Raw genomic sequence first — 388499 nt, forward strand, 5'->3', positions numbered from 1 at the left:
TTCGCCAACTTCGTATTACTCTATAAAAACTAAACAGCATAAGAGGCATTGTAGGACTTCCGTCCTCTTTGCCTCCATTTTTTTCTACTTCTTCTACCCTCATCCCACTACCTTTGACGATGAGCGAAATAAAAGCATTTAGGGGCTTTTTCAGTGTCCGTTTGCCGTCCGCTTAATATCCGCAAAATATCCTTATTTTGGCTTGAAAAGTCCCCAAAATTCCCGTCGTATTCCGCAAAACTGCTGTTTGGCGTGTTTTTAAGGTTTTATGCCTGGCAAGTTGTTGTCAGGTTTAAGATTTATAAATCCTTGATTGAGCGGTTTGCGAAGTTTATGGCGGAGTTGCCGTATTTGTCTTTAATTTTTAAAATTGCCTTGCCGAGCGCGTCTTCTGCCTTTGTCGAATGCAGTTTTGTTTCAAAAAGTTCGGCTTGGACGGGGGTATCGGCAGGCGTGAGTTGGGATAGGCTGATGCCGAGCATTCGCACGGGGCTGTTGTCCCAATTTGCTTTAAACAGTTCGATTGAATTATTTATTAAGTCTTTATAACTGCTGATTGGCTTATTCAATTTCTTTTGGCGCACAAGCGAGCTCAAATTTGCGTCTTTAATAACTATTGAAAGTACGTAACCTTTCAAATTCGCTTCTATCAGCCTTTTTGAAACGTTTTCGGCAACCTTTCCAAATCCTGCCGCTATATCTTCATCTCCGAGCAAGTCGCGCGCGAATGTGTGGGAGTTGCCGATAGATTTTGCTTCTTCTGTCTCTCCGTAGCAGGCGACAGGCGAATTGTCTTCTCCTTTGGCGTAGGCAAGCAGTTCCGCCCCGAATTTCCCGAAGCGGCGCAAAAGCATGGCCTCGTTTGAAGAAGCAAGGTCGCCAATCGTGTAGATTCCGAGCTTATGCAGAGTGTCGGCAGTTTTCTTGCCGACGTAGAGCAAATCTTTTACGGGCAGTTTGTGGACGATTTTTTCAATGTCGGCCCTGCCGAAAACGGTGGTGGCGTCGGGCTTTTTGTAGTCGCTTCCGAGTTTTGCGAACACTTTGTTAAATGATACTCCCACTGAAATTGTAAGCCCCAACTCTCTTTTTACGGTTTCGCGGATTTTATCGGCAATTTCTTTGCCGGTGCCGAAAAGCTTTCGGCTCGCGCTGACATCGAGCCAGGATTCGTCAATCCCAAAAGGTTCGACTTGCGAGGTAAAGCGCGAATAAATTTCATTTACTTTAATTGAATATTCTTCGTAGAGTTTGTGGTGCGACGGCAGGACGACAAGTTTGGGACATTTGCGTTTTGCAACCCACAATGCCTCTCCCGTGGCAACTCCGAACTTCTTGGCTTCCTCGTTTTTTGCGAGAATTATGCCCTTGCGCTTGCTTGGGTCTCCGCCGACAGCCACTGGCAACCCCGCAAGCTCGGGGTGCGAAAGCATTTCAACCGAAGCATAAAAGCCGTTCAAATCGCAATGCAGAATTGTTCTGTCGTTTATCATTTTTAAATCTTTGCATGTAATTTTGGTTAAATATTAAAATATGCAAGCTTTCAAAAAGAATATTTCATATAAAAATTGCTTGATAAATGGTTTAGGCGATGTCATAACTAAATGTTTATAAATCTAAAATCCAATTTCTATTATGGGCGAAAACAAAAACAGAGGTCCTCATCAGGCAAAAAATAAACCCTTAAACTATGGCTCTTCGGACGCCATATTCGGCGAAAGCATAAGCGTTCAAGACCCCAATGCGTCGGCAGACGAGCGCAAGACGGTGATTCTTGACGAAGACTTGGAGGGCTTGGAATTTGAGGACAGGGTTTGGCTCTATTGGAAGCGCAACAAGACTTTTATCGTTTCTTTGATTGTGCTGGCGTTCGCAGTGATAATCGGCAAGCATGCCTGGATTTCTTACACGGAAGCCCGCGACAATTCCATCGCGTCCGAATTTGCCGATGCCGACACTTTTGAAAAGCGCGCCGAATTTGCGAAGTCGAATTCCGGCATTCCTGCGGCGGGTCTTGCCTTGCTCGAAAATGCGGATTCATTGTTTGATGCGAACAAATTTGCCGAAGCTGCCGAAGTTTATAAATCCGCCTCTCAAAATTTGGGCGGAGTTCCTATGTACGGCAGAGCTTTGCTGGGCGAAGCTATAAGCGTCTTGAAGTCCGGCAAGGTCGAAGAAGCCCAAAAGCTATTGGCGTCTGTCGCCGAAAATGCGGAAGCCCTGTCTTATTCGGCGGAAGCCGCATACCACTTGGGCATATTGCAGTTTGCGGACGGCAAAACGGACGAAGCAAAAAAATCTTTTGAGTCTGTTTTGCAAAATCCGAATGCGGGGCAGTGGTCGGCGTTGGCGTCTGCGCAGTTGAACCGAATTTCAAAGTAGTTTTTTATCATTTGGCTGCGTTCGTTGCTTTGCGGCGGCGTTTTGTCGGTAGAAAACTAAACCGTTTAAAATTTTTGCAAAATATGCAATATGTTGGGCTAAATTCGATAAAAATGCGCTTTTTTTAATAAAATTCTTAAAAAAATAAAAAAAAAGTTGACGCGCGTTTTAATATAGTCCAATTTTTTACCCTTTATATTGAATAACGTCTCTTTGTAAAAAGTGGCGTTTGGGGTGCAAGCCTCTCTGCCCTGGTAGCTCAGTCGGTAGAGCACGTCCTTGGTAAGGACGGGGTCGGCGGTTCAAGTCCGCTCTGGGGCTCCATTTCCAAAATATAAACAAATCAACAAAAGAAAAGATCATGTCAAAAGAATCATTCGTAAGAACGAAGCCACACGTCAATGTCGGCACAATCGGCCACATCGACCATGGTAAAACAACACTCACAACAGCTATCCTCGCCGTTCAGTCGAAGAAGGGTTTGGCTCAAATCAAGTCTTATCAGGACATCGCAAAGGGCGGTACTGTTCGTGACGCAACAAAAACCGTTACAATCGCGGTAGCTCACGTTGAATACGAAACAGAAAAACGCCACTACGCGCACGTTGACTGCCCGGGCCACGCTGACTTCGTTAAGAACATGATTACAGGCGCAGCCCAGATGGACGGCGCAATCCTTGTTGTTTCCGCAGCTGACGGCCCCATGCCCCAGACTCGCGAACACATCCTTTTGGCTCGTCAGGTCGGCGTTCCCAAAATCGTTGTATTCTTGAACAAGTGCGACTTGCTCGACGACCCCGAACTTTTGGAACTCGTTGAAATGGAAGTTCGCGACCTCCTCAACAAGTACCAGTACGACGGTGACAATGCGGTAATCGTTCGCGGTTCTGCAACACAGGCTCTCGAAGGTGTTGAATTCGGCGTAAAGAGCATTGACCAGTTGATGGACGCAATCGACTCTGAAATTCCCGAACCTGAACGCCCGATTGATAAGCCCTTCATGATGAGCGTTGAAGACGTGTTCTCCATCACGGGTCGTGGCACGGTTGCGACAGGCCGTATCGAACGCGGTATCGTAAAGGTTGGCGACGAAGTTGAAATCGTTGGCTTGGGCGAAACAAAGAAGACCACAATTACAGGTGTTGAAATGTTCCGCAAGCTCCTCGACCAGGGTCAGGCAGGCGACAATGTTGGTTTGTTGCTCCGCGGCATTGAAAAAGACCAGGTACAGCGCGGTCACGTTATCGCAAAGCCGGGCACAATTCACCCGCACACAAAAGCAAAGGCTGAAATTTACGTTCTCACCAAGGATGAAGGCGGTCGTCACACTCCGTTCTTCACAAACTACCGTCCGCAGTTCTACTTCGGTACGGCTGACGTTACCGGCACTTGCACGCTTCCCGCAGGCGTTGAAATGGTTATGCCGGGCGACAACGTTTCCATCGAAATCGAACTCCAGAAGCCGATTGCAATGGAAGCAGGTCAGCGTTTTGCTATCCGCGAAGGCGGTCGCACAATCGGTGCGGGTCGCATCAGCGAAGTTATCGCATAAGTGCGTTTCTGAATTTTATGCCAAAGCCGCTTGATGCGGCTGAGGCGTGAAATTTTTTGTTCTTTTAATTTTTTTGGTATAGGGACGTAGTTCAATTGGTAGAGCAGCGGTCTCCAAAACCGCGTGTTGGGGGTTCGAGTCCCTCCGTCCCTGCCAATTTCAAAAAAACAGTCAGCATAAAATTTTATGGCAAATCCATTTTCAAGAGTAAGACAATTTTATAAGGAGACAGTGGCGGAGTTGAAAAAGGCCAACTGGCCGAACGCTTCGGAAATCAGGTCTTCAATGCTCGTCGTGTTTGTCGCGATTCTGCTTTTGGGCGCGTTTATCGCCCTTGCTGACTTTTCCGTTTACAATGTAGTTGACATGTGTACCGCATTGGTTAACGGCAAGTAATTTGAAGGGATTTCAAAATGTTTGACGACGGGAAAAAATGGTACACAGTGCAAGTCCGCTCCAATATGGAAAACAAGGCGGTTGAGTCTTTGAAAATGCTCATAGACCTTGAAGACATGGGCGGTCTTCTTTCAAAAGACGATATTTTAATGCCGACTGAAACCGTATCTGAAATAAAGAACGGCAAGAAAACACAGCGCGAACGCAAGCTCTATCCCGGCTATATTTTCGTCAAAATGAAGCTTTACGACGATGACGACGAATTGTTGGAGCAGGGCTATTATTTCGTAAAGCGCGCAAACGGCGTTATTGATTTTATGGGCGGGGAAAGCGCGCGCGGTCCGAGACCCATTCCTCTGAGCAAAAGGGAAGTTGACGAAATTTTTGCGCAAATTGAAAAAGCAAAGGGCGCAGTTCGCCCGAAAGTCGATTTCAATATTGGCGAACACATTAAAATTACCGACGGTCCGTTCTTGAATTTGACAGGCGTTGTCGAAGAAGTTGACGCCGAAAAGGGCAAGTTGAAGGCGAGCGTTTCGATATTCGGGCGTTTCACTCCCGTGGAACTCGAATTCAACCAGGCGGCAAAGTTGGAAGAATAGAATTTATTACGCACATCGATTGCCTCAAAATCGTGTAAATAATTAAACAGGAAAAAATAAAATGGCTAAGAAAATAGTAAAGCAGATTAAGTTGCAGCTTCCGGCCGGTGCTGCAAATCCTGCTCCTCCGGTAGGCCCTGCGTTGGGCGCGGCAGGTGTTAACATCATGGGCTTTTGCAAAGAGTTTAACGCTCGCACAAAAGACCAAAACGGCATGATTTTGCCGGTTGTTATCACCGTTTATCAGGATAAGTCTTTCACTTTCGTTTTGAAATCGCCCCCTGCTTCCGTTCTCTTGAAGAAAGCGGCAGGCATCCAGACGGCGAGCGCAAAGCCGAATGTTGATAAGGTCGGCAAGGTGACAAAAGCCCAAATTGCGGAAATCGTAAAGATTAAGCAAAAGGACGTCAACGCGGTTGACCCTGCGGCTGCTGCCCGCATCATTGCAGGCACTGCTCGTTCGATGGGCATCGAAGTTGTTGACTAATTTCGAGTCGGGCGTTTGGATTGAAATCAATTTAAACGCCTTTTGCAATAAATTTGAAAGCCCCGAAGGGGGACTGCCTTGAAGGAGGACTTCGGGGCGTAAAACAAAAACCGCACTGCAAAAAAGCAGGAGACAAAAAGTCATGGTTAAAAGAAGTAAAAGATATGCAAGCGCGGCGAAGAGCGGCGGGGCGGAAGCCAAGTCGTTGGAAGACGCAGTAAAGGCGCTTGAAGGTATGCAAAAGGCGAAGTTCGACGAAACAGTCGAATTGTCGTTTAAACTCGTCGTTGACCCGAAACAGAGCAATCAGATGGTTCGCGGCACTGTTCGTTTGCCCAACGGCAGCGGCAAAAAAGTGCGTGTTTTGGTATTTACTGAAAATGCCGACGCAGCTTTGGCGGCAGGCGCGGACTTTGCAGGTCTTGACGACATGCTGAAGAAAATCGAAGGCGGCTGGATTGATTTCGACGTTGCAATCGCAACCACATCCGCAATGAAAGAAGTCCGCAGGGCGGCGCGCGTTTTGGGCCCCAGAGGCTTGATGCCCAATCCCAAGAGCGGCACGGTGACCGACGACGTTGCAAGCGCAATTCAAGAAGTAAAGGCTGGTCGCGTTGAATACAAGATGGATAAAACAGCAAATCTTTCCATCGTAATCGGCAAGCGCAGCTTCTCTGCCGAAAAGCTTTTGGAAAACGCAAAGGCTGCGCTCCAGAGCTTGATGGCGGCAAAGCCCGAAGCAATTAAAGGTAAATTCGTAAAGTCCGTAACTTTGAGCTCGACAATGAGCCCCGCAGTAAAAGTTGCACTTTCAGAAGTTGGCGAATAAGGAGAGATAAAAATCATGAGACCGGAAAAACAGTATCTCGTTGACGAAGCAATCGCGCGTTTGTCTGCTTCTGACTTCGTATTCTTGATGAATTTTACGGGCGTTTCCGTATCCGACGCCGCTGAACTCAGAGCATCTTTGAGGGCTTGCGGAGCCGAATACCACGTCGTGAAGAATTCCATTTTGAACATTGCGGCAAAGGAACGCGAATTGCCCGACCTTTCCGAAGTGTTGGAAGGTCCGACTGCAATCATAAGCGGTGGCGACGCCGTTACGGAAGTGGCAAAGGCCATTGTGGATTTCTTGAAAACCCGCGATCGTTCAGACGTGAAAATCGCAGTGATGGACAAGAAATTGTTAAGCAAGGACGAAATCGAAGCGCTCAGCAAGCTCCCGAATTTGGCGGGTATGCGCGCCCAGATGCTCAGCTTGTTCCTCATTGCTTCCGCTCAGGGCATTTTGAATGTCTTGAAGGCAAAGAGCGAAAAGGAAGAGGCTTAAAAAATAATTTTGCCCTGCTGTTCGTTCCATGCGTTCGGCGGGGCGCAAAACATCAACAAGGAACAAGGTTAGGAGGGCAAAACCTCTTAAATGTCGGGAAATCCGACGCTAACCGTTCAAGGAGAAAAATATCATGGCAGTATCAAAAGAAGAAGTTATCGAATTCCTCAGCGGCTTGACCGTTTTGGAAGCGGCGGCTCTAGTAAAAGAGCTTGAAGAAAAATGGGGCGTTACGGCATCCGCTCCTGTTGCGGCTGTTGCTGTTGCAGGTCCTGCTGCTGCGGCTGAAGAACAAACATCGTTTGATGTTGTTTTGGAAAACGCAGGCGCAAACAAGATCAACGTCATTAAGGCTGTCCGCGAAATCACGGGCTTGGGCTTGAAAGAAGCAAAAGAAGCCGTAGAAGGCACGCCGAAGACAATCAAGGAAGGCGTTTCCAAGGAAGAAGCAGCCGAAATTGAAAAGAAGTTGAAGGACGCCGGCGCTACTGTTAAGATTAAGTAAGCCTTTGGCCAACAATCTTCAATTTATTTGCACGGAAAGCAAAGTCTCTGAAAGCATGGGGGCTTTGCTGTCCGTTTTTTCCGTTTATTAAAATAGGGTCGGCGGTTGCAAGTTTGGGCTGTCGCTCCCTTTAAAAAAACAAACTAAATAAAAATATGTCTGAGCGAAAGAACTTTGGAAAATTGAGGGAAATCATACCCCTTCCCAACCTTATTGAAAATCAGGTAAAGTCGTATGCCGATTTTCTGCAAAAAGACGTGCCGCCCTCAAAGAGGCAAATGGTGGGTCTTCATGCTGTATTCAGCGAAGTTTTTCCGATAGAAAGCTACGACGGCAAGACAAAACTCGAATATGTCGAGTATAGAATTTCAGGTCCGGACAAAACCGAAGTGGAAACCATCAAGGAAAGCTCCACTTATGCCGTAAAACTTTATGTAAAATTGCGCCTCACCGAAGGCGACAATGCTCCGAGCGACGCCGAAATTTATATGGGCGAGCTAAACATGATGACAACCCGCGGCAGCTTTATCGTAAACGGCGCAGAGCGTGTCATCGTAAGCCAGCTGCACCGCAGCCCCGGCATTTGCTTTGAAGAAACAATGCACACTTCGGGCAAGACTCTTTATTCTTTCCGTTTGATTCCCGACAGAGGCACATGGATTGAAGTGCAGTTCGACCAAAACGACTTGTTGTACGTTTATATCGACCGCCGCCGCCGTCGCCGCAAGTTCCTTATCACGACTTTGTTGCGCGCATTGGGGCACTCGAGCGACCAGGAGCTTATGAAGCTCTTCTACGAGGTTGAAGACATGAGCGTAAAGCGTGCTTTGAGCCTTGAAACCATTTCAAATTACGTTCTCGCAGAACCCGTAACCGACCCCGAAAAAGGCAAGGTTTTGTTGAAGCAGTACGAAACTCTGACAAAGACGGCGGTACAGGAATTCAAGAACGCGAAAATCGAAGAATTCAAGGTAATCGACACCACTGTTGACGAAGGCGCAATCGTTCGCGCAATGAAAAAAGACCCTGCCCGCAACAAGGACGACGCCCTGAAGATTATTTACAAGCAGTTGCGTCCGGGCGAACCCGTGAACTTGCAGAGCGCAATTTCGCTCTTGCGCCGCACCATGCAAGATCCGAAACGCTACGACTTGGGCAAGGTCGGTCGCTTTAAGATTAACCAAAAACTCGGCTTGAAAACTCCGATTGACCACCGCGTTGTGACTTCGGAAGACATTGTTGAAGGCACGAAATACCTCTGCCGCTTGAAGAGGGGCGAAGGCGTTATTGACGATATCGACAATTTGTCAAGCCGTCGCGTGAGAACCGTCGGCGAGCTTTTGGCAAACCAGTGCCGCATCGGTTTGGCGCGCATGGAAAAAATCATCCGCGAAAGAATGAATCTTGCGGAACAGCAATCTGGCGAATCCACGACAAATCTTTCAAAGCTCGTAAATGCAAAGGCGATGACAACCGTCATCCGCGACTTCTTTGCGCGCAACCAGCTTTCGCAGTTCATGGACCAAATCAATCCGCTTTCCGAGCTTACGCACAAGCGTCGTTTGTCCGCATTGGGGCAGGGCGGTTTGAGTCGCGAAAGGGCGGGCTTTGAAGTCCGAGACGTCCATCCTTCGCACTACGGCAGAATTTGCCCGATTGAAACGCCTGAAGGTCCGAACATCGGTCTTATCAATTCTCTTTCCTCTTACGCCAGAATCAATGAATTCGGCTTTATCGAAACTCCGTACAGAAAAGTTGTTGACGGCAAGGTTACCGACAAAATCGAATACCTTTCCGCCGACGCCGAAGAAGGCAAAATTGTTGCGCAGGCAAACAGCGAAATCAAGGACGGCAAGCTTGTCGGCAGAGTTTCCGTCCGCCAGGACGACGAAGTTTTTGAAGCGGATCCTTCTCAGGTCGAATACATGGACGTCAGCCCCAAACAGCTCGTTTCTGTTGCGGCGGGTCTCATTCCGTTCTTGGAACATGACGACGCCAACCGCGCGTTGATGGGTTCGAACATGCAACGCCAAGGTGTTCCGCTTTTGACAACCCAGGCTCCTCTCGTAGGAACCGGCATTGAAGGCAGGGTTGCTCGCGACTCCAAGACAGTTTTGGTCGCCGACGCAGGCGGCGTTGTTGCAAGCGTTGACGCAATGCACATCGTCATTACTCCTGATGGCAAATTGCCAAAGAAGGTCGAAGGCAAGTACAAGAACGACCCCGAAAAGGGAGTTTACGTTTATGAATTGCGCAAGTTTATGCGCTCCAATGCCGCGACATGCTTTAATCAAAAGCCCGTTGTTAAGAAGGGGCAGAAAATCAAGGCGGGCGACATTTTGGCTGACGGTGCGGCTACCGAAGACGGCGAACTTGCTCTCGGAAAAAACGTGCTTGTAGCATTCATGCCTTGGAACGGGTACAACTTTGAAGACGCTATTTTGCTTTCCGAAAAGCTTATTAAAAACGACGTCTTTACTTCTATACACGTTGAAGAATTTGAAGTAACCGCCCGCGACACGAAGCTCGGGCCCGAAGAAATCACGGTAGATATTCCCAATGTGGGCGAAGAAGCCTTGAAGAACCTCGACCGCAACGGCGTAATCCGCGTTGGCGCGGAAGTAAAGCCGGGCGACATCTTGGTCGGCAAAATCACTCCCAAGAGCGAAACCGAATTGGCTCCCGAAGAAAAGCTCTTGCGCGCCATTTTCGGCGAAAAGGCGGCGGATGTCAAGGATACCTCTTTGGTTGTTCCCTCCGGCACGCAGGGCATCGTTATGGACGTCAAGGTCTCGACAAAAATCGACGGCGAAGACGAAAAGATGAGCGAAAGCGACCAAAATCGCCAAATTCGCAAAATCAAGGAAGAGTACCGCGAACAGACCGACAAATTGAAGGACGAGCTTACCGAAGCTCTTTCAAATGTCCTTTTGGGCGAAAAAATTCCGTTGGACGTGCGCAATTCGGCGACGGGTGAAGTCATCATTCCCGCAAACCGCAAAATCACAAAGACGCTTTTGCGCCGTCTGTCCGCAATTTCAAAGAATATCGACATCGATCCGTCTCCCGTGCGCATAAAGATTATGGAAATAATCGAGGCGCACCAGCGCAAGTTCGATGAAGTCGAGAAGGAATGCAAGCGTCAGGAAGACGCAGTGCGCAGTGGCTTGACTTCCGAGCAGAACGTTATTAAAAACGTAAAAGTTTACATCGCCGCCAAGCGCAAAATCCAAGTCGGCGACAAAATGGCGGGTCGCCACGGTAACAAGGGTGTTGTTTCCCGCATCGTTCCCGAAGAGGACATGCCTTATTTGGAAGACGGAACCCCCGTTGAAATCTGCCTAAATCCGCTCGGCGTTCCTTCCCGAATGAACGTTGGTCAGGTTTTGGAAACCCACTTGGGTTGGGCTTGCAAAAAGCTCGGGTTTAAAATCGCAACGCCGATTTTCGATGGCATCAGCGAAGAGCGCATCCGCGGTTATTTGAAGGACGCGAACCTGCCCGAAAGCGGCAAATGCCGACTCTTGGATGGCTTGACGGGCGAATTCTTTGACCAGGACATTGTTGTTGGCTACATTTACATGATGAAGTTAAATCACTTGGTCGCCGACAAAATCCACGCCCGCGCGGTTGGTCCGTACTCTCTAATCACCCAGCAGCCTCTGGGCGGCAAGGCGCAGTATGGCGGTCAGCGTTTCGGCGAAATGGAAGTTTGGGCTCTCGAAGCTTACGGCGCGGCTTACACATTGCAGGAACTCCTGACGGTAAAGAGCGACGACGTGCAGGGCAGAACCAAGATTTACGAAAACCTCGTAAAGGGCGACAACTCTTTGCAGGCCGGCACTCCGCAGTCTTTCAACGTTTTGATGAAAGAAATGCAGGGCTTGTGCCTCGACATCAAACCGCGCTCGCGCGACGACGAAGAATAATTGAAGGAGCTGATTTTTATGGAAGAAAATTTGCAGGAAAACACACAGCCGGTTGAAAATTCCACGGCTCAAATGCGCGAAGTAATGGGCATGACCAAAGACGCGGGTTTCGATTGCGTGTCAATCGGTCTTGCCTCTCCCGACACAATCAGATCGTGGTCGAGGGGCGAAGTTAAAAATCCCGAAACAATCAATTACAGAACTTTCAAGCCCGAACCGGGCGGCTTGTTCTGCCAGAGAATTTTCGGACCTATCCGCGACTACGAGTGCGCTTGCGGCAAATACAAGCGCATCCGCTACAAGGATCAAGTCTGCGAAAGGTGCGGCGTCGAAGTCACAACAAGCCGTGTGCGCCGCGAAAGAATGGGGCATATCGAGCTTGCCGTTCCCGTAGCGCATATTTGGTTCTTGAAGAGCATGCCAAGCCGCCTCGGTTTGGTTTTGGACATGACCGCAAAGGCTCTCGAAAGCGTAATTTACTACGAAAAGTACGTTGTCATCGATCCGAAGAACACTTCGCTTGAATACATGCAGTTCTTGTCGGACGAAGAGTACCAGAAGGAAATCGACGCAGGCTCTGAATTTGAAGCCAAGATGGGCGCGGAAGCAATCCGCGATTTGCTCAAAAACATGAATCTCGAAAAGCTCGCAGTCGAGCTTGAAGAGCAGATGAAGGCGACGCGCTCAAAGCAGATTAAAAAGAAGCTTGCAAAGCGTTTGAAGCTCATTCAGGGCTTTATTGAAAGCGGCTCGCGCCCTGAATGGATGATTCTCGAAGCATTGCCGGTCATTCCGCCGGACTTGCGCCCGCTTGTTCCCCTCGAAGGTGGCAGGTTTGCGACTTCCGACTTGAACGACCTTTACCGCCGCGTAATCAACCGCAACAACCGCTTGAAGAGTCTCATGCACATGAAGACTCCCGATGTCATCATCCACAACGAAAAGCGCATGTTGCAGGAATCCGTTGACGCATTGTTCGACAACGGCAGGCATGGACGCCCCGTAACCGGCGCAGGCAACCGCGCCTTGAAGAGCCTTTCCGACATGTTGAAAGGCAAGCAGGGCAGATTCCGCCAAAACTTGCTCGGCAAGCGCGTTGACTATTCGGGACGTTCCGTAATCGTCATCGGTCCGCATCTCAAATTACACCAGTGCGGCTTGCCGAAGAAGATGGCTCTTGTTTTGTTTGAGCCGTTCATCATTCGCCGCTTGAAGGAATTGGGCTTTGTCCATACTGTCCGTTCGGCAAGGAAGATGATTGAAAAGCGCTCTCCCGAAGTTTGGGATATTTTGGAAGAAGTGACGGAAGGGCACCCCGTGTTCTTGAACCGTGCGCCGACTCTCCACAGGCTTTCCATTCAGGCGTTTGAACCCGTGCTTATCGAAGGGGACGCAATTCGCTTGCACCCGCTGGTTTGCGCCGCGTTCAATGCGGACTTCGACGGCGACCAGATGGCAGTCCACGTTCCGCTTTCATTGGAAGCGATAATGGAAGCGAAGCTTTTGATGCTTGCATCCAACAACATTTTCTCCCCGTCTTCGGGCAAGCCTATTTTGACTCCGTCCCAGGACATTGTTTTGGGCGTTTACTTCTTGACTTACGAGCCAAGCACAAAGCCCGAACAGGTATTGGTAAAGCGCGGTGGCAAAGACGTGCGCGTTCGCGAAGTTCCCTTGATGAGCTCCGTAAAGGAAGTTGAATACGCAAAGGCGGAAGGTTTGCTGCATTGGCACGATTGGATTGACTTCGTAAATCCCGATTTCGGCAGGAAGACCATTTTCGGCAACTCCGAAAAGAAAATCATCCGCACAACTGTCGGCCGCGTCATATTCAACACGATTTGGCCGAAGGAAATGGGCTTTGTCAACTTCCAGGTTGCAAAGGGAAAGCTTGGCGACCTCATTTTGAACACGTTTAAGATTTGCGGCAAGGGTGATTCGGCTCCCGTTTTGGACAGCTTGAAGGCTCTCGGTTTCAGAACCGCGACTTTGGCGGGTATTTCAATCGGTATTGGCGATATGGACATTCCGAGCGAAAAGGCGGGCATCGTAAAAGAAGCGCGCGCACGCGTAAAGGAAGTCGAAAAGGAATACTTGAAGGGCACGATCACAAAGGACGAACGCTCAAACAAGGTCATAGACATTTGGAACGTCGTAACAGACGCAATCGCAAAGAAGGCGTTTAAGAATTTGTCAACCCCCAAGCCGAGAAGCGCGGACGGTCGCCAGTACATCAACCCTGTTTACGTTTTGATGGATTCGGGCGCGCGTGGTAATAAGGCTCAGGTTCGCCAGCTTTGCGGTGCTCGCGGTTTGATGGCAAAGCCCAACGGCGAAATTATCGAACGCCCGATTTTGTCTTCTTTCCGCGAAGGTTTGAGCGTTTTGGAATACTTCATTTCCACGCACGGCGCGCGCAAAGGTTTGGCTGACACGGCTCTTAAAACGGCTGACGCAGGCTACATGACAAGAAAGCTCTGCGACGTTGCAATGGACGTAATCATTACAGAAGAAGATGACAACAAAACCATCGACGACAAGGGCAACCGCGACGGCATTTGGAAGGAATCCATCTATGACGGCGACGATGAAATGGTGCCTTTGTTCGACCGAATTGTAGGTCGCTGCTCTTCAATGGAAGTCCGCAACCCACAAAATCCGAGCGAAATTTTGGTTCGCGCGGGCGAAATGATTACTGAGGACATTGCAAAGAAGATTGTTGATAGCGGCGTTGAACGCGTAAAGGTTATGAGCCCGCTAACACACTTGCGCCGCAACGCGATTTGCGCAAAGGCTTACGGCATCGACCCATCGACTCAGAAGCTTGTTGAAAGAGGCACGGCAGTCGGCATCATCGCGGCTCAGTCCATCGGCGAACCGGGTACTCAGCTTACCATGCGTACGTTCCACGTCGGCGGTATTGCCCAGTCAACAAAAGCTCCTGAAATCAGAGTTCACGGCGACGGCTTTGTAAAATTTGACAATTTGCGCCCCGTTGAAATTTCAGAAGGCGTGAATGTCGTTCTCAGCAAAACAGGCAAAATCCAAATTGTTGACGCGGAAGGCAAAGAGCTTGAAGAGTACAAGATGGTTGCGGGTTCTGTCGTCTTCTTCAAGGACGGCGCGGCAATCAAGAAGGGCGATTTGCTCTGCCAGTGGGACCCGCACAATATTCCGATTCTTTCCGAAGTCGGCGGTTTCGTCAAGTTTGTCGATATGATTGCGGGCGTAACGGTAAAGAGCGATATCGACCCCTCCACAGGGCGTCACTCCACAACCGTTATCGACCACAAGGAAGACTTGAACCCGACAATCGAAGTTTACGCGAACAAGGACGACAAGACTCCGATAAAGACTTACGCAATCCCGACGGGCGCGCAGGTTTCGGTTGTTGACGGAAGCCCGATTAAGCAGGGCGCATTCCTTGCAAAAACTCCGCGTTCCGCCGCAAAAACACACGATATTACAGGCGGTTTGCCGCGTGTTGCGGAACTCTTTGAAGCCCGCAAGCCCCGCGAATCGGCTGAAATGTCGAAGATTGACGGTATCGTCAAGATGGGGCCGACGCGCCGCGGCAAGAAGCTCGTGAAGGTCGTCCCGAAAGAAGTTTGGGAAAAGGACAAGAATTCGGACGAAGGCGCGGAAGAGCATCTCATTCCGCACGGAAAGCATATTTCCGTCCACCCCGAAGACGAAGTCCGCAAGGGTCAGCCTATTACCGAAGGCAGCACAGACCCGAACGAATTGCTCGAAATCATGGGCAAGGACGCTGTTCAGGAATATCTCATTTCCGAAATTCAGAAGGTTTACCGCTCGCAGGGTGTCACAATTAACGACAAGCATATCGAAGTCATCGTTTCGAGAATGCTCCGCAAGGTGCGCGTGACCAACCCCGGCGACTCCGACTATTTCTGGGGTCAGCAGGTTGACAAGTTCGACTTCATGGAAGAAAACCGCAGAATCGAAGAAGCGGGCGGCATGCCTGCCGAAGGCGAGCCGATTTTGCTTGGCATCACAAAGGCGAGCTTGGAAACGGAATCCTTCATTTCGGCGGCATCCTTCCAGGAAACGACGAGAGTTCTCACCGAAGCCGCAACTTTGGGCAAGGTTGACAATCTCGAAGGCTTCAAGGAAAATGTCATCATGGGTAACCTCATTCCCGCAGGTACGGGGCTTATGCCTTACCGAAAATTGAAGGTAAGGTCGGACGCTCCTGAAAGCGATATCGACTATGTTGTTTCCGAAGAAAGCGTGGAAGGAGCGCAATCCGAGGAATAGCAAAAATTTAAAGGTTTTGGCTTTCGGAATTTATGAAAATTTTTCCGAAAGCCGAAAATTTTATCAAAAACACAAAAAAAACTTGCCAAAGGGGTGGCAAACGATAATTTCCCCTACTTTTACATTAAAGACTAAAAATATGCCTACAATTAATCAATTAGTCCACAGACCTCGAGTTAAGGTCTATACAAAGACAAAGGCGCCGGCTTTGAAAGCGAATCCTTTCAGGCGTGGCGTTTGCGTGCAGGTTATGACCCGTACGCCTAAAAAGCCTAATTCGGCAATCAGAAAGGTAGCAAAAGTACGTTTGACAAGCGGTTACGAAGTTATCGCATACATTCCTGACGAAGGCCACTCCTTGCAGGAACACAGTGTTGTGATGGTTCGCGGCGGCCGTGTTAAGGACTTGCCGGGCGTTCGCTACCACATTGTCAGAGGCGCGCTTGACTGCGTTGGTGTCGAAAAGCGTCGTCGCAGCCGTTCAAAGTACGGCGTAAAGCGTCCGAAGGCTGCAAAGAAATAACATTTTACAGGAGAAAAAGTAAATGTCACGCAGACACAGAGCAGTAAAAAGAGAACGCACTCCCGATACGCGCTACAAGAGCGCGCTCGTAAGCCACCTTATCAACATGGTAATGGAACGCGGCAAAAAATCGGTTGCGGAACGCATTGTATATACAGCCATTGAACGCGTAAGCGAAAAGCTCGAAAAGGGCGACCCCATCGACCTTTTGTTGGGTGCGCTTGAAAACATCCGCCCGAAGCTCGAAGTAAAGAGCCGCAGAGTTGGTGGCGCAACCTATCAGGTTCCCGTTGAAGTTTCTTTTGAACGCCAGCAGACTTTGGCTTTCCGCTGGTTGATTGCATCAGCCAAAGCCCGCAAGGGTGTTCCCATGGCGGAAGCAATGGCGGCTGAAATAGTTGACGCTTACAACAACACGGGTTCTGTTGTTAAAAAGCGCGAAGACGTGCATAAAATGGCGCAGTCAAACAAGGCTTTTGCGCACTTGCGTTGGTGATTTCTTTTATAATGGAGAGCAATTAAATGGCAGCATTATCTGACAAAAACTCCCCAAATAGGGAAAGACCACTCGAGTACACGAGAAACATTGGTATTTCCGCGCACATCGACGCGGGTAAAACCACATGTTCCGAACGTATTTTGTTTTATAGCGGCTTGGTTCACAAAATCGGCGAAGTTCACGAAGGGACTGCGGTAACCGACTGGATGGAACAGGAACGCGAACGCGGCATCACGATTACTTCTTCGGCAGTTTCGTGCCACTGGAAAAATAAGGTTGGTTTGTTCGCAGGCATCGATCACCAAATTAACCTTATCGATACTCCGGGACACGTTGACTTCACGGCAGAAGTAGAGCGTTCTCTCCGCGTTTTGGACGGCGCAATCGCGGCATTCTGCTCAGTTGCGGGCGTTCAGCCCCAGTCTGAAACCGTATGGCGCCAGATGAATAAGTACTCTGTTCCCCGCTTGGCGTTCATTAACAAGATGGACAGAACCGGCGCGGACTTTTACGGCGCGGTAAACGACATCAAGGAAAAGTTAAACGGCAATCCGCATCCTCTTTATTTGCCAATCGGCTCGGAAGCAAATTTCAAAGGTCTCATCGACTTGATTGAAATGGTTGCTTACGTTTATGACGAAAACGACCCGCAGGGCATGAAGTACGACACGGTTGAAATTCCCGCCGAATACAAGGAAAAGGCGTTGGAATATCGCCACGCGCTAATCGAAGCCATTGCGGACTTCGACGACGAAATCATGGAAAAGTTCCTTGACGGTCAGGAAGATTTCTCCGACGACGAAATTCGCCGCGGCGTCCGCAAGGCGACAATGACCCGCCGTTTTGTTGGCGTCATCCCCGGTTCTGCTTTGAAGAACAAGGGCGTGCAGATGCTTTTGAACGCGGTTGTTGACTATCTCCCAAGCCCGATTGACGTTCCGCCGATCAAGGCTTATGCGGAAGACGACGAAGATACTCCGTCTCTTGAAATTGTTGCGGACGACAATGCTCCGACAACAGCCTTGGCTTTCAAACTTTGGGCAGACCCATTCATCGGTAAGCTCGTATTCATCCGTGTTTACAGCGGTTGCGTAAAGAAGGGCATGACATTCTACAATCCGCGCACGCGCAAAACCGAACGTATTTCCCGTTTGGTTATGTTCCAGGCAGATCAGCGCACGGATATTGAAGAAGCTTATTCGGGTTCCATTTGCGGTCTCATCGGCTGTAAGGAACTTATCACGGGCGATACAATGTGCGAAAGGGAACACGAAGTTCGTTTGGAACCACCGACATTCCCCGATCCTGTTATCGCAATGAGCATTGAGCCTAATTCAAAGGCGGACCAGGAAAAGCTTTCAATCGCATTGCAGCGTTTGTCAGAAGAAGACCCGACATTTGTCGTATCTTCCGATGCTGAAACCGGTCAGACTCTCATCGCCGGCATGGGCGAACTCCACCTCGACATCATTCGCGACCGTCTTATTCGCGAATTTAAGGTTGAAGCAACAGTCGGCAAGCCGCAGATTGCTTACCGCGAAACCATTTTGGGTTCTGCGGACGGCGTCGGTAAATTCGTTCGCCAGTCAGGCGGTCGCGGTCAGTACGGCCACGCCGAAATTAAGCTTGAGCCGAATGAAAAGGGCAAGGGCTACGAATTCTTCAACGAAATCGTTGGCGGCGTAATCCCGAAAGAATACATCAAGCCGACGGAAGAAGGTATCAAGGAAGCCATGCTTAATGGCGTTATTGCGGGTTATCCTGTTGTTGACGTCAAGGTTCACTTGGTATTCGGTTCTTTCCACGAAGTTGACTCTTCGGAAATGGCGTTTAAGATGGCGGGCATCTTCGCTTTCAAAGACGCAATGAAGAACGCAAATCCGATATTGCTCGAACCTATCATGAAGGTTGAAGTAACAACTCCCGAAGAGTACCAGGGCGACGTCATGGGCGACCTCAATCGCCGCCGCGGTCAAATTCAGGGAATGGAAACAAAGGGCAATCTTTGCAATATCAAGGCATTTGTACCTCTCGAAACGATGTTCGGCTATGCAACCGACGTTCGTTCGCTTTCAAGCGGCCGCGCTTCCTATTCGATGGAGCCGAGCCACTTTGAACAGGTACCTGCAAACGTCTTGAAGCAGGTTGTTGAAGGTTCTACTCGCAAAGTAGCAAGAAGCTAAATTTAAGGAATTATTACAATGGCACAAAAAATTAGAATCAGACTAAAGGGCTACGATTTTCGCACAGTAGACCAAAGTGCTGGAGATATCGTTGAAACAGCAAAAAGAACAGGCGCAAGGGTTTCCGGACCTGTTCCATTGCCCACACGCATTGAACGCTTTACCGTAAACCGTTCGGTTCACGTTAATAAAAAGAGCATGGAACAATTTGAGCTCCGTACTCACAAGCGTTTGATTGACATCATTGAGCCGACTGTTAACACGGTTGACGAGCTCAAGAAGCTCAATCTTCCCGCAGGCGTTGACATTACAATTAACATCTGATTAGTTGCAACTGTCTGAAAATTTGAGACCGAACGTTTTTGTTCGGTCTCTTTTTTTGTCTTGGAATAATATTTTTTAATGTTTATTCCCAAAAATATTTGTGGAAATAATTGACATCAAAAAAACGTATTTTATAAAATTTATGTATTATGAAAAAACTGTTGCTTGTTTCTTTTGTCGCGTCTGTCAGCTGTTCATTGTTTGCCGATATAGAAGCGGGAACTTATGAAAACATGAATGTTTCGGACACAAAATTCTCATCTCCCGCAGGCAGCGCAACTTGGGCCTTTGACAATACTGTTTTTGAAAATCCGATTTCTTTGGAATGGCAGGCTGACAGCGCAGATTCCGAATATCTTGTGAAGTACGGCTCGACGAGCGCGACTTTCACCAAATTTTTAATTTCTCGCGACGGCGCAAATTCAAGCACCATTTTTGAAATGCAGGGAACTTCCGACAAGCGCGCCGTGCTTTCCGAAAACACGTTTAGCAATTCTTCTTGGAACATGGCGATAGAATCTTCCAAGAATTACAATTCAAATTCCACAAACGAATTGCGTCTTTCGGGATATTCCGATTTCTCCGTGTCGCACTTTAAAATTGCTTCCGATGCAGGGTACAATTCAGGCAACGCAGGCGTGGTTATTTCGGGAGCGAGCAACACTTTTACATCGGAATACAACTGCTTCATAAATACGACTGCTGCCAATGCAGATTCCACGAACCGCCTTTATTTTAACATTTCAGGAGAAGAGGGCGCGAAGTCTGTTGCTAATTTCAAGAAGGATTTTAATGTCCGCGCGGCAGGCAGCGGTTTGACGGAAATCAACATGCAGGGCAATGCGGAGATGACTGTTGACGGCACATTTGCTTTCGGTTCTGACGATACCATTTCGACGGGCAAGGCGGTATTCACAATTTCTGGACAAAACAACGCTCTTATAACGACCAAGACAGGCGGCAACTATTTCTTGCTTGCAAGCGACGCCAAGGGCGGAGACATCTCTTTTAAAATTGCGGGCAAGAACAATACATTGTCGGTTGCAAACACTACCGCTTGGATTGGCAGCGCAAAAACAGGAAACGCGAATGTGGTTTTTGAAATTGAGGGTTCGGGACATTCCATAAATTTCGGAGGCAATTTGAACTTCCGCGCACAGAATGGCAATTCGGTAAAGCTTGGCTTTGTGGCGGACGAAAGCGGCTTGTCAACTTTGAATGCAGTAGGTCTTACTTTGTTTGACGGCATTTTGTCAATCGACATGGAAAATTTCGCGGGCGATGAAAGCGGCGTTTACGAAGCCACACTGATTAGCGCGAACAATAATTGGAGTGGCTTGGCATCGAGCCTTATTTCTTCGAGCGACAATGCGTCTGAAAAAGTAAATGTTATCATGGGCGACAATGGCGTTTCGTGGAATTTGTCGTATTCAGACGGCGACCTTGTGTTTGTTTATAATTACACTCCCGAAATCCCCGAACCAAGCACTTGCGCGGCGATTTTCGGTGCTCTTGCCCTTGCGTTTGCCGCTTATCGCAGGAGAAAGTAAAAAGCATTTATAAAAAAATTTGCCTGATGTTTCAGACAACTTTTTTTATGGTTTATTCAAATAGAATTTCGTGTAAAGGAAAATACCGATTTGCTTGATGCAAAATAGTGTCTTTAAAACTTTTTCTGTTAGTTATATATAAAGGGCGTTTTTTAATTTTTTATTTGACTTACACTGTGCCATTGGCACACTTTTCGACTGAAAATGAAAATAATACGAACCGCGCCGTATATTAAAGCTCTTAAAAAGATTGGTATTTCAGCCGTTACTGAACAAAAGTTCCTGAATGAACTTGCAAACAACCCTGAAAAAGGAGATTTGATTGTAGGTAGCGGTGGCGCGCGGAAAATACGCCTTGCTCTCGGCAATCGCGGTAAAAGTGCAGGCGCGAGAGTAGTCTATGCTTTTTTCAAACTTAACGATAAAATTTTTCTTTTTTATGCCTACAAAAAGGCTACCCAAGAAAATTTAACACAAACCCAGATAAATAACCTAAAAATAGCAATAAAAACCCTTGAGGAGACTTTGAACAATGGATAAGGAAATATTTGATGGAATAATGGAAGGCTTAAAGGAAGCCATAGAAATTGAACAGGGAAAGCGTAAACCCATAAGCGTGGTTGAAATATTCCCTGAACCCAAAGCCGTACGCAAACAGTTAAACCTAAGCCAGCCGAAATTTGCAAAGTTTATCGGTGTAAAGACAGATACACTTCGCAACTGGGAATACGGCAGGCGCAGGATTCCCGCAACCGCTCGCCGACTGCTTTACATCGCGCAAAAACATCCTGAAATTATTTTGGAAATGACGAACATGAAATAAAAATGATGGGTATTTTTCTGATTCTTTATTGAAAATCGGAAATTATTTATCTTTAAACTGCTTGATAGAAATATAACCAAGATGGAGGGCAAGACCACGCTTGCGTGGGTAGTTTTGCCGAAAGGCAAAGAGCCGAGCGTAGCGAGTGCAAATGAAAAGACTTCTTTTACGGTTGCGAAGCTGTAAAAGTTGTGATGCTTGATAGGTGTGGGCTTTGGGACGTAAAAAACGGAAGAAATGCCCGATGCTCTTCTTATCCCAAAAAGTTTTTTGCAAAAACATTTTCGGGAACCCTGTCTTGCGGATTTCGAGGCGTCAGCGTACAAATGTACGCAAGTCCGAAGAAATCCCAAGATGGAGGGCAAGACCACGCTTGCGTGGGTAGCTTTGCCGAAAGGCAAAGAGCCGAGCGTAGCGAGTGCCGAGACTTGCGAAACAAGCGAGTACAAATGCGAAAAATATCTTTTACGGATGCCTTAGCTCTATATTAAAAAAATGATTTTTCATTTTTCGCATTCCGCTTTATTCCGTTTTTTTATTTTTAGTAGATGCGGATTTCGTTTACCCTTGCAAAACTGTTGCCGTTCGTTGCGAGAAGTTCAATGTCGATAGACGCCAGTTTTTTTGCGGGGAAATTCAACCTGAAAAGCCTTTGATAATTGTCTTTCACGTCGGCGATTATTTCTTTCTTTCCGTCGGGAAGAGTTCCAAAAATTTTAAAATCCTTTATGATTTCGGGTTGCGCTCCCCAAATTATGGATTTTAAGTACGAGCCGTGGGAAGTCATCGTAAGCTCTCTGTTTCCGCCGTCGAAAGTAATTTGAATTTGCGAAACTGCTTGCGGCTTGTCCCACGAGAGCGTCAAGACGGGCTTTTTTGAAATTTCCGCAATGTAGCGGTTTTTATATTCGCCCTTCAAGTCGAATGCAGAGCCGCTGATTACGTTTTGCGCCGAGGTGTCTTTTGCGGCGGTGTTTGCCGAGACTTTCGCAATTTTTGCGAGGTCTTTTTTGTCTTGGTTTTTTACACCCACGATTGCCTGATTGTTGCGCAGCAATGTTTGTTGAAGATTGCCAAGCAATTTTTTGTTTTCGCGAATTTCTTTTGGCGTCTTGCCAAGCTTTGCCGACATTGCCGCCGCGACTCCCGCCGCGTTTCCGCAAGCCGCCGAAGTCAGCATTACTCTCGTTGAGGTGAAGGCAACGTGTGAACAGCTTATGTTGCGCCCCGCCATCATCAGGTTTTTGAAGTCGCAGGATATGAGAGAGCCAAAGGGGATATTGTAGAAGTGGGCTTTTCTTATTTGCCTGCAGGGTGCGCGGTTTACGGCATCAAAGCCTTCCTTCGGGTGGTCGTCCATCGACCAGCCTCCGACTGCTATTGCGTCTTCAAGGTTCTTCCAGTTTCCGAGAATGTCCTGCTCTTTGAAAATGTACTCTCCCTTGATTCTGAAAGTGTCGCGCCTGCCGGGGAGCATCCCGATAGATGTTATTGCGCGGTTTTCGGCTTCGGGGAATTTGCCGCTGTTTTTTACGTAGTCCCACGCGCCCAAGACAACTCTCAAAAGCTCGAAGCGCAGTTTTTCGCTGTCTGAAATCGCGTTCATATCGCCGCCGAGTTCAACCCACCAAAATCCGTATTCGAGACGGTTTTTATCTATGCCGCGGTGCCTGATGTTTTCGGCTGTGATTTTTCTTGCCCAAGACGGAGCTTTGAACGGCATCGGTCTTCCAAAATCTTTTGAAGTGAAGAGGATTGAAGAGCCTTGGTGCGTACCTTGCGGATCGTAGCCCGAAAATTCCTCACCGTAAGTTTCGGGAGCGTCGCGCCCGTCAAAGAGGGTTGCGCCTGCTTCCGCCGCCATGCGGGAATCTCCCGTGCAGTCGATGTAAATCTTGGATTTTATTTCGTAAAAAGTGCGCGAGGCGTCGCATCGGGCAAACGCCTGTTTTATTTCATTTCCGCTTGTTTCAACTCCGCATAAATCGGTATCCAAAAGCAGGGTGATGTTTTTTTCGCTTACCACCTTGTCGTATAGAAGCAAATCCCAGACTTCCCATTCTTTTTGGGGATTTGACATCAAGTTTTCGAGCAGGATTTCCTCTATTATTCCGCCTTCGCGAAATCCGCTGTTGTTGTGGTGCATTCCGAGCGGGTGCATTTTGATTTCCGAACTCGCGTTGCCGCCGAGTCGCGAGCGGTCTTGTACGAGGACGACTTTCGCCCCCTCTCTTGCCGCGGCGATTGCGGCGCATATGCCCGCCAAGCCTCCGCCTGCAACCAATACGTCGCAGTCGAGACGTTTTGGCGTCATTGTTTTGTCGCAAAACGGAGAAATTCCCGCAATTTTATTTTCGGTAAATTTGCGGATGTTTGTTGGTTTTGATATGTTTTTAAGCTCTTCGGCAGTCAGCGGCGCATTGATTGCGAAAACATAGCTTCCAAAGAGACCTCCTCCTAATTTGATGAACTTTCTTCTGTCTATTTTCATTGCAAAATTTTTTATATTAAATGTAAATATGCGATTTTTTTAATGAAAGTCAAGTTTGCTGCTTTGGACGGAGTGTCGTTATTTTTTCTTTTTATCTTGTATTTTTTTAAGAAGGGATTAAATAAAAAATTATCATGAAAAAAATACTATATATTTTACCTTTTATTGCTTCTGCGGCGTTCGCTCAGGAATCAACTACTGATGAAGCTTATGTCAATCCTTCGGTTGCGTGCGCTACAGGCAACATAAATTGGAGCGCAATTGAATGGACGGATGCGGAAGGCGTTGCAAGGACAAGTCCTATTACATCTTCCACCGATGTTTATATTTCGGGCCCGAGGGGTTCAAATTATTGGCATCCCGTTGTTGAAGCGGGTTCTGACATAAGCATAAATTCTTTGACTGTTGCGGCGTCAAATAGCGGAAACAATGCCTTTAAATCTTTTGAAATAAAAGGTACTGCCGATTCTCCCGTAACTTTTACAATCGCAAACGCTCTTACTTTGTCGCAGAATTTCAATACGATTTATGCAACAAATACGACATTTTCGGCTGGCGATACTAAAATGAGCTATTTGTCAAAGCTCGACTTTACGGCTTCAAATGTTACTTTGGGCAATGTATCAAACGGCAATGTTGCAACCTTGGCATTTAATTCAACTACGGCAAATTTGGGTACTGTTCAGATGGGGCACACATCAACCGTTTCTGTTGTCAACCATTCCGATGTAACAACTGCTAACTGGTATATGCAAAACCCGACTTTGACGGTCAGCGATTCAAAGTTTACCATCGGAACGGGCGGCGGTTTGGTTTCTTCAAACACGTTGAAGATGAATTTTACGAATGCGGAAGTTGACATAGATATGGGCATTCGCAATTCCGCGGGTCCAATGACTTTGAATATGGAAAACTCTTCGCTTTTAATAAGAAGAGGCGCGTATAATGACAGCGTTTCCGACGCATTGTTTTTCGGCGTGGCGAATCAAAAGGCGACTGTCTCCCTTTCAAATTCAACAATTTCTACGACAAAGGGCGTAAGCTTTGGCACGAGCGCGGAAAGCGTCCTTACAATCTCGAATTTGGACGCCTCAAAAACAGTCATTACTTGCAGCAATTTGACTTTTGCAGGCTCTTTGATTGTTGATTTCACGGATTCCGACATAGATAGAAATACTATCTTTACGCTCATTTCGGCTACGAACGCTTCCTCTGTTTTCGACGAGCTTTTGCTTAACGAAATGGTGACGGTGCAGGGATTGAAAGAGGGCGAAGAATACGAATGGATTTCGGAAGGCTCTTTGGTTCAGCTTCAGTTCTACGCAATTCCGGAACCTTCAACGTATGCGGCGGTTTTCGGCGTCTTGGCAGTTGCTTTTGCGTTTATGCGCCGCCGTGCGGGCAAATAACGGTATTTGCTTATTCCTTGTCCGAATGTAAATCCAATGCTTGATGTCAATGGTTTTTCGTTCGAGGCGCAAAATATTTAAGATTTTTCGAGAGGGGTTTGTTGCTCCTCTCTTTTTTCTTGTAATTTTACCGAAGAGTCAATGCGGATTGTTTTTTTAAGATATGGCAATGGCTTGTGCTCTCAAAAAAACAGGCGTAAAACAGAAAAAGCCAAATTTAATGATTTACATTTAAATGGAATTTCAATTTTTATCTAAAATTGAAATTTGCTCAATCTTCCATTCCTTCGGTCGTCTTTGACAAATATTTGTAAAAATCGGATTTTTTGCAGACGGCGAAGTTAAAATCCAAAAAAACAGCATTTATTTTGTTTTCCGACATAAGCATTAGATGGCGCGAAGTAGGGCAGAATACCACATATTCTTTTACGGGCATAAAAAATCCGTCGCAAGAATGTATGCGCTTTGCGTTAAATTTAAGAAGTTCGGGTATGCGGTTAGTTTCCTTTAAGTATTCCGAAAGCTGGCTGCAAAGTCCCGAAAATCCGCCATAAGTTTTTATTTCATCAAGCATCGCGTCAAAATTGACCTCTTGTTTTACGCCAAGCTCTTCGTGCAGAAATTTTTTTTGATTTTCTTTCGAAAGCGGGGAAATCGTGAAAATTTTTTTGCATTCGCCGTATTTTGCAACTTGTACCGATTTTTTGTCCGCTGACTGCATGTTGCATTGTTTTTCGTTGCCCAAAAGCGTCAAAAATGAAAAAATCGCCAAAAATATGCAAAAAATAAACCTCATATTAAAAGTTTGCAGAGGCAAAATTTTTTTGTAAAGATCAAAATAAAAAATTTTATTCATTTTTTTTAAAAACTTATTGACAAAAAAAAATCACTCGGCAATATTCTAAACTTTCTTTTTGTAAAAGAATTAGAAACATAACACAAACATTAACTCCTAACGCAGGTTCAAACGGCGACGGGGGGCTTTTAACGAGGTTTTAGAATTTCTCTGAAATCCTTTAAACAAAAGGTTTTGCAACCTTTCAGCCCGAAGTTTCCACCTGCCTCTTAGAATAGAATGAGCATAGTACTTATTGGTAAGAAACTGGGTATGACTCAGGTGTTCAACGCAGACAACACGCTGGTTGCGGTTACTGTTGTTGAAGCGGGTCCATGCCCCGTAACTCAGGTTAAAACCGCTCAAAGCGACGGCTATGAAGCCGTTCAAATCGGTTTTGGCGCGCAAAAAGAATCGCGCATGACAAAATCCGAACTTGGGCATTTGAAAAAGGCGGGTGTTGAACCCCTTACGGAATTGGTTGAAATCCGTACAGACAAGCCGAGCGAATTGAAGATTGGCGACGTTTTGAAGGTCACAAACTTCCAGGAAGGGCAAAAGGTCGATATTATCGGCACATCAAAGGGTAAAGGTTTCCAAGGCGTAATGCGCCGCCACAACTTCCAAGGTCAGCCTGCTTCGCACGGTCACATGATGCACCGCCGTCCCGGTTCTGTCGGTTGCCGCCAGACTCCCGGACACGTTTACAAGGGCAGAAAAATGCCGGGTCATCAGGGTCAGGTTCGCTGCACAACGCAAAATCTCTCCATCGTAAAGATTTTGGAAGATAAAAATCTGCTTCTCATCAAGGGCAGCATTCCCGGCGCAAATGGCGACATCGTTTTGGTTCGCACTGCCAAGAAAGCATAATTACGGAGGCTACACAAATGAAATTAAAAGTATATACATCAGACGGTAGCAGCTTCGTTGAAAAGGAATTTGCAAACATTCCTACATTCGAAGGCGACAAGGGCGTATTCGCTCTTAAAGAAACTTTGGTTGCATATCAGGCAAACGCTCGCCAGGGCAACGCGTCCACTTTGGACTACGGCCATGTAAGCGGCACTTGCAGAAAGCCTTTCAAGCAGAAGGGCGGCGGTCGTTCTCGTCATGGCACGTTCAAGAGTGTAATCCACCGCGGCGGTGCTGTCGTATTCGGTCCTGTTCCCCGCGACTGGTCTTTGAAGACGAACAAGAAGGTTCGCCAGCTCGCATTCAAGCGCGCATTGTTTAACAAGTGCTCCGCTGAAAAGATTGTGGTTATCGAAGAATTTGCAGCGCCTTCAAAGAAGACCAAGGACATGGTTGCAACGCTTTCAAAGATTTTTGAAAAGGGCAAGGTATTGCTCGTTGACGACCAGTTCTCCGACGAAGTCGCATTGGCGTCGCGCAACATCGAACGCGTGGCATTCTGCGAAACGGCACAGCTCAACGCTTTTGATTTGACTCGCTTCGACCAAATCATCGTATCGGGCAAGGGTTTCGACACTGTATTGGCTCGCGCAAACAAGGAGTAAGAAAATGAGTATTTCACCTGAAAAGATTTTGAAAGGTTACCGCGTAACTGAAAAGGCGGCAAATCTTCAAGCAACTGCAAACCAGTACACTTTTGAAGTTGACGACAATGCAAGCGCGACCGAAGTTGCGCAGGCGGTTGAAAAGTTTTTCAAAGTAAAAGTAAAGCGCGTTAACATCGTCAACGTGAAGGGCAAGGTAAAGGTATCCCGCACCCGCCGCGCAACGGTTGGCATCAAGGGCGCAATGAAGAAGGCGATTGTAACTCTCGACGCAGGTCAGAGCATTCAACTCGTATAATGAAAGGCATTTGAAATGGCTATTATTAAAAGAAGACCTTTGACACCTGCTCTCAGATACACTGAGTTAAGCAGAAACGAAGTCGAAAACAAGCGTCCGGAACGCTCGCTCACTGAAAGCGTGCATCGTTCCAAGGGTCGCAACTGCTACGGCCGCATTACTTCGCGTCGTCGCGGCGGCGGTCATAAGAAGCTTTATCGCCGCATTGACTTCAAGCGCGACATCCTTGATGTTCCCGCAACCGTTCAGGCAATCGAATATGACCCGTTCCGCACTTCCTACATTGCATTGGTGAAGTATGACAATGGCGAAATTCGCTACGTCATCGCTCCCGAAGGCTTGAAAAAGGGCGACACCATCATTTCGACAAACAAGAAGCAGGAAGAATACAAAGTCGGCATGGCGCTTCCCCTCAAATTGATTCCCGCGGCAACCCGCATTCACGCGATTGAAATGTTGCCCGGAAAGGGTGCGCAGTTGGTTCGTGGCGCAGGTTCAAGCGCGCAGTTGGTCGCAGTTGAAGGCGACGTTGCAACCATCAAGATGCCGAGCGGCGAAGTTCGTTTGCTTAATGCCGACTGCCGCGCAACATTGGGCGTCGTTGGCAACGCAGAACACTCAAACCAGAGCCTCGGCAAGGCAGGGCGCCGTCGTTGGATGGGGCGCAGGCCGCGCGTAAGAGGTGTTGCGATGAATCCTGTTGACCACCCGCAAGGCGGTGGTGAAGGCAAGACTTCCGGTGGCGACCATCCGGTATCTCCGTGGGGTCAGCTCGCAAAGGGTTATCCGACAAGAATTAAGAGCAAACCGTCAAATTCTCAGATTGTTTTGAGGCGCAACGGCAAGAAAGTAAAGAGGTAATACAATGTCACGTTCTATTAAAAAAGGTCCATTTGTTGACCAGAGTTTGCTTGAAAAGGTTGACGAAGCCGTTAAAACGGATTCCCGCAAACCCATTCAGACATGGTCGCGTCGTTCGACAATCACTCCGGACTTTGTCGGTTTGAACTTCAATGTTCACAATGGCAAGAAGTTTGTGCCCGTCTATGTAACTGAAAACATGGTCGGACACAAGTTGGGCGAATTTGCCCCGACACGCTTCTTTAAGGGTCACCAGCCGCACACTAAGAAGGCTGCTCAATAATAGAGAGACGGATATGTTTGAACTTTGCACAAAGGGCGTATTTATCGGAGCTTTGCTTTCGACAGGCGTTCTTTGCGCCGAAGGGATACTTTCTGAAACTTTCAAAGACGCGGGCGAAGGCATTTCGGTTTTAGCTGTTGATAAGTCTTCGTCGGCGGATTTGATTGTTCTTAAAGGGGGATTGCGCGAAGGTTTGAAGGCGGGCGTGGTCTGCAGGGTGGAAAATCCCGACGGAACTCCTGCCAAAATAATGGTTGCGGAATCTGCTTTAACAAAAAGCGTGGCTTTGGCGATTGACGGGGCAAACATCGTTCCCGGCTCGATGGTAAAGTTCGACATAACCAAATAAATTTAAAACAAATACGAAAATGGAAGTAAAAGCATTGACAAAGTTTGCGCGTATGTCCGACAAGAAGGTACGCGAAGTCGCCCGTAAAATACAGGGGCTTAATGCTGCGGAAGCTCTCGAAATCTTGGGTCTTGTGCCGAGAAAGAGCGCGGCATTGATTGCAAAGACACTTGCGAGTGCAATTGCAAATGCAGAAAATAACAATGGCGTATCGGCGGCATCGTTGAAGGTGAAGTCTGCGATAGTTAATCAAGGCATAGCGTTCAAGCGCTACCGTCCTGTTGCGCGCGGCAGTGCGCATCCTATCCGCAAGCGCACAAGCCACATCACAATAGTGTTGAGCGACGAGAAGTAATTTGGAGAAATAGCATATGGGACAAAAAGTAAATCCGAGAGGTTTTCGTCTTGCAGTACGCCGCGACTGGGATTCGCGCTGGTACGCAAACAAGGCGGATTATTCCAAATTCTTGGCGGAAGATTATCGCATTCGCGAATTTCTCCGCGAAAAATTAAAGGGCGCATCTGTGCCGAAAATCTTTATTGAACGCGCGGGTCAGCGCATTCGCGTCAAGATTTATACGGCTCGTCCGGGCGTTGTAATCGGTCAGAAGGGCGCGTTGCTCGAACAGCTTAAAGCCGACTTGGCAAAGTACATCGGCAAGGACGTTTTGGTTGACATTCAGGAAGTGAAGAAGCCCGACTTGGTTGCATACCTCGTTGCGGAAAGCGTTGCATTGCAGTTGGAACGCAGAATTTCTTTCCGCAGGGCAATCAAAAAGGCGATTACCCAGACAATGGCATTGGGCGCAATGGGCATCAAAATCCAGATTTCAGGCCGTTTGGGCGGCGCGGAAATCGCCCGCACGGAATGGCAGAGAAAAGGCCGCATTCCCTTGCAGACATTGCGTGAAAACATCGACTACGGCTTCACCGAAGCGCATACGCTTTACGGCAAAATCGGCGTAAAATGCTGGTTGTGCTTGAAGCCCGAAGACGTACTATAATTTTAAATTAGGAAGAGTTTAACAAGATGGCAAATATACTTCCAACAAGAACGAAGTATCGCAAAGTCCAAAAGGGGCGCATCTACGGCGACGCCAAGGGCGGCGACAGCATCTCTTTCGGCGACTATGCAATCCAGGCTCTCGACAGAGGCCGTTGCACGGCAGCCCAAATCGAAGCGGCTCGTGTTGCGATTAACAGATATTTGAAACGTAAGGGCAAAGTTTGGATGCGCATATTCCCGCACAAGCCTGTAACCAAGAAGCCTGCCGAAACTCGTCAGGGTAAGGGTAAGGGCGCGGTTGAATACTGGTGCGCAGTCATTAAGCCGGGTGTTATTTTGTTTGAGATTTCAGGTGTTCCTGCATCTCAGGCTCGCGAAGCAATGAGGCTTGCGGACGGCAAACTGCCATTCCGTTGCCGCTTTATCGTTCGCGAAGGCGTTGAAATACTCTAAGATGAGAGGTTGACAATGAAATCGAAAGATATAAGAGAGCTTTCCGTTGAAGAACTCGACAAGAAATTGCGCGAAATGCGCGACGAATTGCTCGGTCTCAACATCCGCAAAAGAACAGGTCAGGTTGAAAACACGGGGCGCATCCGCGTTTTGCGTCGCGATATTGCCCGTTTTGAAACCATAAAGAGCCAGAAGAAATAATAGAGAGGCATAAAAATGGCTGAAGTTCAAAGAAAATTCCGTAAGAGCATCGTCGGCGTGGTCACATCGCGCTCAGGCGACAAGAGCATTAAGGTTACGTACTTTTATAAAGTGCCGCATCCGTTGTACCACAAGGAAATTCGCCGCAAGACCGTAATTCACGTCCACGACGAAAAGAACGAGTGCGCATTGGGCGACAAAGTTGAAGTTGCAGAAACGCGTCCGCTCAGCAAGATGAAGCGTTTCCGCGTAGTGCGCATCATTGAAAAAGCACCCGTAACGGCATAGTCCAAGGAGATATTGCAATGATACAGATGCAGACAAGATTAGTTGTTGCAGACAACACCGGCGCTAAGGAAGTGGCGATGATTCGCCGCCTCGGTCAAATTAGCAGAAACGCAAAAATCGGCGACACGATTGTGGTTGCGGTAAAATCGTCAACTCCGGACGCCGCCGTCAAGAAGGGCACTGTTGCCAAGGCGGTTATCGTCCGCACAAAGGCTCCGATTCGCAGAGCCGACGGTTCATACTTGCGTTTTGACTCAAATGCCGTCGTAATTCTCGACAATAACGGCAATCCGAAAGGCACCCGCATTTTCGGGCCCGTTGCGCGCGAATTGCGTTCAAAGAACTTTATGAAGATTATTTCTCTCGCACCGGAGGTACTCTAATATGAAAAACAGCGTAAAAAAAGGCGAAGAAGTTGTAGTTATTTCGGGTTCTGCAAAGGGCTCGAGAGGCAAAGTATTGGCGGTTTTCCCGAAGGCGCAGCGCGTTCTTGTTGAAGGCGTAAACATGAGAAAGCACCACGAGCGCAAAAGCGAAAAAAATCCCGAAGGGGCAATCGTTGAGCGCGAGCAGTCTTTGCACATTTCAAATGTAATGTCGGCTGGGCGTTTTGATTCCAAAAAGAAGTAAGGCGTAAGCAGCGACTCAAACAATAAAAAACAATGAACAATACACCGGTATTAAAAAAGATGTATGCGGAAAAAGTGGTTCCCGCGCTTGAAAAAGTGTTGAACCATTCAAATCCGCACAATGTTCCCAATCTTGAAAAAATCGTTATCAGCTCGGGTATCCGCAGCGAAAACTCAAAAGAATGGGTGCAGGAAGTAGTCAAGGAAATAGCAAAGCTTGCGGGTCAGCAGCCCGTAATCACCAAATCGCGCAAGAGCATTGCGAACTTTAAGCTTCGCGAAGGTCAGGCAAACGGCGTTATGGTGACATTGCGTGGCGCGCGCATGTGGGAATTCCTTTATAAGTTTATAAACATCGTGCTTCCGTCAATCCGCGACTTCCGCGGCGTAGGCACCCGCTTGGACGGCCATGGCAATTACAGCTTTGGCGTGGCAGACCACACAATTTTCCCCGAAATTACAGTTGACCCCAACCGTAAAAATCTGGGCATGGACATCACAATCGTGACAACGGCAAAAACCGACGATGAAGGCCGCGAGCTTTTGAAGCAGTTGGGCATGCCTTTCCGCAAACCCAATGCAGACGCTGTAACAACGGAGGCTAAGTAAAATTATGGCTAAAAAATCATCAATCCAAAGAAATTTGAAGCGTGAAAAGCTCGTTGCCAAGTACGCCGCAAAGCGTGCTGAGCTGAAGAAAATTCTCTCCAATCCGAACTCTTCGGACGAAGAATTTTTCGCGGCCCAGAAAGCTATGGCAAAATTGCCGCGCAACTCCTCCAAAATCCGCTTGAGGAACCGCTGCTCGATTTCGGGTCGTTCGCGCGCATACATTCGCAAGTTCGGTCTTTCCCGTATCACATTCCGTGAGTTGGCTCTCGACGGCAAGATACCGGGCGTTACAAAGGCGTCTTGGTAATTAAGGAAGGAATATCGATATGGCATCACACGATAATATTGGCGACTTTTTGACAATCATTCGCAACGCGAGCAATGCGCGCAAGGATTCTTGCTCCGCATCTTGGTCGAACATCCGCGAAGGCATCGTAAAAATCTTGAAAGATAACGGTTACATCGCAGATTTCGCGGTTTCGGGCGAAAAGGCTGAAAAGAAAATAGAAATCACCTTGAAGTATGTTGGCGGAGTTCCTGCAATTACGCAAATCGAACGCGTAAGCAAGCCGGGACGTCGTTTGTACTACTCTTGTTCTGACATTCCCCGCGTATTGGGCGGCATGGGCATTTCCATCCTCACCACATCGCGCGGCGTTTTGACAGACGGCGATTGCCACAAGAACAAGGCGGGCGGTGAGTTAATCTGCAAAGTTTGGTAAGGGAGTTTTGGAATATGAGTAGAATAGGTAAACTTCCAGTGGTAATTCCGGCAGGCGTAAAAGTTGCCGTTGACGGAAATACCGTTAAAGTAGAAGGTCCGAAGGGCAAACTCGAAAAGACGTTTGCTTCCGCCGTAAAAATCACGTTGGAAGACGGCGCGGTTCATTTTGCGCCCGCATCCAATTCCCGTTTTTCGGGAGCAATGCACGGCACTGCCCGCAGCGTTGTAAACGCAATGGTGGAAGGCGTATCCAAAGGCTTTGAAAAAATCCTTGAAATCTACGGCGTAGGTTTTAAGGCTGAACTAAAAGGCAATGTTTTGACTTTGGCTCTCGGCTATGCGCATCCTTGCGTATATCAGGTGCCCGAAGGCATTACGGTTGTTGTAGGCGAATTGCCTGACCGCAATCCCATGCTTACTATTTCAGGCGCAAGCAAGCACCTCGTCGGACAGGTTGCGGCGGACATCAAAAACTTCTACCCTGTAGAGCCTTACAAGGGCAAGGGTGTGAGAATCCGCGGCGAATTTATCCGCAGGAAGGAAGGCAAGAAGACGGCTTAACGCTTGTCTTAATTAGAGAAGGATTTTTATATGAAACTCGAAAAGAAAAAGATGTTGGCACAAAAGCGTCGTTGGCGCGTACGCAGCCGTGTTTTCGGCACGGCGGAACGCCCCCGCTTGGTAGTGCGTTTTTCCAACAAGCATATTTGCGCACAGTGCATCGACGACAAAGAAGGCAAGACTCTCGTATCCCTTTGCTCTTTGAGCAAGGAATTGAACGGCGAGAAGATTTTGGCGAACGTTGCGGGTGCTGTTGCATTGGGTTCAAAACTTGGCGAAAAAATGAAGTCGGCAGGCGTTACTGCGGTTGTTTTGGATAGAGGCTCCCGCCGCTATCACGGCTGCGTGAAGAGCTTTGCGGACGCGGTTCGCCAGACTGGCATTAACTTCTAATTGCGGGAAAGAAAAATGGCTAAAGATATTAAAAGTGGCAAAGGCGCTCGCGAAGAAGTTGCAGCTCCGGAATTTATTGAAAAAGTCGTGCACATCAATCGTTGCGCAAAGGTTGTGAAGGGCGGTCGCCGTTTCACATTCTCCGCGCTCGTTGTTTTGGGCGACGGCAAGGGCTTGGTCGGCGTAGGTTTCGGCAAGGCAAAGGAAGTTCCCGACTGCATCAAGAAAGCTACGGAACGTGCGCGCAAGAATATGTCAACCGTATGCTTGAAGGATAACACAATCCCCCACGAAGTCATCGGCGCATTCGACGGCGGCAAAGTATTGCTCCGTCCGGCTGCTCCCGGTACGGGCGTTATCGCAGGCGGTGGCGTGAGAGCTGTCTTGGAAGCGGCAGGCGTCAAGGACGTATTGAGCAAGAGCCTCGGCTCCAACAACGATTCGGCTATGGTAAACGCGACATTGCGCGCTCTTCACCAGCTCCGCACTGCGGAAGCTATTTCCGCATTGAGAAGCTAAAACAAAGGAGATTTTAACAATGACAAATTTAAGCAATCTCTCAAATCCAAAGGGTGCAAAGCACTACTCCAAGCGCAAGGGATGCGGTCTTGGCAGTGGTCATGGTCGCACTTCCGGCAGAGGTCACAAGGGTATGAAAGCCCGCAGTGGCGGCGGCGTAAGAGCGGGTTTTGAAGGCGGTCAGATGCCTTTGTACCGCAAACTTCCGCATCGCGGCTTCAACAACAAGAACTTTACTGTCGATTACGCTGTCGTAAACGTAGGCTGCCTCGAAAAGTTGAACCTTGAAGAAATCACAAGGGACGACTTGGTCAAGGCAGGCTTGGTCAGGGCAAGCGACAATCTCGTAAAGGTTTTGGGCAACGGCAAGCTCACAAAGAAGTTTGTCGTGAAAGCCGACAAGTTCTCGGCTTCGGCAGTCCAAAAGATTGAAGCGGCAGGCGGTAAGGCCGTTGTAAACGAATAGTTTCAGGGAAGGAATTGACATGTTTAGCGCCTTTACTAATTGCTTTAAAATTCCCGAACTGCGTCAGCGCATATTTTTGACGCTCGGGTTGATTTTTATCGCTCGTGTTGGCGCGGCAATTCCTCTGCCGGGCATTGACCCGACCCCGTTGCAGGCCTACTACGCTTCCGGCTCCAATGACGGCGGCGGATTGGTTGGTCTTTATAATATGTTCACAGGTGGCGCAATGATGCAGGGTGCGGTTTTCGCGCTCGGCATCATGCCGTACATCAGTGCTTCTATTATTTTGCAGCTTATGGGGGCGGTTGTTCCGAGTCTCGCGCGCCTTATGCAGGAAGGCGAGATGGGCAGGCAGAAAATTTCGCAGTACACCCGTTATCTCACAATTTTAATCGCGGCTGTTCAGGGCATGCTCATGATGTACGCGATTATTTGGAAGCCGGGTACTTTATTTACAGGTTTTGATCCGAATCAGTTCGGAAACATCGTGGTTGCGTCGAATTTATCCTTGTTCTTTGTGACATCGGTAATATTCCTTGTTACGGGGTGCATGATTTTGATGTGGCTTGGGGAGCAGATTACTCAGCGGGGCATCGGCAACGGCATATCTATTTTGATTACGGTCGGCATCGTCGCCGACTTGCCGGGCGCGTTCTCGCAGGCGTACATGCTCGTATTCAACCGTCCGATAGGCGCGGAAGGCGCTGCAATGGGCGGCATACCTCAGGCGGCAATAATGATTGCTCTCTTGCTTGTCGTTACGGCGGCTATCATTGCCGTTACTCAGGCGACAAGAAAAATTCCCGTGCAGTACGCAAAGCGCATGGTGGGCAACAAGATTATGGGCGGGCAGTCCTCATATTTGCCTTTGAAGGTAAATTATGCGGGCGTTATGCCAATTATCTTCGCAAGCGCACTCTTGCTCTTTCCGCAGCAGATTTTCGGACAGTTCAGCCCAACAGTCTATACGACGGTTTATGGCGTCCTCATTTTGCTTTTCAGCTATTTTTGGGTGTCGATTATGTTTAAGCCGTTGCAGATTGCCGATGATTTGAAGCGTTATGGCGGCTACATCCCCGGCGTTCGCCCCGGAGAGCCGACGGCAAAGTTCTTGGACTATGTGATGACGCGTTTGACATTGGCGGGTTCGATATTCCTTTTGATAATTGCGATATTGCCGCAGATGCTGATGATGCAGTGGAATATTCCTCCGAAAATCGCGCACTTCTTTGGCGGTACGGGGGCATTGATTGCCGTTGGCGTCGCTCTCGACACGATGAGGCAGGTTGAAACCTATCTTTTGCAGCGCCACTATGACGGCTTCCTCAAAAAGGGTCGCATTCGCGGGCGCAGTGTGGGCGAAGCCCGCAGGTTGATTGATTCAAACCAGCTTAAATCGCTTTGGGCGCTCTGGACGCCGCTAATCATAATTCTTGTGGTTGGCTTGACTTCTTGGGCTGTTAAGGCGTTTGTTTTATAAGGAGATGCGCCGTTTTTTAAAAGGCGGCGCATTTGAAAAAATGTTCTTTAAAATTTTAATTTCAAAATAGACGGCGCGCCGTATGATTAGCATTAAATCCGAAAGGGAATTGAAAATCATGCGCCAAGCTTGCGTGATTGCCGCGAAAGTGCTAAATGAGCTCTGCCAAATGGCACGTATCGGCATATCCACCTGGGAAATCGACCGGGCGGCCAAAGATATTATGGAGAAGTATTCTTGCAGGAGTGCTTCCTATAAATACAAATGTGGCAGTTTGAAGTATCCGGGTTATATATGCGTATCGGTTAATGACGAGATTATCCATGGAATTGGAACGCCTGAAAGGGTGCTGAAATCCGGAGATATAGTTAGCATGGATGTATGCGTGGTCTATCAAGGGTTCGTAGGCGATAACACTCGAACGGTTGTGATAGGCGAGGCAAGCCCCGAAGTATCAAGGCTTGTCAAAATCACTGAAGAGTCAATGTATGTCGGGATAGCGCAGGCATTGGCGGGCAATCGGGTTGGAGATATTTCCGCGGCAATTCAAAAGTATGTTGAAGATGCGGGATATTCGGTTATCAGGGAATTTACGGGGCACGGAGTCGGCAGGCATTTGCACGAGGAACCCGAAGTTCCGAACTATGGCAAGGCGGGAACGGGAGCGTTGCTTCGCCCCGGAATGACGATAGCCATAGAGCCTATGGTTGCAATGGGCAAGCCCGACATAAAAATCGGTTCGGACGGTTGGACGGTTTATACTTTGGACGGCAAACCGAGCAGTCATTCCGAACACACGGTTCTAATTACGGACGGAGAGCCTGAAATTCTCACTGTCTGCGAGTAGAATTGTTTTTTTTGAAAAAAAAGCTTTTCAAATCGAAAAAAAACATCATTATATAAAATCTTTTAACACATTAAATAAATATGGCACGACTACTCGGTGTTGACATACCAAACAATAAGCGCGTTGAATATGCGCTCAGATACATCTACGGAATTGGCCCTGTACGCGCAAAGTTGATTTGCAAGGAAGCGGGCATTCCAGAAGAAATGCGCGCTCAGGAATTGAACGAAGAGCACATCAACAAAATCATGACGGTGATTGCTGACAACCAGTTCAAGCTTGAAGGCGATTTGCGTCGCGAAATCATGTCGAACTTAAAGCGTTTGAGCGCAATCAAGAGCTATCGCGGTTTGAGGCATATGCGCGGTTTGCCCGTAAGAGGCCAGCGCACAAGCACGAATGCGCGCACCCGCAAAGGCAAGCGCAAGACTGTCGGCGTAGGTCAGAAAGCATAATAAACTTTAAGGATTTTAAATGAGCGAAGAAAAAGAAATAAAGGAAACAACGGTTGCCGAAGAGCAGGTTCAGGAACAGCAGCCTTCCCAGCCGACTGCAAAGGATTTGTTGAGCGAAGAGCTCGGCGAAATCAAAATTCGCAAGGCAAAGGGCAGCAAGAACGTCCACACGGGCGTATGCTCAATCAACGCCACTTTCAATAACACGAAAGTTTCTTTCACTGACCAGCAGGGCAATGTAATCAGCTGGTCGAGCGCGGGCAAAATGAACTTCCGCGGTTCGAGAAAGAGCACCGCTTATGCCGCGCAGGTCGTAACTCAGGACGCAGGCAAGGTTGCCATGAGCCACGGCATGAAGGAAGTCGCAGTGAAGGTAAAGGGTCCGGGCATGGGTCGCGATGCGGCTATTCGCTCTTTGCAGGCATTGGGCTTTATCGTTGTATCCATCGCTGACGTGACGCCGGTTCCGCATAACGGATGCCGCGCCCGCAAACGTCGCCGCGTATAATTTCAAAATCAGGAGAATTTTAAAATGTCTCGTTATACAGGTCCAACACAGAGAATTAATCGCCGTTTCAACACTGCGCTTTTCAACGCAAAGAAGGCTATGACAAACAAGGCGTATTTGCCCGGCATTCACGGGCCGCGTTTGCGCCGCCGCGTCACAGACTATTCCATGGGTCTTACCGAAAAGCAGAAATTGCGCTTTATGTACGGTCTTACCGAAAAGCAGTTCCGCCTCACTTTTGAACGCGCAAAGCGTCAGGGCGGCGTTACGGGTGAAGTGTTTATGCAGCTTTTGGAAGTGCGCCTCGACAACATCGTTTATTTGTTGGGTTTCGGCCGCACACGCAAGGCGGCGCGCCAGCTCGTTACACACGGCCATGTTCAGGTAAACGGCGCAAAGGTTGACATTCCGAGTTTCACATGCAAGCCGGGCGACGTAGTTGAAGTCCGCGAAAAGTCAAGTTCCCGCCAGCTTGCCCAGCGCAGCTTGGACGAATCCGCTTTGCGCAATCCTCCCGCATGGCTCGACAGGGTTGACGGCGCGTTCAAAGGCACCGTAAACCGTCTTCCCATACGCGACGAAATGGATAAGACCATCAACGAACAGTTGATTGTTGAATTCTATTCACGATAATATTTCAATTAACAAAAGGAACTAAAATGGCAAAGCGCCTTGGAAAATTTGAGTTGCCCAAACGTCTTGTAAAAGACGAAGCAACAGCTACCGAAACTTATGCGAAGTTTGTGGCGGAACCTTTTGAAACGGGTTTTGGCTACACAATAGGCAATGCCTTGCGTCGAGTTCTTTTGGGATCGATTGAAGGGGCTGCAATCAGCTCTATCAAGATTGAGGGCGTGGATCACGAATTTCAGAGCGTTGAAGGTATCGTTGAAGACGTTACCGACATCGTTTTGAACCTCAAAAAAATCAAGATTAAGAGCGCGACTCGCGAACCGAAGCGTCTGATGATTGATGTCGAAAAGGAAGGTCCTGTAACCGCCGCCGACATTCAGTTGGATTCGGATATCACAATCGTAAATCCCGAACAGGTAATTTGCACACTCGATTTCAAGCGTCGTTTTGTTGCGGAAGTTGAAATTTGCGAAGGTCGCGGCTGGCGTCCGGCAGAAGAAAACAAGTATGCCGACCAGCCCATAGGTGTAATTCCCGTTGATTCCTTGTTCAGCCCGATTGAATTGGTAAAGTATTCTGTTGACCCGACCCGCGTCGGGCAGATGACTGACTTTGACAAATTGACGGTTGAAATCTGGACAAACGGCTGCATTACTCCCGACGAAGCGATGAAGGAAGCCGCAGTCATCTTGAAGCACCACATCGACGTGTTCGACAAGGTGAACGAGCAGGACATCGAATTTGAAACTGCGGGACGCGAAGTAAGCGAAGAGCAGAACCGTTTGAGGAAGCTCTTGAACATGAGCGTAAACGAAATCGAACTTTCCGTCCGCGCGGCAAATTGCTTAAACAACGCAAACATCACCACTGTCGGCGAATTGGCAATGAAGTCGGAGCAGGAAATGTTGAAATATCGCAATTTCGGCAAAAAATCTCTCAACGAAATTAAGGGTAAGTTGGAGCAGTTGGGCTTGTCTTTGGGTATGAAGATAGACGAACGCCTGATTGATACGGCAACCATATAATACTTTAAAAGAAATTATTTAAAATGCGTCATTCAAAACATAAGCACACATTGGGCGTAAAAAAAGAACACCGCGCCGCCATTATGGCGTCTCTTGCGGCGGCTCTTTTCCGCCATGACAGAATTGAAACAACTCTCGCATCAGCAAAAGCATTGCGTCCGTTTGCCGAAAAAATCATTACTTTGGCAAAGAATGCGGCGGCTTCTGAAGATGCGGCTGTTAAATTGCACTACCGCCGTTTGGCAATCGCCCGCATTCGCGACGTCGAAGCAGTTGCAATGCTCTTTGGTTCAAAAGACAAGGAAGGCAAAGTCTCCAAGTTCGTAAACCGCAAGGGCGGCTATACTCGCATATATAAGCTTGTTCCCCGCGCAGGCGACGCCGCGCACATGGCGTTAATCGAGCTTATCGAAGCCGACGACGAAGGCTATAAGGCGGCAAAGAAACCCGCCGCTAAAAAGACTGCAAAGAAAGTGGCGACAAAGAAAGCCGCAACCAAGAAAACTGCCAAGAAGACAACCAAGAAAGCGGAAGCCGCTCCTGCGGAGGACGCTGAAAAGGCTGCGGAATAAGGGGTTTTCTTTGATTTTTTCAATTCCGCAAACAACGCGTCCTTTTTCGGGCGCGTTTTGCGTTTTTTTCAAGAAAGGCAATGACGATATATTTCACAACTGTGGCTTGCGTTGTTTTGGCGGCGGCCGCCATAAGCGCGTTTCTTGCGGATAGGGCGTATGTAGGTTCCTATCGGAAGAGAATGCGCGAAAATGTCTATCATTGCCTAAAATGCAGGTCGATTTACACATCCCGCGCGGCAGGCGAATCTGCGGTTTGCCCCGTTTGCGGCTATAGAAACGGACGTATCAAATTCTAACAAAAAATACCATGAATCAGAAAATTATAGTTCTCGACTTCGGTTCCCAGTACACGCAGGTTATAGCGCGCCGCATTCGCGAGTGTGGCGTTTATTCGGAAATTTTACCATACAACACAAAAGCGTCCAAAATCAAGGGCGACGATTTGTGCGGCGTGATTTTGTCGGGCGGGCCGGCAAGCGTGCTGTCGCCAAAATCTCCGCGCCCCGATCCGAAGGTGTTTGAGATGGGTGTTCCCGTTTTGGGGATTTGCTATGGTTTGCAGTTGATGGGCAAGATGCTCGGCGGCGAAGTCGTTTCTTCAAAACAGCGCGAATACGGGCATGGCAAGCTTTCTTTCAAGTCTTCCGACAGCCTTCTTTTAAAGGGCATAAAGTCTCCGATGACCGTTTGGAATTCGCACGGCGACCGCTTGGTGAAGCTACCCAAGGGCTTTAAAGCCATAGCGACAACCGAAAATTCTGAATACGCTTTGATTGAGAACAAGGAGCGTAAATTCTTCGGAATGCAGTTCCACCCCGAAGTCGCGCACACCATCGGGGGGATTGAAATCATAAAGAATTTTTTGTTTGGCATCTGTGGTTGCAAGGGCGACTGGAATATGTCTGACTACGTTGAGCGCGCAATCGCGAAAATCCGCGAAACTGTCGGCGACAAGAAGGTGATTTTGGGTTTGAGCGGCGGCGTTGACTCTTCTGTTGCGGCGGCGTTAATCCACAAGGCAATCGGCAACCAGCTTACCTGCGTGTTTGTTGACAACGGGCTTTTGAGAAAGAATGAGCGCAAGTCTGTTGAAGACCTTTTTAAGCGCAATTTCAAAATGCGTTTCATCACAGCCAAGGCGGCTCCGCTTTTCCTCAAAAAATTGAAGGGCGTAACTGACCCCGAACGCAAGCGCAAGATTATCGGCAAGACGTTTGTTGAAGTGTTTGATAAAACCGTAAAGAGCATCGGGCAGGTTGACTTTTTGGCGCAGGGCACGCTTTATCCCGACGTTATTGAAAGTGTTTCAATCGACGGAAATCCCGCATCTTTGATTAAGAGCCACCACAATGTCGGCGGCTTGCCGAAGCGTATGAAGTTAAAACTTCTCGAACCTTTGCGCGAACTTTTCAAAGACGAAGTGCGCGCTCTCGGCAAAGAGCTTGGCTTGGCGCATGACGTATTGTGGCGTCATCCCTTCCCGGGACCCGGCTTGGGCGTGAGGGTTGTCGGCGAAATCACAAAAAAGCGTTTGGACGTATTGCGCGAAGCTGATGCAATCCTCATAGAGGAAATGAAGTCGAGCGGATATTACGGCAAGGTGTGGCAGTCTTTTGCCGTCTTCCTGCCAGTGAAAACGGTTGGCGTCATGGGCGATGAGCGCACATACGACAATGTAATTGCGCTTCGCATAGTGGAAAGCTTGGATGCAATGACGGCGGACTGGGCGCACATTCCTCATGAATTGCTTGCCAAAATTTCAAACCGTATAATTAACGAAGTAAAGGGCGTCAACAGGGTATGCCTTGATATTTCTTCAAAACCCCCGTCAACCATCGAATGGGAATAAAATAGAAATTTTAAATTGCGCTTGGAGCCATATTCCAAGCGCAATTTTTTTTGTCTGCATACGGTTCTTATTTTGCGGGCTTGGAGAAAAATCAAAGTATTTAAACAGCATTTACAATTTGATAAATTTTGGTGAATAGGGTTGTGTTTTTTTCAAAGTTTTAGAATAATTACAAAATGAAAATTACAGATAAGTTAATTGCAAACAGGATACAAATTGTTTGCAGGATTTTGTCGGTTGTATTGTTTTCTTTCGTCTTTATGCTTTTTATTTGCGGTGCATTTGCAAATGATTTTGACTTTTTTGATAAGACTTTTAGGTGGCTTGATAACGTTCTTATAGTTGCGGCAGTTGCGCTTGTTCTGTTTGTATTTGTTTTTGTGATGATTTCTTTTAAGCAAAAAAAGCGTTATGAACTGAAAACAATGCTTCAAATAGATTCGCTTGAAGGGGAAATTGCAAAGCAAGTCTCAATCGAGCTGTGGAATACTTCGCAGGAAGCGTTAAAAATTGAGAAAATCGGATTTTTGTCGGCTCAGTGGCAGAGAAAGAAAGTTCATGGAAAATTTCAAGAAGAGCTTGTTTATTTTCCTGTGGAGGCCGCGATTGTTTCAAATAAAAAGCCGCCGTTTGTTTTGGAGGCGGGGGCATTGGAAGTTGTTACTTTTGATACGGAAGAAATTTTTTCTGCCTATACTATTTACAAGTTTTTTTACGACATTGCTCCCGCCGGCAGAAAATTAAAAATTTTCGACGGCGACGCATCCGAGGGCTGTTTGAGAATACGCGTAAAAGACAAGCGATTGAGATTGTTTTCCAAAAAATCGAAGTCGCTATATTTGCAAGTTTGGTTGATGCTTGCCTGCTTTGTCGCCATATTTTCAGCCTTGTTTTTGTTTGGAAGTTTGTCGAAATGAAAAGGCGGGGGAGCAGGTTTTTGGGGGAACCGGAATTTTTCAACTCAAATTATTGAAAAGCAGTAGGTTGTGCAATGGAAAGGCGCGCCGAAAAAATGCAAAAAACTTTTAAAAAAGTTTGCAATTCAAATGCGCTTATATAGTATAAATATGAGCGTGAAAAAAGTGGGGAAATCGGCGGATTTTTTTAGAAAAAATGCTTGCGTTTTCGCAAAATTTCATTGGCGCAATTTCCCGTTATCTAAAATCAATTTATTAAATAAAAACAAAAAATGGCAGACGACATAAAGAAAAACGACAAGTACGATGCTTCAAAAATTCAAAAGCTTGAAGGTCTTGAAGGCGTAAGAAAACGTCCCGATATGTATATCGGCGACACTCACGAGAGGGGCTTGCACCACTGTGTGTTTGAAATCGTGGATAATTCCATAGACGAAGCTTTGGCGGGGTACTGCACTGTCATAAAGGTTTCCGTGCATTCCGACGGCGCGTGCTCCATTGAGGACAATGGTCGCGGCATTCCTGTTGATATTCACCCTGTGTACAAAATTCCCGCCTTGGAGCTTGTAATGACAAACCTTCACGCGGGCGGCAAATTCGGCAAGGGCGCGTACCAGGTTTCAGGCGGATTGCACGGGGTTGGCGCGAAGTGCGTAAACGCGGTGTCAATCGAATTTTCAGTCGAAGTCCGCAGGGACGGCAAAATCCACAGAATGGAATTTTCGCGCGGCAAGACAACCCGCAAGATGGAAATCACGGGTTCGACCAAAACAACGGGCACTAAAATCACGTTTTTGCCCGACCCCGTGATTTTTGAGGAAACGCGCGAATTCAAATATGAAATTCTAGCAAAGCGTCTGCGCGAGCTTGCTTTCTTGAACCCTGGAGTTCGCATTGTGCTGTCCGACGAGCGCATAAACAAGGAAGAGGAGTTTTGTTTTAAGGACGGCATTGCCGAATATGTGATGTTCCTAAACAAGGCGAAAAATGTCGTAAACCCGAAAGTCATTTCTTTTTCGGGAGATTCCGACGCTCCTTCGGGCGGCAAGATAATTGTTGATATTGCCTTGCAGTACAACGATTCTTACACCGACCAGATTTACGCTTACGCAAACTCTATTTTCAACGTTGAAGGCGGCACGCATCTTAGCGGGTTTAGGACTGCCCTTACGCGCGTCATAAACAATTACGCATCCGCCAACAATTTATTGAAGGAAAAGAAGGATAAAGACATCAAAATTTCAGGGGACGACGTTCGCGAAGGCTTGACTGCCGTAATTTCCGTGAAAGTTCCCGAACCGCGTTTTGAAGGTCAGACAAAGACAAAGCTTTCAAACAGCGAAGTTGACGGCATTGTTCAAAAGGTTGTCGGCGAAAATTTGAAATATTATTTCGAGACAAATCCGCAAATCGCAAAGCGCATCATTGAAAAGACAATCAATGCGGCGCGCGCAAGAGAAGCGGCAAGAAAGGCGCGCGAAACTGTCCGCAAAACGGCAATCAGCGCGGGCGGACTTCCGGGCAAGCTTGCGGACTGCTCCGAAAAAGACCCGTCTTTGTGCGAGCTTTACTTGGTCGAAGGCGACTCTGCGGGCGGTTCTGCAAAGCAGGGGCGCGACAGGCGTTACCAGGCGATTTTGCCGCTTAGGGGCAAGGTCATAAACGTTGAAAAGGCGCGTCTTGACAAGGTTTTGGGCAACAATGAAATCAAGACGATGATTACCGCTTGCGGCACGGGCATTGGCGAAGAGGGCGAAGGCGCGTTCGACATTTCAAAGGCGCGCTACCACAAAATCGTGATTATGACTGATGCCGATGTTGACGGTTCCCACATCAGAACTTTGCTTCTCACTTTCTTCTTCCGCCAAATGCGCGGCTTGATTGAAAACGGATATGTTTATATCGCGCAGCCGCCCCTTTACAAAATCAAACGCCGCAAGAACGAACGCTACGTTATGAACGATGCGGAAATGAACAAGATTTTGATTGAGCTTGGTTCTGAGAATTTGACGCTTGTGCGCTTGTCGGACAATCTCGAATTCAATTCGTCGAAGGTTGATAAAATCGTAGAGCTTTTGTCGAGGCTTGAAACATTGTCAAGCGGCATAACCCGCTACGGTTGCCAGTTCTCTTCCTACATAAATTCGGACAGGGACGGTCTTATGCCGCGCTATGTCGCCCGCATCCGCACGGGCAACAAGGAGGAATTCCGCTTCCTCTTTAACGACGAGGAGCGTTCGCAGTTCTTTGTCGAGTTCGACAATACCGAAGACCTTTTCAGCGCGGCGACCATTCGCGAAGTTCTCGATGAAAACGGCAACAAGGTCCAGCAGCGCATTGGCGTTTATGAAATTTACGAAGCCCACCAAATAGAAAAAGTCTTGCAGGAATTGGAAAAGCTCGGCTTTGACGACAAGGCTTATTCGCCTTCCGACGAGCCGCGCTTCAAGCTCATAGAAAAGAATTCCGACGGTGGAATAGTCGCGCAGGAGACGATATTCACGGCTCTTGAAATGGTTGCGAAAATTCGCGAACTCGGCAAGAGGGGCATGTCAATCCAGCGTTATAAAGGCTTGGGCGAAATGAATCCCGACCAGCTCTATGAAACGACGATGGACCCCGAAAAGCGCACTCTCTTGCGCGTTTCCATTGAAGATGCCGCTTTGGCAGACAGTACTTTTGCAATGCTTATGGGCGAAGACGTGCCGATACGCCGCGCGTTTATCGAAGACAATGCGCTCAACGCATCTTACTTGGACATCTGATTTTAGAAGGAATTTACTATGTACGCAGAAAACGAAAAAGTATTGCCTGCCAGCATTACGGACATAATGCAGGGCGCATACATCGACTATTCGATGTCGGTCATTATTTCCCGTGCGCTTCCCGATGTGCGCGACGGCATGAAGCCTGTGCAGCGCAGAATTTTGTACGCAATGTTGCGCGAAGGGCTGCTCCACAACAGGGCTTTTGACAAATGCGCGGGCGTCGTCGGCGAAGTTCTTAAAAACTACCACCCGCACGGCGACAGCTCCGTTTACGACACATTGGTGCGCCTTGCGCAGGATTGGGTCATGGGTTATCCGCTCGTAATGCCCCAGGGCAACTTCGGTTCAATCGATGGCGACAGCGCGGCGGCATACCGATACACGGAGTGTAAATTGAGCGCGCTTGCCGAAGAGCTTTTGCGCGACATCGACGAAGACACGGTTGACTTTGTGCCGAACTACAAGGAATCGACGACGGAGCCGTCCGTTTTGCCGTCCGCCTTGCCCGCCCTTCTAATGAACGGCTCAACGGGCATCGCTGTAGGCATGACGACAAACATTCCTCCGCACAATCTTGGCGAACTCATAGACGCAACTTGCGCGATTATCGACAATCCTTCGATTTCCATTGACGAAATCATAAAGCTTTTGCCCGGCCCCGACTTCCCGACAGGCGGCGTAATTACCGGCAGAAGCGGCATCGAAAGCTATATGAAAACGGGCAAGGGCATCGTCAAAATGCGTGGCGTTGCGCATGTCGAGGACCTTAAAAACGGCAAGGAACAGATTGTAATCACTGAAATTCCCTACAATGTAAATCGCGCCGCCTTGGTCGAAAAAATCGCGGATTTGGTAAGCGAAAAAGTCATTACAGAAATCAGTGACTTGCGCGACGAGTCCGACAAGAACACCCGCATTGTCATCGAGCTTAAACGCGGCGAAGCTCCGAGAGTCGTTTTGAACAAGCTCTACAAGCATACACCGCTTGAATCTTCTTTCGGCGCGATTTTGCTTGCTCTTGACAAGCGCAGACCAAAGCAGATGAACATCAAGGAAATGATAGAGTGCTACATCGAGCACCGCCGCGACGTCATTTACCGCCGCACGCAGTTCCTTCTCCGAAAGGCGGAAGACAGGGCGCACATTTTGGAAGGCTTTAAAATCGCGCTCAACAACCTCGACGATTTTGTAAAAATTATCCGCGCAAGCAAAAACCGCGACGAGGCAAAGTCTTCTTTGATGGCGAAATATCCGCTTTCGGAACGCCAGACGAACGCAATTTTGGATATGAGGCTCTACCAGCTCACGGGTCTCGAACGCGAAAAAATCGAAAACGAATACATGGAGCTTATGAAGCTCATTCAGGAATACCGTTCAATTCTTGAAAACGAACATAAGCTTTTGAAGGTAATCAAAGAAGACTTGCAGGAAATGCGCAAGAAGTATGCAGGCGTCCGCCGCACGCAGATTGTCGCAGAAGAGGGCGAATTCCGCATGGAAGACGTAATCGCAAACGAAGGCTGCATCATTACGGTTTCGCACAACGGCTTCATAAAACGCACGGGCGTAAGCGCGTACCGCTCCCAAAAGCGCGGCGGCAAGGGCGTAATCGGTTCGGGGCAGTACGACGAAGACTTCATAGAGCATCTCTTTACCGCCTCCACGCACGATTATATCATGTTCTTTATGAACAACGGCAGGGTGTATGTCCACAAGGTTTACGAAATTCCCGAAGGTACCCGAATTTCAAAGGGGCGTTCAATCAAAAATGTTTTGGACTTGCAGCCCGATGAAAAAGTCGCGGCTATGATTTGCGTAAAGAATTTGGACGATGCCGACAAGAGCCTCATTATGGCAACCAAAAACGGCGTCGTTAAAAAGACAGTTCTTTCCGACTACAAAAACTGCCGAAAAGGCGGCATAATCGGCATCAATTTAGATGAAGGCGACGATTTGATTGGCGTTGTTTTGGCTGAAAAAGATTCCGAAGTCGTGCTTATAACCTATGCGGGCATGTCGATTAGATTTAGCGAAAACGATTTGCGCGCGCAGGGCAGGGCGACACGCGGCGTAAGGGGCGTCACCCTCAAAAAGGAAAACGACTGCGTCAAGGCGGTAGTGGTGGTTGACAGCGGTTCAACTCTGCTAATCGCGGGCGAGCTCGGACAGGGCAAGCGCACGAATTACGATGAATATAGGCTTCAAAACCGCGGCGGTTCGGGCGTTATTGCAATCAAAACTCACGGTGTTGCGGGCGCATTGTCAGTGCGCGAAGACGATGAAATTATGATGTTCACACAGGGCGGGCAGGCTGTTCGCTCCCCCGTAAAGGACATCAGAGTAATCGGCAGAACAACTCAGGGCGTTCGCTTGATTAACCTTGCGGAAGGCGACAAGCTTGTCGGTATATCGCGCGTTGTCAATACCCGCGACGGCGACGATGTCTCCGCAGAAGAAGGCGGCGTTGAAGGAAATGCAGAGGCTTCGTCTTCCGAACCTGCGCAGGAATAATTCAATGCTCTTTTGGGCGGCGGAAGGGAAATCCCTTCCGCCGCTTTTTTTGTCCGATTTCCAACTGATAAAAAAATATTTACTTTTTTGTAAAAATGGGAATAATTTACACTTATATTTTTATTAATACGATTCTCGAATGAAGGGGTATTTAAAAGTTAAAAGAGCGATGGATATTTTTATGTCTGTTTCTTTGATTGTGGCTTTATCTCCCATCTTGCTGTTAGGCTATTTGCTCTCAAAAATTTTCGTTTCCAAAAATGCGTTGTTTATTCAAGAACGCGGAGGTTTGTACGAGAGGAAAATCTATGTTTACAAACTTAAAACGATGAAAGACGCTTTTGACAAAGACGGAAATCTTCTTCCCGACGAATACAGAATTTGCAAAGTCGGCTCTTTTTTGAGGCGTTTTTCAATCGACGAGCTTCCCCAGCTTTTCAATGTCTTGAAAGGCGACATGTCTATGATAGGCCCCCGTCCGCTTATGATTTCTACTGTTGAAAGTATGCCCAAGCAGTACCGCCGCAGGTCGAGTGTTTTGCCGGGCATTACGGGGCTTGCCCAAGTCAACGGTCGCAACAATTTAAAGTACAGTGTAAAGTATTCTTTTGACATTGAATATGTTGACAACATTTCGTTTTGGCTCGATTTAAAAATTATATTTCTGACCGTTTTTGCGGTGTTGTTTGCAGATGACAGCACGAAATATACGGACGTTCAAGGGCTTGACGACGTTGGCGGGATTAATAACGACCCCCGCGTCAAAAAATAAAAAAACGGAATAAAGCGGAATGCGAAAAATGAAAAATCATTTTTTTAATATAGAGCTAAGGCATCCGTAAAAGATATTTTTCGCATTCCTTGCCCTCCATCTTGGGATTTCTTCGGACTTGCGTACATTTGTACGCTGACGCCTCGAAATCCGCAAGAGCATCGGGCATTTCTTCCGTTTTTTGCGTATCAAAGCCCACACCTATCAAACAGCTTGGTGCAATCCCGTACCAATTCCAACATAACGTATCAAGTAGCTGAATTTAAATTAGGACTTATTTTTTACACAATCTATCAAACAACTTCACAATAAAAGATTTAGGATTCAAACATGTCGAAATGTAAATGTGAGTACAAATGGGAAAAAAATCTATCTACTACGGAGACGTTAACTGTAAAGTATGTGATGTTTTATAGATGTGGACTTTGGGTCGTAAAACAAAAAAATAACCCCCTGATTAAAAAAATATATTTGATACGCCGTTTTGGAATGGAGACGGAATTTCGTTAAGTTGTTTGATAGGTGTGGGCTTTGGGACATAAAAAACGGAATAAACGCGCGATGCTGTTGTGTTTTGCGAATGGGGAGCTGTACTTTGTACTGCCCCCTGAGCAAAACCAACATGGAGCGCGAGGAATGGGCAAAAAATCTATCTACTATGGAAGCGTTAGCTCTTTATCTTTTAGATTTTTTTGTTTTTTTGCCCATTCCGCTTTATTCCGTTTTTTTCAATTTTTTGCCGAATAAATATGACAAAATACTGTATAGCTTGGGCAAATACATCATCGGCGGAATCAATATGTACAACAAAAATATAATCGTGAAACTGTAAACACCCATGTAAATAATTAAAAATATGCATGCTATTATAGCGACAAAAGAGCGAATTCTTGCACTGGTATTCCAGTTTATATGCTTAAATGATGGATAAGGTATGTTGCTTATCATCAAAAATGAAATGAGCAGCATTACAGGCACAATCCAAAGCGTGTAGTTCCAAAGATCCAAATGCAGCATCGTAAGCGCGATTGAAGACATTGCACCTGCCGCGGCGGGAACGGGAAGTCCGCTGAAATCCCCTTTTTCGTATTTTTCATGACCCGCGATGTACGGATTTGTGATTACGTTGAAGCGCGCAAGGCGAATGCACCCGCAAAGAAGATATATGAACGCGACAAACCACCCGATAGGCGATATAAAACTTTGCATGCGCTCTGAAAACTGTTCGTGCATCGGATTTAAAGTCAATAGGAATGTCAAGAGGCTCGGCGCAACTCCGAATGCAATGGAGTCGGCAATGGAATCGAATTCCTTGCCAAAAAGAGAAGTTTTGCCGCTTGCGCGCGCCACTCTGCCGTCGAGGGCATCGCAGAAAACGGAAAGCAAAATCGCGAGTATCGCAACGACGTAGTAGCTTGCGCTCGGGTTTGTTTTAGGATCCGTCTTTACGAAGAAATTTGCAATCGTATGTATTGCCGATTCCGTTTGGGCGTCAAATCTGCCGCGCATGCAAAGGATTATTGACAAGAAGCCGAAAAACAAATTTCCCGCCGTGAAGAAGTTTGGCAGGATGTAGATTTTGCTTGCCTGGTGGACGTTTGACCAAAGTGCCGGTTTTTCTTGTGTCATAAATTTATTATTTTTTCAATGATTCCAAGTATTTCCAGAAATTATCTTCCTGCTCAATCATTGTTTCTTCCGTAAACGGGAGCTTGAAGCGGAACACAAAATCGGCAAGCGTGTGCTTGTGCAGGACGTAGTTTGCGGAAATTGTTTGGTTTTGTTCGCTGATTTCAAAATATATGCGGTAGTCTCCGACGCGCAGTCTGTAAAAATTTCTGCCAAAACGGTGGAAAGACCCCAATTCTCCCTTGCCTGACGCCAAGTCTTCGGGAGTGATGGAGCTGAGCTTTTCGATAATCTCGAATTGCGCGGGCTTGGAGAGCTTGTTGATTTCGCCCATCGCCTGATTGCTGAAATTTACCTGATACATATTAAAAAATCCCCCAAATTAAAATATTGTTAGTTTCAAATTGCAAGTTATATTATCCGCCTTTAAATGCTGATTACGAGAAAAAATTTGAAACTTTTTTTTTGTGTCGTTGTTTGTATGGGCGTAAACCGATTTAAACCACAACCCATAAATTAGTACAACCATGAAAAAAATAATATCAATCATTTGCGCTCTTTCTTTTGCCGCAATGCCGATGTTTGCGGAAGACGGCGCGCCAAAGCAGGAACAGCCCGCAAATGCGGATTCTCAAAAACTTCCCGAGTCGTTCAAAAACAGAATGTTAAAGCAGTTTGACAAGGACGGAGACGGGTACTTGAACGAAGCGGAGCTTGCGGAGGCTAAATCTTCCCTCAAAGAACGCCGCAAGCGTTTCGAGGAAATGCAAAAAAAGTATGCCGAGAGGGTCTTGAAGGAGTTTGACAAGGACGGAGACGGCAAGCTTTCCGCGGAAGAACTGGTGCCGTTAATCGAAAAACAGCGCAGAATGTTTGCCGATATGTCGTCAAGGCGCGGACGCCCCGACGGAGTTCCGCAGGTTCGCGGCGAAAGACCCCGCGCAAAGGGTGCAATGATGCCGCCGCCGAATGCCGATGGCGAAACTCCTCCGCCTCCCAATGCAGATGAAGCCGCTCCGCGCCAGGGAAAGCAGCTCCGCCCCGACAAAAGGCAGATGCGTCCGGAAAGACCCAGATTCCGCCATCCTATGCCCGAAGACTTGGACGAGCTTGCGCTTCCGAAAGCAGAGGCAAAGTCGGAATAGTTGAATTTACGGAAAGCAAAAGCGCGAAAACCGAACGGAATTCGCGTTTTTTTGTGGACATTGAAAGCGCGGAGTCTATCTTTTATACACAATTATGGCTTTGCGTAAAATTGAAAAAGTAGAAGGCAGGGGCGTATTTGTCCCCGGCAACGACATTGACACCGACAGAATTATTCCCGCGCGTTTCATGGTATGCGTGACTTTTGAAGGCTTGGGGCAGTATGCTTTTTATGACGAGCGCAAAAATGCGGACGGCAGCGATAAAAAGCATCCGCTTACCGATGCTCGCTTCAAGGGAGCTTCAATTCTTCTAAGCGGCGCAAATTTCGGTTGCGGCTCGTCGCGCGAGCACGCTCCGCAGTCTCTTTGGCATTACGGCTTCCGTGCAATCATAGCCGAAAGTTTTGCCGAAATTTTCTTTGGCAACTCCACGACAATCGGCATTCCTTGCGTTATGGCAAGCTCTTCAGACATCGCGAAAATCGCGGCGTTGATTGAGGAAGACCCGAAGGCGGAAATCGTTATCGACTTGGAAAAACTCGAAATTTCCTGCAAGGATTTTTCTTGCAAATGCTCTATGCCCGAAAATTCCCGCAAGGCTCTTTGCAACGGGGTTTGGGATCCGATTGCGGAGCTTTTGGAAGCGGAAGCGCAGACATCGAAGCTTGCGTCAACTCTCCCTTACATGAAGTAGCATGGATTTTCTCTTACAGGGGGCGGGCGTTTTCATTTATCCGCTTGGGCTATGCTCGGTAATTGCGCTTTATGTGATTTTGGAGCGTTTGATTTCCTTGCGGATTTCAAATGTGGTTCCGAATGAGCTTGCCTCTTCCCTGCTTTCGGGAGATTTGAAAAAATGCGATATTAACGGCAATTCTTCGCTTGGGCGCATTGTCAGGTTTTTTTATGACAACAATCCCGACAGCGACGAATTAAAGTCTTTTGCTCGCCTTGAAATGATCCGCCTTGAAAGGGGAATGTTTCTGCTCGACGCCTCTATTTCGGCGGCTCCGCTTTTGGGGTTGCTCGGCACTGTGGCGGGTTTGGTTTCTGTATTTTCTTCGGAGTCCGCGCCCACGCAAGAGGCAATATCGCGCGGCGTGGGTCTTGCTTTGTCAACCACTGTCCTTGGGCTTTTGATTGCAATTCCCGCGATTGTCGGAAGCTTGTTTTTGTACCGAAAAATCGACACTCTTTGCGCGCGCTTGGATGTTTGCGCCGAACGCCTTGTCAAGATGTGCGGGAAAAAATAATTTATGGATTCTCTTGAAAGAAGCCGCCGCCGAAGAAGAAAATTCGAAGTAAACATCGTGCCGATGGTCGATGTCATGACGGTTTTGATTTTCTTTTTTCTGCTTACCATGCAGTTTAAGGAAAACGGGTCGGTTCAAATAAATCCGCCGTCAATGTCAACCACTGAAAGAGCCGACGAAAACGCCAAGCCGACTGTTCTTGCGGTAAGCAAAGATGGAGAATTTTATTTAAACGAAAAAAAAATGCCGATAGAGGAAATATCGGAGACGCTGAAAAAAACTGCCGAATCTGATAAAGGCGCAGCGGTTTTGCTTTTGGGCGACGAGCTTGCGAAATACGGCGACATCGCAAAGGCGGTTGACTGCGTGCGCGCGGCGAACATAAAGAAATTGCGCATTCGCGCTTTGCAAAAAAAACAATAAATTTGCTTTATAAAAAGCAAAAAAAGCTTGCGAAATTATCGGCAATGGTTTCAATGGTGTCTGTTTTATTTTAATGCGCCGTTTTAATTGTGTTTGGCGCATTGCCGAATTTCTCGCAAATTTTATTTTTTGTTAAGCTTTGATTTGTTCGGAGTTTTTGGCGTTAAAAAAATTACAAGATATTCTATGCAAGATTTTGAAAACAATTCCAGCGGCGGCAGTGGCGACGGCATGAACAGGCGCGATTTCCGCTCTAACCGCATTCGCCAGAACAACCGCAGGCGCGGTTTTAATCCAAACAACCGCATGCGCCAAAATAGGAACAGACCTCAAAACCTTTCCGAAAACGGCGAGCCGCGCCAGCCCGAGCAGGAGCTTGAAATCATAAAAGTCGAGGGGATTTTCGATTTCACGGTGAACAACAACGGCGTGTTGCTCGACCCGAAGCACGGGGGCAAAACCCGCCCCACCGACACTTATGTTTCAAGAGAGCTTGTTCGCAGATTTGCCTTGAAAAGGGGGCAGTATATTGTCGGCAATGCGCACAGGGCGCAGAACCACCGCAATCCCAAACTGCGCTTTATCGAAACCATTGACGGTGTAAACTGTCTTGAACGCAAAAATGTGCAGCCTTTTCAGAATTTAACCACAATCGCGCCTGATGAAAAACTGAATTTGGAAACTTCCGACGGCAGAATGACAAACCGTGTGATGGATATTTTTTGCCCGATAGGCAAGGGCACGCGCGGCTTGATTGTCGCTCCTCCGCGCACGGGCAAGACAACGCTTTTGAAAGACATCGCTTTCGGTGTTTTGGAAAATCATCCCGAATGCCATTTGATTATTTTGCTTGTCGATGAGCGTCCGGAAGAGGTTACTGATTTCAGAATGGATTTACCGAAAGCCGAAATTTTCGCTTCATCAAACGATGAAACGATAAATACGCATATTTCAATCGCCGATTTGGCTTTGGAAAGGGCGAAGCATCTTGTGGAAGTCGGCAGGGATGTCGTCTTGCTCATGGATTCGCTAACCCGCCTTTCGCGCGCGCACAACTCGGCAAAGTCGGGCGGCGGCAGGACAATGTCGGGAGGTCTTGATATCCGCGCGCTCGAACGCCCGCGCCAGATTTTTTCAGCCGCAAGAAATACGGAAGAGGCAGGGAGTCTTACAATAGTCGCGTCCGCCCTGATAGAAACAGGGTCGAGAATGGACGAGCTTATTTTCCAAGAGTTCAAAGGCACGGGCAACATGGAAATGGTTTTGGACAGAAAAATTGCAGAGCTTAGAATTTGGCCCGCGATAAATCTTGCGGCATCGGGAACGAGGCGCGAGGAGCTGCTTTTATCCGACAAGGAAATGGAAGCTTCCGCATTTTTAAGAAGAGCCATGGCAAATTCAAAGAACGAAGACGCCGTAGAAACTTTAATCGAAAGAATGAGGCAGACAAAAACAAACGCCGAGTTTTTGAATTTGATTTTATAAATTTTTGCCTTGAAAAATTCAATAAACATAGAATATAATATTTTCTATGTTGAAAAAAATTATGCTTTTTTTGTGTGTGCTGCTTGCGGGTTTGGGCAGTGCGTTTAGTAATGGCAATCTTCAAAATGGCGATGTCGAGACTAACGAAAAAGTTTTAAAGGCGATAGATGACGTAAAAAACAAGCGTGATCGTTGCGCCTTTCGCGCCTTGGAGCTTTCGCTATACTATCAAGGTTTTGATCCTGACAAAAATTTATATTACCTTGATGAAATGTACGATGATGTGCTTACAACAGTTCCGTTTAATAGCGAACTTGTTGGCACTCGAAAGATACGCGATGCAAAAAAGGCTTTTGAGTACGCAAAAATTGCGTATGAATTATCAAGAAGAGCTCCTATATCTGGTCTTGATGAATGTGAGGGCGGGGTATATATGGGTTCTATGTTTGTCGCAAACCTTGCTTCTCTTTATATATCCGGTATTGGTGTTGAACAAGATTTAACAAAGAAAAAAGTCTTGATGAGATATAACAAGTTGCTTTCTTGGAGAAACTATTACATTGGCAAGTTTGCTCCTCTTGATAAAAAATATGCAATAAGCCTTTTGGAAAATGGCATAATTTATATTTTTGAATATCTTCCTTATGAAAAACCAAAAAAAGAATATTCTTCATATGTCTTATATTTAATTTATAACGGCGAGTTCGACCCCGCAGACAAAGACTTGGAAAAGGCAAAATATTGGAAAAATATACACGATAAAATAATATCTGAGCTGAGAGAGCAGGAAATAAAAAGATGGAATGAAAGAATAGAAAAATTAAGAAAAGAGGCAAGTGTAGAAACAGAAGAAGGGCGTAAAGCTTTTCGTAGTCTCGGACATGCTTATCTTCGAAAGCGTAAATATATAGGAGTTATTTACAACAGGCGTAGATATGTAGAAAACTCGAATTATAATCCGGAGCTTGCGAGAAAATTTTTGGAAAAAAGTGGTGCAGACGAAGAATCAATCATCACTATTTTTGTTAAAATGCTATCAAATCCTCTAACGGGAGATTTAAGCGAGATGAAGAAGTACTTAAAGGAAGTACTGTCTTCACCTGCGCTTTCTGATGATTTCAAAGAAAAGCTAACCAAGGAAGCAAGTTTGCTTGAAGACAGATATATAAAATATTATGGAGACGATTTTAATCTCGAAGAATGATTATTCTTTGTGTCGAACTATTCTCTAATTAAAGTCTTTCCGGATTTTTTAGATTTATTAGATATATCTGCATGGTCAAATTCTCTACTGGTTTTTAAAGATCCTTTTTCTCCGTCAATATGAAAGCTAATCTTATCTGAGCTTTCAGGCTTGTTTTTAGGAACTCTGCCGTTTACACCACCGCCGATACCGTTGAGGTGTTGGTAGGCATGTGCCGCGCCATAAGAACCAAGACCATATTCTTTTTGAGACTCAAAATAGGGATCATTTTTGTTATTGATATAATCTTTTTTATTCTCTTTTGAACCTATCCAATGAACAATATCGGGGCTTCCAAAATTATCACTAACTTTGCCTTTTATTACGGCGATATTAACTTCAATATCCATATCTCCGCCCATATAGTTTTGTACTGAGTTTTTGGGGTCTTGGTTTATAATGCCGATGCGATCAAGGCTTATATTTCCATTTTTATCCGAAGTTTTATCATAAGCCCATTCGGCAGTTTCTGTTTTTATTTCGCCTGTTTGAGGATCGGTATAGGTATATTTTGCCTGGAACCAAATTGTGTAATCTGCATTTGGCTCATTTGTGGGGAAATCCGCTTCAGCGGTTGCCCAGATGTATTGACGTTCTATAAAATCTCGGTTTTCGTTAAAATCATCTTTGCTATATTGTTCATCACTTGTTTCCTTGCGCCTATCCGTTGAAAAAGAATCTTCATTCATTTTAATGGCGTATTCTTTTTTGGGAGCTTCGTCGAATATGGTTTTTATTACTTCGCGATTTTTTTTCATTTCTTCAACTCCTATCTTGTTTGAAGAAAGTGCATTTTCTTCGCTGTTTGAATTTTCGGCAGATGAATTTTCAGAAGAGGAATCTTTTACGCTATTAGCAGAATTTTCTTTGCTTGCGGGTTTTGGTGTTTGGTTGTTGTTTGCGGGGGCGTTGTTTCCGCCTTCTTTCGGCGCAAATTGACCGCCATTTGGCTGACCTTTCGGCTGGTGGTTGGGGTTGTAGGGCAAGTCGCCAAAAATACCGATTTGGGAATTTTTGTTTTCTGCGGGATTTTCCTCATTGCATTCTTGTGAAGAAAACAAGTTTTCGGGCTTTGCGATTTCGCACGCCAAAATTGTGAAATTTCGCAAGCATTCTGCGCTATTAGTGGAATTTTCTTCGCAATCGCCCGTTAATCCTGCCAGATGGGCGACTTCGTGCATAATCACGCTCGGGCGGTCGTTTAGATTTTTATCGTCTCCAATGGCTTCGTTGAAAAAGGCATCGAATATCCTTATGGTTTTGCCGTTCCCTGCATCTGCGCTTGCCAAAACTTCAGGTTTTGTTTCTTTTTCCTTGCTGACGAATTTCGGCATTCTTATTAGCTTCAACGTGCTTTCGATTTTTTTGGTTATGGCATGGTAGGCGTCTGAAATTTTTTTTTGCTTTAATGCGTCGGGCTTGCCGAAAATTTCTTCAAAGTGCGGACTGCAAGCATTGTCTTTTAGCAAGGCAATAGATTTTTCCGCAAGGTGGTATGCGCCTTTTATGGAAGATTCAATCTCAACTATTTCTTTTGCGTTTAGAGAACCTTCGTAGTTGTAATTTATGTTTTTATTTCCGATTTTGATGTTTCTTTTTGTCATGGCGGCAAAACGATAACATCAATTTTAAAGGAGCGCAAAATTAGATTTGATTTGTTTTGTACTGTTGAAGTTTTCGCTAATTTTGAAGCGGAAAAATAAAAAACTCCCGAAGAAAAACTATTCTTAGGGAGTTTTAGGTAAAATCTCCGCAAATGCCGTCAAGCGATTGGGGTTCCTACTGCCTTTTTGTCAGCAGGTGGGTGCTACCGAAACACTTTCGCCTTCCGCGCTCGGCGGCATGGCGGCCGTATTTTGCGGGTCAAGCTCCCGATATATTTGTCATTAAGGCGGCGAACCCAAGTTGCAGGTCACGCACAACGCAGAGATTTTATGCCTTCAATAATGCATATCGGCATTTTTTTGTCAAAGAAAATGGCAGGCAATGTTTTCTTTTTATAAAAATTCGTGCGGCGAATTATTTTATTGAAAAAACTTTTTTTGTTTTTATGTTTTAAAACCAAGTTTAATTTTGTTGACGATATGAAAAGGAAACTATTTTTAATGGCGATATTGCTTGCTTTGTCAGGCGGCGTTTTGGCGCAAAATCCGCGGACGTTTTGCAATCCGTTAAACATCGACTACCAGCCATTCGGCAAACGCGCGAAAACGGCGGCTGATCCCGTAATTGTCCCATTTGAAAACAAGTATTATTTATTCTGTTCAATTTATGCGGGCGGCGTGTCGGGGTATAGAATTTCAGATAATCTTATTGATTGGAAGCTTGTAAAATTCCCCGATCATATTTTGAAAAAAGTTTTGAACGGAAAAGGCGAAGCTTACGCGCCCGCCGTGTTCGCAAAAGACGGCTATATTTACTGGATGCGCCTCGACTCAAAAGTTGTGATACGCTCTAAAAATCCGTCCGACGCAAACTCGTGGGAAGTTTTTTCGGAAAACGGACATCTTTCTTTTGACCCATGCTTTTTCTTGGACGATGACGGCAAGGTTTACAATTATTTCGGAGCGTTGGAGTCAAACGTGGCGGAGTTGAAGCCTGACGATTTTTCGGTTGTCGGCGGAACAAACCGGCAGATAACTCCCAAGACAAAGGGAGTCGAAACCCTAATAAATTCGCCCTACGGGTTGCATCAAGGCAAAAGCGAGTACGAAGGCAGGTTTTGCGACTGGAACAAGCCCGAAACTCTCGATACCGCGCGCTTGATTAGAACGGAAAATCCGCAAAAGCCGCAGTTTTCGACAGTCTCTGTCGATTCAATGCAAGAGGGCGCATGGATGACCAAATATGGCGGCAAATATTATTTGCAAAACTCAAACCCGGGCACTGCCTGCCCGTGGTACAGCGATTCCGTTTATGTCTCGGATTTCCCGAACAAGGATTTTAAGCTTGCGGATTACGCCACTGCCTCGATGAAAGTAGGCGGATTTATCAACAGCACGGGGCATAGCTGCGTCTTTAAGGATTTTAACGGAAACTGGTGGCGCATTACGACTATGTGGGTCGGAGTTTTGGCGGGATTTGAGCGCAGATTGGGCTTGTTCCCCGTTGGATTTGACGATGAGGGCAGAATGTTCACGCAGACTCGCTTTGGCGATTATCCGATGGTTATGCCGAATAAAAAAGTTCCTTTCGGAAAGTCTCTTTTGGCAGGTTGGGAAAATCTGTCTTTGTGCGCAAAGCCGTCTTCAAGTACAAGCGACTTTGAAAAAGAGAAGCTTGCATGCGACGAGAATGTGCGCACATGGTGGTCGGCAAAAAGCGCGCAAGCAGGGGCTTATTTCGAGCTGAATTGGGAAAAGCCTGTCAAGGTTTACGCTTTGCAGGTAAATTTCGCGGAAGAAAACATAGACCAAAGCGCGGTTGACGAGGATTATCATTCGTACAGGCTTTTTTATAAAAGTTCACCCGATGGCGAATGGAAAATCCTTGCGGATAAATCCCAAAACAAGACGAATGCCGCGCATGATTACATAGAGCTTAAAACCCCCGTAAAACTTTCTGCGGTAAAAATCGAAAACGTGCATTCCGCAAAGCGGGGCAACTTTGCGATACGAGATTTGCGTGTGTTCGGCAAGACCAATATAAACGCGCGTCCGCAGGCAGTTAAAAATGCCCGCGCTTTAAGGGATAAAAAAGACTCGCGCAACATAAAATTTGTTTGGGAAAGTAAAAATTCGGACGTGAAAGGCTATATAATCAATTACGGAGTTGCCCCTAATGCCTTGCATTTAAACGTCCAGTATCAAAAGCCCGATGCCGACAGCCTGACTTTGTCTTGCTTTAATTCCATGGCAAAAGATTATTGGTTCAGGATTGATTCCTACAACGAAAACGGAATAACAAAGGGCGAAGTCTTAAAGGCGGAATGACATTTAAATCTTTGCATGCAAAAAAAATCCGATTCTAAAAAAAGCAATCGGATTTTTTTGTTTATTTATTTGCGTCAGTCTTTTGGAAGCTCTTTCACAAAACCCGACTGTTCCGCTTTTCTGTTTCCGTAAGTGTATTTTACCGAGAACGGGTAGCCCTTTTCGGGAACGTAATTCGGATATATAGTAAGGTTTTCAACTGTTATTTTTTTGTTGTTCAGGTAATCTATTTCTCCTGTTAAAATCATTTTGTTGCCTGAAACTTTGTAGGTGTATGTGCCGTCATAGGACATATTGCCTATTTGCATGCTCATCGTTTTTTCGCCAAATGAAACAACAGGGTCATATCCATATTCATTGAAGGTTTCAAGCTCTGAAAATTTCATTGATTTGTTGGCGAGGGATTTTGGCGTTTTCTCAAAAGAGTTTTTGTCGTATCTGATTATTTTGCTGTCGATTAACGTTGTTATTTCCTTTGGCTCGTAGGAATAATCATAGTATGCGCTCATTGTTCCCCTTGCAGATATTGCCGATGTATTGTCGGAATTTGTGGTGCTTGACGGGGAAGAAAGCGTGAGCACAATTTCTATCGGAGTGTTTTTATAGTACAAATCGCCCCAAAGATTAGGGTTTGTGACTTGATAGAATTTCCCGCTGATTGAGATCTCGGCAGTAGTGGTTGAGGTGCGCTTGTAAGTGTAGGAAACATTGGTTATATATTCAGCAAGAAGACCGTCGCGCCAATATGTGCCTCCTTTTGAAAGCATTGCTTCTGTTGTTGAAACAGGCGTCAAGGTGAAGTCGTATCTTCTTATCGGATAGTTCGGATCTATGTAAAACGAACCGTAAGCAGGATCAATCTGCGTGGCGTCGAATATTACTCTGATAGATGTTCCCACCGGGTTTTCAGGTATTGCCGCGATGTTGCATTTAAGCTCGACTGCTTTTGTGTAAACCTGGGTCTGGGTTGCCGTGCTGTAAACTTTGCAGCGGTAGGTGTTGTAGAAATTTTCCACATCATTCCAGTCTCCGTTTACATCGGGAGTGAGTGTGTAGCTTCTGGAAGTCGCGCCTGAAATATTTTTCCACGCGCCTTCGTCATTTTCGTTTTCAAATACAAGCTTTTGCCATTGGTATTTTATTTGGTAGCCCGTTGCAACTGCGGACAAGGTTAGTTTTGAGCCTTGCAATACTTCAAATTGCGCGTCGGATTTTAAAGAAGATTCTTCAGATGTTCCCTCCGCTTTTCCGTCAAGCTCGAATTCGGGTTGGGATATCGTAAGCATCTGAATTTCGCTTGGAGATACGATTGCGATTGAAGATTTCATCGCAAATGATTTGACGTTTGTTTTTTCTGCATCCAATGCGTCGTAAATTTCTGCTTTGAAAAATACTTTTTCCGCAGTTTTGAGTTTTTCTATGTCGTTTGGCGAGACTATGCAGGTGTTGAGAGTTCCCGATGAAAATACTTTCCACTCCTTGCCGTCGGTCGAATAGAACCATTCGTAGAAAATATTTTCTCCCGTTGCGGTTGCCGTGAGCGTTATGGAGTCGTCGCGAATGCAGGCTTTTTTGTCGGCAGTTATGGACTTCAAGGCGAGGGGTTCTATTACCCTCACAGTTGAAATTCGCGACGAGACGCTTCCGGATTCGTTTGAAACTTCAACGAAATAGGTTTTGCCGTTGTCTTTTGCCTTGTCGAATTTTTGCGTCAGTTTGTTCGTGTTCGCCTTGGCAATCGGTTCGGAGTTGCAGAACCATTGATATTTCAAATCCGTTCCGTATGCGACGACTTCAAGGGTCGCGCTTTTCCCGCTTTCAACCGTGAAGGTTTCGGGAAGGTTTTCCGAAATTTCGGGGGCGAGATATTCGTTTGAAACGTCGCCGTCCAGTTCATCCGCGCAGAACTTCACTCCTTCAAAATCCGAATATTTTACGTTTGTCCAGAACTTGTTTGCCGCAGCGTAGAGATTAAATTCCGAAACGCTGAAATCTTCGTTTTTCAAAGAGGGTTTTAATTTCATGGCAAATGTGTTGCCCGACTTTTTCCCTCTGTAAGAGCCTTGTTCGAGAACTTTTCCTTCCTCGTTTACTATTGAGTAAAGTTTTGCATTTTCAAATATTATGCCGTATGAAACGCCGTTTGCCTTGAAAACCATATTCGTTTCCTGCAACGAATCAGGCAATACTGCGGCGCGTTCCGATACTTCAAATTCAAGGTTTGCGGATTTTATTTGAGATGTTGTTTTCCCTTCTGTGTATGTTCCGCCAACCGCGCGGGAAACGCCGTCGTATTTAAGCGCGAGATTGTATGATATTTTTACGGTCTGCTTTTTGCCGTTTTCGCCATAGGCGCATTGGTTTGCGATTATGGAAAGCGAGGCTTCTTTCGCATTTTTGAATTTGTATGCAACTTTTGTTCCTTCAAGCCACGAACCGCTTTCTTGGAGCGGGTTGTTTATCAGAATGGCATTTTTTGCGTCGGGGCATACGAGCGTGAATTTTTCGCCGTCGATGTCGAATTTCAGCGCGTTGTCCGCAATGCTTGCGGGAATGGGGGGCATAACAAAATCAATGTCGATTTGCGGAGTGAACTTTTCCGAAATCTGGGAGCCGAGTTCGCAATATACTTTGCATCTGTAAGAGGCGGAGCCTTCTTTGTTTTCTGTGAAAGAATAGGTCGGCTTTACCGCTTTTTCAATGTCTTGCCAGATTCCGTTTTCGGCGTCAGCCAAAATTTGCCACTGGTATTTGGGCTTTGCGCCTGTTGCGTTTTGAACGCTGAGCTCGGTTACAAAGCCCGCTCCGAGGTCTTCTATTTTTATGTTTGAGGCGTCGGCTGAATAGCTTTGGTCAAATTCCGCCTGCTTTTGGACTGCGCGTACACCGCCAATTCCGGCGGGTTCAGACAGGCTTATTTTTGCCTCTTTCGAAGATACAAAACTGTTTGCAATTATTTTGCCGTCAACTTTAACCCCGACTTGCGCGCGGTAGCGTTCGCCCATATTTTCGCTTTGCAGGTTTTCAAGGACGATATTTTGCGAATTTTCGCCCTCGATGTCCCTCCATGCGCCGTCTTTGAACACTTGCCATTGGTAGTATAGATTTTCGCCCGAAGCGCCAACCGACAACACGGTGTTTTCCCCTCTGAAAGAACCTTTGTAATTAATGTTTTCGGTAATTTTCGGCTTGGGGAAAACCGATATATTATGTTCGCCCGAATATGCGCTTGCACCCGTTGCATCGCTTACGAGGCACTTGTATGTGCTTTGCGGGACTTTTGCCGACGCCTTTATCGAAATTGTGTCTTTTTTGGAGCTTGCAGGAACAAAGCCCTTTCCGTCGTTTTTATCCACAAACCACTGGTAGGAGAGCTTGCCCGTATATTTTGTTGCGGATACGCTAAGGGCAAGCTTTTCGCCGTCTATTAAAGATACGCTTGTGTTTTCAGATGAGACTTCCACAAAGTCCCCCTTGTATTCGACTGCGCCGATGGTGGGGTTTGTGCCGCTTCTCGCATTTAAGAAAATATCGGCTGAAACGTTTATTTGGGCATCAGGTGCAAAAGTTGTTGCCGGGCTGTTTTGGGCGACGCCGAAAGATGTCATGACCCCTTCCGTGCGCAGTCCCGTAAACATCGGGTTTGCTTCTTTTACGTTTTCCATTGAGACTCTCGCGGGAATTGTGGAGAGGGTCGGAACTATTGAATTTTTCAAGACCGCAACTGACGTTGTGTCGTCTCTTTCAATGTAAATTTCAGCATATTTTTCAGAGTCGGCAAATATGTTTGAGCTTGCGTAAAGCGAGCCTTCAAGGGAAATCGCACTGCCTTCTTTCGCTGAATTTTCGCGGAATGTATTAAAAAGCACTTTTGCGGAAGAATTTGCGCTTTCAGGGCTTACGAGGTCGTCTGAATATGCTATCGCCCCACCTTCGTCCGCCTTGTTTTTATAGAAAGTCGAGTTTGTGATGGAAACAGGCTTTGTTTCTATGCCTGCTTTTTGAGCCAGCGCAATGCCCGCGCCCTCGTCTGCTAGGTTCGACTCAAAATAGTTCGCGTTTAGCTCGGGCGATACGTTCGGGCTTCCGATTATTGCTATTGCTCCGCCTTCGTCCGCCGAATTTTTTATGAAGCTGTTTTGTTCTGCCAAGGCATCTGCGTCTTCGCATTCAATGTAGAGAGCGCCACCGAAAGCGTCGTCGCCCTTGGCAGAATTTGAAAGAAACAGATTTTGGATTATTTCGGAGGAATTTTTTGCAATTATGGCAAGCGCGCCGCCTTTTGCTTCGGTATCGTCTTTAAGTATTGACGAAGCTTCGTTCTTTTCAAAGTCGCAATTTGAAATCAAGCCTCCGTATGAGAAAACTGCGCCGCCTTGCGCGAGCCTGTTGTGAATTTCAATGGGATTAGATTCAAAATCTCTTTCCAGTGCAATGATATATCTGCCTCCGCTGCTTGGGGGACGCGCTGAAATCGCTTTGTTTGACGTAAATTTTGTGTTTTCTATTGAAACTAAAAGTTGCGTCGAATTTTCCGCGTAAACCGCGCCTCCTTTTGCGGGGAGTGTGGATGTTGCTTTTGCGGAATTTGAAACAAATTCGGAATTTTTGATGCCCAATGCGGAGCTTTCAGTTGCAATAGCCGCGATTGCGCCGCCGAAAACCCCGTCTCCTTCCGAATAGCTTTCGCCCGATTCGGCGGAGTTGTCCTTAAATATGCAATTTTTTATGAAAAGCGGTGCATTGTTGGCGAGAATGGCTCCGCCCCAAGCTTTTAAGTCGGGAGTGTCTTCGGTTGCCATCGGCACGCGGATATATTCCTTTTCAATGGAGTTTTCTTCAAAAGGTCTTATGGGTATGGGATCAGGAATCGGTCTTATTGATACAAAGAAGCTTCTCGTCGCCTTTCCCTTTGCAAACGTAAGGCATGACACGTTTAGCTGCGCTCCGTTTACGTATAAGAGGCGAAAATTATTGTTGCCTTGTATTACGGAGGGCTTGGCGTTTGACGGGGAAGATGATGTTTCGTCTCCGTTAAACCCGCCGGTTATTTTCAATTTTTTGGATATGTTTAATTGTTCAGAAAGAGTGTATGTGCCTGATTTTAGAAAAATTTCATCGTCAGGCTTTGATATTTCCACTGCTTTTGCGAGAGTCTTCAATGAGGATTGCAGGAAGAGCCGTCATTTGAATCTTTGCCCGAAGGGCTTACATATATGCTGCTTGCGCAAAGAGCGTTGGCAAACATAAATATGCTTATATAGGGTATAATTTCTTTCATAATAAATATTTTACATTCCAAGACTTTTGCCTGTCAATAGTTAATTCATTATTTAACGGAATTCCGCCATCGGAGAAAAAGAAAAATTTTATATTAAAACGGGGTGAAAAAATACTTGCCAAAAGGGGCATGGAAACGCTTTTTTCCAAAAAAATGAAAAAAATGGGAAAAAAAGCTTGCGCATTCATGAAAATCCTATTTATTAACGTGTTTTTTTAAAGATTTAAGAAATGAAAGCGACAATTAAAGTTCAGGGTGCGCAGCTTACAGTGGCTGAAGGCGATATTGTTTTCGTCAACCGTTTTAAAGGTTCAAACGCAGGCGACGTTGTGGAAATCAAAGACGTGCTTATGGCCGGCGAAGGCGCAGACGTAAAATTTGGTTCACCGGTAATCGAAGGCGCGGTTGTTAAGGCGAAAATTCTTGAAAACAAGCGTGGAGATAAGGTTGTAATCATCAAGAAAAAGCGTCGTCAGGGTTATGAACGCAGGCAGGGTCATCGTCAAGAGCTCTCTGTTTTGAAAATCGAATCCATCAAGGCGTAATCGAAAGGAATAATCGGATATGGCACATAAAAAAGGTCAGGGTGCAGCGAAGAACGGCAGAGATTCCCGTTCACAGCGTCGCGGCGTAAAGAAGTTCGGCGGTGAATACGTTGTTGCGGGCAACATCATTTTGCGCCAGTGCGGCACAAAAATCCACGCGGGCGAAAATGTCGGCATGGGTCGCGACTACACTTTGTACGCTCTTGTTGACGGCAACGTAAAGTGGGACGGCGCGCATCGCAAAGTTTCGGTTGTTGTTGCGTAAATCGCGCACAAATTTTACATTAAGCCGAAGGCGGAATGCTTTTGGCTTTTTTTATTTTTACTTGAAGCTTTTATTTTCGCAAATAAATTAAAAAAATATGGAAAATCAATTTGCAAGACCCGATGGCAGAAGGTGCGATGAAATGCGCCAAGTGTCGTTTTTGACTAATTTTGCGCCGCACGCCACAGGCTCGGTTCTCGTCAGCTTTGGCAACACAAAGGTGATTTGCGCCGCGTGCCTTGAAAAGAAAGTGCCCTCTTGGATGAACAATTTGGAAACTCCGCAAGGCTGGATAAGTGCGGAATATTCGATGCTGCCTTACTCCACGCTAACGCGCAAGCCGAGACCTTCAATGGGCAAGCAGGACGGCAGAAGTGTTGAAATCCAGCGTCTCATTGGCAGGTCGCTAAGGGCGGTTGCCGACCTTTCCAAAATTGCGGGCTACACCCTTTGGCTCGACTGCGATGTGTTGCAGGCGGACGGCGGAACGCGCACTGCGTCCATTTCGGGGGCGTATGTTGCCGCAAAGCTTGCCGTAAGAAAGCTGATTGAGGCGGGAGAGTTGGCTGAAGATCCGTTTACGGATTCTGTTGCCGCCGTTTCTGTCGGGATATACGAAGGCAATGTCGTTTTGGATTTGCCCTATGTTGAGGACAGCGCGGCAAGTGTTGATTCCAACATCGTAATGACGGGTTCGGGCAAGTTCGTTGAATTGCAGTCAACGGGCGAGGAGGCGACTTTTAATGCAGACGAGCTTTCAAAATTCATTGACTTTGCGAAAATCGGCATTGAAAACATCACAAAATTGCAAATGGAGGCGTTGGCTTAACATTATGGAGAAAAACACTGATAAAATAGAAAATGCGGTTGCTGCATTCCGCAATCCCTATTCCTGCGCGCAGACAATTTATGCCGCGTTTGCCGACAAGATTGACGAAGAAAAGCTCGCTTATTACAAAGCGATGAGCGGTGGAAGGAGCGAGGGCGGATTTTGCGGGGCGTTGTTTGCGGCGAGGAATTTTGTTCCCGAAGAAAAGCGCGGAGAGCTTGACAAGTTTTTTGAGGAAAACACAGGGGCGTTGACTTGCAAGGAAATCAAAACAAAATTTAAAACTCCTTGCGCGGACTGCGTGAAGTTCGCGGGCATGGGGATATTAAAATTTTCAAAATAAAATTCGGGGCGTCTAAAAAAAGACGCCTTTTTTATGAAAATTTTTTTGCGCGGATTAATTTTTAATTTGACTTATGCTGATACCCAACCAAGCTTCAATCAAATAATCAGTATATAATTTTTTGCGAAACACAAAAATCAAACGGGAAAGGATGGTTGGAAGTTCAATGCAGTTTTTTGCACGGGCAGCGTTTGCCGATACGTCGGCAATTCATGTGCGCTACTGGACTTCCCAATGCGAACAGATGCCGCGCGGCCTTTTCGGCGCAAGTCGCGGCTGATTGAAAAAATTTTGGCGCGCATGGATTTCCCCGCGTCCGAACCGCTTTTTTGTTTGCGGTTCTTCAAGTTTTCAAATTAGGCGTTTTGTCTCTTCTTTTTTTAGCAGGGGGCGAAAACTGTCTTTTTTTAAACCTGTAAAAATTTTTACTATTCGCAAAAATGGAAAACAAATTAAAACTTTACGGTTTTAACAATTTGACAAAATCTTTGAGCTTCAACCTCTATGACGTCTGCTACGCAAAGACTTCAAGAGAGCAGAAAAACTACATAGAATACGTTGACAGCCAGTACAATTCAGACCGCATAACGGGGATAATGTCGGAGCTTACCGCGCAGATTGGCGCAAAAGTCATAAGCATTTCAAAGCAGGATTACGACCCGCAGGGTGCGTCTGTCACGTTTTTGATTTCCGACGACTCGATTGCCGCGCAAACCCGCAGAAGAGGGGAGGACATTGTGGCGCATCTCGACAAAAGCCACGTCACGGTGCACACCTATCCCGAATACCATCCCGAAACTTGCATTGCAACTTTCCGCGTTGATATAGATGTTGCGACTTGCGGGGAAATCACGCCCCTTTCCACTCTCGACTATCTCATAGCAAGTTTTAGTTCCGACATAATAACGATGGACTACCGCGTGCGCGGATTTACTCGAAACGTTGCGGGGAAAAAGATATTCATCGACCACCGCATAACTTCAATTCAAGACTACATAGACAAGCGGACTTTAAGCAAGTACGACGCCATGGATATCAACGTCTATCAGGCAAACACTTTCCACACCAAAATGCTCATAAAGGATATCGACTTGCAAAACTATCTCTTCCAGATAGACCCTAACGACCTGCCAAAAAAGCAGCGCGCAAAAATAAGCTCGAGCCTCAGGCGCGAGATGTTGGAAATTTTCAGCGGCAAAAATATTTACTAAAATGGCGGTCAAAACAGATTTTTCGCGCGCGCCGCTCTTTGAGGCGATGTTGAAATTCAGGGATATGCGCGTGGTCCCGTTTGACGTTCCCGGGCATAAGCGCGGAAGGGGCAATCCCAAGCTTGCGGAGTTTTTGGGCGACAAGTGCCTTTCTATCGACGTAAATTCGATGAAGCCCCTCGACAACCTCTGCCATCCGACGTCCGTAATCGCGGAGGCGCAGGATTTGGCGGCAAAGGCTTTCGGCGCGGAGCATGCGTTTTTCATGGTTAACGGCACGACGGGTGCGGTGCAGAGCATGGTTTTGTACGCGTTAAAGCGCGGCGAGAAAATCATACTTCCGCGCAACGTCCACAGAAGTGCGATAAACGCCCTCGTGCTTTGCGGCGCGATTCCCGTCTATGTAAATCCCGCGGTCGATTCAAGGCTTGGCATCGCGCTTGGAATGCCGCTTGAAGGGCTTAAAAAGGCGATTAGAGAAAATCCCGACGCAAAGGCGGTTCTCGTGAACAATCCGACTTATTACGGCATTTGCTCCGACTTGAAAAAAATCGTCAAAACCGCCCATTCAAAGAATATGCTCGTCTTGGTTGACGAGGCGCACGGGGCGCATTTTTCATTCGGAAAGAATATGCCCGTCTCGGCAATGAAAGCGGGGGCAGATTTGGCGAGCGCAAGCATGCACAAGTCGGGAGGAAGCTTAACGCAAAGCTCGATTTTGCTTGCTTCTAAAAAGATAAACGAGGGCTATTTGCGCCAGATAATAAATTTGACGCAGACTACGAGTGCGTCATATCTCCTGCTTTCAAGTTTGGATTTGTCGCGCAGGGAGCTTTCTTTGCACGGCGGGGAGATTTTTGAAAAGGTTTGCGAGCTTGCCGAATACGCGAGAAAAGAGATAAACGACATAGGGGATTTTTACGCCTTTTCGCGCGAAATAATAGACGGCGTGAATGTCTGCGATTTTGACATCACAAAGCTTTCAATCCACACTCTCGATGCGGGCATTGCGGGCATAGAAGTCTATGACATTTTGCGCGACGAATACGATATTCAGATTGAATTTGGCGACATGGGCAACGTTCTTGCCTATGTTTCGGTCGGCGACAGAAAGCGCGACATTGAACGCCTTGTAAGCGCGCTTGCCGAAATCAGGCGCGTGCGCAGAAAGCCGAAGAAGGGTATGTTTGAAAGGGAATTCATTACGCCTAAGGTCGCGCTTTCACCGCAGGAGGCTTTTTATTCTCAAAAAGAGCAGGTGCCTCTCGCAAAATCCGCGGGCAGGGTGGCTTGCGAATTTGTGATGTGCTATCCGCCGGGCATTCCCGTGCTTGCGGCGGGCGAGGTCATAACGCCCGAAATTATCGAATACATAAAATACGCAAAGTCCAAGGGGTGTTCCTTGACGGGAACGCAGGATTTGAGCGTGTCTAAACTAACTGTTTTAAAGGATTGAATTATGTCGCTTTGGTTTACTGAAAAACAGACGGAAAATGTTGGCTTTTCCATAAAGGTCAGCCGCCAGCTATTTTCAAAAAAGAGCGATTTCCAAAAAATCGAAATCTTCGATTCGGAAGAGTTCGGCAGGTTTTTGGCTCTTGACGGAATTATGATGCTTACCGAAAAGGACGAGCATATTTATCACGAAATGATTGTGCATCCCGCAATGGCGGTGCATCCGCGCGCAAAGGACATTTTGGTAATCGGCGCGGGCGACGGCGGCGTTTTGAGGGAGCTTGCGCGCTACAAGTCAATCAAGCATATCGACGTGGTTGAAATCGACGAGAATGTGGTGGAAGCCGCCAAAGAGTTTCTGCCCCAGACCGCATGCGGATTTAAAGATCCTCGCATAGACCTGCATTTTGAGGACGGGGTGCGCTTTGTGCGCCGAAAAAGCGATTGCTACGATTTGATAATCGTCGATTCCACCGACCCTTTCGGACCCGGCGAGGGGCTTTTCACAAAGGAGTTTTACGGCGGGTGCAACAAGGCTTTGCGCAAGGACGGCATACTTGTAAACCAGCATGAAAGCCCGTTTTATAAAGACGACGCGGCGGCGATGGCGCACACGCACAAGCATATTTTCAAGCGTTTTCCGATTGCGAAAGTTTATCAGGCGCACATTCCGACTTACCCGTCGGGGCATTGGCTCTTTGGATTTGCGTCGAAGAAATACCATCCGCTAAAAAATTTAAATTCCGACAAGTGGAACGCGCTGAAAATCAAAACGCGCTACTACAATACAAACCTTCACTTGGGCGCGTTCGCCCTTCCGACTTATGTAGAGGAGATGCTAAAAGATGTTGAATAAAAATATTGAAAACTTCATCGGTTGCGATTCCGATTTTGAAAACGCCGACATTGCCCTTTTCGGCGCGCCTTTCGACGGCACGGTTTCGTACCGCCCCGGCACTCGCTTTGCCCCGAAGGCAATCCGCGCGGAGTCTTTCGGGCTTGAAACTTACAGCCCTTATCAAGACAGGGATTTGACCGATTTGCGCGTCTTTGACATGGGTGATTTGGAGCTTTGCTTTGGCAACACTCCGAGAGTTTTGGACGAAATCGAAAAAACCGCTTCCGAAATTTTGTCGGCGGGCAAAGTTCCGTTTATGATTGGCGGAGAGCATTTGGTAACCCTCGGAGCGGTCAGGGCGGCGGCGAAAAAACATTCCGACCTCAGGATAATCCACTTTGACGCTCACACTGATTTAAGGGGCGACTATTTGGGCGAAGAGCTTTCACACGCCTCGGTAATAAGGCGATGCCACGATATTTTGGGCGACGGCAGGATTTTCCAATACGGCATACGCTCAGGCGACAGACCCGAATTTGAATGGGCGAAAACCCATGTGTTCATGCAAAAATTCGATTTGCAAAATATTGAAACTGCCATCGAGGGCGCGAATAATCACCCCGTTTACCTTACGGTGGATTTGGACGTGTTGGATCCTTCGATATTCCCGGGAACAGGCACTCCCGAAGCGGGCGGGGCAAGTTTTGAGGAACTTAGAAAAGCTCTCTTTTTTGCAATGAAAAACACAAACATCGTTGCCTGCGATATATGCGAACTTTCCCCCCACTACGACCCAAGCGGAGTTTCAACCGCGGTCGCGTGCAAGGTTGTAAGGGAAATGTTGCTTTCAATTTAATCAAGAAAACAAAAGGAAAAGAAATGGGAAAAGCATTGATAATAGGATGCGGCGCGGTGGCGTCGGTCGCAATTCACAAGTGTTGCCAAAATAGCGCGGTGTTTGACGAAATATGCATTGCAAGCCGCACCAAAAGCAAGTGCGACGCGCTTAAAGCCAAGCTTGAAAAGACGACAAAAACAAAAATCAAAACGGCGCAGGTTGATGCCGACAATGTCGAAGATTTGATTTCTCTCATAAACGACTTCAAGCCCGATTTGGTGATGAATTTGGCTTTGCCTTATCAGGATTTGACGATTATGGACGCGTGCCTTGCCACGAAAACAAACTATATGGACACCGCGAACTACGAGCCGCTCGACACCGCCAAGTTCGAGTACAAATGGCAGTGGGCGTACCGCAAGCGTTTTGAGGAAGCTGGGATAACCGCGCTTTTGGGCAGCGGCTTCGACCCGGGAGTGACGGGCGTCTTTTCCGCGTACGCGATGAAGCACTATTTCGACGAAATCGAATATATAGACATCTTGGACTGCAATGCGGGCGACCACGGCTATCCGTTTGCAACGAACTTCAATCCGGAAATAAACATCCGCGAAGTTTCGGCAAAAGGCAGCTATTGGGAAGACGGTAAATGGGTTGAAACCGAGCCGATGGAAATCAAGAGGGTTTACGATTTCCCCGAAGTTGGCAAAAAAGACATGTATTTGCTTCACCACGAAGAAATAGAGTCTCTTGCCCTGAACATCAAGGGGATAAAGAGAATCAGATTTTTCATGACTTTCGGGCAGAGCTACCTCACGCATTTGAAGTGCCTTGAAAACGTTGGCATGACGTCCATTGTTCCGATTGACTTCGAGGGCAAAAAAATCGTTCCGCTTCAATTTTTAAAAGCCGTACTTCCCGACCCCGCAAGTCTGGGCCCGAGGACGAAGGGCAAGACGAACATAGGCTGCATATTCAAAGGCAAAAAGGGCGGAGTTGAAAAGACATACTATGTTTACAACGTCTGCACGCATGAGGAATGTTTCGCCGAAGTCGGCTCGCAGGCGGTTGCCTACACAACGGGCGTGCCCGCAATGATTGGCGCGATGATGCTTTTAACCAAAACTTGGAATAAAGCGGGTGTCTTCAACATTGAAGAATTTGACCCGGATCCGTTTATGGACGCTCTCAATAAATGGGGCTTGCCGTGGCAGGAAAACTTCAATCCGGAATTGGTTGACTAATATGAAATTTTCCGAACTGCCGACGCCCTGCTTTGTGATAGACAAGGCAAAATTAACTGCGAATTTGCGGATTTTAAAAAGCGTCCGCGAGCGCGCGGGGTGCAAGATTTTGCTTGCCCAAAAGGCGTTTTCCGCGTTTGCGGTTTATCCTCTTGTTTCGGAATATTTGGACGGGGTAACTGCGAGCGGATTGTTTGAGGCAAGGCTTGGCAGCGAGGAGTTTCGCGGCGAAAACCACGTTTTTTGCGCCGCCTACAAAGACGATGAATTTGACGAAATCGCCTCTCTTTGCGGGCATGTCGTTTTTAATTCGCTCGGACAGCTTCGTCGATTTAAAGGCAGGGCGTTGAGAGCGGGCGCAAAAGTAGGAATCAGGGTAAATCCCGAATTTTCCACCCAGAGCGGGCATGCGATTTACGACCCTTGCGCGGAATATTCGCGCTTGGGTGTTTTGTGCGCGGATTTGAGCGAAGCGGATTTCGATGGCGTTAGCGGCATTCATTTCCACACTCTCTGCGAACAAAATTCCGACGATTTGGAGGCTACTTTAAATGCAGTGGTTGAAAAATTCGGAAAATACTTCAAAAAAATCAGCTGGATAAATTTCGGAGGAGGGCACCACATAACGCGCCCGGGCTACGACATTGACCGTCTTGTAAACTGCGTTAAAAAAGTCAAAGAGGAGTTTAATCTGGAAGTCTATTTAGAGCCAGGCGAAGCAGTGGCATTGAATGCGGGTTTTTTGAAATCTAAGGTTTTGGACATCGTAAAAAATGGAATTGAAATCGCCATTTTGGACGCTTCGGCGGCATGCCATATGCCTGACGTCATTGAAATGCCTTACCGCCCTCCTGTCTTAAATTCGGGCAAATTGGGTGAAAAGCCGTTTTCTTACAGGCTTGCGGGCGCGACTTGCCTTGCGGGAGATGTCATTGGCGACTATTCGTTTGATGAAAAATTGAAAATTTCAGATGAAATTGTTTTCGCGGACATGGCGATTTATTCCATGGTAAAGACAAACACATTTAACGGAATGCCGCTTCCTTCAATCGCCGTTATGGAGGAAGACGGGGATTGTACCATAATCCGCAATTTCTCGTACGCCGATTTCAAGTCGAGGCTTTCATGACTTAAAAATTTGCTTGCAAATTGCTGTCGATATATAAAAATTTTACATAAATAATAAAAAGTTATGCCTAAGAAAATTCTAATCATATCTTCAAGCCCGAGAAGAGGCGGAAATTCCGATTTGCTTGCCGATGAATTTATGAGAGGCGCGCAGGATAGCGGGCATAATGTTGAAAAAATTTTCCTAAAAGACAAAAAAGTGAATTACTGCTCCGGGTGCGGAGTTTGCTATGACACAAAAAAATGCGTCCAAAAAGACGATGTTTCGGAAATTCTTGAAAAAATTGCAACTTCCGACGTCATAGTTTTGGCAACACCTGTTTACTTTTACACAATGAGCGCGCAGCTTAAAACCTTGATTGACCGCTGCTGCCCGCGCTACGAGGAGTTTTCAAACAAAGAATTTTATTTTATTCTCACCGCCGCCGACGAGGACAAGGCAATGCTCGAGCGCACCGCCGAAAGCTTGCGCGGATTTACCGCATGCTTGGATAATCCCGTCGAAAAAGGCGTTCTGTATGCAACGGGAGTTTGGAAACCGGCGGAAGTGAAAGACACTAAGTTTATGCGGCAAGCTTATGAGCTTGGCAAAAATTCCTGATTATTTTTTTTGTATTTGGTTTTGACTATGGCAAGGACAATTTTCACAACGTTTAACCAAATGGTTGATTTTTTTCGGCTTAAAAAATATAACTGTATTTTATGTTTAATCGTGAAAAGGAATTGATGCTTTTGGGTCTTGAACCCGACAAGAAGTCTTACAAGGGAGTAATGCTTTTCTTGCTGGTTTATTTGGGGGCGACGCTTTTTGCCGCGCTCTTGACATCACCCTCTTATTGGTTTGTGCAGTGGCTGCATTCGGTGCATCCGAGCGGTCTTACGGAATATTTGCTTGGCAAGCGTTTGGATATTTATTTCAACCGCCTTCGCTATCTGCCGATTTTAATCGGAATTCCATATATGATGAACAAGCTTGGGCTTTTTTCCGTTTCAAATTTGGGGCTTAAATTTGAGAGAGAATCCCTTAAAATATTTTGCAAATACTTTTTGTTCGGAGTGTTGCTTGCGGGGTTTGTGTTCGCTTTCCAGTTTATTTTTTGCGATGTTTCCTACTCTCATAAAAGCGCGGGAAAAGTTCTAAGCGTGCTTTTTAGTGCGGCGCTCAGCGCGGTTGTCGTGGGAATTTTGGAGGAAGTCGTTTTCAGAAGCTTGATTTTCCGCTCCTTTTACACTGCTTTTACGCCTGTTGCCGCTCTTCTTTTCACGTCTTTATTTTTTGCGTACAAGCATTTCAAGGTTCCAAGCAGGGTTTTCAAGTCTCTAAACGGCGATACGGGTTTTGACGTCGGTTTTTTGGTCGCCTATTATGATTCGGTCGGGATTTTTGAGACATTTTCCGCCATAATTTTTATATCTCTTACGGTTTTCGGCGCAATGTTGACTCTGGTTTATATGCGCACTAAAAATTTGTGGGCGTCGGTAGCCGTGCATTCTGGCATTGTTTTTATGATGCTTTCGTATAAGAAACTTTTTCGTATCGCTCATGATGATAATCTCATTTGGATTTTCGGAACAAACAGAATGACTGACGGAATCATTTCCATTTTCATTATGTTGGGGTTTATTGTTATGTTCCTTTCTTTCTCAAACCCCAAAAAACGGAATAAAACGGAATGAAAAGGCATTTCATAAGAAATGAGAGATAGAGCTTCGCAACCGTAAAAGAAGCCTTTTCATTCCTCGCGCTCCATGTTGGTTTTGCTCAGGGGGCAGTACCCAGTACAGCTCCCCGTTGCACTCGCTCGCTTGGTTGGCTTCGCCAATCCGCGCTGTTCTCGCCCCTTCGGGGTAATTTGCTTCGCAAATTATGCTACCCACAAACTTGCTTCGCAACTTGCGTGTTCGCAAAACACAACAGACAGGGTTCCCAAAAATGTTTTTGAAGAAAACTTTTTGGGATGTACTCATCGCGCGTTTCTTCCGTTTTTTGCGTATCAAAGCCCACACCCATCAAACAATCCCGTACCCATTCCAACATAACGTATCAAGCAGCTGAATTTAAATTAGGACTTATTTTTTACACAACCTATCAAACAACTTCACAATAAAAGATTTAGTATTCAAACATGTCGAAATGCAAATGAGAGTACAAATGGGCAAAAAATCTATCTATTACGGAAGCGTCAGCTCTTTATTTTTTAGATTTTTTGTTTTTTGCCCATTCCGTTTTATTCCGTTTTTTTGCTTGAAAGGGGGGGGAGGGGTTTGTACCTTTTGTGTATGAAAAAATTATTACTGTTACCTCTAATACTTGCAATCGCAATTTCTACTTCAATTAACGCCTTCGCCGCCAAAAAAATGGCAAGAAAAGTCGCAGTGCAAACCTATACTTTTTCGCAACTTCCGCTCGACGAGCTTATTCCCGTTCTAAAAGAAGTCGGCGCGGATTGCATCGGGGCTTCGGGCGGATTGAAACTTAGCAAGAAATATCCCGACGTGCGCTTCAACCCGTCAATGACAGACGAACAAAAGGCGTACGCGCACAAACTCCTAAAAGACGCAAAAATAAAGGTCGTTTCATACGGAGTTGTAGGTTCCAAAACCAGGGAAGATGTCGAAAATCTTTGCAAGTTCGCAAAAGAATTCGACTGCCCCGTAATCATTACGGAAGACAAGCCCGAACAGTTTAAGTTTTGGGATGAAATTGCGCCGCAGTACGGCGTAAAAATGGCTCTGCACAACCACGCCTACAACAATTATAAAAGCAACGCCTATTTTTATCCGCGCTTGGTCGAAATGCTTATCCGCCCCTATAAAAGTGTATATGCTTGCGCTGATAACGGACATTGGATAAGGTCGGGGTTGGACACGATAGAAGGGCACAACATTTTGAAGGGGAAATTGCAGGCAATCCATTTTAAGGACATGAACAAAGCGGAGCTTAACGCGCACTGCGTGCCTTTCGGCAAGGGGGTTGCCAATATGAAGGAAGTCTTGAAAAACTTGGATGAGCAGGGCTACGACGGCTATTTCGTCATTGAGTATGAAGGCACGCGCCACCCCGTAAAAGAAGTAAAGCAGTGCATAGAATTTTTGCAGAATAATTAAAATTTCGGCATGTCTTTTAGGTTTCTAAAAACCCGCTTTTTCGCGCGGAGCTTCAATCGTCTAGAAGAGGGTTTGGGCGACAGGTTTTCAGGCGTCGTCTTGGCGTATATTTTTGCGCTGCCCATAATGTATGGCGCGCTTGCTTTATTTTACTGCTTGGGTTGGAACCCGCCGATAGACGTGATATTCCAAACCGAACAAGAGAAGAACGCGGCGGATTTTGTGTTGGGTTGGATATTGTTTTTTTCGGCGTCGCTTGCCGCGTTTTTTATAAGGTTTTTCGCGCGTGGGTTTTCAATCAAAGGTTTTTTATGCGCGATGCTGCTTCCGCTGCTCTTTTGTCTGTTTGCGCTTTTTGCGGGGGCCGCGTCCGGTTTGGATTCCAAACAGACGTTTTGGTTCTTGGCGGAGGGGCTTGCTGTAGTGTTTGTTTTGGCCCGCAAAGACTATACGAGTTATAGAGCCTTTCAGATTGTCGGGAGCCTGTTTTTGATAACTATAGGGCTGGTATTTTACTACGCAAATTTGTTCGGGAATCGGCTTGGAGTGGAAATTTTCGGCGGTAGCAAAATATTTTTTGCGTTCATAATAATATTCTGGATTTTATCAACGGCGCACATCTTGTTTAGGGACAAACTTTTGGATTATTTGGAAAAAAGATGAAAATTTATTTTATGGGAATTTGCGGGACGGCAATGGGCAACATCGCTGTCATGCTGAAAAGCGCGGGGCATGAAATTTGCGGCTCTGATACGGGTGTTTACGAGCCTATGAAAAGCGTTCTTGAAAATGCGGGCATTGAAATTTGCGAGGGCTGGAACGTCGAAAGGCTGAAAAAAATCAAGCCCGACTTGGTTGTTGTCGGCAACGTCATAAGCCGAATGAATGTTGAAATCGAGTGGCTTTTAAAGACGAGGGCGTTTGAATTTACTTCGCTTGCAGAATTGATAGGCTCTCGCGTTATAGGTTCGCGGGCGTCGCTTGTGGTAAGCGGAACGCACGGAAAGACAACGACTACTACCATTTCCGCATATCTGCTTTCAAGGCAAAATCCCAAAACGGGCTGGATGATTGGCGGAGTTCCGAAAGACTTGCCAAGCGGCTCCAACTTGGGTTCGGAAGACGCGCCGTTTGCGATAGAGGGCGACGAGTACGACACTGCGTTTTTTGACAAGCGAAGCAAGTTCATACACTACCGCCCGCGCGTTCTTTTAATCAACAACATAGAATTTGACCACGCCGACATTTACAGGGACTTGACCGACGTAAAGCGCACTTTTACCCATGTAAGGCGCATCGTTTCGGGCGACGGCTTGATTGTCGAAAACGGTGACGACGCAAACATCGCATCTCTTGAAAAAACTCCGTGGGTTCGCAGGGTTAAGGTAGGTTTCGGCGACGGTTGCGACTTGAAAATTTCGGACTTCAAGGAAGAGCGTTTCGGTTCTTCGTTTAAGCTTTCTTTTGGCGGGAAATCGAAAATAATCGAATGGTCTTTGCAGGGGGAATTCAACGCGCGCAACGCCGCGATGGCGATAATGGGAGTTGCGGCGATTTCGGGATTTGAAAATCCGCTCGACTTGGATTTGGAGGCGTTAAAATCTTTCGGAGGGGTAAAGCGCAGGCAGGAAGTCATTTTGGATACGCAAAATGTTGTGGCGGTTGAAGACTTCGGGCATCATCCAACGGCGATAGCAGGCACAATAAAGTCCCTTCGCGAAAGGTTTGCGGGCTTTGAAATATACGCCGCCTTTGAGCCGCGCTCAAACACCGCCAAGATGAACATCTTTGAGGACGAATTTGCGCGCAGTTTGAGCGGAGCCGACAAAGTTTACATCGCACATATTCACAATGTAGAAAAGATGGACGAAAAAAAGCGCATGGAAACTTCCCGCCTGGCGCAAAAGGGCGGAGAAAAATTCACTGCGTTTGCGTCGAACGAAAAGCTTTTGGAAACTCTCTCCTGCGACGTGGATTGCGCGGTTAAATCGGGCAAAAAAGTTCTTTGCGCATTCTTTTCAAACGGCTCTTTTGACGGAGTGCATAAAAAATTCGCATCGTTATTTTCGGAAGAAAGGCGTTAGCATGGCTGTGGAAAAATTCAGGAAACAGGTTTGGTTTGAGGGCAGGGTGCAGGGCGTCGGTTTCAGGTACAAAGCGCATCAAATAGCAACCGCATACGACGTTGCAGGCTTTGTGAAGAACTTGGACGACGGCAGGGTGCATTTGTGCGCGGTTGGCGACGAGCGCGAAGTTGACGAGTATGTCGAGGCTTTAAAAGAGAGCATGGCGGACTTCATCAAAGATTCTTACGAAAGAACGGATACTACCGATTTGAAATACAAGGGCTTTAAAATCGAACTGTAATGGATAGCGTCGTCGAAATTTCAAATTTAAAGAAATATTACCACAGCGGTTTGCGCGGGGTTTTGGTGAACGCTCTTGACGGTATTTCATTTTCCGTAAAGCGCGGTGAAGTTTTCGGCTTGCTCGGTCCAAACGGGGCGGGCAAGAGCACGGCAATAAAAATCATTCTGGGGCTTTTGAGACAAAATTCGGGGCAGTGCCTTGTTTTCGGCGAAAAAATTTCTTCGCGCACAAAATCCAAAATCGGATATTTGCCCGAAGCTCCGAATTTCTATAAATTTTTGACGGCTCTTGAGCTTGTCGTCTTTTACGCGAGAATGAGCGGAATGGGCGCAAAGGAAGCGGAAGTTGCCGCAAAAAACAGCTTGGAAGTTGTCGGGCTTAAAGACGCCCTAAACCGAAATTTATCGACATTTTCAAAGGGAATGCTTCAGCGCGCGGGTTTGGCGCAGGCAATAGTGCACAATCCCGAACTCGTGATTTTGGACGAGCCAAATTCGGGTTTGGACCCAATCGGAATGAACGACATGGCAAATATGGTTTTGCGCCTCAAAGGCGAAGGCAAGACAGTTTTGATTTGCTCCCACATGTTGCGCGAAGTTGAGCGTCTGTGCGACAGCGTCGCGATTTTGTACAAAGGTTCGGTTGCCGCTTGCGGAAATTTGCGCGAGCTTTTGTCGGACACTGAAAGTGTCTCGTTTAAGGCGAAAAATCCGTCTCTCGAATTTTTGGAAAGCGTGGATAAGTCTGCGGAAAAATTCGGGGTAAAACTTGAAACTGAAACTTCTCCCGAGTCTCTTGCGGACTTCTTTAACAGGATAATTCTCGAAAGGAGCGGTAGGTGAAAAAGATTTTGCTGATTGCCCAAAATTCGCTAAAAGACGCGCTCAGGCAGAAGCTCGTGTTTTTGATTGTGCCGATGGCGGTGGTTCTCACATTGTTTTCAAGCTACGCAATGCGCCTTGACTTGGGGCATGAGCAGCTCAAATTCGTCGGCAATTTCACGTCGGGCGCGCTTGGATTTTTCGGGGCTTTAATTGCCGTTGTTTCCGTTTGCCAGCTCTTTTATTCGGAAATCGAAAACAAGACGGTTGCGACTTTGCTCGCGCATCCCGTCAGCAGGCTCGACTTTGTGGCGGGCAAGCTCTTGGGCGAAGTTTACATGATTTTAATTTTCGTTTTTCTCGTGCTTTTTGCGGGCGGAATTTCCCTTTATCTTGCGGAGCTTAGGCTTGCGGGCGTTCCCGACGAAATGCTTACGGGGGCGAGGCTTGGCGTTGATTGGGCGGGCTTTTTGGCTTTCGGTTTATTGCAGGCTGTAAAGCTTTCGGCAATCGCCGCGATGTCGTGTTTTGTGTGCGCGGTTTCAAGGTCGATGATGTTTGCGCTTGTCGTTTCTTTCATGGTGGTCGCGGCTTCTTTGATTTCTTATTCCGACTTCTTTTCTGGCGGCGGGTTTGTTTTGAATGCAATTACATACATTGTGCCGAACTTCACAATTTTTGAGCCGACTTTGGACTTCGCTTTTTATGGCGTTTGTTGGCATCAGTTTTTTGCGGCTTTGGGATACGGCGCGATTTATGTTTTGTCGTTTTTGTTTTTGAGCGTCTGGGCTTTTTCGTCTCGTGAAATATAAGGGCATATTGAATTTTTTGTTTGTCGCGGCGGTCTTGCTTGTGGCGGGATTTTTTGCGTCTTTTTTTGCGGGCGGCAGAAATTTGAATGCGCCGCAAAAAAAGTTTGACGCAAGGACTGCCGTTTTTTCGCTGTTTGGGGGGTACAGGGGATTTATCGCCGACTTCGCATGGCTTAAAGCCTATATGGCGTGGGAGAAATCGGATTTGTCGAAGTGTCTTTCAAACATAGAGCTTGCGGTTTCCCTCGATCCCGAAAACATAACGTTTTGGAATTTAGGCGCGGGAATTATCGCCTACGACACTCCGCATTGGATTTTTGACGGGCGCAGTACTACGCCGATGCTTCAAAAAGTCGTCCGCGAAAGGCAGGGCGGGCTCGCCCTTGAATTTTTGGACAGGGGGTTGAAGGCAGTTCCGCACAGCCGCAGGCTTAAACTCGACAAGGCGTTGATTTACGAGAAAGTTTTTAATGATAAGCTTGCGGCTTTGGAATGTTACAAGGCGGCTTGCGATGCAACCGCTCCGATTTATGTTGTCCGCGACTATGCGAGGGCGTTGGAAGACTGCGGCAGGGACGCGGAGGCACTTAGGCTTTTGGAGGAAAGGGCGGATTTTTTCGACAAGAGCCATCCTTCTTATGGTTTTTATTTGGAGCATATAAATTATCTTAAAAATAAGTTGAAATCTGAAAAAAATATGTTGGCTTTATAAATAAAAAAGTGTGAAATCGGTTGCATAGGATTTTGGATATGGGAAATTTTTTGTTTTTTTCGGCGGGGATATTTCAGTATTTTAACGACTCTAATACGGCGGGGCAGATTATAGTGGTTTTGCTTTGCGTATTCAGCCTCATTGCCTGGACCGTGATGCTTGGCAAGTGGTCGGATTTAAAGGAGCTTTCTCGCCTCAATAAAATCGCGGAGCACAAGATTGCAAAGTCTTTTGACATTGCCGAATTTGCCGATGGCAACAGAAATCTTGCGGGACCCTACGGAAAGGTTCTCAAAGAGGCGGCGGCGGCTCTTGAAAGGGCTAATTCTGGCGGCGGCGAAAGCGCGGAAATGCTCGCAATAAAAATGGGTCATGTGGAAAACGCGATAGGCAGGGCGGTTGCAAATCAGTCGCAATTATACGAATCAAAGATGGTTCTTCTCGGCTCAATCATAAGCGGCGCGCCGTTTTTGGGGCTTTTGGGAACTGTCTGGGGCGTTATGGACAGCTTCGGCGCAATGGGAATGGAGGGTGCTACGGCGACATTGCAGACTCTCGCCCCGGGCGTTTCGGGCGCGCTTTTGACAACTGTCGCGGGTTTGGTCGTGGCAATACCTTCGGTTTTCGGCTATAACTTTTTGCTTAGCATTTCAAGGGGCATGGTTTTGAGTTTGGAAAACTTTGCAAGCTCCCTCGCTGATAAAATAGAATTGGAAGAGCGCACCAAGCTTTCGCAAAAGCGCGTTTACAAGTCTGAAATGCCGGAAAAGGCAAAGCTAAACGCAGATTTCGGCGCAAAGGGTGACTCTTCCCGCGGCGGCGCACTGCGTTTCGACTTGAATTTGGAAAGCGAAGAGGAATAGCAGATGGCGCGCAATTTCCATAAGAAGCAGTCTCTTAGCGCGTTAAACGATTTAAACGTTACTCCGCTTATGGACCTCGCGTTTTCGCTTCTTATCATATTCATGGTGTCCGCCCCGCTTTTGGAGCAGTCAATAGACTTGAATTTGCCGACGCAGGAAAAACGTCAAAGCGTTGCAAAAGCCGATGTCGAGTTTCAGGTGATAAATATCGACGCAGAGGGCAACATATTTTGGGGCAAGCAGGAAATCACGTTTGCAGAGCTTAAAAACCAGCTTGCCTCTTTGGCGGCAATGCCCGATCCAAACCCGATAAGCCTGCGTATTGACAGAGACCTTAAAGCGCAAAAGTTAGTTGACGTTTTGGACTTGATAACTCTGAACAAGCTTTCAAAAATAAGCATTTCAACAATAGTGGAATAAGTGCATGGGGTTTTCAGGGGAAAATGGCGGCAATTACAAGGCGGGCTTTTGGGTTTCGTTTGCGGGGCATTTCGTGTGCGTTGTTTTCATAATCGCTTCCGCCTTGTTTGGCAGTTTTTTTAAGGAGGAAAAACCTGAACCTGCGCCGTTTACACTTCTTCCGCCGCCGTCTGAAAAAATAGATGTTTCAAATAAGAAAACAGTTCAAACGCCTAAACCGTCAGAAATCAAGGTTAAGGAGTTTGAGAAGCTGGACGAAATAGAACTTCCTCCCGAGCCGCCCGCCGAATTGCCCGAGCCCGTTTCAAAGATTGAAACTCCACAACCCGAAAAACCCAAGAACGAAAAACCCAAGCCTGTCGCAAAAGACTCAAACAAGGCAAAACCCGTTTCCAAAAAAGTTTCGGCGGCGGACTTTTTTAAGAATCGAAAGCCGCAAAACAGGGTTAAACCCACCCGCGTAAAATCCGATTATAAGATTGACAAAATCAAGTCGAATCTGGATTCAAAAATCAAAAACGCAGTTTCTTCCGAATATTCGGGAGAAGTTTCGACTGCCGAGACGGACTCTTATCAAAGCGAGGTTTATGCGTTAATTCGCAGAAACTGGATTTTGCCCGAAGAATGTGCGGGCATGGATTTGGTTGTAGGCGTCCGTTTTACTATTGGCTCTAACGGCAGGGTTTCTGGCATAAAAATTGTAAAGCCGAGCGGGGAGAGGGTTTTTGATAAGTCTGTCGAGAACGTTCTTAAATCATTGACATTCAGAAGCCCTCCGCGCGGGAAGCCGCTTTTGCTTGCCATAAATTTCCGCGCTGAAGATTTGTAGGCAAACTTTTTCTTGCAAAAAATCTTTTTTTGTTGAAACAAAGTTTGAGTTTGTGCAGTATTTATTTAATTTCAGATACTTTAAATTTATGAAACCTGTAGTATTCAACAACACTGTTTTGCGCGACGGACATCAAAGCCTCGCCGCAACCAGAATGAAAACCGAACAAATGTTGCCGGTATGCGGCATTCTTGACAATATGGGCTTCGGCGCGCTCGAAACATGGGGTGGCGCGACAATCGATTCGGGTCTTCGCTTCCTGGGGGAATTCCCTTTCGACCGTCTTGACGCGCTCAAGAAGGCATGTCCTAAAACAAAGCACATGATGCTTTTCAGAGGTCAGAACATGGTGGGCTACAAGCACTATCCGGACGATGTCGTGGAAGCTTTCGTCGCCGCCTCTGCCCGCCACGGAATGGATATTTTCCGCATATTCGACGCTTTGAACGACACCCGCAATTTGGAATGCTCCATAAATGCGGTAAAGAAAGCGGGCAAGGAAGCGCACGGCACCATCTGCTACACTTCAAGCCCTGTGCATACTGTCGAAAAGTTTGTGCAAATGGGTTGCGAATTGCAGGATATGGGCGCGGACGGCATCGTTTTGAAAGACATGGCGGGACTTGTTCCCCCGTATGTCGCCTACAAAATCATCAAGGGATTGAAAGACAACGTGAAAATCCCCGTGATTTTCCATACGCACGATACGACGGGCTTGGGCGCGACCGCTTATTATGCCGCAGTTGACGCAGGTGTCGATGCAATAGACGTGTCGGTGGTTCCTTTCGCAAACGGAACGGGACAGCCTGACTGCAACAGAATGATTGCAATGTTAACCGACCACGAACGCCAGCCGAAATACGATGTAAAGGCTCTTTCCGAAGTCCGCGCGCATCTCGAAAAAATTTATGCTTCTTTGGGCGCATACACTGCAAAGAAAAACGAAGTCATAGATTCCGACGCCTTGGTTTACCAAGTTCCAGGCGGCATGCTTTCAAACTTCCGCAACCAGCTCAAAGAGCAGAAGATGGAAGACAAGTTTGAGGAAGTGTTTGCGGAAGTTCCGTACGTCCGCGAAAAGCTCGGCTGGATTCCCCTCGTTACCCCGACTTCGCAAATCGTCGGCACACAGGCGATGATGAACGTGAAGTTTGGCAGATGGAAGATGTTTACACCCCAGGCAATGGATATCGCCTTGGGTTATTACGGCAGAACACCCGCTCCCGTTGATCCTGAAATCAAGGCTCTTGCCGCCAAGATGTCGGGCAAAGACCCGATTGAATGCCGCCCTGCGGACTTGCAGAAGCCGGGTATGGAAGACTTGCGCAAGGCTTTGCGCGAAAAGGGTTTGAAAGACGACGACGAGCATTGCGTAATTTATGCAATGTTCCCGCAACAGCTTGAAGACATGTACAAGAAACCGCGCTCGGCTTACGAACTCAAAAAGCCCGCATCTTCTTCGTCTTTGAGCGGCAAGGGCAAGGGCGAATTTACCGTCAACATCGACGGGGTAAGCCACAACGTCACAATCGAAGAAATCGCATAACACTTTTTCGGCTCGCGCACCATGTCAGATTTAGATGAACAAAATCCTTCTCCCGTTCGCGGAGATTCGGGCGATGAAGTCTATGAAGACGAGCGCGAGCTGAAAAGGGGCGTTTTGGACGAGTTTTCGCGTCCTGCGGGAATTCCGCTAAACAGGTCGGACGTAAATCCCCGACTGCGTTCCGTACGCGGAGACGTGTACGGAGTTCCTCCCTATGGAGCTCCCCCTCCTCCGCCGCCTCCTCCTCCGAATTTTTACGGCTATCCGCCGCCCCCGCCGCCGATGGGGGCTTTTGGCTATCCCCCTCCTCCTCCCCGAATGCCTCTTCCCGAAAATATGGGAATCGAGTATGATGAAAACGGAAATCCCGTTCTTGTTGAATACGAATTTGAAGAGGAAATCGTAGAAGAGACTGCGGAAGAAAATAAAAATATTCCCGCGCCTGAAATTCCCATTGAAAAACCTGCGGTTGTGCGCGAATCTCTTAAAGGCAGGAGCATATCTTTAAACGATGCTTCGCTACTATCAAAACAGCGTGAGGGCGCGGAAAAGGCGACCGAGCTTGAACATCAGGAAAAGAAAGAGCAAAGAAGGGTGTTTTTTGTTCGTCTCTTTTTCTTTTTGATATTTATGTCCGCAATCACTGCCGGCGCGTATTTTATTATCGAAATAATCAAGCCACAGCAGGAAATTTTGCCCGACAATATCGGTCCGAATCGAAATCTTGCGGGAAAAAATTATTGGAATTTGGAGCCTTCAAAGGCAAACAACGTCGTTATGCGCTTTTACGAGGCTTTGGGCGGCGTGAACAAATGCGGCTCAGTCTATGACAAAATGATATGGGGCTCTTTCCATATCGGTATCAGAATAGAGCAGTTTTACTGCATTGAAAAGCGCGGCATTGCTTATGTTAAGGTCGGGGTGTCGCCAAATGAAAGCATATTTTTGCTGAATGCCGAAGGCAAGGCAAAGAGGCTTTTGACCCCGTCTGTTTCCGGAGATTCCGAAGTCATGGGCGGCGCGGAAACGGAAGCGTTGAACGGCTTGATATTCTTTGACGAGCCGCTGCACAAGGCGGCGTTTGTGGACTATATGTCAAACCGCCATCCTTTCAAGGATTTGGGGCATATGACTTACAATGGCGAAGTTTTCGACGCAATCGAATTTCAAACTCTGTCGGGCGCGAAAATCAACTACTACTTTGATTTGAAAACAGGGCTTGCGGCATATAAATTCGTGGAGCAGAAAGATGCGTCAAGCCGCGTCGAATATCAGGATTATGTCGAATTTGGCGGCATAAAGCTTCCGCGTGTCCGCAATGTTTTCGTAAACGGCAAATCTTATGGAACGGCAGTTTTCGACACGATAAAGTTCAACCGCGACATAATTTTCCCGAGATAATTTTAAAAAGGCAAACACAATGCAAGATAATCCCGTACCTCTCTTTGATTTAAAACGGCAATATTCAAAAATCCGCGAGGAAGTCCGCGCGGCTTTTGACGAAGTTTTGGACAGCCAAATGATGATTGGCGGCGCGAAAGTCGCCGAGATAGAGGAGAAAATCGCAAAATATTTGAATGTCAAGGCGGCGGTTGCGGTGTCGAGCGGCACAGACGCTCTCTTGGCGGCATTGATGGCGAAGGGAATTTACCGCAGCCCTCTCGATACCGACAATGCAGGCGAAGTAATAGTGCCTGCGTTTACTTTCTTTGCTACTGCCGGATGCGTATGGCGCGCGGGCGCAGTTCCCGTTTTTGCGGACATAGAGGAAGATTCTTTCAACATGTCAGCCGAAAGCCTTGAAAAAGCCATAACTCCGCGAACAAAGGCGATAATGCCCGTCCACCTCTTCGGGCAATGCGCAAATATGGACGCGATTATGGAGGTTGCAAACCGCCATGGCATTCCCGTAATCGAAGACTGCGCGCAGGCGATAGGCGCGTCCAGAAAAGGCGTGAAGGCGGGTGCTTTCGGGCTTTGCGGGTGCTTGAGCTTTTTCCCGACAAAAAATTTGGGAGGCTTTGGCGACGGCGGTATGGTCGTCACAAACGATGAAAGTTTTGCGGAAGAAGTTGCGAGGGTTCGCAACCACGGCATGCAGCCCAAATACTTCCACCGAAGCGTTGGCGGAAATTTCAGGCTTGACGCCTTGCAGGCGGCGGGGCTTTTGAAGAAACTGCCGCACTTGGACTCCTGGCATGAAGCCCGCAGGGCGAACGCGGCTTTTTATGACGCGGCTTTTGCTTGCGAGCCAAAAATTTTAACGCCGAAAATCGCGCGGGAAAATTATTCTGTTTACAACCAGTATGTGGTCCGCGTCCCAAACCGCGACAAGTGCCTGCAAGAGCTGCGCGCACGGGGCGTTAATTGCGAAATTTATTATCCTCTGCCTCTTCACAAGCAGGAGTGCTTCGCAAAACTCGGCTATAAGGACGGAGATTTCCCGGTCGCGGAGCGCGTTGCCGCAGACTGCATGGCGCTTCCGATTTTCCCCGAACTTGAAAAAAGCGAACTTGAAAAAGTCGCGCGGGAATTGAAAGCGGTTGTTTCGGGCATGTGAGAACGCTTAAACGGAAGTTCTGCTTCCGTTTTTTTATGCGCTTGCGCCTTTGTTTTTGGATTGTAAAATGCAATGTTTAGTGTTTGATTGTATCGTGATTTTCAAAAAAGGCGGCATATGTTTAATATGATGGTAAAAAATTTTTTCGGGGCGGCTTTGGCAAGCGCGGCGGTTTTCTTGTGCTCTTGCTCGGACGGCAAGGCGAGCGCAAACGGGGACTATGTGAAGGCTTCGGAAACGCTTGAAAAGGCATTGTCGCTTTTTGACTGCGGAAATTACGCAGAAGCCGCCAAGCTTGCGAAAGAGGCTGATGAAAAAGTTTCGGGGATTTTGAAAAAGCATCCCGAAAGCGATGTCGCGTTTAAAATCGTTTCTGACGACAATTTAAATTTGGGGGATGTAAAATATTCAAACTTCAAAAAAAGTATTTTGCCTAAATTAAGCATCGCGGCAGATCCCGATTTTGCGGAAATTGACATCGCATTTGCAATCGCCTTGTTTAACGGCGGCTGTTTGGACTTGGTTTCTTTGATAAATGACGATGTTAAAAATAATCCAAGCAAGGCAAAGTCGGAGCGCGCGGAAAATATTTATGACAAGCTTTTGAGCGATGTTTATCCGCAAGGCGATTCTAAAAACACAGAGGCGCGCGCAATAATTTTAAAATCAAAAGAATGCTTGAAAGAATTGCCGCCGAAAAAAGAAACCGCTGAAAAACGCGATGCGCGGGTTTCGACAAGCCGCGCTTTTGCCGCGCCATTGCCGCAGATTAAGGATTCGCAAAAGTTTTTGAAAGAAGCGGAAAAAAACGCGTCGATGGCAAACTACAATTTGGAGGCGTCCAAGGCTCTCTTGGAGGCGTCTAAATTCGTAGGTAAAACTTCCGCCGAATTTGAAGCGTTTTCAAAAAATTTGAAGGTTGCGCTTTCAAACGTAAAAAAAATCAGCTCGAAAAAATTGCGCATTCCAGCATTGAAAAACATAATTTTGGCGATGTCGCAAATAGGGCTTAATGCGGACGCCTTAATGGAAGTCGAAACAAATTCGGATTGCGCGGATATGAGGCAGGACTGCTATGCCGCCATATCGCAAAATCTCATGCTCTCTGGCAATTTAAAGGATGCGGAAGCTGTGATGAAAAAAATAGAAAACCCGAGAACGAAAAACATTTTCTACGCTTGCTTGGCTGAATCTTTTCTTGAAAGGAAAGATTTTGCTTCCGCCTTGCGAATTTCAAATGAAATAAAAAGCGGCGCGATGGAGTCTAAAATTCTGTTGGAGCAGGCTGTCGATTTGTGGGATTCCGACAATGGCAAGGCTCTCGAAATTTTGGCAAAGATAAATCCGCAAGGGTTGGCATTTGCCGACTTGGATAAATTGAGAAATGCAGCAAGCATTCCTCTGAATGGCGCATCGAATTTGCCTGCCGCAAGATATGTTGAAGTGGCAAGGCTTTTGGCGAAGTCAAACAAAGACGCGGCATTGAAGTGGCTTGGCATCGGCGTTGCGCTTTCTGCGAACGCCAAGGGCAAAGACTCGGTTTTAATGGCGGGGGAAATTTGCGGTGTCTTGATTTTCATAAATCCCAAAGACGCTGTTTTGTATGCGCAAAAAATGCGCGGTATTTTGGCTTTTGACGACATAAAAAAACTTGCCTTTTCCGCGATGGAAATCGGCGCAAAAGAAGAGTCTTTGGAATTTTTCAAAATGGCGTCATCTAAGGTATTGAAGCCAAAAGACGCCGTATCTCTTGCTTATGCAATGCAAACCTCAAACATTTCAAGAGACAAGGTTATCGAAACTTTAAAACCCCATTTGCCCAAATTCAATTAAATGAAAGCTGCAATGACAGTCGCAGGTTCGGATTCCGGCGCGGGCGCGGGCATTCAAGCCGACATATTTGCCATTGCAAGCCAGGGGGTTTTTGCGACGAGCGCGGTTGCGGCTCTTACCGCGCAAAACCCAAGCGGAGTCCGCTCGATTTTTCCTGTTTCCGCGGATTTTTTGACCGCGCAAATGGAGAGCGTTTGCGAGTATTTCAAGCCGTGCGCGGCGAAATGCGGAATGATGTTCAATGCGGAGCTTGTAAACGCCGCGGCTGATTTTTTCGGGAAACACCGCGAAATTAAATTGGTTGTCGATCCCGTAATGATTTCAACGAGCGGAACAAAATTATTGTCGGACGGCGCGGTTTTTGCGCTTACCGCCCGCCTCATGCCTCTTGCAGTTTTATCGACTCCCAATTTGGACGAGGCGTGTTTTCTCTTAAACTGCGCAAAGATAGATTCTTCAAATTTAGAGAAATCGGCAGTCCGCCTTTCCGAGATGTTAGGATCTCCCGTTTTGCTTAAAGGGGGGCATTTGCATGGCGACGAAATAATTGACGTTCTCGCTGAAAACGGGGAAGTTTCGCTATTTAAATCAAAACGCGTTTTGGGCGTTGATACCCACGGTAGCGGATGCACTTTGAGCGCAACAATTGCCGCCCGCCTTGCTCTTGGGGACGGATTGAAAGATGCTGTTGCGTCCTCCCGCGATTATCTGCTGCGTTCGATGGAAAAATCATTGTCAGTTGCGGGCAAGCGTTTCATAAATCATTTTCCGAATAAAAAATGAACGACAAAAGTTCAGACAATTTGGGGCACCGCCTGCGCTTGCGCGACAGATTTTTAAACGGCGGCGTTTCGGCGCTTGCGGAATATGAGATTGTCGAGCTTGTGCTTATGTTTGCCATTCCGCGCAAGGACGTAAAGCCAATCGCCAAAAAGCTCATTCAAAAATACGGCGGATTAAAGCAGATACTTAACGCGGATAAAAATGAGCTTATGGGCATCGAAGGGCTTGGCGAGCATAGCGTCTGCCTCATAAAGCTTATGCGCGACTTGATTCCGCTTTACCATTTGCAGACTCTGGAAAAAACGCCAATAGAACTCGACAGCGTTGACAAGCTGATTGAATTTTTCAGGGCGAGAATAGAAGGGATTAAAAACGAGGTTCTCGAAATGGCGTGTTTTGACAGCGAGCTCAGGCTAATCGAAAATGGGGCAATAAGGCTTTTTGAGGGCAGTTCAAACACTGCAAAAGCGGATATCCGCAGGATTATCGAAATTGCGATAAAATTTGGAGCTTCGTCAATAGTTATTGCGCACAACCATCCGAACGGGGACGCAAGACCGTCGTATGAGGACATTGCGTTCACGCGCAAGCTTTCTCTCGCATGCCGACCCATCGCTCTCAATTTCATCGAGCATTTGATTGTCGCCAAAAACGCGACGTTTTCTTTCAGGCGCGACGGCTATTTTGATTCTTTGTACGGCACGTCAGTTCCGGAAGATTGCGGCGACGAAATTTCAAATGTCGCAAGCCCCGTCAAACGTTTAAAAATTTAAGAAGATGGAAACGATTTTTGCAATAGAGAGCTCTTGCGACGAATCGGCAGTTGCCGTTTTCAATTCGGAAATCGGCGTTGTGTCGAACATGATACATACCCAGATTGACCTCCATGCGCTTTACGGCGGCGTGGTTCCCGACTTGGCAAGCACGGAGCATCTGAAAAAACTTCCGCATCTGATTGGCGCGGCTTTAAATAGCGATGGCTTCGACATCGAAAAAATAGATAAAATTGTCGCGACTTCGGGCCCGGGGCTTGCAAACTGCCTTGCAATCGGGATTTCTTGCGCGAGTGCGCTTTCCATTGCCCTTGGCAAAGAATTGCGCGGCGTAAACCACCTGCGCGGTCATGCCTATTCTCCGTTTATTTCCGAGCACGCCAAAAATCCGCGCGATTTCAAGCGCAGGTATTTGGAAGAGCTTTTGCCGCATATCGGGCTTTTGGTTTCGGGCGGCAACTCTATTCTTTTTGAAATCGGCAAAAACGCAAAAATGTCGCTTATTTGCGAGACTTTGGACGACGCGGCGGGCGAGGCTCTGGATAAGGGCGCAAAGCTTCTCGGAATGGCTTATCCCGGGGCTCCCATGCTTGAAAAAACCGCACTTGGTGGAGACAAAAAAAAGTTCGATTTTCCCAAAGGCTCAAACCGTCCGCCATCCGAAGATCCCGATTTCAGCTTTTCGGGATTGAAGACTTCGCTTAGATATTTTTTGGAAAAGCGCGGCGGGGCGGGGGAAGATTTAAAGGATATTTGCGCAAGCTACCAGTATGCGGTTGTGGAGCAGTTGCGCAAGAGGTGCGAATACTTTTTGTCGAAAAAATCCTACAAGAGTTTCGGGCTTTCGGGGGGAGTTGCAAATAATCTTACGCTTCGCGACGCCTTGGAGCGCACGGCAAAAAAATACCGCGCAAAATTTTTGCCCGCCGAAAGAAAGTATTGCGGAGACAACGCCGCAATGATTGCCTTTGCGGCTTATATCGACCCCGATTCATGCTTTAAATCGGAAGCGAACACATTGAAACTCGAACCATCGCGTCCGCTTGCTTAGCCGAAGAACTCTTTGGCGTCGGCTTTTGAGATGTTTTGCATATTGACGTATCGGGAGCGGAGAAGGGATAGGTCGCGGTGCTCCATATTGAGCCGAAGGTGTGGGAGGTCGGAGTATCTTTTCGTAAAGTAGCTTGCGTAGGTATGTCGAAGAACATCTTGCACCCACAAGCCCCTTAAATCCCGAATTATCCCGAATCGGTTTCCACTTCGCCGATTTCGTGGAGAGAGGAAATCTGTCTCTCTTTCAAGCAAAATATTCTTTAACTTCGGGCAAATTTCGACATGTCGAATGCCGCCCGTCTTGGAGCACAAGCACTCCCAATTCAAAGTCATTTATCGGACTTCTTTCCATTGCTTGTAGATACGAATTTTTATCGACATCTTGCCAATTTATTACTTCCTAAAAAAGGTAGTTTCTCGCAGATGACATTGTTGAAAATTGTGCATAGACCTAAAGTCATAGAGAGTTTCCATGAAGTAAATTAATGGTGTCAAAATCAAAACAGGTGGATTTTTCGTTTATAATAGCATCGTTCCTTCTAAGTACACAAAAAAAGAGCTTTTTTTGAAAGCTCTTTAAATTTTATTATCTATTACTTTGTAATAGGTTCTTCAAACGGGCTTGCAGGTAAGTCGCCGGAATTATATAGATTTACATCAGGGTCGGCTTCCCAAGCGTATCTTACAAATTGAGGATCTGTAATTCCATTTGGAATTTTTACCTTAACGCTTGATTTTGTAGCGATTTTTGCACTTGCTTTTACGAACTTTTTGTCGCTACCGGCCACTTCAAAGCAATTTACTTCTTTGCCGTCACCTTTAAGTTTCAAGCCCTTGTATGTGTTCTTGAATTTAACTTCTACATTGTCACCTTTTAGTTTTAAAGTATCAGGCATTGGTGAACGAGAAACAAGTTTTTTACCGTAATTATCTGCCAAAACCATACGCGACAAACGGTCAACCACCATGGTTTTATCGCGCGGGTGCAGGTCAATTTCGTTGCCGTCAATAGTAATTGCAACTCCTGTGTTTGGAACGATATCGGCAAGCTTGCGTTGAACGTCACGAGTTTTTGGCCAGTGATTTTCTTTATAGTCAGGTAACTGAACTGAATATATTGGCAATTTTGGATTTTCAAAAATTTCACGCATCATCTTTGCGTAGTATGGGAAAAGCTTGATATAGTTTTCCGGACCGGAATTCATTTCACCTTGATACCACAATACACCACGAATTGAATATGGGATAATCGGGTTTATCATTGCATTATATGAATTTGATGGGCGACTTTCATAATTTAAGCGGGGGAAACGGAGTGTTGCCCTGTCTTTATGCGCGTCCCAACGCTTTACGTCGTCATTATGCCAGCTTCTGCAAGTATTTAAAAGCTTTTTTGCGTGTTCTGTCATGCCGGCTTCCGCGATAGCTTTTTCATTCATCCAAGTTTCAAGGTTTGCGCCACCATAAGCTACGGAAATTACACCGATAGGCACATCTAATTCAGCATACATTTTTTGCGCAAACAAAGTTAGAAGAACTGAAACATCTCTTGTAATTTCGTAATTGTCGCGATGATATTTTTTCCAACCCGCAGATTCCGGCAAATTATGCATATCTTCAGGAACCGGTGAGCCATGCGCTTTAATTAAGAAGTAGCGTATATTTGCAGGAATTTTTGGGTCTTTTGCGACATTATCAAGTTCTTTGACGTGGCGCATTTGAAATTCCATATTGCTTTGCCCTGAGCCTAACCAAACTTCGCCTACAAGAACATCTCTAAAAATAATTTTATTTATGCCTTGTACGACTAAATCTACGCCATCTTTAACATATTTTTGAGCGGGTAAATCAACACGCCAATAGCCGTTATCGTCGGCAACGGCCGAGGCATTTGTGCCCATAAATTCGACACTTACCTTTTCGCCCTTATCAGCAGTGCCCCAAACTCTAATTGGTACATTTGCCTGCAAGACCATATTATCAGTAAAAATTCCCGCTGGTTTAACTTCGGCAAAAAGAGAACTTCCTACACCGATTAAAACTAACGCCCCCATAAGTAGATTATTAATTTTCATAATGTTATTAAAATTTTAAAAAACAAATTTTTTAGTCAAGTTTTATTTAGATTGCTCTTTTGTTTTTATAAATATTACAAATTATGCAATTTTACGAAAAATTGTACAAATTTATTTGCCCGAAATTACATTTACACCCGCGTCTTTTAGAATTTTTACGGCCGGTGAATTCGCAGGCAAAACTTTTACCGGAATTTTTCTTTCAACAATTTTTGCAAAGCTTAAAGTCGCGTCAATTTCCGGATTGCGCAGCAAAATGCTTTCAAATCTGTCTGAATATTTTTCAGCAAAAGCAAGAGCCAAATTTGCGTCTTTACCTGAAAAATCAATGGCAATTTTGCGAGATAAACCAAATCTTTCTACGCCGTAAAAATAAAATTCGTTAGACCAATCAAGGGCTTCGTGCATTCTCTTGCTCCTTGTTGGAGTTTTCCAAAACATAAGTTGATAGCCTGCTTCAAGCAATTTTTTATATTCAGGTGTGAGTTTTTCAAAGTCATTTGCAATCCATAGCCAAGACTTTGTTTTATTTGCTTGCTTTGGGTAAACAACGCTCAAAGTGTCAAGACGCATAGGCATATCAAGGCGCACAAAACCGCTTTCGTTAAATTTTTTGCCACGAATAGGCTCTAACTTTGGCGGATTTTTACCAGTCAATACTTTGTAAAGAATACCTGACATTCTCATTGCGCCGGCTTCATTTGGGTGGACGCCGTCAGATAACAATTCACCATGCCCTTCGAACATTGTATGAAGGTCGATTAGCTTCAACTTTTCAAGTTTTGCCACTTTTTTTACGGCATCGCAAACATCAGTATGTACGACTTCTTCTGTAATTCCCCAAGCAGGTCTTGAAACATACATTGGTGTGCATAGATAGATTTTGGGATTGGTTTCAAGATTTTTGAAGCTTGAAATCATCTCGCGCATATTGGGTATAAATTCGTCTTTATACTGCCAATTTTGAGGCTTAGAGTCATTCGTGCCAAGCTTTATAATTACGATATCCGGATTGAATTTGATTGCATTTTTGTAGTTGCCATCAACCCAATATGGATAGTCGCCCTTCTTTAGCAAGGTTCTGCCACTTGAACCGAAGTTTTTAACTTCAAACTTGCTACCAAGCATTTCTTGCAGGACAGATGGATATGTATCCATTTCCTTGTTTTTTATACCATTACCTGCTGTAATGCTATCACCTACGCAGGCAACCCTGGTTATTTTTTGCGCTGCAAAGCTCGTGCAAAATGCGCAAAGTAATACATATACCCCCAAAATAAATATACATCTTTTCATAGAAAAATATTTTCTTAAATTCACATTTAAGTCAAGATTTCATCAGTCTATAAAACAAATTGCCATGCTTTAATTTGTAGAATACACACTAATCTTCGTCAAGGGCTCTGCGTAGCAGATTTAAATTCGCAAACAAAGTTTACGATAGCCGATGGATCTTCCTTTAAATTTGAGGACGGGGCAAAACTCGTAATAAATTTGGAAGATTTCGATTGGTCTGAATTAAATTCAGAAACGTTAAAATTTTCAGCTATGAATTGGAATGGTGTTTCCAAAATTATAGGAATAGGTGGTAATCGGGGCGTTTGCGTTTGCAGTTTATCGCAGAAGAAAGTAGCGGTAAAAGTTATTGCAAAAACGCGCGGTTATGAAATCGCGCGTTTTTTGTTTTATAAATCCTGCTTTATTTTGCGTTTTTCTTTTTGGTTTTCGCAATGGCGATGAAAACAATTCCCAGTACCAAGCAGAATATTGAAAAAAACGTTCCGCGACTAAGACCCATTATGAGGCTTACTCCGACGTCGGGTTCGCGGAAAATTTCGCACACGATTCTTGCGATTGCGTACAGTATGAAAAACTCTCCCGCGATTTGTCCTGCGGGCGGTTTCGACTTCCAAAAGCGGAATTGCAAAATCGCAAAAATCAAAAGTCCCTCCGCAAACGCTTCGTAAAGTTGCGACGGATGGCGCGGCGCGATTTCGGAAATCGGTTTTGACGGGTCGCTATTTGGGAAAATCATAGCCCACGGCGCGTTTGAGACTTTGCCCCACAATTCCCCGTTTACGAAGTTTGCAATTCTTCCCAAAAATATCCCGGGGGTTGAGACGAGCGCGACCAAGTCGGCGATTTTTAAAAACGGCGTTTTATGGATTTTTGAGAACAGCGCAAGTGCTATTGCAACTCCTATAAAGCCTCCGTGGCTTGCCATTCCGCCGTTCATTATCATGAATACGCTTACGGGGTCCGACACAAATCTGTCGAAGTCGTAAAATAGCATGTAGCCGAGCCTTCCGCCTATTATTATGCCGAACACAAGATACGTCAAAAGCGACGAGGTCTCGTCGGGGTTTAGTGGCGAGCGGCCTTTTTTGTAGTACAAATTAAGCAGCCAAAGCCCGATTAAAAAGCCCGCGAGGTATGCCAGCCCGTACCAGCGTATGCCCTCCAAAAACCAGCCGTCGGGAAAGCGTACCGCGAAAGGGTCGAGGTTCACGACGTAATGCGCCATGGGAAAAATCGTTTCCATATATAAAATCTTCTTGTTTTTACTTTTGATAAAAACGCGGAAAGGGCAAGTTTTTTATGGGTGAATTTTTCAAAATAAGGTTTGAACTTGGAGATGTCGGGGCTAATATTTTTTTTCAAATTGTTTTTAATGATATGAAAGAATTTGACTTGCAGTCTTTGGTAAAATCGCGTTTCGGCGAAAATTACGAGCTTCACGAAAAGTACATGAATAAAACTTTCGTGAAAGTCTTGCGTACAATAGGTTTTGACAAGTGCTTTTTGAAGGGCGACGGCTGTTATCTTTACGACGGCCAGGGCAACGATTATTTGGACTTCATAAGCGGCTACGGCGTGTTCGGCTTGGGCAGAAACCATCCCGTTGTCGGCAAGGCGATAAAAGACGCCATCGACATGAAAGTTTCGAACATGGTTCAGCTGAACTGCGCGCTTTTAAGCGGGCTTTTGGCGGAGGAGCTTGTAAAGCGTCTTGGCGGACGTCTTGAAGCGGTGTTTTTCTGCAATTCGGGAACAGAGGCAAACGAAGGCGCGGTAAAGTTCGCAAGGGCTTTCACGAAGCGTCCAAGGGTGCTTTCGCAAAAGGGCGGGTATCACGGCTTGACTTACGGTTCTCTTTCCTTGACGGTCAGCAAGAATTTTCAAGACGGCTTTGGCGGAATGCTTCCGGGGTTCGGTTGCGTACCGTATGACGACTTGGACGCGCTTGAAGCGGAGCTTAAAAAAGGCGACGTAGCGGCGTTTATCGTTGAATGTGTGCAGGGGCACGGCGTGCATATCCCGAGGGAAGACTACTTGCCCAAGGCGCAGGAGCTTTGCAGAAAGTACGGCACTTTGTTTATTTGCGACGAAGTCCAGACGGGCTTGGGCAGAACGGGCAAAATGTTCGCTTTCAACCACTGGAATTTGGACCCCGACATCGTAACGGTCGCAAAAACTTTGTCGGGCGGCTATGTGCCTGTTGGCGCGTTCATTACGACGCGCGCGATACACCAGGCGGCGTTCTCTAACTTGGAAAGGTGCGTTGTTCATTCAACGACTTTCGGAAGAAATGCCCTTGCAATGGTTGCGGGTTTGGCGACTTTGAGCGTATTGGACAACGAAAACATGGTTGAACGCTCCGCAGAGGCTGGCAAAAAGATTGTCGAAAGAATAAACGCTCTTCGCGAAAAGCACGATTACATAAAAGAAGCCCGCGGTATGGGGCTTATGATTGCAATCGAATTTCAGGAGCCGAAGTCGATATTAAAGAAAGCGGCGTGGAAAGCCTTGAAAATGGCAAATGACGCTTTGTTTACCCAGATGATTGTAACTTCCCTTATGGACAATCACCGCATCATTACGCAGGTCACCGACCACGGCTCCGACGTTTTGAAAATTCTTCCGCCATACATTTCGGGCGACAAGGAAATCGATAGGTTCATAAACGCCTTGGACGATGTTTTGACGAATGCGGGCAACATAACGGGGCCTTTGTGGAAGTTTGGCAAGCGTTTGATGGAATCTTCAAAAGAAGCCAAAAAACATCAGTGATTTTTTAAGATGATTTCCTTTGACGAATTTTCGCAAAATCTAAACAGGCTAAAAGAGAGGATTGGGCTTGCATGCGCGTCATGCGGTAGAAATCCCGACGAAGTGCGTATTTTGCCTGTCACGAAAAACCATCCCGTTGACGCCGCCTTGCATGCGCAAAAAGCGGGGCTTCTTTCCGTAGGCGAAAACAGGGTACAGGAAGCCGAGGGAAAAATTCCTCTTTCAAGCGGTATTTCGTGGGAGCTTATCGGGCATTTGCAGTCGAACAAGGCGAAAAAGGCGGTTATGCTGTTTGACAGAGTGCAGAGCTTAGACAGCATCCATCTTGCCGTGAAGCTCAATTCCGAAGCCGAAAAAGCGGGCAAGGTTTTGCGCGTTTTAATGCAGGTGAATTCGGGGCGCGACCCCGCAAAATTCGGGGCTGAAATCGAGGAAGCCCCCAAGCTTTTGGAAGAAATCTTAAAGCTTTCAAATTTGAAGGTTGAAGGGCTTATGGCAATCGCGCCTCTTGATGAAGACTTGGCGTCGGCAAGCAGGGCTTTTTCAAACTTGCGCAATTTGCGCGACAAGCTGAGTTCAGATTTTGATGTTGCTTTGCCCGAACTTTCAATGGGAATGTCGGGCGATTTGGAATGCGCCATAAAAGAGGGTTCGACTCTCATAAGGGTGGGGACTTTCCTTTTCGGAGAGAGAATTTATGTTTGATACCGACATTGTTTTGCATCTTGAAGACTTGAAAAGGCGCGGGGATTTTGCCGAAAATTCACTCGCCGTTTTCGGAAAGCCCATAGCGCATTCTTTGAGTCCCGTAATGCAAAATGCCGCATTGCGAAAATTGGCGCAGTCGGAAGGGCAGTTTGCATCTTGGAAGTATTACAAATTCGAGATAGATCCCGAAAATCTCGAAAAGACGCTTTCAGAGTTTCACAAGGCGGATTTTGCGGGGATAAATCTCACAATCCCGCACAAAGAGATTGTAATGCCGTTTTTGTGCGAAATATCGCCATTTGCGCAAATGGTCGGGGCGGCAAACACCTTAATTCGCACGAAAGGCGGTTGGAAAGGTGACAACACCGACGGATTCGGCGTGGCGTGGGCGGTCGAAAATTTCAGCGGGCGCGTTTTTAAAAATTCCGACGTCGTGATTTTGGGGGCGGGCGGAGCGTCGAGAGCCGCCGCTTTTAAGGCACTCGTTGACGGGTGCAAAAGCCTGCGCATTTATAACCGCACGAAGTCGAGGCTTGAAAAACTTTTGGCAGACATTTCCGCCTGCGGATTTTCCGCAGAACCGCTTGACTGTTTCTCAAAAATCGAGCCGAATTCCATAATCATAAACGCAAGTTCTGTCGGCTTAAAGCCCGACGACAAGCCCGTCTTGGATTTTGCGAAAGTTCCCAATGGGTGTGTGTACTTTGATATGCCATACATCCGTTCGCGCGAGACTAACGCTGTTTTGGAGGCGCGAAAATATGGTTTCAAGGCGGCATCAGGGCTTGCAATGCTTGCATCTCAGGGCGCGCTTTCGCTTTCTCTTTGGACGTCGAGACCCTTACAGATAGAAACAATGCTTGAAGCCTTGAAGAACGCTTAGCGGCTTTGCAGTTTTTTTAAGTCGGCACTTGTTTGCCGACTTTTTTGTGAATGTTAAATTTTGAGAAAACTTTACATAAATAAATCTTGGCAAAAAACGCTTGGTTTTAAGCGAATTTTTTTGGAAAAAGGATTTTCCCCCTGTACTTCCATCAAAGTAGGTTTTGTTTAATTTTTCGTCTTTTGCATATTTAATTTATTCTAAAAGCAAGGAAGAAAAAAGCAAATGAAGAGCAAATAATATCCCTTTTTGAAGAAATTTTTAAAATGTTAAAACATTAATTGCCCAAAATGACTTAGGCTCAAAAGCTCTTGGCGGTAGCTTGCAAAGAGCTGCAAATTTGCACAGATTCTAGAAGCATTTGCGTTCAAAGATTATTCGCAAACATTGCCGTTTGGCGTGTGAAGAGGCTTATGCTGAAATGCAATAATGTAGGTTTAAATTTCGGAGAGGCTTATTTGGTTAGGCAATGGGCTTTTTATGCCATGACTGCGGTAAAGTTTATTTATACAAAGTACCGTATTTATTTTGGGATTTCCGCTTGCTAAAAGAGTGATTGTGTGCGTAAAAAAAAGAGTTTATTGCGGGCGTTTAATCGCTAAATGCAAATGTGTGAAGGGCGATTTTGTTTTCAAAATCCTATTGGAAAGTGTGCTTGGATTTTTCGCGTTTAAAATGGGTATAAAAAAGCGCGAAGCGCGTATGCGCACTTCGACGCCGATAAATTTTACTTTTCGCAAAAGGCAATTACGCCTGCTGCAAACGCTTTTCCTTAACCTTTGTGGCTTCCTTGCCGACTCTGTCGCGCAAGTAGTAGAGGCGTGCCTTCATCGGTACGGATTCGCGTTCAACTTCAATCTTTTCGATGTTCGGCGAGTTGAGCGGGAATACGCGTTCCACGCCTTCACCGTAAGAAATACGGCGTACCGTGAATGTTTCGTGAATGCCGCTGCCTTTGCGCGCAATTACGATGCCTGCAAATACCTGAATGCGTTCCTTGTCGCCTTCACGAACTTTTGTGTGGACGCGAACGCCGTCGCCTACTTTGAAGCTTGTGACGTTTTCCTTGATTTGCTCTTTTGTGATTTCTTTAAGCAATTCCTGATTCATATTGTCTCCTTAACTCTGCTTTAAAATATCCGGTCGCCTTTTGTTTGTGCGCTCAACTTGACGCTCGCGCCTCCATCTTTCAATTTCGCCATGGTTGCCCGACATCAAAACTTCGGGAACTTTCATTCCTCTGAATTCCGCGGGTCTTGTGTATTGCGGAAAAGAGAGCAGGTTGTTGTTGAAAGAGTCTGTCGAAAGGGAATTTTCTTCGCCGAGAACTCCCGGCACATATCTTGCAACGGTATCGACCAAAACCGCCGCAGGCAAAGTGCCGTTTGTCAAAACGTAATCTCCGATGGAGATTTCCCTGTCGATTACACATTCGCGTATGCGTTCGTCAATGCCTTCGTAATGTCCGCTTAGTATTATCAGATGCTTTGATTTTGCAAGCTCCGATGCAATTTGCGGCGAGAGTTTTTCTCCGTCGGGGCACATGTAAATTCTTGTGCATTCCGAACTTTGCAACTCTTCGATTGCGGCGAATACGGGTTCCGGCTTCATCAACATCCCCGGACCTCCTCCGAAAGGCCTGTCGTCGGTGATTTTATGCTTGCCTTCCGCCCAATCGCGAATGTTATGCGCACGCAATTCCAAAATTCCGTTTTTTTGCGCTCTGCCAAGCATGCTCTCCGTTAAAAATCCATCGAGCATCGCGGGGAACAGTGTCAAAAAATCTACTTTTAAAATTGCCATGCTATGTCGAATAAAAAACCGCCTTTTTTATATGGCGATTTTTGCGCCGCTTGCGCGATTATGCGTTAGCGGCTTCTTTTTTTGCGCGTTTAACAAGCGCTTTTGCGGTGTCGCTCATTTGTGCACCGACGCTTGTCCAATAGTCTATGCGTTCGATGTTGAGTTTCGATTCCGCTTCCTGACCGCGCGCTTTCGGGTTGTAATAGCCGAGATTTTCAACGAACTTGCCGTCGCGTCTTGACGCCTGTTCTGCAACCACAAGCCTGTAAGTCGGGTTGTGTGTCGAGCCGTGCCTTTGTAATCTTATTCTGAGTGCCATTTTGATTTATTGATTTTCTTAAATTTTTAAAACGTAAAATGAAAGGTTGAAAAAGAGATTTTGTCAACCTCTTTTTTTCCCCTTTATTTCATATTTTTGAAGATTTATTCAAAATCGCCGAATTCAGCGATTGATTTCACGTTCAATTCCTTGTCGATGCGCTTTGCGATTCCCGCCAATACTCCGCCCGGACCGCATTCGTAATATTGTTCGATGCCGAGTTTTGCCGCGTTCCTTACGCACAATTCCCACTTGACGGGGGATACGACCTGCTTGACCAACGCCTTTTTGATTTCTGTGGGGTCTGAAATCTGCTCGCCCGTGACGTTTGTAAATACTGCAATGTTAGGTTTTTTAAATTCTATTCCCGCTAAGAATTTTTCAAATTTCGCCCTTGCGGGTTCCATGAGCCTGCTGTGGTATGCTCCCGCGACTTTTAGCGGAACGACGAGCTTGAATGCCTTGCGCTCTTTTGCCGCGGCGGTTGCGGCTTCGATTTTTTCCGCTTCGCCGGAAATCACGACTTGCCCCGGGCAGTTCAAGTTTGCCATGTCAACGTCAAATTCTTCGCAGTAGGGCTTTACCGCATCAATTGAAGCCCCGATAAAGCACGACATTGCGCCTTTTGAGGCGTCGCATGCCTCCTGCATGAGCCTTCCTCTTTCGGCGACAATCTTCAAGCCGTCTTCAAAAGAGTATGTGCCTGCAAGGGCGTGGGCTGTAAGCTCCCCGAGGGAAAGCCCGAGAGCCGCCTTCAATTCGCCGAGCATTCCGCGCTTTTTCAAAATTGTCGCAACGCATATGCCATGCAGGAAGAGTGCCGGCTGGCATACGCTCGTTTTTGTCAGCTCTTCCATCGGGCCTTCAAAGCATAGTTTTGAAAGGGGCATCCCAAGCGTTTCGTCGGCTCTCGAAAATAGCTCCCTTACGTCGCCGTCGGCTTCGTACAGGCTTTTTGCCATTCCGACGCTCTGTGCGCCTTGTCCAGAAAACCATAAAGCTGTTGTCATATATTTTTCCGTTTCTTTTTTAATGGTTTGTTATTTGTTAAAATCCGACATTTTTTTGCAAATATCAAGACTTAAACTTTCAAGCGCCTTTGAAATCGCGCAAACATATTCGCTGTATGCCGCGCCTGCGTCTGTTGAGAACGCGAAAAACTCCGACACGTTTTTTTCCGAATTTGAAATGGAGTATTGAGCCTTGAAATTCAGCTTGCCGTTAAGCTCTCCGATACATTCGAGGATGTTTATTTTAAGCGCGACGGAGTTTTTGCCCGAACTTGAAACGAGGCTCGAGTGTATGTTATTTGAATTTGTCATCTCCGACAGGAAGCATACCACGGAGCGGGTTGCGGCGTTTTGCACGGGTTCAGCCCAGAGATCGGAATCTGCCATGAAAATTACCGATGAATTTTTGCCTGCATGGACGATTTGGCTGCGCGCCATGTAGCTTGGAATGCGCACTTCAAAGACGTTTACGCAAACTTCTTTCAAGCCTTCCGCTTTTTCGCTTGTTTGCGCGGGCGGGAGAACGTGGTAGTTTGTGTTGTCTTTCGGGCGGTCGATTTTAAGCCCTATACATGAAGAAAGGAGAGCCGCCGCGATTGCGGGCAAAATCAGTTTAAAAAAGTTCTTTTTCATTTTTTTGCGTTGGTTATTCGTTTTCGGGTCTGCCTGTCAAAAGCGCGCTTGGGTTTCTGTCGAGAAAATCCGCGAGGGTTTTCAGCGAGTACGCTGTTTGGCTTATGTTTTGCAGGAATATTGAAATGTCGTACAAGAATGGCGAATTTGGCGAAATCAGGGCGTTTGCGTTCTCTGCAAGCCTGTTTATGTTTGCCATGGTTTCTTCCGCGTTTGAAGCGAGTTTTTTTATGTTGTTGTCGGAGCCCTTGAAGAAGGTTTTTGCGTTGGCAATGGCGGTTTTGATTTCTGCGGGGAGATTTTCTTTATTTGCCTTTTCGGTTATTGCGTTTATGTTTTCGAGCGCGCCGACAAGGTTTGAATTTATTTTTGCGACATCTATTTGCGCAATCTTTTCGTTTGAAGTTTCAAGGAGCGCGTTGATGTTCTTTGAAAGTGTGTTAAAGTCTATCTCGGATACTTCCTTCAGCGTCTTTTCCATAAGCTTTATGGAGTCTGATATGTTTGATTCGACAACAGGGATTTCCATAATGTTTTCCGGCATTATGTTGAACATTCTAAATGGAGTGTTTGGCTCTTCAAAGTAGTCCAATTCTATGTAGAGCATGCCTGTAACGATGCTTTGGAAATTCAGCTTCGCGCGCAAACCGTCTTCTATTTGCTTTTCAAGTTGCGATTCGCTTTCATAAAAATTGCCGAATGAATTTCTCTTGGTTTTTGCCAAATCTATTGAGAGCTTTGTGGCAATCATTGATTTGCGCGGATCGCGCGGAGAGGGGAAAATCAGTATATCTTCTACCTTGCCGATTTCCACGCCCTTGTATTTTACGGGCGCACCGATGTCCAAACCGTTTATGCCGCTTTTGAAGTAGCATACGAATTTTTCGGTCTTTGTGAAAAATTTTGATGCGCCAAAAACCATTAACGCGGTGAGCGCAATTAAAAGCGCGCTAACCACAAAAATGCCTATTACAATGGGATTTGCCTTTTGTGTCATAATTTGTCTTGGGTTGAAAGCGGGTCAACGCCCCTGTTTAAGAAAGTTCTCACGTCCGCATTTCCACTTTTTAACAGCTCTTTCGGATTGCCGATTGCAGTTTGCGTACGCGTTTTGTTGTCCAAATAAATCGCGCGGTCGGCGACTGTGAAGATGCTTGCAAGCTCGTGGGTTACAATGACAACCGTCGCGCCCGTTGAGTCGCGCATTTGGAGTATGAGTTCGTCGAGCCTTCTTGACGACACGGGGTCAAGCCCCGCGCTCGGCTCATCGAAGAAAAGTATTTGCGGGTCGAGCGCGATTGCGCGCGCAAGTCCCGCGCGCTTTCTCATGCCGCCGCTTATTTCCGATGGGTAGAAATTTCCGAATCCCCTCAAACCCACCAGCGCGAGCTTTAAATTCACAAGCTCTTTTATGTCGCTTTCGGAAAACTTTGTGAAGCGGCGCAAGGGCAGGGCGATGTTCTCTTCGAGCGTCATTGCCGACCATAGCGCGCCCCCCTGATAGAGAACGCCGAAAGAGCGCAGCATTTCCGATTTCTCATCTTCGGGGGCGTTGTTGAAATTCTTTCCGCCATAAGAAATCGAGCCGCTTAGCGCGTCTTGAAGTCCTATCATTGTGCGAAGGAGCGTGCTTTTGCCGCAGCCGCTTGCGCCCATTACCACGAAAATTTCGCCGTTTCCTACCTCAAAATTGAGATTGTTCATCACTGCGTAGTCTTCGTAGCCTATCGAGAGGTTTTCGACTGTTATTTTTGGCGAAATCATATCCCGAAAATGTTAAACAGTACCGCGAATATTGCGTCTGCGACAACGATTAATGTTATGCTTGTCACCACGCTTGAAGTAGTGGCAAGCCCGACGTCTTCCGCGCTGTCGCCGCAAGTCATGCCTTTCATACAGCCCACCATTGCGACTATTATGCCGAAAACCACGCTCTTGCCTATTCCCGCGAGGCATTGGGTCAGGTCTAAAAAGTTTGCGGTGTGCGCAAGATAGCTTTCATAGTTTATGTCGAACATGCCCCATGCTATCGCAAATCCGCCGATTATGCCCGTTAAGTCGGCAAAAATCGTTAGAAGCGGAAACATTAATACAAGGGCAATCATTCGCGGCAATACCAAAAACTCCATCGGGGAAATTCCGAATGTCCTGTAAGCTGAAATTTCTTCGTTTACCTTCATTGAGCCGAGCTCGGCGGCAAACGCGGCTCCCGTTCTGCCCGCCATCACTATTGCGACCATAATCGCGCCCATTTCGCGCACCATCGCCAACCCGACAAGATCCGCAATATAAATCGTGGAACCGAATTTTGAAAGCTGGATTGCCCCGACAAACGCAAGAATAAGACCTACCAAAAAACTTATGAGCGACACAATCAAAAGCGCGTTTGGACCCGAACGTTGCACCGCTTTCATGAGGTCGGACGCCATAAATCTGCTGCGAAGCCTGAAAATGTTGCAAAAAGCCATTGTAAATTCGCCCAAAAAAGCAAGCTGTTGCTTTACTTTTTGCAAAGTAGAAATCGTGTGGGTTCCGACTTCGTGGAAGATGTTTTTATTGTGGTAGTTTTTGCTTTCGTTTGTCTTGATGTTTACCGCGGTTGCGAGATTTAAAAGCGAAACCGCGCTTTCGGGCAAAGATGCGAGGCTTAAAGCTGTTTTTCTCTCGATTGAAGCATCGTAAATTTTAAGCAAAAAACAGATTAAGGCGGAGTCGAACTTGCCGAGGGCGGAAGCGTCGAATTTGATTTCCCTTGCATCAGGCGGAAGCTTACCGATAATTGTGTCCGAGTCGGGGCGTTTGTCCGAAACGAGCCAGTCCCCGCTTATTTTTATGACGGCAATGCCGTCCGCAATTTCAATTTGAGCATTTGCGGTGCTTAAATTTTCTTTTGAATTTGCGGGGAGGTTTCCCATGTGAAAATTGCGGACGAAGTATTAAATAGTTTTCGGAAAAAAGAAAACTTTTTTAATAGTCGTCGCTGTCGAAACTTTCGTCGTCTTCATCGCCGAAGTCGCTGTAAGAGTCGTCATCGTCTTCGTCCCAGTGCATGGTTTCGTCTTCTTCGATGTTTTCGTCTTCGCTGGGCAAGTCGTCTATATCGTCGTAAGAATCTTCTTCGTCTTCTTTTTCCTTGTCGAAATCTTCCTCTTCGTCGTCGAGCGAATAGCCTTCGGGAACGTACTCCAAGATGTCCATGATTTCGGGGAAGACGTGGATTGCTTTTCCTTCCATGTAGTCGTTGTGGTACTTTTCGCGGATTTCGTCTTCGAGGTCTTCGATTGTGAGTTTTTCTTCAAATTTGAAAGTGCTGTTTAGCATCTTTATTTGAAGGGAAGTGATATGATCCAAAAATTCCGCGTAAGGGGAAGATTCGTCATCGAGATTGTTCGGCAGTAAAAAGTATTGTTCGTCGTCGTACACAGAACCTGTCACGCGGACTATGCGCACGGTGTTTTTGTCGGTTTTCTTGTCGATTGCGAAGGTAAAAAACGCGTTTTCCACAATGCTTTCTTGCAGCCCGTATTCTTTGAGCGCGGAAAGCGATTCGAGGATATGGGTGGCTTGGCGCGGGTCTATGACGCTTAACCCGTCTATGTCCCAGTTTATTTTATCGCTCGTTTCCGAGACCCACCAGTTTAGGTCGTTGCCGAGCCTTACTTTGCACCATTTCAATTTTCCTGAATTTTTCGCCATAAATATTCTTATTTTTAAATGCCAAATTCTTTTAATGTATCCGCTTAAAAAAGCAACTTTCTTTTTCACTAAAATCTCGAAGAACGAAGAATGAGAATAAAGAACGAAAAATTGAGAAAACTTTGCTTTCCTATTCCATCTTTGGTGTTGAAATTAGTTTCCTTTGCTGTGTAAATGTTACAAAACAGGGCTTTAGAAAACGTTTTTTGAAAAATTTTTTTAATAAAAATTCTCCTAACAAATGTTGCAGAACGCTTACGTTGCCACCAAAACGAAAAGCGACACCTGTGGGAGTATTGGGAACGAAGCTCCCCCAATTCTTCATTCCTAAAATAGCGAGGCAATAAAAAAGCATCCGTTTTAAGGATGCTTTTGCCGAAAAATAAAACTTTATAAAACTGCTTTTTTATTGCCGTTCCTGCACATTTTTTACTGCTTTTTTCTGCGATATGCAGCAAATGCAAGGGCAATCGCGCCGAATATGGCGGCAAACGTCGAAGGTTCGGGAATTACAGCGGAATTATATTCCAACACGAGGTTGTTGCCTTCCATAAATGTTCTCCAAGTATCGTTTTCATTTGCCAAAGATACTTTGATGTACTCATTTTCGCTGTCTGTTTCGTAATTTGAACCGTCCCAATTATTTTCGGCGGATATCAAAATAAACTGCATAGGATCTGTCGTTTGGGCGACATACTTTGAGAAATCCACGTCAATGAAACCGCTTAATTCGTTTACGCTTGTGGTTTTCAAAGTGGATATGCCAACGCTGTCAGAAACGAAAGAGAGTGTTGCCGCTTGTGTATTCAAGCCACTTGTTCTCATTGCAAAATTAACTGCACTAATGTTGTGTGTTGAACCTTCAATTTGGAGCAATACACTTCCTGAATCAAGGTCTGTTCTGCCTACTGACAAGTTGTTCAAATAAACTTCGTTGTTTTCGCCAGAGATTATGAATTTTGCCGCACCCGCAACGGCAGTATCGGAAGAAGACAAATTAAAGTTTATTCTTTCGCCATCTGAATTTTTTGAAAGGATTGTGTTACCGGCAAGTTCCATTGTGTTGACGATGGTTGATTTTTGATCGCTGGAAGCTTTGATGTAAATATTTCCGCCATTGACAAGAACTTTGTTTTTATTGGCGGAAGATGTTCCTTTTACATAGAATGTATTTGAACCGCCAACAGCATCTTTCATGCCGATGTCAATATTATTTCCTGTTTGGAAAGTATGGCCTTCGCCTTGAATGTTTACTTCAAACGAGCCGCCATATTGTTTTGCACCTCCTGCGGAGTTCATGTAAAAAGCACCGTTCGAGCCGAAAGAAACAGTGTTGTTCTTGCCGCTTACCAAAATTTTGCGGGCTCCACCGTAAGTTGTTGTATTATAGCCCGAATACAAACCTTTATTTGATGAAATGAATGCAGAATTTTCGCCTATAACTTCAATGATAGAAGTTCCGCCATAGATTGTTCCACCATTGTAGCCAATATGCCCTAAATATAATTCTCCGTTGAATGTAAATTTGGTATCGTCAATAACGAGCTTTGCAACGTTTGAGTGTGTAGTTCCACTTTCACTTAAATCAATTTTTGATCCAGCAAGAGCTACGTTACCACCATAGGTTATTATAGAATCTTTTATTGTAGCAATAGATGTACCCGAAATTGCATCTTGGTTTGGGTTTTCGGTACGAGAATTTGAGCCAAACCCGATAAGGAGACTGCCGTTAGTTCTATTCCAATTTGCATTTTCAAAGTTGAATTCGCTTCTACCAGTTGAGCCTGCTACTGTTGAGTTTTGCAAAACGATATGAGATTTCTGGTTGTATGTTGCACCGTTTAAAACATTGAAAGACGCTGTACCCGAAAGCGATGCATCAACCTTGCCACCTACAACAACAAACGCACCAATATCCGCAAGTGCGCCGTCGCGGACAGTGAAAGAAGAAACAGCATTGGTGTTTGCACCTGTCGAAAGACATGGAAATACATCATAGCTTGTTTTGAAAGTATTGCCTGTGCCTGCCCAGTCAACAACCGACTGGAAATTATTGTCTTCAACGCTTGAAACTTTCAAATAGATTGAATTTGTCTTGAAGAGGGAGTTTGTCGAAGTTGTTTGAATACCTTCTACTGTTTGAGCGTTTGTTATTTTCCAAATGCCCGTCGTGTTTTTGTTTTTGCCGTTATCGCCCCATGAAGAGTCGGCAGAACTTTGAGCTGTGTTGTTATCGCCCGAAAAGAGCCACAATACATTACTGCCGCCGTTTGTATTGTTGGATGAGTCAAAGGCATTTGAAATTGTAACATTGGTGTTTCCAGCTTGGTGCAAAGTCGTGGAAGTATCTCCGCCATTGGTGTTCCACCAAAGCTTATAAGTTGTCATCGTGGAAAGCGATTTTGCGGAAGAGCCTTTCATATAAAGCAAGTTTTCACCCGAAGCGTTGCCGCCTTCGGCAGCCATATTTATATGCCCCGTGCTTGTAATAGAAGAATCGAGAATATTTACAATGCCGCAGAAGTTTGCGCCGTTGCCGCCAAACTTCCAGTCGGAATTTTCCAAAGTAAGCACTTTGGAATGACCTGCCGTTTGACCTGATCCCATCTGGAAGCCTGTTGTTGAATTGATTGTGGAATCTTTAACAAGGATATTGGCGTCTTTTATTCCGTTATGATATCCCGTTGCATTCCAAGTCGAGCCGTTTTGGATAACTACGTTGTTTGCCTTGTTGTAAAATTTTCCGGTGAAGGTTGCGTTATTTACTTCAAACGATGCATTGTCATTAACATAAACAGACATTCCGTTTGCAATTGTCAAACTTGCCTTGTCCGAAACAACAAATTTTGAATTGTTGTAAATTTCGATATTCCCGTAGGGGGCTTCGGTTATGGTTGTTTTGAGAGAATTGCCTTCGCCTGTAAGCAAAAGGTATGAGTTATTGTAAACATTAAGCTTTCCCGCCACAGCTTCGCCTTGTATCAAAAGGGGATTTTCAGAGTCGGCAATATTGATGAGGGCAGTGATGCCTTCTTGCGGCGTTCCGTTTGACCAAAGAGCGTCAGCCCATGTCAAACCATCTTGCGAGGCGTCAAGCACAAGTTCTGTGTCGGCGGCGTATGCACCGCTCAAAAATAGAGCTGAAGCCGCTATCGAGTAAAGGTATCTCTTTGTTTTCATAAAATAATATATTTAAAATTTAAAATAGATAATTTAGAAATATCCCTAAAAAAAATAAAGTCAAGCTTTTAATATAAATATCTTATATTTTGAAATACTGTTTCAATGCGCAATAAAAAGTCTTTTTAAAGCATTTACTTTCATTGCATTTTGGTTGCACAAAAAAAGGCGGAATAAAACATTCCGCCTTTTGGTAAAGATATTTAAACTTTAAAACTATTCCGTCTGGGATTTAAGAATGTTTGCCGCGCCGCCGCGAATTGCCTGTCCGATGTTGAATGTCGGGCGCGTTTCATTATAAACTTTGAGTTCGCCGCGCGGAGCGTCTTCGTTTTGCAAGGCATCGTACCATTTTACGGACATGTCAACAAATGCGATGTGTCCGCCCTGGTCGCCGAATACGCCTTCGTTCTTGTCCCAAGTGCCTGTGGCTTTCAAACCGCGAGACCAAATCAAAGGAGTGTTTGAATTTGCGCTCGGCTGTGTCTTGTTTGCAACTTCCCAAGAGAGGGGGAATGCCTTAAATTCTTCGCTGATTTTCCAGTTTGTGCCGAATTTGTCGCCGATATTTGCGGGCATGGGAGCACCTGAGCCGAGTTTGTCGGCAACAATCGGGTCAAATTCCATAATCCAGAAAGAGGGGATATTTAAATCAGCATGGGAGGCAAGACGGAAAGCCCAATCGTGCACCGTGTCTGCCGTGAGCGTGCGGGAACGTTCGCCCTTTGCATAGCTTTGCCAGGCAGTGGCAATACCTTTTGCGTTATTTAATGATTTCAGCTTGTCGGACGATCTCATTGCTCCTGTGAGAGCCGGCATAACCAAACCTGCCAATACCGCGATGATTGATATAACGATTAGCAATTCAACCAATGTGAACGCCTTGTGAGTTTGTCTGTTTTTCATAATAACCTTTTTAATAAGTAAATAAGATTGTTTTGTTTGTTAAATTTTAAGGGATAGGGCTTAAAAAGGGCAATCAAAGATTTTCGAACCTTGCAATCATGCCTTTTTAAGCTGTTTAAATAGTCTCCAAAAAAAGCAAAATTTGCAAGATTTTTTTTTATAAATTTTTATTTCCCTTAAATCCTGCGTTTGCGAAAACAAAAAAGCCGCCGAATATTACAAGTCGGCGGCTTAAAGTTGTGTATTTTTGAGTTCTCAGTAAGGCAGTGGGAATTTCGCGCAAAGTTCGAGGGCGATGTTCTTTGCCTTTTCGATTGCCGCTTCGTCTTCTGGGTTCGACAAAACAAGGTCGATTGCTTCCGCAATTTTAACCATCTCGTCTTCGCCCATACCGCGCGATGTGACCGCGGCTGTTCCGAGACGTATGCCGCTTGCCTGGAAGGGGGAGCGGGTTTCACCAGGGATGGTGTTTTTGTTTGTGGTGATGTTTGCCTTGTCCAAAGCCGCTTGCGCCGCCTTGCCCGTAAGGTCGGGATTGTTTTTGCGCAAGTCAATCAAAAGCAGGTGGTTGTCTGTTCCGCCCGAAACAATGCCGTGCCCGCGCTTTGCGAGTTCGTCGGCAAGCTTTGCAGTATTTTTGATTATCTGCTTTGCGTATTCCTTGAAAGAATCTTTCAACGCTTCGCCAAAGCAGACAGCTTTTGCCGCAATGACGTGCATGAGGGGACCGCCCTGGTTGCCCGGGAAAACCGAAGAATTTATGGCTTTCGCGTATTGTTCGCGGCACATAATCATGCCGCCACGGGGGCCGCGCAGGGTTTTGTGCGTCGTGGTTGTAACGAAGTCGCAGTACGGCACGGGATTAGGGTGTACGCCAGCGGCAACCAACGCCGCTATGTGGGCGATGTCTGCCATCAGCATTGCGCCGCATTTTTTCGCGATTTCGCCCACTTTGTCGAAATAAATCGTGCGCGGATACGCGCTTGCGCCGACAACAATGAGTTTCGGCTTTTCAGCCATTGCCACTTCTTCAAGCTTTTCGTAGTCGATGCGGCCCGTTTTTTCGTCAACGCCGTAGCTTACGATGTTGTAGAGCATACCCGAAAGGTTCATCGGATGCCCGTGGCTCAAGTGTCCGCCGTGTTCGAGCGACATTGCGAGAATTTTGTCGCCGGGCTTCAATACTGCCGTATAAACCGCAATGTTTGCCTGAGAGCCCGAGTGTGGCTGTACGTTGACATGTTCTGCCCCGAAGAGCTTTTTAGCCCTGTCGATTGCAAGCTGTTCTATTACGTCCACAAATTCGCAGCCGCCGTAATAGCGTTTTGCGGGATAGCCTTCCGCGTATTTGTTTGTAAGGGTTGATCCCATTGCTTCCATAACGGCGGGAAGAGTGAAGTTTTCCGACGCTATGAGTTCGAGGTGAGTTTGCTGACGGTTGGTTTCTTTTGCGATTGCATCAAAAACTTCGGCGTCGAGAGTTTTTAACGGAGTTGCTGATATTGCCTTGTTCATATTAAAATAATTACAATATTTATGGTTTTTCCAAAAACTTATGTCAAGCACTTTGACGCGGGCTTTTTGCTTCCGTTTTTATCAAATGTTTTGGGGATTTAGGTTTTGATTGCTCGTTTTCCTTCCCGAAATTTTTTTCGCCGACGTCAAAAAAAAGGAAACCCTTTTTGAGTTTCCTTTTTTTGCAATGCTCTCTTACGCTTCTTCCGGCACTTTTATCGGAGTTTCTTCAAGCTCCATTTTGCGGTCGGGGCGCAGATTTTTATACCACAAGAGATATAGCGCGATGACCGAAATTATGAATACGGGAAGAATGCAGAAGAACATCTTTGTCTGGTGTATGACAAGGAGCATTGGCAACAGGAAGAGGGTTACCTGATAGAGGAACGCGAAAGGAAGCGCTGCAATGTCGCGGCGGTTTTCGCCGTTTATGTAGTCGAGCTGCTCTTTTGTGACATACTTGCGCACGGGACCCCAGAAGCCGAACGGGCGCGTCTTTTTGTAGAAGTAAACGAGAGTCGGCATTGGAGTAGGCTTTGTCATCAGGCAACCGATGATTGTCGCCGCGAATGCAAACACCGCAACGAATGCGAACTTGTCCCACGGAGCGAATTCCCAGCCGAAGTTTTGTTGCAAAATTCTCTGCGCAATCGCCGCTATGCCGCCCGATGCCATGCCGAACGCAACGCCCCAGCCGTTCATTCTCCACCAGTACATTCTAAGGAAGCCCGGAACAAACAAGCCGGTTGTGACGCTCATGATAATCCAGTCCCAAACGTCGTTAATGCTGTCGAATACGAGAGAGAGGAAAAATCCTATGCCCGTAATCAAGATTGTTGTAGCCCAAGATGCCGTGATAAGCTCTTTTCTGCCGGCGTTCGGGCGGAAAAGCTTTTGGTAGATGTCCTTTACCGCATAAGCCGAAGCCGAATTTACCGTTGAGCCGAAAGTTGACATTGAAGCCGCCAAGAGTGTAACGAGAAGAACGCCCATCCATCCTGCGGAAACTTTCGCGCTGATGACGGCAGGCAAAATTCTTTCGGGGTCGGTAACTCCGTGGTAGCCCACGAGCATCAGCTTTTTCTTCCAGTTGTCGCCAAGGAGGCTTTCGATTTTCTTGGCAAGTTCGGGATTTTCACCCTTTATGATGGCGGTTGTTGTTTCGTGCCAGTTTGCCTTTGAAATGCCCTTGTCCTTATAGGCTTTCCTTATCATGTCGGCAACTATGCGCATTTTGCCCGTCGATTTGATTTTTTCAGCCCAGTCCGCGCCGAGCTTTTCATGCATGTACTTTTGAAGAGTCGGGTTGAACGAGTTTGCCGAAGCGGAAAGTTCGAGCCATGATTTTGAAATGGCGTTGTGCGACTGCAACACGCTCTTTACCTTCGGGGCATTCTTTGCGATTGCTTCCATTCCCCATTCTTCGCCCAATACTGCCTGCAAGTCCTTAACCAGTGCCTCCGTTTTGAGGGCAGGATTTGCGTTTAGATTTTCAATGCCATGATGCGCAGAAGCCACCGCTTCAACGTCGCGGTAAACGGCGAGGTCCTTGTTTTCGCCGTTAAAGTATTCGTTTACGATTGAAATGCCCAATACCGCCAAGCCGATCATCATCGGCCAACGCACGGAAATCAAAACTGAAACCAAAAGGTTTAGCTTTCCGCATTCCTTGTCGGAGCGGGCGGCAAAGTATTTTTGGTCGGAGCCGCTTGCCAAGCCCGAAATCGCCTGCTGGACCATGTAAAATCCCATCGCGATAATAAGGAATTGGAAGAATTTGTATTCGGGGTCGTCGGGCATTTGGACATGCCATGAAGGCAGGGCTTCCGTCCACGAAGTGTTGCCTGTTACGTCGGCTGCGACAGATTTAAGAGTGTCCGCCGCGGATAGGACAGTGCCGTTGACTTCCATTGGCGTAAACATGTTGTACGCCATTATTGAAAGCACAATCGCGCCCCCGATAATAAGCGCGGACTGCAAAAGGTCGGCTACGACAACGCCGTAAAAGCCCGCCGAAGCGGTATATGCAACTGCAACGAGCGCAAAGCCCACCGCGCATATGCTTGGCGCGTAGGGAACGAACATCGAAAGGAACTGTCCCGTGCCGCGAATCAAGTAGGCAATCATGCCGATTACGGGCAAGATGGATACGATTGCCGTCAAAAGGCGGGCGGCGTCTGCGTCTTTGCCGTTTCCGAAACGGAACTGCATCCATTCTGCCCCCGTCATGCAACCCGAACGGCGGTGCCACTTTGCCGTAAAGCACAATATGAACACCAAAATCAAAACCACTCCGCCTCTGAATTCGATGAAGAGGGCGCGAGGGCCAATCATGAACAAAAACGACGTAATGACCATCGTTCCCGTCAAGTCAAACCAGTTCGCCATACCCGAAGTCCCGAGCAAATACCACGGCAGCGTTCTGCCGCCCAAAAAGTATTCGTCAAGCCCTCCCGAAGCTTTCTTTGCAAGAAGCACGCCTATGCCTATTAAGGCGGCGGCGTAAATTAAAATTACGATGTAGTCGATAGTTTCTAATCCCATAATGGCAGTGTGTGAGAGTTGTTGTCTTTATTTTGATGATTTTGTCTTGATCGGAAGCTCGTCCGAAGGCTCGATTTCGCCGCGGAAGAGCTGACCTGCCTTGCCGCAGAGCTTCAAATACAGGTCGGAATCATCGGGAGCGTAGGAGAGGAAACGCGAACCATTGCCTTCGGGAGGATTGTTCGTGACTTTGAAAATTTGCGTTGCTTCGTCCATTTCGTCAAACATTGCGACATACAGAAGATCTGCGCCCGCCTTTTTGGCTTCTACAACCTGCTGCCAGAAAAATTTGCCGCCAAGTCGCGGAATATGGTCGAATTTTGCCTTTCTGTCGGCATAGCGGTTTGCCCAGCTGAATCCCGGGAACGCCAAAGGCATGTAAAGCACGCCGTTTTCCTTGCACCATTTGGCGTCGGGCGCGAACTGGTTTTTCGCGTGGTTTTTCGCGCCTTCAATGCCGCCGAAACGTCCGACACTCCAAGGCAGAAGAACATCCGCGCTTTTAATCATGTCGTGCAGACGCTTGTCTTTGATTGTGTCGCGGTCGAGAGTGCGCCAGTAGGTCGGAGTGCCCAAAACGATTGCGCATCCGCCGTATTTTTCATCGTTTTTAAAGAAATTGATGAGGTCTGCCTGCTCTTCCATCGTGTATGCGCGGTTGTCGCCAAAGCCGATTCCGTAGATTGCGACTACGGGTTTGCCGTTATGGCGCATGTAGGCGGGAGAATCGAAGAATTTGTATTCGTCGAGGAGCTTCTTCCAGTCTTTCTTGACTTTTTCGAGAGAATTTTTGTCGTTGTCCTTGCCCATCAAGGTCAAGTCATACATGATGGCGATGGCTCTGCCGTTGTTTTCCGCGCCTTTTAGAGCGTTTTTAAACACGCGGTTATTTGATGGCAGAAGCAGGTCGGACTGGTGGTGCCCGCCCGTAACGTCAAGAGCGAAACGCTGTAAAAATACGCCGTCAATGCCGTAGTCTTTCATCCACTTGAAGTGGCGGTTTACGGTTTTTGGATTTTCATTTGTGTAAACATAGGCTGTCGAACCGTCTGAATGCTTGAATTTGCTTGCGATTTTTTCGTCGGGATCGAGTTCCGAAACATCGGGCCATGCGTCTATGCCGCACTTGCCCGGTTCAAATTCTTCTGCGGGAGTTTCCCAGTGCTCCCAGCCCAACCCAGAGCCGTCAGTCGGAACCCTGTACCAGCCTTGATAGCCGCAGAACACTTTGCCTTTTAAATTGTTGCAGTAGGGGGCTTGCTTTGCCGAGTTCATTCCTGAACATGCAGCCAAGGCTAACGCCGCCGCCGAAATTGCGAGAAAAGATGTAAATTTCTTCATTGGTGATAGTCTGTTAAAAAATGTATTTAATTAAATATGTTATTTCTATAAAAAACTTGGGTTAAGGCAAGACTAAACTTTTTTCCGGCAGGTGCAAAAAAAAAGAGAGGGCGAAAACCCTCTCTTAAATTTTTTGCTGCTTGCAGTTTTAAGCCTGCTTCATGTCTTCAAGAGCCGCTTTGCGCGAAAGTCTTACCTTGCCCTTGTCGTCAATGCCGATGCATTTTACAATCATTTCGTCGCCAAGCTTGCAGACGTCTTCGGTCTTCTTTACGCGGAAATCCGCAAGTTCCGAGATGTGCACCAAGCCTTCCTTGCCGGGCAGACATTCGACGAATGCGCCGAATTCCTTGATGGAACGGACGATGCCGCGGTAGGTCTTGCCGACTTCAATTTCCGCCGCAATCAATTCGACTTCCGAAACCGCGCGCTTCATTGAAGTTGCGGAGTTCGCGAATATCAAAACCTTGCCGGGGTTGTCGTCGTCGATGTCGATTTGCGCGCCCGAAACTTCGGTTATGCGGCGGATATTCTTGCCTCCCGGTCCGATGAGTGCTCCGACTTTTTCGGGGGCGATTTGGATAATCTTGATGCGCGGGGCAAATTCTTTGAGTTCCTTGTTGGGTTCTGCCAAAGCTTCTGCCATTACGCCCAAAATCTTTGTGCGCGCTTCCTTGTTTTGGCGTATTGCTTCTTTTGCGATGTCAAAGGGCAGTCCCTTAATTTTGAGGTCGAGCTGGAAGCCCGTGATGCCGTTCTTTGTGCCGCAAATTTTGAAGTCCATGTCGCCGAAGTGGTCTTCGGCTCCGATGATGTCCGTCAAAACAATGTGTTTTAGCAGGTTTCCGTTTTCGTCAAAGCGTGTAACCAATCCGCAGGAAATGCCCGCAACGGGAGTTTCTATCGGTACGCCCGCGTCCATAAGGCTCAAGCAACCGCCGCAGACTGACGCCATTGAAGTCGAACCGTTTGATTCCATGATGTCGGAAACGAGGCGGATTGCGTACGGGAATTCGTCAACTGATGGGAGAACAGGCAAAAGCGAGCGTTCTGCCAAGTTGCCGTGCCCGATTTCGCGCCTGCCGGGAGTGCCGAAGCGGCCTGTTTCGCCGACAGAGTAGGGCGGGAAGTTGTAGTGGAGAATGAACGATTTTTGCTTCGTACCGCCTGTCAAGCCGTCGAGTTCCTGAACGTCGCGGGTTGTGCCGAGCGTGGTTGTGACGAGAGCCTGAGTTTCGCCGCGCGAGAATATTGCGCTGCCGTGGACTCTCGGAAGAACGCCCACCATTGCGCCGAGCGGGCGGATTTGCTTTACTTCGCGACCGTCGCAACGCTTGCCTGCGTCCAAGATATTGTCGCGATAAACGACTTCTTGGAGTTCTTCAAACGCCATTTTGATTTGATTTTCGTCAAATTCCTCTTCGCCTACTTTGCCTTTTACGAATTCCGCAGTTTCAGCCATGAGAGCGTCAACGTCGCCTTGTCTTTTGAGCTTGTTGTCTTGGAAAACCGCTTCCAAAAGGCGTCCGCCGACGTATTCGCGGCACATTGTCAAAATTTCGGGCTTTACTGTGTGAAGCTCAAATTCGCGCTTTTGTTTGCCGCAGATTTTTGCCAGCTCCTTTTGAGCTTCGATGATTTTCTGGATTTGCTTGTGGGCAAATTCCAAGGCTTCGATAAATCTTTCGTCGGGATATTGTTCCGCCGAGCCTTCAATCATCATCATTTCTTTTTCGTTGCCGACGTAGATCAAGTCGAGGACGGATTCTTCCATTTGCTCATGGGTCGGATTTACGACAAATTCGCCGTCGATTTCGCCAAGGCGTATGCAGCCCACGGGGCCGTTCCAGGGAATGTCGGAAATAAGCATGGCAGCCGACGCGCCGTTTACCATCAAAATATCGGGGTCGTTAATCATATCTGCCGACAAAACCTGCCCGATTACCTGGACTTCATTCATAAAGCCCTTCGGGAACAATGGGCGCAATGGTCTGTCGCAAAGGCGGGAAGTTAAAATTTCTTTTTCGGAAGGTCTGCCTTCTCTCTTGAAGTATCCGCCCGGAAATCTGCCTGCCGCCGAATAGTTTTCGCGGTAGTCAACCGTCAAGGGGAAGAAGTCCTGACCGGGTTTTACACTGTTTGCCGCCACTGCGGATACAAATAGCGTTGTTTCTCCAACGCTGATTGTTACGGAACCGTTCGCCTGTTTTGCGATTGTTCCCGTTGATATTGTCATATCGAGGTCTTTTACCTCTACGCTGTATTTTTGTTTCATTATGTATTCTCTTTCAAAATGCGACTGACGGGTCGGACGTCTTAGCATCGCTAAATTTTAGTTTAAAAAAGAAAGCCGGGCTGAATTTTTTTTTGACGAACCCGAACTTTCCTTGCTTTCACTGCGGATTTCCCGCATTAAACGCCTTTTGCGCAAAGAAAAAGCCGCACGGAAAGTACGGCTTTGTCGCGTAATTATCGGCGCAAGCCCAAACGAACGATGAGCGAATTGTAGCGTTCAAGGTCGTTCTTCTTCAAGTAATCGAGGAGCTTTCTGCGCTTTGAAGTCATTGCAATGAGACCTCTGCGCGAGTGGAAGTCCTTTTTGTGGGTTGCGAGGTGGTCTGTGAGGTGCGCGATTCTTGCCGAAAGAAGAGCTACCTGCACTTCGCATGAACCTGTATCTTTTTCGTCAAGGCGGTATTCCTTGATGATGCTTTCTTTATCTATTACTTTGTCTGCCATTTTTATTTCTTTCCGTGTTTCACAGTTTTCGGGGCGGATTTTTACGCCCGCATTTCCAGCTCCGCGCCGAAAATGCCGCTGAAATTCCGAAAGTTCTTTCGGCTAAAACTGCGGATTTTTGCAAGAAAAAGGACCTGCTTAAATCTAACGCTTTTATAAAGAATGGAAATTTCGCATTTTGCGGCTTTCATTGCAAGCTTTTTTTATCGCGCGTTTTATGTTGAAAATATCTCTGGGAAATTGAAAATATCATTGGAGGATATGTGTATATGGTGAAATTTGTTTTGTTTTTAATATTTGCGCTTTTTGGCGTTTCGGCTTTTGCGGTGTCAAGCTTGCAGGAAGCGTTTGATAGAGCCGCTCTTTCAAAGGGAAAAACGCTTAAACTCGAATCTAAAACTTACTTTTTGGACGAGCCTCTTATCCTTTCAAACAAGCATTGCGGCTTGACGGTATTGGGCGACCCTTCGGGAAAAACCGTGATAAGCTCCGCGAGGAAAATCGCAAATTGGCGTAATGTCGGCGGCGGAATTTGGAAGGCGAAGGTCGGCGGGGATGTTTCGTCTTTGTATGTAAACTCTCGAAGGGCAAGATTTTCGGAAATTCCAAACGGGGATTATTTCTTCATAAAAGAGAAAGTTCCAAGCAGGGAGCGCGGGGGAAGCTCTTCTGAATTCATTGCCGACAAAAACGACGTCTTGCCGCTTTTAAATCTGCAGAAAACGGAGCTTAAAAACGCGCGGATTGACGCTTACATGTCTTGGATACACTTGTGGCTGAAAGTTGAAAGCCTGTCTCAGGAGGGCTTGGACGGGGAAAGCGTCTTGCTGAAATTTTTGCCGCCCGCTTCCTGCCGCCCGTTTTTCATTTACGATAAAAATCCGCGCTACAAGATTTTAAATACCCGCGCGGGGCTTGACGAAGAGGGCGAGTTTTACTTTGACGCCGCTTCAAGGGAAGTCTTTTACAAGACTTATTCTGAAATTTCCGACGCTTTTTATCCCGCGCTTGAAACCCTTTTGGTCGGGTGCGGAGATAGTGCGGAAAACAAGCTTAAAAACGTGAAGTTTGAGAACGTAAGCTTTGAGTGCGGCGGCGTAAAGGCTCTTGAAAACGGGGCGTGGCAGACTTCGGCGCAGGGTGCTACTTCGTTTCCTTCTCTTGTGAAATTTGAAAACGCCGAAAACATAGAATTTAATTTTTGCATATTCAGGCGCGCGGGAGGCTACGCAATCGAGTTCGGAAAATCTGTCTGGGACTCAAAAATCCGAAATTGCATCATGCACGACTTGGGGGCGGGCGGCGCGCGTTTGGGAGTTTTGCAAAAAGCCGCTTCGGGCGCAAATCCCGAACTTGACGGGCTTACGAGCGGGCGCATCGAAGTTGCGAACAATTTGATTTTCAACTACGGGCGAGAATGCAAGTCGGGCATCGGGATTTTGGCGTTTGACGTAAATTCTTGCAAAATATCAAACAACGAGATTTTCGACGGCTATTACACGGGCATCTCAGTGGGCTGGACTTGGGGAAGTGCGCCGACACATACGCAAAACAACAAGATAAATTTCAACAAAATCCACCATTTGTCGTTCGGCGAGATGAGCGACTTGGGTGGTATTTACACCCTCGGCTCTTCCGCTGGCTCAGAGATTGCTGGCAATGTCATTTCCGACATCACCTGCCACAACTACGGCGGTTGGGGAATTTACAACGACGAAGGCTCTTCGGGGTTTTCTGTGCGCAAGAATTTCGTAATTCGCGCGCAGGAGGGTGGATATTTCATGCACTATGGCTCAAACTGCGCGGTTGAAAACAATTTGTTTGCCGATTCCAAAGACTTTCAGGTCGGGCTTGGCAGGCACAATAAAAATTCTTTTTCATTCAAAAAAAATCTGGTTTTGTTTGGCGAAAAATCGCCTCTTTTCAGGGGAAATCCCCCCAAACGCGAAGACGCAGAGTTCGATTTCAACGTCTATTGGCGGCGCGGTTTTCCGCTTGGTTTCGGCGGAATGGATTTTGGCGCATGGCAAAAGTCGGGTCAGGACAAAAATTCGCTTGTGGCTAAATTCAGCGTTTCCGACGTCATTGCAGGCAAGATAAAAAACGGCGGCGCGTTTCAAAAAATCGGCTTTGAAAAATTGGAAATATCAAAGGCGGGACCCCAAGGGCTTATGCGCAGAATTGCTGAGGGAATTTTGAAAAATTACGAATTCCCGAAAGTTGCAAATAGGGCGAAAAGCGCAAATTTTGCCCGTTATGTCGATGACGATTTTTCGCGCGAAGTCTTGAATGAAAAGCCTATGCTTAAAATGGAATTCATCGGGGAAAGGGCGCGCATTTTAAGCGATGCTTCCCTTGGGCGGATTTTGGAAGTTTCAGACGAAAAAACAACGCCGAGCTGGATGCCGTACTTTTTTTACAGATGTAATTTCACAAAGCCGCAAACCGTCAAGATTTCATTTAAGATGAAGCTTTCGGAAAACAGCGATTTTATTTTTGAATTGCGTGAAAACGAGGGAGTATTAAACCGCGGGGCAAAATTTCAAATTAAAGATGCCGTATTTATGCCTACCAATGCCAAACTTCCGATAGGCGAATGGCTTGATGTTGAAATGTTCTTGGAGGTAAATGGAGACTATGCCTGCTTTGTTCACGCTTTAAATATTTCAAACTCAAACGGCAGGAAACTTGTAAATACAAGCATAAGTATAAATTCTGAAAATCCGTCAAAAACTTTTGGCTGGATGGGGTTTATATTTACAGGCGATAGCGGCGCAAAAACGCAGTTTGCAAACTTTAAAATTCTTCCTAACAAATAAGGCGCAAAAAAACTCCGCACATTGCCGCGCGGAGTTTTTTGTTTTATGAAAAAATAACTACTTTCTTCTTCTGTATGCCGCAAATGCGAGGGCGATTGCGCCAAAGATTGCCGCGTATGTCGATGGTTCGGGGACTGAAATAACGTCAACCGAAATGAAGAGAGTGTTGTTTTCAACAGTCCATTCCTTAAATTTTGCGATGTCGGAATCAATTACCACGAGGTCGTTGTCCCAATCGAAAGGCTTGTTGTCCAAAAGTTTATTTGAAGTTTCCGAGATGTCTTCCGTAGAAGATATGAGCGCAAAATAGTATGTACCGTCTTCCAAATCCGAAATATTTGCAAGGTCAACATTTATCACGCCGTTTACAGACTTAAAGAATCTTGCCTGCACTATTGCCTGGGATTTGTCTTTTGAAGTGAGAGCATTTGAGTCTCCCAAGAGGAAGTCGAGGCTTCCCGAATCTTCTACAAAAAATTCCCAGTCATTTGAAAGGGCCTTTGCGCCCGCCGCCACGAAGTTGCCTTCGCTGTCATATCCTCCGAGCTGGATTGACGCAGAACCTGTTGCAACCGTGTCATCGCCTATGTATACTCTGTAAGAATGCACATTGGCGTTTTCGCCCATTATGACCATTTTATTTGTTGCGCCTTCTTTGTAAGATACATTCAAGGTGTCAATGCCGTTTAGCGTGGAGCTGTTTATATTGACAAGGGCTTGGCTGCCCGAGCCGCTTGCATTTAATGTCAAACTGCCTTTTTTGCCTGAAGGAGCCATGTTCATCGACGCATTGTTTTTCAAATCGATAACCATTGAATAGCCGGCAAAGCTGCTTCCGACATTTGTGCCACTTGAGATGTTGAAAGTTGAATTATCAACAGTGAGGGTTGAACCGCCGTTTGCGATTTTGGAGCCGTTGAATTGGCTGAATCTTCCAACGGTGAGGGTTGAGCCGCCCGATACGTTCATGTTTGCATGGGACAAATCACCTGTTCCCCAGCTTACTTCGCTTATGTTTGCATTTGCTCCGTTTTTCACGTTTATCGTTTGGCTTGAATTATACCAAAACTGCAAAGCTCCAGAAAGCGTAAGGCTTGCGTCGGCTCCGTCGATATTCAAAGTGCCTGAGTTTGAAAAGCTTCCACCCAAGCCCGTAATTTTTTGAGTGCCGGTAATATCAATTGTATGACCTTTCATCATTACGGTGTCGGCTTCGGTGGGGATTGTGCCGCCTTCCCATGTATCGGTTGAGTTCCAATTCCCGTCTGCTTGGGAATAGATGTTTGCCGCGTAAGAAGAAACGCATAAAGAAGCGAGTGCGCAAAAATATATTGAATTTTTTAGGGTTTTCATAGGAATAAATAACTTATATAAAATATATTCTTTTTCGGAGATTCAGTATAGTCAAGATTATTTAATCTTTTTTTTACAAATATTTACGTCTTTTTTTTGATGCTGTTTTTTGCGGATTATAAAAAAACTCCGCACATTACCGCGCGGAGTTTTCGGGTTTTATGAAAAAATGCTATTTCCTTCTGCGGTATGCCGCAAATGCAAGTGCGATTGCGCCAAAGATTGCCGCGTATGTCGAAGGTTCGGGAATTGATAACGCATCTTTTGCAACTGTAACATAGAGGTGTTTTGCATCAAAGTTGAATGTTGCATCTGTTGCACCCTTTATGATTTGTAAGTCGCTATTTAAAATCCAGTTTTCAAAGTCTGACATATTACTTTCAAGGCTGAAAAGTGTGAATGTTTTTTCTTCGCCCCAAGATTCGTCCCACAAAAGATTTGTAAAGTCAACCGCAATAGAGCCGGAGAACGACTGGTTGCCACCTATTACGCTAACCGTTGTAAGACCATCTGCATCTGCAACAAATTCAACCAAACCACCAGTTACATTTTCAACTGATGTATCTACACCACCAATGAGTTGAAAGTTTCTGAAAGTTACAGTATTGTTAGAGCCTTCAATTGTAATTTTTTGTAGTGTTGTAGCAGTTGCAGAACCCAGCTTTGTGTTAGCGTTATAGAATGTAGAGCTTTCTTTTACTATGACTGTGCCAGCACTATTTTCATTCATTTTAAGCTCTCCATTAGCGTTTAAGTTTGCTTCGCCTGATACTGTTAGTGTTGCTCCATTTTTAACGCTAAAGCCCCCTATGTTTGTGCTATTGCCGTTATTTAAGCGAATATTGAAATTGCTACCAATGAAAGCCGCATTTTCGCACCTACCCAAGGGGTAGCTTTCACCAAAATTTGTAATATCCAAATTTACGGCAAGACTACCTGCGTTGATGTTGATTGCGTTACAATAAACATTAAATGCATTGTTGCCTGTAAAAGAACCGTATTCGGTTGGATCTTTCTTCAAAGCATCCCAAACATTAACGTATTCGTTACCTGTAGAATCGGAGAATGTATATAGTGCGGTTGCTGCGGTTGCAACGCTTGCCGAGGCAAACAGCAAGGCTGTTGAGATTATAGATATGTGTTTTTTCATAATAATGTTTTTTATATTCCGAGTTTTGCGCAAGTCAATAAATTTTTTAATGTTTTTGTTTCATATACTTGCGGCTTTGAAATTTTGTTTTATTTTACGGAAAAACAGGGCGAAAAAATGACACAAAAAAGCTCCGATTTGTTTCGGAGCAGAGAGTTTTAAGCAAAACTTTTATTTGTTTTCGGCAGCTATTGCGGCGAGAAGTTCGTCTGTATGTTTAAAAAATGCCGTTCCCGCAACTATGGTGTCTGCGCCCGCCTTTATGCAGTTTGAAACGTTTTGGGCTGTAACTCCGCCGTCTATTTCAATGCGGAAATTAAGCTTCATTTCTTCGCGCAATTTTTTTAAAGCCGCAATTCTTTCATGCGCGTTTTCGACAATGGTTTGCCCGCCAAATCCGGGTTCGACTGTCATAAGCATTGCCAAATCCACAAAGGGCAGATAGGGGGCGAGCTCAAAAACGCTCGTTTTGGGCTTGATTGTGATTCCCACTTTAAGTCCTTTCAAATGAATTTCGCGCAGTGTTTCTGCAAGCGGAAAATCGGGTTCCAAATGCACGTTTATGAGGCTTGCCCCCGCAGAGGCAAATGCGTCTATATAAAGATGCGGATTATCCATCATCAGGTGGACGTCGAAAAACATGTCGGGGTAAAGCTCACGCAGTCTCTTTAAAAATTGGGGACCGAAAGACAAGTTTGGCACGAAATGAGCGTCCATTACATCGAAATGAACCCATTTCAGCCCTGCGTTTTTGATTTTGCCCACGGCGTCTCCGAGGGCGGCGCAGTCTGCCGCAAGTATTGACGGAGCAAGAACTAATGAATTTTTTACCATATTCCCAAAACGGAATCGACTATTTTGCGGGCAAGCATTCCCGTGAGAGTGGTCATATTTTGGTACTCTCCGTCAAGGAAGCTTTCGTCGTTAAATATGTGGTTTTTTACGCTGAAAGGTCTGTCTTTGAATATTACTTCGCCCGTTTTCAAATTGCGCAGAGTGCAGTTTGCGGAAAGCTGTACCGTTATTGCGCGCGCCATGTCGGTATCTTCATATCGGGTAGCATACACGCTTTTCGTGTAGTCGTCCAAAGTGATTTCAAGGACTGCCTGGGCTTCGTCGAGGCTCGTCAAGGTAAGGGCGGGAGTTTGTGAAAGCATTGTGCAAACCTGCGTCATCAGCGGGTTTGAGGCTTGCGGCGCATAGGAGTTGTTCACAACCTGTTTTACCGCTATCGTCTTAAACGGCAAAGGCTGCGCCGTGCCTTCGAGGGTGTAATTGCAGGCGCAAAGCGCGAGGCTTGAAAGCGTTAAAACCAGAAAATTTAAGAATGCGCGCATAAGCCTGTTCTTTCTATTTTACAAAACCTTCGTCTTTCAAAGTCTTTTCAAAATTTTTGATTGCCGACTTTTGGGCGTCTTTTTCTTCCCTTATTGAAGAGGCTTCGATGTTTTCGTCAACAATTGTGGGAGTTTCAATGAACGCTTCGGCGGACTTTATTTCAAACGCTTCCGCATTCAGCTTTTCTATTTTTGTTTCGTCTTCGTAGGCATCGTAAGACGGGCGTTTGTATCTGCCGAAGAAGAAATCGACAATCGTCATCGGGGCGATTTCGCCGTTTGCTATTTTCTTTAATCCCGCCTGCGCTTCTGTTGCCGCAAGGCTCTTTGGCGCGATTGTTATGGTTTCGTTATAGAAAATGGAGGCGGCTTTGTTGTTGTTTCTGTAATAGTAGTAGAAATCTCCCATGACAAGGCGGCTTCGCGCGTGAATGTCTTGCATCAGCTCAAATCCCGCTTCCGCGTTTGCTATTGAGGCGTTTTGCGGGAACAAAATCATGAAGTCCTGGTAAAAATCCATTGCCTTCACCACTGTTGACTGGTCATAGTCCGCGCCTTGAACCATCTCGCGGTAGGTGTTTGCCATTTGCAAGTAGGCGTCGGGGGTGAGGGAGCTTTGGGGGTAGGTGTTTATGATTCTGTCGAGTGCGTCGATTGCAAGCTCCTGCTTATCGATATGGTTTGCGATTATGGATATGTTCATCAATGCGAGGGGCGCGTAGTCGCCAAAAGGTGCGTTTGAAACCACGCTTTCATATATTTTTATCGCAAGATTGAAATCTTTAAACCAAGGTATTACTCCCCACAAATACGGGCGCGCCCCCTTTTGGATTGTGCTTGCAAGGTCGTACTCTTCGGAAATCACCGCGTTGTACTTTTCAAACCCAGGATAATTTTTTACGATTAACTCCAAGCATCTGTACGCTTCCGAAAACTGTCCGTCGCGCTTGTATAAAACGGCAAGCTGCAAATAGGCGTCGGCGGCGAAAATCGAAAGTGGGTATTCTTGAACCACTATTTTATAATAGTCGATGGCGGCGGAAAAATCGCCTTCTTCCTGCGCTTTGCCCGCCTTGTTCATGGCTTCCAATGCGTTTTTTGCCTCGGCCTTTTCACCTATCACGTTTTCCAAAACTCCGCCTTCGACCTGCCAGCCCTTGTCTTTTTCCCAAACAAGGGCAGCGTTTGCCGATGCGCAAATTCCTGCAATCAGCAGTATCAAAGAAGTTTTAAAAACGCGTTTTTGCATATTGAATTAGTGCCACTTTACCAAAGTTGCGCCCCACGTCAAGCCTGCACCGAATGCCACGAACAAAATATAGTCTCCTTTTTTGATTTTTCCCGCTTTAAGGGCTTCGTCAAGGGCTATGGGAATTGATGCCGACGAGGTGTTGCCGTACTTTTCGATGTTTACGAACACTTTTTCCATCGGCAATTTCAAGCGTTTTGCAACACTTTCTATAATTCTTGTGTTTGCCTGGTGTGGAATTAAAAGGCTTATTTCATTGGGAGTGATGCCGTATCTTTCAATGACTTCAAAAGATTTTTCCCCCATTATTTTGACGGCGTGCTTGAACACTTCGCGCCCGTTCATTTGTATGAAGTGCTGGCGGTTTTCGACAGTTTCTTTGCTTGCTGGCATTAGAGAGCCGCCTGCGGGAAGCTTCAAAGTTGCGGTGTCGGAGCCGTCCGCGCCCAAAACCGTGTCTAAAATGCCTACGTCTTTTTCTTCCGAAGTGGAAAGGACAACCGCGCCCGAGCCATCGCCGAAGAGTACGCATGTGTTGCGGTCTTGCCAGTCGAGTATGCCGCTTAGTTTTTCCGATGAAACCACAAGGGCGTTTTTGTAATAGCCTGATTTCATCATTTTTGAGGCTACTTCAACCCCGTAAACAAACCCCGAGCAAGCCGCTTCAATGTCAAAGCACGGTATGTTGTTGCGTATGCCGAGCTTTGCCTGCAAGATGCAGGCGGTTGACGGGAACATCATGTCGGGCGTCACCGTCGTAACGATTACCAAATCTATGTCTTCGGGCTTTAACTTTGCGTTTTCAATCGCTCTTTTCGCAGAAATCAAAGCCATGTCGCTTGCGGCTTCTTCGCTTTTAGCAATCCTGCGCTCTTTTATCCCCGAGCGGGTGTAAACCCATTCGTCGGAGGTATCTACTGTTTTTGCGATGTCGTGGTTTGTGATGATTTTTTCGGGAAGATACGAGCCTGTGCCGGCTATTATTATTGATTTATTCATTCTCGTTTCGGGTTTCGGATTCTACGGCTTTTTTCTTTTCCGCCTCCAGTTGTATTTTCGCAAGATCTTTTTCGATGCTTTCGTTGAGCCGGCGGCGCACGCATTTTATCGCAATACCCAAAGCTCCCGCAACCTGCGCCTTGTCGCTTGAGCCATGCCCTTTTACTATGAGTTTATTAAGCCCGAGCAATGGCGCGCCCGAAAACTTTTCAACAGGAAGCCTGTTTTTGACCCCCTGAAATGCACCCATTGACAAAAGAGCCCCGAATTTGCGGAGGATATTGCTCGTCAACTCCTCTTTTAGCATTCCCTTCAACATCTTCATTATGCCTTCGAGCGTTTTTAATAGAACGTTGCCCGTAAATCCGTCGCAGATAATTACGTCGCAGTCGCCTTGAAAGACTTGGAAACCTTCTATTAACCCCGCGTAGTTGACCACGTTTTTGGAGTTGTTCAAAAGAATGTGCGCGTTTTGAGTCAACATATTGCCTTTGCCGTCTTCTGTGCCGTTTGAAAGAAGGCCGACTTTCGGCATTTTTCCCTCTTCGACTATGCCCGCAACTCTCGCGTAATTTGCGCCCAAAATCGCGTTGTCGAGCATATTAGTCGGGCGCGGGTCGGGATTTGCCCCCACGTCCACCAAAATAAAATTTTTCCCGTCTCTTGGGATTACCGCGCCGAGCGCGGGGCGTTCAATGCCCGCCATCGTGCGCAATTTGATTGTTCCCGCCGCCATCAGCGCGCCCGTGTTTCCGCAGCTTAAAATTGCGTCCGCCGCGCCGATTTTCGCCAAGTCTATCGCCCTCATCATGGACGAATCTTTTTTTGAGCGCATTGCCTGGATTGGCTTTTCGCTCATTTCTATGACTTGGCTTGCGTGGTGAATTTCTATGCGCGAATCTTTATAAAAACCATGGAGACGCAGGTTTTCCTTTATTTCCCCTTCGTCTCCAACGGCGATGATTTTTATGTCGCCTTTGTTTTCTTTCAAAGCTTGGCATACGCCTGCAATTATTGCGCCCGCGCCCCTGTCGGAGCCCATTACGTCAACCGCGATGCATGCCTTGCTCGAAATTTCGCCCATATTGTTCTTTTTTGTTTTTAAGATGAATATATACGAAAAACGGGGGCAAGTTCCATAAAAAAACGTCGCACCCGTATGTTTTGGCAAAGTCTAAGCTTTTTTAAGCTTAAACCTTCACGCTAATGACTTGCCTGCCTCTGTATGTGCCGTTGGAGGGATTTACTCTGTGGGGCATATAGAGAGTGCCGTCAGTCGAATCTTTCATCAACTGGGGAAGTTCAAATTGATTTGCGCCGCGACGCTTGCGTGAACGCTGCTTGGACTGTTTGCGTTTTGGTTGTCCCATATATTACCTGTCTATTTCTGAAATATTGAAATTGAAAACAAGCAAAAGTAGGTATTCTTGCCTGTCTGTCAACTATTTTTACCGATTTTTTTAAAAAATAAGCTTTTTTGTTCAAATAAAGGCTTTGACTTCTTTAAAAGCTTAATTTTTTATGATTTTGGTAATGATGAATGTTTTTAAGTCGTTTGCAACGTTTTTTTTGTGCTTCGCGTTTTCGGGCTTTTTGCGCGCATATGAAGTTTTTGACTGCAAGGGCAGGAAATTTGAATTCTCGGAGCCTCCGAAGGCGGTTTCGATTTCCCCTGCGGTGAGCGAGACCATTTGCGCTGTCGGGGCGGGCGGCAGCCTCTTGGGCGTTTCAAAATTCTGTAAATATCCGAAATCTCTTTCAAGCACTGAATCTGGAAAAACCATTCGCGAAGAGCTTTCAAAGAAGGAAGTGGTCGGCGGCTTTGTGGACGCTGATTTTGAAAAGATTTTGGACTTGAAGCCCGACATTGTTGTTTTGCACGATGTCTCCGCCGATTTTTTGATGAAAAAATTTGAAAGCCTTGGCATCAGGGTATTTTTGGTTTATGCCGACGGGCTTGAAAATATCGCAAGAAACGCCGAAATAATAGGCTCTCTGTTTGGAAAGCGGAAAGAGGGATTTGCCTTGGCTGAAAAAATAAGGCTCGAAACCGCCGATAAATCTTTTTTTAAAAATCGCCCGCGCGCGATTTTCCTTTTCGGGAACATGTCGGCGGGCGTTGATACATACGCAGGCAGGCTTTTGCAAAATTGCGGCTTTGAAAATGTCGTAAAAAACACGAAAGCGGCATGGGCGGTCTTGCCGAAGGAGTACATTTTGGTTTCGTCTCCGCAGGTGGTCGTGGTGCAGTCCGACGATGAAAGCGATTTTGAAAGAAAGAAGACCGAACTCAAAAAATCCGCGGTTTGGTCAAAGACCGAAGCGGTAAAGAAGGGCAATATTTTCATGATGCCCACCGATTTAATCATAACCCCGTCTCCGCGTATCGTTTATGCGGCGGAAAAGCTGCGCAAGATTAGAGCCGAAATGGGCGATTAGCGCATGGTAAAAATAAACAGCACGGGGGAATTAGGGTTTTTCTCGTCCCTGAAAATCCGGGGGGAATACTTTTTTAGATATTCTTCCACGCATTCGAGTTCGCTTCTTCCGCCCTCATGAGCGGGATAGGCAAGGACGCTTATAAGATTTGTTTCATCGGCGATTTCTGCGAGCGATTCAAGGGCTTTTATGGTGCTTTCGGGTTTTGTGATTACTGTTTTGTCGGATTTTGGAAGCCAGCCGAGATTAAACATTGCGGCGTTGATTTTCCCGAAGTATCTGCTTGGTATTTTCTCTTTCAAGAGAGCGTGCGACGCTTCAAAAATTTCCGCTTTTTCGGAAAGTCCGTTTTCTTTTAAGATTTTTTTTGTCTGCAAAACCGCGTTTTTTTGTATGTCGAAAGCAAATACTTTGCCGTTTTGCTTGGAGTTTTGCGCAAGAAACAAAGTATCGAAGCCGTTTCCACAAGTGGCGTCGATTGAAACGGGGGCTTCTATCGGAGCCAAAAAATCCGCAAGAATTTCTTTCGCTTTTTGTGTCAAATTCATTGCGTCAAATGAATCTGCCGCGAATGCAAAAGCAAGCCTTTTTGGAGGATATTCAAGTTATTTCAACTTTTTCGAGCCGTCCAGCGCACCCTGCACCAAAAGCGCGACATCGTGCTTTAAAACTTCGGGATTTACGTTTACGGAGAGAATTTTTCGGCACACGGGGCAAGCGTATGAAACTCCTTTCCAGGGGCCTCCCGCGTCTCTTTCAAGCTCTATTTCCTCTACGTTCAAACGAGTTATTGTTGCGTTGCAATAAGGACACTTTGATTTGTTTGCCATAGTAAAATATCTCCTTTATATACAGTATCATAAATATAAATTTGCCCGCCATGCAAACATATTTTTAAAAAAAATGCCTCCAAAGGGGCAGTTCTTTGCAAACAGATAAAAACCTCTGTTTATTACAGTCTTGACGAAACGAAAGGCGATATTTTAATAGTACGGCTTAAAGAATTTTATTATGGCAGTTGACATGGCAACAATCGAAGGCCTTTGCAAGCGCAGAGGGTTTATTTTCAGGTCGTCCGAAATCTACGGCGGCTTTAACGGGTTTTTCGACTACGGGCCTCTTGGCGCGGAATTGAAAAACAACATCAAGCAGGCTTGGTGGAAAGACTTTGTGCATAAGCGCGACGACGTTGTGGGCTTGGACGCTTCCATTATAATGCACCCCAATGTTTGGCGGGCTTCGGGGCACGTTGACGGATTTTCCGACCCGATGGTTGACTGCAAGGAGTCGAAATTGCGCTTCCGTGCCGACCAGCTCTTCTTTGCGGAAGTTAAGGTTGACGGCGAAACCATAGGCTATGTCTCTGTCTTGGAAGACGAAAATATGCAGCGCGACGCCGAGGAAAAAGCGGCGGAATTAAAGCGCAAGCTTGCAAAGCAAGGCTCGTTGGGGGAAATCGTCCTAAAAAATTACATGGATGCAAAGCCGTTTGAATACGAGCTTATCCCTTCTCCCGCGACAGGCAAGGCGGGTTCTCTCACTCCTCCGCGCGACTTTAATTTGATGTTCCAAACCTATGTAGGCGCGCTCCGCGACGAAACCGCGATAGCCTATTTAAGACCCGAAACGGCGCAGGGCATATTTGCCGACTTTAAAAACATTGTTGACACTTCGCGCGTCAAGCTGCCGTTTGGCATTGCGCAAATCGGCAAGGCTTTCCGCAACGAAATCACGCCGCGCAATTTCATATTCCGCAGCCGCGAATTCGAGCAGATGGAAATCGAGTATTTCATTTCACCATATGACGATTGGAAGGCTCTGCACCGTCAGTGGATTGACGCATGCAAGGCTTGGTTCGTTTCGATAGGGCTTCCCGCAAAAGACTTGGCGGAAGACGTCCATCCGCAGGAAAAGCTCGCCCACTATGCAAAGGCGTGCACCGACATCACCTTCCATTTCCCGCACGGATTGCAGGAATTGCAAGGCATCGCCGTTCGCGGAAACTTTGACCTTACCCAGCATCAGAACGCCTCCAAGACAAATTTGGAATATTTTGACGAAGCAAGGAAGGAAAAATATTTGCCGCACGTCATCGAGCCGTCTCTCGGCGTTGACCGCACTTTCCTTGCGGTGATGACCGCAGCTTACTCCGAAGACGAAGTTCCAAACGACAAGGGGCAGGCTGAAAAGCGCACTTTCTTAAAATTCAGCCCGCGCATAGCCCCGTTTAAGGCCGCGGTGTTCCCGCTTGTCAAGAACAAGCCCGAACTCTTCAACCGCGCGCGGGAAGTTTACGCGAAACTTCAAAACCGCTGGAACGTGTTTTTCGACGCAACCGGCGCAATCGGCCGTCGCTACCGCCGCCAGGACGAAATCGGAACGCCGTTTTGCATCACTATTGACTTTGAGACAATCGAAGGCAACGGCAGCGTGACTTTGCGCGACCGCGACACGACGAAGCAAGTCCGCCTCAGCGTTGACGAGGTCATAAAGCATATAGAAGAAGCGGGGGCTTAACCCCTTTTTGCATAAAACAGCACAGCCGAAGATTAGTAGTCTGCGGCTGTGTATGTTTGCGGTTCAAAATCGGAAATCTCAAATTCGTAGTCTGGAATTACATATTCATTATATATTGTGCTTACGTAAATCGGGAACGGGAATGTGTCGAATTTGGCGGTTTTTGTTTCTCTAAGGAGCATTCTCGGCAAATCGGGTTCGCGCGTTGAAATCGACATTTCACTCAGCGCATAGTCGGCTTCAAAAAATATCTTGAAAGCGTAAATTCCGCTTGAAATATCCGCTCTTGAAATATCGAAATCAATGTCGTTTAAAAACGGGCCTTTCAACATCAGGAGCACTTGATTTCTTTCATCCGTTGAATAGAACAAATCAAACTGCCTATCCATCGGCTCTGTCAAAAAATTGCCGTCGGCAAATGCCGCAACTTGCGTTTCCCTTCCCGTTTCGTCAAAAACGGTTTCATCAAATTCAGTGGAAAATTCAAAACTGCGGTTGTAGAAATGGTCGCTATGGAAATCGACTTTCGCATGCCCTGAAAATTTTACCTTGCGCATATTCCAGTAAAAATCCATCGCTTTTTTCAGATTGATGTTTTTCAGGGTTTGGAAGCCTTCGGTTTCGTCGTTTGAAAGCCTAGGCAGGCAAAAGTTAAAGCCGTTTCCACAGCCTAAGATTGTGAATGGTTTTGGCATTGCTTAGATGATGTTGCTCATTAAAAAATACGCATGGCGCGGATTGCCGTTTGAAACTATCAAAAGTTTTTTTAACGATATGTCATTGACCTCGTCGGTCGATGGAATGTCGTTTGGGTCGATAGAGACAATTTCGCTTCCGTCTTCGGGGTTTGCAATCGAAAGCTTGTACGAATCTTGCGGAAAGCCCGCGATTACGGGGGTGTACACATTGTCGGAATATTGGAAAGTGTTGTCTTTTGATGTCTCGCCCGTCAGGCGTATTTGCGGGTTTTGCACGGTTTTTCTGGTTGACGCCGTGCGGAAAAGCTCCGCGATGTCGGCGGGGTAGAGGTGTTTCGGAGGCCCGAATTTTGCTTTCAGCTCTCCTTTAAAAATGTCGAGAGCCGTCTCCGTAACGCAAGCGTTTTCAAGTTCGTTTTCATAGAGGATGTTTTTTAGGAACAAGCTTAGGTTTTGCGCGTTTATAATGGCGCATTCTCCCTCTGTCTGCGTATCTTCTGTCGCCTCAAAAATCGCTTGCGCAAGCCCCGAGGGTTGCGGCTCCTGCTTTGATGTCGTAACCGTTCTCGAATATGTTGTGGTGCGCGCGTTTGTTGCAAGCAGTTTCAAGCTCACGCTTTCCATGCCGGCGACTTTCCCGTCTATGTAATATTCTACATCTGCCGATATAGTGTCGCGCTCGATGGCGCAAAGCATCCACTCCATGATGTTGCCCGACAAAAGTTCGCGCGGAAGCGTTGATTTTCGCTTTATGTTCTTTAAATTAAAGTGCGATATTTTTGAATTGTTCAAAAACGGGACTTTGCTTTTCCACCAGCTTTCACTTGAAATTGAAATGTCCGCCGTTTCAACTTTTTGGTGCTGTGTCTTTTGGGAATAGCCGCCTAGCGGAACGGTCAGCATGAGGGAATTTTTGCAGCCGATGTCGGATTCGGGGGGATATACGTCGCGGCTTACCGCCTTGAAAGCCGCGCCGTTTACGGTGTTTGTCTTTTCATAGTTTACGCATACGTTTTGCACTTTTAAATCGTTTCTCTTTTCAAACGAAATACTTTTGACGGCGGCGTTTTCTATCGACACGGTCTCGCAGGCGGAGCGTTTTTTGAAGTTCAATACAGGGGTATTTTCGTTTGAATAATCAAATTCTGTCGCGATGTCGGGCATCCATTTCAGGACGCGCAAAATCGCCTGCGCGCAGGACATGTCGGAGGCTTCGTCTGCGGGAATTTGGGTTGATATGCCGATTTCGCTTGTTGAAATGCCCGCTCCCTTCGAGTTTGCGCACGCAATGATGTCTGCGATTTGCTCTCCTGCCGAAATTTTTTCCCCGTCTGCGGACTGCCCGAGAATTATTCGCGATATTCTCTGCGGCGATATTGCTTGGGCGTCTTCAAGCAGAGCCTGCCAATCTTGTGTGTAGGGGATTTTTTCAAGCTCCGCCCACGCGTTTTTAAAGACTGCCTCATAACTTTTTTTCTGCGCCGAAATGGAAGTTTTCAGGGAATTGCAGTTTCCCGCAAATCTGCAAACTCCGTTAAAAAACAGCGAAAGCTTGTCGCCTTCCGCGAACGGGAACTTTTTTGGCGAGGAAATTTTAAAATAGTCGGAAGCCAGCGTGCGCAGGTTAAGGACTGCCGATTTTAATTTTAAATCGCCAATAGGAAAGGGTTTCCCGTTTATTTTTACGCTCCATTTTTTTTGCGGAGAATTCATATTTGGTGCCTTATGTTGCGAAGCTGGCTTGCTGTCTCTTCAAGTTTTGAGTTAAGCGAAGTTATTTCGTTTTCGAGAATCTGCATTTGCCTTTGCATTTCCGCAACGGCTTCGGCAAGCTCTCTTTCGAGGTTTTTGATTTCTTCTTCCATTATATTACTCTCCTGCCTCTCCCGCCGTAAATTCAAGCGAGTGGCTTGTTATGCGCCCTTCGACTGACGCCTTGCATTTCGACATTGCCGCATTTTCTATTATAAAGGATTTTTTGCTTTCTCCCTCTCCGAAAATGATTTCGAGCGGCGATGGCGGCAGCTTTGAAATTTCGCGGAGAAATTCAATGCAAAATTCTTCAGCAAGCGCGGGAGTCTTGCGCGAGTTTTCCACGCTGAACGCAACCGACGAGACGCAGTTGCCCCTGTCCGAAACCATTGCGTTTTCAAGCCCGATTGCCTTGTCGGTTTGCAGGGTCTTTTTTAGGGTGAGCGAAAAATTTTTTGGGGGATTTTCAGGAGTCGATATTGTGAGATTCGAGTATTTTATTTTCATTTTTTATCCTAAAACCGATTGGGTTGAGAAGTTTACGAGCATTGCGGATGTTTGCATATTCTTGTTTTCAACGCGCTGCCATGGATGCTGTTCTGAAATCCGCACCTTGCCGTAGCCGCAGTCCGCGGGAGCCGTCCAGTTGTGCAGGGCAAGCGTGACGCTTTCGGCGATTGAGGCAATGGACGGGGTGTGCTTTGCCACGGCGTCGTCGCGTTCGATTAAAATCTGCAAATCGACTTTTGAGAACACGGGGCCCGCCGCGTATTTTGACGCGCTTTGCGGCATTGGAACGCGCACTGTGATTTTTACTCCGCACGCGGAATTTCCTGATTTGAGATTGCCGGGCTTCGCGCTTTCAAGATATATGTTCGCGGTTGCGAAATCTCCTGCAAGCAAAAGCCGCCTGCCGACAGCCTCTTGCAATTTTTCTATTTCCGATTTCGTGGTCATAGCCCCTCCATGGTTTTTGACGAAAAGTTTTGCCGCCTGCTTTTCAAGATGCTGACGCCTTTCTTTTTCGCGGTTTTTATGCCGTAAAGCGGCTGCGACACGGGTAGTTTGCCTTCCGCAACCCTTGCGAGTGTTTCGCGCGCCAAATCCGCGCGCTTTGAAATTGAAGGGGGCATCGGCATGTCGGGAAGGCGCGCCTGCAATGCTTCCAGTGCAAGCGAAAGAGCGCATTCTTTTAGTTCGGGCGGAATGCGCGAATGGTCGGGGTCTATGCTATTTATTTGTCCCGCAGATATTTCAGCCCTTATGCGCGACACCGCCATGGATATCACGCTTTCTGCTATGTCTCTTCCCGGGCTTGCAAACTCCGCCGCTTGCAAAATTTCAAGCTGGCTTTTGTTTAGCGATATTTCCAAGTCTTGATGTGTTATTTTTATCCAGTTCATAAAAAGTTGGCACGCCCGCGGCGTTTTTGCCGCGCCGCGGGCGGCTTGGGGTTAGGAGTTTGCTATTTCAAGGGAGCGGACTCCGAGCGTGCTTGTCGCCACAATGCTCGAATAGTGCTCGACCGTGATGTCGGTATATTTTGCGTGTTCTTCCAAATACACTCTGAACGCCGTGCCTTCGGGGCTTGGAGTGTAGAAGCGTTTCAAGTTTGACGGCTCGTCTTTTGAGGCGCCGTCGAATGCGCTGAATGCGAATATTTTGTTGGAGGCGATTTTTGCCTTTTGCGTCGGGTTTTGCTGGTATCTCGCCGACAAGACTTTGCAGCCTTCAAGCATAAATTTCGCGGCAAGCTCGTCGGGGGTGAGGGAGCTTGCCCTGAATGCGACGGATGTTGACTGGTTTTCAAGGCAGTCGAGGCGCATCGCCCATGCGTCTTCGCCAAAGAGGATTTTGTTCGCCCTCACTCCGCTTTGGTCGGCGCATGCCGAAAGCATCGCTCTGATGTCGGCGTCGGGGTTTGCGGAAGAATTCCAGATAGTCTTTTCCCCGTCGTTTTGCGCAATGGTTTCAAGCGCGGACATTGCTCTTCTAAGCTCGTTTCGGAGAAGCCTCTGCAACAAGATTTGCGTATAGCGTTCCTGCCAGTCGTCGTCGGCAACTTCGTCGTGGTCAACGCGCATGGTAAGACCCTTGTTCAAGGTCTTTTCGTTCACGCTTTCGCCCTTGTATTGCACTCTTTTGAATTCCGAGCCGATTGCGCGCAGATCGTCGCTTTCGGAGTAGAACGCTTCGGCGTTGTCGGAGCGTTTGAATTCAAATCGCCTGCCGACTGGAATTGCGGGGGCTATGAAATTTAAGATTTTTGAGGCGTCATTATCCTGCCAGCCGACAGTGAAGGCGGTGAGGGCTTCGGAATATGTAGCCGCGTTGAATTTGTTTTGGTTTGCCTGTGTGATGTTTTCCATTTCTTTTTCCTCTTATGAATTTCTTACAATCATCCAGTTGATGAGGGTGGAGTTGTTTGTGCCGTTTGCATCGAGGGTGAAGACGACTTTTCCGCTTTCGGAATTTATGGCGGCCTTTACTTTTGTTTCAGAACCGCCTGCCTGTGCGAGCACGGCAAAGGCGCAGTCGTTTTCTTTTATTCCCGAAATAGTGAGATAATCCGTTGTTGACGCGCCTGCCGCCCATGTGTGAAGCCCGCATGCGAGGATTTCATAGGCTTTCATGCCAAATCCTTGGGGATCGACTTCTACAACTCCGCCCGAGGAAGTGGAAGAGAGGGCAATCCCCACCTTGTGGCAGTTGGGGCTTATGTTTGCCGAAACCTTTCCGCCGTCTGCCGAATAGAGCAAATCGCCTTCCATGACCGCGCCGTTTGCAATACAGATTATGGAGCTTTCGGCGCATCCCGGAAGCGCGACATCTAAGATGTCCCCTTCTTCGCCGCAATCGGTGCATACGCCAATCGGTGTGTCGATGGCGCCTGCTACTTCGATTCCGCCTTCGCTTGCTTTGACAAGCAGGTTCGACGACGGAATTTCGGATTTTGCGACGCGGGTTATCCTGCCTGCGTGCGTGCCTTCGGCGATGTTGCAGAAGGGGCGGTTTTTGAACGCGCAAAAAAGACGCGCAATGTATGTTTTTATTTTTTTCATCGTATTTTCCTTTGTTTGTTTTTTTGGGCTGTCAGCCCATGAATTATTTTGTTTTTGCCGCGCCGTAGTATTTGCGGCGTATTTTTGCAAAGCTTGCCGCGTAGTCTCCGCCGTTTTCTTTTGCGAGGGCGAGCGCCATTGCCGCCATTTCAAACGCCTGCGGCTTTTGGCTTAGTTTTGCGATGTTTTCATCCATCTTTTCGTTTTTTAGAAATTCCGCTTCCGCCGAAACCGCCTTTTCCGATTTTATGCATTCGGCGATTTTTTTAATGGCAAGGGATAATTTCACTTTCATCTTTTCGACTTCCGAAACAGACTTCTCAAAATCCGCATAAGATAGCAGCATCGAGCCGCTCGACGGAATGTTCGGGCGGTTTGTAAGCCCCGCCGAAATGAGCCTTACGGGTCTGAAATAACCGTCTTTTAGCTTTTCCATTTGCCATCTTGGCGACAACCATTTGAGTCTTCCGCTTTGAATTTCCGAAAAAACCTTGCGTTCGTATCTTGCGCAAATCACAAGCCCCTGTTCCGTTATGCAGACGCTTTGGATTTTGCCTGCGGATTTTAACGGGAAAATTCCGCCTTTGTCGTCGGGGTGTCCGACGTATATGGGCAAGCCTCTTATTCTCGCAAGGCTTCTCATGAAGTTGTTGCGGATTTTTTCGCAGGCGGTTTTGTCAACAACCTGCATTCCTTTTGGATGCGCCCAGTTGCCAAAAGGGCATAGGAGCTGGACAGAGTCGATGTATTCCCTGTGCATTTCACTTTTCCTCTTTCAGCGGAAAGCCGAAGCGTTTTGCGAGTTTTAGCGGGTCGGGTTTTAAGCCTATTTTTGCAAGGCGTTCGATTACGGAAAGTTCCGACAAATGGCTTTCGTAGTCCGGAAGCCGCAGTATGAACTTTGCGCGCGGCGCGGTATTGCCGAAAGCAAGCTCGATTACGGTTTTGTCTATTTGCATGTTAAGTGTTTGCGATATATTTTCGGCGTCGTCTTCCTCAATCAGGGAGCTTTCGTACCATTGCGAAGTCGAGCCCAATTCGCTCTTGCCTCCCATTGTCGCGAGGTCTCCGCCGCGCCAAAGCGCGCACAGCATTCTGTCCATTCTTTCAACGAGCTGGGGATAGGGCAGTGCGCCGCGGCTTGACAAGTCTATCGCTTCGATGTCCGTACCCTGCGAAAACACTGCGTGAAATTCCGCTCCGAAGTCGCTTGCTGCTTTGCACGCCGCCTCCCATTGTTCGCTGCCGGGATAGGCGTCGGTTTTGGCTTTCACTCCCGGCATTCCGTTTCGCTCGCAGTAGATTAGCCAGTCGCGCAGTGTGAGATGCTTGAAAATGTAGGCGATTGTGCTTGGTATCATAAGCCCGTCAGAAGTTGTTATGAGCCATTCTTTTTCTTTAAGCTCCGTTCCTTCTCTTAACTGCCCCTCGCACTCCAAAAGGCGAAGCGACCCCGAAGTGTTTTCAAAAAGCCAAAGGGGATAGCGGACGAATTTTGCGGAAAGCGACGAACCTTTTCTTTTAAATTCCACTTTGTGCGCGGAGTATTTCATTCCCACCGATTCCATCATCTGCATTACGAGCATTCTAAGCCCTCCGCGCTCGTTTTTATCGGCAAGGTTTTCTACTTCGATGGAAGAGTAGAAGTCTCTCAGAACCTTTGCGTGCTCCTGCGCCGTTTTACTTTCATCGAGCGCGACGACTTCCCCGTCGAGGCGGGCGACGCATTTGCGGCGTTTTAGAAAAAGCCCGCTTATTAAGTCGTCCCGCATTGCGACCGCTTCAAATATTCTTGCCGCCGCGCCGAGTCTGCCCGCTTCAAAAGCTTCGATTGCCCTCGCCAGTGTTTCGGGCTTTAAATTTCTTAACGCGCCTGTCCCGATTCTTCGGGAAGGCATTTGAATTGATGATAGATTTGCGTTCATGGGCGCAATATAACCCGAAAGCAAAAATTGCGCAAACGTACTTTGGATGTATTGGATTAAACTGATTGTTTTGATATGGCGCGTGCGTTTGATATTTTTGAAGTTTGTGGATTTTGGGTTGATTTTTGCGTCGAAAAATAAAAGATAAAAAACATGGAAAATGCGGGAGACGAAATTTCTTCATTGCGCAAAATGATTGCGGAATACGAGCGGCTTTACCGCATTGAAAACGCGCCTGCAATAAGCGACGCGGAATACGACAGGCTCTTGCGCAGGCTCCGCGATTTGGAGGACGCCCACCCCGAATTTTACAGCGCGGATTCTCCCACTCAAAAGGTTGGCGACGATGCTTCAAGCGGGTTTGAAAAGCGCGCCCACCTTTCAAAAATGCTCAGCTTGGACAATGCGTTCAGCTTTGAGGATTTAAAGGAGTTTGACGAGAGACTGCGCAGGGCGATAGGCTCTTCCAAAGCCTTGAAGTATGTAGTTGAGCCTAAAATAGACGGCGCGGGGATTTCCGCGGTTTACGAAAACGGCAAGCTTTCGCGCCTTTTGACGCGCGGAAACGGAAGCGTGGGAGACGACATCACGCGCAATGTTTCCGTCGTAAAAAATCTTCCGCTTGAATTAAGTGGCGGGAATATTCCCAAGCTTTTGGAAGTCCGCGGAGAAGCCTTTATGGCGAATTCCGAATTTGATAAAATTCGGGCGCGGCAGGAGGCTGAATTTGCGGCGGACGAACAGGCGCGGTTTGACGGGGAAGAAGAGGCAAATCCGTCAAAAAAAATTCGGCTTTACGCAAATCCGCGCAACCTCGCGGCGGGGACTTTGAAGCTTCTCGACAAGAAAATTCTTGCCCAAAGGTCGCTTCTTGCGAACTTTTATTCGATAGGGAAAATAGAGGGAGCGGAGATACTTTTTCAAAGCGATCTTGCTAAGTTTTTAAAGTCTTTGGGTCTTCCGTCTGTCAATTGGTATTCCATTGCTTTCGGGATAGATGAAGTTTTCCAAAAAATTTGCCTTCTTGACAAAGAGCGCGGCGCGTTCGACTTCAACACAGACGGTGCGGTTGTGAAATTAGACGATATGTCGCTTTACTCTCTCGCGGGGTGGACGAGCAAATTTCCGCGCTGGGCAACCGCATGGAAGTACAAGCCCGCGCGCGTAAAAGTTCGAATTTATGACATCACTTTGCAAGTGGGAAGAACGGGCGCGATTACTCCCGTTGCGGAGCTTGAAGACGCCAAAAAAGAGGGCGCAAGGCTTCCTGTTTTGCTTTCGGGCACAAACGTTTCGCGCGCAACATTACATAATTTCGACGAAATTGCCCGAAAAGACATAAGAATAGGAGATGTTGTCGAAATCGAAAAGGCGGGAGAAATCATACCTGATGTCGTTCGCATTTTGCCCGAATACCGAAAGGAAAACGCAGTGGCGTATGCCGCGCCTAAACATTGCCCGAAGTGCGGCTCAACTCTTGTTCGCAATATCGACGAGGCGGTTTTAAGGTGCATAAACCCCGAATGCCCCGAACAGATGCGAAGAAGAATTATCCACTTCGCGTCCCGAGCCTGCATGGATATAGACGGGCTTGGCGATGCTGTTGTTTCCCAACTTGTGTCTCTTGGAATTTTGAAAAATTTTGCCGACATTTACACTTTGAATGCCGACGATTTGTACAAAATAAAGAATTTCAAGCAAAAATCCGTGGAAAATCTTTTGAGCGCAATTCAAGACAGCAAAAAGCGGGATTTGTGGCGGCTTATTTCGGGGCTTGGCATTCCGTATGTCGGGGAGCGCGCGGCAAAGGATTTTGCGCTTGCCTTTAAGAGTCTCGATTCTTTCATGAGTGCGGACATGAAGGCTCTTTCCGATATTTCGGGGGTTGGGGAGCGGATAATATTTTCTGTCTTGCAGTTCTTCAAAAGCGATGAAAATTTGCGCATAATAAACAGGTTGCGCGAAAGCGGACTGAATTTCAAGGCGGAGGAAAATTCGCAATCGGCGGCTTTCGGCGGCAAGATTTTCGCGCTTACGGGAACTTTGAATTCTATGGGAAGAAGCGATGCAAAACGCCTTATAGAGTCTTACGGCGGCAGGGTAGGCTCAGGCGTAAGCAAAACCACCGATTTTTTAATAAGCGCAAGCGAAAGCTCTTCTAAATTAGACAAAGCCCGCGAATTGGGCGTAAAAATTCTGGGCGAGGACGAATTTCTTTCGATGCTTAAAGAAGCCGAAGCTTCCGCGGGATTCGGCGTAAAGTCGGACGAAACTCCCATAAAAAGTAAAAACTCTTCGCCCCAAAATTCTTCGGGGCAAATGTCGCTTTTTGATTTTTAAAAGCGCAAAAAAAATCGGCGAACTCTAATTGAGCCCGCCGATTTTTTATTTTTGAAAGCCTACTTTACAAGTTTTGTTTTAAGCCCCGCCTTCATGCAAATCGCGTATAAACCCGCGCCCACAAAGAAGGAAATAACGGGATTGAACGGCAAGTCTTTAAGATAGCCGAACATCGGCAAAACGCCGATGATAAAACCTGCCGCCCATGCTATCCAGCCTGCGGGGTTAAGACCCGCCCTTGCGCCCGACCATTTGAAGCCTGCCAATACATAGTCTGCCGCCAATGCTCCGCAAATGGGCGCGAAGCTTGCTCCGAAGAACACGAAAATCGTAACGGCTTTTCCCGCAACGCCCGTTAATGCAAGCGCGATTGCCGCCGCTCCGCCAATCGCAACGGAGAGGTTTGCGTTGATTTTCGGAAGCATTGTTTTAAACGAATTTGCCGCAATCATTGCCGAGAAGCATGCGGCGGGGAAAGCGGAAATCGCCAAGAGGAACATGCAAATCTTTCCTATTGAAGAACCCAATACCGCGTTCATTACGACTGTCGCGTCAAGGGGCATTTTCGCCTGAATCAATGCCGGCAGCATATCTTTGTTGCCGTACGCGCCTGCTACAATTACGATTGCCGCAACTGCCGTGAAAATCATAAAGAAAGTGATGCCGACCAAACCGCCCCAGCGGACGTCGCTTTTGTTTCTTGCTCCCGTTGCAAAGTCCGCGCCTGCCGCGCCTGCAGTTGCAAAGAAGCCAATCATTGCGGTTGTTATAAGGGATATGATTGCAAGTTTGGAAATGGGAGCCGCCTTTGCCGCGTCAGCTATTGGTGCAAAGACTTTGGGATCGAAGTTTGAAACCGTGCAAGCGGTTTTTGCAACGAGAATGATTAAAATCACAAGGGGAATGAGCGGCAGATAAGTGGAAATTTTTGCGACATACTTAATACCTACAAGTCCCATGAAAGTTGCAAGCGCACCCCAGGCTATCATTATACCGTAGAGCGCGGCGGTTGTTTGCATTGATTCTGGCAGGCACATGTAAAGAAGCGCGGAAGAGCCCGCAATGTTTACGCCGACCCAGCCGAACTGCAAAAGCCCCATTAAAAGCCCGGGCATTACAATGCCGCCTTTTGCGCCGAATACCGAAGAGCCTATCACATAAAGAGGCATTCCGCTTTTCATGCCCATAAGTGCGGGAACTTTGTAGTAGAGCAAATAGCACAAAATCGCGCCTATCACCACGCCGATAATCGGAGTTAAAACGCCCTGTGCGAGACCGCCTGCTCCCGCGCCGATGTTTACCGTGTTTTGCCAGAACACGAACCATAAAATTATCCCCGCATACGACGGAGCGATGTTTTTGAACCAAGCCGTTCTGTTTTCCGCGGAGTTCGGCTTAGCCTCCGCCAAATATGATGGTAGATTTTCTTTCATACAATTTATGTGTTAAATGAATTACATAAAATGCTAAGCTGAAATTATTTTTTTATCAAGCCAAAAGAGACGCGCAAAAAAAAGACCCGAAATGTTCGGGTCTTGATATTCTGTGGAAATTTTAAAATTCGATGCTGAGTTTTGCTCCGTACCAAACATGGTCGCTCTTTTCGCGGTAGAAATAGCCCGCGCAGTCTTTTTCTTCAAACCTGTCGCAATAGCGTATGCCGCCGCTTATCGAAATGTTGGGGGTGATGGCGTATGCCAAGTCTGCGGTTGCACCCCAATACATATAGTGCCCGAATTCCGAAGTTTCGGATTTTATGTAGGCGCAATTTGCGCTGAGGGGAAGGGTCAGGTTGTTTAAGCCTATGTAAGCTCCTATCGGAAATTCATATGAAATCGATGCTTCGATATTGTGCGTTTCAAGCTGAAAATTGTAGTAGTAATACACGGAAGGGCTGATGTTAAAGCCGAAGAGAAGATCGGTTGTGTCTATTGTAATTCCTGCGTAAATTTCGGAATCGTAGTATTTGCCGTCGTGGTCTGAGGGGTACCAGTAATATTGGTAGCCGACATCGAAAACAAAAATGCTTAGCGAATAATTAAGACCCGCGTAAAAATCAACTTCTTCGAGGTTTTCCAGCTCACCCGTCGATTTGTTTTTCTTGTCCTTCAAAGGCTCGTTCATCCATGCGCCTGCGTACGCGTCAAATCCGAGAATTTCATAGGAAAGTTCGATGTTCGGCTGTATGGAATGCCCTGCGAGCTTGTCGCCCCTGAACATGTATGCGGTAGTATATTCAACCGATGCCGAGACACTCAGGTTTGAAAGCGAGGGGTTTGTTATCGAGTCGGTCGGAAAGCTTCCGTCATGGGCGTAAGACGCCGCGGAGATGGCAAATATGCCCAGGATTGATGCGATTTTTTTCATTTTCTGTATGTTTTTTTTGGTTAAAGGTTAAAAATCTTTAAAAATATGCAAGTTTTGCAAGCATTATTTCTCCAAAATCCATATATTGCGGAAGCTGACCTTGTCGTTATGGTCTTGAAGCTTTAAATTGTACGGCGGCATCGGATGGCGGAAGTTTTTGCGCTGAGGCTGAGGGCAGCTTGTTCCATGAGGAAATTCCGTATTTGAATGTATTTTTACGCCGTTATGCCAAACGTTAACTTTGGCGTATTCCATAATCTTTCCGTTTTCAAATTTGGGAGCGGTAAATTCAATGTCGTAAGTTTGCCACGATTCGGGCGGAAGCGAAGCGTTTACTTGCGGAGGCGTTATTCTGTACGCCGCGCCGCAGTCGTTCCAGCCGCCGTCATTTCCAAATGAGTCGAGAATTTGGATTTCGTAAGGTCCCGTAAAAAATCCCGAATTGCCCCTTGCCTGCGAGTCGTGGTTTGGCATATAGGGAATTTTAAATTCCAAATGTATTTTGAAGTCTTTGAATTTTCTCTTGGAAACGATGGTTTGGTTTTTGCCTTTTTCTTCGCCGTCTTGCGCGCGCGCCACTGTCATTGAGTTGTCGTTTGAAATTTTCCAGACACATTTTTTGCCACGCTCATTTTGCCATTCGTCAGTGTTCGAGCCGTCAAACAGCACGATTGCGCCTTTCGGGGGCTTTTCTCCGAGCGTGGGAGATTTTCTTTCGATTTTCTTTAATTTGAGGACGCCGCTTTTATTGCCGCTTGAACATTTGAATTCGCCGCCGTTTTCGCCAATTTCACCGCTGAATTTGTATCGGCCTTCGTTTTCGATTTTAAGCACACCGTTTTCGGGCTTCAAAGCTTTTGCCAAGACTTCAATATCGCTTCGCTTGTCAAATTCCGGCATGATTTTTAGGCGGTAGCCGTCTTTATGCCTTGAAATTTGGGCGACCATTTCCTTGTTGTTTTCGTAAGGATATATTTTGAAGTTTTCGATTGTGCCTGCGTATTCTCCGACGAGAGGATCGACTGCAAACGCGCTTAAAGCAGATAAAAACAATGTGGCAAATGCAAATTTCATAAAAATATTTTGCTTGCGTGGCAGAACATTGTCAAGAGCGTTATAAAACGCCCTTTAATTGCTTTGACAAAGAATTCCGATTTTCGATAATAAAAAAATATGAAAAGATATGCTGTCATTATGGCGGGAGGCATGGGCGAACGCTTTTGGCCTTTGAGCAGGGCGGAAAGACCCAAACACTTGTGGAATATCACGGGCGGGGATTGCATGCTTTCGCTGACATTTGCGAGAGTTGCCCGCTTTATTCCGAAGTCGAACATAATGATAATAACAAATCCCGCGCAGATAAAGGGAATTAAAAAATACTGCCCCGAAATACCGCAGGAAAACATAATATCGGAGCCTGTCGGCAGGGATACTACTGCGGCTGTCGGGCTTGCGGCGTTGCTTGTCCGCTTGCGCGCAAAGGGCGACGAATCTTCATTTGCGGTATTTCCATCCGACAGCGCCGTAAACGATGCCGAAGGGTTTTCGGAAACAATCGCGAAAGCCTTTGAAGTCGCGGAGAAGGGCGAAAGGCTTGTAACCATCGGCATTAATCCGACTTTTCCCGCCACGGGCTACGGCTACATCAAGCGTTCGTCCGAGGAGGACGGCGCGTATAAGGTTGAAAGATTTTATGAAAAGCCCAACGAAATGCGCGCGGTTTCTTATCTTGAAAGCGGAGATTTTTATTGGAATTCGGGGATTTTCGTATGGCTTACTTCGTCTATTTCAAATGCTTTAAAAGACAACGCGCCAAAGACTTTCGGCATATTTGAAAAAATCGGGCGCGAGCTTGAAAACGGCGGAGATTTTGACAAGATTCTTGCCGAATATTATCCGCAGATAGAGAAGATAAGCATAGATTTTTCCGTAATGGAAAAATCGCAGAACATTTGGGTTGTGCCCGCCGCTTTCGATTGGGACGATGTAGGTTCATGGGCTGCGGTTGAACGCCATTTGAAGCGCGACGGGAAAGGAAACATCGTAAACGGCGAATTTTATTCGTGCGACGCTTCCGACTGCGTGGTTTTTGACACCGCAAACAGGGTTACCGCCATTGTAGGTCTTAAAGACATTGTGGTTATCCATTCTGACGACGCCACTTTGATTTGCAGGAAAGACTGCACAGAGAAAGTCAAGGAGCTTGTGCGCATTCTGCCGCCGAAGCTCAAATGATTTAAGTTTTTTTTTACAGATATTCGGCGGGGTTGCCGAAAGCGCATCTTGATTTTTCGACGTCTTTATCGGCATGCGAATTTATGCCGAGCGTCGAGTTTTCAAACATAGTCATGCCGCTTTCAAGTATGGAAGAAGACGCCATGAACGCCCCGTCTTTCAGAGTTGCATTTTCCCCGACGACGCATTGGGAGGATATTGTGCAAAAATCTCCCGCTTTCGCTCCGCTTGAAATTTTAACTGACGTATTTATCGAGGCAAAGCTTCCTATTTCAACATTTGAGTCAATTACGCAAAATGGCGCGATTACCGCGCCTTCCGATATTTTCACGTTTAAGCCCAAAACGGAGCTTTGATGTATGAATGTGCCGAATTTTGCGCCTTTTGACTTCAAAATATCGGCAATGTTTTTTTTGATTTTGGGATTTGCCACTGCAAATATGACAGTGTCGCCTTCAAGAGGCTCGTAGCTTGCAAAATCTGATATTATTTTGTGGCAAATTCCAAATCCTTCAAGCGCGTTTGGGTTGTCGTCAATAAAACCGCGTATACTTTCAGGCGATTTTGCGTTTAACATATACGAATAAACTTCACGCCCGAATCCGCCCGCGCCCGCTATCACGAATTTTTTCATTTTTAAGACAGAAAACTTTGGAATTTTTGCCAGGCTTCCGAATTTAAGCTGCCGATGCCGCCCTCGATTTCGCCGCTTTTTAATATGGTGAAATTTCTCAAATTCTTGCGGGGAGAGCCGACGCTCAAATCGGAATTGGAGCTTACCTTGACGCTTCCGTCTTCGCAAATATTTATCTTAATTTCAGCGTTGTCGCAGACTTTTATGTCGTCTAAAAAATCTTCTATTCTTGAAAATGGAATGTTTTTTGCGGCTTTTTTTATTTCGTTTTCAACCTGCGTCTTAACGAGGAAAGGGGCTTCCATCTCAAGGCTTTTGACTTCGCCCGAAAAGTCAGTTTCAAGGCTTGAAACGGTTGCGACGGTCATACCCATAAACTTGACGCCAAGCGGCTTTGAAAAGCGCGCGGACAATCCTTCGCCCGTTTCAATTTCTGTTTTTGCTCCGCTTTCCAATGAGGAAAACGGCGAGTCTATTTGAAGAGAGTTAAGAATTGTGATTTTTACGTTTTTCAAAGCCGTACCTTTTCTTAATTTCGTCTGTTTTCTATGGAGGATAAAAGCTCCTTCATAAACTTTGGCTGGTTTTTGCATTCAAAATGTATTTTTACATTTCTTGCACCGTCGGTTTTGAGCGTAAATTTGTTCCAGCCTTTGTCGAGAGGCAAAACCGTGAATGTCTTGCCGTCTTTTGAACGCTCCGCCATGTCTTTGCCGTTAAGCTTCAATTCAACCTTGTTTTGCGAAACCATGTCCAAAACGGGCATGTTCGGCTCTGCGAGCAAATCGACGAGCGAGCGCGGAGAATATACCCAGAACGAAAATTCCCTGCATGAAGAGGGCAGATCAATCTTGCCGTTCTTGGCGGTTTTTACTTTGCCGTCTTCGCTTGCCACAACCCTGTTCAAAGAGCCGTCTTCGCCCAACGCCCTGACTTCGTCGGCCTTAGATTCCGAAAATGTCGCGCCGAGGTTTGAGAGCATCTTTGAAATGAGGGCTGAGCTTTCGTTTGCAATCGGTGCAAAGTTGATGGTGGAAACTATGATTTCCGCTCCTTTTTTGTTTTTCAGGCTCATAATGGCGTTGCTCGAACCTTTTGCTTCGCGTTCGCTGCGGATTACCGCGCCCGTTTTTGCGTATTCGGCGCGCTTGTTCCACTGTTGCCAATCAGTGTTGCAAGCTTCGGCGATAAGTTCTGCGTTCTTTGCAAATTCGCCCGCCAAGCCGTATTCCATCAAAGAAGTGTCGTTATTTACAAGCTCGCTGAAATATATGTCTTTGTGGTTCAAGCCCGAAAGCATTGGCGAGTTTGCCTTTTTTATAAACGAGGTTGCCTTGCGCTTTTCAAGCTCGATTTTGTTTTTGCCGAGGATTGAATTGAGCTGTTCGGCACTCTCTTCACAAATGCCCAAAACCACAATATGCGCATTGTTCTTTGCCGCCTTTTTTACTTCGTCGAAGTTTTCTATTTTTTTGAGGCCGTCAACGATTATGAGCGAATTTTTGTAGTTTTTGGCTTTCTTGGTTTCCAAGCCAGCCGCTCTAAGCTGTATGGCAAGCGGAGAATTTTCATCTGCAATAAGTTCCACTGCCGCAGCGGGTTTTAATGGTTCTGCGTCCTTTTCGGGTTCGGGATACTTAATTTCAAACGGCTCTATCGGATCGGCGTTTGCCGCTTTTGCCGCGTAGAACATCGGCCACGGCTCGTAAAGAGGCATGGACTTGTCGTAGGCGGGGTTCAAGGTAGAGGTGTAAGGTCCGAGCCTTTCAGGCTGCATGCCGTATGCGCCTTCTTTAAATTCGGGGAAGAATACGCCATCTTCCAAAGTCGGAGCTTTCGATGTGTCTTTCAGACCGAATGGCAGGGGCTTTAATCCGTACCATGCAATGTTGAACACGCAGGCGTAAGCCGCACCCTTGTTGCGCTGTTCGGTGAGATCGCGGTAAGTTTCGATTGCGATGGCTTCCATTCTGCCGAGCATTGATTCGTATGCGCGGTTGCCGTTATATTTTGACGCTTGAAGCGGAGTTCCATAATAGGCCATGGTCTGTTCGCCGATACCCCAGGGCAAAGGCTGTTTTGACATGTGGTCGATATTGGCATAGTGCCCCATTGCAGTCGGGAATTTTGTTTTTTGCGGGCGGTTTGTTTCGCCATCGCCCGAAATCCAGTCGCGGGTGGGGTCGAGAGTGCGGCATACGTCTATCCAGCCGTTCATGTTCTCAATTACCCTGTCAACCAATTCTTCCGGAGATTTAAATACGTGGATTGCAACCGCCAAGACTTCGTTGCATACGCTCCATCCGAATACCGACGGATGGTTGCGGTCGCGCTTTACAAAGCGTTCAACATGTTCTTTTGCCCTTTGCATGTAAAGGTCGCTGTCGTATTTTGGAGCACCCCCGCTTGCCCATATCGCGGATTCGTCGAGCACGCATACGCCGAATTCGTCTGCGACATCCATATAAAATTCGGGATAAGGCTGTGCATGAAATCTGACGGCGTTTATGTTTGCGTCCTTCATCATTTTAAAGAGCGACCACGCATAGCGGCGCGTCATTTGGGGAACTCCCATGAAGTGCCACGAATCGCCTTTTAGCATATATTTTTTGCCGTTTAGGAAAAGTTCCTTGCCTTCGATTGTAAACTGCCTCCAACCGAAACGCTGAACTTTGACGTCTTTTCCCGCAGATATGACCGCCCCGTAGAGGTTTGGAGTTTCTGGCGTCCAAAAATCAAGCTGGGATACGTTTTTAACTTCTATCGTTAAGGTTTTTGAAGAGTTTGCGGGAACTTCAACCTGCGTTGCGCCGAGGAGCAGTGCGGGAGATTTTTCGTAAGCTCCTTTTTCGACGGGGGCTTCTTCAACGCTTGTCCCCGCCAAATTTTTCCATTTTCTGACATCGCCGCCTACGGAAATTTTCTTGGAGGTTTTTGTCGTGTTTTTAATTTCAATATCAAATGCGAGCGTTGAGTTTTTCACGTTCGGGCGCACAAATACATCGCTTATGTAAACTTCAGGCTTTGCGAGCAGGTAAACGTCCTGCCAAATGCCCGACACATGTTCGCCCCAGAAAGAGCCACCCATGTATTCAATTCTTCCGAATTTGCCCTGCTTGTTGTAAAGCTCGGCTTTTGCAACTCCCACTAAAATTTCATTTTTTCCGCCGATTTTTACCAAGTCGGTGATGTCGGCTTCAAAGGGCATAAACATGTCGAAGTTTTCCGCGGCTTTCACTCCGTTTACATAGACTTCGCAGTTGCCCATTACGCCGTCAAAACGCAAAATCACGCGCTTTCCCGACCAGCTTTGCGGTATTTCAAAAGTTCTTTTTTGCCAGCCTATTTTCGCATTTTTCCAATTTTCGGGATAGCTTGGAAATGCGTTGAAATCGCCGCCTTTTACGTTGTTGGAGGCAAACCTGTTTACATTCCACGGAGACGGTATTTTGATTTTTACCGAATCCGCCTTAAATTCTTCGGGAACTTTGAAATCTTCTTTCTTGTTCGAGAAGACGGGCATAAAATCCCAAGAGCCGTTAAGGCATATTTCGTCCCTTGCGGTTTTTTCGAGTTCGTTTACTTTGTTTGCAAGCGGATTGAACGGATGGTTGAATTTCACTCCGCCGAATGCGCTTGCGCATAAGAGCGACATTGCCGCAATTAAGGTTAAGATTTTTTTTGCATGTTTCATAGGTTTTCCTCTTTTGTATATATAAAAGGTATAAAAGACGCTTTTTTTGTCAAGACTTTGCAAGTTTCCGCTTTCGCAAATTAAAACGGCAAAAAGCGTCATTTAGATGAAATTTCCATCAAAGATTGCAGATTGAATGAAAAAAGAGGGGGATAGAAGACTTGTAGCGAAGATAAGCTAATCGCGTGGAATGCGCAGTAAAACCATGAAAGCAATATCATCAAAAAATCGCTATTCCACAACCTTTTGTGTTGAGCCAATTTTTGTGGTCGAACCCATTGGGTTCTCGTCCCTAATCGTATAAAACAAAAAAGCCTGACTTGCGTCAGACTTTTATCTAAATGGTTGTCCGATAGGGACTCGAACCCCAACAAAAAGAGCCAGAATCTTTTGTGCTACCATTACACCATCGGACAATTCTCATTTTGTAAGAATTTAAATCTGGCGATTTTTTTTGCAATGTCAAGGTTTTTTCTAAAAAATGCTTGACATTCATTTGGTTTAACCATTTGGTTGACATCTATGATTTTAAAAAGCGAGGAATACAGGGACATAAACTTTGACGTTGCGGAAAATTCCCACGATACGCGCAGCATCATTGCGCTTGCCGCCATCGATGAGTTTGCCCTTCGTTCCGTTGACGGTGCCCGCACTCGGCACATTGCCAAGAAGGCAAACGTAAACCATGCCGCCATATCTTATTATTTCGGCGGAAAATGGAATATGTATCTTGAAATCATACGCGTGCTGGTGAGGCATTTTTCCAAGCTTTTTGCGCCCGTCTATGAAGAGTGCGAGGCTTTTTTAAAATCCGAAAACAAGTCGCGCGCGCAGGCTGTCGGGCTTTTGAAAAAATATTTGGTCCATTCTCATCAATTATATTTGAAAGATCTTTCTTCAAAAATCGACATGATGATAAAGAGGGAGGAAAATTTCCCGACGGAGGCTTTCGACATCGTTTTTGAAGAGGGCATCCGCTATCACTTTTCAACGCTCAAAAGGCTGGTTGCTTTTTTGAAGCCGGAACTTTCGGATGAGGAAGTTTCCGCAATATCGATTTCGATTGTCGGAATGAACTCGTCAATCACTTCTTGCAGAACTGCGTTTTTGAAGCTGAACGGCAAGGACAGCCTTACGGTTTCGGACATCGGGCTGTTTTCCAAAACAATAGAAAATTTAATAGACAAAATATTTCAATGAAACATTTAAATCGTATGAAAAAGGAAGCTAAAAAACTACTCTTGGCATCTTTAACGCTTGCAGGCGCGTTTATTTTTTCCGCCTGCTCAAAACAGGAAGCTGTTTCGCAGAAGCCGAATTCCGCTCCCGAAGTGACAGTGGCTCTTCCCGAAAAAAGGGCGGTCGAAATTTGGGATTCTTTCACCGCGCGTTTGGAAGGCAACAAGGAAGTTGAAATACGCGCGAGGGTTAACGGCTATCTTTCAAAAATATGCTTTAAGGACGGCGAATTCGTGAAAGAGGGGCAGCTTTTGTTTGAAATCGACCCGCGCCCGTTCATCGCGGTCGTAAAGGAATGCGAAGCGAGTATAAAGGAAGCTGAAAGCCGCATTGTTTTGGCGAAGGGCAATTTGAAGAGGGCGGAGGAGCTTATAAAGACCAACGCCATTTCGGGCGAAGTTTTGGAAACCCGCAAATGCGAGCTTTTGAGCGCGGAAGCCGCTCTTTTGAGCGCGCAGGCAAGATATACCGAAGCCGCTTTGAATTTGGAATTTACCAAGGTATTGTCGCCGATAACAGGGTTTGTGAGCAGAAGGTATGTAGATGAAGGCAACCTTGTAAATGCGTCTTCAACCTTGCTTGCGACGGTCGTTTCAAGAAAGATTATTTATGCGTACTTCAACATCAACGAGCGCGATATTTTGCGCTACCAGAAGAACGGGCTTTTCAAAAGAATGAAGTCGGGCGATTTGCCTGTCGTCAAAATGAAGCTTTTGGACGAAGACAACGATTCGCATGTCGGGAAGCTCACTTATGTCCAAAACGAGTTCGACATGGGCAATTTGGAATTGAGGGCTGAATTTGACAACGAAAAGGGCGAACTCTTCCCCGGCGTTTGGTCGAAGGTGTCTTTGCAGAGCGAAAAAGCAAAGGAAAAGATACTTGTTCCCGAATCGTCGGTCGGCACCGACTTGGTTGGAAGGTATGTTTTGGTTGTGGACGACAAAAACAAGGTTAACTATGTTCCCGTGCGCGTAGGCGAAACAATCGGCAAGATGCAGATTGTCGAAAGCGGGCTTTCTGGAAGCGAAAAAGTTGTTGTTGTCGGCATTCAGAGGGCTATTCCCGGCACGCAGGTTTCTCCCGTGGAAGCCAAAGTTCAGGATATCGTAAAAGAAGAAAAGAAATAGTCTTCGTTTAACCATAAATTTTTCAAGCAATGAAATTTTCGCACTTTTTTATCGACAGGCCGATTTTCGCTTCGGTCATATCAATCATAATAGTGCTGGTGGGCAGCATTGCGTATTTCAATTTGCCCGTCACTCAGTATCCTGAAATCGTGCCTCCGTCGGTGGTGATTTCGGCAAATTATCCCGGCGCAAGCCCCGAAGTCATCATGAACACCGTCGCCGCCCCAATCGAGGAGCAGGTAAACGGCGTTGAAGACATGCTTTACATGCAAAGCCAATGCTCTTCGGACGGTTCGATGCAAATTACCGTGACATTCAAGACGGGCACGGACGTTGACAAGGCGCAGATTTTGACGCAGAACCGCGTTGAAATCGCCAAGCCGCGCCTGCCCCAGGATGTAACGAGCATAGGCGTTACAGTAAAGAAGCGTTCTCCGAACATTATTTTGTTCACTTCGTTGATTTCTCCCGACAACAGCCGCGACAAGCTTTATTTGACAAACTACGCCATTTCCCAGTTGAAAGACCGTTTGGCGCGTATTAAGGGCGTAGGCGAAATCAATATTTTCGGCGCAAAGGAATATTCCATGCGCGTTTGGATGGATCCGGACAGGCTTGCGTATTTGAATATTTCCCCGAACGAAGTTTTGGGCGCATTGCGCGAGCAGAACAAGCAGGTTGCGGCTGGCAAAATCAACCAGCCGCCGATGGATACGGGGTCGGCTTTCGAGCTTATCATCAATGCCCAGGGTCGTTTGCAGACGGAAGAGGAGTTCGGCAACATTATAGTTAAGTTTACCGAAGACGGGAAGGTCATAAAATTAAAAGACATCGCCCGATTGGAATTGGGGGCTTACACTTATGCCGACGAATCGTATTTGAACAACATGGACATGATTTCAATCGCATTTTACCAGTTGCCCGGTTCCAATGCTTTGGAAACTGCCGACAGCATCATAAAGGAAATGGAAACTTTGAAAAAGGATTTCCCGTCGGGGGTTGACTATGTGATTCCTTTCAATGTCACCAAGTTTGTCGGCGAGTCCGTCAACGCGGTTTACCACACGATTTTTGAAGCGGTTATCCTCGTTGTTTTGGTTGTAATGATATTTTTGCAGAACTGGCGCGCCGCGGTTATTCCGCTTTTCGCAATTCCTGTTTCTTTGATTGGCACGTTTGCGATGATGTATGCGCTTGGCTTTTCAATCAACAATTTGAGCTTGTTCGGCTTGGTTCTTGCAATCGGCATCGTTGTTGACGACGCAATCGTCGTTGTTGAAAACGTTGAAAGAAACATGAACGACGGGCTTAAAGTAAGGGACGCCACGAAAAAGGCGATGACGCAGGTTCAGGGCGCGCTGATTGCCATTGCTCTCGTGCTTTCGGCGGTGTTTATCCCCACTGCGTTCATCGAGGGTATTTCCGGGCAGTTTTACAGGCAGTTTGCAATTACCATTGCCGCTTCAACAATATTTTCCGCGATAGTATCCCTCACACTTTCCCCCGCGCTTTGCGCTTTGTTCCTTACGGAGCGCGACGCCAAGCCCGACTTGTTTACTCGTTGCTACAATTTCCTTTTTGGCTGGCTTTTCAGGGGATTTAACGCCTGCTTTGCTTGGGTTTCCGAAAAATACGGCAAATTGGTTGCGCAGTTTGCGCGCTTTTGGATTATTGTTTTGTTCTTGTATGCGGGATTGCTCGGGGGCGCGGTATGGTTTTTTGACAACACTCCGAAGGGCTTTATTCCCGGGCAGGACAGAGGCTATTTGTTCTCTTCCATACAGCTGCCCGACGGCGCGTCTTTTGAAAGAACGCAAAAAGTGATGAAAAAGGCGAGCGAGCATATTAAGAATATTGACGGCGTAAGCTATGCAATCGCGATTGCGGGCTTAAACGGCGCGACGTTCTCTCGCATGTCGAATGCGGGAACGATATTCATCAATCTTGAGGACTTTGACGTCCGTTTGCCGAAGGGCGCGACAGCGAGCAAAATCATTGCGCAGGCAAACGCTATTTTGGCACGTGAAATCCCAGAAGCCGTTTCGTATGTTCTTGCACCTCCGCCCGTTGACGGTTTGGGCAACGGCGGCGACTACAAGTTCTATGTTCAAGACAGAGTTGGCTTGGGTCTTGATACTGTTCAAAAATACACGAATTTGATGGCGGCGAAGGCGACTCAGGAGCTTGACCCCGTTTCGTTCGCGTTTACCACTTATCGCGTTTCAAATCCCCAGCTTTATGCCGACATTGACCGCGAGCGCGCACAGAAGCTGAATGTTCCGATATCTTCGATTTTTGATACGATGCAGTACCATTTGGGTTCTGTTTACGTCAACGATTTCAACATTATCGGCCGCGTTTACCGCGTTGTTGCACAGGCGGAGGGTAAGTCGCGCAGGGAAGTAAGCGACATTTACAACCTCTATGTTCCGAATGCGCAGGGCAAGAATGTTCCGCTTGGCTCCGTTGCGAACGTAAGGAGAATTGTAGGTCCTGTAACCACCATGCGTTACAATCTTTATACTGCCGCCGAAGTCCAAGGCAACTTGGCTCCGGGGTATTCGACGGGGCAGGCGATTAAGGAAATCGAGGCTCTCGCTGAAAAAGAGCTTCCGAAAGGCATGGGCATTGAATGGACTGACATCGCCTATCAGGAAAAGCTTACGGGAAACACAGCAATGCTTGTGTTTGCGATGTGCGTGGTTTTCGTATTCCTCATTCTTGCGGCTTTGTATGAAAGCGTGACTTTGCCACTCGCTGTTATTTTGGTCGTGCCTTTGGTGTTGCTCTTTGCGATTATGGGCGTGCATTTCAGAGGAATGGACAACAACATCATGACGCAAATCGGCTTTGTCGTTTTGATTGGCTTGGCTTGCAAAAACGCGATTTTGATTGTGGAGTTTGCCCACCAGCGCGAAATGAAGGGCGAAGAGCTGGTCTCTTCCGTCCGCAACGCTTCCAAAAACCGTTTGCGCCCGATATTGATGACGTCTTTCGCGTTCATTTTGGGCGTTGTGCCTCTCGCTTATGCGACGGGCGCGGGTAGCGAGCTGCGCCAGGCGTTGGGCACTTCTGTATTCTTCGGAATGATCGGGGTTACGGTGTTCGGATGCGTGTTCACTCCTGTATTCTACTATGTGATACGCAGATTTTTTGCCGCGAAGCAGAAAATCGAGGCAAATTAAATTTTGGAGGAAAAAAACTAAATATATGGTGAAAATGAAAAATAAATTTCAAAGAATTTGTAACGGCGCGCTGTTTGCGGCGGCGGGGCTTGCGTTAGGCGCATGCACGCTCGAACCCGACTATGTCGTGCCTGAAACTCCGCTTGACGCGCAGGCGGAAAAAATGGAAAACTTTAAGTATGCGGAAGGCTTGTGGACCGACGCAAATCCAAGCGACGCCCAACTTAAAGGCAAGTGGTGGCAGATGTTTAACGACGCCAAGCTTTCCGAACTTATCGAGGCGTGCCGCGAAAAAAATCCGAATTTGAAATCGGCGTTTTACGCGGTGGAACAGGCGCGCCAGAAGGCGAGAATGACAGAATCGGAACTCTATCCGTGGCTAAACGGCAATGTAAGCTACTCCAAAACCGATATTTCCGAGAATGAATTTTCATACCGCGGCGCGTATGAAGATTACAGAATAGGCTTGGGGCTTACTTGGGACTTGGACTTCTTCGGCAGGGTGCAGGCTCTTCTTGCAAGCGAAGTCGCCGATGCGCAGGCGTTGCGCGCCGCCTATGAAAACACGATGCTTATGCTCGAAGCAAACGTGGCGAGCGTCTATTTTTCAATCCGCCAGTACAACTCTGAAATTCTGCTTTTGGAAGAAACCGTGAATGTGCGTCAAAAGCAGGTTGACCTCGTCACAAACAGGGCAAAGGCGAAATATGCGCATGAAGCCGATGTAAAAAGGGCAGAACAGCAGTTTTATGAAGCCGTTACCCAGCTTGCGTCCGTCAAGAAACTTCGCGATGCGGCGACCAACCAGCTGGCTTACCTTACGGGAACAATACCCGCGAATTTGCAGGCAACAACCGAGCCTATTGCGGAAGTCCTGCCGAAAATCCCGTCTATTATTCCGTCTCAGCTCTTGGAGCGCCGTCCCGACATAGCGCAGGCGGAGCGCGGCGTATTTTCAGCCAACATGAAAATAGGGGCTGCAAAATCGGCGTTCTTCCCTACAATCCAAATTACTTCATCGCTTGATTTGGCGTCTCAGGACATCGGGGATTTGCTCGAAGGAAATTCGCTTGCGTGGGGCGTAAGCCCGCGTCTTTACCTGCCGCTTTTCCAAGCAGGAAAGCTTTATGCCCAGTACCAGGTTGCCCTGTCTCAGCATTTGGAAGCTTCGGAAAAATACAAGGCGACTGTTTTAAACGCGATTTACGAAGTGGAAAACGCGCTTTCTGAAATCAAGAATTTGAAGGACGAATACGAAGCGCGCGCAAAGAACGCGGCTGCCGCAAAGGCGGTTGAGGAGCTTACGCGCAACCAGTTCGATTCGGGCGTCATCGACTACTTTGAATATACCGATGCCGAACGTTTGGCATTGAACAGCGAACGCGAACGCATACGTCTGCGCGGCGAGCAGTTCCGCAGTGTTGTTTCGTTGGTTTTTGCAATAGGCGGGGGCGTTGACGAAGAAAAAGAAGGCGAAAAAACGGCAGTTAACTAACGTTTTCGCAATAAAAAAATCTTCCAAAACGGATTGATTTACAAAATCGTGGTGTTAAAAAACATTGCGATATTTAAGCAGAAGACGGCGTTGGTTTTTATTGATGCCGCCTTTTTTATGCGCGGGCAAGGCGGTATTTTCACTGTATTCTTTAAATTTAATTTCTTTTTCGGCTGAAAATAAAAAGGAGACTGCCATTTTGCAATCTCCCGAAAAAGAATTTTCCAACGTACGGTTTAAAGACAAAAGCTTATTTTAAAGCGTTTAACGCCGCGTCGTAATCGGGTTCTTTTGTGATTTCGGAATTTAGGGCGCAGTAGGAAACTTCGCCTTCTTTTGAAATTATCACGATTGCGCGCGCCAAAAGCCCTTTTAATGCACCGTCTTCAATCAAGACTCCGTAGTCTTTCGCAAAAGAGCTTTCCCTGAAATCCGACAGCGTTTCAACGTTTTCAATGCCTTCTGCCGCGCAAAATCTGCCTTGCGCAAAAGGAAGGTCTTTTGAAATACAAAGCACTTTTACATTCGGCATTTTTGCGGCAAGCTCGTTGAACTTGCGCACGCTCGCCGCGCAGACTCCCGTGTCAATGCTTGGAAATATGTTTAGAAGAAGCCGCACATCGCTTTTACCTTCAAACGAAAATTCGCCAAGGTCTTTTTTTACGAGCTTGAAAGACGGGGCTTTTGCTCCTTTTGCAATGAATTCACCCGCAAGCTTGCAGGGTGTTCCCTTAAAATTTACTTTGTTTGCCATAAATTTTTTATCGGCTTTGTTTGTTGGTTTTTAAAAATTTATTTACAAGGGGGGCGGAATTTTTAGAGTGTTTTTATGAAATATTTTATCAGCGCCATTTATGCGGGGCTTATGATTGCGTTTGGCGGCGCGGTCTATGTCGCTTCCGACAACAAATATGCCGGCTCTTTTCTATTTTCTCTGGGGCTTTTGACTGTTGTGTTGCGAGGTTTTGATTTGTACACGGGTAAAATCGGCTATCTCACGCTTGCAAAATTTGACACTTCGGTTTTCAATGTCGCAAAGGCTCCGTTTTATTATCCCGTGATAATTTTCGGCAATTTTGTGGGCGCGTGGCTCTTGGGGACTGCATTGCGCTGCACGCGCTTTTCGGACGCCGTAATTCAAAAGACTGCCGCGCTTTCAAATGCCAAGCTTTCCGACGATCCTTTAAGCATATTCATTTTGTCCGTTGCATGCGGGATTATGATGTTTTTGGCGGTTGACGGCTACAAGAAATCGCAAAACTGGCTCTTTGTCATACTGCCTGTGATGGTTTTTATAATTTCGGGGTTTGAGCACAGCGTGGCGAATATGTTTTATTTTTCCGCCGCCGATATTTGGGACGCAAAAACTGTTTTCTACGAATTTTTGATGATACTTGGCAACGGCGCGGGCGCGATAGCCTACCGCGTTTGCGAAAAATTGAAATAGGGGGCTATTTTACAATTCTTGCAGGAAGCCCCGCCGCGAGCATCGCTTCTTTTGCCTGGTTTATCGAGTATGTGCCGAAGTGGAAAATTGAAGCCGCCAAGACCGCGCTCGCCTTACCGTATTTTACGGCGTCAACGAGATGTTCAAGCTTGCCCGCGCCCCCCGACGCAATGACGGGAATGCGCACCGCTTCGCTTACCGCCCTGGTAAGCTCTATGTCGTAGCCGTCTTTTGTGCCGTCGGCGTCCATTGAAGTCAAAAGTATTTCACCCGCTCCGCGTCTTTCTACTTCGCGAGCCCATTTTACCGCGTCAAGCCCTGTTTTGTTGCGTCCGCCGTGCGTGTAAACTCCCCATTTGCCATTTTCTTCCCTTTTGGCGTCTATTGCCACGACAATGCACTGGTTGCCGAATTTTGCGGAAGCTTCCGAAATCAAATCGGGGTTTGTTATTGCGGAAGTGTTTAGCGAAACTTTGTCTGCGCCCGCATTTAGCATTGCCCTTATGTCTTCTATTGTGCGCAGTCCGCCACCCACGGTGAGCGGCATAAAGCATTGACTTGCGGTTCGCTCCACAACGTCCCTCATAATCGCTCTGCCGTCGCTCGAGGCTGTGATGTCCAAAAAGACAAGCTCGTCCGCGCCTTGCGCTTCATAGGCTTTCGCCTGCTCCACGGGATCCCCTGCGTCAATCAAGTTTACGAAATTTACGCCTTTTACTACTCTGCCTGCATGCACGTCGAGGCACGGAATGATTCTAACACTTAACATTTTTATTCAAAAGTCGGGTCAATGTCCAAAGTTTCGTTGGGGTTCAAGGTAAGCTCCCCGAGGTTCGACGGGATTTTATCGTTTAGCCATATCGAAATTTTCACGGGTTCTGAGATGATGCCCTCGCACTTCCATTGATATTTGCCTATTTCAAGCAAGTCCATCGCAGTTCCTTTTTCTTGGCTTAGACCCGCGCCGTTTCCGCGAATGCATGGGGTGTTGCCAATGCCCAAAAAGGCGTTTACAACCACCGCTGTGTCTCCGCTTTTGATTTGCTGCGGCTTATGCGCTTGCGGGAGTTCTTCTTCGGGGAAAAGCGTGTCTTCGCGGGCGATTTTTTCTTCATATCTGCTTACGCCTTCGCTTACTTCGCTGTAAGTTTCGGTCTTTTCCAGGTCTTCCATTGAGATTGAAGAGGCGGTGTCGGAAGCATTCTGCTTTTCAAGCGGAACTTCAACGCCGTTTGACTCTTCAGGGGCGTTGCCCTGCCTGTTTTTTTCTATGAAGCGCGATACTGTTTTGCGCGTTGAAAACGACTGCGAGTTTTGGAAAGCCTTGTCGAGCATTCCCGCCCATTTGGGGTTGCCTTTCGCTTCGCTTTTTGGAGTTTCATAGTCTTCTGAAATCGGCTCTTCGTCTTCGGGGTCTTCCATTTCTTCTTCGAGATTATCGTCTTTGCCGAAGTCTTCGTCGTCAAAACCGCCTGATTTTTCATCGGCAACTTGCAATTCTTGTTCTTCTTCCGCCGTTTCTTTGTTTGGCTCTTCCGGTTGCTCTGTCTCTTCTTCGATTTTATCCTGATTTTCTTCAGAAGAACTTTCTTCGCTTGTTTCTTCAAGCTCTTTTGTTTCTTCCGCGAAACTGTCCGCTATGTTTTGGAGTTGTTCGCAAATGTCGTCCAGAATCTGAAATTTGCCTTCCGATTTTTCCGACAGCGTTTCGATTTTACCTCTTAAAAGTTCGATTTCTTCCGAACAATTTGATTTTTGCGCAATATTTGCAAAATCGCTTTTGAGCGCGGATATTGACAAGTTTAAGCTTTTCAACTCTTCCTCGAATTTCAACTCGCCGCTTTCTTTTAATTCGGCAAGTTCCGCTTCGAGAGATTTCGACAGGGCGTCGAGCCTTTCTATTTCCTCTCCCGCGATGTCGATTTTTTTAATCTGCTCCATCAGTGCGTCGCGCAGAGTGCGCAAATCAGCGAATATTTGCCGAATTTCCTTTGAGGATTTTAAATCCACGTCTTCGGAATTTCTTTTGCGCGCGCTTAAAACGATGGGAACCAAAACCATGAACATCGCGATTAAGACGACCGCCGCCAATGCAAAAGTCTGTCCCGCTTCGAGAGGCTCTTTCAAGAATATGTTGGGCAAGGCGATTAAAAAAACCGCCAGAAACATTAGAGCGTCAGCCGCGAAAATGGGGAACATCGAAAATTTCTTTTGCATGGTGGTGTTTCCTTTTTTTACTTTGATGAAATTGCGTCAACGTAGCCCGCCTTGCGATATACTTTCGACATCATTTTGTCGGCTCTGCGCTGGGCGGCGGCGGCTCCGCGTTTTAGCACACTTTCCAAATATGCCTTGTCGGTCATAAGCTCTTCGTACTTAATGCGTATCGGGTCGAACTTGGCGATGACAGCATCTGCCACCGCTTTTTTGAATGCGCCGTACTGTTTGCCTGCAAATTCGCTTTCAATGTCGGAGACAGACTTGTCGGTGACGGAACTCATTATGCTGATTAAATTGGATATGCCGCTCTTTTCTTCGGCGAATTTTACTTCGCTTCCGCTGTCTGTCACCGCACTCATGATTTTTTTGCGCAGTACATCGGGAGTATCTATCATATAGAGGGAGCCGAGCGCGTTTTTGTCGGATTTCGACATCTTTGCGTCGGGATTTTGAAGAGACATTATTCTTGCGCCCGTTTTGGGTATGTAGGCTTCGGGCAGGTTGAATGTCGGCGAATATGTGTTGTTGAACTTTTGCGCCAAGTCTCTTGCAAGTTCCATGTGCTGTTTTTGGTCTTCGCCTACGGGAACCAAGTCGGCGTTGTATATCAATATGTCTGCCGCCATCAAAACGGGATAGAACAGAAGCCCAGAACCTATCGAAGCTCCGCCTGCGCCCTCTGATAGCTTTCGCGCCTTGTCTTTAAACTGCGTCATTCTTTCGAGCTGACCGATGGGGCAAAGGCATGCCAATATCCAGGTGAGTTCCGCATGCCCGCGCACGTTACTTTGAATGAACATGCTGCACTTGTCGGGATCAAGCCCGCATGCCAAATACTGCGCCGCGCACATATATGTGTTTTTGCGAAGTTCCGCGGGGACATATGGCATCGTTATTGCATGCATATCGACTATGCCGAAATAGCATTCGTAATCTTCCTGCATTTTAACCCATTGGCGAACCGCGCCTATGTAGTTGCCCAAGTGCAGTTTGCCGGTCGGTTGGGCGCAAGTTAAAACGACTTTTTTTTGCAAAGATTGATTTTCCATTTTCTTATAGAGATAAAATGCAATTAAAACTGCTGTTTTTCAATAGTATTTTTTTCAAAATACCGCCAATCTTTATGTTAAAGAACTTGACAATGTAAAATTTTGTTTTTTATATAAATTATATTCTGGTTTTATTCTTAATTTTTTTGGCTTATGAAAACTGCAATACTTTCCTCAATCGTTTGTGCTACTGCCGCGTCGCTTTTTGGCGCGACTTATTATAACGACAATGCCTCTCAAACCCTTGCCGACATCTTGGGCGAAAATACTCCATCTTCCGCCGACAACATTCAGCTTAGATACGGCATAGAAGTTGAAAACAATGCCGACATGTCTTTGGGGGAACTCGAACTTTCATATCCGCAGGGCGGTGCGTCTTGGACGCAGTCTGCGGGGACTCTCACTGTAGGAAGCCTTTTGGTAGGCAACGCCACTGAAGAGGGCACGAAGGGGCTTTTGTAGGTGGAAAGCGGCGCAAAAGTTGTTTTTAGCGGAGAAAACACTGCTACTTCAAACACTTTCATACAGGTTGCCCGACAAGCGAATTCAACGGGGCAGATAGATATTTCAGGTGAATTTCAAACTGCCTACGCGGGCGATTTTACCATCGGGCAAGGAACGCTATCCAATGCCGTGGTTAATGTAAATAGCGGCGGAAAGCTTTCGATTGACAATATATCAAACCTCTATCTTGCCTCCGGTAGTAATTCCAACGCAGAATTGAATGTGTATGGAGACATGACGGTTTCTAACGGAACCATTTATTTGGGAAGAGGGACTACTTCAAATGCGCTGTTAAATATAGATGGTGGCACTTTTCTTTCAAATAAAACCTCAGGCGATTTGAATTTCTTTGTCGGTGATACGGGACATGCGGATTGCGTTGCTACGGTCAGAGTACAAAACAATGGCGTTTTGCAACAGCAAAGCGGCACAAAAAATATCCAGTTTAACATAGGAAGGCACGGTATCGGCAATCTCGAAATTCTTTCGGGCGGCGCGGTTTACATGGGCGGCAATTTCACCATGGGCGACAGGAGCGATTCTGTTGCAAACTTGATTATGGATAACGGTAAAATCGGCGGCGCGACAGGAGGAACGTCATATTCGGGAGATATCTATATGGCGACAGCATCGGGTGCAAAGGCGACTGCAAATATTTCAAATGCTTCCGAAGTCAGGATAAGGGCGTTTTATATGTCGCAGGGCGGCAATAACGCAAGTTCGTCATTGGTTTTGAAAGACCAAGGCACGCTGTTTCAAGTAAGCCTTGTAAACGACGCCAACTACCTTTGCAAAATCGGCGTAAATGGAAACACGACAAACTCCGCGCTTATTGAAATCCATACGGGCGCGCAATTTAGAAACAATCAGAACACCGTCAACCTTTACGAATCGGGGCAGATTAAGTTTGTGCTTGATTCCGACAATGCAGGCTATGCGGAGGAAAATTCAATTGCTATGTTCCGCTCTCCCGTTTTGAACGTCGTAAAGTCGGATACGGATACTTCTTCTCCGTTTGTTATTGACGGCTCTAAATTGAAGGCGAATGACAATTACACGGAAGGGCAGGAAGTTGCATTTATTCTGATGTCGGTTCAAACTTTGCTTTTTAATGACGTTGAAGTCGATTTCTTGGATTTGAGCGACGAAATAAAAGAATCGCTCTTTCTCATTTCTCACAACGAAAATTTGGACTCGTGGCAGAATTTCGGCTACGACAATCTTTCCCACGACGGCGAAAACTTTATTTTGACTTTGACTTACGTTCCCGAGCCTTCGGCTTGCGCGGCGGCTTTCGGAATTTTGGCATTTGCCCTTGCGCTTTTCCGCGGAAGAAAAAACGGCGGAAAGTAAGTTCAAGGTTTTTGCTAAAAGTTGATTTTTTGCGGAGGTTTCTTTTTGAAGCTTCCGCTTTTTTTGCTTTTTGAAACAGGCGGATTTGTTCCGATTTTTTGCGTCTTTTATGAAGCTCATTTGTTGATTTTTTGGTTGACGAGATTTTTTATGAAGCGTAGCTTTAATGGCATCATAGAATAATGTCGCATTGTTTTTTCTCGAAACGGCAATGCGATTTTATTCGCGTTTTTACCCTCTTTGGGAGGGAATATTTCAAATACTAATCAAATATAAAAAACATATGAAAAATAAGTGTATTACGGACGCAAATGAAGCAGTGGCTTCAGTGGCATTCAGATTGAGCGAAACCATCGCCATTTACCCGATTACACCGTCTTCTCCGATGGCGGAATCCTGCGAAGAATGGGCGGTTAAGGGCAAGAAAAACATTTGGGACGCCACTCCGGAAATTTCACAGCTTCAAAGCGAAGGCGGCGTTGCAGGCGCAGTCCACGGCGCATTGGCAACAGGCACTTTGATGACCTCTTTTACGGCGTCGCAGGGTTTGCTTTTGATGATTCCGAACATGTACAAAATCGCGGGCGAATTGACGCCTTTCGTTCTCCACGTTTCCGCCCGCGCGCTCGCTTTCCACGGCTTGTCGATTTTTGGCGACCAGGCTGACGTAATGGCGTGCCGCCAGACGGGGTTTGCGATGCTCTGCTCAAATTCGGCGCAGGAAGCCCACGACTTTGCGGTAATCGCGCACGCTTCCACTTTGGAATCGCGCGTTCCCTTCTTGCACTTCTTTGACGGTTTCCGCACTTCGCACGAAATCAACACCTACGAATTCGTAACCGACGAAATCTTGAAGGAAATGGTTCCCTATGAAAAAGTCGTCGAATTCCGTTCCCGCGCTCTCAGCCCCGAACATCCGTTCATCAAGGGCACTGCGCAAAATCCCGACGTCTATTTCCAAGGTCAGGAAGCCCGCAACATTTTCTACAAAAACTGCATTGACATCGTCCAAGCGAACATGGACAAGTTCGCTAAATTGACGGGTCGCCAGTACCGCTTGTATGAATATGTCGGCGCGCCCGATGCCGAACACGTAATCGTTGCAATGGGTTCGGGCATTCAAACCATTGAAGAAACGGTTGCATACTTGAATTCCAAGGGCGGCAAATACGGCGCGTTGAAAGTGCGCCTCTTTATGCCGTTTGATGCGGAACGCCTCTTGAAGGAGCTTCCCTCAACCGTCAAGACAATCACCGTTTTGGACAGGACAAAAGAACCGGGTTCTTTGGCTGAACCTCTTTACCAGGACATTGCAACTTCCATCGTCGAAGGCAGAAATTCAGGTCTTATCAAAATCGATCCCGTTCTCTTGGGTGGCCGCTACGGTTTGGGTTCTAAGGAATTTACTCCCGCAATGGTTAAGGGCATCTTTGAAAACGCCCAGAGTGCAAAGCCGAAAAACCATTTCTCGGTCGGCATTGTTGACGATGTAACAAACAATTCCATTTCTTACGACGAATCTTTTGACCTTGAAAGCGACAAGGTTTTGCGCGCCGTATTCTTCGGCTTGGGTTCGGACGGTACGGTCGGCGCAAACAAGAATTCAATCAAGATTATCGGCAACGCCACCGACAACTACGCGCAGGCGTACTTCGTTTACGATTCCAAGAAGTCGGGCGGCATCACGGTTTCGCACTTGCGCTTCGGCCCCGAAGAAATCAAGGCTCCGTACCTCATCAAAAACGCGCAGTTTGTTGCATGCCACCAGTTCTCGTTCATGGACAAGTACGACATTCTTGACAGGGCGGCTGACGGCGGCGTATTCCTCTTGAACTCCATTCACGGCGCGGACGAAGTTTGGAACTATCTAAACCGCGATGTTCAGGAAAAGATTATCGCAAAGAAGCTTAAATTCTATGTAATCGACGCATACAAGGTTGCAAAGGAAACGGGCATGGGCGGCAGAATCAACACCATCATGCAGACATGCTACTTTGCAATTTCGGGCGTGTTGCCGCGCGAAGAAGCCATCGCAAAAATCAAGGCTTACGCTGAAAAGACTTACATGAAGAAGGGTCAGGCTGTCGTTGAAAAGAACTTCAAGGCAATCGACGCTTCCGTTGCAAACCTCCACGAAGTGAAAGTCCCGTCTGCGGTATCTTCTCAGAGAGGTTTCCCGAAGGCAGTTTCGGACGAAGCTCCCGATTTTGTAAAGCGCGTGACAGCGATTATGATGAGCGACAAGGGCGACTCTCTGCCCGTTTCGGCAATGCCTGTTGACGGTGTATGGCCTTCCGCAACCACAAAGTGGGAAAAGCGCAACATCGCAATCGAAGTTCCCGCTTGGAAACCCGAACTTTGCATACAGTGCGCAAAGTGCTCGACAATCTGCCCGCATGCGGCAATCCGTGCAAAGTTCTATCCGACGGAACTTTTGAAGGACGCTCCAGAAACTTTCAAGAGCGTTCCCTTCCGCAGCAAGGACAATCCGAATTGCTCTTTCACCATTCAAGTTGCGGCAGAAGACTGCACGGGTTGCGGCTTGTGCGTATCGGTATGCCCCGCAAAGAGCCGTACGGAAGAAGGAGTAAAGGCGTTGAATATGACCGCGCAAGAACCTATCCGCGAAAAGGAACACGACAATTTCGAGTTCTTCTTGAATTTGCCGAATCCCGACCCGCTGAAACTTTCCGACACCGTAAAGGACGTTCAGTTCCGCCAGCCCTTGTTTGAGTTCTCCGGCGCGTGCGCAGGTTGCGGCGAAACTCCGTACATCAAAATGCTCACCCAGCTTTTTGGCGACAGGCTTTTGATTGCAAACGCAACGGGTTGCTCTTCGATTTACGGCGGCAATCTTCCCACGACTCCGTATGCAGTAAACAAAGACGGCAGGGGCCCCGCTTGGGCAAACTCCCTCTTTGAAGACAATGCGGAATTCGGTTTGGGCTATCGCATTTCTTTGGATGCCAAGGAAAAGATGGCAAAGGAACTTTTGGTAAAGCTCTCTTCCACTGTCGGCGAAGACTTGGTAAAGTCGATTCTCGAAGCCGACCAGTCAAGCGATGCGGGCATTGCGGCTCAGCGCGAAAGGGTTGCGGCTTTGAAAGCCAAGATTGCAAACGACACAAGCTTTGAAGCCAAGGCTCTCTTGCCTCTCGCAGACGACCTCGTTGAAAAGGCGGTCTGGATTATCGGCGGCGACGGCTGGTCTTACGATATCGGCTACGGCGGTCTCGACCACGTTTTGGCAAGCGGCAGAAACATAAATGTTCTCATTCTCGACACCGAAGTTTACTCCAACACGGGCGGTCAGATGTCGAAATCAACTCCGATAGGCGCGGTTGCAAAGTTTGCCACAAAGGGCAAGTCAACCCCCAAGAAAGACATCGGCATGCTTGCAATCGACTATGGCAACATTTACGTTGCGCAGGTTTCGATGGGCGCAAAGGATACGCAGGTTGTTCAGGCAATGCGCGAAGCCGAAAGCTACAAGGGCGCGTCTTTGGTCATTGCGTACTCTCACTGCATATCGCACGGCTTCAACCTTTCAAGCGGCGCGGAACACCAGAAGATTGCGGTTGACTCAGGCTATTGGCCTTTGTACCGCTACGACCCGCGCAAGATTGCAAAGGGCGAAAATCCGTTCAAGCTCGACAGCGCGGATCCGAAACTTCCTGTAATCGAACACATGAAGAACGAAAACCGCTTCAAGCAGTTGATGGCTTCCAACCCTGCAAGGGCGGAAGAGCTCGCGAAGTTAGCGCAGGAATTTGTAAATGCCCGCTGGGCAAAGTACAAGTATCTCGCCCAGAGATAAGCATTCCGTTGAATGTTTTGCAAACGCCCGCAAGCATAAAACTTGCGGGTGTTTTTGTTTTGATTTTTGCCAAAAAACGTTTTGTCGGTATTTTGATATTGAAAGATTTTTTGCGAAATTTTTTAATCGAAGAATGAAAAGAATATGTTTTTTGCTTTTGTTTTTTTGCGGACTTTGTTCTTTCGCAAACATAAACAAGGAAATTGAAAACCGCGCGGACTTGTCCGATTTTGACACCGCGCCTTTCATCGATATTTGGAAATCCGGCAAAATGCCCGGCAAGGTAAGCGCGAAGGGTGCGGAAGTAATGAAGGGCGAATTTGCAAAAAACAACCAGCGCAAGGGCTTTGTCATAGAAAACGTCTCAAAGCCGCAAATTCAATTTTACGATGTCGAGGGCGCGAAAAACGCTCCCGCAATGCTCGTATGCCCCGGAGGAGCTTACCTTAGCTTGCAGTATTCAAACGAGGGCTTGCGGGTTGCCAGATTTTTGAACAGCCTCGGCATAAAGGCATTTGTTTTGAAGTACCGCGTCCCATACAAAATGAACGAGCGCGACCCGATAAACATGGACGCGCAAAGGGCAATCAAATATATCCGCCACAACGCGAAAAAATTCGGGATAGACCCGAAAAGGGTGGGTATGATAGGCTTTTCGGCGGGCGCAAACCTGACCGCGTGGATGTCTTGCAATTTCGACAAAAAATTGTACGAGCCGATTGATAAAATCGACAGCCAGTCCGCACGCCCCGACATCGCATGCCTTATTTATCCTCATCTTTTGAACAAGGGTTCTACTTACAATCCCTCGGATGAAATGATTGTCCGCGAAGACACTCCGCCGTCATTTGTGGTGCACGCGCAAGACGACCGCGTCCCGATGGCAAGTTCGCTCTCTTATCTCATGCAGCTTTATGAAAAGAAAGTTCCTCTCGACGTTCATTTCTTCTCAAAGGGCGGGCACGCATTCAGCGTAATAAACATGCGCGGAATACCAATCGACGGCTGGACCGATATGCTCATAAAATGGCTTGCCTACCGAAATTTCATAGATAAAGACAGGCAATAAATCCATTTTAAGAATGCCGTTGCTTGCGAAAATATTGTAGGCTTCGCGGTAATTGATTACAATCCAGTAGGCGTACTGTTTCGCTACGGCATAGGGGCTGCGCGGATAAAACGGGGTGTTTTCCGTTTGCGGAATTTCCTGAACTTTTCCGAAAAGCTCAGATGTCGATGCTTGGTAAAATCTTGTCTTTTTCACAAGACCTACATCTTTTATGGCGTCCAAAAATCTGAGGGTTGCAATGGCGTCCACATCTGCAGTGTATTCGGGAACTTCAAAGCTGACCTTGACGTGCGATTGCGCGCCGAGATTATAGATTTCGTCAGGCTCCGTCTTTTCGAGTATTCGGTTTAAGTTTGAAGAGTCTGTCAAATCTCCGTAATGCAGGAAGAGGCTGTCTTTTAGCGCGGGATTATTGTACAAATGGTCAATTCTCTGCGTATTGAACAAGCTTGAACGGCGTATGATGCCATGGACAACATAGCCTTTGGAAATCAAAAGCTCCGTCAAGTACGAGCCGTCCTGCCCTGTGATGCCTGTAATAAGTGCTTTCTTCATAGAAAATAATTCTATGGGGAAAATGTCTCAAAAAAAAACCGATTTTATCAATTAAAAAATGTCAAAATTTTCCTTTATGTTGCGGGGAATTGGAAATTTAAAAACAAGCGCGGCTTTATTTTGAATATGCCATTGTTAAAATATCTTTAAGGGGATTTCCCGGACACGGTTTGCGCAGTGAAACCGCTTTTTAATTTCTTGACATCTCTCGCTGGACATTCATACATATTTTCTCTAATATTGTTTTTGACAATAAGAACAAATATGCCAGATATTTCCGCAAACAATAAACGCATAGCGAAGAATACTTTACTGCTATATTGCCGTACATTGATTACAATGGCGATTTCGCTATACGCAAGCCGCATAATATTATTGCAGCTGAGAGTGGATAATTTCGGCATTTATAATGTTGTAGGCGGCGTAGTGGCCATGTTTTCCGTTATTTCGTCGGCATTGTCGTCGTCCATTAGCCGCTTCATCACTTTTGAGTTGGGGCGCCAAGATTTTAAGCGTATGGGGGCGATATTCTCCACCAGCGTCAATATTCAGATTTTTCTTGCGATAGTGATATTGCTTCTTGGCGAAAGCATAGGCTCATGGTTTCTTAATTGTAAGATGACAATACCGCCTGAAAGGCTGTATGCCGCAAATTGGGTGCTTCAATGTTCGCTGCTTACTTTCTGCGTTAATCTGATAAGCGTGCCGTACGTCGCGTGCATTGTGGCGCATGAAAGGATGACTGCTTTCGCCTATATAACTATTCTTGACGCAGTTTTGAGATTGGCGGCATGTCTGTCGCTGGCATTCGCCCCCTTTGACAAGCTGATATTTTATTCGCTTCTTATGCTTCTGGCGGCGGTGTTTATCAGGTTTATTTATGGATTTTATTGCAGCGGGAATTTTGCGGAATGCAAGTATAGGTTCATAAAAGACACGTCCATTGTAAAAGAAATGGCGAGCTTTGCCGGATGGAACTTTTTCACCAGCGCCGCCTACATTTTCAATATACAGGGCATAAGCATTTTGATTAACATATTCTTCGGGGTGGCATTTAACGCCGCCCGCGGCATTGCCATGCAAGTGGAGGGCGCGGTAACGCAGTTTGTGGGAAATTTCACAATCGCTATCAACCCGCAGATTACCAAAAATTATGCCGCAGGGGAAATCGCCAAAATGTTTGCATTGATATGCAGGGGGGCAAAATTCTCCTATTTTCTTCTTCTTATTATGGCAGTTCCGTTAATTATCGAAACGGAAACGGTTCTTTCCCTTTGGCTTAAAATAGTGCCTGAAGACTCTGTTATATTTGTCCGGCTGTCTCTTGTAGGCGCGATGGTGAATATATTGGGCAATACCGGATATACGGCATGTATGGCGACCGGCAATATCAAAAAGTACGTTATTTATATTACATCGGTCGGCTTGTTTGTTTTCCCGCTGTCCTGGATGGCTTTTGCGCAGGGAATGCCCGCATATAGCGCTTATGTTATTTACATTCTTGTCTACATTGCAGTCAACGCGACAAGGCTATATATAATGAAGGGGCTGCTGAATTTTCCGATAAAGCTATTCTTAAAGGAAGTTCTAACTCCCGTGGCGCTTACAACCATAGCCGGCTGTATAGTTCCTGCCATGCTCGCCGGCGCAATGCAGCCAAACGTTACGCGACTCTTCGCGACAATCGCCGCGAGCGTAGTCTCCGTAGGCTTGGCTACATGCTTTCTCGGCTTGACAAAGCATGAGCGCCAGATGACAATCGGAAAAATATTCCATAAAATCAAAACAATAGTCAGATGGGCATAAAATCAAAAATCATGCATTTGGTTTCTTTCCTTCTCCATGGGGAATCGAAGCCGATTTATGCTCAAGTTTCATATCTTAGCCCAGGCAATCGCCTTGCGGGGAAGAAGATTATTATTACCGGGGGTGGCCGCGGTTTAGGTTTTGCGATGGCGAAAAAATTTGCCGCAGAGGGCGCGGAAGTGTTAATTGCTGGGAGAAACGAACAGACTCTAAAAGACAGCGCCGCCATGATTGGCTGCCGGTATCTGAAGCTGGATGTGTCAACCCCTTCAGAATTTGAGCCGTTCATCGAAAAATCGGAAAAGATTCTTGGAGGCGCAAATGTATTGGTCAACAATGCCGGCATTTCGCTCCATGAGCGCACCTTTTTTGACGTAACGCCAGAGACATTCGACAAGCAAATCGATACAAATCTTAAAGGAGCGTTCTTCCTGACCCAGGTATTTATAGCGCATCTTAAAAATAGAAACACGAAAGGCAATGTGCTGTTTGTTTCTTCCGAAACGGGAGATACAATGGATTTCCGCCCTTATGGATTTACAAAGGCGGCTGTCAACAGCATGGTTCAAGGCTTGGCATACCTTTTCCGCAAAGAAGGCATCCGCATCAATGCGGTTGCCCCCGGAATAACGGCATCCGATATGACCGGCATAAAAGCCGGCGGCAATCTTAATGCGGGGGAATACGCAGCCGGCAGGTTCTATCTGCCCGAAGAGGTGGCGGAAATTGCGGCATTCCTCGTCTCGGATTCTTCGGGTTGCGTTTCCGGCCAGATTATTACATGCAACAACGCCCAGACAATCAACGCCCGATGGAAATAAATATTTAGAATTATGAATTCAAAATTTCATTATACAAACGAGCGCAATGTGCAGATAGTAATCGCCCTTCTCAAAGCCCACGGAATTCGCAGGGTGATAGCTTCTCCTGGCACAACAAATATGACATTTGTCGTAAGCGTCCAGAATGATCCCTGGTTTAAGGTATGGTCTTCCGTAGATGAAAGGAGCGCCGCATATCTCGCCTGCGGCATGGCGGCGGAAACTGGAGAGCCGGTGATTATAAGCTGCACCGGCGCAACCGCGTCGCGCAACTACATGCCCGGACTTACGGAGGCTTATTATCGCAAGCTTCCCGTACTTGCAATTACTTCAACCCGAGGCAACCATCGATTGGGGCATCTTGTTGACCAGCAGATTGACCGCCGAAATTTGCCCAACGACATAGCAATGGAGTCTGTCACGATTCCAATGGTCAAGGATGCCGAGGACGAGCGGATGTGCGAAATTAATGCGAACAAGGCCATTCTTGCGTTAAAACTTGGCGGCGGGGGGCCCGTCCACATTAATATGTACACTAAATACGGTAAAAATTTCGGAGTGAAAGATCTTCCCCCCGCCAATGCGATATATCGCCATACGGTCTTTGATGAATTGCCGCGGATCCCAAATGACGGGCGCGTCATCGTTTATGTAGGCTCCCATGCGAATTTTACTGAGAAACAGGTTGAGGCCATAGACAGATTTTGCGCAACCCACAACGCGGCGGTATTTTGCGACCATACAAGCGGTTATAGAGGCAGATACGAAGTTCACTGCCAGCTGAGTTCCGGACAAAAAAAATGGAGATCGGAGCTCAATAACGCAAATCTTTGCATACACATCGGAGAAGTTAGCGGCGATTTATATTTGCCGACATTTAAACATGTCTGGAGAGTTAGTCCGGACGGCGAATTGCGCGATACATGGGGCAAGCTTCGCAGGGTTTTCATGATGCCGGAAGAAGAGTTCTTTGAGCGCTATTCGGAGGACGGGGCTTCCCATACGGAATATGTCGATGCAATCAATGACGAAATAGAGCAGATTAAATCCAAAATCCCTGAACTTCCGTTCAGCAATATTTGGATGGCGCAGCAAGTGCATTCCAAACTGCCCGCAGGCTGCGAGTTTCACATGGGTATTTACCACTGCCTGCGCTCTTATAATTTTTTCAAATTGCCTGCCGGCATTCAGGCAAAGTGCAATGTCGGCGGGTTCGGAATTGACGGTGGGATGTCGACTATGGTTGGCGCGTCGCTGGCAAATCCCGAAAAGCTCTTCATAGGAGCATTTGGCGATCTTGCATTCTTCTATGATATGAACGTCGTAGGAAATCGCCACGTGGGCGGCAATGTGCGCATTCTCTTGGTTAATAATGGAAAGGGGAACGAGTTCCGCAACTATGGCCATCCATGCTGCTTTCTTGGCGATGAAGCGGATAAATTTGTAGCGGCGGCGGGGCACTACGGCAACAAATCCAATGCGCTTGTCAAGCATTATGCGGAGGATTTAGGATATGAATATCTAACGGCAAGTTGCAAGGAAGGCTTTCTTTCGGTTTTAGACCGGTTCTTGTCTCCTGAAATGACGGGCAAGCCAATGCTTCTTGAGGTGTTCACGGAAACTCAAAACGAAAGCGATGCCTTGGAACAAATTCTGAATTTTATGGAAGGCGATTCCATGTCAAACTTTGTTGAAAAGACAAAGACCGCGATAAAATCGGCGCTCAAAGAAACTCTGGGAGAAAAGCGAATCAATGCGGCCCGCGATTTCATAAAGGGTTAAACGGTGAAAATAGGCATATTAACATTACATCGCGCGCACAATTGCGGAGCTGTGATGCAGTCGTGCTCGCCGTATAGGCGTATTGTCCCGCAAGGGTATGGCGCTGAAATAATAAATTACAGACCGCGTCGCTTCAAAAAAGTTATTGCTTTTTCAATATGAAAATCGGAATTTTGACACAGCCTTTATATTCAAATTACGGAGGCGTGCTGCAGGCTTATGCGCTGCAAAAGGTTTTGCGAAATTTAGGGCATGAGCCGACGACGCTCAATTACGACAAAAAAACAAGTTTGCCGCCGCGCAAAAAAGTGATTTCTATTATAAAAAGAATAGGCGCGAGGCTTGTTTGGGGCAGGCGAATTTCCCTCTCGCTTGATACCATACCGTTCCCCGATACAAATTTGTACATCAGAAATTTTATTGCGGAGAACATAAGCATGACGCAAAAGTTTTGCCCGCCGCTTAAATTTGAGGATATTGCCGGCTTCGGTTTCGGCGCGTTCATCGTCGGCAGCGACCAAACTTGGCGCCCATGCTATTCGCCGCATTTGCCGACATTTTTCCTGGATTTTATCCCAGAAAATTGCCCCGCAAAAAAAATTGCCTACGCTTCCTCTTTCGGCACCGGAGATATGGAATATTCCGAGAGCGAGCTCGCCGTTTACGCGCCTTTGATGCGCAAATTTGACGCCGTATCGGTAAGGGAAAAATCGGGAGCCGAACTCTGCAAAAAATTTTTCGGCGCGGACGCCGCGTTTGTCCTCGACCCGACTATGCTTTTGAACGCCTCCGACTATGAAACGCTTATCGAGCTAGACAGGCGAAGGAGCATTTTAAAGGGCGACGATTTGCGCGGTTTTTGCTCGTCGTACATATTGGATAACTCCCCGGAAAAAGAGAGGTTTTTTGCGCGCGTTGCGGAAATCCGGCATTTGAAAACAAACAAAATCTCGATTTCCGAAAAATTTCCGCCGAGAAGCCTGGATTTGGATTCCTGCATGCTTCGCCCGGTAACCGAGTGGCTCGAAACCATAAAAAATTCCGGTTTTGTCGTAACGGATTCCTTCCACGGAACGGTCTTTGCAATCTTGTTCAAAACGCCGTTTATTTCGATAGCAAACGAGGGCAGGGGCGCGGACCGCTTCAAGTCGCTTTTAAGCTTGTTCGGCTTGCAGGAAAGGCTTGTCCACAATTATGACTTGGCGGAAGCCGAGCGCATTGCTAATTTGCAGATAGATTGGAATAAAATTGGCGCGGCATTGGAAGAAATGCGCGAATATTCGTTGAATTTTCTGAAAGAAAACTTGTCGTAGTTATGTTTTTTTCAATCATAGTTCCCGTTTATAATGTTGAAAAATTTTTGCCGCAGTGCGTCGAAAGCGTTTTGGCGCAGACCTTCGGCGACTTTGAGCTGGTTTTGGTAGATGACGGATCGCCCGACGGCTCCGGCAAAATTTGCGACCAATACGCCGCGAAAGACGCGAGGGTTGTAGTTAGGCACATCCCCAACGGCGGCGTAAGCCGCGCGCGCAATGTGGGGCTTGACGCGGCAAGGGGGCAATGGTGCGTCTTTGTCGATTCCGACGACTGGCTCGACCCAGACTTCTTGCAAAAAAATTTTGAGGCGATTTCGGCAAACGAAAACGTGGATTTTGTAATATCCGGCATGCGTTACTTGAAGGGACTCCACGCCGACGAAGTTGTTTACAAGCCTGCGGTTATAACCCCGCGTGAGGCGTATTTTGACCGGGGCTTTTTCAGAAGCGGTGGAATTTTCAAGGCCTTTAAAATGTCGGTTTTAAACGGCAATAATATCCGATTCAGAACGGATTTGCCGCGCGGAGAGGACAATGTCTTTCTCGCGGATTTCCTGAATTGCGCGCAGTCTGCTGCCGCTATCGATTATTGCGGCTACAATTACAGGTGTTCGCTAAATCCGTCTCTTGTGAAAAAGACTTACCCCTTCGAGGTCGAGCGCGAGATTTTCCTATCGTACCTCGCCTGCGCGAAAAGGGCGTTGAACGGGGCGGAAATGCCGCAGGATATTTTGGGCTATTTTTTCAGGGTTGTTTTTAATGTGGTAAAATCGCTTTACCGCCCGTCTACAAAATTGCCGCGCCGTCGCAGGATTGAATGCCTTAAAACTCTGCGCGCAGAGGCGGGCTTCCTTGCCGGGCTGCAAAAAAAATCGTTCTTGCAAAGGCTGTTTTTATCGGGAAAATTTGCGAATTTCGACATTTTGATGCTTGTTTTAATCTGGCTTAAAATGGTAGCATTAAGGCCGGTTTTTAATTGGAAAATAAAAAGAGACTGGAATCGGGCCCTGAAAAGCCCTTCGACAAAGACATATATTTAGAATCTTGAAATGAATAGGAAAAAAATCGCAATAGTTGCGGGCACGAGGCCCGAAGTCATCAAGATGGCGCAAGTTTACCATGTTTTAAAGACTTCCGACATTTTGGAGCCTGTATTCATTTCCACCGCGCAGCACCGCCAGATGCTTGACCAGGCGTTGCGGATATTTTCAATCGTTCCCGATTTCGATATGGACATCATGCAGGCGGGGCAGACTTTGACTGATTTGACAGCGCGTCTGCTTTCGGCTTGGAAAGATTATTTCTCAAAATCAAAGCCCGATGCCGTTTTGGTTCAGGGAGACACCACGACGGTTCTTGCAACGTCCATCGCGGCATTTTATGAAAGGATACCTATCGGGCATATTGAAGCGGGGCTTCGCACTTACAATTTCGACGCTCCTTTCCCCGAGGAAATGAACCGTCGCCTCACCGACCCGATTTCAAAGTGGTGTTTTGCTCCCACAAAATGCAGCTACGACAATTTGATAAGAGAAGGCGTCAATCCCGCTTCCTGCTTTATTACGGGTAATACTGTAATCGACTCTCTTTTGTGGATGCGCGAAAGGCTTACAAAAGACAACATTTCGGCGTTTGAAATGGCTAAAAAATGCGGAATTTCAGAAGATTTTGCGCGGGAGTTTTTAAGCGGAAAGAAACGCTGGATTTTGGTGACAGGGCATCGCCGCGAAAATTTTGGCGGCGGTTTTGAAAATATTTGCGCCGCGATAAAGGGGATTGCGGACAAGTATGAAGATGTCGGCATCGTTTATCCCGTACATTTAAATCCGAATGTCCAAGAACCCGTAAACAGGCTTCTGGCGGGGCATGAAAGAATTGCTCTCATAAAGCCGCTTTCTTACGAGGACTTTATTTGGTTTATGGACAAGTCATTCTTCGTTTTGAGCGATAGCGGCGGGGTGCAGGAAGAAGCTCCGTCGCTTTCAAAGCCCGTGCTTGTAATGCGCGATACAACCGAGCGTCCGGAGGGTGTAGAGGCGGGGACATGCGAACTTGTCGGAACTGATGTCGCAAAAATCATGTCGTCTGCTTCGAGGCTTTTGGACGATGGAGCGGAATACAGGCGCAGGGCAATGCTGAAAAATCCGTATGGCGACGGTACTGCCTGCTTAAAAATCAAGGAAATTTTGGAAAAAGCATTTGTATGCTGAAAAAATTGGCGATAATCACAACGCCCCTTTACGACTTTAACGGGCAGAAATTCAACATCGGTGGCGTAGAGCATTACATGCGCACCCTTGCGCATATCGGATTTTTGCGCGGGCTTTCCGTAGAAGTTTTCCAAAGGGGAGATTTGGAGGGCAAAAAGGATTTCGGCGAATTTAAGGTTGAAAGCGTAAATGTTTCGTCAAACCAAAAGCTTTTTGACTATGCGTGTTCAAAGGCGGGGGAAGATTCTGTCGTAGTTATCGCAACCGACCAGATGGACATCAAAAGCAGGGCGAAAAACGTGGTTGTAATCCAGCACGGCATAGCTTTTGATTATCCGTTAAATTCGACGGGGCTTGCATGGCATAAAGACGTATTCATAAAATTTTTACGGTGTATAAAGAATGTAATGCGCGCCCGTTTTGTTAAAAACGTCGTATGCGTTGACTATAATTTTTTCAACTGGTTCCGCACTCTCTCTTCGTTTGATAAAGATGCAAATGTTTGGATTATCCCAAATTACTCTTACGGCGCGATAAGCGAAAGCGAATTGAAATCAAAGCTTGAGGGCAGGGGCGGCAAATTAAGGATTTTGTTTGCGCGTAGATTTGTGGAATACCGCGGAACGGTGATTTTCAAAAATATCGCAAAACGTTTGCTTTCTGAATTTGACAATCTTGAATTTACCTTTGCCGGCGACGGTCCGTTGAAGCCTATGCTTGAAGGGGAGTTCAAAAACGAGCCGAGAGTTTGCATCACGAAATACAATTCCCTCGAAAGTGTTGAGTTTCACAAGAATTTTGACATAGCGTGCGTGCCGACAATCACATCTGAGGGTACTTCGCTAAGCCTTCTTGAGGCGATGAGCGCGGGGTGTTTCCCGATAGCAACTCATGTCGGAGGAATGACGAACATTATTTTGGATTCCTACAACGGTTTTTTGTGCTATCCGAAAGAAGAGGCTGTTTACGATGCCTTAAAAAAAGCCATTCTCATGAAAAAGCCCGATTTTGACAGGATTGCAACAAACGCATGGCTTAGCGCAACGCAGTCTTTCGGGCTCTCAAACTGGAGCGAAAAATGGAACGCGGTTTTCGACAAAATGTCGGGCGAAATTTAGAAAATTTTGGTTTCCTGCGCCCTGATCGCGTTTGCCGAGAGCATCAGCCCGATTGAGCCGCACATTATATCTTTTGTGTTCCCGTCAAAAAACATGAAAGTTAAATCGGCAATGAAAAAGCATAAAATCCAGTAGGCGGGGTATCTGTACTTCCTGAAAATATATAAAAGCCCCCTTATTGCTCCCGTAAAAACTGAGATTGCCAATGTTGCGCCTATTATACCCATTGAGTACAAGATTGCAATAGGTGTAAAGTGGCAGTATCCTAAACCGTAGGATTTCAAAAACAATTCTCCGCCAAATATGGGCGATTGGTGGAATTGCTCCATGCCTTCTATCCAAAGGTCGTATCTGCTAAATTCCACGGAGCCTTCATTGATTCTTTCCTTGTAATCCAAAACTTTTATAAACCTGCTCCACGCAGTCGATACTGCAAGATACGGAGTGATAAACAATGCGGATATGGAATATGTGGTTAGCGCGTAGGAGAAGGAAAAAGGGGAGCGCAAACTTACTATTGCATAAAATATTATAATGGGAATAAATGCGAAAAAAGGAGACCGCGAGTCGCACATAAAAAGATTTAGCAATGCCAGTAAACCTCCCAATGGACCCAATATAAATTTAAAAATCAAATTTTTGGAAAAAAACATGATGAAAGGCGAAACTGCAATCAGGTATTGCATGGGATATTTTATGGAAGTGCGTGGAATAGAAGATTCCACAGCGTAGCTATCAAAGGACATTGTTGAAAGCGCATTGCGGTGGACAAACAAAATAATTATAACGTCTAAAAATAGCGGTAAAAACAAAAGCATTGGCTTGGAAATTATGTACTTAAACCGCTCTCTGCCGCAAATGAAAATCACAAGCATCGACATATTTGCCACAAATATGTCGTAAAAAAACTTCATTTTAATTTGAAAGGGTTGCTCATTCGGGAAGAATATCCAAAAAACAACAAAATAGTAAGCGGCAAATATAAGAAGCGCAAAAAATGAAATTGTAATTGGGGGCATGTCCCTTCGCAAAATATCCATGAGAATCAAAATAAACCCTATGGATAATACTGTTACTCGCAGACCACCTGATATCATTGAATTTGGCAAGTCAAAGTAGTAGCTTATATTGAGCATTCCATAGAAAAAGAAATTCAAAAACACTCCAATCCAAACAAGTATAATTTCATATTTGGGGAGGTGGTATTGAATATTGTCGTCTAAAAGATTTTTCATTAGTTTGCGTTCGCAATTAAATTAAAAATAAAACAAATATTATGCATGTTTTGTAGTGTCAAGACAGATGATAGGGTTTAGTCAATCTATCAGCTTGAAGAATTTAAGCCATTTCGTGCGCAATTTGTTCGGCATGAAACGCGCGGCAAAATATACCAATCTATGCCAAAATATTTTTTGTGGAACATATTTATTTAGTGCAAACAACATTCCATCGCTTCTTGCCGCGAGCATAAATTCTTCGCGCAAGGGATTGATTTTTTGCTCTCTTTTCGCGAGCGGATAATTCCTGCGTGTCGCGTTTTCCATCGGAAATTCTTTAAATATACCGAAATTTTTGAGCTTTTTTGCGATGTTGGCCGCTTTTTCGGTATTTACAAGCAAAAGGGAGCATCCATTTTTGTCTGTCAAAGTGTCGTCAAACTCTTGGATACCCCAAAAATCTGCAAGCGTGAAATCTGAAACTCTTTTTGAATCCACATATTTGCAATTATAGCATCCTTCTCTTTTGAAGAGCGATGAAACAAAACCTCTGAAAAGCAGGTCGAAAGATTCATGTTTGATTGTTCCATCTTGAAATCTTATTGCCGAGCACTGAGGTGATTTTTTTAGGTAATTTGAAATTTTTTCCCTAAATATGTATGAATTTATTTTTTTCCCATACTTTCTTTCCAAACAATGCAAATAATTCAAATTTAACTTTGAATTGCTAACTCCGTGGCAAGATACATCAATAGTCAAGAGGTTTTCATAATCTTTTTTCAGAAAGAGTTTTAATGCCGCAATTTGGCATGGGGTTCCCGTGAAAAGCACTTTTTTGCCCGCTTTTAGAAAGTCTCGCGCCTGAATGTAGGATTTCCCGACATCGCTTTGCAGATACTTCGATTTTCTGAAAGCGTCTATTTGTGAAATGTCTTCGATATAGTCGTGCCAAACTTTTGATTTACCGTCGTATTTTGCCCCGAAAACGGCATAATTTGCGTCGCAGAAGATTTTTGCTATTGCGGTAAACGCCCCTCCCGACGAGCTTTTTTTCAAATCATCCTTGTTTGCGTTTATAAATGCATTTGCGCTAAGTGGAATATTCTTTATTTTTTCGGAATTTTTTACGGATGCGGGGCATACGCTTTCGCAAATCTTGCAATCTATGCAATTTTCGGGGGCGAATTTCGGGTAGAAAAAGCCATCGATATCTTCGCTTTCTGAAAAGCATTTTTTGGGGCACGCTTGAATGCATGCGTAGCAGCCCGCGCAGTCTTTTAATTCTATGCCTGTTTTAAACATTTTTAATTCCAAGTGCGTTTTTCAAATATTTTTCTGACGAGGCAAGCTCCCTTGCGAGAAGGGCATCGGTTTGGGAATAGTCGGTTTCTTCCATATTTATGCCGTCTATGTCGTATATGATTTTGTTTTTTATGCCGAGCCTTGAATGCAGGTCGGGAGTGCGGGTATCTGTGGGGCTGTGTCTTATGAAGTAGCAGTCTTTTTTAAATATTGCCGAAAATGCCGCTCCGTGAAAAGAGCTTACAACCGAACGTTTTGCATGCCGTATTAGGTTTAAAAACTCTTTTGGACCTATCGATTTTACAACCTTGTCGTGTGGCAGAAGAAATGCCGTTTTTAAGTCGAAAACCACAAGCACGACGGGGAGGTTGAAAATTTTGCGCAAATGTCTTATGATGTTTTTTATGTTTTTGTCAGGATGAATTACGTAGGAGAATATGTAGTCGCCTTCAATGATTGGCTCTTCGCCCGCAATATCAGCCCACCAGTTTTTATCGTGCAGGAAAACCGGATCCAATACAGTTTGAACATCTCTTTTTAACAGGTTTTGCAGAAACTCCGCGCCCGCTTTTTCACGGCAGGAAAGGAAGTCGATATTGGATAGAAGCCCCTTCATGTATTCTTTTTTCTCGTACGAAATTTCACCGCTAAAACTGACGGAAGGGGCGTATGAAATCTTCGGGGAGTTTATATTTTTCGCAAAGTGCAGGGCTCTTGCAGGTACGAGATATTCGGGATGCCAAATGCAGTCACTGCCCGTAACATAAAAGTCGTATTTCGGCGGATTTTGTTCTATCGCTTCTTCGCCGACATACCTTTGCCTTGAAAAAATCCAGTCTTTTCTGAAATCGGCAAAGGAGTTTTTCATTTTATCATAATTTTTTGAATTGAAAAATGTTACGATGTTTCTTGCAATTCTTAAAGGAGCTTTTGCCTCGAATTTTACGGGGACGTATTTTCGGTTGTATATGTCGAGCAGGTCCTTTATCCAGTAGTCGATAATTTCGACATCAAATCCCAATTCTTGCAAATATTTAAACAGCGAATACGCCTGCAAATCCGAACCGAAGTTTATCAAATTGCTTTGGGTTATAAGTCCTATACGCTTTTTTGTATTTTCTTCGGGCATAAATGGATTTAGAAGAGGTTATGGAAACAGTCTAAAAAAAACGTTTAAAAGGCAAGTAAAAATCTAATTAGGAACTTCGTGTAAATATATTTTTGCGTTAATTGCGGCGTGTTCGTATAGGCGTTGTACAATATATAAAATCTACTTGACTTTGAAAGTCATTAAATAGATGTTTTTTACTGACTATAATGAAAATATTGATCTTAAACACAAAATCCGTAAATAACGGCATTTGGAAGTCTTATGTAGAAGGTTTTAATTCCGTATTTGAAAAAAATTTCTCTTTGGATTTTTTTAAAAACAAATACGAAAGCACTTCTGAGGGTACATCCTGGCATGCCTTTTATGTGGATGAAGAAAAGAATATCGTTGCGGGGGCTTGTTCCGCTTTGCCCGCAAATTTTTCCGCTGACGGCGAAAAAGTGAAGATGGCGGTTTTGGTTGATGCGTTTATCCTTAAAGATTACAGGAAAAATCCTTTTGTGCTTTCACAAATGTACGCTTCCTTGAAGGAGGCCATGATTAAGGAGAATGTATCCATGGTGGTTGCAGTTCCCAACGTGAACTCCTATTCATATTGGAAGAATATTGCAGGATTTAAAGATGCAGGAGATTTAAATTTTTGGATTTTGCCACTTAACATAGGTTCTGTTTTAGGCAAACATAAATGGCTTAACGCATTTTCCCGCGTTTTTTCCAAAGGCGCGATTTTAGTGTCGAAAATTATTGCGTGCGCAATCGACGCAGCGCAACCAAAATATAAATACGAGCCTCTGATTGACGATGAATTTCTTTCAAAGAGGCTTCCGCCAAGTGCATACAAGCGCGTTGCTTTCAAAGAGTACGAATTTTTCTATAAAATTGAAAATGAAGGCGGCATAAAAACCGCATATTTATTTTATGCCGCAAAAAATAAAATATTTAAGCACTCTGCGCTAAATTTCGCAGTCGGAGAAATTTCAAAATCCGAAAAACCGGATATTATTATTTATGTCGGCAAAATCGGCTTTGCGCGGACTTCGCTTTTTAAAGTTCCGAAAAAATTTGAACCAAAAAAATTGCCTTTAATTTTTGACGCAATCGGAGGAAATGGAAAATATGCCGATGCTTCAGACATAAATAATTGGGATTTCAGCCTCGTAAATTATGATGTCAGATAATTTAAACGTTTTGACTTTCGACATTGAAGAGTGGTTTCATCTTCTCGACTATGATGATACCCGCACGGAAGACAAATGGAGCAACTATGAAGTGCGCATTCATAAAAATGTTGATAGAATACTTGATATTTTGGAAGAATCAGGCGCAAAGGCGTCGTTTTTCATCATAGGCTGGATTGCCAAAAAGTATCCTGAGATAGTTAAAAAAATCTCCGAGAAATATCATGTCGGCACGCACACGATGAATCATCAGCTTGTTTGGCAGCAATCCAAGTCTGAATTTGAAAAAGACGTTGAATTTGGCATAAAAATTTTGGAAGACATTGCGGGAAAGCCCGTGAATGCTTTTCGCGCGCCCGGGTTTTCAATTAGGAATTCCGAAGCCTGGGCTTTTGATGTTCTGCAAAAATACGGCATAAAATACGATTGCTCCGTTTTCCCGTCAAAGCATGCGCATGGCGGCATGCCCGTGGAAGGGGTAGATAGGCCTTTTATCGTCAAAACGGAAAATGGAGAGATCAAAGAGTTCCCGGTTTCTGTAAAAAATGTTTTGGGGAAACGTTTAATTTTTTCAGGCGGCGGATATTTCAGGCTTTGCCCGTATTTCCTTGTTAGAAAGTGGGCAAGGCAGTCTGCTTACAACATGTCTTACATACATCCGCGCGACTTGGACGCAGGGCAACCCGTTTTAAAAGGATTAAGTCCCGTAAGGCGTTTTAAAAGCTATTGCGGTTTGTCAACGGCTGAAAGCAAGCTGCGCGCATTTGTGAAAGATTTTAACTTTACAGACATTCCGACTGCCGATGCAAAAATAAATTGGGCGTCCGCTTCTAAAATTTCTTTTTAATGCTTATGAAAATTTCTATTGTAACTGCCACTTTCAACAGCGCAAAAACTTTGCGCGACAATATTAAAAGCGTACTTTCGCAGACGCATCAAGATTTTGAGCATATCATTGTTGACGGTCTTTCCTCCGACGAGACAATGCAGATAGTAAAAGAGTGCGAGCCAATGTACAATGGCAGGCTAAGGTATGTCAGTGAAAAAGACACGGGAATTTATAATGCAATGAACAAGGGCATTAAAATGGCGACGGGAGACGCCGTGGGGCTTTTGAATTCCGATGATGTTTTTGGCGATTCTATGGCGTTAAAGGCAATTTCTGATGCTTTTGAAGAATCCAATGCCGATTGCGTATTTGGAAAGTTGTATATTGTGGATCAGATTGACACTTCAAAAGTCCTTAGAATCAGCAATTCAGGGCCGTACAAAGATGGTGCGTTTTTCAGGGGTTGGCATCCTGCCCATCCCACTTTTTATGTAAAAACAAATTGTTATAGAAATCTCGGCTACTACAATGAAGAGTTAAAGATTGCCGCTGACTTTGAGCTTATGTTGCGCTTCATAGAAAAGGAAAAGATTTCCACAAAATTCATCGACAAGGTTTTGACATTGCAAAGAGCGGGAGGGGTAAGCACAAAATTTTCAGGGCATATCAAAAGCAATTTGGAAATTATTCGTGCGTTTAAAATGAATGGAATGTCTATTCCCTTGACTTGTCTGCCGCGGAAAGTCATTCCGAAAGTTTTAAATGTATTGAAGTTAAAGTTGGGCATAAAATAGTTTTGAAATTTAAATAATTTTATTGTCTAAAAAATTTATAAAAAATAAAACTTTTCCCAAATATGCCTGATAACTCCAAAAGAATATTGCTTGTTTCCCCGTCTATTTCAGACCACCTTACGGATAAAATCGAAAAGGGGCTAAAAAGCGGCAGAAATGTTGCCGAAGTTTTGGTTGCAGGCGTTTCGCGAAAGGAATTGCCCGTATCTGAAAACAGGACCCTGTTGGGGAGCGTGGTTTCAGCTTCGTATTTTTCTCGTCTTGCGCTTTATCCCAAGATGTTTTTCAAAATCCGAAATATGATGAAAAATTGCGATGCGGTTTTTTCTTGGAGCGTTGACACTGCGTTTATCTCTTTTTTGGCGGCTAAATCTTTGCGCGGAAAGAAATTTATTTACGGATATAGCGATGTGCACCCTGTCGCTACAAGAAAAAGGGGAATTTTCCCTAAAATTGTGCGTTTCATCGAAAAAACGATTGCGAAAAATTCCGATATGGTTGTTTTCACAAGTCCGCTTTTCCGCACGGAATACTTTGGCAAAATGCTTGGGCTTGACGTAAAAAAATACGCTGTGATTGAAAACAAAATACACCGCGGTTATGCTGATTTCATTTTGAAAAATTACACTCCGAAGCCTGTACCAAGCGGAGATTTTGTATTCGGGTATTTCGGCGTGCTCATTTATATGGACGCTTTTTCTTTTATAAAGCAGGCGGCAAAATCGGGGATAAAAACTCTTGTAAGGGGGCTTATTGGAAGAGAGGGCAAGGAGGCGGAACTTGTATCATGCGTCACGAATTTGGTGTACGGCGGTAAATACAAAAACCCCGACGACATTCCGTCAATGTTTTCCCAAATCGACATTTCTTGGATGATACATTCGTTTGCGCCCGAAACAAATTTCGAGTGGCAGATGACTAACCGTTTTTACGAAGCTTTGATGATGGGTGTTCCCGTTGTCGTCCAGAAGGGAACTGCGCACGAAGATTTTGTCTTGCGGCATGATATCGGGATTAGCATCGATATTTACTCTCCTGAAAAATCCATTGAAAAACTGAAAAAAATCACGGTGCAGGACTTGGAAAGATGGCGTGATAATTTGAAAAATCTCGACAAGTCCCACTATCTTTTAGGAGACGGCGAATACGCCGATATGTTGGACAAGGTATGGTAATTTTTATTTTTCCGAAATTAGCGCGCGGAAAAACTTTTCGACAAATTCGCTTTCGGGGGGCATTTGAACTGCGATTGAATTTAAAATGCGCAGTTTTTGATGTTTGTTTTCTGACAATCCTGCAAGTTTTAGCGCAAGGTCAATGTCATTTGTATCCGTGAAAAATATGGCGGCATTTTTTAAGTAGCCGAGCTTTGAGCCTTGCATAAGTTTCAGTGTTTCGGGCGAAATGCAGATATTCTTATAGGCATTAACTAAATCTTCTTTTTCGCATATAAAAGCTATGTCAGCTACAAGGGGCAGGTTGAAATATTTGTAATCTCCGGTTATTCCGTTGTATTCGGAATTTGTGAGGGCATATGTCATTTGTTTGCCCATTTCAATGGGAGGTTTGGGATTTCCCCGAAACATTTCAAGCCGTACTTCCACCGCTCTGAACGACCAGTCATAACGGTTATTTTTCCAACTGTATTCTCTAAATTTTTTATCTCTTAAAAATTTAAAAAGCGCGGTGTAGTAATGAGGGTTTCTTTGGCAATGCTTTAATGATTCGAAAAAATCTTTGGGACGCTTTGCGTCGAGGGCGAGTTTTGAAATTTCAATGCAGGTCAATGTCAAGTCTTCCGATTTTGGCAGCTCTTTTAGAATTTTGAAGGCATCATTTGCGTATGTTGAGGCATCTTTTGGTTTTGACTTCAACGACATGTTGTAAAGTGCCACTGCTTTTAAAAACGGGTTTTTTAAAGAATTTATTTGGCTTTCATATTTTATTTTCAAAAGACCCGCGGCAAAATCAGGCTCGTTTGAAATATCGAAAATCAGTCTTCTTGCATTGTATTCTTCAAAGTCGAAATTCTTGCCGCAGGTTTTTATGAAGTCGGCTGCGGATTTTTCCCCTTCATTTTGCAATTTATAAAGCGCGATGTGCGCGTTTGCCTTGTTTAAAAACGGCTTAAATTTGACTTCGCTTGAAATTTTTTCAGCCAAATCAAGACATCCCGCATCTGCTGCTTTTGTCGCGAATTTTGCCGCCACATAATCCCAGTTTATTTTATGCTCCAAAAACGGGAAAAGCCCGAATGCCGCCGCAAGCGCAAGCGCGAAAACAGCAAAGATAATTGAAGCGATTTTTTTAGGCTTCATCTTTTGCCTCCTTTAAAATGCTTGCTGAAAGCGTCATTATAAGCGCGTAAAAAACCATTGTTGAGGGTATTTGCAAAAATATGTCAAACATCGAATGAAAAGTGGAGACGATAAGCCCCATAAGGCATATAATGTTTGCCGTCTGCAAAATTTTGCGCCTTGCAAAAAGCCTTTTTGCCCATAAGAAAAACACTGCAAATATTGCGGCAATTCCCGCAATGCCGTATTCGCAGGCGTAGTTTAAAATCGAATTGTGGGCGGAATTTAAGAATAGATTTCCGAATGTTTTTTTCATTTCCACTTTTGACGCCGAATAGCCGAAAGAATCCGCCCCGCTTCCGAAAATCGGAGCTTTCAAAAATACGTCTTTTGCGACATATGCAAGTTCGGCGCGCCCGATTACGGAAGCCTTTTTTGTCGGGCTTAAACTTTCATAACTGCTTTTTGCCACATTGAAGGTGGGGAAGGCGGATATGATAATTATGGCAAAAATCGCGGAAAGCGTTTTTGCATTTCCTATTCTCTTTTTTAGAAAAACAAAGATTGCAAACAAAATCAGCAGTGCGGAAAAAATCAAAACCGACATTTTGCTTCCCACGCTTGTAGAAATAAAGATTGCGGCAGTTTGCGGAATTGCGGGGAAAATCCATAAGAATGAGATCATCTTTTTCTTAAAGCTTTTTGCTGTGTCAAAATCTAAGCAAAAAGAGGCGGCTGTTGCGCAAAGCCCCAGAAATATTGCGGCGCACGTTGCGTTTGAATAGTAGTAAGGCCCGTAAAATTGAGAGTCAGTCGAAAAGAAAAAATATACGGCTTGCGCGTTTAGAATTTTTTGCGCGATTGTAAAAATCGACATTGCGGCAATGTTAAGCGCGAAAAATTTTAGCAGGAATTTGCAAAATTTTGCGTTTTTTGAGTGAAAAAACAATGCACTTGCAAAAAAGTAGGCGGTAAGCAACTCCGCGACTGCCTTTGCGCTGCCGTAAACTTCCGCGTCAGCCTTAATTCCGCTCGGAATCCATTTTATATATTCGATACTTCTTGCGTGCAAATATCCGTCGGCGTCGTATGCGATGGTGTGGGGATTTAAAACTTGAATTATTCCAAGCAAAACCAAAATTCCCCCGCCAAGCAGAAACGGATTTTTTGCTATGTCGGAAAGTTTTGAATTTTCTTTGAAGCCCCAATTTAAAATCGAGAAAACAAAGGCGAGCGCGGAAATACCAAGCATCACAGAACCCGCCAAGGGACGCGTTCCCGATGTTGACCAGACCGCAAAAAACACTGCGGACAAAATTGAAATTTGCGCAAATCTCTGTATTGAAAATTTATTCAACTTTTTTGGATACCGAATTTACAATGTCGCCGACATTTTTCCATTCGAATATTTCTTCTGATTTAAACTTTATGCCGAAAGATTTTTCAAGAGAGAGTATAATTTGCACAAGCGCGAAAGAATCCCAGCCTTCGACTGTTTCAGGGCTTGATTCTTTTGTGATGGCGATATTTTCGTCATCTAATATTTCAGCAAATACGGTTTGTATTTTAGATAAAATTTCTGTTTCTGTCATGATTTATTATGTTGTTAAATTGAAAGAATGTCGCCTTGTTTTTCTTCGACGAGCTCAACCAAGCATCTTTCGGCGTTCATTGCCCATGCTATTTTTCTGCCGTTAAAGGCAGTTGCAGGGACGGGCTCGCAAATAATGAAGAACCCGTTTTCGCGCAAGTTTGCAAGGTCGGCTGAAATGTCGGAAGTTTGGAAGCAAAGATGATGCTGTTTTGCGCCGTTTTTAACAAATTTTGAAAGGGGACTGCTTTCTGAGTTGCCTTGCACAAGCTCTATGTAGGAATTTGTCCCGTCGATTTTAAAAAACTGCACGATTGCCCGCTGGACTTTATCTTCTATTTTTTCTGATATGGCTTTATAGCCGAGCGGCTTGCAATAGCTATTTGCAGTCGCATCGATATCGGAAGTCGCAATTCCTATGTGGTGCAGTTTCATTCTTTTTCTATGAAAGTTTTAAATGTTTTGGCTTTATCCGCGTCTAAGATATAGCTCTTTTTGCCATCAGTTGAGTTTGTAAGATTAAAACCGAGTTCTTCGTAGAAATTTTCCGTTATTTTATTTTTTGCGGTGGGGATATATTCTGCGGAAATTTTCTTGAAGCCCGCTTGTTTTGCAAATTCCAAAATTTGGTTGAAGGAGAAAAATTCAAGCCCCCTTTGGAATGCGCGGCACGACATTGCCCATGTATCGATAAAAATTTCGCTTTCTGAAATTTTCTTCAATATTATGACGGCGACAATTCCGCTTGAGCCGATGTTGTCGGTTAAAGATATTGCGAATGTCTTGAAGCCGTCGTCGCTTGCAAAATTTAAGACGTCGTTTAGGCTGTGGCGTATGGTGCGCAAATTAAACTGGTTTGTGCGCGAGAGCAACTGCGCAACTCTCGGAGAATTGAAATTGTTGAAGTTTTCAACTTTACCGCGCATTTCAAGGCTTTTTAAGAAGTCGTCTTGGCTGTCGAAATTGGTGCGCATTTCCTTGCGCAGGCTTTCGTTTTTGTAAAACAACGCGCGCTCTGCGTCTGCTTCCGAAAAGTTTGCGGTTTCAAAAATATTTTGGCTTGCCAAAAAGTCTAAATATAAAGCGGGGTCGGGAGGCAGTTCGGGAACGCATACCATGGGCAAATCATTGCGCACTTGCGCGCGTTCAGACGGGGAATCGTCCAAAAAGACGATGCTGTCTAATCCTATGTTAAGCTCTTTTGCTATATCTGCAATGTTTTGGCTTTTGGGCTTCCAATTCGCGTAAAATGCCGAAAAATCTTCAAGTTTAAGCTCCATCTCGGGATGGTTTAAAAACGGGGCTTTTGCGTTTTCGAGTTCATTTTTTGAGCATACTGCCAAAATTATGCCGCGCTCTTTGAGCTTTTTGCACCAAAGCTGAATGTTGGTAAAAACTTTACCGATGCCAAGTCCGTGCCCGATTTGCAAATTTTCGACGCCGTCGTCTCCTACAATTCCGCCCCACAGTGTATTGTCGAGATCAAGCACGAGGCATTTTTTTGCAATGCCGATTGTAGCTTTTATTATCGCAAACACTCTTTCCGCGACATCGGGCAGGGCGTCAGGCGAAATATCGATTTCGGCATTCGCGTATAAAGACGGGCTGAAAGTCGAAACTATTTTTTGTTGGAGAAGGGCAATGTCGCAAACATAAAAATTCGGCGTTTCCTGCGCGAGTTTTGCAAGCGACAAATTCAGCTTGCGTACTTGGTTTATGAAAGACGCCTCTACCTTGTTCGCGTACGAGCCGAATATTCCGTCGTCAATTTCAAGATAGTTTAGGCAAATGATTTTTTGTTTCGGGAAATTTTCGCAGGCGGTTTTTAAAAATTTCACCCTTTCTTCCGCCAGATTTTTTTGCGAATTGAAGTCAAGGCGCAAATGCTTTTCAAGGAGTTTTCTCGACGACTGGTAAACAATTATAAAATCCGCTCCAAATTCATTCAATGCAGAGTTTTGAGATGAAAGCAAGTTTTCAACTTGGTTAAAGTCTGCCTCAAACAATTCCAAATCAAAGCCGAATTTCACGGCAGTACCTTTTAATGCCGCCGCCATGAATTGGGTGGCTGTATCTCCAAGCAGGGCGGCTTTTAATTTTATGCCGCCGTTTACGGGCTTTTTGGAAAGCTTTTTTAATTCATTAAAAGTCATAATTTTATTAAAAAAATCAATAAAAGACCTTATTAAACTGCATAGAAATTACAATATTAAAATCGAGCATTCTCTATTTTTAAGAGAGCCTCTTTTATTTGTGTTCCCGAAGCGTATCCGTAAAGTTTCCCGTTTGAGCCGACAACCCTGTGGCAGGGAATGATTATCGCGATTGGGTTTTTGTTGTTTGCCATTCCGACAGCCCGCACTGCTTTTGAGTTCCCGCACGCTATTGCGATGTCCTTGTATGTCGCCGTTTTGCCGTACGGAATTTTTAAGAGATTTTTCCACACGCTTTTTTGAAAGGGCGTGCCTTTCGGATTTATCGGCACGGTAAATTTTTGCCTTTTGCCGTCTAAATATTGGAAAAGCTCCTCAAAGGCTTTTTCAATGGTTTCGCTCTTTTGTACGGCGGGCGCGACAAAATCTTTCGGGCAGAAAGACAGCCTTGTGATGAAGCCGTTTTCTTCTTCTATTATGATTTTTCCCAAAATTGTGTCGCGTGCGGATTTCATATGAATGTCAATTATTTATAAAATTGCAGAAATTCTTTGTTTTGTCCAAACTAAATTTTGCCGCCGCGCCCGTTTTATTCTTTTAATGCTAAAATTTTTGAAAAAATAGGCTTGCGCCAACTGCCTTTTGGGTACTTTATTTAAAACTTTTTTATAGAAAGTATTTTTGGCATAAATATGGACTGGATTCAAAATTTGTTTTTCGGAACGGGAATTGCGCACAGCGTGGCAGTTTTGGCGCTTGTCATCTTTTTGGGCGTCGCGCTGGGAAAGTTTAAAGTGGGGGGGATTTCTCTCGGGGTTACGATGGCTTTGTTTGTGGGCATAGTCGCGAGCCATTTCGGAATGCGCATAGAGCACAATGTTTTGAATTTTGCCAAGGAATTCGGTTTGATATTGTTTGTTTTTGCGATAGGTTTGCAGGTTGGTCCGAGCTTTTTCTCGTCTTTTAAAGAGGGCGGGCTGAAAATGAACGCTGTTGCGGTTTTTCTTGTCGCAATGGGCGTTTTGACTTGCATTGCGCTAAAATTCATTACGGGGCTTCCCATTGAAACAATGGTCGGCATTATGTCCGGCGCGGTTACAAACACTCCGGGGCTTGGCGCCGCAACGCAGACTTTCGCAGAGCTTAATCCGCAGGGCAATCCGTCCGCCATATCGATGGGCTATGCGGTTGCCTATCCGCTTGGCGTAATGGGCGTTATAGGCTCTCTTCTTCTCATAAAATTCATTTTTAAAATCAACATCGAAAAAGAAAACGCAAGCCTTGCGAAAAGCTCTCAGGACGCCGTTGACGCCCAGAGAATTTCATTGGTCGTCAAAAATCCCGCAATCGACGGGAAGCACATACACGAACTCCGCGATTTGATTTCAAAGAACTTTGTAATATCGCGAATTTGCGGCGCGGACGGGGAAATTGTCGTGCCGAGCCCCGATTCTGTTTTGACTTTGAACGACAAGATTTTGGTTATCACCGCAAAGCGAGACGTAAAGGCGGTAGAGGCGTTTATCGGCGAAAAAATAGACATGTCATGGGACAGGCTGAAAGCCTACATGGCGGCGCGCCGAATTATGGTCACGAACGCTTCCGTAAACGGAAAAACTTTGTACAGGCTCGGCTTGTACGACGGCTTGGGCTTTAATATTACAAGGGTAAACCGCGCGGGCATCGACCTTGTCGCGCACCGCGATTTAAGCCTTCAAATAGGCGACCGCGTGACTATTGTCGGCAGTGAATCGGCAATCAACAACATTGAAAAAAAATTGGGCAATTCCATGACAAATCTCCGCCATCCGAACATTGTCCCGATTTTTTTGGGGATTTTCCTCGGAGTTTTTGTCGGCTCGATTCCGTTCCACTTCCCGGGCATTCCCCAGGCTGTCAAGCTGGGCTTGGCGGGCGGGCCATTGGTTGTCGCCATTTTGCTTGGAAGGTTTGGCTACAAGCTAAATCTTGCCACATACACCACCGTCAGCGCAAATTTGATGATAAGGGAATTTGGCATTGCTCTCTTTTTGGCGGGTGTCGGTCTCGGCGCAGGCGAAGGATTTTTGGACACTGTCTTGAACGGCGGCTACAAGTGGATTGCCTATGGCGCGATGATTACCGTTATCCCCGTAATGACGGCGGCATTTTTGGGCAGGCTGTTTTTCAGGCTCGATTATTTCACTTTGATGGGCGTGATTTCAGGTTCTACGACAAATCCTCCCGCGCTTGCCTACTCAAACGCGGCGTCTCCCAACGACTTGCCCGCCGTCGGCTATTCAACGGTATATCCGCTTTCGATGTTTTTGAGGGTGTTGTCCGCCCAGCTCTTAATCATATTCTTTTTATAATCGCGGCAATCTTTTAATCCAATTTTATATTTGACAATAATTGGGAATGTAGGATTATGTTTATTTTCTTTTTAGTGAGCAATTATCGGAAAATATGCTAAATTTTTCAGAACAATGTATGGACATGGCCCGCGCTATTTTGGGCCGCAACTTGGAATCCGTCAATGAAGACGGCACAATATCTCCCCTCGACGGGGAAACTTCGTCCCCCGATGAACAGGGGCATGCGGCTTTCGCCCTCGGCGAATTTTACAGGGCTACGGGCGAAACCAATTTTAACGGCTTTGATATTGTTGATCTCGCCTCCCGCTGCATTACTTCCCAGGCGTTTTCCGATTCCGACGCCGAAAACGGCATAGGCTACTCCGCGCTCGGTCTTCTTTCTTTCGGGCCCGCCAAAGACCGCAATCCTGTCTGGGAAAAGCTTTCGGAAGAAACTCGCAAGGTTTTGGACCGCCAGCTTTTGGCGCGTACCGACTACGAAAATTCCTACCAGATTTTCAACATCGCAAAGGCGGTTGCCCGCTTTTCGATGGGGCTTAGCAAAAAGGACGAAACGGGCAAGCTGATTGACAGGTTTTTGGAGCGCATACAGGCGACTTCTTCCGCAAACTATTTTGACGACAAGGTTGAAGACCGAATTACAGGCGTTTTCGACTTGGCAGGAATATCGTCTTTTGTGTTTATCCGCCAGGCTTTACAGCTCCATGCAAACATACATTTGCGCGACCGTAAAATTCCGTCTTTGCGCACTTTCGCCGAAAAATACTTAAAGCTTCTTCCCGACATTGTGAGAGCCGACGGGCTTGGTTGGGCGTTCGGCAGGGGGCTTGGAGCGTACAGCCAGATGTACTGCATTTCGATGATTTTGCAGGCAATGCGCGACGGCTGGATTGCGGAAGAAAAAATGGCGGACTACATGGATATTCTCCGCCGCCTCTTCCAGTTCTTCTTCATGACCTACCTCGACCAGGAAAACGGCTATATGGTCGTCCGCGACGCGGAGCGCACTTCCGATTCCTCTTCAACCAGAATGGTTAATTTTGACGCCGCACGCTACTTGTGCCAGTGGTCGCGCCTTGCAAAATGCGTTGCGCGCCCGTTGCAGGTAAAGCCCCGCTTGGTAAAGAGCTTCGGAAAATATGTTTCTTTTGACTCATCGCAGAAAAAAGAGCAGGGCATATTCATTTACCACAATGCAGAAAGCGGAATGCATTTGCATCTCCCGCTGATTTCTCCGGGAGTTTCAAACACCTCTTCATCGCTTGCGTTCCCTCACATGACGGGCATTTTCGACTGGCCCGCCGACCGTTATATGCCGATTCTTGTTCCCGAACTCGTTTTTGACGGCAAAAAGACTGTACCTTCTTATTACGGCAAGCGTTGCACAACGGGCATCGGATTGCGCAATTCGTACTTTTTCAGATACGAACAGCCGGAGCTTATTTCTTCCGACGGCGAAATTTTAAACGGCATCGGCTCTTGCAAGGTCAACTGGACTTTTTCGGGCGACAAAATAACTGCCGACTTCATCTATTCCGTAAAACAGCAAGTCAAGCTTGATTCAATGCGTTTTGTGGTCGCCATTGCTTCTCCGCACAGCGAATACCATGTCCCCACAACCTACGCAATCGGCGAAAACGGCTTGGGCATAGGTGTTGAAAAAGACGATTTCCAGGCGGAATGGATAGACACGCAGGTGGTGACGGAAGATCCCGCATACCGTACTTTCTGGGGCAATATCCACTATCTGCAAATTCTTGAAAGGAAGCATCCGATGGTTATGCGTCCAGGAATGCAGTATCGTTTGACTGTTTCTTTCCAGCCTGACATAACGTTTGCCGAAGCATAATTATTTTGCGTGAAATTGCGGCTTATACTCCGCTTCACTAAAAAAACTGCAATAGTCACGTACGTTTATGTACACTCCTACTGCAATTTTTTTCGGAATGCTCGTCTGACCCCTGATTTGATGCAAAATAATAAATAAAAGAGGCGTGAAATTATGTTTCTCCGCTTCACTAAAAAAACTGCAATAGTCACGTACGTTTATGTACGCTCCTATCGCAGTTTTTTTGTAAATGCTCGTCTAAGCCGCAATTTGACGCAAAATATTTAGAGTTGTAGACGTTAAATTTGGTTTGTGTTTCGCTTCATAAAATAATTGTCGTAGATTTGTAATGTGTACTTTTACGGCAGTTTTTTGTTTCTTGTCGAATCTGTAACTTGCCGTAGAATTGCAAGTGGCAGGAGAAAATTAGATGGTATGTTTCATTGTTTAGGCAGTTAAAATACTTTCTCTTTTAGTTTAAGAATGTAGGCGATTTCTGAAAAAACAGTATTTTTTGTTCTCATAAAAATCGTTTTGAAGTTGCCGATATAAAAATAGTCTCGACAAGGCGCGTTTTTAGACGCATAAAAATTACCTTTTAAAATAATCGGTTTTCGCGTGAATAAAAAAAGCGGCGGTTTTAAGATGATGAAAGACAAAAAAGACAATTCGATAAACCTTGTGTCTCCGAAAGATTTTTACGGCGTCGCCGCAAATTGCGGCAGTTCGTCCCTGCCCGACATGCAAAACGCGGATTCTTCGCAAATAAAGGGCGCGAATGTTCCCATTATGCAGGTCGGAATGCACAACTTCAAGCTTCCCCTGAAATTCATTTCAAAAGACTGCGAAGTGCGCGAGCTTCAAGCTTCGGTGACGGGCACTGTTTCGCTCGCCTCAAATTCAAAGGGCATAAACATGTCGCGCATAATGCGCACGTTTTACGATTTTAAGGAAAGGGTGTTTTCGCCCGAAATATTGTCGGAGATTTTGCGCGCGATGAAAAAGCAGGTTTCAACTTCCCGCGCGGGCATAAAGATTTCTTTTCAATACCCGATGAAGCAGAAGAGCCTGCGCAGCGGTCTTGAAGGTTGGCAGTACTACGACTGCGCATACGAGGCGCGTCTGGACGATCTGGACAGGCTTCGCAGGCTGGTGCACTTTGATTTTGTGTACTCCTCCGCCTGCCCATGCTCGGCTGAACTAAGCGAGCATGCGCGCATAAACCGCGACATTTACTGCGTGCCGCATTCCCAGCGTTCAAAGGTCAGGGTAAGCGTCGAGCTTGCGAAGGGCGAAACGCTTTTTATTGAGGACTTGCACGCGCACTGCCTAAACGCCCTTAAAACCGAAACACAGGTGATGGTAAAGCGCGAGGACGAGCAGGCGTTTGCGGAGCTTAACGGAGCTTATGTAAAATTTGTGGAAGACGCCGCCCGCTTGATTTACGCGGAGCTTGACAAAGATTCGCGCATAGCCGATTTTGAGGCGGCTTGCATACACTTGGAAAGCTTGCATTCGCACAATGCAGTGAGCGTAATTTGCAAGGGCAAGCCGGGCGGCTTTAACGCCTCTTTTAACGATTTTAGCTCTCTGGTTTGCTGAAATTTAAATAATAAAAAAACCTTTATCTTTCGATAAAGGTTTTTTTGTGCCCAATCGGATTTCCTATATTTCACGCATTGTCTGGTCGTAGAAATAAAGAATGTCTTTTTTGTTTTCGCTGTCTTGATGCGCCATTGCCGAGCGCGGGTGGCGGTTCAAAAGCCCTGTGAGCATGTAGGGATAGTCGAAGCCCCAGCCGAGCTTTTCGCGCAGAGGTTCGATGTCGTTTTGTATGCATTCGAGAACGGGGCGGAGCATATACTTTGGGTTATGCAAAAATCCGATTAAAAGTTCCAGAGGGCAGTTGCCTGCGCCGCGTCCCAATCCCGCCATTGTGGCGTCAAGCATGTTTATGCCCTTTGTTATGGCTTCGATGGTGTTTGCGAAAGCAAGCTGCATGTTGTTGTGGGCGTGAATGCCGACTTCCTTGCCCGCGGCTCTTGCGTACTTTAAATACTTGCGCGCCATGTAGCCGATTTGTTCGGTGTAAAGCGAGCCGAAGCTGTCCACTAAGTAAATTGTGCCGACGGGAGACTGGGAGAGCATTTCCAAGGCTTCGTCCAATTCCTGCTCGCGTACGGTTGAAATCGCCATGATGTTTACGGTTGTTTCATAGCCCTTGTCTGTCGCGTCTTTAATCATGTCGATTGCAAGGGGAAGCTGGTGAATATATGTCGCCACCCTTATCATGTCGAGGGGGCTTTTTTCCTTGGGGAGAATGTCGGTTTTGTAGTCGCTTTTTTCGGCGTCTGCCATTGCGCAGAGCTTCAAGTCCGACTTGTTGTCTCCTACAATTCTGCGCACATCGTCTTCGTCGCAGGAACGCCATGCGCCGTATTTGTTGGGAGCGAAAATCTTTTTGCTGTTTTTGTAGCCGATTTCCATATAGTCTATGCCCGCCGCCGTGCATGCGTCATAGACTGCCCTTACGGTTTTGTCTTCAAAATTGCTGTCGTTCATCAGACCGCCGTCGCGTATGGTGCAGTCGAGAACTTTTATCTCTTTGCGGTAGCCTATCCATCTTCCCGCGGAGTTTTGAGGTTTTTCTTTTGTTTTTGCGCTCATAATAAAAGATTGTAAGGTTATAATGAAAATTTATTCCGCCTTCTTTTTCAACAAAAAAATAAATGCTCCCATGCCTTAAAATCCCTTGCATTTTTTTGCTCAAAAGTTTTTATGGGAAAAATGCATGTCAATTTGCTTCCAATACATATTTTTATAAGCATCACGTTTTTTACCGCGGGAGCGTTTATGTATTTTTTGCCGCGAAATCCGATTTTCGGGATGAGGTCGAAATACACCGTTGCGAGCAACGCCCTTTGGTCGAAATACAATAAAATAAGTGGGGCGGCTATATCAGGATTGGGTGCGCTGATGTTTGCGTGTGCGGCAAACGGGTGGCCGCTTGATTCTGAATGGGTTGTTTTTTCTTTGGCGGCGGGGATTGCCGCGCTGTTTTTTTTCAGCAAGAGGGATTATGAAAAGGCAAAGTCGAAAGGCTTGACGGATTTTGACTCTGATGTTCCCCAAAGCGGACAGCCCAAAACTAAACTTTCTCAAAAGGTCGGCGGCTTGACATTCTCAAAAGAAAATGGTGTGAACGTGTTTTACTGCCTTTTTTGCGCATTCTTGATTTTTGTGTTTTACGCATGGTTTAGGCATGTTTCGGGCTTTATGCCGCAAAAGGTTGTAAGCCATGTAAATTCTTCAGGAGTTGCGGACGGGGTGGTTTCAAGCGGCGACTTGTTTTTCGTGCTAAACACTTTGTTTGGTGTGGTCTTGGTTTTTGCGGTTCTTGTGGGAACGGTTTTTGCAAAATTTTTTAAGGGGAGGGCAACTGCGCCGTTTTCGCTTAAAACCGCGCCGATTTGCACGGCGGTTGCGGTTGCGACTCTTTGTTGCGGTTTGATAGCCCAGATAAACTATTTGATTTGCGCCGTAAGTTTGCCTTCGTTCGATTTGAAAGATTTTTCGCTTTGCATATTTTTGGCGTACTGCGCAAGCTTCGGGGCAATCGCGATTTTGATTGCGGCAAGCGAACGCGGCAAAAGAATCGGCTCAATCCCAAAAAACGAAAAGAGCAGGAAAAAGAGGAGGCGTTAGCTTAAAACAATTCCGCCTGTTTTGGCTTTGGAGTTTCGTCTCTTAGCTTTTTTAAAAAGCTTGGGCGATGCACTTGGCTTGCGCCGTAAATTAAAATGTTTTGCAAGTGTAGCGGCGTTCCGTATCCCTTGTGGATTTCAAACCCGTAGCGCGGATATTTAAGCGCGAGTTTTTCCATCATTTCGTCTCTTGTTACTTTCGCGACGATGGATGCAGCGGCTATTGCAAGGCTTGAAGCGTCTCCCTTTACGATTGCAAAGTGCCTGTACGGAAAATTTTTAAGCTTTATTCCGTCTATTAAAACTTCCGCCCTGCTCAAATCCGAGCCTCCCTCTCCGAAGAGTGTTGCGGGCATCGAGGAGTTTGCAAGTGAAAGATTGCCGCGCACGTTCACTGCGTCGAGCGCGCGACGCATTGCGATTTTGGTTGCGCCCAAAATATTGAATTTTTCGATTTCCTCAACCGTTGCAATTCCCGCTTCAAAGTCCAATACGCCGTTTTGCTTTAAATGGGAAAGCTTTTTAAAAAGCTCTTTTCGGGTTTCTTCCGAAAGCTTTTTTGAATCGTTTAGCTTTTCGAGCGATTTAAGAAGGGAATTGTCTTCGTAAAACTTGTCGCTTATTGAGACTGCCGCCGCAACGACATCACCGGCAAGCGCGCCTCTTCCCGCCTCGTCAACGCCCACTATGAAGCGTTTTGAGCGCATGTACGGCTTGTCGAATTCGGCGAGAACTCCAATCATTTTTCAGCCTCTTTCAGGGCTTCCTGCGCGGTTTTAAAGTGCATTTTCGCAAATTTTGGCAGGGCTTCTTTGCCGAACTTTTTTACGATTGCGACAGCCTGTTCCTTTGTCTTTGAGCTTGCGCCCTTCATCAAATCTTCTCCAAATTCCGCTGAAAGCTTGCGCATTGCAAATATGTAGGTTGCCCTCGCGATTATTGAGGCGGCGGCGACAACGGGGTCTTCTTCCGCCTTTGTCTGCATTTTAAGCTCAAAATTTTTTACGGAATCCGCTTTTAGCTGCTTTTGCACTAAGGGCTGTTTTGTGAACTGGTCGAGCATTCCCCATGGCACTTGGCGTTCTAAAAGCGCGTTTTCGATTGCCTTTGCGTGCATCCAGGCGAGCATTTTGTTGAGATTTCCAAATCTTCTGTAAAGCTCGTTATATTTTTCCATGTTCGCGTAGCTGACCTTGACGGCGACGCCTTTTGTGTCGCGAATTTTTTTTGCCATTGCAAGGGCTGCCTTGTCGCTTGAAACTTTTTTCGATTCTTTCAGTCCGTCTTCCTGCCATTTTCTGACGGCTTCCGCATCGGCGATGACGCATGCCGAAACCAAAGGCCCGAAGAGGTCGCCCTTGCCGCTTTCGTCAATGCCTGCATGGGCTTCGTACCATTCGGGGTGGCGTTCTTCTTCGTATCCGAATTCCGCCGCTTGGAAAATTTCGGGTTCGAGGACGAACATTACAAAGTCTTCGGTTCCTTTCCCTTGCACGACAAGTTTTCCCGAATTGTACGCCACCACATTTGTGTCGCGGTTTTTGTAGGCGAATTTTGCGTAGTTTACCTTGTACGGAGCCCATAGGTGCGAGTTGAGCCACTCTTCGAGCTTTTTCATTTGAGAAGGGTCGATAGGGTGGGTGTAGAGCGTCTTTTTTTTAGGCTCCAGCTCGGCGGCGAGGTCGGCGTAAGTTTTGGGTCTTTTCATAATAAAAAATTGTGCTTAAAATAAAAAAAGCGCACGTTGCCATTATTGGATAAACGCGCGCTTCTTCAACAAAAATCTTTTAAATTTCTACCATGACGCCTCAATCAGCATTACGTCCTGCTTTTTCATTTCCTGCGCGGTAATCCAGATTATGCTCGCGTCGTTGTTTGCGGGGGAAATTGCAATTTCTCCCGTTTGGGCGTTGTATCCCAAAACCAAAAAAGAGGAGTTTCTTCTTATTTTCAGCTGTGAAAAATTCGGCTTGTAAAGTTTTTGGGCGACGAGTTTTTTCCATTCTTCGGGCTTTGCCGATTTCCTTTCGAGAGTTCTTACGCCCATGTATCCCCAGATGTTGTCATCTTCCCAACAGAACCAGTATAGGGGAATGCCCGCTTGTATGCGCTGTTTTATTACGACTTCGGTCGTGGGGATTTTTTTCAGGCGGCAGGCGTATTTTGCCATTGCCCCGTTTACCGCCTTCAAAAAGTTTTGCGGATTGTTTGCGGGGTTGGAATCCCCTGTTTTTTCCGCAATAATGCCGTCAATTTCCTTTAAATCGATCCAAGGCATAAGGTATGCGGTGTAGGAGTCGAGCGCGCGCGGAAAATTTACGCAGAAAGCTTTTGACATCGGAATGAATCCCACAAATGTGTCTCCGTTCGGCATTGTGCGGACCTTCTTTTTCAGGGCTTCCTTGTCGATTTTAAGCTCGCTTTTTCCCTTTTTTGCGGTTTCTTTTTCGTCTTTTGTCTTGTCCGCCGCAAAAGATTGAATTCCCGCGAGGGCGATTGATAAAATCAAAACGGCACCGATTATTTTTTTCATGGCAATTTTCCTCCTTTTTTCCTTTTGTGCAAAATTTTTATGCAATTCGATTTTATCTATGAAAATATGGGTGATTGTCGAGAACTTTTTTCTTTAAAAACTTGCCAAATGCCGCGCTTGGCTTAAAGTTGAATTGTAAAAAAATAAAGGGGAGCCTTTGAATTACGAAATTTTCGATACGAATGCAATTTTGCTCGGACTGCTTTCGGCGATGCTTGCCGCCGAATGCATGATATTGCTTGTAAAGGCTCAGTCGATGCGCCACAAGATGAATTCGGTAATCGACAGCGTGTCGGCAGAGCAAAAGCACAGGCTTGAAGAGCGCAAAAAAGAGCTTGAAGAGGAATTGAAAGACCGCGCGAGAACCCTTGAAAGCGAATATCGCGCGCTTATCGAAGAGACGCGGCAAAACAGCAGGGAGCTTGAAACCAAAATACGCGACGCCTCTTACAGTATCGAAAAATCCCGCCTTGCCGAGCGTAGGGCGGCTGATGAAACCGCGCTTTTGACCCGCAGGATGGAAAATTTCAAAAAGCTTGAGCATGAGTATGCGGGCAAGCTTGCTTCTCTTTCCGATTTGGACATCGAAAGTCTTTATGCGGAGGCAAAGCGTGAAATTTCGAGAAAGTGCGAGGAAGATTTGGCTTTGTACAAGCTTGAGCTTTTCAATAAATCGGGCAAGGAGCTTGAAATCGAAGCCAAACGAATATTGCTTGATACTATTTTGCGAAGCGCACTTTCCGTAAATTCGGAAGTGAACGCCTGCCTTGTAAAACTGCCAAACGAAGCCATGAAAGGAAGGCTGATTGGCAAGGAAGGGCGCAACATACGCTCTTTTGAAGCAACTTCGGGCACGACTTTGGTGATAGATGAAACTCCGGATTCCGTCATGGTTTCCTCTTTTGACCCTGCAAGGAGGGAGATTGCAAAGACGGCTTTGGAATCTTTGGTTGCCGACGGCAGAATAAACCCCGCAACGATAGAATCCGCATTGGCGTCTGCAAAAATAAAAATTGAAAAATCCTGCATGGATTATGGCGCGGACGCCGCCAAGCAGCTCAACATAAGCGGTCTTCATCCTGAAATTTTGGAGCGCCTGGGCGCGCTGCGCTTCCATTTGTCGCTAAACCAAAATACGCTTGAACACAGCATTGAATCGGCTTTAATTGCGGGAATTCTCGCTTCCGAAGTGGATTGCGACCCGATAATAGCAAAGAGGGCGGCTCTTCTTCACGACATCGGAAAGGCTACCGACGGTGAGCTTTCGCACGCTCTTGAAGGCGCGTCTTTCTTGCGCAGGCTGGGCGAGGATGAAATTATCGCAAGCGCGGTTGAAGCTCACCACGGAGAAATTCCCGACGGCGGAATATACGGGGCGATTGTAAAAATTGCCGACACGATTTCATCGACCCGCATAGGGGCGAGGATGACTCCCGTTGACAGCTATTTTTCCAGAATGAAGAGCCTTGAAGAAACCGCCATGGAATTTGACGGGGTATTGAGCGCATACGCTTTGCAGGCGGGCAGGGAGCTTAGAGTGATAGTTGAGCCCGACAAGGTTGACGACATAGAGGCGGCGAAAATGATTTCGCTTTTAAGCGAAAAAATTTCTAAGAAAATCGACCATACCGTTCCCGTGAAAATAATGCTTATCCGCGAAAAGCGTTTTGTCGAAACTATTTAATCTTTTTTGGGGACGGAAACTTAATCTGCTTTTTGCCGCTTGGCTTGTCTCTTTGTTTCGGGGAATGGCAAAAGTTTTTCCGTATTTGAAGCCTGTTTATTTGAAATAAACGGTGCTTTGGCTTCAAGGTTTTCTTATGTTTTCAACCCATCCGTAGCGGCAAGTTCTCGATTCTCTCCCGATTCTCCGCCGACTGTGGCATTCGGAATTTCCCGCGTTTAAGGCATACTTTGAAATCTTTTCAAGCAAAGGTTCGCGTATTTTTTTCGGCTTTTGGCAAAATCAGAATTCTGAAATCGGTTTGAGATTTTAGCAGGTTGAAATTATGCAGGCGTTTTTACAACTTTCGCTTGTATTCTTTTACCCGTGCTACAAATTCCATAAAACATCGCCTGTTTCATGGACATAAAAAAACCTCCGAAAATTCGGAGGTTTTTTGAATTTATGAGATTAAATTACTTTGTGTAAAAATCTTTAATCGAGCCAATCATTGCGGAGTGTTCTTTTTCGCAAATCTTGCCTTCCTTCTTGAGGGTGTCGGCTTTCAAGACAGCGTCCAAATATGCGTCGGCACGATTGTTGCCCGCTGTTTCGGGAAGAAATGCGGGATAGAGCTTTGCGTTGATTTCATCAGGAGTGAGGCTCATATAAACGCCCATATCAACAAGCGGTCCAAACTTGATTTCGGGAAGGTCTTCCGATGTTGCGAGAGTGTAGGAAACTTCCTTATAACCCGCTTTTTGAATGACAATTTTATGAGTTGAGTCTTTTTTCAGGCTGACTTCGCAAGGAGTCTGACCTACCATTTCGCCGCCGATTAAAACATCCGCGCCGGCAGGGCAGGAGTTTATCGCTACTTTTTCAGTCGAGCAGCCGAAGAGTGCAGCGGCCGCCAAAGATAATGCCAAGAACTTTTTCATAATATTTGATTTTTTTTTGTTTTAAAAATTGATTCTCTTGAATTGATTGATGTCTTTTCTGTCAATTTATATTCAAAACGTCAAGTTTTTAGTTGTATTTTTTTTACTTTTTTTAAAAAACGCCCGTTTTTACAGTCTGGAAAGCTCTTTTGAGCGTTTTTCCGCGGCGAAGAGGGCGTCTTTTACGGTTTTCCTGAAATTGCTTGCCTTGAAAACTTCGAGGGCGGCGAGGGTTGTGCCCCCGGGGGAGCATACCGCGTCGCGCAATTCTTCTGGCGAGCGTTCGTCTTTTTCAAGAAGCATTGCGCTTCCCAAAATCGTTTGGATTGACAGCTCCTTTGCGGTTTCGTTGTCAAATCCCAGTTCTTTGCCCGCCTCGATTAGCGCGGCGGCAAATTCAAACACATATCCCGGGCCGCTTCCCGAGAGGGCTGTCACTGCGTCGAGCTGCGCTTCGGGGCATTTTATGACTTTCCCGATTGCCTTCAAGACTGTTTCGACCGTCTTTTCCTGGTCGGGTTCAAGCTCTGTTTCGGGCGCGAAGCAGGAAATTCCTTTTGAAATGAGAGCCGCCATGTTGGGCATTACGCGCACGATTTTACCCGCGTTTGGGAAGCGTTCGCGCAGTTTTGAAATTGTGGTTCCCGCCAAAATCGAAATTACCAAATCCATGCGTTTTTGCCCGATGCTTTGGGCTACTTCCGCAAGCTGTTGCGGCTTGCAGGCAAGCACCACTGTTTCCGCGTTTATGTTTTCGATTTTCGCGGTGTGGCTGATGCCCGTATTTCTTGCGAGATCCGCGCCCGTTGAGTCTGCGCCGCTTACGCATTCAACATCCCAGGGGCGGACCGCGCCACTTTTTATCATTCCCGAAACTATTGCCGACGCCATTTTGCCCGCGCCGACAAATGCAAATTTTTTCATCTTATAAAATCCTTTCAATGCCGAAAAATAAAAGTTCGGTTTTGCCTCTTTTTCAAGCTTAAATTCCGCTTTGCAAAAAAACATCGGCAAATGGCGTTTTAATTGAATAACAAAATGCTTGAAAGGCGCGTCTTTTTGTCTAAATTTAGATTTTAAACATCCGCTAAACTCTAAAAAGGCGAATTTAAAAATCATGGCAAAAAAATCCTCATCCGAATCGGAAGCGCGCAAAGAATGCAAATTTTATGTGAACGCTTCCGTAAAAGACTTCAAAAATTCAATTCTTTGGCATATGGAACGCTCATTGGCGCGCGCGACGGTCAGAGCAACATCGCGCGATTGGTGGCTTGCGACGGCAATGGCGGTTCGCGACGAAATAATGGGCAGGTTTATTTCCACAATGTCGCGCCAATACAAGGCAAATTCAAAGCGCGTTTATTATCTGTCTCTCGAATATTTGATGGGCAGGCTTACTGAAGATACTTTGACAAATTCGGGGCTTATGGACGTTGCAAGAGAGGCGTTGAAAGAGCTTGGGCTTGATTTCGATTCCATCATGGCAAGCGAAGTTGACATGGGGCTTGGCAACGGCGGCTTGGGGCGTCTTGCGGCTTGCTTCCAAGATTCTCTTGCCACTCTCGATTATCCCGCGGTCGGATACGGCATACTTTACGAATTCGGGCTTTTCACGCAGAGTTTTGAGGGCGGCAGGCAGATAGAATCTCCCGACAACTGGCTTAAATTCGGTTCCCCGTGGGATATTGTCCGCCCCGAATACACAGTGAAAGTCGGAATCGGCGGAAGGGTCGAGGGGGTTATGTCTTCTACGGGAGACTGGTCTGTAAGGTGGATTCCCGAAGGTGAACTCCTCGGCGTCCCGTGGGATGTTCCCGTCGTCGGCTACGGCGCGGGCACAGTAAACTTCCTGCGCTTGTGGGAATCCCGCGCGACAAACGAGCTTGATTTGAACGCCTTTAATAACGGCGGCTATACCCAGGCTGTCCATCAAAAGGCGATGTCCGAAACCATATCGAAGGTTTTGTATCCGAACGACAAGACTGAAAACGGCAAAATTCTGCGCCTTATGCAGCAGTATTTCTTTGTGACTTGCTCGTTGCAGGACATCATTCGCCGTTTCAAGTCTTTGAACGGGGAAAATTGGGATATTTTTGCGGACAAGGTTGCAATCCAGCTAAACGACACGCACCCTGCGATAGCGGTTCCCGAACTCATGCGCCTTTTGGTTGACGTTGAAGGATTGGGTTGGGACAAGTCTTGGGAAATATGTACGCATGTTTTTGCGTACACAAACCACACTCTGCTCCCCGAAGCTTTGGAAAAATGGTCCGTGCCTTTCTTTGAAAAGCTCTTGCCGCGCCATTTGCAGATTATTTACGAAATCAACGCTCGCTGGCTTTCTTATGTCGAAAGCATTTACGGCAGGGATTCCGATAAGATTGCCCGCCTTTCGATAATCGAGGAGGGGGCTCCAAAAATGGTGAGAATGGCGTATCTTTCGGTTGTCGGCTCTCACAGCGTAAACGGCGTTGCCGAACTACACTCTCAGCTTTTAAAAGAGAGCGTTTTGCGCGACTTCTACCAAATTTCGCCCGAAAAATTCAACAACAAGACAAACGGCATAACTCCGCGCCGCTGGCTGAAAACCGCAAACGAGGGGCTTTCCGACTTGATTACGAAAACCTTGAAAAGCGACTCTTGGCCGAAAAATCTCGACGAGCTTAAAGGTCTCGAAAAGTTTGCGGAAGATTCCGACTTCCAAAAGAAGTACATGGAAATCAAGCGCGAAAACAAGGCGCATCTTGCAAAAATCGTAAAAGACTTGTGCGGGGTAGATTTAAATCCCGACGCTATTTTCGACGTCCAAATCAAGAGGCTTCACGAATACAAACGCCAGCATCTCAATCTGCTTTACATTCTTACGCTCTACCGCCGCCTGCTTCACAATCCCGATGCCGACATTTCTCCGCGTGCGTTTATTTTCGGCGCGAAAGCGGCTCCCGGCTACGACTTGGCAAAGAACATCATTTGGGCAATCAATACCGTTGGAAATGTCATAAATAACGATGCGAGAATAAAGGGAAAGCTGAAAGTCGCATTCATTCCCAACTACAATGTGTCTCTTGCCATGGATATTATTCCCGCCGCCGACGTATCCGAGCAGATTTCAACCGCAGGCAAGGAAGCTTCCGGAACAGGCAATATGAAGCTCGCTTTAAACGGCGCAATCACAATGGGAACTCTCGACGGCGCGAATGTCGAAATTCTGGAGGAAGTCGGCAAGGACAATGTTTTCATCTTCGGAATGAATGTCGATGAAGTGCAGAAGCTGAAAGCCGAAGGCTACAACCCGTGGAACGTTTACAATTCAAACGAAAACTTAAAGTCCGCTTTGGACTGGCTTGTTTCCGACTACTTCATGCCCGGCAACCCGACTGCGTTTGAGCCTCTCAGAAAGTCTGTTTTGGACTGGGGCGACCAGTTTATGGTCTGCGCCGACTACCAGTCGTATTGCGACGCGCAGGACAGGCTTGGCGAAGTCTATAAAGACAAGGCGCGCTGGGCTAAAATGGCGATTTTGAACACTGCCCGCATGAGCAAGTTTTCAAGCGACCGCACCATTTCCGAGTACGCCGACGATATTTGGAATCTTGAAAAACTGCCTCCGCGCGAATAACAGCAACGTTGAATTTCCCCAAAAAAGATGTCCGAAGATTCTTTTGGAGAGAAAATCAGGCTTGCCTTGCAAAATCTTGAGCGCGCGACGGTCGATGTGATTTACGACCGCCGCAAAGATTTGCCTGCGCGCATTTACGGATGCTTTCTAAAAGGTCTTTCGTGGATATTTTGCGGGATTGTGAAGTTTCGCTATTTTCTCTACAAAAACAGGATTTTCAGGGACAGCCCGCTGGGGTGCCTTGTAATCGTTGTAGGCAATCTCACGGTTGGCGGGACCGGCAAAACTCCCGTTGTGGAAAAGTTTGCCCGCGAGCTTACCGCAAAGGGGCGCAAGGTCGCGATTTTGAGCAGGGGCTACAAGAGCAAGTCGGACGGTTTGTTCAAGAAGCTTTGGAGGTGGATAACTAACGGAGAACTTCCCAAGCCGAAAGTCGTAAGCGATGGCAAGAACATTCTCTTAAATTCCGAATTCGCGGGCGACGAACCTTTTATGCTTGCCCGCAATCTTCCCGGGGTTGTCGTTGTCGTCGATAAAAACAGGGTGAGGGCGGGCAACTTTGCGATAAAGGAATTCGGCGTTGACACGCTCATCTTGGACGACGGTTTCCAGTATTTGCCGTTGCGCGGGCATATGCAGCTTTTGCTTGTCGATAAAACCAATCCTTTCGGCAACAAATCGCTTCTTCCGCGCGGGATTTTGCGCGAGCCTGTCTCCCACTTGAAGCGCGCCTCCTACATCTTTTTGACAAAGAGCGACGGCAGGCGCAACGAAGAGCTTGAAAATTTCATTAGGCAATACAATACGGGCGCGGAATTTATCGAATGCGCCCACAAGTCGAAGCATCTCGTGGAGTTCCATTCGATGAAGCAGGAGCCTATCGAGTTTTTGAAAGGGAAAAAAATCGCTTATTTTTGCGCCATTGCATCTCCTTCGAGCTTTGAGAAATTTCTGGTCGATGCAGGGGCTGAAATCGTATATTTCGAGCATTTTCTGGACCACCACCGCTTTTTGAAATCGGAGCTTGACGACTTTTTCAAGGACGCCGTGCGCGCGGGTGCCGAATATGTGCTTACGACGGAAAAGGACGCTGTGAGAATAGACTTGGACTATGGCAATGCGCTGCCTTTCTATTACACAAGGCTTGAAATTGAAATACTTTCGGGCACGGGGGGCTTTGACTCCGCAGTCGAGAGAATATGTTTTAAGCGCAATGTAGAGTAGGCGTATTTCGGATAAGTTAAAAAAAAAAAAAAAAAGTCTTTACATCTTCTTAAAAAATGTTAATCCTGTTGTCATTATGAATATGAAGAAAACATTTTTAGTATCAGTATCTGCATTCTTAATGGCAGTCTCCGCATTTGCGTACAGCAAAAAAGCCGAAGGCGAAGCAAATCTCGGTCGCATGTATGTTGAATTTGGCGGCGGCGCATCATTTACCGACTTGGAAGAAGGTGTAAATGACTCCAACCAAGTTGGCGCGGTTGCAAATGTGGAATTTAATGTTCCGGTATTCAAGCCCGGCGTAAATACAATGCAGGACATCAATTGGTTCGGCATGGATTTGTTTGTAAATTTGGGTTATGGCTATACGGACTTGGACGGTTTTTATGATGAGACGAATTACATTGAAGACGGAAATCTTTCCGGAAACTCTTTCAATGTGGCAGTTGGCTTGAAGCCGTATTTGTCAGTTAAGACAGGGTGGGCATTCATTCAGGCAATCAAGCCTTTTGCATACGGTTCTGTAGGTTATGGTTGGAATTCATTTGACATTACTGTTGATGATGAAAAAACTTCTCTTTCCGAAAATAATTTCATCTATAACTACGGCGGCGGTGTTGAACTCGTTTTGACGAAATCATTCTCTCTTTCCGGCAAATTCTTGTGGCACTCCGGTGATGATCAGGATACATTCCGTACCATTGACGCGGAACTTACATATTGGGCAAACTCAATCGTTGCGTTCTCCGTATTCGGCGAATGGAACTTCGGCAACGATGTAATCAAGCACTCCAAGACTTTCGGTTTGAAGGTTCGCTTCGGTTTCGGTCGCTAATTTGAAATTTTAAATTGAAAAACGCCAAGTTTGTTGCTTGGCGTTTTTTTTGCGCTTTTACATTGGGTTTTTCACAAAAAAAGGCGTAAGCAAAATATTGCTCCCGCCAAAGGCGCGCATGTGGATTATTTCATCGCATACAAGGTCAAATCGTAATCGCAGAAATTCGGCGCGTAAGAATTGAATTCTTTTTCGTATTCGCTTAGAGACGCCACTGCGTTTTCGATTTCTTGAAATTCGCTTGCTATCTGCGAAGTTTTGTCGGTTCTCACCATGAAAAACGCGAATGCAACACAAGCTGCCGCCGCGAAAGAAGAGGCGTAGCGCAGAACTTTCCGCATTTTTAAAAATGCAATCTCGCGCATTATTTTTTGCGTAAAATCGGGGCTTGCAGCAATCTTTTCCTTTTGCAGAAATTCGTCGATTATCATGTAAGCTTCTTTGTCTTTTTCGATTTTCAGAAAAAGGCTGTCCGTGAAATCCCTATTTGCAGAGATTTTCTTTTTTGAAAGAAATCCGTCTATTATTTTGTCAATTTCCATTTTAAGCCTTCCTTTCCCTAAGTGCGTTGCGCAAAGTTGCTCTCGCGCGGAAAATCCAAGTTTTTACAGCGCCGACCGACGCATTCATCGTCTTTGCAATTTCATCGTAAGTAAAGCCCTGCTGCTTCAAAAGCAAAATTGCCGTTCGCTGGTTTTCGGGCATTTCGGCTATCGCAAGCTCGAAAATTTCTTCAAGTTCCGCATTTTCCATGTCCGAATTTTTGTCGTCGGTAAAATCCGTTTCCAATTCAACGCTTTGAGGTCTGCGAGCGGATTGCCTGTATTCATTGATTAGAATGTTGCGGGCAATTTGAAAAAGATATGTGGAAAATTTCGCCCTTGCACGGTAATTTTCGCGGGCGCGGTAAATATTTATGAAAGTGAGTTGCGCCAAGTCTTCGGATGTCGCGACGTTTGAGGTTGAGCGGTAAAAGAAGTTTATAAGCGCGTTTTTCCATTTTTCAACGAGCATACGAAATGCGTGGTCGTTGCCGTTTGCGACGTCCTGCATCAACATGGCGTCTTCGTCGCAAATGCTTTTTTGCTCGGAAAGCTCCAAGTTTTTATCTGAAAAACATTCCATTTGCATATTATAACGCATTTTTTTATAAAAAGTTGCAAATTTTTGAAAAAAAAACTGGATTAGTTTGAAAAAGATGCTAAATTCAACCGCTTAAATTTCAATTAAAAACCTAAAAGGAAACAAAAAAATGAGCGGATTAGTAGCATGGTCTTCAAGAGCAAAGCGTAAGCCTGTAAAAAAAGCGGCAGGCGCAAAGCCGAATGCGCACAAACAGCGCGCACTCGCGGTAAAAAGACGCAAGGAAAACGAACGTCAAGCCAAGATTGCTGAAAAGGCTCGCAAGGCTGAAATCGCAAAAGTTGTTGCGGAACAGAACGCATAGTTCTGTTTTAGAATAAAAAAAACTTGCAAAGCTTGGATAGAGGTGTACTTTATTCGACTTTGAATTTATAAAAAATACAGGAAAGTTGATTTTATCATGTCAAGAATATGTTCAGTTACAGGCAAGCGTCCGGTGAAGGGTCGCGTTATTATCCACAAAGGTCAAAGCAAGAAAAGCGGCGGTATCGGTTTGCAGCTCGTAAAGCAGAATAATCGCGTATTTAAACCGAATGTACAGCGCATTCGCGTTCGTCTTGCAAACGGGCAGGTAAAGCGCATGTGGGTATGCGCTAAGGCTATTAAGGCCGGTCTTGTTGAAAAAGCTTAATTTTGCGTGAAATTGGGGTTATACTCCGTTTCATAAAAAAGCTACAGTAGTCACGTATTTGTTTATACGCTCCTACCGTAGCTTTTTTTTTTTGAATACTTGTCTAACCCGCAATTTGACGCAAAATTATTAATTATGGTTGTGTAATATGGTTGCGTGAAATTGGGATTATACTCCGTTTCATAAAAATAAACTGCAGAAGTCACGTATTTGTTTATACACTCCTACCGTAGCTTTTTTGCATCTCGTCTAACCTGCAATTTGACGCAAAATTATTAATTATGGTTGTGTAATATGCTTGCGTGGAATTGGGGTTATATTCCGTTTCATAAAAATAAACTGCAGTAGTCATGTACGTTTTGTACGCATCTTGCGCAGTTTTTTTTATATTTGTTTAATTGTAATTTGATGTAAAATTATTAGTTATAATTGCATAAAATTGAGGTTTCTACGATTCACAAAAAGAAAATGCTTGCTATATGGTTTTTTCGGGCTTTCAACTGAGCATTTCTTGAATTTTATTTAACTAATCCTTTTGATATATAGAAAAGTCTGTTTAAGAAAAAGTAGTTTTATACCGCCAAAAAAGCTCTCGAAGATTTATCCGAGAGCTTTTGTTTTTTTTTTTAGTTTTTTATGAAAGGCTTGCGATAATTTCTTTTGCGAGATTTTCAAAGACCGCTTCTGCCTGTGCGCTCGGCGCGTCTGTTTGCAGGCTCGTGTCGATTGGTATTTCGGCGATAACTTTTGTCGAGAGTTCCTTTGCGCAGTCTTGTGCGTCTCCCTTGCCAAATATTTTCATTTTGGAGCCGTCGGGCATTTGCATGAACGCCATGTTTTCGACTATGCCCAAGATTTTGACATTCGTCTTTTCAAAGATTTTGGCTCCGCGCGTCGCGGTTTTTTCGGCGAGCTTGTTGGCGGTTGTAACGATGATTGCGCCGTCCAAGGGGATTATTTGAGTCGCGCTTATGACTGCGTCTCCCGTTCCCGGCGGGAGGTCCAAAATCATAAATTCAAGCTTTCCCCATTCGACGTCGTTTGTAAACTGCTTGATTGCGCTTGTAATCATTGGACCTCTCCAAATGAGCGGCTGGGAGTCATCGACAAGCATTCCCATTGAAATTGTTTTTATTCCGTTTGCGGCTGGCGGGAAAATTTTTTCGCCATCGGTGGTGGGGGAGGGAATGTCTCCGAATAAAATCGTCGCACTCGGGCCATGAATATCGCAATCCATAAGCCCGATTTGCGCTTCGCCGTCTTTTGGCGGATATATTTTTGCGAGAGCTCTTGCCAAGTTTGCCGCGACGGTGCTTTTTCCCACGCCGCCCTTGCCTGATGCCACCGCGATTTTAAATTTTGCGTTTTTCAATGTTTCGGAATTTGGCATAACCGCGGCTTGGCGCGATGGATCGCTTTCCAAAAACACGATTTGCGGATGCAACTCGGGAAACGCCTTTTTAAGCTCTTCGAGCGCGGATTTTTCGATAATTTCGTTCTTCTGCTTGTCTGCGCCCGTGAAGATGCCTATTGCCGCGGTTGCGCCGTCAATCCGCACTTCTTTTACCATTTTGAATGTTACTATATCCTTTTCGTATGGTGGATATTTAACTTTCGCCAAAATTTTCAATATGCTTTCTTTATCCATAATAATAAACTAAATTTTTCACAAATTCTCGGATTTTCCAAATAAAAAATCATTTTAATTTGTTTTTACAAAAAAGGATTTTTACAAATCTATTCTGCTTGACCTGAATGAAAAAAAGGCGCATTTTTTATTTATGTTCTTTTAAATTGCGGCGGGTTTTGCCCGCTGTGTTAAAAAAACGTTTTTCAATTCCGAACGGGGTTGAAAAAAAGTTCGCATGCAAACGGAAGCTCGTGGAAATCGAGCGCGGTCGCGCCGCTGTAAATTTTGTTTGAAACTCGGTCGCTACACCACTGTAAAAATTTTTTATGGGAAGGGGCGTCGAGGGAGGTTTTGGTAAAACTGAAAATCTCCGCAAAAAAGCCAGAAGACGTGCATGCGGAACAATCCGCAGATTTCTCGCAAGAAGAAGCTGTGGAACGGATTGCTTGTAGGAGCAGAATTGCGCGCCGTTTCTTGTTTCGCGGCCCGCGTTTTGATGGCGTTTGTTTCATTGCTTTGCATTGCGGGAGGTCTTTTATTTCACAAAAACCGCCTCGCAGTTAGGCGTCAAAAGGAGCAATAAACAAATGAAAAACAAAATAATGGCGTTGGGGCTTGCGTTTTCAGCCCTGTGTTCGCTTAATGCCGCAGTCGTAACATTCGAAGATGTTGACTTGGGCTCTAACAAATATATGGAACCTGCCGTACAAGACCAAACTGCAACATATGATTGGTCTTCCGGCAATGTTGCATATTTTTCCTACGACTATACCTGGTGGGGTTCTTATTCTTCATGGCAGGGGTTCAAGGTTTCAAAAGACACCGATACTTCCACAAAAGACTACACAAACCAGTATAGCTCAATAACGGGTTCGGGTGCGGGCGGAAGCTCTCAATACGGCATATTCTATGCTGTTTCATCCAATATGACGCTCGACTCTTCGACAGGCGCGGCAACTACCGATATGTCTATTATGTCGTTTGAAGAAGAAGTGCAAATATCTTCGATAGACCTTGCAAACACAACATATTCCTACTACTCCATGTTGGAAGGGGACGGATATGCCGCTTCGCCAATTACAGGGTCTGATTATTATATGAACCTCATAATTTACGGCATAGATGCCAATGGCGATGTAAGCGACATGATTACTTGGTCTATGGGCAGCGGGGAAAAAATTTCAGACTCTTGGGAGACTGTCGATTTGTCTTCGTTAGGCGGAGTGATTGCTCTTGGTTTTGCAATCGAAACAAACTACACTTCCGACTACACGCAATACGGATCGGGCATTTGCGCGAACTATCCCGTTTATGTCGCATTTGACAACATTGCGTACAATGTTCCGGAACCCTCAACTTACGCTTTGATTTTTGGCGCGTTGGCTATTGCGATTGCCGTATTCCGCCGCCGAAAGTCCGCATAATAAGTGTTTCGTTTTTTTGCACATCCATACTCATACACGCTTGCGCTGCTTTTGTTTTGGGCGGCGCAAGCTCTTTGCGAAGACGCACCTGTTTTGGACGAACTGGAAGTTGAGGCGTACGATTTTAGTTTTGACGCTCTGGGCGTTCCCTCAAACAACACATACATTTCCCGCGACGAAATTTTGAATGCGTCTGCCGTGAGCGTTGCGGAAATTTTGCAAAACAAGGCGAATATCGTTTTCCGTTCAACGAGCGGCTCTTCGATAAACGGGGACATCGCAATGCGCGGCTACGGGGAAAATTCGATGTCGCGAATTTTGGTTTTGGTGGATTCGCGCAAACTTAATCCTGCGGATTTAGGCTCAATAAACTGGCTTCAAATCCCTCTTGACAACATTGAAAGCGTTGAAGTTTTGCGCGGCTCGCACTCCGCGGTTTACGGCAACGGGGCGGTCGCGGGCGTCATAAAAATAAAGACGCTGAAAGGCGGCGATGAAAACCGTTTCGGGGCGCGTTTTGTCGCGGGTTCTTACGGGCTTTATTCGCTCAACTTGAATTATCGGGGCGGGTATGGCGATTTTTACGCGTCTTTGGAAGGCTCCATCTTGCGGGACGACGGCTATCGCGACAATTCGTCCCAGAAAAACAATTCGATAAACGCAAGTTTGGGATATGATTTTAGCGATAAACAAAGTTTTGAGTTTTCGATAAACTATTCCGACAACTACATTGAATTCCCCGGCGCGCTAACTTGGGAGGACGCTTTCGAAAACCCGAGAAAATCCAGCCTTGTCTTCCCCCAGAACGGCAATCAGGATTTGGGGCTTATTACTGCGTCTTTTAAAAACAAAAGTTCGATTGGCGACGGCGAGGTGTTCTTTGGCGCGAATTTGCGCGACATGCACTGGTCGATGTCTGGAACTTGGTACGACAACCGCCAGTACGGCTATTCTTTAACCGCGAAGCAGGATTTTGAAATCCGCGAAAATTTAAAGCTGTTCGCGGGCTTGGATTTCAATTTCGACAACATCAACTACGACGCTTTTTTGGAAGCCGAACGCCTGAATAAGACCGAGGTTTCCGACATAAACCGCGCCACCATCGGGGCTTATGCGGGGGGAGAGTTCGAGGCTTGGGAAAATTTTTCGATAACTTCCGCGTTTCGCTATGAGGCGGCGTACACTTCGGGGGAGGATACGCGTTTCGATAAAGACACCATTCCCGAATACATTTTGCGCAAGGGGCAGTGGGTAAAAAATCCGTACTATCAAAATCCGCCCGCGGTGCTTTCGCATTTTGACGAGAGCATGTGGCAGAGCGGCTTGGCAGCCAACATCGGCTTGAACTACCGAATATCGGACGAGGCATCTGTATTTTTCCGCTTCGACCAGATTTACCGCTATCCGTCAACAGATGAAATTGCCGACTATCAGGGCTATGGCGGTTTTGCGCGCCCGTTCAATTCCGACTTGGATCCAGAGCACGGACAGAATTACGAAATAGGGGCGAAGTATTTTTGCGGCGGAGTTTCCTGCGTCTTGAATTTCTTTTACCAGCGTCTTAACAATGAAATAACTTTCGACGGCGCGCACAGCGAAAACATAAATCTTCCGCCCACTGAACGCTACGGGATTGATTTTTCCCTGTCTTACGACTCGGATTTTTGGGGCGCAAGCTCAATGGTCTCGGTATTGGACGCGCGTTTTTGTTCGGGACAGTACAAAAACAAAAAAATTCCTCTTGTCCCGTCTTACACCATAACGAATTTAATTTATGTAAAGCCGCTTGAAAACCTTACCATTTCCGCAAGAATGCGCTATTTGGGAGACGAAGTGCAGGGTTTGGACTTCAAAAACGAATACAGAAAAATTCCCGACTACTGCGTGTTTGATTTTCAGGCAAATTATAAGCCTTGCAAGTATGCGGAAGTTTTTGTAGCTGTTGAGAACGCGTTTGACAAACGCTACATTTCAGCCGCGTGGCTTGGCGGATTTTATCCTGCCTGCGGGCGCGTTTTCAAAGTCGGCGTAAATTTGAGATATTGATGTTTATGAAGAAGGCAATTTTTTTAATAGGGCTTTGTTGGGCGGGATTTTTGAATGCCTATTACATGCCGTTTGCGGAAAGCTATGTTGCTGACGAAGAGACGGGGCTTCTCCTTTACGCCTGCGGAAGCGCGACGGGAGGGGACAGCACGGCAATCCACAAAGACGACGCGCGCTTTGCGGACTGGGCGAGCGGCTGGAAAAATTTGGTTTACGGCGTGAATTGCGAAGAGGAATGGCGCAACCCTCAAAACGCCGTGGGCAAGGCAAGCGACAGCGTTTACGACATCGTATGCCTTGGCGACGGCGGTTCAATAACCCTGACTTTCGATTATCCGATTTTCGACGGCGACGGCTTTGATTTTGCGGTGTTTGAAAATTCCTTTGACGAATATTTTTTGGAGCTTGCCTTTGTTGAAGTTTCATCCGACGGCGCGCATTTTGTCCGTTTCCCGAATTTGTATCTTGAAAGCAAGCCGATTGGCGCGTTTGCAAAGAACAATCCGCGCTACATCTACAATCTCGCCTCGAAATATTCCTGCGGATACGGGCATCCTTTCGATCTTTCAGAGCTTAAATCCGCCTATGAATTTGCCCTTTCAAACGGTTGCACATTTTCCGAAGAATACAAAAAATCTCTTCTTGAAAACTATCCTTATTTGGATTTTTCAAACGTTCGCTATGTCCGCATTATAGATATAATAGGGGACGGGAAAACTTTGGACAGCGAAGGGCAGGGGATATACGACCCTGTCGGCTGCGTCGCTTCGGCGGGCTTTGATTTAAACGCGGTGGGCGTGATAAATTCTAAAAAAAATTCCGCATTGAAAACTCAGACAATTCTTTTTACTCCAATTTCCGATCGGCGGCTTACGGGGATTTCTCCGATTTTGCTGGAAGCTTCGGCTTCCTCGAATTTGCCCGTGTCGTTTGAACTCGCGCAGGGGTCGGGAAAGATTGAAAACGGATATTACGTTCCCGCAGAAGGAGTTTCGGAGCGCGTCATAATAAAAGCCGTCCAGAGCGGAAACACTGTTTATGCGTTTGCGTCGGCCTACGTTTCGTTTCTAATTTCGGACAAAAGTTTTCAGGAGATTGTTTTCCCGAAAATTGCGGACTTGCCTGCTCCCGTAGCGTCTCCCAAGCTCATAACCTTGAAGGCGTCGGCTTCTTCGGGATTAAAAGTTTCCTACGATTTGAGCAAGGGGCAGGGGAGCGTGATGAGCTCGAACATTTTAAGGCTTACGGATACGTCCGCTCCGCAGATAATCGAAGTTAAAGCTTCTCAGGGAGGGGACGCAAATTATATGGAGGCCAAGACTATTCTGCGCACGTTCGCGATATATAATCCCGTCGCTTTCAATTCTTCAAATCCGCTTTCAGACGCAAATTCAAACGGATATTGCGACATATTTGAGTACGCGTTCAGCCAGCCGTATTCGGGGCAAAACGACGCCAAGTTTTATCCGCAAATAGAGGTGTTGGGCACTCGCGCGCGCGTGTCTTGGCGAATTTGCGTAGATTCCGACGAGGTGGAAATCACTCCTAAATACAAGCTTAACGATGGCGGTGAAACAGTGCCCGAATATTCTCTCGACTACGAGTATATAGAGGATGGAAAAATTTACAGGGCGTACCACTATGACGTTGATGCCGCCTATGGAGATGAAGTCGGCGCGTATTTTACGGGCGTTTTGAAAAGCGGGGAAACTGCCGATTCTCCCGTGATGTCGCTTCGCTTGGAGTATTCTTTTGAAGATTGGGCGGCGGCAAATTCCCTCAAAGATGCGGACGCGTCGGAGGCTGCGGTTCCGTTTGGCGATTCCATTTCAAATTTGCAAAAGTACGCCTTCGGTTTGAACGGTTCGGGAAGCGCGAGTTTTTCTGAAAACAAGCATTTCAACGTGAAAATCGAAAACGGATGCCCGTCTTTTTCGTTTTCGGTGGCAAAATATGCCTTGGATTATCTTGATGCAACTCCACTTTGGTCTTCCGACATGGTAAATTGGCAGAGTGGAGATTTGCTTTTGGAAACTTCCGATGACGGCAATTTCAAGGTTTACAAAGTCCGCCATTTAAACTCTCAAATAAATCCGATTTTCTTCAAGGCGGTTCTCCGCAAGAAATGAGTTTATATTTTAAAGCGAAGTTGCGAATTAAAAAGCTTGCATTGGCTTTTCCCTCGGTTATGATGGATAAATAAAATAAATTCATTTGATAAATTGAAACTTTTGTTGAAGTTTTCACGATTATAATGGATAAATAAATTTATTTGGGGAGAGTAAAAATGGAGATGGCAAAAAAAATAAGGCTTGCGGAAAATGTTTGGGAACTGCATTCGTCGCTGGTGTTTTCGTCATTGCAAGACGCACGCGAAAAATTCGCCCGTCTTGTCGGTTTCTTGAAGTCGGAAGGGGCGGAACTTTTGGCGATAGAGCTTTTTGCGCCCGAAAAGTACGCGCAGGCGGCGGAAGATTTTAAAAAATCTTTAGGCGTTAAAATTTTGCCGCAGGGTCATGTTTTGCCGCTTGACGAAGTTTCGCTTCCGGAGCTTGCGGGGGCGCACATAACGTCTTTAAAGGGGGCAAAGCCCGAATTTAAAATTACGGAAAAAAATTCCGTCGCGGCTTTCTTTAAATGCGGGGGCGAGGAGTATTGCAGGTCTTTCGGCGTATGCCTGCCTCAGGGAGCCGATTGCGGCGCATCTTACACAAAGGAAGTTTTTAAGGAGCTTAAAGAAGTTTTGGCGTTGGGCGGGTTTAAATTTTCGGACCTTGCGCGCACATGGTTTTACAATGATAAAATTTTGTCGTGGTACGACGATTTCAACAAGGGCAGAACCGAGTTTTTCAATGAAAACGGCGTATTTAAGGGGCTTCTTCCCGCGAGCACGGGCATAGGCTCTCCAAATCCGAAAAAATCGAAAATCCAGGCGGGGCTGATTGGCGTAAAAGACGCGCCAAGGCTTGGCAAAATTTACGAAATCGAAAGCCCTTTGCAGTGCGGGGCGACAAAATACGGAAGCTCTTTTGCGCGCGCCGTCGAAATGAAGTTTGGCACATATTCGCGCATAATGGTCTCGGGAACTGCGTCGATTGCGCCGACGGGGGAAACCCTTTACTTCGGAGACATAAAAAAGCAGGTGGAGCTTACCATGCAAGTTATAGGCGGAATTTTAAAAAGCAGGGGAATGGATTTTTCCGACACAGTGCGCTCCGTTATCTATTGCATGAAGCCCGAATACTATGCCGAGTTCTTGAATTGGCAGAAGAGCAATGTCGAAATTCCGCACACGCCGTCTTACAGCACGGTTTGCCGTGGAGATTTAATGTTTGAAGTTGAGCTTGACGCCGCAAAAAGCTCATAAAAAAAGGCAAGGTTTTCAGCCTTGCCCGATAAATTTACGCTCCGAATGAATATACCGTTGCGCTCGTGTAAGTGTCTTCGGGATATAGTTCTATGCTTGCGAAGTGCGGGTTGTGTACCGCGTCGGGGCAGTGTTGCGTTTCAAGGCAAAGCCCCGCGTATTTGTTGTATGTCGCCCCGTTTTTTCCCTTGACGTTGTTTACGAAGTTTGCGGAGTAAAACTGCATTGCGGGCTCTGTCGTATATACCGACATTGTTCTGCCCGTTTTGGGGTCGAAAACATTTGCGGCGTTTACGAGGTCGCAAGAGGAATTTCTCAAAACAAAGTTATGGTCATAGCCTCCGTTTGCCTCTGTTATGAGCCTGCCTCCCATCTCGATTCCTTTTCCTATTGCGGTGGGTTTTCGCAAATCAAGCGGCGTTTTTGAGACATTTAGAATTTCGCCCGTAGGAATGTATTTTGCGTTGTTGTTTGTGTAGAAATCGGCATTTATTTGAATTTCGTGCGAAAGTATATCTTTCGATTTTCCGCCAGAGAGATTGAAGTAGGAATGGTTTGTGAGGTTGCAGAGTGTGGGCTTGTCGGTAAATGCGGAGTATTCTATCGCAAGGGAATTGTCTTCGGTAAGCCTGTAAAACACGGTTATATCGAGGTTGCCAGGGTAGCCCTCTTCGCCGTCTTTTGAAATTCTGTGGAGCACTACACCCTTCCAGCCGTCTCCCGAGCATGTATCGATGTCCCAGATTACTTTGTCAAAGCCTTTTACGCCGCCGTGAAGGTGGTTGTTGTTTGCTTTTTCGTTTACGGCGACTTTATATTTTTTGTTGCCTATGGAAAATTTGCCGCCCGAAATCCTGTTGCCTACCCTGCCTATGAGCGCGCCGAAAAAGCAGTTGCTTTTCAGGTACTCCGACGGGGTGTCATGCCCCAACACCACGTCCGCGCTTCTGCCCGACGCATCGGGTGCGTGAAGGCTCATTATTATGCCGCCCAAGTTTGCGACGCGCATTTTCATTTCGGCGCATTTTACTTCAATTATTTTGTATTCGCTCATGTTTTTGTATTTTTAAGAAAAGGGTTTTATGGATTTAAGTATTGGACTGCGCGCGGCGGGCGTCAATATTTTCTTGCCTTTGGCGGGGTTAAAAATAGTTTACGGGTTTTATTCATTTTTTTATATGCCGATATTCGAATACAAGTGCAAAAAGTGCGGGAAGGTTTTTGAAGTCGTTTTGACGAGTTCAAAGCGCAAGCCGAAATGTCCCGCGTGCAATTCGTCCGCTCTTGAAAAGCTTATTTCCGTTTTTTCTCCCGTGCATTCGCAAAAATCGAAAACCCCGAAGTGCGAATGTTCGGAAAGCCGAGGGGAATGTTGCGGAAACTGCATGTGCCGTAGTTAGAATATGCGAACTCTTTTGGGAAGATTTTTTGTTTTGTTTTTGTGCGTCCAGTCTGTGTTTTTGGGCGGTTGCAATTCGCGCGAAAAGCCGACTGCGGAGACCGCGAAAATAAATCTTCCACGCAGAACTTCGCGCACTCTTTTTGAAGAGCGACTTCTTGGCTTGGTGCGCGAAAGCGAACTCTTGGCGCGCGACGTTTCTTCAAAGAAGGCCGCTCCGCTCGAAGCCAGAATGCGCTTAAACGAGCTTGAAAAATCATGGACGGAGTTTGCGGCGGAACATCCCGACAACATCGAAGCGCAAATTTTGTACGGAAAGTTTTTGCGCAGTGCGCGCTTTGACGAAGCCGCCTACAAGGTCTTTTTGAAAGTCGATAAAAAAAATCCGAATTTTGCGGTGGTAAAACAGCAGCTTTCGACTTACGAGGCGGAGCAAAAAGACTTTAAAAGCTCTTATTTGCACATAAAAGAGGCAGTTTCTTTGGAGCCTGGGTCGGCGGTTTATCTGGCCCAGCTTGGCGAGCTTTTGTTTAAGGCGGGTGCATATCTTGTAAAAAGCGGTGAAATCTCAAAAGAAAGTCGGGATGTTGAAATGCAGGACGCTTTCAAGCGGGCGAGCGAATTGGAAAGCGAAAGTTTCGATTTTCTGGCAAGGTACGCCCAGTCTTTTTACGATGTATCTTCCCCCGACTGGGAAGCGGCGCTTTCTGTTTGGAAGAGGGCTGAAACTCTTGCGCCGTTCGGTTTTGAAAAAGACGAGGCGCGGTTGCATGTGGCAAAAATTTCAATCGCGCTTGGCGATTTGGATGGGGCAAAATCCGCCTTGCGGGAAATAAAGGCAGAAAACTATTTGAAGGAGCGGGCTTCGTTGGAAGCTTTGCTTGAAAAGAAAAAATCCGAAATTTTAAATTCGCAAAATTTAAGCGAATGATTTTTGATGCTTTAAGTTATGGGAAATATTGAAGAGAAGATTATTTTTTACATAATACTTTTGATAAGCATAGCGATGCACGAGTTCGGGCATGCCTTTGCCGCGGACAAGCTTGGCGACCCTCTGCCGCGCTCGATGGGGCGCGTCACGCTGAACCCTCTCGCCCATGCCGACAAGGTTGGAACTTTCATATTGCCGCTTGTTATGATTTTTACGGGCGCGCCGTTTTTATTCGGTTGGGGCAAGCCCGTTTACGTCTCTTTGCCTAATCCCAAAACCAGAATGCGCGACGATCTCCTATCTACTGCTTGCGGGCCTTTGGCGAATTTGGTTTTGGCGTTGATTTCTTCCATTCTTTTTGCGCTGGGCTATTTTTATAAAATAGACGCCTTGAAGGACATTGCGCTTCTTGCCCTGCAGGTAAACTGCGTGCTGTTTGTCTTTAACATGCTGCCCGTTCCGCCGCTTGACGGTTCGCATTTTTTGCGCTATGCGCTGAACGTGTCAAACGAGACATACGCAAAAATCGAGCGCAACGGCTTTTGGATTTTGCTTCTTTTGATTTTCCTGCCGCAGACGAGCGGAATCTTGAATTATTTGATAAATATCGTAATTCAAGGCTTTGCTTTCATCGCGGGGCTGGTTGTTGAACTTCTTGCCAAAATTTCCTGACATGCCAATTTATAGATACATAACGATAGAAGACGGTAAAGACGGGGAGATTTTTGAAGTCGAGCAGTCCGCGTCTGCGCCTACATTGAAATTTCATCCCGAAAACGGCAAGCCCGTCCGCAGGATTTACGACGCCCCGAACATTCAGACCCAATACACAAAAGGCAGGGAAAATAAGCTTTCTGACGTAAATTATGTAAAGAGCAAGGGCTTCCAAATACTTGAAAAAGACAAAATATCGGGCAAGTATTTTAAAAAGTAAATTTTCGCGGAAAAATTTTTTTCGAGACTGCGGCTTTTTTGCTCTTACAGCTTGCCTATGAAAACTTTTTATGCTTTCATAACGCAAAATGGACGACTTGTTTGACGGTGTAAAATCCAATCAATCGGAAACGGAAAGCATACCGCTTACCGCTCCGCTTGCCGTGCGGATGCGCCCCCGCAATTTGTCGGAAGTCGTGGGGCATAGGCATATATTGGCAAAGGGGTGCCTTTTGCCGCGCCTGGTTTCGGCAAACAATTTCGGCTCTCTCATGTTTTACGGGCCTCCCGGATGCGGCAAGACGACATTGGCGGAAGTCATTGCAAGGGAGACAAAAAGTCGCTTTGTCAAGATAAACGCTGTGCTTTCAAATGTCGCGGAAATCAGGGACGAGCTTAAAATGGCGCGGTATTTGAAGGGCGAGCGCACGATTTTGTTTATCGACGAAATCCACCGCTTCAACAAGGCGCAGCAAGACCTTCTTCTTCCCGATGTCGAAGACGGCAATATCCGCTTAATCGGGGCGACAACCCATAATCCGGGCTTTTACATAAATGCGCCGCTTCTTTCCAGAAGCCATCTTTTCAAGCTGGAGCCTCTTGGCGCGGAAGATGTCGCATTTGTCTTGCGCAGGGCGTTGTCGGACGTTGAAAGGGGGCTTGGCGCGTTCAAGATAAGGGCGTCGGACGAAATCTTAAAAAGCCTTGCGGGCATTTGCGATGGCGATATGCGCAGAGCCTTGAACGCCCTTGAAACAATCGTTTTGGGAATGGGCGGAGGCAAGGAAATGACGCCGTCCGACATCGAAATTTTCGCGCGCGAGCGAAGAATAAGATACGATGCCGACGAAGACGAGCATTACGACACGATTTCAGCTTTCATAAAATCAATCCGCGGCTGCGACCCCGATGCCGCAATGTATTGGCTTGCAAAAATGCTTGAAGGCGGCGAAGACCCGCGCTTCATTGCGCGGAGGCTTGTCATACTTGCAAGCGAAGACGTCGGGCTTGCCGATTCAAGAGGGCTTTTGATTGCAAACGCGGCGTTCGACGCCTGCGAAAGAGTTGGTCTTCCCGAATGTGAGCTAAATCTTGCCCATGCCGTGATATTTTTGGCGTGCGCCCCAAAGAGCAATTCTGCCACTCTCGCCCTCGCGGCGGCGCATTCCGCGGTTAGAGAAAATCTGCAAAGCGTGCCCCTTCACCTGCGGGATTCGCACACGAAGTTGAACAGGGCGATGGGGCATGGCGCGGAATACATATACTCCCACGAATGCCCCGAAAACATAAGCGGGCAGGACTATATGGAAAAACCTGTTCAACTTTATAAGCCCAAGCTTTCGGGCTCTGAAAAACAGATTGCGGAAAGGCTTGCAAATTACAAAGAATTGAAAAAACTCATAAGGCAAAAGAAGGCAAAAAGATGAAAGAGGAAATTTATAAGGTAAAAATTACCAACAGGGTAAACTTCGGTTTTTGGAAAGGGTGCGGGATAATTGCCATTGCGCTTTTGATGGCGGAGTTTACGATGGGCAATTCCATTGGCTTTGACAATCCTTTTGCGTTTTTCGGGCTTGTTTTGGTGATATGGTTTTTAAACCTTCTTTTAAAGCCGCTTTTAATCGTGTTTACCCTGCCGTTTGTTTTGTTTACGCTTGGCGCGGGCATAATATTATTAAATGCAATCATTATTTGGCTTGCCGAAAAATGCGTTCCCGGGATATGTATAAATTCGTTTTGGACTGCCCTTTGGGCGGGGTTTTTAATCGAGGCAATTTCGTGGATTTTCGCGATAGTTGAAGCGGACAAGGTATTCAAGCGAAAAAAAACGGAATAAAGCGGGCAAAAAAACGGAATAAAACGGAATGAAAAGGCATTTCATAAGAAATGAAAGATAGAGCTTCGCAACCGTAATAGAAGCCTTTTCATTCCTCGCGCTCCATGTTGGTTTTGCTCAGGGGGCAGTACAAAGTACAGCTCCCCGTTGCACTCGCTTGCTTGGTTGGCTTCGCCAATCCGCGCTGTTCTCGCCCCTTCGGGGTAATTTGCTTCGCAAATTATGCTACCCACAAACTTGCTTCGCAACTTGCGTGTTCGCAAAACACAACAGCATCGCGCGTTTCTTCCGTTTTTTACGTCTCAAAGCCCACACCTATCAAACAGCTTAATACAATCCCATACCCATTCCAATTTCGCGTATCAAGTAGCTGAATTTAAATTAGGACTTATTTTTTCTATGTATTTACAAATGTCGGCGGACTTATGTCCGCAAGTCGAACATACGCCGAAATATATAGTACAAACTGCTTGCAGTTTGCCCGAAGGACTATAACACAAAGCAAACGAGTGTAAAAAAAGCCAATATTTAGTGAGATAACGAAATCCCAAACCCTAATAAAAAATATGTTTGATATGCTGTCTTAGAATAGAGACGGAATTTTGTCAAACTGTTTGAAACAGGCAGAAATCTAAACCAAATTAAGAAAAAAAGTTTTTGATAGGATGTTTTGGAATGGAGACGGAATTTCGTTAAGTTATTTGATAGGTGGGAATTTTGGGTACGTAAAAAAACGGAATAAACGCGCGATGAGTACATCCCAAAAAGTTTTCTTCAAAAACATTTTTGGGAACCCTGTCTGTTGAGCTTTTACGAGCGTCGGCGACCACGCTTGCGTGGGTAGCTTTGCGAAAGCAAAGAGCCGAGCGTAGCGAGTGCCGAGACATTTGCGAATGCAAATGCGAGTACAACTTACGTCCGCAAGTCGAAGTAAAAGCCAACATGGAGCGCGAGGGCGGAAAAAATTTTATTTCGGAAGCGCAGCTGTAAAAGTCGTGATGTTTGATAGGTGTGGGCTTTGGGACGTAAAAAACGGAATAAATGCCCGATGCTCTTCTTATCCCAAAAAGTTTTTTGCAAAAACATTTTCGGGAACCCTGTCTTGCGGATTTCGAGGCGTCAGCGTACAAATGTACGCAAGTCCGAAGAAATCCCAAGATGGAGGGCAAGACCACGCTTGCGTGGGTAGCTTTGCCGAAAGGCAAAGAGCCGAGCGTAGCGAGTGCCGAGACTTGCGAAGCAAGCGAGTACAAATGGGCAAAAAATCTATCTATTACGGAAGCGTCAGCTCTTTATCTTTTAGATTTTTTGTTTTTGCCCATTCCGTTTTATTCCTTTTTTTTCGCGGGAGAATGCCCACGCTATTCTTCCCTTCGGCTTGATTTTTTTCGTGGAATGCGGAAGTTGAGGCTTGCCCGTAAAATGCTTTTTTTGCGCGACTGTTTTATTTTTCGCCTTTTGCGGATGCTCCCTTGAAAATCTTTCAATGGCGGATTTGTTGAAATTATCTGCGTCTTTTTCGGAAACGCCGTAGCCGTCGGAGTCAAATCCCTTTGCGTTTTGTTGCGGGGAAGACTTGGGGCTTTTGGGCTGTCTTTTGTAAACGAGCTTTTTGTTCGAATGCATAAGCTCCATTGCCTCTTGGCTGTGGAAAGGATTGTCGGAGGCTTCGGGAATTGATTTTCTTATGCAGCGTTCTATCGCGCGAAGAAGCGGAACTTCGTTTGAAGAGCATAGCGAAAAAGCCTGCCCTTCGGCTTCAGCCCTTGCTGTTCTTCCAATCCTATGGACATAGGTTTCGGCTTCTTCTGGAAGGTCGTAGTTTATCACAAGCGACATAGCCTTTACGTCGATTCCGCGCGCGGCGATGTCGGTTGCAACCAGTACTCTGCTTTCGCGGTTCTTAAATCTTTCAAGCGCGTTTTTGCGCGATGACTGCGACTTGTTGCCGTGTATCACCGACGCGTTGAATGCCTTGCCCGCAAGTCTATTTGCAACTTTGTTTGCCCCGTGCTTTGTTCGGCAGAACACGAGGGCGATGGAGTCGGGCTCTCTTTTGAATTTTTGCTCTATGAGATATTTCAAAAGCGCGATTTTGTTGTCCGGCTCCACAAAGCATACCTGCTGGTCGATTTTTTCCACTGTCGGGCTTTCGGGAGAGATTGAAATGCGCTTGGGATTTTTCACGATTGAAGAGGCGAGCGATTCTACTTCGCGTGAAAGCGTTGCTGAAAACAGCATCGAAAGCCTGTCTCCGGGCAGTTTTGCGCAAATTGTGCGGATGTCGTTTATAAAGCCCATGTCGAGCATTCTGTCGGCTTCGTCCAAAACTAAAAATTCGACGCTTGCAAAGCTTAGTTTCTTTTGTCGAAAGAGGTCGATGAGCCTTCCTGGGGTCGCAATCAAAATGTCAACCCCCTTTTCGAGGGCGAGTATTTGCTGGTTTTGCGATACTCCTCCGTATATTTTGCATATTTTTATGTCTGTAAATTTTGCGTATTTTACGGCATTTTCCGCAACTTGTTCGGCAAGTTCCCTCGTCGGGACGAGCACGAGCGCGCGGAAGTGTCCGCTTTCCACGAAGCCGAAAGAATCGGAGATTTTTTGCAGTATCGGCAGCATGAACGCGGCGGTTTTGCCCGTGCCTGTTTGCGCGCATCCGAATATGTCGGAACCTGAAAGAATTTCGGGAATTGCCTTGCGTTGAATGGGAGACGGCTTTTCGTAGCCCAAAAGTTCGACTGCTTTTAAAATTTGTTCGGAAAGACCCAAGTCTTTAAATGTTTCGTTTGCCATAAAATTTAAAAGAGACAAGGTTTTGTCAAAAAGGGATTATTGCAAGATAAAATTTCCCGTGTCTTTGATTTTTGGGATGCTTTTGGCGTTTTTATAAAGAAACTCGCATTTTACTGTCAAAAAAAACGAGAAACAGGAAAAATTTTTTCTCAAAAGGACAAAAAAGGCTTGAAGTCCGTCTGCTATCTTGAATAAAGTAAAAACTTATGAACTTTAAGCAATTTTTATTTTTGGCTGCACTTTGCCTGCCTTTTTCTCTTTTGGCGCAAGCGTCAAAGGTTCAGAAAGAGTCCGTTGAAGTGAGCGACATTAAATTCTCAACCATAAAGAAGAACGACGTTGCGGGAGCAGGCGGCAATATGGTTCGTTGCGAAGTCGTGCTTTTTTCAAAGACGGGCGACCCCGAAAACCCGAAATCAAAATGGGTTAGAAATGTCGAAGTCGAAATTATGGTCGCGTATGAGGACATGAAGTCGGGCGGCGGCAAAAAGGGCAAATACCAGTTTATGCGCTCAAAGGCAAAGGTTTTTGCCATCGAAAAGATGAAGAAAACTTCCGTTGTTTTCTACATTCCGTGGGAAAGCTATTCGGTTTACGGCATAACGGGCGATCCTTACATGTACAAGGTTTCATTGTCTGCGGGCGGAAATGACATTCCCCTCACGGCGGAAAATTTGAAAAACAGAATTTCAAAAAATGTAAAGAGCATGAAGGACCTCGAAGCTCTTGAAGAAAAAATAGGAAGCTCGTCCTCCACAAACGACGGCGTGTTCAAGCCTTTGAACGAATGCGCCTACAATATTCAAAGCTACGAATACAATTCTTCAAAGCAGTCTGTCCCGACATATATGCAGACGCGTTAACCCTTTAATTTAAGGCATTTGCCTTTGCGCTCCGCAAGGGCTGATGCCGTATTTACAATATCCCTCTTCCAAAAAAATGAGTCAGAAAAGCAAACTTATAATAAACTGTGGAACAACGCAGGTAAGCGCGGGTCTTTTCAGTGTGTCGGGCGGTCGCCTGGTTCTTGAAAGTTTCGACGTGCGCGATTTGGAATATGACTTCGGAATGCCGGAAGCATGGCTTTCGGCGTTGAATGCCGCCTTGAAGAGCATGAGGCTTTCGGGCAAGGCGAATGTCATTGTTCCCACTGCAAACATTCTTACGAAAACAATAACGGTGCCGCACGTTGACGATGTGGCAAAGCGCGACGAAGTCGTCGAGTTTGAGGCGCGCAAAAATATACCCTATGATTTGAGCGAAGTCACATGGGGCTATCAAGTCATAGCCGATGACGGAATCGAAGCCGAAGTTTTGTTGGTTTCGATGAAAACGGGCGTGGCGGACGACATCTGCCTTTCGGTTTCCATGGGTGGGCTTTCAACGGCAAACCTCGAGCCGTCTTCAATTCTCGACTACAATGCTTGGAAATATTGCGGTCTTGAAGACAATGTAATGATTTTGAACATCGGCGCAAAGGCTTCCAACTTAATCATAGTAAGGGGCGATTCCGATTTCTTTGTGCGCAGCGTTCCCATAGGCGGCAATGCAATCACCCAGTCGATAAGCGACAATTTGGGCAAGAGTTTCATGCAGGCGGAGTCAATCAAGCGCAAGGTTTTGGCGGACGCCGCCGAAATGGCTTCAAACGACGCTGTGGCGGAAATCATCAAAAACGGCGTGATAACCGTTTCAAAAAGAATTTCAACCGAACTAAAACGCTCCATATTGAGCTACAAGCGCAAGGGCGCGGCAACTCCGCAAAAGCTCTATCTCACAGGCAGGGGCGCGCTCACTACGGGCTTGGCGGAATATCTTTGCGAAGAGTTGAAGGCGGATGTCCAGTTCTTGGATGTTTTGTCAAACCTGACAGTTTCTCCTTCTGTAAACGGGGAAAAATTAAAGGATGCCTCGGTGCATCTTAGCGAGCTTGTCGGCGAAGCGGCAAGAATGGTTTTGCCGTCATCGGTCGGCATAAATTTGCTTCCGCGGCACATTGTTGAAGAAAGTGCGTTCAAGCGCAAAATGCCTCTTCTTTTCCTCGGCGCGGCGCTGCTTGCCGCGGCGGTTGTTCCGCCTTTTATGGCGTTGCAGGAAAGCATCAAGTTTAACGATGCCAAATTCAGGGAATTTAATTCGAGGATACCCGCTCTCGAGCAAGATGCCGTAGCTTTGGCTGAAAAGCGCGACGCCGCGAATGTTTTGGTCGATAAAATCGCCGACTTGGACATCTTGGCAAAATCGAAATCGAACTGGATAAACTTGTTCGCCGAATTTGAAAAGAGCCTTTTCGAGGAAAAGGACGTTTGGCTTGACGATTTGAAGGTAATCCGCACTAAAACAAAGGACGGCAAGCCCGACTATCGTTTGCAGTTCTCAGGCAGGCTTCTCTTAAAGGATGTAGGCGACGACAACACTTACGATGCGAAAGCGGCTCTTGAAAAAATAAAGGCTCTCCTTAGCAAATTTGAAAAGAGCTCCTTTATTGAAAAGATAGACGACATCAGCACCGACAACACAAATCCGAGAATTTTGAAGTTCAACTTCACATCCGTGGTAAAATCCGACAAACCCATATAATATGAAACACTTTAAACAACATCCGATATTTGCCGCCGTTTTTGCGCTTCTGTTGGCGGCGTTTGTTGGCGGGGCAGTTTATGATTTTGTCCTTTTCAACAAAAACACTGCGGCTGCAAGGAAGGCGCAGCAGGCGGTAAACAAGTACGAAAACGCAATCCAAAAAGCTCCCGTCAAAGAAAGCTTGGCGCAGGCGGACGCAAACTTGAAAGGTTTGCAGGGAAAGCTTGAAAGCCTTGACAAGGAGTTGAGCCGCGATTCCACAAAAGTTCTTGCGGCGTCTCCCGTGACGCAGGGGTTTGAGCTTGTCGAACACTTGCGTTCCATGACGGACAAATGGACAAATGCGGCGACCGAAAAGGGCATTTCCGTTCCCGAAAACTTTAAGTTTTCGTTTGAAAACTATGTTTCGGGCAAGTCTAAGCCCGAAGACGAAGCGGTGCTCGCTTTGTGGAAGCAGGCAAGTATTTTGGACAATATTTTGCAAAAGCTGTTCAATTCAAAGCCCGACAATGCTCCTATGGGCATAGTTGCTGTTCAGCGCGAAATTCTGCCAATAGAACTTGAAGCCCAGGCAAAGACGCAGAAGAATTCTTCGCGCAGAACGCGTGTCGCAAGAGGAGCGCGCGACAACATGACAGGCGATACTTTCACTGTCGATCCTTACATTACTGCGCGCAAAAAGGGCAGTGTAAGCGCACTCGGATATCGCATTGTCTTTACGGGGTACACCGAAAACATGCGCAGATTTTTAAACGAGCTTAACAGTTTTGACCTCATGCTTGTGGTGCGCTCGGTTGAAGTAAAGCCGTCGCTTGGCTCTGCAAAGCGAGTTGTGCGCACAGAGGAAGACGATGCTCTCTTGTCGGCGTTCGGTGGAGCGGGCGCAAAGGAAGAATCGGTGGAAGTCTCTAAGGACCCCGTCGTTTCAGAGAACGTTTCGGAATTTACATTCGTAATCGAGTACGTTGAAGTTGACAAAAACGCGGTTTCCGAAAACAAGAAATCCGACGAAGCGGAAGAAAACACGCAGGAGTAGTTTATTATGGAAAAGCATTACGAAAAAATATTGTTTCTCGTGGCGGTTTTAGTCGCGGGGGCATCGGCGTATTTTTATCTCGGAAGCGAAGGCAAACTTGCCAAGGCAAAGTCTCAGATGCAGGCTTCATTGCAGGGAAAACCGAGCGGAGAGCCGTGGCAGAACATTCCCGTTCCCGAAGTCAATGCCGAAGTCACTTCAACCTGGGAGGCTGTAAAGCCGCAGGATGAAGACGGACTTTGGCTTTACCAGCTCTTCACTTCGCCTAAAATCTGGGTTGACTCCGACGGCAAATTTATTGTAGAGCCGCCTTTCCAAAAGGAAGTCATCAAAAAACTTTTCGGCTTCAAGTATGGCGAGCTTAAAAATGAAGCTTATCCAATCAAGTGGAAGGGCTATTTTGTTTCCGGCGACGGCTCCAAGATTGTGCAGCTTTTCGACGAATCTCAAAACCAGTCAATGATAGGCAAGTTAAACGAGGAAATCAAAGTTCGCAAGGCGGGCTCGGTGACAGGCGAAACTGTCGGCTCCGGCATAACCGTCAAGAGCTTTGAAGAAATCCGCCAAAAGGAAGATTCCGGTTTGATTCGCAAGGTGACGAAAGTTGTTTTGTTTGATAAAAATATCGGAAAAGAAATTGTGATATTTTCAAACAAGCCGACATTCCTCGAAGAAAGCCGCACGATTTCTCTTCTTCCCGACAACGGATCGGACTCTGTTTGGCTCGTGAGAAAGGTTGGCGACAAGTTTGAGGCTAACGGCGCGGTTTACACTGTCAAGGAGCTTGACTTTGAAAACGAAGTTGTCGTCGTTGAGAAAGTTCCCAATGAAAAGGGAGCACCTGTGCAGCTCATGAAAATGTCTAAAAACGGAGGCAACGAGCTTTTGAAGTAGCAGAGTAAAATTTTTGAAAAAAAAGCTTTAATTTTTTTTTAATATCGTCTATAAATAAATTTAACATTTCAAATTAACGTATATATGAAAAACAAAATATCCCATAAAAAAGTTGCATTTGCGACGGCACTAGTGGCGTCCATGGCTTATGCTTGCTCCGCATTCGCTCAGGGGGCGGGTGACAACCAAGAACAAAAACTCCAACTCATGATTGCGGCAGTTGACGCTCGTGATAAGGGTGATTTGGAAATATCAAAACAGAACCTCGAAGGTTTGTTGAAGATATCTCCTGACGACAAGAGAGTTCAGAAGTTGTTGTCGGAAGTAAACGCCGAAATTGAAGCCGCGGCAAAGGCAAAGGCGGAAGCCGAAGCAGCCGCGAAGGCAGAGCTCGAAGCAAAAGCCAAGGCGGAAGCCGAAGCAAAAGCAGCCGCTGAAAAGGCGATAGCAGAAGAAAAAGCTGCGGCAGAAGCCAAAGCCGCCGAAGAAGCAAAGGTGGCGGAAGCCAAGGCTGCAGAAGAAAAAGAAGCGGCTGAAAAGGCTGCGGCAGAGCAGGCAAAGCTGGACGAAGTTCAAAATGCAATGGAAGCCGAACAGCGCAAGCAGGCTCTCACAATCGGCAGCGTATTTGAAATGATTGAAGAAGCGTACGATCAGGCGGACAACGGTCGTTTTGACGACGCATTGGTAATTTTGGCTGAAGGCGAAGCCAAGCTTCCCGAAGTAGCAAACGCAGACGGCGCGCGTCAGCAAATCAAAGAAGCTCGTGCCGACATCGCAAAATCTCGCGCAAAGCTTGCCTTGAAGAATCGCAAGGTAAACGAAGCAAAGAAGTTCGCGCAGGAATATGCAAAATATACGGACAGCGTTAAGGACGGCGAAGATTTCATTGCTGAAGTTGAAGAAATTTCTCAAAATCCGTATGCCCGCTCTTTGGAAGAAATCAGCCCCGACTACAATGCGCGCCAAAAGCGTGTCTCCCTTCTCTTGGCTGACGCCCGCGCGCAATATCTGTTTGGCGACTATCAGGGCGCGGCTTCCACATACCGCACCGTAGTTGCGATTGACGCGGACAACATCGAAGCAAAGGCATATCTTACTTTGATTGCTAAAAAGCTTTCAGAAATCGGCAAGCTCACATACCAGCAATCTCGTGCGGAACTCTTGGACGAAGTTGCAAAGGCATGGCAGCGTCCCGCAATGTTCCAAGTTACAAGCAACAATTCAGACCAGGGCGAACAGGTTGTTCCGCTCAAGGCGAAACTTTCTCAGATTATCATTCCTGAAGTAAGCTTCCCGGAACCCGGCGTTTCCTTGACTGACGCATTGAACACTCTCTCCGAACTTTCCATCATCAATGACAAGGATGCAAAGGGCGCGAAGGGCGTAAACATTGTTGCACGCGACGTTTCCGACACAAAGAACGTAAGCTTGACTGTCAGAAACCTCACTCTCGAACAAATCTTGTCTTTCGTGACAAAACAGGTTAACTGCCAGTACGATATCGAAGACGGCGCGGTTGTTGTCCGCAAGGCTGCAAATGCCGAAGCATACGAAACATTTGACTTCCCGATTCCCGCGGCTGCCGTTACACGTATGGTCGGCTTGCAAGGCGCTTCGGGCGGCGGCGATTCTTCGGATCCGTTTGCATCCGGCGATGAATCAAGCGACGGTGGCGATGACACTGAAAAAACAGGTCAGAAGATTAGAATCTTCCTCGAAAAAGCAGGTGTTGAATTTGGTCCCGGCGCAAGCTTGGCATACGACGGCACAAAATTGTGGGTGACAAACTCGACAAGAAATGTTGAAAAAGTACGCCGCATTCTCGCACGCTACAATGAAACATTGCAGGTTGAAATTGAAGCACGCTTCATGGAAGTAAACCAGGGTGCGTTGAAAGAAATCGGCTTTAACTGGGAAGTTTCCAATCAGAAAGGGAACACTCTCTTTAGTACGGCTAAAGATAGAACTTCGCTGAATAATCGTACGTTGGCGACAGCATTCTCTCCTGCACAGGAAACCCAGAATATCAATATTTCTTATAGCAATGGACAGCCAGATCCGAATCCGATTCCTCAGATTCCGCCGGCATTGCCCTCAACAATTAATTTGGCGACAGACGCTTCAAATACTGTAAGCACTATTTTGGGTGTCATTAACGGCTATAACATTGACTTGGTTGTAAACGCAATCGAACAAAATACGGGCAGCGACTTGCTTTGCTCTCCGAAGGTAACGGTTCGTTCAGGCGACAAGGCAACAATCACTGTTGCTCAGGAAATGCTCTATCCTACAATGTGGGGCGATACTCAGGCGCAGGTTTCCGAATCCAGCGCTTCTGTTGTAACTCCAGGCGTCGGTAGCAGCGGCGGCGCATCTGTTGCTATCACTCCGGGTACTCCTCAGGAATTCACAAAGCGCGACGTTGGTGTTGTAATGGAAGTTACTCCGACAGTTGAAGAAGACGGCGCAATATCCTTGGATATGCCCTCAATCAAGGTTACCGAATTCGAAGGCTTCATGCAGTACGGCGGCGTTGCCGTTGCTATCGCTGGCAATACCACTGTTTCGGTGCCCTCTGGTTTCGTGATGCCGGTATTCTCGGTTCGTGAAGTTCAGACACGCGTAACGGTATTCGACGGCGCAACCGTTGTATTGGGTGGTTTGACACGCGAAGACGTAAGAACAATCGAAGACAGTGTTCCGATTTTGGGCGACATTCCTTTGGTTGGCAGACTCTTCCAGTCTAAGGGCAAGACAAGCGAAAAGAAGAACCTCATAATCTTTGTTACAGCAAACAAGATTTCCCCGGGAGGAAGCTTGGTTCGCGAACAAATCGGCAATATTCCTGCGGGTTCAATCTTCTCAAATCCGAACATCATCGCTCCGAGCGGCTCTGTTAACAGAACGCTTGTGACGGAATCGGCAGCGGAAGAAAAGTAATTCTTGCATAGAAAATTTAAGGCGGAAAAGAAAAACTTTTCCGCCTTTTTTTTGCCAATTTAAAATTGGAAAGATAAAAATTATTAAGGCAAGCTTAGTTGCTTAGATTTAGACAGAGTTGGCGCAAATCAAAAATTATGATGCTTGCAATTTCTTTCTTTTCCAATACGTCTGAAAAATTTTCGATTTTTGCAAGCACCGAATTTAACGCCATAAGGGCGGACTTGTAATAAGAGCGCGCGAGCAAGTCTTCGCCCAAATCGGTGGAATTTACCGCAACGCAAATCAATTCGGAGGCTTCATGTATTGTGTTTGAAAGCTGCAAGACAAACAAAGGTTCGCAGTTTGACGATTTCACGAGCTCTTCAACCACAGATTGCAGGCATTTTATGAGCGCGCGCGAGGCAATATAAACAGGGTGGTTTATAAGGGTCATCGGCTCTGAGTTTTGAGAATCGTCGGAGTCGTCGCCGTTTGCAATGCTCCATCCCGAAGCCGTCATGATGTCTTCAAAAGACATATTGCGCCTATGCTCAAAATACAGTTTTGATATTTTTTGAATTTCCGCCTGCGAACGCTTTATGTAGGCGAGCCAATCGCGTTCGGACCATTTGTTTTCGCCAAAGTCCGCAGAGCCGCCAAAGGAATAATCTGAAAAGAAAAAGTCGTCCATTTTTTTCGTAAAAATAATTTCCAAAAATATTGTTTCTGCAAGTAAAATTTTAATAAAAGAGATAAATACGCAAAGCTTGCAGAACCTTGAAAGGCATAAAAAACTTTAAGGCTTTGACGTTTGGTTTTTTATGATGTTTTGGTAAATTTTTTTTGCGGAATTTTTAGGCGTTGTTTGAATTTAAATGCTTATAGTTTCAGCTTTTATATGGCGGTGCATAGTAAAATTTCTTTGCCTCTTTGCTTGAATGAAATTATCTATAAAAATGTTCAGTTTTGAAATTTTAAGCTTAATAATTTTTTTGATGCTTGACAAATTTCCGAGAAGATGAGATGCTGATTTTTTAATAAACGGGGACGTAGCTCAGTTGGAAGAGCGCCACAATGGCATTGTGGAGGTCGTGAGTTCGAGACTCATCGTCTCCAGTTTTTCAATCGAAGACCGTTTTATTGATTTTCTCTCGATTGGATTTATGGGCATTTATTGAGATTGCCTTGTATTGTTTTTTGAGGGGTGGGCTTTTGTAAATTTTTCCTCAAAATGAAAATATGAATATCTTTAAAAAGATAATAATATTTGTATTGGCGATTTTTTTGTGCGCTTTGGGAATAGCCGTTTCCACCCAGACGGAATTGGGGACGACGCCCATATCTACGCTTCCTTACGTCTTGACTTTCATTGCCCCGCTTTCGTTCGGCGTGTCAACAGCCATAATTTGTGCAGTTTTCATGCTTCTTCAAATATTGATTTTAAAAAACAATTTTAAATTGGTTGAATATTTGCAGATGGCGGTTGCCGTTTGTTTTGGACTGTTCATCGATATTGGAATGCGCTTGGCGGAGCCGTTTAAAAGCGGAATTTATGCTTGCAACATTATTATGCTGGTGGTCGGCTCTGCGATATTGGCTTTCGGCATCTGCCTTGAATGCCATGCGGACTTTCTTTATGTCCCGGGAGAGGGTTTGGTCAGGGCTGTATCTTCAAAATATGGGTTTGAGTTTGGCAAGATAAAAGTTTTGTTTGACTTGCTTCTTTGCTTTCTTTCAGCGGTGTTGAGCATTGCAGTCTTGCATGAAATTCATGGCTTGGGCGAAGGCACAGTGATGTCTGCGGTTTTGGTCGGAACATTCGTTTATTTATTCCGCAGAATTTGGTTTTTGCATGCTAAATGAAGATGCTTCCGATAGGCTGTTTTTCCGAAAACGAGACAAATTGAAAAAATCGATGGCAAATTGCCTTCAGATAAAAGGCGGATTTTATCCGAAATCTTCGGCAAGGTTTGCAGTGCGCGGCTTTATTTGTGAAATCTTTGCATGCGCGGATGCTTGTCTGATTGTTCGCAGGTTTTTACGGGGCAAAACGCCAGAAAAAGCGTCAGAATTATGCCGAGCGCGATTATAAAAATTGCAAGGCGTTTTTTTCCGAAAGCCCCGACATTGCAAATCCATTGGGAATTTAGCGCAAGGTGCAAGATTGCGGCGCAGAGCATTACCGCGCCTGCAAGCAAATGCAAATCGCACCATTCGGGCTTTGAAAGCCCCAGGGCGGTTTGCGGTCCAAGTCCTTTCACAAACGAGAATTTCATCAAAAGACCGCTTCCGAGCAAAAAGCAAAAACTGAAATATAGCGTGAAATCCGCAATTCTGCGCAATGATGTTTTCATATTATGTTGAACGGCAACATTGCGCGTTTGTTTCAAAATTTATTTTTCCGACAATTTTTCGATTATGGCTTTCATGTCGAAATTCGGAATTTCAAGCAGTTTGTCTTTTGACGTTTCTCCCGAAACAAAAGTAATTGACGATTTCGAGACTCCGAGCGATTTTGAAAGGTATTTGATTAACTCCGCATTCGCCTTGCCTTCTATCGGCGGCGCGGAAAGCTTGATTTTTACGGCGTTTGCGTATTCCCCCGCAAGTTCTGTCTTGCGCGCGTTCGGGATAATTCTGAATTTTATGCGCCCCATCTATATTTCAACCGACAGTCCGTCGTATGCAATTTGTGTGTTTTCGGGGATTTTTTTCGACCACGTTTCGTAGTCAATTTGCCACGTGGTGTGTGTGAAAAATGCGCGTTTTGCGTTCAGTATTTTTGCGTATTCGATTGCTTCAAATATCGAAAGGTGTGTGGGGTGGGGGATTGGTCTTAGACCGTCCAAAACAACAATGTCGGCATTTTGGGCAAGTTCGATTGCCCTCGGAGTAAGCAGTTTGCAGTCGTTATAGTAGGCGAGTTTCTTGCCTTCAAACTCAAATACAAAACCGAGTGTTTTTGTTGTTCCGTGAGGAAGTTCCTCAGCGTAAATTTTCAGTCCGTTCTCAAATTCCAGAAGATTGGGCATTTTTTTTACGCCAAAGCAGGGATAGCCGCGTTGCGCAGGCTTGTCCAAAACGGCGTAAGGAAATATGAAATTGATACGCTCGATGCCGTAGTCGTTCGCGTAAACGGGGATTTTGTTATTCGGCATTCTGTCGCAAAACCTGCGCAGGTCGTCCATTCCCAAAATATGGTCGGCATGCCCGTGCGTGAGCAGAAATACGTCAATCCAGTCCACTTTGTTTTGCAGGCATTGCAGGCGGAATTCGGGACCCGCGTCAATTTGAATGTGCATTCCGCCTGCTTCAATATGCGCGGCTGAGCGCGTGCGCCAGTTTTTAGGGTTCGACAAATCTAATCCCGGATTGTCAAATCCAATCATCGGCACGCCTTGCGATGTCCCCGTTCCTAAAAAAGTGAGTTTCATTCTTTTTTTAACGAAAAAGCGGAATCATTTGATGCCGCTTGAATTTTTAAATGAAATGTTGAAAGTTCCCGTTATTGCTTCGGCATTGCAATTCTATATTTCGGGGCGGGATGCGGAATCAGTCTTGCATAGTCGAGATGCTGTCCGTTCCTTTCAATGTGAAGGTCCCCGATTTTTCCGGGAAGCGGCTGGATAATCAACGCTTCTTTCACATTGAATGTTTTAACATCTCCCGCGCGGACTTCGCCCTTGTGGTATGTATAGTTCGGGTTTGATTCGGGAGTCAGTTTGTACGAAGTGTCGGTAAGCGCCTTGATGGTGATTACGCATTCGGGTATTTCCAGCCCCTGCGCTATTGTCGGAGTTTCGGGGTTTGATGTGAGCTTGGAAACGGCAGCTACAATCAAAATTATCGCGGCTATGACGCAGGCGACGATTGCGCCGATTTTGAGGTATTTTGACTTGTCGTCTGCTGAAATTCCGTCGGGAGGCAAATCGGAGTTCGGCTCTTCGTCGTATCTGTTTTCGGGGGAGCTTGATGTACTTTCTTCGTCAAGCTCGCCTAAAAATTGTTTTTTCGCGTTTTGGGCGCGCTGCGATTCCTTGTCGGAATGTCTGCCGCCTGTAGAGGCGTAGTAGTCCGCCATGATGGCTTTTGTGTCGAGCCCTAAATATGCCGCGTACAGCCTCAAAAATCCTCTTTTGTAAATTTCCGGCAAATCAAAATTGAAGTCTCCTTCTTCCATTTTTGCAAGGAAATCAATTCTAATTTTAGTGGCGTCTGAAACGTCGCGCAATTCCACGCCCTTGTTTGCGCGCGCCTGTTTTAAAGTTTCACCCAAGTTCTTCATTGTGGCTTTAATTTAAAATCAACCTATTTGCATTTGCAACTACTTTCTAAAAAATTTGGCGATTTTTTGAGAATAAAATTTACACGCGGTTTAATTTAGTTAATATCGGTTCTCGTTTTATTTTTAAGGAAATTTGCCCTTGCGCGGGGTTCGCGATTATGAGGATTGTCGACAGGTATGTATTTGTGGAATGGTTGAAGGTTTTTGCCGCAACGGTTGGCGTGACTTTGGGCATTTTGATTTTAAACGACATGTATAACGAGCTTGACGACCTTTTGGGGTTTAAGGCTTCGGCGGGCAGAATTTGCTATTATTATTGGCAGCTGATTCCGTCTTTCATTCCCGTTGTGCTTCCGATAAGCCTGCTGATATCAGTGGTGTTCATTTTGGGGAACTTCCACAAAAACAATGAAATTGTGGCAATGAGGGCGGCGGGCATGAATGTTTGGCAAATTACCCGTTCGCTGTGGGTTGCCGGGGCGTTTCTTGCGGGATTTTTGTTCTGGATAAACGCTTCCGTTGTTCCGACTTCAAAGGAAAATGCCGCCACTCTCTACAACAATCTCAAATTTGAAAGCGAGCGCAAAAATCTAAAAGAAGACAAACTCGTCGGCAAAATCTCACTTCTTTGCTTTAAAAACAGGGCTGACGGCAGGCTTTGGTTCATCAACAAATTTTCGCAGGCGTCCAAAAAAGCTTACGGTGTGGAAATCCATCTTGCCGATGAAAAAGGCAGGGAAACTTCCAAAATTCTCGCCAAGGAAGGCGTTTTTGACGACCTTGACATGTGTTGGTTTTTCACGAACGGTCAGCAGATTTTCTTCGACCCCGAAACGTCAAGCCCGATAAGGGCGGACGTATTTGACAAGAAGTACTACCGCGATTTCAAGGAAGACCCGCAAATAATGAAGCTCAGCATGAGCCGTCCCAAAGACTTGTCTCTTTTCGAGCTGCAAAAGCTTATAGCGGCGTCGGGCGATGAAAAAAGCGAGCATATGCGCCCTTATGCCGAACAGCTTATGAGCCTGTGGGTAAGCCCGCTTGCCTGCATAATCGTGATTGCAATAGCAATCCCGTTTTCGATTTCGGGGGTTCGCACAAATCCCATGGTCGGGGTGTCGAAGACTGCGGGGCTGTTTTTCTCATATTATATTTTGGACAGCCTCTTTACCGCAATGGGTTCGAGCGGTTTAATCCCGATTTTGCTTGCGGCGGTTGTACCCAACCTGCTTATGCTGGTTTTTGCTTTAACTTTGTACAGAAAGGCATTGTAGAATTTATGAAAAAACTTGACGTTTTGGTTATCGGAAGCGGCGGCAGAGAGCACGCCATTGTAAAAGCGGTGAAAAAATCCCCCCTGTGCGGCAGATTGGTTTGCACGCCCGCAAACGGCGGCATTGAATTGGACTGCGAAACTGCCGCAATAAAGGCTGACGACATTTCAGGCATAGTCGAATTCGCCCGTGGCGGCAAATTCGACCTTGTGATATGCGGGCCTGAAATCCCCCTTTCAATGGGGCTTGCAGATGCTCTCCGCGCAGAGGGCATATCGGTTTACGGGCCGAACAAAGACGGTGCAACGTTGGAGGCGAGCAAGGCTTTTTCAAAAAACTTTCTTAAAAAATATTCAATCCCGACTGCCGCAGGCGAAAATTTTACGGACTTCAAATCGGCAAAAAAATTCATTGAGGAAGCTCCGTTTGACGTTGTCATAAAGGCGAGCGGCTTGGCGGCGGGCAAGGGCGTCGTTATTCCATCGACAAAGGAAGAAGCCGTGGAAGCGGCTCGCGAAATGCTTGAAGGCGGAGTCTTCGGCGAAAGCGGCAGGGAAATTGTCGTTGAAGAAAAAATGGAGGGCGAAGAGGCGAGCATCATGTTAATGGTTTGCGGCACGAATTACATCATGCTTCCGCCGAGCCAGGATCACAAGCGCGTTGGCGAAGGCGACACAGGCTTGAATACGGGCGGAATGGGCGCGTATGCTCCCGCGGCCGTCGCAACTGAGGAAGTTTTGGAAAAAGTCAGAAAAGACATTGTTTCGCCCACCTTGGAGGGCTTGAAAAAAGAGGGTATAGACTATCGCGGAACTTTGTATGTAGGCATCATGATTACCGCGCAAGGACCGAAAGTCGTTGAATTTAACGTGCGTTTCGGCGACCCCGAATGCCAGGTGCTTTTGCCGCTTTTAAAAACCGACGCCTTAGAGCTTATGAATAACATTGCAAACGGCTCTTTGGATTCTTCAAAGGTGGAAATCAAGGACGAATTTGCGGTGGTCGTGGTGGTTTGCGCGAAGGGTTATCCCGATTCATACAAGAAAGGCGATGTAATTTCACTTCCCAAGACGGAAACAGAAGGCGCGTATGTAATCCATAGCGGAACAAAGCGCGGTTCGGACGGCGAAATTTTGACAAACGGAGGCAGGGTTTTGGGCATGACTGCGACAGGCAAAACTTTGCGCGAGGCGCTGGATAAAGCCTATAAACTTTGCGGTGAAACTTCATTTGACGGAGCATTCTACCGCCGCGACATTGCCCATCGCCAGTTAAAGCGTGACTTGCAATAAAATGAAAAGAGACAGCGTAATATTTCTATGCACGGGCAACATCTGCCGCTCCCCCATGGGAGAGGGGCTTTTGAAGCACGCGATTGCGGCATTGCCCGATTCAAGCCCTCTTAAAACTTTGCGCGTGCTTTCTGCGGGAACTTTTGGTGAGGACGGAATGAGGGCAAGCTCGAATTCTATAATCGCGCTCGACAAGGTCGGAGTTGACATTTCAAGGCATGTTGCCCAATCGATAACGCAGGAAATGCTTGACGGATGCTTTGCGCTCGTTGCGATGACGCAGGCGCATCTCGACACCGTAAGGCGTTATTTTAAAACCATGCCGCCGCATTCTTTCACTTTGCTTTCGCTGGTTCCGAATGCCGCGCATACGGATATTTTAGACCCCTATGGATACGGCATGAACACTTACATCGAAGTGCGCGACGAAATTATCTCGGCAATGCCGCATCTTGTCAAATTTTTGGAAAAGGAATACAAATGAAAATTGCGTTGGCCGCCGACCATGGCGGATTTCAGTTAAAAAATTCAATGTTGAAATTCCTGCAAGACGCGGGTTTTGAAACTGTCGATTTCGGCACGAACACCTGCGATTCCGTGGATTATCCTGACTACGCAAAATTGGTCGGAAACGCCGTGGCAAACGGCGGGTGCGACTTCGGAGTTTTGGTGTGCACTACCGGCATTGGCATTTCAATATCCGCAAACAAAATCAAGGGAATTCGCGCGGCGCTCTGCCATAATTGCGACGGCGCTAAATTTTCAAGGCTTCACAACAACGCAAACGTGATTTGCATGGGCGCGAAATACGTCGGCAAAAAACTTGCAAATGAAATGCTAAAAACTTTTCTTGAAACCGAATTTGAGGGCGGAAGGCACGCGCGCAGAGTCGGCAAAATGGAAGCTTAGCTGAAAAACGCGGAAATTTCAGCCGCGGTTATTTCCTTGCAGGTGCGTTTGCCGTCGGGCGAAAACATCGGGCTTTTTGACGAGAATAGGTCGTCCAAAACGGCGTTTGCGGCGTACTCGCTTTCGGCGATTTTTATTCCGCGGGACATCTTCACCGCGAGGCTTGCAAAAGTTTGCTCCGACAAGTTTTTTCTGCCGATTTCAAAGCCCTCTTCGCGCGCAAGCTCGACAAAATCCTTGATGAAGTTTTCAACGTCCCCGAATTCGAGCCAAAGCGGAATTGCGCTTATCCTGTAAAATCTTTCGCCAAATTCTTCTATTTCAAATCCGCATACTTCAAATCCGCGCTTATTGCGCTTGAACACTTCGTCGTCTGCCCTGTCAAATTCAATGTTTACGGGGATTAGAAGCGTTTGGGCTTTCGGCTTTTCGCCCGCGAAGTTGCGCACGATTTTTTCGTAATTTATGCGCTTTAAGGCGGATTGGATTGATAAAATTATGAGCGAGTTTGACTGCGTTTCAAAGAGGGCGTATTTTCTTGAAAGGTGTTTTAAATATTTCCAGCCGAGCGTAGAGCTTGGGCGCAAATCCTCAGCCTTTGCGCTTTTTATGGCGACGGGCTTTTCCGACTCAAAAATTTTGGATGGTGGATTTTTTGCCTTATGCAAATCCTCCGCCGCTTTTTCCGCCGCGATTTTTATTGGGTCAAACTTAGGCTTTACGTCGGATTTTGGTGCGGAAAACGGCGCAGTGAAAGAATTGTTATTTTGTGAAAAATCAATTATTTTACGCAGCTTTTCAGATTCTTCGACATGGGCTTGGGGCGCGGATTTAAAGGATTTCGTTTCAGGTTTTTGAATTTCCCGAATCGGCGTTATCGAATAGTTTTCGAGAGTTTCAACCAATGCGGCGAGGATTGCCGAGCGCATTGCAAATTCGTTTTTGAGGCGCACTTCGCGCTTTGCGGGGTGGACGTTTACATCAACAAAACGCGGGTCGATTTCAATAAAAAGAAACGCCGCAGGATATTTGCCTTGCGGCATCGCGCTTTTGTAGGCGTCTTTCAGCGCGGAGAAAACGGCGCGGCATTCAACGGGCCTGCCGTTTATGAATGCGTAGATGTTTTTTGAAGTGGTCCAGCTTTCGGCGGGCTTTGAAACCGCACCCGACACCGATATTCCGAAACCCGAGTATGGGGCAAGCGGGATAAGTTTTTCCGAAATTTCTTCGCCGAAAATATTTTTTACCCGCTCCGCAAGGTCGGCGGTTTTTTTTGACGAGAAAATCAGCTTCGAGTTTTCGCGCAGGCTGAAAGAAATATCGTTTTTTGCGAGCGCGTAGAGCTTGCACATCTTTATGATATGCCCAGCTTCGGTGTTGTCGGTCTTTAAAAATTTGCGCCTCGCAGGGACGGAGCAAAAGAGGTCTTCGACAACTATTTCCGTCCCGCGGCCCATTGCTACTTCCTTTATTTCAGTAATTTTGCCTGCGCGGACGCTTACTGATGTCCCGACTTTCGCGCCTTCGGGTTTTGTAAGAAGCGTGAATTTCGACACGCTTGCAATGCTCGGCAACGCTTCTCCCCTGAAGCCGAAACTTAAAATGCTTTCGAGGTCGTCGGCGGAGCGAATTTTGCTTGTCGCGTGGGGTTCAAGGCAGGTTAGGGCCTGGTCTTTTCTCATTCCGTGACCGTTGTCGGAGACTTTTATGAAAGTTTTTCCGCCGTTTTTAAATTCGATGTCAATGCTTGTTGCCTTTGCATCGATGGAGTTTTCAACAAGCTCTTTTACTGCCGCGGCGGGACGTTCTATGACTTCTCCCGCCGCGATTTTGTTTGCGACATCATCTGTTAAAATTTTGATTTCCGGCAAAGAGTTGTCCATAAAAATAAAAAGCTAAAAAAGAATAAGGCAAAAATCAAAAATGCGCAATTTTATTTTTTCCGCCGAAAATTTTGATAGTTGCACTAAAATGCGCCACCGCTTGCCGAAGTTTAAAATGGCAGCGGAAGCGCAAATGCTTTATGCAAAAAAAGCGGCTACTTTTCCTGATGTACGAAAATCGGGGTTAATTTTGCGGGCTTTTTTATTTGCGAAAGCTCGCCGAAATCCCCTGTGATTGTTATGCCGTAAAGCTTTTTGCCCGACAGGTTTTCGCTTGATGCAATATTGCCTTCAAAATCGCCAAAGCCCACGATTTTCATCGGGTTTTCCAAAGATTTTTGCGCCTCTTCTTTTGTAGAATACGCTTCGGGCATCGGATCTTTCAATTCTTCTCCGTAAAGTTCGGATTTCACAAAATTTGCCCTCGAATCTGTTTCAAAAATCCATGAGTATGGAGTTAATTCAGCCGCGACGGCATCGATTTTCTTTGCCCTTTTTTGCAGGGTTTTGGAGAATGCAAAACCGCTTTTTATCGGGGATTGACGGAAAGCGTCCAGAATTCTTTTTTCAAGCCATGCCTTGAATATCGGATTTGCATCGGAGTTTGCGGCGAAAACCAGAGCTTGCGAAAGCGATTTTTTATCGGAAATTTCCGCAGTTTTTTCCGCAATTTCGGCTTCTTTTGCGAGTTTTATTCCCTCCAAAATGTAGCCGTTCGGGCGGCGGTTTTTGAATGTTATCTTGCTAAATGCGGTTTCTTTTGCCTTGCCTGAGGAGTCGGACACAATATTTGCCTTTTGTATTACTTCTCCGCCGCCGTTCCACACGCGGTTTCTTTCTTCGGGCTTATCAATCATATAGTACGTTTTGCCGTTTGAAGTGGCTTTGTGGATTTTTGCGATTTCCGGAAAATCATAGAAGTTTATGCTTGGCGCGGAAAATTTTTCTGGAGCTTCTTCCGCCGTGTTTTTATCGATTATGCCACCGTAAACTTCAAACAAAACCGCGTCTTTCGCCGCCAAGATTTTTTCGATGCTTCCAGCGTCTTTTGGCGAAATCGCGGGGCTTTGAGAAAGCTCTTTCAACGCCTCGAAATATTCTTCCGCGCTCGACGCGCTCTTTATGAGGGCGAGCGATTTGCCAAAGTTTTCGGCAAGATTTGCCTTGTCTTCCAATTCTTGCGCAACTTCCTGCAATTTTTCTGCCCTTTCAGGCGAAATCGCAAAAATAATACTTGGGTTTTCGGCGAGGGCGCGGGCTTTTTGAAGGGCGTCTTTCGCGTTTTTTATGTGTTGGATATTTTCGCTGTCATGCACGTTTGCAAGCGCGGTTTCCCTTTGAATTAAATCAATAAGGGCATTCAATTTTGCGGCGTTTGCGGCGCGTTTTGCGGAAATCGCGTTTGAAAAAGCGTTTGCAAAGCTTGAAATTTCCATCTTCACCGCGGAGTATTCCGCTCCGTCCAAGGTGTTTGCCTGAGAATCCGCCGCGCTTAGTTCGTTTTGCATTTCAAGCCAGTTTGCGGGGTCGTCAGATTTTTTGTCGAATTTTTCTGCCGCATTCTTGAAGTGTTCAAATTTTTTAAGATAGGCGGTTTTTAATGCCAGAGTATTTTCGATTGTTTCTATCTTGTCGGAAAATTCGGTAAGAGCGCACGTTTGGGGGAAGGTTTTTTTTAGGCTTTCAAGCGACTGCACAGCCCCCCTTGTGTTTTGCATGTTTTGGATTGCCGAAATCGCGTTTGCAACGCTTCTATATTGCGTGTTCAGCCTTTCGCGCTTTTGTATTTCAAAAAACGTCGCTACTGCAAGGCATATTACGACCGTGGCAAGCCCCGCTTTTTTAAGGAGCGAAATTGTTATTTTGAAGCGCAGGACGGAAATCGTTTTTGAAAGTCTTTTTGCCATTTCGGGTTCTATTGAATTTCCCGCCGCTTTTTTCAACTTCAAGATTTTTTCAAGCGACTGCTTCGGCGGCATGTCGCTCGGATGCTCTATTTCAGAAGCGATGTCAAGCAGAGCCTGGGCTTTCGCTTCCGCCGCGTTCGCTTCGTCCTGCATAAAGAGGGCGCGTTTTGTCTGGGCGCGCAGGTAGTCTTGGTCGGCGGCGTTAAGCTCAATCTCGAACTTGCTTGTGAGAACGTCTGTTTCCGCCGCAAATTCGAGGATTTTCCGATAGTCGTCGGCGATTTCGGAACTGCGGAGAGCTTCAAATATTTCAGATATGCGCTTTATTGCGTTTTGCTTTTCGTAGTCGTCGATTTTTGAGGAAAGATTTTTCCAGTCTTCGTCGTTTGAAAATATGTCGTCGGCATATTCCCGAATGTCAGACGCAGTTTTTATAGCTGACTGCAAGTCTCCCCTTGCAAGGGCGGCTTTTGCAACTTCAAATTTTTGCGTTGCAATTCGGCGGGAAAGCTTTTCAAGCTCGTTTTTTGCTTCGGAGTTTGAACCGTTTACTTTTACGATTGTGGATATTATGGAAAGGGCTTCCTCGTAATTATGCATGCGCATTGCGCGGCGGTAGTCGCGGTAAAGCGGATGGTTTTGGGAAATCTCCCGCGTATATAGCGATTTTACAAGCGAAATCTGGTTTTCGTCAAACGGCGAAGGGCATGGCAGAGAGTGGATTGAGCAGAAGTTGCGCCAGTCTTCGAGCCTTGAAAAAATCAACTCGTTTAAGGTTTCGAGCAGCATCGGCTGGGTTTCCGCGACTTGGAAAGCGGCGTAATCCCTGCCCGCGCGGATTAGGGAGGCGCAGTGCAGAAGTTTGCGCTCCGCGTTTTGGCAAATGCGCATATATTCCGAGGCGATTGCCCTAAGCTGTGCGTCGCTTGCGTTCGCCTTTCCGTCGAGAATGCTCTGTATTCTCAAAATTAAAAATTGTATTGTCATAATTTTTGCACTTTCAGTTTAAGCCCCTCCATCATTCGGGCGCGTTTTGTTTTGTTTGGAAAATCTTTTATTTCAAGAGCGGGAAGAGCCTTTTTTAAAAGGGCGAGGGCCTTTGCCTTGTCTTGGTTTTCGGCGGACTCTTCGGCTTCGCTTAAAATTTCGTCGAATTTTTTGCCCATGTCGCTCAGAATTTCCGGGCGCGCCTTGGGGTTGAAGTCTTCAAGGTTTGCGTTATCCCAAAGGGTTAAAGCCTCTTGCCATTTTGCCTCGTTTGTCAAATCTTTCACTTCCGCCCTGATTTTTGAGTATGTTGCCCGAACTTCGACAGGTTCAGAGAGCGGAATGTTCGACATGTATGAATTTTTTTGAATTTGCATTCTTGTGTCGAACTCGTCTTCGTCGGATTTTGCGAACAAAAACACCGCCATCACCGCGATTGCCGCCACGAGAAGAGCGCACGCTGCAAGCAGGGAATTGCGCTTGAATTCGGGAGAAATTTTACTTTCGCTTTCTTGGATGTTTCGGGCAATTTTTATTTTTGGCTTGAATTCGGAAGGCTTTTGAACTTTCAAATTCAGCCTGTCTTTGTTTGAAATTTTCGCGGTTCTTGCAAAAACAGCCACAGGCGTGTTCGGGGCAGGAGGGGCTTTTTTTGACGTTAAGTTTATCGCGGAAGAATTTGCGCTTGCGATTTCGGGCGGGGTGTTTGTGTAAACTTTCCAGGAAAAATCCTGCGGGTTTTCTCCGCGGCATATTGATGTAGTGAAAGTGTAGTCCCACGACTTTGCTTCGGGAGTACATAGCGCGGAGGCTTGCGCAAACAGCTTTAAAAGCGTCTTTCCGTCTTCGGGGTTGGCGTAGATGTCCACCGATTCCGAAAGCATAAGCGCGGCTTTTCCCGCGTCTAAAAAATAGTCCTGCCACATTGAGGCCGGCGGGGCGAATTTTTGCGCCGATTTTTTTATCGGGACGCTTTCAAGAAATTTTGGCGCGCCTTCGTATGAGTCCATCCAGCCGTCAAACTCCAAAATCGCCTGAGCGGGAGATGGAACAAGCTGTGTTTCGTCTTCCGTTAAAACCAAGTGGTCAGCGATGTAATTTGAGCGGTTGGTGTAGTCGGCTCCCGAGTCGGTTATGCGCGAAAGGATATGGTAATTCTTGTCCCCAAGCCAAATTTTTCGATGCGAAAAGATAGGATTTGCGCGCATGACATCGTGGTCGTAAGTCCCGCATTTTTCGACGCAGAGCGCGAGCTTTTCCGACATTTCCGCGCTTCTTGCGACCGTGCAAAATCCGGTGCGCGAACCTGTCAGCGAACTTGGAGAGCTTGTAAATATGAGTCTGAATGCCATGTTTTAGGCGCGTTTTTGCATGATAGAAGGCTCTAATTGCCTCAAAACCCAAAGCATCGGAATGTCAACGTTTATGGGATTTAGCAATGAGGGCACGGGCGCGATTTTTCCCGCGGAATTTCCTTCTGAAATTTTTATCGGGGAGTGTCCGAGGGGGCTTATCGCAAAGTATTTTACGTTTGACGAAACCGCTTCCGCCCCCGCCACGATGGAAGGTTCTGTTTTCAGCATGAAATTGCGCAAAATCTCCGAATTGCGTTCTACTGCTTCTTCGGAAAGTTCCCCGTTTTCAAAATAATCCGCGAGCTTTTCTCCGAGCAAGTCTTTCCAAATGTCGAATTTGCCAAGCATTACGGCAAGCGGCGTTTGGATTTTTTCGCTCGTTGAAAGCGCGAGAATTCTTTTAATTCGCACTTCCATTTCCGCCAAAATCGTATCTTGCTGGTCGAGCCTTCCCGCAATTTTAAGCTGGGGGTCGGGATTGTCGTGCAGGAGATTTTTGAAGTTGCGGTTTGCCGCGGGGTCGAAGAGGAAGAATATTGCGTCGGAGCAGGCGACGTGCATTGCGCCCGGAGAATCCTCCAAGTCTATGCCCGGCTCGAAATGTTCGCCCGCATTGTCGTAAAAAATCAAAGCCGCGCTTTCTGTCTTTGCGCCCAAATCTTTTGAGAGTATGTACGACATCGGCTTTGGCAGGGAAACCATTTTCCCGAAACGCGGATATTTTTCGTACATCGCGCCTTCCAATGCCGTTTTTGCCAAAATCGCGCTTTCAGGGGTGTCTGCCGAAAACAGGCGGTTTTTCATCTGCGTCAAAAGCATGTTTCCCGAAGGGTCCAAGTCTTTTAAGGAAGCCCCGTAATGGCGGAAGACCGAATTTTGCAGCTCTTTTATGAGCACGCTCAAGTAGTACGACTTGCCCGCGCTTGGCGCGCCGACAATGGAAAATATGTGGCGCTTCAAATCGACATAGCCCGTCGGAAGCTTCTTTCGGCAGTGGGGGCAAGCAATGTCGTGCGACGGCATTCCCGCAGGGTCGATTGCGTTGCCTTCTCCGTCAAAGGCGGTTGGCAGAAAGCGCAGCATTTCTTCGCTTCCAAGTATCGGGTCGCCGCGCAGGGATTCGTGGGAGGCAATGCTTAGGGCGTCTCCCAAATCGAATTTAAGCCAGCAAAGCGGGCATCTGATTTCGCCCGAAGTTGTGTCGAGAGGCGACATCGCCTGCGGCTGGGCGGCACCGAACACGCTTTTATAGAAAAAGCCGCAAGTCGCTCCCTTGGGGCATACCGCGAGCCCGCTTCCGGTGAGCGCGCGCTTTTCGACCGCCTGTCTTATCTTGCCAAATTCCGCGACGTCTTCTATTGTTCCCGATTCCGTGTTAAAAATAATCCATTTTGAAAAATCTATTTTTTTCGCGCTTTCCAAGGCATGTTCGCCCGCGAACAAAAGAAGCAACGTGTCTCCGATTTTCAGCGTGTTTTGCTCTTGCAGAGGCTCTTTTTCGCCAAGCGGGGCTGAGTTTAATTCAATTTTTTGCGCAAAATCTTCGTCCGGATAAATAAGATAGTCGCCTTTCTTTGTTTTTTCTATTATTGCCGCATCGGGCGAATTTGAATCAATTTCTCCGTTTTGACTGATTGCGGCGGGAAAGTTTGAAATTTCAAAAAAAGCCCCCCTTGTGCAATCCGCCAAAATAAGTTTGTTTTTCTTATTTTTTTTGTTGCCAAACATAAACATAGCGAATACCTTTTCTTTTGAAATTCAGCATAGAATTTTATTTGATTGTTTCAAGCTAAAATAAAAAATAAATTTTTTTTGGAACTTTTATTTAAAATTCGTGTCAAAGATTTTCATACAGGTGGAATTATGGAAAATGCAGTCGATACAGGAAATTTGGCAACCCGTTTGAAAAATGGCGAGGAGGCTGCATTTGGTGATTTTGTCCGCACGCATTGGGACAAAGCCTTTTCCCGCGCTTACGGTCTCTTGAAAAACAGGGAAGACGCGGAAGAAGTTGCGCAGGACGCATTCATAAGGGCTCGCAACGGAATGGAAAAATTCAGGGGCGAATGCTCGCCTTCTACATGGCTTCACCGAATCGTCACCAATTTGGCGAGAAACAAATACTGGTACTGGTTCAGGCGCCGTCGTGGCGAATCTTTTTCGATAGATTCGCAAATATCCGAAGATTCCGAAACCACGTTTGCCGAAACTCTGGCTTGCGAAACGCTGAATCCGTCCGAAATGGCACTTGCAAATGAATTTGAAGAAATCTTGCCGCGTGCGATGGCAAGTCTTGACGAAAAATACGCGGTCGTTCTGCGCATGCGTTCTGAAATGGACATGTCTTACGAAGAAATAGCCGCGGAATTGAATCTTACTGTCGGAACGGTAAAAAGCAGGCTGTCGCGTGCCCGCGAGCAGTTGCGCGATATTTTAAGCGACAACATTTAAGGAGCGGAAATGGAAAAAGGAAACAAACAGGCTTTCAAAATTGGCGGCAAAGTGGTTTCTAAAAACCGTTTTGACGAACTCGTAAGCTCGTATCTTGATATGACAATCACAAAGGAAGAGCTGGATTTGCTTGCGAAACTTGTAAGCTCAAACGAGAGGGCGAAAAACGATTTTTCCAAGGCGCGCCGTATTCATCTTGCAACATGTAAAATGTTTGGAAAGCAAACCGTAAAACTTCCGCGCCTGCCTGTTTACACGATAAAAAAGAGAACACGCAAGCGCGCGGCGGCAGAATGGTCTGTGGTTGCCCTTTTGATGTTCACAACCGTCGTGACTTTTCGTTTTGCGCAGAGAGCCATGGACATGGAAGACGAGCCGGTAAACTCCATTGAAATTGCGTCCGTTCCCGATATAAGTTCTTTCTACGATTTTACTCTTGAAAATAATTTTGTGGCGCAAGGCGGAACTTGTTCGCTTTTCAGGGTAATCCCGAGAAAAAGAAAAGGCGAGTGAGCCTGAAAATCAAAACATAAATATTTTATGACCCCAAAATTTGTTTTACATGTTTTGGGTTTTTTTGTATGTAATATTAAATATATTATAAAAATGAAGTATATGATGAAGAAAATTTTATTGTCGTTAGTGTTAATGTGTGTGTCTTTGGCTTTAAACGCCAAAACCGTCAAGGCGGATATTGTTGTTTACGGAGGCACGTCTGCGGGAGTTGCCGCGGCGGTGCAGGCGGCGAGGGAAGGCAAGAGCGTCGTGCTTGTCGCTCCCGAAAACCATCTTGGGGCTATGTCGAGCGCGGGGCTGGGATTTACCGATTCTGGTAAAACCGCGACAATCGGGGGTGTCAGCAAGGAATTTTACCATAGAATTTGGCTTGAATACAAAAAGCCCGAAAGCTGGAAGTTCGGCAAAAAGCGCGAAAATTTCAAGGCGTCGGGGCAGGGAACCAAAGCAATGGACGACGAGCGCGAGCTTGCTTGGATTTTCGAACCGTCCGTCGCCGAGCGAGTTTATGACAACTGGCTTCAAGAGCTGAAAATCCCTGTATATAAAAACACTTACCTCGACCGCTCAAAAAAAGGCGTTCGCAAAAGCAAGGACGGCAAAATCGTTTCGTTTAAATCCTTGAAAGGCGATGTGTTTGCCGGCAAAGTCTTTATAGACGCCACATTTGAAGGCGACTTGATGGCGGCGGCGGGCTGTTCCTACACTGTCGGAAGAGAATCCAATTCAGTTTATAAAGAAAAATACAACGGCTCTCGGCTTGGCAAGTTCTCAGGGCATCGCCACCATTTCCAAAAGCAGGTTGACCCGTATGTCGAAAAGGGAAATCCGAAAAGCGGGCTTTTGAAGCACGTTTCGAGCGAACCCATTGCCCCGCTTGGAGAGGGCGACAACCGATTGCAGGCGTATTGCTTCAGAATGTGCCTTACCGATTTGCCCGAAAACCGCGTTCCCTTTCCCAAGCCCGAAAACTACAATGCCGACGATTACATATTGGCTCTGCGCTATTACGAAGCCGAAGGCAGGCGCGATTTTCTTAAAAACGACCGCATCATGAACGGAAAGACAGACACCAACAACCAGGGCGCATTTTCCACCGACTTTTTGGGTGGGAATTACGATTATCCCGAAGCCGACTACAAGACGCGCGAAAAGATAGTTAAATCCCACAAGGATTACCAGCTTGGTCTTTTGTACTTCCTTTCAAACGACGAGCGCGTGCCTGAAAAACTGCGCAAGGATATTTCAAGATGGGGCTTGGCAAAAGACGAATTTACCGACACGGGCAACTGGCCGTTTTATCTTTACATACGCGAAGCCCGCCGACTGATAGGCGAGTACGTCATGACAGAACACGACTGCACCGGCAGGGCGTCAACGCCAAAATCAATCGGCATGGGCTCATACACTCTCGACAGCCATAATACCGTTAGGTATGTCACTCCCGAAGGCTTTGTGCAAAACGAGGGCGATGTGGGAGCGGGCTGCAAGCCCTATAAAATCTCTTACGGCTCAATCGTTCCAAAAAAATCCGAATGTACCAATTTGATGGTGACAAACGCCTGCTCCGCTTCGCATATCGCATACGGCTCGATTAGAATGGAGCCCGTGTTTATGATATTGGGGCATTCTGCGGCAACTGCGGCATCGATGGCGATAGATAAAAATATACCTGTGCAGGATGTCGATTACGAACATCTTTCCGAAAAACTAAAAGCCGACGGGCAGATTTTATCGCTTTAAAGCGAATTTCAAACGCTTTATTTGTTGCAGCTTTGAACGTTTTTTTATAAAAAGGACAAGGAATTTTTCATTAAATGAAGCATTTGAGTTCAGAAGACATAATAGACTTGGAAATTTTCATAAGCCGCGATGAAAATTTGTCGGACGAGTTTAAAAGCGCGCGGGATTTCAAAATCTACTCTACGGCGTCGGATTTGGAAAAAAAAGACGAGATGTCGCTTTTAAGGCATTGGCTTTCCGCTATGCGCGAGGCTTCTTTGCATCGAAGTGCGGGAGCCAACGCGGTGTGGCTTTTCAGGATTGTTTCGGCAATTTTATTTTTTGCGGGACTGTTTGCCGTGGGAATGCCTCTTGCGGGTGCATTCTTTAACGGGGCTGATTTCGGCGGGGTGATAAACGTAAGCTTCTTTTTCATAACTTGCGTGCTTGTTCCGCTTCTTTTGCTGTTTAGCGCGTTTTTCTTTGCCCCGACATTCGGCAGGGTTGTGGACTTTTTTGTTTCATTTATCCTTTCAAGGTTTTTCAAAGACAAAGGGGGCTTGGGCGCGCTTTATGGAGCTAATAAAAAGTGGATTTTCTTGAAGGGGGCGATTGCCGCCCAGTTTTTAGGCTTGGGCGTTGCCTGCGGCATCTTTTTGATCCAGCTCTTCAAGCCGATGTTTAACGAATACGAATATGGCTGGCGCACGACAATGCCGCGCATTGTAACTTCCGAAAGAATGGGAAAGTTTGTAGGGGTTGTATCTTTGCCGTGGTCTGTTTTTGCGGGAGAGGGCACAGGCTATCCTTCTTTGGAGCAGATTGAGAAGTCCAAATTTTTGGCGGGAGAAGGCGCAAAACTGACATCGGAAAGCTGCGAGGCGTGGGCGATATTCTTCATAATGGCAAGCTTCTTTTACGGCGTGTTTTTGCGCGGCGCAATTTTGGCGTTCTTCTATTTCAAAATATCCCGCACTTTCGGCGTAAACCGAATAAGAAACGACCGCAAGATAAGCGACATCATACGGCGCATGGAATTTGCCTCTTGCGACAATTCCTTGAAGTTGTCGGGCTTGCCTTCCGAAGGCAAACCTTCCGTTTTGGTCTTGCTGCGTTCCGACTTGTCGGCTTTTTCGGACGTTATTTTAAATTCTGTAAAGGCTTCTTTAAACGAGCAGGGTGCGGAAATTGCGAGCTATTCTTTCGGCAGGGAAATTTTTTCGGAAGACTTTGAAAAGGCGATTGCGCCGAAGAAAAACATTGCATTGGTGCTTCTTTCCGACGATTACAACGAGGAGGTTTTTGAAAATATTGAAAATCTCGTAAACAAGTTTCCGGATAAATTCGTGAGCGTGCATCTTTTGGGCAGGCTTTCAAAAGCACAGGGAGTTTTCAGGGCGCCGGGGGCGGTTGAAAAATCCTGGTGGTCTCGAAAAATAAATTCCATTTCAAGCCGCAACATAAAACTTTTTTAGAGATGAAAAGCCTTTACAAAATCGTCATAGTCGGGCGTCCGAACGACGGCAAGAGCAGTATTTTTGCGAATTTTTTGGGAGACGACGAGGTTGCGGTTTCGCCGATTCCGGGCGAGACAAAGCATATGCAGCCTCGCGAAATCAATTTGGGCAAGTGCAACGTCGAGGTTATAGACACTCCCGGGCTTCAACATCCCGAAACGGTGTTTTTCAGCTTTAAAGACTATGTGGCGGCGGGGCGCAACCCCGCGAACGCCTTTGTCGAGGAGTTTAAGGATCCGCGCTATGCTCATGATGTCGAGATAATGAAGGCGCTTTCCGATGCCGACATTTGCATGCTTGTGGTCAATGCGGATAATTTTGTAGGTCATACGCAAAAATGCCTGCTTGACACTTTTTCCATGCTGGGTTCGGGTGTTGCCGTTTTGGGGCTTGTAAACAGAAAGGACGACGATTTTATCGGAGAATGGCGCGATAATTTTGCAATCCGCGCGATGGAGTGTTTTGAATTTGACGCCTTCAAGACAAAGTTTTCGGATTGCGCGAGGTTGTTTGACGAAATTTGCTCCGCTTCGTCATTGCGCGTCCGCTCTGACTTGGGCGAAGTTTTGCGCGCCTTGAAAGCCAACAGAACTTCTCTTTGGCGCAGCAACATAGACGCGGCGGCGGGGGAAATTTTGAACTCTTTGAAAGACTTGATGAATTTGCGCTCCTCATTGAAAATGTCGAATTTTTCGATTTCAAAAGATGAGTCTTCGCGTTTGCATGGCGATTTTTCTTCGATGGTTTCCGCGTTTGTGTCGGGGTTTAGGCGCGAAGTTTTGCGCAGGTTCAGATATTCGGGCATAAGGGTAAATGCGCCCGATTTCAAACTGTCGGATTCTCAGATGCGCATAATTTTGCCGAATGTAATCCGCAGGCTTTGGGGCAAGATGCCTTTTGCGAAGAAGCCCGACGCCCTTTGCGCGGCAAATCCGAATTCCGATCTTCCCGAAATTTTTGCAAGGGACGCCGTGTTTTTTGTTTCTTCAATCGCGTCGTTTTCCTACGCGAAATCGGCGACAAAAGAATTTGAAATCGACTTGTCAAAACGCGGCTTTGCGCCTGTTTTCATAAATTCCGAAAAGCTTGCGCGGTTTTCAATACGCGCCGCGAACGGAGATGAGAGCGATTCATTTTTTGCCATGCAGAACGCGCTTAGGGAAGAATTGGCGGACGTCATTATGCAGTCTGCCAAGTAGGGCTATCTGCTTTCTATGAAAATTTCTGCTTCGCGCAGGTCTTTAAATATGTTTGCTCCGGGGCATAAGCTTTCGAGGCTTTCAAAAGAATTTCCGCCTGTCGCGACAAGTATAGGCATAAGACCGCAGGCTTTCGCCGCTTTGTAATCGTATGGGGAATCGCCGACGACTGCGCTTGTTTCAAAGTCTGCGTTCATTTTTTCAAGCGCAAGCAAAGTAAATTCTTTTTCCGGCTTTCGCGCTCCGTGCAAATCGGTCCCTATTATCTTTTCAAAAAAGCGGCTCAAATTCAGAAACTCGATTATGTTTTCCGCGGATTTTTGGGATTTATTCGTAAAAAGCGCAGATTTTATTCCGCGGGATTTCAAGCCTTGCAAGATTTCCCGCGCATGGGGCATTTCTTTCAAGCCGAGAAGTTCGTAGTCTTTGATATGCTCCATATAAGTTTTTGCGGCTTGTGGAGCGAGATTTTTTCCAATCAGCTTTTCAAAAGTGATTAGGATGGAGCCTCCGACGGTATGCTTTACCTTTTCAAGCGTTGGCGGAGTTATGCCCATTGGTTCAAGTGAGACGGAGATACACTTTGTAATCGCTTCGTAGTTATCGACAAGCGTTCCGTCAAGGTCAAAGAAAACGGTTTCGATTTTTCGCATGGATTATTTTTGTTCTTTTTCGGAAACTTCGACCTTGATTTTATACCTGCTTTGCTTTTGCGAACCGTCTTTGGGCGCAAACATGCCTTGTGAGTTTAGTATGACTTCCTTCTCCGCGATTTTTATTTTGCGTTCGGGGGCGGTCTGCGCGGGGCGGGCGTTTTGTTTTTCGCCTATTACTTGTGCGGGGAGCATTTTTGCATTCGGCGGAGGGGTTGATGTTTTTTTTGCTTCCGCCAAATCCATTGCCTTGCTGCTTTTTATTGCGCCGACATTTATATCCTTTGTGAACGCAACAGTAGGACGCTCTATTTTTTTTGTTCCGAAAAGAAAGTCTTTTATCGAGTTTGTTTTTACGTCGGAAAGCCCGAGCTGGTCGCCCGCTTGCGAGGTTGGCATTCCCGGGTCTGACGAGCGCGAGGAACGGAACATGTATTTATTTATGTCCTGCATTGATTTCTCGCTTACTTTTTCTAAAAATTCCTGCATTTCCCCGTCTCGATAGTGGCGTTTTGAAAAGTCTATGCTGCCTTCGTATATTCGGGACAAATTTTTGTCGGAATTTTTTATTACATTGAGTTCGGGTATGTCAAAATTGCCCTCAAAACGGTTTAGTTCGGGCGCAGAAAAGCCCTTTTGATAGCGGTCGTTTTTTTTGCCCGACATCGTTTCCGCGAGCGCGCCGCTTTTTAAGTTGGAATTTTTCTCCTGCAAGACTTTTGCGCCTGCTCCGTCGTCTTTGGGTTGGAATGTTTTTGGCGAAAATTGCTTTTCCCTCAGTCTGCTTTTTTCATCTTGAAAGCGGCTTTCCTTTTTTTCCATTTCGGAACGTTCGAGGGTTATGTTGCCCTCGGTGAAATCATTGTGCTGTTGCGCAAAAGACTTCGACGATGCCGTTATGACGGCAAGCGCGGCGATAAAAACGGCTTTTGCGCAGAATTTCATTTATATATCCACTCCCAGAATTTCCAAAATCCTTTGCAGATCTTCGTTGCCGAAGTATTCAATGATTATCTTACCCTTTTTTGGAGTATGTTTCAATTCGACTGCGGCGTTCAAACGCTCTGAAATCTTTTTCTGGACATCGCGCACCACCGCGCTTTGAGCGGCTTGGGAGCGGGCAGTGCCGTTTGTACTGCGGTCGCGCTCATTCTTTATGCGGTTTACCGCTTCTTCCGCCATTCTGACGTTTAACTGACCTTCGACGATTTTGCGGGCAAGGAGTATCTGCTGAGTTTTGTCATTTAAAGAAAGCAAAACTTTTGCGTGCCCGTGCGAGAGGTTGCCTGTTGCGATAAGCCCCTGGACTTCTTTTGGTAAAGTCAAAAGGCGCAAGGAATTTGCGATAGTGGAGCGCGGTCTGCCGAGCCTGTTTGCCGCCGCTTCCTGCGTAATGTTGAAGTTTGCGATTAAAGCCGCTATGCCTTGCGCTTCTTCCATTGGGTTTAGGTTGGAACGCTGCAAATTTTCTATCAAACCTTTTACTGCGGCAGAAGCGTTGCTTGCGGTTTGCACGCAGGAGGCGATGCGCTTTAAGCCGAGCTTTTGGCATGCCCTCAAACGCCTTTCGCCCGCAATCAGCTCAAAGGTCCCGTTTTGAAGCTTGCGCACTATAATCGGCTGCAGCAAGCCTTCCGAAGCTATTGAATCCGCAAGCTGCGCGATTTCATCTTCCGAAAATTCCTTTCGCGCTTGGTAGGGGCTTACGGAAATTTTTTCGATTAAGATTTCGCTGAAAAGCCCCATGGGGGTTTGAGCCGATTTTTCCGCCGAAGACGTTTCGCTTTTTGTGTCGGCTTTTGCGGCAGGTTTTAAGGGCGCGTTTTTTTGGGTTGGAACGGATTTTTTAATGCCTCCGCTTATGATTGAGTCAAGCCCCCTGCCGAGTGATTTGTGTTCTTTTGCCATATTATTCCTTTGTGGGAACGAAAATAGTTTGACCTACGACCAATCCGCGGTTTGCGTCTGCAATGCGGTTTGCGTCCTGAATCCATTTTACGGTTGAGCCGTATTTGCGGGCTATTTTGCTTAGCGTATCGCCGCGCACAACCGTGTGGGTGACTCCCATTTTCGGATAGTTTTCCGAAAAGTTTGTTTGAACCTGCCCTTGCGGCTTTGCTCCGATTGCCTTTGCAAGCTTTTCCAGGTTCGCGTTGGTTTGGCTTGCGAGCGAATCAAGCTCCTTGCGCACAATCGCGAGCGTTTCGCTTTGGCTTTTGGCTACGGATGAGTTTATTTCAGCCCTCAAAGATGCCGTTGCCGCATTCATTCCCTCGTTTGAAGTCGCGGCGTTTTGCGCGTCTTTCAAGGCTTTTTTTAGCGATTCGTTTTCGGCGGAAAGGCGTTCTATTTCAAGGCTCAGCTTGCCGACTTCGCGCTTGATTAGCTCCAGGTCCTGCAAGATGTCGGCAAGCACGGAGCTTTGTGCTGAGGCGCAGGCGGAAACTGTTGCGACTATAAATATTGTAAAAAATTTTTTCATTGCTCTGCTATTTTTGAAAGTTCCTTTAAGTTTAGTTTGCCCGACGGCAGAAGCGGTATGCGGTCGGTTTTTACTATGTGTTTTGGCGTCCAAAGATTTGAAATCCCTTCCGCTTTCAGGGCTTCTTTTACTTGGCGGTGGTCTATGTCAACGGTCGTGACTAGCACCAGTGCTTCTCCTTTGCCTTCGTCTAATTTAGATGATATTGCAATCAGCGGAATATCGCTTTTATCGAAGCCAAGCGCGTTTGAGAGCGCGCTTTCAACAGTTGCGTGAGGCACCATTTCCCCGCCTATCTTTGAAAATCTCGAAAGCCTGCCGTCGATGAACAAAAATCCGTCTTTGTCAATCCGCGCCAAGTCTCCCGTCACAATCCAGCCGTCATTCAGGGTGTTTTTTGTGGCTTCGGGGTTGTTGAGGTAGCCCGCAAAGACGTTTGCGCCCTGCAATGCCAATAGACCGCGTTCTCCGAACGGTAGGGGTTTTAGGGTTGATGCGTCTAAAATTTTCGCCCTCATACCGGGGAAAAGCTTGCCTATCGATCCTTTGCGTGTGCCTGTCGAATACCAGCCGTAATCAACATCGGGCATATTTACGCCGACTACGGGAGATGTTTCGGTAAGACCGTAGCCTTCTTTGTAGGAATTGGGCGAAAAGCGTGAATTCCAAAGTTCCTCAAAGCCGTCGGGAGTTTTTTCTGCCCCCGCTATTGCCATGCGCAGACTTTGCATATCTTCTTTTTCTGCATGGCGTATGTAGGCGCGGTAAAAGGTCGGGCTTCCGAGCATTACATTCGGGCGGTATTGGCGGATTGCCCGCAAATTCGCCTTTATGTCTATCGGGCTTGCCAAAAGAAGGGATTTAACCCCGTTTATCGCGAGTGCCCAAATTTCAAAGAGAAGCCCGAAAGAGTGGAAAACAGGCAGGTTCGCAAGCAGAATGTCGCCTTCTGAAAATACGTTTGAAAGCCTTGTTTGGAGGCAGTTTGCGATTATGTTGCGCTCCGTTAAAATTGCGGCTTTTGGCGCGCCTTCGCTCCCGCTTGTAAAGACGAGAGTTGCCTCTTTTTCGTTTTTTGAAAATTTTTCAATGCCGAAATGCTCCAATATTTTTTCAAGACCGACTGAAATGTCGAAAGGCTTTGTTTCCGACACCGTTTTTGCGATGTCGATAAAATTTTCCGCCCACGGGAAGTTTTGGTTTGCGTCCGAAATTTTTTTGCGCATTGCCTCTGACGACACAACGTCTTTAATATCTGCCGTTTTCAGGCAACTTTCAGCCGCGGCTCTTCCCATGGTGAAATTCAAATTTACGGGCGTTTTTCCCGCAAATATGCATGCGTAGTTTGCTATTGCCGCGTATGCGCACGGAGGCATCGCAATGCCTATCCGCTTGTTCTTCGTTTTTTCTTTCAAAACTTTTGAAACGGCGAGCGAATATGCAAGCAATGTGGCGGCGCTGTAAGTTTTGTCTCCGCCTGTAAAATCGATTAAAATATCTTTTTCCCTGTTTATGAAAAGCCCCTTTGCGATGGCGTGGGCAAGAGTTTGCCTTAGCTCTTCCAAGCCCTCGAATTTGGCGTATCCCATATCGTAAACATAATCTTGCATCTTGCTTTTCAGTTTTAGGATTTTTTATGCAAAGTCAACATCTCTGTAAAAATAAAAGGCGCGCTAATGCGGCAAAAAAAAACGCGGCAGTTGCAAGCCGCGCTTTTCAAATTCAAGGCAAAAAATTCTCCTATTTTTGCATTCGCGGGAACAAAATTTCCTGCGGCGACAATTTTGAGCCCTGTAAGGAATTTCCCCACTCCAGCTCTCCATCGAATTTTTCCACGGCGTTTTTGCCGAGCAGGTTTAAGATTTTTTCGCTTATCTGCGGCATTACGGGCGCGAGAATTACGGCAGAGAGACGCAAGCCTTCCGCCATGTACGCCAAAGAGGTTTGAAGGCGGAGCTTGTCCTGCGCGTCTTCGCTCTTTGCGAGCTTCCAAGGCGCGCGTTGTTCTGCATAGCGGTTGATTGAGCGTATGAAAGCGAACGTTTTGTCAAGCGATGTGTGAAACTGCATCCCCTCATACATTTCCATTGCGGATTTTGAAGTTTCCGCCCAGGCGTCGCGCAATGTTTTTTCAGGCTCTTCGTCTATTTGCGACTGCGGGACAATCCCTTCGCAGTAGCGGTGCGACATATTGAGGGTGCGGCTTACGAGGTTGCCCAAGTCGTTGCCCAAATCGCTTGTGTATCTTGTTAGGAACTGGTCTGCCGAAAAGTCGCTGTCTTGACCTACATTCATTTCCCTCATCAAGAAGTAGCGGAAAGGATCGGTGCCGAATTGCGCGACCAAATCGAGGGGGTTTACAATGTTGCCGAGGCTCTTTGACATTTTTTCGCCGGATGAAAGCCACCAGCCGTGAACCAAAAGCGACTGCGGGATTTCTATATCGAGGGCTTTCAGCATTATGGGCCAGTAAACCGAGTGCGGCGGCACAAGTATGTCTTTGCCGATTACATGGAAGTTTGCGGGCCAGTTTTTTGCGAAATCGTCTGTTCCGTAGCCGACTGCCGAAATATAGTTTACGAGGGCGTCGAACCAGACGTATGTGACATAATCTTCGTCAAAGGGCAGGGGAATGCCCCATTCCAAGCGTTCTTTGGGGCGCGATATGCAAAGGTCGTTGAGCGGCTCTTTCAAAAATTCCAAGACCTGCTTTGCGCGGAAGCGCGGGAATATGAAATCTTCATGCCCTTTTATGTATTCAACGAGCCAATCCTGGTATTTGCCGATTTTAAAAAAGTAGTTTGATTCCGTGATTTCAACAACGTCCCCGAAAATTTCGGGCCATGTGCCGTCTTCGTTTTTGTCCTTTTCAAGCAAGAACTGCTCCTGCCTTGCGGAGTAGAAGCCCTTGTATTCCGCCTTGTATATTTCACCCTTGTCGAACAATTTTTGAAGCAGGGCCCTTACGACTTTTTTGTGGCGTTCTTCTGTTGTACGTATGTAGTCGTCGTTTGAAATGTTCAGGATTTTGCACAAATCGTGGAATTTTTCGGCTTGCTGGTTGCAAAACTCTATTGGTTCGATTCCTGCTTTGCGCGCGCTTTGCTGAACCTTTTGCCCATGCTCGTCAAGCCCTGTCAAAAAGTGGACGCTTTCGCCGCGCAGTCTTTTGTAGCGCGCAATCACGTCGGTTAGCACCTTTTCATATGCGTGCCCGAGGTGGGGGGAGCCGTTCGCATAATCTATTGCCGTTGTGATGTAAAAGTTTTTCATCTTGTGTGATATTTTTACAAATAGCTTAAAATGTCAATTTGCTTTAAAAAATTTTTAATTTTGCAAAACAGGCTGTCCCTTTGCGATTTTTGGACCCGCAAAGAGCATTGACGGATTTTGCAGGGCTTCGAGAATGTTCATTGAGTGCGCCCCGATTTTTTCGCATTGTCCGAGAATTTCTATAAACAGAATGCCGCCCCTTGCGCTCGCTGCCCCAAGCTCGATTTCGGCAATGACTTCCTTGCGGATTGACTTTCGGATTTTGTCGAGCATCGTGCGTGTTTTTATCGCGTTTTCCAAGTCTTCAGAAGTTATGTTTTGCTGCAAGAGCATTCGGTGGGCGAAGAGCAGGAACTTGTCGATTTCCTCGCAAAACTGCACGAATGCGGGCGATTGAAGCATATGGTCTTTGAACTGCTTGCGATAGCGTTTTCTCGCAAGCGTGATCAGGCGGTAGCAACAGTCGCTCATGTCTTCAAGCTCCGCAATGATTACCATGTTTTTTACGACTGTGTTTGTGCTTTGCTCGCTTAATTCGTGCGACGTGCATTGTATGAAGAAATTTGTGAGAGCGTAGGCGAGTTTGTCGCAGTCTTCCTCGATTTTGCGCAGTTCGTTTATCTGATCGCTCAAATCCTCATCGGGCTTTTGGAATATGTCGGTAAAGCCGTTAAACATTTTTGTGGACATTTCGGCGAGCTTTACGACTTCCTTTTGACCTTCAAAGAGGCAGAGTTCCCCCATTTCGTTGAAATGGTTTGAAAGATATTCGAGGTGTTCGTACGGAGTTGAGCTTTTTTCGTTCGGCTTGCTTTTTATTATGTAGCACACAAGCCTTTCAAGCTGGGGAACAAACCCCACCAAAACAAGTATGTTTATTGCGTTAAACATCGTGTGGAATAGGGCAAGCTTTTCAGTAAGCCCCGTAATCCTCAAAACTTCGACATTCCCCACGGCTTCCGCCGCCGCGCGGGAAGAGGAAAACCATCCGTTTACGATGTCGTTTACCATTCCCGTGAAGGGAGTAAATACAAAGAGCATCCAAATAACGCCGATTATGTTGAAGCACATGTGCGCGAATGCCGCGCGTTTGGCGTTTGTGTTTCCGCCCATCGAAGCCAAAATCGCGGTTGTTGTCGTCCCGATGTTTTCCCCGAGGACGATTGCGGCGGCGAGGTCGAAGTCAATCCAACCTTTCATTACCATGGTCATTGTGATTGCCATTGCAACCGCGGAAGCCTGCACAACAAGGGTTAGAATAACTCCGAAAAGCAGGAATATCAAAATTGAAAGAAAGCCGAGGTGGGAGTAGGATTTTATGAACTCCAGCATTTCGGGGTGCGCGTTTATATCGGGAACAGAGTCCTTCAAATACGACATCGCCATGAAAAGAAGCCCGAAGCCGACCAAAAACTCGCCGAAAGTTTTAATATTCTGCTTTTTTGCGGCGAAAACAACTATCATTCCAATGCCCACGATTGGCAGGGCTATCGAACTCAGGGAAAATGTAAACGCGAAATACGCGATAATCCACGCGGTGACTGTTGTGCCGAGGTTCGCGCCCATTATGACGCCGATTGCCTCGCGCAGCTTCAAAAGCCCCGCGTTGACAAAACTCACAACCATCACTGTCGTGGCTGACGAAGATTGAACCGCGGTTGTTACAAGAAGTCCCGAAAAAATGCCCTTGAAGCGGTTGCCGGTCATTGTGCGCATTATTGAGCGCAATCTTTCGCCGGCAATTTTTTGGAGGCTGTCGCTCATGAGCCTCATCCCGAAAAGAAACAGGCCAAGGCTGCCTATTATTTGAAATACTGTCTCCATCTTTATTGTGTTGTTAAAAAAATATTTGGGGCATCTTAAAGAATTGCCGGCGTTTGTAAATTTAAAAAGACCGTCGATTTTGCAAAATCGCGCAATTTGCTATTTTTCGTAAATCGTGGGGTCTTTTACTCCCGCGTCTGAAAACGCCTGCCTGCGTTCAAGGCACGTCGAACATTTGCCGCAGTGCAAGCTTCCGCCCTTGTAGCACGACCATGTGTCGGAAAAATCGACCCCCAGCTCCATTCCAAGCTTTACGATTTGGGACTTGTCGATATTTATGAACGGGCGCAAAAGCTCGATTTTGCGAGTGTCGGCTCTTCGTATGGCTTCCGCCATCGCGTCTGCAAATTCCGTGGTACAGTCGGGGTATAGAGCATGGTCGCCACTGTGGGCGGCATAGGCTATGCTGTCGCAACCGAGAGCCATAGCCCTTGCGGCGGCAATCGAAAGCATAATCATGTTTCTGTTTGGAACGACCGTCAAAGCTATGTTGCCGTTTGCGTATTCCCCATTCGGGACGTTCACTGATTTGTTTGTGAGCGCGCTGTCCCCGAAAATTGGATTTAAATTCGACAAGTCAACCAACTTGAAATTTACCCCAAGTTTTTGGCAGTTCTTCTTTGCAAATTCAAGCTCCTTTGAATGCCTTTGCCCATAGTTTATTGAAATGGCTTCAACGAGGGAATTTTCCCTCGCAAGCTTATAGAGGAGAACAGTGGAATCCAGACCGCCCGAATAAATTATGACACTTTTCATAAATAATACAAAAGATTGCAGATTTTATTCGGAGCTTCAACAATTTTTACAATCAAATTTACGCGGAAGCTTGGTTCGCTTTACCCCATAAAAGAAACACACAATCAAAACAACAAATGCCATTTCCCTTCAAGAGGGAATATTTTTCAGGGGGCGCAATTCTCAAAAAGGAAAGTACCAGAGTAAGCCCAAATAAACACTGCGTTCCCCCCCCTAAAAGGGAACGCCCCAGAGTAAACTCAATGGGGCGTTCTTTTATATATGATGGGGGGAGGAAATTTTTTATTATGCTTATTATAATCGCCTGATTTTTTAAAAAATCAAGAATAAAATTAAAAAATTTTCATTTTTATTCCGATGGAGACGAAATTTGCGGTTTTTCAGGGGGAGAAACGTGATTTTTTTCTCCGAACAAAGGCTGTATGTACTTTTCGGAAGCCAAGTCCCAAAAAACTTTCACAAACGCGGTAAGCGGAATTGCAAGGAGCATTCCCATAATGCCGCCGAGCGCGGTTCCCCAAAAGAATACCGAAAATATAATCAGCATCGGGCTTAATTTCGTGCGTTCGCCCATAATCCAAGGGGTCAGAATGTAGGCGTTTATAAGCTCTGTTATTACGAAAACCATAATCGTTGCGCAAAACAAAACGAAGCCTCCGCCGTCTTGGAAATACGATACAGGAAGCATCGCACTCAATCCTATTATCGAGCCGAGATATGGTATGATGTTTATGCAACCCGTGGTGAATCCTATGATAAACCCGAATTTTACGCCCGCAAGCATAAGTCCGAACCCCAGCAAAAGCCCCGTCAAGATTGCGATTAGTATTTGCCCGCGGAAGAATGTTATTATGATTTCCCCGAATTTGCTTACAAGAAAAATCAAGTCTTCCCTGACTTCGGGCTTCAAAAACGAAAGCTTTTTTTCGAGGTTTAAAGACGACATTTTGCTCTGCTCCGATATGAGCATGAAAAACAGGTAAATCGGAATGACCGCAAAAGCCGCAATCGCGCTTGAAACTGATATTATTACCGAACAGGCGGCTTGCACGCTTTTTAGCGATTTTGAAAGAATTGAAGATAAGTTTTCAGTCAAGTCCGCCGAAGATCCCGCAGTTTTGAAAGACTCTGAAATAGCATTTATCTTTTCAGACAGCATGGGATAGTCTTGCCTTATGTGCTCCATCAGGGTTTGAAGCCCCGAAGGAAGCGTCTGGACGAGAGCGATTATCTGCGAAATCGCCTTCGGCAGGACAATTACTCCGATTATCGTTATAACCAAAATCAAAACCGCAAACGTGGCGATGCACGCATACGTTCTGGACATCCTAAGCTTATTTGACAAAAGGTCTATAATAGGCTTTATTATGACCGATAAAATGGCGGAAATTGCAAGAGGCGCAAAAACAAGGATATATTTGTTTAAAAAGCTTCCGAAAATTTTTATTGAAAAGACTATGAATGCAAGCACTATGCAAACTGACATGCAGGTAATCGCATAGGTTGCCCATTTCTTTTGAGCGGGTGATAATTCCAAATCCAACATATTTATATATTTTCTATGAGTGATGTTATTCAAATACACGGGGCGCGTCAACACAATCTTAAAAATATAAACGTGGAAATTCCGCGCGGAAAGATTGTCACCATAACGGGCGTGAGCGGCTCGGGAAAATCATCGCTTGCGTTTGACACTGTTTATGCCGAGGGCTATCGCAAATATTTGGAAAGCCTTTCCGCCGACGTGCGCAGGGTTTTGGGCGCGATAGCAAAGCCCGACGTCGATTACATAAGGGGATTGCCGCCCGTGATTGCGGTCGAGCAAAACGTAAGCGCGGCGACAAATCCGCGCAGCACTCTCGCAACCGCGACCGAAATTGCCGACTACGCCCGCCTTGTCTGGTGCGTTGCGGGCGTCCAAAAATGCCCGTTCGACGGGGGAGAAATCAAGCGCAGAAGCCTCGACGAGTGCGTTGAGGAAATTTTGGCTTTCCCCGAAGGCGGAAAGCTTTATCTAATTGCCCCGTTTTTGGAGGGCAAGAAAACCGCCGCGGCGGCGGGAATTGAGGACCTTAAAAAGCGCGGCTGGCAGAGGGCGCGAATTAACGGAGAAATCGCGGAGCTTGACGGCGGGGAAGCATTGAAGCTTCTGAAAGCGGATAATAAAATAGACATTGTAATCGACCGCATAAAAGTTTCCGAAAACGCGAGAAGCCGAATTTCCGACTCTTTGGAGCTGGCTCTGAAAGAGGGGGCGGGCAAGGCTTTTGCGTACTGCGAATTTGGCGGCGAGGCATTTGAGAAAACGTTGAGCACCGCGCTTTCATGTTCGGTTTGCGGCAGGGTTTTCGACGACATTTCTCCGCGCAGTTTTTCCCACAACCATCCCGACGGGGCATGCCCGTCTTGCGGCGGCATCGGCAGGGTCATGAGTTTTGACGAGCGTCTTGTCGTTCCCGACGACACAAAGAGCGTTTACGGCGGTGCTTTGAAGCCGTATCGAATGGGGTCGAGGTATTTGATTTTACACAGATGCTCTCTTTTAAAGAAGCTTTCATTGCAATACCCGTTTGACCGAAAAGCTCCGTGGAAAGATCTGCCTCAGGACGTCCGCGATTTCATTCTCTACGGAGACAAGAACCGCCCGTTTGAAATCAGGCGCGGGCGTTCCAATAAAAAGGCGCAGACTCCGTATTATTTCCCGGGAGTGCTTGCGGAGCTTGACCATTACTATTCGCACGGGGCGAGCGACGCCATGACCGTGAAGCTCGGAGCATTTATGGTTTCAAGCGTGTGCAAGGATTGCAAAGGGGCGCGGTTGAATGCCCGAAGCCGAAATGTTTTCGTAAACGGCAAGTCGTATCCCGAATTTATGTCGATGTCGGTCGATGCCGCGCTTGAATTTGCAAAAAGCTTGAAAGGCGGCAGGTTTGACGCCATAAGCGAGGCTGTGAACGGGCTTAAAGAAAGACTTGATTTTCTAAACAGGGTCGGGCTTTCATATCTGCATTTGGACCGCGAATATTCGACCCTTTCAAATGGCGAAGCGAGAAGGGCGCGCCTTGCCGCCCAGCTTGGAATGGAGCTTGTGGGAGCTGCGTACGTTTTGGACGAGCCGACGATAGGGCTTCATCCTTCCGACAACGACAGGCTTATCGGCGCGATAAAAAATCTGCGCGACGGCGGTAATTCCGTAATTCTGGTCGAGCACGACGCCGACGCAATCAAGGCGAGCGACTACATCATAGAGCTTGGCCCGAAAGCGGGGTTTAGCGGCGGCGAGGTTGTCTTCAAAGGCTCTCTTTCAGAGTGCAGAAAATCAAAGTATTCGAGAACAGGGGCGTATCTTTCGGGCAGGGCACGAATTGAAAAATATTCGCCATCTCCCAAGCCCGACGGCAGAATTTTGCGGGTTAAAAATGCGAGGGAACACAACTTGAAAAACATTACGGTGGATTTCCCCGTAGGGCTTTTGACGGTTGTTTGCGGCGTAAGCGGATCCGGCAAGAGCACGCTCGTAAATGAAATTCTGGCAAATGAGGCGGCGCGGAAGCTAAACGGCGCAAAGCAACTTTGCGGGGCGCACGGAGGAATCGAGGGCTTGGAATATTTCGACAAGTGCGTGAGGGTTGACCAGTCTCCGATTGGGCGCACTCCGCGCTCTAATCCCGCGACATACACAAAACTGTTTGACAAGCTCCGCGAGCTGTTTGCGAAAACCCCCGCCGCGATTGCGCGCGGCTACAAGGCGTCTCGTTTCAGCTTTAACGTAAAAGGAGGGCGTTGCGAGCATTGCGGCGGCGACGGGGCGGTTGCTCTTGATATGCAGTTTTTGGGCGATATTTACGTAGAATGTCCCGCATGCAAAGGCAGGAGGTATAATCGCGAAACGCTTGAAGTAAAGTACAAGGGCTTGGATATTTCGCAAGTTTTGGAGCTTACTGTTGACGAGGCGGCGGAGCTTTTCCGCTCTCATTCGGACATCGTTTCAAAACTTAAAACTTTGCAGGATGTAGGTCTTGGATATGTGCGACTGGGGCAGTCCGCAAACACTCTTTCGGGCGGGGAAGCCCAGCGCATAAAGCTTTCTCTTGAACTTTCCAAGAGGCAAAACGGCAAAAATTTGTATATTTTGGACGAGCCTTCAACAGGGCTTCATTGGGACGACATTGAAAAGCTTATGACTTTGCTTTTCAAACTGCGCGATGCGGGAAATACCGTAATCGTCATCGAGCACCACCCTGATTTCATTCGCCTTGCAGACCATCTCGTGGAGCTTGGCCCTACGGGCGGAGAGCATGGCGGAAATCTCATATATTCGGGAAGCGTTGAAGGGCTTGCAAAACTCGACACCCCGACTTCAAAATATTTGTAAAAATCTAAAACAGATACAAAAAATGGCATCAGCTTTTTCCGATGCCATTTTTTTTGTATTTAATTTTAAAGAATTATTTTCTTCTTCTGTATGCTGCAAACGCAAGAGCCAAAGCTCCAAAAATCATTGCGTATGTGCTTGGTTCCGGAACATTGACCATAGACATATTTACAAATAGTGTATTGTTTAAAATTTGATAACCATTGTATACCATATCGCCGGTATTTGCAATTTTTATGATGCGATCCCAATCCCAAGCAACATTATTAAATGTGTTGTTTGTACCTTCAATAGATTGGGTAGATGAAAGAATTGCAAACCAATAATCGCCATCTTCTAAACCTGTCACATTGCTAAAATCAAGTTCAACAGCATTAGCTTGCATGCTTTTTACATATTGACCTTGAAAAATAGCCTTTGACTTATCTGCATTTTCAAGAGTATCTTTTTGAAATGCGTTTTCTGCTCCTAATAAGAATTTTAATTTGCCATTTTCTGCAATTTTAACTTCCCATCCATTAGAAAGAGAACCTGCATCTGCTGCAATAAAGTTGTTTTCAGCATCAAATCCGCCGAATTGAATATAACTTTCTACTGTTTCTCCTACTTTGCCAACATTTATTGATTGAGCTTTAACATTTGTGCCTGTTCCGTAAATTGTAAGAGAATTTTTCCCGGAATTGCTATAAAAATTACCAATATTTAGATCGTATATATTTGCCGATGCTCCATTGGAAAATGTTACACTTGCTTCTGAGGTTCCCGTTGCATTGATTCTTAATGTTTCACGTCCCCCTTCTTTTGATGCTTTCATTACTGCATTTGCACCACTAACAACAACATTTACCTTTTGATTATCTACAGTTGCACCAACATTCCACTGGCTTTTCATAAGAATTGTGCCATTATCAACATTTATAGTTGAACCTTCTACAGAACCAGAGAATTGCTCAAAAGTTGTGTTTAAAATACCGCCATTTGTTATATTAAAATTTGAATAACCGCCTGTACCCCAGTTAAATTTTGCAACGTCAAAAGTAGCACCATCTGAAACATTAAATTCCATTCGAGTATTTCCGAACATTGTGAAAGTGCCTGTATATGTTAGGCTTGCGTCTTCACCTGTAATATTCAATGTGGCATAATGGTCTTTCCAAGGAGATTCTGCAACTGTAACTGCAGTTGTAACATCAACAGTTATGCCATTATTAAAGATAACAGATCCATCATTTGTTGGAACAGATCCATTTTCCCATGTATCAGGATTTGTCCAGTTCCCACTAGAAATTGCTGTAAATTCTTCCGCATTGGCACTTAATGCCATAATGGAAGATATAGTCAATAACGAAATAATATTTTTCATAATAAAGTATAAAGATAAAAAACATCTAAGTCAAGAAATATTTTTATGGTATATGCATTCTTATATACCATAAACATTGGGAATAGTTTACGAGTCTTTAAGTAAATCGTGCAGCTTTTCATCTCTTGCCGATTAGTTTTGCCGTACTTTTATTTGTCAGCTAAATCAAAAATCACCATCCCCCCCTCTTCGTAAAATTTTTATAAATATCCTATTTTATTCCTTCTGATGTTGATAAAACAGATGTTTGCTTGTCGGCAAAAAAAAAGCGTTTTCCGAAGAAAACGCTTTCTGAAATAACTTTGCAAGATTAACGCTTTGAGAACTGGAAGCGTTTGCGCGCGCCGGGCTGACCTGACTTTTTACGTTCCTTTGCGCGTCCGTCGCGAGTGATGAGACCCGCTTTCTTGAGAACAGCCCTCAAGTTTGCGTCCATCTTTTCCAATGCGCGTGCCAAACCGTGGCTGATTGCGCCCGCCTGTCCGTTTGCGCCGCCGCCATTTACCTTGATTTTAGCGTCAACCGATGTAGCCAAACCCGTTACGACCAAAGGACGTGTTGCTTCCAATGCAAGTGCGTCTGTGAAGCAATATTCCGTCAAGGGTTTTCCGTTTACGGTCAAATTGCCCGAACCGTTTGTGAGGTTTACGCGGGCAACTGCCGTCTTGCGGCGGCCTACTGATACAAATACTTGTTTTTCGCTCATTGTATGTTCCTAAATTAGAAGTTGAATGGCTTGGGTTGCTGAGCCGCGTGCGGGTGTTCCGCGCCTGCGTAAACATGGAGCTTTTTGAGCATCGCGCTTGCAAGCTTGTTCTTCGGCATCATGCCGCGAACCGCATTTTCGATGATGAATTCAGGCTTGCGCTTGCGGAATTCGCTGAGGCTTACATATTTTTCGCCGCCGACATATCCCGTGTAGAACATATATTCTTTGTCGGTTTCCTTTTTGCCCGTAACGCGGATTTTTTCCGCATTGATTACGATAACATGATCTCCGCAGTCAACGTTTGGAGTATATGTTGGCTTATAGCGACCGCGCAGCACGTTCGCAATTTTTACGGCAAGACGACCAAGCACGAGGTCTTTTGCATCGACTACGTACCACTGCTTTTGTTCTTCTTTCTTGGCTACTGTTGTTTTCATTGTTAAAAGAAAAGTAGAGGAAATTACCTCTTTTTATCCTTTCGTCAAATACTTTTTTTGGTTTTTGTGCGTTTTATCGAAATTTCCGCTTAAAAAGCTCTTTTTTTTATCGAAAACTTCAATTTTTTTAATTTTCAAAATTTGCCGAAATTTGGCGCGTTTTGAAAATTTCCTACTTCCGAAGTTGTTTTGCGCGGCAATAAGACCGAGCTTCGCAAGTTCGGCAGCTTTCGTCCTTTCGGGATTTTTGCTGCGGCAAAGGCGAATTGCAATGCACTGCGAAAGATTGCCGATGCCCGCATTTTGCGCGTCCCGCAAATCGGAGTGGTGCCGTTTTCGGGATTTTAAGCAGATTTTTCTGCCGCCATAAGAGTTTGAGAAGGCTCTTTCAGGCGATGCGAAAAGCGCGAGGCCATTGCGCTTTTTGCACCAATACTTGCGTATTTATTGCGCTTTTTTGCGGTATTGGCCGCCTTTCTTTTGCAAAACGGCTAAGACCTGTTTTTTGGAAAGATTTTCGGCGTTTCCAAGCCGATTTCCATTCGGAAGCTTCGCATCAAGCCCCTTGTGGAAATTAGTTTGCGCGCGGGTTTGCGCGCATGTCAAATTCGATTTTTTCGGGGATTTTTGCCGCGTCTTTCGTCGAATAGGGCGCGAAGGACTTTACTTGTATGTATTGCCCTTCGGCGTCGTTTAAAGGACGCGCAATAATCTCAAATCTGTTTATGAAATGCCCCGACTTTGTCGCTTCAACTTCGATTGCAAGCGGAGTTTTTGCGACAGGCATTCCGTTAACGACGATTTCCGCTCCCGACGGAGTGCTGGAAACTGCTATCGTGCGCGTGTATTTTTGACCGTCGGCGGCGCATCCTGCAAGGACGAACGTCGCCAAAATCGGCAGAAACATTATGCGCAAAATTTTAGTCGTCATCTTCTTCTCCGTCTTCGGGAAGAGTATCAAGATAATCTTCCTTTTTGATGAGTTCGTTGAGTTCGTTTTTGTCTGAAAGTTCGATTTTCACAATCCAGCCAAGCCCTTCGGGGTCGCTGTTCAAGAGTTCCGGAAAAGCTTCGAGTTGTTCGTTTACGGCAATTACCCTGCCGCTTACCGGCATATAGACTTCGCATGAAGCGTTTTCGGATTCAATGTGCGCGAAAGCTTCGCCTTTTTTGAAAAAAGCATTGTCTTCGGGTGTGGTTATATTTGAAATATCGCCCAAAGTTTCCTGCGCATAATCGCTGATTCCGACAGTTCCTATGCCGTCTTCGTCAATTTCGAGCCACTCGTGGTCCTGTGTAAATCTTTTCATATTTTTGCGATTGCCTTGCGGAAATCCGCGGGGAATTCAAAAAAGCGAATGCTTTTTTCGTTATGCGCGCGACAATCTTTTTTTGCAATTTTTTTACTATCGCAAATTGCTCTTTTTCTTTCAACTATTTTTTTATAAATTTTTTATCTAATATCCCCAGGAGCCTTTTACAAAAATTATGCGCATGTCCAAATTCGGAATGGGGAATGTCGTTATGGACGTCACGCGGCATATTCTTTCGGGGGACAGGCAGTTGTGGCACTTGTCGGCTTTTATCGCGCACGGAGTCTTGCGGTTCAGGCGTTTTGCGTTTAGTGGAGCTGCTATATTTTTAGCCCTGAAAAGCGCGGAGGGTATGTCATGTTCGATTTTGTTTTCTCCGCAGACAATGAAAATCTTTTTTGCGCCGAAGGCGGTAGCGGCAATTCGGTTGCCGTTTGCGTCGATGTTTACGATTGCCCCGTCGGAGGAAATTGCGTTTGCGCTCGTGATGTAGCAGGGCGCGGCGTTTTCATCGTTTAAAATTCCGTCGTATTTTTCCTGCCAGTGCCAGATTGTTTTGCCGCGGTTTTGCAAGGCGTTAAACCAGCCGAGCTCTTGGATTGTCATAGAGCCGCCGATTCCCACGCAGTCTTTGCCGATTTCATTTAAAACGTATTTAAGGGCTTCTTCGCCGCTTTCAAAAAATTCCGCCGAAAAGCCTTTTTTTCTGAAATTTTCAAGTGCTGTTTTTGTCAATTCCTGCATATTGCCAAGATTGGGTTTTGCGTTTGTTTTTTCAATTTAAATTTTCAGAAAATTTTTGATTATTTGCGTTCCACAGTCGCACATTATGCTTTCGGGATGAAACTGCAAGCCGCGCGTTTTTGAATTTTTTACGCGTACGGCGGCGATTTGCCCGAATGAGTCGAGCGCGGTGATTTCCAGCTCCTTCGGGAAATCTTTTTGCGAAACCGTCCATGAGTGGTAATGCCCGATTTTGGCAGTTTCCGAAACGCCTTCAAAAATTTCGTCTTTGGGGGAAGAAAACGATATTCCGCTTTGAACCCCGTGGAGCGGAGCAATGTTTTCAAGTTTTGCCCCGAAGCATCTGCATATTGCCTGATGCCCGAGGCAGACGCCTAAAATCGGGATTTTTCCGTTAAATTTCAATATGAAATCCATAAGCCCCCCCGCCTCTTCGGGAAGCCCCGGTCCCGGAGATATTATCGCCCTTGAAAATCTGCCGATTTCTTCGCCGAGAAGTTCGTCGTTTTTTACGATTTTAAATTGCGCGTTTTGCTCTTCAAGAATTTGAGCCAAATTTTGCGTGAATGAATCGTAATTGTCTATTATAAGCGTGCTTCCCATCAGTCAAAGATTATGTTTTCGACGTTAGTTCCCACATCGTCATGCGGGTCGAGCATTGAGTTTATGAAGACGGCTCTTTCGTAGTTTTTTATGTCGGGTATTGAAATATCCCGCACTTCAAGAATGCCGTCTTTTATGAGCTTTTGGCGTTTTGTGCCGTTTAAAAGAAAGGTTTTTGGCGTGTAAAACTTTCCGTTTTTTTTGAACGCGATGTTTGCGTATGAGGAGTCGCAGACTTTCCCGTTTTTGCAGATTATGACATCTGAGGCTGCGCCTTTTTGCGAGAGCGCGAAATCCAAAGGCGCGCGGTTTGCGCTTTTGTGGGAATACTTAGCACCCTTTAAATTTACGATTTTTAGCGAGGATATTTTTTTGGGAGAGTAGGGCAAGACCTCGATTTTTTCGATTTTGTCGGAATAAAGCACCCTTATTTTAAAGAGCCCGCAAGGATTTTCATCTGATAATTTCTGCAAATTCGGAAACTCCAAGCCCGATTCGGGATAAAACTTTGCGAGGGTTTTTTGAAATCTTTTGCGGTGGGCTTCCAAGTTGAAAATTTCTCCGTTTTTTAGCTTTATTGTTTCCAAAAAAACATTCTTTTCGCAGGGTATGTAGATTTTTTCAATCGCCTCTTCGTATTCGGATTTTGCCGAGCTTTGGCTTGTTATGCCGCCGCCGCTTCTGAAAAACAGCTTTCCTTTTTCTTGTTCGATAAACCTTATCGCAACCGCGCTGTCCAAATTTTCGCCGTCGAACATCCCGAAAATTCCCGTGTAAAAGTTGCGGTTTTCTCCTTCCGCTTTTTTGAGGATTTCAACCGTCTTTGTTTTGGGCGCTCCACTTATCGAGCCTGCGGGCAGCATAGGTTTTATGATTTCGCTGAATTTCTTTTTGCAGATATTGCCACAAATTTCCGAGCTTGTTTGCAGAAGGTTCAGCGCGCCGAGCCGCTTTATTTCTTCCGCGTATCTGAATTTGTTCAGGCGGACGCCGGTTGCCGCAAAATTTAAGTCGTTTCGGATTAAATCAACTATCGTGTTGTGTTCTCGGATTTCCTTTTCGCTGTTTTCAAGGTTTTTTGCGGAATTTTTTTCGGAGAGGCTCGCCGTGCCTTTCATCGGATTTGAAAAAATTTTCCCATCATTTGTTTTTACGAAAGTTTCAGGCGAAAACGACAGGAATTTGCCCGAAACAAACAAGATGTATTTCGCCTGCGCGCTCTCAAAAATTTCGCGAAGGGACGCTTCCGAAAAAATCGGAGTTTTTATGGTAAGATTCGCAAGAAACGAATCTCCGCGCATGATAGATTCTTTTACCGCATCGAACTTTTTTTGATAGCTTTTAAAGCTTATTGGTATTGGGTGTATTTGGGGAAATTTAAAATGGCAGGCGCGCGGGGCATAGTTTGAAAACTTGCCGACTTTGAATTTTACGCGCGTATTTTCAAAGTCTTTTTCCTCCAAAAATATTGCATTTTTAAGCTCGTAGTCGAACGCGAAGAAGAACGGGCGTTTTTTCTCAAAGCATTTGTCGGCTTTTTCAAAGGCGCATTGTGCTGATATAAACATGTCTTCCGATTACTTGAAATAAATGTCGGGGCGGCGGTCGGAGAGTACGGGGATTTTTTCCCGCGCGATTTTGGGTTTTTCAAAATCGATGTCGGCAATTTGCAAATCTTCGGCGTCTTTTTTGCATTCGCAGAGAGCGTCGCCAAAAGGGTCTATTATTGCGGAAGAGCCGCAGTACTCTATTTTGTTAGAGCCGAAATTTTCAACTCCGACCTGGTTTACGCACGCCAAAAAGCATTGGCATTCTATTGCCCTTGCGCGCACCAGTGTGCGGAGCTGCCCCATGCGCGGGTGCGGCCACGCGGTGGAAACGACTATCAAATCCGCTTTTTTTTGCGCGATGTTTACGAACATTTCGGGGAAGCGCAAGTCATAGCATACGGCAAAGCCAATGTTTGCAAACGGCATCTTTTTTACGGCGATGGAATTTCCGCATGAGATATGCCTGTCTTCATGAAATACCCCGAAGAGGTGTATTTTGTCGTAGCTTGCGAGAATTTCGCCGTCGGGAGAGGCAAAAATCATTCTGTTTGACGGTTTTGACGAATTTTCTTCAAGATGCGGCACTGTCCCCGCAAGGAAAATTTTGTTTTCTTTTGCGATTTCCAAAAAATCGCGCACAAAGTTTCTGCCGCCTGCGATTGCTTTTTTGTTTTCGCCGTAGTTGAAGCCGCTTGCGAACATTTCAGGCAGGATTGCAAATTCCGCGCCACGGGATTTTGCTTTTTTTACGGCTTCGCAAGCTCTCTTCAAATTTTCGTCGAAGCGCGATTGTTCGACATGCATTTGCACCAGTGCAATCTTCATAAAAATTTTATTTTTTTGATGTTTGCGCATCCGCCGAGTTCGCGGATTTTTTTCAAAATTATTCTCTCTTGGAACATAAGCTCCTGCTTTGCGGTCGAATTGAAAGTCCTTACATACAAAATATTTGCGCCGAGGTCGGAAGGCTCGCTCATTCCCAGGAAACGCTGCGGGACAATGTTTGCCCAGTTTTCAATTACGGATTTTATGGGGCTTGAGGAGGAGAGCTTCAAGTCAAGCAGAATTTTGTCAATCGACTCCCGTGGGGATTGCGGGGCTTTGCCGAGATTGCGCCCGCTTGCAAGACCCCTGAACGCGCTTAAAATTCCGTCGCTGTCTTCTTCAAATAGGGGCATTTCTTTTAAGGTGTTTTTGCAGGAAATAGATGCCGTTTATGGCGATTGAGTGGTATATTTCCCCGCTTTCAATCATCGCGTCAAGTTTTGACGGGTCAACTTCCATGACCTCGATTTCTTCATTCGCGTCCCAGTTTACGGGATGCAGCTTTCGGCATCCTTCGGCGATGACTACATGGGCTTTGTTGTTTTGGATTGCGGGGTTGGGTGAAAACGACGCCGCAAGCTTCGCGCTTTTTGCTACGTATCCCGTTTCCTCTTCAAGTTCTCTGAGCGCGGCTTTTACGGGATCTTCGCCTTTTTCGATTACTCCGCCTGAAAGCTCCCATGAATTGCGCTTTACACCGAATCTGAACTGGTTTACCAGCACGATTTTGCCTTCTTCGGTTATTGCGGCAACCTGCACCCAGTCGTTTGTTTTGCACACATAGAAATTGCCCTCGCGTCCGTCGGGATGGGCGAAATGTTCGTCCCAAACCTTAAAGACCTTGCAGTCGGCTATTTCTCTTTCGCCTAAAAGCTTCCATTCTTTTGGTTTAGGCATTTTTAAGGAATGATTATTTCTTGCCCGATTTTAAGCCTGCGCGAATCCTTGTCGGGATTGGCTTTTTCTATGTCCGATACGTTAACGCCGTATTTCTTTGCGATGATTGAAAAATTTTCGCCCGCTTTCACCTTGTGGATTTTGCCGCTTGGAGTCGGAGTTGCGGCGGCGGATGTTTCTTCCTTGCCTGACGGTTTCGCGGCGGCAGTTTTTGGCGTGCGCACTCCTCTTGACGCGAGTTCGCCTATCGCTTCCTGATTTTTTGCGATTAGATTGCGGTTATTGGTTATTTCAATGCTTAGGGCGTTTATTGCGTTTTGAACTTGCTTTGAAACAGCGTTGGCGTTTATCGCGCCCGCCGCTTTCGTGGCTTCAATCTGCTCAAACGCGCTTGTTATTTTGTCGTTTAAAGCTTTTAATTCCTTTTGCAAATTTGAGCTTTCTTCAAGCGACTTGGAGAGTGTTGCGAGGTTTTCCTTAATCTCTCCCGCCTTGTTTGCCGACGCGACTGCAAATCCGAGCGCGACAAGCCCCATGACAATTCCCAAAAGTCCCGCCGCCAGCGGCAAATATGTTTTCAATGTGGAATTTTCCTGAAAATCCTCTTCCATAAATACTCTGCTTTTTTTGAATTTTTATAATATTATGGGCTTGTTTTGCGCAAGTTCAATATTATTCTTCGTCCAATTTCGGGGAAGTTTTCGCCGCCTTTTTTTCTGAAGTCTTTTTTGCTTTCGGCGCGCGCTTTTCAAATTCAAACCCGATGTCTCCCCCTTCTTTCAGAATAAGGTAGGCGGAGAATTTTTTGCCGGTTCTCTTGGATACGAAGTCTTCTATGAGCGGAGTTTTTCCCGTTTCGGCGAGGGCTTGCACTTCTTCGCGCTTGATTGAGTGCGAAAGCATGTTGCGCCAAATCTTGAAAGAGCATTCCTTTTCTTTGTCGAGCGAATTGGAGCATACATATTGCGAAGTTGTTTCAAGCATCATGCCGTCTTGGCATTGGCAGTAGCCTAGAGCCGCTTTCGGGCATCTTGAAACAGCTTCAGCCTTTGACAAATCTTCGTTTTTTGAGCCTGCACCGCTTTCTGTATTGTCGGAATTTGCCGCTCCGAACTGGAATTTTACCTTGAAGTCGTCGTCGAGTCTCAGGAATGCGGAATAGGGCTTGCCCTGCTTGCTTTTAAAGCCGTCGAGGGGACCTATGATTTTCTTTGCCAAAAGCTCTTCAACTTCCTCTTTCGACATCTTGCGGTTGCCCATTGTCTTGTATATGATGAGCTTGTCGTCCTGCGAGCGGTACGCGCGGAAAGTTTCCATCATGTTTTTGCCGTCGGAAGGGGAGACTATGTTTGTTTCTTTCTTTTCGGAATCTTCTTCCGAGAAAGCTTTTGTGCGTTCTACGATATTCGTTGCCATTTCGGATATACCCGTCATGAAATCTTTTCTGGAAAGTTCGTTTTTTTCTATGAGGCGCAATTTATATTCCCATTCGCCTGTCATCGCGGGGCTTGTGAGGTCTTCAACCCCGACCGCCTTCAAGAATGAGATTAAGCTTTCAGCTTTGTTTGTCGGTACAAGCTCGCGTTTTTGGCGTTCGATGAACTGGTGCATGACGAGGGTGTCTATTATTTGCGCGCGGGTTGCGGGAGTTCCCAGTCCCTTTTCTTTCATTGCTTCCGCAAGCTCGTCGTCTTCAAGAAGCTTGCCCGCGCCTTCCATTGCGGAAAGCAGGGTGGCTTCGGTGTAGCGGGCGGGAGGTTTTGTAGCCTCTTCTTTTGTTTGCGCATCTAAAATTTTTGCGTTTTCGCCGTCTTTTAATTCGGGCAGAGTCGCGCTTTCCTCGTCGTCCTGCTTTTCGGGATTTGCCGCGCCTTTTTCGTAAACTTCAAGCCAGCCCTGAAATTTCAAAATCTTGCCTTCGGTCTTGAAATAATGCCCCGCGGCGACTGACGTCCTTTGTGTGACGTCGAAAATTGCGTCGGGGTAGAATGCGGCGATGAACCTGCGCGCAATCATGTCGTAAATCTTCAATTCGTCGGCGTTTAGCTTTGAAGAGTTAACGCCTGTCGGAATGATTGCAAAGTGGTCGCTGACCTGGGCGTTGTTAAAAATTCTTTTTGTGGCTTTTTGCACATAGCCTTCTTCTGCCGCTTTTTTGCCGAAAACGCCGTATTTGCCGTCAAGGCGGTTCAGGGTGTCGATGCAGACTCCGCGATAGTCTTCGGGAAGCGCGCGGGAGTCCGTGCGCGGATAAGTCACCATTTTATGCTTTTCGTAGAGCGACTGGGTTATGGAAAGCGTGCGTGCGGCGGAGAATGAAAAGCGGTTGTTTGCCTCGCGCTGTAAGGTTGTGAGGTCGTAAAGTTTGGGCGCAATTTGTTTTGATTGGGTCTTCTTTTCCGAAACTTCGGCAAACGGGGCGTTTTTTACCTCTTCAAGAATTTTTTTCGCCGCTTCTTCGTCCCAAATCCTGTCTGCCGCGTCGCCCGAAGCTTTGTCTTTCGCCTTAAAGTCGGGCTTTTGGTAAGTTCCAGAATACTCGCCGTTTTCAATGCCGAATTTTGCCGTTATTTTCCAATACGGCTTGGGCTTGAAGTTCGCGATTTCGCGCTCTCTTTCGACAATCATGGCAAGCGTGGGCGTCTGAACCCTTCCGACGCTTGCGACCGCCTTTTGGCGCGCCCCGAACATTCGGGAAGTGATTGCGCGCGTGCCATTTATTCCGACAATCCAGTCGGATTCGCTGCGGCACCGCGCGGCGTCTTGAAGCGACACCATTTCTTCCTGACTGCGAAGAGAGGCGAACGCCTGCCTTATCGATTCGGGCGTCATGCTCGACATCCAGAGCCTTTGGCGCGGAAGCTTGCATTTTGCCGCCTCGTAAATGTAAGTAAAGATGAGTTCGCCCTCTCTGCCCGCGTCGCAGGCGTTTATGATGCCGTCCAAGTCTTTGCGCCCCATGAGCTTTTTGAGTTCGGCGAATTTTTTCTTCGTCTTTTCAATGGGCTTAGGGGTGAACTTTTCAGGCAGTATCGGAAGGTTTGCGAGAGACCAGCGGGCGTACTTCTTGTCGATATCGGCAGGCATTGGCAATTCTATCAAATGCCCGAGCGCAGACGATATTACGAACTCTTCGTTTTCGTAATAGTCGCCATTTTTTTTCGCCTTTCCGAGCGTGCGGGCAATATCCGCCGCAACGCTCGGCTTTTCCGCTATGACAAGCTTCTTCATCTTTGTAAAAAGGGCTTATTTCTTGATAAATTCGGGAAGAATTGTATCGAGATTGCCCAGGAGTTCGCGCATTGTTTCGGGCGTTTCGTCGCCCATGTTTGAAATGCGGAAAGTCTTGCCCTTGATTTTGCCGTAGCCGCAGTTGAACATCATGTTGAAGCGTTTTTTAAGCTCTTCGTTGACCGCGGCTATGTCGATATCGAGATTGTTCTTGAAGCAGTTCAAGGTTATTGAGCCGTACTTTTCTTCGGGGAACAATTCAAAGCCGTATCCGTAGCCCCATTCGCGGACAATCTTGTTGTTTTCCAAATGGCGGGCATAGCGTTTTTCAAGACCTTCGTTCTTGATGTCTTCAAGCTTGCTTTCGAGGGCGTAAATCAAAGAGATTACGGGAGTTGACGGAGTCTGGTTCTTTTCCCAGAATTTTTGGAATTCCAAAAAGTCGAAATAGTAGCCTCTGCCTTCGGTTTTCTTTGCCCTTTCCATGGCTTTTTGCGAAACGGAGAGGAACGCCAAGCCCGGGGGGATTGCCATCGCCTTCTGGCAGCCTGCCATCATTACGTCGATGCCGAGTTCGTCTTTTTTTATCGGCATGCCCGAAAAAGAGCTTACCGTGTCGATAATGGAGACAACGTCGGGGAATTCGCGGATTACTTCCATGAGAGCCTTGATGTCGCTCATCGTGCCTGTGGAAGTTTCGTTGTGTATGATGGTTATGGCGTCGAATTTGCCTGTTGAAAGGGCTTTTCTGACCGCTTCGGGATCAACGGGCTTGCCCCAGTCGAACTGCAGCATTTCGGCGTTCAACCCGCAGCGTTTCGACACGTCGTACCACTTGTCGGAAAACGCACCGTTGCCGCAGTTTAGAACTCCCTTTTGAACGACATTGCGCAAAGAGCCTTCCATAACGCCCCAAGAGCTTGATGTGCTCAAATAGACGGGGTCTTTTGTGTAAAACAAGTTCTGCAAGTCGGGCATAATTCTGCCGACCAATGCGGAAAAATCCTTGCTGCGGTGGCCGACAATGGCTTGCGACATTGCCTTGTATGTTTTTTCCGACACTTCAATCGGACCTGGTATGAATAGTTTGTAAGCCATATCTTTATTTGTTAGGTTAAATTATTGCAGAGCGTTTTGGGATTTTATTATCTTTGAATTGTGTTCGGCAAGCGTTATTGTGCTTGGAACCCACGCTTTCGCTTCTTCCGGGGTCATCATCGCAAACGACATTAAAACCAAGAGGTCTCCCTTTTGCCCCATGTGCGCGGCGGCTCCTCTTAGCGATATTGTTTTGGAGCCTGCGGGGGCGGGGATTGCGTAAGTTTCGAATCTCTTGCCGTTTGTTATGTTGCCTACGAGGATTTTTTCCCCGTACATAAGCCCGACCTTCTTCATAAGAAGCTCGTCTATGGCAAGAGAGCCTTCATAATCTTTTATGGCGTCGGTGGTTTCGGCGCGCAAGATTTTCGATTTTAAAATCTGAACCAACATTTTTAGGCGATGATTGACAATAAATAAAGCAATCTACTCAATACTTATAAAATACATAGTCAAGAACTAAAAAAAACTTTAATTCGGGGCGGGGCGGCGGCTTGGTTTTTGCAGGAGTTAAAAACTTGACTTTTGCCGTCGTTTGACTTAATTTTTACGGGTTTTTTGCAGTAAAATGAATAATTTATATTTTAAAAATCCCAAATTGTTTGCAATTTCAACCCTGCTCAAAGCGATTACCTGGGCGGGGCTTTTGGTCGCAATAGCCTATGCTTCTTATGAGATGTTTTATCTGAAAAACGAATTGATTCATGCGGAAAACCATTTCATTGAAAATTTGCAGGTTGCGGTTTGCGCTTTCGCTTGCGCGGTGTTTTTCGCTGGGGCTTTGCTTAACGGCGAAAAGGCTAAGATGATACCTATGTTTTTTGCGGTTTTGGCTTTTGCGTTCATTTTCAGAGAAGTCGATTTCGAGCGTCTTGATGTTCCGGAAATTGTTAAAACTCTGTGTGCGGGCAAGGGCAGGAACATAATAATGGCAGTCTTGTTTGTTTCGGTGTTTACGGGGGCGTTTTTGAAATTCAAATTCTATTTGGGGGCGGCTTTAAAATTTTTGAGGACGAAGGTTTTTGTTTTGGGCGTTTTGGCTGCCTTGACCTTGCTTGCTTCCGACATTGTTGAAAGATCGTCTTTTGTTCCAAATCACGAGTTTTGGGAAGAGTCGGTTGAGCTTGTAGGCTATACGCTCTTTTTGATTTCCGCGATAGTTTATCTTCCAAGACCTATCGAAGAGTAGTTTATATCAAAACAATTTGTCTTAATGGAAATTGCGGGGCTGTTTCAGTTCCGCATTTTTTTTGCAAGTTATCGGCGGCAGTCTTATTTTTTTGTCTTTTAAATTCGGCAATTTGTATTTTCTGTTTTTGCGAGAGTAAAAAAAACTTCGCCTTTTCAGGCGAAGTTTTTTGTTTTCGTTTTTGTTTACGATTTACTTTGCGACGTTTGCGACGTTTTCGGCAGTCAAGCCGAAGTGCTTGTAAATTTCGCTTCCGTCTGCCGAGAAACCGAAATCGTCGGTACATACGAATTTCTTTGCGTACTTGCCCCAAGAAAGGCTTACGCCTGCTTCTACCGCCGTCCTGTTTTGGCAGGAGCTTGGCAATACGCTTTCCTTGTATTCCGCGCTCTGGCGTTCAAAGGCTTCCATGCAGGGCATTGAAACAACGCGCGTGCCGTAGCCGAGAGAATCCGCCGCTTTGAGCGCAAGCAGAAGCTCTGAGCCTGTCGCGATGATGATTCTTTCGAGAGGCTGGGTTTCCTTGCGTGCGATGTACGCACCCTTCAATACGCCTTCGCGGCGCGTTTGTACAGGAATTTCGTTAATCATCGGCAAGTCTTGGCGCGACAAGATGAGTGCGGTTGAACCGTTTTGGCGCGAGAATGCGTGGGCGTACGCACCTGCCGCTTCTTCGCTGTCGGCGGGTCTTACAACGTCAAGGCGCGGTATGCTGCGCAGAATGCTTACAAGTTCCACGGGCTGGTGTGTCGGGCCGTCCATGCCAACGCCGATTGAGTCGTGCGTAAATATGTACTGGACAGGCAGATTTGCGAGTGCCGCAACGCGGATTGAGCCCATCATGTAGCCTGCGAATGTAAGGAATGTCGCGCAAGACGGCGTGAAGAGCCCATAGTAGCAGATGCCGTTTGTGATTGCGCCCATTGCGTGTTCGCGGATGCCGTAGTAGATGTTTCTTCCTTGCGGGCATTCGGGCGAGAAGTCGCCGCCTTCCTTGATATAGTTCTTTGTGGAGCCGTAAAGGTCGGCAGAACCCGAAACAATGTTGGGCATTTTCTTTGCCAATGAATTTAAGATTGTTCCGCCCGAAACGCGGGACGCGCTCTTGTCGGTGTTCGGGAATTCTGGAATGAATGTCAAAAGCTTTTTGGGGTCTGCAAAGACTTCTTTCTTGTTTAAGCATTCTTCCAATTCCTGCGCCTTTTCAGGATTTGCAAGCTTCCATGACGCGAACGACTTTTCCCATGCCTTGCGTTTGCGCGCGCGCTTTTTGGCAAGCTTTGCAAAATAGTCGTATGTGGCTTGGCTTACATGGAATTTTTCGGAGGGAAGCCCCAAAGACGCTTTTGCGGCGTCCGCAAATTTTGCTCCGCCTTCGCCGTGCCCCTTGTTTGTGCCTTGGACTTCGGCAATGCCCTTTGCTATTACGGTCTTAAATATTACGAGCTTTGGCTTGCCGTTTTCGCGCTTGATTGCCTTTTTGAGGGTTGCTTTCACTGCGTCCAAGTTGTGTCCGTCAGCAGTGAAGACTTCAAAGCCGTACGCCTGGTAGCGTTTTGCGGTGTCTTCGCTTTGCGATTTGCTTGCGGCGGCGTCCAAAGTGACGTCGTTTGAGTCGTATATCAAAATGAGATTGTCGAGCTTGTAGTGCCCTGCGATTGCGCTTGCCTCTGAAGAAATGCCTTCCTGGAAGCAGCCGTCGCCCGCCAAGCAGAACACTTTGTGGTCGATGATTTTTTCTGATTCAGTGTTGAAGCGTCCCTGCGCCATTTTTTCGGAAATAGCCATGCCGACTGCGTTTGCGATGCCCTGTCCGAGCGGGCCGCTTGTCGCTTCAACTCCCGGAGTTTCTCCGAATTCGGGGTGCCCCGGCGTTTTTGAACCCATGAGGCGGAAGTTTGCCACGTCTTCAATCGAAAGGTCAAAACCCGACATGTGAAGCCATGAATATAGGAACATGCTTCCGTGCCCGCCGCTCAAAACAAATCTGTCGCGATTTAGCCAATTTGTCTTTTTCGGGTCTATGTTTAAAATTTCGCCGAACAGAACCGCGCCTATTTCCGCGCATCCCAAAGGCAGTCCCAAGTGCCCTGAATTTCTTGCAGTAATTGCGTCGATGGCAAGCCCTCTTGCTTCGTTTGCCGCATTTTGTAGAACTTCTTTATCTGTCATTTTCTTTGATTCCTTTTATATGAATGTAAAATAAACTGATTTATTACAAATATTTTGCTTTTGTTTTCAAGGTTAAAAAAAACATAAAACAGGTTTATAGTAAAGTTGCGCAGGGCATTTTTGTTTCCCGTGATGGTCTTGGAAGTCAAAAAGCGGTTTTTGTCAATAAGTGGCGCGTTTTTTGGGGAGGGTGGGGGAGCATTTTTTTCATTTCTGTGGAAAATTTTTTCGATTTTCATAAAAATAAAAAAAATTTTTGAGGGCTTTAATTTTTACAAAAATGAAGTTTTGGGCTTGTCAATAACTTTATAACAACTGTTGTTTGGATTTGCAACTAACTGAAAATCAAATACATTTTTATGAAGCTTTTTTTGAAAATACGGATTTAAAGCCTTTAACTGTTATGCGGCGATGCCAAACTGCCTAAAATCAAGGAGTACGGGAGCGGCGGCTCCAAAAAAATCTTGGCAAGCATTTTTTTGAAAAAATTTTTGACAAGGGCATTGTCAATAACTTGTTGAAAAGTTATTCTTGAAAAAATTTTTTAATTGTAAAATAGTCCTTGTCATTGAGGCGCGGAAAAACTTTAAACCGAACTTGTTTGATTTTACAAAAACGCTTCTTTTGATTTTTACAACTTGTTTAACCCTGAATTCGCCCGCTCTTGGCTTCCGCAGTTCCAAAAAGCGCATTTTTTGCATAAGGAATTGAAAATAATGATCTTGCAAAATAGCCTTTCTTTCGCGGATTTTGCCCGATAATTTGGGCGGCGGACGGATAAATCTCCAATTTTCATATGCCAGACAATTTAAAAAGCACAGTTGACGCAGCCATTTGGGATGTCGCGAAATCCACGATATCCTCTTCGATGGCGTCCGACACTTTTGAGTCCTGGTTCGCTCCCGTGGAATGCGTAGGCGTCGAGGACGGCGTTTTAAAGCTCAATGCGGGAACGGATTTTGCGGCCGACTGGGTGAGGGATAATTATGCGGACATCATTTCAAGGCATCTTTGCCTTGCGGCGGGAATGAACGTGAATTTCGAAATCGTTGCGTCTTCTCCGATGGCGGATTTTAGCGAAGAGCGCCGCGAAGTTTTGGGAACGCGCGTACGCGCCGTAAAAGAGCATGTGCCGCCGCCTTCAATCATTCCGCACAACACTTTTGAAAACTTTGTCGTGGGCGACGGAAACTCCCTTGCTCACGCGATGGCGCTCGCGGTTGCAAAGGCTCCCGGAAGCGCGTTCAACCCTCTTTGCATATACGCTCCCACGGGGCTGGGGAAGACGCACTTAATGCACGCCGTCGCGCATTTCATCTTCAAAAATTCACCTGAAAAGCGCATAGTTTACATATCTTCCGAACGCTTCTTTAACGAGTATATTGCCGCAATGAAAGAGGGCGATTATGTTTCGTTTAGAAGGCGCTACCGCGATATTGATGTCCTCATGATTGACGACATACAGTTCTTTTCGGGAAAAAAGCGTTTGCAGGAGGAATTTTTCCATACGTTTAACGAGCTTTTCAACTCCTGCAAGCAGATTATAATTTCAAGCGACCGCCCCGTTTCTGAAATTCAGGACATCGAGGCGCGTTTGGTTTCCCGCTTTGAATGGGGAATGTCGGTTGACATTCAGCCGCCCGACTACGAAACCCGCCTTGCAATTCTCGCAAAAAAGGCGTCGGCGCATCCCGTGAACATTCCGATGGAAGTCTTGGACTTGATTGCGCGCAGGGTCACGGGGAATGTCCGCAGAATGGAAGGCGCGCTTACGAGAGTAATCGGCTACGCTTCGGTCGTGTCGGCTTCAAATTGTTTGAGTGTGGAGCTTGCGCAAAAGCTTTTGGAGGACTTCTTTAAGCATGAGGAAGTTTCAGACCAGATTACCATAGCGCAAATTCAGGAAACCGTTGCCAAATTTTACAAGGTGGAAGTCGCAGACATTTTGGGTTCGAGGCGCACAATGGGCATTGCCTTGGCGCGCCAGGTTGCGATGTTTGCGTCGCGAAAGCTCACAAAGCACTCCCTTGAAGAAATAGGCAAGAGCTTCGGTGGCAGAACGCACGGAACGGTAGTTCACGCAATCTCTTCAATCTCGGATTCCATGGAAACCGACGAGGATATGGCGCGCTCCGTGAAATTTATTTTTAAGGAGCTTGGCTCCGATGTTGCACGTTGAATTTTGGCGGACTTTCGAGTCCGCTTTTTTTTGGTGGATTTTGGCATTTTCCTTATTTTATTGACCAAATGGCGTTTTTTATGCAAAATAAAATGTTATGAAAAATGTTAAATTTGCTTTCTTTGCAGTTTTATCTGCGCTTTTACTTTTCGGATGTTTGGGCGGCGGTGATTTTGAGAATTCCAAAACCGAAAAAAATTCTGGCGCGGAAGAGGCGGGTTTTGAAAATGCGATGAAAATCGGCGGCGATGAAATCGCGGTTGTGGACGGAATATCTTCGCTCGGCTCAAAAAAGGTGGAAATAAAAGAAGGCAAGGTAAACGGAAGCGACCTTGCAATGCGCGAACTCGGAACCCATTCGCTCGGGCTTATGTCGGAAGGCTCGGATTTCTCCAATTTGGCTATTGTGAGAGGTTTTGACGACAGCAAGTGCGTTGTTTTGCAAATAGGAGACACTTTAAATTGCGACGAGCTTGTCGTCGGCGAAAGGGGAAAGGAAACCGCCCTCACTCTCGTTGGCGACGGCATAAATATAAATATTGACGACGAATTTTCGCTGAGGGGAGAAAAGACCGCGCTTGAATTTGTGTCGGACGCGGTTGGAATTTCCACAATCAGGGCTAAATCGGTCGGAGCTTTCGAGGGGAGCCTCATAATAGACATAAGTATGCACCATTCATTCAAGGGGTTTGAGCGCAAGTACATATTAATTGCCGCAAAAAACGACTGGACAAAACAGCTTGGCGACTTGTCGGATTTGGACAAAAATCCCAAAATAAAAATACTTAAAAAGCACCGCGACGACGATGTGAAGCTCTATGTTTCAGCCGAAGGCGAACTTGTACTGACCTTCGTTATGGGCGGGGAGTAGTTTTTTGTCTGCATCGGATGCTTTTCGTTTGCCGCCCGCAATTCAAAAAAAGCGGATTTTAGATTTATTTTTGTTGAAATCGCCAATTTTTTAGGCATTTTATTTATGTTTTTATGAGCGGAAAAACACGAGTTAGATTTGCACCCAGCCCAACGGGCTTTTTTCATATCGGCAGCGCAAGGACTGCGCTCTTCAACTGGCTTTATGCGCGCCACACAGGCGGAACGTTTGTTCTTAGAATTGAAGATACCGACAAGGAGCGCAACAGCCAGGCGTTTTTGGACGTTATAATGGACAGCATGCGCTGGCTTGGTCTCGACTGGGACGAAGGCCCTGAAGTCGGTGGAAACTATGGTCCGTATTTCCAGAGCCGGCGCGACGACATTTATTTGCAGTATCTCGAAATTCTCCGCAAAAAGGGCAGGGCGTACGACAAGGACGGCGCGGTGTTTTTCAAAGTGTCGGGTGAAAAGCAGGTTTTGCACGATGCCGTTTACGGCGATGTTGAACGCTTGGAAGAAAAAGACTTCCCGATTTTCCGCTCGAACGGGACTCCCGTTTTCCATTTTGTGAATGTCGTTGACGACATTTGCATGGAAATCACCAACGTAATAAGGGGTCAAGACCACTTGACCAACACCAATAAGCACATAGAGCTTTTCAAGGCGTTTGACGCTCCGATGCCGCAATTTGCCCACATTCCGCTAATCTTGAAAAGCGAAGGCTCCGGCAAAATGAGCAAGCGCGACAGAGGGGCTTTAATCGAAGAATACCAGCAAAAGCTCTTTCTTCCCGAAGCCGTGCGCAATTATCTTTGCTTGCTTGGCTGGAATCCAAAAAACGGCAAGGAAATAATGCCGATAGACGAAATCATTTCGCTTTTCGATTTCAAGGGCATAGTCCATTCCAACGCCCGTTTTGACGAAAAGAAAATGGCGCACTTCAACATGGAGCATATCCGCGCCCTGCCAATCGAAAAGTTTTCCGAACTCGCCTGCAAGGCGATGGAAAATTCGGGGGTAAATCTCGCAGGTGGCAAGGATTACATCGAGCGCGTGTTTAAGCTTGCGCAGCCGAAAGCGGCGTCAATGGAAACTTTTGCAAGCCTTGTCTCGTACTTTTTCACGGAGGACTTTGCCTTTGACGAAGCCGCGAAAGAGCGCGTTTTCAAAAAGGGAAACGCGATTGAAAGAATGAGGGGTGCAGTTGAAATTCTTTCAACTGTTCCGAGTTTTGACGGCGATTCAATTCACGCGGCGTTTGAGAAAAAGGCAGAGGAGCTTGGCATTAAATTCACTGAATTTTTCCCGCCGCTTCGTTTTGCCATATCAGGCGTTGCAAGCGGACCCGACTTGATGCCCATGCTTGAAGTTTTGGGGCGCGAAAAGGTTGTGGCGAGACTTAAAAAATATCTTGAAAACGCGTAGTCATTCTGCGCGTTTTTTTGAAGCCGTTTAATTTAAAAATTTAAGGAGATACATATGAGCGATTCAATCAAACACGAGTGCGGCATTGCGATGGTGAGGCTTTTGAAGCCTTTGTCTTACTATCAAGAAAAATACGGCACGCCCCTTTACGGTTTTAACAAGCTTTTCCTTTTGATGGAAAAACAGCACAACCGCGGGCAGGACGGCGCGGGAATTGGCGCGGTCAAGCTGAACGTGCCTGCGGGCAAGCCGTTTATGGCGCGCGAAAGAAGCACAAAGAGCAACGCTTTATCGCAAATTTTCGGCGAACAGCTTGAAAAATACAACAAAATGGTAAAAGACGGCATTATTCATCCCGAATTCCCGTCAACTGCCAAAGACAATTTCGACTATTGCGCGGAACTTTTAATCGGGCATTTGCGCTACGGCACAAGCGGTACTAACCACGACAAGACGCTTTGTCATCCGTTCTTCCGCAAAAGTACATGGCCGTCGCGCAACCTTATGCTTGTGGGCAACTTCAACATCACAAACGCCGACGCCCTCAACAAAAAGCTCGTCGAACGCGGCACGCACCCGATTTTCAGCTCAGACACCCAGTCGATTATGGAAGAAATCTGCTACCATCTCGACATCGAGCATTCTGAAATCTACCGCAAGCTTCGCGACGAAGGGCTTGGAGGCGAAGATGTTTTGCGTGTGATGGCTGAGCGACTCAATCCTGTTGACATCGTGCGCAAGGCCGCGCTCGACTGGGACGGCGGCTACACAATCGCGGGGCTTTTGGGCAACGGAGATGCCTTTGTTTTGCGCGACCGAAACGGAATCCGCCCGTGCTTTTATCTTCAAAACGACGAGTTGATTGCGTTTGCTTCGGAACGCGTTGCGCTAATGACGATTTTTGACGAAACCGCCGAGGACATAAAAGAGCTTGCTCCTGGGCATGTGTTTGTCATTAAGGGAGACGGCTCAGTAAGGGACGAAGAATATGTTTCAGCAGGCGAAAAGAAATCATGCTCGTTTGAGCGCATATATTTTTCCCGCGGCAACGACCCTGAAATCTACAAGGAAAGAAAGGCACTCGGCGCGGCTCTCGTTCCGCAAATCATAAAGAGCGTAGGCAACGATTTTTCAAAGAGCGTTTTCAGCTACATTCCAAACACTGCCGAAATGGCGTATTACGGAATGATGCACGAATTGCGCGTCCAGAGGCGCAAGGACGTAAAAGACGAAATTTTGAAAATCGTAAATTCGGGAAAAACAATCACGGGCGAAGATTTGGACAAGCTCATTCTCGACAACTGGCCCCGCGGGGAAAAGGTTGTGCATAAAGACATCAAACTGCGCACCTTCATCTCGTCTGAAAAAGACAGAATGCAAATGGCGTCGCACGTTTACGACATAACATACGACGTAGTGCGCCCCGAAGACGCTCTGGTCTGCCTTGACGACTCCATTGTACGCGGCACTACTTTGCGCCAGCAGATTTTGAGGATACTCAGCCGCATAAATCCGCGCAAAATCGTGATAGTTTCCACAGCCCCGCAAATCCGCTATCCCGACTGCTACGGCATCGATATGAGCGAGCTTGGTAAATTCATAGCTTTCCAAGCTGCCGTTGAGCTTTGCAAGGAAAGCGGCAACAAGGAGCTTTTGCTTGAAGTTTACCAGCAGTGTTGCGCGCAGGCTGACAAAGATCCGAAAGATATGAAAAACTATGTGAAGCGCATTTACGACTGCTTTACGACAGAGCAAATTTCAAAGAAAATCGCAGAGCTCGTATATCCGCCGAACGTCTCCTGGAAAGGCGAGCTTGAAACGGTTTTCCTGTCAATCGAAGATTTGCACAAGGCGGTAAAAAGCTCTTCGGGCGACTGGTTCTTCTCAGGCGACTATCCCACACCGGGAGGCTACAAGGTTTTGAACCGCGCCTACATAAATTACTTCGAGCATAAAGAGGGGCGTTCATACTAAAACACGACGGGTTTTGAAAAAGCTTGCGATAGTTTTGCCGATATTTTCGTTCGCGCTTTTTTGCGCGTTGGCGTTTGTGTTGGGGGCTGTCGCGGGCTTTTTTTGCGTCTTGTCGCTTAAAGGCGGAGTTTGCGAAGTCCCTGCGCAGTCATCTCCCTCTTTTGTGGCAGATTTTTTAAGCGACAATAGCCGCAAAAGTGAAAAATTTTCCGCAAGCGGCTTCAAGGGGGAACTGTCGAAAATCTTGTATCGGGATTTTTGCGAAAAGGGAGTGTCTGTCGGGGAAATTTTGTTTGCCCCCGATTTTGAGTTAGACGGCGAAACTCTCAAAGTTTCAATCGCCGTAAATTCTCCGATTTCGATTTTCAGCTCCTGCCGCCGCCTGTCGTTTTATTTCAAAATTTCAGGCGGGTGGTTTGTCTTGTCTGACGCCCGCTTGGCGGGTGCGAAAATTCCCCTGCCGATTGCAAAAATAATCCTAAAAAACGCGGTGGGAAAATATTTGGAATGCCCCTTGCTAAGGGATGCCGCAAACAGGCTGTCAAGCTGCAAGGTTCATGCTGAAAACGGATTTTTGATTTTGGAAAAATGAAAATTTTGATTGCGGCAGTTTTGTTTTTTTCGCCCCTGCTTTCTTTTGCGGAGGGCGGAGAATTTTCTTTGGAAAAACGCCTTGACGAGGAAATTGCAAAGAGTGCCGCCAATAATTTTGATGGCAAGCTGCCGGAGGGCGATAAATTGTTTTATTCCGAAAGCTCGAAGTCGGCGTTTATCGTGTTTTCAAAAAATTTGGAGCTTCGCAATTTCGGCTTTGCGCTTGTGGGCAAGGCGGAGCGGGCGATAGAGGAGATGTTTGGCGGCGTTGAAAAATTCAAAACACCGATAGAAATTCATTTTTTGCCTGAAATCGAAGCGGATTTTGAGGGCGATTTTTTGGAGACTTCGAGGTTTAAATTTGACGTTGTATTGTCCGTAAAATGCTCAAAAAATCTGCCGCTTGACAAATTTTACGAGCGCATCGCAAACATATATTTGCGCGCTTGGGCGGCGGAATTTGGGAGTAAAAAAAGCCATCCCTATTGGATTGAGCTTGCGCTCAGGGCTATGATTGCGCGCCAAATCGCAGAATTTGCCCCGATTGAGCTTGCCCGCCATTTGAAAAATACTGGCGCGGATAAAATGTCGGACGTGTTCAATTATTCTCCAAAGGCAGGCGGAGACATTTTGAAAATGGAGGCGTCTTCTTATTTTTCCCTTTTGGCATTGCGTTCTCTTTGCGGCGGCAATTCAAAGGCTTGGTTTGAAATGCTGAAATATTTTGTTTTAAACGGCGTTCCGTCGGGGGAATATTTGATATCGCGCTTCGGCTCTGACTATAACGACAAGTTTTTAGCCGCAGTTTATGGCGAGATATATGCGCGTCTTTCGGGCGTAAAAGACTTTAAGTCTTCAGATTCCGACGCCGCGTATTTCTTTATGGTGCAAAAAATGCGAAAGGGCGAGCCTGTCGAAATCATTGCGGGAGATGATATTTTTGCGCGCAGGGACGAAATAAAAAGGGAAATTTCAAAGCGCATAACAGAAATCAAGGTAGAGCTTCCGTGGACAAATCCGATATATTTCAATGCGATGGTATCCATTGGCAGAATGTATGACAGCGCGTTGGAAGATGATGAAAATTCTTTCAAATCAAATATGTTGGACGCAATTTCAGAATTGAAGAAAGCAAGGAGTTTGTCTCAGCGGGCTTCCGAGCTTTTAAAGTGAGCGTTAAAAATCGACATTCCGCAGTCGCCGCAGTTAAAGCGTATTTTTAGCGAAGCCTCCCCGCTTTTAAGAATCAGCGGCTCCACAAGGCTTTTCGGGAATTTTCCTTCTTTTTTACACATTCCAAGTTCGCGCAAAATACAGTGTTTCGTGCGCATCAGCTCTTTTTCGGAAATGTCGGCAGCGTTGCATTCAAGCGCGGGTTCTTCTATTTTTACGCCGCATTTTTTGTAGAAATCCTCCGCTTTTTTGTTCGAGACGTTTGCTCTGTAATCGGCGTCGAAAAATTCTTTTTTTATCGCGGAAAATTTTGGGGGAATGCGTTTTACTTTGCGTTTTAATTCGTGCAGGCTTGCGATTTTTTCTTCGAGAGCTTTTAGCAAGGTCCGCCTGAATTCGTTTATTTCCGAGGCTTTTAAAAACGGCGCGCTTTTTGCAGAAAATTTCAAGCTTATGACTTCAAAATTCGTGCCTCCCGATTTTTGCAGGCTTGCGGAAATTCTTTCACTTGCGGCGTCGAAATTTTGCGCGGGTTCGGTTTCGCCTTTATTTATTTTTACTTCCGAATAAGAATTTGTCGGAGGGTGAGAAAATGAAATTTTATATTCCGACGGCGTTTCCGAAAACTCGGCGTTGATTCCGATTTTTCGCGAGCATTCTCCCGATATTTGCGCTTCAAATGCCACACTTTTGTTGCGCCAAATTTCAGCCCCCCTGCATGCGGGGCAGTTTGACGCGCATTTTATTTTTCCGTTTTTTGAAAAGTTTACGAGTGTCCCGAAAATTCGCCCGTCAGGGTTTTTTATTAAAATTCCGTCCCCGTTTTGAAGCTCTTTTGAATTTGTTTCAAATCCGCCTTTAATAGTATTTTCAACTTTGCCTATAAATTCGCCTTTCGATTTCGGGGTGTCGAAGCTTGCGCATTTTTCGGACGTGTCTTTCAGGAAATATTCGCAAAAGCCGCGGTTGAAAGTCTTTGAAGGATTGGGTTCAAACGGGAAACGGCTTCTGCCGAAGCTTGCGCGGCAAAGCCCGTTTTTTTCAATTTCCGCGTCCAAAATTCTGCGGTAGTATGCCGTTATGTTTTTTACATAATCCAAATCTTTAAGCCTGCCTTCTATCTTGAAGGAGCTTGCGCCCGCTTTAAGCATTTCTCCGACCGACTTTGAGCGGTTCATGTCTTTTAGCGACAGAAAGTGAGCGTCTTTTGAAACTATTTTGCCGTTAAAATCTTCAAGCAAGTAGGGCATTCTGCAAGGCTGGGCGCATTCGCCGCGGTTTCCGCTTCTGCCGCCGATTGCGTGGCTTAGGTAGCATTGCCCGCTGTATGAAACGCACAATGCGCCGTGGACAAAGCATTCGATTCTTGCTTTTACGCTTTTTGCGATGTTTTCAATTTCTTTTAGCGAAAGCTCGCGCGCCAACACCAAAGTGTCAAAGCCAGCGTCTTCGAGAAACTTTGCCTTTTCGGGAGTGCGGATATTGCACTGGGTGCTTGCATGGAGTTCTATCGGCGGAAGCTCTCCGTTCATAAGCCCCATGTCTTGAATTATAAGCGCGTCCGCGCCTGATTCATAAGCTTTGAAGGCGGTTTCGCGCGCCTTTTCGACTTCTCCGTCAAATAAAATCGTGTTTAGCGTTATGTAAACTCTCGCGCCGAAAAGATGGGCGAAATCCGCGGACTTTTTGATTGCGTCAAAAGAGTTTCCCGCAAGGCTTCTCGCCCCGAAGGAGCTTGCGCCCATGTAAACCGCGTCCGCGCCCGCCTTGATTGCGGCTATTGCGCATTCCGCATTTTTTGCGGGGCTTAAAAGCTCTATGATTCGGCGGTCTCTCATCAGGCGATTTCAAACATAATGTCGGACCATTCACCCATTATCGCGGTATCGGACGATTTTATTTTCGCGCCGCCCATTTCCAAAAACTTGCGCTTAACCTCGTCGTTTTCAGATGCCAGTATCCCGCTTAAAACCAAAATACCGCCGCTTTTTACCGCGCCGATTAACTCTTTTGAGTATATTTGCAAGATGTCGGCTTGTATGTTTGCAAGCAGAATGTCGCAGGTTTTGCCTTTTAGCCCGTCGTCTATTCCGGCTTCCGAAAATTCAACGCCGCCGTTTGGCACATTGTTTATCTTTGCGTTTTCTTCGCTTAAGCGCACCGCTTCGGGGTCTTTGTCAAAGCCGTAAACCTTGCCGACTCCCAAGAGCTTCGCGCTAAGGGCGAGTATGCCCGAGCCGCATCCCGCGTCGATTAGAAACACACTTTCGGGGTTTTCGGTTTTTTTCAGGAAATCAAGCATTCTGATTGCGCAGAGGCGGGTTGTCGGGTGGTCTCCCGTGCCGAAAGCGAGCCCTGCGTCGAAATAAAATGCCTTGCCGCCTTCGGGCAAAATGTATTTTTCCTTTTCCCAGACGGGCACCCAGTGGAGATTTTCATGCCGCCATGAGGTCAGATATTTTTTGTACTCGTTTTGCCAGTCGCAGTCGAAAATTTCTTCAACATCAAAATTTTCGGGAAGGGTTTTAAACTCTTTTCTGATTTGCTTGTAGGCGGGGGCGGCTTCTTCCAAATTGTCGAAGTACCCGACGAGTTTCGGAGGGGTTGCGTCGTTTGCTTTTTCTATGGACCATGAGGAAGTTTCCAGCTCGCAGAGGAAGTCTTCGAGACGGTCGGGCATATTGTAGTCGATATTTACGGAAATTTTAACCATGCTTAGATTGAAGTTTAAATTAGGATTGTCGTAAAGGGTTAAATGCCGAAAAATTCGCGTGCGTTTTTAGTCGAAATTTCTGCGATTTCTTCAATCGAAATTCCGAAAAGCTCCGCGGACTTTTGGGCGATGAACGGAATGTAGCTTGGCTCGTTTGGCTTTCCGCGCATCGGAACGGGCGCAAGATACGGGCAGTCTGTTTCAAACATAATTTTTGAAAGCCCCTGCGCAAGCATTGATTCGCGCATTTGCTCCGCGTTCTTATAGGTTATTATTCCCGTGAAAGAGGCTCTGCCGCCGCGCGAATTAAGCATTTCAAGCTGGCTTGCCGTGCCACTGAAACAGTGGAAAACAACCTTTCCCCAGTCAAATCCGCTTTCGTCTATGATTTTAATCGCCTCTTCGACCGCGCTTCTTGCGTGGACGCATACGGGAAGCCCCGCGTTTTTTGCGATTTCAAGCTGCGCCTTAAAAAGCCTTTCCTGGCGCGACTTCATTTTTTCAAACTCTTCCCGCGAACCTTCAAACTTGTAAAAATCAAGCCCGATTTCCCCAATCGATACGGGCGGCATATCGCTTTTTAGAAAGTCTTTTGCGCTTTCCAAAAACTCTTCGTCGCCGTCTTCGATTTCCGTGGGGTGTATGCCCATCTGCCAGAAAACACAGCCCTTGTGCTCTCTTGCGATTTTTGAAAAATTCTGCCAGTCGCATTTTCTTGCCGAGCATGTTATGATGCGGGTTACGTTTGCGTCTTTTGCGCGTTTTATCGCGCTTTCCAATTCTCCTGTTGTTTGGAAGGCGTCAAGATGCGCGTGGGTGTCGATAAATTCCATAAAATTTACTTTGTTAAAAAATAAATATTTGCAGATTATCTTTTTGTTGCGATAAAAATTTTTAGGAACTTGCAATTTTAATTGGCAAATGGTTTTATTTTGGAAATTAAAAAAGTAATTTTTATGGAAAACGTTATTATCATCGGAAGCGGCTGCGCGGGAATGAGCGCGGCAATTTACACTGCGCGCGGCGGGCTGAGCCCCCTTGTAATCGAAGGCTTGCAGCCCGGCGGGCAGATAACCACCACGAGCGAAGTGGAAAATTTCCCGGGCTTTCCCGACGGCATAGACGGCTTCGGGCTTGTTTGGAACATGCGCACCCAGGCTGAAAAATTCGGGGCAAAGATTTTGAACGCGGTTGTTGAAAGTGTCGATTTCTCATCCGAAACAAAAAAGATTTTTTGCTCCGGAAACCAAGTCTTCGAGGCTAAAAAAGTCATAATAGCAACGGGGGCGTCCGCGCGACTTACGGGGGCGAAAAACGAAAAAGAGCTTTTCGGCGGCAAGGGCGTTTCGACTTGCGCAACTTGCGACGGCGCGTTTTACCGCGGCAAGGACGTGGTTGTTGTCGGCGGCGGAGACTCTGCATGCGAAGAGGCGGTTTTTCTGACGCGCTTTGCAAATTCCGTGAAGCTGATACACCGCAGGGGAGAGTTGAGGGCGTCCAAAATAATGGCAGACCGCCTTCTAAAAAACGAAAAAATCGCGCCTGTTTGGGACAGCGTTGTAAAGGAAGTTTTGGTTGGCGATGACGGCAAGTGCGCGGGGATTTTGGTTGAAAACGTAAAAGATAATTCCGTTTCCAAAATAGACTGCCAAGGCGTTTTTGTCGCAATAGGGCACAAGCCGAATACGGACGTTTTCAAAGGCAAAATAGACATGGACGAGGAAGGCTATATCATTCCCGCGCAAAATTCGCTTGTCCGCACGAACGTTGAAAATGTGTTTGTCGCGGGGGATTGCTCCGACAAGCATTTCAGGCAGGCAATCACCGCTTCTGCGATGGGCGCAATGGCGGGCATTGAAGTTTCGCGATAGCGCATTTTCGTATTTTAACGCTGAAAAATCCGCATGCCTTGCGCGCTTTCATGGTGCGTATTTGCAGTGCGGATTTTTTATTATTTTTTTTGTTGACAAAGTTAGACGCATCTAACATTTTGTTTTTCGTTTTTAATTTATGAAGGTTGAAACTTGCAAATTGTCGGAGTCCAAAGAGGATTGTCTCGAAGCGGTTTTTGTTCTGTCGGAAAAAACGGGCAATGCCAGAATTTCCGACATCGCAAAAAAATTGAACATCCGCAAGGCGAGCGTTGCGCAGTCTATGAGGGTTTTGAGAAGCGAGGGCTATGTGTGTTTTGAAGACTACGCCCCGATAGCCTTGACACCCAAGGGCAGAAAGATTGCGGCGTCGGTTTTTGAAGCCCATAGAGCGATATCGAAATTTTTGTCTTTGCATCTCGGCGTGGAGCGCGAAGCCGCGGAGCTTACCGCCTGCAAAATGGAGCATGCGTTTACTCCCGATTTGAAGCGCAGGTTTGTTGCCTACATAAATTCCCTGCCGCTTCCGGATTTGGAAAATTCTTAAAAATTTTTTTAGACTGAAAATTAGACAAGCCTAACATTAAAATGAAAAATAAAATGAAATACATCGCGGCGGTTTCAGCCGCATCGACCATAACTTTTTCCGCTTTCGCTGCTGATGCAAACGCGGAAAATGAAAAGCCTCAGGGCTGGTGGGAACGCGAAAGCCTGGTTTTGGAAGAAGCCACGAACAGACTTCTTCCAGATTCGGGCTTTACCCCCATTTTGAATTGGATGGGCGAAACATGGAGCAACCTTTCGGGCGGCTTAAAGCACGGCACGACTTTCGACAGCCTCATAACTTTCGGGTTTGAGCAGGACATCGAAAAGCTTTCAGGCGTTAAAAACTCGGGCAGAATAGGGCTTACCGCCTACTATTACGCGCAGTCGGGCAATTTTGAAAACTATCTTTCGGGAATGAGTGTGGCGTCAAACATCTTTTCAAGCAATATGACAAGGGTGTTTGAAGTTTATTACGCTAACGAATTTGAAACCGGTGTCGGCAATTTCGCGTTCCGCATCGGGCAGCTTGCCGCCGACGAAGACTTTATGGGTTTGGATTATGCCGACGTATTCTTAAATTCAAGCTTCGGCGCAATTCCCGTAAACGCGGACTTGGGTTTGGCAAACGGCAGAATGGCTTTTTCGCAGTACAGCCTCGCGACTTTTGGCGCGACAGCCGAATATGCCTATGAAGACTTCTCGATAAAGCTTGGTCTTTACAACGGCGATGCGGGCGATGATGTTGCTTCCAACCACGGGTTTGACTACAAATTGCACGATGTCGCGTTCTGGTACGCTCTCTCTTACAACTACTCGATTGCGGGTTTGGGCGGAACGGTCGTTTTCGGCGGCAATTTGCACACGGGCGAATTTGAGGATTTGAGAAACGGCGGCACTGCCACCAATTTCTACTCTTTCTATTTGGCAATCCAGCAGGACTTGCTCTGCGACGACGAAGGCAACCCCGTTTTGGGCGCATTCTGCCGCTTGGCTTACTCTCCGTCTTCGGAAATCGCGACTTACTCGAAGTACATCGACGCTGGATTAAACTGGTTTGCCCCGTGTAAGAGCCGTCCCGACGATATTTTGGCTCTCGGCGTATCCGCCGTAAACACAACCAAAAACGCCCGCAATTATGCGGAAGCGGAAGGCGAACGCCTCGGCAAATACGAAACTTGTGTTGAGCTTACATACAGGTGTCAGGTCACAAAGTCTTTCTCGGTTCAGCCCGACTTGCAGATGTATTTCTATCCCGAAAGCCGCAGCGGAGACCGCCAGACATCGCTGGTATTTGGTGCGCGTGCCGAACTCAATTTTTGATTAGTGTTGTTAGAAAGGTGTCCGCAATGGCAGACTTGGCGTTGCGGACGCCTAAATTTCTTGAAAGGATTATTATTTATGCCACTTACGTTTTGCGACAGCGGAATAACCGTGGAAATTATGGCAATGAGAATGGAGGCTTCCGAAAAGCGGAGGCTTGAAAATCTCGGCTTTGTGATTGGCAGAAAGCTTACTCCCCTGATAGACAGGGGCGGCGTCATGCTTGTGGCTCTCGGTAGTTCGAGGGTTGCTTTGAACAAGTCGGTGGCTCAGAAAATTTTGGTTAAGTGATATGGAAAAATTATTATCTGAATTTAGCCCGAACGAATCGGGTCGGGTTGTTAAAATTTTGGGAGGAGGCCGTTTGCGCCGCAGAATTTTTGATATGGGCATAACGCCAGACACCGAAATTCTGATGCGCAAGTCCGCTCCATTGGGCGATCCCATAGAAGTTTCGCTGCGCGGATATGAATTGTCGCTACGCAAGGCGGAAGCGTCTTTAATTAAAATGAGGGTTGAAAAATGAAATTTGCAATCGCAGGAAATCCCAACTGTGGCAAGACCACTTTGTTTAACGCGCTGACAGGTGCATCCGCGCATGTCGGCAACTGGCCGGGCGTCACGGTGGATAAAAAGGAGGGCGTCTATAAAAAAGGCGGTTTCAGGGCGGAAATAATCGACCTTCCCGGCATTTATTCGCTTTCACCGTATTCTCCGGAAGAAGTAATCGCAAGCAATTACATCTTAAACGAAAATCCCGACCTTATCATAAATATTGTCGACGCCACGAATTTGGAGCGCAACATATATTTGACAACGCAGCTTTTGGAAAGCGATTGCCCGATTGTAGTCGCTCTCAACATGACTGACGTTGCGCACAGGGACGGGATAAAAATAGACGTCCGCCGCCTTGAAGAGGAGCTTGGCGTAAGCGTGGTTGAAATTTGCGCACTGAAAAAGAGCGGGATTGAAAAGCTCATGGATACGGCCGCAAAAGAGGCTAAAAAGCCCCGCTTGGGGAAATCGGTTTTGGAGGAATCTGAAATTTCATGCTGTTTTGAAAAGATATGCAGCTTTGCAAAAGATGCAAGGCACGCCAAATTCAGAGCCGTCAAAGCCCTGGAAGGGGACGCCAAAAATTCGGGGCTTTCGCAGGACGCACTTTTGGGCATTGAAAAAATAAAAAATGAAATATCCCTTCCGTCCGAATTTGATTCCGATTTTGAAGCGGCTGTCGCAAATTGGAGATATTCGTATATTTCAAAAAAAATATCCCCATGCATAAAGCGCAAGTCGGCTTCGGAAGCCTTGACCATTTCCGACAAAATAGACAGATTTTTGACGGGAAAAATATTGGGGCTTCCGATTTTCTTTGCACTGATGTTTTTTGTCTTCCACCTTACGTTTAGCGAAGACTTGTTCTTCCTCGCGTCTTTGGGAATTTTGGAAGAGCCTTTGATGAGCCCCGGGGTTTATCTGCTTGGACTTACCGAAATCTTCACGGAATGGCTTACGGGGATTGTTTCTTCGGGGCTTGACGTTGTCAAGGCCGCCGAATGGGTAAAGGGCATGATGTGCGACGGTCTTCTTGCGGGCGTCGGAGCCGTCTTGAGTTTTATGCCGCAGATTATGATGCTTTTCATGTTCCTTTATATTTTGGAAGACACGGGCTACATGGCGAGGGCGGCTTTCTTGATGGACAGGTTCTTGCGCAGGTTCGGGCTTTCGGGCAAGGCGTTTTTGCCTCTTTTGATGTGCTTCGGCTGCCTTGTTCCCGCAATAATGGGGTCGCGCACTCTTGAAAACGACAAGGAGCGCAAACTTATGATAATGCTTGCTCCCTTCTTTTCCTGCGGGGCCAAACTGCCGATTTGGAGCATGTTTGCAATGGCGATATTCCCTTCAAATGCCGACATTGCGATATTTTCAATATACATGATTGGCATCATTACCGCCATTATAGCCGCAATCATTCTCAAAAAGACGGTGTTTAAGGGGGACGCTTCCGTATTTATCATGGAGCTTCCGCCGTACCACCTTCCGCTCATAAAGAACATCGCTTTGAATGTATGGGAAAAGCTGAAAATCTATATTGCGAGGGCTGCCACAATTATCGCCGCGGCGACTGTCGTGATTTGGTTTTTGTCGTCTTTCTCTTTCGGGTTTAGCATGGTCGAAACCAATTCAAACGAAAGCATATTGGGCGTTTTGGGCTCGTTTTTGCAGCCCTTGTTCATACCGCTTGGATTTGCGAGCGGAGACATAGGCTGGAAAGCGGTTGTTGCAATCCTTACGGGATTGATTGCAAAGGAAATGGTTGTTTCCACAATGGGCGTCTTGTATAACCCGAACATCGAAGGCGACGCTCTGGAAGACGACGCTGCAAGCTCCGCTCTCGCCGCGACTATTGTCGCGACATTCTCTCCCGCCGCCGCGGTTGCGTTTATGGCGTTCAACCTTTTGAGCGTTCCGTGCATGGCGGCAGTTGCTACCGCAAACGCCGAGTTTAAAAGCGCGAAGTGGACATGGGCTACCATCGCATTTTGGATTGCGACGGCTTGGGTTGTGTCGTTTGTGATTTACCAAATTGGCTCGCTTTTGGGATATTAAGATGGATGCGTTCGTAAATGTGCTGGCATTTATATTTGCGGTGTCGCTGGTTGTTTTTTCGCTCTGGTTCAACATACGAAGGGTGAAAAAAAACGGCGGCTGCGGATGTTGCACGGGCAAATGCTCATGCAAGCATGATTGCAAATGTAAACATAAATAAACAGAAATAGAGAGGGGGCGGATATCCGCCCCCTTTTTTTTTAATTCTTGAATTTTGACCGCAGGGTTTTTAACGCCTGCGCGTGTATTTGGCAAATCCGCGCCTCGCTTACGTCAAACTCTTCGGCGATGTCGGCAAGCTTCTTTTCCTTGAAATAATAGCTTTCGATTATCTTGCGCTGTTTTTCGGGAAGGTTTAAGAGCTTTTGTTTCAGCATTATCGAAAGCTCCTGCTTTTCGATTTTTTGAATGGCGGTAAGCGCGTTTTCGTCGGGGATTACGTCGCTTAAATCGCGCGCTTCGCCGTCTTTTGTAGAGTCGTCGTTAAGTGATATGAAAGAGATGTTTTGTGTGCGGCGCATTACTTTCGTGTACTGCTTGCGCGAAAGTCCCATCGCATTTCTCAGTTCGTCGTCGGTTGCGTTCCTGCCGAGCTTGTCTTCCAAGTCTTCGCGGGCGTGGCTTATTCTCTTTGCGTCCTGCCTTGCCGAGCGCGGCATGTAGTCGAGCTTGCGAAGTTCATCCATAATTGCGCCCCTTATTCTCATCGAAGCGTACGCCACGAAGCTTTTGCTCTTTTGCGGATTAAGCTTTGTTGCCGCGTCCACAAGCCCGCTCACTCCCGCGGAGTGCAATTCGTCGATGTCGGCGTGGTTTGGCAGGCGGGTGCGGATTGAATTAAGGGCTTTGTCAACGAGAGGGTAATGTTCCGCGACAAGTTTTCTTTGCAAATTGTTTAAAGGGGCGTTTGGCTGTTTTTTTGTTTTCATGTTTTTGCGTTGGTTTGTTTTTTTATTACAGGTATGAAATATTTTTCTTTATGATGTATTAGAAAGCGTTTTTTTCATTTTGTTCCTAAAAAACATAAATATCTTGCCTTTGGACGGAACAAACTGTTTATTTTTTCCGCATATAGCCGTATTAAACGTATGTTTTGAAAATGTCCCAAGATTTCGACAGCAATTTAGATAGCGATACAATAAAAAGGCGCGAAAGAATGCGCTTTTTGAAGAAAATTTTGCGCCCCATGCCGCGCAAGTCAAACATGCACCGCTATCCGATTTTGAAGTACTTTGCCGAAACCGCGCGAAAGCGGACTTATCTTTGGGAGTTTCGCAGAAGGAATGTTCTTGCGGGTATTTGGGTAGGGTGGATTGTTGCGCTTATACCCATTTATTCCATGCAAATGCTGGTCGCTTTCTTAATAAGCATTCCGGCGAGGGCGAACTGTATTATCGCGATGGCTTTGCAGTGGGTTACCAACCCGATAACAATTCCGTTTATCTTGTACGGGCAGTATTCTCTCGGGGATTTTATTTTGCGGACGCTTGGCATATCGGAGCTAAAAGAGGACTTCGGGAAAATATTGTCAGAACAGGGTTTTTACGAGGTTTTGGACAGGCTTGCGAACGCAGAGGTCGTCATTCACGTACTTGCCGCGACTTTGGGCGGAGGTTTTATAATAGCCTTGCTTTGCGCGTTGATAAATACATGGATTTATCTTTTGCTTGCCAAGCCGCCCGCAAATTCTGTAAAAAAATAATCGGTTTTATCTCTTTCGGAATTTTTTTAATGGTACGTTTTTTGCGCAATTTTTTGTTTTTTTGCATGGCGGTTGCATTGTGCGCCGTTTGCGTTTTTGCCGCGGACAGGGAGAGCTCTTACTCTTCTCAAAAATATGAAACCCGCCCAAAGGTTTTGCTTGGCATTGATGTTTTGGAGCGTCTCGGCTTTGAGCCTTTGTTCGGCAAAAGAATAGGGCTTTTGACCAATCCCGCGGGGGTAAATTCGATGGGGATTTCAACCGTTGACGTTTTAAGGCGGGCTCGCGGCGTGAATTTGGTCGCGCTTTTCGGACCCGAACACGGGATATACGGCAACGAAAAGGCGGAGGTTCCCGTGCTTGATAAAATCGACGCCCGCACGGGGTTGCCCGTATATTCGTTATACGGAAAGTACCGCAAGCCAACTGCTCAGATGTTAAGCAAAATCGACGCGCTTGTCATAGACTTGCAGGATGTCGGCGCGCGTTCTTACACTTATGCAAGCTGTATGCTTCTTGCAATGGAGGCTTGCTTCGAGGCGGGTAAGGAAGTGATTGTTTTGGATAGACCCAATCCTCTTGGGGGCTTGAAAGTTGATGGCCCTATGCTCGACATGGAATTTAAAAGCTATGTCGGCATGTTTCCCGCGCCTTATGTTCACGGGCTTACGATGGGGGAAATCGCGTCGATGGCAAAGGGGACGCAGGGCTGGCTTGGCGTATCTGAAAAAATACGCAAGCGCGGCAATTTGCGGATTATAAAAATGTCGGGCTGGAGAAGAAGCATGCTTTGGGCTGACACGGGTCTTAGGTGGGTTCCGACAAGCCCCGCAATCCCGACTTCCGCCGCGGCGTTCGGCTATTCCATTACAGGGCTTGGCGCACAGCTTGGCGAGTTCAGGCACGGCTACGGCTCAAATTATCCGTTCAGATTTTTGACTTTCAAGGGAAAGAGCGCGCGCGAAGTTTGTTCGAGGCTTAAAGCGTACGGCATTCGCGGATTGGATTTTAAAGTGGTTAAAAACAATTTGGGGCAAGAGGGGGTTTATGTGCTTATTACTGATTTTAATTCCCTTCGCCCGACGGAGCTTAGCTTTTACATGATGAAGCTTGCCTGCGAGCTTTCGCGCGGCAATCCTTTTTATTCCGCAAAGAACAGCGCGCAGTTATTGTACAACAAGCATGTCGGCTCAAAAGAGTGGTGGAATGAAATTTACACAAAAGGCGCGAGGGCGAATGTCGGCAGATTTGTTGAAAAGTGGGCGGCGGACGCAAAAAAATTTCAGGAAAAAAGCTCTAAATTTTGGTTGTACAAATAGCCTGTTTTGTGCAATACTTTAAACACAATTTTTTTTAATAAACAAACAGGAGTTCTTTTTATGGCTAAAATATATTTGGGTTTGGACGCAAGCACTCAGTCGATGTCGGCTCTTGCGGTTGATGCAGTTAGCGGCGAAGTGGTTTATTCCAAAAACGTGAATTTCGGCGCGGATTTGCCTTGGTACAATTCCCCGTCAGGATATTTGAAAAACGAAGATCCTTCCGTTGTCCATGCGGACCCCATGATGTGGCTTGACTCTTTGGACATGCTGTTTGAAAGGATGAAAGCTGACGGTTTTGACTTTGCGTCGGTTGCGGCGGTTTCGGGTTCGGGGCAGCAGCACGGCAGCGTGTATTTAAACTCCTCTTTCTTTAAAGCCGTTGAAAATTTGGATTCGTCCAAAACACTGGCGGAGCAGTTGAAACCCTCTTTAAGCAGGGCGACTTCCCCCATTTGGATGGACACTTCCACAACTCTTGAATGCAGGGAGATGGCGGAAGCTCTCGGCGGTAACGCGGAGCTTTCGCGCATAACGGGAAGCGGAGCAATCGAGCGTTTCACCGGCTCTCAAATCCGCAAATTCGCAAAGCAGGAGCCTGAAAATTACGCCGACACAGCCCGCATACATTTGGTAAGCTCCTATTTATGCTCCGTTTTGGCGGGCAGGGATTGCGCCATTGATTTCGGCGACGGCGCGGGCATGAATATGTTAAATCTATCCACTTTGAAGTGGGACGGCAAAATCGTCTCTTTCTTGGCGGACAATCTCGCGGAAAAGTTGCCCGAAGTGAAGGCGAGCGCAAACATCGGCGGCAAAATTTCAAAATACTTTGTCGAAAAATACGGGTTTAACGCAGAGGCAGACATAGTTTTGTTTACGGGCGACAATCCGTCAAGTCTCGTCGGAGTCGGCGCAATGGCCGACGCAACTGCCGCAATAAGCCTCGGCACGAGCGACACTTTCTTTGCCTCCATGAAAGACTTGGCGACCGACCCCGACATGTGCGGGCACGTCTTCGGCAATCCCGCAGGCGGATTTATGAGCCTTATTTGTTTTAGAAACGGATCCCTTGCCCGCGAGCATTTGAAGGCGGATTTGGGTGTTGACTGGACTTTCTTTGACAAGACTTCATTTGAAAGCACAAAAGTCGGCTGTGGCGAAAATATGTTCATTCCCTTCTATGGCGATGAAATCGCCCCGCGCGTAAATTCCGATTCTCCGCGTTTGAAGGGAACTGCTGATTTTGAAAGCTTGAAAGACAAGGCTTCGGCAGTTCGCGCGCTGGTTGAAGGGCAGTTTATGAATATGAAACTGCGCTCCGATTGGATGAGCTCAAAGCCGTCCCGCATACGCCTTACGGGTGGTGCGAGCAAAAGCGACGGAATGGCGAGGGTTGCCGCAGACGTGTTTAATGCCACAATCGAGCGTATGAAAGTCGGCAATTCCGCTGCATTGGGCGCGGCGTTGCGCGCGGCAAATGCAAGCGGAGGTTTCTCTTGGAGCGACTTGGCGGAAAAATTCTGCAAGTCCGACGCATCGAAAACGGTTGAGCCGATTGCTGAAAATGTCGCAGTTTATGCCGAAAAAATCGGCAAATTCGCAAAGTTTATAGAAGCCGAATACAAAAGGGCGTAGTTTTTCGGAAAAACCTCTTTGTATGAGAATTCAAAAATATTTGTCGCAATGCGGAGTTTGTTCGCGGCGCGAAGCTGAAAAGCGGATTTTGGAAGGGCGCGTTAGCTTAAACGGCGCGCCCGCCGAAATCGGCGCGGACGTAAACCCCGAAAAAGACAGGGTGGTGGTTGACGGCAAGGCGGTAAAGGGCATCGTCGAAGAAAAAGTCGTTCTTGCGATGAATAAGCCCGTCGGCTATCTTTGCACCAACGAAGACCGGTTTGACGGAAAGACTGTTTTTGAGCTTTTGCGCGAGCCGTATTCTGAAATGAAGCTTTTTTGTGTCGGCAGGCTCGACAAAAATTCGCAGGGGCTTTTGATTTTGACAAATGACGGAGAGCTTGCGAATTTTATCACCCATCCGTCAAATGGCGTAGTGAAACGCTACCGTATTTTGCTGAACCGCGATTTTGACAAGACGCTCATTCCCGTGCTTTTGGACGGCGTAATGCACGACGGCGAAAAGCTTAGGGCATTGCGCATCTCAACCCTTGCAAACAAGGACGCTCCTCTGTATTCAAGAAGGCTTGAAGTATGGCTGAACCAGGGCAGGAAGCGCGAAATACGCAGAATGTTCGAGGCTGTCGGATACTTTGTGAAAGAGCTTGTGCGCTTTCAAATAGGCAAGTACGAACTTCGCCGCATTTCCGAGGGTTCGTACAAAAAACTTCAGCAAAAAGATATTGATAAATTGAAGTCCAATCCGCAATAATACGTTCTTTTATTTGTTATGAAAAGCCAAATGGACAGCGTTGAAGATTGCATAAAAGATTTTGCGCAAGGCAAAATCGTGATAATCGTTGACGACGAAAACCGCGAAAACGAAGGCGACATGATTCTTTCGGCAGAGCTTGCCACTCCCGAAACGGTAAACTGCATGCTGCGCTATGCCCGCGGGTTATTGTGTGCCCCGACGACATCGGAACGCTTGAACCAAATAGGCATAGAAGACATGGTAAAGGTAAACCGCGACCCGAAAGGTACGGCATATACCGTCACTTTGGACGCCGCAAGCGGCGTCACAACAGGCATAAGCGCGGCGGACAGGGCGAGAGCGTTGAATTTAATGGCAGATTTCAGCGTGGGAAGCGAAGCCTTTGTAAGCCCCGGGCATATCCAGCCTTTGAGGGCGAGGGCGGGCGGTGTTCTCGAGCGCGGGGGGCATACGGAAGCGAGCGTGGACTTGGCGCGCCTTGCGGGTTTGAAGCCTTGTTGCGCCATTTGCGAGATTATGAACGACGACGGCACCATGGCGCGCCTTCCGGACTTAATCGAATTTAAGAAAAAGCACGGCATGAAGCTTATGAGCGTTGCGGATTTAATAGAATACCGCCTGCGCCACGAGCATTTAATGGAGCGCACTTTCGAGCGCAAAATAAAAACCCGTTTCGGCGAATTTAATTTTGTGGGCTTGAAATCCAAGGATACAAAGCGCATCCATTACGCGCTTGTAAAGGGAGATTTGTCGAAAGCGCAATCGCCCCTTGTGAGGGTTCATTCAGAAAATATTTTGTGCGACATTTTTGCCGACACTTCTTTTAGTTCGGGTTCGGGATCTTTTGAAGGCGCGATGAGGCTGATTGAAAAAGAGGGTGTCGGCGCGCTTGTATATGTAAGCCTTGCAGACGGCGGAATAGACGCCTATTCTGGTGAGCCGATAAAGCCTACCGTCCGCGACTACGGCGTGGGTTCGCAAATCTTGCGCGAGCTTGGCGTTTCAAAGATGAGGCTGCTCACCACCCATTTGGGCTTGCACAAACTGCCCGACGGATACGGGCTTGAAATTACGGGAGAAATTAAAATATGAGTTTAGACAGAGGATCAAAGCCGAAATTCGACGCGAGCGGATACCGCTTCGGCATAGTCGCCGCGCGCTTTAACGAAGAGCTTGTGAATGCCCTTTTGGACGATGTATTGGCGACGATTTTTTGCGCGGGCGTCTCCGCGGAGAACATAAAAGTTGTGCGCGTACCCGGTTCGGGTGAGCTTCCGCACATGGCGAATTTGATGGCGTCAAGCGGGGATTTTGACGCGGTTATCGCGTTGGGGGTCGTCATTGCGGGCGAAACTCCGCACCACATGATAATCGGCAATTCAACGGCGGTTGCGCTACAAAGCGTGTCGCTTTCCTCCCAAGTTCCGATTGTGAATGGAATTGTGGTTGCCGAAACCCAAAAGCAGGCGGAGGACCGCACGATAGGCTCTATAAAAAGGGGAGTTGAGTTTGCGGAAGTTGCGCTCGAAATGGCTTGGCTTACCGATTCTTTTTTGGCTGAATACGACGAGGATTGATTTATGCAGGAAGAATTCTTGGATATCGAGGAACTTAAAATGAGCGCGCGCCGCGAAAATCGTGCGGCGGCAGTGCAGTATATTTATATGTGCGACATCTCAAAAGAGCCGCACACTCCCGAATATTTGTCGGCTTTCTTTGCCGAAAAAAAGCGCGATAGAAGTTTCTATGCATTTTCCGAAGAGCTTATCGCAGGAGTTTTCTCTCATTTGAAAAGCATCGACAAAGAAATCGGAAATGCCGCCGAAAACTGGTCGATTGAAAGAATTTGCAAGGTCGATTTGGCAATTATGCGCGTTGCGGCATTCGAGCTTATGTTCAGACCCGACATTCCGTCGGCAGTATCGATAAACGAGGCGATTGACCTTTCAAAAATGTTCTCAAACGCAGATTCCAAGCGTTTTGTAAACGGCGTTTTGGACAAAATCAAGGCTCATGCGTGCTTGAAGGACGCGACTATAAAATTTGTGAAATAGCGCGCGATGTTTTCGATTTTCAAAAAGTTCAAGGACGGGCTTAAAAAAACCGCGCAGGGCGCGCTCGGCGGAATTTTGGATTTATTTTCCAAGAAAATTTCCGAAAGCGACATAGATTTTATCGAAGAAACTCTCTACGGCGCAGACTTCGGTTGGGACACGACAAGCGACATAACAGAAGCTATCAGAAACGCCTATAAACGCGAAAAGGAACTGCGCGGCAAGGACGCGGCTCAAATCGGAAGCGATGTGCTTTCGAGAATTTTGGAGGGTTCGGAAGGGGAGCTTAAAATAGCGCAAAACGCGCCGACAGTAATTTGCCTTGTCGGCGTGAACGGCTCTGGCAAAACCACAACCGCGGCAAAGCTCGCAAGCCTCATAAAAAAGTCGGGAAAGAGCGTCGTGCTTGGCGCGTGCGACACTTTCAGGGCGGCGGCAAACGAGCAGATAAAAACTTGGGCGGAGCGTCTTGATGTCGATTTGGTTGCAAGCTCCCACGGCGCGGATTCCGCGGCAGTCGCGTGGGACGCTTTTCAGGCGGCGAAATCAAGAGGGGCGGATTTTCTCATCTTGGACACCGCCGGCAGGCTCCACAACAAGGAAAATTTGATGAACGAACTTGCAAAAATCCGCAGGGTTTTGGAAAAGAACGACCCGACAGCCCCGCAAAATTCGATAATCGTGGTTGACGGCAGTCTCGGCTCAAACAGCATAGAGCAGGCAAAGGCTTTCGACAAGGCTTTTAAATTAAGCGCAATGATAATAACAAAACTCGACGGCACCTCAAAGGGGGGCGCGCTCGCGGGAATTTACAGGCAGTTAAAACTTCCCATTTTATACGTCGGCTTGGGCGAACGGGCGGAAGACCTGCAAAAATTCGACGTCAAGGCGTATTGCAATTCAATTTTCGGCTTGGACGAAAATTAAGAAATTTTCCGCGCAAAATTTTCTAAAAATCTTTTAATAAAAACGGCTTCGGTGAATTTTCTCCGAAGCCGTTTTTTTTGCGCGGGCGGGAGAAAAATTTTTCAAAAAAATGCAAAAAGTTTGTGAGAAAAATTTTTAATATGCCAATATATACATGAAGGGAATTTGTGTAAAAATTTCTTGCAATTTGGATTCTGATAACAAAAAATATAAATATGAAAAAGGTTTTGATATTTCTTTCAGTTGCGGTTTTGCCATTTTTATGCGGATTAAATGACTATTTGGGCAAAAATTTGTCTGGGAAGGATTTTTCGGGCAAGAATTTAAGCAACGCGAATCTAAGCGGTGCGGATCTAAGTGGCGTGAAGCTTCACAAAGCGGATCTAAGCAACGCGAATCTAAGCGGTGCGGATCTAAGTGACGCGTTTCTATACGAAGCGAATCTAAGTAACGCGAATCTAATAGGCGCGGATCTAAGCGGGGCGTTTCTACACGTCGCGAATCTAAGTGGCGCGCATCTAAGCAACGCTAATCTAAGTGGTGCGCATTTAAGCGAAGCGAAAGGTTTTACAAAAGATCAGCTGTGTTCAACCGCGAGCTACAAGAATAAAAAACTATACGAAATAAATTTTTCGGGTTTTGATTTGAGCGGTTTGGACTTTTCTGGGCAAAATCTAAGTGGCGCGAATCTACGCAAAGCGAATCTAAGCGGCATGGATCTAAGCGGCGCGGATCTATGCTTTGCGAATTTAAGTGGAGCAAAAGGCTTTACAAAAGAGCAGCTGTATTCTACAGCGAGCTACAAGGACAAGAAGTTATGCGGGATAAATTTTAAGGGCCTTGATTTGAGTGGCTTGGATTTTTCGGGTCAAAATTTAAACAATGCGAATTTAAGCAATGCGAATCTAAGTGGCGCGAATTTGAGTAATGCGTTTCTAAACGGTGCTAAGCTACGTGGCGCGAATTTAAATAATGCCGATCTGCGCAGTGTGGATCTAAACCACGCGGTTCTACTCCACGCGGATTTGAGAGGCGCGAAACTTGACGGCGTAAAGAATGCCGATTTCTCGGGGGCGATTTTGAAATAGCTTTTTTTGCATAAAAAACAAAGCGCGCGGGCAGGGAGAACTTTTTTTTCATCCGCGCGTTTTTTTCGGGTTTGTTCGGCGGGAAATTGCCTTTTAGGCAAGGTGTTTTTTAGTGTCTTTTTGTCGGAAAAATTTTCTTTGTCGGGAAATGCCGCGCTTTTACAAAATGTTTGACTAATGCGCTGCGGGGCGGTAGTTTTAGTCAAAATTTTTTAAAATGAAAACAAGCATCGTAAGAGTCGAACTGAGCGGCAGAAGCTACGATATTTACATCGCAAGCGGCGCCTTTGATTTGGCGGTTTCCGCGGCGAAGGACAGGCTTTCAAGACGCAATCCCGTTGCTTTTGTAAGCGAGGAGAACATTTGGGGCAAATTTGTGAATTTCGACAATCCCGATTTTGAAAACTGCGCAAAAATTATTGTCGAAAACGGAGAGGGCGCAAAATGCTTTCGAAATCTCGAAAGAATTTGCAGGGAGCTTGCGCAGCGCAATGTCGATAGAAGCGGCGCGGTTTTTGCCGTAGGCGGCGGCGTTGTCGGCGACTTGGCGGGCTTTTCCGCGGCGTCTTACATGCGCGGCATTGATTTTTACCAAGTGCCGACTACACTTCTTGCGATGGTCGATTCTTCCGTCGGCGGCAAGACGGGCATAAACATTCCCGAAGGCAAAAATTTGGTCGGGGCGTTCCATCAGCCCAAGGCGGTTTTTATCGACACTTCGTTTTTAAAAACTCTGCCCGCGCGAGAATTTTCGGCGGGAATGGCGGAAGTCATAAAATATGGGCTTTTGGGCGACAAGTCGTTTTTCGGGTTCTTGGAAAATTTGAAAGAGCCGCTTTCCGCTTCGCATCCCGAAATCGGGAACGTAATTGCGCACTGTTGCAAGATGAAGGCTAAAATTGTTTCTAATGATGAGCGCGAAACTTCTAAGGACGGCGGCAGGGCTCTTTTAAATCTTGGGCATACGTTCGCGCATGCAATCGAAAACACTGCGGGCTACGGGCATTATTTGCATGGCGAGGCGGTGGGGCTTGGGATGCTGCTCGCGGCGAGGATGTCCGAAAAGTTGGGAATGCTCTCCGAAGAGGAAACTTCCCGAATCAGGCGCATTTTGGAAATTTACGATTTGCCTGTAAAATTCCGCGAGCCGATTTCCTCAGACCTTTTGATTGAAGCCGGCAGGCGCGACAAAAAGGCGATGTCGGGCAAGTCGAGGTATGTCTTGATGAACGGGATTGGCACGAGCGTTGTTGTTCCCGGCATAGAAGAATCTTTGGCGCGGGAAATTTTTGAAACTGCGATGGGCTGATGTTTCTTTGCGACGCCCATTGCCATTTGCCTTCTTCCGAATTTGACGAATTTTCGGGAGAGTTGGCGGTTTGCGCGGCTTGTGCAAGTTCTGCGGACATGCCGAGGCTTGCGGCGTTCAAAAAAGCGTTTCCAAAGAATGTTTTTGCGGCGTTCGGAGTTCATCCGAAATATTTGGGCGGATTTAACAAAGATATATTTGCCTCATTTTTGGATAATGCCGACGCCGTGGGGGAAATCGGTTTTGACAAGCATTCAAGTTTCGATTTGGCGTTTCAGAGGGATTGTTTTGAGATTCAGGCGGGCGCGGCAATTTCAAGAAATCTGCCTGTAATAATCCACGAAGTCGGGCATTGGAATGAGCTTGAATTATCTCTTAAACGCTTGCGTCCCAAGCGGTTTTTAATCCATGCGGCGAAGTGTTCGGCAGAGCTTGTGAAGAAGTTTGAGAAGATGGGCGGATGGTTTTCTTTCGGAGAGAGGGAGCTTAAATTGAAATCTGGCAGGGACGCTCTTGCGGCGGCGGGCAAAAATCGAATTCTTCTTGAAAGCGATTCCTTCCCAAGCATTGAAAAGATGGAAAAAACTTATTTTCTCGCGTCAGAAATTTTGAATTTGAAAGAGGTTGAACTTTGCCGTTTAATAGGGGAAAATTTTTCGGAATTTTTTAAAAATGGATAGATTTTCGAGAACAGAGGTTTTGTACGGCGCGGAATTTTTGGAGCGTCTGCGCAATGCCAAGTTTTTGGTTTGCGGCGCGGGGGCTGTCGGCGGATTTGCGATAGAGGCTTTGGCTCGTACTGGCGCGCAAAATTTTGTCATAGTTGACGGCGATTCTTTTGACATTACCAACATAAACCGCCAGCTTGGCGCGCTTTCTTCGACGGTGGGGCAAAAAAAAGCGGAAGTTTGGAAGCGCAGAATTTTGGAAATAAATCCTTTGGCAAAAGTTGAAACTGCCGATTTTTTTATTGATGAAAGCACCGCGCCCCGTCTTTTGGATTGCGGATGCGACGTGCTTTTGGACGCAATCGACACGGTTAAACCCAAGTTCGAGCTTTTAAAGGAAGCCGTGTCAAGAGGCATGAAAATCGTTTCGAGCATGGGGGCTGCGCGGCGCAAAAATCCTGAAATGGTAAAGTGCGCAAAACTTATGAAAACGAGCGTCTGCCCGATTGCCTCTTCAATAAGGAAGTCTTTTAGAAAAATGAATTTAAAGCCGGGTTTCATGTGCGTTTATTCCGACGAAGCAATCGGGGCGTCAACCCATGTTTCAAGCGGCGGCGCGGATTCCCAAAAGATTGTCGGAAGCGGAGCGGTTGTAACGGGCGTTTTCGGGCTTATGCTTGCAAATCTCGCAATGAAGGAAATTTTATGATTTACGACAGGGAATATTTTAACAGGGCTCCGAAGAAATCCGCCCGCGAATTTTTTGGCAATATGGGGGCGGTGAAATTTCTTATATTGGCAAACATAGCGTTCTTTTTGCTCGATTTGATAATCCGCAATTTTACGGGAAGCGATGTTTTGGCGAGGTATTTCGCCCTCTCTCTTGCCAATTTGTCGGACGGCAAGGTTTGGACGCTTTTTACATATTCGCTTTTGCATGAGGGGTTTCTGCACATTGGCGTAAACTGCCTCGTGCTTTACTTTGCGGGGTCTGCCCTTGAGCTTAAAGTTGGGGCGGCGCGGACGTTATTTATATACGCTGCGTCTGTTTTGGGAGGAGCTGTTATATTTTTGCTGTCTGATTTGATAGGGCATGAGAGCCTTTTAATAGGCGCGTCGGGAGGCGCAATAGGATTGCTTTCGGCGTTTCTTATGATGTCAAAAAACGAGGTTATGACTTTTATAATTTTCGTCTTCCCTGTCAGAATAAGGGCTTGGACAATGCTTAAATTTATGTCGGCATTTGAGTTTTTTGGCTTTATATTTTTCGAGCTTGCGCCTTTTTCAAGGGGCGGCATAGGTTTTTCAGCCCATTTGGGCGGCATTGCCGCGGGTTGTCTTTGCGCTGTTTTGATGTCGGAAAACAGGTCGGAATTTTTCAAGATTTCTAATTTTAAGTTTCCCAAAAAGCGTTCCATGGGCATGGCGTCTGACTATAAATTCAAGGTGGATATTTCTTCTGAGGAAAATCTGCGCGCGGAAGTTGACAGAATTTTGGATAAGGTCAACCGCTACGGGTTTTACAGCCTTACCGATGAGGAAAAGGAAATTTTAAGCGAGGCTAACAAACGCATGTAAAAATTAAAAAACTGTTAGACATTCCGCTTTTTTGGTGTTAATTTTAATATTTGAAATGATGAAAGGGAACTATTTTTACATGAGATTTTTAAGAATTTTTGCGGCACTTCTGCTATTGGCTTATGGCGGGGTGTCGTTTGCTTCGGACGCCGCAGGTCAAAAAGAGGAAAGCCCCGTTTTGGTCGAGGCGGATCCGTCTTTGCTTGTTGCGTCCCCGAAGATGAGGGGGGAATCGCGCAACTTCATATTTTGTTTGGAAAACGGTCATTACCTTAAGAAAAGCCTCGACAAGCTCGACATGAAAAAGCTTGTGAGGGAATACATGTCTTCCCTCGATTTCATGAAGATGTTTTTTCTTGAAAGCGACGTCGATTTCTACACGGAAAGGCTTGCGCCCATCTTGCCGCAGCTGTTGCGCCAGGGCGTGATTTTGCCTGCCAATAAAATTTACCACGAAACGTTTGTGCCGCGCGCGAAGGCGAGGTTGGAATGGATAAAAAAGCGCATGGAAGAGCCTTTCGACTTTTCTAATGACGAAACTTTCAGACCCGACCGAAGCAAGGCTGAATGGCCCAAGAATATGGCGGAAGCCGACGAGCTTTGGCAAAAGCGCATAAAATTCGACGTTCTAAGCCAAATCATCGGCTACGATAATTCAGACGAGCAGATTGTATCTGAAATCGACGAAGATGCGGTTCGCAAGGTTGAAGACGCGGGCGATGAATTGAAAAACGACGCTCCAAAGACTTTTGAAGAAAAGCTCAAAAAAGCGAAGGAGGAAGTCTTGAAGCGCTATGAAAATCTCATCTCCAACATGACAAAGGACGATGCGACGGAAATTCAGGAATTTTTCTTAAACGCCATTTCAAACATTTATGACCCGCATACGTCTTTCCTTTCGGAGTATGCCCTTGAAGAGTTCGATATTTCAGTCCGCAACGCCCTTGTCGGCATAGGCGCGGTGCTTTCGGAAAAGGACGGCTATTGCAGCGTTGTCGAGCTTATGCCCGGGGGGCCCGCCGAAAAGAGCAAAAAAATAGAGCCCGGCGACAAGATTGTGGGTGTAGGGCAGTCCGCCGATGAAATCGAGGATGTCGTCGGCAAGAAGCTTCGCAACACAGTTCGCCTCATAAGGGGCAAAGAAGGCTCGAAAGTCTATTTGCAGATAGAGCCGAAGGGAAACCCGGGTGTCAGGAAAATCGTGGTTTTGCAGCGCGAAAAAATACAGCTTACCGAAAAGCTTGCCCGCGCCTGCGTTTACGAACTTCCCGTAGGCGATAAAACAGTTCCGATAGGCGTGATAGACCTTCCTGCGTTTTACGGGGAATCCGATGGCGCAGACGGAGTGAAGGGCTTTTCGACGACGCACGATGTAGAGGAGCTGATTTTAAAGCTTAAAGAGCGCAACGTTAAGGGCATCATTTTGGACTTGCGCAAAAACGGCGGCGGTTTTTTGAACGAAGCCGTCGATCTTGCGGGGCTTTTTATCCGAACGGGGCCTGTTTTGCAGGTCGGCGACCGCTCGGGCAGGGTTGTGCAGATGAGAGACGACGACCCTAAGGTCGTTTGGGACGGACCAATGATTGTGCTTGTCAGCCGCCTTTCGGCTTCCGCCGCCGAAATTGTCGCCGGAGCTTTGAAAAACCACGAAAGGGCGATAATCGTCGGCGACAAGTCAACTTTCGGCAAAGGTTCCGTGCAGATGGTTTACCATTTGGCGAATTTCGACAAATCGCACAAGAGCGCGGCAAAAATCACCATTCAAAAATGGTATCAGCCGAACGGAGAATCAATACAGTTAAAAGGCATTCATTCCGACATCGCATTGCCATCAACTTTGGAGCATCTCGACTTGGGAGAAGACAAGCGTGAAAATGCCTTGGATTGGGACGAAATCGATCCTGCTTCAATACGCGCGGGATACGGGTACGGCATGGGCGAGGGTGGCGCAAAGCTGCTTTCCACTCTTTCCGAAAAGTCGGAAAAAAGGCGCGAAAGTCTGGACGAATTCAAATTCTTGAACGAAAGGATTGGCTGGTTTAAATCGCGCGTGGAGAAGAAGGATTGGAGTTTGAATTTGGACGCGCGCGAAAAGCAGTTAAAAGACGACGAAGCGTTTGCGGACAAGATGAATGAGCGTCAGAAAGAGCTTGCGAAGTCCAACTTCAAAAAAGAGGAAATCCTTTTGGACAGTGCCATTGCCAAGAAAAAAATGCAGGAGGAAAGCTCCGCCTCGCAAGACAATTCCTCAGAAAATGGCGTTGAAGAAAAAAATCCGCAAGGCGAAAATACAGAGTCTGCGGCGGGCGGAAAAGCCGAATCCTCTTCATCGGGTGAAAAATCAGCTAATCCGCCTTCTGAAAAGCATAATTCAAAGGGCAAGTCCAAGAAAGACGACGTTCCCGAGTTTGACGTCTCCATGCGCGAAGCTTTGCGCATCATGGGCGATTGGCTCGAATTTGAAAATTCCGCGAAAAAAAATTAATTCCGAAAAACAAGTATTTTTTATTTTTTTAATCTTCGAATTTGCCGATAAAATTTAAAAATGTGTGCAAATTCGAACAAGATCATATTTGAATAAAAAATATGCGTTATAATTTGGGAATAGATGCGGGATCTACAACTGTAAAACTTTTGGTTTCCGAGGGACGAAAAACCCTTTATTCCTCTTATTCGCGCCACAATGCCGATGTGGCGCGCTGCTTGTCGGGGGAGCTTGAAAAGCTTGCGGGCGTTTTCCCCGACGCTTCGTTTGGCGTGTGCCTTACGGGCTCTGCGGGCATGGGAGTCGCGGAGCGTTGCGGCTTTAAGTTCATTCAGGAATTGGTTGCGGAAAGTTTGGCGGTAAAAACTTTGGGTTTTGAAAATGCCACTTTAATCGATATCGGAGGAGAGGACGCCAAAATGATTTTCTTCTCTTCGGGGCGTTCCCCCGACATAAGGATGAACGGCGTTTGCGCGGGTGGCACAGGAGCGTTTTTGGACCAGATGGCGTCCTTGCTTGGAATAGACGCGGGCAAAATGGGCGAACTTGCGTTGAAAGCCAAGCGTGTTTATCCGATAGCCTCCCGATGCGGAGTTTTTGCAAAGACTGACATACAAAATTTGGCAAGCCGCAGGATTTCGCTTGAAGACATTTCAGCAAGCGTGTTTCACGCTGTTGCCTTGCAGTGCGCGGGGTCTTTGGCAAGGGCTACCGACTTGGTTGCTCCCGTGTTGTGTGTAGGGGGGCCTCTCACTTTTTTGAGGGCTTTGAGGAAGGCGTTTTCAGATGTCTTGGAAGTTTCGGAAGGCGAAATGCTGCTTCCAGAAAACTCCGAAACGTTTGCGGCAATGGGGGCCGCATGCGCGGCGGAGCGGGAAGGCTCTCTTTCTGCGGCGGAAATTTTGGAGCGTGTCGAAAAATCGAATTTTAAAAGCGCGAAAAAAAGCTTGGAGCCTCTTTTTAAAAACCCTCGGGAGTTTGAAAATTGGAAACGCTCTTTGAGGGTAAAGAAAATCCCTTCGAGGGAAATAAAAAACGGGGAACATTTGCAAGTATTTGTCGGCATTGATTCAGGCTCCACCACGACGAAGCTTGCGGTTGTGGACGAGGATTTGAATTTGGTTTTTTGCAGGTACGGTTCAAATTCGGGAATGCCTCTCGAAATTGCGGGAAAGTTTATGGGCGAATTTTTCGCGCTCGCAAAATCAAAGGGCGCGTCGGTTGAAATCCTTTCTTCCGCCTCGACGGGCTACGGGGAAGATTTAATCCGCGCGGCGTTCAATTTGGACTGCGGAATTGTTGAGACAATGGCGCACTTGCAGGCGGCAATGTGGATAGACGAAAGCGTATCTTTCGTTTTGGACATCGGCGGGCAGGACATGAAATCGATATTTGTTGAAAACAAGGCGGTAAAAAACGTGGAGCTTAACGAATCCTGCTCGTCGGGGTGCGGCTCATTTTTGCAGAGTTTCGCGTCGATGATGAATTTGGATTTGGACGAATTTGCCCGCCTTGCGTGTCTTTCGCAAAATCCTTGCGACTTGGGGACGCGTTGCACGGTATTCATGAATTCCAAGGTGAAGGAGGCGTTGAAAGAGCAGTCGGGTGCGGGCGACATCGCGGCGGGGCTTGCAATTTCTGTCGTTAAAAACTGCCTTTTCAAGGTGCTGAAAATTTCAAACATGGAAAGGCTTGGCGATAATATTGTCGTGCAGGGCGGAACTTTTAAAAATCTTGCGGTTTTGCGTGCCCTTGAAGTTCTTTCAGGCAAAAAAATATCGACTTGCGACCGCCCCGAGCTTATGGGAGCGATGGGAGCCGCCTTGTATGCGCGCTCCCTCTTCAAAAAAGGCGGCGAAAGCTCCATTTGCCCGAATGTTGATTTTTCAAAAATAAGCAGGAAAAATTTGGAATGCAGGGGATGCGCAAACCGTTGCAACGTAATCCGATTCTCTTTTGAAAACGGGAACGTAAGTTATGCAGGCAACAAGTGCGAACGTTTTTTCCATTCCGCGGCGAATGCAAAAACGCGCGGAGAGGACGGCGTTTTGCTGCGCTATAAAATGCTTTTTGAAAACAGCGGAAATTCCGAAACCCTTGAAAAAATAGGAATTCCCCGCGCCTTGAACATTTACGAGAACTATCCGTTTTGGGCGGAGCTTTTCAGGGGGTGCGGCTTTGACTTGGTTTTGTCGGGAGAATCTACATCGTCCCTTGCGGCAAAAGGCGTTTCGTTTCTGATGTCGGACAATTTGTGCTTCCCCGCGAAGCTTGCGCACGGGCATATTTTGGATTTGGTTGAGAGGGGTTGCAAACGGATATTTTTCCCGATGGTCGCAAAAGAGGCGGGCGAGGGCAAAGGCTCTTCTAATTCTTTCAACTGCCCCGTCGTAACGGGCTATCCGAATGTCGTTAAAAATTCAATGGAGCTTCAATCGCGTTTCGGCGTTGAGTTTGACTATCCCGTCATCTCTTTTGAATCGCGGAAAAGCTTGGAAAAGTCGTGTTGGAGCTATTTTAAGGGTTTGGGGGTCGGCAGGAGGCGTTTTTTGGCGTCGCTTGAAAACGCCCTTAAAAAGAGGGAAGATTTCAGGCGCAATTCAAGTTTGGCGCAAATGAAGATTTTGGAAAAGGGCGTAAAATCGCGAAAGCCTGTTCTCGTTTTTACGGGCAGACCTTACCATTGCGACCCACTGATAAACCAGAAGGCATCTCAAATCGCCGCAGATTTGGGTGCGGACGTTGTTTCGGACGACGCTTTTCTTTTTGAAAGCGAAGCTGATTTGGACAGTGTAAACTACATTCCGCAGTGGACGTACCCGAACCGCGTCATGAGGGCGGCTATCGCCGTGGCAAAGCTTCCGAAGAATGTCGCGCTCGTCCAGCTCAATTCTTTCGGGTGCGGACCCGACTCATTTTTGATGGACGAGGCGTCAGAAGTTTTGCATGCGGCGGGCAAAAATCTGACGGTGATAAGGGTTGACGAAATTTCAAGCACGGGGTCGATAAGATTGCGCCTGCGTTCTCTGATAGAGTCGCTAAAACTTTTCGGGGGTTCTTCCGATGGAGCTTTAAAACCTTACAAACCCTACAACCTTTCGTACGAAAAAATAGACAGGGAAAAAACGATTGTCGTTCCTTTCGTAAACGATATAATTTCCCCCATCATTCCCGCGATGGCAAAAGCGATGGGCTACAAGGCGGTATGTCTGCCGCCTCCCGACTCGGAATCTGTCGGCGAGGGGCTGAAATACGGGCATAACGAAGTTTGCTATCCTGCCACCGTCATTGTCGGCGACATCATAAAATTTCTAAAAAAAGAGGGGCGCAAAGCTTCCGATTACGTCGTCGCAATCACGCAGACAGGCGGGCAGTGCAGGGCGACAAACTATCTTGCGCTCATAAAAAACGCGATGAGGCTTGCGGGGTTTCCTGATGTCAAAATCGTTTCCGTAAATTTTGGCAAGACCTTTAAAAATTCCCAGCCCGCCTTTAAGACGGGAATAATAAAAAGCGTCAAGCTTTCGCTTTTGTGCATCGCTTTTACTGACGCCGTATCTGAAATGTACCATGCCATGCGCGTGCGCGAGGCGGTTTCGGGAAGCGCGAAGCATATTGCGGATTCCGTTATAAACAGGGCAGTGTCTCTTTTTGAGAAATGCGACGCCAAGGGGATTTTCCGCCTTCTTAAAGAAGCCGTGGACGCTTTCAACAGAATAGTCGTAAAGTTCGAAAACACCCGCAAAATAGGCTTCATAGGGGAAATTTACTTAAAGTACAATTCTTTCTCGCATTGCAATTTGGCGGATTGGATTTCCGAGAGGGGCGTTGAGGTTGTGCGCCCTCCGCTTAAAAATTTTGTGATGCAGACGTTTGTAAACGAAAAGGCAAACGAAAGTTTCGGAATATCAGAGCGGGGATTTTTTAGCAGGATATTGTCGCCCGCGGCGTTTTCTTACATGAATTCGTTTCTTGCCCGCGCGGAAAAAATAATGTCCCAATTCAAATATTTCCATAGAAGCCCGACGATTTTTGAGATGGCATCTGACGCGGAGAAAATTTTGCGCCTTTCAAACCAGTTCGGGGAAGGCTGGCTTATTGCCGCTGAAATTGCCGAATTTGCAAAGCGCGGAATAAACGACGTAGTGTGCGTACAGCCATTCGGGTGCATCGCAAACCATATCGTTGCAAAGGGCATCGAGCGCAAGGTAAAGAAAATGTTTCCGCACATGAACATTCTGTTCTTGGACATAGATTCGAGCGTTGCGCCCGTAAACTTGCAAAACCGCCTGATGTTTTTGATAGACGAAAATTTAAAGTACGCCCAAAAAGCCGACGCCTAATTTTCGTTTTCGGAGTTTTCGGGAGGCTCGGGAAATTTTTGATAAATCGGATTTTGGCTTATTAAAAGCTCTTCCCAGAGTTCAAACGGGTCGAACTGCGATATTGACTCCAAGTCTGCGGGAATGACAAGCCATGTGCCTTCGGCTATTTCAGTATTTAGCTGGTTTTCTTCCCATCCCGAGTATCCGACGAATGCCGCGGCTTTTGCCGACGGATTTTTTGAAAGCATCTTTTCCGCTTTTTCCGCGGTAAGCCCGAACGAAAAGTCGTTTATTCCATCCTGTCCGTCGGTCCAAACCGCGATTGAAACCCTGTTCTTTGCGACGGGGCCGCCGTCGAAAACTTCCACCTGCGAGAGTATGGGATATTTCAAAAACTCATCGTCTATCTCTCCAAGCGTCTTTTCAAGCGGCAAATTTATGATTACCCCGATGGAGCCTTCTTTTGTGTCTTCAAGAAGCAAGATTACGCTTTCCTCAAAAACGGGATCCTCAAATGAAGGAGAGGCGATTAAAAAACTCCAGCTTCTGTCTTCGTAGTTTTTCTTCATAGGTCAAAGCTTAATGATTTCGATGCCCGATTCCTTGAAAATGTCGAAAACGAGAGGGTCGTTGTGGTAGTCGTGCAGATATTTTACGGATTTTACGCCTGCCGCCGCCAGAATTTTGGCGCAGTTTATGCACGGGAAATGCGTGATGTATGCGGTCGAGCCGTTTACGCTGACACCGCGCCTTGCCGCGTCTGAAATGGCATTTTGTTCGGCATGCACGGTTGCCTGCTCATGCCCGTCGCGCACGCAAGACTTGTGAGCGGCTCCCGCCAGAAAACCGTTGTACCCCGCGGCGATAATCCTGTTTTTATGCTCTCCGCCGCTAACCAAAACGCAGCCGACATTAAGCCTTTCGCAGGACGAGCGCGAGGCTATTAAAATTGCCGTTGACATAAAGTATTCGTCCCAAGACGGGCGGTTTGGCAAATTTGAAATCGCTTTTTCGATGTCGATAATCATACGGTTTGTGTTTTCAAAAAAATCCATAATTTGTCTTTCAATTTAACTCCTGCCTTTTTTCCGTCAATTTTATTATTAAAATTTTGGCTTGCTCCAAAATATCGGGGGCATAAATGACAATCGGTTTCATAAAAAACTTGAAAAAACCGAGAGCCGATACATCATTATTCATAATGAAGAGTACAAAAAAAGCCTATAATTTTTTCTCGTGGACCGAAACTGTTTTGGTGTTGGCAATACTTGTGTTCGTGACGGCAATACTTGTGCCGTCCGCGCTTTACATTCGCTCTTCTTCCCGCGCGAAAATGATAGAAGCCCAGCTTGGCGCGATTTCAAAGGCAGGCAGGACTTTCATTCTTGAAAACGGAGTCCGCCGCGTGAGTTGCCAGACTTTGGTGCGCCAAAATTTAATATCGGAGCCGACTATTTTCTACGGCGAAGATTATAAAGATTTGGTGATAGATTCTTCGGGCGGCAAGCTTTCCGTAAAAACAAAAAACGGCAAGACAATATCGGTAAACTATTAAGAATGCCTTGATGTTTGCGGAAATCCGCGAAAGCGCATTTTCGGCATATGAAATTTATCAACAAAAAAGCCCGCAAACGCTCTTGTTTGCAGGCTTTTTTAAATGGTGGAGATGGAGGGAGTCGAACCCTCGTCCTAAAAACTTTCGGATATACCGTCTACAACGCGTAGTTTTGATTTAAATTCGTCTTTCCGTTAGGCCAAAACTGCCGCGAAAAAACTATCGAACAGAAATTAGCGGCTTGAAACCCTGCCCGAACAGCCCAAGCCTCTTTACCCGATGTCGACGCCGGGTTTCCCGTATCGGGTGTCAGGGAGCCGACGTGCCGCGTCAATTAGGCGGCAATAGCGTATTCTTCGCCATTTATAGTGTTTTTGACACATTTTTACAGAGCCAAGTGTCGTCTCTGGCGTGCAAGCATAAACTACGATTTTCAGTCGAATTCCAAAGACATCCCCTTGTTGTTCAACTTAAAATTTTGTTTATTATTTTGTAATCTTCGGAATTTTATTCGTATTATCAAGTAAAATTTTTAGATTTAAGGCATTCTTATTTTTTGAAATCTAAATTATTTCTATTGACTCATTCGATTGAGGCGGTTAGTTTCTTTTGCGTTTAATCCTGATAAATTTTTATGAATATTAAAATTGCACTATTTTCTTTGTCATCGCTTTTGCTTGCGGCGGGTTTTTTGCATGCGCAAAAGCAGGTATATCAATCTCAGTTCGAGCGTTCTGCCGTTGATGACAATAAGATGAAGTTAAACCGCGACAAGGAGCCGAAGATTGACGATTCTTTCAAACCACTTTTTAACGGCAAGAATTTGAACGGCTGGCATCAGGCGACGGGAACTGCCAAATTTTTTGCAAAGGACGGGGAGATTATCGGAATTGGCAATAACGATAAAGATGTCCCCAATTCTTTTTTAGCGACAGACAAGACATACACGAATTTCATTTTGTCTCTCGAATTCAAGTGGGGTGAACATCTCGGCAATTCGGGTGTCATGATTTGCGCGGGGATGGACGGCAAGGGCTTGGTTGCGGGCCCTCAAATCGAGATAGAAACCAATCCCGAACGAGCATGGACGGGCGGAGTTTACGGGGAGAGGTGCGGCGCGTGGAAGTATTCGCTTTCGCGCAAGGAGCATGACGCCGCCCGCGCCGCCGTCTCTGAGTTTAGAGACTGGAACAGGCTTGTGATAAAATGCGACAATGAGAGAATCCTGACATGGGTAAACGGTGTTCCCTGCGCTAATTTGGACTGGCCGCAGGGTGCTTTCAATATTCTCGACGGCGGATTTATCGCCTTGCAGGTCCATGCCGGCGGCGCAAGCGAAATCCGTTTTAGAAACATTTTGATAAAAGAGCTTCCCGTAAAGAGCGTGTTTCAAAAAAAGTTTCGCAAGGGCGCGGTGGCTGATGAAAACATGAAGCTTAACAGCGACAAAGAGCCGAATTTGTCGGCGGGCGGGTTTAAGAAAATTTTTGACGGCAAGACGCTGAAAGGCTGGCGCAAGGTGAGCGGAACCGCCGAATGGAGCGTTGAAGACGGAGCGATAAAGGGCGTTGGCAACAACGATAAAAACGTGTTCAACTCCTTTCTCGCGACCGAGAAAAATTACAAAAATTTCATTCTTACATTTAAGTACAAATGGGGAGAGCCTCTTGGCAATTCGGGCGTGATGGTAAGGGCGGCTCTCGACGAAAAGGTTTCGGCAAAGGAAAGAGAATTGAAGGGGGACGCGGTGAAAGGCCCTCAAATCGAGATAGAAACCAATCCCGAGCGCGCGTGGACGGGCGGAGTTTACGGGGAGAGGTGTGGCGCGTGGAAATATTCGCTTTCTCGTAAAGAGCATGACGCCGCCCGAGCCGCGGTTTCCGAATTCAGGGATTGGAACAGAATGACGATTATGTGCAGGGGAGACTCGATAAAAACATGGGTAAACGGTGTTCCCTGCGCGAATTTGGACTGGAACAATTCTTGGTTTGACGCTTCAAACGGCGGATTTATCGCCTTTCAAGTTCATGCGGGCGGCGTGAGTCGGATATTCATAAAAGATGTCAAAATCAAGGAGCTTAGATAATTTTTGGGATACGGGTAGAGGCATTAAAAAAATCTTGCCAAAAATACAAAAAAATCTTATTCTTTTCCCAAAATAATAAAAAATTAACAATGCTTACATTATCGGAAGAAATAGTTTTGCTTGCCATCGACGAACGCGCAGGGGCTCTTATGCTTCTGCCAGAGCGTTCGCTTGATTTTGCCTTGTCGGGCGCAATGATGATTGAGCTTTCCATGCGCGGAAAAATCGCAACCGTTGACGATGTGTTTTTGAAAGTCTTAAACAGGGACTCCACGGGCGACAAAATTTTGGACGAAGCTCTTTCGCTGATACCAAGCTCTCCGCACCTGACTATCGAAAACGCGCTTGCCCGCATCGCGAGAAAAGGCGAGGCGTGGGTTTCTAAAACATTTCAAAGCCTTGTCGAAAAAGATGTTTTGGAAAAGAAGGAATCTCATTTTTTGTGGCTTGTGCGCGAAAGCTCTTTCCACGTCAAAGACCACAAACTTTTGGACGGATTGCGCCTCCACATTCGCGATGTAATTATAAATGAAAGCATTGAGCCTGACACTCGCGAAATCGCATTGATTTCGCTTATGGACGCTTGCAAAATAAGTTTTACGATTTTTAGCGATGACGAGCTTGCGAAGTATTCGGAACGGTTTGAGGAAATCACGAAAAAAGACCCTATTGCAAGAGCTGTTTCGTTTGCAATTTCCGAAATCGAAAACGCGATTTTGGAGGTCATTGCCTTTACGGGCGTATGAGTTTAAGGCTGATTTTTTAACGAAATCGCGGAGATTGTGCCGCGATTTTTTGTTTTGGTTTTGATTGTTGCAAAACTGTTTTCTTTTGGCATCATACTTAAAATATTTTTTATGAAGGCTTATATTTATACGCTTGGGTGCAGGGTAAACCAGTCTGAATCAATGATGATTGCAGATTCTCTTGCAAGCTTGGGCGTGGAAATTTCAAGCGCGCCCGAAGATGCTGATTTGATGGTTGTCAATTCCTGCGCGCTAACCGAATCGGCTGAGGCTAAAACTCGCAGGGCTATAAAGGATTTCAGGCGCAAAAATCCAAATGCAAAAATTTGCGCAACGGGTTGCTACGCACAGACAAATGCGGAATCTCTGCGCGAGGTTGGCGTTGGGCTGATAGTTTCAAACGCGAGAAAAAGCGATGTTCCGCGCCTTGCGTATGAATTTGCTTTGTCGGGTAGGGCGGAGCAGTCCGAATATTTTAATTCCCAAAATGCAGAAGCCCGTTTTTTGGAAAAGTTGAATTACAGTCAAAAAGACTTGGGCTTTTTGGGCGACACTCCCGTTTCAGACCGCGCGAACTTAAAAATTCAGGACGGTTGCGACAATGCCTGCGCGTATTGCATAATACCGAGGGCAAGGGGGCTTCCGCGCTCGCGGAGCGTTGAAGATATTGTAAAAGACGCGGAAAATCTTGTATCGAGGGGCGTTGCGGAAATTATTTTAACAGGCATAAACCTATCCAAATTTTCGGGTTCTTTGGCGTCCCTTGCAAACCGCATAAATTCCATTCAAGGCATAAAGAGAATTGCGTTTGGCAGCATTGAGCCTCCCGTTAAGGAAGTCGAGATATTGTGCGCCATGATGAAAGACTCTTCGCACAAACTCGCCCGCCATTTCCACATATCGCTTCAAAGCGCGTGTTCCAAGACGCTTAAAAATATGGGGCGCAAGTATGGCGTCGGAGATTTTTTCGGCATGGTTGACTTTATCAAAAGCGCAGATGAAAACATAGGAATCGGAACTGACGTGATTTGCGGCTTTCCTGAGGAGAGCGAAGAGGATTTTGAGGAAACTTTTGAAAACATCAAGAAATCAAAGCTTAATTTCTTGCATGTCTTCACCTATTCTCCAAGACCCGGAACTTTGGCGGCGTTAAAGCCCCAAGTTCCCATGCCAATCCGTAAGAGGCGTTCTGACGCCCTTAGAGTCTTGGGCGAAACTTTGAAGCGCAAGTTTTTTGAAAGCCAGGAGGGGCGCGAAGAATTTGTGCTTTTGGAAAACCAACTGCCAAGCGGAGTTTATTTGGGATATGCCTCAAACTATGTCCAAACGGCAGTTAAAATCGGCAAGTCGGGGTTGAAAAACCAAATGTGCAGGGTGAAAATAGGCACTCCCATCGGTTCGGGGCGCGTAAAAGCGGAGTTTTTGGAGCTTGTTTGACGCTTTTTGGCGTTTTTTGCAAAAATCTTAAAATAAAAGTGTTGCCCCGCGCACGCATTTTCGCAAAATATTAAGGAATATATTTTTATTTGTATGTTATCTAAAATTTTCAAACTTTTTGCAGGCAACCATTATAAACGCTTTTACAGAAAAGCCCGTCCCGTCGTGGCCAAAATAAACAAGATAGAAGAGGGCTACCGGTCTTTGACGGACGATGAGTTGAAGGCGAAAACGTCGGAATTTATGGCGCGCATAGCGGCGGGGGAAACGACCGACATGCTTTTGCCGGAGGCTTTTGCCGCCGTCAAAAACGCCGCGCGCAGGCTTTGCGGCAAGAAAATAACCGTTTGCGGGCATGAACTTACTTGGGACATGGTTCATTACGATGTCCAGCTAATCGGCGGCATCGCCCTGCACCAAAACATGATTGCGGAAATGGCTACGGGCGAAGGCAAGACGCTCGTTGCGACGCTTCCGCTTTATTTGAACGCGCTTACAGGCAAAAACTGCCATCTTGTAACCGTCAACGAATACCTCGCGCGTCGCGACTCCGAATGGATGGGCTATCTTTACCGCTTTTTGGGGCTTACCGTTGACTGGATTTACAACATGCAGGATACCGAAAGCAAAAAGCGCGCTTACAAGGCGAACATTACTTACGGAACTGCGAGCGAGTTCGGTTTCGACTATTTGCGCGACAACGGCATGGCAAGCGACGCCGAAAGCCAGGTTCAAAACGGGCACTTCTATTGCATCGTTGACGAAGTTGACTCCGTTTTGATTGACGAGGCGCGTACGCCGCTCATTATTTCAGGGCCCGTACAGGAAAATCGCGAGGCCCCGTTTATCCGTTTAAAGCCTTTGGTTGAAGAGGTTGTCCGCCACCAGACAAAGCTTTGCAACAAGCTTGCCTCCGACGCCAAGGAAGAATTCGACAAAACGGGGGATTTGAGCGAAGAAAGCGTTTTGAAGCTTTGGCAGGTAAAGATGGGAATGCCGAAAAACCGCACTCTCCGCCAGCTGATGGAGCACGGCGTGGCTCGCAAAAAGCTCGACAAGTTCGACATGGAAATGGCGTCCGATTTCCGCAAGGAAGACCGCTTCAAGTTTAAGGAAGAGCTTTACTATGTAATCGACGAAAAACAGCACCAGTCCGACCTTACCGAAACCGGCAGAAACTTGATTTCCCCCGACAATCCCGACGCTTTCGTAATGCCCGATCTTGCCACGATTTTTGTGGACATTGATTCGCGCAAGGACTTGTCTCCCGAAAAGAAGCAGGAATTGAAGCTCGCTGCTGAAAATGATTTGATAAGGGTTTCGGAGGAAATCCACTGCATAAGCCAGCTTGTCCGCGCGTATTCTATTTATGAAAAGGACGTTGAGTACGTTGTCCAAGACGGCAAAGTCCATATTGTGGACCAGAACACGGGGCGCATAATGTACGGCAGGCGTTGGAGTGAAGGTTTGCACCAGGCGGTGGAAGCAAAGGAAGGCGTGGAAATCGAAAAGGAGACTAAGACATACGCCACAATCACAATCCAAAACTATTTCCGCCTTTACTCGAAGCTTGCGGGCATGACGGGCACTGCCGAAACCGAGGCGCAGGAATTTCACGATATTTACGCGCTTAACGTCATGGCAATCCCTACAAACAAGCCGTGCCGCCGCAAGGATTTTAACGACGTGTTCTTTAAGACGCGCCGCGAAAAATACAATGCCGCAATCGCCGAAATCGAAGCGGCGTACAAGCGCGGTCAGCCCGTTCTTGTCGGCACGGCGTCTGTTGAAGCGAGCGAGCTTTTAAGCAGAATGTTGCGCCGCACAAAAATCCCCCACAATGTTTTGAATGCCAAAAACCACGCGCAGGAAGCCGAAATTGTCGCGCAGGCAGGGCAGAGGGGCGCGGTCACAATCGCAACCAACATGGCGGGCAGAGGTACCGACATCAAGCTTGGCGAGGGCGTAAACGAGCTTGGAGGGCTGTATGTCTTGGGTACGGAACGCCACGAGTCGCGCCGAATCGACCGTCAGTTGCGCGGCAGATGCGCGCGCCAGGGCGACAACGGCGCGTCCAAGTTCTTGATTTCTCTTGAAGACGACTTGATGCGCCTTTTTGCCGGTTCTCCCATGGCAAAAATCCTCGACAAAACATTCAAAGAGGGCGAGCCATTGGAACACCCGATAATAAACCGCTCAATCGAGCGCGCGCAAAAGACCGTCGAAGGTCAAAATTATTCAATCCGCAAACGACTTTTGCAGTATGACGATGTTTTGAACAAACAGCGCGAAGTCATTTACGGGCTTAGAAACGACACCATAACTTCTGAAGAGCCGCGCAAAATCGTCTTTGAGCTTATAGAAGAGGAAATCGAAGAGCGCATTGCATCTTTCTATTCGGGAAAAGACAGCGACAACACAGCGGAAGTGGAGTCTCTTTGCAGCTGGGTTACGAGCAGGTTTCCCATTATGCTTTCTGCCGATGAATTGAAGGGGCTGGACGACAAACAGATGCTCGATGCGATATTAAACAAGGTGAAAGCCCTGTATAAAATTCGCGAGGAAGTTGAAAATCCCGAAACATTAAAGCTGATAGAACGCTATGTTCTAATGCGCTCTTTCGACAAAAACTGGCAGGACCACTTAACGGAAATGGAAGACTTGCGAAAAAGCGTCGGTTTGCGCTCCTACGGGCAGAAAGATCCCTTGAACGAATATAAGAGCGAAGCCTACAAATATTTTGAACGCCTGCTTTCAAAAATCCGAAACGATTTGTGTCTCGGCATTTTCCGAAGCGCGTCGAGCCTTGAAGCCTTGCAGGAAATTATCGCAAGGGCAAGCGGCGAAGTTCTCGCAGTCCATGCAAAGGAAGACGAAGAACCCGCGAAAAAGAAGGACGACATAACGCTCCCCGACGTCAAAATCGAGCCTGACGAAATGCCGCGCATAGGCAGAAACGAAATGGTTACGATTTGCAAGGGGTCGGAAACCCAAACGCTGAAATTCAAGAAGGCTGAAAACTTGATTCGCAACGAGGGTTGGCGCATAAAGGAATTTTAATTTTTGCATTGGGGCGCGGAAAAAACGCGCCTCTTTTTTGAATATGTCGGGAAAATTTTTTCCAATTCTTCTCCTGCTTTTCGGATTTGCGCTTTACGCAATGTCCTTTGAGCCGTTTTGCGCGGCGGAAGGGGCGTATGTCTTTTCCGCTTTTTTGCTCTGGGCGGCGCATTCGTGGAAGTCGTCAAACAGATTGTGGAAAGTTGCCTCATTTGCGGGAGCTTGGGCTTCGTGGATTTTGCTTTTGGCGTGGCTTAGGTTTGTTTATCCGCCTTCGGGATATTTTTTCATGGTTGGGCTGTCGGCGATAGTGGCTCTCTTCTTTTGGGTATGGCTTTTGGCTCTTAAAAAGTTTACGCCTCTTCCCTATGAAAGCTTCTTAAAAAGAATTTCAAAAATCTTGTTTCTGGCAGGGTTTTGGGTTGCGCTTGAATGGATTAGGTCGTTTGTGTTTACGGGATTTCCGTGGCTGTTGCTTGCGCACAGCCAGTGGCAAAGGCCCGCAATAATTCAGCCGGCGTCAATCGGCGGGGCTTATTTGGTTTCGTTTGTTTTGATATTCTTCGGGCTTTCGCTTGGAATGTACGGATGCAGAATTTGGGCTTGGCACAAGTCGAAGCTTGCGGGGGAAAGAGTTGACCGCTTCGGCAAATTCACCCCCGAATTTTACGTCGGCTGCGGATTTGTGATGGCGAGTTTGTATATGTACATTGGGGATATGCCTAAATCGCAAAACGCCGAAAAAGTTTTCAGGGTAGGAATGGTTCAAACGGATTTTGCCGGAATTTTGAACTGGGACTTGTCGCTTGCGCAGGGCAATTTGGACGTTCTTAAAAAGCTGACTCTTTCGCTTAAAGGCGCGAATGTGGATATTGTTGCATGGAGCGAGTCTGCGACGCCCCCGATGTGGCCTGTCATCGGCACAAAGGGGATAAAAGAGTGGTGTGAAAGCGTCTCGAAAGAGGTAAACGCACCGATAATAATGGGAAACGGCGCATATTTTAACGAAGGCGGTAAAGTGTCGTCTTACAACGCGGCTTTTTATGTTTCCGAAAAAAACGGCTTGGACGAGAATTTTTACGCAAAACAAAAGCTTGTCCCTTTCGGGGAGTATCTGCCGTCATGGTGCTTTTTCCTGAAAGAGGCGGTTGTCCCCGTGGGCGGAATGACGGCGGGGCAAAAAAGCGTTGTTTTTAATTGCGACATAAAAGGAAAAATCCGCAAAATCTCCCCGATAATCTGCTATGAAGACATTTTTCCGCAAATAGCCCGCGGCGCTGTCAAGGCAGGGGCTGAAATTCTGTATGTCTGCACAAACGATTCCTGGTACGGGCGCGAGGGCGGGGCGTGGCAGCACGCGGCGCATTCGGCTTTTCAGGCGGCAAGTTTCAGAAAACCCCTCATAAGGGCGTCTGTAAACGGGTTAAGCGGAGTCTTCGACCAGTACGGCAGGCTCGTGCCAACATTTGCAATCCGTAATGGCGAAGGCGGAATTTACGACGCCAAGGGAGTTGCCGCAAAGCCTTTTGAAATCATGAACGAGGAGGGCGAGCTTTTGGACGCGGGGACGCTTAAAAAAGCCAGCGGCAATCCTCTTTTAAATGATGAAAACTCTATATATTTCAGGGGTGCGGGCTATGCCGACTTGGTGTCTTACAAAAATTTTGACGGCGTCGAAACTTTTTATGCGAAATACGGCGATTGGTTTCCGATTGCCTGTTTTGGTTATTCGATAATTTTTCTGATTTTTTGCAAAAAGAGCTTGACGAAGCCGAAAGATTATTGAAAATAGCAAACTTTAATAATTTCTACGCGGGCGTAGTTTAGTGGTAGAACCTCTGTTTTCCAAGCAGATTGTGTCAGTTCGATTCTGTCCGCCCGCACCAATTTCTCTTAGTCCGAAACCGATTCGGGCAACAGCAAAGGAATAATCGTGAGCAACCCTCTAATTATGCTTGGTTTGCCAAAGGGCAGCCTAGAAGAATCTACAATCAGCCTTTTTGGCAGGGCAGGCTGGAAAATTTCCAAAAGTTCCCGTTCCTACAAGCCCTCTATCGATGACCCTGAACTTGACGGTCGTTTCGTGCGCGCGCAAGAAATAAGCCGCTATGTCGAACTCGGCTTCTTTGACTGCGGCTTGACGGGCTACGACTGGATTATCGAAAACAACAGCGATGTCGTGGAAGTTTGCGATTTGATTTACAGCAAGGCAACCGCGCTTAAATCCCGCTGGGTTTTGTGCGTCAAGGAAGACAGCGAAATCAAGTCTGTTGAAGACTTGAACGGCAAGCGTGTGGCGACGGAACTTGTAAATTTCACAAAAAGGTATTTGCAGGAAAAGGGCGTAAACGCGGAAGTTGAATTTTCATGGGGCGCGACGGAAGTGAAAGTTCCCGATTTGGTTGACGCAATCGCCGACATTACCGAAACAGGCTCTTCCATCAAGGCGAACAATTTGCGCATTATCGACACGATGCTTTACACAAACACAAAGCTAATCGCAAATAAGACCGCTTGGGAAAATCCCGAAAAACGCCGTAAGATTGAATCTATTGCAATGCTCTTGCAGGCGGCGCTTTCAGCGGCAAGCAAGGTGGGTTTGAAGATGAATTTGCCAAAGTCGAGCTTAAACCGCATTATTGGCGCGCTTCCCGCATTGCGCACACCGACAATTTCCCAGCTTTCAGACCCTGCATGGGTTGCCGTTGAAACTATTGTAGATGAAAAAACCGTGCGCGAAATTATCCCGACTTTGAAAGAAAACGGCGCAGAAGGCATCGTGGAATATTCCTTGAACAAGGTTGTTCCCTGATTTTTTAACAAGTTTGTATTTTATTAAAGCCCGCAATTTGCGGGCTTTTTTTGTTTTGGGTGTGGACGTTTGGGCATACGGGTTATTTTGCGCGTTTTTTGTTTACAATATGCGCGTCTTGTTTAACTTTTTCAGAATGGATTTTGATTTGCCTGATATTAGGGAAAATGTTCCGCTTAAAAATTTCACCACTTGGAAAATCGGCGGAAATGCGAGGCTTTTTATCGAGGCGAAATCTGCGGAAGTCCCGAAAATTTTATCTTGGGCAAATTCAAACGGAATAAAAGCGCATATTTTGGGAGCGGGCTCAAACGTGCTGATAAAAGATTCGGGCATCGACGGTCTTGTGGTTCGCTTGAAAGACGGTGTTTCGTCTGTCAAAATTTCCGAAAAAACCGCGTTTGCCCCCGCTGGGGTGCGCTTGGCGCAGTTTGTAAATTTTCTTGCGAAAAACGGGATTTCAGGCTTTGAATTTCTTGCGGGAATACCCGGGACAATCGGCGGAGCGGCATTTATGAACGCAGGAATCGGCGGAGAAAACAAGCGCGAAATTTCAGACGTTTTTGATGGTGGAATTTTGTGCAATTTAAAAGGCGAAGTTTTTGAAGTCGGGGCGGATTTCATGGAATTTTCGCACCGACATTCTGTTTTGCACCATTCAAGCCATGTTCTGCTTTCAGCAAAATTCAGGCTTGAAGAGAAATCTTCGCCCGAAGAAATTTTGAAAAAAATTAGAAAAACCGCGAAGGAGCGGGCGGCGCGAGAGCCTAAAAACAGGAAAAACGCGGGCAGTGTTTTCAAGGCGTGCGGCGGAGTTCCCGCGGGGCTTTTGATTGACAGGGCGGGTCTTAAAGGATGCAAAATCGGGGCGGCGCAAATAAGCCGCGTACACGCGAACTGGATTGAAAATTTGGGCGGCGCGACTTCAAGCGACGTGGAAGCCCTCATAAAATTCGCAAAGGAAAAGGTTTTTGAAAAATTCGGGGTTCTCCTTGAAGAGGAAGTGCGGATTTTGGGCTAAGGCTTCGCGAATTTTCTAACTTCGATTTTCTTTATGAAAACGGGATTTGACGATTGGCGCAGATAAATTCCGAATACCGTGCGGTTCGCATTGATGGGCGTCTCTAAAATGATTTTAAAAGTGTCGCTTCTTCTTTCAGGTAGCGGGGGAATTGAAACTTCCTTGTATTTTACGCATTTGTTTTTTGCGTCGAACACGCTTACGGCAAGGAACATTTCAGATGATATTTCGCGGAGGTAATCTATGCAAAAATTTATTTCATAGACTTCTTCGGGAGCAAGTTTCAGGCTTTTGAAAAATTCAAAGTGGAATGCGTTTGAAACTTTAAGCGCAAAATCATTTCCGTTTTTTTCGATTTTAAGTTCGGGCTTGTCTGACGGAATGTATTTTATGATAAAATCATTGCCTAATGCGTTTTCAAGGTCGTTTGCCCCGATGAAATTTTCGGGGGAGAAATCAAACACAAGTTCCGATTTGCTTTCAGACGCTTTTTTTAGCGCGTTGAAATTTTCTGAAAGCGATTTGATTTTTTCAATTTCTAATGGCGTGGCGTTTTTTAGGGCGGACATTAAAAGCTCTCCGCAAGGCGGCGAAAACGACCTTTCTTTTGCGTTTCTTGGAGAATTTTTGAATAAGGCGGATTTCTTTTTTGCGAGAATTTCAAATTTTGAAGAAGCATTTTTTGATTTTTCCAACGCACCGATTATTTCGGAGGATTTGGCGTTTTTGAATTTTAGAAAGAACAGCTCTTTTTTTGCGAAGTAGTCTTCCACAAATGCTTTTGTCTTTTCAAATTCAAGGCGAAGCTCCGCAACTTTCATTTTTGTTTCGGGAAGTTTTGCATCGGCCTCAGCGTTTTGAAGGGAAGATTCCATTTTTTTCAAAATGTCGGGGGGAAAAAGCTCCGCAACCGTGTCGCGCATAAAAAGCCCGAGCCACTTCGGGGAATCTGTACGGTTTGCCCATGCGGATTTTGCGGCGTCGAAAAATTCCATTGCGGCTCCGCCCGCTCCTTGGTAATAGTTTATGAAATATTCGAGCCTTAGCTCGCGGCAACTTTTCTCCGAGCCATTTAAGACTTTTTGAATTGCCCAGTATTTAAAGGAGTCGTAAGCCCAAACGGGATTTAGCTCCGCAAAGTAGCAGTTAAATCCCAGATTTTTTGCGATTCTTATAAACTCTATTTCAAATTCCTCGACGGGGCGCGGAACGAAATATGGCGCGCCGTATATGTAAGAGCAAATTCCGCGGACTTTCGAGCCGTCATTGGCATAAGACTTTAAAATGCCGATGGTTTCGTTTTTGAAATTTTCGTCGAAGAAGTTTGCGCTGTCGATGCAAAGGAAAGGGGCAATGTTTTTTTCAAGCGGAAAATCGGGATGGCGCAGGGTCGGTAGATACGCAATAAGACCTATGAATTTGTCGGGATTTGATTTTTTTATTTTTTTTGCGACTTCGTTTGCGAACGAATAGTACGCATTTGAAATGGAATCCACGCCCGATATGAACCTGTCTTCTGCTTCGATGTCATAGGGGATTGAAATGTCAAAATTCAAGGAGTCATTTATTCCTATTGAAAAAGAGTTTGCCTGTGGATTTTTTGCGAAAATTTTTTCGGCTTTCTCTGCCGCAAAATCGGCGGCGTTTTCGGCGTTAAACTTTGGCTGTAGATATTTTCTTGAAGCGTATTTTTTTAGCGTCGGCTTAAATTCGGGAAATTCGCGCATGTCCTCAGGCGTGAATATGTTTGAGAGATTATGTGAAAAACCTCTCAAAACCGCGTCGTTTCCGTTGAGCCTCGCAAAAATTTTCGCCTCGCTTGAAAGGTTTTCGGGGTACAATGAAATTGAGGCAAACCCGTGCGCGTAAATCCTTTCGCCACTTTTTATTTTTGCGTTTTTGGGCGGGAGCTTTGTTCCGATTTCATCGTTTGGGGCGTAAAATTCAAAGCCGAGCTCGCGCAGAAAATCTCCCGCGGCGTTTACAGGACTTGACGAATAGAGGATTTTTATTCTGCCGTTTCGGGTTGAAACAACGTTTGTTCTCGTGTTTTCATGGCTGAAAAAGGAGAGCTTTTTTGCGTCGGGAAGCCTTGAAAGCGAAACGGACTTGTATAAGAATGCGTCTTTGGGGTTTCGGGTCGTAAAAAAATCCGTTTTTGGGAACGCCTTTTTCAGGTGCTTTAAAATTAAATTTGCGGCGTCAATTTCCTGTCCGCTTGGATTTTGCGGCAAGGCTATCGCCACTTTTTTATATTCGCAGTCCTTAAACGAAAAGTCTTTTTGGCGCGGAAACGCATGCAAATGCAATGCGAGAAGCGGAACGGTCAAAACCGCCGCCAAAAGTTTCTTTGCGTTGTTTGCCAAAAAGAGTTTCAATACTTTTTATGTTTTATAAAAACCGCGCATATTCAAGCCTTAAAATCAAATGTTGACTATGTTTGGCAAATTGGCGATATTATTATCAACTTAAAACGGAATTTATTTATGTCAAACTACGCGGAAATCAGGGAAAAATTCGAGAAGTCGGGGCAGGGGCATGTCTTTAAATATTGGGGCGGGTTGACGGACTCGCAAAAATCGCGCCTGCTCTCGCAGCTTGAAGAGGTCGATTTGGAGGAAATCGCGCATTTAAATGAAACGCTGCTCTTTGCAAACAAGACGGAATCGCAAGTGGACTTTTCAAGGCTTGAACCTGCTCCGTATGTGAAATATTCCGAAAACAAGGAAGCCGACCCTGTGTGGCAAAAGGCAAAGTCGGTCGGTGAAGAGGCTATAAGGGCGGGCAAGCTTGCGGCGTTTGTCGTTGCAGGCGGGCAGGGTACGAGGCTTGGGTATGACGCGCCGAAGGGAACTCTCCCCATAAGCCCTGTCAAGCATAAGCCATTCTTTCAAATATTTGCCGAAAAAATAAGATGCGCGCAGGAAAAATACGGGGTTGAAATTCCGTTCATGGTTATGACAAGCATCATCAACCATACCCAAATATGCGATTTCTTCAAGTCAAACGCCTGCTTTGGGCTGAATCCCGAAAAGGTCGTATTTTTTAAGCAGGGTTTCATTCCTTCCGTGGATAAGTTCGGCAAGATAATTCTTTCGGATAAGGGAGAAATCGCCCTTGCCCCGAACGGGCATGGCGGGTGCCTTAGGGCGATGGTCAGAAGCGGCGCGATTGCAAAGCTTAAAGAGCTAGGAGTTGAATATATAAGCTACTTTCAGGTGGACAATCCCCTCGTCAACATCATCGACCCGTATTTCTTGGGCTTTCACATACTGGGCAATTCCGAAATGTCGTCCAAGATGATACCCAAGGCGTATCCCCTTGAAAAGGTCGGGCATTTCTGCATTTATAACGGCAAGCTATGCGTGATTGAATATTCCGATTTGCCTGCGTCTTATCAAGAGATGCGCGATGAAAACGGGGGGCTTAAATTTGTCGCGGGAAGCGTTGCCATACATATTTTGAATGTTGACTTTGTAGAGGCGAAAGGCGCGGACGATTCCGACTGCAAGCTGCCTTTCCATGTCGCGTTTAAGAAAGTGCCGTTTCTCGACCAAGGCGGCAATGTCGTGAAGCCCGAAAAACCGAACGGCTACAAGTACGAGATGTTTGTTTTCGACGCGCTTGAAAGCGCGAAAAATCCTCTTGTATTGGAAGGGCTTAGATGCGATGAATTTTCGGCAGTCAAGAATAAGGAAGGCATTGACAGCCCCGCAACCTGCAAGCGCGACCAGAAACGCCAGTTCGCCGAATGGCTCGAAGCGGCGGGCGTTTCGTTGGAAAGGGATTCGGAAAAAACACCCGTTTACGACATTGAAATTTCTCCGCTTTTTGCCTCGAACAAAGCCGACTTTGTGGAAAAATGGAACGCACTTGAAAAAAAGCCGGAAATCAGGGACGGTCTTTATATCGAATAAATTTTAAAAAACATTGAAAAACAGCCTGAAACTTTTATGTTAAAAAGGCGTTTAAATTCTATGGAAATTTCTAAAAAAGGATAAAAATGAAATCTGTAAGACGCATTCAAAGAAAGACGCGCAAGGCGTTCACTCTCTTGGAAATACTTGTTGTCATCGCGCTCATTGCGCTTTTGGCAGGATTGACCGTTTCCAACATCGGCGGGATGTTTTCGGGCGGGCAGGAGAAGGCTGCAAAGCTGTTTGTAACAACTTCAATGCAAAGCCCGCTCATGGCGTACAGAATGGACATGGGGGCGTATCCCACCACGGAAGAAGGTTTGATGGCGTTAATTAAGGCTCCCGAAGGCGCGGGTGCGCAGTGGCGCAAGCCTTATGTCAATTTGAAGGAGCTTCCCAAAGACCCTTGGGGCAAGGAGTATTTATACCGCTGCCCCGGCATAAAAAATCCCGATTCCTACGACCTTTGGTCGCTCGGACCGGACAGGGTTGAAAGCGACGACGACATTGGCAACTGGTAATTTGTGTTGCGCCGAAAATTTTTCTTCGGCGCAAATTTTTGTTTTTTGGGAATGAAAAAGGGGGCTTTTACGCTGTTGGAGCTTTTGGTTGTGATTGCGATGATTGCAGTCATAGCCTCTTTGAGCGTAAGCGACTTTTCATTCGCCTATTCAGGGGCAAAGCGTCCGCCGCAGGCGGTTTTGGCAAACTCTTTGAAGCTTGCAAGGATTTCCGCCATGGAGCTTGGAGAGGAAGTCAGTTTGTTTTTCGACGCCGAAAATTCCGACATGGTTTTGCGCAAAACTTTCAGCGGGGAAACGGTTTTCAGAAAAAACCTCTTTTCTCTTTCCGAAGAGGACAAGAAAAAGCTTGCCGAAGACGACGGCTACGGCAAGCAAAGCTATCCCGAAATATCCGTTTTGTTCCACCCCGACTATCCGCGCCTTTACAATTTTTCGCGCTCAGACTCTGACGGCGTGGAGTTTTTGGATTCGCTTAGGTTTTCGCCGAACTCATCTTCCACCCCCGCGTTTGTGGAACTTTTGATAAACGGATCGCGCAGGGCATTGTTTAAGCTCGATCCGCTTTCTGCAATGCCGCTTGCAACGGAGGGCATTGATGAAAAGTAAAAACGCTTTCACTTTGGTAGAGTGCATTGCCGCCCTCGGGCTTTTCGCCTTGGTTGCTGTTGTGCTTGGGCAGACGTGTTTTAACTGTCTAAACGCCGTTCATTCGCTTGAAAAAGACGCGTATAACGATGCTCTTTTCGACTATCTGCGCACGAAAGTTTTGGCGGAAGACGATTTGAGCAGTCTGCAAACGGGCATTGACGTTTACGGGCCCGACGGAAAAACATTGACTATTGTAGGAGACGCGGTTGCGACAAAAATTGTCGATTTGTTCAGGCTGGACGTCAGTTGCGAAGAAGTAGGATATGCCGACGTGTTTTATTTGGTGCGCCCCTCATGGTACGACAAGCTTACGCGGGAGTCTGTCCAAAGGGACGAGATTTTGGATGACCGCAAGGACGAAGTTGAAGACGCGCGCAGGAGGAGCGCATGGCAATGAAACGCGCGTTCACTCTGGTAGAGGTTCTTTTTTCCCTCGCAATTTCGGCGATTGTCATGGTGGGCGCGTGTGTCTTGATGTTCAACATGTCGTCCATTTTGGAGAGGTTTGAAGGGGACGAGCCGTTCGATGTCCATGTAAACGGCGTTGAGGTTTTCTTAAAGAACATTCTTAAAAATTCGCAGATGCCGCAAGAGCGCGATTATTCAAACACCTTTACGGCTTTTGCGGAAAACTCCAATTTGGGAAAGGGCAATCCGCCCGATTCCATGATGGGCGACAAGTCCAAAATTTCATTCGGCGTCATGGACGATATTCCGTTTTTTATATCCCGCAGAGGATTTTCCCCCGAAAAGGACGCGTGGCTTGATTTCCGCGAAAAGGAAGGGCTTTACATAATTTGGACTTTCGCAAAAAACGAAAATTACAACAGCGCAAGCGATGACAGACCCGTTTATGAAAGTCCGGTTTCCCCTTTCGTGGTTTCAATGTCTTATGTTTACATCGACGAGGACGGAAGATGGCTCGAAGAGGAGGATATGGATTATGTCTCATCTTCTTCCGTTGCCTCAAACCAGATGCCGAACTTCATAAAACTCGTTTTTGAACGCGGGAAGGAAACGCACACAAGATACATAAGTTTGCTTTCAAACGTTGACGGCGAGTTCGAGCCGAGCGCATCTTCTTCTTCGTCTCGCAATAGTTCTTCAAGCGGCGGCGGAAATTCATCACAAGGTGGAAATGGAAACGGCGGCGGAAATCGACCAAGCGGCAATGGAGGAGGGAATAGACCAAGCGGCGGCGGAAACGGCGGTTCTTCTTCTGCGGGCGGCTCTAATGGTGGCGCGTCTTCGGGCGGCGGAGCGGGAGGTGCTAAATGAAGCCGTTTTATTGCAGAAAGCGCAAAGGCTCTGTGATGCTCTTCATCTTGGGTGTCGCATTGTTTTTGACGGGGGTGATTGCCGTTATTATGGATTATTCCGTAATTGAAATGAAATTGCGCGCGCCGGCCGTAAAGGAGCATTCAATACGTCAGGACGCCTATAACGGGCTTTATGCCGCCATTGCCGAAATCAAGGAATATCTTGAAATTGATGGAGCTTTGCATTCCCCCTTGCAGGGCTGGGGGGAGCTTTTGACAGACGGCAGGGCAATGCTTCCTAAGGGTTCAAAAATCGAGGCGAAAGCAGTTGACGAAACCGCAAAGCTTCCGCTTTCAAGCCTTAAAGAAGAGGAGCTTGAAGCACTGTTTTACGAAATGGGTTTTTCGGAAACCGACTGCAACTATATCGCCCAGAAATTTTTGGATTGGACTGACTCAGACGATTCCGCCCGCATTGACGGCGCGGAAAAAGAAGATTACGATGATGACGAGGCAATGCCCCCTAATCGAGCCGTCCGAACTCTTGCGGAATTAAAGTACGTCAAGGATTTGTATCCGTATTTCTTTTTGGAAAACGGAGAGCCGAATGAAATGTACGAAAAATTGGCTTCGGCGGCATCGCTTGAAAACACGGGTGAAAGCGTGAATTTCAACACTGCAAACGAGCTTGTTTTGCGCGCAATTTACAAGATGGACGAAATAAATTTCGACACAAATATCTTTGACGCAATCCAAGGCAAAACGGGCGGAGTTTCAGACGGGGAATACTGGCTCTCTTCCGCCGCCGACATTTCTTCGCGCGGGGCAAACCCGCCCTTGCGCTATGTCGGGGTTGACGCGAAGTTTTTGAGGATTGAAGTGTCGGCAAGGCGGGGCGTTTTGACGTACCGCATAACGGCTCTTTGCGAAGTTGACGGTTCGTCTTTGAGCGTCAAAAAAATTTACGAGGGGTTTGTCCGTTAATTTTCAAAAAAAATGTGGATAAATCGAAACTTTTGACTTTAATATGTGTTTATACCATTAATAAGTATGCATGCGCGACAGGACATTTTATTTTTGCCCCAAGAGGCTTTTTTCATGAAGACTGCGGATTTGCCCGACGGCATAGCCACATCCGAGGTCAAAACATACGCGGAAACTCTCTTGGAATCTTTTTCCCCGCTTCCACTCGACCTTTTGAGGTGGGGGTATGTTGTCGGCTCTTCTCAGCTTTTCATCTTTGCCGCGCCCGCCGACAGAATTGCAAAGTCTAAAAAAATCCCTGAACTTATGCAGACATCGAACCTTGCAACTTGTTTTGCCGCGTTTGTGTTCGGTTTTGACTTGGGAGAAGGGTGGTCGCTTGTAAAGCGCAATGCGGGGGAATGCTGCGAGTATCTTGCGGTTTTTTCCGAAAACAAGAAATGGCGCGAAGTTTACGCTTTGTCATTGCCCATGCAAGACAGCGACGATGACGCCAAAAATAAGTTTGAAAAAATGGGCGTTCCGCGGGACGTTTCAAGGGTTTGGGAGTTTTGCCTGTTTAAAAACTCTGTTTTTAAGTCTGCCGTTGCGTTGCTTAGAGGCGGCGGGGTTGAAATGTCGAAAAAAGCGTGCGACGCAAAATTCATGTCTTCCGCCGATGTTCGCGACGGCGCGACTTTGAAAGCCGCAAAGAAAGCGGTATTTTTTGACAGGGCTTCATGCACTTTGGCAGTTTTGGGCGTTTTCTTTTTTGCGGTTTTGCTTTTTTGGAAAATTTCTCTTCTTTTCCAGTCTTCTTCGGAGAACAGGCTGAACCAAGAATTTGAGCTTTTGTCTCCGCAGGCGGATTTGGTAAAAAACATGATGGACGAGGCTATTTTTTTGCAGTCGCTAAACTCGAAAAAAATCGAAAACGTCATGATGATTGCGCGCATAAACAAATATCGCCCCGAGGGCGTTTCTTTTGCGAAGTCGGTTGCAAAGTCTCCTAATTCAATCGAAATCAGGGGGAAGGCGCAAAGCGTAATGCTTGCGACACAGTTTGAACGCCGGCTTCGCCAAAGCGAAATTTTTAAGAATATAAAACTTGCGATGTCGGGTTCGGGTTCAGGCGGAACTTCTTGGACATTGAACGCGGAATTTAAGGATTAAAATGCTTTCAAAAATACGGAATTACTTTGCGTCCAAAACCAAGAGGGAAAAGGTTTTGCTTTTGGTCTTGGCATGGACTGCGCTTTTTATCTGGTTCTTTTCTCTTGTAAAAAACCAGTCTGCCGTAAGCGAAAAAACTCGCTCTTTAAACGCGCAGATAGAATCGGCGAATTTGACAATCGCCCAAAAGCCGAACGCCGAAAGCAAATTGGTCGAAGCCAGAGCCTTGATAGACGAAGCAAAGATTGTGAAAGATTTGCGCGTGGAAGTGGAAAAAATTTTAACAGCGGGCGGATTTTCCAATTTCAGCATGTCGTTTGCCCCCGATGCCTCGATGCCGAAGATGACTGTGCGCACCTTGAGCCTTTCTCTCCAGCGCGACACAATTTCGCATTTGATTGCTTTTGAGCAGGAAATTTTGAAGCGCGCGCCGTATATGTTCTTTAAGTCCGCGGAGTTTACCGCCGACAGCAAGGGGCAAATGTCGGCGCGGTATGAAATTTCATCTTTTGAATTTAAAAAATAGAATTATGAGAATATTAAAGACAGGTATTACGATTTTTTCAGCTTTATGTGCGTCGGTTTTGTGCGCCCAGAATGAACAGCAAAATAATTCTTCCGCGTCTGATGCGGCGTCTGCCGCGCAGGCGTCCGCCACTACCCAAGAGCAGGCGTCTTCACAAAATGCGCCTGCGCCTTCCGAACCCGCGCCTCAGCCTGCCGCGCAGGATGCGCAAAATGCAGGTGTTCCCTCAAATCCTCCGCAGGGGGTTGGTGGGCGTCCGCCGAGATTTCCGCGCCCTGACGGCGTGTCTCCGTTTGAAAGAAGATTTGCGCCTCCTTCTCCCGCGTCTTCGGCAACTCCTTCAAATCCTTCCGACCCGGCCAACAATTCAAACTTAAAAAGGGTTGATGCGCATGGCGAGATGCAGGGCCCTTTCTATTTTGTGGACGAATCTCCCTCGCAGATTTTGCAGGTTTTGGAAGCTTTGTCTAAAACCACGATTTTGCAGGCGCAGGGGCTCCCTAATGTCAAAATAAACTTTGTGTCGAAAAAGAAGATGATGCGCGAAGATGCAATCGCGGCGTTCAAGTCATTGCTTTCTCTAAACGGGGTCGCCGTTTTGCCGCTTGATGACGGAACGATGAGGGCAGTACCCGTTATCGGCGTCACGCGCCAGTCTCCCGAATTTTTGGTGGGCGACATTTCAAAAATGAAGCCTTCGCAGGTGTTTTACACGAGGCTTTTCGAGCTTGACTATGTTGAAGCTTCCGCCATACAGCCGAAATTAAAGCCGTTTTTGAGCGTTGACGGGACTGCCGTTGTGGAGGCGTTTCCGAGAAGCAACGCGATTTTAATTACCGACACTCTCGTAAATTTGCAGAGAGTTGATACTTTCTTGAAAAAGCTCGACGCTCCCGCTTCGCTGCGCGAAGACATAGCTTTTATTTCCATTAAAAACGTCAGCGCAAGCGACCTTCGCGAAAAGCTTGTGGCAATGCAAAACGACTTGCTTAAAAAGTATTTTGAAAACACCACTTTGGATGTCGATATGCGCACAAACCAGCTGATTGTCGTAACCCAAAAGGGCAATCTCGACGCGATAAAAAAATTTATAAACGGCTTGGATGTGGAAGCTGAGCCGATTTTAAAGAATGAAGTTTTCTACATCCGCCACTGCAAGGCAGAAGAAATAGAGACTGTTTTAAACAACATTGTGACAAAACAGCAGCAGCAGGTTGCAAAGGCGACCCAGTCCAAGCAAAACGCGGCAAATGCGGCAACTCGCAATGCCATACAGGCGGCGCAGGCCGCGCGCGCAAGGCAGGGCAACAACAATCGCGGCGGGGCAAATCAAAATGTGCAGGTTCCAAAAGTAAACCTTACTTCCGGCGATGGAAGCACGGGCTTGGAATTTAGCGAATATGTCCAGGTTGTAGCGCACAAGCCGAGTTCTTCCATTGTGGCTTACGGCACTCCCGCCGACTTGAAGCAGCTTAAAAGCATAATTGAAAAGCTCGATATTGCAATCGAGCAGGTAAAAATAGATGTAATCATTACGGAAGTAACCCTTTCCGATTCCCAAGTTTCGGGGTTAAGCACTTTCGGGCTTTCCTACAATCTTGAAGAAGACAGCGGCTTCGGAATGGCTGACAAGTTTTCGGCAACAACTTCGACTTTTTCAATGACGGACTCTTCTTCTCCCGCATTTTCGCTTGGAATGAACGAGAAGTCGTTTTCCATGGTATTCAATGTGGCAAGCCAGAACCAGAACGTAAAGGTTTTGTCAAGCCCCACCATTGTTACAACGCATGCGCAGGAGGCGGAAGTTAATGTTTCCGAAAAGTACCCGATTATAACGGGCACGACTTCCGACATATCCAACATTTCCACCACGCGCACGGAAGTAACCCAGGAAGACATCGGCATAAAGCTTGTTGTAACCCCCTATGTCGGAACCGACAACATGATTCAGCTTGAAGTAAAACAGAACGTCGATTCCATCGCAAGGTACGTTGAAATTGACGGCAACAACCAGCCTGTCGTAAGCACGCGGTATGCAAAGAGCTATGTCTCTGCAAAGAACGGCGAAGTCATTGTGCTTGCGGGCTTGCAGCATACCGAATCAACCAATATCGACGGAGGAGTATGGCTTTTGAGCGACATTCCTCTTATCGGCGAATTTTTCAAGCCCAAAAGCGATTCCATATCGCGCAGGGAGCTTATAATTTTCATACGCCCGACAATCATAAAAAGCGTCGGGGCGGAAAACGCCATCGCTATGGCAAACATCAAAAATTCTTCGGTTGAAAGTGAGCTTTCGTCATATTTGAAAGACGGTCGTTTCTATTCAAACGAAGAAATCAGGGCAAATTTTGAGGAGTTTGAGAAAAACCGCCCGTACAACAGGCTTTTCCGCGCTCCGCAAACTTTGATTACCGGCGAAAAACGCTTGGTTGAAGGCTCTTCCGACTATAAAAAAGCCCAAAAAATAGATGCGTCCGAGGAAAAATCCGAAAGCAAGGCGGAACTTCCAAAAGACGGGGAAAAAACCGAAAATCCGAAAGAGGAAAAAGCAGAATCAAATCCTGAAAAATAATTTTAAACTTTTTTAAACGTGAAAATTTCAAATAAAAAGAAGCATATATTGGCAGCCCTTATGGGGGCGTGCGGAATTTTTGCGTACTCCCAAGATGCGGGGCTTCCGCCTCAAAATGCAACTCCGCCGCAAGACATTGAAGCGAAAGCCGAAAACGCCGATTTTTCGCGCGCTGAAAATTCATCACTATCAAGGGAGCGGATAGAATATTTCCGCCAAAGGCGCGAAGCCCGCAGGGCGGCGAGGGAGGCATTTGAAAACGGAGAGGGCGATGAATCTTTCAGACACAGGTTTCCGAGAAGGCTTAACCGCCCCGATTTTTCTCGCCAAAATGCAACCGCTCCGTCTTCCTCGCCCGACGCGGTTTCAAATTCTCAAGGCGACGAGCAAAAAAATGTAAGTTTAGCGGCGGACGAAAACGAGCTCTTGCGCCTTTTGGCGTCAAAAAATCCGTTTGTTCCCGCAGGAAGCAACTCTGCCTCCCAAACTCCCGAAGGTGTGTCTTTAAAAAGCGCGGCGATGGTTGACGGCAAGTGGGCTTTCAGCGTTTCCGATAAAAGCGGAAAAACAATGTGGCTAGGAATAGGCGAGGAAATTGAAAACGCCCCGTGCAAAATTGATTCATTTGACGAAAGCGCGATGACGGCAAAGGCGACCGTTGCGGGCAGGCAGGTTGACCTTGCGCTTTCGGAGCGTTCTTCAAGCCCGTCTGCGGGAAGAGTTGAGCTTGTCGATGCCATAAAGCCGCGCCGAATGATTGCCCCCCACGAGCGCGCGAAAGTTTGGAGTCAGTATGCTACCGACGAGCAGCGCGAAGCCGCAAACCGCGTATGGCAGACGGCGAGGGCTCAGGGCAGAAACTATTTAAACCGCGAGGACAGGCGCAAGATTTTTGAAATTGAACGCTCCATTCAGATACCCGAAAACACGAACCAAGGCGGCGGACAGCCTCCCGCTCCTTCCCGTTAGGACAGATTTTTAAATGGTAAAAGACGACAAATTTTTTATAAAAAGCGTGCTTGAAAATTTGGGGTTGCAGCCCGATAGCGCGTTTATTGAGGAAATTTCAAACGCGGAGCGCGTCCAAAAGGCGGCTTTGATTGCGTCAAAAACCTCAAAGCTTGAAAGCGAAGTTGCAAGGGCTGTCGCAAAAGCCGCAAATCTCGAATATTTCGACGATTTTTCGCAGGTGTCGAAGCCTTCAAAAAACCTTTCGGTAAAACTTGTTTCGGAGTATTCGTGCCTTCCCGTTTCCGAGACGGAAGACACTTTTTTTCTCGCTTCCCCGTGGATTCCAAACGGCGAGATAAACAAGTGGATTTTTTCGATTTCGGGCAAATTTGCCGAGTGGAAAATATCCCCATCAACCGCGCTTTCCGAAAAAATAGCGGAGTATTTCGGCGTGGGTGCGGGAAGTTTGTCGGAAAAAGACATGTCTGAATTTGCCGCCGAGGCTGACGGCGAAATCGAAGAGGACGAAAACGCCGCAATCATCAAATTCGTAAATGAAATCATAACCCGCGCCATGGCGGACAGGGCGACCGACATCCACATCGAGCCACAGCGCGATTCGCTAAACATACGCTATCGAATAGACGGCAACCTTGTGCCTGTCCGCGTTCCTGACAATCTTTTGCGCTTTAAAGACTCCATAATTTCCCGCATAAAAATTATGGCGCGCCTTAATATTTCCGAAAAGCGCAGACCGCAGGACGGGCGCATAGGCTTTACGCTCAAATCGGGAGAGGACATCGATATAAGAATTTCATCGCTTCCCACGATGTACGGCGAAAGCGTTTCAATGCGCCTTTTGACAAAAAAGTCCCAGCCGATTTCCATTGCGGACTTGGGCTTTCTCCCCGACGACGCCGAAAAAATCAAGCGGCCTTTGGCACGCCCGCACGGAATTATTTTGGTGACAGGTCCGACCGGTTCGGGTAAATCAACAACGCTGACTGCGTTCATCCGCCGTTTGCGCTCGCCCGAAATCCGCATAATTACGGTTGAAGACCCTGTCGAATACGAAGTCGAGGGCGTCAACCAGACGCAGGTTCACCCTGAAATCGGGCTTACATTTTCATCCGTTTTGCGTTCTGTTCTCCGTCAAGACCCCGACGTGATTATGGTCGGCGAAATCCGCGACCGCGAAACTGCCGACATCGCAATCCGCGCGTCTTTGACGGGGCACTTGGTTTTGAGCACCCTGCACACAAACGACGCGGCAGGCGCGCTTACAAGGCTTATCGATATGGACATCGAGCCGTTTTTGATTGCTTCTTCCGTTGAGATGATTTTGGCGCAGAGGCTTGTGCGCAGGCTCTGTTCGTGCAAGGTTTTGGCAAATTACGATAAGAAGTATTTGCTAAGCTGCATGAATTCCCTGAAAATAGACGAATCAGAAATCGCGAATGCGGGCGGAATTTGCAAGGCGAACGGATGCCCGCGGTGCAGGGGTTTGGGCTACCACGGCAGAGTGGGAATTTTTGAAATCCTGCTTGCCACCGATGAAATTCACGAAGCGATACTTGCGCGCAAAACCGCGAGCGAAATACGCCAAATCGCACTTGCCCACGGAATGAGAACCTTGCAAAGGTGCGGTTGGGAGCTTTTAAAGGCGGGGCGGACAGGGCTTGAAGAAATCATGCACTACGCTTCCATAACCGATGAAAATGCGAAATAGCAATGCCCGACTTTGATTTTAAAATATCCTTTAACGGAAAAATCGAAAACGGGACGATAAACGCTCCCGACAGGAAAGCCGCGCTTTCAAAGCTTTTGGCGGAGGGAAAAACAGTCTTGTCGCTTAAATCTTCGGGGGAGGTTTTGCCGTCATCGAAAATATCCGATACAAAGGCGGTAAAAGGCGGGGAGAAGCTTGCGCTTGCTTTCTTCAAAAAAATGCGCCAGCTCTGCAAGGGCGGAATGCCGATTGCCGATGCTTTGAGGAGCTTGGCGCAGAGATCGCTCAATAAGAACATGCAGGCTCTTTCGCGCGATTTGTATAAGAACATAAGCGAAGGTTCCACGCTTTCTTCTGCGATGTCGGCGTATCCCGATTTGTTCGAGCCGTCCATAATACATCTTGCGGACGCAGGCGAAGCCACTGCCAACATAGTTCCGATTTTTGAGAACATAATAGACTATTTGGAAGGCAAAAGGGCGCTTAAAGCGAGCGTGAAGTCTGCGCTGATTTATCCGATTATTCTTTGCACGCTGGCTTCGGGCGTCGTTTTGTTATTTTTGTTCTACCTGATGCCGATGATTGAAAACATGATGGCGAATTTGGGCGGCGAACTGAATTTGGCGGTAAAAATACTGATGGCTTTCGGCGATTTTTTGATGTACGGGCTGCCTGCCGACATTGTGGTGTTTTTTATTCTTTGGATTGCAATTAACAGATGGCGCAAAACCGAAAGCGGGCGTTTGGAAACCGACAAAATTTTGCTAAAAACTCCTCTTATCGGAAAAATCTTATATAATTCCGATTTAAGCCGCTTTACGAATTTGATTGCAACTTTGTACGCTTCGGGCGTCAACACCACCGAAACATTGAAAATGGCGGAGCGCACCATAAACAATTCCTATTTGAGAATGCGTTTTCAGCAGTGCCGAATGGCGATAAACGACGGCGCGCCGGTCGCTCAGTCTTTCAGAAAGTACGAAATATTTGACGATGACGACATCGACATAATTTCAGTGGGCGAGCGCACGGGCAGCCTCATTGAATGCTTTTCCGAAATTCGAAAAATGCACATGGAAGCTCTTGACGTTTCAATAAAAGTGGCGACTTCCATTTTGACTGCGGTTGCGCTGATAACGGCGGTTTCGATTATTTTTCTTGTGGCATTAGGCATTGTATCTTCCGTTTTCGGACTGTCCCAGACTCTTTCCTAACGGCGCAAAAAAAGCCCGAAAGTATTTTTGCATTTGAATGCAGATGGAAAATTGCTTTTTGCAGTCCGTTTTTTTGTCAACGGCAAAGATGGATTAGCAAAAGTTTAATTTGTTTTTAATTGTAATATTCAAGCACTTGCGGGATTTTTTTGAAATTTGGCAACCGTATTGTTAATACGCATGTCAACAAAAATTTGTAAAATAAATGAATATAAAGGATTTCTTTCACTTTTTTTGAAAAATTTCAGTTGGGCTAAAAAATATAGCATAATTATAAACAGCATATTAACCTTAAAAACAGGCATGCGTATAAACAATACGCATTCTTTTTTTTAATTAAACTATAAAAATATTATGTTTATGCAATAAGCGATAATGTTGTCCCCTTTAAAATGGCTTTTGCGATGTCTTGTTCCTGTGTCATGGTATTTAGAATACTGTATGTTTTTTTTGAAATTAAGAAACTGATTATAAGTATATTACAAATCGTAAAATTTCATAAGCTTTAAAATTTGCGTTTTTTTATGTTAGCCCTTAGAAGTAAAAAACTTCAATTATATCAAAGATTTCCAAACCAAATTTGTATATTTTATTTGACATAAGTATTCTAAATATTGTATAGTTTTCTGCATATAAAACATGTAAAATTACAAACAACGCATTCAAATTTCATTCTATAAATTTTTCCGCGTGGTAAAACCCAACCCCTAACGGGAAACAGAATACAATGAGCTCAAAACATGAGAGAAATTTAAATATTGATGGCTTTGGCGAAAAAATAAATTCGTTTTTACCGAAAATTTCGTCACCGACATTTGTATTTGAAGGCATTTTTCGGAAGAATATCCACATGGGAGCTATTGATTTTATATGCTTATAATTGTTTAATAATATTTATGAAAAAATTAATCGCATTATTTCTGTCTTTTTGTTTCTTCCTTTTATCGCATGCGGAAGAAAGCAGCGTCTCAATTGTGGAGCGATTGTTGAAATATGGCGAAAATGGACAAGTGATGCTAACATACCAAGAGGACAAAACCGCAATAAAAACCATCTATATAACCGCGGTTGCGCCTATCAGCAATAATTATACAAGATTAAGGGCACAAAAAAAGGCGGAGCAGATTGCCCATGCTTATGCCGAACAAACTTTGATTAGGATATTAAATTCAAAAGTTAAATCAAGCTCAACGATGAAATCGGACATGACCGACAATGCCGCATACGCTTCGACCAAAATATCGTTGTCCGAAACAATATCTTCCGAGTCGAGTGCGATAATTGCGGGATTGATAAAAGTGGCGTCCGATCCCGACAGGGACGGCAGCTATGTCGCCATATATGTTTGGAACAATACAATTAATGCCGGATTAAAGGAGGTATCCTCATCAATGAAAGAAACATCAAAAGATTCGGTAGCCAAATAATTTTGCAAATTAAAATTAATACACAATCAATAAAGGAAAACCATGAAAAAAATAATTACAACCCTTATGCTAATGGCATCTTGCGCAGTTTTTGCGCAAACTCAAAACGCACCGCAAAGCGAAATTGTGTCAAATCTTTTGCAAAGAGGCGAAGCGGGGGCTTCAAGCTGGACTTTGGCGGAAGACGGTTCGCTGAAAAGCTTGTTTATTGTCGGAGTTGCCCCGTTAAACAAGGCATTGCCAAGCGCGTACGCGAAGAAAATGGCCGCCACGCAGGCAAGGCTTGACGCCGAAAACACGCTCTCAAAAACATTGAACACAATGTTCGAGGCAAAACAAAGCTCCAGCGGCGAAATGGTTGTATCAATTAAGGGCGAAGCCGCCGGCGACAGCCAAGGCGTCGGTTCTACTGAATCGTCTATGACAAGCCAAGTAACGGAAGAAATGAAAAGCGTTACAAAGAGCGCGCAAGCCGGCTTAATGCAGCTGGTAGTCGACCCCAACCGCGACGGTTCATATGTAGCGGTTTATGTATGGAATAGAAATATCACAAAGCAGCTTAAAGATGTTTCTAAAACTTCGGCCGAGGTTGCGCAGCAAAGCCTAAGCGACTATAAAGACACAAAGTCTATTGCAGATTCAATTGACAGCGGCGCCGATATGCCTGCGGCTTCTCCTGCTCCCGAAGCAAGCGTAGAAGCTCCAAAGAAGGCTTCTAAAACCGGAGCGTTTAAAGCAGTGGAAGGGAATTCGAATCAAAAAATAGTGCTCCCTGCCGGATTGTAATAAAATAGCGACCGCATTTTCGCAAATTCAAAAATGCGGAAAGCAAAAATGAAAAAGAGCCTTTTCATTGTTTTCATTATGCTCTGCTGCGTATTTTCATACGCATCAGAGTATAATTTTCGTCTCCCGGTTGAGGGAAATGTCTATTTGCAGGAAGGGGCGGATTCTTACATAGTAAAAATTTTATTGAAAAGAACAAAAACCTTTTCCCCCGCCCAAAACAAGCAGGTTGATTATTCCCATTCGGAAGTTATTTTAAACAAGGCATTGGCAGCACATTTAAAAGTCCAAAAAGGTTATGGCGTGTCTTATTCGGGCAGAAAGCTGCTGAACACTGCGCAAGACGGCAATTCCAATGCGGTTTTTGTATACGAGATACCAAAAGGCCAGATTGCAGTGCAAAAATTGCCGGAAGAATTTTTCGGCGGCGAAAACGCGCCAAAGATAAAATCCGTTAGGGATATGCATTTGATGGGGTATTTTTTGCGCTACAAAAGCGACGTTATCGCGCTAATTAATTCGTATCAAGACTCATTATTTGATATAATTGACAAGTTGGACACCAACAACGTGTCGTTTATCTCGCTTGAATTTAAAAAAGTTTACAAAGAGGCCGCTGAAAGCTTTGACGAGGAAAAATTAAAGCATAAATATAACAGCGACCCAAAACTAATGATTTCCGACGTGAAAACTCTCATGAATTTATCGCGGGACGCTTCTAAAAATTTTAAGACAATAAACGCCATATTTGAAAAACAATGTAAAATTGTGGCGATTCCGTTTTCCGATTCGAACGAAAAAGAAGTAATGAATTTATTAAAACAAGTAGAAGAATTGAAAAAAAACCTGATAGAAATAAAAGATTAGCAGCATGAAAAACACAATAAAATATATTATTGCCATATTATTCCTGGTTTCTACCGGGATTGCGGCTTTTGCGCAAGGCAAGAAATCTGTTGCCATATTCGTGAGAAACGACAGTACAAAATACGCGGAGTTGCTCGACGCCAACAAGAAAAATTTGGAAAATATTTTGGCGTCCTACCTAAATAATTCGGGCTTTGGCGTAATCAGCCAAGATTTGGTACTGAGAAATTTGAACGCGTATTTGGGGAACGACAAAACCAAATATAAAGACGAAGCCAAACGGCTCAAAGATTCCATTACGTCCAATAGACAGCCCGATATTGCGCTTTTTGAAAATGCGTCGGGCTTGCGCCTCGCGGAAATGATAGGCGCAGACTACATTATGGCGGTTTCAATTTCAAACGCAGGGCAGACGACAAAGAAATCCAGCCTGTACGGTGTCCAAACGGAGAATCAAATATACACGCTGCGCTGCAATTACAGCTTGTGCGAAGCCGGAATGGGCGTCGGCACTTCCGGCAAATCCGTCAAAAGCGAAAAGATGCTAAGAACCACGTCCGATATGTCCGTTGAAAATGCCGAAGACCTTTTCAGCGAGCTGCTGGAGGACTGCGCCTCGCAAATGTACGAAGCGATGGTTGCAGATCTTGACAATAAAAAGATTATTGAAAAAGTCGACGCAAGCGTTGATGTAATTTTTGAGGTAAAAGTGACCGCCGCCCGCTTCCCGCAGGTCTTTCAAGACGCCGACGGTTCGTATTCTTTCGAAGAGAGCATTGTCCCGCTTGAGCTGATGACAATCAACGCGGATATCGACGGCGTAAGCTATACCACAAACACAGGAACAATTAAGCTGTCGAAAGGCATACACTACTTGAAGATTACCCACAAGGATCTTCTTCCCATTGAAAAAACCATTAACGTTACGGGGAAGCAAGGGCAGAAGTTCGTTTACGAAGGCATTTTGACCGAAGAGGCAAAAATCCGCATAAAAGCCGATATGGAATGGATGCAGTCATTGCTCGAAAAGCACAAAAAAATCGCGCACCAAGATAAGCTCAGGGAAATTGACATCGAAAGGCAGCGCACCCTTGCAAGGGGCGAAGCGGCCAATGTCGACATCAATGTAAAAAAAGCCGAAGTGGAAATCTCCCGCATGCAAGCTGAAATAGACATCGAAAAAAGCAAAGCAAAAGCTGAAATCAACCGGGTTAATATCCAGTCGCAAATCGAGTCAAAAATGGCCGACGCTGAAATCAACCGAATAAATTCAGATATTCGCAACAACGAAAAAATGACAGACGCCAATGCCCGTACCATGGATGCGGAAAACAGCATCAACAAAAAAATGGTGGAAGCCTATGCTGAAAGATCCGCAGCGGAGGGCCGCGCAGCCATAATTAATGCCAATGCCAATCTCGCTGAAGCCAAAGGCTTTGAAGCGGCGGGCCGCGCGGAAGAGAATATGTCCGAAGCTGAGCTCATTAAAGCCAAGAGCATATATGAAACTTTAAAACAATATGGTTATAAAATCAAAGCTAGCATAAATATCGAATAATATGAAACACACATCTATATGCCTACTGGCAATAATGACGTCATTAACTGCATTTGCCGCCCCCGAGACGGTGGCAAAGAAGACAAGCATTGCCGTCACGAAAGTTGTTGTCACAAAATCTCTGGAGAATTCGCTGAAGGCGAAAGGGGGCGCGGAGTCATTGAGCAGAGTGGTTGAATCCATGAATTCAAATTTATCGTCGGCATTTTTGTCCACAAGAAAGTTTGATGTCCTGACCCGCACCGATTTAGACGCTCTCGTAGCGGAGCAACAATTTGGCGAGTCTGGCAATGTAGACTCCAAAACAGCCCCCCAAGCCGGCAAATTCAAGGGGGCGCAATATATTGTGACGGTTGCCATTGACGACTACAAGGACTATATGCGCAAGCGCAATTTCGGCACGCTCAATAAAATAACTGAAACGCGCATTATTAGATTTGGCGCCGTGGCAAATCTTATCGACGCCACGACCGGCAGCATAAAAGAGTCCACAAACTTCATAATTTCAAACGAAGGCCGCGCGGAAGAGGATTCAAGAGCCGACACTAGCAGCGGCGATTTGACCGATTCTGTTATCGCAACCCTTACAAGGTCAATGTGTAATAATATCGCGTTTAAAATATCCGATATAATCTATCCCGCAAAAATCATCGGGAAAACAGGAAAAACAATCATGTTTAACCGCGCCGCGGATTCCGGCGTAAAACTCGGAGACGTTTACGAAGTATTTGCCCTGGGCGAAGTAATGATTGATCCGGATACCGGCGAAACATTGGGCTCCGAAGAAACACTTATCGGCACAATAAAAGTTATAAGTGTCCTGCCTAAATTCTCAAAAGGCGTCATTGTCGGGGAGGATAACGGCATTGAAAAAGGCCAAGTTTTACGTCTCAAAGAAAACCCCAAGCCGGAGAAGTCGGACACACAAGACGAAGAAGAACTTTAAACTTAACAGGCAAAGAAGCAATAGAAAGAAACGAATATGAAAAAAGTAAAATTATTTGCATTGTCGCTAGTGACGATGACTATGTTTGGCTGTGCAACTCACAAAAGCGAAACGGAAGACATTAGAAAAGCATGGGTAGTTGGGAACACGACACAGGCTCAAAAATTAGTTGACGAAATCGTCCCCGACAAGCTTGATTCAGGGGATGAAGTTATTTGGCTGCTGGAACAGGGGTCTATTACCCGCGCTAATAAAGACATCGCAAATAGCACAAAATCTTTAGATAAGGCTTACAATAAAATCAAAAAATACGAAGAGGATGCAAAGTTCAAACTTGGCGAAGAAACAGCCGCGTTTTTGCTAAACCAGTCGTACATCTCATATAAAGGATACAATTACGACAAAATAATGCTCTCCATATACCAATCTCTGAATTTTATTGAAGCAAAAGATTTTGAAAGGGCTAAAGTCGAGCTTAGACGCCTGCAGGATTTCCAAACTGAAGCCAAAAGAGTAAATCTTAAAAGAATTGAAGATTCGGCGCAGGCTATAGAAGAAGGGAAAAAGAAAAATAAAAACGCAAATTACAATTTAACGCCCCTGCTTCAGCAAGCGAGCACAAAAAACACCTTGTCAAAATATTACGGGGATCGCTACATGGCCGATCCGAAGAAATCGATTCAAGAAGCGGCGAACATCTATGCAAACCCCTTTGGCTATTGGCTCTACGGCGTTTCTTTGATGGCCACAGGCGATAAAGACGACCAAAAAATGGCTGCCGACTCTTTCAGAATTTGCGCAGAAATGCTCGGAGGCAAATCGTCGGTGCTTAATTCCGACTCAGAAGAAGGAAAGGCGGTTCAAGATGGCGTACAAGAAAATTTCGGGAATGTCACTTATGTGGTATTTGAAACAGGTGTCGCCCCTTTGCGCAAACAATTCCGCTTGGATTTGCCGCTGTGGTTAATCAAAAAAGATTTGCCGCACGTCGCAGTAAACTTCCCATATCTTGAAAAGCAGGCCAACTTTAAGGAAAGTGTAAAAGTTGTCGCCGCCGGCGCGCCACTGACTTTCGACCTCGTCTCGAACATGGATGACATCATTGAGGAAGAATTTTATATTGAACTTCCAATGGTCATTACCAAAACAATGCTCAGCGCCGCCGCAAAAGCGACAGCCCAATATTTTGCAGCGCAATCGGCAGGCAAATATGGAATGATTGTAAATACTGTAGGGGCAATATCCCAAACTTTGACAAACGATGCAGATTTGAGAACATGGACTACACTTCCCAAACAAATAAAAATTGCAAAAGTTAAAACGCCAGCAGACGGCAAGATTACAATCGATAATGTTCCCTACTCGGTAAAGACCTCTGGCATAAACATTGTCCATGTAAAATCTATGTCAAAAGATGGCGCAAATCTCGTAAAAATTATAGATTTTAAATGCAAATAAGAATCAAAAATGAAAAAAATATTATTTATCCCTCTGATAGGAATCCTATCTTTTTTGACAGCATGCTCGACAGTAAATACTGTCGAGCGCGCAAGCTCTAGCGCAAATACTCAGTATGTTAACGACAAGCGCGTCATTACCGACGGAAGCTTGAATGACTACGCGTACGTCGCGGCTGTTAATGAAACAAAAGTGGGCGAATTGCTCATGGTTCAAGCTAAAATTGTAAATTCCACCTCGTCCTTCCGCCAAATAAACTACAAGTTTGAGTGGATAGACAAAAACGGGATGGCAGTGCCGTCGGCAAATTCCGCATGGATGAAGCTAATATTGGAAGGCGGCGAAGCGCAGTTCATTTCGGCAGTCGCGCCAAACATAAATGTTTGCGATTTTACCCTTAAATTGTTACCAAATAAATAAATATAAGCTATATGAAAATAAAATTAATTAATTGGATATCATTGCCTATTGCCGCCATAATGATGGGATGCGCAAGCGGTAATGCAACATATATTCAGTCTGGCGGGGCAGATTCAATTGTTTCGACCCGTAAAATTAATATTGCCGATTGGAATAACGCCGCCGTAAAATTAACAAATAATATGCTCGCATCGGGCGTGCTTGACAACTTGAATTTGAAGCAGCCGATTAAGATGATGGTCAGCAATGTTAAAAACAAGACATCGGAAGTCATAGACACAACCATGCTTACCAACAAGATTATAATGGATCTTACAAATTCAGGCAAGGTTCTCGTAATTAAAGACGACAAAGCCACGCAGGAATTGCTGGAATATGAATCAGAAAGAACAGGCAAAAAGATTGGCATGGCTAAAATTACGCTGACTGGATCGATTTCGGAAGACCGCGAAGTTAATTCAAGCGCAAGGGAAGTTACTTATACTTTCATCATGGAGCTTAATATGAATGGTACTTCAAGGTGGATTGGACAGGAACAAATCTCTAAGCAATCCAGCAGAAGCACGTTTGGGTTCTAATTAGGTCATGAAGTCTTTTTTGCTTATAGCTTCGCTTATATCGCTGGCGTTCCTAACCGGCTGCAAAAGTTCTGGATGGAACTGGGGGGCTTTCTCTGAATTTTTCACTCCGGGCGTTCATGCCGATTCTAGCGTGAGAACTTGGGATGAAACAGGGAACCCCCATGTAAAAGAGGTAAAAAATGATCCGGCATTTTTATACGATAGTGAGGCAAAACGGGTGCAGATGTAAAAACGCAACTAAACTGGCTATTGAGACAACAAGAGTTCTCCAAACATGGGGAATTCTTTTTATCGCCTAAAAAAGCCGCGGCTTTTGCATGTGGTACCCTAAACCTACGTCGGCAATATTCATCTTAAAAATTTCAAATTAAAAAAGGGCAGAATATCAGCGAAGAGTTCAACTGCTATGACGAAAAAATAAAGGAGTTTTCGCGCTCCGGCAATTTCTTAAAAATATGTCAAACGTTTGGCAATAGGCGGCAAAAACGGCGGAAAAAAGTCCGAAACAGGTCAAACCGCGTAAAAATTTTCCAAGCCACAAGAAATCCCATGTTTAAAGGCATTTAAATCTTTTTAAGACTTTTTCAGCCTTCCCCAAACCTCCTGTCATTTAACAAAAATTGCTTTTTGCAGTTTTCTTTTTTTTGTCAACGGCAAAGATGGATTAGCAAAAGTTTAATTTATTTTTTTTATTATAATATTCAAGCACTTGCGGGATTTTTTTTAAATTTGGCAACCGTATTGTTAATACGCATACCTTTTTGCAAGATTAAACTACTGGTTATTAACTATTTAAAATTTAGGAGTAAGTTAAAAAAAAACGATGCGAAAAGAAAAAATCTTTCCAAAGCCGTTATTTTACAAATTTTTGTTGACATGCGTATTAACAATACGCATATTTTTGAATTTTATCATAATTCTATTTTTAATAAAAATGAGAAACATTCAAAAAATTATTGTGGCATTGGGATCCTCTTTATTGTTTCAAGGCGCATATGTTTTCGCCGCAGGGCAATATTTTGTTGAAGAGGATTTTAAGAACCAGACAATCGAAGGTACAAATCCGATAGCTAATTATGTCAGTTCAAAATTGTTGGGCACTCCCGACGAAATTTATATTACGGGCAAAGAGGCGAGCGGCAATACCATTAATGCAAATCAAATTGTCAGTGGCGGGCTTATAGACAGTGGCTCTTCAAAACTTGTTGTTTCAAACAGCAAATTTTTAAACAATGTTGCCACAGTTTCAAGCGGATCTATTTATAGCGGAATATTGACAGGTTCAAACGTTGAAATCCGCGATAGCGAATTTAGCGGGAATACCGCTTCGGTGAATGCGACTTCCGGAAATTATTGGGTATATGGTGGCATTCTGCGTTCGGCTGCAAATAGTGTCGTAAGTTTAGACAATGTAAAATTAGACTCCAACAGTGCAAAAAGCACTCATAGAGTTCAAGGTGGATCGATTCAAGTTTTTAATGGCGGAGTTTTAAATGTAAAAAATTCCTCTATTACAAATAACACGGCGGAGGCAAAGTCCGTGGCGCGTGGTGGAGCAATCGAAAATTATAATGGTACTGTAAATATTTCGGATACTGTTTTTGAAAATAACAGTGTATCAGGCATCAGTGAGCTCGAAAGTTCTACGGAAACTTTTGGCGGAGCGATATACATGTCAAAAGCCAATTCTGTCACAAATTTAACAGATGTAAGTTTTATCGGCAATTCCGCCAAAAAAGGATATGGCGGCGCGCTTTGCCTTGAAAGCGGTTCTACGCTGAATTTGAAAGCTCAAAAGAATGCTGTTTTTTCAGGCAACTACGCCACAAATTCAAACGGTGAAAAAGTTGACGAAAATGGCGGATTCTTATACATAAAGAGCGATTCAAAGGTAAATTTTGATGTTGATGGCGGTGTTGTTCTCACCATAGGCGACGGAACGGCGGGGTATGATTCCATAGCCGCAACCAACTCGTCAAATGCTCTCATAACAAAAGCAGGCTCAGGAGAAATGGTGGTAAACAGCTCCATGGTAAATTACGAATCGAACTTAAATGTCAATGAAGGTTCAATGACTGTAAACGGAGGCTTGGGAGCTAATACTCTTTCCATTGCATCGGGGGCTTCTTTTGCTTCAACGGGAGTTTTTGATATAGGTACTCTCGCAGTTTCTTCAAACGGCAAAATATCTCTTGCGGAAGGATCAACTTATGATGTTTTGCAGATAAATTACGAAGGAGAGCTTTTCAATGGCTACATTTTCTCAATAAGCGATATTTGCGATGGCGAATTTACTGAAAGTGTTGTTTGCAGCGTAATTGAAAACGGCGGGGCGCAATACACGATATTTGATAAATACGGCGTAGAATGGGAATGCTATTATCAAGATAAAACTATTATTGTTGGCTCTATTCCCGAACCTTCGACATACGCGGCAATCTTGGGCGCGCTTGCTCTCGCATTTGCGGCATATCGCAGAAGAAAGTAATTTTTATATAATATAAACAAAAGAACGCAATGGAAGTTTCTCTGTTGCGTTCTTTTTTTGTGTGGAGTAAAATTTGCGTTTATTTGCATGTATGTAAAAAAAAGATGGCATCACTAAACGCCATCTTTTTGTTCTTTTATCCGCTTTTGTTTTATCTGATTTCTTGTCAGATTTCTGTCTTTTAAGTTTTTTTGAGGGGAGAAATCTTACTGCTTTTGCGGTTCGCAAAGCTTTTTAAATACGAGCCAATCCGTAAGCGATTTATGCCAGTTGTCTATCGGCAGCCCGTTTTGGAGTAAGCCGTAGGCATGACCGCCTTTTGAATACAGGTGCAAGTCGGCGTCCACTCCCGCTTCTTTGAGGGCGAGGTAGTAGGCAATGGAGCTGTTTACAAGCCCAGTGTCGTTTTGCGCTTGGACGATGAATGCCGTGGGCGTTTGCGCGTCCACTTTAAACTCTTTTGCCAGTCCGTAGTCTTTGCGGTTGTCTATCCATGCGGGGTAGATTAAAATTGTAAAGTTCGGTTTAGCTGAAACTTCGTCGATTTTGTCGAGCGGCTCGTAGGAGTTTTGGCTGTAAGATGTCGAGGCTCTCGCCGAGAGGTGCCCGCCTGCCGAAAATCCCATTACGCCTATTTTATCGGGGTCGATGTTAAATTTTTTTGCGTTTGCCCTGACAAGGCGGATTGCCCTTTGAATGTCGTTAAAGGCGGCTTCCCTGTCTTTTTGGTCGCTTACTCTGTATTTTAAAATGAAAGCTGAAATTCCAATTGAGTTTAGATAGTTTGCGATGTCTTCGCCTTCCTTGCCGTAAACCAATCCGCTGTAAGCTCCTCCGGGGCAGACTATGACCGCTGTTGTGGGTTTATCGCTTTTTATGGAGTAGATTTGTATGGCGGGAATTGAGACGTTTTTATAGTCGTAGCTTTGGTATTTCCTGCCGGGGATTATTTTTCCCTTCATGTATTCGGGGGCGTCGGTTTTGCTGCCGGGCATTTTCACTCCGTCCCAGAGGTTCATGAACGGGGCGTTTGCAAGGGCGATGGCAGACGCCAGTATTGAGGTAATAAACAGTATGTTTTTTTTCATTTTTCAGATAGGGGGTAAATTTTTTTAGAAACTGGGCAGGTCGGAATCCGAAATTCTTTCGACTTTCGCGCCGAGCAGGGCGAGCTTTTTATCTATAGATTCGTAGCCTCTGTCGAGATGGTAAATTCTTTGTATGAAAGTTTCGCCTTTTGCGCAGAGGGCGGCGATTAAAAGAGCCGCGCTTGCCCTCAGGTCAGACGCCATTATCGGCGCGCCCGAAAGAGGGGTTTTCCCCCTTATTATCGCGCTTGGACCTTCCCTTACGATGTCCGCGCCCATTCTGCCGAGTTCCGAAACATGCATGAAGCGTTCGGGGTATATGCGCTCTGTTATTATGGAAATTCCGCTTACCTGCGTCATTAGCGTGGTAAGCTGGGCTTGCAAGTCTGTAGGAAACCCGGGGTGGGGCATTGTGACGGCTTCTACGGGTTTTAATTTCAAGCCTTCGCCGTCAACAAAAATATCTGACTTGGACTTTATTTGGATGTTTGCTCCCGCCGATTCCAAAATGTCGATGAGCGCGCCCAAGTCCTTTTTTACTGCTCCTTTTATCAAGACTTTTCCGCGCGTTGCGAGGGTTGCGATAATCCATGTTCCCGCTTCTATTCTGTCGGGCAACACTGTGTGCTCCGCGCCTCCGAGTTTGGGAACGCCAGTGATTTCAAGGGTTGGGGAACCTATGCCATCTATAATCGCGCCCATTTTTGCGAGCATTTTGCATAAATCGGCGATTTCAGGCTCGCATGCGGCGTTTTCGATTATTGTTGTTCCGCTTGCCAAGACGCTTGCCATTAGGATGTTGGCTGTTCCCGTCACGGTGCTTCCAAATCTTCCGCCCAAAAAGATGTTTGCGCCTTTCATTCTTCTGGCATCGACTTTCAAATAGCCGCCTTCCGTTTCAATGGCGCAGTTTAAGGCTTTTAATCCTTTTATGTGCAAGTCTATCGGTCTTGCGCCGATTACGCATCCGCCAGGCATGGAAACTTCTGCGCGCTTCATTCTTGCCGAGAGAGGCCCGAGCAGGCATATGGAGGCGCGCATCTTTCTCACCAAATCGTACGGAGCCCTGCTTGATATGTTTTTTGCTTCAATTTCCCAGACGTTCGGTTTGGGGTTTGAAACTTTTGCGCCCAATGAGGCGACGATTTCCGCCATGAAGCGGACGTCGCTCAAATCGGGAACATTTTTTATGACGCATTTTTGGTCGGTCAAAAGGGTTGCCGCGAACATGGGAAGGCATGCGTTTTTCGCGCCCGACACGCACACTTCGCCTTGAAGGCGGACGCCCCCTTTTATACGCATTGCGTCCATTTTAAAAAACGCCTACTGTTTGTCCTGGTTAGCGTTGCGGGGCTTAAAGCCTTTGTCGCCGCGTCTGTTGTGCGGGCGGAAATTCCTGTGGTTTTTGAAGTCGCCGCCTTTTTTGAAATCGCCTTTTGAGTTTGAGAACTTGCGGTTTTTGTTTTTCCAGTCCCCCTTGCGGTTCTTCTTGAATTTTGCGCCGTTTTTCTTGTCTTTTTTAAACAGGGAAGAGAAGAGGCGTTTAATTCTGTTGAAAAGCCCGATTTTCGGCTCTTCTGCCGAATTGTACGACACGAAATCCGCCTTCGCTTCGGGCTTTTTGAATTCGGGGCGGGAATTTTCAAGAGAAATTTCCACCGCTCTTGGCTTGAATTCCGACTTTTCAAAAGACGGGCCTTCGTGCCTTTCTTCTGCGGATTCGGAATTTTCCGATTCGCCTTCGGCGCGGAATTTGCGGTTGCGTTCATGTCTTGGACGGCGGTTTTCTAAGTCGTCTCCGTCTTCGCCCGCATAGCCTTCGATATGTTTGCCGCTCAGTTTTTCCTTGAAAGCGGATATGTCGGCAATTTCGCCGCAAGACGAGTTTTCAGCCGACTGCTCTTTTTTGACGTTTTGGCTTTTGTTGCGATGGTTTTTGCGCGGTTTGTAGGCTTTGGGTTCTTCTGTGGACGGATTTTCTGCGGTTTGCGCGCATGAGCATTCGTTTTCGCATTTGGCTTCTTCTGCAGCGGCTTCGCATTCAGGCGCGACTTGCGCTTCTTTTATTTCTGTGTTTTCTTCCATATTATATATATATGTTTTTATATTTGCAGGGCTTTATTTTTTGGGAGGAATTGCATATAAACCTCCGCATTTTACATTCGGATTTTCGCCCGTAAAAATAAAAACCCGAATGCAGTCCGCTAACGAATTGCATTTTTGCAATGAAATTATTTGCGCGCTTTTTTCCGACAAGCGCGAAAACGGACTTAAAAACTTATTAAAGTTTGCATATTCGTTCGGCTTTTTCAATCTTTTTTTCAGCCTTATGTTTTTTGGGGCGGAATTTGCAAAATCGTTTGACTTATTTTTTTCTTTTTACAAACTAAACGACATAGGGGGCATATTTAAATGTTCATATTTCGGTTTTTCGTTCGGGAAATCGGGGTGTCGTTTTTATGCCTTTCGGCTTTTGCCGCACATTTGAAATTTAATCCTACATAAAAGAATAAAAATGAAACAAGAAAAACTATTCGAGGAGTTCCGCATACCTTCTTACGAGGAGTGGAAAAAGGAGGCAGAGGCGCTTTTAAAAGGCGCGCCTTTCGATAAAAAAATGACGACAAAAACCCCCGAGGGCATTGTCTTGCAGCCGATTTACAACAGAGAGGACGTGAAAAGCGAGCCGTCTCTTCCCGGCGAAGGCGACTATGTAAGGGGCATAGACGCAGGCGGATACAAGGCGAAGCCTTGGGCGATATCGCAGGAGATGTATGCCGCGCTGCCTTCTGAATTTAACGCAAAAATTTTGGACGCCCTAAACAAGGGGCAAACTTCTGTTGAATTGGTTTTGGACGAGCGCACTTGTGCGGGACTTGACGCAGACAGCGACTCCGCCTTGAAAGTCGGCAAAAACGGAATGTCGGCAAGTGTTGCGGCTGACATAGCCCAAGCTTTGAAGGGAGTTGCGGTTGATTGTGTCGATATCAACGTGTTTGCAGGCGCGGCGTCTCCCGCAATCGCGGCGATGCTTTACTCTTCGTTTGAGGGCAAAAAATTCTCAGGCGGATTTTACTTTGACCCCGTTTCGGCATTGGCGGCAAACGGAGAGCTTCCAATGTCGATTGACTGCGCGCTAAACAGAATGTTTGCGCTTGCTGACTACAACGCCAAAAACCAGCCGAAGATGGGCGCAATCGGCGTCAACACCCTGCCGTATTCCTGCTCGGGAGCAAGCGCGGTTGAAGAGCTTGGAGCGGGGTTTGCAACGGCGGTGTTCTACATCAGGGCGATGCTCGAAAGGGGAATGCAAATAGACGAAGTTGCGCCTCTTGTGCGTTTCAGGCTTTCTTTGGGCTCGAATTTCTTTACTGAAATTTCAAAAATCAGAGCCGCGCGTTCCGTTTGGAGCAAAATTATAGGAGAGTTTGGCGGAAATGCGGAATCGCGCAAGATGAGAATTTCTGCCCGCACCACGCGCTTCAACAAGACAGTGTTCGACCCTTATGTGAATATGCTCCGCGCCACAACCGAAGCTTTTTCGGGCGTAATCGGCGGCGTTGAAAGCATGACGGTTGCTCCGTTTGACGAAGTTGTGCGTCGCCCCGACGATTTTTCGATGCGCATAGCGCGCAACACGCAAATCGTCTTGCAGGAAGAATGCAACCTCTGTGATGTCATAGACCCTGCGGGCGGTTCGTTCTTCGTTGAAAGCCTGACTTCGGAAATCGCGGAAAAAACATGGGCGTTCTTTGCCGAAATAGAGGCAAAAGGCGGCATTGTGAAAGCTCTTGAAGACGGCTTTATACAAGATAAAGTTTCCGCGACTTCCGACGGAAGAAAGAAGCTTTACGACACTCGAAGAAGCGTTGTTGTAGGCACCAACTCATACGCGAATTTAATTGAAAAACCTTTGGAAAAGCCTGCCTGCCGCTGTGCGGAAGTCGCAAAAGAACGTGCGCAATCCGTTTCCTCTCTCCGCAAGAATGTGGATTTCGACTTGTCGGGGAAAAGCGGGGCAGAGGCGATGTCTGCAATGATTTGCGCTGTTTCAAAAGGCGCGAGCGTGCAGGCGGTCTGCGAAAAACTTTGCGTTTGCGGCGGCAAAAAGGCGGAAGTCCGCAAGCTCGACATCCACAGGGCTGTCGAACACTTCGAGGCTTTGAGGCGTGCAAGCGCGGAATTTAAGGCGAAGACGGGTTCAGCTCCAAAAATCTTTTTGGCGACGATGGGTCCTCTTGTACAGCACAAGGCGCGCGCGGACTTCATAAGGGGCTTCTTTGAAGTCGGCGGTTTCGACGTGGTTTATCCTAAAGGATTTGCAGATGCGGAAAGCGCGGCTAAGGCGTTTTCTGAAAGCGGCGCAAAGTATGCCGTCATTTGCTCTACTGACGCGACGTATCCCGAACTTGTTCCGCAGGTTGCGCGTGCGCTTAAATCGGCAAAGCCCGATTCGACCGTGCTGCTTGCGGGCGTTCCCGCTCCAGAATTTGAGGCTTCCTACAAAGAGGCGGGAATGGACGGCAGCATCAGCATAAAATCAAACAACTATGAAACGCTCAAATCGTTTTTGGGCGCGCTCGGAGTAATATAATTTGAAAGGATAATTCAATGGCTAAAAATCCTGATTTTACAAAGGTTGCTTTTTCGAACGCTTCCAAAGGCGAAGGTTTCGAGGCATGGCGCAAGAAGATTGAAAAAGAGACGGGCAAAGATCTCGACTCTCTTATAACTGAAACAATGGAGCAGGTAAATGTCGATCCCCTTTACACGGCGCAAGCCTACAAGGGCATGGAGCATTTGGGCTACACTGCGGGCATTGCGCCGTTTTTGCGCGGTCCTTACGCCACGATGTATGTTGTCCGCCCGTGGACTGTCCGCCAGTATGCGGGCTTTTCGACTGCGGAGGAATCAAACGCGTTTTACCGCAGAAATCTCGCGGCGGGGCAGAAGGGGCTTTCAATCGCCTTCGACCTTGCAACTCACAGGGGTTACGACTCCGACCATCCGCGTGTAATCGGCGATGTCGGCAAGGCGGGCGTTGCGGTTGACTCCATTTTGGACATGGAAGTTTTGTTCGACCAGATTCCGCTTTCGCAAGTCTCCGTTTCTATGACGATGAACGGCGCGGTTTTGCCGATTTTGGCTTTCTACATCGTTGCCGGCTTGGAGCAGGGCTGCAAGCTTGAACAGCTTACAGGCACAATCCAAAACGACATCTTGAAGGAGTTTATGGTGCGCAACACCTACATCTATCCCCCGACGCCTTCAATGAAAATCATCGGCGATATTTTTGCGTACACTTCAAAAAACATGCCGAAGTTCAACAGCATTTCAATTTCAGGCTACCACATGCAGGAAGCGGGTGCGACTGCCGACTTGGAAATGGCTTACACTCTCGCGGACGGCTTGGAATATTTGCGCCAGGGCGTAAAGGCGGGCTTGCATGTTGACGACTTTGCCCCGCGCCTCAGCTTCTTCTGGGCGATAGGCAAAAACTACTTTATGGAAGTCGCCAAAATGAGGGCGGCGCGTATGCTTTGGGCTAAAATCGTAAAGCAGTTCGACCCGAAAAACCCGAAGAGCATGGCGCTTCGCACCCACTCGCAGACAAGCGGATGGTCGCTTACCGAGCAGGACCCGTTCAACAATGTTGCGCGCACTTGCATCGAGGCTATGGGTGCGGCTTTGGGGCATACGCAGAGCTTGCACACAAACGCTTTGGACGAAGCTATCGCGCTTCCAACAGACTTTTCCGCAAGAATTGCAAGAAACACTCAGCTTTACTTGCAGGACGAAACAGGCATTTGCCGCGTAATCGACCCATGGGGCGGTTCTTACTATGTGGAAAGCCTGACAAAGGCCCTCTACGAACGCGCATGGGGGCATATTCAGGAAGTCGAAGAGCACGGCGGCATGACAAAGGCAATCGAAGCAGGCTTGCCGAAGCTTAGAATTGAAGAGGCTTCCGCCCGCCGCCAGGCGCGCATTGACAGCGGACGCGAAACCATTACGGGGCTTAACAAATACCGCCTCGAAAAGGAAGAAGCTTTGGATATTCTTGCAATCGACAACACAGCAGTGCGCGAAGCGCAAATCAAGAAGCTCAAAAAGCTCCGCGAAAACCGCGATAATGCGAAAGTCCGCCAAATTTTGGACGAAATCACCCGCGTGGCAGATACGGGCGACGGCAATTTGCTTGCCCTTTCCGTTGAGGCGGCGCAGGCTCGCGCGTCTTTGGGCGAAATCAGCAGTGCGTGCGAAAAGGTGTTTGGCAGGTACAAGGCGGTGATTCGCTCAATCAGCGGCGTGTACGAAAAGGAATTCAAGAAAGGCTCTGCAAATATGGCAAAGATTGAAGAAGTTTCCGAAATGATAAAGAAATTCGAAGCTCATGAAGGTCGCAGACCGCGCATTCTCATCGCTAAGATGGGGCAGGACGGTCATGACCGCGGCGCGAAAGTCGTTTCGACGGGCTATGCCGACTTGGGCTTTGACGTCGATATCGGGCCTCTTTTCCAGACTCCCGAAGAAACCGCGAAGATGGCGGTGGAAAATGACGTCCACGTTGTCGGTATGAGCTCTTTGGCGGCGGGGCACAAGACATTGCTTCCCGCGCTGGTCGAAGAGTTGAAAAAGCTCGGAAGAGAAGATATTATCGTAATCGTCGGCGGTGTTATTCCCGCGCAGGATTACGACTTCCTTTACGAACACGGAGCAAGCGCAATCTTTGGTCCCGGAACTGTTGTTCCCGACGCCGCAAAGAAGATTATGGAACTTCTGCTGGAAGGCGCGGAATAGTATTCGTCTTTGTGAAAAATCAAAAAGACGCCGTTTTAGGCGTCTTTTTTTTGTGTCGATACGGAATTTGCTATTTTATCGGTACTGCTTTTAGCATCTTGCAGAGTTCGCATTGAGTTTCTTTTGTCTTGCAAGTGTGGGCTTTGCAGTGTTCGCGCCCGTAAAAAATAATTTGCAGGTGGAGTTTGTTCCAAGAGCTTTCGGGAAAAAGTTTTTTCAAGTCCTTTTCGGTCTGCTCAACAGACTTTCCGCTTGTAAGATGCCATCGGGTCGCCAAGCGGTGTATGTGGGTATCGACGGGAAATGTCGGCACTCCGAAAGCCTGCATCATGATTACCGACGCCGTTTTATGCCCGACGCCTGCGAGGCTCTCCAAATCTTTCATGTTTTGAGGAACTTCTCCGCCGAATTTTTCCAAAAGAGTTTTGGAAAGCTTTGATATGTTGTTTGCCTTGTTTTTTGAAAGACCGCAGGGGCGTATGATTTCCTGTATCTTTTCGACAGGCAGCTTTGCCATGTCTTTGGGGTTGTCGGCAAGATCAAAGAGAGCGGGCGTAACTTCGTTTACGCGCTTGTCGGTGCACTGCGCCGAAAGCAGTACCGCTATCAAAAACGTAAACGGATTTCTGAACTTTAAAGGAATTTCCTGCGTGGGATAGAGATTGTCAAGGTACTCCGAAATAATCTCCGCTTTTTCCTTTTTTGTCATAAATTAAACGTTTGGAGTCTGTGTTTGGGGGGCTTCAAAACCGAAAAACCATACCGATTTTTTTGTCGTCACGCCGTGCTCGTCAGTTGAAGTGCAGGCGTAAAGGAAAATTGAAATGGCAAAAAGTAATATGAGCTTTAATGTTTTCATGAAATCGAAGTTTTTATGTTTTTTTCAAAAAAGCAACAATTTAAAATACATGTTGAGTTTAATAATTGACGAAAGCCCTTAAAAATACTCAAATTAAGTTTTAAATTTTATTATATGAGCGAAGAACCAAAACATTTTATTGCGCAAATTGTGGAAGCCGACATCGCAAACGGCTTGCCTCCCTCGCACGTGCACACCAGATTTCCGCCCGAGCCGAACGGCTGTCTGCATATCGGGCACGCAAAGGCGATATGCCTTGACTTCGGAACGGCTATGCAATACGGCGGAAAATGCAATCTTCGTTTCGACGACACAAATCCGACGAAGGAAGACACGAGGTTTGTCGATGCAATTCAGGAAGATATCAAGTGGCTTGGCTTCGATTGGAACGGCGGCATGTACTACGCTTCCGACTATTTTGAAAAGCTTTACAGCCTTGCAGAAGAGCTGATTTTAAACGGCAAGGCGTATGTATGCACTTTGTCTTCCGAAGAATTTAAGGAATACAGGGGCGTCCCCGGCGAACCCGGAAAACCCAGCCCGCATCGCGACAGACCCGTTCAAGAAAGTCTGGACTTGTTCCGCAGAATGAGGGCGGGAGAATTTGAGGAAGGGCAGTATGTTTTGAGGGCGAAAATCGACATGGCGTCTCCCAACATGCATATGCGCGACCCCGCCATTTATCGCATCAAAAAGGACTTCCACCACCGCACGGGCAACGCATGGTGCATTTATCCCATGTACGATTTCGCGCACTGCCTTTCAGACGCGATAGAGGGCATAACGCACTCTCTTTGCACTCTTGAATTTGACGTCCATAGACCTCTTTACGATTGGTTTGTCGAAAACACGAGCATCATCAAGACTCTTGAAATCCAGCCGCGCCAGTACGAATTTGCGCGCCTTAATTTGACTTACACGATGATGAGCAAGCGCAAGCTCCAGCAGCTTGTCGAAGAAAAAGTCGTGGACGACTGGGACGACCCCCGCATGCCGACCATCGCGGGAATGCGCCGCAGAGGCTACACCGCAAAGGCAATCCGCGCATTTTGCGAGGACATAGGAATTACCAAATTCAACAGCCTTACCGACTTCGCTCTTCTCGAATACCATTTGAGGCAGGATTTAAACAAAACCGCGCTTCGCCGCATGGCTGTTTTCGACCCGATAGAAGTCGAAATCGAAAATTGGCAGGAGGGCGAAACCGATTGGCTTGACGCCGTGAACAATCCCGAAGACGAAAGCGCGGGTTCGCGCAAAATTCCGTTTTCAAAGCACATATTTATCGAGCGCGACGACTTTATGGAAAATCCGCCGAACAAGTATTTCCGCTTGAAGCCGAACGGCGAAGTCCGCTTGCGCTACGCGTATTTGCTGACTTGCAAAGACGTGATTAAAAACGAAAAGGGCGAGATTGTCAAAATTATAGGCGTCATAGACCGCGCAAGCCGCGGCGGAAACGCGCCCGACGGCAGAAAAGTAAAGGGAACAATCCACTGGGTTGACGCCTCAAACTGCGTAAAGGCAGACGCAATGATTTACGACAAACTTTTCACAAAAGCCGACATGGGCGATTTGGCGGAGGGCGAAGATTTCAAGGATTATCTGAATCCGCAGTCTCTCGTCAAGAAGACCATGTACGCAGAGCCGTCCGTAAAAGAATTGAAGCCGGGCATTCCCGTGCAATTTGAAAGAGTGGCATACTTTATGGCTGATTCCAAAAGCTTTAAAGACGGCGTCCTTGCGTTTAACCGCACGGTAACCTTGAAAGACTCTTTTTCAAAGGCGGCGGCAAAGTAATTTTAGGAAGTTATGCCAAGAGCTCAAACTTGGCATAATAACTAAAAATGAAAAATTTTATGCGAAGATTTCCATTTCTGAAATCTTCGTATTGTTATTTATTTTAGGTGTGTAAGCGGCGGTTTTTGCATTCATAGAGTGCCCGCAATTTTTTTTGTAAAATTGAAGCAGAGAAGTTTTGCATTCGCTAAGTAGTAATTAAAAAGTTATCCTCCAAAAAACTCTTTGGCATCGGTTTTGGAGATGTTTTGCATATTGACGTATCGGGAGCGGAGTAGGGAGAGGTCGCGGTGCCCCATATTGAGCTGGAGTCGCGGGAGGTCGGAGTATCTTTTCGTAAAATAGCTTGCGTAGGTATGTCTTAATACGTCTTGCACCCAATGCCCCTTGAATCCTGAATTATCCCTGATTTTACGCCATCTTCCGCGCCAGTTTGTCGGGCAGACCTCGACTTTTTCCGCCTGCGATTTTTGAAGCAAACCCCTCAGTTTCGGGCAAATCTCGACATGCCGCACGCCGCCTGTCTTCGAGCAAATCGAACGCACCGTGATTGAGTTATCGTCCAAATCGATGTCGTTCCACTTGAGTTTGCGCACTTCACGCGGACGTATGCCAGCAAGTGTGAGTAAGCCGACTGGCGCGAGGCAAGATTTGTACTTTTCGGTTTGCGCAATCTGTAAAAGACGCTTGGTTTGAGCGAGCGTTAAAGGCTTAATTTCGCGCTCAATTACCTTCTTGCGCTCAATGAGGGAAACCAGGTTCTTTTCACACCACTCGTGACGAAAGGCAAAGTTGAAAAGCGCATGTAACATAGCGCGCGCCTTGTTGAATTGAGATGGTGTGTCGAATGTAGAACTAAGCCACTTTTCGCAATCTTCTAAACTTAAGTCTGAAAAATTGGACTTTGCAAACTTTGGGGAAGCTTTTAAGAGACGAGCTCCTAAATACTTTATGTCTCGCAAAGAGTCGGGGCGCAAATGCGATTTGGAGCTTAAATAAAGCGCAAAACCTTTTTCGAGCGACATTTCAGTTTTGCATAACCTTTTTTTAGCATTTTCTATGATGCTTGCGCAGAATTGAATGCTTGTTAATTTGCACTTTTTGCCACGTGCATCTAATATATTTTTTACTAAACGTGCCGCATCTAAAATAGATATACCAGTTCCCCTCAACAATTCCCTAGCCGATATAATTTCATTTTCCATAGTATTGATAATACTATAGTCAAGAGTGAAATGCAAAAATCCTTTTGAGATATTGGAAAGTTTTTAGTTTTTTGAAAAGTTGGGAGTTTGATTTTTTTTTCGCTACAAAAGTAAGCACATATCTTTAAGGTGTTAAATTTCAGCTTGTTATGGGTTTTAAAGTGATATAGTATTATCAATACTATATTGCCCTAATATGAAACAAGAAAAAGTGTTAGTTTATGCTGAAATCGTTAATTTTCTAAAAGAAAACACATTTGAATTCCCTATCCCTACATTAAAATTTAAAAGTTTATTTTGGGTAAGAATTGTTGATGGTTCTATTGTTGTCTTAACGGTGCAAAATAAAAAATATGTTATAAGCGAAGCAACATATAATCGATTCTTGGAAAGAAGAATAACAAAAAATTATCAATTTTTCAATAGAAAAGAGCAATATATTATTTCTATATTGCGAGAATTGCTTTCTTTAAACCTTATTACTTCTTGTGGCATTTTTTTAAGAAATACTCACCCATTGATTGGAACAAATCAACAAGCAACTTAAAACATACTTCTTGTTTTATTGTTAATAATAAAGATCCAATAGGTGTTTTTAATGACATTTTAATTAAATTGTTAAAAAAGCTTTCAGTTAATTTAAACGATAAAGAAGTGAAAGCTTTTATATTAAATCAAATAAGGGAATTGGGGTGCGCTACTGCATTGGTGGTTTTAAAAGAGTTCTTAAGCAATATTGTAAAATGTGCGTTTGTTGATATTACAGGCGTTGCTATTGAGGGGGTAATATTAATTCTTATAGTAAAAAAAATTATGGAATTGCTCCACAAGGAATTAAGAGAACAGATTGGTTGTCAATCTTAAATTAAAATTTTAAATAAAAAACTCAAAAGAAAAGGAAAACAAAATGTCGAAAGAACAAAAGAGAAGAGAAGGAATTGCCGAACTTCATTCCCTATTAAAAAACGGAATAGAAGGTAATATAACACTGCCAATGACAATTAACAGCAAACAAGAGTTGCGAGATTTGGTAAAATTACTAAGCGAAAAGCTAACGTATAATCTTAATTATAATAGCTCTTTGAAAATTATGTATGAGGACGAATGTTTGAATAATCAGTCGGATGACTTTCAAGAAATAGAATAAATGAAAAACATATGAGAAAGTATCTTTTTACTGTAGTATTAGTTTTTTTTAGCTTAAACAGCTTTGCCGATTACGAAAGTTACACTAATCAAAATGTAAGCGGACAAGATTTTTCAGGACGTTCGCTTGTACGTTCTCTATGGCGAGATGCAACTGCAGTTGAAACTAATTTTTCAAATTCCGACCTCACAAATGCGGATTTCGAATCCGCCACACTCACAAATGCGGATTTTACCGATGCCGTAATAACAGGCGCGTATTTTTACAATACAACATCAAAAGGCTTTACGAAAGAGCAGTTATATAGCACGGCAAGCTATAAGAATAAAGATCTAAGCGATGTGGGTTTAGGTTACAACGATTTAACAGGTTGGAATTTTGCAGGGCAAACCCTCACGAATGCGGATTTGAGTGGAGCAACCCTCACGAATGCGAATTTAGGTTTTGCCACACTCACGAATGCGAATTTAGGTTTTGCCACCCTCACGAATGCGGATTTGAGTGGAGCAACCCTCACAAATGTCTATTTCGAATCCGCCACACTCACGAATGCGGATTTGAGTGGAGCAACCCTCACAAATGTCTATTTCGAATCCGCCACACTCACGAATGCGGATTTGAGTGGAGCAACCCTCACAAATGTCTATTTCTATTTCGCCACTCTCACTAATGCGGATTTTACCGATGCCGTAATAACAGGCGCGAATTTTGGAAATACAACATCAGAAGGCTTTACGAAAGAGCAGTTATATCGCACGGCAAGCTATAAGAATAAAGATTTAAGCGGCGTGGATTTGTTCTCAAACAATTTGACAGGTTGGAATTTTGCAGGGCAAAACCTCACAAATGCCAGTTTCTATTCCGCCACGCTTACAAATGCGGATTTTACCGATGCCGTAATAACAGGCGCGGATTTTTACAATACAACATCAAAAGGCTTTACGAAAGAGCAGTTATATCGCACGGCAAGCTATAAGAATAAAGATTTAAGCGGCGTGGATTTAGGTTACAACGATTTAACAGGTTGGAATTTTACCGATGTCATAATAACAGGCGCGAATTTTGGAAATACAACATCAAAAGGCTTTACGAAAGAGCAGTTGTATAGCACGGCAAGCTATAAGAATAAAGATTTAAGCGGTGTGGGTTTAGGTTACAACGATTTAACAGGTTGGAATTTTACCGATGTCATAATAACAGGCGCGTGTTTTAGAAATACAACATCAAAAGGCTTTACGAAAGAGCAGTTGTATAGCACGGCAAGCTATAAGAATAAAGATTTAAGCGGTGTGGATTTGTCAGGTAACGATTTAACAGGTTGGGATTTTAGCTCGCAAACCCTCACAAATGCCAATTTCTATTCTGCCACACTCACGAATGCGGATTTGAGTGGAGCAACCCTCACGAATGCGAATTTAGGTTTTGCCACACTCACGAATGCGGATTTGAGTGGAGCAACCCTCACGAATGCGAATTTAGGTTCTGCCACACTCACGAATGCGGATTTGAGTGGAGCAACCCTCACGAATGCGAATTTAGGTTTTGCCACACTCACGAATGCGGATTTGAGTGGAGCAACCCTCACGAATGCGAATTTAGGTTTTGCCACACTCACGAATGCGGATTTGAGTGGAGCAACCCTCACAAATGCGTATTTTGCCGATGTCATAATAACAGGCGCGGATTTTGGAAGTACAACATCAAAAGGATTTACGAAAGAGCAGTTATATCGCACGGCAAGCTATAAGAATAAAGATCTAAGCGGTGTGGGTTTGTCAGGTAACGATTTAACAGGTTGGGATTTTAGCTCGCAAAACCTCACAAATGCGGATTTTAGTGGAGCAAGGTTTATAGGAAAAACTTCGTTTGGGAATAGTGTAAGCCGCACATCCGATTTAAGTGGCGCCAACTTTACAAATGCCGATTTTTCTGGCGTTAGTGGTTATATTTACTTAAAAGGCGTAAACACAAATTTTACTGGTGCAGATTTTACTGGTACTAGATTATATGGCGTTTCAAACTCTAGCGATTTTAATTTTGAGAATGCAAATTTCACAAATGTAAAAGATTATGCTTCGGCAAATCTACTCTTTTACCACGCAAACATTAAAGGGGCTAATTTTACGCAAAACATTACATCTTCACTCGGTGCTGATTATTCTACTTTTACTTCAGCATTGTATGTTACAAAAAGCTATCTCGAGCATGATTTAAGTGGAATAAATTTTACAAATTGCTTCACCTACAATTATGGTTTCGAGCGCGTAAATTTAAATTTCCAAAATCAAAATTTGACAGGCGCAAATTTGACAAATGTTGGGCGTGATGTGCAGTGGATTAAAAATCCACAACCTTATGATATTTTCATGCAAAATATCGTTAGTTGCGATTTTCGAGGTGCAAATTTGACAGATGCTATAATAAATGGAGCAAGCATAGCCTACATAACTTCTGAGCAATTATATTCAACAGCCAGTTACAAGAATAAAAATTTGAGTGGCGTTTGGTTCTATTCCTTATATTCCAATTCAATGTCATCTGAAAACGTTGACCTCACTGGTCAAAATTTGACAAAGGCATTTTTAGATGTGTCGCTAGCGAATTTCGATTTGACTGACAGCATAATAAATGAAGTCAGCTTTGGTAGAAATAGTGCGTTGTCAAAAGAACAATTATATAGCACAAAAAGCTACAAAGATAAAAATTTGCAAGGTATAGGCCTTTTTTTCAGAGAGATTGATTTAAGCGGTTTTGATTTTTCATGTCAAGATTTGACAAACGCCTGTTTTTGTCTAGCAGGGGCATCTCCAAATTTGCTAGATGCAGATTTTACTGATGCAATAATTACAAATGTAATCTTTTCATCATATTCAGATCCTGGGTTATTTTCTGATTCTAGTGGCTTTACAAAAGAACAGCTTTACTCTACCAAAAATTATAAGGAAAACAATTTAGGTGGAATTAAACTAGTCGGGAAAATATATGGTTGGGATTTTAGAGGTAAAGACATTTCCCAAATGGATATTTCCAATCGTCGTAACATAATAAGCACTGACGGCACAATATTGGATTTTGCAATGGCATCAAGCGATGATAGTTTTTCGATTCGCAAATATGTTTCGCAAGTTGCAACAATGGCATTAGATGGTGATTCTACCATTTCCGCAAAGATTGATAAAACTGCAAGCATTTCAAATTCAACTTTAACCCTTGAATCAGATGCGGAGCTTGAAGTTGTTGAAAATGCAACATTGGTTCTTGCAGATGGTGGCAAGATTGTGTTTGAAGCTAGCGAAGGCGAAAAGAGCATTCTTCAAATCGCGGAAGGCTCCGCCTTCAACTTTGCAGACGGCGCAAGCATAGAAATTTTACTTACGGAAGATTTCAAAACTCCGCAGACATTTGCCGTAATGAATTGGACTGATGTATCAAAAATTACAGGGCTTGAAAATCTCGTAAAAGGCGAAAATATTTTTGTTGAAAGCGATGTCGCGCACATTTGGGGCTGGAGCTTTTCAGTTGAATCCGACGGTCTGTATATTTCCGTTCCCGAACCTGCAACTTATGCGGCGATATTCGGAGCGTTGGCGTTGGCATTTGCCGCATACCGCAGAAGAAAGTAGATTTTTTGATTTTACGAAAAAAGCATGAGGAGGCGGCGTAATGTCGTTTCCTCTTTTTTATGCTCCCGTTTTGTCGTATAAAAAAAGGTTGAAAGAATTTATCTTTGTGCCATAAGTTATTCGTTTAAAAATTGCAATTATGGATTATATTTACAAAAAGGCAATCCGCCCGATTTTCTTCAAGCAGGATCCCGAATCTGTGCATTCTCTTGCGGTAAAGGGCTTGCAGTGTCTTGGCGCGCTTGCTCCGATTAGGGCGGCGATGGAAAAGTTTAATCTTGTCCGCGACGAAAATCCCGTGGAAATTTTCGGGGTGAAATTTCCGAACAAGGTCGGGCTTGCCGCAGGGTTTGACAAGGACGCCTTGGTATGGCGCGCGATGCCCGCCCTCGGGTTCGGGCATGTGGAAATCGGCACGATTACCTGCCACGCACAGGCTGGCAATCCCAAGCCCCGCATTTTCCGCTATCCCGAAGGCGAAGCCATCGTTAATTTTTGCGGATTTCCAAACGACGGCGCGGACATTGTTGCCGACCGTCTTGCAAAGCTTTTTAAATCCAAATCGAAAAAAGTTCCTTTGGGCATAAACATCGGCAAGTCCAAGATAACGCCGATAGAGGACGCCGCGCAGGACTATGTCTATTCATACAACAAGCTTGCCGACTTCGCGGACTATTTCACCGTAAACGTGAGTTGCCCGAATTTGCCTGAGCTTCGCAAGCTTCAATCAAAAAGCGAGCTTTCGGGGCTTTTGCAGTCGTTAAAGGATGCCGACGCGGAGCGCGCCGAAAAATTCGGAAAGGCGAAAATCCCGTTTCTTGTAAAAATATCTCCCGATTTGAGTTTCAGGGAAATAGACGACATAATTGAGATTGCCGAAAATATGGACTTGGGCGGCATTGTCGCAACCAACACCACGACTTCCCGTCCCGATGGCTCGAATTACGAGGCAAAAGGCGGATTGAGCGGCGCGCCGCTTTTTGAAAAATCGCGCGAAGTTGTGGGGTATATTTGCAAGCGCACCAAAAAGCCCGTAATTGCCGTCGGCGGAATTTCAACCACCGAAAGGGCGTCGATGATGTTTGACGCGGGCGCGTGTCTTGTTCAAATATATTCGTCTTTCATATACAACGGTCCTTTCTTTGCGAAGGAGATTGCAAAGTCGCTTTACTGGCGGGACGGAAGGAAATGGCTTTAAACTCTTTGCCCCGTCGGAAGCGTCGGGGCTTTTTTTTGACTGTAATTCTTGTCCTTCAATTTTTTATCTTTACTCTGCCGCGTTTTGGGTGTTTCATGATTTATTGAAAACAGGGGGGAGTCATGATTAGGGGGATATTGTTTTTTTCGGCGTTTTTTGCGTTTATGCAAATTTCTTTTGCCGATATTCTTACGCTTAATAACGGCTATGTTTTTAAAGGAGAGCTTCTTTCTAAGACGGATAAAAATGTCGTTTTTAAGACGGATTTTGGCGAAATCAAGGCGGATTTAAATTCTGTCTCCAAGCTTGATGTCGAAACCAAGAGGGAAGCGGTTTTGGTTTCTTCAAATGCAAAGCCCAAAGAGGAAGAACCGAAGAAAGAGGAAAAAATTAAAGAGCCTGAATTTAATCTTGAAAAATATTTGCAGTCTTACAGGGAATTTGTGCATTCCAATGTCCCGAAAGGCTGGGAGTTCAGAATTGCGGGCGCGGTTGAGCAGCGCAACACAAATTCGTCAACCAACGCTTACAGGGCGTCTTTCAACGCAAAAAAGGCTTGGGAAAATTCCTCAGAATTTTTCTTCAATGCCTATTACGACTATGCGGTCGAAAAAAATTCCCTCGGCGGCAAATACCGCACGACCGACAAGTATGGCGCAATCACAAACTACAAATATTTTTTCAGCGGAACTTCTTGGTTTGCAACCAACACGTTGGCGTACAGCGCGGACACAATCGCAAACATAGACGACCAGGTTGATGAAATCATAGGTATTGGCAGGAAGTTTAAATTTTTTGACGATACTCTGCTTATAAATATCTCGATAGGTCCCGCGATTAGGTATGTCAACGCGAGAAATTACGACGACCATTGGCTGCCAATGGGGACATTCGTGCAGGATTTTTCATGGCAGTTGCACAAGTACGTCAGGGCGGAGCAGTCTCTATACACGGGCGGGGTTGTATTTGCGGGCGTCGGGCTTTCCGATGTCAGCAAATACAACTATGTCGTAAACTTGGGTTTGGTGTTCAAACTTACGGAGGTAATGGATATTGCGATGCGTTATTTTTACAGTTACAACAATGTCAACTCTCCGTCCGCTCAAAAGGAGGAAGAGCGCATTTTGCTTTCCTTTGAACTGCCTCTCAAATAGGAATTATAATTGTATGAAAATTCACAAATTAAAATTAACAGTTTTGTTGTCTGCCATTTTTGCGTTAAGTTCGCTGAATGCGGGCATACGCTTTAAAAACATATATCAAAATGACATGGTTTTGCAGGCGGGAGAAGAAAATATTGTTGCAGGCGTGTCGTCTCCAAATTCCGCCATAGATGTCATTGTGTCGGCGAAATCCAAGGACGGCAAGGCATCCGTAAAAAATTTGAAAGCAAAGGCGAATAAAAAAGGAGCGTGGTCTGTAAAAATACCTTCTTTCCCGAAGCGGACTATTTTGGAAATTTCCGCAAAAAATGAAAACGGCGAAACAGCGGCAATCTCGAATGTGGTAACGGGAGAACTCTGGCTTGGTTCGGGGCAGTCGAACATGGAATGGAACTTCAATGCGGATACGATTGACCCCAAATATCTCCAAAAATACCGCGAAATTGCCGATTCGATGAAAGCAGATGTGCGCACCTTCAAAACTTCCCGCTTGCTCTTTACCGAACCTTCCGATGAAGTGGGCGGGCGATGGAATGTTATAGAGGGGCGCAATTTGGATAGAAGCGGAAGCCAGCTTGGGTTTATTTTCGCCTGCATATTGTCTAAGGCTCTCGACACTCCAGTTGGTTTTATTGACACCTCTTGGAGCGGTTCTCGAATCGAGCCGTGGATTTCAAAAGAGGCTTTGAGAAAGGCAAATCCCCAAATCAGGGTTGAAGGCAGGATTATGGATTGGGCGGAGTATGAAAGCTGCTTAAATAATTTTGAAAAATTGCGCAGGGATTATCTCAATAATTACAGAAAATGGTTTGAAGAAAATCCAACGGAAGAGCTTCAAAACAAAAATCGCGCAAGTTGCCCCGAAAAGCCGATTGACGAGATCTCGATAGATAATTTGCCGTCCAAAATGTACAATGCAAAAGTTCACGGCATTGCGCCCCTCTCTCCCAAGGGCGTATTGTGGTATCAGGGCGAGTCCAATTCGAGCGAGCCGTATCAATATCCCGCCCTGATAAAGCTTTTGGTTAACTCTTGGCGCAAGCATTTTAAACGCGAATTTTACTTCTATTATGTTGATCTTGCCGCGCATAGGGATACGCAGAGTCAGCCTGCGCATTGCGGCTCTTGGGGCGGAATCAGAGACGCAATGGCGGAGGTGCTCTCTCTTCCCAAAACGGGAGTCGCCACTTCAATCGATAGCGGCGGTTCAAAAAAACAGGGTCAAGGCGACATCCATCCGCCGCATAAGGAGATGATAGCGACCCGCCTTGCAAATCTGGCTCTTGCCGAAGTGTATAAAAAGGGAAGCGTCAAGGCGGTTCGTTCTCCGTATTATTCGGGGGAATATAAAATATCGGGTAATAAAATAATCGTAAAAATTGCCAACGCGGAAGGCTTGCGCAAAATGAATGGCAAGGAAAAATTGACAGGCTTTGCCGTTCGTGGCGAAAATCCGCGCGACTGGAAATGGGCGGATGCCGAAATAAACGGCGATACGATTATTCTTTCAAGTCCTGATGTTCCCGAACCTAAGGCGGCTCGGTATGCATGGGCAAATTGGCCGATTGTTTCAGTCGAAAGCAGGCATGGCTTGCCGTTGCGCTCTTTTTCTACCGATGGCGGAGCTTATTTGGACTGGAATAAAAAGAAAGGCGAATCTAAATAAATTTTTAGGACAAGGCTCTGAAATCCCCTTGTCTATCAATAAAAAAGCCTGCAAATTCTCTTGTTTGCAGGCTTTTTTAACCGTCGGGGAGGGGAAATCCCCTTTGTTTGATTATTCGGATTTTTTGTAATTTTTATATTCGGCAAGCTCCGACTCTGTGAAGCGCGAAGCATTTTCTTTCGAGAAATCCGACAGCATTTGCGTGGTTTTAAGTGGGTCTGTTTTGAATACGGGAATGCTTGCAAGCTCCGACTTCTCGTTTATGTACTCGACAAATTCTATCAGCATCGGCTGTTTTGAATTTATCTCTTCTATCTCGAAATCGGAATTTAAAAGCTCTTCGATTTTTTCCGCGCGGAGAAAGGGGTTTGTGCGGCTTAAAATCTTCATCGCGCCCATGAAATATTTTTCGTCTTTAATTTTTTCCTGAAAAATCGTTTGGCTTGGGTGGCTGCCTATGGCGTGGCGTTTTATCGGGGCTTCGTCGGGCGCGGACCAGCGTCCTGTTGCGGGATTTTTTACAATTCTAAAAGACGAGTCTTTCCCCCAGGTTATTGAAAATTCGTTCGCAAACTCCTGCGAAGTTATTGCGTTTGCATAGCGTTCAATCAACAGTTCCCTGTCCTGGTTTGTGGCGGCTTTTTGCAGGATATAATGAAGTTCGATTAAGAGCTTAAACATTTCAGTGTCCGACAATTCATCATCTTTGTCGGCGTCAAAACGATAGCGGATTTGATAGGAAGACGGAATTTTGGAAAGTATTGTCTTTCTCTTGGGTATTGAGATTTTTGTCGGCAATTCTTCGTCTGTTCCGCAGTCGAACGTGTCTCCGTTATTGAAAAATCTCATGATTTTCCCGCTGTTTTTGTCTTTTGCGGTTAGGGTTTTGGGAAATTTTTTTCGGTAATTTTGATACTTTAACCAAATATCCGACTGTTCCTTGTCGCTTTTTGCGTCAAATATTTCGCGCAAGAATTTTGACAATGCCTGCTTTTCGGAAAAGGCGTCGGAAGCTATGATTTCGGGCTTTTTTAGTTCGCAAGCTTGCGCCGTGTTTGAAGATTGCGATTGGTTTGCATGGGAGATGGCGGCAAGAGCGAATAAAATTAAAACAGCGTAAAAACTTTTCATAAAATGATTATAAATTTGCTTTTTTATTTATTATCGCACCAAAAAAGCCTTATGCAAGCCAATTTATTCGGCTTTTCTCTTGTTGTTAAATCTTGCAAAGTTTTCTACTCGGCGAAATACTGCCGTTTGCTTCAATGCCAAATTCTTGTTGCCAAAATATGAAATTTTAAATTCGCTAAAAAAAGAAAATCTTTCCTTTTGCATTATGAAAATAAAAAACAGTTTTCCACAATTTCCACTTTAATCGGCGCATTTTTGTTCTTGGCAAACATCGCTTTTGCGGAGTTGCCGCGCCTTGAATTTATCGACAGGCAAAAGGGGACGGCGAGGCTTTTTGTCGGCGGAAAGCCATTTGTAATATTGGGTGGAGAGCTTTTGAATTCGAGCGGCTCGACTGCTTCTGATATGGCAAATAAGTGGGAAAACTTGAAGGCGTTGAATTTGAATACCGTAATACTGGCCGTACCATGGGAGCAGATTGAAAAAGAAGAGGGCAAGTTCGATTTTTCCGAATTAAAATTAATCATAAAGCAGGCGGGTAAAAACAAAATGAAGCTTGTTCTGTTGTGGTTTGGAAGTTGGAAAAACGGAAATTCAGGCTACGCGCCATATTGGGTCATGACTAATCCTGATAGATTTCCGCGAATGGAAAACAAGGACGGCAAGTTTATTCCCTATCTTTCAAATTTGTCGGAAGAGGTTTTGAAGCATGACAAGAGAGCGTTTCTTGCACTTATGAATTTCATAAAGATGGAAGACTCAAAGGGCGAAGTCGTGGTAATGGTGCAGATTGAAAATGAAATAGGGCTTCTTGGCGATTCAAGAGACCGCTCAAAAAATGCCGACAAAGTCTTTTCTGAAAATGTCCCTTCCGAACTCGTTAAAAGCTTGAAAGAAAAGAAAGACCGCTTGCTTCCTGAAATCGTAAGCGCGTGGGAAAAGAACGGACGTCGGGAAGTCGGCTCGTGGCAGGAGCTTTTCGGTCAGAAAAACTTCCTTGCCGACGAAATGTTTATGGCGTGGCACTATGCAAAGTTCGTGAATGCCCTCGCTTCGGAAGGCAAGAAAATCCACAATATCCCGATGTATGTGAACGCGTGGACAATCGGAATGGACAATCCTCCCGCAGGAGTCTATCCCAGCGGAGGTCCCAATTACAGAATGCTTGATGTATGGCAGTCGGGCGCGCCCGATGTCGATATTTTGGCGATAGACAATTACCAAAAAGAATATTCAAAAAAAATAAATCAGTTTTTTAACAGGGGAAATCCCATATTCATTCCCGAAGCGTGCGCTCTCTGGGAAGGCGACAATTTGAGTGCCGGCGCAAAAGCTTTTTACACGATAGGGGAGTTTGGCGCAATAGGATTCAGCCCCTTTGCGATAGACCATAAAACGTATTCAAAGGTGCATCCTCTTGCGAAAGCCTATGAAGTTTTAAACAATTTAATGCCCGAAATTTCAAAGGCTCGCGCGGGCGAAAATATGCGTGGATTTATGAAAGAAAATCAGGACGTTGACGCGTTTGACATCGGGGACATAAAGGTTAGAGTGCACTATAATTTTAAGTCGTACAAAGGATTCGGACTTGTTGTTCGCCTTAACGAAAATGAATTTTTAGTTGCCGCGACGGGTGTAGATGTGCATTTTGAGTCTTTAAATCCCGATAAGAAGGGACTTGTTTTCGGTTTAACCCAAGAGGGATATTATAAAAACGGCAAATGGATTACAACGCGCTACCTTGGCGGAGACGAAGCGCATGGCGGGGTTGCAGGGCTTCATTTGCCGCCCGTTTATTTGAAGGGGGATGCCGACGAATCCCAAATTTCCATCGTGAAAATAAACCTCTATCAGGTAAGGGAAAGACCTTGATTTTCTCTTGAATAAGAATTTTTGCGAAAAACAGAATAACCTATTGTTTTCCCGAAATTAATCCAAGAACAATGGCGCGAACGGTAAAAGTTTAAAGACTATCGGTTTCGGGTAATTGCGGAATAAAGAGCTAAATCCGTGAAAAATCAAATCGCTCATCGTCAAAGGTAGTGGGATGAGGGTAGAAGAAGTAGAAAAAAATGGAGGCAAAGAGGACGGAAGTCCTACAATGCCTCTTATGCTGTTTAGTTTTTATAGAGTAATACGAAGTTGGCGAA

General features: G+C 46.2%; 346 protein-coding genes, 5 tRNA genes, 2 other RNA genes, 2 pseudogenes and 1 riboswitch. Of the genes and pseudogenes, 224 read left to right on the top strand and 131 right to left on the bottom strand.

Going from position 1 to position 388499, the window contains the following annotated elements:
* Positions 1 to 299 precede the first annotated feature (299 nt).
* Positions 300 to 1493, bottom strand: coding sequence for a DNA polymerase IV (gene dinB / locus MOX91_RS00005; protein WP_370396019.1), 1194 nt, complete (start codon positions 1491 to 1493; stop codon positions 300 to 302).
* A gap of 142 nt (positions 1494 to 1635) precedes the next feature.
* Here dinB and MOX91_RS00010 point away from each other — a divergent pair, with 142 nt between their 5' ends.
* The 20 genes from MOX91_RS00010 to MOX91_RS00105 all read left to right on the top strand — a co-directional run bounded on the left by MOX91_RS00010 (position 1636) and on the right by MOX91_RS00105 (position 21843).
* Positions 1636 to 2382, top strand: a complete 747-nt coding sequence (locus MOX91_RS00010) for a YfgM family protein (RefSeq protein ID WP_370396020.1) — start codon at positions 1636 to 1638, stop codon at positions 2380 to 2382.
* Positions 2383 to 2630: 248 nt separating this feature from the next.
* A tRNA-Thr gene (locus MOX91_RS00015) sits at positions 2631 to 2706 on the top strand.
* 37 nt (positions 2707 to 2743) lie between these two features.
* Complete coding sequence (gene tuf / locus MOX91_RS00020; protein ID WP_370396021.1) at positions 2744 to 3934, top strand: elongation factor Tu; 1191 nt, start codon at positions 2744 to 2746, stop codon at positions 3932 to 3934.
* Positions 3935 to 4014: 80 nt separating this feature from the next.
* A tRNA-Trp gene (locus MOX91_RS00025) sits at positions 4015 to 4090 on the top strand.
* Between the two features lie 30 nt (positions 4091 to 4120).
* Entirely contained in the window at positions 4121 to 4330 is a 210-nt protein-coding gene (gene secE / locus MOX91_RS00030) for a preprotein translocase subunit SecE (protein WP_370396022.1), read from the top strand.
* A gap of 17 nt (positions 4331 to 4347) precedes the next feature.
* Positions 4348 to 4932 (top strand): transcription termination/antitermination protein NusG, encoded by a 585-nt coding sequence (gene nusG / locus MOX91_RS00035; RefSeq protein WP_370396023.1) that lies wholly within the window; start codon positions 4348 to 4350, stop codon positions 4930 to 4932.
* A gap of 61 nt (positions 4933 to 4993) precedes the next feature.
* Positions 4994 to 5419: a 50S ribosomal protein L11 gene (rplK, locus tag MOX91_RS00040; RefSeq protein ID WP_370396024.1), complete on the top strand. Its 426-nt coding sequence runs from the start codon at positions 4994 to 4996 to the stop codon at positions 5417 to 5419.
* 142 nt (positions 5420 to 5561) lie between these two features.
* A complete protein-coding gene (gene rplA, locus MOX91_RS00045) occupies positions 5562 to 6248 on the top strand; it encodes a 50S ribosomal protein L1 (protein WP_370396025.1) in 687 nt (228 codons plus the stop codon).
* A gap of 15 nt (positions 6249 to 6263) precedes the next feature.
* Complete coding sequence (gene rplJ / locus MOX91_RS00050; protein WP_370396026.1) at positions 6264 to 6749, top strand: 50S ribosomal protein L10; 486 nt, start codon at positions 6264 to 6266, stop codon at positions 6747 to 6749.
* Positions 6750 to 6882: 133 nt separating this feature from the next.
* Complete coding sequence (gene rplL / locus MOX91_RS00055; RefSeq protein ID WP_370396027.1) at positions 6883 to 7254, top strand: 50S ribosomal protein L7/L12; 372 nt, start codon at positions 6883 to 6885, stop codon at positions 7252 to 7254.
* Positions 7255 to 7409: 155 nt separating this feature from the next.
* Positions 7410 to 11183, top strand: a complete 3774-nt coding sequence (gene rpoB / locus MOX91_RS00060) for a DNA-directed RNA polymerase subunit beta (RefSeq protein WP_370396028.1) — start codon at positions 7410 to 7412, stop codon at positions 11181 to 11183.
* Positions 11184 to 11255: 72 nt separating this feature from the next.
* On the top strand, positions 11256 to 15461 hold the full coding sequence (gene rpoC, locus MOX91_RS00065; protein ID WP_370396361.1) for a DNA-directed RNA polymerase subunit beta': 4206 nt from the start codon (positions 11256 to 11258) through the stop codon (positions 15459 to 15461).
* 139 nt (positions 15462 to 15600) lie between these two features.
* The gene (gene rpsL, locus MOX91_RS00070; RefSeq protein ID WP_370396029.1) at positions 15601 to 15984 is read left to right on the top strand and encodes a 30S ribosomal protein S12; all 384 of its coding nucleotides are present in this window, start codon (positions 15601 to 15603) and stop codon (positions 15982 to 15984) included.
* Positions 15985 to 16006: 22 nt separating this feature from the next.
* On the top strand, positions 16007 to 16480 hold the full coding sequence (gene rpsG / locus MOX91_RS00075; protein WP_370396030.1) for a 30S ribosomal protein S7: 474 nt from the start codon (positions 16007 to 16009) through the stop codon (positions 16478 to 16480).
* 26 nt (positions 16481 to 16506) lie between these two features.
* Positions 16507 to 18666, top strand: a complete 2160-nt coding sequence (gene fusA, locus MOX91_RS00080) for an elongation factor G (RefSeq protein WP_370396031.1) — start codon at positions 16507 to 16509, stop codon at positions 18664 to 18666.
* An 18-nt stretch (positions 18667 to 18684) separates the two neighbouring features.
* Entirely contained in the window at positions 18685 to 18990 is a 306-nt protein-coding gene (gene rpsJ / locus MOX91_RS00085; RefSeq protein ID WP_370396032.1) for a 30S ribosomal protein S10, read from the top strand.
* Between the two features lie 149 nt (positions 18991 to 19139).
* Complete coding sequence (locus MOX91_RS00090; protein WP_370396033.1) at positions 19140 to 20540, top strand: hypothetical protein; 1401 nt, start codon at positions 19140 to 19142, stop codon at positions 20538 to 20540.
* Between the two features lie 204 nt (positions 20541 to 20744).
* Positions 20745 to 21080: a type II toxin-antitoxin system RelE/ParE family toxin gene (locus tag MOX91_RS00095; protein ID WP_370396034.1), complete on the top strand. Its 336-nt coding sequence runs from the start codon at positions 20745 to 20747 to the stop codon at positions 21078 to 21080.
* Positions 21073 to 21363 (top strand): helix-turn-helix domain-containing protein, encoded by a 291-nt coding sequence (locus MOX91_RS00100; protein WP_370396035.1) that lies wholly within the window; start codon positions 21073 to 21075, stop codon positions 21361 to 21363. Before MOX91_RS00095 ends, MOX91_RS00100 begins: the two co-directional genes overlap by 8 nt.
* A gap of 270 nt (positions 21364 to 21633) precedes the next feature.
* Complete coding sequence (locus MOX91_RS00105; RefSeq protein WP_370396036.1) at positions 21634 to 21843, top strand: hypothetical protein; 210 nt, start codon at positions 21634 to 21636, stop codon at positions 21841 to 21843.
* A gap of 61 nt (positions 21844 to 21904) precedes the next feature.
* Here MOX91_RS00105 and MOX91_RS00110 read toward each other — a convergent pair whose 3' ends face one another.
* The gene (locus tag MOX91_RS00110; protein WP_370396037.1) at positions 21905 to 23854 is read right to left on the bottom strand and encodes an FAD-dependent oxidoreductase; all 1950 of its coding nucleotides are present in this window, start codon (positions 23852 to 23854) and stop codon (positions 21905 to 21907) included.
* Positions 23855 to 23988: 134 nt separating this feature from the next.
* Here MOX91_RS00110 and MOX91_RS00115 point away from each other — a divergent pair, with 134 nt between their 5' ends.
* Positions 23989 to 25263 carry a PEP-CTERM sorting domain-containing protein gene (locus MOX91_RS00115; RefSeq protein ID WP_370396038.1) on the top strand — a complete coding sequence of 425 codons (1275 nt, stop codon included), beginning with the start codon at positions 23989 to 23991 and terminating at the stop codon, positions 25261 to 25263.
* A 271-nt stretch (positions 25264 to 25534) separates the two neighbouring features.
* Here the strand turns inward: MOX91_RS00115 and MOX91_RS00120 are convergent, their stop codons facing one another.
* Positions 25535 to 26059, bottom strand: coding sequence for a hypothetical protein (locus MOX91_RS00120; protein WP_370396039.1), 525 nt, complete (start codon positions 26057 to 26059; stop codon positions 25535 to 25537).
* A 279-nt stretch (positions 26060 to 26338) separates the two neighbouring features.
* Between MOX91_RS00120 and rplC the strand changes: the two genes are divergently transcribed.
* The 33 genes from rplC to MOX91_RS00285 all read left to right on the top strand — a co-directional run bounded on the left by rplC (position 26339) and on the right by MOX91_RS00285 (position 49598).
* Complete coding sequence (gene rplC, locus MOX91_RS00125; RefSeq protein ID WP_370396040.1) at positions 26339 to 26968, top strand: 50S ribosomal protein L3; 630 nt, start codon at positions 26339 to 26341, stop codon at positions 26966 to 26968.
* A gap of 17 nt (positions 26969 to 26985) precedes the next feature.
* Positions 26986 to 27615, top strand: a complete 630-nt coding sequence (gene rplD, locus MOX91_RS00130) for a 50S ribosomal protein L4 (RefSeq protein ID WP_370396041.1) — start codon at positions 26986 to 26988, stop codon at positions 27613 to 27615.
* Between the two features lie 4 nt (positions 27616 to 27619).
* Entirely contained in the window at positions 27620 to 27913 is a 294-nt protein-coding gene (gene rplW, locus MOX91_RS00135; protein WP_370396042.1) for a 50S ribosomal protein L23, read from the top strand.
* Positions 27914 to 27928: 15 nt separating this feature from the next.
* Positions 27929 to 28774 carry a 50S ribosomal protein L2 gene (gene rplB, locus MOX91_RS00140; RefSeq protein ID WP_370396043.1) on the top strand — a complete coding sequence of 282 codons (846 nt, stop codon included), beginning with the start codon at positions 27929 to 27931 and terminating at the stop codon, positions 28772 to 28774.
* Positions 28775 to 28778: 4 nt separating this feature from the next.
* The gene (rpsS, locus tag MOX91_RS00145) at positions 28779 to 29057 is read left to right on the top strand and encodes a 30S ribosomal protein S19 (protein ID WP_370396044.1); all 279 of its coding nucleotides are present in this window, start codon (positions 28779 to 28781) and stop codon (positions 29055 to 29057) included.
* A gap of 13 nt (positions 29058 to 29070) precedes the next feature.
* Positions 29071 to 29406, top strand: coding sequence for a hypothetical protein (locus MOX91_RS00150; protein WP_370396045.1), 336 nt, complete (start codon positions 29071 to 29073; stop codon positions 29404 to 29406).
* Between the two features lie 19 nt (positions 29407 to 29425).
* Positions 29426 to 29761: a 50S ribosomal protein L22 gene (rplV, locus tag MOX91_RS00155; protein ID WP_370396046.1), complete on the top strand. Its 336-nt coding sequence runs from the start codon at positions 29426 to 29428 to the stop codon at positions 29759 to 29761.
* Positions 29762 to 29777: 16 nt separating this feature from the next.
* Positions 29778 to 30410 (top strand): 30S ribosomal protein S3, encoded by a 633-nt coding sequence (gene rpsC, locus MOX91_RS00160; RefSeq protein ID WP_370396047.1) that lies wholly within the window; start codon positions 29778 to 29780, stop codon positions 30408 to 30410.
* Between the two features lie 26 nt (positions 30411 to 30436).
* On the top strand, positions 30437 to 30865 hold the full coding sequence (rplP, locus tag MOX91_RS00165) for a 50S ribosomal protein L16 (protein WP_370396048.1): 429 nt from the start codon (positions 30437 to 30439) through the stop codon (positions 30863 to 30865).
* Between the two features lie 15 nt (positions 30866 to 30880).
* Entirely contained in the window at positions 30881 to 31066 is a 186-nt protein-coding gene (gene rpmC, locus MOX91_RS00170; RefSeq protein WP_370396049.1) for a 50S ribosomal protein L29, read from the top strand.
* 15 nt (positions 31067 to 31081) lie between these two features.
* Positions 31082 to 31354 carry a 30S ribosomal protein S17 gene (gene rpsQ, locus MOX91_RS00175; protein WP_370396050.1) on the top strand — a complete coding sequence of 91 codons (273 nt, stop codon included), beginning with the start codon at positions 31082 to 31084 and terminating at the stop codon, positions 31352 to 31354.
* A gap of 17 nt (positions 31355 to 31371) precedes the next feature.
* Entirely contained in the window at positions 31372 to 31737 is a 366-nt protein-coding gene (gene rplN / locus MOX91_RS00180; RefSeq protein ID WP_370396051.1) for a 50S ribosomal protein L14, read from the top strand.
* Position 31738: 1 nt separating this feature from the next.
* The gene (gene rplX / locus MOX91_RS00185) at positions 31739 to 31984 is read left to right on the top strand and encodes a 50S ribosomal protein L24 (RefSeq protein WP_370396052.1); all 246 of its coding nucleotides are present in this window, start codon (positions 31739 to 31741) and stop codon (positions 31982 to 31984) included.
* A gap of 32 nt (positions 31985 to 32016) precedes the next feature.
* A complete protein-coding gene (rplE, locus tag MOX91_RS00190; RefSeq protein ID WP_370396053.1) occupies positions 32017 to 32592 on the top strand; it encodes a 50S ribosomal protein L5 in 576 nt (191 codons plus the stop codon).
* A 4-nt stretch (positions 32593 to 32596) separates the two neighbouring features.
* Positions 32597 to 32902: a 30S ribosomal protein S14 gene (rpsN, locus tag MOX91_RS00195; RefSeq protein WP_370396054.1), complete on the top strand. Its 306-nt coding sequence runs from the start codon at positions 32597 to 32599 to the stop codon at positions 32900 to 32902.
* Positions 32903 to 32921: 19 nt separating this feature from the next.
* Entirely contained in the window at positions 32922 to 33317 is a 396-nt protein-coding gene (gene rpsH / locus MOX91_RS00200) for a 30S ribosomal protein S8 (RefSeq protein ID WP_370396055.1), read from the top strand.
* Positions 33318 to 33331: 14 nt separating this feature from the next.
* A complete protein-coding gene (gene rplF / locus MOX91_RS00205) occupies positions 33332 to 33880 on the top strand; it encodes a 50S ribosomal protein L6 (protein WP_370396056.1) in 549 nt (182 codons plus the stop codon).
* A gap of 30 nt (positions 33881 to 33910) precedes the next feature.
* Positions 33911 to 34273: a 50S ribosomal protein L18 gene (rplR, locus tag MOX91_RS00210; RefSeq protein WP_370396057.1), complete on the top strand. Its 363-nt coding sequence runs from the start codon at positions 33911 to 33913 to the stop codon at positions 34271 to 34273.
* Between the two features lie 15 nt (positions 34274 to 34288).
* On the top strand, positions 34289 to 34792 hold the full coding sequence (gene rpsE, locus MOX91_RS00215) for a 30S ribosomal protein S5 (protein WP_370396058.1): 504 nt from the start codon (positions 34289 to 34291) through the stop codon (positions 34790 to 34792).
* Between the two features lie 19 nt (positions 34793 to 34811).
* Positions 34812 to 35258 (top strand): 50S ribosomal protein L15, encoded by a 447-nt coding sequence (gene rplO / locus MOX91_RS00220; protein ID WP_370396059.1) that lies wholly within the window; start codon positions 34812 to 34814, stop codon positions 35256 to 35258.
* Positions 35259 to 35277: 19 nt separating this feature from the next.
* Positions 35278 to 36738: a preprotein translocase subunit SecY gene (gene secY, locus MOX91_RS00225; protein WP_370396060.1), complete on the top strand. Its 1461-nt coding sequence runs from the start codon at positions 35278 to 35280 to the stop codon at positions 36736 to 36738.
* An 82-nt stretch (positions 36739 to 36820) separates the two neighbouring features.
* On the top strand, positions 36821 to 37585 hold the full coding sequence (gene map, locus MOX91_RS00230) for a type I methionyl aminopeptidase (protein WP_370396061.1): 765 nt from the start codon (positions 36821 to 36823) through the stop codon (positions 37583 to 37585).
* Between the two features lie 80 nt (positions 37586 to 37665).
* Complete coding sequence (gene rpsM, locus MOX91_RS00235) at positions 37666 to 38040, top strand: 30S ribosomal protein S13 (RefSeq protein WP_370396062.1); 375 nt, start codon at positions 37666 to 37668, stop codon at positions 38038 to 38040.
* A 19-nt stretch (positions 38041 to 38059) separates the two neighbouring features.
* On the top strand, positions 38060 to 38548 hold the full coding sequence (gene rpsK / locus MOX91_RS00240) for a 30S ribosomal protein S11 (protein ID WP_370396063.1): 489 nt from the start codon (positions 38060 to 38062) through the stop codon (positions 38546 to 38548).
* A gap of 24 nt (positions 38549 to 38572) precedes the next feature.
* On the top strand, positions 38573 to 39181 hold the full coding sequence (gene rpsD / locus MOX91_RS00245; RefSeq protein WP_370396064.1) for a 30S ribosomal protein S4: 609 nt from the start codon (positions 38573 to 38575) through the stop codon (positions 39179 to 39181).
* 26 nt (positions 39182 to 39207) lie between these two features.
* Positions 39208 to 40206 (top strand): DNA-directed RNA polymerase subunit alpha, encoded by a 999-nt coding sequence (locus MOX91_RS00250; RefSeq protein WP_370396065.1) that lies wholly within the window; start codon positions 39208 to 39210, stop codon positions 40204 to 40206.
* A 23-nt stretch (positions 40207 to 40229) separates the two neighbouring features.
* Positions 40230 to 40778: a 50S ribosomal protein L17 gene (rplQ, locus tag MOX91_RS00255; RefSeq protein WP_370396066.1), complete on the top strand. Its 549-nt coding sequence runs from the start codon at positions 40230 to 40232 to the stop codon at positions 40776 to 40778.
* An 80-nt stretch (positions 40779 to 40858) separates the two neighbouring features.
* Positions 40859 to 41077 carry a hypothetical protein gene (locus tag MOX91_RS00260; protein ID WP_370396067.1) on the top strand — a complete coding sequence of 73 codons (219 nt, stop codon included), beginning with the start codon at positions 40859 to 40861 and terminating at the stop codon, positions 41075 to 41077.
* An 11-nt stretch (positions 41078 to 41088) separates the two neighbouring features.
* Entirely contained in the window at positions 41089 to 42630 is a 1542-nt protein-coding gene (gene guaA, locus MOX91_RS00265) for a glutamine-hydrolyzing GMP synthase (protein WP_370396068.1), read from the top strand.
* Between the two features lie 176 nt (positions 42631 to 42806).
* The gene (locus MOX91_RS00270) at positions 42807 to 43547 is read left to right on the top strand and encodes a hypothetical protein (protein ID WP_370396069.1); all 741 of its coding nucleotides are present in this window, start codon (positions 42807 to 42809) and stop codon (positions 43545 to 43547) included.
* 272 nt (positions 43548 to 43819) lie between these two features.
* Positions 43820 to 46312, top strand: coding sequence for a DNA topoisomerase (ATP-hydrolyzing) subunit B (gene gyrB, locus MOX91_RS00275; protein ID WP_370396070.1), 2493 nt, complete (start codon positions 43820 to 43822; stop codon positions 46310 to 46312).
* A gap of 18 nt (positions 46313 to 46330) precedes the next feature.
* Positions 46331 to 48826: a DNA gyrase subunit A gene (gyrA, locus tag MOX91_RS00280; protein WP_370396071.1), complete on the top strand. Its 2496-nt coding sequence runs from the start codon at positions 46331 to 46333 to the stop codon at positions 48824 to 48826.
* Positions 48827 to 48965: 139 nt separating this feature from the next.
* Entirely contained in the window at positions 48966 to 49598 is a 633-nt protein-coding gene (locus tag MOX91_RS00285) for a sugar transferase (RefSeq protein ID WP_370396072.1), read from the top strand.
* A 714-nt stretch (positions 49599 to 50312) separates the two neighbouring features.
* Here the strand turns inward: MOX91_RS00285 and pssA are convergent.
* Positions 50313 to 51227, bottom strand: a complete 915-nt coding sequence (pssA, locus tag MOX91_RS00290) for a CDP-diacylglycerol--serine O-phosphatidyltransferase (protein ID WP_370396073.1) — start codon at positions 51225 to 51227, stop codon at positions 50313 to 50315.
* A gap of 7 nt (positions 51228 to 51234) precedes the next feature.
* Positions 51235 to 51591 carry a type II toxin-antitoxin system RelE family toxin gene (locus tag MOX91_RS00295; protein ID WP_370396074.1) on the bottom strand — a complete coding sequence of 119 codons (357 nt, stop codon included), beginning with the start codon at positions 51589 to 51591 and terminating at the stop codon, positions 51235 to 51237.
* A gap of 163 nt (positions 51592 to 51754) precedes the next feature.
* Between MOX91_RS00295 and MOX91_RS00300 the strand changes: the two genes are divergently transcribed.
* The 6 genes from MOX91_RS00300 to MOX91_RS00325 all read left to right on the top strand — a co-directional run bounded on the left by MOX91_RS00300 (position 51755) and on the right by MOX91_RS00325 (position 56737).
* A complete protein-coding gene (locus MOX91_RS00300) occupies positions 51755 to 52372 on the top strand; it encodes an EF-hand domain-containing protein (RefSeq protein WP_370396075.1) in 618 nt (205 codons plus the stop codon).
* Between the two features lie 94 nt (positions 52373 to 52466).
* Positions 52467 to 53066 carry a 3-isopropylmalate dehydratase small subunit gene (gene leuD, locus MOX91_RS00305; protein ID WP_370396076.1) on the top strand — a complete coding sequence of 200 codons (600 nt, stop codon included), beginning with the start codon at positions 52467 to 52469 and terminating at the stop codon, positions 53064 to 53066.
* A gap of 1 nt (position 53067) precedes the next feature.
* Positions 53068 to 53625, top strand: a complete 558-nt coding sequence (locus MOX91_RS00310; RefSeq protein ID WP_370396077.1) for a MotA/TolQ/ExbB proton channel family protein — start codon at positions 53068 to 53070, stop codon at positions 53623 to 53625.
* Between the two features lie 3 nt (positions 53626 to 53628).
* Complete coding sequence (locus tag MOX91_RS00315) at positions 53629 to 54048, top strand: ExbD/TolR family protein (RefSeq protein ID WP_370396078.1); 420 nt, start codon at positions 53629 to 53631, stop codon at positions 54046 to 54048.
* 186 nt (positions 54049 to 54234) lie between these two features.
* Positions 54235 to 55533 carry a transcription termination factor Rho gene (rho, locus tag MOX91_RS00320; protein ID WP_370396079.1) on the top strand — a complete coding sequence of 433 codons (1299 nt, stop codon included), beginning with the start codon at positions 54235 to 54237 and terminating at the stop codon, positions 55531 to 55533.
* Between the two features lie 46 nt (positions 55534 to 55579).
* The gene (locus tag MOX91_RS00325) at positions 55580 to 56737 is read left to right on the top strand and encodes a hypothetical protein (protein ID WP_370396080.1); all 1158 of its coding nucleotides are present in this window, start codon (positions 55580 to 55582) and stop codon (positions 56735 to 56737) included.
* 17 nt (positions 56738 to 56754) lie between these two features.
* On the opposite strand, the gene MOX91_RS00330 is transcribed toward MOX91_RS00325, so the two are convergent.
* Positions 56755 to 58380 carry a hypothetical protein gene (locus MOX91_RS00330; protein WP_370396081.1) on the bottom strand — a complete coding sequence of 542 codons (1626 nt, stop codon included), beginning with the start codon at positions 58378 to 58380 and terminating at the stop codon, positions 56755 to 56757.
* Between the two features lie 139 nt (positions 58381 to 58519).
* Positions 58520 to 58709: non-coding RNA, 6S RNA (ssrS, locus tag MOX91_RS00335), on the bottom strand.
* Positions 58710 to 58860: 151 nt separating this feature from the next.
* On the opposite strand from ssrS, the gene MOX91_RS00340 reads away from it, so the two are divergent.
* Positions 58861 to 60708, top strand: a complete 1848-nt coding sequence (locus MOX91_RS00340; RefSeq protein WP_370396082.1) for a family 43 glycosylhydrolase — start codon at positions 58861 to 58863, stop codon at positions 60706 to 60708.
* A 74-nt stretch (positions 60709 to 60782) separates the two neighbouring features.
* On the opposite strand, the gene MOX91_RS00345 is transcribed toward MOX91_RS00340, so the two are convergent.
* Positions 60783 to 65870, bottom strand: a complete 5088-nt coding sequence (locus MOX91_RS00345; protein WP_370396083.1) for a hypothetical protein — start codon at positions 65868 to 65870, stop codon at positions 60783 to 60785.
* A complete protein-coding gene (locus MOX91_RS00350) occupies positions 65867 to 65989 on the bottom strand; it encodes a hypothetical protein (protein ID WP_370396084.1) in 123 nt (40 codons plus the stop codon). The genes MOX91_RS00345 and MOX91_RS00350 overlap by 4 nt, the downstream gene beginning before the upstream one ends.
* Before the next feature lie 230 nt (positions 65990 to 66219).
* Between MOX91_RS00350 and rplU the strand changes: the two genes are divergently transcribed.
* The 29 genes from rplU (at position 66220) to tsaD (ending at position 93166) form a co-directional block, all read left to right on the top strand.
* Complete coding sequence (gene rplU, locus MOX91_RS00355) at positions 66220 to 66534, top strand: 50S ribosomal protein L21 (RefSeq protein WP_370396085.1); 315 nt, start codon at positions 66220 to 66222, stop codon at positions 66532 to 66534.
* A 19-nt stretch (positions 66535 to 66553) separates the two neighbouring features.
* Positions 66554 to 66799: a 50S ribosomal protein L27 gene (gene rpmA, locus MOX91_RS00360; RefSeq protein WP_370396086.1), complete on the top strand. Its 246-nt coding sequence runs from the start codon at positions 66554 to 66556 to the stop codon at positions 66797 to 66799.
* A 97-nt stretch (positions 66800 to 66896) separates the two neighbouring features.
* Positions 66897 to 67628 (top strand): ribonuclease PH, encoded by a 732-nt coding sequence (gene rph, locus MOX91_RS00365; RefSeq protein ID WP_370396087.1) that lies wholly within the window; start codon positions 66897 to 66899, stop codon positions 67626 to 67628.
* 4 nt (positions 67629 to 67632) lie between these two features.
* Positions 67633 to 67971, top strand: coding sequence for a hypothetical protein (locus MOX91_RS00370; RefSeq protein WP_370396088.1), 339 nt, complete (start codon positions 67633 to 67635; stop codon positions 67969 to 67971).
* A 440-nt stretch (positions 67972 to 68411) separates the two neighbouring features.
* Positions 68412 to 69182, top strand: coding sequence for an adenosylmethionine decarboxylase (gene speD, locus MOX91_RS00375; RefSeq protein WP_370396089.1), 771 nt, complete (start codon positions 68412 to 68414; stop codon positions 69180 to 69182).
* A gap of 1 nt (position 69183) precedes the next feature.
* Entirely contained in the window at positions 69184 to 70638 is a 1455-nt protein-coding gene (locus tag MOX91_RS00380) for an aminotransferase class I/II-fold pyridoxal phosphate-dependent enzyme (protein WP_370396090.1), read from the top strand.
* Positions 70639 to 70641: 3 nt separating this feature from the next.
* Entirely contained in the window at positions 70642 to 71493 is an 852-nt protein-coding gene (gene speE / locus MOX91_RS00385; RefSeq protein WP_370396091.1) for a polyamine aminopropyltransferase, read from the top strand.
* Positions 71483 to 72331 (top strand): agmatinase, encoded by an 849-nt coding sequence (gene speB / locus MOX91_RS00390; RefSeq protein WP_370396092.1) that lies wholly within the window; start codon positions 71483 to 71485, stop codon positions 72329 to 72331. Before speE ends, speB begins: the two co-directional genes overlap by 11 nt.
* Positions 72332 to 72354: 23 nt before the next feature.
* Positions 72355 to 73557 (top strand): saccharopine dehydrogenase family protein, encoded by a 1203-nt coding sequence (locus MOX91_RS00395; RefSeq protein ID WP_370396093.1) that lies wholly within the window; start codon positions 72355 to 72357, stop codon positions 73555 to 73557.
* Between the two features lies 1 nt (position 73558).
* Positions 73559 to 74686, top strand: a complete 1128-nt coding sequence (nspC, locus tag MOX91_RS00400) for a carboxynorspermidine decarboxylase (RefSeq protein ID WP_370396094.1) — start codon at positions 73559 to 73561, stop codon at positions 74684 to 74686.
* 63 nt (positions 74687 to 74749) lie between these two features.
* A complete protein-coding gene (locus MOX91_RS00405; protein ID WP_370396095.1) occupies positions 74750 to 75286 on the top strand; it encodes a flavodoxin family protein in 537 nt (178 codons plus the stop codon).
* Positions 75287 to 75387: 101 nt separating this feature from the next.
* A complete protein-coding gene (locus MOX91_RS00410; protein ID WP_370396096.1) occupies positions 75388 to 76362 on the top strand; it encodes a CPBP family intramembrane glutamic endopeptidase in 975 nt (324 codons plus the stop codon).
* A 603-nt stretch (positions 76363 to 76965) separates the two neighbouring features.
* A complete protein-coding gene (locus MOX91_RS00415; RefSeq protein WP_370396097.1) occupies positions 76966 to 77793 on the top strand; it encodes a sugar phosphate isomerase/epimerase family protein in 828 nt (275 codons plus the stop codon).
* A 9-nt stretch (positions 77794 to 77802) separates the two neighbouring features.
* Complete coding sequence (locus MOX91_RS00420) at positions 77803 to 78456, top strand: hypothetical protein (RefSeq protein WP_370396098.1); 654 nt, start codon at positions 77803 to 77805, stop codon at positions 78454 to 78456.
* The gene (locus tag MOX91_RS00425; protein ID WP_370396099.1) at positions 78453 to 79877 is read left to right on the top strand and encodes a UDP-N-acetylmuramate--L-alanine ligase; all 1425 of its coding nucleotides are present in this window, start codon (positions 78453 to 78455) and stop codon (positions 79875 to 79877) included. Before MOX91_RS00420 ends, MOX91_RS00425 begins: the two co-directional genes overlap by 4 nt.
* Position 79878: 1 nt before the next feature.
* The gene (locus tag MOX91_RS00430) at positions 79879 to 80160 is read left to right on the top strand and encodes an acylphosphatase (RefSeq protein ID WP_370396100.1); all 282 of its coding nucleotides are present in this window, start codon (positions 79879 to 79881) and stop codon (positions 80158 to 80160) included.
* Positions 80160 to 81005 (top strand): ABC transporter ATP-binding protein, encoded by an 846-nt coding sequence (locus MOX91_RS00435; protein WP_370396101.1) that lies wholly within the window; start codon positions 80160 to 80162, stop codon positions 81003 to 81005. Before MOX91_RS00430 ends, MOX91_RS00435 begins: the two co-directional genes overlap by 1 nt.
* A complete protein-coding gene (locus MOX91_RS00440; protein ID WP_370396102.1) occupies positions 81002 to 81796 on the top strand; it encodes an ABC transporter permease in 795 nt (264 codons plus the stop codon). Before MOX91_RS00435 ends, MOX91_RS00440 begins: the two co-directional genes overlap by 4 nt.
* Positions 81797 to 81803: 7 nt before the next feature.
* Entirely contained in the window at positions 81804 to 82508 is a 705-nt protein-coding gene (locus MOX91_RS00445; RefSeq protein WP_370396103.1) for a hypothetical protein, read from the top strand.
* 38 nt (positions 82509 to 82546) lie between these two features.
* Entirely contained in the window at positions 82547 to 83371 is an 825-nt protein-coding gene (locus MOX91_RS00450; protein ID WP_370396104.1) for a MotA/TolQ/ExbB proton channel family protein, read from the top strand.
* A 3-nt stretch (positions 83372 to 83374) separates the two neighbouring features.
* Positions 83375 to 83791 carry an ExbD/TolR family protein gene (locus MOX91_RS00455; RefSeq protein ID WP_370396105.1) on the top strand — a complete coding sequence of 139 codons (417 nt, stop codon included), beginning with the start codon at positions 83375 to 83377 and terminating at the stop codon, positions 83789 to 83791.
* Positions 83792 to 83795: 4 nt separating this feature from the next.
* On the top strand, positions 83796 to 84620 hold the full coding sequence (locus tag MOX91_RS00460; RefSeq protein ID WP_370396106.1) for an energy transducer TonB: 825 nt from the start codon (positions 83796 to 83798) through the stop codon (positions 84618 to 84620).
* 88 nt (positions 84621 to 84708) lie between these two features.
* On the top strand, positions 84709 to 86166 hold the full coding sequence (locus tag MOX91_RS00465) for a pyruvate carboxylase subunit B (RefSeq protein ID WP_370396107.1): 1458 nt from the start codon (positions 84709 to 84711) through the stop codon (positions 86164 to 86166).
* Between the two features lie 21 nt (positions 86167 to 86187).
* Positions 86188 to 87567: a hypothetical protein gene (locus MOX91_RS00470; protein WP_370396108.1), complete on the top strand. Its 1380-nt coding sequence runs from the start codon at positions 86188 to 86190 to the stop codon at positions 87565 to 87567.
* A gap of 19 nt (positions 87568 to 87586) precedes the next feature.
* The gene (locus MOX91_RS00475; protein ID WP_370396109.1) at positions 87587 to 88726 is read left to right on the top strand and encodes a DegT/DnrJ/EryC1/StrS family aminotransferase; all 1140 of its coding nucleotides are present in this window, start codon (positions 87587 to 87589) and stop codon (positions 88724 to 88726) included.
* Between the two features lie 126 nt (positions 88727 to 88852).
* The gene (locus MOX91_RS00480) at positions 88853 to 90559 is read left to right on the top strand and encodes a hypothetical protein (protein ID WP_370396110.1); all 1707 of its coding nucleotides are present in this window, start codon (positions 88853 to 88855) and stop codon (positions 90557 to 90559) included.
* Entirely contained in the window at positions 90560 to 91342 is a 783-nt protein-coding gene (gene thiD, locus MOX91_RS00485) for a bifunctional hydroxymethylpyrimidine kinase/phosphomethylpyrimidine kinase (RefSeq protein ID WP_370396111.1), read from the top strand.
* Positions 91339 to 92115, top strand: a complete 777-nt coding sequence (locus MOX91_RS00490; protein WP_370396112.1) for a JAB domain-containing protein — start codon at positions 91339 to 91341, stop codon at positions 92113 to 92115. Before thiD ends, MOX91_RS00490 begins: the two co-directional genes overlap by 4 nt.
* Before the next feature lie 4 nt (positions 92116 to 92119).
* Complete coding sequence (gene tsaD / locus MOX91_RS00495) at positions 92120 to 93166, top strand: tRNA (adenosine(37)-N6)-threonylcarbamoyltransferase complex transferase subunit TsaD (protein ID WP_370396113.1); 1047 nt, start codon at positions 92120 to 92122, stop codon at positions 93164 to 93166.
* On the opposite strand, the gene MOX91_RS00500 is transcribed toward tsaD, so the two are convergent.
* The 5 genes and pseudogenes from MOX91_RS00500 to lgt all read right to left on the bottom strand — a co-directional run bounded on the left by MOX91_RS00500 (position 93163) and on the right by lgt (position 97785).
* On the bottom strand, positions 93163 to 93501 hold the full coding sequence (locus tag MOX91_RS00500) for a site-specific integrase (RefSeq protein WP_370396114.1): 339 nt from the start codon (positions 93499 to 93501) through the stop codon (positions 93163 to 93165). The two genes, tsaD and MOX91_RS00500, sit on opposite strands and share 4 nt — an antisense overlap.
* A pseudogene (locus MOX91_RS00505) lies at positions 93476 to 93568 on the bottom strand (protein adenylyltransferase Fic); the annotation flags it as partial. The gene MOX91_RS00500 and the pseudogene MOX91_RS00505, both read right to left, overlap by 26 nt.
* Positions 93569 to 93761: 193 nt before the next feature.
* Positions 93762 to 95243 (bottom strand): sialate O-acetylesterase, encoded by a 1482-nt coding sequence (locus MOX91_RS00510; RefSeq protein WP_370396115.1) that lies wholly within the window; start codon positions 95241 to 95243, stop codon positions 93762 to 93764.
* 111 nt (positions 95244 to 95354) lie between these two features.
* The gene (locus MOX91_RS00515; RefSeq protein ID WP_370396116.1) at positions 95355 to 96539 is read right to left on the bottom strand and encodes a GDSL-type esterase/lipase family protein; all 1185 of its coding nucleotides are present in this window, start codon (positions 96537 to 96539) and stop codon (positions 95355 to 95357) included.
* 403 nt (positions 96540 to 96942) lie between these two features.
* The gene (lgt, locus tag MOX91_RS00520; RefSeq protein ID WP_370396117.1) at positions 96943 to 97785 is read right to left on the bottom strand and encodes a prolipoprotein diacylglyceryl transferase; all 843 of its coding nucleotides are present in this window, start codon (positions 97783 to 97785) and stop codon (positions 96943 to 96945) included.
* Between the two features lie 134 nt (positions 97786 to 97919).
* On the opposite strand from lgt, the gene MOX91_RS00525 reads away from it, so the two are divergent.
* The 3 genes from MOX91_RS00525 to MOX91_RS00535 are packed head-to-tail and all read left to right on the top strand — an operon-like array spanning position 97920 to position 100905.
* On the top strand, positions 97920 to 99314 hold the full coding sequence (locus MOX91_RS00525; RefSeq protein WP_370396118.1) for an aspartate aminotransferase family protein: 1395 nt from the start codon (positions 97920 to 97922) through the stop codon (positions 99312 to 99314).
* A 9-nt stretch (positions 99315 to 99323) separates the two neighbouring features.
* Entirely contained in the window at positions 99324 to 100019 is a 696-nt protein-coding gene (locus MOX91_RS00530) for a YggS family pyridoxal phosphate-dependent enzyme (protein WP_370396119.1), read from the top strand.
* Positions 100012 to 100905, top strand: coding sequence for a shikimate dehydrogenase family protein (locus tag MOX91_RS00535; RefSeq protein ID WP_370396120.1), 894 nt, complete (start codon positions 100012 to 100014; stop codon positions 100903 to 100905). The genes MOX91_RS00530 and MOX91_RS00535 overlap by 8 nt, the downstream gene beginning before the upstream one ends.
* Positions 100906 to 101652: 747 nt before the next feature.
* Here MOX91_RS00535 and rplS read toward each other — a convergent pair.
* The 16 genes from rplS to rpsO all read right to left on the bottom strand — a co-directional run bounded on the left by rplS (position 101653) and on the right by rpsO (position 120591).
* Positions 101653 to 102015 (bottom strand): 50S ribosomal protein L19, encoded by a 363-nt coding sequence (gene rplS / locus MOX91_RS00540; RefSeq protein ID WP_370396121.1) that lies wholly within the window; start codon positions 102013 to 102015, stop codon positions 101653 to 101655.
* A 9-nt stretch (positions 102016 to 102024) separates the two neighbouring features.
* Positions 102025 to 102708 (bottom strand): tRNA (guanosine(37)-N1)-methyltransferase TrmD, encoded by a 684-nt coding sequence (trmD, locus tag MOX91_RS00545; RefSeq protein WP_370396122.1) that lies wholly within the window; start codon positions 102706 to 102708, stop codon positions 102025 to 102027.
* A 58-nt stretch (positions 102709 to 102766) separates the two neighbouring features.
* The gene (gene rpsP, locus MOX91_RS00550) at positions 102767 to 103027 is read right to left on the bottom strand and encodes a 30S ribosomal protein S16 (RefSeq protein WP_370396123.1); all 261 of its coding nucleotides are present in this window, start codon (positions 103025 to 103027) and stop codon (positions 102767 to 102769) included.
* 104 nt (positions 103028 to 103131) lie between these two features.
* Complete coding sequence (gene fabD / locus MOX91_RS00555) at positions 103132 to 104037, bottom strand: ACP S-malonyltransferase (protein WP_370396124.1); 906 nt, start codon at positions 104035 to 104037, stop codon at positions 103132 to 103134.
* A gap of 30 nt (positions 104038 to 104067) precedes the next feature.
* Positions 104068 to 104670 (bottom strand): PqiC family protein, encoded by a 603-nt coding sequence (locus tag MOX91_RS00560; protein WP_370396125.1) that lies wholly within the window; start codon positions 104668 to 104670, stop codon positions 104068 to 104070.
* A 13-nt stretch (positions 104671 to 104683) separates the two neighbouring features.
* On the bottom strand, positions 104684 to 105667 hold the full coding sequence (locus MOX91_RS00565) for an MlaD family protein (protein ID WP_370396126.1): 984 nt from the start codon (positions 105665 to 105667) through the stop codon (positions 104684 to 104686).
* The gene (locus tag MOX91_RS00570; RefSeq protein WP_370396127.1) at positions 105664 to 106434 is read right to left on the bottom strand and encodes an ABC transporter ATP-binding protein; all 771 of its coding nucleotides are present in this window, start codon (positions 106432 to 106434) and stop codon (positions 105664 to 105666) included. Before MOX91_RS00570 ends, MOX91_RS00565 begins: the two co-directional genes overlap by 4 nt.
* Complete coding sequence (locus tag MOX91_RS00575) at positions 106431 to 107585, bottom strand: MlaE family ABC transporter permease (protein ID WP_370396128.1); 1155 nt, start codon at positions 107583 to 107585, stop codon at positions 106431 to 106433. Before MOX91_RS00575 ends, MOX91_RS00570 begins: the two co-directional genes overlap by 4 nt.
* Positions 107586 to 107637: 52 nt before the next feature.
* On the bottom strand, positions 107638 to 108366 hold the full coding sequence (locus tag MOX91_RS00580; RefSeq protein ID WP_370396129.1) for a hypothetical protein: 729 nt from the start codon (positions 108364 to 108366) through the stop codon (positions 107638 to 107640).
* Positions 108367 to 108795: 429 nt separating this feature from the next.
* Entirely contained in the window at positions 108796 to 111546 is a 2751-nt protein-coding gene (locus MOX91_RS00585) for a PEP-CTERM sorting domain-containing protein (RefSeq protein WP_370396130.1), read from the bottom strand.
* 216 nt (positions 111547 to 111762) lie between these two features.
* Positions 111763 to 112452, bottom strand: coding sequence for a type II secretion system protein (locus tag MOX91_RS00590; protein WP_370396131.1), 690 nt, complete (start codon positions 112450 to 112452; stop codon positions 111763 to 111765).
* 255 nt (positions 112453 to 112707) lie between these two features.
* Positions 112708 to 113967 carry a serine hydroxymethyltransferase gene (glyA, locus tag MOX91_RS00595; protein ID WP_370396132.1) on the bottom strand — a complete coding sequence of 420 codons (1260 nt, stop codon included), beginning with the start codon at positions 113965 to 113967 and terminating at the stop codon, positions 112708 to 112710.
* A gap of 195 nt (positions 113968 to 114162) precedes the next feature.
* Positions 114163 to 116511, bottom strand: coding sequence for a sodium:solute symporter family transporter (locus MOX91_RS00600; RefSeq protein ID WP_370396133.1), 2349 nt, complete (start codon positions 116509 to 116511; stop codon positions 114163 to 114165).
* A gap of 27 nt (positions 116512 to 116538) precedes the next feature.
* Positions 116539 to 117852 carry a glycoside hydrolase family 99 protein gene (locus tag MOX91_RS00605; RefSeq protein WP_370396134.1) on the bottom strand — a complete coding sequence of 438 codons (1314 nt, stop codon included), beginning with the start codon at positions 117850 to 117852 and terminating at the stop codon, positions 116539 to 116541.
* A 148-nt stretch (positions 117853 to 118000) separates the two neighbouring features.
* Positions 118001 to 120127 (bottom strand): polyribonucleotide nucleotidyltransferase, encoded by a 2127-nt coding sequence (pnp, locus tag MOX91_RS00610; protein ID WP_370396135.1) that lies wholly within the window; start codon positions 120125 to 120127, stop codon positions 118001 to 118003.
* 194 nt (positions 120128 to 120321) lie between these two features.
* A complete protein-coding gene (rpsO, locus tag MOX91_RS00615) occupies positions 120322 to 120591 on the bottom strand; it encodes a 30S ribosomal protein S15 (RefSeq protein ID WP_370396136.1) in 270 nt (89 codons plus the stop codon).
* 269 nt (positions 120592 to 120860) lie between these two features.
* Between rpsO and MOX91_RS00620 the strand changes: the two genes are divergently transcribed.
* A complete protein-coding gene (locus tag MOX91_RS00620) occupies positions 120861 to 123410 on the top strand; it encodes a right-handed parallel beta-helix repeat-containing protein (RefSeq protein WP_370396137.1) in 2550 nt (849 codons plus the stop codon).
* A gap of 57 nt (positions 123411 to 123467) precedes the next feature.
* Here MOX91_RS00620 and MOX91_RS00625 read toward each other — a convergent pair whose 3' ends face one another.
* The 8 genes from MOX91_RS00625 to rpmF all read right to left on the bottom strand — a co-directional run bounded on the left by MOX91_RS00625 (position 123468) and on the right by rpmF (position 130868).
* On the bottom strand, positions 123468 to 124763 hold the full coding sequence (locus MOX91_RS00625; protein WP_370396138.1) for a PEP-CTERM sorting domain-containing protein: 1296 nt from the start codon (positions 124761 to 124763) through the stop codon (positions 123468 to 123470).
* A gap of 172 nt (positions 124764 to 124935) precedes the next feature.
* The gene (locus MOX91_RS00630) at positions 124936 to 125913 is read right to left on the bottom strand and encodes a PEP-CTERM sorting domain-containing protein (protein ID WP_370396139.1); all 978 of its coding nucleotides are present in this window, start codon (positions 125911 to 125913) and stop codon (positions 124936 to 124938) included.
* Between the two features lie 171 nt (positions 125914 to 126084).
* On the bottom strand, positions 126085 to 126747 hold the full coding sequence (rpe, locus tag MOX91_RS00635; RefSeq protein ID WP_370396140.1) for a ribulose-phosphate 3-epimerase: 663 nt from the start codon (positions 126745 to 126747) through the stop codon (positions 126085 to 126087).
* Positions 126741 to 127250 (bottom strand): LPS assembly lipoprotein LptE, encoded by a 510-nt coding sequence (gene lptE, locus MOX91_RS00640; RefSeq protein ID WP_370396141.1) that lies wholly within the window; start codon positions 127248 to 127250, stop codon positions 126741 to 126743. Before lptE ends, rpe begins: the two co-directional genes overlap by 7 nt.
* 13 nt (positions 127251 to 127263) lie before the next feature.
* Positions 127264 to 128499 (bottom strand): tetratricopeptide repeat protein, encoded by a 1236-nt coding sequence (locus MOX91_RS00645; RefSeq protein ID WP_370396142.1) that lies wholly within the window; start codon positions 128497 to 128499, stop codon positions 127264 to 127266.
* Positions 128500 to 128505: 6 nt separating this feature from the next.
* The gene (locus MOX91_RS00650; RefSeq protein WP_370396143.1) at positions 128506 to 129498 is read right to left on the bottom strand and encodes a beta-ketoacyl-ACP synthase III; all 993 of its coding nucleotides are present in this window, start codon (positions 129496 to 129498) and stop codon (positions 128506 to 128508) included.
* Positions 129491 to 130582 carry a phosphate acyltransferase PlsX gene (gene plsX, locus MOX91_RS00655; protein WP_370396144.1) on the bottom strand — a complete coding sequence of 364 codons (1092 nt, stop codon included), beginning with the start codon at positions 130580 to 130582 and terminating at the stop codon, positions 129491 to 129493. Before plsX ends, MOX91_RS00650 begins: the two co-directional genes overlap by 8 nt.
* A gap of 106 nt (positions 130583 to 130688) precedes the next feature.
* Entirely contained in the window at positions 130689 to 130868 is a 180-nt protein-coding gene (rpmF, locus tag MOX91_RS00660; RefSeq protein ID WP_370396145.1) for a 50S ribosomal protein L32, read from the bottom strand.
* Between the two features lie 151 nt (positions 130869 to 131019).
* Between rpmF and MOX91_RS00665 the strand changes: the two genes are divergently transcribed.
* Positions 131020 to 131937, top strand: coding sequence for an ABC transporter substrate-binding protein (locus MOX91_RS00665; RefSeq protein WP_370396146.1), 918 nt, complete (start codon positions 131020 to 131022; stop codon positions 131935 to 131937).
* Here the strand turns inward: MOX91_RS00665 and mnmM are convergent.
* Entirely contained in the window at positions 131934 to 132485 is a 552-nt protein-coding gene (gene mnmM, locus MOX91_RS00670) for a tRNA 5-(aminomethyl)-2-thiouridylate-methyltransferase MnmM (RefSeq protein WP_370396147.1), read from the bottom strand. The two genes, MOX91_RS00665 and mnmM, sit on opposite strands and share 4 nt — an antisense overlap.
* 57 nt (positions 132486 to 132542) lie before the next feature.
* Positions 132543 to 132767, bottom strand: a complete 225-nt coding sequence (locus MOX91_RS00675; RefSeq protein WP_370396148.1) for a hypothetical protein — start codon at positions 132765 to 132767, stop codon at positions 132543 to 132545.
* A 181-nt stretch (positions 132768 to 132948) separates the two neighbouring features.
* On the opposite strand from MOX91_RS00675, the gene MOX91_RS00680 reads away from it, so the two are divergent.
* Positions 132949 to 134454 carry a glycine--tRNA ligase gene (locus MOX91_RS00680; protein ID WP_370396149.1) on the top strand — a complete coding sequence of 502 codons (1506 nt, stop codon included), beginning with the start codon at positions 132949 to 132951 and terminating at the stop codon, positions 134452 to 134454.
* Between the two features lie 32 nt (positions 134455 to 134486).
* Here MOX91_RS00680 and MOX91_RS00685 read toward each other — a convergent pair whose 3' ends face one another.
* From MOX91_RS00685 to MOX91_RS00730, 10 genes are read right to left on the bottom strand one after another with little or no spacing between them, the layout of a single operon-like run.
* Entirely contained in the window at positions 134487 to 135149 is a 663-nt protein-coding gene (locus tag MOX91_RS00685; protein ID WP_370396150.1) for a hypothetical protein, read from the bottom strand.
* Between the two features lie 3 nt (positions 135150 to 135152).
* Positions 135153 to 136865 carry a hypothetical protein gene (locus MOX91_RS00690; RefSeq protein WP_370396151.1) on the bottom strand — a complete coding sequence of 571 codons (1713 nt, stop codon included), beginning with the start codon at positions 136863 to 136865 and terminating at the stop codon, positions 135153 to 135155.
* Complete coding sequence (locus MOX91_RS00695; protein WP_370396152.1) at positions 136862 to 137017, bottom strand: hypothetical protein; 156 nt, start codon at positions 137015 to 137017, stop codon at positions 136862 to 136864. Before MOX91_RS00695 ends, MOX91_RS00690 begins: the two co-directional genes overlap by 4 nt.
* A 4-nt stretch (positions 137018 to 137021) precedes the next feature.
* Complete coding sequence (locus MOX91_RS00700; RefSeq protein WP_370396153.1) at positions 137022 to 137411, bottom strand: hypothetical protein; 390 nt, start codon at positions 137409 to 137411, stop codon at positions 137022 to 137024.
* 3 nt (positions 137412 to 137414) lie between these two features.
* Positions 137415 to 137861 (bottom strand): hypothetical protein, encoded by a 447-nt coding sequence (locus tag MOX91_RS00705; RefSeq protein WP_370396154.1) that lies wholly within the window; start codon positions 137859 to 137861, stop codon positions 137415 to 137417.
* Positions 137858 to 138307: a hypothetical protein gene (locus tag MOX91_RS00710; protein WP_370396155.1), complete on the bottom strand. Its 450-nt coding sequence runs from the start codon at positions 138305 to 138307 to the stop codon at positions 137858 to 137860. The genes MOX91_RS00705 and MOX91_RS00710 overlap by 4 nt, the downstream gene beginning before the upstream one ends.
* A 51-nt stretch (positions 138308 to 138358) precedes the next feature.
* On the bottom strand, positions 138359 to 139273 hold the full coding sequence (locus MOX91_RS00715; RefSeq protein ID WP_370396156.1) for a hypothetical protein: 915 nt from the start codon (positions 139271 to 139273) through the stop codon (positions 138359 to 138361).
* Positions 139274 to 139285: 12 nt separating this feature from the next.
* Complete coding sequence (locus MOX91_RS00720) at positions 139286 to 139966, bottom strand: hypothetical protein (RefSeq protein WP_370396157.1); 681 nt, start codon at positions 139964 to 139966, stop codon at positions 139286 to 139288.
* Between the two features lie 43 nt (positions 139967 to 140009).
* Positions 140010 to 140726 carry a phage protease gene (locus MOX91_RS00725; RefSeq protein ID WP_370396158.1) on the bottom strand — a complete coding sequence of 239 codons (717 nt, stop codon included), beginning with the start codon at positions 140724 to 140726 and terminating at the stop codon, positions 140010 to 140012.
* 1 nt (position 140727) lies between these two features.
* The gene (locus tag MOX91_RS00730) at positions 140728 to 141864 is read right to left on the bottom strand and encodes a phage portal protein family protein (RefSeq protein ID WP_370396159.1); all 1137 of its coding nucleotides are present in this window, start codon (positions 141862 to 141864) and stop codon (positions 140728 to 140730) included.
* Between the two features lie 180 nt (positions 141865 to 142044).
* On the opposite strand from MOX91_RS00730, the gene ligA reads away from it, so the two are divergent.
* On the top strand, positions 142045 to 144231 hold the full coding sequence (ligA, locus tag MOX91_RS00735) for an NAD-dependent DNA ligase LigA (protein WP_370396160.1): 2187 nt from the start codon (positions 142045 to 142047) through the stop codon (positions 144229 to 144231).
* A 59-nt stretch (positions 144232 to 144290) separates the two neighbouring features.
* Here ligA and MOX91_RS00740 read toward each other — a convergent pair whose 3' ends face one another.
* The 3 genes from MOX91_RS00740 to MOX91_RS00750 all read right to left on the bottom strand — a co-directional run bounded on the left by MOX91_RS00740 (position 144291) and on the right by MOX91_RS00750 (position 147672).
* Positions 144291 to 145664 (bottom strand): purine-cytosine permease family protein, encoded by a 1374-nt coding sequence (locus tag MOX91_RS00740; protein ID WP_370396161.1) that lies wholly within the window; start codon positions 145662 to 145664, stop codon positions 144291 to 144293.
* Between the two features lie 121 nt (positions 145665 to 145785).
* On the bottom strand, positions 145786 to 146598 hold the full coding sequence (locus MOX91_RS00745) for a TorF family putative porin (protein WP_370396162.1): 813 nt from the start codon (positions 146596 to 146598) through the stop codon (positions 145786 to 145788).
* Between the two features lie 63 nt (positions 146599 to 146661).
* A complete protein-coding gene (locus MOX91_RS00750) occupies positions 146662 to 147672 on the bottom strand; it encodes a 3-keto-disaccharide hydrolase (RefSeq protein ID WP_370396163.1) in 1011 nt (336 codons plus the stop codon).
* Positions 147673 to 147771: 99 nt separating this feature from the next.
* Between MOX91_RS00750 and MOX91_RS00755 the strand changes: the two genes are divergently transcribed.
* Positions 147772 to 148833: a mannose-1-phosphate guanylyltransferase gene (locus tag MOX91_RS00755; RefSeq protein ID WP_370396164.1), complete on the top strand. Its 1062-nt coding sequence runs from the start codon at positions 147772 to 147774 to the stop codon at positions 148831 to 148833.
* 13 nt (positions 148834 to 148846) lie between these two features.
* On the opposite strand, the gene MOX91_RS00760 is transcribed toward MOX91_RS00755, so the two are convergent.
* The 4 genes from MOX91_RS00760 to MOX91_RS00775 form a co-directional block, all read right to left on the bottom strand.
* A complete protein-coding gene (locus MOX91_RS00760; RefSeq protein WP_370396165.1) occupies positions 148847 to 149467 on the bottom strand; it encodes a PglD-related sugar-binding protein in 621 nt (206 codons plus the stop codon).
* Between the two features lie 2 nt (positions 149468 to 149469).
* On the bottom strand, positions 149470 to 149982 hold the full coding sequence (locus MOX91_RS00765; RefSeq protein ID WP_370396166.1) for a hypothetical protein: 513 nt from the start codon (positions 149980 to 149982) through the stop codon (positions 149470 to 149472).
* Between the two features lie 14 nt (positions 149983 to 149996).
* On the bottom strand, positions 149997 to 153161 hold the full coding sequence (locus MOX91_RS00770; RefSeq protein WP_370396167.1) for a glycoside hydrolase family 2 protein: 3165 nt from the start codon (positions 153159 to 153161) through the stop codon (positions 149997 to 149999).
* Between the two features lie 342 nt (positions 153162 to 153503).
* Positions 153504 to 153577, bottom strand: a tRNA-Gln gene (locus tag MOX91_RS00775).
* A 106-nt stretch (positions 153578 to 153683) separates the two neighbouring features.
* On the opposite strand from MOX91_RS00775, the gene MOX91_RS00780 reads away from it, so the two are divergent.
* The 4 genes from MOX91_RS00780 to MOX91_RS00795 are packed head-to-tail and all read left to right on the top strand — an operon-like array spanning position 153684 to position 160210.
* A complete protein-coding gene (locus MOX91_RS00780) occupies positions 153684 to 154361 on the top strand; it encodes a CerR family C-terminal domain-containing protein (RefSeq protein ID WP_370396168.1) in 678 nt (225 codons plus the stop codon).
* A 14-nt stretch (positions 154362 to 154375) separates the two neighbouring features.
* Positions 154376 to 155530: an efflux RND transporter periplasmic adaptor subunit gene (locus tag MOX91_RS00785; protein ID WP_370396169.1), complete on the top strand. Its 1155-nt coding sequence runs from the start codon at positions 154376 to 154378 to the stop codon at positions 155528 to 155530.
* A gap of 29 nt (positions 155531 to 155559) precedes the next feature.
* On the top strand, positions 155560 to 158715 hold the full coding sequence (locus tag MOX91_RS00790) for an efflux RND transporter permease subunit (protein ID WP_370396170.1): 3156 nt from the start codon (positions 155560 to 155562) through the stop codon (positions 158713 to 158715).
* 34 nt (positions 158716 to 158749) lie between these two features.
* Positions 158750 to 160210: an efflux transporter outer membrane subunit gene (locus MOX91_RS00795; protein WP_370396171.1), complete on the top strand. Its 1461-nt coding sequence runs from the start codon at positions 158750 to 158752 to the stop codon at positions 160208 to 160210.
* A gap of 250 nt (positions 160211 to 160460) precedes the next feature.
* Here MOX91_RS00795 and tpx read toward each other — a convergent pair whose 3' ends face one another.
* Complete coding sequence (gene tpx / locus MOX91_RS00800) at positions 160461 to 160964, bottom strand: thiol peroxidase (protein ID WP_370396172.1); 504 nt, start codon at positions 160962 to 160964, stop codon at positions 160461 to 160463.
* Positions 160965 to 161039: 75 nt separating this feature from the next.
* On the opposite strand from tpx, the gene MOX91_RS00805 reads away from it, so the two are divergent.
* Positions 161040 to 161657 carry a formate/nitrite transporter family protein gene (locus MOX91_RS00805; RefSeq protein ID WP_370396173.1) on the top strand — a complete coding sequence of 206 codons (618 nt, stop codon included), beginning with the start codon at positions 161040 to 161042 and terminating at the stop codon, positions 161655 to 161657.
* Positions 161658 to 161661: 4 nt separating this feature from the next.
* Here MOX91_RS00805 and hisF read toward each other — a convergent pair whose 3' ends face one another.
* Genes hisF through trpS form a run of 3 tightly spaced genes read right to left on the bottom strand, consistent with a single transcriptional unit; the run spans position 161662 to position 164926 of the window.
* Positions 161662 to 162426 (bottom strand): imidazole glycerol phosphate synthase subunit HisF, encoded by a 765-nt coding sequence (gene hisF, locus MOX91_RS00810; protein ID WP_370396174.1) that lies wholly within the window; start codon positions 162424 to 162426, stop codon positions 161662 to 161664.
* 2 nt (positions 162427 to 162428) lie between these two features.
* On the bottom strand, positions 162429 to 163874 hold the full coding sequence (locus tag MOX91_RS00815) for a hypothetical protein (protein WP_370396175.1): 1446 nt from the start codon (positions 163872 to 163874) through the stop codon (positions 162429 to 162431).
* 17 nt (positions 163875 to 163891) lie between these two features.
* Positions 163892 to 164926, bottom strand: a complete 1035-nt coding sequence (gene trpS, locus MOX91_RS00820; protein WP_370396176.1) for a tryptophan--tRNA ligase — start codon at positions 164924 to 164926, stop codon at positions 163892 to 163894.
* 153 nt (positions 164927 to 165079) lie between these two features.
* Between trpS and MOX91_RS00825 the strand changes: the two genes are divergently transcribed.
* The 4 genes from MOX91_RS00825 (at position 165080) to MOX91_RS00840 (ending at position 171669) form a co-directional block, all read left to right on the top strand.
* Positions 165080 to 165388, top strand: a complete 309-nt coding sequence (locus tag MOX91_RS00825; protein ID WP_370396177.1) for a hypothetical protein — start codon at positions 165080 to 165082, stop codon at positions 165386 to 165388.
* Positions 165389 to 166783 carry a hypothetical protein gene (locus tag MOX91_RS00830; protein ID WP_370396178.1) on the top strand — a complete coding sequence of 465 codons (1395 nt, stop codon included), beginning with the start codon at positions 165389 to 165391 and terminating at the stop codon, positions 166781 to 166783.
* 283 nt (positions 166784 to 167066) lie between these two features.
* On the top strand, positions 167067 to 170600 hold the full coding sequence (nifJ, locus tag MOX91_RS00835) for a pyruvate:ferredoxin (flavodoxin) oxidoreductase (RefSeq protein WP_370396179.1): 3534 nt from the start codon (positions 167067 to 167069) through the stop codon (positions 170598 to 170600).
* A 133-nt stretch (positions 170601 to 170733) separates the two neighbouring features.
* Positions 170734 to 171669, top strand: a complete 936-nt coding sequence (locus MOX91_RS00840) for an alpha/beta hydrolase (protein ID WP_370396180.1) — start codon at positions 170734 to 170736, stop codon at positions 171667 to 171669.
* Between the two features lie 9 nt (positions 171670 to 171678).
* Here MOX91_RS00840 and MOX91_RS00845 read toward each other — a convergent pair.
* Positions 171679 to 172224, bottom strand: a pseudogene (locus MOX91_RS00845) (GDP-mannose 4,6-dehydratase); the annotation flags it as partial.
* Positions 172225 to 172563: 339 nt separating this feature from the next.
* Here MOX91_RS00845 and MOX91_RS00850 point away from each other — a divergent pair.
* The 7 genes from MOX91_RS00850 to MOX91_RS00880 all read left to right on the top strand — a co-directional run bounded on the left by MOX91_RS00850 (position 172564) and on the right by MOX91_RS00880 (position 181277).
* Positions 172564 to 174030, top strand: coding sequence for an MATE family efflux transporter (locus MOX91_RS00850; protein ID WP_370396181.1), 1467 nt, complete (start codon positions 172564 to 172566; stop codon positions 174028 to 174030).
* Entirely contained in the window at positions 174021 to 174851 is an 831-nt protein-coding gene (locus MOX91_RS00855; protein WP_370396182.1) for an SDR family NAD(P)-dependent oxidoreductase, read from the top strand. The genes MOX91_RS00850 and MOX91_RS00855 overlap by 10 nt, the downstream gene beginning before the upstream one ends.
* Before the next feature lie 12 nt (positions 174852 to 174863).
* On the top strand, positions 174864 to 176633 hold the full coding sequence (locus MOX91_RS00860) for a thiamine pyrophosphate-binding protein (RefSeq protein ID WP_370396183.1): 1770 nt from the start codon (positions 174864 to 174866) through the stop codon (positions 176631 to 176633).
* Positions 176634 to 176791: 158 nt separating this feature from the next.
* The gene (locus tag MOX91_RS00865) at positions 176792 to 177946 is read left to right on the top strand and encodes a polysaccharide pyruvyl transferase family protein (RefSeq protein ID WP_370396184.1); all 1155 of its coding nucleotides are present in this window, start codon (positions 176792 to 176794) and stop codon (positions 177944 to 177946) included.
* 2 nt (positions 177947 to 177948) lie between these two features.
* Complete coding sequence (locus MOX91_RS00870; protein WP_370396185.1) at positions 177949 to 178989, top strand: glycosyltransferase family 2 protein; 1041 nt, start codon at positions 177949 to 177951, stop codon at positions 178987 to 178989.
* A 9-nt stretch (positions 178990 to 178998) separates the two neighbouring features.
* Positions 178999 to 180159, top strand: coding sequence for a non-hydrolyzing UDP-N-acetylglucosamine 2-epimerase (gene wecB, locus MOX91_RS00875; protein WP_370396186.1), 1161 nt, complete (start codon positions 178999 to 179001; stop codon positions 180157 to 180159).
* A complete protein-coding gene (locus MOX91_RS00880) occupies positions 180153 to 181277 on the top strand; it encodes a glycosyltransferase family 4 protein (RefSeq protein ID WP_370396187.1) in 1125 nt (374 codons plus the stop codon). The genes wecB and MOX91_RS00880 overlap by 7 nt, the downstream gene beginning before the upstream one ends.
* On the opposite strand, the gene MOX91_RS00885 is transcribed toward MOX91_RS00880, so the two are convergent.
* From MOX91_RS00885 to MOX91_RS00895, 3 genes are all read right to left on the bottom strand, one after another.
* Positions 181274 to 182191 carry a hypothetical protein gene (locus MOX91_RS00885; protein WP_370396188.1) on the bottom strand — a complete coding sequence of 306 codons (918 nt, stop codon included), beginning with the start codon at positions 182189 to 182191 and terminating at the stop codon, positions 181274 to 181276. The genes MOX91_RS00880 and MOX91_RS00885 overlap by 4 nt on opposite strands.
* 402 nt (positions 182192 to 182593) lie before the next feature.
* A complete protein-coding gene (locus MOX91_RS00890) occupies positions 182594 to 183796 on the bottom strand; it encodes a Coenzyme F420 hydrogenase/dehydrogenase, beta subunit C-terminal domain (RefSeq protein WP_370396189.1) in 1203 nt (400 codons plus the stop codon).
* Positions 183789 to 184925, bottom strand: a complete 1137-nt coding sequence (locus MOX91_RS00895; protein ID WP_370396190.1) for a polysaccharide pyruvyl transferase family protein — start codon at positions 184923 to 184925, stop codon at positions 183789 to 183791. Before MOX91_RS00895 ends, MOX91_RS00890 begins: the two co-directional genes overlap by 8 nt.
* A gap of 188 nt (positions 184926 to 185113) precedes the next feature.
* On the opposite strand from MOX91_RS00895, the gene MOX91_RS00900 reads away from it, so the two are divergent.
* From MOX91_RS00900 to MOX91_RS00915, 4 genes are all read left to right on the top strand, one after another.
* Entirely contained in the window at positions 185114 to 186085 is a 972-nt protein-coding gene (locus MOX91_RS00900; RefSeq protein ID WP_370396191.1) for a hypothetical protein, read from the top strand.
* Positions 186075 to 186932 (top strand): polysaccharide deacetylase family protein, encoded by an 858-nt coding sequence (locus tag MOX91_RS00905; protein ID WP_370396192.1) that lies wholly within the window; start codon positions 186075 to 186077, stop codon positions 186930 to 186932. The genes MOX91_RS00900 and MOX91_RS00905 overlap by 11 nt, the downstream gene beginning before the upstream one ends.
* A gap of 5 nt (positions 186933 to 186937) precedes the next feature.
* The gene (locus MOX91_RS00910) at positions 186938 to 187708 is read left to right on the top strand and encodes a glycosyltransferase family 2 protein (RefSeq protein WP_370396193.1); all 771 of its coding nucleotides are present in this window, start codon (positions 186938 to 186940) and stop codon (positions 187706 to 187708) included.
* Between the two features lie 62 nt (positions 187709 to 187770).
* Complete coding sequence (locus tag MOX91_RS00915; protein ID WP_370396194.1) at positions 187771 to 188883, top strand: glycosyltransferase; 1113 nt, start codon at positions 187771 to 187773, stop codon at positions 188881 to 188883.
* Between the two features lie 3 nt (positions 188884 to 188886).
* Here MOX91_RS00915 and MOX91_RS00920 read toward each other — a convergent pair whose 3' ends face one another.
* The 6 genes from MOX91_RS00920 to MOX91_RS00945 are packed head-to-tail and all read right to left on the bottom strand — an operon-like array spanning position 188887 to position 194264.
* Complete coding sequence (locus MOX91_RS00920) at positions 188887 to 190026, bottom strand: hypothetical protein (RefSeq protein WP_370396195.1); 1140 nt, start codon at positions 190024 to 190026, stop codon at positions 188887 to 188889.
* Entirely contained in the window at positions 190016 to 191362 is a 1347-nt protein-coding gene (locus MOX91_RS00925; RefSeq protein WP_370396196.1) for an O-antigen ligase family protein, read from the bottom strand. The genes MOX91_RS00920 and MOX91_RS00925 overlap by 11 nt, the downstream gene beginning before the upstream one ends.
* Positions 191355 to 191597, bottom strand: coding sequence for an acyl carrier protein (locus MOX91_RS00930; protein ID WP_370396197.1), 243 nt, complete (start codon positions 191595 to 191597; stop codon positions 191355 to 191357). Before MOX91_RS00930 ends, MOX91_RS00925 begins: the two co-directional genes overlap by 8 nt.
* A 14-nt stretch (positions 191598 to 191611) precedes the next feature.
* Positions 191612 to 192031, bottom strand: coding sequence for a VOC family protein (locus tag MOX91_RS00935; RefSeq protein ID WP_370396198.1), 420 nt, complete (start codon positions 192029 to 192031; stop codon positions 191612 to 191614).
* Positions 192028 to 193749 (bottom strand): HAD-IIIC family phosphatase, encoded by a 1722-nt coding sequence (locus tag MOX91_RS00940; protein ID WP_370396199.1) that lies wholly within the window; start codon positions 193747 to 193749, stop codon positions 192028 to 192030. The genes MOX91_RS00935 and MOX91_RS00940 overlap by 4 nt, the downstream gene beginning before the upstream one ends.
* Positions 193750 to 193805: 56 nt before the next feature.
* Positions 193806 to 194264, bottom strand: coding sequence for a methylated-DNA--[protein]-cysteine S-methyltransferase (locus tag MOX91_RS00945; RefSeq protein ID WP_370396200.1), 459 nt, complete (start codon positions 194262 to 194264; stop codon positions 193806 to 193808).
* Between the two features lie 177 nt (positions 194265 to 194441).
* Here MOX91_RS00945 and MOX91_RS00950 point away from each other — a divergent pair, with 177 nt between their 5' ends.
* From MOX91_RS00950 to folE2, 3 genes are all read left to right on the top strand, one after another.
* On the top strand, positions 194442 to 196100 hold the full coding sequence (locus MOX91_RS00950) for a putative transporter (protein ID WP_370396201.1): 1659 nt from the start codon (positions 194442 to 194444) through the stop codon (positions 196098 to 196100).
* A gap of 118 nt (positions 196101 to 196218) precedes the next feature.
* Complete coding sequence (locus MOX91_RS00955) at positions 196219 to 197952, top strand: hypothetical protein (RefSeq protein ID WP_370396202.1); 1734 nt, start codon at positions 196219 to 196221, stop codon at positions 197950 to 197952.
* A 624-nt stretch (positions 197953 to 198576) separates the two neighbouring features.
* Positions 198577 to 199533, top strand: coding sequence for a GTP cyclohydrolase FolE2 (gene folE2, locus MOX91_RS00960; protein WP_370396203.1), 957 nt, complete (start codon positions 198577 to 198579; stop codon positions 199531 to 199533).
* 63 nt (positions 199534 to 199596) lie between these two features.
* Here folE2 and MOX91_RS00965 read toward each other — a convergent pair whose 3' ends face one another.
* Complete coding sequence (locus tag MOX91_RS00965; protein ID WP_370396204.1) at positions 199597 to 200598, bottom strand: aldolase catalytic domain-containing protein; 1002 nt, start codon at positions 200596 to 200598, stop codon at positions 199597 to 199599.
* A 111-nt stretch (positions 200599 to 200709) separates the two neighbouring features.
* Here MOX91_RS00965 and MOX91_RS00970 point away from each other — a divergent pair, with 111 nt between their 5' ends.
* Positions 200710 to 201636, top strand: coding sequence for an SdpI family protein (locus MOX91_RS00970; RefSeq protein WP_370396205.1), 927 nt, complete (start codon positions 200710 to 200712; stop codon positions 201634 to 201636).
* Between the two features lies 1 nt (position 201637).
* On the opposite strand, the gene rnhB is transcribed toward MOX91_RS00970, so the two are convergent.
* The 3 genes from rnhB to MOX91_RS00985 form a co-directional block, all read right to left on the bottom strand.
* Positions 201638 to 202378, bottom strand: a complete 741-nt coding sequence (rnhB, locus tag MOX91_RS00975; RefSeq protein ID WP_370396206.1) for a ribonuclease HII — start codon at positions 202376 to 202378, stop codon at positions 201638 to 201640.
* Complete coding sequence (gene rnhC / locus MOX91_RS00980) at positions 202375 to 203343, bottom strand: ribonuclease HIII (protein ID WP_370396207.1); 969 nt, start codon at positions 203341 to 203343, stop codon at positions 202375 to 202377. Before rnhC ends, rnhB begins: the two co-directional genes overlap by 4 nt.
* Before the next feature lie 87 nt (positions 203344 to 203430).
* Positions 203431 to 204168 (bottom strand): hypothetical protein, encoded by a 738-nt coding sequence (locus MOX91_RS00985; RefSeq protein WP_370396208.1) that lies wholly within the window; start codon positions 204166 to 204168, stop codon positions 203431 to 203433.
* 157 nt (positions 204169 to 204325) lie between these two features.
* Between MOX91_RS00985 and MOX91_RS00990 the strand changes: the two genes are divergently transcribed.
* Positions 204326 to 205852 carry an HDIG domain-containing metalloprotein gene (locus MOX91_RS00990; protein WP_370396209.1) on the top strand — a complete coding sequence of 509 codons (1527 nt, stop codon included), beginning with the start codon at positions 204326 to 204328 and terminating at the stop codon, positions 205850 to 205852.
* Between the two features lie 455 nt (positions 205853 to 206307).
* On the opposite strand, the gene MOX91_RS00995 is transcribed toward MOX91_RS00990, so the two are convergent.
* Both MOX91_RS00995 and proC read right to left on the bottom strand, forming a co-directional pair.
* Positions 206308 to 206772 carry a PEGA domain-containing protein gene (locus tag MOX91_RS00995; RefSeq protein ID WP_370396210.1) on the bottom strand — a complete coding sequence of 155 codons (465 nt, stop codon included), beginning with the start codon at positions 206770 to 206772 and terminating at the stop codon, positions 206308 to 206310.
* A 129-nt stretch (positions 206773 to 206901) separates the two neighbouring features.
* Positions 206902 to 207696, bottom strand: a complete 795-nt coding sequence (proC, locus tag MOX91_RS01000) for a pyrroline-5-carboxylate reductase (protein ID WP_370396211.1) — start codon at positions 207694 to 207696, stop codon at positions 206902 to 206904.
* Between the two features lie 193 nt (positions 207697 to 207889).
* Here proC and MOX91_RS01005 point away from each other — a divergent pair, with 193 nt between their 5' ends.
* From MOX91_RS01005 to MOX91_RS01015, 3 genes are all read left to right on the top strand, one after another.
* Complete coding sequence (locus MOX91_RS01005; protein ID WP_370396212.1) at positions 207890 to 210391, top strand: glycogen/starch/alpha-glucan phosphorylase; 2502 nt, start codon at positions 207890 to 207892, stop codon at positions 210389 to 210391.
* Positions 210392 to 210418: 27 nt separating this feature from the next.
* Positions 210419 to 211615: a tetraacyldisaccharide 4'-kinase gene (gene lpxK / locus MOX91_RS01010; RefSeq protein ID WP_370396213.1), complete on the top strand. Its 1197-nt coding sequence runs from the start codon at positions 210419 to 210421 to the stop codon at positions 211613 to 211615.
* An 82-nt stretch (positions 211616 to 211697) separates the two neighbouring features.
* The gene (locus tag MOX91_RS01015) at positions 211698 to 212450 is read left to right on the top strand and encodes an outer membrane beta-barrel protein (protein ID WP_370396214.1); all 753 of its coding nucleotides are present in this window, start codon (positions 211698 to 211700) and stop codon (positions 212448 to 212450) included.
* Between the two features lie 125 nt (positions 212451 to 212575).
* Here MOX91_RS01015 and MOX91_RS01020 read toward each other — a convergent pair whose 3' ends face one another.
* Both MOX91_RS01020 and MOX91_RS01025 read right to left on the bottom strand, forming a co-directional pair.
* On the bottom strand, positions 212576 to 212992 hold the full coding sequence (locus MOX91_RS01020; protein ID WP_370396215.1) for a hypothetical protein: 417 nt from the start codon (positions 212990 to 212992) through the stop codon (positions 212576 to 212578).
* 1 nt (position 212993) lies between these two features.
* Entirely contained in the window at positions 212994 to 213575 is a 582-nt protein-coding gene (locus MOX91_RS01025; protein ID WP_370396216.1) for an RNA polymerase sigma factor, read from the bottom strand.
* Between the two features lie 127 nt (positions 213576 to 213702).
* On the opposite strand from MOX91_RS01025, the gene MOX91_RS01030 reads away from it, so the two are divergent.
* The gene (locus MOX91_RS01030; protein WP_370396217.1) at positions 213703 to 213897 is read left to right on the top strand and encodes a hypothetical protein; all 195 of its coding nucleotides are present in this window, start codon (positions 213703 to 213705) and stop codon (positions 213895 to 213897) included.
* A gap of 96 nt (positions 213898 to 213993) precedes the next feature.
* Positions 213994 to 214224 carry a 50S ribosomal protein L28 gene (gene rpmB, locus MOX91_RS01035; protein ID WP_370396218.1) on the top strand — a complete coding sequence of 77 codons (231 nt, stop codon included), beginning with the start codon at positions 213994 to 213996 and terminating at the stop codon, positions 214222 to 214224.
* A 634-nt stretch (positions 214225 to 214858) separates the two neighbouring features.
* Here the strand turns inward: rpmB and MOX91_RS01040 are convergent.
* Positions 214859 to 215872: a P-loop NTPase gene (locus tag MOX91_RS01040; protein WP_370396219.1), complete on the bottom strand. Its 1014-nt coding sequence runs from the start codon at positions 215870 to 215872 to the stop codon at positions 214859 to 214861.
* Positions 215873 to 216053: 181 nt separating this feature from the next.
* A riboswitch (cobalamin riboswitch) is annotated at positions 216054 to 216263 on the top strand.
* Positions 216264 to 216441: 178 nt separating this feature from the next.
* On the opposite strand from MOX91_RS01040, the gene MOX91_RS01045 reads away from it, so the two are divergent.
* The 4 genes from MOX91_RS01045 (at position 216442) to MOX91_RS01060 (ending at position 222691) form a co-directional block, all read left to right on the top strand.
* On the top strand, positions 216442 to 217278 hold the full coding sequence (locus tag MOX91_RS01045; RefSeq protein WP_370396220.1) for a DUF4465 domain-containing protein: 837 nt from the start codon (positions 216442 to 216444) through the stop codon (positions 217276 to 217278).
* Positions 217279 to 217281: 3 nt separating this feature from the next.
* Positions 217282 to 219324, top strand: coding sequence for a TonB-dependent receptor (locus MOX91_RS01050; protein ID WP_370396221.1), 2043 nt, complete (start codon positions 217282 to 217284; stop codon positions 219322 to 219324).
* Between the two features lie 5 nt (positions 219325 to 219329).
* Positions 219330 to 221453, top strand: coding sequence for a hypothetical protein (locus MOX91_RS01055; RefSeq protein WP_370396222.1), 2124 nt, complete (start codon positions 219330 to 219332; stop codon positions 221451 to 221453).
* 164 nt (positions 221454 to 221617) lie between these two features.
* Positions 221618 to 222691, top strand: a complete 1074-nt coding sequence (locus tag MOX91_RS01060; RefSeq protein ID WP_370396223.1) for a Rid family hydrolase — start codon at positions 221618 to 221620, stop codon at positions 222689 to 222691.
* A gap of 34 nt (positions 222692 to 222725) precedes the next feature.
* Here the strand turns inward: MOX91_RS01060 and MOX91_RS01065 are convergent, their stop codons facing one another.
* Entirely contained in the window at positions 222726 to 223745 is a 1020-nt protein-coding gene (locus MOX91_RS01065) for an aldose epimerase family protein (protein ID WP_370396224.1), read from the bottom strand.
* Between the two features lie 28 nt (positions 223746 to 223773).
* On the opposite strand from MOX91_RS01065, the gene MOX91_RS01070 reads away from it, so the two are divergent.
* The 6 genes from MOX91_RS01070 (at position 223774) to MOX91_RS01095 (ending at position 227791) form a co-directional block, all read left to right on the top strand.
* Entirely contained in the window at positions 223774 to 224091 is a 318-nt protein-coding gene (locus MOX91_RS01070) for an FmdB family zinc ribbon protein (RefSeq protein WP_370396225.1), read from the top strand.
* Between the two features lie 15 nt (positions 224092 to 224106).
* On the top strand, positions 224107 to 225021 hold the full coding sequence (locus tag MOX91_RS01075; RefSeq protein WP_370396226.1) for a tetratricopeptide repeat protein: 915 nt from the start codon (positions 224107 to 224109) through the stop codon (positions 225019 to 225021).
* A gap of 18 nt (positions 225022 to 225039) precedes the next feature.
* Positions 225040 to 225693, top strand: a complete 654-nt coding sequence (locus MOX91_RS01080; protein WP_370396227.1) for a site-2 protease family protein — start codon at positions 225040 to 225042, stop codon at positions 225691 to 225693.
* 1 nt (position 225694) lies between these two features.
* Entirely contained in the window at positions 225695 to 225955 is a 261-nt protein-coding gene (locus MOX91_RS01085) for an FmdB family zinc ribbon protein (RefSeq protein WP_370396228.1), read from the top strand.
* A gap of 88 nt (positions 225956 to 226043) precedes the next feature.
* Positions 226044 to 227381, top strand: a complete 1338-nt coding sequence (locus MOX91_RS01090) for a replication-associated recombination protein A (protein ID WP_370396229.1) — start codon at positions 226044 to 226046, stop codon at positions 227379 to 227381.
* Entirely contained in the window at positions 227378 to 227791 is a 414-nt protein-coding gene (locus tag MOX91_RS01095) for a phage holin family protein (protein WP_370396230.1), read from the top strand. Before MOX91_RS01090 ends, MOX91_RS01095 begins: the two co-directional genes overlap by 4 nt.
* Positions 227792 to 229090: 1299 nt before the next feature.
* Here MOX91_RS01095 and MOX91_RS01100 read toward each other — a convergent pair.
* Positions 229091 to 230587, bottom strand: coding sequence for a DEAD/DEAH box helicase (locus tag MOX91_RS01100; RefSeq protein ID WP_370396231.1), 1497 nt, complete (start codon positions 230585 to 230587; stop codon positions 229091 to 229093).
* A 206-nt stretch (positions 230588 to 230793) separates the two neighbouring features.
* Here MOX91_RS01100 and MOX91_RS01105 point away from each other — a divergent pair, with 206 nt between their 5' ends.
* From MOX91_RS01105 to MOX91_RS01125, 5 genes are all read left to right on the top strand, one after another.
* Positions 230794 to 231450: a hypothetical protein gene (locus MOX91_RS01105; protein WP_370396232.1), complete on the top strand. Its 657-nt coding sequence runs from the start codon at positions 230794 to 230796 to the stop codon at positions 231448 to 231450.
* A gap of 76 nt (positions 231451 to 231526) precedes the next feature.
* The gene (pilM, locus tag MOX91_RS01110; protein ID WP_370396233.1) at positions 231527 to 233167 is read left to right on the top strand and encodes a pilus assembly protein PilM; all 1641 of its coding nucleotides are present in this window, start codon (positions 231527 to 231529) and stop codon (positions 233165 to 233167) included.
* Position 233168: 1 nt separating this feature from the next.
* On the top strand, positions 233169 to 234206 hold the full coding sequence (locus MOX91_RS01115; RefSeq protein ID WP_370396234.1) for a hypothetical protein: 1038 nt from the start codon (positions 233169 to 233171) through the stop codon (positions 234204 to 234206).
* A 6-nt stretch (positions 234207 to 234212) separates the two neighbouring features.
* Entirely contained in the window at positions 234213 to 235100 is an 888-nt protein-coding gene (locus MOX91_RS01120; RefSeq protein WP_370396235.1) for a hypothetical protein, read from the top strand.
* Between the two features lie 84 nt (positions 235101 to 235184).
* Positions 235185 to 238043, top strand: a complete 2859-nt coding sequence (locus MOX91_RS01125) for a secretin GspD/PilQ domain-containing protein (RefSeq protein WP_370396236.1) — start codon at positions 235185 to 235187, stop codon at positions 238041 to 238043.
* Between the two features lie 94 nt (positions 238044 to 238137).
* Here the strand turns inward: MOX91_RS01125 and MOX91_RS01130 are convergent, their stop codons facing one another.
* The gene (locus MOX91_RS01130) at positions 238138 to 238716 is read right to left on the bottom strand and encodes a hypothetical protein (RefSeq protein WP_370396237.1); all 579 of its coding nucleotides are present in this window, start codon (positions 238714 to 238716) and stop codon (positions 238138 to 238140) included.
* 352 nt (positions 238717 to 239068) lie between these two features.
* On the opposite strand from MOX91_RS01130, the gene MOX91_RS01135 reads away from it, so the two are divergent.
* Positions 239069 to 239141: transfer RNA gene (locus MOX91_RS01135), tRNA-Ala, on the top strand.
* 123 nt (positions 239142 to 239264) lie between these two features.
* Positions 239265 to 239888 (top strand): YczE/YyaS/YitT family protein, encoded by a 624-nt coding sequence (locus MOX91_RS01140; protein WP_370396238.1) that lies wholly within the window; start codon positions 239265 to 239267, stop codon positions 239886 to 239888.
* Between the two features lie 122 nt (positions 239889 to 240010).
* Here the strand turns inward: MOX91_RS01140 and MOX91_RS01145 are convergent, their stop codons facing one another.
* The 4 genes from MOX91_RS01145 to MOX91_RS01160 all read right to left on the bottom strand — a co-directional run bounded on the left by MOX91_RS01145 (position 240011) and on the right by MOX91_RS01160 (position 242310).
* Positions 240011 to 240379, bottom strand: a complete 369-nt coding sequence (locus MOX91_RS01145; RefSeq protein ID WP_370396239.1) for a DUF4405 domain-containing protein — start codon at positions 240377 to 240379, stop codon at positions 240011 to 240013.
* A gap of 39 nt (positions 240380 to 240418) precedes the next feature.
* Positions 240419 to 240682 carry a DUF167 domain-containing protein gene (locus MOX91_RS01150; protein WP_370396240.1) on the bottom strand — a complete coding sequence of 88 codons (264 nt, stop codon included), beginning with the start codon at positions 240680 to 240682 and terminating at the stop codon, positions 240419 to 240421.
* Positions 240683 to 241459 carry an MBL fold metallo-hydrolase gene (locus tag MOX91_RS01155; protein ID WP_370396241.1) on the bottom strand — a complete coding sequence of 259 codons (777 nt, stop codon included), beginning with the start codon at positions 241457 to 241459 and terminating at the stop codon, positions 240683 to 240685.
* Between the two features lie 71 nt (positions 241460 to 241530).
* Positions 241531 to 242310 carry a helix-turn-helix domain-containing protein gene (locus MOX91_RS01160; RefSeq protein ID WP_370396242.1) on the bottom strand — a complete coding sequence of 260 codons (780 nt, stop codon included), beginning with the start codon at positions 242308 to 242310 and terminating at the stop codon, positions 241531 to 241533.
* Positions 242311 to 242468: 158 nt separating this feature from the next.
* Between MOX91_RS01160 and MOX91_RS01165 the strand changes: the two genes are divergently transcribed.
* The 4 genes from MOX91_RS01165 to rpiB are packed head-to-tail and all read left to right on the top strand — an operon-like array spanning position 242469 to position 245785.
* On the top strand, positions 242469 to 243584 hold the full coding sequence (locus tag MOX91_RS01165; RefSeq protein WP_370396243.1) for an LptF/LptG family permease: 1116 nt from the start codon (positions 242469 to 242471) through the stop codon (positions 243582 to 243584).
* Between the two features lie 5 nt (positions 243585 to 243589).
* The gene (gene purD, locus MOX91_RS01170; protein WP_370396244.1) at positions 243590 to 244876 is read left to right on the top strand and encodes a phosphoribosylamine--glycine ligase; all 1287 of its coding nucleotides are present in this window, start codon (positions 243590 to 243592) and stop codon (positions 244874 to 244876) included.
* Position 244877: 1 nt separating this feature from the next.
* A complete protein-coding gene (locus MOX91_RS01175; RefSeq protein WP_370396245.1) occupies positions 244878 to 245360 on the top strand; it encodes an arsenate reductase/protein-tyrosine-phosphatase family protein in 483 nt (160 codons plus the stop codon).
* On the top strand, positions 245357 to 245785 hold the full coding sequence (gene rpiB / locus MOX91_RS01180) for a ribose 5-phosphate isomerase B (RefSeq protein ID WP_370396246.1): 429 nt from the start codon (positions 245357 to 245359) through the stop codon (positions 245783 to 245785). The genes MOX91_RS01175 and rpiB overlap by 4 nt, the downstream gene beginning before the upstream one ends.
* On the opposite strand, the gene mutL is transcribed toward rpiB, so the two are convergent.
* From mutL to MOX91_RS01200, 4 genes are all read right to left on the bottom strand, one after another.
* Positions 245782 to 247668 (bottom strand): DNA mismatch repair endonuclease MutL, encoded by a 1887-nt coding sequence (mutL, locus tag MOX91_RS01185; RefSeq protein ID WP_370396247.1) that lies wholly within the window; start codon positions 247666 to 247668, stop codon positions 245782 to 245784. The two genes, rpiB and mutL, sit on opposite strands and share 4 nt — an antisense overlap.
* A gap of 155 nt (positions 247669 to 247823) precedes the next feature.
* A complete protein-coding gene (locus MOX91_RS01190) occupies positions 247824 to 250562 on the bottom strand; it encodes a hypothetical protein (protein WP_370396248.1) in 2739 nt (912 codons plus the stop codon).
* Complete coding sequence (locus MOX91_RS01195; RefSeq protein WP_370396249.1) at positions 250559 to 251914, bottom strand: GAP1-N2 domain-containing protein; 1356 nt, start codon at positions 251912 to 251914, stop codon at positions 250559 to 250561. Before MOX91_RS01195 ends, MOX91_RS01190 begins: the two co-directional genes overlap by 4 nt.
* A 3-nt stretch (positions 251915 to 251917) precedes the next feature.
* Positions 251918 to 253606 carry a hypothetical protein gene (locus MOX91_RS01200; protein ID WP_370396250.1) on the bottom strand — a complete coding sequence of 563 codons (1689 nt, stop codon included), beginning with the start codon at positions 253604 to 253606 and terminating at the stop codon, positions 251918 to 251920.
* 174 nt (positions 253607 to 253780) lie between these two features.
* Between MOX91_RS01200 and MOX91_RS01205 the strand changes: the two genes are divergently transcribed.
* The 5 genes from MOX91_RS01205 to MOX91_RS01225 all read left to right on the top strand — a co-directional run bounded on the left by MOX91_RS01205 (position 253781) and on the right by MOX91_RS01225 (position 259322).
* Entirely contained in the window at positions 253781 to 254368 is a 588-nt protein-coding gene (locus tag MOX91_RS01205; RefSeq protein WP_370396251.1) for an RNA polymerase sigma factor, read from the top strand.
* A 9-nt stretch (positions 254369 to 254377) separates the two neighbouring features.
* Positions 254378 to 254881, top strand: a complete 504-nt coding sequence (locus tag MOX91_RS01210) for a hypothetical protein (protein ID WP_370396252.1) — start codon at positions 254378 to 254380, stop codon at positions 254879 to 254881.
* 102 nt (positions 254882 to 254983) lie between these two features.
* Positions 254984 to 256627: an FAD-dependent oxidoreductase gene (locus MOX91_RS01215; RefSeq protein ID WP_370396253.1), complete on the top strand. Its 1644-nt coding sequence runs from the start codon at positions 254984 to 254986 to the stop codon at positions 256625 to 256627.
* A gap of 74 nt (positions 256628 to 256701) precedes the next feature.
* Positions 256702 to 258081, top strand: coding sequence for a DUF2868 domain-containing protein (locus tag MOX91_RS01220; RefSeq protein WP_370396254.1), 1380 nt, complete (start codon positions 256702 to 256704; stop codon positions 258079 to 258081).
* A 2-nt stretch (positions 258082 to 258083) separates the two neighbouring features.
* Complete coding sequence (locus MOX91_RS01225) at positions 258084 to 259322, top strand: GTPase domain-containing protein (protein WP_370396255.1); 1239 nt, start codon at positions 258084 to 258086, stop codon at positions 259320 to 259322.
* Between the two features lie 2 nt (positions 259323 to 259324).
* Here MOX91_RS01225 and MOX91_RS01230 read toward each other — a convergent pair whose 3' ends face one another.
* The 9 genes from MOX91_RS01230 to MOX91_RS01270 form a co-directional block, all read right to left on the bottom strand.
* The gene (locus MOX91_RS01230) at positions 259325 to 259975 is read right to left on the bottom strand and encodes an HAD family hydrolase (protein ID WP_370396256.1); all 651 of its coding nucleotides are present in this window, start codon (positions 259973 to 259975) and stop codon (positions 259325 to 259327) included.
* A 3-nt stretch (positions 259976 to 259978) separates the two neighbouring features.
* Complete coding sequence (locus MOX91_RS01235; protein ID WP_370396257.1) at positions 259979 to 260920, bottom strand: hypothetical protein; 942 nt, start codon at positions 260918 to 260920, stop codon at positions 259979 to 259981.
* Positions 260921 to 261883, bottom strand: coding sequence for a ParB/RepB/Spo0J family partition protein (locus MOX91_RS01240; RefSeq protein ID WP_370396258.1), 963 nt, complete (start codon positions 261881 to 261883; stop codon positions 260921 to 260923).
* A 1-nt stretch (position 261884) separates the two neighbouring features.
* Entirely contained in the window at positions 261885 to 262457 is a 573-nt protein-coding gene (locus tag MOX91_RS01245) for a LysM peptidoglycan-binding domain-containing protein (protein WP_370396259.1), read from the bottom strand.
* Entirely contained in the window at positions 262454 to 264067 is a 1614-nt protein-coding gene (locus MOX91_RS01250; RefSeq protein ID WP_370396260.1) for an AMP-binding protein, read from the bottom strand. The genes MOX91_RS01245 and MOX91_RS01250 overlap by 4 nt, the downstream gene beginning before the upstream one ends.
* 130 nt (positions 264068 to 264197) lie before the next feature.
* On the bottom strand, positions 264198 to 265742 hold the full coding sequence (metG, locus tag MOX91_RS01255) for a methionine--tRNA ligase (protein WP_370396362.1): 1545 nt from the start codon (positions 265740 to 265742) through the stop codon (positions 264198 to 264200).
* Between the two features lie 42 nt (positions 265743 to 265784).
* Positions 265785 to 267554: a Na/Pi cotransporter family protein gene (locus MOX91_RS01260; protein WP_370396261.1), complete on the bottom strand. Its 1770-nt coding sequence runs from the start codon at positions 267552 to 267554 to the stop codon at positions 265785 to 265787.
* 99 nt (positions 267555 to 267653) lie between these two features.
* Positions 267654 to 268310, bottom strand: a complete 657-nt coding sequence (gene queC / locus MOX91_RS01265) for a 7-cyano-7-deazaguanine synthase QueC (protein ID WP_370396262.1) — start codon at positions 268308 to 268310, stop codon at positions 267654 to 267656.
* Between the two features lie 349 nt (positions 268311 to 268659).
* The gene (locus tag MOX91_RS01270) at positions 268660 to 269856 is read right to left on the bottom strand and encodes an AI-2E family transporter (RefSeq protein ID WP_370396263.1); all 1197 of its coding nucleotides are present in this window, start codon (positions 269854 to 269856) and stop codon (positions 268660 to 268662) included.
* Between the two features lie 15 nt (positions 269857 to 269871).
* Here MOX91_RS01270 and uvrA point away from each other — a divergent pair, with 15 nt between their 5' ends.
* A complete protein-coding gene (uvrA, locus tag MOX91_RS01275) occupies positions 269872 to 272685 on the top strand; it encodes an excinuclease ABC subunit UvrA (protein WP_370396264.1) in 2814 nt (937 codons plus the stop codon).
* 73 nt (positions 272686 to 272758) lie between these two features.
* Here uvrA and MOX91_RS01280 read toward each other — a convergent pair whose 3' ends face one another.
* The 15 genes from MOX91_RS01280 to panD form a co-directional block, all read right to left on the bottom strand.
* Entirely contained in the window at positions 272759 to 274048 is a 1290-nt protein-coding gene (locus MOX91_RS01280) for a PEP-CTERM sorting domain-containing protein (RefSeq protein WP_370396265.1), read from the bottom strand.
* Positions 274049 to 274358: 310 nt separating this feature from the next.
* Positions 274359 to 274754, bottom strand: coding sequence for a 30S ribosomal protein S9 (rpsI, locus tag MOX91_RS01285; RefSeq protein ID WP_370396266.1), 396 nt, complete (start codon positions 274752 to 274754; stop codon positions 274359 to 274361).
* A gap of 14 nt (positions 274755 to 274768) precedes the next feature.
* Positions 274769 to 275194 (bottom strand): 50S ribosomal protein L13, encoded by a 426-nt coding sequence (gene rplM, locus MOX91_RS01290; RefSeq protein WP_370396267.1) that lies wholly within the window; start codon positions 275192 to 275194, stop codon positions 274769 to 274771.
* Between the two features lie 574 nt (positions 275195 to 275768).
* Positions 275769 to 276125, bottom strand: coding sequence for a PEGA domain-containing protein (locus MOX91_RS01295; protein ID WP_370396268.1), 357 nt, complete (start codon positions 276123 to 276125; stop codon positions 275769 to 275771).
* Positions 276115 to 276504, bottom strand: a complete 390-nt coding sequence (gene gcvH, locus MOX91_RS01300) for a glycine cleavage system protein GcvH (RefSeq protein WP_370396269.1) — start codon at positions 276502 to 276504, stop codon at positions 276115 to 276117. The genes MOX91_RS01295 and gcvH overlap by 11 nt, the downstream gene beginning before the upstream one ends.
* A gap of 147 nt (positions 276505 to 276651) precedes the next feature.
* Positions 276652 to 277251 carry a lactate utilization protein gene (locus MOX91_RS01305; RefSeq protein ID WP_370396270.1) on the bottom strand — a complete coding sequence of 200 codons (600 nt, stop codon included), beginning with the start codon at positions 277249 to 277251 and terminating at the stop codon, positions 276652 to 276654.
* Between the two features lie 36 nt (positions 277252 to 277287).
* Positions 277288 to 277854: an anthranilate synthase component II gene (locus tag MOX91_RS01310; protein WP_370396271.1), complete on the bottom strand. Its 567-nt coding sequence runs from the start codon at positions 277852 to 277854 to the stop codon at positions 277288 to 277290.
* Positions 277854 to 279422: an aminodeoxychorismate synthase component I gene (locus MOX91_RS01315; protein ID WP_370396272.1), complete on the bottom strand. Its 1569-nt coding sequence runs from the start codon at positions 279420 to 279422 to the stop codon at positions 277854 to 277856. The genes MOX91_RS01310 and MOX91_RS01315 overlap by 1 nt, the downstream gene beginning before the upstream one ends.
* A 9-nt stretch (positions 279423 to 279431) precedes the next feature.
* Entirely contained in the window at positions 279432 to 280229 is a 798-nt protein-coding gene (locus tag MOX91_RS01320; protein ID WP_370396273.1) for a carbon-nitrogen hydrolase family protein, read from the bottom strand.
* A complete protein-coding gene (locus MOX91_RS01325) occupies positions 280226 to 280582 on the bottom strand; it encodes a DciA family protein (RefSeq protein WP_370396274.1) in 357 nt (118 codons plus the stop codon). The genes MOX91_RS01320 and MOX91_RS01325 overlap by 4 nt, the downstream gene beginning before the upstream one ends.
* The gene (locus MOX91_RS01330; protein WP_370396275.1) at positions 280569 to 281126 is read right to left on the bottom strand and encodes an NUDIX hydrolase; all 558 of its coding nucleotides are present in this window, start codon (positions 281124 to 281126) and stop codon (positions 280569 to 280571) included. Before MOX91_RS01330 ends, MOX91_RS01325 begins: the two co-directional genes overlap by 14 nt.
* Before the next feature lie 2 nt (positions 281127 to 281128).
* The gene (locus tag MOX91_RS01335; RefSeq protein ID WP_370396276.1) at positions 281129 to 281737 is read right to left on the bottom strand and encodes a LysM peptidoglycan-binding domain-containing protein; all 609 of its coding nucleotides are present in this window, start codon (positions 281735 to 281737) and stop codon (positions 281129 to 281131) included.
* A 61-nt stretch (positions 281738 to 281798) separates the two neighbouring features.
* Positions 281799 to 284357: a DNA topoisomerase 3 gene (locus MOX91_RS01340; RefSeq protein WP_370396277.1), complete on the bottom strand. Its 2559-nt coding sequence runs from the start codon at positions 284355 to 284357 to the stop codon at positions 281799 to 281801.
* Between the two features lie 15 nt (positions 284358 to 284372).
* Complete coding sequence (locus MOX91_RS01345) at positions 284373 to 285455, bottom strand: pyridoxal-phosphate-dependent aminotransferase family protein (RefSeq protein WP_370396278.1); 1083 nt, start codon at positions 285453 to 285455, stop codon at positions 284373 to 284375.
* A 21-nt stretch (positions 285456 to 285476) separates the two neighbouring features.
* The gene (panD, locus tag MOX91_RS01350; protein WP_370396279.1) at positions 285477 to 285848 is read right to left on the bottom strand and encodes an aspartate 1-decarboxylase; all 372 of its coding nucleotides are present in this window, start codon (positions 285846 to 285848) and stop codon (positions 285477 to 285479) included.
* A gap of 175 nt (positions 285849 to 286023) precedes the next feature.
* On the opposite strand from panD, the gene MOX91_RS01355 reads away from it, so the two are divergent.
* A complete protein-coding gene (locus tag MOX91_RS01355; protein ID WP_370396280.1) occupies positions 286024 to 286644 on the top strand; it encodes a hypothetical protein in 621 nt (206 codons plus the stop codon).
* A 192-nt stretch (positions 286645 to 286836) separates the two neighbouring features.
* On the opposite strand, the gene tkt is transcribed toward MOX91_RS01355, so the two are convergent.
* The gene (gene tkt, locus MOX91_RS01360; protein WP_370396281.1) at positions 286837 to 288816 is read right to left on the bottom strand and encodes a transketolase; all 1980 of its coding nucleotides are present in this window, start codon (positions 288814 to 288816) and stop codon (positions 286837 to 286839) included.
* 796 nt (positions 288817 to 289612) lie between these two features.
* Between tkt and dnaA the strand changes: the two genes are divergently transcribed.
* The 6 genes from dnaA (at position 289613) to MOX91_RS01390 (ending at position 297034) form a co-directional block, all read left to right on the top strand.
* A complete protein-coding gene (dnaA, locus tag MOX91_RS01365; protein WP_370396282.1) occupies positions 289613 to 290995 on the top strand; it encodes a chromosomal replication initiator protein DnaA in 1383 nt (460 codons plus the stop codon).
* Between the two features lie 97 nt (positions 290996 to 291092).
* Complete coding sequence (locus MOX91_RS01370) at positions 291093 to 291866, top strand: hypothetical protein (protein WP_370396283.1); 774 nt, start codon at positions 291093 to 291095, stop codon at positions 291864 to 291866.
* Positions 291867 to 291979: 113 nt separating this feature from the next.
* Positions 291980 to 293293, top strand: coding sequence for a glutamate--tRNA ligase (locus MOX91_RS01375; protein ID WP_370396284.1), 1314 nt, complete (start codon positions 291980 to 291982; stop codon positions 293291 to 293293).
* Between the two features lie 54 nt (positions 293294 to 293347).
* The gene (locus MOX91_RS01380) at positions 293348 to 295267 is read left to right on the top strand and encodes an amidophosphoribosyltransferase (RefSeq protein WP_370396285.1); all 1920 of its coding nucleotides are present in this window, start codon (positions 293348 to 293350) and stop codon (positions 295265 to 295267) included.
* Positions 295268 to 295280: 13 nt separating this feature from the next.
* On the top strand, positions 295281 to 295859 hold the full coding sequence (locus tag MOX91_RS01385) for a hypothetical protein (protein ID WP_370396286.1): 579 nt from the start codon (positions 295281 to 295283) through the stop codon (positions 295857 to 295859).
* The gene (locus tag MOX91_RS01390; RefSeq protein WP_370396287.1) at positions 295856 to 297034 is read left to right on the top strand and encodes a hypothetical protein; all 1179 of its coding nucleotides are present in this window, start codon (positions 295856 to 295858) and stop codon (positions 297032 to 297034) included. The genes MOX91_RS01385 and MOX91_RS01390 overlap by 4 nt, the downstream gene beginning before the upstream one ends.
* On the opposite strand, the gene MOX91_RS01395 is transcribed toward MOX91_RS01390, so the two are convergent.
* Genes MOX91_RS01395 through MOX91_RS01405 form a run of 3 tightly spaced genes read right to left on the bottom strand, consistent with a single transcriptional unit; the run spans position 297007 to position 300580 of the window.
* The gene (locus tag MOX91_RS01395) at positions 297007 to 298872 is read right to left on the bottom strand and encodes a peptidase U32 family protein (protein ID WP_370396288.1); all 1866 of its coding nucleotides are present in this window, start codon (positions 298870 to 298872) and stop codon (positions 297007 to 297009) included. The two genes, MOX91_RS01390 and MOX91_RS01395, sit on opposite strands and share 28 nt — an antisense overlap.
* Positions 298872 to 299747, bottom strand: coding sequence for a 50S ribosomal protein L11 methyltransferase (locus MOX91_RS01400; protein WP_370396289.1), 876 nt, complete (start codon positions 299745 to 299747; stop codon positions 298872 to 298874). The genes MOX91_RS01395 and MOX91_RS01400 overlap by 1 nt, the downstream gene beginning before the upstream one ends.
* 38 nt (positions 299748 to 299785) lie before the next feature.
* Positions 299786 to 300580: a TatD family hydrolase gene (locus tag MOX91_RS01405; RefSeq protein WP_370396290.1), complete on the bottom strand. Its 795-nt coding sequence runs from the start codon at positions 300578 to 300580 to the stop codon at positions 299786 to 299788.
* Between the two features lie 123 nt (positions 300581 to 300703).
* Here MOX91_RS01405 and trxB point away from each other — a divergent pair, with 123 nt between their 5' ends.
* The 6 genes from trxB to feoB all read left to right on the top strand — a co-directional run bounded on the left by trxB (position 300704) and on the right by feoB (position 306094).
* Positions 300704 to 301618 carry a thioredoxin-disulfide reductase gene (gene trxB, locus MOX91_RS01410; RefSeq protein WP_370396291.1) on the top strand — a complete coding sequence of 305 codons (915 nt, stop codon included), beginning with the start codon at positions 300704 to 300706 and terminating at the stop codon, positions 301616 to 301618.
* A 139-nt stretch (positions 301619 to 301757) separates the two neighbouring features.
* Positions 301758 to 302165 (top strand): metal-dependent transcriptional regulator, encoded by a 408-nt coding sequence (locus tag MOX91_RS01415; RefSeq protein WP_370396292.1) that lies wholly within the window; start codon positions 301758 to 301760, stop codon positions 302163 to 302165.
* A 41-nt stretch (positions 302166 to 302206) separates the two neighbouring features.
* The gene (locus MOX91_RS01420) at positions 302207 to 303484 is read left to right on the top strand and encodes a carbohydrate porin (protein ID WP_370396293.1); all 1278 of its coding nucleotides are present in this window, start codon (positions 302207 to 302209) and stop codon (positions 303482 to 303484) included.
* A 78-nt stretch (positions 303485 to 303562) separates the two neighbouring features.
* Positions 303563 to 303775, top strand: a complete 213-nt coding sequence (locus MOX91_RS01425) for a FeoA family protein (protein ID WP_370396294.1) — start codon at positions 303563 to 303565, stop codon at positions 303773 to 303775.
* Between the two features lies 1 nt (position 303776).
* A complete protein-coding gene (locus MOX91_RS01430) occupies positions 303777 to 304010 on the top strand; it encodes a FeoA family protein (RefSeq protein ID WP_370396295.1) in 234 nt (77 codons plus the stop codon).
* A complete protein-coding gene (feoB, locus tag MOX91_RS01435) occupies positions 304007 to 306094 on the top strand; it encodes a ferrous iron transport protein B (protein WP_370396296.1) in 2088 nt (695 codons plus the stop codon). Before MOX91_RS01430 ends, feoB begins: the two co-directional genes overlap by 4 nt.
* A gap of 200 nt (positions 306095 to 306294) precedes the next feature.
* On the opposite strand, the gene MOX91_RS01440 is transcribed toward feoB, so the two are convergent.
* On the bottom strand, positions 306295 to 307023 hold the full coding sequence (locus MOX91_RS01440) for a sigma-70 family RNA polymerase sigma factor (protein ID WP_370396297.1): 729 nt from the start codon (positions 307021 to 307023) through the stop codon (positions 306295 to 306297).
* A gap of 170 nt (positions 307024 to 307193) precedes the next feature.
* Here MOX91_RS01440 and MOX91_RS01445 point away from each other — a divergent pair, with 170 nt between their 5' ends.
* The 15 genes from MOX91_RS01445 (at position 307194) to MOX91_RS01515 (ending at position 325959) form a co-directional block, all read left to right on the top strand.
* Positions 307194 to 307796 (top strand): DUF2062 domain-containing protein, encoded by a 603-nt coding sequence (locus MOX91_RS01445; protein WP_370396298.1) that lies wholly within the window; start codon positions 307194 to 307196, stop codon positions 307794 to 307796.
* Positions 307797 to 307861: 65 nt separating this feature from the next.
* On the top strand, positions 307862 to 309115 hold the full coding sequence (locus MOX91_RS01450) for a DUF1343 domain-containing protein (RefSeq protein WP_370396299.1): 1254 nt from the start codon (positions 307862 to 307864) through the stop codon (positions 309113 to 309115).
* Positions 309116 to 309175: 60 nt separating this feature from the next.
* Positions 309176 to 310753, top strand: a complete 1578-nt coding sequence (locus MOX91_RS01455) for a xylulokinase (protein ID WP_370396300.1) — start codon at positions 309176 to 309178, stop codon at positions 310751 to 310753.
* 22 nt (positions 310754 to 310775) lie between these two features.
* Positions 310776 to 311504 (top strand): pseudouridine synthase, encoded by a 729-nt coding sequence (locus MOX91_RS01460; protein WP_370396301.1) that lies wholly within the window; start codon positions 310776 to 310778, stop codon positions 311502 to 311504.
* 18 nt (positions 311505 to 311522) lie between these two features.
* Entirely contained in the window at positions 311523 to 312599 is a 1077-nt protein-coding gene (gene ribB / locus MOX91_RS01465) for a 3,4-dihydroxy-2-butanone-4-phosphate synthase (protein WP_370396302.1), read from the top strand.
* Complete coding sequence (gene ribH / locus MOX91_RS01470) at positions 312596 to 313084, top strand: 6,7-dimethyl-8-ribityllumazine synthase (protein ID WP_370396303.1); 489 nt, start codon at positions 312596 to 312598, stop codon at positions 313082 to 313084. The genes ribB and ribH overlap by 4 nt, the downstream gene beginning before the upstream one ends.
* Before the next feature lie 3 nt (positions 313085 to 313087).
* The gene (gene nusB / locus MOX91_RS01475; RefSeq protein ID WP_370396304.1) at positions 313088 to 313561 is read left to right on the top strand and encodes a transcription antitermination factor NusB; all 474 of its coding nucleotides are present in this window, start codon (positions 313088 to 313090) and stop codon (positions 313559 to 313561) included.
* A 6-nt stretch (positions 313562 to 313567) separates the two neighbouring features.
* The gene (gene ftsY / locus MOX91_RS01480; protein ID WP_370396305.1) at positions 313568 to 314488 is read left to right on the top strand and encodes a signal recognition particle-docking protein FtsY; all 921 of its coding nucleotides are present in this window, start codon (positions 313568 to 313570) and stop codon (positions 314486 to 314488) included.
* Between the two features lie 215 nt (positions 314489 to 314703).
* Positions 314704 to 315576 carry a pentapeptide repeat-containing protein gene (locus MOX91_RS01485; RefSeq protein ID WP_370396306.1) on the top strand — a complete coding sequence of 291 codons (873 nt, stop codon included), beginning with the start codon at positions 314704 to 314706 and terminating at the stop codon, positions 315574 to 315576.
* Positions 315577 to 315793: 217 nt separating this feature from the next.
* On the top strand, positions 315794 to 316885 hold the full coding sequence (gene aroB / locus MOX91_RS01490; protein ID WP_370396307.1) for a 3-dehydroquinate synthase: 1092 nt from the start codon (positions 315794 to 315796) through the stop codon (positions 316883 to 316885).
* Positions 316885 to 317565: a TatD family hydrolase gene (locus tag MOX91_RS01495; protein ID WP_370396308.1), complete on the top strand. Its 681-nt coding sequence runs from the start codon at positions 316885 to 316887 to the stop codon at positions 317563 to 317565. The genes aroB and MOX91_RS01495 overlap by 1 nt, the downstream gene beginning before the upstream one ends.
* Complete coding sequence (locus MOX91_RS01500; RefSeq protein WP_370396309.1) at positions 317558 to 318262, top strand: tRNA threonylcarbamoyladenosine dehydratase; 705 nt, start codon at positions 317558 to 317560, stop codon at positions 318260 to 318262. Before MOX91_RS01495 ends, MOX91_RS01500 begins: the two co-directional genes overlap by 8 nt.
* Complete coding sequence (locus MOX91_RS01505; RefSeq protein ID WP_370396310.1) at positions 318259 to 319131, top strand: rhomboid family intramembrane serine protease; 873 nt, start codon at positions 318259 to 318261, stop codon at positions 319129 to 319131. Before MOX91_RS01500 ends, MOX91_RS01505 begins: the two co-directional genes overlap by 4 nt.
* Before the next feature lie 79 nt (positions 319132 to 319210).
* Positions 319211 to 321616 carry a carboxy terminal-processing peptidase gene (locus MOX91_RS01510; protein ID WP_370396311.1) on the top strand — a complete coding sequence of 802 codons (2406 nt, stop codon included), beginning with the start codon at positions 319211 to 319213 and terminating at the stop codon, positions 321614 to 321616.
* Between the two features lie 101 nt (positions 321617 to 321717).
* Entirely contained in the window at positions 321718 to 325959 is a 4242-nt protein-coding gene (locus MOX91_RS01515; RefSeq protein WP_370396312.1) for an acyl-CoA dehydratase activase-related protein, read from the top strand.
* On the opposite strand, the gene MOX91_RS01520 is transcribed toward MOX91_RS01515, so the two are convergent.
* The gene (locus MOX91_RS01520; protein ID WP_370396313.1) at positions 325956 to 326510 is read right to left on the bottom strand and encodes a YqgE/AlgH family protein; all 555 of its coding nucleotides are present in this window, start codon (positions 326508 to 326510) and stop codon (positions 325956 to 325958) included. The genes MOX91_RS01515 and MOX91_RS01520 overlap by 4 nt on opposite strands.
* Before the next feature lie 3 nt (positions 326511 to 326513).
* Complete coding sequence (locus MOX91_RS01525; protein ID WP_370396314.1) at positions 326514 to 326996, bottom strand: deoxycytidylate deaminase; 483 nt, start codon at positions 326994 to 326996, stop codon at positions 326514 to 326516.
* Positions 326997 to 327142: 146 nt separating this feature from the next.
* On the opposite strand from MOX91_RS01525, the gene MOX91_RS01530 reads away from it, so the two are divergent.
* On the top strand, positions 327143 to 327496 hold the full coding sequence (locus MOX91_RS01530; RefSeq protein WP_370396315.1) for a hypothetical protein: 354 nt from the start codon (positions 327143 to 327145) through the stop codon (positions 327494 to 327496).
* Positions 327497 to 327599: 103 nt separating this feature from the next.
* Here MOX91_RS01530 and ssrA read toward each other — a convergent pair.
* Positions 327600 to 327954, bottom strand: a transfer-messenger RNA (tmRNA) gene (gene ssrA, locus MOX91_RS01535).
* 176 nt (positions 327955 to 328130) lie between these two features.
* On the opposite strand from ssrA, the gene MOX91_RS01540 reads away from it, so the two are divergent.
* The 8 genes from MOX91_RS01540 to murB all read left to right on the top strand — a co-directional run bounded on the left by MOX91_RS01540 (position 328131) and on the right by murB (position 338658).
* On the top strand, positions 328131 to 329582 hold the full coding sequence (locus tag MOX91_RS01540; protein ID WP_370396316.1) for a 3-keto-disaccharide hydrolase: 1452 nt from the start codon (positions 328131 to 328133) through the stop codon (positions 329580 to 329582).
* A gap of 89 nt (positions 329583 to 329671) precedes the next feature.
* The gene (locus MOX91_RS01545; protein WP_370396317.1) at positions 329672 to 330328 is read left to right on the top strand and encodes a GOLPH3/VPS74 family protein; all 657 of its coding nucleotides are present in this window, start codon (positions 329672 to 329674) and stop codon (positions 330326 to 330328) included.
* 111 nt (positions 330329 to 330439) lie between these two features.
* Positions 330440 to 331765 (top strand): tRNA (N(6)-L-threonylcarbamoyladenosine(37)-C(2))-methylthiotransferase MtaB, encoded by a 1326-nt coding sequence (gene mtaB / locus MOX91_RS01550; RefSeq protein WP_370396318.1) that lies wholly within the window; start codon positions 330440 to 330442, stop codon positions 331763 to 331765.
* 93 nt (positions 331766 to 331858) lie between these two features.
* Positions 331859 to 334825 (top strand): preprotein translocase subunit SecA, encoded by a 2967-nt coding sequence (gene secA / locus MOX91_RS01555; protein ID WP_370396319.1) that lies wholly within the window; start codon positions 331859 to 331861, stop codon positions 334823 to 334825.
* A gap of 43 nt (positions 334826 to 334868) precedes the next feature.
* Positions 334869 to 336611 (top strand): apolipoprotein N-acyltransferase, encoded by a 1743-nt coding sequence (lnt, locus tag MOX91_RS01560; protein WP_370396320.1) that lies wholly within the window; start codon positions 334869 to 334871, stop codon positions 336609 to 336611.
* Positions 336612 to 336637: 26 nt separating this feature from the next.
* Positions 336638 to 336711: transfer RNA gene (locus MOX91_RS01565), tRNA-Gly, on the top strand.
* A gap of 65 nt (positions 336712 to 336776) precedes the next feature.
* Positions 336777 to 337637, top strand: a complete 861-nt coding sequence (gene hisG / locus MOX91_RS01570) for an ATP phosphoribosyltransferase (RefSeq protein ID WP_370396363.1) — start codon at positions 336777 to 336779, stop codon at positions 337635 to 337637.
* Between the two features lie 136 nt (positions 337638 to 337773).
* Complete coding sequence (gene murB / locus MOX91_RS01575) at positions 337774 to 338658, top strand: UDP-N-acetylmuramate dehydrogenase (protein ID WP_370396321.1); 885 nt, start codon at positions 337774 to 337776, stop codon at positions 338656 to 338658.
* Here the strand turns inward: murB and MOX91_RS01580 are convergent.
* A complete protein-coding gene (locus tag MOX91_RS01580; RefSeq protein ID WP_370396322.1) occupies positions 338655 to 341036 on the bottom strand; it encodes a DUF4838 domain-containing protein in 2382 nt (793 codons plus the stop codon). The genes murB and MOX91_RS01580 overlap by 4 nt on opposite strands.
* A 108-nt stretch (positions 341037 to 341144) precedes the next feature.
* Here MOX91_RS01580 and MOX91_RS01585 point away from each other — a divergent pair, with 108 nt between their 5' ends.
* The 21 genes from MOX91_RS01585 to MOX91_RS01685 all read left to right on the top strand — a co-directional run bounded on the left by MOX91_RS01585 (position 341145) and on the right by MOX91_RS01685 (position 364668).
* Positions 341145 to 342575, top strand: coding sequence for a UTP--glucose-1-phosphate uridylyltransferase (locus tag MOX91_RS01585; protein WP_370396323.1), 1431 nt, complete (start codon positions 341145 to 341147; stop codon positions 342573 to 342575).
* Positions 342576 to 342661: 86 nt separating this feature from the next.
* Positions 342662 to 343096, top strand: a complete 435-nt coding sequence (gene gspG, locus MOX91_RS01590) for a type II secretion system major pseudopilin GspG (RefSeq protein WP_370396324.1) — start codon at positions 342662 to 342664, stop codon at positions 343094 to 343096.
* Positions 343097 to 343147: 51 nt separating this feature from the next.
* Complete coding sequence (locus MOX91_RS01595) at positions 343148 to 343705, top strand: pilus assembly FimT family protein (RefSeq protein WP_370396325.1); 558 nt, start codon at positions 343148 to 343150, stop codon at positions 343703 to 343705.
* Complete coding sequence (locus MOX91_RS01600; RefSeq protein WP_370396326.1) at positions 343695 to 344144, top strand: prepilin-type N-terminal cleavage/methylation domain-containing protein; 450 nt, start codon at positions 343695 to 343697, stop codon at positions 344142 to 344144. The genes MOX91_RS01595 and MOX91_RS01600 overlap by 11 nt, the downstream gene beginning before the upstream one ends.
* The gene (locus MOX91_RS01605; protein ID WP_370396327.1) at positions 344141 to 345025 is read left to right on the top strand and encodes a prepilin-type N-terminal cleavage/methylation domain-containing protein; all 885 of its coding nucleotides are present in this window, start codon (positions 344141 to 344143) and stop codon (positions 345023 to 345025) included. The genes MOX91_RS01600 and MOX91_RS01605 overlap by 4 nt, the downstream gene beginning before the upstream one ends.
* Entirely contained in the window at positions 345022 to 345990 is a 969-nt protein-coding gene (locus MOX91_RS01610) for a hypothetical protein (RefSeq protein ID WP_370396328.1), read from the top strand. The genes MOX91_RS01605 and MOX91_RS01610 overlap by 4 nt, the downstream gene beginning before the upstream one ends.
* A 114-nt stretch (positions 345991 to 346104) precedes the next feature.
* Positions 346105 to 347142 (top strand): PilN domain-containing protein, encoded by a 1038-nt coding sequence (locus MOX91_RS01615; RefSeq protein ID WP_370396329.1) that lies wholly within the window; start codon positions 346105 to 346107, stop codon positions 347140 to 347142.
* Between the two features lies 1 nt (position 347143).
* Complete coding sequence (locus MOX91_RS01620) at positions 347144 to 347668, top strand: hypothetical protein (RefSeq protein WP_370396330.1); 525 nt, start codon at positions 347144 to 347146, stop codon at positions 347666 to 347668.
* Positions 347669 to 347672: 4 nt separating this feature from the next.
* Positions 347673 to 350243 carry a secretin GspD/PilQ domain-containing protein gene (locus MOX91_RS01625; protein WP_370396331.1) on the top strand — a complete coding sequence of 857 codons (2571 nt, stop codon included), beginning with the start codon at positions 347673 to 347675 and terminating at the stop codon, positions 350241 to 350243.
* An 18-nt stretch (positions 350244 to 350261) separates the two neighbouring features.
* Positions 350262 to 351212, top strand: coding sequence for a hypothetical protein (locus MOX91_RS01630; RefSeq protein ID WP_370396332.1), 951 nt, complete (start codon positions 350262 to 350264; stop codon positions 351210 to 351212).
* Between the two features lie 13 nt (positions 351213 to 351225).
* The gene (locus MOX91_RS01635; RefSeq protein ID WP_370396333.1) at positions 351226 to 352923 is read left to right on the top strand and encodes a GspE/PulE family protein; all 1698 of its coding nucleotides are present in this window, start codon (positions 351226 to 351228) and stop codon (positions 352921 to 352923) included.
* Between the two features lie 2 nt (positions 352924 to 352925).
* Positions 352926 to 354137: a type II secretion system F family protein gene (locus MOX91_RS01640; protein WP_370396334.1), complete on the top strand. Its 1212-nt coding sequence runs from the start codon at positions 352926 to 352928 to the stop codon at positions 354135 to 354137.
* 1013 nt (positions 354138 to 355150) lie between these two features.
* Positions 355151 to 355564 (top strand): hypothetical protein, encoded by a 414-nt coding sequence (locus MOX91_RS01645; RefSeq protein WP_370396335.1) that lies wholly within the window; start codon positions 355151 to 355153, stop codon positions 355562 to 355564.
* Between the two features lie 42 nt (positions 355565 to 355606).
* Positions 355607 to 356350 carry a hypothetical protein gene (locus MOX91_RS01650; protein WP_370396336.1) on the top strand — a complete coding sequence of 248 codons (744 nt, stop codon included), beginning with the start codon at positions 355607 to 355609 and terminating at the stop codon, positions 356348 to 356350.
* Between the two features lie 48 nt (positions 356351 to 356398).
* Complete coding sequence (locus tag MOX91_RS01655; protein ID WP_370396337.1) at positions 356399 to 357217, top strand: hypothetical protein; 819 nt, start codon at positions 356399 to 356401, stop codon at positions 357215 to 357217.
* A gap of 4 nt (positions 357218 to 357221) precedes the next feature.
* On the top strand, positions 357222 to 358775 hold the full coding sequence (locus MOX91_RS01660; protein WP_370396338.1) for a flotillin family protein: 1554 nt from the start codon (positions 357222 to 357224) through the stop codon (positions 358773 to 358775).
* Between the two features lies 1 nt (position 358776).
* Positions 358777 to 359721, top strand: coding sequence for a CsgG/HfaB family protein (locus tag MOX91_RS01665; RefSeq protein WP_370396339.1), 945 nt, complete (start codon positions 358777 to 358779; stop codon positions 359719 to 359721).
* A gap of 36 nt (positions 359722 to 359757) precedes the next feature.
* Positions 359758 to 361179: a COG3014 family protein gene (locus MOX91_RS01670; protein WP_370396340.1), complete on the top strand. Its 1422-nt coding sequence runs from the start codon at positions 359758 to 359760 to the stop codon at positions 361177 to 361179.
* A 9-nt stretch (positions 361180 to 361188) separates the two neighbouring features.
* Positions 361189 to 361599 carry a YcfL family putative periplasmic lipoprotein gene (locus MOX91_RS01675; protein WP_370396341.1) on the top strand — a complete coding sequence of 137 codons (411 nt, stop codon included), beginning with the start codon at positions 361189 to 361191 and terminating at the stop codon, positions 361597 to 361599.
* A gap of 62 nt (positions 361600 to 361661) precedes the next feature.
* Positions 361662 to 362177, top strand: coding sequence for an LpoB-related protein (locus MOX91_RS01680; protein ID WP_370396364.1), 516 nt, complete (start codon positions 361662 to 361664; stop codon positions 362175 to 362177).
* Between the two features lie 937 nt (positions 362178 to 363114).
* Positions 363115 to 364668 (top strand): PEP-CTERM sorting domain-containing protein, encoded by a 1554-nt coding sequence (locus tag MOX91_RS01685; protein WP_370396342.1) that lies wholly within the window; start codon positions 363115 to 363117, stop codon positions 364666 to 364668.
* Positions 364669 to 364874: 206 nt separating this feature from the next.
* Here the strand turns inward: MOX91_RS01685 and MOX91_RS01690 are convergent, their stop codons facing one another.
* Genes MOX91_RS01690 through MOX91_RS01700 form a run of 3 tightly spaced genes read right to left on the bottom strand, consistent with a single transcriptional unit; the run spans position 364875 to position 367841 of the window.
* A complete protein-coding gene (locus MOX91_RS01690; RefSeq protein ID WP_370396343.1) occupies positions 364875 to 365756 on the bottom strand; it encodes an alpha/beta hydrolase in 882 nt (293 codons plus the stop codon).
* A 24-nt stretch (positions 365757 to 365780) separates the two neighbouring features.
* Positions 365781 to 367067 carry a UDP-N-acetylglucosamine 1-carboxyvinyltransferase gene (gene murA / locus MOX91_RS01695; RefSeq protein WP_370396344.1) on the bottom strand — a complete coding sequence of 429 codons (1287 nt, stop codon included), beginning with the start codon at positions 367065 to 367067 and terminating at the stop codon, positions 365781 to 365783.
* A 12-nt stretch (positions 367068 to 367079) separates the two neighbouring features.
* Complete coding sequence (locus MOX91_RS01700) at positions 367080 to 367841, bottom strand: hypothetical protein (protein ID WP_370396345.1); 762 nt, start codon at positions 367839 to 367841, stop codon at positions 367080 to 367082.
* Positions 367842 to 368271: 430 nt separating this feature from the next.
* Between MOX91_RS01700 and MOX91_RS01705 the strand changes: the two genes are divergently transcribed.
* On the top strand, positions 368272 to 370350 hold the full coding sequence (locus MOX91_RS01705) for a methylmalonyl-CoA mutase family protein (RefSeq protein WP_370396346.1): 2079 nt from the start codon (positions 368272 to 368274) through the stop codon (positions 370348 to 370350).
* A gap of 17 nt (positions 370351 to 370367) precedes the next feature.
* A complete protein-coding gene (scpA, locus tag MOX91_RS01710) occupies positions 370368 to 372557 on the top strand; it encodes a methylmalonyl-CoA mutase (protein ID WP_370396347.1) in 2190 nt (729 codons plus the stop codon).
* 70 nt (positions 372558 to 372627) lie between these two features.
* On the opposite strand, the gene nth is transcribed toward scpA, so the two are convergent.
* Both nth and MOX91_RS01720 read right to left on the bottom strand, forming a co-directional pair.
* Complete coding sequence (nth, locus tag MOX91_RS01715) at positions 372628 to 373266, bottom strand: endonuclease III (protein ID WP_370396348.1); 639 nt, start codon at positions 373264 to 373266, stop codon at positions 372628 to 372630.
* 3 nt (positions 373267 to 373269) lie between these two features.
* Entirely contained in the window at positions 373270 to 373416 is a 147-nt protein-coding gene (locus MOX91_RS01720) for a hypothetical protein (RefSeq protein ID WP_370396349.1), read from the bottom strand.
* Positions 373417 to 373530: 114 nt separating this feature from the next.
* Here MOX91_RS01720 and MOX91_RS01725 point away from each other — a divergent pair, with 114 nt between their 5' ends.
* Complete coding sequence (locus tag MOX91_RS01725; RefSeq protein WP_370396350.1) at positions 373531 to 375216, top strand: glutamine--tRNA ligase/YqeY domain fusion protein; 1686 nt, start codon at positions 373531 to 373533, stop codon at positions 375214 to 375216.
* Positions 375217 to 375422: 206 nt separating this feature from the next.
* On the opposite strand, the gene MOX91_RS01730 is transcribed toward MOX91_RS01725, so the two are convergent.
* Positions 375423 to 376241, bottom strand: coding sequence for a tyrosine-type recombinase/integrase (locus MOX91_RS01730; RefSeq protein ID WP_370396351.1), 819 nt, complete (start codon positions 376239 to 376241; stop codon positions 375423 to 375425).
* A 376-nt stretch (positions 376242 to 376617) separates the two neighbouring features.
* Here MOX91_RS01730 and MOX91_RS01735 point away from each other — a divergent pair, with 376 nt between their 5' ends.
* The 7 genes from MOX91_RS01735 to MOX91_RS01765 all read left to right on the top strand — a co-directional run bounded on the left by MOX91_RS01735 (position 376618) and on the right by MOX91_RS01765 (position 385218).
* On the top strand, positions 376618 to 376968 hold the full coding sequence (locus MOX91_RS01735; protein ID WP_370396352.1) for a hypothetical protein: 351 nt from the start codon (positions 376618 to 376620) through the stop codon (positions 376966 to 376968).
* A 68-nt stretch (positions 376969 to 377036) separates the two neighbouring features.
* Positions 377037 to 377285, top strand: coding sequence for a hypothetical protein (locus MOX91_RS01740; protein WP_370396353.1), 249 nt, complete (start codon positions 377037 to 377039; stop codon positions 377283 to 377285).
* Between the two features lie 43 nt (positions 377286 to 377328).
* The gene (locus MOX91_RS01745) at positions 377329 to 377568 is read left to right on the top strand and encodes a hypothetical protein (RefSeq protein ID WP_370396354.1); all 240 of its coding nucleotides are present in this window, start codon (positions 377329 to 377331) and stop codon (positions 377566 to 377568) included.
* Between the two features lie 11 nt (positions 377569 to 377579).
* Entirely contained in the window at positions 377580 to 381191 is a 3612-nt protein-coding gene (locus MOX91_RS01750) for a pentapeptide repeat-containing protein (protein ID WP_370396355.1), read from the top strand.
* Between the two features lie 139 nt (positions 381192 to 381330).
* On the top strand, positions 381331 to 382389 hold the full coding sequence (locus MOX91_RS01755) for a quinone-dependent dihydroorotate dehydrogenase (protein ID WP_370396356.1): 1059 nt from the start codon (positions 381331 to 381333) through the stop codon (positions 382387 to 382389).
* 122 nt (positions 382390 to 382511) lie between these two features.
* Positions 382512 to 383543 carry a DUF481 domain-containing protein gene (locus MOX91_RS01760; protein ID WP_370396357.1) on the top strand — a complete coding sequence of 344 codons (1032 nt, stop codon included), beginning with the start codon at positions 382512 to 382514 and terminating at the stop codon, positions 383541 to 383543.
* Between the two features lie 13 nt (positions 383544 to 383556).
* Positions 383557 to 385218 carry a hypothetical protein gene (locus MOX91_RS01765; protein ID WP_370396358.1) on the top strand — a complete coding sequence of 554 codons (1662 nt, stop codon included), beginning with the start codon at positions 383557 to 383559 and terminating at the stop codon, positions 385216 to 385218.
* Positions 385219 to 385329: 111 nt separating this feature from the next.
* On the opposite strand, the gene MOX91_RS01770 is transcribed toward MOX91_RS01765, so the two are convergent.
* The gene (locus tag MOX91_RS01770) at positions 385330 to 386349 is read right to left on the bottom strand and encodes a hypothetical protein (RefSeq protein ID WP_370396359.1); all 1020 of its coding nucleotides are present in this window, start codon (positions 386347 to 386349) and stop codon (positions 385330 to 385332) included.
* A gap of 198 nt (positions 386350 to 386547) precedes the next feature.
* Here MOX91_RS01770 and MOX91_RS01775 point away from each other — a divergent pair, with 198 nt between their 5' ends.
* Positions 386548 to 388221, top strand: coding sequence for a GH35 family beta-galactosidase (locus MOX91_RS01775; protein ID WP_370396360.1), 1674 nt, complete (start codon positions 386548 to 386550; stop codon positions 388219 to 388221).
* Positions 388222 to 388499: the final 278 nt, after the last annotated feature.

Origin of the sequence: Intestinicryptomonas porci, assembly GCF_033971905.1 — a bacterium.
Lineage (GTDB): Bacteria > Verrucomicrobiota > Verrucomicrobiia > Opitutales > Intestinicryptomonadaceae > Intestinicryptomonas > Intestinicryptomonas porci.

What these genes read in the sequence shown, in the direction of transcription:
- dinB (WP_370396019.1), bottom strand. Translation starts at nt 1,493, where the DNA reads ATGATAAACGACAGAACAATTCTGCATTGCGATTTGAACGGCTTTTAT.
- MOX91_RS00010 (WP_370396020.1), top strand. Translation starts at nt 1,636, where the DNA reads ATGGGCGAAAACAAAAACAGAGGTCCTCATCAGGCAAAAAATAAACCC.
- tuf (WP_370396021.1), top strand. Translation starts at nt 2,744, where the DNA reads ATGTCAAAAGAATCATTCGTAAGAACGAAGCCACACGTCAATGTCGGC.
- secE (WP_370396022.1), top strand. Translation starts at nt 4,121, where the DNA reads ATGGCAAATCCATTTTCAAGAGTAAGACAATTTTATAAGGAGACAGTG.
- nusG (WP_370396023.1), top strand. Translation starts at nt 4,348, where the DNA reads ATGTTTGACGACGGGAAAAAATGGTACACAGTGCAAGTCCGCTCCAAT.
- rplK (WP_370396024.1), top strand. Translation starts at nt 4,994, where the DNA reads ATGGCTAAGAAAATAGTAAAGCAGATTAAGTTGCAGCTTCCGGCCGGT.
- rplA (WP_370396025.1), top strand. Translation starts at nt 5,562, where the DNA reads ATGGTTAAAAGAAGTAAAAGATATGCAAGCGCGGCGAAGAGCGGCGGG.
- rplJ (WP_370396026.1), top strand. Translation starts at nt 6,264, where the DNA reads ATGAGACCGGAAAAACAGTATCTCGTTGACGAAGCAATCGCGCGTTTG.
- rplL (WP_370396027.1), top strand. Translation starts at nt 6,883, where the DNA reads ATGGCAGTATCAAAAGAAGAAGTTATCGAATTCCTCAGCGGCTTGACC.
- rpoB (WP_370396028.1), top strand. Translation starts at nt 7,410, where the DNA reads ATGTCTGAGCGAAAGAACTTTGGAAAATTGAGGGAAATCATACCCCTT.
- rpoC (WP_370396361.1), top strand. Translation starts at nt 11,256, where the DNA reads ATGCGCGAAGTAATGGGCATGACCAAAGACGCGGGTTTCGATTGCGTG.
- rpsL (WP_370396029.1), top strand. Translation starts at nt 15,601, where the DNA reads ATGCCTACAATTAATCAATTAGTCCACAGACCTCGAGTTAAGGTCTAT.
- rpsG (WP_370396030.1), top strand. Translation starts at nt 16,007, where the DNA reads ATGTCACGCAGACACAGAGCAGTAAAAAGAGAACGCACTCCCGATACG.
- fusA (WP_370396031.1), top strand. Translation starts at nt 16,507, where the DNA reads ATGGCAGCATTATCTGACAAAAACTCCCCAAATAGGGAAAGACCACTC.
- rpsJ (WP_370396032.1), top strand. Translation starts at nt 18,685, where the DNA reads ATGGCACAAAAAATTAGAATCAGACTAAAGGGCTACGATTTTCGCACA.
- MOX91_RS00090 (WP_370396033.1), top strand. Translation starts at nt 19,140, where the DNA reads ATGAAAAAACTGTTGCTTGTTTCTTTTGTCGCGTCTGTCAGCTGTTCA.
- MOX91_RS00095 (WP_370396034.1), top strand. Translation starts at nt 20,745, where the DNA reads ATGAAAATAATACGAACCGCGCCGTATATTAAAGCTCTTAAAAAGATT.
- MOX91_RS00100 (WP_370396035.1), top strand. Translation starts at nt 21,073, where the DNA reads ATGGATAAGGAAATATTTGATGGAATAATGGAAGGCTTAAAGGAAGCC.
- MOX91_RS00110 (WP_370396037.1), bottom strand. Translation starts at nt 23,854, where the DNA reads ATGAAAATAGACAGAAGAAAGTTCATCAAATTAGGAGGAGGTCTCTTT.
- MOX91_RS00115 (WP_370396038.1), top strand. Translation starts at nt 23,989, where the DNA reads ATGAAAAAAATACTATATATTTTACCTTTTATTGCTTCTGCGGCGTTC.
- MOX91_RS00120 (WP_370396039.1), bottom strand. Translation starts at nt 26,059, where the DNA reads ATGAGGTTTATTTTTTGCATATTTTTGGCGATTTTTTCATTTTTGACG.
- rplC (WP_370396040.1), top strand. Translation starts at nt 26,339, where the DNA reads ATGAGCATAGTACTTATTGGTAAGAAACTGGGTATGACTCAGGTGTTC.
- rplD (WP_370396041.1), top strand. Translation starts at nt 26,986, where the DNA reads ATGAAATTAAAAGTATATACATCAGACGGTAGCAGCTTCGTTGAAAAG.
- rplW (WP_370396042.1), top strand. Translation starts at nt 27,620, where the DNA reads ATGAGTATTTCACCTGAAAAGATTTTGAAAGGTTACCGCGTAACTGAA.
- rplB (WP_370396043.1), top strand. Translation starts at nt 27,929, where the DNA reads ATGGCTATTATTAAAAGAAGACCTTTGACACCTGCTCTCAGATACACT.
- rpsS (WP_370396044.1), top strand. Translation starts at nt 28,779, where the DNA reads ATGTCACGTTCTATTAAAAAAGGTCCATTTGTTGACCAGAGTTTGCTT.
- MOX91_RS00150 (WP_370396045.1), top strand. Translation starts at nt 29,071, where the DNA reads ATGTTTGAACTTTGCACAAAGGGCGTATTTATCGGAGCTTTGCTTTCG.
- rplV (WP_370396046.1), top strand. Translation starts at nt 29,426, where the DNA reads ATGGAAGTAAAAGCATTGACAAAGTTTGCGCGTATGTCCGACAAGAAG.
- rpsC (WP_370396047.1), top strand. Translation starts at nt 29,778, where the DNA reads ATGGGACAAAAAGTAAATCCGAGAGGTTTTCGTCTTGCAGTACGCCGC.
- rplP (WP_370396048.1), top strand. Translation starts at nt 30,437, where the DNA reads ATGGCAAATATACTTCCAACAAGAACGAAGTATCGCAAAGTCCAAAAG.
- rpmC (WP_370396049.1), top strand. Translation starts at nt 30,881, where the DNA reads ATGAAATCGAAAGATATAAGAGAGCTTTCCGTTGAAGAACTCGACAAG.
- rpsQ (WP_370396050.1), top strand. Translation starts at nt 31,082, where the DNA reads ATGGCTGAAGTTCAAAGAAAATTCCGTAAGAGCATCGTCGGCGTGGTC.
- rplN (WP_370396051.1), top strand. Translation starts at nt 31,372, where the DNA reads ATGATACAGATGCAGACAAGATTAGTTGTTGCAGACAACACCGGCGCT.
- rplX (WP_370396052.1), top strand. Translation starts at nt 31,739, where the DNA reads ATGAAAAACAGCGTAAAAAAAGGCGAAGAAGTTGTAGTTATTTCGGGT.
- rplE (WP_370396053.1), top strand. Translation starts at nt 32,017, where the DNA reads ATGAACAATACACCGGTATTAAAAAAGATGTATGCGGAAAAAGTGGTT.
- rpsN (WP_370396054.1), top strand. Translation starts at nt 32,597, where the DNA reads ATGGCTAAAAAATCATCAATCCAAAGAAATTTGAAGCGTGAAAAGCTC.
- rpsH (WP_370396055.1), top strand. Translation starts at nt 32,922, where the DNA reads ATGGCATCACACGATAATATTGGCGACTTTTTGACAATCATTCGCAAC.
- rplF (WP_370396056.1), top strand. Translation starts at nt 33,332, where the DNA reads ATGAGTAGAATAGGTAAACTTCCAGTGGTAATTCCGGCAGGCGTAAAA.
- rplR (WP_370396057.1), top strand. Translation starts at nt 33,911, where the DNA reads ATGAAACTCGAAAAGAAAAAGATGTTGGCACAAAAGCGTCGTTGGCGC.
- rpsE (WP_370396058.1), top strand. Translation starts at nt 34,289, where the DNA reads ATGGCTAAAGATATTAAAAGTGGCAAAGGCGCTCGCGAAGAAGTTGCA.
- rplO (WP_370396059.1), top strand. Translation starts at nt 34,812, where the DNA reads ATGACAAATTTAAGCAATCTCTCAAATCCAAAGGGTGCAAAGCACTAC.
- secY (WP_370396060.1), top strand. Translation starts at nt 35,278, where the DNA reads ATGTTTAGCGCCTTTACTAATTGCTTTAAAATTCCCGAACTGCGTCAG.
- map (WP_370396061.1), top strand. Translation starts at nt 36,821, where the DNA reads ATGATTAGCATTAAATCCGAAAGGGAATTGAAAATCATGCGCCAAGCT.
- rpsM (WP_370396062.1), top strand. Translation starts at nt 37,666, where the DNA reads ATGGCACGACTACTCGGTGTTGACATACCAAACAATAAGCGCGTTGAA.
- rpsK (WP_370396063.1), top strand. Translation starts at nt 38,060, where the DNA reads ATGAGCGAAGAAAAAGAAATAAAGGAAACAACGGTTGCCGAAGAGCAG.
- rpsD (WP_370396064.1), top strand. Translation starts at nt 38,573, where the DNA reads ATGTCTCGTTATACAGGTCCAACACAGAGAATTAATCGCCGTTTCAAC.
- MOX91_RS00250 (WP_370396065.1), top strand. Translation starts at nt 39,208, where the DNA reads ATGGCAAAGCGCCTTGGAAAATTTGAGTTGCCCAAACGTCTTGTAAAA.
- rplQ (WP_370396066.1), top strand. Translation starts at nt 40,230, where the DNA reads ATGCGTCATTCAAAACATAAGCACACATTGGGCGTAAAAAAAGAACAC.
- MOX91_RS00260 (WP_370396067.1), top strand. Translation starts at nt 40,859, where the DNA reads ATGACGATATATTTCACAACTGTGGCTTGCGTTGTTTTGGCGGCGGCC.
- guaA (WP_370396068.1), top strand. Translation starts at nt 41,089, where the DNA reads ATGAATCAGAAAATTATAGTTCTCGACTTCGGTTCCCAGTACACGCAG.
- MOX91_RS00270 (WP_370396069.1), top strand. Translation starts at nt 42,807, where the DNA reads ATGAAAATTACAGATAAGTTAATTGCAAACAGGATACAAATTGTTTGC.
- gyrB (WP_370396070.1), top strand. Translation starts at nt 43,820, where the DNA reads ATGGCAGACGACATAAAGAAAAACGACAAGTACGATGCTTCAAAAATT.
- gyrA (WP_370396071.1), top strand. Translation starts at nt 46,331, where the DNA reads ATGTACGCAGAAAACGAAAAAGTATTGCCTGCCAGCATTACGGACATA.
- MOX91_RS00285 (WP_370396072.1), top strand. Translation starts at nt 48,966, where the DNA reads ATGAAGGGGTATTTAAAAGTTAAAAGAGCGATGGATATTTTTATGTCT.
- pssA (WP_370396073.1), bottom strand. Translation starts at nt 51,227, where the DNA reads ATGACACAAGAAAAACCGGCACTTTGGTCAAACGTCCACCAGGCAAGC.
- MOX91_RS00295 (WP_370396074.1), bottom strand. Translation starts at nt 51,591, where the DNA reads ATGTATCAGGTAAATTTCAGCAATCAGGCGATGGGCGAAATCAACAAG.
- MOX91_RS00300 (WP_370396075.1), top strand. Translation starts at nt 51,755, where the DNA reads ATGAAAAAAATAATATCAATCATTTGCGCTCTTTCTTTTGCCGCAATG.
- leuD (WP_370396076.1), top strand. Translation starts at nt 52,467, where the DNA reads ATGGCTTTGCGTAAAATTGAAAAAGTAGAAGGCAGGGGCGTATTTGTC.
- MOX91_RS00310 (WP_370396077.1), top strand. Translation starts at nt 53,068, where the DNA reads ATGGATTTTCTCTTACAGGGGGCGGGCGTTTTCATTTATCCGCTTGGG.
- MOX91_RS00315 (WP_370396078.1), top strand. Translation starts at nt 53,629, where the DNA reads ATGGATTCTCTTGAAAGAAGCCGCCGCCGAAGAAGAAAATTCGAAGTA.
- rho (WP_370396079.1), top strand. Translation starts at nt 54,235, where the DNA reads ATGCAAGATTTTGAAAACAATTCCAGCGGCGGCAGTGGCGACGGCATG.
- MOX91_RS00325 (WP_370396080.1), top strand. Translation starts at nt 55,580, where the DNA reads ATGTTGAAAAAAATTATGCTTTTTTTGTGTGTGCTGCTTGCGGGTTTG.
- MOX91_RS00330 (WP_370396081.1), bottom strand. Translation starts at nt 58,380, where the DNA reads ATGACAAAAAGAAACATCAAAATCGGAAATAAAAACATAAATTACAAC.
- MOX91_RS00340 (WP_370396082.1), top strand. Translation starts at nt 58,861, where the DNA reads ATGAAAAGGAAACTATTTTTAATGGCGATATTGCTTGCTTTGTCAGGC.
- MOX91_RS00350 (WP_370396084.1), bottom strand. Translation starts at nt 65,989, where the DNA reads ATGAAAGAAATTATACCCTATATAAGCATATTTATGTTTGCCAACGCT.
- rplU (WP_370396085.1), top strand. Translation starts at nt 66,220, where the DNA reads ATGAAAGCGACAATTAAAGTTCAGGGTGCGCAGCTTACAGTGGCTGAA.
- rpmA (WP_370396086.1), top strand. Translation starts at nt 66,554, where the DNA reads ATGGCACATAAAAAAGGTCAGGGTGCAGCGAAGAACGGCAGAGATTCC.
- rph (WP_370396087.1), top strand. Translation starts at nt 66,897, where the DNA reads ATGGAAAATCAATTTGCAAGACCCGATGGCAGAAGGTGCGATGAAATG.
- MOX91_RS00370 (WP_370396088.1), top strand. Translation starts at nt 67,633, where the DNA reads ATGGAGAAAAACACTGATAAAATAGAAAATGCGGTTGCTGCATTCCGC.
- speD (WP_370396089.1), top strand. Translation starts at nt 68,412, where the DNA reads ATGGAAAACAAATTAAAACTTTACGGTTTTAACAATTTGACAAAATCT.
- MOX91_RS00380 (WP_370396090.1), top strand. Translation starts at nt 69,184, where the DNA reads ATGGCGGTCAAAACAGATTTTTCGCGCGCGCCGCTCTTTGAGGCGATG.
- speE (WP_370396091.1), top strand. Translation starts at nt 70,642, where the DNA reads ATGTCGCTTTGGTTTACTGAAAAACAGACGGAAAATGTTGGCTTTTCC.
- speB (WP_370396092.1), top strand. Translation starts at nt 71,483, where the DNA reads ATGTTGAATAAAAATATTGAAAACTTCATCGGTTGCGATTCCGATTTT.
- MOX91_RS00395 (WP_370396093.1), top strand. Translation starts at nt 72,355, where the DNA reads ATGGGAAAAGCATTGATAATAGGATGCGGCGCGGTGGCGTCGGTCGCA.
- nspC (WP_370396094.1), top strand. Translation starts at nt 73,559, where the DNA reads ATGAAATTTTCCGAACTGCCGACGCCCTGCTTTGTGATAGACAAGGCA.
- MOX91_RS00405 (WP_370396095.1), top strand. Translation starts at nt 74,750, where the DNA reads ATGCCTAAGAAAATTCTAATCATATCTTCAAGCCCGAGAAGAGGCGGA.
- MOX91_RS00410 (WP_370396096.1), top strand. Translation starts at nt 75,388, where the DNA reads ATGTTTAATCGTGAAAAGGAATTGATGCTTTTGGGTCTTGAACCCGAC.
- MOX91_RS00415 (WP_370396097.1), top strand. Translation starts at nt 76,966, where the DNA reads ATGAAAAAATTATTACTGTTACCTCTAATACTTGCAATCGCAATTTCT.
- MOX91_RS00420 (WP_370396098.1), top strand. Translation starts at nt 77,803, where the DNA reads ATGTCTTTTAGGTTTCTAAAAACCCGCTTTTTCGCGCGGAGCTTCAAT.
- MOX91_RS00425 (WP_370396099.1), top strand. Translation starts at nt 78,453, where the DNA reads ATGAAAATTTATTTTATGGGAATTTGCGGGACGGCAATGGGCAACATC.
- MOX91_RS00430 (WP_370396100.1), top strand. Translation starts at nt 79,879, where the DNA reads ATGGCTGTGGAAAAATTCAGGAAACAGGTTTGGTTTGAGGGCAGGGTG.
- MOX91_RS00435 (WP_370396101.1), top strand. Translation starts at nt 80,160, where the DNA reads ATGGATAGCGTCGTCGAAATTTCAAATTTAAAGAAATATTACCACAGC.
- MOX91_RS00450 (WP_370396104.1), top strand. Translation starts at nt 82,547, where the DNA reads ATGGGAAATTTTTTGTTTTTTTCGGCGGGGATATTTCAGTATTTTAAC.
- MOX91_RS00455 (WP_370396105.1), top strand. Translation starts at nt 83,375, where the DNA reads ATGGCGCGCAATTTCCATAAGAAGCAGTCTCTTAGCGCGTTAAACGAT.
- MOX91_RS00460 (WP_370396106.1), top strand. Translation starts at nt 83,796, where the DNA reads ATGGGGTTTTCAGGGGAAAATGGCGGCAATTACAAGGCGGGCTTTTGG.
- MOX91_RS00465 (WP_370396107.1), top strand. Translation starts at nt 84,709, where the DNA reads ATGAAACCTGTAGTATTCAACAACACTGTTTTGCGCGACGGACATCAA.
- MOX91_RS00470 (WP_370396108.1), top strand. Translation starts at nt 86,188, where the DNA reads ATGTCAGATTTAGATGAACAAAATCCTTCTCCCGTTCGCGGAGATTCG.
- MOX91_RS00475 (WP_370396109.1), top strand. Translation starts at nt 87,587, where the DNA reads ATGCAAGATAATCCCGTACCTCTCTTTGATTTAAAACGGCAATATTCA.
- MOX91_RS00480 (WP_370396110.1), top strand. Translation starts at nt 88,853, where the DNA reads ATGATGGTAAAAAATTTTTTCGGGGCGGCTTTGGCAAGCGCGGCGGTT.
- thiD (WP_370396111.1), top strand. Translation starts at nt 90,560, where the DNA reads ATGAAAGCTGCAATGACAGTCGCAGGTTCGGATTCCGGCGCGGGCGCG.
- MOX91_RS00490 (WP_370396112.1), top strand. Translation starts at nt 91,339, where the DNA reads ATGAACGACAAAAGTTCAGACAATTTGGGGCACCGCCTGCGCTTGCGC.
- tsaD (WP_370396113.1), top strand. Translation starts at nt 92,120, where the DNA reads ATGGAAACGATTTTTGCAATAGAGAGCTCTTGCGACGAATCGGCAGTT.
- MOX91_RS00500 (WP_370396114.1), bottom strand. Translation starts at nt 93,501, where the DNA reads ATGACTTTGAATTGGGAGTGCTTGTGCTCCAAGACGGGCGGCATTCGA.
- MOX91_RS00510 (WP_370396115.1), bottom strand. Translation starts at nt 95,243, where the DNA reads ATGAAAATTAATAATCTACTTATGGGGGCGTTAGTTTTAATCGGTGTA.
- MOX91_RS00515 (WP_370396116.1), bottom strand. Translation starts at nt 96,539, where the DNA reads ATGAAAAGATGTATATTTATTTTGGGGGTATATGTATTACTTTGCGCA.
- lgt (WP_370396117.1), bottom strand. Translation starts at nt 97,785, where the DNA reads ATGGAAACGATTTTTCCCATGGCGCATTACGTCGTGAACCTCGACCCT.
- MOX91_RS00525 (WP_370396118.1), top strand. Translation starts at nt 97,920, where the DNA reads ATGAAAGAATTTGACTTGCAGTCTTTGGTAAAATCGCGTTTCGGCGAA.
- MOX91_RS00530 (WP_370396119.1), top strand. Translation starts at nt 99,324, where the DNA reads ATGATTTCCTTTGACGAATTTTCGCAAAATCTAAACAGGCTAAAAGAG.
- MOX91_RS00535 (WP_370396120.1), top strand. Translation starts at nt 100,012, where the DNA reads ATGTTTGATACCGACATTGTTTTGCATCTTGAAGACTTGAAAAGGCGC.
- rplS (WP_370396121.1), bottom strand. Translation starts at nt 102,015, where the DNA reads ATGAATCAGGAATTGCTTAAAGAAATCACAAAAGAGCAAATCAAGGAA.
- trmD (WP_370396122.1), bottom strand. Translation starts at nt 102,708, where the DNA reads ATGGCAATTTTAAAAGTAGATTTTTTGACACTGTTCCCCGCGATGCTC.
- rpsP (WP_370396123.1), bottom strand. Translation starts at nt 103,027, where the DNA reads ATGGCACTCAGAATAAGATTACAAAGGCACGGCTCGACACACAACCCG.
- fabD (WP_370396124.1), bottom strand. Translation starts at nt 104,037, where the DNA reads ATGACAACAGCTTTATGGTTTTCTGGACAAGGCGCACAGAGCGTCGGA.
- MOX91_RS00560 (WP_370396125.1), bottom strand. Translation starts at nt 104,670, where the DNA reads ATGAAAAAGAACTTTTTTAAACTGATTTTGCCCGCAATCGCGGCGGCT.
- MOX91_RS00565 (WP_370396126.1), bottom strand. Translation starts at nt 105,667, where the DNA reads ATGACACAAAAGGCAAATCCCATTGTAATAGGCATTTTTGTGGTTAGC.
- MOX91_RS00570 (WP_370396127.1), bottom strand. Translation starts at nt 106,434, where the DNA reads ATGATTTCGCCAAAAATAACAGTCGAAAACCTCTCGATAGGCTACGAA.
- MOX91_RS00575 (WP_370396128.1), bottom strand. Translation starts at nt 107,585, where the DNA reads ATGGGAAACCTCCCCGCAAATTCAAAAGAAAATTTAAGCACCGCAAAT.
- MOX91_RS00580 (WP_370396129.1), bottom strand. Translation starts at nt 108,366, where the DNA reads ATGGCGAAAAATTCAGGAAAATTGAAATGGTGCAAAGTAAGGCTCGGC.
- MOX91_RS00585 (WP_370396130.1), bottom strand. Translation starts at nt 111,546, where the DNA reads ATGAAAACAAAGAGATACCTTTACTCGATAGCGGCTTCAGCTCTATTT.
- MOX91_RS00590 (WP_370396131.1), bottom strand. Translation starts at nt 112,452, where the DNA reads ATGAAAAACAGACAAACTCACAAGGCGTTCACATTGGTTGAATTGCTA.
- glyA (WP_370396132.1), bottom strand. Translation starts at nt 113,967, where the DNA reads ATGAACAAGGCAATATCAGCAACTCCGTTAAAAACTCTCGACGCCGAA.
- MOX91_RS00600 (WP_370396133.1), bottom strand. Translation starts at nt 116,511, where the DNA reads ATGGGATTAGAAACTATCGACTACATCGTAATTTTAATTTACGCCGCC.
- MOX91_RS00605 (WP_370396134.1), bottom strand. Translation starts at nt 117,852, where the DNA reads ATGAAGAAATTTACATCTTTTCTCGCAATTTCGGCGGCGGCGTTAGCC.
- pnp (WP_370396135.1), bottom strand. Translation starts at nt 120,127, where the DNA reads ATGAAACAAAAATACAGCGTAGAGGTAAAAGACCTCGATATGACAATA.
- rpsO (WP_370396136.1), bottom strand. Translation starts at nt 120,591, where the DNA reads ATGGCAGACAAAGTAATAGATAAAGAAAGCATCATCAAGGAATACCGC.
- MOX91_RS00620 (WP_370396137.1), top strand. Translation starts at nt 120,861, where the DNA reads ATGGTGAAATTTGTTTTGTTTTTAATATTTGCGCTTTTTGGCGTTTCG.
- MOX91_RS00625 (WP_370396138.1), bottom strand. Translation starts at nt 124,763, where the DNA reads ATGAAAACCCTAAAAAATTCAATATATTTTTGCGCACTCGCTTCTTTA.
- MOX91_RS00630 (WP_370396139.1), bottom strand. Translation starts at nt 125,913, where the DNA reads ATGAAAAAACACATATCTATAATCTCAACAGCCTTGCTGTTTGCCTCG.
- rpe (WP_370396140.1), bottom strand. Translation starts at nt 126,747, where the DNA reads ATGGTAAAAAATTCATTAGTTCTTGCTCCGTCAATACTTGCGGCAGAC.
- lptE (WP_370396141.1), bottom strand. Translation starts at nt 127,250, where the DNA reads ATGCGCGCATTCTTAAATTTTCTGGTTTTAACGCTTTCAAGCCTCGCG.
- MOX91_RS00645 (WP_370396142.1), bottom strand. Translation starts at nt 128,499, where the DNA reads ATGCAAAAACGCGTTTTTAAAACTTCTTTGATACTGCTGATTGCAGGA.
- MOX91_RS00650 (WP_370396143.1), bottom strand. Translation starts at nt 129,498, where the DNA reads ATGAATAAATCAATAATAATAGCCGGCACAGGCTCGTATCTTCCCGAA.
- plsX (WP_370396144.1), bottom strand. Translation starts at nt 130,582, where the DNA reads ATGGGCGAAATTTCGAGCAAGGCATGCATCGCGGTTGACGTAATGGGC.
- rpmF (WP_370396145.1), bottom strand. Translation starts at nt 130,868, where the DNA reads ATGGGACAACCAAAACGCAAACAGTCCAAGCAGCGTTCACGCAAGCGT.
- MOX91_RS00665 (WP_370396146.1), top strand. Translation starts at nt 131,020, where the DNA reads ATGATTTTGGTAATGATGAATGTTTTTAAGTCGTTTGCAACGTTTTTT.
- mnmM (WP_370396147.1), bottom strand. Translation starts at nt 132,485, where the DNA reads ATGAATTTGACACAAAAAGCGAAAGAAATTCTTGCGGATTTTTTGGCT.
- MOX91_RS00675 (WP_370396148.1), bottom strand. Translation starts at nt 132,767, where the DNA reads ATGGCAAACAAATCAAAGTGTCCTTATTGCAACGCAACAATAACTCGT.
- MOX91_RS00680 (WP_370396149.1), top strand. Translation starts at nt 132,949, where the DNA reads ATGGCAGTTGACATGGCAACAATCGAAGGCCTTTGCAAGCGCAGAGGG.
- MOX91_RS00685 (WP_370396150.1), bottom strand. Translation starts at nt 135,149, where the DNA reads ATGCCAAAACCATTCACAATCTTAGGCTGTGGAAACGGCTTTAACTTT.
- MOX91_RS00690 (WP_370396151.1), bottom strand. Translation starts at nt 136,865, where the DNA reads ATGAATTCTCCGCAAAAAAAATGGAGCGTAAAAATAAACGGGAAACCC.
- MOX91_RS00695 (WP_370396152.1), bottom strand. Translation starts at nt 137,017, where the DNA reads ATGGAAGAAGAAATCAAAAACCTCGAAAGAGAGCTTGCCGAAGCCGTT.
- MOX91_RS00700 (WP_370396153.1), bottom strand. Translation starts at nt 137,411, where the DNA reads ATGAAAATAAAATACTCGAATCTCACAATATCGACTCCTGAAAATCCC.
- MOX91_RS00705 (WP_370396154.1), bottom strand. Translation starts at nt 137,861, where the DNA reads ATGACCACGAAATCGGAAATAGAAAAATTGCAAGAGGCTGTCGGCAGG.
- MOX91_RS00710 (WP_370396155.1), bottom strand. Translation starts at nt 138,307, where the DNA reads ATGAACTGGATAAAAATAACACATCAAGACTTGGAAATATCGCTAAAC.
- MOX91_RS00715 (WP_370396156.1), bottom strand. Translation starts at nt 139,273, where the DNA reads ATGGAAAACATCACACAGGCAAACCAAAACAAATTCAACGCGGCTACA.
- MOX91_RS00720 (WP_370396157.1), bottom strand. Translation starts at nt 139,966, where the DNA reads ATGAAAAAAATAAAAACATACATTGCGCGTCTTTTTTGCGCGTTCAAA.
- MOX91_RS00725 (WP_370396158.1), bottom strand. Translation starts at nt 140,726, where the DNA reads ATGCACAGGGAATACATCGACTCTGTCCAGCTCCTATGCCCTTTTGGC.
- MOX91_RS00730 (WP_370396159.1), bottom strand. Translation starts at nt 141,864, where the DNA reads ATGCCTTCCCGAAGAATCGGGACAGGCGCGTTAAGAAATTTAAAGCCC.
- ligA (WP_370396160.1), top strand. Translation starts at nt 142,045, where the DNA reads ATGGAAAATGCGGGAGACGAAATTTCTTCATTGCGCAAAATGATTGCG.
- MOX91_RS00740 (WP_370396161.1), bottom strand. Translation starts at nt 145,664, where the DNA reads ATGAAAGAAAATCTACCATCATATTTGGCGGAGGCTAAGCCGAACTCC.
- MOX91_RS00745 (WP_370396162.1), bottom strand. Translation starts at nt 146,598, where the DNA reads ATGAAAAAAATCGCATCAATCCTGGGCATATTTGCCATCTCCGCGGCG.
- MOX91_RS00750 (WP_370396163.1), bottom strand. Translation starts at nt 147,672, where the DNA reads ATGAAATTTGCATTTGCCACATTGTTTTTATCTGCTTTAAGCGCGTTT.
- MOX91_RS00755 (WP_370396164.1), top strand. Translation starts at nt 147,772, where the DNA reads ATGAAAAGATATGCTGTCATTATGGCGGGAGGCATGGGCGAACGCTTT.
- MOX91_RS00760 (WP_370396165.1), bottom strand. Translation starts at nt 149,467, where the DNA reads ATGAAAAAATTCGTGATAGCGGGCGCGGGCGGATTCGGGCGTGAAGTT.
- MOX91_RS00770 (WP_370396167.1), bottom strand. Translation starts at nt 153,161, where the DNA reads ATGAAACATGCAAAAAAAATCTTAACCTTAATTGCGGCAATGTCGCTC.
- MOX91_RS00780 (WP_370396168.1), top strand. Translation starts at nt 153,684, where the DNA reads ATGATTTTAAAAAGCGAGGAATACAGGGACATAAACTTTGACGTTGCG.
- MOX91_RS00785 (WP_370396169.1), top strand. Translation starts at nt 154,376, where the DNA reads ATGAAAAAGGAAGCTAAAAAACTACTCTTGGCATCTTTAACGCTTGCA.
- MOX91_RS00790 (WP_370396170.1), top strand. Translation starts at nt 155,560, where the DNA reads ATGAAATTTTCGCACTTTTTTATCGACAGGCCGATTTTCGCTTCGGTC.
- MOX91_RS00795 (WP_370396171.1), top strand. Translation starts at nt 158,750, where the DNA reads ATGAAAAATAAATTTCAAAGAATTTGTAACGGCGCGCTGTTTGCGGCG.
- tpx (WP_370396172.1), bottom strand. Translation starts at nt 160,964, where the DNA reads ATGGCAAACAAAGTAAATTTTAAGGGAACACCCTGCAAGCTTGCGGGT.
- MOX91_RS00805 (WP_370396173.1), top strand. Translation starts at nt 161,040, where the DNA reads ATGAAATATTTTATCAGCGCCATTTATGCGGGGCTTATGATTGCGTTT.
- hisF (WP_370396174.1), bottom strand. Translation starts at nt 162,426, where the DNA reads ATGTTAAGTGTTAGAATCATTCCGTGCCTCGACGTGCATGCAGGCAGA.
- MOX91_RS00815 (WP_370396175.1), bottom strand. Translation starts at nt 163,874, where the DNA reads ATGCAAAAGAAATTTTCGATGTTCCCCATTTTCGCGGCTGACGCTCTA.
- trpS (WP_370396176.1), bottom strand. Translation starts at nt 164,926, where the DNA reads ATGGAAAATCAATCTTTGCAAAAAAAAGTCGTTTTAACTTGCGCCCAA.
- MOX91_RS00825 (WP_370396177.1), top strand. Translation starts at nt 165,080, where the DNA reads ATGAAAACTGCAATACTTTCCTCAATCGTTTGTGCTACTGCCGCGTCG.
- nifJ (WP_370396179.1), top strand. Translation starts at nt 167,067, where the DNA reads ATGAAAAATAAGTGTATTACGGACGCAAATGAAGCAGTGGCTTCAGTG.
- MOX91_RS00840 (WP_370396180.1), top strand. Translation starts at nt 170,734, where the DNA reads ATGAAAAGAATATGTTTTTTGCTTTTGTTTTTTTGCGGACTTTGTTCT.
- MOX91_RS00850 (WP_370396181.1), top strand. Translation starts at nt 172,564, where the DNA reads ATGGCGATTTCGCTATACGCAAGCCGCATAATATTATTGCAGCTGAGA.
- MOX91_RS00855 (WP_370396182.1), top strand. Translation starts at nt 174,021, where the DNA reads ATGGGCATAAAATCAAAAATCATGCATTTGGTTTCTTTCCTTCTCCAT.
- MOX91_RS00860 (WP_370396183.1), top strand. Translation starts at nt 174,864, where the DNA reads ATGAATTCAAAATTTCATTATACAAACGAGCGCAATGTGCAGATAGTA.
- MOX91_RS00865 (WP_370396184.1), top strand. Translation starts at nt 176,792, where the DNA reads ATGAAAATCGGAATTTTGACACAGCCTTTATATTCAAATTACGGAGGC.
- MOX91_RS00870 (WP_370396185.1), top strand. Translation starts at nt 177,949, where the DNA reads ATGTTTTTTTCAATCATAGTTCCCGTTTATAATGTTGAAAAATTTTTG.
- wecB (WP_370396186.1), top strand. Translation starts at nt 178,999, where the DNA reads ATGAATAGGAAAAAAATCGCAATAGTTGCGGGCACGAGGCCCGAAGTC.
- MOX91_RS00880 (WP_370396187.1), top strand. Translation starts at nt 180,153, where the DNA reads ATGCTGAAAAAATTGGCGATAATCACAACGCCCCTTTACGACTTTAAC.
- MOX91_RS00885 (WP_370396188.1), bottom strand. Translation starts at nt 182,191, where the DNA reads ATGAAGTTTTTTTACGACATATTTGTGGCAAATATGTCGATGCTTGTG.
- MOX91_RS00890 (WP_370396189.1), bottom strand. Translation starts at nt 183,796, where the DNA reads ATGTTTAAAACAGGCATAGAATTAAAAGACTGCGCGGGCTGCTACGCA.
- MOX91_RS00895 (WP_370396190.1), bottom strand. Translation starts at nt 184,925, where the DNA reads ATGCCCGAAGAAAATACAAAAAAGCGTATAGGACTTATAACCCAAAGC.
- MOX91_RS00900 (WP_370396191.1), top strand. Translation starts at nt 185,114, where the DNA reads ATGAAAATATTGATCTTAAACACAAAATCCGTAAATAACGGCATTTGG.
- MOX91_RS00905 (WP_370396192.1), top strand. Translation starts at nt 186,075, where the DNA reads ATGTCAGATAATTTAAACGTTTTGACTTTCGACATTGAAGAGTGGTTT.
- MOX91_RS00910 (WP_370396193.1), top strand. Translation starts at nt 186,938, where the DNA reads ATGAAAATTTCTATTGTAACTGCCACTTTCAACAGCGCAAAAACTTTG.
- MOX91_RS00915 (WP_370396194.1), top strand. Translation starts at nt 187,771, where the DNA reads ATGCCTGATAACTCCAAAAGAATATTGCTTGTTTCCCCGTCTATTTCA.
- MOX91_RS00920 (WP_370396195.1), bottom strand. Translation starts at nt 190,026, where the DNA reads ATGAAGCCTAAAAAAATCGCTTCAATTATCTTTGCTGTTTTCGCGCTT.
- MOX91_RS00930 (WP_370396197.1), bottom strand. Translation starts at nt 191,597, where the DNA reads ATGACAGAAACAGAAATTTTATCTAAAATACAAACCGTATTTGCTGAA.
- MOX91_RS00935 (WP_370396198.1), bottom strand. Translation starts at nt 192,031, where the DNA reads ATGAAACTGCACCACATAGGAATTGCGACTTCCGATATCGATGCGACT.
- MOX91_RS00940 (WP_370396199.1), bottom strand. Translation starts at nt 193,749, where the DNA reads ATGACTTTTAATGAATTAAAAAAGCTTTCCAAAAAGCCCGTAAACGGC.
- MOX91_RS00945 (WP_370396200.1), bottom strand. Translation starts at nt 194,264, where the DNA reads ATGAAATCCGCACGCGACACAATTTTGGGAAAAATCATAATAGAAGAA.
- MOX91_RS00950 (WP_370396201.1), top strand. Translation starts at nt 194,442, where the DNA reads ATGGACTGGATTCAAAATTTGTTTTTCGGAACGGGAATTGCGCACAGC.
- MOX91_RS00955 (WP_370396202.1), top strand. Translation starts at nt 196,219, where the DNA reads ATGGACATGGCCCGCGCTATTTTGGGCCGCAACTTGGAATCCGTCAAT.
- folE2 (WP_370396203.1), top strand. Translation starts at nt 198,577, where the DNA reads ATGATGAAAGACAAAAAAGACAATTCGATAAACCTTGTGTCTCCGAAA.
- MOX91_RS00965 (WP_370396204.1), bottom strand. Translation starts at nt 200,598, where the DNA reads ATGAGCGCAAAAACAAAAGAAAAACCTCAAAACTCCGCGGGAAGATGG.
- MOX91_RS00970 (WP_370396205.1), top strand. Translation starts at nt 200,710, where the DNA reads ATGGGAAAAATGCATGTCAATTTGCTTCCAATACATATTTTTATAAGC.
- rnhB (WP_370396206.1), bottom strand. Translation starts at nt 202,378, where the DNA reads ATGATTGGAGTTCTCGCCGAATTCGACAAGCCGTACATGCGCTCAAAA.
- rnhC (WP_370396207.1), bottom strand. Translation starts at nt 203,343, where the DNA reads ATGAAAAGACCCAAAACTTACGCCGACCTCGCCGCCGAGCTGGAGCCT.
- MOX91_RS00985 (WP_370396208.1), bottom strand. Translation starts at nt 204,168, where the DNA reads ATGAAAAAAATAATCGGTGCCGTTTTGATTTTATCAATCGCCCTCGCG.
- MOX91_RS00995 (WP_370396210.1), bottom strand. Translation starts at nt 206,772, where the DNA reads ATGAAAAAGTTCTTGGCATTATCTTTGGCGGCCGCTGCACTCTTCGGC.
- proC (WP_370396211.1), bottom strand. Translation starts at nt 207,696, where the DNA reads ATGAAAAAATTTGCATTTGTCGGCGCGGGCAAAATGGCGTCGGCAATA.
- MOX91_RS01005 (WP_370396212.1), top strand. Translation starts at nt 207,890, where the DNA reads ATGGCAAAAAAATCCTCATCCGAATCGGAAGCGCGCAAAGAATGCAAA.
- lpxK (WP_370396213.1), top strand. Translation starts at nt 210,419, where the DNA reads ATGTCCGAAGATTCTTTTGGAGAGAAAATCAGGCTTGCCTTGCAAAAT.
- MOX91_RS01015 (WP_370396214.1), top strand. Translation starts at nt 211,698, where the DNA reads ATGAAGAAAACATTTTTAGTATCAGTATCTGCATTCTTAATGGCAGTC.
- MOX91_RS01020 (WP_370396215.1), bottom strand. Translation starts at nt 212,992, where the DNA reads ATGGAAATTGACAAAATAATAGACGGATTTCTTTCAAAAAAGAAAATC.
- MOX91_RS01025 (WP_370396216.1), bottom strand. Translation starts at nt 213,575, where the DNA reads ATGGAATGTTTTTCAGATAAAAACTTGGAGCTTTCCGAGCAAAAAAGC.
- MOX91_RS01030 (WP_370396217.1), top strand. Translation starts at nt 213,703, where the DNA reads ATGAGCGGATTAGTAGCATGGTCTTCAAGAGCAAAGCGTAAGCCTGTA.
- rpmB (WP_370396218.1), top strand. Translation starts at nt 213,994, where the DNA reads ATGTCAAGAATATGTTCAGTTACAGGCAAGCGTCCGGTGAAGGGTCGC.
- MOX91_RS01040 (WP_370396219.1), bottom strand. Translation starts at nt 215,872, where the DNA reads ATGGATAAAGAAAGCATATTGAAAATTTTGGCGAAAGTTAAATATCCA.
- MOX91_RS01045 (WP_370396220.1), top strand. Translation starts at nt 216,442, where the DNA reads ATGAAAAACAAAATAATGGCGTTGGGGCTTGCGTTTTCAGCCCTGTGT.
- MOX91_RS01055 (WP_370396222.1), top strand. Translation starts at nt 219,330, where the DNA reads ATGAAGAAGGCAATTTTTTTAATAGGGCTTTGTTGGGCGGGATTTTTG.
- MOX91_RS01060 (WP_370396223.1), top strand. Translation starts at nt 221,618, where the DNA reads ATGGCAAAAAAAATAAGGCTTGCGGAAAATGTTTGGGAACTGCATTCG.
- MOX91_RS01065 (WP_370396224.1), bottom strand. Translation starts at nt 223,745, where the DNA reads ATGAGCGAATACAAAATAATTGAAGTAAAATGCGCCGAAATGAAAATG.
- MOX91_RS01070 (WP_370396225.1), top strand. Translation starts at nt 223,774, where the DNA reads ATGGATTTAAGTATTGGACTGCGCGCGGCGGGCGTCAATATTTTCTTG.
- MOX91_RS01080 (WP_370396227.1), top strand. Translation starts at nt 225,040, where the DNA reads ATGGGAAATATTGAAGAGAAGATTATTTTTTACATAATACTTTTGATA.
- MOX91_RS01085 (WP_370396228.1), top strand. Translation starts at nt 225,695, where the DNA reads ATGCCAATTTATAGATACATAACGATAGAAGACGGTAAAGACGGGGAG.
- MOX91_RS01090 (WP_370396229.1), top strand. Translation starts at nt 226,044, where the DNA reads ATGGACGACTTGTTTGACGGTGTAAAATCCAATCAATCGGAAACGGAA.
- MOX91_RS01095 (WP_370396230.1), top strand. Translation starts at nt 227,378, where the DNA reads ATGAAAGAGGAAATTTATAAGGTAAAAATTACCAACAGGGTAAACTTC.
- MOX91_RS01100 (WP_370396231.1), bottom strand. Translation starts at nt 230,587, where the DNA reads ATGGCAAACGAAACATTTAAAGACTTGGGTCTTTCCGAACAAATTTTA.
- MOX91_RS01105 (WP_370396232.1), top strand. Translation starts at nt 230,794, where the DNA reads ATGAACTTTAAGCAATTTTTATTTTTGGCTGCACTTTGCCTGCCTTTT.
- pilM (WP_370396233.1), top strand. Translation starts at nt 231,527, where the DNA reads ATGAGTCAGAAAAGCAAACTTATAATAAACTGTGGAACAACGCAGGTA.
- MOX91_RS01115 (WP_370396234.1), top strand. Translation starts at nt 233,169, where the DNA reads ATGAAACACTTTAAACAACATCCGATATTTGCCGCCGTTTTTGCGCTT.
- MOX91_RS01120 (WP_370396235.1), top strand. Translation starts at nt 234,213, where the DNA reads ATGGAAAAGCATTACGAAAAAATATTGTTTCTCGTGGCGGTTTTAGTC.
- MOX91_RS01125 (WP_370396236.1), top strand. Translation starts at nt 235,185, where the DNA reads ATGAAAAACAAAATATCCCATAAAAAAGTTGCATTTGCGACGGCACTA.
- MOX91_RS01130 (WP_370396237.1), bottom strand. Translation starts at nt 238,716, where the DNA reads ATGGACGACTTTTTCTTTTCAGATTATTCCTTTGGCGGCTCTGCGGAC.
- MOX91_RS01140 (WP_370396238.1), top strand. Translation starts at nt 239,265, where the DNA reads ATGAATATCTTTAAAAAGATAATAATATTTGTATTGGCGATTTTTTTG.
- MOX91_RS01145 (WP_370396239.1), bottom strand. Translation starts at nt 240,379, where the DNA reads ATGAAAACATCATTGCGCAGAATTGCGGATTTCACGCTATATTTCAGT.
- MOX91_RS01150 (WP_370396240.1), bottom strand. Translation starts at nt 240,682, where the DNA reads ATGGGGCGCATAAAATTCAGAATTATCCCGAACGCGCGCAAGACAGAA.
- MOX91_RS01155 (WP_370396241.1), bottom strand. Translation starts at nt 241,459, where the DNA reads ATGAAACTCACTTTTTTAGGAACGGGGACATCGCAAGGCGTGCCGATG.
- MOX91_RS01160 (WP_370396242.1), bottom strand. Translation starts at nt 242,310, where the DNA reads ATGAAGAACTTGGGTGAAACTTTAAAACAGGCGCGCGCAAACAAGGGC.
- MOX91_RS01165 (WP_370396243.1), top strand. Translation starts at nt 242,469, where the DNA reads ATGAGGATTGTCGACAGGTATGTATTTGTGGAATGGTTGAAGGTTTTT.
- purD (WP_370396244.1), top strand. Translation starts at nt 243,590, where the DNA reads ATGAAAAAACTTGACGTTTTGGTTATCGGAAGCGGCGGCAGAGAGCAC.
- MOX91_RS01175 (WP_370396245.1), top strand. Translation starts at nt 244,878, where the DNA reads ATGAAAAGAGACAGCGTAATATTTCTATGCACGGGCAACATCTGCCGC.
- rpiB (WP_370396246.1), top strand. Translation starts at nt 245,357, where the DNA reads ATGAAAATTGCGTTGGCCGCCGACCATGGCGGATTTCAGTTAAAAAAT.
- mutL (WP_370396247.1), bottom strand. Translation starts at nt 247,668, where the DNA reads ATGGACAACTCTTTGCCGGAAATCAAAATTTTAACAGATGATGTCGCA.
- MOX91_RS01190 (WP_370396248.1), bottom strand. Translation starts at nt 250,562, where the DNA reads ATGACAATACAATTTTTAATTTTGAGAATACAGAGCATTCTCGACGGA.
- MOX91_RS01195 (WP_370396249.1), bottom strand. Translation starts at nt 251,914, where the DNA reads ATGGCATTCAGACTCATATTTACAAGCTCTCCAAGTTCGCTGACAGGT.
- MOX91_RS01205 (WP_370396251.1), top strand. Translation starts at nt 253,781, where the DNA reads ATGGAAAATGCAGTCGATACAGGAAATTTGGCAACCCGTTTGAAAAAT.
- MOX91_RS01210 (WP_370396252.1), top strand. Translation starts at nt 254,378, where the DNA reads ATGGAAAAAGGAAACAAACAGGCTTTCAAAATTGGCGGCAAAGTGGTT.
- MOX91_RS01215 (WP_370396253.1), top strand. Translation starts at nt 254,984, where the DNA reads ATGATGAAGAAAATTTTATTGTCGTTAGTGTTAATGTGTGTGTCTTTG.
- MOX91_RS01220 (WP_370396254.1), top strand. Translation starts at nt 256,702, where the DNA reads ATGAAGCATTTGAGTTCAGAAGACATAATAGACTTGGAAATTTTCATA.
- MOX91_RS01225 (WP_370396255.1), top strand. Translation starts at nt 258,084, where the DNA reads ATGAAAAGCCTTTACAAAATCGTCATAGTCGGGCGTCCGAACGACGGC.
- MOX91_RS01230 (WP_370396256.1), bottom strand. Translation starts at nt 259,975, where the DNA reads ATGCGAAAAATCGAAACCGTTTTCTTTGACCTTGACGGAACGCTTGTC.
- MOX91_RS01235 (WP_370396257.1), bottom strand. Translation starts at nt 260,920, where the DNA reads ATGAAATTCTGCGCAAAAGCCGTTTTTATCGCCGCGCTTGCCGTCATA.
- MOX91_RS01240 (WP_370396258.1), bottom strand. Translation starts at nt 261,883, where the DNA reads ATGGCAAAAGAACACAAATCACTCGGCAGGGGGCTTGACTCAATCATA.
- MOX91_RS01245 (WP_370396259.1), bottom strand. Translation starts at nt 262,457, where the DNA reads ATGAAAAAATTTTTTACAATATTTATAGTCGCAACAGTTTCCGCCTGC.
- MOX91_RS01250 (WP_370396260.1), bottom strand. Translation starts at nt 264,067, where the DNA reads ATGCAAGATTATGTTTACGATATGGGATACGCCAAATTCGAGGGCTTG.
- MOX91_RS01260 (WP_370396261.1), bottom strand. Translation starts at nt 267,554, where the DNA reads ATGGAGACAGTATTTCAAATAATAGGCAGCCTTGGCCTGTTTCTTTTC.
- queC (WP_370396262.1), bottom strand. Translation starts at nt 268,310, where the DNA reads ATGAAAAGTGTCATAATTTATTCGGGCGGTCTGGATTCCACTGTTCTC.
- MOX91_RS01270 (WP_370396263.1), bottom strand. Translation starts at nt 269,856, where the DNA reads ATGTTGGATTTGGAATTATCACCCGCTCAAAAGAAATGGGCAACCTAT.
- uvrA (WP_370396264.1), top strand. Translation starts at nt 269,872, where the DNA reads ATGAGTGATGTTATTCAAATACACGGGGCGCGTCAACACAATCTTAAA.
- MOX91_RS01280 (WP_370396265.1), bottom strand. Translation starts at nt 274,048, where the DNA reads ATGAAAAATATTATTTCGTTATTGACTATATCTTCCATTATGGCATTA.
- rpsI (WP_370396266.1), bottom strand. Translation starts at nt 274,754, where the DNA reads ATGAGCGAAAAACAAGTATTTGTATCAGTAGGCCGCCGCAAGACGGCA.
- rplM (WP_370396267.1), bottom strand. Translation starts at nt 275,194, where the DNA reads ATGAAAACAACAGTAGCCAAGAAAGAAGAACAAAAGCAGTGGTACGTA.
- MOX91_RS01295 (WP_370396268.1), bottom strand. Translation starts at nt 276,125, where the DNA reads ATGACGACTAAAATTTTGCGCATAATGTTTCTGCCGATTTTGGCGACG.
- gcvH (WP_370396269.1), bottom strand. Translation starts at nt 276,504, where the DNA reads ATGAAAAGATTTACACAGGACCACGAGTGGCTCGAAATTGACGAAGAC.
- MOX91_RS01305 (WP_370396270.1), bottom strand. Translation starts at nt 277,251, where the DNA reads ATGCAGGAATTGACAAAAACAGCACTTGAAAATTTCAGAAAAAAAGGC.
- MOX91_RS01310 (WP_370396271.1), bottom strand. Translation starts at nt 277,854, where the DNA reads ATGGGAAGCACGCTTATAATAGACAATTACGATTCATTCACGCAAAAT.
- MOX91_RS01315 (WP_370396272.1), bottom strand. Translation starts at nt 279,422, where the DNA reads ATGTTTATATCAGCACAATGCGCCTTTGAAAAAGCCGACAAATGCTTT.
- MOX91_RS01320 (WP_370396273.1), bottom strand. Translation starts at nt 280,229, where the DNA reads ATGAAGATTGCACTGGTGCAAATGCATGTCGAACAATCGCGCTTCGAC.
- MOX91_RS01325 (WP_370396274.1), bottom strand. Translation starts at nt 280,582, where the DNA reads ATGCCCCTATTTGAAGAAGACAGCGACGGAATTTTAAGCGCGTTCAGG.
- MOX91_RS01330 (WP_370396275.1), bottom strand. Translation starts at nt 281,126, where the DNA reads ATGCCTAAACCAAAAGAATGGAAGCTTTTAGGCGAAAGAGAAATAGCC.
- MOX91_RS01335 (WP_370396276.1), bottom strand. Translation starts at nt 281,737, where the DNA reads ATGGAAGAGGATTTTCAGGAAAATTCCACATTGAAAACATATTTGCCG.
- MOX91_RS01340 (WP_370396277.1), bottom strand. Translation starts at nt 284,357, where the DNA reads ATGAAGAAGCTTGTCATAGCGGAAAAGCCGAGCGTTGCGGCGGATATT.
- MOX91_RS01345 (WP_370396278.1), bottom strand. Translation starts at nt 285,455, where the DNA reads ATGGCTTACAAACTATTCATACCAGGTCCGATTGAAGTGTCGGAAAAA.
- panD (WP_370396279.1), bottom strand. Translation starts at nt 285,848, where the DNA reads ATGTTGGTTCAGATTTTAAAATCGAAAATCTTGCGCGCCGAAACCACC.
- MOX91_RS01355 (WP_370396280.1), top strand. Translation starts at nt 286,024, where the DNA reads ATGAATAATTTATATTTTAAAAATCCCAAATTGTTTGCAATTTCAACC.
- tkt (WP_370396281.1), bottom strand. Translation starts at nt 288,816, where the DNA reads ATGACAGATAAAGAAGTTCTACAAAATGCGGCAAACGAAGCAAGAGGG.
- dnaA (WP_370396282.1), top strand. Translation starts at nt 289,613, where the DNA reads ATGCCAGACAATTTAAAAAGCACAGTTGACGCAGCCATTTGGGATGTC.
- MOX91_RS01370 (WP_370396283.1), top strand. Translation starts at nt 291,093, where the DNA reads ATGAAAAATGTTAAATTTGCTTTCTTTGCAGTTTTATCTGCGCTTTTA.
- MOX91_RS01375 (WP_370396284.1), top strand. Translation starts at nt 291,980, where the DNA reads ATGAGCGGAAAAACACGAGTTAGATTTGCACCCAGCCCAACGGGCTTT.
- MOX91_RS01380 (WP_370396285.1), top strand. Translation starts at nt 293,348, where the DNA reads ATGAGCGATTCAATCAAACACGAGTGCGGCATTGCGATGGTGAGGCTT.
- MOX91_RS01390 (WP_370396287.1), top strand. Translation starts at nt 295,856, where the DNA reads ATGAAAATTTTGATTGCGGCAGTTTTGTTTTTTTCGCCCCTGCTTTCT.
- MOX91_RS01395 (WP_370396288.1), bottom strand. Translation starts at nt 298,872, where the DNA reads ATGAGAGACCGCCGAATCATAGAGCTTTTAAGCCCCGCAAAAAATGCG.
- MOX91_RS01400 (WP_370396289.1), bottom strand. Translation starts at nt 299,747, where the DNA reads ATGGTTAAAATTTCCGTAAATATCGACTACAATATGCCCGACCGTCTC.
- MOX91_RS01405 (WP_370396290.1), bottom strand. Translation starts at nt 300,580, where the DNA reads ATGGAATTTATCGACACCCACGCGCATCTTGACGCCTTCCAAACAACA.
- trxB (WP_370396291.1), top strand. Translation starts at nt 300,704, where the DNA reads ATGGAAAACGTTATTATCATCGGAAGCGGCTGCGCGGGAATGAGCGCG.
- MOX91_RS01415 (WP_370396292.1), top strand. Translation starts at nt 301,758, where the DNA reads ATGAAGGTTGAAACTTGCAAATTGTCGGAGTCCAAAGAGGATTGTCTC.
- MOX91_RS01420 (WP_370396293.1), top strand. Translation starts at nt 302,207, where the DNA reads ATGAAAAATAAAATGAAATACATCGCGGCGGTTTCAGCCGCATCGACC.
- MOX91_RS01425 (WP_370396294.1), top strand. Translation starts at nt 303,563, where the DNA reads ATGCCACTTACGTTTTGCGACAGCGGAATAACCGTGGAAATTATGGCA.
- MOX91_RS01430 (WP_370396295.1), top strand. Translation starts at nt 303,777, where the DNA reads ATGGAAAAATTATTATCTGAATTTAGCCCGAACGAATCGGGTCGGGTT.
- feoB (WP_370396296.1), top strand. Translation starts at nt 304,007, where the DNA reads ATGAAATTTGCAATCGCAGGAAATCCCAACTGTGGCAAGACCACTTTG.
- MOX91_RS01440 (WP_370396297.1), bottom strand. Translation starts at nt 307,023, where the DNA reads ATGAAAACAAAAAAACAGCCAAACGCCCCTTTAAACAATTTGCAAAGA.
- MOX91_RS01445 (WP_370396298.1), top strand. Translation starts at nt 307,194, where the DNA reads ATGTCCCAAGATTTCGACAGCAATTTAGATAGCGATACAATAAAAAGG.
- MOX91_RS01450 (WP_370396299.1), top strand. Translation starts at nt 307,862, where the DNA reads ATGGCGGTTGCATTGTGCGCCGTTTGCGTTTTTGCCGCGGACAGGGAG.
- MOX91_RS01455 (WP_370396300.1), top strand. Translation starts at nt 309,176, where the DNA reads ATGGCTAAAATATATTTGGGTTTGGACGCAAGCACTCAGTCGATGTCG.
- MOX91_RS01460 (WP_370396301.1), top strand. Translation starts at nt 310,776, where the DNA reads ATGAGAATTCAAAAATATTTGTCGCAATGCGGAGTTTGTTCGCGGCGC.
- ribB (WP_370396302.1), top strand. Translation starts at nt 311,523, where the DNA reads ATGAAAAGCCAAATGGACAGCGTTGAAGATTGCATAAAAGATTTTGCG.
- ribH (WP_370396303.1), top strand. Translation starts at nt 312,596, where the DNA reads ATGAGTTTAGACAGAGGATCAAAGCCGAAATTCGACGCGAGCGGATAC.
- nusB (WP_370396304.1), top strand. Translation starts at nt 313,088, where the DNA reads ATGCAGGAAGAATTCTTGGATATCGAGGAACTTAAAATGAGCGCGCGC.
- ftsY (WP_370396305.1), top strand. Translation starts at nt 313,568, where the DNA reads ATGTTTTCGATTTTCAAAAAGTTCAAGGACGGGCTTAAAAAAACCGCG.
- MOX91_RS01485 (WP_370396306.1), top strand. Translation starts at nt 314,704, where the DNA reads ATGAAAAAGGTTTTGATATTTCTTTCAGTTGCGGTTTTGCCATTTTTA.
- aroB (WP_370396307.1), top strand. Translation starts at nt 315,794, where the DNA reads ATGAAAACAAGCATCGTAAGAGTCGAACTGAGCGGCAGAAGCTACGAT.
- MOX91_RS01495 (WP_370396308.1), top strand. Translation starts at nt 316,885, where the DNA reads ATGTTTCTTTGCGACGCCCATTGCCATTTGCCTTCTTCCGAATTTGAC.
- MOX91_RS01500 (WP_370396309.1), top strand. Translation starts at nt 317,558, where the DNA reads ATGGATAGATTTTCGAGAACAGAGGTTTTGTACGGCGCGGAATTTTTG.
- MOX91_RS01505 (WP_370396310.1), top strand. Translation starts at nt 318,259, where the DNA reads ATGATTTACGACAGGGAATATTTTAACAGGGCTCCGAAGAAATCCGCC.
- MOX91_RS01510 (WP_370396311.1), top strand. Translation starts at nt 319,211, where the DNA reads ATGAGATTTTTAAGAATTTTTGCGGCACTTCTGCTATTGGCTTATGGC.
- MOX91_RS01515 (WP_370396312.1), top strand. Translation starts at nt 321,718, where the DNA reads ATGCGTTATAATTTGGGAATAGATGCGGGATCTACAACTGTAAAACTT.
- MOX91_RS01520 (WP_370396313.1), bottom strand. Translation starts at nt 326,510, where the DNA reads ATGAAGAAAAACTACGAAGACAGAAGCTGGAGTTTTTTAATCGCCTCT.
- MOX91_RS01525 (WP_370396314.1), bottom strand. Translation starts at nt 326,996, where the DNA reads ATGGATTTTTTTGAAAACACAAACCGTATGATTATCGACATCGAAAAA.
- MOX91_RS01530 (WP_370396315.1), top strand. Translation starts at nt 327,143, where the DNA reads ATGAAGAGTACAAAAAAAGCCTATAATTTTTTCTCGTGGACCGAAACT.
- MOX91_RS01540 (WP_370396316.1), top strand. Translation starts at nt 328,131, where the DNA reads ATGAATATTAAAATTGCACTATTTTCTTTGTCATCGCTTTTGCTTGCG.
- MOX91_RS01545 (WP_370396317.1), top strand. Translation starts at nt 329,672, where the DNA reads ATGCTTACATTATCGGAAGAAATAGTTTTGCTTGCCATCGACGAACGC.
- mtaB (WP_370396318.1), top strand. Translation starts at nt 330,440, where the DNA reads ATGAAGGCTTATATTTATACGCTTGGGTGCAGGGTAAACCAGTCTGAA.
- secA (WP_370396319.1), top strand. Translation starts at nt 331,859, where the DNA reads ATGTTATCTAAAATTTTCAAACTTTTTGCAGGCAACCATTATAAACGC.
- lnt (WP_370396320.1), top strand. Translation starts at nt 334,869, where the DNA reads ATGTCGGGAAAATTTTTTCCAATTCTTCTCCTGCTTTTCGGATTTGCG.
- hisG (WP_370396363.1), top strand. Translation starts at nt 336,777, where the DNA reads ATGCTTGGTTTGCCAAAGGGCAGCCTAGAAGAATCTACAATCAGCCTT.
- murB (WP_370396321.1), top strand. Translation starts at nt 337,774, where the DNA reads ATGGATTTTGATTTGCCTGATATTAGGGAAAATGTTCCGCTTAAAAAT.
- MOX91_RS01585 (WP_370396323.1), top strand. Translation starts at nt 341,145, where the DNA reads ATGTCAAACTACGCGGAAATCAGGGAAAAATTCGAGAAGTCGGGGCAG.
- gspG (WP_370396324.1), top strand. Translation starts at nt 342,662, where the DNA reads ATGAAATCTGTAAGACGCATTCAAAGAAAGACGCGCAAGGCGTTCACT.
- MOX91_RS01595 (WP_370396325.1), top strand. Translation starts at nt 343,148, where the DNA reads ATGAAAAAGGGGGCTTTTACGCTGTTGGAGCTTTTGGTTGTGATTGCG.
- MOX91_RS01600 (WP_370396326.1), top strand. Translation starts at nt 343,695, where the DNA reads ATGAAAAGTAAAAACGCTTTCACTTTGGTAGAGTGCATTGCCGCCCTC.
- MOX91_RS01605 (WP_370396327.1), top strand. Translation starts at nt 344,141, where the DNA reads ATGAAACGCGCGTTCACTCTGGTAGAGGTTCTTTTTTCCCTCGCAATT.
- MOX91_RS01610 (WP_370396328.1), top strand. Translation starts at nt 345,022, where the DNA reads ATGAAGCCGTTTTATTGCAGAAAGCGCAAAGGCTCTGTGATGCTCTTC.
- MOX91_RS01615 (WP_370396329.1), top strand. Translation starts at nt 346,105, where the DNA reads ATGAAGACTGCGGATTTGCCCGACGGCATAGCCACATCCGAGGTCAAA.
- MOX91_RS01620 (WP_370396330.1), top strand. Translation starts at nt 347,144, where the DNA reads ATGCTTTCAAAAATACGGAATTACTTTGCGTCCAAAACCAAGAGGGAA.
- MOX91_RS01625 (WP_370396331.1), top strand. Translation starts at nt 347,673, where the DNA reads ATGAGAATATTAAAGACAGGTATTACGATTTTTTCAGCTTTATGTGCG.
- MOX91_RS01635 (WP_370396333.1), top strand. Translation starts at nt 351,226, where the DNA reads ATGGTAAAAGACGACAAATTTTTTATAAAAAGCGTGCTTGAAAATTTG.
- MOX91_RS01640 (WP_370396334.1), top strand. Translation starts at nt 352,926, where the DNA reads ATGCCCGACTTTGATTTTAAAATATCCTTTAACGGAAAAATCGAAAAC.
- MOX91_RS01645 (WP_370396335.1), top strand. Translation starts at nt 355,151, where the DNA reads ATGCTAACATACCAAGAGGACAAAACCGCAATAAAAACCATCTATATA.
- MOX91_RS01650 (WP_370396336.1), top strand. Translation starts at nt 355,607, where the DNA reads ATGAAAAAAATAATTACAACCCTTATGCTAATGGCATCTTGCGCAGTT.
- MOX91_RS01655 (WP_370396337.1), top strand. Translation starts at nt 356,399, where the DNA reads ATGAAAAAGAGCCTTTTCATTGTTTTCATTATGCTCTGCTGCGTATTT.
- MOX91_RS01660 (WP_370396338.1), top strand. Translation starts at nt 357,222, where the DNA reads ATGAAAAACACAATAAAATATATTATTGCCATATTATTCCTGGTTTCT.
- MOX91_RS01665 (WP_370396339.1), top strand. Translation starts at nt 358,777, where the DNA reads ATGAAACACACATCTATATGCCTACTGGCAATAATGACGTCATTAACT.
- MOX91_RS01670 (WP_370396340.1), top strand. Translation starts at nt 359,758, where the DNA reads ATGAAAAAAGTAAAATTATTTGCATTGTCGCTAGTGACGATGACTATG.
- MOX91_RS01675 (WP_370396341.1), top strand. Translation starts at nt 361,189, where the DNA reads ATGAAAAAAATATTATTTATCCCTCTGATAGGAATCCTATCTTTTTTG.
- MOX91_RS01680 (WP_370396364.1), top strand. Translation starts at nt 361,662, where the DNA reads ATGGGATGCGCAAGCGGTAATGCAACATATATTCAGTCTGGCGGGGCA.
- MOX91_RS01685 (WP_370396342.1), top strand. Translation starts at nt 363,115, where the DNA reads ATGAGAAACATTCAAAAAATTATTGTGGCATTGGGATCCTCTTTATTG.
- MOX91_RS01690 (WP_370396343.1), bottom strand. Translation starts at nt 365,756, where the DNA reads ATGAAAAAAAACATACTGTTTATTACCTCAATACTGGCGTCTGCCATC.
- murA (WP_370396344.1), bottom strand. Translation starts at nt 367,067, where the DNA reads ATGGACGCAATGCGTATAAAAGGGGGCGTCCGCCTTCAAGGCGAAGTG.
- MOX91_RS01700 (WP_370396345.1), bottom strand. Translation starts at nt 367,841, where the DNA reads ATGGAAGAAAACACAGAAATAAAAGAAGCGCAAGTCGCGCCTGAATGC.
- MOX91_RS01705 (WP_370396346.1), top strand. Translation starts at nt 368,272, where the DNA reads ATGAAACAAGAAAAACTATTCGAGGAGTTCCGCATACCTTCTTACGAG.
- scpA (WP_370396347.1), top strand. Translation starts at nt 370,368, where the DNA reads ATGGCTAAAAATCCTGATTTTACAAAGGTTGCTTTTTCGAACGCTTCC.
- nth (WP_370396348.1), bottom strand. Translation starts at nt 373,266, where the DNA reads ATGACAAAAAAGGAAAAAGCGGAGATTATTTCGGAGTACCTTGACAAT.
- MOX91_RS01720 (WP_370396349.1), bottom strand. Translation starts at nt 373,416, where the DNA reads ATGAAAACATTAAAGCTCATATTACTTTTTGCCATTTCAATTTTCCTT.
- MOX91_RS01725 (WP_370396350.1), top strand. Translation starts at nt 373,531, where the DNA reads ATGAGCGAAGAACCAAAACATTTTATTGCGCAAATTGTGGAAGCCGAC.
- MOX91_RS01730 (WP_370396351.1), bottom strand. Translation starts at nt 376,241, where the DNA reads ATGTCGCTCGAAAAAGGTTTTGCGCTTTATTTAAGCTCCAAATCGCAT.
- MOX91_RS01735 (WP_370396352.1), top strand. Translation starts at nt 376,618, where the DNA reads ATGAAACAAGAAAAAGTGTTAGTTTATGCTGAAATCGTTAATTTTCTA.
- MOX91_RS01745 (WP_370396354.1), top strand. Translation starts at nt 377,329, where the DNA reads ATGTCGAAAGAACAAAAGAGAAGAGAAGGAATTGCCGAACTTCATTCC.
- MOX91_RS01750 (WP_370396355.1), top strand. Translation starts at nt 377,580, where the DNA reads ATGAGAAAGTATCTTTTTACTGTAGTATTAGTTTTTTTTAGCTTAAAC.
- MOX91_RS01755 (WP_370396356.1), top strand. Translation starts at nt 381,331, where the DNA reads ATGGATTATATTTACAAAAAGGCAATCCGCCCGATTTTCTTCAAGCAG.
- MOX91_RS01760 (WP_370396357.1), top strand. Translation starts at nt 382,512, where the DNA reads ATGATTAGGGGGATATTGTTTTTTTCGGCGTTTTTTGCGTTTATGCAA.
- MOX91_RS01765 (WP_370396358.1), top strand. Translation starts at nt 383,557, where the DNA reads ATGAAAATTCACAAATTAAAATTAACAGTTTTGTTGTCTGCCATTTTT.
- MOX91_RS01770 (WP_370396359.1), bottom strand. Translation starts at nt 386,349, where the DNA reads ATGAAAAGTTTTTACGCTGTTTTAATTTTATTCGCTCTTGCCGCCATC.